Annotated in this window: 302 protein-coding genes, 11 tRNA genes, 6 rRNA genes, 2 other RNA genes, 2 pseudogenes and 3 riboswitches (2 of these 326 running past the window's edge); of the genes and pseudogenes, 255 read left to right on the forward strand and 68 right to left on the reverse strand. The window is 43.4% G+C overall.

What is annotated here, in order from left to right; all coding sequences use genetic code 11:
• Window positions 1-525: the 5' end (the start) of a cation-translocating P-type ATPase gene (locus tag HXT34_RS00235; RefSeq protein ID WP_421784877.1), read on the reverse strand. Its footprint begins 2466 nt before the window's first position; 525 of the gene's 2991 nt are visible here — the first part of the coding sequence; its start codon is at window positions 523-525; the stop codon falls past the left edge of the window.
• 228 nt (window positions 526-753) lie between these two features.
• Here HXT34_RS00235 and rlmB point away from each other — a divergent pair, with 228 nt between their 5' ends.
• Entirely contained in the window at window positions 754-1752 is a 999-nt protein-coding gene (gene rlmB, locus HXT34_RS00240; RefSeq protein WP_004106172.1) for a 23S rRNA (guanosine(2251)-2'-O)-methyltransferase RlmB, read from the forward strand.
• Window positions 1749-3515, forward strand: coding sequence for an ABC transporter ATP-binding protein (locus HXT34_RS00245; protein WP_421784879.1), 1767 nt, complete (start codon window positions 1749-1751; stop codon window positions 3513-3515). The genes rlmB and HXT34_RS00245 overlap by 4 nt, the downstream gene beginning before the upstream one ends.
• A gap of 159 nt (window positions 3516-3674) precedes the next feature.
• On the opposite strand, the gene HXT34_RS00250 is transcribed toward HXT34_RS00245, so the two are convergent.
• Window positions 3675-5492, reverse strand: a complete 1818-nt coding sequence (locus tag HXT34_RS00250; protein WP_421784881.1) for a S1C family serine protease — start codon at window positions 5490-5492, stop codon at window positions 3675-3677.
• Window positions 5493-5676: 184 nt separating this feature from the next.
• Between HXT34_RS00250 and tgt the strand changes: the two genes are divergently transcribed.
• The 14 genes from tgt to HXT34_RS00320 all read left to right on the forward strand — a co-directional run bounded on the left by tgt (window position 5677) and on the right by HXT34_RS00320 (window position 19986).
• Window positions 5677-7002 (forward strand): tRNA guanosine(34) transglycosylase Tgt, encoded by a 1326-nt coding sequence (gene tgt, locus HXT34_RS00255; RefSeq protein ID WP_415683127.1) that lies wholly within the window; start codon window positions 5677-5679, stop codon window positions 7000-7002.
• A 75-nt stretch (window positions 7003-7077) separates the two neighbouring features.
• Window positions 7078-7160, forward strand: a tRNA-Leu gene (locus tag HXT34_RS00260).
• Window positions 7161-7336: 176 nt separating this feature from the next.
• Window positions 7337-8107 (forward strand): alpha/beta hydrolase, encoded by a 771-nt coding sequence (locus HXT34_RS00265; protein ID WP_421784884.1) that lies wholly within the window; start codon window positions 7337-7339, stop codon window positions 8105-8107.
• 73 nt (window positions 8108-8180) lie between these two features.
• Complete coding sequence (locus HXT34_RS00270) at window positions 8181-8642, forward strand: nucleoside deaminase (RefSeq protein WP_421784886.1); 462 nt, start codon at window positions 8181-8183, stop codon at window positions 8640-8642.
• A gap of 397 nt (window positions 8643-9039) precedes the next feature.
• Window positions 9040-10050: a LacI family DNA-binding transcriptional regulator gene (locus HXT34_RS00275; RefSeq protein WP_415688906.1), complete on the forward strand. Its 1011-nt coding sequence runs from the start codon at window positions 9040-9042 to the stop codon at window positions 10048-10050.
• 216 nt (window positions 10051-10266) lie between these two features.
• The gene (locus HXT34_RS00280; protein ID WP_421784888.1) at window positions 10267-11760 is read left to right on the forward strand and encodes a sugar ABC transporter ATP-binding protein; all 1494 of its coding nucleotides are present in this window, start codon (window positions 10267-10269) and stop codon (window positions 11758-11760) included.
• A 171-nt stretch (window positions 11761-11931) separates the two neighbouring features.
• Window positions 11932-12933, forward strand: a complete 1002-nt coding sequence (locus HXT34_RS00285; RefSeq protein ID WP_415683123.1) for an ABC transporter permease — start codon at window positions 11932-11934, stop codon at window positions 12931-12933.
• Between the two features lie 264 nt (window positions 12934-13197).
• Window positions 13198-14136, forward strand: a complete 939-nt coding sequence (locus HXT34_RS00290; protein ID WP_415687035.1) for a D-ribose ABC transporter substrate-binding protein — start codon at window positions 13198-13200, stop codon at window positions 14134-14136.
• Between the two features lie 293 nt (window positions 14137-14429).
• Complete coding sequence (gene rbsD / locus HXT34_RS00295; protein WP_415683122.1) at window positions 14430-14825, forward strand: D-ribose pyranase; 396 nt, start codon at window positions 14430-14432, stop codon at window positions 14823-14825.
• A gap of 46 nt (window positions 14826-14871) precedes the next feature.
• Entirely contained in the window at window positions 14872-15918 is a 1047-nt protein-coding gene (locus HXT34_RS00300; protein WP_004109420.1) for a ribokinase, read from the forward strand.
• A gap of 242 nt (window positions 15919-16160) precedes the next feature.
• Window positions 16161-17129, forward strand: coding sequence for a ketopantoate reductase family protein (locus tag HXT34_RS00305; RefSeq protein WP_415687034.1), 969 nt, complete (start codon window positions 16161-16163; stop codon window positions 17127-17129).
• Window positions 17130-17323: 194 nt separating this feature from the next.
• Window positions 17324-17635 (forward strand): prevent-host-death family protein, encoded by a 312-nt coding sequence (locus HXT34_RS00310; protein ID WP_415683121.1) that lies wholly within the window; start codon window positions 17324-17326, stop codon window positions 17633-17635.
• Window positions 17625-18005, forward strand: coding sequence for a type II toxin-antitoxin system YafQ family toxin (locus HXT34_RS00315; protein WP_415683120.1), 381 nt, complete (start codon window positions 17625-17627; stop codon window positions 18003-18005). The genes HXT34_RS00310 and HXT34_RS00315 overlap by 11 nt, the downstream gene beginning before the upstream one ends.
• 49 nt (window positions 18006-18054) lie before the next feature.
• Entirely contained in the window at window positions 18055-19986 is a 1932-nt protein-coding gene (locus HXT34_RS00320; RefSeq protein WP_421784892.1) for an alpha-glucosidase, read from the forward strand.
• Window positions 19987-20011: 25 nt separating this feature from the next.
• Here HXT34_RS00320 and HXT34_RS00325 read toward each other — a convergent pair whose 3' ends face one another.
• On the reverse strand, window positions 20012-20785 hold the full coding sequence (locus HXT34_RS00325) for an SIR2 family NAD-dependent protein deacylase (protein WP_415687625.1): 774 nt from the start codon (window positions 20783-20785) through the stop codon (window positions 20012-20014).
• Window positions 20786-21326: 541 nt separating this feature from the next.
• Between HXT34_RS00325 and HXT34_RS00330 the strand changes: the two genes are divergently transcribed.
• The 13 genes from HXT34_RS00330 (at window position 21327) to HXT34_RS00390 (ending at window position 35460) form a co-directional block, all read left to right on the forward strand.
• Window positions 21327-21473: a hypothetical protein gene (locus HXT34_RS00330; protein ID WP_415687626.1), complete on the forward strand. Its 147-nt coding sequence runs from the start codon at window positions 21327-21329 to the stop codon at window positions 21471-21473.
• 190 nt (window positions 21474-21663) lie between these two features.
• Window positions 21664-23190, forward strand: a 16S ribosomal RNA gene (locus tag HXT34_RS00335).
• A gap of 42 nt (window positions 23191-23232) precedes the next feature.
• Complete coding sequence (locus HXT34_RS00340; RefSeq protein ID WP_421784895.1) at window positions 23233-23514, forward strand: hypothetical protein; 282 nt, start codon at window positions 23233-23235, stop codon at window positions 23512-23514.
• Window positions 23515-23565: 51 nt separating this feature from the next.
• A 23S ribosomal RNA gene (locus HXT34_RS00345) occupies window positions 23566-26625 on the forward strand.
• 179 nt (window positions 26626-26804) lie between these two features.
• A 5S ribosomal RNA gene (rrf, locus tag HXT34_RS00350) occupies window positions 26805-26921 on the forward strand.
• Together the 16S, 23S and 5S rRNA genes form the textbook arrangement of a ribosomal RNA operon.
• A gap of 644 nt (window positions 26922-27565) precedes the next feature.
• On the forward strand, window positions 27566-28525 hold the full coding sequence (locus HXT34_RS00355) for a zinc-ribbon domain-containing protein (RefSeq protein WP_415683090.1): 960 nt from the start codon (window positions 27566-27568) through the stop codon (window positions 28523-28525).
• Window positions 28526-28891: 366 nt separating this feature from the next.
• Window positions 28892-29611 carry a nitroreductase family protein gene (locus HXT34_RS00360; protein ID WP_415689915.1) on the forward strand — a complete coding sequence of 240 codons (720 nt, stop codon included), beginning with the start codon at window positions 28892-28894 and terminating at the stop codon, window positions 29609-29611.
• Window positions 29612-29759: 148 nt separating this feature from the next.
• Entirely contained in the window at window positions 29760-31097 is a 1338-nt protein-coding gene (locus tag HXT34_RS00365; RefSeq protein WP_421784897.1) for an ATP-binding protein, read from the forward strand.
• Window positions 31098-31411: 314 nt separating this feature from the next.
• Window positions 31412-32314, forward strand: a complete 903-nt coding sequence (locus HXT34_RS00370) for an efflux RND transporter periplasmic adaptor subunit (protein WP_421784899.1) — start codon at window positions 31412-31414, stop codon at window positions 32312-32314.
• Complete coding sequence (locus HXT34_RS00375) at window positions 32311-33021, forward strand: ABC transporter ATP-binding protein (protein ID WP_421784901.1); 711 nt, start codon at window positions 32311-32313, stop codon at window positions 33019-33021. The genes HXT34_RS00370 and HXT34_RS00375 overlap by 4 nt, the downstream gene beginning before the upstream one ends.
• A complete protein-coding gene (locus HXT34_RS00380; protein ID WP_415689919.1) occupies window positions 33005-34216 on the forward strand; it encodes an ABC transporter permease in 1212 nt (403 codons plus the stop codon). Before HXT34_RS00375 ends, HXT34_RS00380 begins: the two co-directional genes overlap by 17 nt.
• Window positions 34217-34243: 27 nt before the next feature.
• A complete protein-coding gene (locus tag HXT34_RS00385) occupies window positions 34244-34768 on the forward strand; it encodes a hypothetical protein (RefSeq protein ID WP_421784904.1) in 525 nt (174 codons plus the stop codon).
• Between the two features lie 278 nt (window positions 34769-35046).
• Window positions 35047-35460 carry an XRE family transcriptional regulator gene (locus HXT34_RS00390; RefSeq protein ID WP_421784906.1) on the forward strand — a complete coding sequence of 138 codons (414 nt, stop codon included), beginning with the start codon at window positions 35047-35049 and terminating at the stop codon, window positions 35458-35460.
• A 184-nt stretch (window positions 35461-35644) separates the two neighbouring features.
• Here HXT34_RS00390 and HXT34_RS00395 read toward each other — a convergent pair whose 3' ends face one another.
• From HXT34_RS00395 to HXT34_RS00410, 4 genes are all read right to left on the reverse strand, one after another.
• Entirely contained in the window at window positions 35645-36013 is a 369-nt protein-coding gene (locus HXT34_RS00395; protein ID WP_415687738.1) for a hypothetical protein, read from the reverse strand.
• 161 nt (window positions 36014-36174) lie between these two features.
• Entirely contained in the window at window positions 36175-37335 is a 1161-nt protein-coding gene (locus tag HXT34_RS00400; RefSeq protein ID WP_415689922.1) for a histidine kinase, read from the reverse strand.
• Complete coding sequence (locus HXT34_RS00405) at window positions 37332-38003, reverse strand: response regulator transcription factor (protein WP_415689923.1); 672 nt, start codon at window positions 38001-38003, stop codon at window positions 37332-37334. Before HXT34_RS00405 ends, HXT34_RS00400 begins: the two co-directional genes overlap by 4 nt.
• Before the next feature lie 219 nt (window positions 38004-38222).
• Window positions 38223-39749 (reverse strand): aminotransferase class I/II-fold pyridoxal phosphate-dependent enzyme, encoded by a 1527-nt coding sequence (locus tag HXT34_RS00410; protein WP_421784909.1) that lies wholly within the window; start codon window positions 39747-39749, stop codon window positions 38223-38225.
• Window positions 39750-40048: 299 nt separating this feature from the next.
• On the opposite strand from HXT34_RS00410, the gene HXT34_RS00415 reads away from it, so the two are divergent.
• Entirely contained in the window at window positions 40049-40306 is a 258-nt protein-coding gene (locus HXT34_RS00415; protein WP_116971496.1) for a hypothetical protein, read from the forward strand.
• A 48-nt stretch (window positions 40307-40354) separates the two neighbouring features.
• Here HXT34_RS00415 and HXT34_RS00420 read toward each other — a convergent pair whose 3' ends face one another.
• Both HXT34_RS00420 and HXT34_RS00425 read right to left on the reverse strand, forming a co-directional pair.
• The gene (locus tag HXT34_RS00420) at window positions 40355-41143 is read right to left on the reverse strand and encodes a nitroreductase family protein (protein WP_421784911.1); all 789 of its coding nucleotides are present in this window, start codon (window positions 41141-41143) and stop codon (window positions 40355-40357) included.
• Window positions 41144-41251: 108 nt separating this feature from the next.
• The gene (locus HXT34_RS00425; protein ID WP_421784913.1) at window positions 41252-41707 is read right to left on the reverse strand and encodes a DUF4235 domain-containing protein; all 456 of its coding nucleotides are present in this window, start codon (window positions 41705-41707) and stop codon (window positions 41252-41254) included.
• A 172-nt stretch (window positions 41708-41879) separates the two neighbouring features.
• On the opposite strand from HXT34_RS00425, the gene HXT34_RS00430 reads away from it, so the two are divergent.
• From HXT34_RS00430 to HXT34_RS00440, 3 genes are all read left to right on the forward strand, one after another.
• Window positions 41880-42590 carry a histidine phosphatase family protein gene (locus HXT34_RS00430; protein ID WP_421784915.1) on the forward strand — a complete coding sequence of 237 codons (711 nt, stop codon included), beginning with the start codon at window positions 41880-41882 and terminating at the stop codon, window positions 42588-42590.
• A 177-nt stretch (window positions 42591-42767) separates the two neighbouring features.
• Window positions 42768-44195 (forward strand): ABC transporter substrate-binding protein, encoded by a 1428-nt coding sequence (locus HXT34_RS00435; protein WP_415683075.1) that lies wholly within the window; start codon window positions 42768-42770, stop codon window positions 44193-44195.
• 275 nt (window positions 44196-44470) lie between these two features.
• Entirely contained in the window at window positions 44471-45814 is a 1344-nt protein-coding gene (locus tag HXT34_RS00440) for an ABC transporter substrate-binding protein (RefSeq protein WP_415683074.1), read from the forward strand.
• Between the two features lie 197 nt (window positions 45815-46011).
• On the opposite strand, the gene HXT34_RS00445 is transcribed toward HXT34_RS00440, so the two are convergent.
• Window positions 46012-47025 carry a LacI family DNA-binding transcriptional regulator gene (locus HXT34_RS00445; RefSeq protein WP_415683073.1) on the reverse strand — a complete coding sequence of 338 codons (1014 nt, stop codon included), beginning with the start codon at window positions 47023-47025 and terminating at the stop codon, window positions 46012-46014.
• Window positions 47026-47327: 302 nt separating this feature from the next.
• Between HXT34_RS00445 and HXT34_RS00450 the strand changes: the two genes are divergently transcribed.
• The 3 genes from HXT34_RS00450 (at window position 47328) to HXT34_RS00460 (ending at window position 49805) form a co-directional block, all read left to right on the forward strand.
• Window positions 47328-48179 (forward strand): carbohydrate ABC transporter permease, encoded by an 852-nt coding sequence (locus HXT34_RS00450; protein ID WP_415683072.1) that lies wholly within the window; start codon window positions 47328-47330, stop codon window positions 48177-48179.
• Entirely contained in the window at window positions 48176-49009 is an 834-nt protein-coding gene (locus tag HXT34_RS00455; RefSeq protein ID WP_391496066.1) for a carbohydrate ABC transporter permease, read from the forward strand. Before HXT34_RS00450 ends, HXT34_RS00455 begins: the two co-directional genes overlap by 4 nt.
• 187 nt (window positions 49010-49196) lie before the next feature.
• Complete coding sequence (locus HXT34_RS00460; protein WP_415683071.1) at window positions 49197-49805, forward strand: DUF624 domain-containing protein; 609 nt, start codon at window positions 49197-49199, stop codon at window positions 49803-49805.
• A gap of 150 nt (window positions 49806-49955) precedes the next feature.
• Here the strand turns inward: HXT34_RS00460 and malQ are convergent, their stop codons facing one another.
• From malQ to HXT34_RS00485, 5 genes and pseudogenes are all read right to left on the reverse strand, one after another.
• The gene (malQ, locus tag HXT34_RS00465; protein ID WP_415683070.1) at window positions 49956-52205 is read right to left on the reverse strand and encodes a 4-alpha-glucanotransferase; all 2250 of its coding nucleotides are present in this window, start codon (window positions 52203-52205) and stop codon (window positions 49956-49958) included.
• A 278-nt stretch (window positions 52206-52483) separates the two neighbouring features.
• Window positions 52484-54493 (reverse strand): type I pullulanase, encoded by a 2010-nt coding sequence (gene pulA, locus HXT34_RS00470; protein WP_415683069.1) that lies wholly within the window; start codon window positions 54491-54493, stop codon window positions 52484-52486.
• A 314-nt stretch (window positions 54494-54807) separates the two neighbouring features.
• Entirely contained in the window at window positions 54808-55665 is an 858-nt protein-coding gene (locus HXT34_RS00475) for a sugar ABC transporter permease (RefSeq protein WP_391496493.1), read from the reverse strand.
• Between the two features lie 74 nt (window positions 55666-55739).
• Window positions 55740-57137, reverse strand: coding sequence for a carbohydrate ABC transporter permease (locus HXT34_RS00480; RefSeq protein ID WP_391496062.1), 1398 nt, complete (start codon window positions 57135-57137; stop codon window positions 55740-55742).
• Window positions 57138-57290: 153 nt separating this feature from the next.
• Window positions 57291-58519: pseudogene (locus HXT34_RS00485) on the reverse strand (extracellular solute-binding protein).
• 258 nt (window positions 58520-58777) lie between these two features.
• On the opposite strand from HXT34_RS00485, the gene HXT34_RS00490 reads away from it, so the two are divergent.
• From HXT34_RS00490 to HXT34_RS00550, 13 genes are all read left to right on the forward strand, one after another.
• A complete protein-coding gene (locus tag HXT34_RS00490) occupies window positions 58778-60478 on the forward strand; it encodes an alpha-amylase family glycosyl hydrolase (RefSeq protein WP_415683068.1) in 1701 nt (566 codons plus the stop codon).
• An 84-nt stretch (window positions 60479-60562) separates the two neighbouring features.
• The gene (locus HXT34_RS00495) at window positions 60563-61399 is read left to right on the forward strand and encodes a TraX family protein (RefSeq protein ID WP_415683067.1); all 837 of its coding nucleotides are present in this window, start codon (window positions 60563-60565) and stop codon (window positions 61397-61399) included.
• Window positions 61400-61494: 95 nt separating this feature from the next.
• Window positions 61495-64182 carry a TIM-barrel domain-containing protein gene (locus tag HXT34_RS00500; protein ID WP_421784922.1) on the forward strand — a complete coding sequence of 896 codons (2688 nt, stop codon included), beginning with the start codon at window positions 61495-61497 and terminating at the stop codon, window positions 64180-64182.
• Window positions 64183-64679: 497 nt separating this feature from the next.
• Window positions 64680-72053 carry a peptidase gene (locus tag HXT34_RS00505; protein ID WP_421784924.1) on the forward strand — a complete coding sequence of 2458 codons (7374 nt, stop codon included), beginning with the start codon at window positions 64680-64682 and terminating at the stop codon, window positions 72051-72053.
• Window positions 72054-73173: 1120 nt separating this feature from the next.
• Window positions 73174-73276: riboswitch (TPP riboswitch) on the forward strand.
• Complete coding sequence (thiO, locus tag HXT34_RS00510) at window positions 73270-74340, forward strand: glycine oxidase ThiO (protein ID WP_421784926.1); 1071 nt, start codon at window positions 73270-73272, stop codon at window positions 74338-74340. It overlaps the preceding riboswitch by 7 nt.
• A gap of 123 nt (window positions 74341-74463) precedes the next feature.
• Window positions 74464-74670 carry a sulfur carrier protein ThiS gene (gene thiS, locus HXT34_RS00515; protein ID WP_415683115.1) on the forward strand — a complete coding sequence of 69 codons (207 nt, stop codon included), beginning with the start codon at window positions 74464-74466 and terminating at the stop codon, window positions 74668-74670.
• A gap of 89 nt (window positions 74671-74759) precedes the next feature.
• On the forward strand, window positions 74760-75572 hold the full coding sequence (locus HXT34_RS00520; RefSeq protein WP_421784928.1) for a thiazole synthase: 813 nt from the start codon (window positions 74760-74762) through the stop codon (window positions 75570-75572).
• A gap of 51 nt (window positions 75573-75623) precedes the next feature.
• The gene (locus HXT34_RS00525) at window positions 75624-76355 is read left to right on the forward strand and encodes a HesA/MoeB/ThiF family protein (RefSeq protein ID WP_421784930.1); all 732 of its coding nucleotides are present in this window, start codon (window positions 75624-75626) and stop codon (window positions 76353-76355) included.
• A 722-nt stretch (window positions 76356-77077) separates the two neighbouring features.
• Window positions 77078-78979, forward strand: coding sequence for a molecular chaperone DnaK (dnaK, locus tag HXT34_RS00530; RefSeq protein ID WP_421784932.1), 1902 nt, complete (start codon window positions 77078-77080; stop codon window positions 78977-78979).
• Window positions 78979-79674, forward strand: a complete 696-nt coding sequence (grpE, locus tag HXT34_RS00535; protein ID WP_415683111.1) for a nucleotide exchange factor GrpE — start codon at window positions 78979-78981, stop codon at window positions 79672-79674. The genes dnaK and grpE overlap by 1 nt, the downstream gene beginning before the upstream one ends.
• A 128-nt stretch (window positions 79675-79802) precedes the next feature.
• Window positions 79803-80855 carry a DnaJ C-terminal domain-containing protein gene (locus HXT34_RS00540; protein ID WP_421784935.1) on the forward strand — a complete coding sequence of 351 codons (1053 nt, stop codon included), beginning with the start codon at window positions 79803-79805 and terminating at the stop codon, window positions 80853-80855.
• An 86-nt stretch (window positions 80856-80941) separates the two neighbouring features.
• Window positions 80942-81538 (forward strand): heat shock protein transcriptional repressor HspR, encoded by a 597-nt coding sequence (locus tag HXT34_RS00545; RefSeq protein WP_421784937.1) that lies wholly within the window; start codon window positions 80942-80944, stop codon window positions 81536-81538.
• Between the two features lie 177 nt (window positions 81539-81715).
• Entirely contained in the window at window positions 81716-82459 is a 744-nt protein-coding gene (locus tag HXT34_RS00550; RefSeq protein ID WP_116971481.1) for an HAD family hydrolase, read from the forward strand.
• A gap of 128 nt (window positions 82460-82587) precedes the next feature.
• On the opposite strand, the gene HXT34_RS00555 is transcribed toward HXT34_RS00550, so the two are convergent.
• Complete coding sequence (locus HXT34_RS00555; protein WP_421784939.1) at window positions 82588-84924, reverse strand: transglycosylase domain-containing protein; 2337 nt, start codon at window positions 84922-84924, stop codon at window positions 82588-82590.
• 174 nt (window positions 84925-85098) lie between these two features.
• Here HXT34_RS00555 and HXT34_RS00560 point away from each other — a divergent pair, with 174 nt between their 5' ends.
• From HXT34_RS00560 to HXT34_RS00585, 6 genes are all read left to right on the forward strand, one after another.
• A complete protein-coding gene (locus tag HXT34_RS00560) occupies window positions 85099-86241 on the forward strand; it encodes an inositol-3-phosphate synthase (protein ID WP_119527554.1) in 1143 nt (380 codons plus the stop codon).
• A 41-nt stretch (window positions 86242-86282) separates the two neighbouring features.
• Window positions 86283-86379, forward strand: an RNA gene (gene ffs, locus HXT34_RS00565) — signal recognition particle sRNA small type.
• 45 nt (window positions 86380-86424) lie between these two features.
• Complete coding sequence (locus tag HXT34_RS00570; RefSeq protein ID WP_421784942.1) at window positions 86425-87786, forward strand: phosphatase PAP2 family protein; 1362 nt, start codon at window positions 86425-86427, stop codon at window positions 87784-87786.
• 130 nt (window positions 87787-87916) lie between these two features.
• Window positions 87917-90772, forward strand: coding sequence for a type I DNA topoisomerase (topA, locus tag HXT34_RS00575; protein ID WP_421784944.1), 2856 nt, complete (start codon window positions 87917-87919; stop codon window positions 90770-90772).
• Between the two features lie 47 nt (window positions 90773-90819).
• A complete protein-coding gene (gene tmk / locus HXT34_RS00580; RefSeq protein WP_421784946.1) occupies window positions 90820-91524 on the forward strand; it encodes a dTMP kinase in 705 nt (234 codons plus the stop codon).
• A gap of 54 nt (window positions 91525-91578) precedes the next feature.
• The gene (locus tag HXT34_RS00585; RefSeq protein WP_421784948.1) at window positions 91579-92757 is read left to right on the forward strand and encodes a DNA polymerase III subunit delta'; all 1179 of its coding nucleotides are present in this window, start codon (window positions 91579-91581) and stop codon (window positions 92755-92757) included.
• 12 nt (window positions 92758-92769) lie between these two features.
• Here the strand turns inward: HXT34_RS00585 and HXT34_RS00590 are convergent, their stop codons facing one another.
• Window positions 92770-93849: a LacI family DNA-binding transcriptional regulator gene (locus HXT34_RS00590; protein WP_004108041.1), complete on the reverse strand. Its 1080-nt coding sequence runs from the start codon at window positions 93847-93849 to the stop codon at window positions 92770-92772.
• Between the two features lie 99 nt (window positions 93850-93948).
• Window positions 93949-94215 (reverse strand): HPr family phosphocarrier protein, encoded by a 267-nt coding sequence (locus HXT34_RS00595; RefSeq protein ID WP_004108039.1) that lies wholly within the window; start codon window positions 94213-94215, stop codon window positions 93949-93951.
• Between the two features lie 274 nt (window positions 94216-94489).
• Here HXT34_RS00595 and ptsP point away from each other — a divergent pair, with 274 nt between their 5' ends.
• The 7 genes from ptsP (at window position 94490) to HXT34_RS00630 (ending at window position 102922) form a co-directional block, all read left to right on the forward strand.
• Window positions 94490-96148, forward strand: coding sequence for a phosphoenolpyruvate--protein phosphotransferase (gene ptsP, locus HXT34_RS00600; protein ID WP_421784950.1), 1659 nt, complete (start codon window positions 94490-94492; stop codon window positions 96146-96148).
• 104 nt (window positions 96149-96252) lie between these two features.
• Window positions 96253-96702 (forward strand): PTS sugar transporter subunit IIA, encoded by a 450-nt coding sequence (locus HXT34_RS00605; RefSeq protein ID WP_004108034.1) that lies wholly within the window; start codon window positions 96253-96255, stop codon window positions 96700-96702.
• Between the two features lie 63 nt (window positions 96703-96765).
• A complete protein-coding gene (locus HXT34_RS00610; protein ID WP_004104746.1) occupies window positions 96766-97035 on the forward strand; it encodes a PTS sugar transporter subunit IIB in 270 nt (89 codons plus the stop codon).
• Between the two features lie 115 nt (window positions 97036-97150).
• On the forward strand, window positions 97151-98683 hold the full coding sequence (locus HXT34_RS00615) for a PTS ascorbate transporter subunit IIC (protein WP_391496046.1): 1533 nt from the start codon (window positions 97151-97153) through the stop codon (window positions 98681-98683).
• Window positions 98684-98905: 222 nt separating this feature from the next.
• Complete coding sequence (locus tag HXT34_RS00620; protein ID WP_101886199.1) at window positions 98906-99457, forward strand: YbhB/YbcL family Raf kinase inhibitor-like protein; 552 nt, start codon at window positions 98906-98908, stop codon at window positions 99455-99457.
• A gap of 111 nt (window positions 99458-99568) precedes the next feature.
• Window positions 99569-101176 (forward strand): C69 family dipeptidase, encoded by a 1608-nt coding sequence (locus HXT34_RS00625; protein WP_421784953.1) that lies wholly within the window; start codon window positions 99569-99571, stop codon window positions 101174-101176.
• A 228-nt stretch (window positions 101177-101404) separates the two neighbouring features.
• Entirely contained in the window at window positions 101405-102922 is a 1518-nt protein-coding gene (locus HXT34_RS00630) for a formate--tetrahydrofolate ligase (protein WP_421785392.1), read from the forward strand.
• 214 nt (window positions 102923-103136) lie between these two features.
• On the opposite strand, the gene HXT34_RS00635 is transcribed toward HXT34_RS00630, so the two are convergent.
• Entirely contained in the window at window positions 103137-103982 is an 846-nt protein-coding gene (locus tag HXT34_RS00635) for an alpha/beta hydrolase (RefSeq protein WP_421784955.1), read from the reverse strand.
• A 129-nt stretch (window positions 103983-104111) separates the two neighbouring features.
• Here HXT34_RS00635 and rsmI point away from each other — a divergent pair, with 129 nt between their 5' ends.
• Entirely contained in the window at window positions 104112-105014 is a 903-nt protein-coding gene (gene rsmI, locus HXT34_RS00640; protein WP_415683098.1) for a 16S rRNA (cytidine(1402)-2'-O)-methyltransferase, read from the forward strand.
• 32 nt (window positions 105015-105046) lie between these two features.
• On the opposite strand, the gene HXT34_RS00645 is transcribed toward rsmI, so the two are convergent.
• Together HXT34_RS00645 and HXT34_RS00650 are read right to left on the reverse strand one after the other, a co-directional pair.
• Complete coding sequence (locus tag HXT34_RS00645; protein ID WP_421784957.1) at window positions 105047-105310, reverse strand: hypothetical protein; 264 nt, start codon at window positions 105308-105310, stop codon at window positions 105047-105049.
• On the reverse strand, window positions 105301-105927 hold the full coding sequence (locus tag HXT34_RS00650) for a hypothetical protein (RefSeq protein WP_415687685.1): 627 nt from the start codon (window positions 105925-105927) through the stop codon (window positions 105301-105303). Before HXT34_RS00650 ends, HXT34_RS00645 begins: the two co-directional genes overlap by 10 nt.
• Before the next feature lie 333 nt (window positions 105928-106260).
• Between HXT34_RS00650 and metG the strand changes: the two genes are divergently transcribed.
• From metG to rrf (HXT34_RS00700), 10 genes are all read left to right on the forward strand, one after another.
• Window positions 106261-108132: a methionine--tRNA ligase gene (metG, locus tag HXT34_RS00655; RefSeq protein ID WP_415683096.1), complete on the forward strand. Its 1872-nt coding sequence runs from the start codon at window positions 106261-106263 to the stop codon at window positions 108130-108132.
• A gap of 337 nt (window positions 108133-108469) precedes the next feature.
• Window positions 108470-110284 carry an ABC transporter ATP-binding protein gene (locus HXT34_RS00660; RefSeq protein ID WP_415687689.1) on the forward strand — a complete coding sequence of 605 codons (1815 nt, stop codon included), beginning with the start codon at window positions 108470-108472 and terminating at the stop codon, window positions 110282-110284.
• Between the two features lie 2 nt (window positions 110285-110286).
• Window positions 110287-112083, forward strand: a complete 1797-nt coding sequence (locus HXT34_RS00665) for an ABC transporter ATP-binding protein (protein ID WP_415687691.1) — start codon at window positions 110287-110289, stop codon at window positions 112081-112083.
• 55 nt (window positions 112084-112138) lie between these two features.
• Window positions 112139-113119 (forward strand): TatD family hydrolase, encoded by a 981-nt coding sequence (locus tag HXT34_RS00670; protein ID WP_415687693.1) that lies wholly within the window; start codon window positions 112139-112141, stop codon window positions 113117-113119.
• Between the two features lie 165 nt (window positions 113120-113284).
• A complete protein-coding gene (locus tag HXT34_RS00675; protein WP_421785394.1) occupies window positions 113285-115981 on the forward strand; it encodes a KUP/HAK/KT family potassium transporter in 2697 nt (898 codons plus the stop codon).
• A gap of 15 nt (window positions 115982-115996) precedes the next feature.
• Window positions 115997-116809, forward strand: coding sequence for an HD domain-containing protein (locus HXT34_RS00680; protein WP_421784961.1), 813 nt, complete (start codon window positions 115997-115999; stop codon window positions 116807-116809).
• Between the two features lie 144 nt (window positions 116810-116953).
• Window positions 116954-117100, forward strand: coding sequence for a hypothetical protein (locus HXT34_RS00685; protein WP_162861153.1), 147 nt, complete (start codon window positions 116954-116956; stop codon window positions 117098-117100).
• Between the two features lie 190 nt (window positions 117101-117290).
• A 16S ribosomal RNA gene (locus HXT34_RS00690) occupies window positions 117291-118817 on the forward strand.
• A gap of 378 nt (window positions 118818-119195) precedes the next feature.
• A 23S ribosomal RNA gene (locus HXT34_RS00695) occupies window positions 119196-122255 on the forward strand.
• A 179-nt stretch (window positions 122256-122434) separates the two neighbouring features.
• Window positions 122435-122551: ribosomal RNA gene (rrf, locus tag HXT34_RS00700) — 5S ribosomal RNA — on the forward strand.
• A 696-nt stretch (window positions 122552-123247) separates the two neighbouring features.
• On the opposite strand, the gene HXT34_RS00705 is transcribed toward rrf (HXT34_RS00700), so the two are convergent.
• Window positions 123248-123808, reverse strand: coding sequence for a hypothetical protein (locus tag HXT34_RS00705; RefSeq protein ID WP_421784963.1), 561 nt, complete (start codon window positions 123806-123808; stop codon window positions 123248-123250).
• A gap of 257 nt (window positions 123809-124065) precedes the next feature.
• Here HXT34_RS00705 and HXT34_RS00710 point away from each other — a divergent pair, with 257 nt between their 5' ends.
• The 16 genes from HXT34_RS00710 (at window position 124066) to HXT34_RS00785 (ending at window position 146004) form a co-directional block, all read left to right on the forward strand.
• Window positions 124066-124620 (forward strand): cysteine hydrolase family protein, encoded by a 555-nt coding sequence (locus tag HXT34_RS00710; protein ID WP_004118531.1) that lies wholly within the window; start codon window positions 124066-124068, stop codon window positions 124618-124620.
• Between the two features lie 220 nt (window positions 124621-124840).
• Entirely contained in the window at window positions 124841-127297 is a 2457-nt protein-coding gene (locus HXT34_RS00715; RefSeq protein WP_421784965.1) for a choice-of-anchor M domain-containing protein, read from the forward strand.
• A 34-nt stretch (window positions 127298-127331) separates the two neighbouring features.
• On the forward strand, window positions 127332-128543 hold the full coding sequence (locus HXT34_RS00720) for a TIGR03773 family transporter-associated surface protein (RefSeq protein ID WP_421784967.1): 1212 nt from the start codon (window positions 127332-127334) through the stop codon (window positions 128541-128543).
• 13 nt (window positions 128544-128556) lie between these two features.
• Window positions 128557-130755: a choice-of-anchor M domain-containing protein gene (locus HXT34_RS00725; RefSeq protein ID WP_421784969.1), complete on the forward strand. Its 2199-nt coding sequence runs from the start codon at window positions 128557-128559 to the stop codon at window positions 130753-130755.
• A 31-nt stretch (window positions 130756-130786) separates the two neighbouring features.
• Window positions 130787-132565: an anchored repeat ABC transporter, substrate-binding protein gene (locus tag HXT34_RS00730; protein WP_421784971.1), complete on the forward strand. Its 1779-nt coding sequence runs from the start codon at window positions 130787-130789 to the stop codon at window positions 132563-132565.
• Between the two features lie 20 nt (window positions 132566-132585).
• Entirely contained in the window at window positions 132586-133374 is a 789-nt protein-coding gene (locus HXT34_RS00735) for an anchored repeat-type ABC transporter ATP-binding subunit (RefSeq protein WP_004109106.1), read from the forward strand.
• Window positions 133374-134237: an anchored repeat-type ABC transporter permease subunit gene (locus HXT34_RS00740; RefSeq protein WP_119526066.1), complete on the forward strand. Its 864-nt coding sequence runs from the start codon at window positions 133374-133376 to the stop codon at window positions 134235-134237. Before HXT34_RS00735 ends, HXT34_RS00740 begins: the two co-directional genes overlap by 1 nt.
• Window positions 134238-134257: 20 nt before the next feature.
• Window positions 134258-135142: a lysophospholipid acyltransferase family protein gene (locus tag HXT34_RS00745; RefSeq protein ID WP_421784973.1), complete on the forward strand. Its 885-nt coding sequence runs from the start codon at window positions 134258-134260 to the stop codon at window positions 135140-135142.
• Window positions 135143-135285: 143 nt separating this feature from the next.
• On the forward strand, window positions 135286-136281 hold the full coding sequence (locus HXT34_RS00750; protein ID WP_391496023.1) for an NAD(P)H-dependent glycerol-3-phosphate dehydrogenase: 996 nt from the start codon (window positions 135286-135288) through the stop codon (window positions 136279-136281).
• An 86-nt stretch (window positions 136282-136367) separates the two neighbouring features.
• On the forward strand, window positions 136368-137510 hold the full coding sequence (locus HXT34_RS00755) for a D-alanine--D-alanine ligase family protein (RefSeq protein WP_421784975.1): 1143 nt from the start codon (window positions 136368-136370) through the stop codon (window positions 137508-137510).
• 163 nt (window positions 137511-137673) lie between these two features.
• Window positions 137674-138666: a CPBP family intramembrane glutamic endopeptidase gene (locus HXT34_RS00760; protein ID WP_415687581.1), complete on the forward strand. Its 993-nt coding sequence runs from the start codon at window positions 137674-137676 to the stop codon at window positions 138664-138666.
• Between the two features lie 133 nt (window positions 138667-138799).
• Complete coding sequence (locus HXT34_RS00765; protein ID WP_421784978.1) at window positions 138800-140173, forward strand: homoserine dehydrogenase; 1374 nt, start codon at window positions 138800-138802, stop codon at window positions 140171-140173.
• Window positions 140174-140192: 19 nt separating this feature from the next.
• Window positions 140193-141269 (forward strand): homoserine kinase, encoded by a 1077-nt coding sequence (thrB, locus tag HXT34_RS00770; RefSeq protein ID WP_415687577.1) that lies wholly within the window; start codon window positions 140193-140195, stop codon window positions 141267-141269.
• 40 nt (window positions 141270-141309) lie between these two features.
• Complete coding sequence (locus tag HXT34_RS00775; RefSeq protein ID WP_421784981.1) at window positions 141310-142749, forward strand: Maf family nucleotide pyrophosphatase; 1440 nt, start codon at window positions 141310-141312, stop codon at window positions 142747-142749.
• 517 nt (window positions 142750-143266) lie between these two features.
• Entirely contained in the window at window positions 143267-144490 is a 1224-nt protein-coding gene (locus tag HXT34_RS00780) for a hypothetical protein (protein WP_419399243.1), read from the forward strand.
• Between the two features lie 275 nt (window positions 144491-144765).
• Entirely contained in the window at window positions 144766-146004 is a 1239-nt protein-coding gene (locus HXT34_RS00785; protein ID WP_421784983.1) for an ATP-binding protein, read from the forward strand.
• 331 nt (window positions 146005-146335) lie between these two features.
• On the opposite strand, the gene HXT34_RS00790 is transcribed toward HXT34_RS00785, so the two are convergent.
• Window positions 146336-147277 (reverse strand): AEC family transporter, encoded by a 942-nt coding sequence (locus HXT34_RS00790; RefSeq protein ID WP_421784985.1) that lies wholly within the window; start codon window positions 147275-147277, stop codon window positions 146336-146338.
• Window positions 147278-147701: 424 nt separating this feature from the next.
• Between HXT34_RS00790 and HXT34_RS00795 the strand changes: the two genes are divergently transcribed.
• The 16 genes from HXT34_RS00795 (at window position 147702) to HXT34_RS00870 (ending at window position 167755) form a co-directional block, all read left to right on the forward strand.
• On the forward strand, window positions 147702-151079 hold the full coding sequence (locus tag HXT34_RS00795) for an Rne/Rng family ribonuclease (protein WP_421784987.1): 3378 nt from the start codon (window positions 147702-147704) through the stop codon (window positions 151077-151079).
• A gap of 174 nt (window positions 151080-151253) precedes the next feature.
• Complete coding sequence (gene rplU / locus HXT34_RS00800) at window positions 151254-151562, forward strand: 50S ribosomal protein L21 (RefSeq protein ID WP_004111933.1); 309 nt, start codon at window positions 151254-151256, stop codon at window positions 151560-151562.
• Window positions 151563-151595: 33 nt separating this feature from the next.
• Entirely contained in the window at window positions 151596-151847 is a 252-nt protein-coding gene (gene rpmA / locus HXT34_RS00805) for a 50S ribosomal protein L27 (RefSeq protein WP_004106248.1), read from the forward strand.
• 147 nt (window positions 151848-151994) lie between these two features.
• On the forward strand, window positions 151995-153677 hold the full coding sequence (obgE, locus tag HXT34_RS00810; protein ID WP_391496015.1) for a GTPase ObgE: 1683 nt from the start codon (window positions 151995-151997) through the stop codon (window positions 153675-153677).
• A 25-nt stretch (window positions 153678-153702) separates the two neighbouring features.
• Window positions 153703-154848, forward strand: a complete 1146-nt coding sequence (gene proB, locus HXT34_RS00815) for a glutamate 5-kinase (protein WP_391496014.1) — start codon at window positions 153703-153705, stop codon at window positions 154846-154848.
• A 341-nt stretch (window positions 154849-155189) separates the two neighbouring features.
• A complete protein-coding gene (locus tag HXT34_RS00820) occupies window positions 155190-156428 on the forward strand; it encodes a pyridoxal phosphate-dependent aminotransferase (protein WP_415683626.1) in 1239 nt (412 codons plus the stop codon).
• A gap of 157 nt (window positions 156429-156585) precedes the next feature.
• Window positions 156586-156661, forward strand: a tRNA-Trp gene (locus tag HXT34_RS00825).
• A gap of 36 nt (window positions 156662-156697) precedes the next feature.
• Entirely contained in the window at window positions 156698-156925 is a 228-nt protein-coding gene (gene secE, locus HXT34_RS00830; RefSeq protein WP_415683628.1) for a preprotein translocase subunit SecE, read from the forward strand.
• Between the two features lie 41 nt (window positions 156926-156966).
• Window positions 156967-157851, forward strand: a complete 885-nt coding sequence (nusG, locus tag HXT34_RS00835; protein WP_421784991.1) for a transcription termination/antitermination protein NusG — start codon at window positions 156967-156969, stop codon at window positions 157849-157851.
• A gap of 417 nt (window positions 157852-158268) precedes the next feature.
• A complete protein-coding gene (locus tag HXT34_RS00840) occupies window positions 158269-160707 on the forward strand; it encodes a Rib/alpha-like domain-containing protein (protein WP_421784993.1) in 2439 nt (812 codons plus the stop codon).
• A 259-nt stretch (window positions 160708-160966) separates the two neighbouring features.
• Window positions 160967-162769, forward strand: coding sequence for a SpaH/EbpB family LPXTG-anchored major pilin (locus HXT34_RS00845; RefSeq protein ID WP_421784995.1), 1803 nt, complete (start codon window positions 160967-160969; stop codon window positions 162767-162769).
• A gap of 989 nt (window positions 162770-163758) precedes the next feature.
• The gene (locus tag HXT34_RS00850) at window positions 163759-164805 is read left to right on the forward strand and encodes a class C sortase (protein WP_421784997.1); all 1047 of its coding nucleotides are present in this window, start codon (window positions 163759-163761) and stop codon (window positions 164803-164805) included.
• A gap of 64 nt (window positions 164806-164869) precedes the next feature.
• The gene (locus HXT34_RS00855) at window positions 164870-165157 is read left to right on the forward strand and encodes a toxin-antitoxin system antitoxin subunit (RefSeq protein WP_415687556.1); all 288 of its coding nucleotides are present in this window, start codon (window positions 164870-164872) and stop codon (window positions 165155-165157) included.
• Window positions 165158-165497: 340 nt separating this feature from the next.
• On the forward strand, window positions 165498-165929 hold the full coding sequence (rplK, locus tag HXT34_RS00860; RefSeq protein ID WP_004118588.1) for a 50S ribosomal protein L11: 432 nt from the start codon (window positions 165498-165500) through the stop codon (window positions 165927-165929).
• A 14-nt stretch (window positions 165930-165943) separates the two neighbouring features.
• The gene (gene rplA, locus HXT34_RS00865) at window positions 165944-166639 is read left to right on the forward strand and encodes a 50S ribosomal protein L1 (protein WP_004106273.1); all 696 of its coding nucleotides are present in this window, start codon (window positions 165944-165946) and stop codon (window positions 166637-166639) included.
• A gap of 651 nt (window positions 166640-167290) precedes the next feature.
• Window positions 167291-167755, forward strand: coding sequence for a hypothetical protein (locus HXT34_RS00870; protein WP_419399233.1), 465 nt, complete (start codon window positions 167291-167293; stop codon window positions 167753-167755).
• Window positions 167756-167926: 171 nt separating this feature from the next.
• Here the strand turns inward: HXT34_RS00870 and HXT34_RS00875 are convergent, their stop codons facing one another.
• Both HXT34_RS00875 and HXT34_RS00880 read right to left on the reverse strand, forming a co-directional pair.
• Window positions 167927-169273 carry a helix-turn-helix domain-containing protein gene (locus HXT34_RS00875; RefSeq protein WP_415687554.1) on the reverse strand — a complete coding sequence of 449 codons (1347 nt, stop codon included), beginning with the start codon at window positions 169271-169273 and terminating at the stop codon, window positions 167927-167929.
• A gap of 15 nt (window positions 169274-169288) precedes the next feature.
• Window positions 169289-171319 carry a DUF6020 family protein gene (locus HXT34_RS00880; protein ID WP_421785000.1) on the reverse strand — a complete coding sequence of 677 codons (2031 nt, stop codon included), beginning with the start codon at window positions 171317-171319 and terminating at the stop codon, window positions 169289-169291.
• A gap of 102 nt (window positions 171320-171421) precedes the next feature.
• Between HXT34_RS00880 and HXT34_RS00885 the strand changes: the two genes are divergently transcribed.
• Window positions 171422-172312, forward strand: a complete 891-nt coding sequence (locus tag HXT34_RS00885; protein ID WP_421785002.1) for a biotin--[acetyl-CoA-carboxylase] ligase — start codon at window positions 171422-171424, stop codon at window positions 172310-172312.
• Window positions 172313-172629: 317 nt separating this feature from the next.
• On the opposite strand, the gene HXT34_RS00890 is transcribed toward HXT34_RS00885, so the two are convergent.
• Entirely contained in the window at window positions 172630-173292 is a 663-nt protein-coding gene (locus HXT34_RS00890) for a biotin transporter BioY (RefSeq protein WP_415683648.1), read from the reverse strand.
• Between the two features lie 205 nt (window positions 173293-173497).
• On the opposite strand from HXT34_RS00890, the gene HXT34_RS00895 reads away from it, so the two are divergent.
• The 6 genes from HXT34_RS00895 (at window position 173498) to HXT34_RS00920 (ending at window position 189681) form a co-directional block, all read left to right on the forward strand.
• Window positions 173498-175405, forward strand: a complete 1908-nt coding sequence (locus HXT34_RS00895; protein ID WP_421785005.1) for a biotin carboxylase N-terminal domain-containing protein — start codon at window positions 173498-173500, stop codon at window positions 175403-175405.
• On the forward strand, window positions 175402-177021 hold the full coding sequence (locus tag HXT34_RS00900; RefSeq protein ID WP_421785007.1) for an acyl-CoA carboxylase subunit beta: 1620 nt from the start codon (window positions 175402-175404) through the stop codon (window positions 177019-177021). Before HXT34_RS00895 ends, HXT34_RS00900 begins: the two co-directional genes overlap by 4 nt.
• A gap of 128 nt (window positions 177022-177149) precedes the next feature.
• Complete coding sequence (locus HXT34_RS00905; RefSeq protein WP_421785009.1) at window positions 177150-186749, forward strand: fatty acid synthase subunit beta domain-containing protein; 9600 nt, start codon at window positions 177150-177152, stop codon at window positions 186747-186749.
• 191 nt (window positions 186750-186940) lie between these two features.
• The gene (locus HXT34_RS00910) at window positions 186941-187459 is read left to right on the forward strand and encodes a holo-ACP synthase (protein WP_421785011.1); all 519 of its coding nucleotides are present in this window, start codon (window positions 186941-186943) and stop codon (window positions 187457-187459) included.
• Between the two features lie 119 nt (window positions 187460-187578).
• Window positions 187579-187652: transfer RNA gene (locus tag HXT34_RS00915), tRNA-Gly, on the forward strand.
• A 175-nt stretch (window positions 187653-187827) separates the two neighbouring features.
• Window positions 187828-189681, forward strand: a complete 1854-nt coding sequence (locus tag HXT34_RS00920) for a GH25 family lysozyme (protein ID WP_421785013.1) — start codon at window positions 187828-187830, stop codon at window positions 189679-189681.
• On the opposite strand, the gene HXT34_RS00925 is transcribed toward HXT34_RS00920, so the two are convergent.
• Both HXT34_RS00925 and HXT34_RS00930 read right to left on the reverse strand, forming a co-directional pair.
• The gene (locus HXT34_RS00925; RefSeq protein ID WP_421785014.1) at window positions 189667-191763 is read right to left on the reverse strand and encodes a hypothetical protein; all 2097 of its coding nucleotides are present in this window, start codon (window positions 191761-191763) and stop codon (window positions 189667-189669) included. The two genes, HXT34_RS00920 and HXT34_RS00925, sit on opposite strands and share 15 nt — an antisense overlap.
• Window positions 191764-191856: 93 nt before the next feature.
• On the reverse strand, window positions 191857-192789 hold the full coding sequence (locus HXT34_RS00930; RefSeq protein ID WP_415683663.1) for a glycosyltransferase family 2 protein: 933 nt from the start codon (window positions 192787-192789) through the stop codon (window positions 191857-191859).
• Between the two features lie 272 nt (window positions 192790-193061).
• Between HXT34_RS00930 and HXT34_RS00935 the strand changes: the two genes are divergently transcribed.
• Window positions 193062-195230, forward strand: a complete 2169-nt coding sequence (locus tag HXT34_RS00935) for a DUF6541 family protein (protein WP_421785017.1) — start codon at window positions 193062-193064, stop codon at window positions 195228-195230.
• A 26-nt stretch (window positions 195231-195256) separates the two neighbouring features.
• On the opposite strand, the gene HXT34_RS00940 is transcribed toward HXT34_RS00935, so the two are convergent.
• Window positions 195257-196429 carry an acyltransferase family protein gene (locus HXT34_RS00940; protein ID WP_415683667.1) on the reverse strand — a complete coding sequence of 391 codons (1173 nt, stop codon included), beginning with the start codon at window positions 196427-196429 and terminating at the stop codon, window positions 195257-195259.
• A 73-nt stretch (window positions 196430-196502) separates the two neighbouring features.
• Here HXT34_RS00940 and HXT34_RS00945 point away from each other — a divergent pair, with 73 nt between their 5' ends.
• From HXT34_RS00945 to HXT34_RS00975, 7 genes are all read left to right on the forward strand, one after another.
• Complete coding sequence (locus HXT34_RS00945) at window positions 196503-197348, forward strand: ABC transporter permease (protein WP_421785019.1); 846 nt, start codon at window positions 196503-196505, stop codon at window positions 197346-197348.
• Complete coding sequence (locus HXT34_RS00950; protein WP_421785021.1) at window positions 197348-198634, forward strand: ABC transporter ATP-binding protein; 1287 nt, start codon at window positions 197348-197350, stop codon at window positions 198632-198634. The genes HXT34_RS00945 and HXT34_RS00950 overlap by 1 nt, the downstream gene beginning before the upstream one ends.
• A 77-nt stretch (window positions 198635-198711) precedes the next feature.
• On the forward strand, window positions 198712-199191 hold the full coding sequence (locus HXT34_RS00955; protein ID WP_421785023.1) for a hypothetical protein: 480 nt from the start codon (window positions 198712-198714) through the stop codon (window positions 199189-199191).
• A 127-nt stretch (window positions 199192-199318) separates the two neighbouring features.
• A complete protein-coding gene (locus HXT34_RS00960; protein ID WP_421785025.1) occupies window positions 199319-200452 on the forward strand; it encodes a glycosyltransferase in 1134 nt (377 codons plus the stop codon).
• Window positions 200452-201420 carry a glycosyltransferase family 2 protein gene (locus tag HXT34_RS00965; RefSeq protein WP_421785027.1) on the forward strand — a complete coding sequence of 323 codons (969 nt, stop codon included), beginning with the start codon at window positions 200452-200454 and terminating at the stop codon, window positions 201418-201420. Before HXT34_RS00960 ends, HXT34_RS00965 begins: the two co-directional genes overlap by 1 nt.
• A 98-nt stretch (window positions 201421-201518) precedes the next feature.
• Window positions 201519-202748, forward strand: coding sequence for a UDP-galactopyranose mutase (gene glf / locus HXT34_RS00970; protein ID WP_421785029.1), 1230 nt, complete (start codon window positions 201519-201521; stop codon window positions 202746-202748).
• Between the two features lie 291 nt (window positions 202749-203039).
• Window positions 203040-203124 (forward strand) — tRNA-Ser (locus HXT34_RS00975).
• 162 nt (window positions 203125-203286) lie between these two features.
• Here the strand turns inward: HXT34_RS00975 and rfbB are convergent.
• Entirely contained in the window at window positions 203287-204378 is a 1092-nt protein-coding gene (gene rfbB / locus HXT34_RS00980; protein ID WP_421785031.1) for a dTDP-glucose 4,6-dehydratase, read from the reverse strand.
• 205 nt (window positions 204379-204583) lie between these two features.
• On the opposite strand from rfbB, the gene HXT34_RS00985 reads away from it, so the two are divergent.
• From HXT34_RS00985 to HXT34_RS01000, 4 genes are all read left to right on the forward strand, one after another.
• Window positions 204584-205669, forward strand: a complete 1086-nt coding sequence (locus tag HXT34_RS00985; RefSeq protein WP_421785033.1) for a DMT family transporter — start codon at window positions 204584-204586, stop codon at window positions 205667-205669.
• 117 nt (window positions 205670-205786) lie between these two features.
• The gene (locus tag HXT34_RS00990) at window positions 205787-206800 is read left to right on the forward strand and encodes a ribose-phosphate diphosphokinase (protein WP_119526122.1); all 1014 of its coding nucleotides are present in this window, start codon (window positions 205787-205789) and stop codon (window positions 206798-206800) included.
• Between the two features lie 120 nt (window positions 206801-206920).
• Window positions 206921-207259, forward strand: a complete 339-nt coding sequence (locus HXT34_RS00995; RefSeq protein WP_415687520.1) for an ACT domain-containing protein — start codon at window positions 206921-206923, stop codon at window positions 207257-207259.
• 48 nt (window positions 207260-207307) lie between these two features.
• On the forward strand, window positions 207308-208672 hold the full coding sequence (locus HXT34_RS01000) for a PFL family protein (RefSeq protein ID WP_421785036.1): 1365 nt from the start codon (window positions 207308-207310) through the stop codon (window positions 208670-208672).
• Between the two features lie 197 nt (window positions 208673-208869).
• On the opposite strand, the gene HXT34_RS01005 is transcribed toward HXT34_RS01000, so the two are convergent.
• The 3 genes from HXT34_RS01005 to HXT34_RS01015 all read right to left on the reverse strand — a co-directional run bounded on the left by HXT34_RS01005 (window position 208870) and on the right by HXT34_RS01015 (window position 211500).
• Window positions 208870-209652: a peptide ABC transporter permease gene (locus HXT34_RS01005; RefSeq protein ID WP_421785038.1), complete on the reverse strand. Its 783-nt coding sequence runs from the start codon at window positions 209650-209652 to the stop codon at window positions 208870-208872.
• 129 nt (window positions 209653-209781) lie between these two features.
• Window positions 209782-210777, reverse strand: a complete 996-nt coding sequence (locus HXT34_RS01010; protein ID WP_415687846.1) for an A/G-specific adenine glycosylase — start codon at window positions 210775-210777, stop codon at window positions 209782-209784.
• A 33-nt stretch (window positions 210778-210810) separates the two neighbouring features.
• The gene (locus HXT34_RS01015; protein ID WP_421785040.1) at window positions 210811-211500 is read right to left on the reverse strand and encodes a tRNA (cytidine(34)-2'-O)-methyltransferase; all 690 of its coding nucleotides are present in this window, start codon (window positions 211498-211500) and stop codon (window positions 210811-210813) included.
• Between the two features lie 311 nt (window positions 211501-211811).
• Between HXT34_RS01015 and rpoB the strand changes: the two genes are divergently transcribed.
• From rpoB to HXT34_RS01040, 5 genes are all read left to right on the forward strand, one after another.
• The gene (rpoB, locus tag HXT34_RS01020; protein WP_421785396.1) at window positions 211812-215360 is read left to right on the forward strand and encodes a DNA-directed RNA polymerase subunit beta; all 3549 of its coding nucleotides are present in this window, start codon (window positions 211812-211814) and stop codon (window positions 215358-215360) included.
• Window positions 215361-215429: 69 nt separating this feature from the next.
• Window positions 215430-219449: a DNA-directed RNA polymerase subunit beta' gene (locus HXT34_RS01025; RefSeq protein ID WP_421785042.1), complete on the forward strand. Its 4020-nt coding sequence runs from the start codon at window positions 215430-215432 to the stop codon at window positions 219447-219449.
• Window positions 219450-219936: 487 nt separating this feature from the next.
• Window positions 219937-220278, forward strand: a complete 342-nt coding sequence (locus tag HXT34_RS01030; protein WP_415687866.1) for a type II toxin-antitoxin system RelE/ParE family toxin — start codon at window positions 219937-219939, stop codon at window positions 220276-220278.
• Window positions 220278-220628, forward strand: a complete 351-nt coding sequence (locus tag HXT34_RS01035) for a helix-turn-helix domain-containing protein (RefSeq protein ID WP_415687865.1) — start codon at window positions 220278-220280, stop codon at window positions 220626-220628. Before HXT34_RS01030 ends, HXT34_RS01035 begins: the two co-directional genes overlap by 1 nt.
• A gap of 1310 nt (window positions 220629-221938) precedes the next feature.
• Window positions 221939-223693 (forward strand): SpaH/EbpB family LPXTG-anchored major pilin, encoded by a 1755-nt coding sequence (locus HXT34_RS01040; RefSeq protein WP_421785044.1) that lies wholly within the window; start codon window positions 221939-221941, stop codon window positions 223691-223693.
• A gap of 351 nt (window positions 223694-224044) precedes the next feature.
• Here HXT34_RS01040 and HXT34_RS01045 read toward each other — a convergent pair whose 3' ends face one another.
• The gene (locus HXT34_RS01045) at window positions 224045-224458 is read right to left on the reverse strand and encodes a hypothetical protein (RefSeq protein ID WP_421785478.1); all 414 of its coding nucleotides are present in this window, start codon (window positions 224456-224458) and stop codon (window positions 224045-224047) included.
• Between HXT34_RS01045 and HXT34_RS01050 the strand changes: the two genes are divergently transcribed.
• From HXT34_RS01050 to thiD, 3 genes are all read left to right on the forward strand, one after another.
• Entirely contained in the window at window positions 224391-225617 is a 1227-nt protein-coding gene (locus HXT34_RS01050; protein WP_421785046.1) for a class C sortase, read from the forward strand. The two genes, HXT34_RS01045 and HXT34_RS01050, sit on opposite strands and share 68 nt — an antisense overlap.
• A 141-nt stretch (window positions 225618-225758) precedes the next feature.
• On the forward strand, window positions 225759-235526 hold the full coding sequence (locus tag HXT34_RS01055; RefSeq protein ID WP_421785048.1) for a hypothetical protein: 9768 nt from the start codon (window positions 225759-225761) through the stop codon (window positions 235524-235526).
• 685 nt (window positions 235527-236211) lie between these two features.
• A complete protein-coding gene (gene thiD, locus HXT34_RS01060; protein WP_421785049.1) occupies window positions 236212-237132 on the forward strand; it encodes a bifunctional hydroxymethylpyrimidine kinase/phosphomethylpyrimidine kinase in 921 nt (306 codons plus the stop codon).
• Between the two features lie 260 nt (window positions 237133-237392).
• Here thiD and thiM read toward each other — a convergent pair whose 3' ends face one another.
• Window positions 237393-238970, reverse strand: a complete 1578-nt coding sequence (gene thiM / locus HXT34_RS01065; protein WP_421785051.1) for a hydroxyethylthiazole kinase — start codon at window positions 238968-238970, stop codon at window positions 237393-237395.
• Window positions 238960-239069: riboswitch (TPP riboswitch) on the reverse strand. It overlaps the preceding gene by 11 nt.
• Window positions 239070-239947: 878 nt before the next feature.
• On the opposite strand from thiM, the gene HXT34_RS01070 reads away from it, so the two are divergent.
• The 14 genes from HXT34_RS01070 to HXT34_RS01135 all read left to right on the forward strand — a co-directional run bounded on the left by HXT34_RS01070 (window position 239948) and on the right by HXT34_RS01135 (window position 266071).
• Window positions 239948-240745, forward strand: a complete 798-nt coding sequence (locus HXT34_RS01070) for a hypothetical protein (RefSeq protein WP_421785053.1) — start codon at window positions 239948-239950, stop codon at window positions 240743-240745.
• Between the two features lie 43 nt (window positions 240746-240788).
• Window positions 240789-245408, forward strand: a complete 4620-nt coding sequence (locus HXT34_RS01075; protein WP_421785055.1) for a PD-(D/E)XK nuclease family protein — start codon at window positions 240789-240791, stop codon at window positions 245406-245408.
• Window positions 245409-245410: 2 nt separating this feature from the next.
• A complete protein-coding gene (locus HXT34_RS01080; RefSeq protein WP_421785057.1) occupies window positions 245411-249652 on the forward strand; it encodes a UvrD-helicase domain-containing protein in 4242 nt (1413 codons plus the stop codon).
• 25 nt (window positions 249653-249677) lie between these two features.
• Window positions 249678-250364, forward strand: coding sequence for a GNAT family N-acetyltransferase (locus HXT34_RS01085; protein WP_415689508.1), 687 nt, complete (start codon window positions 249678-249680; stop codon window positions 250362-250364).
• 60 nt (window positions 250365-250424) lie between these two features.
• The gene (locus HXT34_RS01090) at window positions 250425-251819 is read left to right on the forward strand and encodes an MFS transporter (protein ID WP_421785059.1); all 1395 of its coding nucleotides are present in this window, start codon (window positions 250425-250427) and stop codon (window positions 251817-251819) included.
• Window positions 251820-252077: 258 nt separating this feature from the next.
• Window positions 252078-254105 carry a ribonuclease J gene (locus HXT34_RS01095; protein ID WP_421785061.1) on the forward strand — a complete coding sequence of 676 codons (2028 nt, stop codon included), beginning with the start codon at window positions 252078-252080 and terminating at the stop codon, window positions 254103-254105.
• A gap of 95 nt (window positions 254106-254200) precedes the next feature.
• Complete coding sequence (pepN, locus tag HXT34_RS01100; RefSeq protein ID WP_421785063.1) at window positions 254201-256816, forward strand: aminopeptidase N; 2616 nt, start codon at window positions 254201-254203, stop codon at window positions 256814-256816.
• 250 nt (window positions 256817-257066) lie between these two features.
• Window positions 257067-258491, forward strand: coding sequence for a phosphoglucosamine mutase (gene glmM, locus HXT34_RS01105; RefSeq protein ID WP_415687487.1), 1425 nt, complete (start codon window positions 257067-257069; stop codon window positions 258489-258491).
• A gap of 176 nt (window positions 258492-258667) precedes the next feature.
• Window positions 258668-259321, forward strand: coding sequence for a peptide deformylase (locus HXT34_RS01110; RefSeq protein WP_004107289.1), 654 nt, complete (start codon window positions 258668-258670; stop codon window positions 259319-259321).
• Window positions 259322-259591: 270 nt separating this feature from the next.
• Complete coding sequence (locus tag HXT34_RS01115; protein ID WP_421785066.1) at window positions 259592-260800, forward strand: hypothetical protein; 1209 nt, start codon at window positions 259592-259594, stop codon at window positions 260798-260800.
• A 75-nt stretch (window positions 260801-260875) separates the two neighbouring features.
• The gene (locus HXT34_RS01120; protein ID WP_421785068.1) at window positions 260876-262273 is read left to right on the forward strand and encodes a hypothetical protein; all 1398 of its coding nucleotides are present in this window, start codon (window positions 260876-260878) and stop codon (window positions 262271-262273) included.
• A 227-nt stretch (window positions 262274-262500) separates the two neighbouring features.
• Complete coding sequence (locus tag HXT34_RS01125) at window positions 262501-263871, forward strand: ABC transporter permease (RefSeq protein WP_421785070.1); 1371 nt, start codon at window positions 262501-262503, stop codon at window positions 263869-263871.
• A 79-nt stretch (window positions 263872-263950) separates the two neighbouring features.
• Entirely contained in the window at window positions 263951-265309 is a 1359-nt protein-coding gene (locus HXT34_RS01130; RefSeq protein WP_421785072.1) for an ABC transporter permease, read from the forward strand.
• A 120-nt stretch (window positions 265310-265429) separates the two neighbouring features.
• On the forward strand, window positions 265430-266071 hold the full coding sequence (locus HXT34_RS01135) for an ABC transporter ATP-binding protein (protein WP_415683724.1): 642 nt from the start codon (window positions 265430-265432) through the stop codon (window positions 266069-266071).
• Between the two features lie 65 nt (window positions 266072-266136).
• Here the strand turns inward: HXT34_RS01135 and glnA (HXT34_RS01140) are convergent, their stop codons facing one another.
• On the reverse strand, window positions 266137-267573 hold the full coding sequence (gene glnA, locus HXT34_RS01140; protein ID WP_415683726.1) for a type I glutamate--ammonia ligase: 1437 nt from the start codon (window positions 267571-267573) through the stop codon (window positions 266137-266139).
• 210 nt (window positions 267574-267783) lie between these two features.
• On the opposite strand from glnA (HXT34_RS01140), the gene HXT34_RS01145 reads away from it, so the two are divergent.
• The 14 genes from HXT34_RS01145 (at window position 267784) to HXT34_RS01210 (ending at window position 292002) form a co-directional block, all read left to right on the forward strand.
• Entirely contained in the window at window positions 267784-269343 is a 1560-nt protein-coding gene (locus HXT34_RS01145) for an AI-2E family transporter (protein ID WP_421785399.1), read from the forward strand.
• Window positions 269340-270566, forward strand: a complete 1227-nt coding sequence (locus HXT34_RS01150; RefSeq protein WP_421785401.1) for a glycosyltransferase family 2 protein — start codon at window positions 269340-269342, stop codon at window positions 270564-270566. The genes HXT34_RS01145 and HXT34_RS01150 overlap by 4 nt, the downstream gene beginning before the upstream one ends.
• A gap of 741 nt (window positions 270567-271307) precedes the next feature.
• Window positions 271308-272195, forward strand: coding sequence for an ABC transporter ATP-binding protein (locus tag HXT34_RS01155; protein WP_415689527.1), 888 nt, complete (start codon window positions 271308-271310; stop codon window positions 272193-272195).
• A 19-nt stretch (window positions 272196-272214) separates the two neighbouring features.
• Complete coding sequence (locus tag HXT34_RS01160) at window positions 272215-273870, forward strand: hypothetical protein (RefSeq protein WP_415689529.1); 1656 nt, start codon at window positions 272215-272217, stop codon at window positions 273868-273870.
• A 74-nt stretch (window positions 273871-273944) separates the two neighbouring features.
• Complete coding sequence (locus HXT34_RS01165) at window positions 273945-275777, forward strand: D-alanyl-D-alanine carboxypeptidase (RefSeq protein ID WP_415689531.1); 1833 nt, start codon at window positions 273945-273947, stop codon at window positions 275775-275777.
• Window positions 275778-275823: 46 nt separating this feature from the next.
• Entirely contained in the window at window positions 275824-276942 is a 1119-nt protein-coding gene (gene tilS / locus HXT34_RS01170) for a tRNA lysidine(34) synthetase TilS (protein ID WP_415687470.1), read from the forward strand.
• Window positions 276917-277471 (forward strand): hypoxanthine phosphoribosyltransferase, encoded by a 555-nt coding sequence (gene hpt / locus HXT34_RS01175; RefSeq protein WP_033888468.1) that lies wholly within the window; start codon window positions 276917-276919, stop codon window positions 277469-277471. Before tilS ends, hpt begins: the two co-directional genes overlap by 26 nt.
• Before the next feature lie 61 nt (window positions 277472-277532).
• On the forward strand, window positions 277533-279842 hold the full coding sequence (gene ftsH / locus HXT34_RS01180; RefSeq protein ID WP_415689533.1) for an ATP-dependent zinc metalloprotease FtsH: 2310 nt from the start codon (window positions 277533-277535) through the stop codon (window positions 279840-279842).
• A gap of 273 nt (window positions 279843-280115) precedes the next feature.
• Window positions 280116-281351, forward strand: a complete 1236-nt coding sequence (locus HXT34_RS01185; protein WP_415689535.1) for a dihydroneopterin aldolase — start codon at window positions 280116-280118, stop codon at window positions 281349-281351.
• Window positions 281351-281854, forward strand: a complete 504-nt coding sequence (locus HXT34_RS01190; RefSeq protein WP_415689537.1) for a DUF3180 domain-containing protein — start codon at window positions 281351-281353, stop codon at window positions 281852-281854. The genes HXT34_RS01185 and HXT34_RS01190 overlap by 1 nt, the downstream gene beginning before the upstream one ends.
• 151 nt (window positions 281855-282005) lie before the next feature.
• Window positions 282006-283682: an energy-dependent translational throttle protein EttA gene (ettA, locus tag HXT34_RS01195; protein WP_421785078.1), complete on the forward strand. Its 1677-nt coding sequence runs from the start codon at window positions 282006-282008 to the stop codon at window positions 283680-283682.
• Window positions 283683-284023: 341 nt separating this feature from the next.
• The gene (locus HXT34_RS01200) at window positions 284024-284203 is read left to right on the forward strand and encodes a hypothetical protein (RefSeq protein WP_421785080.1); all 180 of its coding nucleotides are present in this window, start codon (window positions 284024-284026) and stop codon (window positions 284201-284203) included.
• Complete coding sequence (locus HXT34_RS01205; RefSeq protein WP_421785082.1) at window positions 284157-289817, forward strand: GA module; 5661 nt, start codon at window positions 284157-284159, stop codon at window positions 289815-289817. The genes HXT34_RS01200 and HXT34_RS01205 overlap by 47 nt, the downstream gene beginning before the upstream one ends.
• Window positions 289818-290076: 259 nt before the next feature.
• Window positions 290077-292002: a DEAD/DEAH box helicase gene (locus HXT34_RS01210; RefSeq protein WP_421785403.1), complete on the forward strand. Its 1926-nt coding sequence runs from the start codon at window positions 290077-290079 to the stop codon at window positions 292000-292002.
• A 536-nt stretch (window positions 292003-292538) separates the two neighbouring features.
• On the opposite strand, the gene HXT34_RS01215 is transcribed toward HXT34_RS01210, so the two are convergent.
• Window positions 292539-292961, reverse strand: coding sequence for a DUF3052 domain-containing protein (locus HXT34_RS01215; RefSeq protein ID WP_004107331.1), 423 nt, complete (start codon window positions 292959-292961; stop codon window positions 292539-292541).
• A gap of 1085 nt (window positions 292962-294046) precedes the next feature.
• On the opposite strand from HXT34_RS01215, the gene nrdD reads away from it, so the two are divergent.
• From nrdD to HXT34_RS01245, 6 genes are all read left to right on the forward strand, one after another.
• A complete protein-coding gene (gene nrdD / locus HXT34_RS01220; RefSeq protein ID WP_421785084.1) occupies window positions 294047-296464 on the forward strand; it encodes an anaerobic ribonucleoside-triphosphate reductase in 2418 nt (805 codons plus the stop codon).
• Between the two features lie 220 nt (window positions 296465-296684).
• Window positions 296685-297392 carry an anaerobic ribonucleoside-triphosphate reductase activating protein gene (nrdG, locus tag HXT34_RS01225; RefSeq protein ID WP_421785086.1) on the forward strand — a complete coding sequence of 236 codons (708 nt, stop codon included), beginning with the start codon at window positions 296685-296687 and terminating at the stop codon, window positions 297390-297392.
• Between the two features lie 69 nt (window positions 297393-297461).
• Window positions 297462-299336 (forward strand): ABC transporter ATP-binding protein, encoded by a 1875-nt coding sequence (locus HXT34_RS01230; RefSeq protein WP_421785088.1) that lies wholly within the window; start codon window positions 297462-297464, stop codon window positions 299334-299336.
• A gap of 2 nt (window positions 299337-299338) precedes the next feature.
• Window positions 299339-301390 carry an ABC transporter ATP-binding protein gene (locus HXT34_RS01235; protein ID WP_421785090.1) on the forward strand — a complete coding sequence of 684 codons (2052 nt, stop codon included), beginning with the start codon at window positions 299339-299341 and terminating at the stop codon, window positions 301388-301390.
• A gap of 102 nt (window positions 301391-301492) precedes the next feature.
• Window positions 301493-301566, forward strand: a tRNA-Asp gene (locus HXT34_RS01240).
• A 43-nt stretch (window positions 301567-301609) separates the two neighbouring features.
• Window positions 301610-301682, forward strand: a tRNA-Phe gene (locus HXT34_RS01245).
• A 49-nt stretch (window positions 301683-301731) separates the two neighbouring features.
• On the opposite strand, the gene galE is transcribed toward HXT34_RS01245, so the two are convergent.
• Complete coding sequence (gene galE, locus HXT34_RS01250; RefSeq protein WP_101886115.1) at window positions 301732-302742, reverse strand: UDP-glucose 4-epimerase GalE; 1011 nt, start codon at window positions 302740-302742, stop codon at window positions 301732-301734.
• A gap of 646 nt (window positions 302743-303388) precedes the next feature.
• Window positions 303389-303667 carry a YggT family protein gene (locus tag HXT34_RS01255; protein WP_421785092.1) on the reverse strand — a complete coding sequence of 93 codons (279 nt, stop codon included), beginning with the start codon at window positions 303665-303667 and terminating at the stop codon, window positions 303389-303391.
• Window positions 303668-303870: 203 nt separating this feature from the next.
• Here HXT34_RS01255 and HXT34_RS01260 point away from each other — a divergent pair, with 203 nt between their 5' ends.
• The 22 genes from HXT34_RS01260 to tuf all read left to right on the forward strand — a co-directional run bounded on the left by HXT34_RS01260 (window position 303871) and on the right by tuf (window position 334528).
• Window positions 303871-305199, forward strand: a complete 1329-nt coding sequence (locus HXT34_RS01260; RefSeq protein ID WP_119526189.1) for a DivIVA domain-containing protein — start codon at window positions 303871-303873, stop codon at window positions 305197-305199.
• A gap of 96 nt (window positions 305200-305295) precedes the next feature.
• Entirely contained in the window at window positions 305296-305790 is a 495-nt protein-coding gene (locus HXT34_RS01265) for a signal peptidase II (protein WP_391495947.1), read from the forward strand.
• Entirely contained in the window at window positions 305783-306739 is a 957-nt protein-coding gene (locus HXT34_RS01270) for an RluA family pseudouridine synthase (protein WP_421785095.1), read from the forward strand. The genes HXT34_RS01265 and HXT34_RS01270 overlap by 8 nt, the downstream gene beginning before the upstream one ends.
• A 46-nt stretch (window positions 306740-306785) precedes the next feature.
• Window positions 306786-310352 carry a DNA polymerase III subunit alpha gene (gene dnaE / locus HXT34_RS01275; RefSeq protein ID WP_421785097.1) on the forward strand — a complete coding sequence of 1189 codons (3567 nt, stop codon included), beginning with the start codon at window positions 306786-306788 and terminating at the stop codon, window positions 310350-310352.
• An 82-nt stretch (window positions 310353-310434) separates the two neighbouring features.
• Window positions 310435-311157, forward strand: a complete 723-nt coding sequence (locus HXT34_RS01280; RefSeq protein ID WP_421785099.1) for a hypothetical protein — start codon at window positions 310435-310437, stop codon at window positions 311155-311157.
• A 198-nt stretch (window positions 311158-311355) separates the two neighbouring features.
• Window positions 311356-312693, forward strand: coding sequence for a type I glutamate--ammonia ligase (gene glnA, locus HXT34_RS01285; protein WP_415683754.1), 1338 nt, complete (start codon window positions 311356-311358; stop codon window positions 312691-312693).
• 1532 nt (window positions 312694-314225) lie between these two features.
• On the forward strand, window positions 314226-315038 hold the full coding sequence (mraZ, locus tag HXT34_RS01290; protein WP_391495942.1) for a division/cell wall cluster transcriptional repressor MraZ: 813 nt from the start codon (window positions 314226-314228) through the stop codon (window positions 315036-315038).
• 11 nt (window positions 315039-315049) lie between these two features.
• Window positions 315050-316075, forward strand: coding sequence for a 16S rRNA (cytosine(1402)-N(4))-methyltransferase RsmH (gene rsmH / locus HXT34_RS01295; protein WP_421785405.1), 1026 nt, complete (start codon window positions 315050-315052; stop codon window positions 316073-316075).
• A 1-nt stretch (window position 316076) separates the two neighbouring features.
• Complete coding sequence (locus HXT34_RS01300; RefSeq protein ID WP_421785102.1) at window positions 316077-316709, forward strand: hypothetical protein; 633 nt, start codon at window positions 316077-316079, stop codon at window positions 316707-316709.
• Entirely contained in the window at window positions 316709-318550 is a 1842-nt protein-coding gene (locus HXT34_RS01305) for a peptidoglycan D,D-transpeptidase FtsI family protein (protein ID WP_421785104.1), read from the forward strand. Before HXT34_RS01300 ends, HXT34_RS01305 begins: the two co-directional genes overlap by 1 nt.
• 42 nt (window positions 318551-318592) lie before the next feature.
• A complete protein-coding gene (locus HXT34_RS01310) occupies window positions 318593-319660 on the forward strand; it encodes a UDP-N-acetylmuramyl peptide synthase (protein ID WP_421785106.1) in 1068 nt (355 codons plus the stop codon).
• Between the two features lie 98 nt (window positions 319661-319758).
• Entirely contained in the window at window positions 319759-321348 is a 1590-nt protein-coding gene (locus tag HXT34_RS01315) for a UDP-N-acetylmuramoyl-tripeptide--D-alanyl-D-alanine ligase (RefSeq protein ID WP_421785108.1), read from the forward strand.
• Between the two features lie 78 nt (window positions 321349-321426).
• The gene (mraY, locus tag HXT34_RS01320; RefSeq protein ID WP_410297014.1) at window positions 321427-322530 is read left to right on the forward strand and encodes a phospho-N-acetylmuramoyl-pentapeptide-transferase; all 1104 of its coding nucleotides are present in this window, start codon (window positions 321427-321429) and stop codon (window positions 322528-322530) included.
• 24 nt (window positions 322531-322554) lie between these two features.
• Complete coding sequence (gene murD, locus HXT34_RS01325; protein ID WP_421785110.1) at window positions 322555-324156, forward strand: UDP-N-acetylmuramoyl-L-alanine--D-glutamate ligase; 1602 nt, start codon at window positions 322555-322557, stop codon at window positions 324154-324156.
• A gap of 550 nt (window positions 324157-324706) precedes the next feature.
• Window positions 324707-325918 carry a peptidoglycan glycosyltransferase FtsW gene (locus HXT34_RS01330; protein ID WP_415683841.1) on the forward strand — a complete coding sequence of 404 codons (1212 nt, stop codon included), beginning with the start codon at window positions 324707-324709 and terminating at the stop codon, window positions 325916-325918.
• 51 nt (window positions 325919-325969) lie between these two features.
• Window positions 325970-327169: a UDP-N-acetylglucosamine--N-acetylmuramyl-(pentapeptide) pyrophosphoryl-undecaprenol N-acetylglucosamine transferase gene (locus HXT34_RS01335; protein WP_421785112.1), complete on the forward strand. Its 1200-nt coding sequence runs from the start codon at window positions 325970-325972 to the stop codon at window positions 327167-327169.
• A complete protein-coding gene (gene murC / locus HXT34_RS01340) occupies window positions 327169-328731 on the forward strand; it encodes a UDP-N-acetylmuramate--L-alanine ligase (RefSeq protein WP_421785114.1) in 1563 nt (520 codons plus the stop codon). Before HXT34_RS01335 ends, murC begins: the two co-directional genes overlap by 1 nt.
• Window positions 328732-328783: 52 nt before the next feature.
• A complete protein-coding gene (locus tag HXT34_RS01345) occupies window positions 328784-329875 on the forward strand; it encodes a cell division protein FtsQ/DivIB (protein ID WP_421785116.1) in 1092 nt (363 codons plus the stop codon).
• Between the two features lie 267 nt (window positions 329876-330142).
• The gene (gene rpsL / locus HXT34_RS01350) at window positions 330143-330514 is read left to right on the forward strand and encodes a 30S ribosomal protein S12 (RefSeq protein ID WP_003813881.1); all 372 of its coding nucleotides are present in this window, start codon (window positions 330143-330145) and stop codon (window positions 330512-330514) included.
• A gap of 3 nt (window positions 330515-330517) precedes the next feature.
• Entirely contained in the window at window positions 330518-330988 is a 471-nt protein-coding gene (gene rpsG / locus HXT34_RS01355) for a 30S ribosomal protein S7 (RefSeq protein ID WP_012914396.1), read from the forward strand.
• 42 nt (window positions 330989-331030) lie between these two features.
• On the forward strand, window positions 331031-333160 hold the full coding sequence (fusA, locus tag HXT34_RS01360; protein WP_119526223.1) for an elongation factor G: 2130 nt from the start codon (window positions 331031-331033) through the stop codon (window positions 333158-333160).
• A 168-nt stretch (window positions 333161-333328) separates the two neighbouring features.
• Entirely contained in the window at window positions 333329-334528 is a 1200-nt protein-coding gene (gene tuf / locus HXT34_RS01365) for an elongation factor Tu (RefSeq protein ID WP_004118785.1), read from the forward strand.
• A 921-nt stretch (window positions 334529-335449) separates the two neighbouring features.
• Here the strand turns inward: tuf and HXT34_RS01370 are convergent.
• Both HXT34_RS01370 and HXT34_RS01375 read right to left on the reverse strand, forming a co-directional pair.
• On the reverse strand, window positions 335450-336196 hold the full coding sequence (locus HXT34_RS01370; protein ID WP_391495932.1) for a Bax inhibitor-1/YccA family protein: 747 nt from the start codon (window positions 336194-336196) through the stop codon (window positions 335450-335452).
• Window positions 336197-336402: 206 nt separating this feature from the next.
• Window positions 336403-337224 (reverse strand): GTP pyrophosphokinase, encoded by an 822-nt coding sequence (locus HXT34_RS01375; RefSeq protein ID WP_415683764.1) that lies wholly within the window; start codon window positions 337222-337224, stop codon window positions 336403-336405.
• A gap of 142 nt (window positions 337225-337366) precedes the next feature.
• Between HXT34_RS01375 and miaA the strand changes: the two genes are divergently transcribed.
• From miaA to HXT34_RS01395, 4 genes are all read left to right on the forward strand, one after another.
• Window positions 337367-338380, forward strand: a complete 1014-nt coding sequence (gene miaA, locus HXT34_RS01380; protein ID WP_421785120.1) for a tRNA (adenosine(37)-N6)-dimethylallyltransferase MiaA — start codon at window positions 337367-337369, stop codon at window positions 338378-338380.
• A gap of 186 nt (window positions 338381-338566) precedes the next feature.
• The gene (locus HXT34_RS01385; protein ID WP_421785122.1) at window positions 338567-339079 is read left to right on the forward strand and encodes a Panacea domain-containing protein; all 513 of its coding nucleotides are present in this window, start codon (window positions 338567-338569) and stop codon (window positions 339077-339079) included.
• Window positions 339076-339549 carry a Fic family protein gene (locus HXT34_RS01390; protein WP_288231226.1) on the forward strand — a complete coding sequence of 158 codons (474 nt, stop codon included), beginning with the start codon at window positions 339076-339078 and terminating at the stop codon, window positions 339547-339549. Before HXT34_RS01385 ends, HXT34_RS01390 begins: the two co-directional genes overlap by 4 nt.
• A 393-nt stretch (window positions 339550-339942) precedes the next feature.
• Window positions 339943-340866: a hypothetical protein gene (locus HXT34_RS01395; RefSeq protein WP_421785124.1), complete on the forward strand. Its 924-nt coding sequence runs from the start codon at window positions 339943-339945 to the stop codon at window positions 340864-340866.
• Between the two features lie 64 nt (window positions 340867-340930).
• On the opposite strand, the gene ssrA is transcribed toward HXT34_RS01395, so the two are convergent.
• Window positions 340931-341327: a transfer-messenger RNA gene (gene ssrA / locus HXT34_RS01400) on the reverse strand.
• A gap of 568 nt (window positions 341328-341895) precedes the next feature.
• Between ssrA and HXT34_RS01405 the strand changes: the two genes are divergently transcribed.
• From HXT34_RS01405 to HXT34_RS01450, 10 genes are all read left to right on the forward strand, one after another.
• Window positions 341896-351186, forward strand: a complete 9291-nt coding sequence (locus HXT34_RS01405) for an InlB B-repeat-containing protein (RefSeq protein ID WP_421785126.1) — start codon at window positions 341896-341898, stop codon at window positions 351184-351186.
• A gap of 180 nt (window positions 351187-351366) precedes the next feature.
• Window positions 351367-351579, forward strand: coding sequence for a 50S ribosomal protein L31 (rpmE, locus tag HXT34_RS01410; protein WP_004118797.1), 213 nt, complete (start codon window positions 351367-351369; stop codon window positions 351577-351579).
• 146 nt (window positions 351580-351725) lie between these two features.
• The gene (gene prfA / locus HXT34_RS01415) at window positions 351726-352823 is read left to right on the forward strand and encodes a peptide chain release factor 1 (RefSeq protein WP_415687647.1); all 1098 of its coding nucleotides are present in this window, start codon (window positions 351726-351728) and stop codon (window positions 352821-352823) included.
• Between the two features lie 43 nt (window positions 352824-352866).
• Window positions 352867-353781 (forward strand): peptide chain release factor N(5)-glutamine methyltransferase, encoded by a 915-nt coding sequence (gene prmC, locus HXT34_RS01420; protein WP_421785128.1) that lies wholly within the window; start codon window positions 352867-352869, stop codon window positions 353779-353781.
• Between the two features lie 103 nt (window positions 353782-353884).
• Window positions 353885-354565, forward strand: coding sequence for an L-threonylcarbamoyladenylate synthase (locus HXT34_RS01425; protein ID WP_421785130.1), 681 nt, complete (start codon window positions 353885-353887; stop codon window positions 354563-354565).
• Window positions 354566-354707: 142 nt separating this feature from the next.
• A complete protein-coding gene (locus tag HXT34_RS01430; RefSeq protein WP_415687643.1) occupies window positions 354708-355811 on the forward strand; it encodes an MraY family glycosyltransferase in 1104 nt (367 codons plus the stop codon).
• A 52-nt stretch (window positions 355812-355863) separates the two neighbouring features.
• Complete coding sequence (gene guaB, locus HXT34_RS01435) at window positions 355864-357408, forward strand: IMP dehydrogenase (protein WP_415689576.1); 1545 nt, start codon at window positions 355864-355866, stop codon at window positions 357406-357408.
• A gap of 149 nt (window positions 357409-357557) precedes the next feature.
• Window positions 357558-358265 carry an oligoribonuclease gene (orn, locus tag HXT34_RS01440; protein WP_421785133.1) on the forward strand — a complete coding sequence of 236 codons (708 nt, stop codon included), beginning with the start codon at window positions 357558-357560 and terminating at the stop codon, window positions 358263-358265.
• 62 nt (window positions 358266-358327) lie between these two features.
• Window positions 358328-359785 carry a PIF1 family DEAD/DEAH box helicase gene (locus HXT34_RS01445; RefSeq protein WP_421785135.1) on the forward strand — a complete coding sequence of 486 codons (1458 nt, stop codon included), beginning with the start codon at window positions 358328-358330 and terminating at the stop codon, window positions 359783-359785.
• A gap of 331 nt (window positions 359786-360116) precedes the next feature.
• The gene (locus HXT34_RS01450) at window positions 360117-361952 is read left to right on the forward strand and encodes a proline--tRNA ligase (RefSeq protein WP_421785137.1); all 1836 of its coding nucleotides are present in this window, start codon (window positions 360117-360119) and stop codon (window positions 361950-361952) included.
• Window positions 361953-362447: 495 nt separating this feature from the next.
• Here the strand turns inward: HXT34_RS01450 and HXT34_RS01455 are convergent, their stop codons facing one another.
• Window positions 362448-362936 (reverse strand): single-stranded DNA-binding protein, encoded by a 489-nt coding sequence (locus tag HXT34_RS01455; protein ID WP_415683774.1) that lies wholly within the window; start codon window positions 362934-362936, stop codon window positions 362448-362450.
• 522 nt (window positions 362937-363458) lie between these two features.
• Between HXT34_RS01455 and HXT34_RS01460 the strand changes: the two genes are divergently transcribed.
• On the forward strand, window positions 363459-364637 hold the full coding sequence (locus tag HXT34_RS01460; protein ID WP_415687883.1) for a CAP domain-containing protein: 1179 nt from the start codon (window positions 363459-363461) through the stop codon (window positions 364635-364637).
• 110 nt (window positions 364638-364747) lie between these two features.
• On the opposite strand, the pseudogene HXT34_RS01465 reads toward HXT34_RS01460, so the two are convergent.
• Window positions 364748-366885: pseudogene (locus HXT34_RS01465) on the reverse strand (M13 family metallopeptidase).
• 114 nt (window positions 366886-366999) lie between these two features.
• Here HXT34_RS01465 and map point away from each other — a divergent pair.
• From map to HXT34_RS01525, 12 genes are all read left to right on the forward strand, one after another.
• Window positions 367000-367773 (forward strand): type I methionyl aminopeptidase, encoded by a 774-nt coding sequence (map, locus tag HXT34_RS01470; protein ID WP_119526255.1) that lies wholly within the window; start codon window positions 367000-367002, stop codon window positions 367771-367773.
• 80 nt (window positions 367774-367853) lie between these two features.
• Window positions 367854-368990: a peptide chain release factor 2 gene (gene prfB, locus HXT34_RS01475; protein WP_375169357.1), complete on the forward strand. Its 1137-nt coding sequence runs from the start codon at window positions 367854-367856 to the stop codon at window positions 368988-368990.
• 75 nt (window positions 368991-369065) lie between these two features.
• Window positions 369066-370538 carry a cell division ATP-binding protein FtsE gene (gene ftsE / locus HXT34_RS01480; RefSeq protein ID WP_421785141.1) on the forward strand — a complete coding sequence of 491 codons (1473 nt, stop codon included), beginning with the start codon at window positions 369066-369068 and terminating at the stop codon, window positions 370536-370538.
• Window positions 370538-371461 carry a permease-like cell division protein FtsX gene (gene ftsX / locus HXT34_RS01485; RefSeq protein ID WP_391495919.1) on the forward strand — a complete coding sequence of 308 codons (924 nt, stop codon included), beginning with the start codon at window positions 370538-370540 and terminating at the stop codon, window positions 371459-371461. The genes ftsE and ftsX overlap by 1 nt, the downstream gene beginning before the upstream one ends.
• 146 nt (window positions 371462-371607) lie before the next feature.
• Window positions 371608-373014, forward strand: coding sequence for a CHAP domain-containing protein (locus tag HXT34_RS01490; protein WP_391495918.1), 1407 nt, complete (start codon window positions 371608-371610; stop codon window positions 373012-373014).
• A 133-nt stretch (window positions 373015-373147) separates the two neighbouring features.
• Window positions 373148-373639 carry an SsrA-binding protein SmpB gene (gene smpB, locus HXT34_RS01495; protein WP_421785144.1) on the forward strand — a complete coding sequence of 164 codons (492 nt, stop codon included), beginning with the start codon at window positions 373148-373150 and terminating at the stop codon, window positions 373637-373639.
• Between the two features lie 455 nt (window positions 373640-374094).
• Window positions 374095-375003: an ABC transporter substrate-binding protein gene (locus tag HXT34_RS01500; RefSeq protein ID WP_415683780.1), complete on the forward strand. Its 909-nt coding sequence runs from the start codon at window positions 374095-374097 to the stop codon at window positions 375001-375003.
• 142 nt (window positions 375004-375145) lie between these two features.
• Window positions 375146-376147, forward strand: a complete 1002-nt coding sequence (locus HXT34_RS01505) for an amino acid ABC transporter permease (RefSeq protein ID WP_119526781.1) — start codon at window positions 375146-375148, stop codon at window positions 376145-376147.
• A gap of 85 nt (window positions 376148-376232) precedes the next feature.
• Window positions 376233-377021: an amino acid ABC transporter ATP-binding protein gene (locus HXT34_RS01510; protein ID WP_119526272.1), complete on the forward strand. Its 789-nt coding sequence runs from the start codon at window positions 376233-376235 to the stop codon at window positions 377019-377021.
• Window positions 377022-377116: 95 nt separating this feature from the next.
• Window positions 377117-379024, forward strand: coding sequence for a glutamine--fructose-6-phosphate transaminase (isomerizing) (glmS, locus tag HXT34_RS01515; RefSeq protein ID WP_421785147.1), 1908 nt, complete (start codon window positions 377117-377119; stop codon window positions 379022-379024).
• 46 nt (window positions 379025-379070) lie between these two features.
• Complete coding sequence (locus HXT34_RS01520; RefSeq protein ID WP_415687900.1) at window positions 379071-380501, forward strand: ABC transporter substrate-binding protein; 1431 nt, start codon at window positions 379071-379073, stop codon at window positions 380499-380501.
• A 194-nt stretch (window positions 380502-380695) separates the two neighbouring features.
• Window positions 380696-381463 carry a type III pantothenate kinase gene (locus tag HXT34_RS01525; RefSeq protein WP_421785149.1) on the forward strand — a complete coding sequence of 256 codons (768 nt, stop codon included), beginning with the start codon at window positions 380696-380698 and terminating at the stop codon, window positions 381461-381463.
• Between the two features lie 177 nt (window positions 381464-381640).
• On the opposite strand, the gene pdxT is transcribed toward HXT34_RS01525, so the two are convergent.
• Window positions 381641-382234, reverse strand: coding sequence for a pyridoxal 5'-phosphate synthase glutaminase subunit PdxT (pdxT, locus tag HXT34_RS01530; RefSeq protein WP_421785151.1), 594 nt, complete (start codon window positions 382232-382234; stop codon window positions 381641-381643).
• Between the two features lie 2 nt (window positions 382235-382236).
• Window positions 382237-383070 (reverse strand): pyridoxal 5'-phosphate synthase lyase subunit PdxS, encoded by an 834-nt coding sequence (gene pdxS / locus HXT34_RS01535; protein WP_050397242.1) that lies wholly within the window; start codon window positions 383068-383070, stop codon window positions 382237-382239.
• Window positions 383071-383626: 556 nt separating this feature from the next.
• Here pdxS and HXT34_RS01540 point away from each other — a divergent pair.
• From HXT34_RS01540 to HXT34_RS01580, 9 genes are all read left to right on the forward strand, one after another.
• The gene (locus HXT34_RS01540) at window positions 383627-385318 is read left to right on the forward strand and encodes an ABC transporter substrate-binding protein (protein ID WP_421785153.1); all 1692 of its coding nucleotides are present in this window, start codon (window positions 383627-383629) and stop codon (window positions 385316-385318) included.
• A gap of 319 nt (window positions 385319-385637) precedes the next feature.
• Window positions 385638-386603: an ABC transporter permease gene (locus tag HXT34_RS01545; RefSeq protein WP_421785155.1), complete on the forward strand. Its 966-nt coding sequence runs from the start codon at window positions 385638-385640 to the stop codon at window positions 386601-386603.
• 42 nt (window positions 386604-386645) lie between these two features.
• Window positions 386646-387530, forward strand: coding sequence for an ABC transporter permease (locus HXT34_RS01550; RefSeq protein ID WP_415683784.1), 885 nt, complete (start codon window positions 386646-386648; stop codon window positions 387528-387530).
• Window positions 387527-389269 carry an ABC transporter ATP-binding protein gene (locus HXT34_RS01555; RefSeq protein ID WP_421785158.1) on the forward strand — a complete coding sequence of 581 codons (1743 nt, stop codon included), beginning with the start codon at window positions 387527-387529 and terminating at the stop codon, window positions 389267-389269. The genes HXT34_RS01550 and HXT34_RS01555 overlap by 4 nt, the downstream gene beginning before the upstream one ends.
• 117 nt (window positions 389270-389386) lie before the next feature.
• Window positions 389387-389881, forward strand: a complete 495-nt coding sequence (locus HXT34_RS01560) for an S-ribosylhomocysteine lyase (protein WP_004118906.1) — start codon at window positions 389387-389389, stop codon at window positions 389879-389881.
• Between the two features lie 63 nt (window positions 389882-389944).
• Window positions 389945-390484: an N-acetyltransferase gene (locus tag HXT34_RS01565; RefSeq protein WP_415687873.1), complete on the forward strand. Its 540-nt coding sequence runs from the start codon at window positions 389945-389947 to the stop codon at window positions 390482-390484.
• 86 nt (window positions 390485-390570) lie between these two features.
• Entirely contained in the window at window positions 390571-391950 is a 1380-nt protein-coding gene (gene alr, locus HXT34_RS01570; RefSeq protein WP_415687872.1) for an alanine racemase, read from the forward strand.
• Window positions 391951-392014: 64 nt separating this feature from the next.
• Entirely contained in the window at window positions 392015-393298 is a 1284-nt protein-coding gene (locus HXT34_RS01575) for a deoxyguanosinetriphosphate triphosphohydrolase (RefSeq protein ID WP_415683788.1), read from the forward strand.
• Window positions 393299-393395: 97 nt separating this feature from the next.
• Window positions 393396-395204, forward strand: coding sequence for a PASTA domain-containing protein (locus tag HXT34_RS01580; RefSeq protein WP_421785161.1), 1809 nt, complete (start codon window positions 393396-393398; stop codon window positions 395202-395204).
• A gap of 220 nt (window positions 395205-395424) precedes the next feature.
• Here the strand turns inward: HXT34_RS01580 and HXT34_RS01585 are convergent, their stop codons facing one another.
• Window positions 395425-397353, reverse strand: coding sequence for a PASTA domain-containing protein (locus HXT34_RS01585; protein ID WP_421785163.1), 1929 nt, complete (start codon window positions 397351-397353; stop codon window positions 395425-395427).
• 311 nt (window positions 397354-397664) lie between these two features.
• Between HXT34_RS01585 and dnaG the strand changes: the two genes are divergently transcribed.
• The gene (gene dnaG, locus HXT34_RS01590) at window positions 397665-399737 is read left to right on the forward strand and encodes a DNA primase (RefSeq protein ID WP_421785165.1); all 2073 of its coding nucleotides are present in this window, start codon (window positions 397665-397667) and stop codon (window positions 399735-399737) included.
• Window positions 399738-400458: 721 nt separating this feature from the next.
• Here dnaG and HXT34_RS01595 read toward each other — a convergent pair.
• Window positions 400459-402153, reverse strand: coding sequence for an acetolactate synthase large subunit (locus HXT34_RS01595; RefSeq protein ID WP_421785408.1), 1695 nt, complete (start codon window positions 402151-402153; stop codon window positions 400459-400461).
• A 313-nt stretch (window positions 402154-402466) separates the two neighbouring features.
• Between HXT34_RS01595 and HXT34_RS01600 the strand changes: the two genes are divergently transcribed.
• Together HXT34_RS01600 and HXT34_RS01605 are read left to right on the forward strand one after the other, a co-directional pair.
• Window positions 402467-403660 (forward strand): SLC13 family permease, encoded by a 1194-nt coding sequence (locus tag HXT34_RS01600; RefSeq protein WP_391496478.1) that lies wholly within the window; start codon window positions 402467-402469, stop codon window positions 403658-403660.
• A 79-nt stretch (window positions 403661-403739) separates the two neighbouring features.
• Window positions 403740-403812, forward strand: a tRNA-Arg gene (locus HXT34_RS01605).
• 1062 nt (window positions 403813-404874) lie between these two features.
• On the opposite strand, the gene HXT34_RS01610 is transcribed toward HXT34_RS01605, so the two are convergent.
• The 5 genes from HXT34_RS01610 to HXT34_RS01630 form a co-directional block, all read right to left on the reverse strand.
• Window positions 404875-405279 (reverse strand): Fur family transcriptional regulator, encoded by a 405-nt coding sequence (locus HXT34_RS01610; protein WP_391495901.1) that lies wholly within the window; start codon window positions 405277-405279, stop codon window positions 404875-404877.
• Between the two features lie 18 nt (window positions 405280-405297).
• Window positions 405298-406470 (reverse strand): 5-(carboxyamino)imidazole ribonucleotide synthase, encoded by a 1173-nt coding sequence (gene purK, locus HXT34_RS01615; RefSeq protein ID WP_415686629.1) that lies wholly within the window; start codon window positions 406468-406470, stop codon window positions 405298-405300.
• Window positions 406454-406918, reverse strand: a complete 465-nt coding sequence (gene purE, locus HXT34_RS01620; protein ID WP_415687009.1) for a 5-(carboxyamino)imidazole ribonucleotide mutase — start codon at window positions 406916-406918, stop codon at window positions 406454-406456. Before purE ends, purK begins: the two co-directional genes overlap by 17 nt.
• Before the next feature lie 113 nt (window positions 406919-407031).
• The gene (locus tag HXT34_RS01625) at window positions 407032-409695 is read right to left on the reverse strand and encodes a bifunctional lysylphosphatidylglycerol flippase/synthetase MprF (RefSeq protein ID WP_421785168.1); all 2664 of its coding nucleotides are present in this window, start codon (window positions 409693-409695) and stop codon (window positions 407032-407034) included.
• A 1-nt stretch (window position 409696) separates the two neighbouring features.
• Window positions 409697-411076, reverse strand: a complete 1380-nt coding sequence (locus HXT34_RS01630; protein WP_415687973.1) for an alpha/beta hydrolase — start codon at window positions 411074-411076, stop codon at window positions 409697-409699.
• A gap of 306 nt (window positions 411077-411382) precedes the next feature.
• Between HXT34_RS01630 and HXT34_RS01635 the strand changes: the two genes are divergently transcribed.
• The gene (locus HXT34_RS01635) at window positions 411383-413452 is read left to right on the forward strand and encodes an LTA synthase family protein (protein ID WP_421785170.1); all 2070 of its coding nucleotides are present in this window, start codon (window positions 411383-411385) and stop codon (window positions 413450-413452) included.
• 116 nt (window positions 413453-413568) lie between these two features.
• On the opposite strand, the gene purD is transcribed toward HXT34_RS01635, so the two are convergent.
• The 6 genes from purD to purT all read right to left on the reverse strand — a co-directional run bounded on the left by purD (window position 413569) and on the right by purT (window position 423743).
• Entirely contained in the window at window positions 413569-414840 is a 1272-nt protein-coding gene (purD, locus tag HXT34_RS01640; protein WP_421785172.1) for a phosphoribosylamine--glycine ligase, read from the reverse strand.
• 79 nt (window positions 414841-414919) lie between these two features.
• Window positions 414920-415954 carry a phosphoribosylformylglycinamidine cyclo-ligase gene (gene purM / locus HXT34_RS01645; RefSeq protein ID WP_421785174.1) on the reverse strand — a complete coding sequence of 345 codons (1035 nt, stop codon included), beginning with the start codon at window positions 415952-415954 and terminating at the stop codon, window positions 414920-414922.
• Between the two features lie 80 nt (window positions 415955-416034).
• A complete protein-coding gene (gene purF, locus HXT34_RS01650) occupies window positions 416035-417522 on the reverse strand; it encodes an amidophosphoribosyltransferase (protein WP_415687976.1) in 1488 nt (495 codons plus the stop codon).
• Between the two features lie 81 nt (window positions 417523-417603).
• A complete protein-coding gene (locus HXT34_RS01655) occupies window positions 417604-421359 on the reverse strand; it encodes a phosphoribosylformylglycinamidine synthase (RefSeq protein WP_421785177.1) in 3756 nt (1251 codons plus the stop codon).
• 142 nt (window positions 421360-421501) lie between these two features.
• The gene (gene purC, locus HXT34_RS01660) at window positions 421502-422284 is read right to left on the reverse strand and encodes a phosphoribosylaminoimidazolesuccinocarboxamide synthase (RefSeq protein WP_415687978.1); all 783 of its coding nucleotides are present in this window, start codon (window positions 422282-422284) and stop codon (window positions 421502-421504) included.
• A 175-nt stretch (window positions 422285-422459) separates the two neighbouring features.
• Entirely contained in the window at window positions 422460-423743 is a 1284-nt protein-coding gene (gene purT / locus HXT34_RS01665) for a formate-dependent phosphoribosylglycinamide formyltransferase (protein ID WP_421785179.1), read from the reverse strand.
• A gap of 585 nt (window positions 423744-424328) precedes the next feature.
• Between purT and HXT34_RS01670 the strand changes: the two genes are divergently transcribed.
• The 7 genes from HXT34_RS01670 (at window position 424329) to HXT34_RS01700 (ending at window position 430856) form a co-directional block, all read left to right on the forward strand.
• Window positions 424329-424404 (forward strand) — tRNA-His (locus HXT34_RS01670).
• Window positions 424405-424551: 147 nt separating this feature from the next.
• Window positions 424552-424761, forward strand: a complete 210-nt coding sequence (locus HXT34_RS01675; RefSeq protein ID WP_421785480.1) for a hypothetical protein — start codon at window positions 424552-424554, stop codon at window positions 424759-424761.
• Window positions 424683-427250, forward strand: a complete 2568-nt coding sequence (locus tag HXT34_RS01680; protein WP_421785181.1) for a DNA translocase FtsK 4TM domain-containing protein — start codon at window positions 424683-424685, stop codon at window positions 427248-427250. Before HXT34_RS01675 ends, HXT34_RS01680 begins: the two co-directional genes overlap by 79 nt.
• An 81-nt stretch (window positions 427251-427331) precedes the next feature.
• Window positions 427332-428012 (forward strand): CDP-diacylglycerol--glycerol-3-phosphate 3-phosphatidyltransferase, encoded by a 681-nt coding sequence (gene pgsA / locus HXT34_RS01685; RefSeq protein ID WP_421785411.1) that lies wholly within the window; start codon window positions 427332-427334, stop codon window positions 428010-428012.
• Between the two features lie 67 nt (window positions 428013-428079).
• Window positions 428080-428811 carry a CinA family protein gene (locus HXT34_RS01690; protein WP_415687981.1) on the forward strand — a complete coding sequence of 244 codons (732 nt, stop codon included), beginning with the start codon at window positions 428080-428082 and terminating at the stop codon, window positions 428809-428811.
• Window positions 428812-429016: 205 nt separating this feature from the next.
• The gene (gene recA, locus HXT34_RS01695; RefSeq protein WP_415683806.1) at window positions 429017-430156 is read left to right on the forward strand and encodes a recombinase RecA; all 1140 of its coding nucleotides are present in this window, start codon (window positions 429017-429019) and stop codon (window positions 430154-430156) included.
• A gap of 31 nt (window positions 430157-430187) precedes the next feature.
• The gene (locus HXT34_RS01700; RefSeq protein ID WP_415683807.1) at window positions 430188-430856 is read left to right on the forward strand and encodes a regulatory protein RecX; all 669 of its coding nucleotides are present in this window, start codon (window positions 430188-430190) and stop codon (window positions 430854-430856) included.
• Between the two features lie 59 nt (window positions 430857-430915).
• Here the strand turns inward: HXT34_RS01700 and thrC are convergent, their stop codons facing one another.
• Window positions 430916-432442 carry a threonine synthase gene (thrC, locus tag HXT34_RS01705; protein ID WP_415686648.1) on the reverse strand — a complete coding sequence of 509 codons (1527 nt, stop codon included), beginning with the start codon at window positions 432440-432442 and terminating at the stop codon, window positions 430916-430918.
• 168 nt (window positions 432443-432610) lie between these two features.
• On the opposite strand from thrC, the gene HXT34_RS01710 reads away from it, so the two are divergent.
• The 10 genes from HXT34_RS01710 (at window position 432611) to HXT34_RS01755 (ending at window position 441063) form a co-directional block, all read left to right on the forward strand.
• Window positions 432611-433921: a glutamate-5-semialdehyde dehydrogenase gene (locus HXT34_RS01710; protein ID WP_421785185.1), complete on the forward strand. Its 1311-nt coding sequence runs from the start codon at window positions 432611-432613 to the stop codon at window positions 433919-433921.
• Between the two features lie 529 nt (window positions 433922-434450).
• Window positions 434451-434969, forward strand: a complete 519-nt coding sequence (locus tag HXT34_RS01715) for a phosphoribosylglycinamide synthetase (protein ID WP_410294615.1) — start codon at window positions 434451-434453, stop codon at window positions 434967-434969.
• The gene (gene nadD, locus HXT34_RS01720; protein WP_421785187.1) at window positions 434959-435771 is read left to right on the forward strand and encodes a nicotinate-nucleotide adenylyltransferase; all 813 of its coding nucleotides are present in this window, start codon (window positions 434959-434961) and stop codon (window positions 435769-435771) included. Before HXT34_RS01715 ends, nadD begins: the two co-directional genes overlap by 11 nt.
• A gap of 96 nt (window positions 435772-435867) precedes the next feature.
• Window positions 435868-436890: a ribose-phosphate diphosphokinase gene (locus tag HXT34_RS01725; RefSeq protein ID WP_421785189.1), complete on the forward strand. Its 1023-nt coding sequence runs from the start codon at window positions 435868-435870 to the stop codon at window positions 436888-436890.
• A 91-nt stretch (window positions 436891-436981) separates the two neighbouring features.
• Window positions 436982-437052: transfer RNA gene (locus tag HXT34_RS01730), tRNA-Gln, on the forward strand.
• Window positions 437053-437166: 114 nt separating this feature from the next.
• Window positions 437167-438576, forward strand: a complete 1410-nt coding sequence (gene glmU / locus HXT34_RS01735; protein ID WP_421785191.1) for a bifunctional UDP-N-acetylglucosamine diphosphorylase/glucosamine-1-phosphate N-acetyltransferase GlmU — start codon at window positions 437167-437169, stop codon at window positions 438574-438576.
• A gap of 36 nt (window positions 438577-438612) precedes the next feature.
• A complete protein-coding gene (gene rsfS / locus HXT34_RS01740) occupies window positions 438613-439035 on the forward strand; it encodes a ribosome silencing factor (protein WP_415683811.1) in 423 nt (140 codons plus the stop codon).
• 21 nt (window positions 439036-439056) lie between these two features.
• Window positions 439057-439875, forward strand: coding sequence for a histidine phosphatase family protein (locus HXT34_RS01745; RefSeq protein ID WP_421785194.1), 819 nt, complete (start codon window positions 439057-439059; stop codon window positions 439873-439875).
• Between the two features lie 138 nt (window positions 439876-440013).
• The gene (locus HXT34_RS01750; RefSeq protein WP_421785196.1) at window positions 440014-440523 is read left to right on the forward strand and encodes a LytTR family DNA-binding domain-containing protein; all 510 of its coding nucleotides are present in this window, start codon (window positions 440014-440016) and stop codon (window positions 440521-440523) included.
• 90 nt (window positions 440524-440613) lie between these two features.
• The gene (locus HXT34_RS01755) at window positions 440614-441063 is read left to right on the forward strand and encodes a DUF3021 family protein (RefSeq protein ID WP_415683814.1); all 450 of its coding nucleotides are present in this window, start codon (window positions 440614-440616) and stop codon (window positions 441061-441063) included.
• 475 nt (window positions 441064-441538) lie between these two features.
• On the opposite strand, the gene HXT34_RS01760 is transcribed toward HXT34_RS01755, so the two are convergent.
• Window positions 441539-441943 (reverse strand): pyridoxamine 5'-phosphate oxidase family protein, encoded by a 405-nt coding sequence (locus HXT34_RS01760; RefSeq protein WP_415688100.1) that lies wholly within the window; start codon window positions 441941-441943, stop codon window positions 441539-441541.
• A 405-nt stretch (window positions 441944-442348) separates the two neighbouring features.
• Here HXT34_RS01760 and HXT34_RS01765 point away from each other — a divergent pair, with 405 nt between their 5' ends.
• From HXT34_RS01765 to HXT34_RS01780, 4 genes are all read left to right on the forward strand, one after another.
• Complete coding sequence (locus HXT34_RS01765; RefSeq protein ID WP_421785413.1) at window positions 442349-443296, forward strand: DMT family transporter; 948 nt, start codon at window positions 442349-442351, stop codon at window positions 443294-443296.
• 190 nt (window positions 443297-443486) lie between these two features.
• On the forward strand, window positions 443487-444572 hold the full coding sequence (locus HXT34_RS01770) for an ATPase (RefSeq protein WP_421785199.1): 1086 nt from the start codon (window positions 443487-443489) through the stop codon (window positions 444570-444572).
• 176 nt (window positions 444573-444748) lie between these two features.
• Window positions 444749-444821: transfer RNA gene (locus tag HXT34_RS01775), tRNA-Ala, on the forward strand.
• Window positions 444822-444934: 113 nt separating this feature from the next.
• Window positions 444935-445121: riboswitch (Lysine riboswitch) on the forward strand.
• Between the two features lie 149 nt (window positions 445122-445270).
• Window positions 445271-446671: an amino acid permease gene (locus HXT34_RS01780; protein WP_415689696.1), complete on the forward strand. Its 1401-nt coding sequence runs from the start codon at window positions 445271-445273 to the stop codon at window positions 446669-446671.
• A gap of 105 nt (window positions 446672-446776) precedes the next feature.
• On the opposite strand, the gene HXT34_RS01785 is transcribed toward HXT34_RS01780, so the two are convergent.
• Entirely contained in the window at window positions 446777-447694 is a 918-nt protein-coding gene (locus HXT34_RS01785) for an ATPase (protein ID WP_421785201.1), read from the reverse strand.
• A 181-nt stretch (window positions 447695-447875) separates the two neighbouring features.
• A tRNA-Asn gene (locus tag HXT34_RS01790) sits at window positions 447876-447951 on the reverse strand.
• Between the two features lie 206 nt (window positions 447952-448157).
• Here HXT34_RS01790 and HXT34_RS01795 point away from each other — a divergent pair.
• Window positions 448158-448775, forward strand: a complete 618-nt coding sequence (locus HXT34_RS01795) for a M23 family metallopeptidase (protein WP_415683818.1) — start codon at window positions 448158-448160, stop codon at window positions 448773-448775.
• A 142-nt stretch (window positions 448776-448917) separates the two neighbouring features.
• Window positions 448918-450729, forward strand: coding sequence for an AMP-dependent synthetase/ligase (locus tag HXT34_RS01800; RefSeq protein ID WP_421785204.1), 1812 nt, complete (start codon window positions 448918-448920; stop codon window positions 450727-450729).
• Window positions 450730-450833: 104 nt separating this feature from the next.
• Here the strand turns inward: HXT34_RS01800 and HXT34_RS01805 are convergent, their stop codons facing one another.
• The 3 genes from HXT34_RS01805 to HXT34_RS01815 all read right to left on the reverse strand — a co-directional run bounded on the left by HXT34_RS01805 (window position 450834) and on the right by HXT34_RS01815 (window position 454041).
• A complete protein-coding gene (locus HXT34_RS01805) occupies window positions 450834-452543 on the reverse strand; it encodes a hypothetical protein (protein ID WP_421785206.1) in 1710 nt (569 codons plus the stop codon).
• Between the two features lie 133 nt (window positions 452544-452676).
• Window positions 452677-453492 carry a fructosamine kinase family protein gene (locus tag HXT34_RS01810; RefSeq protein ID WP_421785416.1) on the reverse strand — a complete coding sequence of 272 codons (816 nt, stop codon included), beginning with the start codon at window positions 453490-453492 and terminating at the stop codon, window positions 452677-452679.
• A gap of 90 nt (window positions 453493-453582) precedes the next feature.
• A complete protein-coding gene (locus HXT34_RS01815; protein WP_102703171.1) occupies window positions 453583-454041 on the reverse strand; it encodes a hypothetical protein in 459 nt (152 codons plus the stop codon).
• Between the two features lie 209 nt (window positions 454042-454250).
• On the opposite strand from HXT34_RS01815, the gene leuS reads away from it, so the two are divergent.
• Together leuS and HXT34_RS01825 are read left to right on the forward strand one after the other, a co-directional pair.
• On the forward strand, window positions 454251-457235 hold the full coding sequence (leuS, locus tag HXT34_RS01820; protein WP_421785208.1) for a leucine--tRNA ligase: 2985 nt from the start codon (window positions 454251-454253) through the stop codon (window positions 457233-457235).
• A gap of 743 nt (window positions 457236-457978) precedes the next feature.
• Window positions 457979-458875, forward strand: a complete 897-nt coding sequence (locus HXT34_RS01825) for a hypothetical protein (RefSeq protein WP_421785210.1) — start codon at window positions 457979-457981, stop codon at window positions 458873-458875.
• 51 nt (window positions 458876-458926) lie between these two features.
• On the opposite strand, the gene HXT34_RS01830 is transcribed toward HXT34_RS01825, so the two are convergent.
• Both HXT34_RS01830 and HXT34_RS01835 read right to left on the reverse strand, forming a co-directional pair.
• On the reverse strand, window positions 458927-459928 hold the full coding sequence (locus HXT34_RS01830; RefSeq protein ID WP_421785212.1) for a DNA cytosine methyltransferase: 1002 nt from the start codon (window positions 459926-459928) through the stop codon (window positions 458927-458929).
• Window positions 459928-460110, reverse strand: a complete 183-nt coding sequence (locus tag HXT34_RS01835; protein ID WP_421785418.1) for a helix-turn-helix domain-containing protein — start codon at window positions 460108-460110, stop codon at window positions 459928-459930. Before HXT34_RS01835 ends, HXT34_RS01830 begins: the two co-directional genes overlap by 1 nt.
• Before the next feature lie 424 nt (window positions 460111-460534).
• Between HXT34_RS01835 and HXT34_RS01840 the strand changes: the two genes are divergently transcribed.
• Both HXT34_RS01840 and HXT34_RS01845 read left to right on the forward strand, forming a co-directional pair.
• Complete coding sequence (locus HXT34_RS01840) at window positions 460535-461332, forward strand: ComEA family DNA-binding protein (protein ID WP_421785214.1); 798 nt, start codon at window positions 460535-460537, stop codon at window positions 461330-461332.
• Between the two features lie 7 nt (window positions 461333-461339).
• On the forward strand, window positions 461340-461373 hold the 5' end (the start) of the coding sequence (locus HXT34_RS01845) for a hypothetical protein (RefSeq protein WP_421785216.1). 206 nt of this gene lie beyond the right edge of the window; only the first 34 of its 240 coding nucleotides appear in the window; its start codon is at window positions 461340-461342; the stop codon falls past the right edge of the window.

The raw sequence follows: 461373 nt of genomic DNA on the forward strand, positions 1-461373 counted from the left end.
GCCAAGCACAAGAATATCTCCAGGAACAACTTCTGCAGTATTAATGCGCACAACGCTACCATCGCGCAAAACTGAAGTTTGCGGAGCGCTCATTCTAGCTAAAGCTTCGACTGCTTCTTCTGCGCGCGACTCTTGAATGTAGCCAAGAACTGCGTTTGCAATCAAAATAATGATAATTACGATTGAATCAAACGGAAGAATCTCTCCACCGCTGTTTCCTTTATGTTGTGCGCGCTCAACAAACCACGCAATTGCAGAAATAATAGTTGCTGCAATAAGCAAGTAAACGAGCGGATCTTTAAATTGATCAAGGAATCGTTTCCATGCTGGAATTTTAGGAGCAGCAGCAAGCGCATTCGGACCGAATTGATCAAGTCTTTTTGCAGCTTCCTCAGAACTTAAACCGCATGAAATATCTACGTTAAGCGATTTAGCTACTTGTTGAACATCACACAATGATGGATCTTTGCTATTAGCTGAAGAGTCAGCTGTTTTATTGGATTGATCAAGAGCGTGATCAACCATATCTTCCCCCTTGGGAGTGCCGCGGAGTAGTCAATAATCGCAATGCTAACGCTATTTTTGGCGCTTCGTATTGTAACTATTGCGCGGTTGTGGAATATTGCAATAGTTTGCAACAATTAAGTACCGTTCTATTATGCCATACAACGCGCCGAGCTTAGAATCAGCAAACTTTACCGGATTCAAAAAGCTATTAATAGCAATGCCTCGGGGGCATGTGAGAATAGGAGTATGACTACGAAAAAAGGACCGACCAAGGGGTCGGGTGGAAAACATCGCAATGCTTTACGCGGAAAAGGGCCTACTCCGAAGGCTGAAGATCGCGTGTATCACAAAGCTTATTTTGCTAAGAAAGCTGCTATTAAGCGCACGTTTGCGGATCCTCGTTTGGCTGCGCGCCGCCGAGTGGATAAGCTTGGTAGCGATTCAGACGAGTTGGTAATTGGTCGCAATGCTGCTTTAGAGGCTTTACGAGTTGGAGTTCCAAGTACGCAATTGTATGTAGCTAATCGCATTGAGCACGACGATCGCACTCGCGAAATCGTTAAGTTAGCAGGCATGCAGGGTTTGCGCTTGCTTGAAGCAGATCGTCTTGAGATGGATCGTATTGCGCATAGCACGAATCATCAGGGCATTATTTTGAAAGTTCAGCCTTACCAGTATCACTCTTTGCAAGAGTTGGTTGAACGCGCTGAAAAGAAGGCGCGCGCAATGGAAGCTGCTGATTCAGATTCTGCTCGCATTAATGCTCGACCACTATTTATTGCTTTGGATGGCGTTACAGATCCTCAAAATTTGGGTGCTGTTATTCGTTCTGCAGCAGCTTTTGGTGCTAATGGTGTAATTTTGCCTGAGCGCAGAAGTGCTTCCGTAACTGCTGCCGCTTGGAAGGTTTCTGCCGGTGCTGCAGCTCATTTGCCTGTTGCTCGAGTTGTGAATTTAAATAAGGCAATTCAAAGTTTGCGTGAGCGCGGATGGTATGCAATTGGTCTTGATGGCGGAGGCGATAAGCTTGTTGGAGAAACTGGCTTTGAAACTGACCCGTTAGTTGTTGTGCTCGGCTCCGAAGGCAAGGGCATGAGTCGTCTTACGCGAGAAGCGTGCGATGCAATTGCTGGAATCCCAATTTCTAGTGCAGTTGAATCTCTTAACGCTTCGGTTGCAGCAGGAATTAGTTTGTACGCTGTTGCTAACGCTCGTCGTTTGGCTGCGAAAACAGAACAACTATGAGCGAAAATGCTACTGCGAATGCGAATGCAATTACTACATACGCAACTGCAACTACGAATACGACTAAAAATTTAAATATTTCTAATAAGCTATGGTTCGTAAAGCATGTGCGCGCGCTTATTTTTATTGCGTACATTGCTGTTGTTGTAGTAGTGATGTGCTTCCATGAGCCTTGGTTCGATGAAGCTCAAAGTTGGCTTATTGCGCGCGATTCTTCGTTTGCTGATTTGTTAACTCTTCGTCCACATTATGAGGGTCATCCACCTCTTTGGACTTTGCTTCTTTCAATCCCGGCAAAAACAGGAGTGCCATACGAAATTGGTCTTAAAGGCGTGCAGATTTTATGCACTGCGCTTTTGGGCGGTTGGCTTATTTTCCGCGCGCCTTTTAGTAAATTAGCTGTATTTTTGCTTCCGTTTACGTATTTTTTGTGCTTCCAATATGGCGTTACGTCTCGTCCGTATGCTCTTCTTTGCACGGCTTTGTTCATGGTTGCGCATTATTGGAAACAATCTGATTCTAAACCTTCTGATACTTGGAAACTCGCTTTAAGTCTTGTACTTTTATGTGCAATCAGCGCGTACGGCATTGCTTTAGCAGCAGGTTTTGCTTTGGCTTGGATTTGGCGAGTTGCAAAATCTGCAGGAATTAGAAAAGCTTTCGCTGAAGTATTCTCTAATGTTAACAGATTAGTGAGCTGGATAATCCTTGCTTTAGTCGGAATTGCAAGCATTATTTGCATTTGGCCTGCTTCTAACGCTTTTGCGTCACGTGAAACATTCGACGGAAATTCTTCTCTTACGCAATTCTTGTCGTTTATTTTCGTCATGCCATCAGAAAGCATGTTCACTCAATTTGCAGGAGATGTTTCTTTACGTAGACTCACACTAAGCATACCTTCCGCAATTATTTGCGTTATTATTTCGATTTTAATATGGGCTTTCGCTATAAGAATTGCTTATCGAAGGGGCATGCTTGTTTCTTTGATACTCCCTTACTTGACTTTTGCAGTAGTTGCTACGCAGTATTTCACTTTGCATCACGTAGGAATCGTTTTTGCATTCTTCGTAGCTCAACTTTGGATGTGCATTGCGCGTAAGCCACTGGAATCTAAAGATATGCCGACGATTATTTTTAGGTTATTCAAAGCTGAGAATAAAAATACAAATAAAACTGAAAATAGCAATAGTAAATCTGCAAGTAAATCTGCCGGAAGCAAAGTTATTGCTGGCATTATTACTGTTGTTTTATTGTACCCAAGCTTAGTTTGGAACGCGTATTCTTGCGTTAATGATATTCGATTCGACTATTCAGGCTCGCGTGCACTTGCGCAATTTATTAAGCAAAATCATGCTGAAAATAAGCGATTCGTAACGTCTTGGCTGCATCAGGACGAAAAAACCGATAAGCAAGGTAATGTTATCGTCCCGGAATTTGAAGATATTCATCAATACTCGTGGCAGCTTATTACAGCAAATCCTTATTTCTCAAAGAATCTTATTGATTGCAGTTATAAGAATAGCTCGTTTATTACAAATGAGCGACCATCTAAAGAACAAGCATCAAATGAAATGGCTGTTTGCAAGGCAAAGAAAGAGCCAGAATTCTTCGTTACGGAATCAAGCAAACCTTGGTATTACTTTGTTTCGTTAAATTACAATATTGACCATTACACTGAGCGTACTATTGCTAAAACAAAATCATCTTGGAAAGCAAGAACCTCAGAAGGAAGAATTATTGTATACGAGCGTAAAAATAATTAGCGCATTTATGTAAACATTTAAATATATTTAAATACATTTAAGTATATTTGAGTATATTTAATTACATTATGAAAATGCCCCTGCGTAAGTTGAGTAACTTATTTAGGGGCATTTTTATTACAATGTTTTACTTTTTAATAGTAAAACATGCGGTTTTATTTACCAGAAACCGAATGGATCAAATATTCCACCATCGTCACCGTCGTCATCTCCGCGCTGCTGCAAATCGTCATCATCATCCGACTTACTGTTGCTGCGTTTTTTACTAGGCTTCTTTTGGTTTTTCTTTAGCTGCTTTTCTTGCTTATTTGTGCCATTAACAGCAGCTTCTTCTTGGTCGAATGTGATTTGCAACTTAAGTGTGTTGCCGTTACGAACTATTGTAATCGTAGCTTTTTGGTTGAACGCTGTTGCTCTCACATAGCCGAGAAGTGCGTAATTATTAGATACAGGCTTATCGTCAAATGCAACAATAGTGTCATTGGCTTTGAGGCCAGCTTTTTCAGCAGGGCTTCCTTGATTTACAGAAACAACTTGAGCTCCTCCGCGAGTAATTCCTTCAGACTCAACTGCTGTGCTTTTAATCATGATTCCCAGAGCTACATGCTTTACAGAACCATTTTTAATAATTTCTGTAACTACTCGTTTTACCAAATTTGCTGGAATTGCAAAGCCGATACCGATAGATCCTGTAGCTTCCCCTTGAATTGAGGTTGCTGCAATAGAAGAATTAATGCCTATGACTTTTCCGGCGGCGTTAAAAGTTGGACCGCCCGAATTTCCTGGATTAATAGCTGCATCAATTTGTACAGCATTAGTTACAACTTCAGAGCGGCTTTGATCATCCATAACTGATACTGGACGATTCAGAGCAGAAACAATGCCTGTAGTAGCCGTATCGTCATATCCAAGCGGATTTCCGATTGCCATAACCGGTTCGCCAACGGAAAGTAGATTAGAGTCAGCAAATTGGACTGCCTTTAAATTATTTGGTGAATTGTCTAATTTAAGTACTGCCAAATCAGTAGTTTTATCCGCTCCAACTAATGTGGCTGAATAAATTTGACCGTTAGAAAGCGTTACTTGAATTTCTTTTGCATCAGCAATTACGTGATTATTTGTTACAACGTAACCTTTTGAGTCAATGATTGCTCCAGAACCCTTTCCCATGCCTTTCTCTAAACGAGTTTGTATAGAAACAACAGCTCCAGAAACATTTTTTGCAACTCCTTGCCAATCTGGAGCTTGACCGCCTTTAACTACTGCGGTTCCAGGGCCAGAAGAATTAGATCCGATGCTTGATAAAGAGCTGCTTTGTGGAATTGAAATAAGACCTTGCGAGATTGCAAACAGAACTACAACTACGCAAACTATTGCAGAAATTGCAGAGGATAGAATGGCAACAAAAACAGTTGATGAAGAGCTTTTTGTTTTTCTCTTGTTACCTTTCTTATTTGTGTTTTTCGCATTGTTTTTAGCGTTTTTATTTTCTGCATTTGTGTTAATAATGCTCGTTTTTGCTATATTTTCATTTTCTTCGTTGCTTGCATTATTTCCAAAATTCTGTTGTGCTGGTGTTTGATTGCCAACTTCATTATTTGGGTAGGAATTATTGTCTGTGCCGTAATTATACGTATTTCCGAAGCTATTAGAATTATTATTTCCGTAGTAATTTTGCGATCCGGTGTATTGCGTAGGAGCATTGCTGATATTTGTATTATTCGCATCGTTATTTTGGTTTACGGCGTAATTGTTAGCTGGATACTGTGTAGTGTTTGTACCAGCTTCATTTTCGTTATTTGTTGGACCGTAAGCTCCGAATTCAGGAGCTGGGCTATATGTTTGTGCTGGTTGTGCTGCTTGCGTTGGTTGTGCTGGTTGCGTTGCCTGCGTCGGCTGTTCCTGCTGCTCGTAATATCCATTATTTGCAGTTTCATTGGATTCCTGCTGATTTGCACCATACATATCGTCAGCCATTCATCCTCCTTACAAAAGACTCTTAACACACCATAATAAACCATGCCGTTATCTATGTAATAGCTAGTATGTTTTTTTATAATTTTTTAAATAATTTGCTTTATAAATTTCATAAATTTGCAAATTAATTGGATATTGTCACATGAAAATATAAATTGTGCGTGTTTTTTGATTTACGCTCGTCATGCCTTCTAATAAAGTAAATGTTATGACAAGTCTTCTTGAACATCCACGCGGAGCTGAACCGGGGAAACCTGGTGACCGCAAAGAATTTTCTTTTACAACCAAAACGCGACTTTCCAATACTGCTGAAGGTAAAGGTCGTGATGGCGCTCGCTATGGGCGCACCGGCGTAATTCACACTCCTCACGGAGATATTCAAACTCCAGCTTTTGTGCCTGTTGCAACTCAAGCTGCAATGAAGGCAGTATTGCCAGAAAGCATTAAGGATTTGGGTGCGCAGTGCATGCTTTCAAATGCTTTTCACTTGTATGAGCGTCCGGGCGCGGATGTTCTTGACGAAGCTGGCGGATTGGGAAAGTTTATGAACTGGGATAAGCCAACCTTTACGGATTCTGGTGGATTTCAGGTTCTTTCTTTGGGTGCTGGTTTTAAGAAGACGCTTGCAATGGACGTTACTGGCATGAAGTCGGACGACGTTATTGCAGCCGGTAAGGAGCGCATGGCTTTTGTTGACGAGGATGGCGTAACTTTTAAGTCTCCTCTTAACGGAGCCAAGCACCGTTTTAGTGCTGAAATTTCTATGGGAATACAGCATAAGCTTGGTGCGGATATTATGTTTGCTTTCGATGAGCTTACTACTTTGATGAATACGCGTCGTTACCAGGAGGAGTCAGTAGAGCGCACTTTCCGCTGGGCTAAGCGTTGTGTCGCTGAGCATCAGCGTTTAACGCAGGAGCGCGTTGGTAAGCCTTATCAAGCGTTGTATGGTGTTGTGCAGGGCGCGAATTATGAGGATTTGCGTAGGCATGCAGCTGAAGAGATTGCTTCTTTAGATTTTGATGGAGTCGGAATCGGCGGCGCTATTGAGAAGCGAATTATTGGTGATACTTGTGCATGGATTTGCGATGCTATGCCAGAAAATCGACCTCGTCACGTGCTTGGTATTGCTGCAGTTGACGATATTTTTGCGTGTGTTGAAAATGGTGGAGATACTTTCGACTGTGTTGCTCCTGCTCGCTGCGGAAGGAACGGTGCAATTTTTACTCGACATGGTCGCTACAATGTAAAACGTGCTGAGTTTAAGCATGATCAGCGTCCGCTTGAAGAAGGCTGCGATTGCTACACTTGCACGCACTATTCCAGAATGTATGTGGATCATTTGTTGCGCGCTAGTGAAATGAATGGATTTACGCTTGCGACCATTCATAATGAGCGTTTCTTTGTGAAATTACTCGACGATATCCGAGCTTCTATTGACGGCGGATATTTTGAAGAGTTCCGCGATGAGACTCTTGCGCACTATTACGAAAACGGTTCTAAAGGCTGAGAGCAGTTTTGACCACAAAATGCTAGGCTAAACATTGCGAATTTATATCAAATATGATAGCCTTGCACTTTGTATGCGAACGTGGCGGAATGGTAGACGCGCTGTCTTCAGGTGGCAGTGAGCGTATGCTCGTGCGGGTTCAAGTCCCGCCGTTCGCACTCGTCAAAAAGGCTGGAATTGCAAGGGTTTTGCCTCTTACGATTCTGGCCTTTTGTGCAAGTATAGTGCAAATATAAAGCAGCTATATTGCAACTGCAGTGCAAAAAGTGCGAATGTTGTACAAACTTCTCGAGTATTGTACAAACTTCTATTTATTACAAGCGACGGTGATGTAATGAACACTAACGATGAACTAAATATCAATAATGTAAATAACAATTCTTACGAACCGCATATTGGCCGCGAATCTCACGTTGTGCCGGGCCATTTTGGTGAGCCTTTAAAAGTTACGAATGCTCAGTATTCGCAAGGTAATGCTTCAGCTCATCCAACGCATCCGCTGCTTTTGCTCCTTCACGGTTGGGGTTCTAACGAGGAAGATTTGTTGGATTTGTTGCGAGTAGTGGCACCGTACAATGATGCAATTGCTTTACGCGCTCCGCTTAAGCTGGCAGAAGGCGCTTACAGTTGGTTCCACGATGCTGTGCCGCAGCGAGAAGATTTAGATTACGACATGTATGCTGCCGCCGTATCAATCGACGAGTGGGTGCGTGAAAATATTCCATCAAATCGCAACATTGTGCCATTTGGTTTTTCGCAAGGAGCTGCGCTCGCAGTGCACGTTTTGCGTTTGAATCCTGCGCGTTATCGTGCAGCTGTTTCGCTTTCTGGGTTTATAGCTCCTAATGCTCCTACTTCTGCATCTGAAATTGCTTTGAAAGACGACGATTTAGCGGAACGTAATACGCCTGTATTTTTCGGCTACGGATTAGAAGATGACGTGATTCCTCCTTACGAATTTTCGGCTGCTGCCGCGTGGCTTGAAGAGCATACTTGGCTAGAAGAACGTCGTTATCGCGGACTGGATCATGCTGTTGATATGAACGAAATTGGCGATATTCGCAAATGGTTTGTAACTCACGATATTTCTTCTGGGCTTATGTAAATTTATTTGGATTATGTAAATTTATTCGATTTTGTTTTTTCTTAATCTGTAAATTAATCTGTAAAGTGATTTCATGAATATGCGCGATGAGATAGTATTTGCAATGAATCAAGCCTTGGATTTGGCTCGAGAGTCTGCTTCTGCAGGCGAAGTCCCAGTTGGAGCAGTTGTGCTTGATGGCGACGGCAATATTATTGGCAAAGGCGCAAATATGCGCGAGCAGAGCGCTGATCCTTTGGCTCATGCTGAAGTGCTTGCTATGAAAGATGCTGCTATCTCGCGCAAATCTTGGAATCTATCTGATTGCACTTTGGTAGTAACTCTTGAACCTTGCCCTATGTGTGCTGGGGCTGTGCTGCAAACGCGTCTTAAACGCGTGATTTTCGGCGCATGGGATGCCAAACTTGGTGCGTGTGGGTCTGTGTGGGATATTTTGCGAGATCCTCATGTTGGTTCGCGTCCGGAAGTTATTGGCTCAGTATGCGAATCTGAGTGTGCTCAACTCTTGCGAAACTTTTTTGAAAATCATCGTTAGATAAGTGTTGCATTATTTTTTTTTTAATGTTGCGTTTAATTCAAGATAACGCAGTGCAGGAAAAGTAATTTTTTTTAGCGTGTTTCCCTTGTGTTCATTCTAGCAAAATGTTATAGTTGCGGTAACGTTACCGCATGAGGTAAGTTGAAGAAACCGACAATTGTGGGAACGTTATCTCAATTTGCGGATTCTATTCAGCGCTGATGAAGCTGCTCATTGAGAATAAGATTGCACAGAGGCTCTTATGCATGGTTGCATAGTGCTGTTTTTCTCCAACGAGAGGAGTATATGGAAAAACGTAGTATAAAACATGGAGTACAAGCTAAAATCAAAACATATCGATAACAGTGCAAAATTGTTAACACTGGTTGAGCATAAGAGATGAGCTGGAGGTGTCATGTCGTACATTACGATTCGCGATGTTGCGCAACGTGCTGGTATATCAGTATCAACTGTTTCTCGCGCATTGAATAATACGGGTCGTATATCGGCAAACACTAAGGCGAAAGTTGAGCATGCAGTTGCGGAACTAGGTTATATACCAGATTCTCGCGCTCAGGCGATGCGGTCATCTCGCACTAAGACAGTGGGGTTACTTGTGCCAGATATACGCAATGCGTATTTTGCTGAGCTTGCGTATACTGTGCAAGACTCGTTGTTTGATGCCGGCTATTGTGCGTTTATTGGAACATCTTCTGAGAGTGCAGCTCGTCAAGATTCATTCATTACAAGTATTCTTTCTCAACGCATTGATGGTGCGATTATTGTGCCTCAAGGTGAGGAAACTGATGCTATGAGAATGTTGATGGAGCAGCATCTTCCACTTATGTTTATGGATCGACATGTGGAGCCTCGGACTGGCGATTTGATGCATGTGCCAGTTGTGGATTCGGATCCAGAGCAAGGTATTCGTGACGCATTATTGGATGTTAAACAACATGGTTTTTGCTCAGTTGGCTACGTGTCGGGTCCAATTATCGCTTCACCGTCACTGCAAGAACGTGAACAAGTATTTCGTACAGTGGCTTCGGAGATATTTGGCGAAGAACATGTATTTGTAGAATCTACGGGATTTGAACAATCCTCATGTGCTAGCGTGTTGCATCGCATGATTAGCGTTGGTGTAAAAGCGCTTATTGTAGGTTATTCGCCAGATGCGCTGCGAGTGATGGATGTAATGGCTCGTGAAGGATTAGTGATAGGCAGTGATATTTCACTTATCTCGTTTGATGATGTTGAAATATTCCGCTTAGCAACGCCGCGTATTTCTACTATTTCGCAACAAGTTCAGCGCATTGGTCGTACTAGTGCTGCACTTTTTTTGGATATGTTAGAACATAATGTTGATGTTCAATCGCAGCGAGTAGAAACTATGTATATTCCGCGTGAATCGTTAGGAAATGCGTAGCTGTAAGGCTGTTATTCTATAGCTTGACACTATCGTTATTGATTTTTGTACCGTGATTTTGTAAGCGTGTGCAGCAATCGCCTGAGCGTACCGTTGTTGTTACGTTTTTGCATGCACAGTGCGGCATAATTCTCATCCAAAGTACAAGCGTAATGTAGCGTAATTTATTGCATTTTCGTGGCAGCAGTGGTGCTGTAGCGAAGAAAGAGGTAGGACATGACGGAACTATCGCTAGTAGGAGTATCGAAAATATTCGGTAATTCTACGGTAGTTGACAATGTGTCTGTAACAGTAAAACCAGGTGAAGTGCATGTTCTCCTTGGTGAAAATGGTGCGGGCAAGTCAACAGTTATTAAGATGATGAGTGGCATTTATCAGCCAGATAAAGGTCATATTGAGATCAATGGTGAAACAGTGCGAATTCCTAATGTGGATACTGCTCGCAAATTGGGCATTGCTGTGATTCACCAAGAGTTAAATTTGGTGCCAGAACTTTCTATTATGGAAAATTTGTTCCTTGGTATGCTTCCTACGAAAGCTGGTTTTGTTAGTCGGTCGACGATGCGTGCTCGTGCGGAATCTGCATTGCAAGTTATCGGTTTAGATGAAGATGTCAATAAGCCAATGGGACAACTTGGTGTAGCTCGTCAACAAATGGTAGAAATAGCAAAAGCACTTATGCAACATGCATCTATCATTATTCTTGATGAACCAACAGCTGCTCTAACAAAACCAGAATGTGAACAGTTATTTAACATTATGGAAGATTTAAAATCCAAAAATGTTGGAATGGTGTTTATTTCTCATCATTTAGATGAAATTGCGCGTATTGGTGATGTTGTAACTGTACTTCGCGATGGCAAATACGTCGATACTGTTGATGCGCAAGTTCCTGAGAAGGAACTTGTAAAACTCATGGTAGGTCGCGATATTACAAATCAATTCCCTCATGGCAAACGTAGTCAAGGCAAAGAGCTGCTAAAAGTAGAAGGCTTAACGCGAAAAGGTACGTTAGAAAATGTATCCTTCAGCGTTCATGCTGGCGAAGTTGTGGGTCTTGCAGGTTTGGTAGGTGCTGGTCGTACCGAAGTTCTTCGTGCAATATTTGGTGCAGATAGTTATGATTCAGGTTCAATAACTGTTGATGGTAAATCTATTGCAAAAGCGAATATTGCAGGAAGCATCGCAGCTGGTCTTGGTTTAGTCCCAGAAGATCGTCGAGTACAAGGGTTGATTCTTGAAGCATCTGTTGCAGAAAATTTGGGAATTTCTACATTAGTTACTACAGCACATGCAGGATTTGCGGATTTGAAAGGGCAGCGTGCTCGCGAGGAAGAAACTGCAAAAAAATTGCGTATTCGTATGGCAAACATTGATCAACTCGCTGGTTCGCTATCTGGCGGTAATCAACAAAAAATCGTGTTCGGCAAATGGTCTATGGCGAACGTGAAAGTGCTATTGCTGGATGAGCCTACTCGTGGTGTTGATGTTGGTGCTCGTGTAGAAATTTACGAGTTGATTAACAGTATCGTAGAAAATGGAGGTGCTGTGCTGATGGCATCCTCAGATTTGCCTGAAGTGCTTGGCATGTCAGATCGCGTATTGGTGATGTCGAACGGCAGAATCAGCGGTGAATTAGCTGCAAGCGAGGCTACGCAGGAAAGTGTGATGGAACTTGCAGTGACTCACCTTAATACATCTGGTATTTGAGCATACAGGAATGAGTAAAACCTTACTGCTTTCAATATGAAACTGATACATGAGTCATATTGAAATCTTAAAAATTAAAGTTACCAATCAAACGTAAAACTTGCATACAACAATTTATTGCACACAGCAGTGCAGTGAGTTATAGCAAAATTTGTTAAAGGAGTATAAATTATGGCTGCTACGAGTAGTGCAAAATCTGAGCATTTGGGATACGGTGCAGTTGATAAAGGATTTTTGCCTGCAGCGAAAAAGTTTGCATCACGCAATGGCGCTCTTATCGGCTTGATTATCTTGTGTGCTGCGCTTTCGTGCGCCACGCCAGCATTTTTGACAAGTGTGAATATTCTCAATGTGGGTATTCAAGCTGCGACAGTTGCTATTTTGGCATTCGGTCAAACCTTTGTTATCGTGTCCGCTGGTATTGATTTGTCAGTAGGTGCAGTGGCTGCAATTTCTAGTATGTTGGTTGCGTATACAGGCGTTTCTATGGGTTTGCCACCAGTGTTAACTGTTGTTGTAGGCATAGTAACCGGTGCGCTTTTTGGCCTTATTTCAGGTGTTGCAAACGCTTTTCTTAAGTTACCGTCGTTTATTGCTACATTGGCAATGATGTCTGTTGCGCGTGGACTTACCCTTGTTATTTCAGATGGTCGTCCTATTTCCACCTCTGGCATGGTGAATTTCTTTGGTGCCAACATATTAGGTATTCCAATGCCAATTGTGATGATGATTATCATGGGCGTTTTTGCTGCAGTAATACTGAACTTCACCACTACTGGTCGTTCTATGTATGCTGTTGGTGGAAATATGGAGGCTTCTCGCCTTTCTGGCATCAATATTCATAAAACACAAATTATGGTGTTTGTTTTTTCCGGTATTTTCGCTGCCATCGCTGGTTTAGTTATTGCCGGTCGTTTACATTCCGCTCAGCCTCAAGCTGCCACTGGCTATGAAATGGATGCTATTGCTTCTGTTGTTATCGGTGGTGCTTCGCTTTCGGGAGGTAAAGGTAAGATTTCTGGCACTTTCGTAGGAGCAATTTTGTTGGCTGTAATTCGTAATGGCTTGAATATTTTGAATGTTTCCTCCTTCTGGCAGCAAGTAGTTATTGGTTTGGTTATTGCCTTTGCTGTGAGCCTTGACACTTTGCGCCGCAAGGAAGATACGCACTGACAGCAAATTAATACTTTTTATAAACTTGATCTTCTCGTAGGAAGGAGATGAATCTTGCAAATGTTGATTCGTAAGTGGCGAGTAATCAATATTTTCAGCAAGAATTGAAACGATTTTGGAATATTATAACTGAACTTTATAACTCAAAACTACGTAACAATAAGGTAAAGAGATGGTGAAACATCAGCCTTATGCCACTGCAACATTGTGGATTTATCGAACTAAAACTTGCGGTAGCACAGGGCAATAATCAAAGGAGATATGATGAATTATCCAATTATGCGTCGAGGCGTAAAGATTGCTTGCGCGTTTGCAGCAGCATCTGCACTTATTGTCAGCATGAGTGCATGTGGTAGTACTAATGGTGGCGATAAAGTCGCATTGCTAGTTTCTACTTTGAACAATCCGTTCTTTGTGGATTTGCGTGATGGTGCCCAAGCTGAAGCAAAGAAACTTGGTGTTGATTTGCAAGTTTCCGACGCTCAGAATGATTCTGCAAAGCAGCAGGATCAAGCGCAGAATGCTCAATCACAAGGTGCAAAAGCTGTTATTATTAACCCTGTAGATTCTGATGCTGCTGGTCCTGCAGTTGCCCCGTTGCTAAGCGCGAACTTGCCTGTGATTTCTGTTGACCGTTCTGTAACTGGTGAAAAAGTTACTTCGCATATTGCTTCCGATAACGTTGCTGGTGGTGCTCAGGCTGCTGACACGCTAGCTAATAGTATGGGCAAAAAGGGTGAAGTTTTGGTTTTGCAAGGTATTCCTGGAGCGGCTTCTACTCGCGACCGTGGCAAAGGATTCAAAGATCGTATTAAGAAATATTCAAATATTAAAGTTGTAGCAGAACAAACTGCTAACTTTGACCGTGCTGAAGCATTAAATGTGGCTACTAATTTATTGCAATCGCACCCGAATGCAACCGGCATTTACGCCGAAAATGACGAGATGGCATTAGGTGCCATTCAAGCATTAGGAGCTAAAGCTGGTAAAGAAATTAAAGTAGTCGGTTTCGATGGAACTGCTGACGGTATGAAAGCTATTAAGGCCGGCGCAATGGCTGGAACAATTGCTCAGCAGCCAAAGGAACTTGGTCGTGCTGCCGTTGCTGCTGCTGTAAAAGCTATTAAGGGGAAAAGTGTTCCAAAGACTGAGCCAATTACTGTGAAAACAGTGACAGTAAAGAATGTGGGTGATTTTGAGTAATACATATTTGCATAAAACTATGTAATTCTGTGTATAAACATTAAAGTTTATGTTGAGTAATTTTATAGATTAATATAGCTAATGCAAAATTTATATGGCGCTGAGAGCATTCATGATGCTTTCGTGAAAATAATCGCAACAGTAAAATTTATTAATACCGTATGATTTAGTGTTCTCAACGCCATTGTTTTCTTAATAAGATTTTTATCATATATGTTCGTGGTGGCGCACTTGTTATAAAAGTGATGATCATTGTTGATGTCACTTTTATGAGCCACGATATGGGGTGAATTATGTTAACTCATGGTATTTTGAACGCACAATTAGCAGCTGCTATTGCAAAATTGAGGCATAAGGACCAATTTGTTGTTTCTGACTGTGGCTTGCCTGTCCCAGCGGGCGTAGAAGTTATTGATTTAGCTTTGGTTTTTGGGATACCGCGATTTCCTGATGTGCTTGCATCAATAAAGGATGATCTTGTTCTTGAATCTGGTATTATGGCGGAAGAAGCTCGTGATGATGTTCCAGAAACATGGGTCAAGGATTTGCTTGGTGTGCCATTGACTTATGTGCCGCATGATGGCGAACAAGGATTTAAGGCTCTTGTTTCGCAAGCTAAATTCGTGATTCGAACGGGTGAGACTACTCCGTATTCTAACGTGTTGCTACGTTGTGGTGTTCCATTCTAAGCTTTGTTTTGCGCAATATTTAGGGAGAATTATGTGTAGTTATCATATGCTTGACTCGTTGGAGAGTTTAGAAAAGATTAAAGTCATTCAGCCTGTTAACGTGGCTTTGCAACACGAGACATTGCCTGCGTTACGAAATATGAAGATGCCTACTGTAGCGATAGTTGGTTCTATGAATGCGGATTATACTATTGTTGCTAATCGTCTTCCTATGCCTGGTGAGACCATTAAAGGTAACGAAATACGAATACTGCCTGGAGGTAAGTCAGGTAATCAGGCAGTATCTGCTGCAAAGCTTGGTGCGCACGTATGTATGTTCGGTGCTGTAGGCGATGATGCTAATGCTGATTTTCTTACTGGTGCTTTGCGAGAATCTGGTGTTGATACGACGTATGTACGTCATGTACCCAATTGCAACAGTGGCGCAACAGTGATTACAGTGGATGCGCAAAGTGGCGAAAATACTATTGTTTATGCGCCTGGATCTAACTCGCAAGTTGATATTGATTATATTCAGTCGCCATCTGTGCAAGCTGCTATTACTAATGCAAAAGTATTAGGGCTTTGCTTGGAAAGTCCATTAGAATCGGTTACGATGTGCGCTCGCTTAGCGCATGAGCATGGCGTAAAAGTTTTGCTTAATAATTCGCCTTTTTTGGATACATTACCGCAAGATCTTATACGATCTGCAGATATCTTACTGGTCAATGAGCATGAAATGGCACAGCTATTGCATATTTCAGAACCAGATAGCGGTGATTGGGATTCATTTGATTGGAAGCATACGCTTCATGCAATGCATGAGTTTGGCTTTAATGAGGCAATAGTAACACTTGGCTCACGTGGGTCTATGGTTTTGGATTATGCTGATAATTCGGTGCATCGAATTATGGCTCAGCATGTCAATGCCGTTGATACTACGGGTTGTGGTGATGCTTTTATGGGTACCGTGCTTGCGTGTTTGTCTGTGGATATGCGGTTGGTTGATGCAGCGTCGCTCGCTTCTTATGTAGCTGCATATGCTGCTACTGGATTTGGTGCACAAGCTTCTTACGGTACAGTTGCTCAAATTCGTCAATTTTTTCACTTGTAAGTAGGTGATGCATGCATAAATTGTAAGTATATTCAGTTGACGTTCGCGCCTTGCCGATGTACAGAATTTTGACATTCTTCTAAAACTGTGTAATATGCTATAAAAACCAAAAAGCAGTTGGCTGATTTTAGTCACTACAATCAGCCTTACTGCTTTTTACTATATTTACAGTCGCTTCGACGAATTTTCATGTATACACGAATTTCGCCTAAGCACATTTTTACCTAAAAGGAGGTGTCACTATGAGTGGCATGAAATATGCAATGATCGGTTCGGGAGCTATGGGATATCGCTATGGCGTTTTGTTGCAGGAAACGGCTGGCATTCATGTTGATTTCATTGATGCCTGGGATGAAAATGTGAATAAGGTCCGCGAGCAAGGCGGCGTAATGGTGAGTCGCGACCATGAAAACCGTCATTTAGTGCCGATTAATATGTATACGCCTGAAGATTATGACGGCGATCCGGACGTGTGGATTGTGTTTATGAAGCAAATGCAGCTTGCGGAAATGTTGGAGCGTTGTAAGCATTTGTTTAAAGAGCATCAGGTTGTGTTTGCTGCAATGAACGGCTGGGGACACTTCGAAAAGTTGCAGCAATATTTCCCGGATGACCACATTTATGGCGGAACTGCAATGATTGCAACAGTTTTGAACGGTCCGGGCGACGTTGATTTTATTGGTAAAGTTGGCGTTGGCACCATGAACATGTGCGCGTTGAACGAGCAGGTGAGCAATGTTGAGCTTGCTATGCGAGACGACTTTAAAGCTGCAGGCTTGAATCCTACTATTACGGAAGATTTCAAGGGTACGTGCATGGCGAAGGTAGTTTTCAATTCTGTAGTTAACACTTTGTGCACAATGTATCAGATTCAAATGGGTCAGTTTATTTCGTATCCTGGCGCTATGGATATGGCTCGACAGCTTATTAACGAAGCGTACGACGTGTGCGATCGTGCTGGAATTCGTATGGTTAATACGCGTCAGCAGGAGTTGGAGGCTATCGATTACGTAAGTCGTGTTGCAAATCCTTTGCACTATCCTTCTATGTACCAAGATATGAGTCGCGGACGAAAGACTGAAGTCGATTACATCAACGGATATATTGCAAAGCTCGGTCGCGAAAATGATTACGTTTGCCGCACTCACGAATTCTTAACGCATGGAGTTCATCTGGCGGAACTCGCGTTCAAGCTTCATAATCAGCAATAATTTAGAGAGTATCCCTATAACTCTTGCAATGAATGAGAAGGAGGCGCGGCTCGCGGTTTTTACTGCGGGCCGCTTTTTTATTCTTTTAACTGTACAAGTATAGTGACTTTCATATACACTTGTGAAAAGTATAGTAAATATACATGTATTAAGTATATGCGTGGATTGTCTGTAGAAAAGTTAGGGTAATAAATATGGTTACAGTCGCTCCAATAAGCACTATGGTTCCTATTAGTGCTTTTAGTAATGGTAAATCTGCACAGGCTTTTGCTAAAGTGAGTTCTGGTATGCCAGTTACGGTTTTAAAAAATAATCAACCAATGTACTTCATTATTGACCGCGAAGATTTTGAGCGCTACCAATCGCTTGAGGAACAACTTCAAAAGTATATTGAAGAAGCCATTGAAAATAAAAACGAAGAAGCTCGCGCGCAAGTTCAAAATCGCGAATTCACTCATGAATCACATACCGCTTCTGATATGATGGATTACTTAAATGGTCTGTGAAAAGAGACGTCTTCTTACAATCAAGTCATTTGATAATGACTACAAAAAGATTCGTAAAAAGCATATTGATACTGAAGATTTTCTTGCTGTATTTCAGGCTCTCATAGATAATAATCAACAGCTATTAAAGAGTAAATATCGTGATCATGCTCTTACTGGTAGTTGGAAAGGTTACCGTGAGTTGCATGTGCAGCAAAATTTACTACTTATTTATTGGGTTGATGGCTTGTCTGTTTCTTTAGTCTTGGTAAGAGCGGGGAATCATGATGAATTATTCTCCAATGCTCATACTAATTCTAAAATTATTCACAAGTATTCTGAGATGGTAAGTAATACTTTAGCGTTGCTTGCAAAATCCAAAGATAGCTGAAATATAAAATAATAGAATATAGATTATAAAAATAATTAATGGGGATTAAATGACTACTTTTGACAGAGCAAACTTGCCGCAATCCGTGCGCACGAACGGCGCTACGCCAAACCCTTGGTGGGCGAATGCAGTAGTGTATCAGATCTATCCGCGAAGCTTCCAAGATACTAATGGAGATGGCATTGGTGATTTGAGGGGAATTACTTCTCGCCTCGATTATTTGGCTGATTTAGGTGTTGACGTGCTCTGGCTCAGCCCTGTTTACAAGTCTCCACAAGACGATAACGGTTACGATATTTCCGACTATCAGGATATTGATCCACTTTTTGGCACTTTGGAAGATATGGACGAGCTGCTGGCTGGAGCTCACGAGCGTGGCCTTAAAGTCGTGATGGATTTAGTAGTAAATCACACTTCAGATGAGCATGCTTGGTTCCAGGCTTCTAGGAATGCTTCGAGCGATTACGCAGATTGGTATTGGTGGAGACCTGCGCGTGAAGGTTGTATGCCTGGTGAGCCGGGTGCGGAGCCGAATAAGTGGGGTTCGTATTTCGGCGGTTCCGCGTGGACTTACGATCCGAAGCGCGGAGAATACTATCTTCACCAGTATTCTCCAAAGCAGCCAGATTTGAATTGGGAAAATCCTGCGGTTCGCGCTGCCGTGTACAAAATGATGAATTGGTGGATGGATCGCGGAATTGACGGCTTCCGTATGGACGTGATTACGCAGATTTCTAAGCATGTTGATTCTGAAGGACGTTTGCCTGGGGAGACTGGCTGCCAGATTGAAGATTTGCCGGCTGGTGCTGACGGCTATTCTTCGCCATTCCCGTTCTGCTCGGACGGTCCTCGTTTAGACGAATTCTTGCGTGAGATGCGTGCAGAAGTTTTCGAAGGGCGCGAAGGTTTCTTAACTGTTGGCGAAGCTCCGGGAATTTCTCCGCACCGTAATACTTATATTACTGACCCTGCTCACAGTGAACTCGACATGTTATTCCTGTTCAATCATGTGGATATTGATTGCGAAAACGGAACTAAGTGGAATCCTGTGCCGCTAAAGCTTACGGCATTAAAGCGCGTGATGGCTGAGCAGCAGCAAGCGGTAGCGGATGCTGGCTGGGCGAGTTTGTTCTTTAATAATCACGATCAGCCGCGTGCGCTTTCTCGCTGGGGTAGTGAGTCTAGCGAGGAGATGTGCGTGCGTTCCGCTAAGGCGATTGCAATGCTTCTTCACATGCATCGCGGTACTCCTTACGTGTATCAAGGCGAGGAAATTGGTATGACTAACGCGCACTTTACGCGTCTCGAGCAGTATCGCGATTTGGAAGCGTTGAATATGTTTAAGCAGCGCGTAGAAGAAGCACATATTCAGTCGGCTGAGTCGATGATGGATGCGCTTGCAAAGCGCGGCCGCGATAATTCTCGAACTCCAATGCAGTGGAATGCGTCTAAATACGCGGGATTTATGCCTTTTAATGTCGCATCGAAAAATAACGCAGAGCCGTGGATTAGCGTGAATCCTAATTATGTGGATATTAATGCGGCTGAGCAGATGGAAGATTCAGATTCCGTTTACTCTTTCTATAAGTATTTGATTGCGTTGCGCCATTCGGAGCCGATTGTTTCTGCTGGCTCTTGGAATTTGGTCGATGCGGACGACGAGTGCGTGTACGCTTTCGTGCGCGAGCTTACATCTGATTGCGCAAAGCAGGAAGATTCTGCAGAGACTGCTGCGGAATCTACTGCAAATTCTGCGGAATCTAATGCGGAATCTACAGAACGTATGCTCGTAATGGTTAATATGACTGATTCAACCGTGCCTATACCTACGCAGAGCGCGCAATTATTGCAAAATCGCGCTTCTGGCAGCTTTACAGCGCACGACGTAATGATTACAACCTACGACGTAAATCACGCGCTTATATCGCTTAAAAACGGTACGCTTGCGCCTTGGGAAGGTATAGCTGTTACTTTGCAATAGTTTTAATAGCGTCGCTTTGCAATAATCACTTTGCAATAGTTTCGTCTACTAATTTTGGCAGAGCTTTCGCAATATCTTCGCGAATAATACGCTCTGCCAAATAGTCGTATTGTGTAGAGCCCAAGTTCATTATCGTAATAGGCACTCCTGCGCGCGCGGCTAACGGCACAAGGCTGGCAGCTGGAAATACTTCCAGAGTGGAACCAATAACCCACAGCTCGTCCGCTTTAACTATTGCTTGCGCGCTGCGTTCCATAGCGCCTTCAGGAAGTGCCTCTCCAAAATAAACAACGTCTGTTTTTATGAGACCGTTACAAGGCATATTGCTGCGGTACGGCAGAGCGCGCCTGCAATGTGGATCTGGATGCTCGTCTAAATCTGCCATAATATCGGCAGTTTTATAGCTCGCGTGGCAGCTCATGCAGTGCGAAGTTCCAATGCTTCCATGCAAATTCACTATAATATCTGGGTTATTGCCAGCTTTTTCGTGAAGCGCATCAAAATTTTGTGTGGCTATGAGGTCGAGCATGCCTGCCTTCTCGAGTTTTACAAGTGCTTTGTGAGCTGTTCCCGGCTGTGCGTTCCAAACGGGCGACTCTTTTTGCCATCTCCAAGAATATATGCGTTCCTCTTTACTGCTTAAAAATGCCTCTATGTCATAAACGCTCATTTGTTCTGGGTGCTTAGTCCATACGCCGTCTGGACCGCGAAAATCTGGAATACCCGCGCTGGTAGATATTCCTGCGCCTGTGAGCACAACAATGTGATGTGCTTTGTTGCTCGATTGCTTGTTGCTCATTCTTCTGCTCCTTCTTTTATTAATGTCTGTTAATATCCTATTCTTATTTTCTTATTTTCTTATTTTTCTCTTTATGCGCTTTACGCTTTTTGTGTTTTTATTAGCTTTGTATTCTTTATAAAAGTTTATTTAATAAGTATCTATTTATATAGGTATTTCTTATTTCATAAATAGAGCTCATATATTTTGTGTGTACTGCTGCTGAGTTTGTGCGAGCGTTGTAAAGCAAGCGCTACCGCATTAAGCTCACTTTAAGTTAATCTTCTTTGGTCGTCAGATTACGCTTTCTTAATTAGTTTAAAGAAAGCGTAATTGTTTGCGCGCTTGCGCGGAAAGCACACTGTGCTTTCTGCATAAGCAAGCGCTACCGCATCGGGTTGCTTTTCGCGCTACGCTTTAAGCGAAAAGCAAGTCGATGCGACACTCCCGGTTTTGATGTTTTTGGGGCTATTTTTGATTATTTTTTGTTGGTTTTGATTATTGTTCCTGGTTTTGTGTTGGTTTTTGGGTGCTTTTTCGCGTTTTTCGACACGCCGGTGTTTTGGCTTGTTTTCAATGGTTTTGGGGTGTTTATTTTTGGTGGGTTTGCGTTTTAGCGTGGGTTGGTGTAAGTTTATCTCTTGCTGCTCAGCGCGGCTGGTTCTCCTCGGTTGAGGTTGATGAGCCGGCTGGTGTGGTGGTGGTTTGAGAACTCAAGAGCGTGTCTGTACTACTTATTAGTTAATTATTGCCAGTTCATTGCCTGCCTTGCAGATTGCAGGGTGCCTGAGAGATGGTTAAATGGTGGTGAGGTTTTTTGTTGGGATGTTCTTTCCTTAAAGAATGTCTCGTCTTTTTCTTTTATATTGGAGCCTTTTGTTGGCTCTTCATTGAAGTTTTTCGTGGAGGGTTCGATTCTGGCTCAGGATGAACGCTGGCGGCGTGCTTAACACATGCAAGTCGAACGGGATCTGACCAGCTTGCTGGTTGGTGAGAGTGGCGAACGGGTGAGTAATGCGTGACCAACCTGCCCCATGCTCCAGAATAGCTCTTGGAAACGGGTGGTAATGCTGGATGCTCCAACTTGACGCATGTCTTGTTGGGAAAGTGTTTAGTGGCATGGGATGGGGTCGCGTCCTATCAGCTTGTAGGCGGGGTAATGGCCCACCTAGGCTTCGACGGGTAGCCGGCCTGAGAGGGCGGACGGCCACATTGGGACTGAGATACGGCCCAGACTCCTACGGGAGGCAGCAGTGGGGAATATTGCGCAATGGGGGAAACCCTGACGCAGCGACGCCGCGTGCGGGATGAAGGCCTTCGGGTTGTAAACCGCTTTTGATTGGGAGCAAGCCTTCGGGTGAGTGTACCTTTCGAATAAGCGCCGGCTAACTACGTGCCAGCAGCCGCGGTAATACGTAGGGCGCAAGCGTTATCCGGAATTATTGGGCGTAAAGAGCTTGTAGGCGGTTCGTCGCGTCTGGTGTGAAAGCCCATCGCTTAACGGTGGGTCTGCGCCGGGTACGGGCGGGCTAGAGTGCAGTAGGGGAGACTGGAATTCCCGGTGTAACGGTGGAATGTGTAGATATCGGGAAGAACACCAATGGCGAAGGCAGGTCTCTGGGCTGTTACTGACGCTGAGAAGCGAAAGCGTGGGGAGCGAACAGGATTAGATACCCTGGTAGTCCACGCCGTAAACGGTGGACGCTGGATGTGGGGCCCATTCCACGGGTTCCGTGTCGGAGCTAACGCGTTAAGCGTCCCGCCTGGGGAGTACGGCCGCAAGGCTAAAACTCAAAGAAATTGACGGGGGCCCGCACAAGCGGCGGAGCATGCGGATTAATTCGATGCAACGCGAAGAACCTTACCTGGGCTTGACATGTGCCTGTCGACTGCAGAGATGTGGTTTCCCTTCGGGGCAGGTTCACAGGTGGTGCATGGTCGTCGTCAGCTCGTGTCGTGAGATGTTGGGTTAAGTCCCGCAACGAGCGCAACCCTCGCCCTGTGTTGCCAGCGGGTTATGCCGGGAACTCACGGGGGACCGCCGGGGTTAACTCGGAGGAAGGTGGGGATGACGTCAGATCATCATGCCCCTTACGTCCAGGGCTTCACGCATGCTACAATGGCCGGTACAACGGGATGCGACATGGTGACATGGAGCGGATCCCTTAAAACCGGTCTCAGTTCGGATCGTAGTCTGCAACTCGACTACGTGAAGGCGGAGTCGCTAGTAATCGCGAATCAGCAACGTCGCGGTGAATGCGTTCCCGGGCCTTGTACACACCGCCCGTCAAGTCATGAAAGTGGGCAGCACCCGAAGCCGGTGGCCTAACCCTTTTGGGATGGAGCCGTCTAAGGTGAGGCTCGTGATTGGGACTAAGTCGTAACAAGGTAGCCGTACCGGAAGGTGCGGCTGGATCACCTCCTTTCTACGGAGTTTTTGTGCACGCTCGGTTTGAGTGTGGTTACTGGTGTGGAAAACAATAGTTAACGTTTTAAATGAGTTTGTTGGGCATGCTTTTGGGTTCCCGGATTGCCACCCCCCTTTTTTTGGGGTTGCGGTCCTTGACCCGCAGGATTTCAGGTTGATGCTTTTTGGTGTTGATGCTGGTTTTGTGGTGTTGTGGTGGTTTGAGAACTGGATAGTGGACGCGAGTAAAATGCGAGACTTTTTTGGTTTCGATTTTTTTGCTTTTATCAATTTCAACCGGCTCCTTTTGTTGGAGTCGCTTGATCGTTTTGTGATCGTTTAGTGTGATGATTTTTTGTCTAGAGAATTTTGCTGATGGGTTCTTACTTTAGTGTTTGTCACTGGTAAGGGCGTATGGTGGATGCCTTGGTAGACAGGACCGATGAAGGACGTGACGGGCTGCGATATGCCTCGGGGAGCTGCCGAGTGGGCTTTGATCCGAGGATTTCCGAATGGGGAGACCCGGCCACTGTTATGAGTGGTCACCACAGTTTTTGTGGGGGGTACGCAGGGAAGTGAAACATCTCAGTACCTGCAGGAAAGGATACTCCGTGAGTAGTGGCGAGCGAAAGCGGATCAGGCTAAACCGGGTGCGTGTGATAGCCGTCAGGTGTTGCGCATTCGGGGTCGTGGGATGGACTGTTCAGCCTCTGACGGGGTTGAGGAGAGTGATAAAATGTCGTGCTAGGTGAATGGGATTGAATTCCCAGCCGTAGAGGGTGATGGCCCCGTAGCTTGTCGTGCGATGTCTCTTTATGTTTATTCCCAAGTAGCGCGGGACTCGTGGAATCCCGCGTGAATCTGCCCAGACCGTTGGGTAAGCCTAAGTATTCCTGTCTGACCGATAGTGTACTAGTACCGTGAGGGAAAGGTGAAAAGCACCCCGGGAGGGGAGTGAAATAGTTCCTGAAACCGTGCGCTTACAATCCGTCGGAGCCTTCTTTGTGGGGTGACGGCGTGCCTATCGAAAAATGAGTCTGCGAGTCAGTGGTATGTGGCGAGGCTAACCCGGGTGGGGGAGCCGTAGCGAAAGCGAGTTTTAAAAGGCGTTTGAGTCGCATGTCCTGGACCCGAAGCGGGATGATCTAGCCCTGAGCAGGTTGAAGCGCGGGTAAGACCGTGTGGAGGACCGAACCCACCTAGGTTGAAAACTGGGGGGATGACTTGGGGTTAGGGGTGAAAGGCCAATCAAATTCCGTGATAGCTGGTTCTCTCCGAAATGCATTTAGGTGCAGCGTCGTGTTATTGCTTACAGGGGGTAGAGCTACTGGATGCTTGCGGGCCCATACCGGGTACCAATAGCAGCCAAACTCCGAATACCTGTTAGGTTTATCACGGCAGTGAGTCGGCGGGGGATAAGCTCCGTCGTCAAAAGGGAAACAGCCCTGATCGTCGTCTAAGGTCCCGAAGCGCGTGCTAAGTGGGAAAGGATGTGGAGTCGCATAGACAGCCAGGAGGTTGGCTCAGAAGCAGCCATCCTTGAAAGAGTGCGTAACAGCTCACTGGTCTAGTGGTTCCGCGCCGACAATGTAGCGGGGCTTAAGCACGCCACCGAAGACGCGGCTGCATGATTTGTTTCATGCGGGGTAGGAGAGCGTCCTGTATGGGGTGAAGCGGCAGTGTGAACTTGTCGTGGACTTTACAGGAGTGAGAATGCAGACATGAGTAGCGAGAGACGGGTGTGAATCCCGTCCGCTGAATGACTAAGGGTTCCGGGGCCACGTTCGTCGTCCCCGGGTGAGTCGAGTCCTAAGGCGAGGCCGACAGGCGTAGTCGAATGGATGAACGGGTTGATATTCCCGTACCGGTGTTACACCGTTCGAACTGAATCTGAGAGTACTAACCTTCATTTATGGGCTGGCTGCCTTTCGGGGTTGTTGGCTTGTTTGTGTTGGGACTGTATCGGTAGTAGGTTAGCGTGGGAGTGACGCGGGTAGGTAGCCGGCTGCGGAGGTGGTTTTCCGTGGCTAAGCGTGTGGGCTGTCTCCTAGGTAAATCCGGGGGATGTTAAAGCTGAGGCGTGATGGGTAGGCTGTAAGGCTGATTCCGGTGATCCTGCTTGCCGAGAAAAGCTTCAACGTGAGGTGTGATTCCGCTCGTACCCTAAACCGACACTGGTGGTCTGGTAGAGTATACCGAAGCGATCGGGCGAATCCTGGCCAAGGAACTCGGCAAATTACTCCCGTGCCTTCGGCATAAGGGAGACCCCTGATGGTGATGTTTTTTACAAGCGGAGCTGTTGGGGGTGGCACAAGCTAGGGGGTAGCGACTGTTTACCAAAAACACAGGAGCGTGCGAAGGCGTAAGCCGCTGTATACGCTCTGACGCCTGCCCGGTGCCGGAAGGTTAAGAGGATCCGTTAGCTTCGGTGAAGCGGTGAATTTAAGCCCCGGTAAACGGCGGTGGTAACTATAACCATCCTAAGGTAGCGAAATTCCTTGTCGGGTAAGTTCCGACCTGCACGAATGGCGTAACGACTTCCCCACTGTCTCGGCCAGGAGCCCGGCGAAATTGCAGTACGAGTAAAGATGCTCGTTAAGCGCAGAAGGACGAAAAGACCCCGGGACCTTTACTATACCTTGGTATTGTCGTTAGGTGTGGATCGTGTAGCATAGGCGGGAGGCTGTGAAGCGTGGGCGCTAGCTTGCGTGGAGTCGACAGGTGAAATACCGCTCTTTCCATATCTGGCGTCTAACCTCGACGCGTTATCCGTGTCAGGGACAGTGCCTGGCGGGTAGTTTAACTGGGGCGGTTGCCTCCTAAAGAGTAACGGAGGCGCTCAATGGTCCGCTCAGCCCGGTTGGCAATCGGGTGTTGAGTGTAATCGCACAAGCGGGCTTGACTGTGAGACTGACGGGTCGAGCAGGGACGAAAGTCGGAGATAGTGATCCGGTGCCGGCGTACGGACGTGGCATCGCTCAACGGATAAAAGGTACCCCGGGGATAACAGGCTGATCATTCCCAAGAGTCCATATCGACGGGATGGTTTGGCACCTCGATGTCGGCTCGTCGCATCCTGGGGCTGGAGCAGGTCCCAAGGGTTCGGCTGTTCGCCGATTAAAGCGGCACGCGAGCTGGGTTCAGAACGTCGTGAGACAGTTTGGTCTCTATCCTCTGCGCTCGTTGGAATGTTGAGGAGACCTGCCCATAGTACGAGAGGACCTGGGTGGACGAACCTCTGGTATGCCGGTCGTCACGCCAGTGGCGCTGCCGGTTAGCTACGTTCGGAAGGGATAACCGCTGAAAGCATCTAAGCGGGAAGCCTGCTCCAAGATAAGCATTCCTTGCACTTTAGTGTGTGAGCCCCCATGTAGAACACGTGGTTGATAGGCTAGACGTGGAAGCCCTGTAAGGGGTGGAGCTGACTAGTACTAATGGGCGATGGTGACATTCTTCCTCACTTTTACTAGTGGGGAGGGTGAGTTCCTTTTGAGTATTATTCTTCTAGCGTTAATGAGTACTGAATGTTTTGCTTAACGATCGGTTGATAAAAGAGTTTTTATTCGCGTTCATGTCCGGTTCCCAAACCGCCACGTGTTGCCACTCACTGTTGGTGAGTGTATAATTTAGTTTTGCGGTGGTCATGGCTCAGGTGAGACGCCCGGTCCCATTCCGAACCCGGAAGCTAAGGCCTGACACGGCGAGGGTACTGCACTCGATAGGGTGTGGGAGACTAGCACGCTGCCGCATTAATCTTTCTAGCGGGGAGTTTTTAACTCCCCGCTTTTTTTATTACACGCACTACTATTATTTATTCCCCACTACTGTTTTTTGGGGTTATAGGCCGAAAAGTGTGTAAAGTTAAGCTGATGAATCTTCTGCGCGTATAAGCCACATTTTAAACACTGTTACAAATTCAGTCGAGTATCCAAAGAAAGTAACGGTCATTACTCAAATACTGTTACAAATTCAGTTGAGTATCTGAGAAAGTAACGGTCATTACTCAAATACTGTTACAAATTCAGTCGAGTATCTGAGAAAGTAACGGTCATATGTTACTCGCGCAGTATGTAATCTACGTTAATAACGAATAAGCGGGGTTATACGTTACTCGCGCAGTACGCTATCTGCGCCAGTAACGGAAAACGACCGAAACTGTGCAACGGTGTAAAGTTTATGCCGCCTACGCGCTAAACCGCAACGCTCAAGCAGGTCGTCAGCGCATACACTCCAAAACTCACGCCACATTATGCGTAGTATAAGTAGTTTTCTATCTTTAATTGTTGCCTTTGTACAATAAACATCGAGAATGTTGAAAATTATTTAATAAAATAAGTACTACAATATAAAATGTATTTCGTGCACGAATACGCTTTATAGAGGAGAAGAAGTATATGGTTTACTGTAATTCGTGTGGTGCGGCTAATGATGATAATTCAAGTTTTTGCAACTTATGCGGGGCAACTTTAACTGAGTGTTCACTTCATACAGGTCAATCAGAACCGCAGCCTTATAACGCAAATAATGTGTCACTTCAGCAAGCTTACTATCCTAGAAATCAGCAATATTTCTATAGCTCTGAAAACTATGTCAATTCGCAAGAATCTGCTGTTAAAGATAAAAAGCTTAAAACTAGGAGAAAAGCAGTAATTGCATCAATAATTTTTTTGATACTTGTAGTTGGAGCAATTGTAACTTATTTCACGCTGCAAAACCTAGTATATTCTCCTGAAGCAACGGTTAAAAATTATTTAAATCTTGTTTCTCAAGGTAAGTATACTCAAGCAACGAGTGAATATACTGATGCTAGTCCTCGTGGTTTTACTTACGTAAATCCGCATGAATCACTGTTTACAGACAAATTTGCAGGCGACGCAAACTCTCGTATTTCAAATGCTAAAGTCTTGTCGTCAACTCCTTACGAATGTATTGCTGGAAAATATTACAAATATGTAAATATGGGGAAGGCAAAAAAATCTACTTGTTATAAAGTTAAAGTTAACTATAACGTCGGAGATAAAAACGTTAACAGAACATTATATTTAAGATATGATTCAACACAACTGTTTATGTTTAAAAAATATAAGATAGATTCTATCGGTACCGCTACTTCTATATCGGTAAAGGTTCCTAGTAATAAACAAAAAATAAAAATAAATGGTAAAGAAGTGGAACTCTATGGCTGTTACGATAATGGCACTTCTGCTTTTGATGTTATTTTTGCATTACCAGGAATTTATAAGATAACAGCATATGACAAATATGGAACATCAAAAGATTTTGTAATAAATACCGCAAATGTCAGGCCGGAAAATTCTATAGATGTTGACACAGTAGGAAGTGATGATTACTAAAAAGTAATGGTTTTAGTTCAAATCTAGTTATGCGTTCACATATTAGAAAAATGTAAAACTTACAAATCGCTCCTGCCTTCGTATTTTTTGACGAAGGCAGACCTCGCTTGCTCAGGGTTGAAAGCACACTGTGCTTTCAACCCTGAGCAAGCTCGGCGCTCCGAATTGCTTTCGCGCGCTTTGACCGAGCTTGAAATCAACGGGATTTCAAGCTCCTTCAAAGCGTGATTTGGCATGTGAAGCACACTGTGCTTCACATGCCAAATCAGCCGAACGGCTATGCCGTGGGGAATAAGCGCGAAAGCAGGTCGTCACGCAAATGCCGGAAAGTACTACGTGCGTATTTGGTGCGATATACTAAAAGACATGACTACACAAACTTTTGAAGCACTCGCAAAGTCGCGATTTTCTGCACGTGATTTTCTAAATAAACCAGTCGATTCTAAAATCCTTGAAACTATTTTGCAAACAGCTGCACAGTCGCCGAGCTGGTCTAACACTCGTGGCTACATGCTCGCTATTGCTCAAGGAGAACGCAAGCAGCAGCTTATTGATGCTTATACGCAAAAATGCAAAGCAATGTTTCGTACTAAAGACGCAACTCTTAGCGAAGAAGATCGCATGATAGCCCAGAAAATGAGCCAGCCGGATGGAGATTTTTCTGTAATGGCTCCGTATCCACAATCGCTTAAAGAGCGCAGTGCGCGTTTAGGGTTGGCGTTGTATAAACATTTAAATATTGATCGCAAAGATTTTCCTGCTCGAAATGCTCACACTTTGCGCAACTTCCAGGCGTTTGGTGCGCCAGTTATGGGATTTGTGCTTGTTCGTCGCGATTTTCTGCCGTTTGCTGCGCTGGATGCTGGAATTATGCTGCAAACGTTACTGTTGGCTGCCAAAGAGCAAGGCGTAGATTCATGCCCGCTTGGCGTTCTTGCTACATGGCGTTCACCGCTTGACGAAGTATTCGATATTCCGCCGGAGTATGCGCTGATTACTGGTTTTGCGCTAGGGTATGCGTCTGAAGCGCACGTAAATGCTTTCCGCGCGGAGCATCCTCCAATTGAACTTGCGCACGAAAAGTAACTTCGCACAAACCAATCTATCTTGCAAAGCCCAAAGTACTTTGGAAAATATCAGATAGAATTGCCAAATATGCCCTATTTTCGCTAATTCTATCTTGCAAAACCCAAAGTACTTTGCTAAATTGAAGATAGAAGTGGAAAGAAAGTGAATGCGAATGATTTTCAATCGTCAAAGGTACATAAAGAAACTTAACCAGCTTAGTTGGAATGGTCTGGTTAAAATCATTACTGGTGTGCGCCGCGCGGGAAAGTCGTTCATTCTTAACGAGCTGTTCTATAATTCTCTTATTTCTCAAGGTGTTTTGCAGAATAATATTATTCGGTTCGCATTTGATGCAGACGAAGATATTGATCGTCTTGAGCCATTCGCAAATGGCGAACCAGTAAAAATCGCAGATAAAAAACTTGGTTACATTATCAATGCTAAAGTGTTCCGTCGCTACATTGCGTCGCAAATAAATCATAGCGACAAGTTTTACATTTTCCTCGACGAAGTGCAATTGCTTGATAATTTTGTTGGCACACTTAACAGTTACTTAAGGCACGCAAATTTAGACATATATGTTACTGGATCTAACTCCCGTTTTCTTTCATCAGACATTGTTACTGAATTTAAGGGGAGAAGCACAGAAGTTCACGTTCAACCACTTACTTTTGCCGAATACATGGAAAGTTCTAGCAAAACGGTTTCAGAATCTTGGGCAGATTACATTGTTACTGGCGGAATACCGCTTGTAGCTAGAATGCAAAATGTTGAGGAACAAATAAAATACCTTGAAAATCTTGTTAAAGAAACTTATTTGAAAGATGTAGTTCAGCGAAACGGCGTGCGAAAAGAGCAGGCTCTTTCTGAAACGTTGCAAGTAATAGCTTCGTCAATAGGTGCTCCTGTTAATCCAAGGAAACTTTCTAACACGTTTATTAGCCACGGATATGGAGAAATTACTTCAGAAACTGTTAGTCGTTTCATAGACTACTACAGCGATGCTTTTCTTGTAAGCAAAGCTCAAAAGTACAATATTAAGGGCAAAAAATACATTGATTCCTTGTTCAAGATTTACTTTGAAGACATTGGAGTACGCAACGCTTTACTTAATTTTAGGCAAATCGAAGAGTCGCATATTATGGAAAATGTTATATACAACGAGTTAAGGTATCGCGGATATAACGTAGATATTGGCGAAATGAATATTGCTGAAAATACTGGCCGAAAAGATAAAAATAACCATGATATTTATGCGCAAAAATCTTTGGAAATAGATTTTATCGCTACTTTGGGAAGCGAAAAATATTATATACAATCTGCGCTCGCTATGACGACGGAAGAAAAATCATTGCAAGAAAAGCGCTCGCTTTACTATATTGATAATTCTTTCAAAAAGATAGTAGTTACGAAAAATGGGTTGCATGCTACAAGAGATAATCGTGGAGTAATTACCGTGGACCTATTTGATTTTTTGCTTAACGAGGATAGCCTTAAGCGGTGATTTAATAGAGCGATATTAAACCTCTGAGCAAGTCAATCACTCAGTAACGTATAAACTCTATGTAAAATAAATCATTCTATGGTATTACACCAGCCTCAAGAATCATAAATAAAAATCATCATTTAGTGTGATGCAAACTCTTTACGGCGATCATAAGCTATTAACCAAAAGCTGAAATCCTAAATAAAGTGGTAATTATAAAAGCGTTAATTGCAGCATTACCGAGCCCTTTATTTATTTTGGATTAGTTTGAGAGGCTCGTTTCGACGCATCCTATGTGTTTTACGAGTTTGGTGAGTAAGGAGCTTTGTGTTATGCGTAAGTTTACAAAAGTACTCTTGTTAGCTGCTCTGCCAGCGTGTTTGCTTACTGCATGCGCTGGTAGAGCAGTTGATGATAGCCAACAGCAGGTATCGCAGGATTCAGTTCCACTTATTTCAGTCAAAAAACAGCCTTTAACACAAGTTGTGTCGGGTAAAGCAACAATAGAACAATCGTCTACCTTTGTTATCACTGCTGTAAGTAGAGGGAATTTTTCTCCATCGGTAAAGGCAGGAAGTGCTGTAAAAGCTGGAAGTATTTTAGGCTACAATTCTGGTAACAAAATTATTGCTCCCGTAGATGCTAAAGTTGTGTCAGTAGCTGAATCATCTGCGGACGTGCCTAAATCTTTCCCGCTATTCACTCTTAAATATGAAGGTTTTTCAATAAGCCTTAACGCAAAAGCTTTACTTCGTTCTGCGGATATTGCAGATGTTAAAGGTCGCTTCCAAGTTGAAGATGGTGTTGGACCAACCAATTGTTTGCAAATAGTACAAAGCGGTGGAACTTCTACCGATGTTGCAGCCTCGGGTAGTAGCAAGAATGATAATGCTGATTCAACTCAAACAGATGAGTCGAGTGCGCAAAGTACACCTAGTGTATCGTCAAAAGTTTTAACGTGTTTAATAGATAAAAGCACAGAAGTAGAATCAGGTCAAAATGCGACGCTTGTTTTTAATGGCAAGCATAAACAATCGGTTTTAACTCTGCCTGTTAGTGCGGTTGCTGGAAGAGTCCAAAAAGGCTTAGTCTCATACAAGAAAGGCGATAATTGGGAGCGTAAAGAAGTTGGTCTTGGAATCAGTGACGGCGCTAATATTGAAATTACGTCTGGCTTGCATGAGGGTGATGTTGTAGCAGGTGTTTCTCCTGATCTCATTCCAGGAGTGCAATGATTATGGGAAACAATCCTGTTCCACTGGCTGAACTACAAGACGTGTCAGCGCGTGTAAAACTAGGCAATGGAGAATGGCTTACCACTGTTAATTCTGCTTCTATGCTACTTAACCAAGGTGAAACATACGCGGTAGTTGGCAGGTCTGGATCTGGAAAAACAAGTCTTATTTCTATTATTGGATTTTTGAATAAAAATTTTACTGGAAAATACTATTATTCTGGCAAGTCAATCCAAAAGTGTAGTGATACTACAGTATCGCATATGCGCGCTAGAAATATTGGTTTTGTTTTCCAAAACTATTCGCTTATTAAGCATTTAAGCATTAGAGAAAATGTTGAGTTGCCGCTTTTATACGCAGGACTACAACAAAGCAAGCAGACAAGAAGAAAAACGATAGAAGAAGCATTATGTGCTGTTGGATTGCAAGATAAACTAAATGAATACCCTGGAAGGCTATCAGGCGGTGAACAGCAGAGAGTCGCGATAGCGCGCGCTCTCGTTACTAATCCCGAATTACTTATTTGCGATGAGCCAACTGGTGCGCTCGATAGTAGTACGGGAGAAAAAGTGCTTCAAGTGTTGCATGATCGTGTTCAAGAATCTGGAACAACATTACTATTAGTCACTCATGATATGAAGGTGGCTCGTTCTTGCTCTCACATTTTTACTATGGAAGGCGGTGTTCTTTATGATCATGCTGCTTAAAGATTTGCGCTTGTCTCCTATGAGATCCTTCCTTACAGGTTTTTCAATGTTTATCGGCATCATTGCCGTTATTGCGTCAGTGCTTATTGGCACGGTTGGTAAGGACTATCTTATTGCAACTAACGAACAGCTAAACGGTCGTAGACCAACATACGAGATTACTTTTTCAGCACAAAATTTTGACAAATATTCAGTATTTAACAAATTCTTAAATCGCATTGAATCCGCAAATCGTAACGCTAACGTTATGCTACAACCAAACACTGGACTACTGTTTAGCGCTTCTATGCCAGCTTTGAAGAGCGTAAAAATAAGCGAAGAATATAAAACTAGCAATCTTCAATATGTTGACGCTGTTTACACTACGTCAGGATACAATAAAGTTTATAACTTACCTATTGTAAGTGGAAGATGGTTTAGTAATAGCGCTAAAAGCAACGCATTAGAAATGGTAGTAAACCAATCTGCTAGCAAAAGATACAAGATTGGTGAAGTAGCATTTATTACTTCTCGCAAAACAACACAAATGAGTCCTATAAGGATTGTTGGAGTTGTGAACGATGGCGTAGACTCAGCAAAAGTGTACGTGAATATTCTAGGATTATTACGTTACGCTCCAACTCTTTGGGAATATTCTGAAAAAGAAGCTCAAGGCTCAATCTACTGGTTAAATAAAGAAAATCGTTCTCAAAAATCAATTAAATCTTATGTTTCAGATGCTCTTTACGACTGTTGCGGTGGACAAGTAAACGAAATTAGAAGACATGATAATAGTGATGATTACGAGAATGTTATAACAGTATTGCAATTAAGTTTTGCTATCGTAGCAGCATTATTGCTTTTTGTTTCCGCGTTAGGTTTAATCAATATTGGTTTAGCATCGTTGGAGCAGCGCACACATGAACTGCTTATACGCAGAGCTTTGGGTGCTACTAGATGGTCGATTGCTTCACTTGTGTTAGGCAGTGCGATTATTTTAGCGCTGATAGTTTCGATTGCTGCCGTCGCTGTTTCTTTTGGTCTTGTGTCTATAGCATCAAGTTTTTGGGATGCATCAAACCCAGTTAGTCCGCCAGTTTACCCATATGAAGCCGCTATTGGAGCTGTTATTGCGGCTTTTATCACAGCACTTGCTGGAAGTGTGGTGCCGGCAATAAAAGCATCGCGTTTACAGCCAGCATTAGCATTGCGTTAATTTTCAAAAAATAAGAAAGAAGGAATAATGAATAATCATACTATTGGTAAAGCAACTCTTATTATTGGTGTGCTTAGTGCGATTCTTATGTTAAATGCTTGTGGAGGAGTAGGCAACAATAATGCGAGTGGTATAGGTGGTGCGCGCTCGCAAAATAGTTCGCCTAGAGAGACTGTTGATTTTGCGCATATAGAGAAGGAATATCAGGAATCTGTGGCAAAGCTTAGTTGGCCTGAAAAATATAAAGCTCCTGCAAACTTGGTTGGAGAAGAAAAAGACAGTCAGTTCCAGAGTGGATATGGTGATACGCAAGCATCTAATTATTATCAATGTGCTTGGGAAAGACAATGGCTAGACACGTATGCTAGTGATGAGCAAGCGGCGAGTAAAGCTTTGCGTGAGCTTGAAAAAGTGCCTAGTATGCCGTTTATGGGTCCAGACCGTTGTGATGATGCAACGCGAAACTTTTTCAAAGAGCACATGCGCAAAGCAAAACTGGGAGATCCATCAGGATTCCAACAAGATGTGCAAACTAATTGTCCTGTGATGTAATTGCATTTGTATAGCTTTTTATTGTGCTGATTTTGTATGCAACGCCTATTTACTTAATTGATAAATAGGCATATACTTATATGTGTGAAGCGAAAAGAGTTGGAGAAAAGACTCAATCAGCTTGCAAGAAGTACTAATAAACAAATAACTTGGTCTGAAGGCGGTAATCACAGCAAAGTTTGCATTGGCGAATTTGCTACTACTGTTCCGAGGCATAATGAAATCAATGAACTTACTGCTAGAAGCATTATTAGATATTTTGAAAGGAATCTGCAAGCATGATAGGAGTAATGAGTGCTACTGAGCATGATAATGCAACAACTTGTTTGCAAATGGTGACCGCTATAGCTCGCAGATGCGATGGCTGGTGGGCTATAGAAGTGCCAGAAATACCAGGATTATTTACTCAAGTACGTAGACTTAATCAGGTTGCAGCAATGGTAAAAGACGCTGCTGCAACTTTAAATGTTAAAGTCAATGGCGTGAAAGTAACTCCGAAACTTAGTGAGCAAGATGAGCTTATGCTTCAGCGCATGTTAGATGCAAAATCTGCAGCTATAAAAACTCAAGAAGAAGCGTCTATACTTATGCGTGAAACGGTCCGCTTATTAAGGAATCAGGGATTGACGGTTCGTGATGTTGCAGAGCTTACGGGAGTTACTCCGCAGCGAATAAGTTCGCTTAAAGCTTAGTGATTTAAAGCAATATGCTTTAGTCTCTGAGCAAATCAGTTGCTCAGTAGTGTATAAACTCTATGTAGAACAAATAAATAACGGATAAATAAGTAAAGGTCAAGCCGTAGGATGCGTGGCTACAGCTTGGCCTTTGAAAATTGCGATATGTTTTTAAGTTAAAATCGCAGTCTAATGCTTTTACTTATTTTTTGGCAATGCCAAGAGCTTTTGAACTTTCATCCTTGTCAAGACCTATAAATAGGAGCACAATTATACCAATAATCAGCGGAACATAACCGTATCCAGATCCGTGGATTATGCCGAATATTTCCATAAGCCCATTTGCTATTACAGCTAGTGAAGATGCGATAAAATATAGTTGCGCGCACCACGGTTTTTTAATGAGGAACATGGTTGCAAGACCAAATAATCCAGCGATAATTTGAGGCACTCCCCATAGATAATCATTACGCATTACAATCAGCGCAATTCCGCTAGCAAGAAATACGCCATTGGCTATTGTCCAAAATACGGACGGAATTTGTGCTTTTGTATCTTCTAAATTACTCATATTCTTCTCCTTCTAATACAAGAAAATAATTGCGTATATAAAACCTTGACGATTTATAAATTAATGGCGCGCTAAAAGGTAAACAATATCTTGTATATGAAAACCTTTACAAATAATTACTAATTAAAACTACTCAAGATTCATTAATCTTTTAAACTGAATCAGTAAAGCATACTATCTATACAGTTATGTTCATTTCTGAAAGGGATAACTGCATTACATTCCCAATACTTACCAAAGGCTCGAAAATAAAGTGAACCGCCTAAATGCTTTAGGGTATCGCGATGAAGCAGAAGCCCTTTTTGAGATACTGCGCGAATCGCATCTTTACTTTTCTCGCCCAAAAATCGAACATTAAACTGTTTTATAACAATTTGTTTTTCGCGTATCGAAATTCTGATGTAATAAACTAAAGAAGCATATTTTCGCATGTTCAAATATAGCTCTTCGATTAATTCAATAACTTCACAGATGATTTCATCGCTAATGTCTTCAGGAATATCGTTACTAGATATATTGCATATGGATCTTCCTTTTAATCCACATGATTTATTGATTGAGTCGTTCATTTGTAGCGTATTTTCAATGCGCTGAATGAACTCGCTTCGAGCATCATGCTTAGCAGTATTTCCACGCAGAATGTCGATAATATTATGACCTTCTTCAAAAGCCTGATCTGCCAAATCATTTATTTCCTCAATAGCTTCTCGTTGCTTTTTAGAAATAGACTTGTCAAGTAATGCTATTTTACTTTGTAGTGCAATATCTGCAATCTTATTAGTTAATTTATCGTGCATTCGCACAGCCAAATTAAGATTATTAATTGTTTGCTTGTCTTTTTCATAAAGAACCATTTTTTGGTGATAAATGCGCAAAATAATACCAGTGCAAACGCAAAATATATTTATTAAAAGGTAAGCAATAAGATACTTGAAAGACAAAGTTGATAGGTATCGGTATGCAATGTAGTGTAATGCATCTAGTACTAAGAATAAAGGTAGTGTAAATTGAATCGGATATAAATATGAAATAAAAACAAATGATATGATGAGCCCGAAAGTTACTGGTGGAAGATTCAGACTAGGAATAACAAGAATGCTGAGGTGCACAAAAATATAGCACATGCTCATAAAATGCGGGAGCAAGCAAAGGAACAGATTCATAGCAGCAAGAATCATGTAAACTATGACAAGTTGTATTGTGCTATTGTCGCTATTTGAGTAAATATATGCATCCATTGCGCTCGACAAACATCCCAATAGTAAAAATGTTTTATTGTCAATAAGCTTTTCTCGCAAACGCCGCATTAAGAAAATAATCATTGTGTATCATTTCCTAAATATTCATCATGCAGCCATGTGGTAATAAGTTGTGAACGATTCGTCACATTCAACTTTTTGAACACGCGACGAAGGATAGTTTCCACAGTACAAGTTTCAACAAATAAACGTTTAGCGATTTGCGCATTTGTCATGCCTTTACTGCACAACTTTACAATTTCAGTCTCATGGTCCGTTAAAGCAAGGCGTCCCTTTTTTGGCTTATTTTGCAAACGTTGAAATGCTGTCATCGTGTCGTCAAAATGAAGATCACCTATTATTTGCGGCTTGAACGCTCCCTGGATAATACTGCTTAGCATGGCGCAAATAGTTTCTGGGTGGTTTTTCCCAACAATGCCTTGTGCGCCTGCTGCCGATGCTTTTAATGCATAATCGTTGATAGGAAATGAAGTTATAGCAATTATTATTGGGAGTGAATGTCTTCTTCGCAATTCGTATAATATTTTAATTCCCGAGACCCCAGACATATACATGTCAATTAGCAGCACGTCTGGGCATTGATTTTGACAAAACTGAATTGCTTGATCGGCACATGTTGACAACCAGCAAATATTGCAGGACGGAACAACCTGTTCAATATATGTTTTTAGGCCGTGTAGACAAAAACAATCATCGTCGACAATGCCAACAGTAATATGCTTTGCTGCCATACTGCTCCTTTATAAAAGCATTATTTAAGTAATAATAATACTTGAATTTGTATAAGGAATATCTTGTCTAGGAAAACCTTTACAAATGGAATCTTATAAAGGTAGTCGCTGAGAGCTTACGGGAGTTACTCCGCAGCGAATAAGTTCGCTTAAAGCTTAGTAACTTAATGCAATATGGTTGAGACTATGCACAATCAGCAAAAAGTGTAGAAGTTGCAGCTACTGGCGATAGTAAGAGAGGAAGCTGGAGAGTTTGCTCATTGCGTCGCGAAGCGTTTGCAAGCGCGGCAAGTAGACTACGCGGAAGTAGCCTGGAGTCTGCCAATTAAAGCCTTTGCCGTGCACAATCAGCAACTTCTGATCGCGTAGCAAATCAAGAGCAAACTGTTCGTCATCGTGAATGTTGTATCGACTTGGATCGAGCTTTACAAACATGTAGAAAGCGGCATCCGGTCGCTCAACGCTTACTCCATCCATCTCCTGAAGCGCGTTATAGCAATACTCGCGCTGCTCATACACGCGTCCGCCTGGCTCCAAATACTTCTCAACGCTCTGGTATCCGCCCAAAGCAGTCTGAATAATTGACTGCGCAGGAACGTTCGAGCACAAGCGCATATTAGACAGCATGTTAAGTCCCATAATGTAGTCGCGAGCCTTGGATTTATCTCCAGAAAGACTCATCCAACCAATGCGGAAGCCGGCAATCATATGCGATTTAGAAAGTCCGCTGAAAGTTACGCAGAACACGTCTGGAGCAAGAGAAGCAATCGAAATATGCTTCTTGCCGTCCATAACAAGACGGTCGTAAATCTCGTCCGCAAAAATAATCAAATTAAACTCGCGCGCAATCTTAACAATCTCTTCCAAAACTTCGCGACTATACAGCACGCCCGTAGGATTATTTGGGTTAATAATCACGATTGCTTTAGTGCGAGGCGTGATTTTAGAGCGAATATCGGCAATATCTGGGTACCAATGCGACTTTTCGTCACACATGTAGTGCACAGGAGTGCCTCCTGCCAGGCTAGCGCACGCAGTCCACAACGGATAGTCCGGGCTTGGGATAAGAATCTCGTCGCCGCAATCAAGCAGTGCCTGCATAGAAAGGTTAATCAGCTCGGAAACGCCGTTTCCAGTGTAAATATCTTCCATTTGTACGCCTGGAATGCCCTTAAGCTGATCGTATTGCATAATCGCTTTGCGTGCAGAGAAAAGTCCGCGACTATCCGAGTAGCCTTCGCAGTCAATAAGCTGCTGCTGCATGTCGTAAATTACTTCGTCTGGAGCGCGGAAACCAAAAGGAGCAGGATTTCCAATATTGAGCTTTAAAATATGCGTTCCGTTTGCTTCCATGCGGTTTGCTTCTTCAACAACTGGGCCGCGAACGTCATAAAGCACGTTTTCGAGTTTGGTTGATTTGTTGAAGTTTCTATGTTTGAGTGTTTGGGAAAGTTCAGCTTCCGTAAGCTGTGGCTGATTTAATTGTGATTCTTCTTCAGACTGGCAGTTTTGCGCGACTTTTGCGCAAGAATGACCGCCTTTGATTCCGTCGCCGCTGATTCCAAGAATTTCAGCAAGCATGTTACGCACGTCTTTGCGAGGCTCAGTTTTGCCGCTTAAATACTGGCTTAACTGGCTTTTGCCAAGTTTATGGCCGTTTTTTGCTGCAAGCTCGATTACGTCAATCTGCTTATAGCCTTGTGTTTTCATAGCTTTCTTAAGCTCGTCAGCAAAATTCTGTGCCATAATCTGTCTTTCTCGTAAAATCAGCGTTTATAAATTGAACAAGTTTATAGCAAAGTTCAAAATATAAGTATTAAATTGAACTATTTATATTTTTAGTGATGATTTTACGCGCAAATTTGCATTTTGCAAAGTAAAAATTGAATTTATTTTGAATTTTTGCAAATGGTACAAATTATTTTGAATTTATATTGAACTTTTGCGAATATGTTTGGTGGCTTAAGTTTAGGAATATTGCGTGATTTACGTCATTGCGCGTAGCTCGCAGAAGCTGTGTTAAGCGGTTTGCTACCATAAAAGCTATGTATTTCTTTACTCCGAGGCGCTGCGAATCTACCCAAAAAATCATGTACAAGAATAAAGGGCAGGCTCTTATGGCGGCGGAGCAGAGTTTAAGAGAGCGTGGTGCGCAATTGTGGGTTTACGCTTGTGAATATTGCGGATGCTGGCATTTGACGCATAAAAATCCGGTGGATCGAATGTATTCAGATATGCGCTCGCCATCCGCAAGCACGAAGCCGAGGTCTAGAAAACGCGGGTACAAACCAAGACGGCGCTAAACTAATGCTGCGCTAAGTTAAAGCGGCGCTAAGTTAAGGCGTAACTAATTACGCAACATTAAAACCTTGTCTTGCAACCTGCTCAACATCTTCTGTCTCATGCTTTTTTGCGCTACTATCTGTTGCCAACGCAACAATTTGCGCACTAAAAGCATCAACCGGTCGGCTAGCATTTCGCAAATCGTAGTATTGATGCACGCGAGCGTCAAAATCAGCAAGATTTTCTAATAATTCAGCGTCGTCAGCAGGGTAAGTATTTTCAAAAATCTGCATGTTAGCGCTCATTCGTGGCTTTAATTCCGGATTTTGCGCAGGCTTACCAATTGCCAAACCAAGCACAGGGTATGTGTATTCAGGCAAATTCAAAATATCAATAAGCTGAGTTCTACTGTTCAAAATTGAACCAAGAATTACGCAACCAAGTCCTAAAGATTCCGCGGCAGTTTCCATGGCATGAAGCGCCAAAATAACGTCATTTTGAGCTTGAGTAAAGCGGTAACGGGTTTTAAGCATAAACTCATCGCTACTGGTATCTACATCTATGCCATTTTTTTGCGCAATTGCAGCATTTCTGTGTTGATCAATAATAAAAACGTACAGTAGCGGAGCAGTAGCAATATAGGTTTGATTGCCAATTTCGGAAAGCTTTTGCTTAATTGAAGCGTCAGTAATCTTGATCGCTGACCAATCATTCAAAAACTGGCTGCAAGCAGCGCGCTGAGCCACGGTTTCAAGAGTGGCAACTGTATCTTCGTCAATTGCTTCGCTGCTAAAAGCGCGAATTGAGCGGCGGTTCAGTAAAGTATCAATAGTTTCGTTATGACGTAAATTTTGCACGTTTCTTTTGTCCCTTACTATTTCCTTATTATCTTCTTATTATTTCGCTTACTTTTATTATTTCGATTATTTCGCTTATTTCTGCATTTTTAGTTAATTCGTTCAAAATCAGAATTTATTTTTTCGAAACTGCCGTTTTCTTTGCCTTCGTGCAATATAAGACAAGGTTCCGCGGCTTGCTAAGCGACCAACAATCGTAGTAAGAATCGCAGAAAATACTGCAAATCCAAGAGACATTATCAGCGGCTCTTCTTGCTTAACACTCTGCTTTTGCGCAATTTTTTCTTTAGAAAGATTGTTAGAACGATTATTGGAGCTTAAATTTATTGTTCTAGTATCAACATGTTTTTCCCATATTAAGTGCGCAATTTGCCCTGCAATAAACGTTGCAAAAGAAGGAAGTGCAGATTTTAGTAAAGAATCTCCTAAAGTATTTGGGTTTTTTAATCGGCGCTCGCGAAGTGCATCAATCTTACGATTTGCTGCATTAAGTCGTTGCACTGTAGCTTGAGCCGCACGATGGCTTCGTTGAGTTTTAGTATTAGCCGATGATAATTGCGTCATATTTTCTATGTTAGTGGTAACGAAATACCAATTTTGGCGGTAACATAGAACAGTAATCTTGATTTGCAGCAGTGTAGATGCATTTTGAGAAATATACGTGAAACAAACTCGTGCCGCTTGGCGTCCGGCGCGACGGAAGGGTTACGTGGCGCTGTAGAGGAATGTGAAAGCTATGCAGAATAACGCTACTCAAGAATTATCCGAAAAAGAATGCTTGAAGCAGGGTTGCTTGGTGTTACTTCGTCACGGCCAAACTGCTTGGAGTGTGTCCGGTCAGCATACTGGGCGTACGGATTTGCCTCTTACTGAAGTCGGTGTTGAGCAGGCAAAAGAGGCTGGTGCTAGATTGCAGAGTGCGTTCACAAAAGGTTTTGATGAGGATTGTGTGCTTGTAAGTCCGCTTCGTCGCGCGCAGCAAACAGCTCAGTTTGCTGGATTTGCTTCGTACGAAATTTGCGATAGTGCGCTGGAGTGGGATTATGGTGCTGCTGAAGGTCGCACTAGAGGCGATATTGCGGCATTAAGTGGCGTTGAGGCGTGGGATGTGTGGAAGCATGGTCCTAAAGTTCTCCCTTCTCACATGGTTAGTGACGCTAAAGAAGTGCTTCCTAGTGGAGAAGCAGTGGATGTGCACAGGACTTCTGGAGAAAGCTTGCAAGAGGTTTCGGATCGTACTCAAAAGATTATTGATATGGCAATGCCTAAATTGAAATTAGGTAAGGATGTACTTGTGGTTGCGCATGCGCACGTATTGCGTATTCTTACTGCGCGCTGGCTTGGAGTAAGCCCAGATTTTGCGCGATTGTTGCGTCTCGATACTGCGCATTATTCAGTGTTGGGCGAGTACAAAGGTGACAATGTAATCGTGCATTGGAATTGCTGAAATACGGATTAGAATTTCGGATATTTTATTGTGATTCGCACAATTTTTATTGCAGATACGTTTATATATTTGAGTCTTGCGTTTGCTGTAATATTGGTTCACTACTGTGGTTTAAACAGTATTCAATAGTGGTAATTAGTTAGTTTGGAAAAGATTAGCAGTATGTGGAAAGGTTCGATGATGAGTCGTTCAGTTAAGTCGATTATTGCGCTAGTAGTTTGCGCTGTTTTGGCGGCTTGCGCGTTTACTGCTTTTGGTTTTTCTAAGTCTTTTGGTGCAAATACCGATAGGTCTGCTGGTGGGAAGGTTATTTTCTTCAACTTCAAGCCTGAGGCTACTGCCGAATGGGAAAAGGTTATTGAAGAGTACAAAAGAGAGACTGGTGTTACGGTAAGCATAACTACGCCAACTGGTGGTCAGTACGAAGCTAGACTTAAAACTGAAGTAGAGAAATATAAAAATAATCCAGATGCAATGCCTACGTTATTCCAGATTAACGGTCCTGTTGGCTACGCTAACTGGAAGGATTACACTGCTGATCTAACTAATTCCATTCTTTATAGGAATCTTAGTGACAAATACAAGGATTACGCTGTTAAGGATGGCAATAAGGTTGTTGGCGTGCCATATGTTACTGAAAATTATGGCTTGATTTACAACAAAGCTTTGCTTGCTAGATATGCGGATCTTCATAATTCAAAGTTGAAGCCGGAAGAAGACGGCAAATCTTTTGAAGATCAAATAACCTCTTTTGATAAGTTGAAGGAAGTTGCAGACGATTTGCAAAAACGCAAGGATGAGCTTGGGATTGACGGTGCTTTTGCATCCGCAGGATTTGATTTAAGTTCAGACTGGCGTTTTAAGACACACCTTGCAAATATGCCTTTGTATTATCAATTCAAGGATGATGGTGTTAAAGGTCAGCCACAATCAATAAATGGCAAGTATGTTGATAATTTCAGGAAGATTTTTGACCTTTATATTTCTGATTCCACAACTCCTGTAAGTCAGTTAAGCACTAAAACTGGCGAGGACGCTGTTTATGAATTTGCTCTTGGTAAAGCTGTGTTCTATCAGAATGGTACTTGGGCTTGGGGTGATCTGTCAAAAGCTGGCATAAAACCTGACGACGTTGGCATGCTGCCGATTTACATTGGTGTTCCTGATGAGAAAAATCATGGTTTGGCTGCTGGTTCTGAGAACTATTGGTGCATCAATGAGAAGGCTTCTCCCGCTAACAAGAAGGCTACTGAGGACTTCCTGAAGTGGCTGCTTACTTCAGACTATGGTAAGAGGGCTTTAGCTGAGAAGATGGGATTTGTTACGCCGTTCGAAGGCTTTTCTAAAATTAAAGTAGATAATCCACTTAATCAAGCTGCTGTTGAATATGCAAATAAAGAAGGCAAGAAGCCTGTTAAGTGGGTGTTTGTTACCATGCCATCTAACGGTTGGAAAGACGATGTTGGCTCTGATCTGCTTACATACGCTCAGGCAACAAAAGATGGTATGACTTCTATTGGTGCTGAAAAAGCATGGGCTACTCTTAAATCCGCATTCGTGGACGGCTGGGCTAAAGAATATAAGATTGCTCACAGTAAGAGTTAGCTGCTAATTAAATAATTTGTTTTAAACTATAATCCTTAAGGGGTTGCGCAATCGTTTGCTAAATTGTTGCGTAATCCCTTTAATTATTGCCAAAAATACGTGCTAATTTTATCGGAGATATTGGCGTGTGATATTTTTTATGACGACACGCGTTAATTTACTTATGCTATCGTTTGCAATATTGCAACAGTTGAGGCATAATAAGTATTGTCGATAAGGACACCTAGAGGTGTGGCAGTCCAATGAAGGGATTGTCGGCATAGGAGAAAGGTTCGATGATGAATCGTACAATTAAATCAACAATTGCACTGGTAGCTTGCTCAGCAATGGCTTTTGGCGCGCTTGCTGCTTGCGGATCCTCCTCAAGCGACAGCTCTGCTAAAGGTAAGGTTTATTTCTTGAACTTTAAGCCAGAAGCTGCAGATCAGTGGAAAGAAGTAGCTAAGGCATACACCAAGAAAACTGGTGTTGAGGTTAAGGTTCAAACTGCTGCTTCCGGAACTTATGAGCAGTCTTTGAAGAGCGAAATTAGCAAGGGTGACGAAGCTCCTACACTCTTCCAGATTAACGGCCCAGTTGGTTACGCAAGCTGGAAGGATTATACTGCTGATTTGAAGGATACTGAGCTTTATAGCCAGCTTCAGAACAAGGATATTGCTTTGAAGGATGGAGATAAGGTTGTTGGTATTCCATATGCAATGGAAACATACGGCTTGATTTATAACAAGGCTTTGCTCAAGAAGTACACCGGTCTTAAGGATGCTAAGGTAAAGTCTGCTGAAGAAATCAACTCCTTCGATAAGTTGAAGGCTGTTGCAGATGATATTCAAAAGCATAAGTCAGATCTTGGTGTCGATGGTGCATTCACTTCTGCAGGTTTCGATTCCAGCTCTGATTGGCGTTTCAAGACCCACCTTGCAAATCTTCCTTTGTACTATGAGTTCAAGGAAGATCATGTTACCAAGCAGCCTGCAAAGGTAAAGGGTACGTTCCTTGACGGTTACAAGAAGATTTTCGATCTTTACATTAATGATTCCACTACACCAGCAACGAAGATTGGTTCTAAGACTGGTGAAGATGCAAATGCTGAGTTCTCGCAGGGCAAGGCTGTGTTCTATCAGAATGGTACTTGGGCTTGGGGTGACCTCTCCAAGGCTGGTATGAAGGCTGAAGACCTTGGCATGCTCCCAATTTACATTGGCGCTAAGGGCGAAGAGAAGCAAGGTTTGGCAACTGGTTCTGAGAACTATTGGTGCATCAACGAGAAGGCATCTGACGCTAACAAGAAGGCAACTAAGGACTTCTTGAAGTGGTTGCTTACTTCCGATACTGGTAAGGATGCTTTGTCCAAGAAGATGGGCTTCACCACTCCATTCAAGAGCTTCGCAGATATCAAGTCCGACAACCCATTGACTCAAGCAGCTGTTGAAGATGCTAAGTCCGGTAAGACTCCAGTAAGCTGGAACTTCACCGTAATGCCATCTGATAACTGGAAGAACGACCTCGGCTCCGCTTTGCTTGAGTACGCTCAGGGCACCGGCAAGTGGGATAAGGTTAAGAGCGCATTCGTTGACGGCTGGGCTAAGGAATATTCTCAGGCTCACGAAGATGACGACTGATCCATTAATAAATAAATAGACGTTACACCTGCTGACGTAAGCAAGCAAAGGTGACGTAAGCAAATCCGCTAGGATACTGGCACATGATAGTGCTAAGTCCTAGCGGATTTTGTTATTTTGGTATCTTTGTTATTTTGGTATCTTTGTTATTTTGGTATCTTTGTTATCTTGATACCTTATAGAAAATTATAAAAGGCTTAGTCGTTTAATAATGCGGCTGTACTTGAGCGCACGATAAGTTGCGCTGGAACAATGCGATGTGGATCTTCAACTTTCTCTGCACTTATAAGAGAAAGCGTTATGTCTGCTGCAGTAGAAGCAATATCGACTGGGTCCTGCCTAATAGTAGTTAAGCCAGTTTCGTGCGCGTAAAAACTATCGTCAAAACCAATAATTGACACATCTTTTGGAGTAGAATACCCACTGCGAGCAAGCTGAAACATAAGTGGTATTGCAATCCCGTCTTCTTGGCATGCAATTGCTGTTGGCATAATTGAACTTCCAAGAAGCATAGAAACTATAGCGCTTATGCGGTCAGAATTGGCAGGTGCAACAATTTCTGTAGGTGTTATTCCGCTATTTTTACATTCGTCAATAAAAGAATGGTAACGTTGCAATACGCTGAAATGCAGTGAAACGTCACGAGTTGTGCGCACATATGCAATATTGCGATGCCCTAAACCGATTAAGTGGCGTGCCATAAGTCTTGCACCTTGGTCGTCGTCAATATTGATAGTCGCGTCAAAATCGCATTTTTGAGGATATAAGCAGTTTATGCCAACAATTGGCACTCCTGTTGATTTAAGTTGTGCAATTTCGTCTGTATTTACGTCAAAGGAGCACACGATAACAGCGTCAGCATTACGTCTAGTTGGGAGCATTGTGAAAAATTCGCTACGCTCTTTGCTGCTGGAAATCTGGAAAATGGACAAATCGTACCCAGCTGTGTGGAATACTTGATTCAATCCTTGAATTATAGATGCAGAAAACCATAGGCGAATTTGATCGCTAATAAGTAAAGCGATGCGCAAGGTTTTGCCTGATTTCAGTGCTGCTGCAGATTTCGAAATAGAAAAATTCATTTTTTCGGCAATTGCCAATACTTTATTGCGAGTAGATGCAGATACTAAGTTTGGTCGTGTAAATGAACGTGACACAGTAGAAACTGACACATGAGCTTTATTTGCTACATCTTGAATATTTGCCGACATGTGAACTCCTTTATTCGCGTATAGCAAACGTGTAGCACAGCTTTGTGTTTAGTTGCTTAGTACGAACTTTTATAGTTCGAAACAAACAAACGTTTGCAAACACTTCTATTTTAACAAATTTTACTGGAATGCCAACGATAATAAGCAATTTTTTTAAAACTAAATTTTGATATTTGTTTGAAGCGACATGTCAAAATGACAACGTTTGACATAGATAATTCATGTAGTAGAATGAAATTATTGGTTCGGGACAGCGATGTCTACGTGGATGTCGCCACTCAAGGAGGAGAAAGTGACGAGTCATGATTAGTATGAGCGGAAAAGCAATACGTAAGTGGTGGTGGTTATTTGCACTGCCAACGTTTGCTGCGTTTATTGTTGGCTTCTTGGTGCCATTTGTTATGGGTGTGTATTTGAGCTTTAGAAAATTCACTACTGTAACTGATGGCAAGTTTGTGGGTTTTCGTAACTACTATAGAGCTTTAAAAGATCCGCATCTTGTTTATTCATTTTTGTTCACAACGCTTTTTGCAGTTATTACAACAATAATTATTAATGTTATTGCTTTTGCAATTGCGTACATGCTTACTAAGAAGTTCAAGGGCACGACGATATTCAGAGCCGTGTTCTTCATGCCAAATCTTATTGGCGGCATTGTTTTAAGCTATATTTGGCAGCTTTTGTTAAATGGTATACTCGGGTACTTCAATCGTTCGATTACGTTCTCTGAAGTATTCGGTTTCTGGGGTCTTGTGATTGTTGTTTGCTGGCAGCAAATTGGCTATATGATGATTATTTATATCGCAGGAATGCAAGCTCTTCCTGGAGATGTTATGGAAGCTGCTGCTGTCGATGGTGCAAACCCAAGGCAGACTTTATTCAAGATTACTATTCCATTGATGATGCCTTCTATTACTGTTTGCACATTCTTAACAGTTACCAACGGCTTCAAGCTTTTCGATCAGAACTTCGCATTAACTAACGGTGGTCCTTCAAGGAAGACAGAGATGTTAGCTCTTAACATTTATAGAACTTTCACTACTCCAAGATGTGAAGGCGTTGGTCAGGCTCAGGCAGTCATGTTCTTCATTGTTGTGGCTGTTATTGCTATGGTTCAGAATATGCTCACTAGGTCGAAGGAGGTAGCGGCATGAACGAGAAAACAAAGCATCCTGCGTTATGGACTGTGCTGTTCACTCTTATAAGCTTGTTATGGATTTTCCCTATAGTTTTAGTGGTACTGAATTCTTTCAAGTCTAAGGTTGATATTGCAAGCAATCCTTTTACTTTTAGTTCAAAATCGTTTGTTGGAATGTCTAACTACGTATTAGGTTCAAATCGTACTGATTTTCCAATGAGTTTCCTCTGGACTATTGTTGTAACTGTTGGTTCTGTGATTCTCATTCTTCTGTGCACATCAATGTGTGCATGGTGGATTGTTAGAGTTAACAATTGGTTTGCGAAACTGCTTTACGTGTTGTTCCTGTTCAACATGATTGTGCCATTCCAGATGGTTATGTACACCCTTGCTTACATTACGAACACTTTAAAGTTGAATACTCCATGGGGATTGTGGATTATTTACTTAGGCTTTGGCGCAGGACTTGCAGTGTTTATTTTCACTGGTGTGATTAAGGGTATCCCACAAGAACTCGAAGAGTCTGCAATGATTGATGGTGCTTCTGTGCCACGCATATTCTTCCAGATTATTGTGCCGATTATGCGACCTGCTATTATTTCGGTTTCAATCTTGCAAGCAATGTGGATTTGGAATGACTTCCTGCTTCCATTCTTGACGCTCGATCTCAACAAGTATAAGACCATTTCTATAGCTGTTCAGTATTTGAAGGGCGGCTATGGATCTGTTGAGATGGGCGCAATGATGGGTTGCTTGGTTATGGCAATTGTTCCAATCATAATCTTCTATCTCATTTGCCAGAAGTACATTATTAAAGGTGTTATGTCTGGTGCAGTAAAGGGATAAATTAATTCTCCTCCAAAATTCAAGTGGCAGTAAAAGCGGCGGTGTGCGCATACTATTACGTTTGTGCACACCGTCATTATTTTTAATAGTTACGCTAGTTTGTAATTAGGTGGTAGAGTTCGTTATTAGAGTATCTGTAGATAGTAAAGCATAGGAATTGCGTCATAAAACCAGGAGATAGTATAGAATGATTTTCTCGTTTGGAAGCCCAGATTCAAAGTTTGCGCAAAGCATGGAAACATTTGCTGATGCTGTGTGGCTTACAATATTGATGATTTTAACAAGCATTCCTTTAATTACTATCGGCGCTTCTCTTTGTGCTGGTCATGATGCTGCAAGACGTACAGAGCAAGGTGAAGGACATATTACTGCAGCTTATTTTCGCGCGTTTGCTAGCAACTTTTTGGAATCTACTATTATTTGGGCTGTAATGGGACCAGTTTTGCTTGCTATTATTTGGCTATGGCTTTGCGTGTGGTCTACTCCACTTTTAATTATTAAATTTATTCTGAGCATATTGTGGATTATTGTTGCCGAATGGGTGTTTGCGCTACAAGCGCGTTTTAAAAATTCAATTGATAAAACAGTGGTTAATTCTCTTATTTTTGGTATTTCGTATTGGAAAGAAACTCTTGTAATGACACTGCTAGATGTAGTGTTTATTGTGTTAATATTTGCATCAATCGTATATTTGCCGCAGGGTTTACCTTTGTTGGTATTCATTGGTTGGGGATCGCTTATTATGCTTCACACGCCTTTGTTGGAGCGTGTTTTTGCAAAGTATATTAAGAAGTAATTTCTGCAAATAATTAATGAGGCGAGCATCTGTGACAATGCTCGCCTCACATAGGACATCATTGCAAGGAATATTTTGATCTGCAGCTATGCAAATCATATTCCTTACGAGGGGGAATAGAGTTAGTTCATAAGTAAACCAACTATTAAATTATATATGCTTCCGTGTATTTTCGCCGCGCATAACTGCCGTCATAGATAGCACTCGTGGTGACTTAAATACTTCATCGGTGTGAACTACACGACCATCAGCGTCAGCAAGTGGAATACGCCAGTTTGGATACTCTGTACTAGTTCCAGGCTGATTCTGCGAACGCTTCTCGCCGACAGCGTCAACCAAAGCAACCTGTAAAAGCAAAGATGGGGAAGTGAGCATAATTGCATGCATAGCTTCCACAATCTCTTGTACATGACCTTCAACATCCTCAGCAGCGTCTTTGCTAATCCAGCCGTTCTCAAGAAGCATCTTCATCATTGCATCGCGTTCAGCTTGAGCAGCCTCCTGGAACGTTTCTACGGAGTCTGTAAGCAAGTGAAGCTGTTCGCGAAGCTTTACATGCTCAAACGCAAGATAACCAGCTGTAGGTGGCATATCGTGCGTAGTAACGGAAGCAAGCGCATACTCTCGATATGTAGACGGATTAGCGAAAATAATTTGCTTCTTTCCAGCCTTCTTAGTAGCGGCTTCAGCTTCGTCGTCGTGGATGAACCACTCAACAACAGTGCCAAGCACGCCATGAGATGCAAGAACCTTAGAAACATACTTCGGCACAGTGCCCAAATCTTCGCCAATAACAACGCCGCCTGCGCGAGTTGCTTCAATAGTGAGAACTGCGAGCATTGCATCTACGTTGTAGTACACATAGGCGCCGTTTCTAGCGCTTTGTCCTTGTGGAATCCACCACAAGCGGAACAATCCAAGAACATGATCAATACGAGCAGCTCCTGCATGCAAGAACACGTTATGAACCATGTCTCGGTAAGCAATATAGCCAGTTTCATCCAAATAATTTGGATCGAATGGAGGTTGACCCCAATCCTGACCTTGCTGGTTGTAGAAGTCAGGAGGAGCGCCAACGCTTACGCCATTAGCAAATCGTTCCGGACTCCACCAAACGTCAGCACCGTAGCCGTGTACGCCAACTGCCATGTCTTGCATAAGACCAATTGCCATACCAGCAGCTTTAGCTTCAGCGTGAGCTGCAGCAACTTGCTCATCAGCAATCCACTGAAGCCAACGATGGAACTCAAACAAGTCAGCATGTTCGCGCTTAAGTCGTTCAATTTGCGGAGTGCCTTTACCGGTAGTATCAAACCACAAATTCTCGCCCCAAGGAGCACCCCAAACCTCAAACGCAACACACCAAGTTGCAAAAGCATCAAGATCTTCACCAGAACGATGCTTAAACTCACTAAACTCGCGCTCGCGTTCTGCAGAACGAGGCTGCTTGAAAATAATACGCAACGCAGGAAGCTTGGCATCCCATGCAGCGTTGATATCTATAGGATTTGGATTGTTGTTTTGAGGTGCAATAGACTCATGCAATTGCTCTACTTTAGCGAGATCCTCTCCACTTAATTCAGCATATTCCGGAATATCTTGCGGACGAATATAAGTGACATTCAAGAACCTACGAGACTCAGGCAAGTACGGTGAAGGCTCAAGAGGTGTTACTGGAGCGCACGCATGAATTGGATTAATCAGCATAAAATCAGCCTTGCCGATTTCTCCAGCATCCTTAAGTAGGCGACGCAAATCGCCATAATCGCCAATTCCCCAAGAATCTTTTGAACGCACAGAATACATTTGCGTCATGAATCCCCAACGTTGCTTTTGCTTAACGCTTTCAGGCAATGGAATACGCGCAGGTGCGGCAATCAATGTGACATCAGCATGTTGAGCCGTCTCACCATTCGCGCTGATTACTTTAGCATGCAAAGTGTGGTAGCCCATTGGCAAATCATCCGGAAGCTCAATGAACAAATCTCCATTGTCTTCGGATTGAATATCGCCTAACGAACCTTCATAATCCGTTCCATCTTCGAGTGTAAGAGAAATATGAATTTGCTCTTTTTGGGCATCTCCTGCGTGAATTGGTACGCAAGTTTTTGCGCCATTAAACGAAACGACAGTTGGTGGCAATAATTCGCTAGAGCGTTTGCGCTGAACCTTCTCGTATGAAATTGCAATATCGTCTTGAGTATCGGCAGGCATGCCTAATGCATCAAGTACTCCAACTAATGCTTCATCTGTAATTTCTGTGTAGCTTCCTTGCTGATCAATATAAAAAGTGGCAACGCCGCACGCCTTAGCAAGCTTAATAAGTGGACGTGTAAGACGTTCCGCGCTTTCTTCCATAGGCTTATCAGCATCAGCTTTGCCAGTAGCTGTTGTTGTCATGGTTCTCCTTCTACTTTGTGATTTGGCACATTTCTAACATCGTCGTAAGCGTGCCAAATGTGCAACTATGGCGATAGCGTGTAAATCAATACATCTCTGGATTGGAATACACCCTGCCTGTCAATTATATAAATACCTGACATCGTTTGCAAATTAGCGTTGCGACATATTTGCTAGTTTTATAAGTAATTGCAACTAAACGCAAGTGTTGTTATTACTCACGTTTAGTTGCAATTGTCCGATAGTTTGTTATTTTTTTTTGACTTACTAAAACGCAATTACTTGTTGCTAAGCACAACAAAAGTTCTGGTAGGCAAGTGTAGGGTAGCAGCGCTTTTTTCTGTTGTAATATTTACTTCGGTATCAGGCTGTTCTCCAGTCCACTTAGCAAAATAATCACTTGAATTAAGTATGCAATGCCACTCTTGAGCCTTTGCACTATGAATAGCAGGTAGTTGAATAGTTGCATCTTCATGATACATAGGATTTGCGCAAACAATTAAATTATTGCCAATGCGCGTAGCCAAAACAGTATGGTTAGACGTTTCAAGTTGTTTGCGTTTGCCGTCATACAATGAGCTATATTCAGCGCGAAGCTTTATAAGTGCACGATACCATTGAACAAGCGGATTGAAACGTTCAGCGCGCGCCCAGTCAAGCTGGTTCATTAGTACACCGCGATTATAAGAATTATCGCAACCGTGCTTAGTACGTCCAAACTCTTCTCCGCTAAGCATAAACGGCGTGCCTGCAGAGCACAAAACAATTCCAGCTGCAAACATATTAGCGTTCAAAATATCCGCAACTTGTTTTGCATCTTGAGCGTCAAACTCAAAATCGCTGGCATTCTCGTGCATAGAAATGCAGAGCTTATCCCACAAAGTCAAATCGTCGTGAGCAGAAGTATATTGAACAATCTGTCCAACTTCTTTGCCTGCAGAAGGAGTATCACGCCATGCATTAAGAGTTTGACGAGCCGCATCCGAGCACCAGAACTCATTGCCATTTACATACCCACGGTCGAAATGGTTCATGACGTTGCCTTTGAGAGAATCACGAGACTCGTCACTAAACCAGCCTATGCGCTCGTTAAGAGTGCCTCTGCCGTCTTTATCTCCCATCGGAACTTTCTCATCAACAGCAGGATCCGAAGCACCCCACGGTTCTCCATACATAACAATATCTTTACCGCCAGGAAGCTCATCTAATGCAGCTCGTGCCTGATTTAAGGTTTCAGTATCAGTCAAGCCCATAAGATCAAAACGGAAGCCATCAATGTGATAGCAACGTGCCCAATGCAGCAAAGATTCAATAATAAACCTGCGGAACATAGGATGTTCAGAAGCCATTTCATTTCCACAGCCAGAACCGTTAGCAAAAGATCCGTCAGAGTCTCGCCTGCAGAAATATCCAGGAGCCATGCATTCGAAAGCATTTTCTGCGGACTTGTACATGTGGTTATAAACAACATCCATAATTACACGTTGGCCATTAGCGTGTAATGCCGCAATCATTGCCTTGCATTCGCGAATTCGCGCAGTGCCGTCGTAAGGATTGCTAGAATAAGCGCCTTCAGGAACGTTGTAAGCGTGAGGATCATAACCCCAGTTATACAAAGAATCTAGCTCTTCTGCAGAAGCACCATTTTTTCTAGCATTGTCAATTGCAGATTCATCAACTGTTGCAAAATCGTAAATAGGTTCGAGCTGTACGTGAGTGATGCCAAGCTGCTTTAAATAATCCAAGCCAGTAGGGAAGTTGCATTCAGAAGAATCTGGATTTTGCAAAGATGTATGTTCATCAGTAAAAGCGAGATACTGTCCTCTATGTTCTGGCTTAAAACCGCCATTAGGATTGCTGCTGAAATCTGCAACATGTGTTTCCCACACAACCATTGCATGGCGCACAAATTTAGGAGACTTATCTTTATGCCAATTGGCAGGAGATACTCGCTCATCGTCTATTACAAGGCTGCGCTCTCCATTTACGCCGCTTGCTACGCCCCAAGGGTCGCTTGTACGATTTACTGTGCCATCTTGGAAAGTAACGAGATAATCGTAGTATATGCCGTCTAAACGCTTGCGGAAATTAATTCGCCAAGCTCCGTCATGCAACGGTTTCAACTCATGTGTTTGAGTTGGCTCACTGTTATTTCCAGTTTCAAAAAGTCTTAGCGTTACATTCTGCGCAGTTGGTGCCCACACAGTAAATGTTGTAGATTTGGCGTTTAGAGTAAATCCAAGAGGTCCTTCGTATACAGGCCATGTTGCCGAAGATGGAGTCGTCATATATGGTATCCTTCTTCTTTCGCTATTTTGCGAATCGTCTAAATTTTCTAAATTATCTAATCGTATTAGTAATTATACAGTTTTTTAAATTTTATTATTTACTTATTATTCTGTTATCAAGTTTTTATGTTTTGCGGCACTATTTGGCTAAACACGGTAGGGTTTATGTGATAGCCATTATCGTATTAAGTCAAACGGCGAGTGTGTTAAGTTATTTTTATTTTAAGTTGTATATTCGCATTGTTTAGATGAAAAAGAAGGCTGAAACGCTCGAAAGCGTCTCAGCCTTCAGTAGATTTATATCCTGTAAATTATCAGCCCTTAACGGAGCCAGACATGGACTCTTCGTAGAATCGTTGCATAACGATAAACAGGATTGAGATTGGTATGGAGACGCACACAGCACCTGCGGAGAATCGTGCGAACCAGTGATTAATATACTCTTTCTGAAGCATTTGCCACAAGCCCACAGCAACAGTGTAGTTATCTGCAGTTCGAGCAATAGTCTTAACCAAAACGAAGTCAACCCATGGTCCCAAGAAGCTAGTAATAGCCTGGAACACAATCATAGGCTTGCAGATTGGAAGAATAATCTTATAGAATACTTGCCAAGTTGTGCAGCCGTCCAAGTATGCAGCTTCATCCAAAGACTTTGGAATAGTATCCATATAGCCCTTCATAACGTAGAAGCCCATACCGCTACCGGCAGAGTACACGATAATTAAGGAGATGAGTATTACGCTACCGTTTGTTAAGCCAAATGCTTTCAAAATGAAGTAAATAGCGATAACAGCCATGATGGATGGGAACATACCCAAAATCAAAGCAATATTCATGAATGTCTTACGTCCGCGGAAGCGCAGACGAGACATGCAGAATGCCACTACGAGTACGAAGAACAGTGAGATAATGCACACGAAAATTGACACTATCAAAGTGTTGAGGAACATTCGTGGGAAATCAAATGTTTCGCGCTGAGTGAACAGTTGAATATAGTTATTAAATGAGTATTCGGTAGGGAAGAACGTAGTCTGATATGGAGCAGTGTTCTTGTTGAAACTTTCTAAGAATATCCAAGCGATTGGCGTGAGCCAAACAATAGACATGAGAATCAGGAACAAGTGCGCTGCAAAATCTCCGACGCGACGACGAACTCGTTGATCGCGCCACATTGGAACGCTACGCGTGCTATGCACTGACTGATCTTTTTGTTCAGGCGCAGATTTCGTAACTTTATCTTTATTACTCACCGGAATCCCTCCTCATTCTTGTAAGATCCAGAGTTGCGATACGTAATCAGTGCTACGACAGCAAGAACAATGAATGTCATAATGCCAATCACAGCGCCCATGCTGTAGTCGCTCTTGTCTACAGTCAGCTTGTAGAGCCATGTAATAAGCAAATCAGTCTTACCTGCTGAAGATGTGAGTGATGACGGATCGCCTCCTGACAAGAGGTAAATAACGTTGAAGTTGTTTACGTTGCCTGTGAAAGTTGTAATTAAGTAAGGTGTCATTACGAAGAAGATATATGGCATTGTGACGTTCATGAAACGCTGCCACCAACTTGCACCATCGAGCTCTGCTGCTTCGTAAAGTTCTGCAGGAACGTTTTGCAAAATGCCTGTAATCTGCATGATAGTATACGGGATACCAACCCAAAGATTGATGAGAATCACAGTTACTCGCGCCCAGGTTGCATCTTGGAAGAATGGTAATGGAGAATGAATCCATCCCGAAGCTAAGAGTAAACGATTAATAGCGCCTTCACGTTGAAGCATACTATGCATAACGAGTAATGAAACAAACTGTGGAACTGCAACAGTTAGGGAGAAGCAAGTGCGCCATAAGCCCTTGAAGCGGGTGGTGCGTCTATTGATAATCATAGCCATGAACATTCCGAAGAAGAAGTTCAAGAATGTTGCAAAGAAAGCCCACACTAAAGTCCAAACTAACACGTCTATGAAAACTTTAGCATTAATTAAGCTATTCGAATTGCCAATATCGAAGAAATTCTGTAATCCTACCCAGCTAAACAGTGGAACATGCTTGCTATCGTAATTTGTGAATGCCATAGAGATCATGAAGATTAATGGCAAAATTGTAAAGAGAACAATTCCAATGGTTGGTATGGTCATAAAACCAACATGAGCATTCTGATCAAGTAAAGACTTTAAATCTTCGTAGAAATTAGCAGGCTTCTTACCTTTTGCGACAGTATCTTGCGCTTTATAAGCACTACGTAAAGACAGAGTAGCTAAGAAAATTAGTAAGCAAATAGCAGCAAGAGACATAACGCAGTAAAGAAGAATCTCCACAGAGCTGTCACCCTCTGTATAATGCCAAAAACCTCTGATTTTAATCTTTGTTGCTTTAAGAGTGCCTAAAGTCGTGATCTTTGGTAAATATTCGACGCCAGTAGTAGCTAAGAAGTAGATTACAGCTATTTCAGTTACTAAGAAAATAACGCCTTTAGTGAACTGTCGGCGTGCTAAATTACCGAAGCCGAAAATGATAATAGAGAACCAAGAGTAAATGTCAGCACCTTTTGCTGCTTTCTGCAATGAGTATGGTGACGGTGCAAAGCGCTCAGAATTCGGTGTATTCCGACGCTTTAATCGTTTCATGGATGCTGTGCCAATCATGACATGCCTTTCCTATAAACAATGAGTGCGTTTTGAGGAGAAATAAAACGCCCCGCCCCTATTCACAATAGTGTGGGGAGCGGGGCGTTTTATTTTTACGTAAGTTGTGTAGCACTACTTACGTTTTTCAGATAATCGATACTGTAAGGAAGCTTACTTCTTAAGAGCTTCATCGAAGCTCTTCTGGAAGTCTGCAGTCTTTGCTGCAGCATTGCTTTCATTAATTTCCTTGTTTGCAAGAGCGGAGCCGAAGTTCTTAGACGGATCCCAGTATGCACTCATTTCAGGAATATTTGGCTGCACGACAGAAGTCTTAGCAATGGTTTCCATCTGAGCAGTAGCACCTGCATCATCTTTAACGGTATCTGCAAGAGTCTTGTCGGAAGGAATTACGCTCTGAAGCTCATAAGCTTTCTTCTGGGATTCCTTAGATCCAAGGAAGGCAGCAAACTTAGCAGCCATTTCTGGAGCCTTGGAATTCGGGTTATAGCCAACGGCCTTAGAACCAACGAAGGACTTCATTTGCAATTCGCCAGCTTCAGTCTTGAACTTAGGAAGAGCTGCGGCAGCGTAATTATCGCCTAAAGCCTTCTTTACGTCTGCTTCATCCCAAGAACCGGAGAAGTAAGCATCGACAGTGCCATCCTTGATGCCAGCTAAGCCTGCACCATTGCCATCCATGACAAAGTTCTTATTCTGAATGAACTTTGCAATGTACTTGGTAACAGCAGCTGCCTTATCGCCGAGCTTAATACCAGCCTTTGCATCGCGACCATTATCACCGAAGAACTTCAGGTTGCCATCGAGGTAGAAACCGGCGAGGTACCAGCCGCCGCCAATATCGAATGCAACCTTGCCCTTCTCAAGCATCTTGTCGAGGGACTTAACGTCATCAGCAGAGAACTTGGACTTGTTGTAGTACATGAACCAAGTGTTGCTGGTATAAGGAACGCCGTACATCTTGCCATCCTGAGCAGTGACGGACTTAACCAAAGCGTCCTCATTCTGCTCCTTGACCTGCTTCACAGCGTCATCGCCTAATTCGCCAATAGCACCAGCTTTTACTAACTCACCAATCTGATCTTAGGGAAGAGATAAACATCAGCAGCTGCTTTAGGATCCTGCTTTACAGTTGTTGCAGCATCTGGAGGAGCAACTACAGAATTCTTGAAGCTAACTTCTGGGTGATCCTTCTTGAATTCCTTCTCCATGGTGTCAATCCAGCCGCCGGCTTTCTGATCTTCAGAAGCAGACCATACAGTAAGCTTTACTGGAGCTGCCTTGCCATCAGAATTATTGTTAGTGCTTGAACCGCAAGCTGCAAATCCAAACAAAGTAGCAACTGCAAGACCTGCACCCAGCATCTTCTTAATATTCGTCATCCTTGACCTCCTATATCATGCCAAAAACTGGCATATCATTTGGTGGCGTAGTAACGGATTCCGTTGTGGCGCAACATCGCGATTGCTGCGTAGAGCAGCGTCACAAGTCTCACAAATCCGTTCGTAAGCACTGTGTAGTATACACGGATATCACGTCGTTTGCAAATGAGTGGCGGGCTAGTTTGCATATTTTGCTCTATAAATTTTTTCAAGTGGTTGCGTGTAAACTAAGTAGCACAACGCGAGAAGGGTGAAATAATGGCATTATATGATCATGCTCAGTGGCTTAAAGACGCGGTTTTTTACGAAATTTATCCGCAAAGTTTTTGCGATTCCAATGGTGATGGCATAGGCGATATTCAGGGAATTATTGAAAAATTAGATTATGTAAAATCGCTTGGCTGCAACGCAATCTGGCTTAATCCTTGTTATGATTCGCCTTTTAAAGATGCGGGCTATGACGTGCGCGACTACAAAAAAGTAGCTGCGCGTTACGGAACGAACGAAGATTTAAAGCAACTTTTTAGTGAAGCTCACAATCGAGGAATCCGCATATTACTTGACTTAGTTCCCGGGCACACGAGTGAAGAACACGAGTGGTTTAAGAAAAGCTCGAAAGCGGAAGAAAACGAGTTTAGCAAGCGATACATTTGGACAGACAGTGCGTTTAGCGGCTATTCTATGCCGTTTATTGGCGGTGAAACTGAGCGTGATGCCACTTATATTCTAAACTTCTTCAAATGCCAACCGGCTTTAAACTACGGTTTTGCGCATAGGGATCGAGCTTGGCAATCTTCGCCTGATTCTAAAGAGGCTGCCGAAACTCGCGCTGCAATGATTGATATTATGCGCTTTTGGCTTTCGCTCGGTGCAGATGGATTCCGAGTTGATATGGCTGATTCGCTTGTAAAAAACGATGAGAACAATGGCGAAGGAACTATTGGCAAAGACAATACGATTCGCGCATGGCAGGAAATGCTGGGTGCTGTAAAAGAAGAGTATCCGCAGGCTGCTTTTGTTTCTGAATGGGGTAGGCCGCGTCAGGCTCTTGCTGCCGGATTTGACATGGACTTCTATTTGAATTGGCGCTGGGATGGAAATCCTAATGGATACGCACGTTTAGCTCGTGATGTTGATAACGCTTTAGATAGCAATCCTGAGCATGATCACAGCTACTTTAATGCGCGCGGCGGCGGCAGTATTTGCCCATTCTTGGACGATTATTGCCCACAATATGAGTCAACTTGCAATCAAGGTTACTTTAGTTTCATCACGTGCAATCACGATACGCCGCGTTTAGCTCCGCGCCTTGACGATCGTGAGCGTCGTGTGGCTTTCGGCATGATACTCACTATGCCAGGCGTGCCATTCGTATATTACGGCGACGAAATTGGCATGAAATATCGCGATATTCCAACAAAAGAAGGCGGTTACGCCCGTACTGGCACGCGTACGCCAATGCAATGGGATGATGCAAAGAATTTTGGCTTCTCAACGGCTGCAAAATCTAAATTATACTTGCCTGTTGAAGTTCGAGCAGATGGAAGAACTTGCGCAAACTCTCGCAAACAAGCAGTGGAAAGTGGTGAAATTCCAACTGTTTCTGCGCAAATTAATTGCGAAAATTCCTTCCTTTCGTGGGTGCGCTCGCTTATTGCGCTTCGTCATAATCGCAAATCTTTGCAAGCTGACGCGTCTTGGAGAGTTTTGTATGCTCCGGTTGACGGCCGCGGCTTTGCTTACGAACGTTGCGCAAAAGGTGACGCAGGAGAATCAGCTGTAGAACGAAGCATTGTTGTTATGAACCCAGGCGTAAATAGCGAAACAGTTTCATTAGAAGCATTAGCGAATCTTACGCAAGAATCTGCTTACAATCCATTACTTAAAATCGGAGAAATATCAGTTAATGGTGATTGCTTAACACTTGGTACTCAAAGTTTTGCAGTGTTTGGAATGTAAATTGTAGTGTACAAGTCAAGTAGATACGCAACTGCGGATAAAGTTTATATAAACTAGGTATGCGCAAATAAACAAGGACGTGTAATGAGTATTAATAGCGGTAAAGCAATAATGCGTGATAGTGATAACACAAATAAGGAAATGCTTGACGCAAACGGCAAACCAATTCGTGCTGACCGTAACATAAAAACTGGAATCACGCTCAATAAACTCAAAATGCTCGGCGCTTTTATGCTTATGCTAGGTGCATTTAGCAACACAGTAATTGCGCGAATGTTTGGCGGAGCAGTAACCAATAATATGTTTGCATTGACAATCATATTAGTTTGCGAATTTATAAGCTGGACTGCAGTGCCATGGTATGCGTGGATACTAGTGCGCGGATACCATAACACTCATAATTTGAATCTTTACATGTTAAGATTGCTGATTTTGGCAGTAATTTGCGAAGTTCCATACGATTTGGTGAATTCAAAATGTTTGTTCGACATGCGTTCGCAAAATCCTGTATTTGCAATGGTTATCGCACTATTCGTACTTTCGGGTATAGATACAATTAGGGAGCGTTTAAGCGGATTTAGTAAAGGTTTTGCTATTACCGTGCTTATCATTGCGGGTCTTCTTTGGAATTTGATCGGAAAAGTTTTTGTGCAGCATGGAATTTTCTTCGGCGGTGTAACTTTGCTTATTTTCGTACTTCTTTTTGAATTATTAAAAAAGCGCGAAATTACTATGGAGATGACTGCAGGAATGTTCGGTGCTATGTCGATGCTTGCACCTGGTATTGGTGTGGCTGTGTTGCATTATCGTAGCGCTTATGGTGATGGTCCTAAAAACTCGACGACATTCCGTTGTGTTATGTATGCGTGGTATCCGCTAATGTTGATCATTGCGTCAGCGTTTGCAGTATACATTCATTAAAGTTATAAGTTGTAAGCAAACAAAATAATACATAAAATAATACGTAAAATTGTTAATAAGCAAAGTCGCAGGTAACAACAGAGGTGTGCAATAGTATGGACTCTTCCAAGTTGGGAATTTTTTATAAATACGCATCCGACTTAAACGCAAAGGCGCAGGATAGTCAGGTAATTAAAGGCGAAAAGTGGCGAATTACGGTTATTACGGATTCGCTGTTGCGCCTTGAGTGGAGTGACGATGGAAAGTTTGTTGACAATCCTACACAAACTGTAATCTGCCGCAATTTTGCTCACAAAAACGCGGACGCTCAGCCGAAATTTAGTGCGCGCAAAAACGAAAATGGATGGCTGGAAGTAGAAACCGAAAAGCTTCACCTTACTTATAATTGCGAAGCTTTTAGCAAAGAAGGCTTAAGTATTGTTGTTCGCGGAGTGCCGTGCACGCAATTTAATACGTGGCATTATGGCGACGATTGCCCGGGAAATCTTCTTGGAACTTTTAGAACTTTGGATCAAGCGGACGGTTCGGTAAAACTTGGTAAAGGCATACTTTCGCGCGATGGATGGTCTATTTTAGACGATTCTGCAACTTGCGAAATTGCACCGGCTGAGGAAATAAATGGCAAACCAAACCCGTATGGGGCTTGGGTTAAGTCGCGTGCGCAAAAAGTTAGCGAACAAGACGGCAGATATAAAGACTTATACTTCTTCGGTTACGGACACCACTACATTCAAGCAATTCAAGACTTTTATAAGCTTACAGGCGCTCAGCCGCTGCTGCCGCGTTTTGCGCTAAGCAATTGGTGGAGCCGTTACTATCACTATCGCCAAGACGAATATTTGCAATTGCATAATCGCTTCAAGTGCGAAGGCATACCTTTCAGTGCAGCTGTTATTGACATGGATTGGCATGTTACGGATGTTGATGCAAAATATGGTTCTGGCTGGACTGGTTACACGTGGAATGAGGAACTTTTCCCGGATCATCGTGCTTTTTTGCGTAAACTTAACGCGGCTGGATTGGCTCCAACTTTGAACTTGCATCCGCGCGACGGCGTGCGTGCGTTTGAAAAAGATTATCCGCAAGTTGCGCGAGATATGGGAATTGATCCTGCAAGTGGTAAAGCTGTGGAATTTGATTTAACGAATCCGCAATTTGTTGAAGCTTACTTCAATATGCATCATCGCATGGAAGATGAAGGCGTGCGATTCTGGTGGATTGACTGGCAGCAGGGTGGAGTTACGCGCGAGCCTGGCTTGGATCCTCTTTGGATGCTGAACCACATGCACTACGAGGACGCTGCGCGCGACGGCCGCTGGCCGCTTACTTTCTCTCGTTACGCTGGTCCTGGTTCACATCGCTACCCAGTTGGATTCTCGGGAGATACCGTTACTACTTGGGATTCGCTTGCGTTCCAAACTTACTTTACTGCTACAGCTTCAAATATTGGCTACGGATGGTGGAGTCACGATATTGGCGGACACATGCTTGGCGTTCGCAACAACGAGTTGGAAGCGCGATGGTACGCTTTCGGCGCGTTTAGTCCTATTAATCGTTTGCACTCTACTTGCTCGCCGTTTGCTGGAAAAGAGCCGTGGAATTTCCCTAAGGAAACTCGCGAAGCAATGGTGAAAATGCTTCGTTTGCGCGCGGAACTTTTGCCATACGTTTATACGATGAATTATCGCGCGGCTTTTGAAGGCAGACCGATTATTGAGCCAATGTACTGGCAGTCGCCGGAAGTTGGGATGGCTTACGAGATTCCTAACGAGTACCGTTTTGGAAGCGAGCTTATAGTAGCGCCGATTGTTTCGCCTAACGACGCGGCTACTTTGCGCGGATGCGCTGGAGTTTGGTTGCCGGAAGGTGATTGGTACGATTTGTTTGACGGGCGCAGGTATGTGTCTCGCGGCTGGAATGGTCGCAGATTTGAAGCGTGGCGCTCACTTGACCGCGTGCCGGCTTTTGCGCGCGCTGGAGCGATTGTACCTTTGCAAGTTTTGCCGGAAGTTGCAGATTGCGAGCGTAATGCTGATGCTGCTGAATCTGTTAATAGTATTGAAAATCCTCGTAGTTTGCGCGTTCTTGCATTCCCTGGAGCTGACGGCGAATTTGTGATGCGAGAAGATAACGACGACTTTGCTGCAGCATCAGCTGGAAACACTGCGAACACGCGTATGAATTTTGTGTGGCGAGACGGCAATGGCTCTTCGCAATTTATTATTTCCGGTGTTGCAGGATCCGATGCTGCCGTAGAAGCTGTGCCGGAAAAACGCAACTGGAATGTTGTATTTAGAGGAGTTGCTTGCACAGATTTTGCGAACGTGCGCGTGCTTGTGGGTGGAAAAGAGCTTAACGCAAGCGATTTTGCGGTTTCTTACGAAGGCGAAGAGTCGACTTTGAGCTTGTCAGTTTCTGTGAAAGACGTGCCAGCTCGTTCGGAAGTTCGCGTAATTGTTGACGGCGGATTGCAAATCGCTGTCGACCCTAAAGTCGGCGACGCTTACAGATTCCTGCTTCAAGCGCAAGTGCCGTACCGCGGTAAGGAAATGGCTTTTGATGCAGTGCGCGAGGCTGGCGGAAGTGCAAGCGCTATTGCTGCAATCTCAACTCTTGAATACGAAAACGAATCGGAAGCAGAAAAGTATCGCAACAATGTTGATATGCTTAACGCTTACGCAACTGATCAGCCATCTGTAGTTAAGTGGGCGCAATGGCGTTGCACGCTGCCTGTTTCGGTAAAGCACGCGCTTGAGGAGATTTTGCTGCGCTCGGTTGAGTGAATAATGTTTTTCTCAATAGATTTTAGCTCTGTTGAGCTAGTTGTAATCTGCTGGGTGAAGTTGTGTACTTTTCTCAGCAGATTTGTTTTTTGAGCGAGTTGCGATTTTGCAAATCTGTATTTTTGCATTTTTATTTCTGTAAATTCGTATTATCAAAAATTAGAATTTATATGGTAACAAATGTTTAGACAGATTAGTGAAAGGTTGTAAAAACGCCTTAATTCAAAATATTCACAAATAAATTTTAATTCTTAAAACCGCTGAAAAATAAGGCTTGGGGGGGGGGGGTGTTCTAAGCATTTTGATTTAAACATGTGTTATTCATCTTTAAAAAAAATTTTAAATTGTTATAATAACCTAACAAAGATAGCTTGGATTTTATAAATGTGAGCTATGAAAATTTTAGATGATTGTTATTAAGAATTTGCATTTTGCGTGTCCATCGGCGGGCATGTGGATTTGTTTTTTATTAGATAACTAAGTGGAAGAAGGACAACATGGTAGCAAAATCTAGAAAGCACGCACGTAAGGTAACGCTTGATGCTGCAGTAAGTAATGCGATTGCGAAGGCTGTGGATGCTCGCAAGGTGGCGGCATTTACGGTTGGAGCTGCTGGTGTGTTGGCTGGTGCGGCATTTGCTTTTGGTGCAACTCCTGCAATGGCTGCGGAGAATGGTGCTGCGACTAATTCGGCTCTAGTTCCTGTGGAAGCTAATAAGAAGACTGGTGTTGAGGCTGAGGATAAGGAAGAGAATAAGGAGCAGATTTCCACTAATAAAGATTCTGAGCAGAAGACTGAAGCAAAGAAGCAGACTGATAATAATACATTGGATAAGTCTGGCAAAACTAATCTCGAAAAGAAACTGGCTAACAAAACGAATGCTTCTACTCTGTCTGTAGCTAAGACTGATGCTACTAAGACTGGTGCTACTAAGACTGAGGGTACTAAGACTGAACAGAAAGCTGTGAATACTAAGGTTGTATCTGATAAGACTGCGGATAATGTTTCTGTAGCTGATAAGACTAGTACGGATAGCGCTCCTGTAGCTAATAACACTACTTTCACTACTAGTAGCGCACCTGCAGAAACTCCTGCAAGCACAGTACCTCAGGGACAAGATCGCGCTGGCGCAGAGCACAGTCCTAATGAGATAGCTTTTTCCAAAAACCTGCCAAACATTTATGGTTGGGCAACTCCAAGCAACACGTTTGACGAGAATCTTGAAAAGCAGACAGTTGTGTATCATTTGCCAAAGAGTGTGGATGGTAAGCCGGTTGTACGCGTAGTAATTCTTCCAGATTCAAAAGATAGTATTAATACTGATGATCCTGAAGCTTACAAGAAAATCATTGAATTTGATTCTGAGCGTGTAGATGACATGCACCAAAGCTATTCTGGAATTTACGAGTTAAAGACGAATCCTGACGGTAGTGTGGACTTGATTATGAAGCAGCCATTCAGGGATGGTCGCATATCTTCAGGTCAAGGCTATTGCGCAAACCGCTCAATCTTCTTGTATTACGATAAGACTAATTTGCAGCATGACCAAACATCTAATAACTTCCGTGTTGCAACGCTTGTTCCGCCAAAAACAGCAGGATCAATCGTCTTAAAGTATGACGAGAGATTGTCGGCAGATAAAGTACGAGAAGTACTTCACAAAGCAGTAAATCTTCCTACTGAACATAAGTCTGGTAGCAGTGTAGCTGAGCAGCTTGTTGCTCAAAGTAAGTCAACAGGTGTTGGTTTACGCGTTGATGAAAACACTGTTAATAACACTCCAGATACTGTAGACGCAAAAATTCCGCAAAGCATGGGTTCTTATGACGAAGGTATGTTTGAAGCAATCAATAAGAAGGATAGTAACGATGATTACTCATTTGGCGAGCGAAAGCTTAAAACGTATCTGGTAACAGATTTGGGAATGAAGTCTCCGGAAATACCTCTTACTGTAGTGCGCTATAGCACTCGCATTGAGAAGCCGGTTGTGGATACAGTTGATTTTAGCAAGTTGACAGAGGATCAAAAGACTCAAATCAAAAAGAATCTTGCAAAACTTAACGGCGTATCTACCGACAAAGTTACGTTTGATAACAATGGCACTGCAACAATCGACTTCGATGGCTTGAGTACGCAAGATGATCCAAAGATTCCTTTGAGTGACTTAGTGCTTACAAGAGTTGATGTAGGTGATGTTGTTGTTCCGACTGGCGACAATGCAGTCTTTGTGGCTAATCCGCTTGGATATTCAAGCGCCGAACTTGACCGAATCAAGACAGCTATTTATGAAGCTAATAAAGACAATGAAAAGCTTGGCCTGAGTGAAAAAGATTACAAGAGTCAGATTTCGCTTGAATATATTACGGGCGATACTACCGTTGGTCATGTAAATCAGGGCATATCGAATGGTATGGCGGAAAATACGATTACAGTTAAGATTAAGACTGATAAGGCATTTGCTGAGTTTACCTCTAATGTAAAGGAAAGCAAGCTTACAAAGCTTCCAAATATTCGTAAGGATTACACCGTTTCGTGGGATGCATCTAAGAATAAGATTGAAAATCGCACTTCCGACGAAGGCCTCTCCTGGAGTGAAGATAAGAAGACTATTATCTACCGTTACGACCCAACTAAGGCTATTGCGTTCAATTCCGACGACGTTACAAAGCTGCTTACAGCTACGCCAACAGATTCAAACGTTGGCTTGCGCACGATTAAGGGCAGTGAGAAGCTTGCCTATGAAGGCTCAGATGGTAAGCCGCGCAAGTCGCACATGCACTATGCGTTGCAAGGTGACGAACCAACTGGCGCGCTTACGCTTGGCGTTATTAGCAGCGGCTATTGGAAAGGCGACATTAAGATCACAGGCACCGATGTGGATATGGGTGATGTGCTCGCAAAGACTGACACATATAAGTGGGATGACGAAGCTCAGCCTGTAAAACTTGCTTCTAAGGGTGGCAAGATTTATAGGGCGCGTCTGTTTGTTGCTCCATATGGCATGGAATACTACCAGCACTTATATTCGCTCCCAGATAACAAGAATCTGAACAACACGCCTAAGGCAATTAACGTTATATTTGTGCCGCAAACGAAGAATAAGACGAAGGATCTTTCTAATTCGATTGGCGAGCACAAGACTGAAACTGTTGGAGGCAAGGATGTTCCAACGCAGCCAGCATATTACAACGCGTCTGCTGATAAGAAAGATGCATATGATAAGGCGCTTGATGCTGCAAAAGAAACTCTTAAAAAAGTTGGAACTAAAGCTGATGCTGATTTAAGTGAAGACCTTAAGGCTGAGGTTGATAACGCAACAATTAACCTTAAAAAGGCGCGTGAAGCTCTTGATGGTGATGCTACCAAGAAGGAAGAGCTGAATAAGTCGATTAAAGCCAATGGTAAGGCTGCCGAAGGTGATACTGCTGCAACTCCTGGTACGGTAACTACTGATAAGTATAAGAATGTTACTGAGCCTGACTTCAAGGATGATAATGGTAATGCAGATACCACCAAGAATGAGGATGCTAAGAAAGCTAAAGAAGCCTACGATAAAGCTCTCGAAGAAGCTGAGAAAGTAAACAAGGATGCCAACGCTACGCAAAAGGCTGTTGACGAAGCCAAGGCGAAACTCGACGCTGCGCGTAAGGAGCTTGATAAGTACAGCACTAACAAGGATAAGCTTAACGCTGCTATTGCTGAGCATGGTCAGGTGAATACTGGCAAGAACGATCAGGGCACACAGGATGTGACTAAAGCTGACCCAACTTACCAGAACTCTAACGATACAGAGCGCAAGGCGTATGACGACGCTGTTAAGAAGGCAAACGATCTTTCTAAGGATCCAAACGCTTCTCAAAAAGATGTAAACAAAGCTATTGAGGATCTTAAGAAAGCTAAGGAAGCGCTCGACAAGAACGCAACCGACAAGGCTCCTCTTGATGCTGCGGTGCAGAAGAGCTTCGATAATCCGAAGCCGGACGATAAGTCGAAGCAGAGCGTGTTCTATAAGAACGCCGCCGCGAAGAAAGACACCGACCCTGATGCTAAAAAGGCTGTTGAGGACTACGATAAAGCTTTGCAGAAAGCCAAGGATGTTCTTGGTGACAAGAACGCTACAAAGGCCGATGTAGAAAAGGCTAAGAAAGATCTTGAAGACGCTGAAGCAGCACTTCATGCTGATAAGTATCAGACAAAAGTAACTGATTTAGCTGAAGCTATTGCAGATAATGTAAGCGGTTACCTGATGCCTGCGTACTTCAACGCCTTTGATGAAGCGCAAGCTAAGGGCAAAGATTCTCAAGCCGCAAAAGACTTCAAAGCCTACAACGACGCTTATCACGCTGCAAAAGACTTGATTACGGAGATTAGGAAGCCAAATAGCACGGTAACGCAAGATCAGGCTGATAAGGTTAAGAAGCAGCTTATTGAAGCTCGTAAGGCAATCGATAAGTACGCAACTGACACCAGCAAGATTTCGGCGGCGCTGCTTCACAGCTTGGCTATTAAGGCAAGCCCAGCGTATCAAAACGCGTCTGCAAATACTGATCCAAATTCTGACGAAGCTAAGGCAAAGAAAGCATACGATGATGCGCTTGATGCTTTGCAAAAAGCCTTCAATGATGAGATGCCTCAAGATACGGTCGATGGCAAGCCTGGTAGTCAAGTAATCTCGACTGACAAAGTGCCTGACAAGGATGGAGACACAAATAGTGCGAGCTACCTTGACGGCATCCAGTCCCACGCTAAGGGTCAGCCTTTGAATAGGGATGTGCCAAAGCTACTTGCAGATCTTAACAAAGCTGTGGCAGATTTGAATAAGTTCGCCACTAAGACCGATAAGCTGCAGGAATCCATTAATAAGGATACTGATACTCAGAAGGATCCGGCGTACAAGAACACCAAGGATCCACACAAGCTGGGTGATAACGGCCAGGAAGATACTTCTGGATACGAGGATGTCAAGAAGAAAGCTACGGCTTACGACGAGGCGCTTACTGAGGCTAAGAAGCTCTTGACGGATCCAACCGCTACCCAGGCGCAGGTGGATGCGGCTCTTAAGAAGCTTGATGAGAAGCGTGACGCTCTTAAGGCTCAAGATACTAACGTTGAAGCGCTGAAGAAGAGTGTTGGAAAGCATGGTACAGAGAAGCAAGGCGAGACTGCTGCTACCGAAGGTACTGTTACTTCTGATGCGTATCGCAATGCTTCTGATCCTCACTTCATGAAGGAGCAGGACGGCAAGCTTGTTCCTGATACGGACAAGAACAACAAGGCAGCCGAAGCTAAGAAAGCATACGACAAGGCATTGGCCGAGGCTCAGGAGTTGCTCTCAAAGCACGATGGCAAGGATACGCCTCTCGACGCTAAGCCAACTCAGAAGCAGATTGATGAAGCTTTGAAGACTCTTGACGAAGCTCGCAAGAAGCTTGAGGATAACTATAAGACAGTTACCACTAAGCTTGATGAGGAAGCCCAGAAGTCTCAAGCAGATGGCGCAACCGCTCCAACGGCTGGTCAGTTTGAGGACTCGCCAGAGTTCAAGAATGCCGACGCCAAGAAGAAGGATGACGATAGCGGCAATAAGGTAGACAATGACGAAGTCGATGCCTATAAGAAGGCTTTGAAGGCTGCACGTGATTTACTCGCTAAGAAAGACGCTACTAATCTCAGTGAGCGTCCAACTCAGAAGCAGATTGATGATGCTCTCGAAACGTTGAAGAAGGCAAAGCAAGCTATTACCGATGGCTACAAGACCGATGCAACGGCTCTCCAAGACGAAGCAACGCTCGGAGAGGACGGTGGAGCATTTACTAATAGCCCAGAGTACAAGAACGCCGAAGCTAAGAAAGCTGAAGGCGGCAGTGACAATGCTAAGCTTAAGGCATACAAGGATGCTCTAGCTGAAGTTACGACTATGCTCAACAAGTTTGGTAAAGATGGCAAGCCGAAGGCTAACGCAACTGATATTCCAACTCAGGCTAAGGTTGATGCTGCGCTTAAGAAGCTCAGTGACGCTCGCAAGGCAGTGGAAGATGAGTACAAGACCGACGCAAAGCCTCTTGAAAAGGAGGTTGGCGACAAAACTCAAGACGGCAAGCTTGTAACACCTCCATTCGAGGAGTCGATTCCATACAAGAATGCTCTGTATAAGAAGCAGTCTGAAACTGGCGATGCTGCAACGACTGATACTTCTGCCACCAAGAAGCTTCAAGATTATAACGATAAGTTTGAAGCAGCGAAGAAGATTATCGATCAGGTGAAGAACCCAGATCCGAATGCTGATCCAGATAAAAAGCCAACTAATGCTGATGTTAAGACAGCTTTGGAAGCCTTGCAAAAGGCAAAGAAAGCTATCAATGACGCCTTTACGACTAATGCTAAGGATTTGAAGGATGAGTCTGCGAAGTCTACTGCTGACGGTGTAACTACCGTTGGTAAAGATGACTTTGAGAATACTACAGAGTTCAAGAACGCTGAATCTAAGAAGGGTAAAGACTGCAAGGATAATGCTGACGTCACCGCTTATAAGGAAGCGTTGAGTAAAGCTAGGACTTTGCTTGGAAAGTTCGATGAGAACGGTACGCCAAAGTCTGGTGAAAAGGAAATCCCAACCCAGCAAGAAGTTGACGAGGCTCTTAAGAAGCTGAAGGACATAAAAGATAAGATTACTGCTGACTACAAGACCAGTTCTACTGAGCTTCAGCAAGAAGTTGATAAGTCTAAGGACGGAGATAAAGACAAGCGTGATGACGTGTTCGAGAACACTCCTGCGTTCAAGAACGCGACTGCTAAGGGTGATGATGCGTCTAAGCAGGCGCTCGAAGAATACAACGAAAAGCTTAAGGCTGCTAAGAAGCTTCTTGAGAAGTTCGACCGCACTACTGGCAAGCCAAAGGATGGTGCAACTGACGTCCCAACCCAGAAAGAGCTTTACGATGCTCTAGATGCATTGCAAGCTGCTAAGAAGAAGATTGAAGACGATTACAGCACAATCAAGTATGACTTGCGTAAGGAAGCTGATAATGATGGTGACTTCACTAAGTCTCCTGAGTATCAGAATGCTCAAGCTAAGGGTGATGACGAGTCTAAGAAGGCTATTGACGATTACAAGAAGGCTCTCGACGAGGCTAACAAGATTCTTGGCGACAAGGATGCAACTCAGGCTCAGGTTGACGAGGCTTTGAAGAAGCTTCAGGATGCTAAGAAGAAGCTTACTGATTCTAATAAGACGGATAAGTCTAAGCTTCAGACTGAGGCTGATGATGATGCTAAGTTCCGTAAGTCTTTGTACTTCATTATTGGCAAACGCGACGATATTGAGGCTTATAAGAAGGCTTTGGCTGAGGCTGACAGCGTGCTTAACGATCCTAATGCAACTCAGGCTCAGGTTGATGAGGCTTTGAGGAAGCTTCAGGCTGCTAAGTATAAGCTTAATCACCCGTTTGGCGCTGGCAGTGGTGTTGGTAGCGGTAGCGGCTATGATACCGATGCTGATGCTGGGGATGGTTTTGATACTAGTGATTCTCAGAGTGCTTTGGTTGATAAGTCTGCTTTGCAAGTCGAAGTTAATAATTCTGTAGACACTAATGCAAACACTGCGGCAGCTAGAGCTTACAGGCAGGCTTTGGCTGAGGCTAAGCGTGTGCTTGCTGATAAGAATGCAACTCAGGCTCAGGTTGATGAGGCTTTGAGGAAGCTTCAGGCTGCTAAGGCTGCGTGGCGTAATGCCTCTGGCGCTTCCGGTAATGCTAGCGCTCTTGCTAAGACGGGTGCTGCAACTGGCTTGTTTGCAAGTCTTGCTGCAGTATTCTCCGGACTTGGTGCTGCTGGCGTTGCTTCTCGCCGCCGCAAGCATTCCAACGAGTAGCCTCGCTCATAACTAAAATCCCTCGCAGGTTATCTTCCGATAATCCGCGAGGGATTTTTTTCTTGCTGCCGCGCGAGCGCTGACTGCGCTAGTAACAGCTAGCGGCAGAAATTTTACAGTCGTGCGCAGTTTATGCCGCCTACGCACCAAAAAGCGGCAGAAATTTTACAGTCGTGCGCAGTTTATGCCGCCTACGCACCAAAAAGCGGCAGAAACTTTACAGTCGTGTACAGAAAAGGTCGTTTGCGCGCTTTAATCCGGCAGAAACTTTACAGTCGCGTAAATTAACGATAGTATTTCCCCAAACCTCCTGAAGCTTTGCATCATTGCTTTGCGAACGCTGCTCATGAAGCTTTGCGGTTGCGCTTCTGCGAAAAGTGGTTTTGTAGCTTTGCAGTTATGCTTCTGCTAACAATGATTACTTATTGATTAGTGAACTTTAGCATTATTGCTCTGCAGACGCTGAGTATTTGTCGCTTAGTGAACACTAGCGTCCGTGCTGCTGCACGCGCCACACCAGACGCACCCACCACACCAAAAACACTAGCGGTTTTACTAATAGTGGGAGATAGGAATTGCTTGGTCGAGCAATATAAAAGCGGAACGATAGTAATAATCTTGTTGACGAATACTGTTTTTGAAAGAAAGTAACTAAAAAACTAAACTCAACTACACAACCGCTAAGTCCAAGTAAGGTATAGGAGCGTAGCGCTGCGAGACAATCAACACCCACTCCTCACACCCATCTCAATTTCACACTCGCGCCACACCAAAAATAACTCAGTAACTACGCGCATCGTTATTAGTGCAGAATGCACACTGCAGGAGAAACGAAAAATCGGCAAAGTGCGTTACTAGTGCAGAACGCGTACTGCAGGAGAAACGAAAAAACGGTAGTGAGCGTTACTAACGCAGAAACCGTACTGCGTCAGTAACGAAAATGCTTAGTTTTGCGATTTGACATACCGGTTCAGTTAACAAATTTTTGCCAGAAGTGCTAGAATGCTGCACGGTAGTGTGATGAAATTCACATAATTTCGTTACATCTACCTGCAGCATTTGGGTATTGCTAAGTTAGCAATATTGCAACGTTCTGCATTTGTAATTCTTGAAGGTCAAGAATTACATCCGCGGGAGCCTGTTCTATACAGGCTGAGAGGGCGAAAGCCGACCGTAAACCTGATGCGGGTAATGCCGCCGTAGGGAAGGAGTATATATGCGAAATATTCGTATTATTGGTGCAGGTATTATTGGTTTAGCAACAGCGTGGAGACTTACGGAAGCTGGCGTAAAAGTTAGCATAATTGATCCAGATCCAGTCTCTGGTGCTTCTCACCATGCTGCCGGCATGTTAGCTCCTACCGCAGAAATGCAATATCAGCAAGAAGCGTTGTATCCTCTTATGTTTGAGTCTGCAACTATGTATAAGGAATTGGTTGATTCGGTTGCAAAGTACACCGATAAGCCAACCGGCTACTTAGAGTGCGGCTCTTATGTAATCGGTGGTGACGCTGCAGATAACGAGCACGTAAACGAGTTGCTAAACTTGCAGCATCGTTACGGCCGTAGAGCTGAGCATATTTCTGTGAGTAAGCTTCGTGAGATTGAGCCTGCTCTTTCGCCAACTATTGCTGGCGCTGTAAGCGTGCCGGACGACCATCAAATCAATCCTCGTCTTTTCACTGCAGCAATGATTGATGCGCTCGAAAAGCGCGGTGTTGTTATTGAGCGTCGCGCAAGCACTCCGGATGATTTGGGTCCAGACACAGTTTTGGCATCCGGTTTGGGTGCTAAGGATATGCTTCCGCAGCTTAAGCTTCGCGCTGTGTGGGGCGATATGATTCGTATGACTATTCCAGAGCCTTTGCGCCCAATTTTGAGCTCTGTGGTTCGTGGATTTGTGCATGACCGCCCAGTTTATTTGGTGCCTCGCGCTAAGGAAACAGGCGAGCTTGTGCTCGGCGCTACTTCTCGTGAAGACGACCGCAATATTCCAAAGGTTGGCGGCGTACTCGACTTACTTCGCGATGCTGCAAGCGTGCTTCCTGGCATTCAGGAATGCTCGATTACTGAGGTTACCGCTGGCGGCCGCCCAGGAACTCCAGACGATTTGCCGTTCATTGGCATTGATCCTAAGACGCACACCACGATTTCCACTGGTTACTTCCGTCACGGCATTTTGCTCACCGCTTTGGGTTCTTCTTTGACTACAAAGCTTGTGCTTGAGCAAGAGTTGACTGAGAAGGAAAAGGGCTTCTTGGAAAGCTGCAATCCTGCTCGCTTCTAATCGCTAATTCCAGTGAATTCGCTAGATTTCGCTGCGAATTGTGTGAAGTGTTCAAATATAGACGTAAGTGTGATGCAGAAAGTACTTTTAGTAATTCAGCTTTTAGTTAGTAAAGGTTAGATTATGCAAATCGTAGTCAATGGTGAAACTATTGAAATTCAAGATGGGTTAACTGTTGCTGAGCTTATTGCTCAACGTTACGGTTCAGACGCTGGTCCTGGCATAGCTGTTGCGATTGGCGACGATGTGCTTTCTCGCGCGCAATGGGAATCAGCCGTCATATGTGATGGGAATCAAATCGAGATTCTTAGTGCAGTTCAAGGCGGCTGAAACACCACAAAATTAAGCGTGAAATTAGTGCGCTTAATTATTTAATTTTAATTAGGTTTAAATATTAAATTTTAAATAAAAGGCTTAAAATGGCAGAAAATAATATAGAAGAAAGTGCCGATACTTGGCAGCTTTGTGGTAAGACTTTACATTCAAGGCTTTTGCTTGGTACTGGCGGCATGACAAGCATTGACATTATGGAAAAGTCACTTGTGGCTTCAGGTGCGGAAGTAGCTACGGTTGCAATGCGTCGTCACGCAAAAACTGGCGTTGATATTTACGGCATGTTGCAGCGTCACAATATTAACGTTTTGCCAAATACTGCAGGCTGCAAGACTGCGCATGATGCTGTGCTTACTGCAAAAATGGCTCGTGAATCGCTTGGAACTGACTGGATTAAGCTCGAAGTGATTGCAGACGACGATACTTTGCTTCCGGATACTCGCGAAGTTTTGCTTGCTGCAGAAAAGCTTATTGAAGAAGGCTTTAGCGTTCTTTGCTACACGAATGACGACCCGATTGTGGCTCGTCGATTGGTTTCGCTTGGTGTGAAAGCTGTTATGCCTGGTGGCGCTCCAATTGGAACTGGTCTTGGTATTTTGAATCCTCGAAACATTGAGCTGATTGTTCAAGAATGCAAGGAAGCTGGCGTTCCTGTGATTTTGGATGCTGGCGTTGGCACTGCTTCCGATGTTGTTAAAGCTTTCGAAATCGGTTGCTCGGGCGTGCTTCTTGCAAGCGCTGTAACTCGCTGCCCAGACCCCGTGAAGATGGGTCGTGCAATGGCTGCTGCTGTAACCGCTGGAAAGCTTGCTCACGATGCTGGCCGTATTCCAATGCGAAATCACGCTCTCGCTTCTTCGCCTGTTGAAGGTCGCGCTTGGGCTGATTCTGTACTGTAAATTTTGGTACTGTAATTTAGTACTGTAATTTTTCGGCATAATTATTTAAGCATGACGATTAATAAAATTTACTATAACCTGCAGGAGCTTGAGGCGGAACGCACTTGCCGCCACTTGCTCCTGCCGGGCTTTACACATGAACATCAGCAGTTACTTCGCGATGCGAAAATCTGCATGGTTGGAGCAGGCGGACTTGGTTCGCCATGCTTGCTTTCGCTTGCTGCAGCAGGAGTTGGCGAAATCACGATTTGTGACGACGATGTTGTTGAGCTTTCTAATTTGCAAAGGCAGACTTTATATACTGTCGATCAGTGTGGCAAATCTAAAGCGCAACTTGCAGCTAAACGTTTGCAAGCGTTATCTCCAGGTTTAAAAATCAACCTTGTAGATAGATTTAATGAAGATAATGCAAAGCAGCTTGTAGAAAGTCACGACTTAATAATTGATGGTTGCGATAATTTTGCTACTCGCTTTTTGATTGCGGATGCTGCTTGGAGCGCTGGTACGCCGGAAGTTTACGGCTCGGTGCTTTATTATGAGGGTCAAGTAAGCGTTTTCGTACCAGGAAAAGGTCCTGGTTTGCGTGACTTGTATGCTTGTCCGCCTCCTAAAGAAAAAGTGCCAAAATCGGCAGTATTGGGTGCGACTGCAGCTATTGTGGGCGCAATGATGGCAACTGAAGCAATTAAACTTATAACCGGCATTGGCACGCCGCTTATTGGCGTTTTAGCGCGCTACAATGCATTAGATAACTCTTTGCGCCGCTTTAAGTTCACTGCGTGAAGCTTGCGTAATTTCTCCTTAAATTATAGGTTATTTTACATTTTGTTTGCTTTGGCGCGAGTTTTGGGGGATTCTCCTTAACGTGGCGCGAGTTTTGGGGGAATTTCTCTCCTCGCAAGTTCCCGTCCTTCGTCGCTCTGGCTGTTAAAGGTTTTGCTGTCTGCTTTGTTCTTTAAAGAATGTTGCTTCCTCAGTCCTCTTTTATTGCTCGTAAAGAAATTCCCCAAACTCTGCGTGCTTAATCGTTAATAACAGTGCTCATCGCAGAGATTTTTCGATTTTTCTTCTTCGCTTGGCGAATCAGCAGCCTGCGGCTCTGACGTTCGCCGCGCTCAGTGCGAAAAATCTTAAATCTCTACCACGCGAATATTCATGCGAATGAATAACGCGCAAATAAGCTGCGGGTGGGTGTGTGGTTTGTGTGCCTGGCGTGATGTGTGCAGCAGCACGGACGCTAGTGTTCTCTAATCGGCGAATACTCAACGTCTGCAGAGCACAACTGCAAAACTTGAGTCTGGTTGCATAAAGTTTTTGTAATTTTTGGGAATAAAAGTTGACTTTTACAAGTTGAGTGTAGTAGGCTCAAGTTTTGGAAAGTAAAAAAGCTGATGCTTTAGCTAGTTCCCAACAAGGAATCTAAATAAAGCTCAGCTCACGTAACTACAAAACTTGAAGGAAAGCATAATTGCACAAAATGTGCAATACCTAGTTAAGGAGAAATTATGGGACGCGCAGTAGGTATTGATTTGGGTACAACTAATTCTTGCATCGCTACTCTTGAAGGCGGTAGCCCAACCGTTATTGTAAACGCTGAAGGCGCTCGCACCACACCATCCGTTGTGGCATTTAGCAAATCTGGCGAAATCTTGGTTGGTGAAGTTGCTAAGCGCCAGGCTGTAACAAACGTTGATCGCACGATTAGCTCCGTAAAGCGCCACATGGGCACTGATTGGACTGTTGACATCGACGGCAAGAAGTGGACTCCACAAGAGATTTCTGCACAGGTTTTGATGAAGTTGAAGCGCGATGCTGAAGCTTACTTGGGCGAGCCAGTAACCGATGCCGTTATTACCTGCCCAGCTTACTTCAACGATGCTCAGCGTCAGGCAACTAAGGATGCTGGCAAGATCGCAGGCTTGAACGTGCTTCGTATTATTAACGAGCCAACTGCTGCAGCTTTGGCTTACGGCCTTGAAAAGGGCAAGGAAGACGAGCGCATTTTGGTATTCGACTTGGGTGGCGGTACTTTCGATGTGTCCTTGCTTGAAATTGGTAAGGATGACGACGGATTCTCCACAATTCAGGTGCAAGCAACTAACGGCGATAACCACTTGGGTGGCGACGATTGGGATCAGAAGATTATCGACTGGCTCGTTGGCGAAGTTAAGAACAAGTATGGCGTTGATTTGAGCAAGGATAAGATTGCTTTGCAGCGCTTGAAGGAAGCTGCTGAGCAGGCAAAGAAGGAGCTTAGCTCTTCTACTTCCACCTCAATTTCTATGCAGTACTTGGCAATGACTCCTGACGGAACTCCAGTGCATTTGGATGAGACTTTGACTCGTGCTCACTTTGAGGAAATGACTTCAGACTTGCTTGGCCGCTGCCGTACACCATTTAACAACGTGCTTTCTGACGCTGGTATTTCCGTAAGCCAGATCGATCACGTGGTTCTTGTTGGTGGTTCTACTCGTATGCCAGCTGTGAAGGATTTGGTAAAGGAACTTACAGGCGGTAAGGAAGCTAACCAGTCCGTGAACCCAGATGAAGTTGTTGCCGTTGGTGCAGCAGTGCAGTCGGGCGTTATTAAGGGAGATCGCAAGGACGTTCTGCTTATTGATGTAACTCCACTTTCCTTGGGTATTGAAACCAAGGGTGGAATTATGACAAAGCTTATCGATCGCAACACTGCAATTCCAACGAAGCGTTCGGAAGTGTTCTCTACTGCTGAAGACAATCAGCCATCTGTGTTGATTCAGGTTTACCAGGGTGAACGTGAGTTTGCTCGCGATAACAAGCCTCTTGGTACTTTTGAGTTGACTGGTATTGCTCCAGCTCCTCGTGGTGTTCCTCAGATTGAAGTCACTTTCGATATTGATGCTAACGGCATTGTGCACGTTTCCGCTAAGGATAAGGGCACTGGCAAGGAACAGTCCATGACTATTACCGGTGGTTCTGGTTTGCCAAAGGACGAAATCGACCGCATGGTTAAGGAAGCTGAAGCTCACGAAGCTGAAGATAAGAAGCGTAAGGAAGAAGCCGAAGTTCGCAACCAAGCAGAAGCCTTTGCTTACCAGACTGAAAAGCTCGTGAACGACAATAAAGACAAGCTTTCTGACGAAATCTCTAAGGAAGTTACCGAAAAGGTTAATGCTTTGAAGGAAGCTTTGAAGGGCGATGACGTTGAGAAGATTAAGTCTGCTCAGAGCGAGTTGATGACTTCTGCTCAGAAGATCGGTCAGCAGCTTTACGCTCAGCAGGGTGCTGCTGGTGCTCAGGGTGCTGCTGGTGCCGAGGCTGGTGCTCAGGGCGCTGCTGGCGCTCAGGCCGGCTCTGCAGCTAAGGATGATGATGTAGTTGACGCCGAAGTGGTGGACGACGACAAGGACGATAAGGACAACAAGTAATGTCCGACTTTAACGCCAACGAATATTTGCAAGATATGGAAGATGCTGACTCGCTGGATGTAAAAGCTACAGGTGATTCTGCGAAATCGTCTGCGCAATCTTCATCGAAAGCTGCTGAAGATGCAAATTCTGCAGAAACGAAAGCTGACGCACAAGCTGATGCTAACGTTTCTGCGGATTCCGCAAATTCTGAGGATACAGCGAATTCCACTGAATCTTCAGAATCGAAAGACAGCCAAGACGCAGATAGCGGCAGTTTAACTCCCTTAGGTAAAGCTAAGAAAGAAGCTGCAGAGTACTTGGAAGCGTTACAGCGAGAGCGTGCTGAGTTTATAAACTTCAGAAATCGTTCTGCTAAAGAGCAGGATCGTTTCAGACAGCATGGAATTATTGACGTGCTGACAGCATTGCTTCCAGCATTGGATGATATTGACCGCATTCGCGAGCATAGCGAAATGGATGATTCGTTCAAGGCTGTTGCAACTAAGATAGATAAGGCTTTTGAAAAGTTTGGTGTGGAAAAGTTTGGTGAGAAGGGCGAAGATTTTGACCCAACCAAGCATGATGCAATTTTGCACAGACCAGATCCAGACGCTACAAAAGAAACTGTTGATGCTGTAGTTGAAGCAGGATATCGAATAGGAGATCGCGTTATTCGCGCCGCTCGCGTGGTCGTTTCTTCGCCGCAGCAATGACTAACTAAACTCTTAGTTGTGACTTTATTGAATAACTTGCTCGTGCTGACTCATAAGAGTTGGCACGAGCAGGCTATATTTGGTCAAAAGCGAAATAGCCAATGTGCTTGTGAAGAAAGGAGGCACAAATGGCTGAAAATGAATGGTTAGCTAAGGATTTTTATAAGGTTCTCGGTGTCTCCAAAGACGCAGATGAGGCAACGATTACCAAAGCGTATCGCAAACTTGCTCGTAAATATCACCCTGATTTAAACAAAACAAAAGAAGCTGAAGAAAAATTTAAGGATGTTTCTGAAGCTTACGATGTGCTGAAAGATAGTCAAACTCGCCAACGTTACGATGCTATCCGCCAATTTGGTGCTGGCGGTGCTCGTTTTGCTGGCGGAGCAGGTGGTGCTGGCGGTTTCGATGCGTCGAGTTTCTCGGACATTTTCTCCATGTTCAATGGCGGCTCTGGCATGGGCGGCATGGGCGGAAACGGTTCGCGCATTCGCTTTACATCCAACGGTGCTGGACCAAATATGAGCGACATTTTCTCAATGTTTGGTGGAGGTCAGCGCTCTCAGGATTCAGCAGGATTCCAAGGTGCGAGTGGCTTTGGCGGTGAGAGATATTCTCAACCGCGGGAAGCTGACGTGCCTGAAGTTGGCGAAGATATAACAACCGATATAAAGCTCACATTTAAGCAAGCTTTTAAAGGCGCTACAGTATCGTTGCGCGCGGCTGGTAAAACTTTTAAAACGCATATTCCAGCTGGTGTAAAAACCGGACAGAAAATTCGTTTGAAAGGAAAAGGTAAGCCAGGCAAGTTCGGTGGTGCTGCAGGCGACTTGTACTTGCATGTTCAAGTAGAAGCATCAGATAAATTTACTTTGCGAGGCGACGATTTGATTTCTACATTGCCGCTAACGTTAAGTGAAGCAGTGCATGGCGCAAAAGTTAGTGTAAACGACGTAGACGGCAATCCTGTTACTTTCAAAGTTCCAGCTTGTGTTTCAAGCGGCGATGAAGTTCGTATAGAAGGTGCTGGAGTGCCAGGAAAGAATGGCGATTTTGTTGGCGTTGTGCAAATTCATTTGCCAAAGCGTTCAAGCATGTCTCTTAGACGCGTTGCAAAAGAATTTGATAAAACTGCTGGCGAAACTTATGCTGAAGAAATTAAAAAATTAAGACAAAACTAAGTTAACAATAATTTAGTAGGTTAAACACTGTTGAATTGTTTGTAACAGTGCTTTAAACATACTAAAAGGGCAAAGGAAGGCGTGCTATGACACCAATAACGCGTGAAACTAAAGCACTGTATGAAATGTGTGCAGTTGCTTTAGTGCGTGGTACTGCAACGCTTGACGGGGCAGATGAAGTAGGGTTTGTTCTTGATTTGCCAATATTTACCGTAAGCCACGTGGCGCGCCTAACCAATACGCATCCGCAAACTTTACGACAGTATGATCGGCTTCATTTAATAATGCCGCATAGAACTGAAGGTGGCGCTCGCCGCTATTCTTTGCGAGATATAGACAGGATTGTGCAAACTCAGCATTTAAGCCAAAATGAAGGCATTAATCTTGCTGGCATTATGCAAATACTTGATTTGCAAGAAGAAAATCGACAGCTTAAAAGGCAAGTGAGGCATTTGCTAGATTCTGCAGAGTCTTCAGAGCGCAATATTTTTGCTGCAAATGCAGATGGTGACATTGTGGAAATGCAGCGTTCTCGCAATGCGCGTCGCTGGAGGCGGGATATTCTTACAGAGAGACGAGCACTACCTTCGTCATATTCTTCGGAAAGTTATAACAATAATTATAAAAATCAAAAGTCTTCGGATGAAAAATCTGTGGTGTTGTGGAGAGCGTGGAGCATATAGTAACGTAGGCATGGCTACTTATTGTGCTTAAGTGAGAATTAGTGAGAATTAGCGAGAAGAATTAGTTAGCGAGAATTAGCGAGAAGAATTAATAGTGCGAAAAGTAATGCAGAATTAGTGCGAAAAAATATGCACTATAAAAGCTAAAGCAAATATATGCAATATGAAGGATTGTGAATGGCTGAACAGACGACGAATGTGTGTGCAAATACTCTTAACTCTAGTGAAGAAAAACATGTGTTGCGTGCAGTTTTTTGGGATATGGATGGCACTCTTATAGATTCAGAGCCGTATTGGCATGAGTCGGAATTTTATTTAGTAAAAAAATACGGTGGATATTGGGATGAAGATTTAGCTTGGGAATGCTCTGGCGGATCTCTTGACACTGTTGCCAATAAGATGATTCCAAGTGGTACAAAACTTACAGTAGAAGAAATTGGCAAAGGCATGGTTGATTACGTTGCTGCTCGTGAAGCTGAATCCGTGCCTTGGGTCCCAGGAGTTTTAGACGTGCTTAAAAGTCTTACGGATGCTGGCATTCCTTCAATTTTGGTTAGCAATTCGCCGCGTTGTTTGGTTGAAAATATTGTGAATCATGCTCCAGAAGGTGCTTTCGCTGGGTACGTGTGTGGAGATGATGGATTTAAGCCGAAGCCTAGTGCTGAGCCTTATCTTGCTGCAGGTAAAATGGTTGGCATTGAGGGCACGGATGAGGAAGTTGCAAAGCAGATGGCTAATTGCATTGCCATAGAAGATTCTCTATCTGGTCTTACTGCTGCAATTAATTCCGGAGCAACTGTAATTGCGCAAACAGGTTTTTCGCGCGCAAACATATCTGAAAGTAAGCATCATGCAGAACTTAACGGTTATGAAAATGTTACTGCTAAAATGCTTGAGAACATTGTTTTGAGCCGAAACTAATTAATAAACTAGCAAAACTAATTAACAAACTATTTAGCTATTTACTTAGCTATTTACTTGGCTAGCTATTCACATATCTGTTTGTAAATTAGCTACAGTTTTGTTTATAAATAGCTACAGTTAATTTACTAGTTTCCTCCAGTTGTGTCATAGTTATTGTCGTAACTATGACCGCCAGAATTATTGTCGTAGCTGCCAACGCCGCCCGATGATGAATCGTCATGACCATACAGCTGGCTATCAAGGTCTAAAGTTTTATCTTTATCTTTGCCTTTATCCTTATCTTTATCTTTGTCCTTGTTTTTATCTTTATCTTCATCCTCGGTTTTTGCGTGCGTGAATGCACGTTGTTCGCCTAATCCCCATTTTCCATCAGGCCCGCCAATTTTGCCTGTGTCTTTTGCTTCAGGGAATTTAGTATTCGGGGTTCCTATCACCGCTTGGCGCATGTATCTTGTAAACAAGTGCACAGGGTAGTCGCTTCCTCCAAGATATCCGTGGAACGGTTTAATTACTTGTGGACTACCTTTTGCATCTGGATTCCATATAGCAAATGCGGTAACAATATTTGGCGTAAATCCTACAAAGCTACCAGCAGTTTCGTCGTTTGCTGTTCCAGACTTTCCTGCAATTTCTCTACCTACAGAGCGAGCTTCGGTTGCTGTACCATGTTGCACTACGCCAATCATTGCTTTTGTAGCTAAAGCGGCATCAGCTGGTGAGAATACTTGCTTTCCAGCCGTTGGTGCGCGGTAGAACTCTTTACCGTCAGGATTTTTTACGCTGGCAACAATATGCAAATCTGGGCGTCTTCCTTGGTTTGCAAATGTTGCATATGCGCGCGCGATTTCGCTTACATGTACAGAATCATTTCCAAGAACAGTAAACGGATTATTACCATTGACGCGGTCAGGGTTTAAACCTGCCATAACTGCAGTATTAGCAACTTTCTTAGCACCAAGTTTACTTTGCAAATCCATATACACTGTGTTCACAGAATTTGCAGTTGCACTGTATAAGTTAATTGTGCCGTAGCTCATGTTTGCAAAGTTTCCAACAGGCTTATCAATACCATCAAACTTGCGTGGAGAATTGCCATTGAACATTGTATCCAAGCTAGTGCCAGCCTGAATTGCTCCCATAAGCGCAAAAGGCTTCATAGTAGAGCCTGGCTCGTAAAGCGCTTGTGTAGCGTTATTAAGCTGTTTCTTTAGATAATCGTCTCCTGCGTAAACGGAAATGATTGAACCATCTTTTGCGTTTATTGAAATTCCGCCAACTTGCAGTCCTTCTGGCACAATTCCTCGTCCATCTTGAGAAGGACTTGCAACTTTGAACATTAAATCTTGCTTAGCTTTATCGATAGTAGTAATAATGCGATATCCGCCACTGTCAAGATCTTCCTGCGTAAAAGCACCATTCCTAGTTAACTCATCGCGAACCATATGCAATAAGTAACCTTGTTGACCTGCGTAAATGTTTTGAGTCGTCTGAGTAATAGTTTTAGGCATTTTTGCTTGCGCTGCTTGAGAAGCTGTAATGTAGCCATCTTCTTTCATAATGCGTAACACGCGCTTAAAACGAATGCCTGCTTCTTTTGGACCAATTGCAGGATCCCAGCTACTTGGTGCTGGAATAATACCTGCTAAAAGTGCAGCTTGTGAAAGTGACAAATCTTTTGCTTCTATACCGAAATATGCTTTAGCTGCAGCTTGAATTCCGTATGCTCCTCTACCCAAGTAAATAGTATTCATATAATTGCAAAGTACTGTATCTTTATCTTGAGTTTGTGCAATTTTCAAAGCTAAAATAGCTTCTTTTAGTTTTCCAAAATAAGTTTTTGTTTCACCGAGATAATATCTTTCCGCATATTGTTGCGTAATAGTGGAGCCGCCCCAACGCCCGTGCTTTGTAACGTTATGGAGTAGTGCGCGTCCAATTCCTTTAAAATCTATGCCGCCATCGTGGTAGAAGGAACGATTTTCTGAAGCAACTATTGCTTTACCAACATATTTAGGTAGTACTGAACAATTGATAATTTCGCGATTTTGCTCAGCAAAAGAACCTAATTCAGTTTTGCCGTCTGAATAGTACACTTTCGTCTTATCTGCCATAGCAACTTTGTCTGGTGCCGGTATGTCTGTAGTTGCATACAGATAAGCAAAAGCAATTGCGCCTAGCAAAATTGGCACAAAAATAACGATAAGTGCCCAAAAAATAATAGGGTGTCTGCCTCGCCAAGTTCTACGACGCCTTCTGCGTGTTGCTGCGCGAGAACGTTCGAATCTCGAATTGCGGCTGCTTTTGTTTGATTCAAAAGAATACGAATTTGTACGATATGATTCTTGTCCTCGTGGTGGGACAGGTGAAGGCATATTCGTATTTTTTTGTGATTGTGACGATATGCTTCGAGTAGCTTTCTCATGCGAAGTAGACGCTCGTCTTCCATCTTTACGTGCAACCATACATTCCACCGTAGCGTCCGGTGTTGAATTTTTCTACAAAACAGCATGTTTTTTGTTTAGAAAAGATTAAAAATATTTAATATTAGTACATATTTGTTAAAGCAATAGTATTATGAAATGTGTATGGTGCGGCATAATGTAATGTCGCTTATTTTTGCAGGGCAAGGAGTCTATATGAGCATCCGCGTTGCCATTGCCGGTGTCGGCAATTGTGCTTCGTCGCTGGTTCAGGGCGTTGAATATTACAAAAACGCTGATGACGGTGAGAAAATTCCAGGGTTGATGCACGCTGTATTTGGTCAGTATCGTGTGCGCGATATTGAGTTTGTTGCGGCGTTTGATGTTGATTCTCTAAAGGTTGGGCATGATTTAAGTGAAGCAATTGGCGCTTCACAAAATAACACAATTCGTTTTGCTGATGTACCAAATTTGGGTGTAGAAGTATTGCGTGGTCCAACTTATGACGGTCTCGGTGATTATTACCGTGAAATGATTGATGAGTCAGAAGCTGAACCTGTTGACGTTGCTCAAGTTTTGCGAGATAAGCACGTGGATGTGCTTGTTTCTTATCTTCCAGTAGGATCTGAGCAAGCTGATAAAGCTTATGCAACTGCTGCGATGGAAGCTGGATGCGCATTTGTAAACTGCTTGCCAGTCTTCATTGCTTCTGACCCTGAGTGGGCACAAAAGTTCCGTGATGCTGGAGTTCCTATTATTGGCGATGACATTAAAAGTCAGGTAGGTGCGACTATTACTCACCGCGTTATGGCTAGACTTTTTGAGGATCGTGGTGTGCGCTTGGATCGCACGTATCAGCTGAATGTTGGCGGAAACATGGACTTTATGAACATGCTTCAGCGTTCAAGACTTGAGTCTAAAAAGATTTCTAAGACTCGTGCCGTAACTTCAATCGTGCCTCATGAAATGGATGAGCATAATGTTCATATTGGTCCTTCGGATTACGTAGCTTGGTTGGATGATCGCAAGTTTGCTTTCGTACGTTTGGAAGGTACTACTTTTGGTGATGTTCCTTTGAATTTGGAGTACAAGCTTGAGGTTTGGGATTCTCCAAATTCTGCCGGAATTGTTATTGATGCTGTTCGAGCCGCAAAAATTGCTTTGGATCGCAAGCTTTCTGGTCCAATTTTGGCTCCAAGTTCGTACTTTATGAAGTCTCCTGCAGTTCAGCATGAAGATAGTGAAGCTCGCCAATTAGTTGAACGCTATATTGCTGGTGATGTTGAAGCTAACGAGTCTCAGCTTGATGAAGATACTGAATTTGCAAAAGAGCATGGCAAGAGCGTGTGGCGCGCATAATTTATTACTACTCGACATGTAGCGAAAATCGTGTAATATAGATAAAGCCTCCGTGTGGCACTAAGTCACCCAATCCCCCCAGGGCAGAAATGCAGCAAGGGTAAGTGGCCTCTGGTGGGTGCGCGGAGGTTTTATTATATGTAAAACTAGCGCGGTTGCAAATACTGTCGTAAAGTCTAAAGTATGAGTGAAGAATTTGCAGAAATTCAATCAAATAGCATTGACAATCAGCATGATGATTCTGCTGAGAAAAATGATGCGCTGTCAGTAGGCGAAACTTCGCAAGATATTAATCGCAACAATGAAGGTAATGCCTATTCGCATCCTTTGGATTCGATTAATACTATTACGCCATTTTCTCCAATCTCATCTGAGGATAATGACGAAAAAATATCGCCTTTATTCCCAGAAAATACTGAAGAGAAATCTTCTAAACAGTCTGCGAAACAGTCTGTGAAACAAACTAAACGTCAATCTGATTTGTCTGATTTGTCTGATCTTTCTGGTTCGTCTGATTTGTTTAATCTGTCTGGTTTGCAAGGCTCGTCCGATTTGTCGTATTCGACTAATCAGTTATCTTCTAAAGATTCTCAATCAGATGCAGATGATATTGATCAGCTTGATCCACTCGTAAAGCGTCCTCGAATATCTACCATATTGTGGTGTGTTGCTCTTGCAATTGTTTTCTTGGCTTCTGCTGCGTTCATATGGTTTATTAGTGTGCAAACAGTACTTGGTCAAAGCTATGAGGAAATGGTAATTGATGGATTTGGTTCTCATGGTATGCCATCTTGGCTTGCATTTTGCTTGCGACCTATAAGCGTTTCTATGGTTGTTATAGTTGCTGGCATAATAATTGCTCTTGTTTCACTCATAGTAGTTTGTATTCGTAAGCGTTGGTGGCTTCTTGGTCAATGCGCTGGAATTATTATTCTTTCGGCTGCTGCTGAACCATTGAAAAAAATTCTTCCTCGCCCAATGCTTATAAGTATTGAATATTTGGCTGCAAATTCAGCACCTTCAGGTCATACATTACTTATTACTGCATCATGTGCGTTGCTTATTTGTGCAGTTTCGCGTGTTTGGCGCGCATGGGCGTCGGTAGCTGCAGCTTTTATAAGCGTTCTTGTGGAACTTTCTTTGGTTGCAGCACATTGGCATAGAGTTTCTGACGTTCTTATGTCATTGCTTATCGTTGGTGCTGTAACGCTTATTATGCTCGCTTGCACTCGCAGTAGTGGAATGGATATGCCAGCTTATCGACGTTCCTCAATTAGCGTTCAAATTGTAGGAAGCTCTATGATTACGATTGGTGTGTTGGCGTGTTTGTATGCAATTTATTTAATATGGCAAATTCTTCCTGGTGTTGATATTTTTGCTCAATGGGCTGCAAGCACATCTTATGTAGCAACTTATTGGCTGATTATAGGTGTGTCTTTGCTTGTTTTTGGCGTAATTATGGTAATGCGTCACTCTACAGCTTCGCCGTTGAGTAGGCTTGGATTAGTAGGCGCTCCGCCGACGCCTCCATCTGCTTCTAAGTAATATTGTCTACTCTATCTGCTTTTATCCACCGAGGTGGAATGTAATAGACGTATAACTTAAGTTGCGATACAGTTAGCGTGAAACATATAGTTCGGATTATATGTTCGATTGTGTTAGGAAAGGAGCGAATATGGCAGCACAGAATAAGCTAGTCATTGTGGAGTCTCCCACGAAAGCGCGAAAAATTGGCGGGTATTTAGGCAATGGTTACACCGTCATGGCTTCAGTTGGGCATATTCGCGATCTCGCTCAGCCAAGCCAAGTTCCAGCCTCACGCAAAGCGGCGTTTGGCAAGTTTGGTGTAGATGTCGATCATGGTTTTGCGCCATATTACGTAGTTGGCTCAGATAAAAAGAAAACTGTTTCCGATTTAAAGTCTGCGCTCGCAAAAGCTGACGAATTATATCTGGCAACTGATGAGGATCGCGAAGGTGAAGCTATTGCGTGGCATTTGGTAGAAGCGCTGAAGCCAACTGTGCCAGTAAAGCGTATGGTGTTTCATGAGATTACTAAGGATGCAATTCAAGCCTCGCTTAGTAATACTCGAAATGTTGACGACAATATGGTTGACGCGCAAGAAACTCGTCGTGTGTTAGACCGTTTGTATGGATATGAGCTTTCTCCTGTTTTGTGGAGGAAAGTTGGTCCTGGTCTTTCTGCTGGACGCGTGCAGTCTGTTGCTACTAGGCTTATTGTTGAGCGCGAACGCGAGCGTATGGCGTTTACTAAGGCGTCTTACTGGGATATTAGCGCGGTTTTAAGTTCTAAAGGCTCAGATGGTGAAAGTGTTGATTTTGAAGCGCGCATGAGCGAGCTTTCTGGTCGTCGTTTGGCTGGTTCTAAAGATTTCAATTCAAAAGGTGAGTTGGTTTCTACAAAAGATGAATCACAAAAAGCTTTGCATGTTGATGCTGATTTTGCATCTAAGCTTTCTAAAGCTCTTGAAAATTCAGATTTTGTAGTTGACTCTATGGACACGAAGCCGTATCGTCGCCGTCCTTTGCCGCCTTTTACTACATCAACTTTGCAGCAAACTGCTGGAAACCGACTTTCAATGAGCTCTCGCCAAACTATGCGAGCTGCGCAATCTTTATACGAAAACGGCTATATCACTTACATGCGTACGGATTCGGTGACGCTTTCTAAAGAAGCTATCGAAGCTGCGCGTAGTGCCGCTCGTGCAGCGTTTGGCGACGAGTATGTTTCGCAATCTCCTAAGCAGTACGCAACTACGTCTGCAGGAGCGCAGGAAGCTCACGAATGTATCCGCCCTGCTGGAGCGCGTTTCTTAAGCCCGGATGAGCTTGCAGATAAATTACCTGCGGATCAACTGAAATTGTATACGCTTATTTGGCAACGAACACTTGCGTCACAAATGGCTGATGCTACAGGTTTTACTGCAACTGTTAAGTTAAATGCTTCTGCTGGAGAATATGGTGAAGCTTTGTTCCAAGCTTCTGGAACAGTAATTACTTTTGCTGGTTTTATGAAGGTTTTTGGCAATGCACATGCAACTGAAGGTGAAAGCGATAAGGCGCTTCCTCAAATGCAAGCTGGGGATGTTCTTGAAGCTAAAAGTGTTAGTGCGGATTCTCACGAAACTCAGCCTCCTGCAAGATATACCGAAGCTTCTTTAGTTAAAACGCTGGAAGCTAAGGAAATCGGTCGCCCTTCTACTTACGCAACTATTATTTCCACGATTATCGATCGCGGATACGTGTATGAGCGTGGACGTGCATTAATTCCTTCTTGGCTTGCTTTTGCTGTAATTAAGCTTTTGGAAGCGAATTTCCCGAAGTATGTTGATTACGCGTTTACTGCTGATATGGAAAATGGTTTGGACAGAATTGCGCACGGTGAAGAAACCGGTCGCGATTGGTTAACTAGATTCTATTTCGGTTCTGGTGAGGGTGCTGCTAATTCAGCTGATGAAGCTCATATTGGTTTGCAACAGCAGGTTGCAGAGCTTGGTGAAATCGATGCGCGTGAAATAAATACCATAGACATTGGTGATGGTTTGCATGTGCGTATTGGACGCTATGGTCCTTACTTGGAAGACATTAAGAATCTTGATGCTGAAGGCAACCCTCGTCACGCTTCTTTGCCAGAAACTTTAGCTCCAGATGAGTTAACTGTTGATGCTGCTCGAGAATTGCTTGAGAATAATGCTGAAGGTCCACGTGTGCTTGGAGTAGATCCAGAAACAGGTGGGAACGTAGAAGTGCGCAACGGTCGTTTCGGTCCGTACGTTGCACTGGTAGAAGAGCAGGATAATGCGGAAGATTCTAAATCTTCTAAGGCTTCTAAGTCTGCTAAAGCTCGTCCAAAAATGGCTTCTTTGTTTAAAACCATGGACCCAGCGACTTTGACTTTACAAGAAGCGTTGCAACTTTTGAATTTGCCACGTTTGGTTGGCGAGTATGAAGAAGTTGATGCAGAAGGCGTTGTGAAACTAGCTCGTATCGAAGCAAATAATGGTCGTTACGGTCCATATTTAACTAAAACATATTCTGCTGTAGATACTTCTGCTGGAGAAACTGTGGAATCTAAGCCGGATACGCGATCTCTTTCTAGTGAAGATGCTATTTTTACTGTTACTTTGCAAGAAGCGAAAGATTTATTTGCGCAACCAAAGTACGGTAAGCGTACTCGTGGTGCCGCCAAGCCGCCTCTTCGTGAGCTTGGTGCAGATCCTGAAACTGGAAAGCCAGTAGTGATTAAGGATGGTTTCTACGGAGCTTATATTACTGATGGCGAAACGAATCGCACTTTGCCAAAGCAGTATACGCCTGAATCGATTGATCCGCAGGATGCATTTGCACTTTTGGCGCAAAAGCGTGCCGCAGGTCCCGTAAAACGCAAAAAGCGCGCGACTAAGAGCACTGCAAAATCTTCTGAAAAGAAGTCTACAGCGAAAAAATCTACAGCAAAGAAAACTTCTACAAAGAAGACTACTGCGAAAAAATCTACCGCTAAAAAAGCATAGGAATGAAATCTAAAGATTAAATAGACCTTGCATATGGAGTCAAAAATATGGCATCTAAGAATGACGATTTTTCTGGTGGCTGCGCTTGCGGAGGAAACTGCGGCTGCAGCAGTGAGCAATCTTATGCAAATAAAGGTTTATTTATTTCTTTCGAGGGCATTGATGGCGTTGGCAAAACTACGCAAGTTGAGGCTCTTAAGGATTATTTGCAATCTTTGGGGCGAGAAGTTGTAGTGACGCGTGAGCCTGGCGGTACGCAGTTGGGTAAAACTTTGCGCGAAATACTCTTGCATGGCACGAGTGTATCTGCCAGAACGGAAGCTTTGCTTTTTGCTGCGGATCGTGCACAGCATGTTGCGCAAGTAATTCGCCCTGCACTTAGCCGCGGTGCAGTAGTAATAACGGATCGTTATATTGATTCTTCGCTTGCTTACCAAGCAGGCGGTCGCGAATTGACTATGGATGATGTGCGAACTTTAAGTGAGTGGGCAACAGATTCGCTGTGGCCCAATCGCACTTATTTGCTAGATATGCAGCCGGAAGATGCTTTTAAGCGTTTGCATCGTGAACAAGATCGCATGGAATCAGCTGGAATAGATTTCGCACGTCGCACTAGAGAAGCATTTTTAGATTTAGCGCAGGAGTTTGCAGATCGTTATCGCGTATTAGACGCAACGTTCTCAGCGAAATTATTATCTGAACTTATTGTGCAAGACGTACATAACTTAATTGAAGAAATTGAAACTAAATAAAGTGGCGAACTTTATAAAGTGAAGAAGTAAAGAAGCTATGCAGGGGGTGAAGCGATGAGTGTGTGGGATAGCGTTATTGGGCAAGAACAGGTAGTTTCGCGATTGCGAAAAATTGCTTGTGCGGATGCTAGCAAAATAGCGCAATCTTGGCTGATTTGCGGAGCTGCTGGCTTCGGTAGTGCGCAAGTTGCGCGCGCTTTCGCTGCAGCTCTAGAAAGTCCGGATCATGGAGAAGGCAGCGATGGAATTAGCGGCGAAGGTGAGCTTAGTAAAACTGCCAAAGAAGTTTTAGCAGGATCGCATCCTGATGTGCATACGCTTGCAACAAAAGGCGTAACTCTTAGTATTGACGATGTACGTGAGGCAATTGGGATTTCTGAGCAAATGCCTAGCACTGCTCCTTGGCGAATCATAATTATTGAAGATGTTGACAGAATGTTGGAACGTAGCACGAACGTTCTTCTTAAAGAGATTGAAGAGCCAAGCGAGCATACGATTTGGCTTTTATGCGCTTCAAGTGTTATGGATGTGCTTCCAACAATTCGTTCGCGTACGCAACTTGTGCAATTAGCTACTCCAAACGAGCAGTCTATAGCAGAATATCTTACTAAAAAAACGGATGCAGACAATAAGCTAGCAAATCGTGCAGCCAGGCTTTCTCAAGGAAATATAGCAACTGCTTTTATTTACGCAAGCGATGAGCGTGCTTTAAGTAGGCGAGATGAGCTTGTTGCAGGATTGCTTCGTATGCATGATGCTGCCGACGCAATTATGCTTGCTGCAATGCTTATTGACGATGCAAAAGCACAAGCGGAAGATGAGGTTCAGCGAAATGTTGAGGTTCAACAAAAAGAATTTCGCAGGATTAACGGATTGGGCGATGAGGATCGTATTCCGCCCAAATTGCGCGCACTCTACAATGCAATTGGGAAAAAGGATGACGTAAAACGTAAAGTAACTCGTGTAAGCCGTGACGTGTTATGCCGTTCTCTTGACGCAATCGATAGCGTGTATAGAGACGTTTTAGTTGTTATTAACGAAGCACAAAAGTCTTCGCCGATTATAAATCAGGAATACAAGTCTAGAATTGTCCAGTTGGCACAAAGCATGACAGCAAGTAGCGCATTGGATTGTGTTGACAGCATTGCTACTACTCGTCGTCGGCTTTCGAGAAATGGTAACGCAACTCTTGTTTTTGAAGCACTATTTTGCTCACTTTTGCAAAGTCAATAAAATACAAAAGTATCATATCCTCCACGGAAGTGACATATCGCTTGTGCCTATTCTTGGTGAATTTGTTGATTCGCGTCGCATGATTTCCGGTCTAAACTCCATATGTGCAGGTAACCAATGTTGCTCTGATTTGTTGACAGCGGTTAGGCGGATTGCTTCGCGTGCAATTTGCTGGTACGGAGGACGGATTGAAGAAAGCTTTGGTTCAGATATTTCTGCCTGTCTGCTATCTCCGTAACCTATTACGAGAACATCCTGCGGAACTTGCAAAGAAAGCTCATCTAAAGCTAGAAGTGCTCCAAGTGCGACAGCGTCATTTGCGCAAATAACAGCGTCTGGTTTGCGAGATTGCTTAGCAGTAGAATCAGAAAAAAGCCGCATTGTATCCTTGAATCCACGTTGATAAGTAAGTTCTCCAAAAGTTGTCCAATCTGGCTCAGAAAGTAAACTTAATCGGCTTGCAGCAGTCTGAAAATTGGCAAATAGGTTTGCGCTTTGTGTGGAGTCAACATTTCCACTTAAATAAGCAATATTATGGGCATCGTGATGCGAAAGATGTATTAAAGCAGCTTCCATCATTGATTCTTGATCCATGCCAACCCAATTGACGTGGAATGAAGTAGCAGTGCCACCAATTTGCACAATGGGAAGATTGTCAACGTAGTTTTCAAGTGTTTTTGTTAAATCACTATTGTTAGATGGCATGACAATAAGACTGTCAACATTATGACCGATAAGCTCTTCTATGCGTTCTTCTTGAGCTTCTGCGTCTTTTCCAGTTCCAACAAGAAGTATTTTATCTATTTCATGAGCTGCTTCATCCAATGCAGAAAGCATATTTACACTGAATGAATCATCTACGTTGCTTGTGCCTATTACTACGCCGATTGTATTAGTTGTGTCACTTCTTAATGCGCTTGCTGCATAATTTACTGAATAATTAAGCTGCTCTGCGGCTTTCCTTACGCGTTTTGCGATATCGTCATCTTTGGCTCGTCTACCAGAAAGTACACGAGATACTGTTGCAATTGAAACTTTTGCAAGAGCTGCTACATGAGTTATGGAGGCGTTTTGATTAGTTTGATTTGTCATATTTGCCCCCGAATAAGTGCGGTGCTGTAATTATTGGTAAACAGCACCGCAAATTGAATATTATTTATTTGTCAGTTTATGTACACTTATTTATTTATATTATTCGCCTTTCGTGACTACATCGACAAGATTGTTAGCTACATTTTCAGCGTCTTCACCATCAACGGTAATTGTGATTGAATCTCCTTTAGTAATACCCAATCCCATAATTGAAAGAATGCTATTCGCACTTACAGGGGTACCTTCGCCTTTCGCAATCGTTACAATGCAATTTGAGGACATCGCGGCTTGAGAAAATTCTGACGCTGGGCGAGCATGTATTCCAACTGGGTCTTCAATAGTAACAGTACGAGTTGCAATTGCCATTTTTTCTCCTTTGAATAATAATTAACAAATTCTGCTTTTATTTTTATTTTTCATATAAAAGCAAACCATATTTTTTCTTAAGGTTTTTTTGTTTGCTATTTTCAACATTAAGTGTAGCATAATTAATTGAAAAATACAGAAAACGTTTTCACTTGTTGTAACAACGTTTTTAATGGTGTATAGTTTCATTAGTAAGAAACGTTTACCTACAAGAAATGCTTATGCGGCGTTGCGGCCGTAATAAAGTTTCTAAACCTAAAGGAGGGTTTTAAGTATGGTAATCACTGGTGTTGGCATTGGGCGCTCGATGGCATATGGTGAAGTATTGTGTATGGCACCTGTTTTGCATGAGCCAGAGGATTCTCCTCGTGCTGTTAGTGTGTTGGCTGAGGATGCAAAAAAGGCTGTTAAAAATGCTTTAAATGAAGTAAATAAAGACCTAAGCCATCGTGCAAGTGAGGCTCTTGAAGCAAAGGATGAGGGGACTCGAAAAGCAGCACCAATTATGCAAGCTCTTGCACAGATGGCCATCGATCCAGCGTTAATAAGTGCAATTGAATCTGGTATTGATAAGGGGAAAACAGCTGAACGTGCCACTTGGGAAGGGTTCGCACAATTTGAAGACATGTTGCGTAATCTTGGTGGTTACATGGCTGAGCGTGCAGGAGATTTGCATGATGTTGGCCAGCGTGTTATTGCATCTTTGATTGGTGTTGAAGCTCCTGGTGTGCCGGAAAGTGATTCGCCTTTTGTGCTGGTTGCTAGGGATCTTTCACCTGCTGATACAGCTTCACTTGATTTAAGCAAGGTTCAGGCAATTGTCACTCTTGATGGTGGTCCTACAAGTCACACTGCTATTCTTGCTCGTGCTCGTGGGATTGTTGCTGTTGTTGGAGCGCACGATGCCTCTCAGCTGAAGAATCATCAAATTGTTGTAGTAGATGCCGTTAATGGTCATGTTATAAGCAGTCCTAGTGAAGAAGAAATCGCGCATGTTAAAGAGTCTCGTGAGCGTTTAAGCCGTGCTCGTGAATTGCGTGGATTGCCTGGAAGTACAAAAGATGGTCATTTGATTCCTCTTTTGGCAAATGTAGGAAAGCCCTCAGATGCCGTAACTGCTCATGAGTATGGAGCAGAAGGAGTAGGTCTATTCCGAACGGAATTTCTGTTTATTGGTAACGAGCAACCGCCTAGTATAGAAGAACAAACAGAATCTTATACAGAGTTACTATCTCAGTTTGAAGGCAAGAAAGTTGTTATTCGATTGCTTGATGCTGGAGCAGATAAACCGTTACCATTCTTGACTCCTGAAGATGAACCAAATCCTGCTCTCGGACTTCGAGGTTTGCGTACTCTAAGACAGCATATGGATGTTCTAGATGGTCAGCTGGAGGCATTATCTCGTGCTGATGCTGTGACGAATGCTGACTTATGGGTGATGGCTCCAATGGTTTCAGACGAACATGAAGCAGCATATTTTGTAAAACTTGGTAAATCTAAAGGTCTTAAAAAGGTTGGCATTATGGCAGAGGTGCCTTCTATCGCTCTTGTTGCCGAGGAGGTTGCTCAAGTTGCTGATTTTGTATCTATCGGAACGAATGATTTGACGCAATACACTCTTGCAGCAGATAGAACCCTTGGGTCTGTTTCTAATTATCAAACTGCTTGGCACCCTGCAGTGTTGCGTGCGATCAAAATGATTGCAGACGCTGGTAACGCACATGGTATGCCAGTCGGAGTGTGTGGAGAAGCTGCAGCAGACCCAGACTTAGCGGTTGTTCTTACAGGTCTCGGTATTAACTCGCTTTCTATGACGCCAGTTGCTTTGGACGATGTTCGAGCAGAACTTGCTCAAACTACATTTGATGAAGCTAAAGCTAAAGCTCATGAGGCTTTAGCTGGAAAGTTCTACCACTCAATCATGCAAGAATAAGCCAAGGGAGTAATTCAAAATATGATTGTTACGAAAAACATTAAAAATTCGATTACCAATCAGAAATAATCAAGAATAATTAACATGCTTAGAAAAGAGAAAATATGAGTGCTGATATTGATGAGCTTCTCCCGGATTCTGCAGTAAACCTTGATATTGCAGCGAAAGATTGGCGTGATGCTATTTGTCTTGCGGGCAATGCTTTGAAGGAGTCTGGCTTTACTACTGATGAATATACGGATCAGATGATTGAGACAGTTGAAAAAATGGGTCCGTATATTGTTATTGCCCCAGGCTTGGCTTTGGCGCATTCGCGCCCGTCGGAAGCAGTGTTAAAAAGTGGTTTGAGCTGGATTCGTTTAAGTACGCCTGTTAAATTTGGTAACACTGCCAACGATCCGGTCTCTTTAGTAATTGGTCTTGCAGGTCACGATGAAAATGAGCATATTGGCGTTATGTCCGCGGTTGCTGCAGCTTTGTCTAATCCTGTGAAGACTAGAGAACTTGCGCAAGCAAAAAACGCTAAAGAAATTCGCGCAATTCTTAAAAGTTAAATACTAAAGAATTAGTTAATTTTGCAAAATTAAAAAAATACAACTCAACGAAAGAGGTTATCTATGAATATTCTATGTGTATGCGGAAACGGCATTGGCACGTCTGTACTTTTAAAAATCAATGTTGAGGCTGCGGCAGCAGACTTAGGTCTTGATGTTACAGTTACTACTTCCGATGCTGGAAGTGCAAAAGGTACTGCCAATATGAATGATCTTGTGCTCACTTCTCCTCAGCTTGCTCCAGAGCTTGAGGGCACTACCACTCCTGTAGAAACAATTGAAAATTTCATGGATGTTGAAGAGGTAAAGGGTGTGCTTGAGCGTTACGCATAAATTATGTGTAACAAATAAACGTTTGATTATGCTGATTACGTGCTTACTGCTTTGGCATAGTCGTACTGTTATTTCATGCGCTATTCGCTTTTCTAAATAAAAAGAAGGAAATAAGATGAACATTGTAGTTCAGGTTTTAAATTTCATAAGTCAGCAGATTTTGAATGTGCCGGCTTATTTGATTGGTATTATTGCGGCAATCGGTCTTATCGCACTCAAGCGTAGTGCAGGACAAGTGATTGCAGGCGGCTTAAAAGCTGCTATGGGTTATCTCATTTTGGGTGCAGGTGCTGGCGTTGTTGTTGGCGCACTTGCTCCATTTGGTGACTTGGTTTTGAAGTCTACTGGTGCTCATGGTGTTGTACCTACAAATGAGGTTATTACTGCTCAGGCTGCAGGTCAGTACGGTGCTACTTCTGCATACATTATTGTGCTCAGCTTCGTTCTTATGCTTCTTGCTGCACGCTTTACTCCTTTGAAGTACATATTCTTGACTGGTCACCACATGGTGTTTATGTCTATGCTTTTGGCTCTAGTTCTTTCCGTTGGTTTTGGTGCAGGCAACCAGTTGCTTATTGTCATTGTCGGCTCTGTCATTATGGCAACGGTTATGGTTGTTCTGCCAGCTTTTGCGCAGCCTTTTATGAACCGTATTACTGGTAGCGATAAGCTCTCGATCGGTCACTTTAACTCTTTAAGCTACATTGTTTCTGGTGCTGTTGGTGCTGCTGTTGGTAAGAAGTCTAAGTCTACTGAAGATATCAACTTCCCTAAGGGTTTGAGCTTCTTGCGTGATTCAATGGTCTCCACGACTTTGTTGATGGTTGTGCTGTATTTGGTATTCGCAGTGTGGGCTTCAGTTGTGTTGCCAGTAAAGGAACTCTTCAAGATTTTCGCGTCTCACCCTACGGATTATAGTGCCTTCTACATGGCGGCTTTTGCTCAGGCTCTGCAATTTGGAATTGGTGTTAGTGTCATCCTTTATGGTGTTCGTATTATTTTAGGTGAATTGGTTCCTGCATTCCAGGGTATTGCTAACAAGGTCGTTCCAGGCGCTCGTCCAGCATTGGATATTCCAATCGTATTCCCATACGGTGCTAATGCTTCTCTTATTGGCTTCTTGTCTTCCTTCGTTGGAGGTCTTGTAGCTCTCGGACTTATTGCAATTTGGATGGGTCCAGCTTGGGGATTGGCATTGATTCTCCCAGGAATGGTGCCTCACTTCTTCGATGGTGGTGGTGCAGGCGTGTTTGGTAATGCAACCGGTGGTCGTCGTGGTGCTATTCTCGGTGGTTTTATTAACGGTTTAATTATTACATTCCTTCCAGCAGTATTGCTTACTGTTATGGGTTCCTTCGGCTTGGCAAACTCCACCTTCGGCGATGCTGACTTTGGTTGGATTGGTACTGTTGTGGGTAACTTCGCTCACCTCGGTGCCGGCGTTGGCGCTATAAGCTTGATTATTGTTGCTGTTATTCTGTTTGCCTTGGCTTGGGTATGGCAGGTTAAGGTTGTTAACACTGGCTGGCTTCCTGCAGTAAAGCATGCTGAGTTCATTGAAGAAATTAAGAAGCAAGAGCGTGCTGCTAAGAAAGCAGCTATGGCAGCTAAGGCTGCTGAAACTCATGAGGAGGCTGTTACAAAATAAATAGAGTACGGTAAAAAAATTACATTTTAGTTAATGCGCCCAGTTTAGATTTTTCTGGGCGCACGTTTTATATTGACCGTCAAATTATGCAGTTAGCGTTGTTTCTGTAGTGTTTTTTGCTTGAGCGCCACGATCCGCTTGAATAATTAGATTGCACAAACGTTGCGTTTATTTGTTACTCGCGCAGTTGATTAGTGTTGTGTAATGGTAGATACTTAAATTATGAATATTTCTACAGATTTCACTACCATTCCGGATGATTATTCTAAAGCTGCGCCGGAGCAGAATAAGATCAGTGGAGTGCCGGTAGTTTCTTTCCCGTTTTACGTTGATAATATGCCATCTTTCGTGCATTATTTGCATTGGCGTTTTGTTGACGACGACGCAATCCCAGTATGCGGTTTTGAGTGGATTCACTGGACTGCTGCAAACGTGCCTGTTGAAGCGTTAATGTTTGATTTTAACGATTCTCACGCTTTGCAAATACCGGAAGATTTTTCTCGCACAATGACTTCTATGATTCCGGAAGCTCTTCAAGGACGCAACTCGCAAGCAAGCAGATTTATTGGTTGCAATGATCCAGCAATTACTATGCGTTACAACGGCCCTCAGCCTCCTGATAAAGATCACGAATATATGTTTGAAGTTTTTGGCACAGAAAAGCCTTTGCCAAACCTTAAGCCGGGATTCTATATGAATGAATTGTTGCGCGAAGTGAGAAACGTAACTTCAGGTGTAGACGCTGGTGGCATGTTCCTTACTGGTAAAGCCTAAACGCAAGCGCTAGAGCAACCAATTATGGGAGCAGTTAACGCCTAAGCGTTAGAATCAAACAGTAATAAATATAAAAATAAAATATAAAATCTAAAAACAGGGGATGCAAATATGGCATGCACAACAATTCTTGTTGGTAGAAAAGCAAGTTACGACGGATCCACGCTTATTGCGCGTAACGAAGACTCAGCAAATGGCGAGTTTAATCCGAAGCGTTTAGTGGTAGTAAAGCCGGAAGATCAGCCTCGCGTTTATAAGTCTGTTCTTAGCCACGTAACAGTTGAGTTGCCGGATAATCCAATGCAATACACAAGCGTGCCAAATGCAGACTTGCGCGAAGGAATTTGGGGAGAAGCTGGCGTTAACGAAGCAAACGTGGCAATGAGCGCAACTGAAACGCTTACGTCCAACGAGCGCGTGTTAGGCGCAGATCCAATGGTGGAGCTTCAAAAAGCGCAAGGTAAGGAAGGCGACGCTGACTACAAGCCGGAAGTGCCGGGTGGAATTGGCGAAGAAGACTTCTTAACGCTTGTTTTGCCTTATATTCGTAGCGCTCGCGAAGGCGTTGAGCGTTTGGGTGCATTGCTTGAAAAGTACGGCACTTACGAGATGAACGGCGTTGCGTTTTCGGATGTGAACGAGATTTGGTGGTTCGAAACTGTTGGCGGTCATCATTGGATTGCTAAGCGCGTGCCAGATGAAGCTTATGTTGTTATGCCAAACCAGCTTGGAATTGACGAGTTTGATTTGGACGATGCTTTTGATGCTCAAGAAGAGCATATGTGCTCTGCTGATTTGCTTGAGTTTATTGAAGAAAATCACTTGGATTTGTCTGTGGAAAACGCTTCTCCTTTCAATCCGCGCGATGCTTTCGGCTCTCATTCGGATTCTGACCACGTCTACAACACTCCTCGCGCGTGGTTTATGGAGCGCTTCTTGAATCCTTATGACGAAGTGTGGGATGGTAAAGATGCTGACCATCGTCCGGACAGCAACGATATTCCTTGGGCTCGCCAGCCTGAGCGTAAGGTAACAATTGAAGACGTTAAATACGTTTTGAGCTCTCACTATCAGGGCACTGAGTATGATCCTTACGGCAAGCTTGGAGATGAGCATACTCGTCACATGTTGCGTCCAATCGGAATTAACCGTCAAAGCGAGCTTGCTGTAATGCAAATCCGCCCTTACATGCCGGAAGCAATGCGTGCAATTCAGTGGATTACTTACGGTTCTAATCCTTTCAATTCTTTGATCCCGTTCTATCCAAACGTAAATCGCACTCCAAAGTATTTGGAAGATACGACTACTCGCGTAACAAGTGAAAACTTCTATTGGGAGAATCGTATTATTGCAGCTCTTGCGGATGCCGCATTTAACGACACTGCAAACGCGATTGAGCGCTACCAGGAAGCTGTCGGTTCCCTTGGCCATGCAATGGTCAAGTCTACGGATGCTGCCGTGGCAGATATTCTTGGCGTTGATTTGGCTGATTACGAGCCAGAGCGTGAAGGTGATGAAGGCGAAGATTACGATGATTTAGTTCGCGATCCTGAAGCTATTATTGCAGAGCTTCGTAACGACAAAGTGCGCGAGGCTTTGGCAGAAGCGAATGACGATATGGCAGCAAAGTTGAAGAAAGAAACCGATTCTTTGCTTGACACAGTGCTGTACATCACTAGCATGCGTATGAAGAATGGTTTTAATCGTTCCGATCACTAAATTTAAATTTTATTAAAAATTAAGTGCCTTCCTAAGAAATGAACTTTTTATTTCATGCGGAAGGCATTTTTGTTATCTTTTGTTATTTTGCTATAGACGTTGCTAATAGCGCGTATAGATATTGCGTGTGGTGCCTATGCTACGAGCAAACAATCGTATAGTATGAATCATGTAATTAACATTATCCGCATGCATAGTTGTGCCAATATGCCTATGAAAGAGGGGTACATGAGCATTCTTGATTCATACACTACAACATTCGGTTTGGTTAAAAAAATTGATGCCTTTGGCTATTTGGATTATTTAAAGCAACATCCAGAGGAGCCTAGGAAGTGCGGTAAAGTTCTGCTTGTTACTGCTGATACTCCTTTAAAAGCTTCTCGCGGAGAAGGTAAAACAACTACAACTATTGCGTTAGTTGATGCATTGCGTGAGCGCGGTGTGGACGCAGCTGCAGTTCTTCGTCAGCCGAGCATGGGCATTACAGCCGCTGGTTCTAAAGGTGGCGCGAGTGGTGGCGGTAAGTCTTCGCTTTCTCACCCTGAACTAATTGACTGGGGTCTGTGTGGTGAAATGGCTGCTATTGCTTGCGCGCAGAATTTGCTTGTGTCGTTTGCGGAAAAAGCAGTCGACGAGGGTGTTATTGATACTATTTTAGTTCCTCGAGTTAGTGAAGTTCCTTCGCGATCTTTGCGAAGCATTGCTGTTGATTTTGGCAAGGGGACTGTTCCTGAGCGCGTTGTTTTGACGCCAACTTGCGAGCTCATGCAAATCGTAGTGTTGTCGCGCAGTATGGATGAGATTTCTCGTCGTGTTTCTTCAATGATTGCTGGCACAAAAGACGGTAAGCCTGTTAAGTTTGGTGAGTTTGTGGATTTGTGGCGAATCACCAATATTCTTGCCGATGCTGTAAAGCCTGCTAAAACTGAGACGATTAATGGTTCTCCAATCTACGTCCATTGTGGTCCGTTTGCGAACGTTTCGCTTGGTATTCCAAGCCTTGTAAGCGTTGAAATGGCTTGCGCTGAGCACGATATTGTAGTGGTAGAAGCAGGTTATGGCACGGATGCTGGTGCTCAAAAGTGGTTAGATATTGCTGCTCGCGAGTTTGGTGCAAAGTGGCCTGCTGCTGCAGTTGTAGTTACTCGCGCAACTACTTGGCGAGATGACGAAACTTTGGCTTGGCGTTACCCATTCCATGTTTCTCGTTTGGAATCTCTTAATATCCCTACATTCCCGTTGATTAATTTGTGGGAAGGCGAGGATGATCAAGTGCCTGAATTGTTGGAACAAGCTAAGTCTTTAGGATTCAGAAAGCCGATTGTTGGCAATTTATTCCGCGATGGTGGCGATGGTTTGGCAGATCAGCTTGACGATTTTGTGTCTGCAATAACTGATGATGTTGAAACGAAAGTTCCAGAAAGTCGCAGAGGTCAAGCGCTTTTGGACCGCGTTAACTTGCTGTGTGCAGAAGCTTACGGTGTTCCAACTGAACGTGTGATTGAAAAAGCTGGTTTTGAAGATTCGTTATCTGCAGCTGAGGATTTGTGCGCGAATGCTGGCGTTGATTTTAACAGTCTCGCGCTAGTTGCTGTTAAATCTCCTGCGACTATGACTGACGACGATCATAAGCCTGCTGAAGAGCGCACTGTGACATTGAAGAAAGTGGAAGTTCACGCTGGAGCTGGAGTTGTGCAAGTCAACTTGACTTCTTCGCTTACAACTCCTATGCCGAAAATCGTGTGATTGCTTTCTGCTGATTTTCGCTTCACTCACGCTAAAGCATGAATTGAAATGCGTGCTAGAGCGTGAGCTGAAACGCAAGTTAACGCACTACAGATTCGTTATATTTGTCTAGCGGGTGAGGCGTTTGTAACGTTTTTAGGCTGATTTTCGTTACATTTGCTTCATTTATGAGGCAAATGTAACGAATCTAAAACAAAGCACTAAGGCAGGTTGATTAGCACGCAAAAGTGCGATGCAACCAATCGCAAGCAAGCTTAACCCACTGCTGAACTTCTGGCTGCACAAATTCAGTAAGCACATTTCCGTTTTCGTCGCGTTTTGCTGTTTCTTTAACTGCCAAAGCTAAGCCGTGCGGTCCTTTAGGGAACAGGTGCGCTTCAACACTTACTCCAGCTTCAACGCAAGCGTTCACAAACATTATTGAATTTTCTACTGGAACTGTTTGATCAGTAATGGTTTGCCATACAAATACAGGTGGAGTTTTGCGGTCCACGTGATTTTCAAGCGAAAGTTTATTGACAAGTTCAGTTCGCTCTTCGTCGCTAACTTCTCCAAATAGACGATCGAACGTTGGCTTATGCGCATATTTTCCAGCAGAAATAACAGGATATGCGAGCATAAGAGCATTTGGACGCACGTCATCAGCAACATACCCGTTTGCTTCCTCAACTTCGTCGCTAACGCTAGTTGCAAGATTTGCAGCCACATGCCCTCCAGCGGAGAATCCAATAATTGCAACTTTTTGCGCATCTACGTGCCATTCTTTTGCGTTTTTGCGAATTAAGCTCATCGCTTCTGCGGCTTCTAAAAGCTGAGTTGGGTATGTGCTTGGAGTAAGCGAGTATCGCAACACAAAAGTGTGGAATCCTTCTGCAGCAAACTTCATAGCAACAGGTTCTGCTTCACGATTCGAGACGCGCAAGAAACCTCCGCCTGGCAAAATTAGAATTGCAGGACGGTTTTGCAAGCCTTCGCTATCTAAATTATCGTCTAAAATATATCCAATAAGCTGCGCATCGCTTCCATCTATACTTTTTATTTTCTGATTTATAATCTTCATAGTGTCTCTTTTCGTTTCGCTTATATTGCAATTACACTAAGCATAATTCTAATCAAATACCTCGCTTTGTAAGTGCGTTCTTTTATAAATTCGTGTAGAGTTTTAAGAAGTTTTATAAGGAGATTCAAGATGTGTAACGAAGAAGATAGTTTAGGTAAGGTTGTTTTAGCTGCTACGCCTATTGGGAATATGTCAGACGCTTCTGCACGATTAATTAATCTTCTTGAAACTGCTGATATTGTTGCTGCTGAAGACACGCGTAGGCTTTATGATTTAGCGAATCGCCTTGGCGTACATGTTTCTGGTAGCGTAATCGCATATCACGATCATAATGAGCGCAACAAGGCAGATGGTTTGCTAGACAAAGTTGAGAAAGGTAGCACTGTTCTTGTTGTTTCAGACGCAGGTATGCCTACAATTAACGACCCGGGTCTTGCTGTTGTTCGACGTGCAATAGAGCGCGATTTGCCTGTTACTTGCGCGCCTGGTCCTAGTGCAGTTTTAGATGCGCTTGCTCTTTCTGGATTGCCAACCGATCGCTTCTGTTATGAAGGCTTTTTGCCTCGTAAATCTGGTGAGCGTCAACAACATTTGCGCTCGCTTAAAGCCGAGCGACGAACAATAGTATTTTATGAGGCTCCACATCGTATTGCAGAAGCAATGGAAGACATATTGGCAGTACTTGGCTCTAATCGTCCAATGGCGTTATGTCGTGAACTTACAAAAGATTTTGAGGAAATTCGTCGTGGAACTGTGCAAAGTATTCATGATGGTGTTTTAGCGGATCCTCCTCGAGGTGAAATAGTTTTAGTTATCGGTGGTGCAAGTGACGAAGAAGTGCAGTCTGAAAGCACAGATTTAAGCATTGATGCTCTTGCAAAGCTTTCGCTTGAATGTGCAGAATCTGAAGGCTTGCGCATAAAAGAAGCCATTACGAAAGTAGTAAAAGAGCATCCGTTTGCTGACGGATCTTTTGCTAATCGTAAGCAAGTTTACGCATCTTGTCTTGAGCATAAACCTGATCAAAAGTAAGATTTTTGCTTTTTGTTACTATTTTTTGCTTTCTATTCATTGCTGTCATACGCAGAAAATAGCACTTCAAAACTGTAACGAACGTCAGGCCCGCCTTGTTGAGAAATATATTCTAAAATTTGCGCGTCTGCTGAAGGGTTTGCAATAATCCATTTGCGAAGTTCCGGTATTTTTTGCGCGATATACCATAGCACTTCCGTTTTTGTTGCAGGGTCGATAGCAACAGATGGCGTGAGTATTATAGGTGGTTTTGGAGGGCTGTTTGTTTTACTTGCATAAGAGTTCTTCATTTCCATGGTTTGTTTGCTTCTTTCGCAATGTTTCGTATCCAATTTCTTGCATGTATTGAGCCTGGGAAATATGGGTTTCTGTCAATAGTGCGTTTGCATTTTCGCAAGTCAATGCTGTATTTAGATATCAATAAGTGAGCAATATCTTTTCTATAAGGTTCGTACTCTTCGTTTTCGCTTGGAGTGTACGCTAAATCGCAAATTGTTCGTTCTGGCGTTGTTATTCTAATTTTTCCAAGTATCACGTATTCTTCATTGTTTAAGTGTCTTCGAAATGCGCGTATTGCATGGCCGTGCGGCTTTTTTCTTCTATGCCCGTAATCAATAACATCTATATTTTCAGGAAAATTGCCTCCTATCCAAACCCATGCTGCAGTAAATAAGCAGGCTATGCTTTCTGTAGGCATAAGATTGCTTACAATATTGCTTCTTCCTTGAGTGGAAGTAGCTGTTTTATTTGAATATCCTGCATTTAAATCAAGCCTATTGAATACGCCAATTTGAGAAAGTTTTTTCATGCACATTGGGCCCGGTAAATGGTTGTCGTCAAGTAATTCCGGGAATTGCGTTTGTGCTTCTTCGCAAATATCCAATAAATCGCGTATGTTTTGTTGTTTTTTCAATTTTCCTCAATCCTTTCTTTCTGCGTATTTATTTTTTAGCGCGACTATTTACAATGCGTATCGCGCATATTGTTGTTTTTCTAATGCATGTTTTTCTAACGCATATTTTCTAGCGAATGCTTTGTAATGCATGCTTTGTAGCGGATAAGTTTCGTGGTGCATAAGTTGAGGTTATGTTCATATTTGCTTCAATTCCAGGCTGCTTTTATAACTTGTGGATATGTGGATGAACTCGTATGAGGCTTGTTATTCAGCGTGTTTTTCTTGTATATTTGGGATTCGTTTTGCAATGTTCTTATCTACTGTCCGCGTTGAACAAGATAATAATTGTCTATGAGTCATATTTTGGTGAATGTTGCTTGGCCGTATGCTAACGGCCCTCGTCATATTGGTCACGTCGCAGGCTTCGGGGTTCCGTCAGACGTGTATGCGCGTTACGAGCGCATGAAAGGCAATGACGTATTAATGGTGTCTGGCACGGATGAGCACGGCACACCTATTTTGGTTGAAGCAGATAAGGAAGGCGTTTCTGCGCAAGAGCTTGCTAATCGTTATAATCGCGTGATTACTAAGGATTTGTGCGATTTAGGTTTGAGCTACGATTTATTCACGCGTACTACCACTGCAAATCATGAGCATGTTGTGCAAGAAATGTTCCGTCAATGCTTAAAGAACGGCTATATTTACAAGGGCACTCAGAAGGTTGCTATTTCTCCTTCAACTGGTCGTACTTTGCCAGATCGCTATATTGAAGGCACATGTCCATTGTGTGGCGCAGATGGTGCTCGTGGCGATCAATGTGATGCTTGTGGAAATGAGCTTGATCCGGATGAGCTTATTAACCCAGTTTCTAAAATTAATGGCGAAACTCCACGCTTTGAAGAAACTGAGCATTATTTCCTAGACCTGCCTGCTTTGGCTGAAGCGAATGTTAACTGGCTTCATTCTCGCGAAGGTTGGCGCACGAATGTTATTAATTTCTCGCTTGGATTATTTAATGAAGTAAAGCCGCGAGCTATTACGCGCGATATTGATTGGGGCATTCCTGTTCCTGTTGAAGGATGGATTGATAATCCAAATAAACGTTTATATGTTTGGTTTGATGCTGTTATTGGTTACTTGTCTGCATCTATTGAATGGGCTCGTCGTCAAGGTAAGCCGGATGCATGGCGTGATTGGTGGTGTGATCCTAAGGCTCCTGGCTACTACTTTATGGGCAAAGATAACATCACTTTCCATTCTCAGATTTGGCCTTCAGAAATGCTTGCTTACAATGGTGCCGGTTCTAAAGGTGGCGAATCTGGTGTTTATGGCCCGTTGAATATGCCTGAACAGGTTGTTGCTTCTGAGTTCATGACTATGGAAGGCAAGAAGTTCAGTTCTTCACGCGGAATTGTGATTTATGTGAAGGATATTTTGGCTCGTTACCCTGTGGATGCTGTGCGTTACTACATTTCTATTGCGGGTCCAGAAAATTCTGATGCAGATTTTACTTGGGCTGAGTTTGTGCGTCACAATAACGAAGAGCTTGCTGCAAGTTGGGGTAATCTTGTCAACCGTGTTGCAAATCTTATTAATAAGAACTTTGGCGCAATTCCTCCTCTTGATGAAGATTCTATGACTTCAATGGATCGCGCTCTTCTCGATCAAACTTCTGATGCTTTTGCTTTGGTTGGTAGTTTGATTGAGCGCCATCGTCAGAAGAATGCTCTTGCTGAAGCAATGCGAGTAGTTGCGGATATTAATAAATATATTTCCGCAACTGAGCCTTGGAAGATTAAAGATGATGAGGCGCGCCTTGGTACTGTGTTGCATGTTGCAGCTCAAGCTGTTTCGGATGCCAATCATCTTCTTGCGCCGTTCTTGCCTCATGCAGCTCAAAAAGTTTGGGAAGCGCTTGGTGGAACTGGCGTATTCTCGCCTCTGCCTCATATTGAAGAAGTTGAAGATTTGGATAATCCAGACTTTAAGTATCCGATTATTACGGGCGATTATCGCTTGGGAGAAACTGTTCATCCTTGGGAGAGTGAGGAGTTGGTAGCAGGTACTCCTGTGCCTAAGCCAAGTCCTATTTTTGCCAAGATTCCAAAAGAAGCAGTTGAGGAGGAGCTTGAGCGTTTCGCATCTGCTTTATCTGAGCGTCAGCGTGTCGAGGCAGAAAGACTCGCTGCTGCAAAAAAATCTTTGGAAAATAGTGGGGAATAGGTTGAAATTTTCAATAAATAAATTGTAAAATTAGAAAACCTAGCGAACGTTTCTCTAAAAGAAAATATTTTAAGGAAATTTTAAGGAAAAAACTCTTTTCTTTGGACGAATGTTTAGCTATACTAACAGATGTTAATGGTTCGCCATTAGCGAGGTTCGTTCGCGAACCCCATAATTGAAACCTTCTTCTCTCTTTCTCTCTGCCCCGGCGGGTTTCTCTTCTCGCCGGGCTTCTTTTTATCTTTTGACCTGCGCCGCATGTTTTTGTTTTTGTATGTAAAATTATTTATTGATTTATTTTTTTTTTTATTTGTGTGAGCAAAGGGGAAAACAGCGCATGTATGTCAATCCAAATAAACGCAAAGACGCGAGTAACGTGCGCTGGGTATTGCAATACTGCAAGCCAGACATGTGGAGAGTAGGCGTATCGCTTGTACTTTTTACAATTAACGACACAATGGCAATGACAATGCCGTTGCTTTCGGGCTTTATTGTAGACAAAATCATTATTGGCAAACAGCATAATCTACTTATAAGCGTATGCGTTTTAATGGTCGCAATGATGATTATTCGCGTTGGCTCAAGATATATTTACCAGCTTCAAATGGAAAGATTCGGCCAAAACGCCGTGTACCGCCTTGTAAGCGACGAGTATGAGAAGCTGCACTCTTTGGACTTTACGTACTTTAATCACACGCGCACAGGCGATATTATGAGCCGAATGACGTCGGATACAGATGCGATTCGCCATATTTTAAGTTGGGTTTCATATATGGCGTTAGATTGCGTAGTAATGTTCGTGCTTGCGCTAGTTATAATGTTTTCAATTCAGTGGAAGCTCGCTTTAGCACTTATGGCAATTACGCCATTTTTGTTCCTGCTTGCAAAAATTATGGGCAAAAAAGCTAGACCGAAGTTCCTTGCAATTCGCGAATCCTTCGCGCGCATGAATTCAATGGTTGAAGAAAATATCGAGGGTAATCGCGTAGTAAAAGCTTTTGTGCGCGAAGATTACGAAACTAAAAAATTCGACGAGTGCAACGAAGACTATTTTAATCGCAATATTACGCTTGCAAAAAACACCCAAAAATACATGCCGTGGCTAGACGGCATGGGTTTTATGCTCGAGCTTATAACAGTTGGTTTCGGCGGATGGCTTGTTTTAAACGGCAGCATGACATTAGGCACATTCGTTACTTTTAACAGCTTCCTTTGGATGCTTCACATGCCGGTACGAATGGCGGGATGGCTTATTAACGACTGGCAGCGTTTTAACGCAGGATGCGTGAATATTCGCAAGCTTCTTACGCAAGAATCGCATATTAAACATCCAAAAGAAGCTGACGAAACAGTTAAAATCAAAGGCAAAATTACTTTTGAGCATGTTGATTTTTCATTCCCAGATGATCAAGACTCTCTAATTTTAAAAGATATTGATTTAAACGTTCCTGCTGGGAGCAAACTGGGTATTCTTGGTGAAACTGGTTCCGGCAAATCAACTCTCGTAAGTCTTATAGCAAGATTCTACGATCCTACGCGCGGTCGTGTTTTAATTGACGGAAAAGACGTGCGCGAATGGCCGCTAGAAACTGTTCGTAACCAAGTTAGCATAGTTGCGCAGGAAACATTCCTATTTTCGGACACTATTGCAGGAAATATTAGTTTTGGATTAACTCAAACTAAAGAAAATTGTAAGGAATTAGATAATACTATTCGCACGATGGCAACAATTGCTGCAGCGGACGATTTCATTATGAATATGCCAGAAGGCTATGAAACAGTAGTAGGTGAGCGTGGCGTAGGTCTTTCTGGTGGACAAAAGCAGCGTTTGAGCTTAGCTAGAGCGTTGGCAAATAATCCTGCAATCTTGATTATGGACGATACAACTTCTGCTGTAGATATGGAAACGGAAGAGCATATTCAACAGGAGCTAAAGAAACTCGACGGCACGCGCACTGTAATCACTATTGCGCACAGAATTTCATCCGTTAAAGATGCAGACATGATTGTTGTGCTAGATCACGGCAAAATCGTTGAACGCGGAACGCACGCAGAACTTGTGGCAGCACACGGAAGATACTGGGAGATTTACAGGAAGCAGCTTGGATTGCAAAGCGGCAAATCTGCAGGATTCGAAACGAAGGGGGAGTAGAAATGGCGCAACGAAACACTTATCGCGAAGATGAAGAACAAGAAGAGCATGTGAACGTGCATGAGCTTATGCGCGTTAAAAAATACATGAAGCCGTACACTGCTAAACTTCTACTCGTAATTATGGTAGTTATAAGCGGAAGCATAATTATGACAGCAATGCCAATGATTACAAAAACGCTAATTGACGTTGTGTTGCCGCAGAAAAATGTAAATTATTTATATGCAATTATTGCAGTATTTGCAGTGCTCATTATATTGTATGAACTCGGTTTAGCGTATAGAACTTTAGCAATTACGCGCATCGGTCAGATGATAATCAAAGACATGCGCCGAGATATTTTTACGCACGTGCAATCATTATCTTTTGACTATTTTGATTCGCGTCCACACGGGAAAATCCTGATTCGCATTGTAAACTACATCAATACGCTTTCTGACACGCTTTCGTCTGGTTTAATTAACGTATTTTCCGACGTTTTTGTGCTTATTATTACATTGATAACAATGTTTGTTATAGATTGGCGAATGGCTTTGTGGAGCTTAGCGCTATTCCCAATATTTATAATTTGGACACGCACTTTACAAATTTTGCAAAGAAAAGCGTCTAAAAAGTTATCAAATAAACAAAGTAATTTAAATGCGTATTTGCACGAATCAATCGCAGGAGTAAAAACAACTCAAACTTTTGCGCGAGAAGCTACAGCATACGCTACTTTCCAAGAGCAACAAGCAGAAGTAAGAACTGCTTGGATGCGAAACGTTAGAGTGCAAATGTTACTTTGGCCTGGCGCTTCAATTATTGAGACTGCAGCAATAGCGCTTTTGTATTACGCTGGTATAACAAACTTGGGTGCAATGAACGTGAGCACGGGTACGCTTATAGCATTTGTTTGGTATTCGACTACTTTTTGGGATCCAGTAGTAAATATTGGAAACTTCTACACGCAACTTGTAACATGCTCAGTTTATTTGGAACGAATTTTTGAAACTTTAAGAATTAAGCCAAATATTGTAGATAAACCAGATGCTATTCAATTGCCTCAAATCGAAGGAAAAGTAGACGTAAACGACGTTGTTTTCCGTTACGAAGAAGATGGAAGGCCAATATTAAACTTGGTTGATTTGCATATTAATCCTGGCGCTACTGTAGCTCTTGTGGGACCTACTGGCGCAGGAAAAACAACTCTTGTAAGTCTTCTTTCTAGATTCTACGATGTTTCAGAAGGCTCAATTACTATAGACGGGTACGACGTACGTTCAGTAACGCTCGCATCTCTTAGAAAACAAATGGGCGTAATGTTGCAAGATAGCTTTATTTTCAGTGGAACCGTACGCGAGAACATCCGCTACGGAAAGCTCGATGCAACTGATGAAGAAATTGAGAATGCAGCGCGCGCAGTTCATGCTCACGAATTTATTGAAGAGTTGCCGAACGGATACGATACTGAGATTGAAGAGCGCGGAGCCACTCTTTCTGCAGGCCAGCGTCAGCTTATATCGTTTGCGAGAGTATTACTTGCAAATCCGCGAATTCTTATTCTAGACGAGGCAACAAGCAATATTGATACTCGTACAGAAGAAGCATTACAAGCAGGATTAGCTCAATTACTTAAAAATCGCACATCTTTTGTAATAGCGCATAGGCTTTCGACGATTGAGAATGCGGATTTGATTTGCGTAATCGATCATGGAGAAATTGTTGAAAAAGGCACTCATAACGAGCTTATGGATGCAAGAGGAGCATATTATCGTCTTGTAAAATCGCAATATGATGCAATTCGCAAAACAGTTTTATAAACACTTATAATTGCAATAAAAATTGACAGTTGAGTTTGTGAGTAGACTTAAAAATATGAGTAAACATCATCGCGAACATAATTGGGCGCCGGCTTTAGCATCGCAATCTGCAGTATGGGAAAATCTGCTACAAGAAGGAATAACAATTGCAGACGATCATACGCACATGCTTAGCGTTGTGGATTTTGCGCATAATCTAAATCAAGAATTAGCAGAAAAAGGTCGCGATGTAATAGCGGAACCTTCTGCAGACGACTTAGTTGCTCAAGCAAAATCATCAGGCGTTTCGCACATGCTAGAAGTCGGATGTGAATATCCAGATTGGGAGCCGACGATTAAATTTGCTCAAACGCATGAAAATTCAGTTCGCGCAGCAATAGCAATACATCCAAACGAAGCAGTATTACACGGTCACAAAGGAGCTAAAGGCCCTGACGGACTGCCGATAGTTTATAAGCCGTATCACGATATTCCATTTGACGAAGCTATGCAACATTTGCGCTCGCTAGTAATTGCGTATCCAAAAGAAGTAGTTGCAATAGGCGAAACCGGTTTAGATTACTTTCGTACGGGAGAGCCTGCGCGAGAAGTACAAATAGAGGCTTTCCGCGACCACATTGCGCTCGCAAAAGAATTAAACTTGCCTTTGCAAATTCACGATCGTGACGCTCACGAAGACGTAGTAAAAGTCTTGCTAAAAGATGGTGCTCCTGAGCGAACAGTATTTCACAGCTATGCTGGTGGTGTGGATTTAGCAGAAATATTGAAAGAGCACGGCTGGTACGCAAGTTTTTCTGGAACTATAAGTTACAAAGGCAATGATGAATTACGAGAATCTGCGCGAATTATTGGCAAAGATCATATAACTGTTGAAACGGATGCGCCTTATTTAACGCCAATGCCGTATCGTGGACGTCCAAACGCGCCTTATATGGTTCCTTATACGCTAGAAACACTTTCTGAAGTTTTAAATATATCGTTATTGCAAGCAGCGAAAGTTACACGCGAAAATACGCGAAAAATTTACGAATTTTAGGAATATAAGAATCCTTAATTTTCAAGGATTTTTTAATATTTTTTGCGCGATGCACTATTGTTGTATACAATATCCAAGTACGGAAATAAAACTGTGAGGTGTGAGGTTTATGCGACTTCTTGTTGGCATCAAGAAGAAGCCTCATATATGGAGGAACAATTAAGCATGACGAAGTCACGCACTGCTGTACCGTCAAACGATAGTACAAAGGATCCTCGCAACGGCGCGAAAGATTCCGAGAAAAGCACTAAATCCTTAAAAAGCACTAAGGACGCTATATTGCGAGCTGCCTCGTTTACTAAGGCTCCTCAGGTGTCAAAAAAAACGACAACGCGTGAAGAGCGCAAAGTAATAGCTCAACAGCAAGCGCAAGAGGTAAAAGAAGCAGAAAAGCTTGTTGCTAGTGCAGTACGAGGTCCGTTAGGTAGATGGTGGGCAAAATTGCAAACCAGTTCCGATCGTTTTACATTGGGAATGGCAATTGTTGCTCTTGGCGTTGTTTATGGCGATATTGGTACTTCTCCGCTTTATACTGCGCAAACATTTTTAGCAGGTCAAGGTGGCTTACAAAGCATAAATCGCGCAACTATATACGGCATGCTTTCGCTGTTATTCTGGTCAATCACATTAATTACAACCGTAAAATACGTATTTGTTGCAATGAGAACAGACAACAAAGGCGAGGGCGGCATTTTTGCTTTATATTCGCTTCTGCGTAAAAAAGGTGCGTGGCTTGCAATACCGGCAATGATTGGTGGAGCCGCATTTTTGGCAGATTCTGTGCTGACTCCTGCAGTTTCCATCTCTTCAGCAGTTGAAGGTTTGCGTACTATTGCAGTGTTTAAGCCAATATTCTTAGAAAATGAGAATTTGTCGATGATGATTACGATTGTTATCATCGTCATACTTTTCTCTGTACAGCAGCGCGGAACCGAGCGAATTGGCAAAGTATTTGGCATTGTTGTGATGCTTTGGTTCGCTTTCCTTGCGCTTGTTGGCGTTATGAATATTGACCAAGATTGGGCTATTTTTGAAGCACTTAACCCAATTTATGGCGTGAAATTCCTGTTTAGCACGCACAATGTGCAGGGATTAGCTGTTATGGGCGTGATCTTCCTTTCTACTACTGGTGCTGAAGCGTTATATTCCGATATGGGGCATGTTGGTAGAGGTAATGTTTACGCAACCTGGCCATTTATTAAAGTTGCTTTGCTGCTAAATTACTTTGGGCAAGGCGCTTGGATGTTGAAAAATCAAAACGATAAAGCGTTATGGTCAATAGAAGGCTTGAACCCATTCTTCCAAATGCTTGAACCGAATGTACGATATGTTGCCGTTATTCTTTCTGTTACTGCAGGCATTATTGCTTCTCAAGCGCTTATTACAGGCGCATATACGATGGTTTCTGAGGCAACAAGCCTAAATTGGATGCCTCATTTGCAAGTGCGATATCCTGCTAGAACTCGTGGACAGCTGTATATTCCAGTTGTGAACGTTGTTCTATGTGTTGCCACTATCACAGTTCTTGCGGTATTCCGCGACTCTGAGCATATTTCTGGCGCATACGGTTTAGCTTTAACTCTAACTATGCTTGCTACGACTATTTTGCTCACAGTGCACATGTGGTATCAAAAGAAGCATTTTGGTGCTTTCGTGTTTGCAATTGTATTCCTCATGATTGAGATGATGTTCTTTGTGGCTTCTATGGCGAAATTCATGCACGGTGGCTGGTTTACTATGCTGCTTGGTGCTTCAATTTTGATCATTATGGTCACTTGGAAAGACGGAACTAAAATCGAACGTTCGCAACGTTTGCACATGAAGCCGAAAGATTTCTTACCTGTGCTAGATAAGTTGCATGGAGATTTTAGAATTCCGTATTTCGCCGACAATATTGTGTATTTGACTTCCGATCGTGAAATGAAGCGTCTCGATACTGGAATCTTCTTCTCCATTTTTGCTGATCACCCAAAGCGAGCTAGAGCTTGGTGGGCTGTTTCTGTAGAAACAGATGACGCTCCGTTTACTCGTGAGTATTGTGTAGAGAATTTCGGTACTGACTACTTATTCCGCGTAAAAATTAAGCTCGGATTTAAAGTGTCGCCTTCTATACCAGCGTATCTTCACCAAATCATGCACGATTTGTCTCACACGGGCGAGCTTCCTCGTCAAAAATCTGTGTATCCAAAGGTTGATGCAGATCCAGATATTGGACCAATTCGTTACGTGCTGTTGCACAAAGCGTTGATGCCGGAATCTAATATTTCTGTGCGTGGAGCGTTATCTCTAAAGATGAAATATGCAATTAGGCATGTTGCTGGTACGCCAGTTAAATGGTTTGGTTTGGCTCCATACAATCCGGTTGTTGAAGTGCAGCCGTTGTTTGTTTCTACTCGCAGACCTCCGCGTTTGAAGCGTGAAGACTGCTCTCAGCGAGCAGTTCAATCTTTGCAAGGTGCTTCAGCAGTTGAGACTAATATTCACGTTGCGAAAGATATCAGACCTACTGACGCTGAGCAAACTGCTGTTATGAATGCACGAGATATTGCGGCTGCTAATGTGATGTTTGCTGAAGAAAAACTTGCCAATACTGGGAAAATTAGCCCAGTTCCAATTAAAGAGACAAAAAAAGTTAGCGCGGAGAAGCCTAATAAAGACGTAGCAAATATCGATGCAGCGAATGTTACGCATGCTGTTGTGCAAGCTGTGGAGGATGCTGCTCGCATAGATGATGCGAATAGTGTTGAATCCGAAAAAAGCGTTGCAAACGAAAAAAGCGTTGCAATTGAAAAGAATGCTGCAACTGAAAAAAGCGTTGCAAACGAAAAGAGTGCAAAAAATAATCTTAAGGAAGAGTCTTAAGGAAGAGTCTTAAAAATGGAAAATGGTGCAGAAAGCATACTTAATTGCAACTCGATAAAACTCGCTAATTTACCTGATTTTAGTGAAGTAGAGAAATTGCATAAAGCAACTGCACCATCTTCTGCCGCTTATGAGCTTATTCACGGTCATTGTGTTGTAATATCGACAATCTCTTGGCAAATTGCTCATCATTGCAATATGCTTTTGTCATCTGAAAATCATGCTCCTCAAATGAGTGATACTTTGCGTAAGCGTGATGAATTAGCAAAAAATTGCCTTCAGGAGCTTGTTGGAGATAGTTATGCATTACCTGCGATCAGTGGTGGATTAGCTCCAAAACAGTATATTGATGAATACGCAGCTTTAATAGGTGGATTGTTGCACGATATTGGCACGTATTTTGTTCTTGAAAGTGATGGCAGTAGCAACGCTGGTGGCATATTGCGCTTTGATGGGCCGAATTATATTTTGCACGGTTTGCGCGGATATAAATATTTAATTGATAATGGTTTTAGCGAGGACGTTGCGCAATTTGCGCGCAATCATACTGGAGTTGGTTTGACTCGAGAGCAAGTTGTTGCGCAAAATTTGCCTCTTCCTGCTGAAGACTATATTCCGCAAACAGTTGAGCAAGAAATTGTTATGGTTGCGGATAAATATAACAGCAAATCAATTCCTCCTCGTTTTTTGACAGTTGACGCTTATCGTCGCAAGGCTGCGCGATTTGGTGAAGACAATGCTAATAAGTGGATGCAATTGGTCGCGAAATATGGTGAGCCAGATATTGCAGGTCTGGCAGAAATCTTTAATATGCGCGTTGACGCGTGAGCGTTAGTGATTTTTTGCGTATTTTTATCCTATTTTTGCGTATTTTTTAAGAAATTTATTATTTTTTAAAAAGTTTTTATAAATTCGATATTGGATAGCATGCTTTTTTGGGTGCTTTTTCGCGTTTTTCGACACGCCGGTGTTTTGGCTTGTTTTCAATGGTTTTGGGGTGTTTGTTTTTGGTGGGTTTGCGTTTTAGCGTGGGTTGGTGTAAGTTTATCTCTTGCTGCTCAGCGCGGCTGGTTCTCCTCGGTTGAGGTTGATGAGCCGGCTGGTGTGGTGGTGGTTTGAGAACTCAAGAGCGTGTCTGTACTACTTATTAGTTAATTATTGCCAGTTCATTGCCTGCCTTGCAGATTGCAGGGTGCCTGAGAGATGGTTAAATGGTGGTGAGGTTTTTTGTTGGGATGTTCTTTCCTTAAAGAATGTCTCGTCTTTTTCTTTTATATTGGAGCCTTTTGTTGGCTCTTCATTGAAGTTTTTCGTGGAGGGTTCGATTCTGGCTCAGGATGAACGCTGGCGGCGTGCTTAACACATGCAAGTCGAACGGGATCTGACCAGCTTGCTGGTTGGTGAGAGTGGCGAACGGGTGAGTAATGCGTGACCAACCTGCCCCATGCTCCAGAATAGCTCTTGGAAACGGGTGGTAATGCTGGATGCTCCAACTTGACGCATGTCTTGTTGGGAAAGTGTTTAGTGGCATGGGATGGGGTCGCGTCCTATCAGCTTGTAGGCGGGGTAATGGCCCACCTAGGCTTCGACGGGTAGCCGGCCTGAGAGGGCGGACGGCCACATTGGGACTGAGATACGGCCCAGACTCCTACGGGAGGCAGCAGTGGGGAATATTGCGCAATGGGGGAAACCCTGACGCAGCGACGCCGCGTGCGGGATGAAGGCCTTCGGGTTGTAAACCGCTTTTGATTGGGAGCAAGCCTTCGGGTGAGTGTACCTTTCGAATAAGCGCCGGCTAACTACGTGCCAGCAGCCGCGGTAATACGTAGGGCGCAAGCGTTATCCGGAATTATTGGGCGTAAAGAGCTTGTAGGCGGTTCGTCGCGTCTGGTGTGAAAGCCCATCGCTTAACGGTGGGTCTGCGCCGGGTACGGGCGGGCTAGAGTGCAGTAGGGGAGACTGGAATTCCCGGTGTAACGGTGGAATGTGTAGATATCGGGAAGAACACCAATGGCGAAGGCAGGTCTCTGGGCTGTTACTGACGCTGAGAAGCGAAAGCGTGGGGAGCGAACAGGATTAGATACCCTGGTAGTCCACGCCGTAAACGGTGGACGCTGGATGTGGGGCCCATTCCACGGGTTCCGTGTCGGAGCTAACGCGTTAAGCGTCCCGCCTGGGGAGTACGGCCGCAAGGCTAAAACTCAAAGAAATTGACGGGGGCCCGCACAAGCGGCGGAGCATGCGGATTAATTCGATGCAACGCGAAGAACCTTACCTGGGCTTGACATGTGCCTGTCGACTGCAGAGATGTGGTTTCCCTTCGGGGCAGGTTCACAGGTGGTGCATGGTCGTCGTCAGCTCGTGTCGTGAGATGTTGGGTTAAGTCCCGCAACGAGCGCAACCCTCGCCCTGTGTTGCCAGCGGGTTATGCCGGGAACTCACGGGGGACCGCCGGGGTTAACTCGGAGGAAGGTGGGGATGACGTCAGATCATCATGCCCCTTACGTCCAGGGCTTCACGCATGCTACAATGGCCGGTACAACGGGATGCGACATGGTGACATGGAGCGGATCCCTTAAAACCGGTCTCAGTTCGGATCGTAGTCTGCAACTCGACTACGTGAAGGCGGAGTCGCTAGTAATCGCGAATCAGCAACGTCGCGGTGAATGCGTTCCCGGGCCTTGTACACACCGCCCGTCAAGTCATGAAAGTGGGCAGCACCCGAAGCCGGTGGCCTAACCCTTTTGGGATGGAGCCGTCTAAGGTGAGGCTCGTGATTGGGACTAAGTCGTAACAAGGTAGCCGTACCGGAAGGTGCGGCTGGATCACCTCCTTTCTACGGAGTTTTTTGTGCACGCTCGGTTGAGTGTGGTTACTGGTGTGGAAAACAATAGTTGACGTTTTTATGTGAGTTTGTTGGGCATGCTTTTGGGTTCCCGGATTGCCACCCCCCTTTTTGTTTGGGGTTGCGGTCCTTGACCCGCAGGATTTCAGGTTGATGCTTTTTGGTGTTGATGCTGGTTTTGTGGTGTTGTGGTGGTTTGAGAACTGGATAGTGGACGCGAGTAAAATGCGAGACTTTTTTGGTTTCGATTTTTTTGCTTTTATCAATTTCAACCGGCTCCTTTTGTTGGAGTCGCTTGATCGTTTTGTGATCGTTTAGTGTGATGATTTTTTGTCTAGAGAATTTTGCTGATGGGTTCTTACTTTAGTGTTTGTCACTGGTAAGGGCGTATGGTGGATGCCTTGGTAGACAGGACCGATGAAGGACGTGACGGGCTGCGATATGCCTCGGGGAGCTGCCGAGTGGGCTTTGATCCGAGGATTTCCGAATGGGGAGACCCGGCCACTGTTATGAGTGGTCACCACAGTTTTTGTGGGGGGTACGCAGGGAAGTGAAACATCTCAGTACCTGCAGGAAAGGATACTCCGTGAGTAGTGGCGAGCGAAAGCGGATCAGGCTAAACCGGGTGCGTGTGATAGCCGTCAGGTGTTGCGCATTCGGGGTCGTGGGATGGACTGTTCAGCCTCTGACGGGGTTGAGGAGAGTGATAAAATGTCGTGCTAGGTGAATGGGATTGAATTCCCAGCCGTAGAGGGTGATGGCCCCGTAGCTTGTCGTGCGATGTCTCTTTATGTTTATTCCCAAGTAGCGCGGGACTCGTGGAATCCCGCGTGAATCTGCCCAGACCGTTGGGTAAGCCTAAGTATTCCTGTCTGACCGATAGTGTACTAGTACCGTGAGGGAAAGGTGAAAAGCACCCCGGGAGGGGAGTGAAATAGTTCCTGAAACCGTGCGCTTACAATCCGTCGGAGCCTTCTTTGTGGGGTGACGGCGTGCCTATCGAAAAATGAGTCTGCGAGTCAGTGGTATGTGGCGAGGCTAACCCGGGTGGGGGAGCCGTAGCGAAAGCGAGTTTTAAAAGGCGTTTGAGTCGCATGTCCTGGACCCGAAGCGGGATGATCTAGCCCTGAGCAGGTTGAAGCGCGGGTAAGACCGTGTGGAGGACCGAACCCACCTAGGTTGAAAACTGGGGGGATGACTTGGGGTTAGGGGTGAAAGGCCAATCAAATTCCGTGATAGCTGGTTCTCTCCGAAATGCATTTAGGTGCAGCGTCGTGTTATTGCTTACAGGGGGTAGAGCTACTGGATGCTTGCGGGCCCATACCGGGTACCAATAGCAGCCAAACTCCGAATACCTGTTAGGTTTATCACGGCAGTGAGTCGGCGGGGGATAAGCTCCGTCGTCAAAAGGGAAACAGCCCTGATCGTCGTCTAAGGTCCCGAAGCGCGTGCTAAGTGGGAAAGGATGTGGAGTCGCATAGACAGCCAGGAGGTTGGCTCAGAAGCAGCCATCCTTGAAAGAGTGCGTAACAGCTCACTGGTCTAGTGGTTCCGCGCCGACAATGTAGCGGGGCTTAAGCACGCCACCGAAGACGCGGCTGCATGATTTGTTTCATGCGGGGTAGGAGAGCGTCCTGTATGGGGTGAAGCGGCAGTGTGAACTTGTCGTGGACTTTACAGGAGTGAGAATGCAGACATGAGTAGCGAGAGACGGGTGTGAATCCCGTCCGCTGAATGACTAAGGGTTCCGGGGCCACGTTCGTCGTCCCCGGGTGAGTCGAGTCCTAAGGCGAGGCCGACAGGCGTAGTCGAATGGATGAACGGGTTGATATTCCCGTACCGGTGTTACACCGTTCGAACTGAATCTGAGAGTACTAACCTTCATTTATGGGCTGGCTGCCTTTCGGGGTTGTTGGCTTGTTTGTGTTGGGACTGTATCGGTAGTAGGTTAGCGTGGGAGTGACGCGGGTAGGTAGCCGGCTGCGGAGGTGGTTTTCCGTGGCTAAGCGTGTGGGCTGTCTCCTAGGTAAATCCGGGGGATGTTAAAGCTGAGGCGTGATGGGTAGGCTGTAAGGCTGATTCCGGTGATCCTGCTTGCCGAGAAAAGCTTCAACGTGAGGTGTGATTCCGCTCGTACCCTAAACCGACACTGGTGGTCTGGTAGAGTATACCGAAGCGATCGGGCGAATCCTGGCCAAGGAACTCGGCAAATTACTCCCGTGCCTTCGGCATAAGGGAGACCCCTGATGGTGATGTTTTTTACAAGCGGAGCTGTTGGGGGTGGCACAAGCTAGGGGGTAGCGACTGTTTACCAAAAACACAGGAGCGTGCGAAGGCGTAAGCCGCTGTATACGCTCTGACGCCTGCCCGGTGCCGGAAGGTTAAGAGGATCCGTTAGCTTCGGTGAAGCGGTGAATTTAAGCCCCGGTAAACGGCGGTGGTAACTATAACCATCCTAAGGTAGCGAAATTCCTTGTCGGGTAAGTTCCGACCTGCACGAATGGCGTAACGACTTCCCCACTGTCTCGGCCAGGAGCCCGGCGAAATTGCAGTACGAGTAAAGATGCTCGTTAAGCGCAGAAGGACGAAAAGACCCCGGGACCTTTACTATACCTTGGTATTGTCGTTAGGTGTGGATCGTGTAGCATAGGCGGGAGGCTGTGAAGCGTGGGCGCTAGCTTGCGTGGAGTCGACAGGTGAAATACCGCTCTTTCCATATCTGGCGTCTAACCTCGACGCGTTATCCGTGTCAGGGACAGTGCCTGGCGGGTAGTTTAACTGGGGCGGTTGCCTCCTAAAGAGTAACGGAGGCGCTCAATGGTCCGCTCAGCCCGGTTGGCAATCGGGTGTTGAGTGTAATCGCACAAGCGGGCTTGACTGTGAGACTGACGGGTCGAGCAGGGACGAAAGTCGGAGATAGTGATCCGGTGCCGGCGTACGGACGTGGCATCGCTCAACGGATAAAAGGTACCCCGGGGATAACAGGCTGATCATTCCCAAGAGTCCATATCGACGGGATGGTTTGGCACCTCGATGTCGGCTCGTCGCATCCTGGGGCTGGAGCAGGTCCCAAGGGTTCGGCTGTTCGCCGATTAAAGCGGCACGCGAGCTGGGTTCAGAACGTCGTGAGACAGTTTGGTCTCTATCCTCTGCGCTCGTTGGAATGTTGAGGAGACCTGCCCATAGTACGAGAGGACCTGGGTGGACGAACCTCTGGTATGCCGGTCGTCACGCCAGTGGCGCTGCCGGTTAGCTACGTTCGGAAGGGATAACCGCTGAAAGCATCTAAGCGGGAAGCCTGCTCCAAGATAAGCATTCCTTGCACTTTAGTGTGTGAGCCCCCATGTAGAACACGTGGTTGATAGGCTAGACGTGGAAGCCCTGTAAGGGGTGGAGCTGACTAGTACTAATGGGCGATGGTGACATTCTTCCTCACTTTTACTAGTGGGGAGGGTGAGTTCCTTTTGAGTATTATTCTTCTAGCGTTAATGAGTACTGAATGTTTTGCTTAACGATCGGTTGATAAAAGAGTTTTTATTCGCGTTCATGTCCGGTTCCCAAACCGCCACGTGTTGCCACTCACTGTTGGTGAGTGTATAATTTAGTTTTGCGGTGGTCATGGCTCAGGTGAGACGCCCGGTCCCATTCCGAACCCGGAAGCTAAGGCCTGACACGGCGAGGGTACTGCACTCGATAGGGTGTGGGAGACTAGCACGCTGCCGCATTAATCTTTCTAGCGGGGAGTTTTTAACTCCCCGCTTTTTTTATTACACGCACTACTATTATTTATTCCCCACTACTGTTTTTTGGGGTTATAGGCCGAAAAGTGTGTAAAGTTAAGCTGATGAATCTTCTGCGCGTATAAGCCACATTTTAAACACTGTTACAAATTCAGTCGAGTATCTGAGAAAGTAACGGTAATATGTTACTCGCGCAGTATGTAATCTACGTTAATAACGAATAAGCGGGGTTATACGTTACTCGCGCAGTAGCTAATCTGCGCCAGTAACGGAAAACGACCGAAACTGTGCAGCCGTGTAAAGTTTATGCCGCCTACGCAAGAAAATCCGACCAAAACTTTACAGCCGTGTAAAGTATATGCCGCTTCCCAGCTAGATTCCGACCAAAACTTTACAGCTGTGTAAAGTTTATGCCGCCTACGCTCTAAACCGCAACGCTCAAGCAGGTCGTCAGCGCACGCCAGTCACAGCCGAATTCTTAATGAACTACCACGCGGACCTGCCCTGCCTTCGTCTTTATTGACGAAGGCAGACCTCGCTTGCGTTGAAAGCACACTGTGCTTTCAACTCTGAGCAAGCTCGGCGAGCAAATGTAGCGATAATAGTAGGGGTCAATATTCTAAAATACTGACCCCTACTATTATTTTGTAAACTGCTTATAATTTACAATTTTGTTTATTTTTATTTTGCATGTGCAAAATTTGAAAGTCTTGCAGCTTTCTTTTCTCTCTTTTTTATGACAATTCCAACTATTGAGCAAACTATTACAGCCACTGCCAGTGGTGCATAAAGGTAATATGTAAAGCCACAAGTGTAATTATCTGAAGGAAGTACATGACGGAGCTCTGCATCATAATTCATAAGAAGTGATGCGGCTGCTAAGATGAGTGCAAATATAATATTTGCAACAGGCTTATTTAAAAGCGTAAACAATAGTATAAAAAGTATCGCTACAATCAGTGTAATTATAAGTACAATATTGAGTATTGCTTCACCTTTATCAAAGTTGTACCCATGATAATTGTCTTTCATTAAGAAATATAATCTAAGATTTTCTAACATCGATAAATCTACAGCGTCAATACGTTTAAAACCTATTTCTTCTGCAAGGAAGGCATTCGGATTTGACAGCAAAAAATTCCTGCATTCTCCGCATGATGAAGAATATGGTAGAAATAATCCAATTAAGCCAATTCCGCTAAAAATGAGATTAATAATCTGGTGAGTTTTTATTTTTTTCATATTTTCCTACCTATAAGACTATTTAGAGTTGTTAATTTGTTTTTTTGATTTAATATTTTATCAGCAAGATTTAGAATTTGCCTCATGGTAGTGATTAAATGATGATAGTCGGTGCAGAAGCAAGTGAGCTTTGAGTATTCTTTGAGTATTAAGGTATTGCGCCGATTGCAATTGGGCCAGCAATTGAGTTGATAATTGGGCTATCAATTGAAATAAAATCAAGTAATTATTCTGCAAATTTCATACAAGGAGTAGGTATGAATAAAGCCCTTATTAACATTGATTATACGAATGATTTCGTGGCAAGCGATGGCTCTCTGACTGTAGGTGAGCCTGCGCAAAAGCTAGAGAAGCGTATTACCGAGATTTCGCAGGAATTTCTTGACGCTGGTGAGTTCGTGGTTTTTGCGATTGATACGCATCATTTGAACGATCCGTATCATCCTGAAACTAAGCTTTTCCCACCTCACAATATCGCCGGAACTCACGGTCAGAAGTTATATGGCACGCTTGGTGATTTTTATGAGGCGAATAAAGATAAAAGCAACGTGTATTACATTCATAAAACTCGCTACTCTTCGTTTAATGGCACGGATTTGCTGATTAAGCTTCGCGAACGACATATTGAGGAGCTGCATTTGGTGGGAGTTTGCACGGATATTTGCGTGCTTCACACTGCTGTCGATGCGTATAATCTTGGTTTTAAGATTGTGGTTCACAAAGATGCAGTTGCAAGCTTTGATCCTGCAGGTCACGAATGGGCTTTGCGCCACTTTAAGACTTGCCTTAATGCGGATATTGTAGAAGGCTAAAAGTTACTTTTAAAAAATATTAAATAAGTATTAAATTATTAAATAATTGCGCTGGTTGCTTTAAGCTGCCGGCGCTTTTTTATTCGGAGTGTCGACTTGCTATTAATGAGAATCATTATTATTATTAGTAGACGTTGTTAAAAATCTTCAATAATTATTTGCGAAAAGAAGAGCGCATATAACGATAAGAAGATGAAGTGTAGAGAGCGAAATAGTAATTATGACTCAGGTCATTAGGAATATTGTGAAGCGTGCTTTTGCAATGGCAAGTGTTGCAATACTTGCGTTTGCCGTGCTTGCATCAGGATTTAGTGCAGCTTTACCAGCAGTTGCATTAGAAAATAGTAATCCTGGTGAAAAATACGATCCTACAAAAAAAGAAGTGCTAAGTCACGGTCATACAGACGTGTTTTACCCAATTCAATACAATGGTAAATTCATTATGACCGTCGAAAAAGACGCTGAAACTTTCTTAAAGCCTGAAAACACTACTTTGCGCGTAGCAAAAAGCACATACACTACAAAATCGCAACTTCCTTCTCTCGCTACTGAATACTACTATCTTGATAGCTCCGGAAATCAAAAAGGAAATCCTCTCTTCCCGGGTTGGGACACAAGTTATGCTGCAACTTTAGTTGGTGCATCTCACGCAGATGACGCAACAGCAGATATTGCAATTCAGCAAGTTACTGGACCAATGAACGGGCGCATTCTGCTTTGGACTACCGGTGGCATTGGTAAAAATACGAAGAAAGTATCATTTGAAGAGAATGATTTAGACGACGAACCTGATACTGATGGCAGTCGATTTATGCTCCCTGGCGTAATTCACCAACATACTGCTGGTCATATGCATGCAAACTGGGGATTTACGCAGCCTGGCGTTTACAAGCTAAAAGTAGCAGCAACTATTACAAATAAGAATACTAAAAAGCAGATCACAACCGAGCCTGCAGAATACACTTTTGAAGTAGAAGACACATATTCTGGCGAAGTGCCTGCTTCTGGCCTTTCGGAAACGCTTGATTTGCACCGTCGCGGTGATTTTATTAATCCTGACGATGATGAAGAAGCGCACGAAGCTTCCAAAGAACATAAAGACACGGATAAAGACGATGGTGGCGATATGCGCATCGGCAATATTCGCGATTCTGGAGAACATCCACATTATCATTCATACGAAGGTTATGGTGGTTTAGACTTAAAAGTAGTTAACAAACCAAAGGGTGCTCGTATTGAGTGGAGATATGTGCGCGCTGACGAAGGTCCTGACGCGTATGGAACCACTCTTTTTGCTGAGAGATTGCAGCTTCCAGCTGAGCCTGCAATGAACAAGATGAAAGTGTATGCTCACGCAACTGAAGGCGAAACGCAAGTTGGCAAAGATACTGCGTCTGCAACTATCGCTGTTGAAGATCACGGTGCTGACGGGCATCCTGTAGTAAAAGCGATTGTTCCTTATAAGCGTTTTAAGCCAGGGGATACTTTACATGCGAAAACAGTATTGCTTAACCCTCACGTTGCAACAGATGCTACTACCGGTGATCCAATCGATGACCCTACGAGTCCTGTAACTTCCATTGTTAAAGACTATGTTTGGTTGATTAAAAAGGAAGGGGAAAACGATTTTAAGCGCATTCCTGGTGCTGTTAGCAGCAAGTTGGACTTAAAACTTGATGCATCAATGCAAGGTGCAACGATTCGTCCTTCCTTAGTTTTAAAGAACGGTGAGCTTTACAGAAATAGCAAATTTGATGAGTTTTGCGATTATGTTATTGAGATGAAGGGCGTTCCTCACTCTCATAACAATGATAGCGATGATGATCAAAGCGGTTCTGATTCTGAAGATGATGAGAATCCTCATGGGAAAAAGCGTCATGAGAAGCGTCATAAGAAGAGCAATAATAAGCATCATAATAAGCGTAGAAATAAGACTAAGCATTTTGTTGGTGGAAAGAACTTTTTGAAAGGTGTATTCGGTAGCACTGAAAATTCTGGACTATTCGGATCTAGTTTTAACAGTGGATTCCAATTCGAATCTAATTTCTTTAAGAAATCCAACAAAAAATTAAAGCGCACAAAGAATAATCGCAATAATACTAACCGCACTAATCGTAAGAATAATTCTAAGAATAATTCTAAGAATAATACGCAAAGTGGTTCTAGCTCTGGTTCTGGTTCTGGCTCTGGCTCTGGTTCTGGCTCTGGTTCTGGCTCTGGCTCTGGTTCTGGCTCTGGCTCTGGCTCTGGTTCTGGCTCTGGTTCTGGCTCTGGTTCTAGCTCTTTTACGAGAACAGAAAATTCAAGCGGAAAATCGTCGCATACTTCATCGCGACGAACTTCTGGTGGAACTCATACTAAGAACAAGAGCTCTAAGAAAAGTGGGCAAACTTTTCGTAATTTCGTAAGAACAGATAATAATTCTGGAAATAGTTCCGGCAATAATTTCGGCAATAATTCTGATTTTGTTAAGAATAATGAACGCCATGCTTCGCAGGATGTAAGGCAATACGACGAAGAATCTGATGAAGCTTATGAAGATGATTCAGATGATACGAAAGGTAATAGTTCCTCGAATAAATTGGTTGCAGTCGCAGCTTCAAGCGCGAGCGTTGGCTTATGCACAATAACTGGCGCATGTGGCGCATTGGTACGTTCTAAATTGAAATTGTTGTAAATAGTATTCGTATTATTACTAGAAAGTTTAAATAATGAATTACAAACAAAATGAAACATTGCGAGCAAAACGAAAGAATGTATATTCTACTGCGTTGCTTGCGCTCATATTTTCTTTAGTAACTTTGGTTGCATCTTTGTGTGCACCAAATCCAATGCAGGAAACTGCTTATGCTAATGAAGGCAACCAGCCAGTTATGATTCAAGCAGGTCATGCTGATTTTGGACCGACGCTAATCGACGGCAAATGGAAATTGAAGATTCGCGATGATACTGGTGACGAACCAGTGTGGCGAGACCCAGAAAATGTGGTATTTAAATTAGGCGGCAATTCAATAATTCCTATGCCTGATGACGCTGCTTACAGTTTTATTGGCGAAAAGCCTGGAACGAAGCTGTATGTTATTCCACAAACTCAAAATCCTGATGTGCCGTGGCTTGGTTGGAATACGCAGGAAGGTGGAGTGCTTAACGAGCTCGATCATGGTGCGAACCTTTCGCTTGAAGGAGTAAGCGGTCCGGGTAAACTGCATGTTTACTTAGAAAATGGCAACAATAATCCACAGCAACTTTGGGATAGTACTAAAGGTTATCCGCAAAACAGCTGGATTGAAACTAACGCTCATACTCACGTGAATTGGGTGTTTTCTAAGCCTGGAATTTATCATGTGAAGCTTACTTTTTCTGGAAAGCTTAAAAATGGACGCTCTGTAAGCGATACGCGTGTTCTTAATTTTGCTGTTGGAGATAATGCTGATCCTAATGCTGCTTTAGGTGCGGGCGCTGCTGCTGGAGCAAGTGGCGACGAGGGTGACGATGGTGACGAAGAGGATCAAGATGAAGAAGACAACGATGAAGCTGGAAAAGATGAAGCTAGCCATCATAACAAACTTCTTCACAACAAGCATAAGCATTCTCACAAAGTATCTGAAAAAAGTGACGATACAGCTTTAGTTCTTCAAATCGTAGGTATTTTTGTGGCTATTATTGCCGTAATTATTGTGATTTTTGTGCTAATAGCTGTAGTTAAAAGCAAGAAAGCACGAAATCTTGCGCTCGCTAAGCAAGTTTCTGCACAAGCTAATCAACAGTATGCAAATAATGCAAATTATGTGAATAATGCAAATGGCGAAAGTGCTTTGTCGGATTTAGTGCGTGATCAAGAAACGACAGTAATGTCGCCAATTAATAATTCTCAATATTCTCAATCGGACGATATGCAATCTGATGGTACTCAGTGGAAATAATGGTGTAACGAAAATGGTTCGTAATAGTATAAAGAAATTATCTCGCGCTTTGTTGGTGGGCGTGTGCTTGTGCGGCATGATGATGGGAACGCCTGCAGCTTTTGCTGACAATGGTAGTGACGCAACTGTTGCAAGCGGAAAGAAATCTTCTAAAGATTTTGCCAAAATAAAGAAAGCCAATTTTGAAGCGTGTGCCGCTGCTCGCTTAGATAAAACTGCTTCGCAACCTGCGGCTGATAGTAAAGCTACAATGTGCCACGCGTATGAAGGTCATACTGACGTTTTTGCAACTTTCTTTGATACTACAAATAAGCGCATGGTATTAGGTACCTTGGGTGATTCGTTTGAAAGTAAAGATCATAATGGCGCTCGTTACGATACGAATCGACTTATTTTTGAAGTCGGCTCCAAAAACATCATGCAACTTTCAAAAGATGAGAGCAATCCGGCAATAAAAGAAATCTACGCAACAACTCGCGAAGGTGTAGTTTGGTTCTTTGATCAGTCGGGAGCTGGGAAGACTGGCGCTTTGTGGCCTGGTTTAGATACTAGACCGTTATATGAGGGAGCTGGTGCTGCAAATGTTAATCCAACAGTTAAATTGTCGCTAACTGGTATCGAAGCACCTCACGACGGCGAAGTTTTTATGTACACTCGCAGCGGTGACGATTATGAGAAAATGCTCGGCTCTGTTGAAAGCTGGCCGAAAGATGTTGACATCACTGAGACTGGCGGCAAGCATTCGCACATGTATTGGTCTTTTAACCGTCCTGGTGTGTACAAGTTAAAAATGAAGGCTACTGCTACCGTCGGTGGCGAGGAGCAAAGTTCTGAGCAGACTTATACATTCCACGTCACTAATCATGATGTAACAGCTGGAGATTTTGCTGATTATGATGGCGCATCTTTTGACGGTGACGAAGATGGTGAAGACGACGAAGAAGATTCAGATGATGATGATTCTCAAAGTGAGGATCACAGCATTAATGTGCAACAAAGTAATGGATCTTTCTTCATTAACGGCAACAACAACACTGTGTATGTGACTCCATGGCCTGGAGCAAAAATGCAGCAACAAGGTCTTTTTGGAGGAAATAACGGACTCTTTGGAGGAAATAACGGACTCTTTGGAAACAATAACGGTGGTCTTTTTAATGGTGGACATAACGTTAAAGGCGGAAAGCAAGATTCTCAAAAGCAACAATCTGCTGCAACAAAGTTTAAAGACATCAAGGGTGACAAACTTGTTATAGACCACGGTCACGTTGATATTGCTGTATATACTGGCGATTCAAATAATGTTGATATGGCTGTGCAAGAAGATGTGACAGGAAGCCATGTCTTTAGAGACACAGACACAGTTGTATTCGCAGTTGGTGATGCTGGTAAAACTAACGGCGTGTATCGCATACCGCAAACACAAATTGATGGTGTGCCATGGATGGGTTGGAATAATCAGTCTATGAATCCGCATAAGCCAACTCAATTGAGCCTAACAGGAGTTGAAGGTCCTGGAAACGTGCGCGTTTGGATGTTCGGAGGCTTGGGCGGTGGAGATAAAGAGATTTTCTCCACTCAAGGAGCAACAGATTATACGATACCTGCAAATACGCATGCTCATGCGAATTGGGATTTCGACAAACCGGGATATTACACATTGCAATTCCAAGCTTCCGACGGAAATTCTACAGTAACTCGCAATATTCACGTTGCTGTTGGCGTAGATCCACAAGAAACGCCAATGGGGTATGCTGACGGCGGTGGAAAGGATGAAAAAGAGAATCCACAAGGCAAAAATGGTGGGACTCCTACACCTAAGAATCCACCAAAACCTGCTAATGGAAATAATGGCAGCCGCGGAAACGGTGCCGTTGGTGGCGGAAATCCTTTTGTTGGTGGTCGTGGTTTTGGATCAAATAATTCACACTCTGGAAAACAATTGCCAAGAAAAGCTAAAAAGCATAAAGGTCTTGTTTCAAAAATTAGTAACAAGAGGCTTGCTAAAAGTTTGTACCGACAGAAGTTGAACGATAATGACGATGTTGTGAAGTCTGAAGCAAAAGGTGTAACAGGATTATTTAAGCGAAATCCTTTACTTGCTTATTCGCTTCTTGCTGGTGGAATTATTGCTGTGCTTGGCGTTTTGGGTGCAGGAATTTGGTATCTGTACAAGCGCGGGCTTATTAGCTTCAACTGGTTGTTGCACTATTAAGTTGCACTATTAGTAGTAGGAGTGTGTAAGGGTGATTCGTAAGCCCAAAAAAGTAAAGCAAACTTTGTTCTCTTCGCTTGCTGCAATTGCATCTGTTGCGCTTATTTTGCCGCTTTCTGCTTGTGGTAGTGCTAACGGGAATCGTGCAGGACATCGCGATGGTCGCATTAATGTAGTTACAACTACAGGCGTTTTGCGCGATATGGTGGCGAATGTAGCAGGTGATGCTGCAAATGTGAGTTCAATTGTGCCTGATAATGCAGATCCGCACTCTTACGAGCCGCGATTGCGTTCAATTCGAGACGTTGTGTATGCGGATGTGGCTTTTAGTAATTACATGATGCTTGAGGAGCATGGTGTTATTACTGCTTTAGATGCGAATTTGCGAAAAGGCGTGCCGAATGTGCAACTTGCTGAAGAAAGCGTGAAACATGCGGCGGATATTATTCCAATGGTCGAAGATGTGTCATTAGACACTATTTGGCTTGGTCTTGCTACAGAACGCCAAACTTCGCAGCCGGTTGAAGAAGCTAAAGACGCTAAAGAGCAACAAAAATCTGAAGAGAAATCTCAAAAGAAATCTGATAAGTTGCAGTCTTCGCAATCTTCTCAGTCTTCTCAAGTTTCTCAGTCTTCGCAATCAAACGCGCCTTCAACTGTAACGAAAGAAGGACGCGCTACTGTAATAAAGCCAAAAGCATACAACATGAAGCGTTCGGACAGGATCCGCTTAACTGCAACTAAAGTAACCGGTCCTGGTTCGCTTTTCGCTTACCTTACTGGCACTTTTGGAAGCGTAGAAACTTACGTTAATTCAGCAAACGGAATTAACGATGAAGATCATGTGGATTTGCCTGCGGACGCGCACACGCATTTAAGTTGGGCTTTTAGTAAGCCAGGAGAATACACTCTCGACTTTCATGCAGATATGCTCAATGCTCAAAACGAAAGAGTTGCAAGTTTAGGAAACGCAACTATGCGTTTTGCTGTCGGCATTAACGCGCAGAAATTAGCGAAAAAGCGTGGAGCTAGCGCAGTTTTGAATCAAGGTCATGCAGATTTGGCTTACGATTTAGCTAAACGCGGATTTTTGTACAGAGTTGACACTTTGCAAGAAAAGCGGTCAGTTGCGCCAAAGCGCGTATACTATGAGCCGCGAGACGTAGTAGTAGAAGTGCCGACTAATGCTTTAAAAGAAATTCCAGCTGAACAAGGCTATAGATTCCTTGGATTTGCAAGGCAGAAAATTTATCAACTTCCACAAGCTGTTCTTGGAAAACATGTTCACGGAGATATTGATCCGCATTTATGGCAGTCAGTGAAAAACGGAATTGCTTATGTGCGCACAATTGCGGACCGTTTGTGCGAAGTCGATCCTAAAAACGCTCGCAAATATCGCGCAAATGCGGATCGGTATATTAACAAACTTCTCGACGTAGACGCTTATATGCGTAAAAAAGTTGCGTCAATTCCAAAAGAGCGTCGCAACTTGGTTACAACGCACGACGCTTTTGCATACTTAGGTAAAGCTTACGGCGTAAATATCGCAGGATTCGTAACAATTAACCCTTCAAGCGAACCGAGCGTGCAAGACAGGCGTAGACTTTCGCAAATTTTGCGCGACTTGGAAATCCCTGCAGTGTTTTTAGAGCCGAATTTGATTTCTCGCTCGTCTGTTCTTAAAGAGCTTGCAGCTGAAGCGCATGTGAAAGTTTGCCCAATTTATGGTGACGCTTTCGACGCAAATGTGCGAACTTATGCAGATATGATGCGAGCTAACGCGGATTCTTTAGCGAAATGTTTGAAGTGAAAGTGTTAAAGGTAGTAAATATGGAAGAAAATGCAGTAATTTGCGCACAAAATTTGAATATTTCGTACGGGAATCGCGCTGTTGTAAAAGACGTTTCTTTTACCATTAATAGTGGCGAATTCGTGGGATTGCTTGGCGCAAACGGTGCCGGTAAAACGACGCTATTTCGTGCAATTATGGGTTTGATTCCGCATACTGGAAAACTCGAAGTGCGTGCTCCTCATATGGAAGGTGCGAAACTTAATTCTCGCGTATCTTACGTTGGATATGTGCCTCAACGTCACGATATTGCGTGGGATTTCCCACTTTCTGTTTTAGATGTAGTGATGATGGGTAGGATTCGTCATATTGGTTACGTTCGTCGCGCTAAAAAAGAAGATTACGAAATCGCATTAAACTCGCTTGAACGCACAGGAATGGCTGATTTTCAAGATCGCACGATTGGCGAACTTTCTGGAGGTCAACGTCAGCGCGTACTTGTTGCTAGAGCATTGGCTGGAGAGCCGCGTTTGCTTCTGTTAGACGAACCGTTTACTGGACTCGATATGCCTACTCAGGAGCTGCTTACCGATTTGTTCTTAAAATTGTCTGCTTCTGGTGAAGCAATTCTCATGAGCTCGCACGATATTATTGGCTCAATTAACTCATGCTCGAGAATAATGCTATTTGATGGCACTATTGTGGGCGACGATGATCCGCAAAATTTGCAAACAGAACAGTGGGTACGAACCTTCCACGTAGCTCCGCAAAATCCGCTTATTAAAGCAGTTGAGCGCGTAATTGGTAAGGAAAGTGTGGTAAAAGAGTAATGTTATCTCCAATAGAATTTATACAAGATTTAACAAATCCTGACCTTTGGTTTTTGCTAAAAGCGCTTATTGTAGCGTGTCTTTCTAGCGTAATTTGCGGTGTAGTTGGATGCTACGTAGTGCTTAGAGGAATGGCGTTTATTGGAGATGCTGTAGCTCACTCAGTATTCCCAGGACTTGCAATAGCCTTCGTATTGCAAGGCAATTTGTTATTTGGAGGAGCGCTCGCAGGAGTTGCAACCGCGCTAATCGTATCTATTTTTAGCCAAAATCGCAGGCTTCGCGAAGACTCATTTATTGGCGTATTTTTCGTATCTGCTTTCGCTCTTGGAATCGTGATTATTTCTAAAGCATCCGGCTACGCAGGCTCTTTGGAATCCTTCTTGTTTGGCTCGATTACAGGTATTCCTGATTCAGATATTGCTGTTGTCGCTGTTACTGGTTTGATTATTTTGGCTATATTATGCATGTTCCACAAAGAGCTTGTTTGCGTATCGATGGATCGCGAAACTTCGCGCGCAATGGGATTGCCAGTTGCCTGGCTAGATGGAATGTTATACGTTTTGGTGGCGATTGCTGTAGTTGTTTCCGTGCAAATTATTGGAAACGTGCTTGTGCTTGCTCTGCTTGTGACTCCTGCTGCAACTGCGCGACTGCTTACGGATAGGCTGTCGAGAATGATGATTTTAGCTCCTGTTATTGGTTGCGTTTCTTCGATTGTTGGAATGTATATTTCGTGGAGCTTTGATACAGCAACAGGCGGAACAATTGTGCTCGTAGCAACCGCTCTATTCGTGCTCGCTTGGGCGTGCTCTCCTAAACATGGGTTGATTGCAAAAGTAGGTCGTAGCGTAGGTTTATAGCGTGCGGCACAATAGAAAGCATGGTATCAAAAGGAAAACCTTCGCCAAGAAGTGCAGTAAAACCACTCAGTGATGAGCAAGTAAAGCTTTTAGCAAGTAAACACAATTTAGTTGATCCAACGTATTACTATCCGGCAGGAAAACGTAAGCCAAACCAGGCAGAAATTGACGCGCAAAATCCTAAAGCCGCCGAAAGGTTGCTCGAAGGAACGTCGCGCGTATTGCGTTCTCGCTGCAAAGTAAAGGCGTGGGGATTAGAAAACGTGCCAGAAGAAGGCGTGTTTATTACCGCTTGCACACACGTGACGATGTTTGACGTTTTCATACCTATGACCGCACTATTTCACCAAGGACGCAGACCGCGTTACATGGCAAAAGCGGAACTAGCGCACTGGCCAATCTTAGGCAAATGGTTCCAGCTAGTAGGCATGCAATCTGTGCCGCGCAGAAGCGGAAAAGCGCGCGAAATTGAGGAAGAATCAATCAAAATCCTCACAAACGGAAGACCTTTAAGCATTTGGCCAGAAGGCACATTAACGCGCGATCCTAAAAAATGGCCTATGAGCATGAAGCCCGGAGTTGGAATAATTGCTCTCGAAGCATCGCGCAGACTCGGACATCAAATACCGCTATTTTGCGCTGTCACATGGGGCGCTGCAAGCATTAATCACTGGTGGCCGTGGCCGAAGAAAAATGTTGCAATGTGCTACGATACTCAGCTTGATTATTCCGACTTGCTGCAGGGAAGCGAAAACTGGGGGGAGATGCCTCCAATGGAATCTGCTGAAGAGTTGGCTCGTCGCGTGCGTGTGCGTATGACGCAAATTATGGAAGAGATTCGTGGCGAAAAAGCGCCTGCTGGATACTTTGATTACAGGCAGATGAAACGCGTTACGGAAGAATAAAAAATATACGGAAGAATAAAATAAAGTATCTTTTTAAAATCCCGTAAAGCGGCATGTGTAGAATTATGTAATAGTGTGATTACAAATAAAAATAGCTATACAGTAGCTTATAAAACTCACAACCGAAAGGCAGGACGTAAAACATGAACGTTACGGTGTTGGGTGCTGGTGCTTGGGGAACTGCGTTTGGACAAGTGCTTGCGGATGCAGGAAATCAAGTGACGATGTGGGCAATAGAGCCGGAAATTGTTGAAGGAATTCGCGATCATCACCATAACGGCGTGCGCTTGCCAAGCGTGGAAAAACTTCCAGAAAACATGACTGCAACAGGAGATCGCGCAGAAGCTGTTGCGAACGCGGATATTGTAGTCGTGGCGATTGCAGCACAGTTTGCGCGCGTTGCGTTAGCAGAATTTGTGGGGCTGATTCCACAAAATGCGATTGTTGTTTCGCTTATGAAAGGCATTGAGCGCACAACAGGAAAGCGTATGGATGAAGTTGTGTGCGAAGCTTTGAACTTACCGCGTAACCGTTTTGCTGCACTTTCCGGACCAAACTTAAGCAAGGAAGTTGCTTCTCGCCACCCGGCTGCAGCAGTAGTTGCTTGCGCAGAAAAATCTCAAGCAGAAGTAGTTGCAAAAGCATGCTCAAACAGCTACTTTAAAGCGTTTGTATCAACCGACGTAATCGGCGTAGAAATGTGCGGCTCGCTTAAAAACGTTGTTGCGCTCGCAGTTGGTATGGCTCGAGGCGCAGGATACGGCGAAAACACTGCAGCTATGATCGAAACGCGCGGTCTTGCAGAGTTGACGGCATTGGGCGTTGCAGAAGGAGCAGATTCGCGCACTTTTGCAGGTCTTGCAGGCTTTGGTGATTTAGTGGCAACTTGCGGGTCTCCTCTAAGCCGCAACTACACTTTCGGCTCAAATCTCGGTAAAGGCATGAGCGTTGAAGAAGCAACTGCTGTAAGCAATGGCGTTGCAGAAGGCGTGCCAACCACAAGCGCAGTAGTTGAAATGGGCAAGCGTTTGGGCGTTGCAACTCCGCTCGCAAGTGCAATGGCTCGCGTGCTTGAAGAAGGAATCTCCTGCCAAGAAATGCTCGCAATGCTTTTCGACGACGATGTTTGCGAAGAGTAAGTAGCGTTTGCGAAGAGTAGCGCGCGTAAATAATAAAAACTAATCCAAAATAATTAGAATAATTCAAAAATATATAAAGGAAAAAAATGACGAAAAAGCGTGTAGTGTTCTTGTATGGCGGTAAAGCAGACGAGCATTCGATTTCTTGCATATCTGCTGCTGGAGTGCTCAGTGCTGTAGACGAAAGTCGTTTTGATATTATTCGCATTGCGATTACTAAAAAAGGCGAATGGATTGTTGGCGGCGAAGATCCTCGTAACTTCCACATGGAAGAAGGCGAGTTGCCAGTAATCACAAAAACCGCTGGAACGCGCGATGTTGTGCTTGACCCTGCAAAGGGTGCAGACGGATTTTTGGTGCGAGAGGCAGACGGCACGCTTGAAAGTTTAGGTCATATTGACGCTGTTTTCCCAGTTCTTCACGGTCCGAACGGTGAAGATGGCACTTTGCAAGGCTTGCTAGAAATGATGCAAGTGCCGTACGTTGGTTGCGGAGTATTGGCTTCGGCTGCGTGCATGGATAAATACTACGCAAAGCAGCTGTTTAAGGCTGCCGGAATTGACGTGGCTCCGGGAATCGCGTTGGATGCGCGCAAGTTTGCAAGCGACTCGTCGAATCACTTTGCTGCGTACACAAATGAAATTCTTGAGCAGGTTGAAGCTGCGAAACTCGAGTATCCGCTTTTTGTAAAACCAAGCCGTGCAGGGTCTAGTTTTGGAGTTACAAAAGTTGAATCGCGCGATGCTAAAGCTTTAGCAGATGCCGTTTTTGAAGCTTCAAAGCATGATTGGCGAGTGCTAGTAGAGCAAGGAATTAACGCGCGCGAAATTGAGTGCGCGGTTCTTGCAGCTCGCGATGGCGAGGAGCCGAAAGTAAGTTTGCCAGGCGAAATTGTGCTAGACAAGCGTCAGGCTGGTGAAGACCAGTTCTACGATTTTGACAGCAAATACATGGATTCTGCAGCTTCGCACGTTGAAGTTCCAGCAAATCTTCCTGCGGAAACTTTGGAGCTCGTGCGTAAGACAGCACTCGCAGCATTCAAAGCAGCAGACGGTAGAGGATTAAGCCGTGTTGATTCGTTCGTGACTCCTGAAGGTCATGTGATGATCAACGAAATCAACACAATGCCTGGATTTACGCCAATTTCCATGTATCCAAAAGCTTGGGAAGCAACTGGAATAAGCTATAGCGATTTAATTACAAAGCTTATTGAAGGTGTGCTTAAGTAAGCGTGAATAGCGCGAGCAACGCAAGTAATGCGAGTAATGCGAGTAATGCAAGTATCGCAAGTGTTGCAAGCAGCGCAGGCAGCGCAAACAGCGCAAACTTAGCACACGTCAAATAATAAGCGAAAAATCTAAATAAAGCGTAAAAAATAATAAAAGGATGAGTATGCAAGATATACAATACGACGACCAATATTTGTTGGCGCAAAAGCGACAAGGAACTATTGGAATGTCATTATGCGTGTTCATGGTTGTGTGGATTGCTGCTGCATGTGTGCTAAGCGTATGCTTTCCGTATTTTTTGCCTAAAGAATTTTTAGAAAAATCTATTGGAACAATATTAGTATCTGATATTGCGCAATATTTAATAGCGCTTCCTATTGCAATGCTGATTATGCGAGCAGTGCCAACTCTTGCGTCGCGTGAATTTCCTATGTCTTTGCGGCAATTTTTGGGATTCTACGCAGTTAGTGTGCCAGTTATGTGCGTCGGAAGCTTAATTGGTACAACATTAGCTTCAATTATTACAGACGGTAAAGCAAAGAATCGCATTTCAGAAACTATTGTGTCTGGAAATATGTGGGAAGCGCTTGTATTCGTAGTAATTCTTACTCCTATTGTGGAAGAATGGTTTTTTAGAAAGCAAGTACTTTCTAGATTGCGTGCATATGGCGAAAAGAAAGCAATTGTGTTTTCTGCTTTAGCTTTTGCGTTATTCCACATGAATATATTCCAATTTTTCTACGCTTTCGGGCTTGGGCTTATTCTCGGCTACATGTACGTGCGCACTTCTAAATTGCGTTACAGCATATTTCTTCACATGATTGTGAATTTCCAAGGAAGCGTTGTTGCTTTATGGTTACTAAAACAGAGTACAGATGCAAAAGGGAATCTTATAGAAGTTGACAAACTATCAAATGAAGAGTTAATGAATTTGCCTTCTGGATTCGTGCTAGCTGGATTATATAGCATATTTGTGTTTGCAGTGCTTATAGTTGGAATAGTATTACTTGTTCGCAATCGCCGATATTTAGTTTTCTATGATGCGCCTTTGGAATTGCCTAAGAAAGATAATTTGAAATCGCTTTATGGAACTGTAGGTGTAATTACATTTTTGATTATTTCTGTGATTCTTAATGTGATGATGCTTTTTTCGTAGCTGCTATTTTTAGTAACTGTTATTTTTGTAACTGCTATTTTTATTTTTGGCAACTATTATTTTTAGTAACTGTTATTTTTAGTAAAAAAGAAAATTCAAAATTCAAAATTCATGGCTTAAGGAGGCGAGTTATATGTTAAGCAAAAAATTAGCTAATAAAACTATTCGCGTTGGATTGCTTGGTGCAGGCACGGTCGGTTCGCAAACAGCGCGACTTATAGTTGAACAAGGTGATGAGCTCGCGTCTAGAATTGGCGCAAATATTGAGCTCGCAGGAGTTGCGTGCTTGCGTCCGGAAGAGGTTGACGCTCCTTGGATTAAGCGTGATTTGCTAACTACAGACACGGCATCGTTGTGCACTCGCGAGGACGTTGATATTGTAATCGAGCTTATTGGCGGACTTGAGCCTGCGCATACTTTTGTAAAAAGCGCGCTGAGCCACGGAAAATCTGTTGTTACTGCAAACAAGGCGCTGCTTGCAAAGTTTGGTCCGGAATTATACGAGTGTGCAGAAAGTCACGGAGTTGACTTGTACTTTGAGGCTGCTGTAGCAGGAGCGATTCCTATTGTTCGTCCGCTACGAGAGTCACTTATTGGCGATGAAATTACGCAAATTTTCGGAATCGTAAACGGAACTACTAATTATATTCTTGACGAAATGACTGTGCGCGGACTTGATTTTGACTCGGCTTTGCGCGCAGCTCAAGAAAAGGGTTATGCTGAAGCGGATCCGACCGGAGATGTTGAAGGTTTCGACGCTGCAAATAAAGCTGCTATTTTGGCAACTCTCGCATTCCAAATGCCAGTAAGTATTGACGACGTTTCTGTTGAGGGAATTAGCGCGATTACAGCTGAAGATATTGCGGCTGCAGGTGCGGAAGATCGTGTAATTAAGCTGCTTGCGGCAGTTGAAAGGCATGATGACGGCGAGCCCAACTCGGATGGCGGCGTAAGCGTTAGTGTTTATCCAGCTCTTGTCAGCGCGGAGCATCCGTTGGCTTCTGTGCATGGCAGTTTCAATGCTGTGTTTGTGAAGGCGCAGGCTGCCGATGACTTAATGTTCTACGGACGCGGTGCTGGTGGCGCTCCAACTGCAAGCGCTGTTGTTGGAGATGTTGTTAGTGCTGCTCGAAATATTGTGCGCGGATGCGCAGGTTTTGGCGTGCCAATGTACAACAAGTATGTGCCGGCTTCTAGCGAGCAGACTAGAGCGGATTTTGTGATTCGTTGCAATATGGAAGATACTTCTTTGGCTTTGTGCGGCGAAGTTATGGATGTTTTTGCAGATCATGGCGTTGAAGCTGAGCGTTTGGCTTCGGCGTGCCAGGCTAAGTATGCTCAGGCTGAAGGTGATTCGGATTGCCCACAGTGCGGTCTTGGTGGACCTGGCAGTGTGCGCGTGCTTGTGAGCGAATGTTCGGAAGCTGCAGTTCAAGCTATTTGCGAAGATTTGCAGAAGTTGGACGTTGTGTGCGGAAAGCCGCTAGTTTTGCGCGTTATAAAGTGAAAAGCGAGAAGGTGATCGTATGAATCCAGTATGTAACAGTGTTTCCGTGCGTGTGCCAGCAACTAGTGCAAATCTCGGTTCTGGGTTTGATACAGCAGGTATTGCGCTTGATTATGCGGATTCTTTAGTTTTTACTCTGGATGATAATCATTCTAAAAATTCGCTTGATTCGCTCGATTATGCTGGAAACGTGCGTGTAATTATTCACGGCGAAGGCGAGGATACGCTTCCAAAAGATGAAACGCATCTAGTTGTAGCGACTTTTCGCAAAGCTTGCAAAATATTTGGTCTGCCAAACTTACGATTTACGTTAGAAGTGCATAATCGGATTCCGCAAGCGCGCGGTATGGGCTCTTCTGCAGAAGCGATTGTGGCTGCTGTTGCTGCTGCTTGGGCTTTTGCGCACGAAGGTGAGCTTAATCGCGAAGCAATTTTCGAAATCGCGGCTGCAATTGAAGGTCATCCAGACAATGTTGCTCCTGCAGTTTTTGGCGGTTTGACGATGAGCTGGAAGCTTGATGCTGGAGAAGGAAAAGGCTCTGTGCGCGTGGCTGGAGATTGCGAAGCTCCGCTTTCTACTGGTTTTCATACTGTACGATACAAAGTTTCACAAGATATTTCCGTGTCTGTATTCGTTCCTGATTTCGAGCTTTCTACAGAGCTTGCTAGGCGCGCGCTTCCAGCAAAAGTGCCGTATGGTGATGCAATATTTAACGTGTCGCGAGCTGCAATGCTTCCGGTTGCTTTTGGTGAGTTAAATAGTGATTCGGAAAATGAATTAGGCACAGTAAAATCTGATATTTCGCGAAATGCGTTACTTTTTGCAGCAACTCAAGATGCTCTTCATCAACCGTATCGCGCAAATCTTATGAAGGATTCGTGGAAGCTGGTGGAAACGTTGCGCGAGAATGGTTTTGCGGCGGCGATTTCGGGAGCAGGATCGTGCGTTGCTGTATTTTATGCAGGAGATGCTGAGTATAAAAAGAGTGCGGCTCAAAAAATCGACGCAATTGCCGAGCCGTGGCTTTCGTGTACAGGCTGGCGCGTTTTGCACGTGCCTGTTGATTCTACTGGCGTTGCAATAACTCGCGAATGATTTGTGCGAAGTTGTAAAGGCGTAAAAGGAAGAGTAAGGTATGACAGTTTCGTTGATTTTAGCCTCGCAGTCTCCGGCGCGTAGAGCGGTTTTGGCGGCGGCTGGCGTGATTCCGATAATTCACGTAAGCGAAGTGGATGAGCCTGCGGCTTTGCGAGATGCCGCTAGTGAGCGAGGTTCAAGCGTTGAGCAGTTGAGTGCATGTGAGCGCGTTTCGATTTTGGCTCGCGCAAAAGCTCAAGCTGTGTACAATGCGTGGAAACTTGTGGCGGATGCAGCGGCGAGTGCTAGTGGCGATTTAGTTGTGGGGTATCCGCTGGAAGCTGAAGCTGCGGAATCAGACAAATCTGCTGAATCTGCGGAATCTGCTGGTAATGCTTTAGCAAGCGATTCGCAATCAGATGTAACACATAACGTAGATACGGCGCAAACTCGCGATTTTTCAGGTGTTACTGTTCCTACAAAAACTTTCGATATTCACGATTTTGCATATACGAATAAATCTTCTAATGATTGTAGCGGTGTGCTGATTGTTGGCTGCGATTCCATGTTCTTGCTCGATGGAGAATGCTACGGAAAGCCGCATACTCCTGAGGTGGCATTTGAGCGGATTAAGCAAATGAGCGGAAAAACAGGACAATTGTGGACTGGTCACTGTTTAATCGACGCAAAAACCGGCAAAATCGTGTGCAAAACAAGCCACGCAAGCGTAACTTTTGCGCAAATGAGTGACGCGGAAATTCGCGCGTATGTAGCAACTGGAGAGCCGCTGGAAGTTGCAGGATCCTTTACGCTAGAAGGTTTTGGCGGAGCTTTTATTGAAAGTATTAATGGAGATCCGCACGGTGTTCTTGGAATCAGCTTGCCGCTTCTTCGCAGTATGGTTACTGAGCTTGGGTACGCATGGCCGGATTTGTGGAATAAGGAAAGCTTGGAAGAAGCTGGCGAAAAGAATGATCCGACTTCCACGGAGGTGCCTAAAGAAAATGTGCATCAGCCGGGAGATGGATGGGTGCATTGCGATTGTGGTCGAAGGCATTGGGGTCATAACGGCGCTGCTGGAGTGCTGCTTGCTAGGCGAGATGCTGAAACTGGTCGCGTGACGCACGTTGTGATGCAACATCGCGCGCTTTGGAGCGCTGAAGGTGGCACTTGGGGCATCCCGGGCGGCGCAATTTCCGATGGCGAAAGCGCGATTGAGGGCGCATTGCGTGAGTCTTTCGAGGAAGCAAATATTACTTCGGGAGATATTGAGGTTGTTGGAGCTTACCGCGAGGATCACGGAAACTGGCGCTACACAACGGTTTTTGCATTTGAAAAGCCGGGGCATAGTGTGGATCCTTGTGCGCACGATGACGAGAGTATGGAAATTAAGTGGGTGCCGATTGACGACGTGCCTAAGTTGAAGCTGCTTACGGCAATGCGCACGGATTGGCCGTCATTCCGCGCTCGCCTCGATTCGCTTGCCTCGATTCGCTAGCAGCGTGACTGTAAAGTTTCTGCCGGGTTGAGGCGCGGAAACGACCGTTTCTTTACGCGACTGTAAAGTTTCTGCCGGGATTGCACGTGTAGGCGGCATAAATTTTACACAGCTGTAAAGTTTTTGCCGTTTTTTGCCGGTTTCCCGACTGAAACTTTACGTCGCTGCGCAGTTTCTGCCGGATTAAGGCGCGGAAACGACTTTTCCTTTACAACGCTGTAAAGTTTCTGTCGGATTAAGGCGCGAAAACTGCTTCTTGCTCAGCAAGCATTGTGATTGAATAGTGTGAGTTTGTTTTATAGCATCGATTAAGTCCACAATCACTGGGTAATGTGCCTGTGTTTGCGGACTTTTTTAATAGGGAAGTGTTGAGTTTTTTTTTAATGTTACTGTTTGTGGGGTTAATTTGTTGATGGAGGTATAATAAGCTGACAGTTTTGTTGGATTGTTTTATCGTCTGACTGTTTTATTTGGGAGAAATTTTTTTAACAGTGAGTGTTAGATTTGGAGGTTTGCTATGAGTGATGTCAATAATGGTGTTGATGATTATCGTGGCAAAAATCAGATGAATGGTGCTTCTGATAGTGCTGGTTATTCTCAAAATGGTCAGTCGTATGGTCAGCCTTATGGTCAGTCGTATGGCCAATCATATTCTCAGCAGTATGGTCAGTCGGCGCAGAATCATAATCAACCGATGCAGCAGCAGCCTCAGTCTGCCCAGTTGTATTATCAGCAATACGAGCAGTCTTCAATGAGCCAGCAGTATGTTCAGTCAAGTCAGCAGCCAGATCAGCAGTACGCTCAGCAATCAAATCAGCAGTATACTCAGCAGTACAATCAGTTCCCTGTTGGTCAACAGTCTCAGTACTTCCAGTCTCAATACAGTCAATTGCAATATGGTGGTCAATACAGTGGTCAATATGTAGGTGGGTCTTTTACTAATCAATATGGTGCTTATCAAGCTGGTGCTGCTCAAGCTTTTGGTTATCAAACTGGTTATGCTAATGGCATGTTTAATCCTGCTTATATTGAAGAGCAGGCTCGTAAGTTTTCTTTTAGGTGGAATGCTAAAGAAATTATTTCTGCAATCATAGTTGTTGCTGTAGTAGCGATTCTTGAATCTCTTTTTATTATATATGGCATTGATTTATGTGTTAATTTATGGATAAATATTAAAGAAGTTTTTAAATATAATGATGAACACCAGGTTTTGTTTGGAATTCTAGCTTATGCAGGATGGATGTTTCCGCTTGCAATAATACTTAGCTTTGCTCAAGTATTACGTAAAAGATTCTTTACTGCAGCAAGTGGTGTATTTGTTTTTATTATTATGACTGCTTCGATGATGTATTGTTACTTCAAACTTTATCCTATATCTGGAAATTCATATAATTCTATAATTCAGAGCTTAGTATGGTTACCTGTTGTTATTTTCTTTGTTTCCGTAGAAATATTGCAATGGGTTATAGTCAAATATAAGCCTGAAAACAATTTAAAATATATGCTTGTTAATTTAATATCAGTTATAATTTCCTGCATTGCCAATACTCTTTGTGATATTTATATTATTGGTTGGTTTACTCTTGGATCATCAACCTTTGAATTATTGTTAGATGCAGCAGAATTTTTTGTTGTTTCGATTCTTCTATTGGTTATTTTGCCATGTCTTGTAGCTTTGCTGTTAAAGGCTGTAAAGTTCACGAAGTTCCTTAATCCAGAGCGTGAGATGATGTATTTATAAAAGTTTGCTTATAGCAAGCATTTATAAAGCTACATCAGTGGTATGTGTCCAGAAATGGGCACATACCACATGCTTTAAGTAAACATTTTCAGGCAAGCGCTAGTTAGTTAGCTTTTTAAATCGTGCGCGAAGGTGGTTGAGCAAAAGTAGCTGCACGAAGGTAATTGCGCAAAGATAGTTGCGCGAAGAGATTTGCAATCTGGAAGTAGACTTCCAACTTTTGTCATTTTGCACTAAACTTGGAAGTAGGCTTCCAACTTGCGAAAGGCAAACGTATGTATCCTAGGACTGAGTATCTTAATAAGCTTCTTGCTTTTAGAGACACTGATTTTGTAAAAGTGATAACAGGTGTACGCCGCTGCGGAAAATCGGTAATCCTTAAACAATACATGGATTCTCTTCGCGAGCTTGGAGTGCCAGACTCGCATATAATCTACATAAATCTTGAAAGTTTTGAATATCGCAATGTGCTTACAGATTCCAATCTTATGGATATTATCTGTTCAAAAATGAACAGTGGTGAAAATTCGAACAGTGGCAAAAGTCAACAAACAAATGTAGATCAACCAAAAACATACATTTTAATAGACGAAATACAGTTTGTAGATGGTTGGCAAAAAGCCATTAACGCACTTAGAGTTAGTTTTAATTGCGATATTGTTATAACAGGATCTAACGCGAAACTTCTTTCTGGCGAGCTTGCCACTAACTTAAGTGGAAGGTACGTTGAAATACCAGTGTACCCGTTCTCATTCAAGGAATTCTTAGGAGCAAAGCAAATCGACGTTAATTCTAGGGAAGTAGATCTGGCGTATAAAGAATATGAACAATATGGCGGATTTCCTAGTGTTGTGCTTGCGGATGAGCCGCTTAGATACACTATTCTTTCCGGCATATATGATTCCATTATTCTTAACGATATTGCTGCTCGCGCGCAAATAAAAGATAGTTTTACTCTTAAAAGAATAGTCGCATTTTTGGCTGATAATGTTGGTCAGCTTGTTAATGCTTCTAAGGTTACTAGTCTTTTAAAAAACGAGCGTATAGAAGTTTCAAATCATACTATTTCTAGGTATTTAGAGCTTTTGCAAAATGCTTATCTGTTTTTTGAAGTTCGCCCGTACGATATTCGAGGTAAAGCATACTTGAGGCAGAATGCAAAGTATTTTATTGTTGACAGTGGTTTGAGGAATCAGGCAGTTAGTCATCGTCTTGGGAATATGGGTAATCGCTTAGAAAATATTGTATTTTTGGAGTTGCTGCGAAGGGGGTATGACGTTGATGTTGCTCGAGTTGAGGGTAGTGAAGTAGATTTTATTGCGCGCAAGGGCGATTTGGTTGAATATTATCAGGTTACTCAGCAATTGCCAGAAAATACGCATGAAACCGATAATTTGCTTAAAATACGCGATAATTACGCGAAATTCCTTATTACTGGCAGATATGCTGGAGTTGATTTAATAGATGGGGTTCGCGTGAAGTATGTAGTTGATTGGCTGATTGAAAAGTCTTAAAGTTTTTTAAAGTCTTAATGAATTACCGCTGTTTGAGTACTGCTATGTAGTGCGTCCGCCACGATTTTTTTGCAGCTTACTAAAATGTCGAAAATGACAAATCGTTTGGTGAAATAAACAAAACGTAAGCCAAAACTGTCGAAAATACATAATCGCCAGATGTTTTCGACATTTTCTATTGACTGCAAAAATATTTAACGCGTGTATCGATTCGCTAGCAGCGCGACTGTAAAGTTTCTGCCGTTTTTTCGCGCGTAGGCGACCGTTTCTTTACGCTACTGTAAAGTTTCTGTCGGGAGTGCGCGCGTAGGCGGCATAAACGCGTACGAAATCACCCTAAAACGGCTGCAATTACGGCTATGCAAATTGGGCTAGTGACAGTAGAAAACAGTATGCCGTCGCGCGCAAAACTTAAGCCGACGTTGTAGCGCGCAGCATAATTGTAAACGTTTTGACCGGTTGGAAGCGCAGCTAACACAACGCACGCATACAAAGTCGCACCGCGAAAACCCATCACAAAGTAAGCCAGCAAAAACGCAATTGCAGGCATAATAAGATTTTTTAGCACTGCAACCGTGGCAATAGCAGCTCGATTAGAATCTTTTTGCAAAGGCTTGCTGCCATAAAGCGACATTCCAAAAGCCATTAAAATCATTGGAACTGCAGAATCGCCAATCATCTTAATTGGATCGTAAAGAAAATTCGGAACAGGGAAGTAGCCAACTTTTGCGGAAATTGCTGAAATAATAATTCCACCAAGCGAACCAATTAAAAGTGGCTGTTTTAAAGGCTGCTGAGCTATGCGCTTAAGCGAACATTTGCCAGTAGTTGTAATGTCGAGAACCGTCAAACCAACAGGAGTAAACACAGCTTGTTGCATAACTAAAATCGGAGCAACAAGCGCAGGATTTCCCAAAATATAAGTTGCAACTGGAAGGCCAATATTGTTTGAATTCAAATAAAGAGAATTGAGCGCGCCTATAGTGCAGTCGGCTGCAGGAAGATGGAAACAAATGCGATTAAGCAGCACGAACGCAACTCCAACAATCATCGCAGAAAAGAATGCAACAAAAATCGAAGAGTGAAAAATCTCAAAAATAGGTTCTTTAGAAAGGATCGCAAACATTAAGCAAGGGCTGGAAACGAAAAAACTGACGCGATTTAGCACCATTTGAGCCTGTGAACCGCCAACGCGCATGCGAGCAGTAACGTAGCCTGCAGCAATAACAATGCCAATTACGCAAAAGCCTTGCATTGCGCTGATTAAGCCCATTTCTTGCCTCCAAAGGGTATCCCAAATAGTATTTCCAAATAGTAAGTAGTGCGCAAATATATTCGCACAAACCTATGCTGCAACTATAGGAGCGATACGCAACTTTTATGTGTGCGCAACGATTTTCATTAGTGCAGATAGTAGCGCGCGTGTAGTTTTGCTGCTTTTGGCTTAAAAGTAACGTTGTAAATTTTAATATTCAACGAGTTATATATTTGACTCGGCAATATGGCATACTAGAGAGCGGTGGCACTGCAAGCCGCCAGGCAATCGATGGCGTCGATCCCCTCGTGAGCGTTTTCCGAGGCTGGCGTCCGCTGTCGCGCAGCTAGACTTTGTAGAGAGCTTTGGGGTGGCTCGCGCACGTGCGTGCTCAACTTAAAGCCAGGGATGCGAGGCGATGCAGCGTCTCGTGAGGAGCATAGTGCCCAGAATAATAAGAGAACGCTTCAATGAATCTGAAGCTGAAAATAGTAGAACTGTGTTTAAAACTGCTACTTCTGCGGATATGTCCGAAACAATGCAATCTGCAGATTCTTCGGAAAGTAACATAGCTGCCGGTGATACTTTGCAGCAAAGCTCTGGTGTTACGCGTCGCCGTCGCGGTCGACGAGTTACGCGTGGTGCCGGTGCGGCTGGAGAAGCAATGGAACTAAAAGTTGAGGATTCTAGTGCGAAGAATTCTGAGCCGCATGTTGTTAAATCGCGCCCAATAACTTCGCTGCTATTCCAGGAACCAGTTCTTCCTAAGATAGTGAACGATCGTACTGAAGAAAGCAGCGGTTCGCGCGACGACTTGCGTGACGATTTGCGTGACGGTTTGAATGATGACTTGCGCGATGGCTTGAATGATGATTTGCGTGATGACTTGCGCGATATTTCTCGCGGAAGGCGCGCTGGACGCAATAGCCGCAATAGCCGTGATGCTCGTGATAGCCGTGATAGTCGTGATTCTCGCGATAGTAGAGAACGCAAGTCGCGTTCTGAAAGACGCGAGAATTCAAGCGAAATGAAGCGTGATAGCGGCAGAGGAAATAGCCGTGAAACATCGCGTGAAACAAGTCGTTCTATGTATTCTCAAGATTCTGAGTACACTAAGGATTTTCAGGATTCGCAAGATGGTCGCGATGAAAAAACTCGCAAAAACCAGCGTTCTCGCCGTTCTCGCAGGTTGAATGCTGTTGAGCGACGTGCTGCAGCTGAAGTCGAGCAAATTGAAGAAGATCTTACATACGACAATATTGTTTACGCTCCTATTGATACGCGCATCGATGAAACTCTTGACGTTAGCGATATTTTATCTGCAGAAAATACTTCAAATAGGCGTTCTAATCGTCGCAATATGTCAAATAACATTTCTGATGATGATGACGCTCGAAATGAAAGCGATGCAGTAGACAGCAGAAGTGGCAGCGATAGCAGAGATAACAGAGGTAATCGCAATAACAGAGATGGTCGCGATAGAAGAGATAGCCGCGATAGCAGCGACGAAAGCGATAACAGAAGCGCAAACGACGACTATAATGCAAATAATGACAATGATGACGACGAAATGATGATTACGCGCCGCCGTCGTCGCCGCCGTAACTCTCGCGCTGATCGCAACGAAAGCCGCAACGAAAGCCGCGATTTCGACATCGATATTTCTAACGATCTTGACGATGACGCAAATTCTCGCACAAAACGCGCAAATCTAGATGAAGTCTCTCAAGAAGATCGCGATTTAATTCCAGATCCAGAAGAGCTTCGTGAGCAAGATGAGGAAGAAACTCTTTATACGCGCCGCCGTCGTCGCCGTCGTTCTAAATCTTCCGATGACGCAAATTCCGCATCTTCTCAGGAAGAGTCGTCCGACTACACTAATGCAAACGAAGATGACTTGACTTCTCGCCGCTCGCGCAAGCAGCAGTATATAGACGAAATTACGGATATTGAAGGCTCTACGCGACTTGAAGCAAAGCGCCAACGACGTAGAGATAATAGACGTGAGCGTAGCCGTCAGAACCTTCTTATGGAGCAAGATTTCCTTGCTCGTCGCGAAAATGTTGAACGATTAATGGTTGTTCGTGAGCGCGATCGCCACACGCAAATTTCCGTTATTGAAGACAATATTCTTGTAGAACATTACGTTTCTGATATTCAAGAAGTTGCCACTGTTGGAAATATTTATCTTGGGCGCATTCAAAACGTGCTTCCAAGCATGGAAGCTGCATTCGTAGATATTGGTCAAGCCAGGAATGGCGTGCTTTATGCAGGCGAAGTTAATTGGGATATGGCTCGTCTTGAAGGTCAGCCTCGTAGAATTGAGCTTGCGTTTAAGTCTGGCGATCCTGTGCTTGTGCAGGTTACTAAGGATCCAATTGGACATAAGGGTGCTCGATTGACTTCGCAAGTAACTCTTGCAGGGCGTTTCTTAGTGCTTGTGCCATCTGGCGGCATGACAGGTGTGAGCCGCAAGCTTTCGGATCGAGAGCGCTCGCGTTTGCGCGCTATTGTGTCGAAGATTGCACCAAAAGATATGGGCGTTATTATTCGTACTGCTGCTGACGGTGCAAGCGAGGAGTCGATTGAAAAAGACTTAGATTCGCTTGTTAAGCAGTGGGAGCGCATTGAAGCTAAGCGCGAAGAATACTTGCATGGAAAGCGCCCTAAGCTGTTACAGGGTGAGCCTGATGTGGCAATTCGTGTTGTACGCGATATTTTCAACGATGACTTCCAAAAGCTTATTGTTGAAGGTGAGGGAGTGCGTCAGCGAATTGATGAATATCTTGAGATGATGGCTCCAGATTTGCGCAGCAAGGTTGAATATTGGGATCCTGCTGAGCATGAAGGCAAAGACGTTTTCGATAAGTGGCAGATTGATAGTCAGCTTCGTAAGGGCATGGAGCGTCAGGTTTATTTGCCGGCTGGCGGCTCTATTGTGATTGATCGTACGGAAGCAATGACTACGATCGATGTGAATACTGGGCGATTCATTGGGCGTGGTAAGTCTTTGGAAGAAACGGTTACTCGTTGTAATTTGGAGGCTTCTGAAGAGATTGCGCGCCAGCTTCGTTTGCGTGATATTGGTGGCATGGTCATGATCGATTATGTTGATATGGTTATGCCAGCGAACCGCGATTTGGTTTTGCGTAGGCTTTTGGAATGCTTGGCTAGGGATCGCACGAAGCATCAAGTTGCTGAAGTTACGTCTCTTGGCCTTGTGCAAATGACACGTAAACGCGTTGGTCAAGGCTTAGTTGAAGCGTTCTCTGAAGAGTGTCCAACGTGCAAAGGTCGTGGATTTATTTTGCACGATGAGCCTACTGTTTCTTCGGAATATGCGGATCCTTATGCGCTTAAGGGTGGAGATCCTTTTGTTAAAACAAACAAGTATGGTCATGGAAGCGCAACAGAACAGCCTGCTCCCGTTAAGCAGCAGGGTTCTAGCGCGGAAGTGAGAGCTAAGTTAGCGCGTATAGCTGCCGCATCTGTAATTACTGACGCAGCTCATAAATCTGAAGAAGAAACGCAGTATAGTAATTTTTTGAATTCTGAAGAAGATTCTGTATCTTCTAATGCGGATGAAACTGGCGAAGTTGCTGAAACTGGCGAAATTGTGGAAACTAGTGAAGATAGTGAAACTGCGGAAACTAGTGAAGCGTATAAAACTTCTGAAGAATTAGTTGAAAATAATTTAGAGGATACTACGCAAGAGATTACTGAGTATACTGCGGAACAACCTACGCAAGAAACTACGCAAGAAACTGTTCAGGAACCTACGCAAGAACCTACAGAAAGTGATGATTGCGCCTCTGAATAGTGACTAAGTATATGCCTTGAGTACAATATTGAATATTGTCTGCATTGACTCATGAATCTAGCGACTTGACGTTAGTACATGGGTAGGTGTATTTTTGATAGTCGGTGTCTTGCCGCGCGCGTTTTGCTGTGCGCAAGGCAAAAGTAAGCTTTCAATTGAGCTAAGGAACGAATTATGTACGCGATTGTGAAGGCCGGTGGCCATCAAGAGAAGGTCGAGGTTGGCGACGCCATTCTCGTGAACCGTCTCGATGCAAAGAAGGGCGATACCGTGGAATTCCCGGTCGCGCTCGTTGTTGACGGTGCTAAGGTGACCTTGAGCGCCAAGGATCTTGCTAAGATCACGGTGAAGGCAGAAGTCTTGAACGACGAAGCCAAGGGTCCAAAGATTAGCATTATGAAGTATAAGAACAAGACTGGTGTGGCTCGTCGCAAGGGTCATCGTCAGAAGTTGACTCTCGTCAAGATCACGGCCATCGCCTGATTGACGGTGTTATAAACCTGAAAGGACAGTGAGATGGCACATAAGAAGGGTGCGTCTAGCTCGCGCAACGGTCGCGACTCGCAAGCGCAATATCTTGGTGTTAAGAAGTTTGGCGGTGAAGCTGTAGTGGCTGGCAACATTATCGTTCGTCAGCGCGGCACTAAGTTCCACGCAGGTCAGAACGTTGCTTTGGGCAAGGATCACACGCTGTACGCTTTGGTGGACGGCAATGTGAAGTTCGGTATTCGTCGCGACCGCAAGGTTGTTGACGTTGTTACCGCCTGAATCTTAGTTAAGCCTAAGTGCTTCAACAATAAGTCGGCGACAATAAGTCGACGATAAAACGTTTAAGCCGCACCCAGTTCGGTGCGGCTTTTTTGTTCTCGCATGTTCCCGAGAATTTAAGTGTTTATCTTCGAGTAAGGTAGCAGTATGAGTGATTTTGTAGACCGCGTAACAGTGCATGTAAAAGGCGGAGATGGTGGAAACGGATCTGCCGGAGTTCGTCGCGAAAAGTACAAGCCATTAGCAGGCCCAAATGGCGGTAATGGCGGTGACGGCGGTTCCGTTATTTTTGTAGCTGATCGCAACGCAAATAGCTTACTTGACTACCGCTTCATGCCTCACCGCACTGCAGAAAACGGTACGATGGGCTTAGGTGACACTAAAGACGGTTCAAAAGGTGCAGACTTAGTACTTCCTGTGCCTGTTGGAACTGTTGTTTTTACAGCACGCGGTGCCGCAGGCTCTCAAAAGCGACCGGGCGAAGTTTTGGCGGATTTGCAACATGTTGGAGACAAATTCGTTGTAGCGCAGGGAGGTGCTGGCGGTCTTGGCAACGCAGCACTTGCAAACAAAACTCGTCGTGCCCCAGGATTCGCGCTTTTAGGCGAGCCTGGCGAAGAGCGCGACGTAATTTTGGAACTCAAATCTATCGCAGACGTAGCTTTAGTTGGATTCCCTTCCGCAGGAAAATCAAGCTTAGTTGCCTCAATTAGTGCAGCTAAGCCGAAAATTGCTGATTACCCGTTTACTACTTTGGTGCCAAACCTAGGCGTTGTAAGCTTTGGCAACTATCGCTACACAATTGCAGACGTTCCAGGCTTAATTCCAGGAGCTTCCGAAGGAAAAGGCTTAGGTCTTGAGTTTTTGCGTCATATTGAGCGCACAGAAATTATTGCGCACGTAATCGATTGCGCAACGCTGGAGCCAAATCGCGATCCAATTAGCGATTACCACGCTCTTGAGCATGAGCTTGCGCAATACGCTGATAAACTTGAGCTTCCGTTGGGTGCGATCCCAATTCCAGAGCGTCCGCGCATTATTGTGCTAAATAAAGTTGATGTGCCTGAAGCTAAAGAATTGGCTGATTTTGTACGCGGTGAATTTGAGAAGATGGGATTGACTGTATTCGAGATTTCTACCGCATCGCATGAAGGCTTGAAAGAGCTCGGTTTTGCGCTTGGGCGAATGGTTGAAGAAATGCGTGAGAAGCTCGCTGCCGAGGAAGCAGCGCGTGAAGAAGAGCGTGTTGTCATTCAGCCTCTTGAGCAGCAGACTTCAGCTTTGCGTCGTCGTCGCGATGATGGACGTGGAAATAGTGCAGACTTTGAAATTAAGCGCGAAGAAGACAGGAATGGTGATTTTTGGTTCACTGTTACTGGCACGAAACCTGAGCGCTGGGTTGTGCAAACGAATTTCGACAACGACGAAGCCGTTGGTTATTTGGCGGATCGCTTAGCAAAGCTTGGTGTTGAGGATGAATTGCGCAAGAAGGGCGCGCGTCCAGGAGACGAAATTCGTATTGGCACTGGGAACCATATGGTTTGCTTCGACTGGGATCCAAGTATCGCTGCTGGTGCAGAAGGATTGGACGGCGCTAACTTGGGTGCGCGTGGCAAGGATTTGCGAATCGAAGCGAACGATCCTCGCGGAGCAAGGCGCACGAATGCTGAGCGTAGACGAGATTATCACAGCATGATGGATGCAAAGAGCGCAGTTCGAGACGCGATGATGGCTGAACGAAAGTCGGGTCACTGGGCGGATCCTTCTGTGGATGACGATCGCCATGACGAAAATAGCTTGTTTGGCCGTGGCGAAGAGCAAGAAAACTAGAAGAATCAATGTCAAAAGGAATCTTATGAATAATCCAGAAATTGAGCTTACCGAAGATGGGGTTCGGTGTTCAATTCGTGAGGCGCGCACAATCGTTGTAAAAGTTGGCTCAAGCTCACTTACGAGCGCGTCCGGGCAGCTGGATTTGCAAAAGTTGCGCGCTCTTGTGACTGCAATAAGTCACGCGCAAATGCAAGGCGCTCGCATTGTGCTTGTGTCTTCTGGAGCAATTGCAGCTGGATTTGGTTTGCTCGGCTTTAATGAGCGTCCTAAAGATGTGCCGACTCAGCAGGCAACAGCTTCAGTTGGTCAAGGATTGCTTATGGCTCAATACGAAGCTGCATTTTCGCAATTTGGTTTCAGAGTCGGGCAAATGCTTCTTACTGCGGACGTTACTATTTCGCCGTCGCGCTACCGCAATGCACAGCGCACAATGCTACGTTTGCTTGAGCTTGGCGTAATCCCAATAGTAAACGAAAATGATGCACTTTCTAGCAACGAAATTCGATTTGGTGACAACGACCGTTTGGCGGCTCTTGTAGCAAATATTGTGCGAGCGGAAGCTCTTGTGTTGCTTACGGATGTGGATTCTCTTTATACTGCGCCTCCTAGTGAGCCGGGTGCTAAGCGTGTGAGTTTTGTGCCAGATGTGACGCGCGCGATTGAAGAAGTGAAAGTTGGCGCAAGTGTTTCGGGCGTAGGTACCGGTGGTATGGTGACGAAGATGGAAGCTGCGCATGTTGCTGCAGTTTCGGGAATTCCAACTGTGCTAACTTGCGCTGGAAATGCTGGTCCGGCACTGGCTGGAGATGCTGTTGGCACTGTGTTTGCGCCGGTGCATACGCGCGATTCTTCAAGGCGACTTTGGATTGGTTTTGCTTCACATCCGCACGGAGCTTTGGTGGTTGATGATGGTGCTGCGAAGGCGGTTCGCGGAGGTCGTGCGAGCTTGCTTGCGGCTGGTATTGTTGGCGTGCGCGGCGAGTTTTCGGCGACGGATCCTGTGTGGATTGACGATGAGCAGGGTAATCACTTGGCTAAGGGCTTGGTGGCTTTCGACGCGGAGGAAATTCCGGAGATTATGGGGCGTACGAGCGATGAGCTTGAAGAATCACTCGGCCGTCAGTATGCGCATCCGGTGGTTCATCGCGATAATCTCGTGCTTGTGTAATCAATTGCAGCTCCAAATGCTGGGAATTTTCCGGCGAATGTTTCACTACTCCGGTCTTCAGATACGCGCGCAGTAACAGTACTGCACTAGTGTCTCAAAACAAGCAAAATGAGACACTCGCGCAGAACGACGACTGCACGAATGTCCTAAAACAGACAAACAGAGACAATAACGCAGTAACTCATCTGCACCAGTGTCTCAAAATGGGCAAAATGAGACACTCGCGCAGAAAGCAAGTCATTGCGCGCTACGCTTTAAGCGCGAAAGCAGGTCGTTGCGCACGCGCCGGTTAAATTTTCGGCAGATTTGTCGTTTCGCGGCTTAAGGTTACACTGTAAATCATGGCAGAGAATATTGCAGAAACTTCATCCTCAGAAAATTGGCGCGTATTAAGCGAGCGTATAAACCGAGTCGCTCCGAGCGCAACTTTGGCAGTAGACGGCAAGGCAAAAGCTATGAAAGCTGACGGCATTGACGTTGTAAGCTTTGGCGCGGGCGAGCCAGATTTTCCTACTCCTTCTTACATTGTTGATGCTGCAACGCAAGCTTGCAAAGATCCGCGCAACTATCGTTATACTGCTACGGCAGGTTTGCCAGAGCTTAGGGAGGCGATTGCGCGCAAAGTGCAGCGAGATTCCGGCTACGAAGTTTCCCCAAATCAAGTCGTAGTTACAAACGGCGGAAAGCAAGCTGTGTACGAAGCTTGCCAAATTCTTTTAAATGATGGCGACGAAGTTATTATTCCAGCTCCGTATTGGACGAGTTATCCGGAAGCAGTAAAGCTTGCAGGCGGCGTGCCTGTGCCGGTTTTGGCAGGTGCAGATCGCGGTTTTGAGCCAGATATTGAGGCAATTGAGTCCGCTCGCACTTCACGCACGCGCGCAATTATCGTAACTTCGCCTTCGAATCCTACAGGTGCTATTTGGAGCGCGCAAACTATTCGCGCAATCGGCGAGTGGGCTGTAAAACACCATATTTGGGTTATTTCTGATGAGATTTACGAGCACTTGCATTACGACGGAATTTCGACTTCGTATATTGGCGTCGAGGTGCCGGAAATTCGTAAGCAGCTGCTGATTTTGAATGGTGTTGCGAAAACTTACGCCATGCCTGGCTGGCGTGTTGGCTGGATGGTGGCGCCAGAAGATGTTGCTAAAGCTGCAATTAAGCTTCAAAGCCATATGACTTCTAATGTTTCTAATATTTCGCAACGTGCAGCAATTGCTGCAGTAGGCGGCTCGCTGGACGTGGTTGCCACTATGCGTGAGGCTTTTGATGCTCGTCGCAAAGCAATTGTGGAAGCGTTGAACAATATTGATGGCGTTACTTGCCCTCTTCCTCACGGCGCTTTTTACGCGTTTGCTAACGTTGAAGCGCTGCTTGAGCGTCCTCTTGGCGAGAAGCGCGAAGTGCCGCATACTTCTTCGCGATTTGCTGAAATGTTGCTTGACGAAGCGCATGTTGCTGCGGTTCCGGGAGAAGCTTTTGGTGCTCCTGGCTATTTGCGATTCTCTTGCGCTCTTGCTGACGACCAGCTTGCTGAAGGCATGCGTCGCATGAAGAAGTGGGTTGAAGCTTAAGCAAGTATTTATTGCAAAATAAGAACTTGCTTGTCGTTGCAAAATGCGACACTCGCTTTTGCACGACGATATAACGAAATCATGCCCATGAGATAGTATGTCTATCTGGCGGTTTGCTATTTCGTCCCTTTTGGGGTATGATGAGCAAGTTCACCTTAGGGATGTGGCGCAATTGGTAGCGCAACGGTCTCCAAAACCGTAGGTTGTGGGTTCGAGTCCCGCCGTCCCTGCCAGTTTTTTGTTCAAGTTTTTACACGAAGGATTCAAGCATGGCGCAGGCACGCAGTACTAAGAAAGCAGTAGAGCATAACTTGTTCGTGCGTATTGGCATGTTCGTTAAGCAAACTATTGACGAAACGCGCAAGGTTATTGCACCTCACGGCAAAGAGTTGTTTGCTTGGTCGTCTGCAGTTTTCATATTTGTTGTATTTTTGATGGCTTTCGTCACCTGCATGGACTTCGGTTTGGGTAAGTCCGTAATGTGGCTGTTCGGCTGAGTTGAAATTGGCTGAGTTGAAATTTTGAAGGTGTATGCAAGATGACTGATGAATTCAATCTCGAAGAAGCAAATGAAGCTGATGAGGCTTTTGCTTCTCTTGATGCTGACGAAGCAAATCATGATGCTGACGAAGCAAACGAATCAGCTGTAGATAATGAAGCTGCTGTATCTAGCGAGTCTGTTGAAGCTGATGTAGCTGATGGCGCAGCTTCTGCTGAAAGTGCTTCTGCTGACGATGCTGCTGATGCTTCTAGCGATGATGGCGATGCTGACGAAACTAGCGATGCTGACGATGCCGACCCAACTGATGCCGGCGCAATCGCTGTAGCAGAATTTTCTAAGAAACTTCGAACTTTGGAAGGCAAGTGGTACGTTCTTCATACGTATTCTGGTTACGAAAAGCGCGTAAAAACTAACGTTGAATCTCGCGTGCAGAGCTTTGGTTTGGAAGATAAGATTTTCCAGATTGAAGTTCCTATGGAAGAAGTCGAGAAGCATACGGAAAAGGGTAAGAAGGTTATTACTCGCGTGCGTGTGCCAGGCTATGTGTTGATTCGCATGTGGCCGGATGAGAACGCTCGTCGCATTGTGCGCGAAACCGAGGGCGTGACTGGTTTCGTTGGTCCTTCTAGAGAGCCTGCACCATTGAGCCGCAAGGAAGTTGTGGCAATGATGGCTCCGATGATTGCTTCCGAAGCTTTGAAGAATGCTGGCGATAAGCCGGCTGCAGCACGTAAGCGTAAGGTTGAGGTTGCTTACAAGGTTGGCGATCAGGTAACAGTTACCGACGGTCCATTCTCAACGATGGCAGCTGTGGTTTCGGATGTGGAGCCTACAACTCAGAAGCTTACAGTGTTGGTTTCCATCTTTGGTCGTGAAACTCCTGTGGAGCTTGGATTTAACCAAGTGGAGCCGATTGTTTGAGTTGAAAGCCTAGGCTTTTGTAGCTAGCTTTTGTAGTTAGCTTTTGTAGATTTTACAAACCGGGGTGCGTATTGCACTCCGGTTTTTTGTTTTGTTTTTTGTTTAGTTTTTTGGTTTTGTTTGGTTTTTCGTTTTAGTTAGTTCGCTTATTTACTACGACACGCCGTAAAATTTGGAAATAATCCTAAATTTTCTTGCAATTACAGTGCTTTTACCAATTTAAATAATAAATATTTCCAAATATCTAGTTTGGCTTGCAAATAGGCGTGGGGGGGGGGTATAGTGCTGAGTGTTTGAGAAGAACGTTTTTAGCAGAGAATTTTAGCAGGGCGTTTTAGCAGAGAATTCGAGTTTTTCAGTGCCGTTGTAATAACGACATTACTATATAAGAGTTGGTGAATTAGGAGGTAGGTGTATATGTTTAATTCGCATATATTTAGCCGTTTCCTTCGACTAGTGCGCTCAATTCGCCGTTCGCTATTTGCTTTTTTCGTGGCGATTGCAATGTTGCTTGCTACTTTTGTGATTGCTCCAACTTATGCTTTAAGCGCTGGTGGGAATGCTGGCGAAAGTGCTACTTCTACTGAGAAGGTTGAGGGCGCGAAGGCTGGTTCTACTAAGAGTGATGTTGAGCAGCAGCAGCCTGATCAGAGTGAATCTAATAATAATACTGAGCCTAATAAGAAAAATACTGGCTCTTCAAGCACTTTAACTAATAATAAGGAATCGAAGTCTGTTGAAAAGCAGAACTCTGATAGTAACAAGGTTGATGATAAGGCTAAGTCGACTGATTCTGATGTAAAGAAAAACGTCAAAGACGCTAAAAATAAAGCTGCTGATTCTGCAAAAGCTGCTAATAACGGCACTGACAGAGTTGCGAATGAAGAGCCTCAGCTTCCGGAAGAGTGCAGGAAAGCTGGCATGGATAAACTCGCAAAATGCTATGTAGCAAAGTATGAGTTTAAATATAAGAACAAATATGTATCGTATGCCAATATAACCAAACCAGATGAGTCTTATACTGGAGAACCAAAGTTTTATCGTGTTACTAAACTTAGTAATAATGGTGATCCGTCAAAATTAATAAATGTTTCGTACGATGAAGTTAAAGGCTTTGTAAAAAGTTTCTCTTTAGAGGGAATTGTAGTTGATGAAAAGTTACTTGATTCGAAAGAGGAAACTAATAAGTTTGTTGAAGTAGATTCTACTTCTGGCGCGGTTACAATACGTCCTAATAATTGGTTGAAGAAGGGTTACTATGACGTATATGTAAAAGTAGAGTATAAGGACGGGTCTGCCTTAACTCATCTGGAATCCTGCACTGAGCAGAGTAAATGTAAAGTTAAAGCTAAAGGTTATGAGGAATACTTACAATTTCGTGTCAAGATTAGATACAATGATACTAAAAATAATAATGTTTTATCGTTAAAGGTTTACAATCACCAGAAAGCTGAGGGTCGTACCGAAGTTGATGATGTTCCTTTTACTTTAAATAAAGATGGAAAATTTAACCCAAGTACAATTTTTATTGACAGCCAGTCTTCTGGAAAGTTTAACCGTATTTACCATCGCATGATTTGCCATAAAGACAGTGATAGTGATTACTATCTTAATTCAATTAATAATGACTTAACTCTTAGCGATAGTGATGTGTCTGGTTCAGCTAAGTCGTCCACGCAAAAGCAGTGGGAACATCGTTTAGGGAATCGCACAAGTGGCAGTGTGCTTAACGATTTTACTAGCGGTGAGCTGTACGAAAACGACGGTGACAGCATTGGCGAGCGTTCCCAAAGCTGGATTACTGGAACTCCAAAAGTTGGCAGTGAAGGTAAATATACTTGCAGAGTGTTTGCTATTAATGATGCTAATTTTTCTGCAGGTAAAGTTGTATCTGAAAGCTATGTAGATTTATTTGATTCGAACGCTAAAGATAAAAGTAAACTAAAGTCTGCCTTCGATAATCCGATGGATGCTTTTGGTAACAATAAAGAATCGCTTTCTAAGAAGAAAGGCATTGACTGGGATTATAAGACTATAACAATCCAGTTTGGAGATGAGCCGCCAAAAATTGGCGATAATGATCTTACGCTGAAAGTGTATCCGTTTAAGGATTCTACAACAGCGTTGACTAGCGACAATAACAAGATTTCTGCGATACTCGGTATGAGTCTTAAGCCGTTTGTTGATGCTACTTCTGCGGCGGATAGCGCGAATAAGATTACATTGCGCGTGCTGTGCTCGAAGGGCAAGAAGAAGGATTCTGGCTCGCGATCTGAGCAACCCTCTGAACCGTCGCAACTGTCTCAAACTGCTGGATCGCCGCAAGCTGAGGAGTCCCTTGAATACAAAACTTGGAGTAGTAATCTTGCCGAGCTTGGGCTGAGTGTGCCTGGGGATGATAATCAAAATACGTGCCACTCTGATAAAGAAGGCGAGAAGACTTGCGCGTCTGCTGATCCTAAAACGAATGTGGCTGCGCGAACTGATATGGAAGTGAGCATAAAGCCGACTGAGGTTGGCAATTACCAGTGCGTTGTGTACGCGCTGAAACCTAAAGCGCTCGCTAAGTTTGATGGTCTAACTGGCAGCTTAACCCCTGCAACGATAAGCTCTGCGCTAACTACTGATCCAGCATCTTTTAAAGAAAATAAGGATTTTGCTGCTTTTACGTTCAATATTCATTCGGTGAGCAATTTTACTTTGCCGAACACGGGCGGTCAGAGTTGGAATTTGCAGCTTGGTATTCTTGCAGCGCTACTGGTGAATCTGCTGGCGGCTGGCTTTGTGATAAGTCAAAGTGAGCGCGGCCGCAAATTAATTTTGGGAAGGTGGCGAGGCTTATGCAATTACGTATGAAGCAGTTGTATATGCATTTACTCGCGGTGCTTCGCATAAGGCGACTACGTACGCATTTGCGCATAAAGCCTTCCTGTTTCGCGCATTGTTTTATTGCGCAGTGTTTTATTGCGCAGTGTTTTATCGCGCAGTCTTTCGGGATTCGGGAGCGTGATAACACAAGGTAAATGCCAAAAATTTTAAAACTTTACTCGTATGAGCATGATAAATGCAAACTAACTCTCTACTTGCCGTAAAACGGCAAATGAAAGGAGTGAACATGAAAAAGTTCACTAATAAATTCGTGGCGGCGGTTGCGTCGCTCGCGATGGCTGGCACGCTGTGCGTCGCCGGCGCTGTAACTGTGTCCAGCGTTGCGTGGGGTGTGCCTCCAATTCCACAACACCATGATGATTCTAAGGATTCTAAGGCTCCGTGGGAGACTGGCGCTCCAACAAGCGGCACCATCACCATTCTTAAGTGCGATGCGGCTCAAGGCACTTATGCTCCAGGTACAGGAGACACTAAATCTAAGTGCCCTGCCGGTCACAGTCCGCTGCAAGGCGCAGTATTCAAGGTAACCAAGGTCACAAAGATTGGCACGAATAATGTTGATCTTAAAGATCTTAAGTCTTGGCAGAATATTGCAAATATTATTACCAAGTTGAATGAGCATACCGTGAAGGAAAGCGGCAAGAATGCTGATATTACTCTTGATACTACTAGCACGTCGTTAACTGCTACTGACAGTAACGGTAAAACAACTGCTAGTAATCTTGATCTCGGCTTGTATAAGGTAGAAGAGGTCACGCCTCCTACTAGCTATGGTGCTTCTGACTTGCAGTACTTCTACATGACTTTGCCGCTGATTTCTACGGATGCAAATAAAAACACGTACGAATACAACCCAATTGTAAAGCCTAAGAATAAGAACCTTTCTCAAACGATTACGAAGACGGTTGATAGTTCTAAGACTTTCACTGGCGTGAGTGATAAGGTTCCTTTCACTATTACTGCCGAGTTGAATGTTCCTAAGCCTGCTGGTCGAGATCTTACTGCAGATGACCTTAAAGGTTTCGCGGTGTTCGATGATGCTCCAACCGCTGCGTTTAAGGATATTGCTGCTGGTACTGTAACTGGAGTTAAAGTTGATGATACTCCGCTCAGTGATGGAAGTAAGTCTGGTTCTACTAAGGAATATGAAGTGACACCGGAAGCTAATTCTACGAATAATAAAATTACTACTGCCGGTGACACAATGAATCTCGAAGGTAATCGTACTCGAGTTTTGGTTAAGTTTACTGAAGATGGTAGGAAAAAGCTTCTTGCGGCATTGAAGGATACTACTAAAGCAAGTCACCACGTAACTGTTGACCTTGAGTTCTCTCTTAGCGATGCATACAAGAATCCTCCAGCTGCTGGCAAGACAGACAATAATAATCTTGTGAACAAGTCCGGTTACTTCCAGGCTGTTGGTAGTGATGATAATAATTTGCCGCCAATTATTCCTGAGGGTGATGGTACTAAAAGTGAATCCAAGGTAGAGTTTGGATATTTGCAGGTTCATAAGTACAAGGCAGAGCATCCTGATGTGAATCTTAAAGATGCAGAGTTCAAGATCTTTAGCGATCAAAAGAAAGCTCAAGGCTGTGCAGATGAACTCTTTAAGGGTGGAAAGCTTGCAGATATTGAAGCTTGCAAAGCTGCATCTTCCTTTGAAGGAAAAACTGACGATACTGATACAAGTAATAATCCTACAGGTAAGTTCAAAGCTCCTTATAAGGCTGTAGCTGGTTCAAAACTCTATGTTGTTGAGGTTAAAGCTCCTACAGGCTATAAGCTTTCTAATGTTATAAAGGAAGTTACGGTCGATGCAACAAGTACTGTGGCCAATCCTACTGTTGCAGAATTCCCGAATATTCCAGAACATAACATTGATGGCAAGAGCTTCTGGTTCAACCTTCCTGCAACCGGCGCTTACGGAATACTGATTTTCGCTGTCGTAGGCATGGTTCTTATTGTTGCTAGCGTGATTATGTACGTGCGCAATCGTAAGGAAGAAGAACAGCAGCAGAACGCTTGATCCGCTTTCTAAAGCTGGTCTTGTAGTCTAATAGCAAAGTGTGAGTCTAGGGTTTAATTAACTAAATCCTAGACTCACTTGCTCTTATGATTGTTCCCTCACAATCTCGTAACGAAAAAGTCGTGTTCTCGCCAACAAGCGACAGAAACTGTACAGTCTTGTAAAGTTTCGGTCGGCTACGCGCCAACAAGCGGCATAAACTTTACGTTCGTGTAAAGAAAAAGTCGTTTCCGCGCGAAAAGGCGGCATAAACTTTACGCTCGCGTAAAGTAAAGGTCGCGAAACAGCGAAAAAACGGCAGAAACTTTACGCTCGCGTAAAGTAAAGGTCGCGAAACAGCGAAAAAACGGCAGAAACTTTACGCTCGTGTAAAGTAAAGGTCGTATTTACCCAAACCTCCTGAAGCTTTGCACCAGTGCTTTGCAAACGTTGCTTATGTAGCTTTGCGGTTGTGCTCTGCAGACGTTGCTAATGAAGCTTTGCATTATTGCTTTGCTAACGGCGATTATTTATTGATTAGCGAACTTTAGCATTATTGCTCTGCAGACGTCGATTTCCTACTGTTCAAAGAACACTAGCGTCATTGCTGCTGCACACGTCACACCAAGCACTCCTACCACGCACCCATCCGCAGCTTAATTGTGTGACTTTAGTTGCACTTAGTAAGCCACGCACTTTTCGTAACAAACTTAACGAGTCTATGAGTTTTGTGTTGTGGTCTAATGTGGTAGAGCCTCAAAAGTTTTCGGGCAGAGCAATAAAAGAGGACTGAGGAAGCTACGTTCTTTAAGAACAGAGCAGACAGTAAAGCCTTTAACGGCTAAAGCGACGAAGGACGGGACTTGCGATGCTGAAAACTTTCGAGGCTCATCAGATCGTTTGCAGAAAACATCAGCCAAAACTCATAGACGAAAGCCAAGAATATCGCAAACAAATTAAAACAACAAAATAAAACCAATCTAAGCCTAATTATCTCACAAGGAGGAAGCATGAAATTAAACAACGTTGTTACGAAAGTATATGCTTTCTTCAATCAACTCAAAGCAAAACCCGTCGCTCCCACAACCGAAACAATCCAAGTCTCCGAAGCAACCGCAGCAACGCAAACCGCAGCCTCCGCAAACGCGCCAAAACCTGCTAAAAAACCAAAATCCAAACTTCGCCGCACTCTTGAGCCAATTGCCCTCGCGCTTGCCGCAATTCTGTGCTTCACATACCCGGTTGCGTCAACATTGTGGAATAACAAGGTGTCGAAGGAGATTTCCGCTGCGTATGATCGTTTGAGTCGTAAGCAGACTGCGAGTGCTCGCGAGAAGATTTTGAACGCGGCTCGTCGTTATAATGCGCGCCACAAGTCGATTATTACGGCTGATCCTTACGATGGCACGACGGATTACATGAAGACGCCGGAGTATAAGGAGTACGCTAAGCAGCTGGATGAGCCGATGGGGATTATGGGTATCGTAAAAATCCCGAAGATTGGCGTTAAACTGCCGATTTATCACGGTAGTTCGCAGGAGGTTTTGGCGTATGGCGCTGGGCACTTGTATGGCACGGATTTGCCAGTTGGTGGCAAAACGCGTCATGTGGTCGTGACGGCGCATACGGGTTTGCCGAATGCGACCATGTTTGATGATTTGGTGGAGTTGAAGAAGGGTGACTATTTCTATTTTGATGTGCAAGGGGAGACGCTGCGTTACAGGGTATTCCGAATTAGCGTGGTCGATCCGCATGATATTAGGTTGCTTCAACGCGAGAATGGGCGCGATTTGGCGACGCTGCTTACGTGTACTCCGTATGGTGTGAATACGCAGAGGCTGTTGGTTACGGGATATCGTGTGCTGCCAGATCCAGTTTTCGCACCTGGCGATAAGTTGCAGTGGCCGCTTTGGATGACGATGTTCATGCTCGCGCTCATCGGTTGTGCGGTGATTCTTGCGACGATGATTATTGCTGCGGTTCGCAAGCGTCGTCGCCGTGCTGCAAACCTTGCCAGCGCTAAGCATGTGGGTAAAAAATATGTTGTTAGTAAATAGTTGATAAGTCTAATTAATATGTGATAGCATTTCGTATACGAAAGTATTGAGAGTTGGAGTGATTATGGCTAATTTTCGTGGTGAAGGTGGCGTTTGTGTCACTGATGAAATGCTTGATAAATGGGAAAGTGATGCTGAAAAAGGTATCTATCACGGTAAAGCTGGTAATTTGCGTATTAAAAAGCCGCTCGGCAGGCCGCCTCTTTACAAAGAAGCTATGTTGCCTATAACTTTTCGTATATCTGCTGAAGATGCTGATGCTTTAAAAGCTTCTGCGGATAAGCAGGGTGTGAAGATTGGAGATGTTGTGCGCGAAGCATGCAAACTTCTTCTTTCGCAGCAAGCAAGTTGATTGTTAAGCGTTTGCAAACTTCCGCTGTCTGTCTTTCAACTTTTGCTATTTTGCACTCAACTGGAAGTAGACTTCCAACTTTTGCTGTTGCGCAAAGATAACTATGCAAAAATAGCCGCAGCTTCCGTAATGCAGCGTGTCGCGAAGATGTGGCATAATAGGAAGGCTTGTGACTGGAGGAGGAATCCGCTAGCACAGCACAGCAATACAAGATGCGGGAGGAAGCTGCAAAACGGCTTTATAGCAACGTTTCGTAAGTGCTTTACTTCTGTAAGAAGCGACTATACCAACGTTTGCAGCAACCGTTTGAACCGCTTGTACAAGAAAGAAGAACCATATTATGGCTCCGAAAAAGAAAGTCTCCGCGCTTATTAAGCTCGAGATTCAAGCTGGTAAAGCAAATCCAGCTCCACCACTGGGTCCAGCATTAGGCTCCCACGGCGTGAACATCATGGACTTCTGCAAGGCCTATAACGACCAGACGAAGGACAAGATGGGTCAGATCGTCCCAGTTGAGATCACCGTTTACGAAGATCGTTCCTTCACCTTCATTTTGAAGACCCCACCAGCCGCTGCTTTGTTGCTTAAGGCTGCTGGAATCCAGAAGGGCACCGAGAATCCATTGACTCACAAGGTTGGTTCTGTGACCAAGGCTCAGGTGCGCGAAATCGCCGAAATTAAGATGCCTGACCTCTCCGCACGTGACGTCGAGGCCGGTATGAAGATCATCGCGGGTACTGCTCGCTCGATGGGTATTACCGTTACCGACTGAAAGGGAGTGTAGAAATGGCTAAGCGTTCTAAGAAGTATCGTGAAGCGGCTGAGAAGATCGACCGCAATAACCTGTACACCCCAGCTGAAGCTATCGCTTTGTTGCAAAGCATGCCAAAGCACGCTTTCGACGAGTCCGTTGAGGCTGTTATGCGCCTTAACGTGGATCCTCGCAAGGCTGATCAGTTGGTTCGTGGCGTAGTTAACTTGCCAAACGGCACCGGTAAGACCGCTAAGGTTTTGGTGTTTGCTCGTGGTCCAAAGGCTACTGAGGCTCAAGAAGCTGGCGCCGACATCGTTGGTGATGACGAGCTTATCGAAAAGGTTGCCGGTGGCTTCCTTGACTTCGATGCAGTCGTTGCAACCCCAGATATGATGGGTAAGGTTGGCCGCTTGGGTCGTGTGCTCGGTCCTCGTAGCTTGATGCCAAACCCAAAGACTGGCACCGTGACTATGGATGTAGCCAAGGCTGTTGCTGATATTAAGGGCGGTAAGATTGAGTTCCGCGTGGATCGCCAGGGCAACCTGTCCTTCCTCTTCGGCAAGCTCTCCTTCGATGCTAAGGCTCTTGAAGAGAACTTCAAGGCTGTTGCAGACGAAATCCGCCGCTTGAAGCCAAGCACCATCAAGGGTCGTTACATTACTAAGGTAACTGTTACCTCCACGATGGCTCCTGGTGTTCCAGTCGATATCGCCAGCATTGCTGCCTGATTTATTGCTTGCGTAGCTTATGCGAAAGCATGGCTGGTAAGTAGTAAATTAAGTTTAAAACTTATAAACGCTGAAAATGTGCTCTTTTGAGTCATGTTTTCAGCGTTTTTTTGTTACTCGCGTCACTGCGTTTCTGCGTTAGTAACGAATAATTGAGGTTTTGCGTTACTGGTGCAGTACGCAATCTGCGTTAGTAACGAATAATTGAGGTTTTGCGTTACTGTTGCAGCGCGCAAACTGCGTTAGTAACGAATAATTGTGATTTTGCGTTACTTGCGCAGTATGCTATCTGCGTTAGTAACGCGAATAGGTTACGTGAGATGTTTTGGCGCGGGAGAGGTTGCGCCTATAGAGAATTCGCGACGCATGTAGGCTCACTGCGTGTTGTGTTTTGCGCGAAGTTCTAAACATTCTCTTATACTACTAGTAGTTTGTTTATTGCAAAAAATGCCCTTATTTAGGTGTTTTTCTTTAAAATGCTTTCTATTTGTAAAAAAGTGGTGTACCCTGTGTTATTGTAATCTAGATTGGTTTATTCCGAGTTGGTTTATTCCGAGTTGGTTTATTCCAGTTTTAATATTGGTATCTGGCTTCTGCGTTTTAGCACTAACTTTTTTGCAGGGGTTAGATAAAAGAGATTGAAGGTCTAATATGTTAAAGAAGAAGACCATTGCAGCTTTTGCTGCAGCTGCTACTTTGCTTGCAGGTTGTGCTTTTGCTGCTCCAGCAATGGCTCAGGATGAAGATCATACTGTACTTACTGAGTACGGTACTCCAGATCCATTGAATGGACAAAATTTGTATCCAGAGACTCATGAGGCTCCTGCTAATCCTGAGGGCTATACTGATCCTACCCAGGTTCCTGATAGGAATCACTGCTACAAGAACTCCTTGGGCACTGTAGTTTGCGAGCCTGCTACATATACTTTGTACAACAAAGCTACTACTAGCGACTTCCATGAGAACGATAAGAAGCCAGCTCCAGCTCCAGCTAAGCCAGCTCCAGCTAAGCCAGCTCATAAGCTTCCTCCTACCGGTGCTGCAGTAGCTATGGTTGCTGTAGTTGCTTCTGCTCTTGCCGGCATGGGCGCTGCTCTTCGCAAGATTCGTCACTAAATTAGTGTTGTAAGCACAAGCCAATATATTCTTATTCCTTGTGCTTACTTTGTTCTTGCACTTTAGCGTGTGGTGTGAAACCTTTGGTTTTGCGCCGCACGTTTTTTGTTTGTAAAATTAGAGTTATTGTGAATCGCGAATTTAGACTTATTGTGGATCGCGAATTTAAACTTAGTGTGAATCGCGAATTCTGCCAATTGTTATAGCTGTTTGCAGCACGTAAGCTGCGCGCGGATCCGTAGCATCCCATCCTGTAGTTTGCGCAACTTTGCGTAAACGGTAACGCACAGTATTTGGATGTACATTAAGTTCGTGTGCTGTTTGGTCAAGAGCTCCACCAAAGCGCAAGAACATATCAATAGTTTCCAAAGTCGGATCGTCGTGGCTGTAAGGAGCCAAACTTTGATAAACCTTGTTGTAAAGAGTATCAAAAGCTGTGGCATCGCCAATAAGCGCTCGCTCTGGAAGCAAATCATCCGTGTGAATTATTTGCGGCAAATGTTTTACTGCTGGAGCAACAGCAATCGCGGCAAGCGTAGCAGTAAGAGCGGAAGAAATCTGCTCAACTCCTTCAACCATGCTGCTGACACAAATCGGTTTATTAGAATTTTCAAAAACTTTGCACAGCTTCTCTAAAGCCTGATCGCTAGGATTTTCGCGCACAGCAAGCAGAATAATATGAGAAGGTGCTGCAAAATTAGAAGAATTTTTTGTAGATGCCGATATCAGTGCTTGCGTTTTTTGCCAAGCTCCCGTAATGCGTTGCAAAGCACTACTTTGTGCGCGCTCAACTATCGCATCGTAAGCATTGCAACTGCCGAGCTGCGGCCAAATATTTCGGCGCAAAGTGTCAGTGTTATCAGGTGGAATATCTGGTGCTGGCTTGCGATTTGGTCCGTCATCTGGCTTAATTGCAGTGCCGAAAGTTCCTGCAATAACAATAACTTTTGGCGAATCTGACCATTGAAGCAAATGCATGAAAGCGTCAATGCGAGCATCTGCAATACCATTCATTAAGCACGTTGCAATAATCGAATGTAATTGCAAACGCATCGCAGCGTCAAAAACTTGACCATCACGATTGTCGAAAATTCTAAGCGGCTCCGAGCTAGTTGATTTTTGCGCGCTGGGCAATGGAGTAAAACTCGGTGAATTATTGCCTCTACTATTTTCAGAAGATTGACTTGAACGACTTGAACGACTTTGATTTGATGAAAGACGATGCCACAAGTGATGCTTGTGCTTTTCTTCGTTTTCTTGCTCTGCTTTAGAAGAATCTTCTTGATCATTTGATACAGCGTTTACTTGCGTTTTGTTTAACTGTTCACTTTCAAGAGAATTAGCAATATTAGAATCTTCCGCATGATTTTCTGCTGCCTGTACGCTTGCTAGTATCGAAAGAAAATCGCTACTAAGTAAGTTGTTTTCCTCAAGTTTATCTTCATGATTCTCTTCGGACATAACAGAAGAAGCAGCGCTGCTATCTTGCGCAAACTGAGGTGTATTCTTCTCGTCCATCTTGTGCCTTTGATCCTAACATTCTTTACTATTATAGCGCGCTTGAGTAAAAGTATCTCGCCAAAAAGTAAGCGCTACAAAGCAGAAAACAAAAGCTAACGGTAGCATATGCCGATCAAAATTATTAGCTGGAGCAAGAATCATAACTCCAACTAGCAAGGCAAGTGGAATATGCCATAACAATGTACGCCAACGACGAAGAATAATTTCTGCAACTCCAATAAGTAGTGTAAAAATAACGAAAGTATTTCCGTGAATTGGCCAACTTAAAACAGGAATATCGCTAAACGTGCTAATATCTTCTGCAAATTTAGCTCTCCACTTAGGATTCCAATATTTAATCCAATCAGATTTTTGTATGCTGTCAGTGTCTATGTAATATTCTGGTCCAACATACGGGCGGTCAAAAATATCAAAGTATCCGTAAGTTTTCGCAAGAAAAGCGTCAGTTGCAACGAGTGGACTATGCGTAATCATTTGCCACCAAGCGAAATCTAATTTACGGATATTATCTTTAGTAACGTATCTCCAACGATAACTCACTTTTTTAGACTGCAATCCGGAAGATTTCACAGGGTCTGCGTCATAAGGTTTGTATGCTTCTGCAGTTTGATCCAGATTAAAAATTGGTGCAATAATGCGCTTTGCGCTACGCGGTATGCTATGCGGATCGAGCTTAGCTATACGTGCAATTTGTTGTAACTGAATGCCACGACTCTCAATAGGATCGCCGCTAATAATAGCACCGCTCGAAATAAGCATAATTAACGAGCCGTGAATCACAACGATTGGAAGCAAAATTCCGCAAACCCACAAACGCCAGCGTTTGCGCTCAAAAATAATTAAAAGCACGAATTGAAAAACCAGAATATACCAAGCGTATTTTGCAGCAATAAGCATTACGCACACTGAAATAATTAATTCCAAAACAGTGTGAAGTCTAGGCTTTTGCGCACTCGGCTCTGTGCTAGGCGTATTTTCAGTGTCGTTAGCATGATAACAATTAGTTAACTCGTAATTTATGCCGAACCACCAAACAAAAGCGAACGCAAAAAGCGGAGATTTTGTAAGCGCAATAGTTGAGCACAACACAAGCGGATTAAGCAAAAACATAAGCAGAATAACAAATCTTGCAAAAGTTGTTGTGTTGCAATTCGTTGAGCTAGATTCTGCGTTAAGCCAAGGTTTGTTTAAGAAGCGGTGTGCTGTTGCGCAAACGCACCATGCTGCAAATGCAAATTGCATGAAAGCAAGAAGTACAATTCCAGCGTCGTTTGAGTCGGTAAAGTATCTGGAGACTGCTGTTGTTGCGCCATAAATAACAGTTAGAACAATGTTGTGCTGATCTGTTAAATAAGTTGGGTGAGGTGGCCACAAGTAGTGCGCAGTCGGGTAAATATCCATTGGGACAAAGCTAAAGAAGCCGATATAAGGCTGATCTAAGCCTGTAACTTTATTCCAAGTCCAACTGTACTCGCGAATTTGCGAGCATATGTCTGCGCCGTATGCAGCAAGTAACGTAGCTGGAACCCAAATCCAACCCACGAAAAAAGTAAGAAATAGGTTTCTTCTGTTGCGAGTGGAGTGGTTAATAAACCATTTAGCGCAATTAAAAAATAGTTTTGCAGATTTTAAAAGAAAATGCGAAATATTGCGGAAAATAGTGTGTTTAGTAGTAAATTTTTGTAATTTTGACTGTTTTTTATTTTCGCTATTTTTTCTTAACGCAATTGACTTTATTAATTTCGTAAAAGGTTGATATTTAGGCAAAAACTTTTTATTTTTACCGTAGTAAATAAGCGCAGCCAATATTAGTGCGTATATTATGAAGGCAGCGACGAAAATAAAAGCATTAACTGACGAAAAATCAGCGATTGACCCTAAATGAACTTTAATATTTTGACTGCGGAAAATTGGTCCCAAGCTAGTGCAAAAAGCAAGGATAAAACATAACAAAGCAGCAAGAGTGTAATCTAAAAAACGTGCTGCAATAGCACGCAATTTACGCGGCTTTTCGTACTGCGTTTTGCGACGTATGCGCTCCATGTGTTAACACCTGCTTAATTGATGCCTAGCTACTTTGTTTGCTATTGCGCGCAAAACATGCAATGACGCGCGCAAAAATATAATCTGATGTAAATTATACATATGACTATTTTTTCTTCGCAAAGTGTGGCATTGATGCCGCAGACATCAGAAGTAGCAGATTTGGTAAAATATTTCGCAATTACAGATTCTACGCAAAATATTGCGCGAGAAATGATACAAAAAGGCGAAATAATCGCGCGAGATGACGGAAAGCCAGCAATAGTTGCGATTGTGGCAGACGAGCAAACAGCAGGTCGCGGCAGGCTTGGACGCGCGTGGGTAAGTCGCCCGGGGGAAAGCTTTTTAGTTTCATTCGTAACTTTGCTGCCTAAATCAATTGTTATGGACGCAAGTCACAACGGGTGGCTGCCTATTATTGCAGGGCTTGCAGCGCGTGACGCACTTCTAGAAACGTTTAAAGAGTGCGGAAGCTCGCCGATACACGGTGATGCTTGCGAGATAAAACTTAAATGGCCTAACGACGTGTTTTTGCACGATTGCAAAGAAGGCGGAATATTAACAGAAATCGTAGCTAATCCAAGCAAGGATGATGTTATTGGAGTAATTTTTGGAATTGGATTGAATTTGCACGTGCCGCAAGAAGTATTGCCAATTAAAATGGCGACTTCGCTGCAAATGCATATGACTGATTTGCCGGAAGCTAAAGAATTGCGCGATGAGATTGCTGCGAAAATCGTTACTGGATTGCGTTCTAGACTTGGTGATTTTATGCGCGATTATCCATGTAACGCTGCAGATTTGCTTAAAGAAGTAAATGGTGTGTGTTGGACTCTTGGACGCGAAGTTAACGTGCATCCAGTTGACGGAAGCGTGGTGACAGGAACTGCTGTGCGGCTTGGAGAAGATGCGTCGCTTACGATTCGTGAGGCATCTGGCGAGGAGATTGTGGTAAAAAGCGGTGATGTGCACGCAGTTGCGTATGAAAAATGAGATTTAAATAAAGCAAACGCGATGACTTGCTTTCTGCACTAGTGTCTCATTTTGCTTGTTTTGGGACACTAGTGCAGTTGAGTTACTGCGTGAGTGTCTCTTGATTGTGGTTTTGGGACACTAGTGCAGTTGTCGTTCTGCGCACGTGTCTCAAAACAGGCAGAATGGGACACTCGCGCAGTGCGACGACATGCCTGAGCGCTTGTTCCGAACGGCTATTTGGTAGCCGTTCGGCTGATTTGGCTCAAATGTGAAGCACACTGTGCTTCACATTTGAGCCAAATCACGCTTTGAAGGAGCTTGAAATCCCAGTGATTTCAAGCTCGGTCAAAGCGCGCCTTTTTATTAAGTGCGTTGTACAAGCCGGAGCAAGCCGCGCTCGCAACAAAAGCCTTAATCAAATCACCAATCATGAAGATAATCAAGGTTGCAGCAGCAGTTGAAAGTGGCATGCCAGTTAAGTAGCTTTGGCCGAAAATGCCGAATGCGTAAATCACGATCGTGCCGATTATAGAAGCTACAGAGTAAGTGCAGAAGCGTGCGAAAGTCTTCTTGAAGGAGTTTTCTGGCATCATTGCGTCAAGAGCTACGTCAAATACGCGCTTCAAAGCTGCGGTTGCAGCAACGCCAAAAATGAAACCGGCTAAGAATCCTGCAGTAGGGCCGACGAAAACAGCCCATCCGCCCTTAAATCCAGCAAACACAGGCAAACCTGCTGCGCCAACAGCAAGATACATAACTACAGAAGCTACGCCTTCGCGCCAGCTCAAAGTTAAACCAATAATGCACAAAACAAGAGTTTGCAACGTAATAGGCACAGGAGTAATAGGAAGATAAATTGCGCCTGCCATAGTAGAAAGAGCCAAAAGCACAGTGAGAAGCGCTGGCTTTGCAAGCCATGCTGCAGCTACTTTCAACTTATTTGCAACGTTTGAATTTGCTGATGCTGTTGCTGCATTATTTTGATTTATGTTAGTCATGAAAACCTTCTTTTGGTTATTTCCGGTTTGCCGTTTGCGGCTAATAGGTTGTCAATTAAACGGTTTTGCCGGTTGTTTTCCGTTTCGCTAATCACATTACGTGCCTAAAAAATCATGTGCATTGGAGAAGTGTACAAAATTTTGCTCTAGCTTTTGTGTATGTCGACTCATCCGTAAACGCAACTTTTCTAATATCTTGTAACGTATGGTTACGAATATCAAAAAAATTCTCATCGCAAACCGCGGTGAAATCGCCTTGCGAGTTATTCGCACGGCTCACGAAATGGGCATTTCTACCGTTGCTATTTACGCACCAACTGATCGCAATGCGCAGTTTGTAGAAATGGCAGACGAAGCGTACGCACTTTCCGGAGACACGTATCGCGATACTTATTTAAACGAAGATGCGATTCTTGACATTATTAAAAGAAGCGGCACGGATGCTGTGCACCCGGGTTACGGTTTCCTTTCGGAAGTTGCGTCTTTTGCTAAGAAAGTTAACGATGCTGGAGTTATTTGGATTGGACCGCGCCCGGAAGCTCTTATTGATTTGGGAGATAAAATTACGGCTCGTCGCGTGGCAGTTCGCGCGAAAGTGCCGCCAGTTCCAGGCATTTCGGAGCCTGTAAAAGATATTCGAGAACTTTTAACTTTTGCGCAAACGCACGGCTATCCTGTGATGATGAAGCGCACGGATGGTGGCGGCGGACGCGGCATTACAGTCGTTCGTAACGACGACGAGTTGCGCGGTTTTTACATGAATCACGACGCTCTTCAGGGCGGCGACTTAGACGAATATTTTATTGAGCGTTTTATTGACAAAGCTCGCCACGTTGAAACGCAGTGCGGCCGCGACGCTCACGGAAATTTCACCGTATATTCCACGCGCGATTGCTCGGTGCAGCGCCGAAACCAAAAGCTGGTTGAGGAAGCTCCTGCACCGTTCTTGACTGACGATGAAAAAGATCAGCTTTACCGATATTCTCGTAACCTATTTGAAGCTGTTGACTACGTTGGTCTTGGCACGTGCGAATATATGGTGACTTCTCAGCATAAAGTCTACTTCTTGGAAGTTAATCCGCGATTGCAAGTTGAGCACACGGTTAGTGAGGAAGTTAGTGGACTTGATTTAGTGCGAGAACAGCTCAATATTGCTGACGGCGGCGAGTTGATTAAGGATCCAGAGCCTCGCGGACATAGCTTCGAGCTTCGCATTACTTCGGAAGATCCTGCTACGAATTTGACTCCAAGTTCCGGCACTTTGACGAAGATTAAGTGGCCTTCCGGCCCTGGTATTCGCGTCGACTTTGGTGTTGAAGTTGGCGATAATATTTCGCCAAAATTCGATTCCATGATGGGCAAGCTTATTATTACTGCGCAAAGTCGCGAAACTGCTGTTGCTCGCGTGCGTCGCGCTTTGAAGGAACTTTGCATTGAGGGCGTGCCAACTCCGGCGAAACTTTTTGAGCAGATTTTTAACGACCCTGAGTTCACTGCGGAAAATCACAGTTTTGACGTGTCTACTAAGTGGATGGAACGTAAGTATTTGAACCGCGTTCCTGCAGCTTCCTTGGGTGGTCAGCCGGCTTCGCTTGTTTCTGGAAAGTCTGCTGATGAGTCCGAAAATAAGCAGCCTGCAATGGAATCCTTCATTATTGAGGTTGATAATAAGCGCGTAAAGCTTACGATTCCGCAAGATATTGTTGACAATTTGACTGGTTCTGCGCGCGTTCGTAGCGTTTCTAGAGCTTCGCAGCCTTTGCGCGGACGTTCGCTTCGCGGCAGTACTCACAAATCTGAAGAGCAAAAGCAGATTCCTGGCGTAATCGCAGCGCCTATGCAAGCTGTTATTACGCGCGTGAATGTTGCTGAAGGCCAGCAGGTTGCCAAGGGTGATTTGCTTGTGGTGCTTGAGTCTATGAAAATGGAAAATTACGTTTACGCTCCTGCAGCTGGTACTGTTACTGGAATTTTTGTGGGGCCTGGTGACGGCGTGGAATCGGGTGCAAAGCTTGTGACGATTGACATTTCCGGTTCAAATAAGGGAGATTCGTCTGAAGGTGAGAAGTCTTCCGAGAAGTCTTCTGAAAAGCCGGAAGGAGAGCAGAAATGAGCGCTTTAGTAAAAGAAAAGTCTGAAATTTCGGAGAAAAGTGTGAATAATTCTGACGAAACAAACTTGCAGCCTCGTCGCGGAAAAGCTGCAGTTCAGCACGCAGCACAACTTGCTCGTGACGCAGAACAAAAAGCTTTAGAACGTCAGCACGCAAAAGGAAAGTCAACTGCAAGAGAGCGTCTTGACTTGCTTTTTGACACAGGCTCATTCGTTGAAATCGGACGTTTTAACGGCGGTGACATAAATAACGACGTTGCAGGATGCGCTGTAATCACCGGTTTTGGCGAAGTTTACGGACGCAAAGTTGCCGTGTATGCACAAGACTTTTCTGTGCGCGGCGGAACTTTAGGCAAAGCTGAAGGCGAGAAAATCTGCCATCTTTTAGATATGGCTGTTGAGCTTCGCGTGCCAGTTGTTGCCGTAATTGATTCCGGCGGCGCTCGCATTCAGGAAGGCGTTAGCGCGCTTATGCAATACGGGCGTATCTTCAAAAAAACTTGCGAAGCGAGCGGCTTAATTCCGCAAATCTCAATTATTCTGGGTCCTTGCGCTGGTGGTGCAGTTTATTGCCCTGCGTTAACAGATTTGATTATTATGACTCGCGAGCACTCAAATATGTTCGTAACTGGTCCGGATGTTGTTAAAGCTGCAACCGGCGAGGCTATTAGCATGGACGATTTGGGCGGCGGTCTTGTGCATAACGCAACTTCCGGTGTCGCTCACTATTTGGGTGAAGATGAAGCTGACGCAATCGACTACGCGCGCACAGTTTTGGCTTATTTGCCATCTAGCTGTGAGGTAGAGCCTCCAACTTTTGCCTACGCTGCAACGCGCGCTGATCGCGAAACTGCGCGCGAGTTGGCGAATATTGTGCCGGATAACGACCGTCAGCCTTACGATGTGCTCGACGTGATTCGCAGAATAGTTGACTACGGTGAGTTCGTACAAGTGCAGGAATTGTATGCTGCTTCTGCAGTGGTTGGTTTTGCTTGCATTGAGGGTCATCCTGTTGGAATCGTAGCAAATCAGCCGAAGGTGAACGCTGGTATTTTGGATGTAAATTCTTCCGAAAAAGTCGCGCGATTTGTGCGATTGTGCGATGCGTTTAATTTGCCTGTGGTGACTCTAGTAGATACTCCTGGTTATAAGCCTGGTTCAGATCAAGAGCACGCAGGAATTATTCGCCGAGGTGCGAAAGTGATTTATGCGTACGCGAACGCGCAAGTTCCGCTAGTTACGGTGATTTTGCGTAAAGCTTTCGGTGGAGCTTATATCGTTATGGGTTCCAAGTCGATGGGTGCGGACGTAAATTACGCGTGGCCAACCAGCCAGATTGCGGTTTTGGGTGCGCAAGGTGCTGTGAATATTATTCATCGTAAAGATTTGCAAAAAGCTAAAGAGCGTGGACAAGACGTTGCGGCTCTTAGGAAGCAGCTGGTTGACGAGTATGAGGCGACTACTGTTAACGCAAATCTTTCGTTGGAAACTGGCCAGATTGACGCAATGATTGACCCGGAGCAGACTCGCGATATGATTGCTGGCTCATTGAAACTTTTGCGCAGTAAAAAGCGGGTTTCCAGAACTGGAAAGCATCACGGAAATCAGCCAATGTAAGCATATTTATAAAAATTATAGGAATTATCAAACTTATAACTAAAAACTATAGAGCTTACAGAACTTATAAACCTTACAAAACTTACAGAATTTATAAAACTTATCCAAATCGACGAGAAGGAAACATCATGACAACATACTTTTTCGACCAACTCGCTAATAATCCGCACGCACTCGTGTTTGCAGGTCAGTCAACTCCCTGGGTTGAAGCTTTGCGCGAGCTTAGTTCAGACGAAGAATTAAACGCAGAACTTCATGAGTATGAAGCAGGCGCAAAAGCTTTGCTATCGCCAATTTATTCTGAGCTTTTAGCAAATGCAGGCGGCGACATAAACGTGTTTGACGCGCTAGAAAATAAGCATATTAACGCTGCAAACGCGCTTCTTAGTGTGCCTGGAATTACGCTTGCACAGTTCGGTGCAGTGCGCGACTTAACAAATCTTGGATACAACTTTGAAGTAAACAAGCCGTGCGCAGTTTTGGGTCATTCTCAAGGCGTAATCGCAGCGGAAATGGTAAAAGCTCGCATAAAAGCAAAGTCTTGGCAGAAGGCTCGCGCTCAAATCGAAGAATTACTCGCAATTGCCTACTTAATTGGAGCTGCGGGAGATCGCGAATCTCGAATGCTTGAAATTACTGGTGACGGCGAGCACACGCCAATGCTGTCGCTTAAAGGAGTTACTAAAAAGCAGGCAGAAGCGTTAATTTCACGCGTAGAGCGCACGCGCGGTGAAGTGTCAATTGCTGTTAAAAATGCTTACAATCACGTGGTTATTGCAGGATACCCGGAAGATATGGAAGCTGTTGCAAACGAAGCGCAAAAAGAAACAAAGCGTTCGAAGAAATTGCGCGAAATGAAAGTTCGCGGTGGAGCTGTATTTGCGCCAGTTGCTGAATATTTGGATGTTACAGTGCCATTCCATTCGCCAATGCTTCAATCTGCAGTTGAGCAGGTAGTAGAGTGGGCAAATGAGGCTGGTTTGAACACTACAGTTGCTCGCGAATTGGCTGATGCAGTGCTTGTAACTCCTGTTGATTGGGCTACGCAAATTGGCGAAGTTTTGGAGCAAAACGACGCGCGCTCGCTTTGGATTTTAGACATGGGTCCTAGCGAAGTGCTCGGAAAGCTTACTGGAGTGCTTGTGCAAGGAACCGGCGCTGGAATAGTAGAGGCTGCTACATTGCGCTCGCGTGCAGAGCTTTCAACAGCTGACTCTGCTTCTGAGCCAGAGCGTACGGGCTGCTGGGCTGATTTTGCGCCTCGAGTAATCGACACGCCTGCAGGACGTAAAGTACTTACTAAATTTAGCAAGCTTACAGGCAAAGCTCCTGTGCTTCTTGCAGGAATGACACCAACGACAGTAGAGCCGGAAATCGTTGCTGCAGCAGCAAATGCAGGCTACTGGGCTGAGCTTGCTGGCGGCGGTCAAGTAACTGCGGAAGTTTTCGATCGTCATATGAAGTCGCTTGAAAATCAGCTTCGTGAAGGCGCAACTATTGAATTTAACGCCATGTTTATGGATCGCTACCTGTGGAATTTGCAATTTGGTTCGAAGCGAATCGTGCCAAAAAAGAGGCAGTCGGGAGCTCCTATTGATGGTGTAGTTATTTCTGCAGGCATTCCAGAACTTGACGAAGCCAAGGAATTAGTAGCATCTTTGCAAGCTGATGGATTCCCTTACGTAACGTTTAAGCCTGGAACAGTTGACCAAATTCGTCAAGTTGTGCGAATTGCTAAGGCTGTTGCTCCAGCAACGATTATTGTGCAGGTTGAGGGCGGTGCTGCAGGTGGTCACCATTCGTGGGAATCTCTTGATGATTTGCTTATGACAACTTACGCGCAAGTGCGTGAGTGCGAGAATTTGGTGCTTGTTGCAGGTGGCGGTATTGGTACTCCTGAGCGTGCTGCAGACTACATTTCTGGTGAATGGGCGAGTGAATACGGTTTGCCAAATATGCCAGTTGATGCTGTAATGATTGGCACAGCTGCAATGACAGCAAAAGAAGCGCATACAAGCCCTGAAGTAAAGCGTATGCTTGTGGAAACTCCGGGTATTGCGATGCCAAAATCTTCTAGCATTGAAGGTTTTGATGAGGATCCGTTCGCACCAATGGGTGAGCGTTGGGTGCCTTCTGGAAAAGTGATTGGCGGTGTGACGAGTGGTTTAAGCCATTTGCACGCAGATATTTACGAGTTAGAAAACGCTTCTGCTCGCTGCGGTAGATTGCTCGTTCATATGATGAAACATCCTGAAGAGCTTGAATCACGTCGCGATGAAGTAATCGAAGCACTTAACTCTACTGCAAAGCCATATTTTGGTGACGTAGAAAGCATGACTTACTTGCAATTTGCTCAACGTTTCCTAGATTTGGCATACCCTTGGGTGGATCCGACTTACGCAGATCGCTACATGCATTTGTTACAGCGTATTGAAGCGCGTTTAATTAATCAAGATTCAGGCGAATTTACTTCTATTCTGCCTTCTATTGAAGAAGTTTCTAAGCACCCTCAAGCTGCTTTATATACGCTGATTGATGCGTTGCCTCAAGCTCGCGAGATGAACGTTGTGCCAATGGACGCCGCTTGGTTCCCAACTTTGGTTCGCGAATACCCTAAGCCAATGCCATTCGTGCCAGTTATTGACAACGATTTGTTGCGTTGGTGGGGTCAAGATCAGCTTTGGCAGTCGGAAGATTCGCGTTACTCGGCAGATGCTGTGCGTGTAATTCCAGGACCGATTTCTGTGGCTGGAATTACGACTATGGATGAGCCGATTGCCGATATTCTGGGACGTTTTGAAGCAGCTGTGCTCAATCGTGCAGAATCTGGAGCTGAAACTGGAGTAGAAGCAGAAAATAAGGAAAATGCGGCGAGTAAGTCTTCAAAATCTGCTTTTAGTCAGATTGCTGATGCTAAAAACGTTGAAGCTTACGTGCGCGCATGCCCGAATATTTCTTGGGTTGGTCATGTAACTGCAAACCCTGCTTACGGAACGTCTTTAGGAGACGAAAATTACGTAATTACAGTAACTTCTAGTAATAATGACGTAATTTCGCTTGATTTAGATATTAAGCTAGATACATTCTGGGATAATCAAGAAAATCAGGAAGCAAAACACTCTACAAAAAATGCTGCAAACTCGCCAAAACGCAAGCATGCAGTACGAGATATTGTAATTCCGCTAACTGTTGACGCAAGTCAAGCTGGAAGCATACCAGTAGTTGACCGCGAGCGCTTGCCAAAGCACGTGTACGAAATGCTTGCAGCAACCGCAGGTATTGGAAATACAGCGATTACTGGCGATGTACTTGATGCTATGCCTAAGGTTGAAACATTAAAAGAAGATGGCAGTTTGGCAAAATTGCCAGAAGATTTGATGGCAGAAGGTTATAGAGATTTCCCGTTTGGATTGGTTCATTCTTCCTATACTTTCTCGAGAAATCTTGGAATTGACCACGAGTCTGCTACTGCTGGAAGACTTCCAGATGGATTGCTTGCTTCTCGCATTGTGCCAGACGCGTTAGTAGGTCCTGCTTGGCCGACTATTTACTCGGCTTTGGGTTCCGTAATGGTTGATGGCTACCCGATTATTGAGGGTCTGCTTAACGCTGTTCACCTAGATCATTTAGTAGAGCTTGACGTCGATGCTGAAGACTTTAAAAAGTATGTCGACAAGCGAATTAATTTGCTCGGCTGGGCTGAGCCGTATGCAGAATCTGCTTCCGGACGCGTGGTAACTATTCACGTAGTGCATACTGCTGCAGATGGAACTCGTTTGGCTCACGAAACTGAGCGTTTTGCTATTCGTGGACGAAGCTTCAGCAACGCGCTTCCTGCTCCAGCTGCGCAATATGGCGAAGCTGCAGGATTGCACGGATACGAAATTGAAGACACACCTCGCAGAGCTTTGCGCAGAGTAGTCGTTCGCGCTCCTCACGATATGACCGCTTTCGCGCGTACTTCTGGAGATTTCAACCCAATTCACACTTCTAAGCGAGGTGCTGCAATTTCCGGGCTTTCTGCTCCTTTGGTACACGGTATGTGGCTTTCCGCAACAGCTCAACATGTTGCTCAAGCAGTTGATGAAAAAGGTGCTCGCTACGAGCTCATTGGCTGGTCCTACAACATGTACGGCATGGTTCAGCTTGATGACGAAGTAGAAATCACAGTTGAACGCGTTGGAAAAGTTCGTCGCGGCGGACTTGCTTTGGAAGTTACGTGCAGAGTTGATGGGCAAATCGTGTCTAAAGCAAGCGCGCTTACTCGCGCTCCACGTGCAGCATTCGTATACCCAGGTCAGGGTATTCAAAAGCAAGGAATGTCGCTGGATGAGCGCGCAAAGTCGCCTGCAGTGCGCGATACTTGGGAGCGAGCAGACAAGCTTACTCGCGAAAAGCTTGGATTCTCAATCCTCGCAGTCGTGCGCGATAATCCAAAGGAACTCACTGCTCACGGCGTAACTTATCACCATCCTGAAGGATTGCTTAACTTAACGCAATTTACGCAAGTTGCGCTCGCAACAGTTGCCTTTGCGCAAACCGCGCGTTTGCGTGAAGCAGGATGCGATATTTGGCCTGCTTACTTTGCAGGACACTCGCTTGGTGAGTACAATGCTTTGAGCTCCTTCGCGCAAATTATTCCGCTCGAAACTGTGCTTGAATTGGTGTTCCACCGCGGATCTACAATGCATCACTTGATTGAGCGCGATGCACAAGGTCGCTCGAATTACCGCATGGGTGCTCTTCGACCAAACCAGTTTGGAGTATCAGACGAAGGCGTAAACGCTTACGTTGATGGCATTTCCAAGGCTACTGGCGAATTCTTGCAAATTGTAAACTACAACTTGGCAGGTCAGCAGTACGCAATTGCTGGAACTATTAAAGGCTTGAAGGCATTGGCTGCAGACGCTTCTAAGCGCGCTAAGGAGTATGGTGGCAAGCCTCCATTCATGTTTGTTCCAGGAATTGACGTGCCGTTCCACTCTCGAATTCTTCGAAAGGGCGTGCCAGAATTCCGCGACAAGCTCGATTCGCTGCTGCCGAAGCATATTGATTACTCTGTGCTTGTAGACCGTTACATTCCAAACCTTGTGGCTTGCCCGTTTGAGCTTACGCGAGAATTTGCGCAAAAGATTTTGGATGTTGTGCCATCTGAGCGCATTGAAGCAGCTTTGGAAGATGAAACTACATGGAAGTCTTACGCTTCAGATGAGCAAAAGCTCGGTCGTTTGTTGCTCACCGAATTGCTTTCATGGCAATTTGCTTCTCCAGTTCGCTGGATTGAAACACAGGCCCTCATGTTTGCCAATCGCGCTCGCGGTGGTCTTGGCGTCGAAGAGTACGTTGAAGTTGGTTTAGGAAACGCGCCAACTTTGGCAAATCTTGGTGCTAAAACTCTTGCTTTGCCGGAGTTTAGTGGCGAAAAAGTGACTGTTTACAACGTTGGTCGTGACGAAGGCCGCGTTTATATGACTGACACGGATTCGCTTGTGCCTGAAGTGTTTACTGAGGAAGATAGTCAAGAAGCAAGTAGCACTGCTGATGCGGCTGCTGCTTCTGCAGCTCCTGCTGCAAATGTTGCATCTGCTGCTCCTGCGGCTGCTGCTCCTGCTCCAGTTGCTAACGCAGCAGCAAGCGGACCTGTAGCAGACTTGCCGTTCAAAGCATCCGACGCAATCTCAATGCTGATTGCGTATAGTGCAAAAATCCGTCTTGACCAAATCGGCGACACTGACACAACTGACACGCTCACAAACGGCGTATCTTCACGCAGAAACCAGCTTCTTATGGATATTAGTTCCGAGCTTGGCGTGGCTAGCGTGGACGGTGCTGCAGAAGCTCCAATGAGTGCGTTGCGAAAGCTTGTGGATTCGGTTGCTCCTCGCTACAAGGCTTTTGGTGCCGTGCTTTCCGATATTGTGCGCGAACGTTTGCGTGCGCTTTTCGGTGCTGCAGGCGTGAAGCCAGCGCAAATCGACAAGCGTATTTCGGAAGTCTGGCAGCTTGGCGAAGGCTGGCGTGCGCACGTGCTTGCGGCTTTGGTTTTGCAAACGCGTGAAGGTGCTAGCGTGCGCGGTGAAAATCTTGCGCAACTTTCAACTGATCCTGCAAAGAATACTGCTGCAGCCGACGCTTTAATCGACTCAGCTATACAGCAAGTTGCACAAGCTCACGGCGTTAGCGTTTCTCAGCCTGGCGCTGCTGGCGCAGCCGGTGGTGCTGTTGTTGATTCTGCAGCTCTTGACGCTTTTGCGCAGCAAGTTGTTGGCGCAGATGGCGTACTTGCTGCAACTGCTAAGTTTGTGCTAGCAAAGCTTGGTGTTGAATCTCCTAAAGCAGAAACTGAAAGTGACGAAAATGCTGCTGTTGTAGCTGCTGTTGAAGCAGAATTAGGTGCGGATTGGCCAAAGCAAGTGGCTCCTCGATTTGATGAGCGAAAGGCGATTCTTTTCGACGACCGCTGGGCTTCGGCTCGCGAAGACGTTGCTCGCTTGTACTACAAGTATGCTGGAAAGAATGTTGATATTCAGGTAAATGAAGTTTCTGAAATCTTAAATGATTTTGGTAGTTTCCTCGGTGCCGGGGAAGCAGTAGCTTCGGAAGCTGAGTGGTTTGCAAGTCTTTCTAAATCTCGCGAATTAAACAATCTTGCAACAATATTTAATGGTATTGCTCGCGATTCTCGCACTAAACTTGCGCAAAACAACGCTGATACTGCTCAAGCAACTCGTTTTGCAGGAGAAGTTGCAGTAGTTACAGGCGTTGCTCCTAACTCGATTGCTGCTCGCGTAGTAACGGGCTTGCTTAAGGGTGGAGCTACGGTTATCGCAACTTCGCACAGTTTCAAGCCGAGCGTTAAGTCTTGGGCAAAGAAAGCGTATCGCGAAAACGCTCAAATGGGCGCAAAGTTGTGGCTTGTTCCAGCAAACTTGTCTAGCTACCGCGATGTCGACGCGCTTGTAAAGTGGGTTGGCACAGTTTCGAAGAAAGTTAGCGGCGCAACAACTACGATTTTGAAGCCTGCGTACGAGCCGAGCATGTTCTTCCCGTTTGCAGCGCCTCCAGTTCACGGTACTTTGGCTGATTCTGGTTCGCTTTTTGAATCGCAATCTCGCTTAATGTTGTGGGGAGTGGAGCGTGCAATCGCTGGATTTGCGCAAATTGGAGCAGATACGGATGTGCAACATCGTATGCACGTTGTGTTACCTGGATCTCCAAATCGCGGTATGTTCGGCGGCGACGGTGCCTATGGCGAAGTCAAGAGCGCTTTCGATGCGATTGTGAACCGTGCGCATGCGGAAAGTGTGTGGTCGGATCGCGTGACTTTCGCGCATCCTAAGATTGGATGGGTGCGTGGAACTGGCTTAATGGGCGGAAATGATCCGCTTGTGGCTGTAGTTGAGCGTCACGGATTAACTACCTACTCTACGCAAGAAATGGCAGATCGTTTGCTTGATTTGTGCACTCGCGAGGCGCGCGAACAGGCAGCAATTGCACCTTTGGATGTTGATTTTACGGGCGGATTAGGCAAGGAGCCTCTTGATTTGAATGCTCTTCGTGCAGAAGCGTTGGAAGATCAAAAGCGTGCGGAAGAAGCAGAAGAAGCTGCGGAAGCTGCAGAATCTGGCGAGTCTGCTGCTAAATCAACCGCTAAATCAACTGCTAAATCAACCAACAAAGCACTCCCAACGCCTTACGTTCCAACTCAGCCACGAGTCAACTTGGCTGATTGGAAGAATGTGACAGCGCGTCCAGAAGACGAAATTGTAATCGTCTCCGTTGGCGAGCTTGGACCATGGGGTTCTGGACGTACTCGTTTCGAAGCAGAACTTGGAATTCGCGAAGACGGATCCGTGGAGCTTTCTGCAGGAGCAGTACTGGAATTGGCTTGGAATATGGGCTTGCTTACTTGGCAAGACTCTCCAAAGCCAGGCTGGTACGATGCTGAAGGCACGCTTGTTCCAGAAGAAGATATTGCAGAGAAATATCGCGATGAAGTAGTGGCACGTTCCGGTATTCGACCATTCGAAACCGGCATGGGCGGCGACTACAAGGATGGAGCAAACGAAGAAGAAGCAGAAATCTTCCTCGATCACGATGTGAGTTTCAGCGTTCCAACAGAAACAATTGCGCGCGAATACGTGGCGCTCGACGAATCGCATACTGAGATTGCTCGCGATGCAGAATCCGGCGAATGGACTGTTACGCGCAAGGCAGGTTCTATGATTCGCGTGCCGCGTAGGGCTGCAATGACCAGAACTGTCGGTGGACAATTCCCTAAGGGCTTCGATCCGCTGAAGTGGGGAATTCCTGCTTCAATGGTTGGAAGTGTTGACACGATTGCGTTGTGGAATATTGTCACAACTGTAGATGCTTATATTTCTGCTGGTTTCACACCTTCGGAGATTTTGCAATCTGTGCATCCGTCAATGGTTGCTTCCACGCAAGGAACCGGTTTCGGTGGCATGAGCTCAATGCGAAAACTGTACTTGGATCGCTTCCTTAACCACGAAATTCCTACGGACGTACTGCAAGAAGCGCTACCAAACGTTGTTGCAGCTCACGTAATGCAAACCTATATCGGCGGCTATGGAAACATGGTTCAGCCGGTGTCTGCATGCGCAACTGCAGCGGTTTCGCTCGAGGAAGGTGTCGATAAGATTGCTCTTGGCAAAGCTGACTTCGTAGTAACTGGCGCAATTGACGATATCGGTGTGGAATCCGTGGTTGGCTTCGGCAACATGAACGCAACTGCCAATAGCGAAGAAATGTATGCGAAGGGCATCGATCCACGATTCTTCTCGCGTGCAAATGATCGTAGACGTGGAGGCTTCCTTGAAGCACAAGGCGGCGGTACGATTTTGGTTACGCGCGGCGATATTGCTTTGAAGCTTGGTTTGCCTGTTGCTGGCGTAGTCGGATTTATTCATTCGTATGCTGACGGCATTCATACTTCTATACCTGCTCCGGGCTTGGGTGCTTTGGCTGCAGGCATGGGTGGTGCTAAGTCTAAGCTCGTGCGCGATTTGGCAGCTCTCGGCGTTACTCCGGACGATATTGCTGTGGTTTCTAAGCACGATACTTCTACGAATGCAAACGATCCGAACGAATCCGAGTTGCACAATACTCTTGCGCACGCAATCGGACGCACGGACGGAAATCCGCTGTTCGTAATCAGCCAAAAGACGCTGACTGGACACGCAAAGGGCGGCGCGTGCATCTTCCAAATCAACGGTTTGACGCAACTGTTTAGAAGTGGCGTGATTCCTGGAAACGCATCACTCGACTGCGTGGATCCTAAGCTTGCGCGCGACGACCACATGGTTTGGTTGCGTGAGCCGATGCGCATTGGCGATGGTGCAGGTTCCGGCGTTGGTGCTTGTGCAGTGAAGGCTGCTCTCGCAACTTCGCTCGGCTTCGGTCACGTTAGCGGATTTGTGGCATTGGTTCATCCTGGTGCTTTTGAGGCTGCTGTGGCTGCTAGCGCAGGTGTTGATGCGCTTAAGAATTGGCGTACCAAGGCAAATGCGCGTTTGGCTGCAGGTCAGAGGCGATTTGAGGAAGGCATGATGGGTCGATCTGCTTTGTTCGAGCCTGTTGAGAATCGTCACTTGCTGAAGGATGGCACGCGCCTTCCGGATGGCACTCGCTACGACGGTCACGAAGCGGAAAAGGCGATGCTGCTTAATCCTGAAGCTCGCCTTAACGCGAACGGATACTACTGCTAGGTATAAGTAGTCGCAAATGTAAAGAAAAGGTCGGATTTTAGCTTAAATCCGACCTAAATTTTACGCGCGTGTAAAATAAAGGTCGTTTTATCGCCTTAATTCGGCAGAAACTTTACAGTCGTGTAAAATAAAGGTCGTTTCCGCGTCAAAAAACGGCAGAAACTTTACAGGCGCGTATAAAGTAGGTGTGTATGATTGCAGGAATAGGGCACGACTTAGTAAACGTTGCGCAGTTTGCTGAGCAGATGCAGGATGGCAACGGTTGGCGTGCTCTGTTTTCTGTGCGAGAGCTTCGGCAATGTGATCTTCGTGCGCAAGCTAAGAATGATGAAAAAGCTTTACATATTGCAGCACGTTGGGCTGGTAAAGAAGCTGTGATTAAAGCGTGGTCTGAGGCGCTGGCTACAGCAAATATCTCTTACCCGTATACTTTAGATAACATGCCGTGGGCGAGTATTGAGATTCTTAACGATTCCCATGGTTGCCCACGAGTTATTCTCAGCGCAGATGTGCATTCGCAACTTGTAAAATCGCTTTTAAGTGCGCACAGCGAGTGCGTGGATAGTAGCGAGCGCGTAGCTAATAGCGAGCATATAGCTAATAGCGATCGCGTAGCTAATATCCGTTGGCATATTTCGCTCAGCCATGACGGATTATTAGACGATAATTCAGCTTTCGCATCAGCTGTTGTAATGCTTGAAGTCTTATAGAAGAATTGAATTAAAAGAAAAATATGTTTGGCGCTCTTGTGTCAATGTCACAAGCATCTGTATACTTGAACGAGTCGATATTTGTGCGTGAATATTTCGTGCGAATATAGTGCGTAATTGCGGACGTAGCTCAATGGTAGAGTCTCAGTCTTCCAAACTGATTACGCGGGTCCGATTCCCGTCGTCCGCTCCATTTTTTATTTTTGCTTTGTGCGTTGTAATTTGTTTTTGCTTTGTTTTTTGTAATTTCTTTATTGCAATTTGTTTTTTGCATTTCTTTTATTTCAATTTTTTATAAAAATCGCATATTTTACATATTATTTTCACATTTTCATTGAATTTATGCTTGTTATTAGGGTGCTATTGCTATGGTAGTAGCGAAGAAACACGTAAAAAACATGTCTGGAGGACTCGTGGGACAGATTATCGTACGTGTATTAGTTGGATTAGTGTCGGCTGCTACTGCTTTCACTATGAATGTCGTTGCGCCGCAAAAATCTTCATCGGTTGAACATATGCGTACTAATGTGCATGCAAATGTGCATTCTAATGTGCATACCAAAAATGTCATTATGCCTATTATTCAATCGCATTCTGGCACTGTGTATCAGAGCTCGTTTGTCGATAATGAGTATGGTGCACACTGGAGCGATGGCGATGGTACTTCGGCTTTTATCGATGGAAATGATGATGTGTTTGTCAATAACGCTAAGGCGGTTATTGATGTTTCTGAGCATCAAAAAGAAATTGATTGGGATGCTGTAAAAGCTTCTGGAGTAGATGGTGCGATTATTCGTATTAGCTATGGCTGGGATAATGGATATGACAAGCAAGCTTTGCGCAATATTAGCGAATGCAAGCGTCTTGGTATTCCATTTGGCATTTACATGTATTCTTATGCTGAAAAAGCTGAAGATGGTGCTGCTGAAGGTGCAGACATTGTAAATCTTTTAAGGGGTGCTGGAGTAAGCCCTCAAGATCTAACGTATCCTGTTTATTACGATTTGGAAAGGTGGAGCTGGAGTGGTCATAAACCACCAACATCCCCATACGTTTACCAGGATATTGTTGCTTCATGGTGGAATCAGTTAGTTTCTGCAGGCTACAATAAGCTCGGCGTTTACTCTTATGCAAATTATTTGAGAGGACCATTAAATTCTCAGTATATTCACGAACGTACAAGCTGGGTTGCTAGCTACGGTTCTCGCGTAGGATTCCCTATTTCTACAGCGTTGCGCGGATGGCAGTACACTTCCGACGGCAGCGTTGACGGAATTGATGGTCGCGTTGATTTGAACGCATTCGGCATGGCTGATGGCGGCGAAATTAACGGTGTATCTGAGTTTGGTAACGTTATTACTAGTGTTAATCCTTCTGGAGAAACGCGCAACTATGGTAGCTGGACTGTAAAGAGTTCTGGTCGTCGTGAAACATGGACTAATGGAGACAAGAAGTTTGTGCTCCAGTACGAGCTTCGCGATTCATATTATGCTCATGGCGGTCCTGGTCGTCTTGGTGCTCCTGTTGCGCAAGAGGAGAATATAGGTGGCGGCTGGTGGCGTCAGCGTTGCCAGAATGGTGATGTTTGGACGCATGGTAAGGATAAGAAGTTTGTGATTCAGTTTGAGCTTCGTGATTCTTACTATGATCATGGTGGTGTTGGTCGTCTTGGTGCTCCTGTTGCTGAAGAGGAGAATATAGGTGGCGGCTGGTGGCGTCAGCGTTGCCAGAATGGTGATGTTTGGACGCATGGTAAGGATAAGAAGTTTGTGATTCAGTTTGAGCTTCGTGATTCTTACTATGATCATGGTGGTGTTGGTCGTCTTGGTGCTCCTGTTGCTGAAGAGGAGAACATGGGTGGCGGCTGGTGGCGTCAGCGTTGCCAGAATGGTGATGTTTGGACGCATGGTAAGGATAAGAAGTTTGTGATTCAGTTTGAGCTTCGCGATTCTTACTATGATCATCGTGGCGCCGGTTGGCTTGGTGCTCCTGTTGCTGAAGAGGAGAACATGGGTGACGGCTGGTGGCGTCAGCGTTGCCAGAATGGTGATGTTTGGACGCATGGCACAGACAAGAAGTTCGTTATCATGTTCAATCTTCGCAAGGATTATTATGCGCGCGGTGACTTTAAGAAGGTCGGCGCACCTGTAGAAGACGAGCATAATGATGGCAATGGCTTATGGCATCAAAAGTGCCAGAAGGATGTTCTAGAAGCCCACTGATAGCATTTGGCTCCATGCAATAAAAGCATCTGGATTCGTGTATTGTATTTCATTCGCAGCTTCTGTGTGATTTGCAAATACAAGCAAGAATCCTAATACTATCGTTAATGTAGTGCATGCAACGATTAGAGTTTGAGTAGACATTTGGTTCCTATTCAATTCGATATTGTTGCATGCATTTTCTTTATCTAATTGCAACTGCGCATCTTGATTAGCTGAGCAATTTCTTCTAGCAAAACCAATAGATGCAATAATCATAAGAATTATTATTGAATCGCAATAATAACGGTAAAGGCTGCCGCCTAAGCAGTAGTTTACGTAGATTAACATAATCGAGAATGTTATTCCGCTTAAGCACATTATGTATTCGATTTTTTGCATGTACTTGCGTCTTATTAAGAAAATGCCCCAAATAAGTGGTATTGATAGCAGACCAAATGTCATGTGATTAAAGAAACTATTTCCATAATCCGAAATGTTTGAGCTGGTTATTGTAATATATGGGAATTCCGTATCTATGCTTGGTGGCTTTATAAAGAAGTTTATTAACAAGTCTTTGATTTTTAGAGGGTCAAAGGCTATACGATTAAATCGCAAGTCAAAATTTGTTAATTGTTCTTCGTTACCAAAGTTAAAGAATGAACCAAAACGCAAGTAGTTATATGCTAAGATTCCGGCAAACCCAGCTATTGCAGGAGTTAGGAAGCTTATTGCGGCGCCAGCTCTATTGATTATGCTTCTAGAGTTGTTAAATAGTAGTGCAATAAACAGTGGGGCTATAAAAGCAACTGTTGAAATGCAAGAATTTGGTCTACAACCGCATTGCAAAGCTAAGCTTAATCCAGCTAAAGCAAATAATGCGTACTGAGCAAATTTAGTCTTAAGTCTTACGGCTTTCAGTGATGCGTAAACAAATAATGTTCCGAAAAATATAGCGCTTACCATAGGAATGTAGTAAATCGATGCAGATGCTTGCAGATAAAAAACAAGGCACCCAAATGGTAAGGCTGCTCCTATAAGCAGCATTGAGCAGTAGTTTATTCGTATTTCAAAGAATGTTATTATTTCTTTCCACAATGCAAATAATGCTGGTATTGTAATTGCTGCAAATAATGTTGTGACCATTATTGCGCTCGGCATCCAAGCTGGGAACAAAGCGTTAAACGGCAAATAAGTTAAAATAAACGGTACTATTCCAAAGTAGCAATAATATTTGCCATTATGCAGCACAACATCCCATATTGCAGGAGTTCCCTCGCGCACTAATTGCATTCTTTTGCCAATGCTAAATGGGTTTGTTGAATGCAATAAGCCATTTGGTGGGTCTTGTAGCAAAGATAGTGATCCTTGTTTCCAGGCTTTTAACTGCTCTGTATATGGGTTTCCGTCTATAAAATCGTATTTATCGTAAGAGAGTGGGACGCGTATTCGATTATAAGTGTTTAATCGGAGCCAAATATACAGTGAGAATCCGGTTACTATTGCGCACAAAGCCCAAAAAATTATGGTTTGAGCTCGATCTCCTTGAGTATAGGCTATTTTGTGCCATTTTTTCTTACGTATAGTTATAATCGCGGATCCAAAAACGAATAATATAGCCCATTTCGCATAGCCTATGTGCAACTTGTATTTTGGATTAATTGTTATATTTTTAACAACGATTCCGTTTGGCGTTTCATTAAAGTGTAATTTTATTTTGTTTAGTTTTCCGTGACTTTCTAAACGTACTTTAGTTGTATTGAATTTTCCTGTTGTTATTTTAAATCTGCTAGCTAAAGCGTATCCAGGAGCTACACCAAAGTCTTCTAATTCTACGCTTCCAGTTACGTAATAAACTGGTTTTGTTTGTTGTAGCGAAATCTCTAATGTTTTGCTGTACGTGTTTAAGTTTGTGAATTCTACATCTGCGCCATTTTTAGATATATGTATGCCGTCATTTTTGTATTTTGCATATATTTCATCACGGCTTGCGTTTGTAGAGTCTTCTGCTTGTTCAGTTTTTACTTCTTTTACTGTGTTTAAATTTATGCTTTGTGTTTTAAATCCTAATTCGGATGCTTGAAATAAGTTACTAAAAAACATTAGTGTTATTAGTCCGCTTATAACAAAGCACACCATATACGGAAAATAAGTTTTTAGTTTAGGATTGTTTTTTATGACGGCTCGCACAGGTTACTACTTTCTATTTCTTTTTATGTAATCAAAAAGGTTTACTTGTTCTATAAAACGTTTGCGCTCATTTTTGGCTAAAATCTCAAGAATAATTCCGGAAATAAAGAATAGTAATCCTGCAATAATTAGCATTACAGCACCAATTAGAGTAGGGAAGCGTGTTACTAGGTGTGTGCGCCAAAATTCTATGAATGGAAGCATGCATGCTCCTACTCCGCACAGTGTTATTATTACGCCAAGTGTTCCAAAGAAAGGCATTGGTTTGTATTCGCGAATCATGTGGAAAATAGTTGAAAGCACTCGAATACCGTCTCCAACTGTGTCTAGCTTGCTAACTGATCCTTCTGGGCGGTCTCGATACTGAATCGGCATTTCGTACAGTTTTATATTGTTGTTAAGCGAATGAATTGTCATTTCTGTTTCAACTTCAAATCCGCGCGAAAGTACAGGATAAGTCTTTACGAATGAAAAAGAAAAAGCGCGGTAGCCTGTCATAATATCAGTTACTTTTGCGTGGAAAAGCGTGTTGATTGCGCCTCTAACTAAACGATTGCCAAAATTGTGGAATGGTCTCTTGTTTTCTTGAAAATATGTTGAACTTAAACGGTCTCCAATAACCATGTCATATCCGTCAACAATTTTTTCAACCATAGCTGGTGCCGCTTCAGCAGGATATGTGTCGTCGCCGTCTGCCATTACGTAAACATCTGCGTCTATGTCTTGGAACATTGCACGAATCACATTGCCTTTGCCTTGTCTTGGCTCTTTACGAACCACAGCACCTGCTTCTTTGGCTATTTTTGCAGTATTGTCCGTTGAGTTGTTGTCGTACACGTATATTGTTGCTTCTGGCAATGCAGTTTTGAAGTCTTGTACAACTTTTTTAATAGTAATTTCTTCGTTGTAGCATGGTATAAGCACTGCGACGGAAGTCATAATGTATCCCCTCATAACGGTAAATGGCGTGTGCTTTGGGTTTTTAAACAACCTTTTTAATTACTGGCACATCAATGTTATTTTACTCATTGTTGTGGATTGTGCGCTTGTTTACAAAAGTTGCATGCTGTGCTGCGTGTACAAACTAATAATATTCCGTTGTGCATGTTTTAAACTTTGTAACATTATTTTACGGTGAGGGAACGCGATACAGTGAATAGTAGCAAATTGTAAACAGTAGTACTCGTTGTAAAAGAAAGGGCCTCTAAATCATGGTAGGTTCTAAAGTTTTAACATTAACCATGTTCTTATCATCGTTTATTTGTATGGCAATATTTCTTTACCTACCAGGATTTTTAGTTTTAAAAAGTCTTCGCAAAAGCAAAATGGTGAGCCTATTTTTTGCGCCTGCTATTACATTGGCTTTTTATGGCATCTACGAGATTTTACTAAGTAAAGCAAGTGTTTACGGATCTTGGATCACAATAGTCTTGCCAATTACTTTTGTGTGCTTGTTATCTTATGTTGTGCCTATTCTTCTGCGCAAATGGCCATTAAAAAAAGATTCAGAAAGCAATAACAATAATGTACAAGCGGATGCTGCAGATCAAGCTGTAGAGCTTGCAAATAAATCTGCAATGGATTCAAATGGAAATATTGTAAATCGTGCATTGCGCTCAAAGTGGGCAATTGCATGGCTGTATGTAGCAGTAAGCGCGGTAATTGTTTTTATTATTTTTCTTATAGAAATTGGCGGATTGTCTACATATTCACAGCTTTACGATAACGCTTGGCATATGAGTATTATTCGTAAATTCCTAACTGTTGGAGACTACTCAACTCTTAATTCGGGGAACATCATTGCAACAGTTGGCTCAAAGTTCTATCCAACAGGTTGGCATTCGCTAATGGCATTAACGGCGTCTGCTACTGGAGCTTCAATACCTGTAGTAATCAATGCGGGAATTGTGCTGATTCTTACTGTTGTGTACCCAACTTCTATGTTTATGCTTGCTAACGCGCTTTTTGCAAAGCACAAGCGATTTGTTTTAGCGATGTCTTTAACTCCTTTGCTTTTTGCCATTTTCCCATGGCGATTCTTAGTATTTGGATCTTTGTATTCCAATCTTTTATCTTTTGCTATTTTGCCTTTAGCAATCGTTTTATGCATAAAATTATTGCAACCAGAAGATTCTTTGCGAAATCGCTTAGAAACATTTGCATTTTTGTTTGTTGTTTTAGTTGGAATAGCAGTTACACAGCCTAACTCAGTGTTTACAATGGGCGTACTTGTTGCGCCATATATGTTCTATTGTGTTCCGCAATATATTGCTCAATTTGTGCAAAACAAAAAGCAGCGCACATTGTATTCGGGTATTGCGATTGTGTTGCTATTTGTTGCAATTGTTGCTGTGTGGTTTGGATTGTATAAAGCGTCGTTTATGCAGCGCACTGTTACATGGCAATGGCCTGCTATTGAGCGCAAAATTCAATCTGGTATTGATGTTTTATTTGTTGGATTCCACAATGCTGAACCGCAAATTTTCTTAGGATTGCTTGTTATTGTTGGAATTATTTACACAATATTTCATCGTGAGTTTTTGTGGATTAGCTGCGCGTACGCAATCATGTGCGTTTTGTATATGCTTGCTGCTGCAAGCGATGGGCGCGCAAAGGCGATTCTAACTGGATTCTGGTATCACGATTCCTACCGTCTAGGAGCTTCTGCCGTATTCTTTGGCGCTGCTTTAGCTGCATTGGGTATGTGCGTATGCTTTGACGTTATACGCAAAATTAGCGACGGTGTGCTTGCGGATTATTCTCAAAACAATAATCGCAAGATTTTAGCTGTGGTACTTTCGTGCGCATTATTGTTTATAAACTATTTCCCAACCTACTATCTTTCTGGTAGAGATGGCAAAGTTATTACTGCGTTTGGTGCAATAGTACGTGATGTTCGTTTTTGGAATCGCGTAGAAAAACCTAAGAGCTATGATGCAAAAGAATCTGCTTTTGTAAAGAAAGTTTTGAAGATTGTTCCTAAAGGTTCGTTAGTTCTTAACCAGCCGTATGACGGCAGCATATACGCTTGGGGTGTTGACGGCTTAAACGTGTACTACAAGGCGTGGGAAGGCAACTGGATGGGTGCTCCTACAGAAGATAACATGCTTATTTCTGCTCGCCTTAACCGTATTAACAAAGATTCTAAAGTATGCGCTGCTGTAAAGCGCGCAAAGTCTAGTTATTTGTTGATATTAGATAGAAGTGACTATAAAGTTGATGAATCCGATTCCAACTATATGAAGTCAATGTATGCAAGCTACGAGATTAAAAAGTGGAAGGGCATTGACAAAGTCAATGATAAAACTCCAGGTTTTAAGTCTATTCTTGCGCAAGGCAATATGCGATTGTACAAGATTACAGCTGATTGTAGCGAGTAATCTTTTAATCTAAAATGCATAAATGGCTATGCGGCAGATTTGGCACTTAACTTGCAAACTGCTGCATAGCTTAATTTGCATAGCGGAGTAACAGCAATCTTATAAAGCACAAAGCTTATTGCAAGCAAAATAACGTACGATATTACAATAAGCAATGCGTTGCAAGCTACCTCGTATGGCATAGAGCGATTTGCCAGAGGCGTGTGGAATACGGCGTGCCAAAGCAAAGGTTTTATTAAAAAGTTCTCGTGAATTAAATAAACTCCAAATGTAGCAGGAGATACTTTGGCTACGATTGTGCCGAATTTAGAATATGTAACTGTAGTTCTGTTAAAGCGTTGTGCACAATACAAAAACCATGTGGCTCCAACGATTACAGAAAGCAGGGGGGATGCTCCTGGGCCTGCAATAAAAAGATTGCCAGGGTAATTAAGCACTCTTGTAAGAATAAATCCTTGTTGAACAGCGCAAGTGCCAATAACGCACAATGCGTAGCATAGTAATGTGACAGCGCAAGCCGTTAATACGCTTATATTAGCAAGATGATTTTCGTATTTGCGAATAAACGCGCCAATCATGTAAATCGAAAGCAAATACGCTACATCGTTAAAGTATGGAATTTGAGGATTAGCAAACTTCCACAGCAGTGTTATTACAATAACAATCGCTATAAGCCCAATTGCCTGCTTTTGGTTTAAAGCATTAAAAACAATATTTACGTAGGGCGCAATCAGCATAAGAACAAAGAAAGCAGTAATAAACCAATAATTGTTAAAAATGATTGGGAAAAGCGATCCAACTACGTTGCGAGTGGAAAGATAACCGCATAATTCTTTAGGCAACATTGCGCGCATTAATCGCGATAATATCGCGTAAACAGCTACGCCTAATACTGAGTAGAAGAATACTTGCGTCCACAATTTTGCCAGTCGGCCAGTTTGCTTAGAAAGCATTCGTGAAAAATCGTTATTGCTCAAAAAGTATGCAGAAATAAGCACAAAAAGAGTAACGCCAATTTGGCCGCTCATAATAAGTGACTCATGGGCTGCAAAGCGCAAAGAAGTGTGGGGAAGCGTAACGCTTTTACCATCTGCGGCAAAAAAATGCGTAGCAACAATAAGCAACATTGCAATAATTCGAAGCCATTCAAAACGCCAATCGCGCATCGGTGCGGCTGCAGCTGTTTTTTGCTGGTTCATAATAATCCTCATAATTCTGTGCGCAGTAAAGCAGGTTAAACAAATAGTATCTAACTGATAAAATATATATCTTGTGAAAAACATTGTAGATAAGTTGCGCGAAAGATACCACTATTCGTGGGTGGTTCTTAAAGAATTAGTAAAAACAGACTTTAAGTTGCGCTACCAAGGTTCCTTCTTGGGCGTTGCGTGGTCGGTTTTGCGCCCACTCATGCTGTTTTGCGTAATGTATGCAGTGTTTGCAAAGTTTTTGCGAATGTCGGATGGCACGCCAACCTATCCAGTTGTGCTTTTGCTTGGCATTAGCGCATGGCAGTTCTTTGGCGAGGCCACTTCGATTGGTTTGCGCGCGGTGGTAGACCGTGGAGATTTGCTGCGTAAAATCCATTTTCCTAACTACATTGTGGTGGTTTCGGCAACTGTTGGGGCGTTAATAAGTTTTGCAATAAATCTTGTTGTTGTTATTATTTTTGCAATATGCTCGGGTGTGCAATTTACATGGTGGCTGCTGCTAGTGCCGCTTAATTGTATTCAACTTTACATGCTTGCGCTAGGAATAACACTGCTTCTTTCTACAATGTATGTGTATTTTAGAGATATTGCACATTTGTGGGATGTTGTTCAACAAGTGCTGTTTTACTCAATGCCAATTATTTACCCTCTAAGCATGGTGATTGGCAATAACTCTTTAGGAAGATGGGGAACGGTTATTGCAAAAGTGCAGTTACTTAACCCTATTGCACAATGTATTCAAGATTTGCGCCACAATCTTGTAGCTCCTTTAACTCAGCCTACTGTTTGGAATCTTGTTGGGTCTCCGCTATTAATGATGGTTCCAGTAGTGCTAACTGTACTTTTGTGCGTACTTGGCGTATACACGTTCCGCAAGTACAATCGTAAGTTTGCTGAGGTGATGTAATGAGCGAAACCAATTTAGAAAATACTAAAGCAGTGCAAGATATTCAAGAAGATATTCAAGAAGACGATTCTCGCCCAGTTGTGCTTTCTGTTGATCATGTTGGAAAATATTTTAAACTACCAACCGAGCAGGCAAGTGGCTTAAAACAAGCGTTTATTAATTGGACGCGCGGAATTAAAGGATACAAAGAACAGCATGTTCTGCGCGATATTAATTTTACAGTGCGCAAAGGCGACTTCTTTGGCATAGTTGGCCGCAATGGAAGTGGAAAGTCCACTTTGCTTAAGCTTATTTCTGGAATTTACGTTCCAGACTCCGGTAAAATTCGTGTAAATGGTAAATTAGTGCCATTTATTGAGTTGGGCGTTGGGTTTAATCCAGAGCTTACTGGTCGCGAAAACGTGTTTTTAAATGGAGCACTATTAGGTTTTACGCGCTCGCAAATAGAAAACATGTATGACGATATAGTGCATTTTGCAGAACTTGAAGAGTTTATGGATCAAAAGCTTAAAAACTACTCTTCTGGTATGCAAGTGCGTCTTGCATTTTCAGTTGCAATTCAAGCTCAGGGAGATATTCTAGTACTTGACGAAGTTCTTGCAGTGGGAGATGAAGCTTTTCAACGAAAATGCGATGAATATTTTGCAAAAGTCAAAAAAGATGCTAACAAAACAGTTATCCTTGTTACGCACGATATGAACGCAGTAAAGCGTTATTGCAATAAAGCGGTTCTTATTAAAGATGGCGAAGTGATTGTTAACGGAGACAAAGACGATGTTGCAAATCGTTACACTCTAGAAAATCTTTCTAGCCAAAATGGCGGAGAAAGTGAAGATAGTTATGCTGTTGGCTTGAATGAGCGAGTGCCATTTATGCGCATTGTGCCTTTGAGTAAGCAGTTGCTTAATTGTAAAGAAAAATTCCGTTTTGCTGTTGAATACGAGTTCAACGAACCTGGAAAATATTTTATAGCTGTAGCAATGCACGACATAAAACGTGGAGGAATCACGTATGATTCTGGAGCAGATAAAATTGAGCTCGAAGGAACAGGAAGACAAAAAGTTGAATTTGAAGTGCCTCTTAAAATTTTAAATAATGGCGAATTTAAGCTGGTTGCCTCTCTTCGTACTAGAAGCAAAACTGAGCCTGGATTAACAGATATGGTTGCGTTTACTAACGACAGTAATTCGTGCATGTTTGCTGTAAGGGATAATCAAAATAAAGATTATGCACTGCTTAATGACAATGCAATGACTTTTACTTGCTTAAAGCATTGTAAATGTTAGCTTTATTTGTAGTTAGCTTACACGTGTTTAACAAAGACTTATAACAAAAACAAGCTAAAATTAAGGGTGTTTTGGTAATGAATTTCTTTAATCTAGATGTTAATGCAAAAGCTTATATAGAATCCTTAAGCGAGCGTCAACGCAGGCTTATTGTGGGCGCTATAAACTATCATTCACTAACTGCACCGTCTAGAACTTTGCAATATCAAGTTTACATGGGTCAAAAATGGCAGTATCCGCGATTGACTGATTTTTCAGTTTTTGACGGTGCTTGTACAAAAAACGAAGGATTACAACCAATCGCAACTTTTAGTGCACAATCAACTGTTAAAACTAATAGCGAATACACAAAAGAATTTTGGAATGAAGGCAAGCTATTTAAGGATAATGACGTTAGGTATTTGTTGCTGACACCAGATGACGCAACTGACGATGATGTGATGTCTCACTGGGCTTCTGATACGTTAAAGCAGCACATTTACAAAGAGTGTGAATTACACGCACCTTCTATGTTTGATGTTGTTAGGGAAGTAATGCGCAAAAAAACGCGAGTGTGATTCGAAGAAAGCTGTTGAAGAGTATTGTCCTTGGAATAAAAAGAAGTTTGATTATGTTGCAAATGCTCACCAAAGAGAAATTGCAAAACAAGAAAATTGGGATTTATCAAGTATAAAAGATGCTAAATTGGACTGTATTTCTCCTGCTAAAAGAGTTGAAGGAGCTAAAAAAGCTATTATTATAGGTTTGCATTGGTTGCAAGCTGGTGGTGCAGAAAGATGGGCTGTAGAAACAATAAAACTTGCCAAAAAAGCTGGTTTTGTGCCAATTGTTATCACAGATAGAGACGGTCATCAGCCGTGGATTACAAAAGATTTCTGTGATGATGCACTTGTGTTACCGCTTACTCCACCAATTAGAGAATATTGGGCGGATGTTCCGCTCTTAAGATCTTTGTTTGAGCAATTTGACATTAAAGCAATAGCAATACACCATTGCCAATGGCTTTACGACCATATTTGGTGGGTTAAACAATTCTTCCCAGAAACACATATTATTGATTCGTTGCATATTGTTGAATACATAAATTGTGGAGGATATCCGCACGAAGCTGTAACGCACGATAAGTGGATTGATTTGCACCATGTTATTTCTCCACAACTTGAAAATTGGTTACATAATGTGCATGGTATTGAATCTTCCAAAATTATTGACGCTCCACTTATTGGTCTTACTGCTGGAATTGGAAACGATTGCGTATCGCCGAGAAAAAATAAAAATGTTCTGAATGTTGCTTTTGTTGGAAGAATTGCAAGACAAAAACGTCCAGAAGCGTTTGTTCTTGTTGCAAAAGCTTTAAACAAAAAATATCCAGGAAAATTCCACTTTATTTTGCATGGAGATGGCGAATTAGACACATTTGTTTCAGGACTTATATCTAGGTATGGTCTTGAAAACGTTATTGAGCGCAGATCTATGAAAATTTCAGCTCAAAAAACGTATGATGATGCGGACGTACTACTTATTAGCTCTGTAAACGAGGGTATTACGCTTACAACTATTGAAGCGCTTTCTAATGGAGTTCCAGTAATTTCATCGGATGTTGGATCGCAAAAAACTGTTATAGCAAAAAGTGCGTTATTGCCAAGAATGACTTCTAGTTTTGTTAAAGCGTCTGTAAAGGAATTGTTTAAGATTATGGAGAATGATTCATATCGTTCATTATTGTTAAAAGAAGAAGTTGAAAAATTGCGCAATTTTGCAAAACTCGAATCTGCAGAAACGTTATTTACTAAGTTATTTGAAGAATGGAGCAAGTAATGTCAAATGCTCAAGTAGTGGATGCTAATAAATCAAAAGATAGCGTTAATGTTGCGGCTGTTGTAGTAACTTTTAACAGGTTAGAGAAACTAAAAACCGTATTGGCATCATTAGAATCTCAAACGCGACTTCCAAATCAACTAATCATTGTCAACAATGCTTCAACTGATGGCACAGATAAATATTTGCAAGAGTACACTCGCGATTTTGCGAATGGTCATTTGGGGAATCGAGTAAATCTTACTGTTGTAAATTTGCCAGAAAACGTTGGCGGTGCAGGCGGATTTAGTGCTGGTATGCGTAAAGGCTACGAGCTTGGCGCAGATTTCGTGTGGATTTTTGACGACGATGGCTACCCTCAGCCACAAGCTTTGGAAAAGCTTCTAGATGGATTTAATGCTGCCGTAGGTGAGCTTGGTGCGGATGTTCCGTATGCTTGCTCAATGGTTAAGTTTGTTGATGGATCAATATGCGAAATGAACAATCCAGTACCAACGTGGGATTGGGGAAGGCTTATTGCTAAAGGATTTAACAATCTCGTTATGGTTACAAGCTGTTCGTTTGTGTCGGTGCTTATTCCTCGTTGGGTTATAGAAAAGTACGGATTGCCATTTAAAGAATACTTTATTTGGTTCGATGATGCCGAATATACACTTCGCATTACGCGTGTATGCCCGGGTGTGCAGGTTCTCGATAGTGTAATTATGCATGACATGGGAGCAAACAAGGGTGTGAACTTTACAATGATTGACAAAAAGAATGCTTGGAAATTCGCATACGGCGTGCGTAATCAAGCATCTTACCGTTTGCATCACGAAGGTAAAGCAAAATACTTGCTTTTCTGCGCAAATGTAGTTCGTCAAATGCGAAGAGGACATGTTGAGAGAAAGTTGCGCCGCAAAATGATTGGTCAAATGCTAAAAGCAATTAGATTTAATCCAAAAGTTGATTTTCCTAAAAGTAAGTAGCGCAACAAGCGAAATGCTAGGTTAATAACTGGAATAGCTTAATAACGGGAATATATAAAGCATAATTTCAAAATAGACGTATCTTATAAAGGAATAAAATGTACGAAAAAGCAAAATCAGCAACTTATCCAGATTTAGTAGTTGTTGGAGCAGGATTGTTCGGCTTAACTGTAGCTCAGCAAGCAGTGGAACATACTGGCGCTCGCGTTGAAATTATTGACGTTCGAAATCACATTGGCGGCAATGCTTACTCGTATTTCGACGAGCGAACGGGAATCGAAATTCACAAGTACGGCGCGCACCTTTTCCACACAAGCAACAAGCGCGTATGGGATTATGTTAATCGTTTTACATCGTTTACTAACTACGTGCATCGCGTGTACGCAACTCACGACGGCGAAGTTTACCCGTTGCCAATCAACTTGGGTACAATTAACCAGTTCTTCCATGCGCACTACACGCCGGAAGAAGCGAAGGCTTTGATTGCGAGCCAAGCAGGGGAGTTTGCTGGCAAAGATCCGCAAAATTTGAACGATAAGGGCATTAGTTTAATTGGGCGACCTTTGTATGAAGCGTTTATTAAAAACTACACAGCAAAGCAGTGGCAAACGGATCCTTCCGAGCTTCCTGCAGGAATTATTAAGCGCTTGCCTGTGCGATTTAACTACAATAATCGCTACTTTAAAGACACTTGGGAAGGCTTGCCTACGGACGGCTACACTGCTTGGATGCAGCGCATGATTGACGATCCGCGTATTCACGTTTCGCTTGGCGTGGACTTTTTCGACGAGTCGCAGCCGTTTAATAAGCGCGCGTTGGCTGAGGCTGGAGTGCCGGTTGTTTATACCGGTCCGGTTGATAGGTATTTTGACTACGCGCTCGGCGAGTTGAAGTGGCGCACTGTGGACTTTAAGGAAGTGCGTTACGAGGAGAACGACCACTTCGGCTGCCCAGTTATGAACTATTCGGATGCTGATGTGCCATTTACGCGCGCGATTGAGTTTAAGAACTTTAATCCGGAGCGCGAGGAAGTTGGCGGAGAGGCTAGTGGTGATGCTGATTTTGAGCCAGGAAAGAGTGTGAAAGCTGGGGAAACTGTAGTGTGGCAGGAGTATTCTCGCGCTGCAACTCGCGACGATGAGCCTTACTATCCTGTGAATACTGATGCAGATAAAGCCTTGTACGCGCGCTATGCGGAGCTTGCTGCAGCTGAGCCTCGCACGGTTTTCGGCGGTCGCTTGGGAACTTACAGCTATTACGACATGCACAACGTAATTGACATGGCTTTGCGCGCTTACGAATCGCAAGTAGCGCCGCTGCTTAAGTAGGCTCAACTTTCGTCGCTGTAAAATTTCTGCCGTTTTTTCGCTCGTAGCCGACCTTTTCTTTACAGTTGCGTAAAGTTTCTGCCGTTTTTTCGCGCGCAAGCGACCTTTATTTTACGCGACTGTAAAGTTTCTGCCGCTATTTCGCGCGTAGCCGACCTTTTCTTTACAGTCGCGTAAAGTTTCTGCCGTTTCGGCGTGTCAACGCGCGTATTAATTTGCAATATCTCAAATTCGTGGTATTCTATTTAAGTTGTTTGCTTATCAAGCGATTTGGTTGTTAAGTTAACATTTGGAGAATTCGCCTAGTGGTCTATGGCGCACGCTTGGAAAGCGTGTTGGTGTAACAGCCTCACGAGTTCGAATCTCGTATTCTCCGCGCCTAGGGTTTCTAGCCAATCGCTAGAAGCCCTTTTTTCATGCCGAAAACCCGATTGCTGCTTACCTTACCTCCGCTTACCCGACGCTCGCGCATGTTACGCTCTAATCACTCATGCAGGTCGTCGAGCGCAATTTTGTCACGCAATTTTGTCACGCAAATTCAGTGCCCTAATTCAGCATAATGCTGCTCAACTTGCGCTTTAATAGGCTTCCATAAATCAGCGTGAGAGTCGTACCACGATATTGTTTCTTGCAAGTCTTGCTTCAAATTGTTGTGCTTAGGCTCCCATTTTAATTGCGTTCGAATTTTCGTAGTATCTAGTGCGTAACGCCTATCTTCGCCTATTCTTGGATTTACATACGTTATATTTGTTTCTGGCACGCCCATTATTTGCATCAAAATCCGCAAAATATTTATGTTGTTAATTTCACAGTTGGCACCAATATTATATGTTTCACCAATTGTTCCACGCGTTAGAACGTGCCATATTGCGTCGCAATTATCTTCAACGTGGATCCAATCGCGTATCGAATCTCCTACGCCGTACAATTTTGCTGGCATATTGCACATAATGTTTGTAATTTGACGAGGAATAAACTTTTCAATATGCTGTCGTGGTCCGTAATTATTGCTGCTATTCGAAATAGTTGCGCGCAAACCGTAAGTCCTACACCATGCTTTTATCAACAGGTCGCCTGCAGCTTTGCTTGCAGAATATGGACTAGACGGACAATATGGGCTTGACTCGTCAAATTTAAGCACGCTGTCAATAGGAAAATCTCCGTAAACTTCATCGGTACTTACTTGATGGAAACGAATATTATATTTGTGTGCAAATTTAATGAGTGTATGCGTTCCTAAAATATTTGTGCTTATAAATGGGTCAGAAAACTCGATTGCATTATCGTTGTGTGATTCTGCAGCAAAATTTACGATTGCGTCGATAGCAGGAAGTGTTGTTCCTTCTGCCGTTTTAACTGGATTATGCGGATCTAATAGCTGATCAACTATATTTTCGTCTCGAATATCTCCGCGAATAAAAGCGTACCGGTTGTTTGCAAAATCTTGAGGTAAGTCGTAAAGATTTGCCATATTCCCAGCGTAAGTAAGCAAATCAAGTACCGTAACAGCAACCATTGTATGATGTTTAGCTATGTAATGCACAAAATTAGAGCCAATAAAGCCTGCGCCGCCAGTAACTAAGATGTTGTGTGGTTGAAAAGTATTACTGCTTGATGCGTAGTTGTGCATGTTACCGCCTTCATATGGCTAGTGCGTCGATTTTGTTGTTTAATACGCGCATTTTGAATTGTAATTTTTTAATACTATACATTTCTCTCGTGTGCGCAAGTAGAGTATGTTTCTCTAAAGTGTTGTTTATAAGCAAATTAGTTGAGTAGATGTGCAATAATTACTGCATGTTTGCTTGTTTTGGGGATGCGAGGTGAATCTAATAATGGTTAAGTTTTCTTGGCGTAGCAGTGCGCGTGATTTGGATTCATCAAATATTGGTGCTACTGGTGCATCTTCAACAAAAAAGCAACAATCTTCAAAATTGCAATCAACAGGTTCAAAGACTTTTGACACATCAAAAGCTGCAGCAAAAGCAATCGAAGGCACTCCAAATAAACCTAATCCAGCGTTAAATCATTCTACAAACGCTATTCTTGTAGGAATATTTTTAACTCTTTTAGGTGGTGCATTTTGGGGTGCAAACGCAACGGTTTCAAAAATATTGATGTCAACGTACAAAATAACTCCTTTGCAAATCGCTTGCGTTCGTCAAATTGCTGCTGGCATATTATTTGTAATTACTGCTGCAGCTTGCACTCCTAAGCAGTTAAGTGGTGCTGTGAAAACTGGTCGTACTTGGATTTCAATGGCTATTACGGGAATTGTGTGCGTTCTTCTTACGCAAGTTTCGTATTTATGTACTATTGATTGGACTAATTCTGGCACTGCTACTGTGCTTCAAAGCCTTAACTTACTGTTTGTTTTGGTTTATGTGTGTTTACACACTCGCCGCGTGCCAACTATGCGCGAAACTATTGGAGTTGTGCTAGCTTTTGCAGGAACTGCTTTAATGGCTACAGGTGGTAATCTTTCTTCACTATCTTTGCCTGTTATGGGTTTGCTTTGGGGTCTTGCAGATGCTGCATCTACGGCGGCGCTTGCTATTATGCCTGTGAAATTGATTGCAAAATGGGGAAATCTGACTGTTAATGGCATTACGTTTATTATTTCGGGTCTGATTATGCTCCCGTTTGTGCGACCGTGGGAAACGATGCCTGCATTAGATTTGCGCGCTATGCTGCTTTTTACTTTTACTGTTATTGCTGGAACTTTTGGAGCATATTGGCTGTTCTTAGAGGGCATTATGCGAGTCGGTTCAGTTCGTGGAACTTTGCTTGGAGCTAGCGAGCCTGTTACTGCTGCAATTACTGCTGTTATGTTTACTGGAGCCGTTTTTTCGTGGGCAGATTTTGTGGGATTCGGACTTATTTTCGTAATGATGATTTTGCTCTGCAAGCGTAGTGCTTAATGATTTTAAAGTAACGAGCTAAAATAAAACGCCTGTTGTGTCGTACGAGGCGCACAAGCTGCTAAAATAGGAAACGACTATGTCGCGCAACACCAGTTTGCAAACGGGAAGGCAATTATGTCAATAATTCTTGAAGGCAATCCAAAAAAGCAGATGATGTTAGTTACGGGTCGCGCATACCCAGAACTTGCTAATGAAACTGCACAGTATCTTGGTATTGATGTGCTTGAGACTACTGCCTACGATTTTGCGAATGGCGAAATGTATGTGCGCTTTACTCAGCCTGTTCGTGGTTCAGATGTGTTTGTGCTTCAAGCGCACACGAGTCCTATTAACAATTGGATTATGGAACAGCTGCTTATGGTCGATTCTTTGCGACGTGCATCTGCTCGCAGTATTAACGTGGTTGCGCCGTTCTTTGGATATTCTCGCCAAGATAAGAAGCATCAGGGACGTGAGCCTATTACTGCTCGCTTAATGTTTGACTTATTCCGCGCTGCTGGTGCCACGCGCATTTTGACTGTTGACATGCACGCAACTCAGGAACAGGGCTTCTTTGACGGACCTGTTGACCACTTGACTGCTATGCCTGTGCTTATTGATTATGTGCGAAACTCTATGAAACTCGACAACGCAACTATCGTGTCTCCTGATGCTGGACGTATCAAGGTTTCTGAGCAATGGGCTGCAAAACTCGGAGATTTACCTCTTGCTTTTATTCATAAAACGCGCGATATTACGCGTCCTAACCATGCTGAAGCTCACGGAATTATCGGTGAGATTAAAGGACGCGATTGCATTGTTGTAGACGATATGATCGATACTGCTGGCACTATTTGTGAAGCTGTACGCACTTTGCGTGAGGCTGGAGCAAAATCTGTTACTTTGGTTGCAACGCATGCTTTGCTTTCCGGTCCTGCTGTTGAGCGTTTGAAAGCTGCTGGCGCTCGCGAAATCATTGTGACGGATACGGTTCCTGTGCCTGAAGAGAAGCGTCTGGATAATATGACGGTTCTTTCGATTGCGCCGCTTCTTGCTGCTGGCATTCGTTCCGTGTTCCGCTCTGGATCGCTTGTGTCGCTTCGTAACGCACTTCCGGAAGATATGAAGCAGCATAATATTTACGCATAAAAACGTATAAAAGCGCATAAAAACGCATGATATGTAAAATTAAAACAAATAACCGCATAATTCGCGTTAACGCATAAACTTTATGCATTAACAACGGGTTCAAAACGGCAGGAGGCAAATATGGTCGCCAATAACACAACAGCAGTTGCAGAAAATAATGAATCGCAAGAAGCGTTGCAATCTGATGCTTCCAGAGCGATTATTACAGTCGTTGGCTGCGATACCGTTGGTATTATCGCGAAAGTTACTTCGCATGCTGCCGAGCATAATGTAAATATTTTGAATATTTCTCAAACAATTGTCGATGGATTCTTCAACATGATGATGATTGTTGACGTATCTACTGTTGATTGCGAATTTGGCGACTTCGCTGCAGGATTAGAAACGCTAGGAAATGAAATTGGTGTGCGTATTCGTTGCCAGCGCAGCAATATTTTTACTGCAATGCACAGAATCTAAAACTCGTAGCAATCTAAAGCAATCTAAGTAAACGTAAGGAAGTATACAATGCTCAACCTGATGGAAGTAAGCGAAACTAATTCGATGATTGAGCAAGAACAGCTCGACGTTCGCACAATCACCATGGGAATTAACCTACTAGATTGCGCTTGCGAAAACTTGCAGGACGTTTGTAACAAAGTTGAGGAAAAAATCACACGTCTTGCGAAGGATTTAGTAAAAACCGGTAACGATATTTCGCGTGACTACGGAATTCCGATTGTAAACAAGCGAATTACTGTAACTCCGATTTCGCTTATTGGAGCGTCATCTTGTAAAAAGCCTGAAGATTTTGTGCAAATTGCGCACGCATTAGACAGAGCAGCACACACTGTTGGAGTTGATTTAATTGGCGGATATTCTGCGCTTCCTGCAAAGTCGATGACTGCAGCAGACCGCATGCTTATCGAGTCGCTTCCACAAGCCTTAAGTGAGACGGAAATTGTGTGCTCTTCCGTAAACGTTGGCTCAACGCGAACCGGTATAGACATGGATTGCGTAGAGCTGCTCGGACGCACGATTAAAAAGATTGCTGAAGCTACAGCTGAAAACGATTCTTACGGTTGCGTTAAATTCGTGGCTTTTTGCAATGCTCCGGACGACAATCCGTTCATGGCAGGCGGCTTCCATGGTGTAACTGAAGGCGATGCTGTGATTAATGTTGGCGTGTCTGGTCCTGGCGTTGTTTCGAGTGCACTTGATGCTGCTAAAGGAAAAGACTTTGCTTTTCTGTGCGAAACTATTAAGCGCACTGCGTTTAAGATTACTCGCGTAGGTCAGTTGGTTGCACAAGAGGCTTCTCGTAGGCTTGGTGTGCCGTTTGGAATTATAGACTTGTCGCTTGCTCCAACTCCTGCAGTTGGCGATTCTGTTGGTGAAGTACTTGAGAAAATCGGTTTGGATCAAGTTGGTGCTCCTGGCACAACTGCAGCGCTCGCTATGTTGAACGATCAAGTTAAGAAGGGCGGCATTATGGCAAGTAGCTATGTTGGCGGTCTTTCTGGAGCGTTTATACCTGTTTCGGAAGATGCAAATATGATTGCTGCTGCGAAGTCTGGCTGCTTGACTATTGAAAAGCTTGAGGCAATGACTTGCGTTTGCTCAGTCGGTCTTGACATGATTGCGATTCCTGGAAATACTTCCGCTGCGACGATTTCTGGCATGATTGCGGATGAATCTGCAATCGGCATGATTAATCAAAAAACTACCGCTGTGCGAATTATTCCAGTAATTGGAAAAGGTGTAGGCGAAATGGCGAACTTCGGTGGATTAATGGGATACGCGCCGATTATGCCAGTAAACCAAACAAGCTGCGAAGCTTTCGTAACTCGTGGTGGGCGCATTCCTGCTCCAGTGCACAGCTTCAAGAATTAGCGTGCGCTTTGACCGAGCTTGAAATCCTGTTGATTTCAAGCTCACTCAAAGCGCTGCGCGAGCGTCACCGTTTTTTCGTTACTGGTGCAGTCGTCAGCGCAAATGCCGGAGAACATGCGCGCAATTGGGGACTTACACCCCACATAAGTCCACAAAAACGAGCGCAGCGTTTCGGCAGGTCGTCGTACGCATAAATCCTACTGCACATTAATGATCACTGGCTCGCTGTGAAGCCCTTGTACTCGTTTATGCTCAATGCGCAAAACGTAAGTTCCGCGATTCACTTTCGGCAAATCCTCATCAGCGGTGCAGCCTTTGCCGGAAGTGGAATTAGTGTTCCAAGTAATTTTCTTCTCAAAATGGTCGCCTTTTGCCATAAGAAGAGGTCTCAAAGTCATATCGCATACGTCTGAACGCCATACTGCGTGTGATAAGTAGTCAACGCTCTTACTGGCGTCTTTAAAGTCTTTGTTGTCTTTGTTATTTTTCTTTTTATTATCTTTAGTTGCTTGCTTACCTTGCGTAACTTCTTCACTACTATTAACAGTTAGAACAGCATTCATATCCGATGCGTCAATAAGGCAAGAAGAGTTTCCTTCGTACATAAATCGTTCTGTCAACTCAACGCTACCGCCCATAGGAACAGTTTGTGACTTAGTAGAAAGCTCAAGACGAATATCTTTATCAGTGCAATGAGGTGTTAATCCAACAGGACGAGGGTCTGGCACTGGTTGACGAACAATAGTAACTTCATGACCGGCAATCGCTTTACCAATAGCGGCAATACCCTTGCTCAAGCTAATAACACAAAATATTGCCAACATAAGCAAAAGCAAAAAAGCAATACCGACAACAATCCTGCGGCGACGATACATTCTTCGTTTTGCTGCGTTCATGTTACGTACGGGTTTGCGCATCGGGTTGCTAACCGATGTTTCGCCCGCATTGCGATGCGGCTTACGTGGTGACGTAGTTGGCATTGACATACTTACCATTGTAATACATAAGTCGATGAGATGAACTGTACTCACTACACAAGGTAGACTCTCATACAAAGTAATTAAGCTGTTAATTAAAGAGTTACAAAAGCAGCGTAATGAGTTAGTTACTTAAGGTAATGCTAAAGTGCCATCTGGCAATATAGTGATAAGACTGTCATGATCGAGCGAAGCAATGCATTCGTCAAGTTGTGTTTGATTCGACCATAAATTGTTGATCTCGCAACGTTGCAATACCTGCTGTTTTTTATGTGCTTCACGCAATGCCTGCAAAATAATGCCGCGCACTTGCCGATTAGTGGCGGCAAAATGCTGCTGGGGGCGGGTATGGCGGCCAAGACCTGGAAATCCAGCAGCTTTGAAACGGCACCATGTTTGCAAAGGGCATGCAGTGCATTGCGGAGATCGTGCTGTGCAAATGGTAGCACCAATTTCCATAATTGCCTGATTCCAAACGGATGAAGTGCAGGTAGTGTTGGTGGTGTTAGTAGCGTTAGCAGTGGCAGCAGTAACATGATTATCTTCTGGCAATACTGCGGCAGCAAGCTCGCGGTCAGATTGCGTTGTGCTGCCACCATGCGATTCAGTTCCAGTAAAAGCGCGCATAAGTACGCGGCGAATATTTGTATCAATCACCGCAATGTGCTTGCCATAAGCAAAGCTGAGTATTGCACTTGCTGTGTAATCGCCTACACCTGGCAAGGCAATAAGTTCTTCATAGGTGCATGGCAGCTTATTGCGATATCTTGTTGCTACAACTTGAGCACAAGATTGTAAACGTAACGCGCGTCGAGGGTAGCCGAGGCGACCCCAAGCTGTAATAATTTCAGCACTCGTAGCGTGAGCTAGTGATTGTGCATCTGGCCAAGTTTGCATCCAAGTGAGCCAATAGGGTACAACGCGGCTCATTTGCGTTTGCTGGCTCATTACTTCACATACAAGCACACCCCAAGGGGTAGTGCGCCCAAACCTCCAAGGCAAATCGCGTGCGCAACTATGCCAAAAAAGTGCAACATTATCGCGCGTAAGTGTTGCCAATTCGCGCAATGGCTGAGAAGTTTCTTCGGGGAGATGTTCTTCGGGGAGAGATTGTGAATCTTGTTGCATGCTTAATTATGTAAACGTCGTATACTTTCGTGATTACTTTCCGCCGGCGAAACCGAGCTGCCTCCACGCTTCATACACTGCAATAGAAGCGCAATTTGTAAGATTCAAACTACGCAGCGACGGGCGCATAGGAAGACGCACTTGCTCTGCCACGTGTGGACCAGCCATAACATCCATTGGATCAGGAATATCTCCTGGCTCTGGTCCAAAAAGCAGAATATCGTTCGGCTTATATTCAATTTCAGTGTAAAGTTTCGTAGCATTCGCAGTAAATGCAATAATTCGCGAATTTGGCATTGACTCAACTAAATTCTCAAAATTCGGGTGCAAAACAACGTGAGCCATATCGTGATAATCCAATCCTGCGCGACGTAATTTAGTATCGTGCAAATTAAAACCAAGCGGCTCAACCAAATGCAAAATAGTGCCAGTTACAGCGCAAAGTCGAATTGCGGAACCTGTATTTCCTGGAATACGAGGGGAGTAGAAGCAAAGATGAGGGGTGTGCGTTTCTGCGCGCGCTGCGTCGTCGGCGCTGAGCATTGCGTCCATAACGCTAATTGGATTTCCATGAGCGTCGGTTACAAGCTCGTCTGGGCCGTAATTTGATTTGCGGTATCCGTACTCGTACATTTGCTCTACGCGGCTTGCTGCTGCTTTGTGTGCTTCGGTTTGCTTTTCGGTTTTGGCTGCTGCTTCTTGCGTATTCTCGCTGTTATTCATGCTATTCCTTAGCTTTTTAAGTATCTTTACGTAACTTCGTAATCGTAACGTATTTAGTTTACTCGCAACTTGCACATTACTATTGCGAGCGTTCGTTATTGGTGGGGAAAAGTCCGGAGTTTTTGGTAGAGTAGACAGACTGTGTAAGGTGTGTCATATAGCGGGCATGCTCATGGAACCGAAGAAGGCGCCCGCGCATCGCAACTTGCTTATTTGGCAGTTTCGTTTGCCGCGATTTTCTTTAGTTTTTCAAAGATTAAATAGTTAACTAGCGAGTGATAAAGGAACGTCCATTGGCTGCTGAACAAGCTATGACGAGCACCACGAAAGTCATCGCACGTGCTGACGAACATGATATTAAGTTGCATAAAGCGTCAGATCGTGTGAATTTTGGCTCCATTTGTGAGCCTATTGATGTGCCATACCTCCTCGGCGTGCAAACCGACAGCTTTGATTGGTTGATCGGCTCTGAACGCTGGAAGAAGCGCGTTGCAGAAGATGAAGCAAACGGAACTCACACCGTGCCTCATGTTTCTGGTCTCGACGAAGTCTTCCAGGAGATTTCCCCAATTGAGAACTTTGCTGAGACAATGAGCCTCACATTCTCTGATCCATACTTTGAAGAGCCACGCCACACTGTGCTCGAGTGCAAGGAAAAGGATTACACCTATTCTGCTCCACTTTATGTGAACGCTGAGTTTGAAAACGGCGAAACTGGCGAAATTAAGAGCCAGACTGTTTTCATGGGTGATTTCCCATTGCAAACTCCTCACGGCACCTTCATTATTGGTGGCACCGAGCGAGTAATCGTTTCGCAGCTTGTGCGCTCTCCAGGCGTGTACTTTGATCGTACACAAGATCGCACTTCCGACAAGGATGTTTTCGGTGCGAAGATTATCCCAAGCCGCGGCGCGTGGTTGGAATTTGAGATCGACAAGCGTGACGTTTTAGGCGTTCGCGTTGACCGCAAGCGTAAGCAGTCTGCAATCGTATTCCTTATGGCTATTGGCATGACGAAAGACGAAATTGCAGATGCTTTCCAAGGCTATCCACTTGTTTTGGATGCGCTCGCAAAAGAGCCTATCGAAACGCAAGACGATGCACTTACCGATTTGTATCGTAAGATTCGCCCTGCAGATACTGCAACTCCAGAAGCTGGTCGCAACCTTCTCGATTCCTTCTACTTCAACACAAAGCGTTACGATTTGGCTCGCGTTGGTCGCTATAAGATCAACCGCAAGCTCGGTATTGAAGCAGATTACAGCGATCGCAGCTTGAATCGCGAAGATATTATCGCAACTATTAAGTACTTGGTAACGTTACATTCCGGCGAAAAAACCTTCCCAGGTAAGCGCGACGGTCAAGACGTGCAGTTGCGCGTTGACGTTGACGATATCGATCATTTCGGCAACCGTCGTATTCGTCAGGTTGGCGAGCTTGTGCAGAATCAGCTTCGTACCGGCTTAAGCCGCATGGAGCGCGTTGTGCGCGAACGTATGACAACTCAGGATGCAGAGGCAATTACTCCTCAGTCCTTGATTAACATTCGTCCAGTAAACGCAACTATTAAGGAATTCTTCGGAACTTCCCAGCTCAGCCAGTTTATGGATCAAAACAATCCTTTGGCAGGCGTTACGAACAAGCGTCGTCTTTCCGCACTTGGTCCTGGTGGTCTTTCTCGCGATCGCGCTTCCATGGAAGTTCGAGACGTGCACCCATCCCACTTCGGACGTATGTGCCCAATCGAATCCCCAGAAGGTCCAAACATCGGTCTTATCGGTTCTTTGGCAACCTTCGGACGAATCAACCCATTCGGCTTCATCGAAACTCCATACCGCAAGGTTATTAACGGTCACGTAACTAACGAAGTCGAATACATGACTGCAGACCGCGAAGCCGAGCACGTTATTGCTCAGGCAAACCAGGAACTCGACGAAAACGGCAACTTCGTTGGCACTCAAGCACTTGCTCGCGTGGACGAAGAAGAAGCAGTCGATGTGCCTGTAAGCACTGTAGATTACATGGATGTTTCCCCACGCCAGATGGTTTCCCTCGGCGCTTCCTTGATTCCATTCTTGGAGCACGATGAAGGCCACCGCGCATTGATGGGTACGAACATGCAGCGTCAGGCTGTGCCGCTTATTAAGTCCGAGCGACCACTCGTTGGTACCGGTTCTGAATGGCGTGCAGCAGTTGATTCTGGCGACGTAATCTTGGCTGAGAAGCCGGGCGTAGTAACTTACGTTTCTGCAGATATTATTCGCGTTATGAACGACGATGGAACTCAGTCCAGCTACAAGCTTTCCAAGTTCCAGCGTTCTAACCAGACTACTTGCTACAACCAAGTGCCGCTTATTAAAGACGGCGAGCGCGTTGAAGCTGGTACAGTTTTGGCAGATGGTCCTGCAACCGAAAAGGGCGAACTTGCATTGGGTAAGAATTTGCTCGTTGCGTTCATGCCTTGGAACGGTTACAACTACGAGGATGCTGTGATTATTTCCCAGCGTCTTGTGCAAGACGATACGCTTTCTTCTATTCACATTGAAGAATACGAAATCGACGCTCGCGAAACCAAGCTTGGTTCCGAAGAGATTACTCGTGACTTGCCAAACGTTGGCGAAGACGCGATTGCAAATCTCGACGAGCGCGGCATTATTCGTATTGGTGCTGAAGTCGAAGCCGGCGATATTTTGGTTGGTAAGGTAACTCCTAAGGGCGAAACCGAGCTTACTCCAGAAGAGCGTTTGCTCCGCGCAATCTTCGGCGAAAAGAGCCGCGAAGTGCGCGATACCTCTTTGCGCGTGCCACACGGTGAGACCGGTACTGTGATTGCAGTTAAGGAAATCACTCGTGAAGACGCTGAAGACGACGGTGACGAGCTTCCAAACGGCGTGAACCAAATGATTCGCGTTTACATCGCTCAGCATCGTAAGATTACGCAAGGCGATAAGCTTTCCGGTCGTCACGGCAACAAGGGTGTTATTTCCCGCATTTTGCCAGAAGAAGATATGCCATTCTTGGCTGATGGTACTCCAGTTGACATCATGCTTAACCCGTTGGGTGTGCCTTCTCGAATGAACTTGGGTCAGGTGCTCGAGCTTCACTTGGGTTGGATTGCTCACGCTGGCTGGGATATTAACTTGGATCCAGATTTGGAAGCAGCTTGGAAGAAGTACGTGCCGCAAGGTGCTGAGCATGGCGATCCATGCACTCCAGTTGCAACACCAGTATTCGACGGCGTGCGTCCAGAAACCTTGAAGGGCTTGCTTTCCACAACACTCGCAAATCGCGATGGCGACAAGCTTGTTGGCTCTGATGGTAAGGCAACCTTATTCGACGGTCGTACTGGCGAGCCATTCCCGAAGCCAATTTCTGTGGGCTACATGTACATTTTGAAGCTGCATCACTTGGTTGATGATAAGATTCACGCACGTTCCACTGGTCCTTACTCCATGATTACCCAGCAGCCGTTGGGTGGTAAGGCTCAGTTCGGTGGTCAGCGCTTCGGCGAAATGGAAGTGTGGGCGCTCGAGGCTTATGGTGCTGCTTACACATTGCACGAAATGATGACTACGAAGTCTGATGACGTCGACGGTCGTGTGCGCGTGTACGGTGCTATCGTCAAGGGCGATAACCTGCCATCAGCTGGCATTCCTGAATCATTCAAGGTGTTGCTTAAGGAAATGCAGTCGCTTTCGCTTAATGTTGAGGTGTTGAACGCTGAAGGCGTTGCAATCGACATGAAAGATGAAGAGGACGACCCAGTTTCATCTTCCGACGATCTTGGCTTCAATATTAGCGCTCGACCAGATTCGTCCGCCAAGGAAGATCAGATTGCTGTTGAACCTGAATACCAGTGATTCGGTAACGAACACACTTTAAGAAATTAAGAAACGTTAAAAACAATTTCATGAGACAGGACGATAAGAGTGCTGGACGTCAACGCATTTGACAAACTGAGGATTGGACTGGCAACCGCCGAAGATATCCGTAGCTGGAGCCACGGCGAAGTAAAGAAGCCAGAAACCATTAATTACCGTACCCTAAAGCCAGAGAAGGACGGTCTGTTCGGTGAGCAGATCTTCGGTCCAACTCGCGACTGGGAGTGCGCGTGCGGCAAGTATAAGCGCGTGCGCTTTAAGGGAATCGTGTGCGAGCGATGCGGTGTAGAAGTTACACGCAGCCGCGTTCGCCGCGAACGCATGGGTCATATTGAGCTTGCAGCTCCGGTAACGCACATTTGGTTCTTCAAGGGTGTGCCAAGCCGTTTGGGCTACTTGCTCGACATTGCACCTAAGGATCTTGAAAAAGTAATCTACTTCGCAGCCTACATGGTTACGAAAGTCGACGAAGAGCAGCGTCACCAAGATCTTCCAGATTTGCAAGACGAATTCGATACAGAAATCGGCAACCTTCGCAAGCGTCGTGATAACGAAATTGAAGCGCGTGCTAAGAAAGTTGAAGAAGACTTGCACGAGCTGGAAGAATCTGGCGAAGGCAAAGGTGCTGCAAGATCTAAGTTGCGCGCTAGTGCAGAACGCGAAATGTCTGCTATTCGTACTCGCTATGACGAGCAAATTCAGCGTTTGAACGCCGTATTTGATCGTTTCAAGGGCTTGCGTGCCGGCGATATGGAAGGCGACGTCGACTTGTGGCGCGAGATGGAAGATCGCTATGGCGACTACTTCGAAGGTTGCATGGGTGCTGAAGCTATTAAGAAGCGTTTGCAAGATTTCGATTTGAAGTCTGCTGCCGAAGAGCTTCGCGCAGAAATCGACAACGGAACCGGTCAGCGCAAGGCTCGCGCTTTGAAGCGACTGAAGGTTGTAAACGCATTCTTGACTACTGGAAACAAACCAGAAGCTATGGTTTTGGACGTAATTCCAGTAATCCCACCAGACTTGCGACCAATGGTTCAGCTCGATGGTGGTCGTTTCGCAACTTCCGATTTGAACGATTTGTACCGTCGCGTAATCAACCGTAACAACCGTTTGAAGCGACTTATTGAGCTTGGCGCTCCTGAAATCATGCTTAATAACGAAAAGCGCATGCTTCAGGAAGCAGTTGACTCACTCTTCGACAACGGTCGTCGCGGACGCCCAGTAACCGGCGCATCCAACCGACCATTAAAGTCGCTTTCCGACATGCTTAAAGGTAAGCAAGGCCGATTCCGCCAGAACTTGCTTGGTAAGCGTGTTGATTACTCTGGTCGTTCCGTAATCGTCGTTGGTCCAAGCCTTCGCATGCATCAGTGCGGTTTGCCGAAGCCAATGGCATTGGAGCTTTTCAAGCCGTTCGTTATTAAGCGTTTGGTGGATCAGGGCTTCGCTCAGAATATGAAGAGCGCAAAGCGTTTGGTTGACCGTGGTGACTCCGAAGTTTGGGGCGTTTTGGAAGAAGTTATTTCCGAGCATCCTGTTCTTCTTAACCGCGCACCTACACTTCACCGCTTGGGTATTCAGGCATTCGAGCCGATTTTGGTTGAAGGTAAAGCAATCCACCTGCCACCACTTGCCTGCGCAGCATTCAACGCAGATTTCGATGGTGACCAGATGGCAGTGCACCTTCCGCTTTCTGCAGAAGCTCAAGCAGAAGCGCGCACTTTGATGATGGCTTCCGACAATATCTTGAAGCCAGCAGACGGTCACACCGTGACTATGCCTTCTCAGGATATGATTTTGGGTCTTTACTACTTGTCTACCGTAATTGACGGAGCAAAGGGTCAGGGTCGCGTTTTCTCCTCGCTTGCTGAAGCTGAAATGGCTCTCGACAAGCATGAGATTGATATGCAAGCTAAGGTGCTGATTCGAGTTCCTGCAGACTTCGTATTGCCAAAGAATTGGGAGCCTGCTGAGCTTAAGGTTGTTGACCCTGAGCCAGGCAGCCCAGACGTTGTGCGCGAAGAGCGTTTTAAGGACGGAACTGTACTGTTTGCAACTTCTTGCGGACGCATTTTGTTCAACGGAACCTTGCCAGTCGACTATCCGTTCGTAAACGAGCAGGTGCCGAAGGGCGTACTTTCTAAGATCGTCGACGAAATCGCAACCCGCTATTCTACAGCTCAAGTTGCAGCAACACTCGACGCTTTGAAGGATCTCGGCTTTACTCGCGCTCCTTGGTCTGGCGTAACAATGGCATTCTCCGACATTGTGCTTCCTCCAAATCGCGAGCAAATTGCGCAAGATTACGAGGATCAGGCTGCAAAAATCAACTCTCAATACGATATGGGTCTTCTTACAGACGAAGAGCGTCGTCAAGAGTTGATCAACTTGTGGACTGAATGCACCGACAAAGTTGCAGACGCAATGCGCGAAAACTTCCACGATGACAACAACGTGAACATCATGGTTCAGTCAGGTGCACGTGGTAACTGGATGCAGATTCGCCAGATTGCTGGTATGCGAGGCCTCGTGGCAAACCCTAAGGGCGAGATTATTCCTCGACCTGTTAAGTCAAACTACCGCGACGGCTTGTCTGTGTTGGAGTACTTCATCTCGCAGCACGGCGCTCGTAAGGGTCTGGCAGATACCGCACTTCGTACGGCAGAATCTGGCTACTTGACTCGTCGTCTTGTGGACGTTTCGCAGGAAGTAATCGTGCGCGAAGAAGATTGCGGCACTAAGCGTGGTCTTATGATGAAGATTGCTGATCGCGACGAAAACGGCAATTTGACGCTTGTTAAGGCTGCTGACGGTGGCCCATACTCGCGCTTGCTTGCTGCAGATGTGATTGATCCTGCTGACGGCACTACAGTTTTGGCAAAGTGCGGAGATGCGCTTTCTATGGACGTTTTGCGCGATTTGGTTGCGCACGGCGTTGAGGAAGTTAAGGCGCGTTCTGTGCTTACTTGCGAATCCAAGCGTGGCGTGTGCGCAAAGTGCTACGGCTGGTCCTTGGCTACGAGCCGACTCGTGGATGTTGGTGAAGCTGTTGGTATTGTGGCAGCACAGTCCATTGGTGAGCCTGGTACGCAGCTTACGCTTCGTTCCTTCCACTCTGGTGGCGTCGCTTCGGCTTCTGATATTACTCAGGGTCTTCCTCGTGTTACGGAGCTTTTCGAGGCTCGTACTCCTAAGGGCGAGGCTCCAATCGCTGAGTTCCCAGGCGTTGTGAAGGTTGAGGATACTGACCACGGTCGTCAGGTGACTTTGACTCCAGACGACACCACGATTGAGCCAATTGTTTACCCAGTGACTCGTCGTGCGCCAATGCTTGTAAAGGATGGCGACCATGTTGAGGTTGGTACGCAGCTGATTGAAGGTTCTGTGGATCCTAAGAAGATTCTGCGTATTCTTGGCCCGCGTGCAGCTCAGGTGAACATCGTGGAAGAAGTGCACAACGTGTACCGTTCTCAGGGCGTTGATATTCACGATAAGCACATTGAAGTTATTGTGCACCAGATGCTTCGCCGTATTACGGTGATTGATTCTGGCGATACGGATCTTCTTCCAGGTGAGCTTGTGGATCAAGCAAAGTTCCGCGAGGCAAACTTGGCTGCTGTAAAGAACGGCGGAAAGCCTGCTGCTGGTCGACCAGAGCTTATGGGTATTACCAAGGCTTCGTTGGCTACGGATTCTTGGCTTTCTGCAGCATCGTTCCAGGAGACTACGCGCGTGCTTACTGAGGCCGCCTTGAGCCAGAAGGAAGATGACCTTAAGGGCTTGAAGGAGAACGTGATTATCGGTAAGCTCATCCCAGCTGGTACCGGTTTGGCGCGTTACCGCAATGCTAACGTGGAGCCGGATCCTCAGGTTCGCGACTCTATTTATCCAAACTTCGGTTTGGGTGGTGCGGATAGCACGCCTTCGAACTTCGGTGAGAGCGATATGGGCGATGTTGACTTCTCCAACATTGATTTTGGCGATATGAAGCTCGGCGACGACTTTAATCCAGATGACTTCCTTGACGATCAGGGTGGTCAGAGCGATTATGGCGACGAATCTGAGTGATTGCGCTAATCTAATATAAAAATGGGGCTTCAAGCTTTCGGGCTTGAAGCTCCTTTTTTGTTGCAAGCTCGGCGCGTGTTCTGCGCGAGTAACGTATAATGCCGATTTATCGTTACTGAGCAAGCGAGCGCGCAATCTGCGCGAAAGCAGGTCGTCAGCGCACGCAAGTCGCAACCTAGTTTCTAAAGCGCAACCACGCAACTCTGCCCTGCCTTCGTCAATCGAGACGAAGGCAGACCTCGCTTGCGTTGAAAGCACACCGTGCTTTCAACCCTGAGCAAGCTCGGCGCTCCGAGTTGCCTTCGCGCGCTAAATCGCAGCGCTCAGGCAGGTCGTCGCGCTGCGTGCGTGTCTGATTTTGCCTACTTTCGGACACTGGCGCAGTACTGTTTCTGCGTTAGGGTTGCTGGTTGCTTGTTTTGACAAGCTGTGCATGTACTATTTATGCTATATATAACATAAACAGGGGGTTGGGGAATTGTTTGATGTGATTTTTTACAGTGATAAGGATGGTGATAAGCCAGTACGTGAGTTTATTAAAAGTTTGGATGTTAAGTTGCGAGCAAAGGTGGTTTCGGATTTGCATCGTTTGGAGATGTTAGGAAGTGACGCAAGGGAGCCGCTTAGTAAGCATGTTGGCAACCATATTTTTGAACTTCGCACTATTTTAGGTAGCAACATAGTGCGTATTTTATACTTTTTTGATGCTAATAAAATTATTGTTGCCACCAATGGATTTGTTAAAAAGCAGCAGAAAACTCCGCGTAATGAAATATTAGTAGCTATGCAGAGAAGGGCTGAATATTTTAATAGAAAGATAGGCTTGTGATGAAAAAGCAAGAGTTGCAGGGAACGCAAGTATGGCAGGGAACGAGTGAAGTACAGGAAACGCGAATGAATGATTTGCATGAACTTACGGACGAGCTTATTAAGGATCCTGAATTCAAGAAAGAGTATGATGCTCTTCAGTCGGAAAGAGATTTGACTATGTCGCTTGTGATGGCTAGGAAAAAGGCTGGTTTGACTCAGGCTGAGCTGTCGGAGAAGACTGGTATAAGTCAGTCGGATATTAGCAGGTTGGAAAATGGTTCGAGGAATCCGACTATTGCGCTTTTGAATCGTATTGCAAATGCTTTGAACGCGACTTGTAGGATTGAGTTTGTGCCGAATGCGCGTTGACGTGTTTTAGCACTGTGATTTAGCGCTCAACTTTCCTTGTGTCTTCCAAACGAACTTGTCGGAAATTCCGACAGGTTGAATTTTTGTTATGAATATAAAGAAAGCGTAATCGTGTGCGCGCTTGCGTGGTGTTTGGCTGGCGGGTTTCTTGCGTGGCTGTGAGTGGTGGGTGTTGCTTGTCTTGCAGCGCTCCGCTCTTATACATTATTTGGACTTAGCGGTTGTGTAGTTAAGTTTAGTTTTTTACTTACTTTTTCTGCAAAAATAGTATTCGCCAACAAGATTATTACTATCGTTCCGCTTTTATATTGCTCGACCAAGCAACACCCACCCCTCACTCGTAAATTCACCCACCGTTGTTTTGTGGTGTGGTATGAGTTTCTGGCGTGGCGCATGCAGTAGCACGGATGCTAGTGTTCTCTAATCAACAGGGATCAACGTCTGCAGAGCAATGGTGCAAAGCTTCTTTGATCGTTTGCGCTCCGATACTGAAAGCACACTGTGCTTTCAACCCTAAGCAAGCGCTACCGCATTAGTGTATCGAGAATAAATCTATTACTCGTCAGATTGTGCTTTCTTAAGAAATAAAGAAAGCACAATCGTTTGCGCTCCGACACTGAAAACCCACTGGGCTTTCAGTATTGAGTCGTCGCTACCGCATTGGGTCGCTTTTCGCGCTACGCTTGAGCGAAAAAGCAAGGCGATTGTATTTGTGTCTTATTGGATTATTGGTCGGCAGATTACGCTTTCTTAAGAAATAAAGAAAGCGTAATCGTTTGCGCGCTTGCGTTGAAAGCCCACTGGGCTTTCAACCCTAAGCAAGCGCTACCGCATTGGGTCGCTTTTCGCGCTACGCTTAAGCGAAAAGCGAATCAATGCGACACGCCGATTTGGTTTTTGAGAAAAAAAATTAAAACGCACAAAAAGCGACTGAGTTAGTAATTTGTCACCCCCAAAAACCGTTATTTTTCAACGATTCTTGTACCGGGGGGGGGGTGGGTGCTTAGAGATATAAACATTTGACTGTGTTATACTGCACGCGATTTTCCGTCTAAATATCGATTAATATTGTATTTACTCATGGTTGAGCGTTATCGCACGATTTGCGAAAAATAGCTAAATGATGAAGGTTGCAGTTGTATCTGCGTTCGCATCTGTGCGTTTGCACAGTTACTGTCGTCGATGCAATTGTAAGTATGACATAATGACACAATTGTCATTATGTCATAACCTTTTGTTTAGCTTGTAACTTGCTGTTGAGGCTAAATAAAGATGTAAGACGATTCGTTTACTTATTGAAGAGAGGGAATATGCGTCTACAGACTTCAAAGTTAAAGCGCGCTGTTGCCGTACTAGCAGCTGCGTGCACACTTGGCACCTGCTGCATCGCCGGATCCATCGCGTGGGCTGGTAATCCACAGGATACACCTGCTCAAGGTGAAGACACCGCAAATATTAAATCTGACCAGGCTACTTCTATTACCATTTACAAGTATGAAGGTCCTGAGGGTTCTGTTAGGAATAATGGTAAAAAGCAGACTATTCCAGATAAACAAAAACCAATTTCTGGCGTGAAATTCAAGCTTACTCCAATCGTTGATGCTCAAGGCAACAAGATTGATTTGTCTCAGACGTCTGGTTGGAAAGCCATCGAGAAATTAGAGACTGAAAATAAAACTGCTGCTCAGGCTTTGACTGGTGCTAAGTTGAAGGTTTCTGAGACCACTGCTGACATTAAAGAACAAGCAACTGGTGATGATGGTTCTACAAAATTCGACCTTGGCAAAACATACGGCTTGTACTTGGTTGAGGAAGACTTGGCTAATAGCAAGCCTATGAAAGAAGGCAAGCCTATTAAGGTTACCAAGCAAGTTAACCCATTCCTTGTAACGGTTCCTCTTCCAGATACTCAGACTCACACTTGGATTTACAATTTAAAGATTTATCCAAAGAATGACGTCAGCACCAACAAGGTGGAAAAGAAAGCTCAAGCTGCTCCAAGCAAGCCATTCATTGACGGTACTAAGACGACTATGGGTTGGGATATTTCCATCCCGCTCACAGCTATCAAAGATGGTGGCAACACCTATACCAATGTTTCCTTCACTGATCCAATTAACACAGACTTCTTGAACTATAACAGTGTTAAGGATGTGAAGGTTGTTAGTAAAGATGGCAAAACCTCTGAGACTTTAGTGACAAGCGATTATGAAGTTGAAGGATATTCTTCAATTGGCGAATCTCCTAAGAAGGTAGATGACTTAACTACTGCTGACAATCTCAAGACAGTCAAGTGGATTCGCGTTAAGCTAACTAAAGCTGGTTTAGCTAAGGCTTCTGAAAAAGTTGGCGGTAAACTTACAGCAACAGTTGTAACAACAGTTATTAATCCTGGAAATATTAAGAACTACATAAACACTGATGTAGATGGAGTTGCAACCGGTGATGGAGATAAAACTCCTGGCTGTGTTCCAACTAAGGATAAGCCATGTAATGAAGATCCAGATCATCCTCACGAAGGTGAAGACACCACTAATTTCGCTACACTCACCATTGATAAGATCGGCTTGAGTGATAACGAGAACAAGGACAATGGTAAACCTTTGAAGGGCGCAATATTTGATGTGTATGAAGCTGCTGCAGGTAAGACTGTAAACGACCTTAAAGGTAAGACAGTTGACGCTGCTGGAAATGATTTAGTAAAGACCGACGGACATGTTCGTACAATGGCTGCAACTGATGATAAAGGTAAGGCTTCTGACTCCTTCTTCGTTGGTAATGGTTCTACTGTTTCGCACGTTTATTGCGCAGTTGAAACTAAAGCTCCAGATGGATTCAAACTTGATAATACGCTTCATTGTGTGAATCTTACTGCTGGAACTGATGCGAACAACACTTTGAAGATTGATAACGCTAGAGCAACCGAACTCGATAAGATCCTTAGCAACTTGCCTATGACTGGTGCTCGTGGCTTGGTGATTTTGACGGTTTGCGGCATTGTTGGCATCGCTGGCACGTTCTTCTACATTGTGATGAAGCGTCGCAAGGAGCAAGAACAGGAGTAAAACTCGCTCGGCTGGTTGAGTGGCTTGAACGATTGTTCAGCTGATTTGCTTTGCCGGTTGCACAGTTTGTTGCGAAACAAGCTATGCAACCGGTTTGAGCGGATTAGTTGCGCAGTCAGGTCGGAGCGCAAACGCTGGAAATTCTCCGTCAAAGTTCCTGAAGCTTTGCATCATTGCTTTGCAAACGAAGATTCTGAAGCTTTGCGCCAATGCTTCTGCGAAAAGTGGTTTTGTAGCTTTGCAGTTTTGCTCTGCTGAAGTTGCTTCTGAAGCTTTGCGCCAATGCTTTGCTAACGGCGATTACTTGTTGCTTGTGAACTTTAACAGTATTGCTCTGCTGACGTTGAGTATTTATTGCTTAAAGAACACTAGCATTCGCGCTGCTGCACACGTCACGCCAGACGCACCTACCACACCAAAAACACTAGCGGTTTTACTAGTAGTGAGGGGTGGGTGTTGCTTGGTCGAGCAATATAAAAGCGGAACGATAGTAATAATCGTGATGATGAATACTATTTCTGCAGAAAAAGTAAGTAAAAAACTAAACTTAACTACGCAACCGCTAAGTCCAAATAAGGTATAAGAGCGGAGCGCTGCGAGACAAGCAACCCCACCACTCGCAACCCTACAAAGAAATCCGCCAGCCAAACGCCAGCCAAAATTCATAGCAAAACTCAAGAATGTCGAAAACAAAATCGTGAGAAAAGAAAACCACTCAAACTCGCGCAACAACGCCAAAAACTGGCACTTCTCTAAATCCTGCATAGTCCCTGCCTTGCTGTTGCTTGCGTCGTTTGCGTCGCTTATTTACCCGCACGCCGCCATGTGGCTGAGCCAGTATCACATGTCGGAAGTTGCTGCAGAGTATGCGAAGCTTATAACTCATTCTGTTCCTGCTCCGCATGAGCAGCTCCGTCGCGCTCGTGAGTATAACAGTCAGCTTTCGTCGGGTGCTATTTACGAGGCAAATACGAACATACCGACTTCTCACGGAGCTACTTCCGATGCGAGTCAGGATTATTGGGATCAGTTGAAAGTGAACGACGACGGGTTGATGGCTCGTTTGCGAATCAAAAAAATTGATCTTGATTTGCCTGTGTATCACGGCACAGAAGATGCCACGTTGCTTAAAGGTCTTGGTCATTTGCGTGGAACTTCGCTTCCGGTTGGCGGCAAGGGGACGCGCTCTGTGATTACGGGGCATCGCGGTTTGGCAAGTGCAGAAATGTTCACAAGGCTGGACGAAGTTGTGAAAGGTGACACTTTTACAATTGAGGTTTTCGACGAGATTCTCACCTACAAGGTTGTTGACAAGATCGTTGTGAACCCTGATGAGACGAAGAAGATTGCAGCCGTTCCTGGTAAGGATTTGATGACGCTGATTACTTGTACACCGCTTGGCATTAACACGCAGCGCATTTTGGTTACTGGTGAACGCGTGGTGCCAACGCCTGCTGCAGACAAGGCGCTTCGAGGTAAAAAGCCTGATGTGCCGCGATTTCCATGGTGGATTGTTGCTTGCTTTGGAAGCTTGTGTATTGTTGGCGGCTACATTTGGTGGGCTGGTTTGCCTGTAAAGAAGAAAAAGAAAACTGAAAAGAGTGATGATGCTGCGGCGAATGATGCGGCGAATGTTGCTTCGAATGTTGCTGAAGATACGCCTTCTGTTACTAGCGCAGGCAGCGGTGCAGTAAACAGCGGTGCAGTAAGCAGCACAGTAAGTAGCGCATCGACAAGCATAGTAAGCAGCGCGTCGATCAGCACAGTAAGCAGTGCGGATCTTGTGCTCGAGGAAGCTAAGGCGATTGAAAATCGTCCGAAAAAACGACCGAAAGTCAAAAAGTCTAGTTCGCGCAAGAAACGCAAGCGGAGCGGTCACGGCGAAAAGACTTTCGACTGGCTTATAAGCATTCTCGGTTTATGAGCGATTGCTTATAGGCAATAACAAAACTTAATAGAAAAACTTAATAACAACAAAAAACTTGATAGAAAAACTTAATAACAAACTTGCGGTGCCGTGGTGCGACGCAAAGCAGTGTAAAACAATGCAAAACAGGTGGAAACAATGAAGAGTATTTGGACGATTATGCTAAACGTTCTTGTTCGCATAGGTCAATTGACTCAATGCGCAACTCGTGTAGCTAAACGTGCGACTCAGCATATGTACCGTGTGGCTAAGAGTGTGGCTGAGCGTGTAGCTAGTCGCGTTTCTGAGCGTGTAGCTAGTCGCGTTTCTGAGCGTGTAGCTAGTAACGTTGCTAAGCGTATAGCTAAGCGTTTAGCTAATTGCGTGAATAAACGCTCGTCTAAACGCGAGTCTGTTTTTGCGTATCGTGCGTTCAGCAGCTCTTTCGCCAGTGCTCTTAAAACTGTTCTTGTTTGCTCTCTTTCGGTAGCAATGTTGCTACCTATTTGCATTACTGCTGAAACCGCAGTTGCTTTGGATAGTGCTAGTAATTCCGCTAGTAATTCCGCTAGTAATTCCGCAAAGTCTGATCCAAAGTCTGATTCAAACTCTAATTCTAATAATCCAGACTCTAATCCAGACTTATCTGCATCATCTCAGTCTTCTGCGTTACAGAGTTTAGACAATTCACAAGGATCTGTAGATTCAGGGAATCCACTCTCTCAATCTTTTAATCCTTCTGCAGGCTCTGGCGCAGGCGTGCCGTTTGCTTCTCCGTTCGCTTCGCCGTTCTCTTCTCCGTTTGACTCTCAATTTGATTCTCCATTCGGCTCTCCGTTCGGATCTCAACCAAAGTCACTTTTTGAGCGCGCTGCAGAAGAAGAAAGAGCAAAAGCGCAAAGCCGCGACGCTAAGAATTACACAGCTCGCGAATCTTACGAAGAGTATCGTCCTGGGTGCAACAAGGATTACGCTTTAGGCGCATGCATTACTACTGACGGCGACGGTGCTGGTTTGCGAGCCACGAACGGCCACGATTTGGATGTTAATAGTCTTGGATACAACTTGGAATCTGGCGACCAATTTATTGGTGCAGCAACGAGACCTCGCGGCCACTATGAGAACGGTCCTGTGCCTGAAGATCCTTCCGGCACGGATCATTACGGCGCAACTTACTTCACTCCGTACCCTAAGGGCACTTTCATTATGGGCCGCTTCCGCAATATGGCATTTAACCATAAGGGTTCCGGCGTCGATAGAATTAACTTGCCTATAGATGACACTGCAGACTTCGTGTTTGTAAAGCGTACGCCTAAGCTTTCCGGTGGCGGCTTTGTGTGGGATGTTATTTTTAACGCTGGCGGCCGTACTCAGGGCGCTGGTGCTGCTCTCGATTACTTTACTATTCCAAAAGGTCAGATTCTAGACAAAGGTAGCGAAGGCGGAAGGCAGTACATTCAGCGAGTTCTTTACAGCGGTAGGGAAGCTACTGCTTTGTATAAGAAAAACCAAGGCAACAAGAATCCTCCTCGCGAAACTTGCTCATTCTCGTGGGATAATCCTAACGGTTTGTGCAGTATTAAAACCGACGGTAACGATTTTGATACTGGAGACGACTTAGTCGCAGCTTGGAATAAGATGAGGGGCAATGACGACAGTAAGAATGGCAATTATTCTAGGCTCCTTCCAGATGCTATAACAACTGAAGATTTAGGTAGTGCTGACGTTATTGGTTGGTGCCGTGATGGTCAAGGTTTGGACTGCATTAAGTCCAGTAGCTATGGTGCTTTGGATGAAGGCGATCTTAGAGTTGTTCCTAAAGTTGAAGGAAGCTATAACAGAGGCTATAGCCCTGCTTATGTTGCTCTTGTACAAAATCTTTATCAATCTATAAAAGGTGACACGCAGCGCGTATTCAGTTTCGTGAACAAAATTAAGTCCGGTGAGATTGCTTATACTTACAAGATTCACTTCACTACTACAACTTCTACGAATAAAAACGACTCATATTGCACTGCTAACAAGGGCGATGGAACAGGTTGCGAAAACTTTTCATTCTTCTACGCTGCAGGATCTTACTACGGTAAAAAATACAGCAAAGGTTTTTATGGTGATACTGACCCGTTTGGTGTTACTAAAGCCAGTAAATACTCCATGACTAATTTTGGACGTGACGCTAACTTCTACATGTACACTGTAATGCATCAGCAGTGGTATGGTGCGCCGCGAATTATGGATATTCAGGCTCCTAGATACCACTTCCTTAAGGGAACTGGTTTGGGGCCGTACAACAGTAACAGCGGTAATTATCTTAAGCTCAGGAATATTTCATTCTCTAGTGTGTTACTTGGAATAGTAAATAAGCCTTTGGGATACTCAAGTCTTATGAACGAGAGTGAAGATATACGCTTATTGCCTGATTATTATTCCCCGAATAACGACTACGCTCGAGGTAATCAGTGGTTCCGTAATCCTGGTATGAACGACCATAATACGAAGGATTCAGAGCCTGGTAGACACAAGCTTGAGCTTAGATATAACGATAGAACGTATCACATGAGCGAAACTCAGGATTTGTGGTATAGGATTATTACGCAAGCGGATGTGTTTAAGCCTTTGCAAACTGAGGAATATGACGAAAATAACAAGACTCCTAAGTATTATTCTTACGATCAGCCGCTTCCTAATCCTCTTATTATTGATCAGCGTGATAATAATGCTGGGTTTGTGAATTTTGTTGGTAAGCGTTCTGACTTGTATAAGCAGGTAATGGCTTTCGATCCTAACTTGTTCCCGCCTGTTAATAAGGATGATTATGGTTCAAGGCGTAAGTATGGTTCCATAAGGCAGAGGAAAGGTGCCACAAACCCTTATCCGCTTGATGCTAACTATTTGACTAATGATCCGGAAGGAGATTCTAATACTCCGCTTAAGAATCTTGCTGTTTACAAAGCTGAGTGGACGGATAAGTGGGGTGATGAGCCTCGCTCGAATACTCTTCAAGATGCTGATTTAAGCGTTGCTGCCAAAGTGCCTATTGTCAGCGTTGTAAATCCTTGCGGTCACTCTAAGATTCTTGATGAGTACAAGGATAAAATTACCGGTCAATCTAGGTCTTCTATTTCATTTAGATCCGTGGATGGCGACGATGATTCCGCTGTGAATGACGATCGTGCAGCTATTGGCGAGGATCGTGAAGACAGCATGCCTGCATGCTGGCCTAAAGCGCAAGATGCTACTAAGCGTAATGTTTGGTTTGTAAGCGATGCTCCTAAGACAGGTGATGACGGTAAGGAGTTGAAGCCTGGAGATCCTGTAAAGCAAGACTTGCATGACAAAGTTTTGGCTAAAATCAAGCGTGTTTACAGAACTTGGATGCGCAACAAGTATAGTGCTCAGTTGCAAGATGGCAAGGATCCTAAAGTTTTGCCAAATTACGTGTTTGTAAAGTACGTAAAGATTACGTTCTGGGATAACTCGACTACTGTTATACCTGTTGTATTCCCGTATGTTGATTACGAGAAGCCAACGTTGGATGTAAAAGTGAGCGTAAATAACGGAAATCCTGTTGACGTTCCAGCTGATGGTTTGAAGATTCCTGTTGATAGCAAAATTAAGTTCTGGGTTAAGGGCCATGACGATAAGAGGATTTTGCTTGGCGTGAAGCCGAAGGAAGCTACTGACTACTTTACTAACGATAAAAATAAGAGATTCTTTGATAATAAAAAAGTCGTTGTGCGCAATGATTTCGATATGATTACTACTTCGCGTAGCAATAAGAATAATTGCGATACCCGCGGTTGCGGCGATTTTACTACAATAAGCTACAATCAGTTCATTCATAAAAATGGCGAGCTTGATAATGAAACGGATCAAGTTGGATGGGTGATTAACAGCGGTAATTCTAAAGATGATGGTTCTCCTACAGTACTAGTGGGCGATCAGACTAGAAATCATGGTGTGCATGATCTGATATTCCACGGTTGGGATGCTGCAGGTAATTCCGTAATAAAGAAAATTAGGCTGATTATTGTATCTCCTGGCTATGGTTTGCCAAACGTTTGGTGGGATAAGAAGCCGAATGGACATTATGTTGGGCGCGTGAATCCTTGGGATGAAGATAAGCGCGTGCGCTCGATTATGGTTAGAATTTGGGCGCGCGGTAAGGAAAAGCCTGGCAATGAGCACAACTACGATAAAATTTGTCCAAAGGATGGCAGTTGCTACGGCATTGTTATTCAGCGAGACGGTAATAGTAAGACTGATCGTTGGCATCAGGTTAATACTTATAACCACAATAATGATGCTGCAAGCCCGGATGGATCTAGAGCTGCTGAGGATAGAGCTGCTGAGGATAGGTCTGCTTTAGAGGACAGAGATGCGGCTGACGATAAATCGGCTGACGGCAAGGATAAAGATAAATCTAAAGCTGACGATAAATCTAAAGCTGACGGCAAGGCTGCTGACGGCAAGGCGAAAGTTGACAACAAAGCTAAAGCTGATAGCGAAAAAACTGATAATGCCAAACCAAGGGAGAACTCTACCCAAAATCAGCAAGATAAGCAGGATGAGCAAACTAATCAGCCGCAAAATAATAAGCCTCAAACTAGTAACAAGCCTGCTTCTTTGAAGATTTCTAAAGCAACTAAGAAGAATGCTAAGAATAAGACAGCTAAGAAGCGTTCTAAGAAGAACGCTAAGAAGAGCAATGTTCCTGGAAGGCGCGGTAGTGTAAAGCTTGCTGTACTAAACGAAGGTGATTCTTCTAAGAATGCGAATACTCAGAAATCTGAAGTACAAAAACCTGAAGTAAGTGATGGTAACAAGCAGAGTGATGCTGCTAATACTGCAGAAAACGGTAGCGCAAGCAAAGATAATAAAGGCAATAACGGTAGCAAGAACTCCGATAACAAGGACGCCAAGAATTCTGAAGATGCTAAAGATTCTGAAAATAAGTCGGAAGAATCTAAGGGTCAGGATCGAGATGCTGAAGGTGAAGATCGTTCTACTGGGAAAAGTAACGATGATTGGCGTAAGGAATTTAGTAAGCGCATTATTACAGCAAATCTTGGAGATCATATCAAGGGTTGCACTACTAACGGCGACGATAAGTGCGAAATCACTTTTGATCCTGTAACTGGAAATATTACGATTCCGGAATACTTTGCGGAAATTGGTTCCAGAATTTACGTAGACACTTACTCTGTGTCAGATAAAAATCCAGATGAGCGTCAAAATAAACTTTGGAAGCTTATGGATCCAAGCAATATGCAGGATCGCGAAGAATCCGACCCGCTTCCGCTCGATATTGCGTGGCCAAACGGCTTAGTGCAAGTGAACCCGTTTGAGCTTAATAATAACGAAATCGTGGCAATGCTTTCTTGGATGAGGCACGATAAGCGTAACGAGCGAATCTTCGGATACCGCAAGGAAGAAATTGGCGTTAAAGACCAAAAGAAGTACGATACTTACGATCAGTACGACAATGGCTTTAATCCTGCAAAAACTCAAGCAAAGTATGCTTATGGTGAAGATAAGCCTCAATACTCATGCGACTCGGAGACGGATCAGCAGTGGAAGCTGTGCTTAGGTGGCGTTACTGGTATTAACGCGATAGGAGATATTAAACAAAAGCAGTACGCCAAAAAGACTCTTTCTTTCAAAAAGTTGGAAGCTGATGACGAGACTATTCTTAACCCGATTGAGCATAAGGTAACGCGCTTCGTTGACATGCGTAAGGACTATACGTGGGGATTAGTAAATAACAACAAGAAGAGTGTTGACGGGCGAAACGATCCTGGATTTGATGGGCCGCAAAATGGCTTGTATGGAAATCAGAAGTTTGGCACGCAATACTTTGTGTACAAGTGGAACATAAATTCATACCGCAAGGGCGGCAATGGTAGACCGTTAAACCTTCAGGATGTTCTAAAGCTTGTAAAAGGTACGCCGAATATCAATAAGCAAGAAGAAGAAAGTAAGCCACAGCCTTCGCTAACTCCTATGAGCGCGGCAGATAATAGGCAATTTGACGCATGGAATGGTTCGTATCCTACGGCTGTTGATGATGGATTAGGTTACGCTGTTCATGACAATACATGTGCTGCGTCTATTGCTGATAATAAAGGTATTGCTAAAGAAGGTACGTGCCAGTGGCGAAATAAGCTTAATTTAGTGAAGTATACGCCTGAAGATTTTATTATGAAGAGTTCTGCATTCTCTTACGATGCTTCTGTAAACATGAAGGGCGGGAGTGAAGTACATATTACAGATAGGCTTGTTGAAAATAAGGGTAGTCAACAGTTTGGTACGGATAAGGTTAGTGAATATGCTATTCACAAGGATTTCCTTATGCCTGGCGGTGAAGATCTGAACGGTCAAGCAGATGGCGAAAATATTGGCGACATTATAACTAGGAATATTGATGTCGACACTATGAACGACTACGACGCGTACGGTGAGGGCACTTCAGAAGCTGAGGGGTACGCAAATAACAGGCCGTTCACGCATGCGCAACTTTATGTGAATAATGGTCAGGTTACCAACGATCTTTTGCTTCGCGATCCTGGTAAGACGCCAGATAACACAACGAACGTGATAAACGTGTGGTTTATGCCGGTTGATAGTGAGAAGCCGACAATTAGTGCGAAGAGCATTGATAGTAATGGTAATCCATGGGATATTCACGGAAAATGCATGGTTAATGGTGATGTGAATAACTGCACTGTGAATAATGATAATCTTGTTATCTTGGATAAGAAAGCTTATCAACGTGACACTAAAGCTTGGTATGAAGCTGATAATGGCACAATGAATTTGCCTTCAGCGTTAAAGTTAGACGACGATTTCAATGCGTACGAACCTGGTAAAGGTGTACAGCATTGTGAGGGTCGTTTACTGAATAAACTATGTGTTACTTTGTATCCAGATAGTATAAACAGTAAAGTGCTGCTTAATAATCTGAATATATATATTAAAGCGAACGACATTCAGTATCCTGACGGTAAAATTTCTAGTCCAATGCTGAAGTTTGTTAGTAACGGCGTTACAAATAAACATTTGCTTAGAAGGTTTGTTGAAAAATACAGAAGTACGGATTTGCAAAATCCAAGTACGGATAAGAAAACTGTATTTACAATGTATGCTGAAACTACGGATAGTGCTGGAAAGCCAAGCGCCAAAACTGTTGTTGGATGCTTCAAGGCGACGTGGACAGATGTGGTTAAGCCATCCGTTGTTGCGTATGATGGTGAAACAGATGAGGTTGCAAAAGAAGATAGATGGCTTAATAATAACAGCAAGAAAGGCCGCGACTATAAGGTTGTAGTTACAGCAGGTTTTGGTGCGAGCAGAATGGTAGTTTACTATCACCCTGCTTCGGAGCTTGAAAAAGCTAAGCAAGCTGCTTCTAATGCAGTTTTTGAATCTAGTGTATCTAGTGGAAACCAGAATGAGCCTGACGTAGAAAACAGCATTGGCAAAACAATTTCCATCTGCTGGAATTCTAGTCAATGGGAAGCATGCTCTGGCAGTACCATTCCAAAAGGGGTGAAGCTTGACAATGTTTACTTTAAGGGTGTTGATAAAAAGCATAGCGGTTATAAAGGTGTTCTAACATTCCCTAGCGGTTTCTTAGCTCCAGGAAGCGTTGTTCGAGCGCGTGATCGCAAGGATGTTGGTCCATGGAGTAGTATGCCTGGCGTTAGAAGCCCTGAAGATCTTGCCGATGACTCAGTTAATAGAGACGGAAACAAGACTGCAAGAAGCGGAGGAAACGGCGGAAACCGTGGAAGTACGCGTGCTGCAAAAGGACGTGCTGCAAAAGATAAACGCTCTTACAGAGACGACGCTAGTTCAGAAGATACTCTTGACGTGCTGCCAATGGCTTACGCAAAAGAAAAGCCTAGCGAAGTATGCCGTCCGGATTACTGGAGGGCAAGCGATTGGGAAGGTCAACTTAAGCCGTCTGACTGCGTGTACTTCGACGTTACGATGAAGCGTCAAATAGTGCAAATACACCCAATGTTGCTAAGCGGTCACGAGGAGCGCGCAATACGAATGGATTTGCGTAGCGAAAACAACTTTGCAAATGATCCAAGGAAGGGAATTTGGCTTCCAAGCGATAGCGAAATCGTTACGAATGAGGATCCAAGGCTTGGACCTGGTAGAACTATGGTGACGTTCAGGCAGTATGACTACGACACTATGACCAAAGAACAGAAGCCTTTGAAGCTGCCTGACTATGGTGACCGCCAAGTAGGAAATAAGCAAGACGTTGCTGTTCTGACTCGAGGCTGGAGAAGCCGCGTGCTCGTGCCAAATCCGCAAAAAAATAAGATTACGCGATTTGTGCGATTGCGCGCGCCTGAAAACGTCGATAGCGAGCATGGTGGCGATAGTAAGGGTGCTGCAGACTACTTAGCTGATGCGCCTACTAGCTTCAAAGAAACTAAGGATAATAGTAAAGCTCTGCGCGTAAAGGATCGTCCGGATGATCCAGGATTCATTCTTTCGAAAGATAAGAAGTCTCTTCTGTATCTGTACAATGCTTCAACTAAGAGTGAGTTTAGTCTTAATGATTTGCAAGCTGCGTTGAAGCTTAAGCGTAACAGTGCTTTGCATCCAGCAAATGAGTGTGGAACATATGTTGATGGAAGTAAGTGGGACTTTGCTGATTGCCAGCCATCCTTGCTGCCGGAAGTAAGAGGTAGCGATAAGGTTGATGGTGAGCATAAAGAAAACGGCGTTACTGTTGGACGAAACGGCTTCACTATTGATTGGAATACGCACTTATATACGTATGATCCATCTGCAGATCATAGGTCTGGAGCTAATGGTGCTAGTAACGACAATGGTGGTTCTGCTGCTGCAGAAACTTGGTACGTAAACATCATAGATATGATTCCAAAGGCGAATTCTTATTTAGGCGGCGGATATCATATTCCTAATAGCGCTGGCGTAACGTCTGATAGTAAGGATGCTGGTCTTTCGCTTGCTGACTTCGCTGGTGTTGGTGCATGGGGTAGGTCTGGCGCGATTGATAAGAGCTTAATCGGTCATAAGGTTCTCAAGAATCCAGATAATGGTTTGTCGGTTATTATGACATATGGCGATAGCTGGGTTGGAGATACTCATAAAACGCGAGGCAAAGTTGGCGGATGGGATAACGATGCCAACTACGAATTCGTAATGCCTGTGTATCTGGTGCCTGTTGATAACGTTAAGCCAACTGTTGCAGCAACTGCAGGATCGCTTCTAAGTGGGCACACGGATGCTAATAATCCTTACGTTGTAACGATGGAGGAGAAGGACTACGCTAAGCTCACGGTTAATAGAAGTGAGGCTTCTAAGTCGGAAAGCAAGGATAAGAAGACTCTGTTTGCTGATGTTCACGACGACTACGATAGCTTCTCTGGAATCAGCGACCTTAGCTTGGTTGCGTGCAAAGTCAATGAGGCTGGAGGTTCAACTGATTTTAATAGCTGCAAGTCAATAATGGGCAATAATGGCTCCGTAAATACTGCGGCGTTCAAGCAGCTCAAGATTGACGGCAGTGGAGTTGAGTACGCTTTGTACGGACGTGCAAAAGATAGCTCCGGTAACAAGAGTGAAGACTTTGATAAGAACAATATGGGTCGCTTAGTCGGATACTTCAGCTTCGGATACTTGGTGCGTCCGGTTGCACTGCCTTACAGCGGTGGTCAGGCTGCAATATGGTTCAGCTTCATGTTCGGCGTGCTGTTGGCGCTGTTCTTGGCATCCGGCGCATTCGGTAGGCGCGGATGGCTTGGCTCGGTGCTTAGTGGCAACGGATTTGGCGGATTAACGGACAGCAAGCACTGCGACGCTTCGGCTGAAGCGCTTCGAAGCGGCAATCTGTTCTTCAAACTCAAGTCAAAGTTCAAGTTCAAGTGGCTTCGACGCTGACGCGTAGACGCTGATGCGCAAAGCGCGCTTGCTGCGAAACTCGCGTTGGAAGTCCACTGGACTTCCAACTTTAGCGAGTTTCCGCTCCGAGTTGCCTTCGCGCGCTAAATCGCAGCGCTCAGGCAGTCGTCGCGCCTGCGACGCAATAGGTTATATATATATATATCTTAATTGCGCGTTATTCGGTCGTGTGGATATTCGTGTGGTAGAGATTTGAGATTTTTCGCACTGATTGAATGTCTGCATGCTTATGAAGTTTTGCAGTTGTGCTCTGCAGACGCTGAGTATTTATTGCATAGTGGACGCTAGCGTCCGTGCTGTTGCACAAGCCACACCAAGCACTTCTACCGCACCACAAAACAACGGTGGGTGAATTTACGAGTGAGGGGTGGGTGTTGCTTGGTCGAGCAATATAAAAGCGGAACGATAGTAATAATCTTGTTGGCGAATACTATTTTTGCAGAAAAAGTAAGTAAAAAACTAAACTTAACTACGCAACCGCTAAGTCCAAATAATGTATAAGAGCGGAGCGCTGCGAGACAAGCAACACCCACCACTCACAGCCACACAAGAAACCCGCCAGCCAAACACCAGCCCGAAACTCGCGCCACATTAAACAAAATGTAATATAAACTATACTTTCTAATGAAACTATATTTGCCTGCGACGCAATATAATAAAAGTTATGACGCTAGTATCAAGCAAACAGCATGACGAGCAGCATGCTAAATCGCCTATGCAGCAATCAAATCCAATCATTCCGCGCGTGCTAAGCGTAGCTGGCACAGACCCAACAGGTGGAGCCGGGATTCAGGCAGATCTCAAGTCAATTATGGCGGCAGGCGGCTATGGCATGTGCATACCAACTAATTTGGTTGCGCAAAACACGTGCGAAGTGCGCGAAGTATTCACGCCGCCAGTCAGCTTTTTCCGCACTCAACTTTCGTGCGTGTACGACGACGTTACAGTTGACGCGCTAAAAATTGGTATGCTCGGATGCGATGAATACATTGAAGCTATGCGAGACTGGATGCGCGATAATCCGGTTCCTGTAAGCGTGCTAGACCCTGTGATGATATCGACTTCCGGGAAGCGCTTGCTTGAGGCGAGTGCTGAAAATGCTATGCGAAAATTTATAAGCTGCGTTGATGTTGTGACGCCAAACGTGCCGGAATTGGCGGCTTTGAGCGAATCGCGCGTTGCGGAAAACTTTGAGGAAGCTTGCAATCAGGCGCGCGAGTTGGCTGCAAAAAATAACGTTGTTGTGATTGTAAAAGGTGGACACTTAACTGGCGAAGACGTTGGGAATACTGCGGTTTTCCCGGACGGCTACGCAAGTCACGTACCAAGCGAGCGCGTTGAAACAAGCACAACTCACGGAACCGGATGCTCGCTTTCTTCTGCGTTGGCTACGAAAATTGGGCTTGCTTTGCGAGAGGGTAAGAGTTTAAGCGAGCACGATACTGTACTTCGCGCGCTTGAATGGTCGACTGCGTGGCTTCGCGAGGCGATTGCTGCCGGAAGTGAATTGCATGTTGGACGCGGCGGAAAGCACGGTCATGGACCTGTAAATCACTCCGTGCGCATCCTTCAGCAAACTAAGTGATACTCGCGCAGCGCGCAATCTGCGTGAGTAACGAAAAACGGCAGAAACTGTGCAGATGTGTACAGTTTCTGCCGTTTACCAGCCAGATTCCGACCAAAACTTTACAGCGGTGTAAAGAAACTGTCGTTCCCGCACCAAAAAACGGCAGAAACTGTGTAGCCGTGTAAAATAAAGGTCGGCTACGCGCCAAAAAACGGCAAAAACTTTACAACGGTGTAAAGTTTCTGCCGCCTACGCGCTATGCTGCGCTCAAGCTAGCTTTACTCAGTAATCACGCGCTTAAGCTCGCGTGCAACTTTCCCAGCATCCTCAGCGCACATAAGCGCCGACACTGTGCAAACTCCGTCAAGCTCAAGACCGCGAATAGGGAACACTGTGTTCTCGTGAATTCCGCCAATTGCCAACGTTTTTACGCCCATAGAGTGCGCAACTTTCGCAACTTCATTCACTCCGTCAACTCCCAGCGGTGGCACGTCGTGCGCTTTCGTATGCGTTTCAAAAGCGGCACCGATGCCAATCACATCCGGCAGCGGAACGTCGTTTTCTTTGCACTCGTGGTAAGCTTTCTCCATCAAATCCGGTCGCGCGCAAGAAAGCCCAACCATCCACTCAGCCGGCATAGCCTTTCGCGCCTCAACAAACGGCGTATCCTTTTGCCCAACGTGCAAGTTGAAACCAAGCTGAGCTGCGCAATCAACATGATCGTCAATAAACACAGGCACGTCGCCATGTCCGGAATCAATAAGCGCGTGGCGCAACTTCTTCGCTTTAGCTGCAATCTCCGCGTCGTCGGAATACTTATCGCGCAATTGCACAACTGTAACTCCGCCTTCAATCGCCTCCACAGCCACTTCTTCTTCCGGACGATTTCCCATTCGCGGATCCGTTACCAAATATAGCGTCCAATCCACAGGCTCCACCGTAAACTCAATATTCGTCAAACTAAACATGTCGTTTACGCTAAGAGTTGAAAGCGCATCCATCCACAGCGTGCGGAAAGTGCCTGGAGCTGTGGTTTGGCGAGCCGCCCAAGTTCCAGCCGCTGCTGCGTGCACGTGCGCTGCAACAGTTGCTGCGAGCGGACGTTCTGGGTTTGCGCCAACGTACGCTGCAACTAACGCTCCCAAAGCGCATCCAGTTCCAACTACTTTAGTCATAGCTTTGTGGCCACCTGTTACGCGAGCTAAGCATCCATGGCCGTAAATTGCGTCTTTTTCGCCAGAAATTGCCACTACAGATCCGTATTTTTTAGCTAATTCGCGAGCAGCTTGAAGCGCGTCGTTTACGTTATCGTGAGAATCTACGCCTTTTCCGTTGCTTTCTTTGCCTGCAAGCGCCATGATTTCGGAAGCGTTTGCGCGGATTACAGTAGGGTGGTGCTTAATAATTTCGTGAATAAAGCGCGCGCGAGGTGCGAGTGCTGGAACGCCGATTCCAACCGGGTCAAGCACCCACGGGGTATCGGCTTTTTCGCATCCTTCAACGGCTGCGCGCATGTATTCGGAAGTTTCTGGCTGATGGAATGTGCCAACGTTTATGAGCACGCCTGTGGCAATTTGCGCAAGTGCATGCGCTTCTTCCGGATCGGTTACCATAATTGGCGAGGCGCCGGCGGCGAGCAGTGCGTTGGCTGTAATGTCTTGCACGATTACGTTCGTGATGCAATGGGTGAGTGGCTGCTGTATGCGCACGCGTTCGATGCATTGACGCACGTCGTTAAGGAACATGCGTCGGCGTGCGCGTGCTGAGAAGCATGTGTCGACTTGCGTTGTTGCGTTTGTGCAGTATTCGTTAGCTTCGTTGCAGGTATTTGTTTTTTCAGTGTTGCATGTTGTCATAATGTTTCCCTTCGCTAGCACTATCTAGATCAGGTTTTACGGATTTAATCTCAGCGCCGCCCGCGATTTTGCGGCAAATGCGCACTCCGAACCATCCTTCGACTATATCTTTTGTTCGTGACTTACGCTCTTTTGCGTTAGCGCTGCGATTTAGCGCGTAGGCGGCATAAACTGCGCGCGTCTGTAAAGTTTTGGTCGGAATCTAGCTGGGAAGCGGCAGAAACTTTACACAGCTGCACAGTTTCGGTCGGATTTTCTTGCGTTCGCGGCATAAATTTTACACGGCTGTAAAGTTTTGGTCGGATTTTCTTGCGTTCGCAGCATAAACTTTACACAGCTGCACAGTTTCTGCCGTTTTCCGTTACTGGTGCAGATTGGCGCTCGCGCGGATTACGCGCTCGCTTACGAAACTCGCGTTGGAAGTCCACTGGACTTCCAACTTGAGCGAGTTTCCGCTCCGAGTTGCTTTCGCGCGCTAAATCGCAGCACTTGCAGGAATCTACAAAAATCGCGCCGCATTTTTGCAACTTCTTCTACATATTTTCGCTTGTTAACATGAGATTATGTATATGTGAACATGATTATTTATTATTTAACATCTTAATTGAATTGCCGTTCTGTCGCGTGAATATTCGTGTGGTAGAGATTTGAGATTTTTCGCACTGAGTGCGGCGAACGTCAGAGCCGCAGGCTGCTGATTCGCCAAGCGAAGAAGAAAAATCGAAAAATCTCTGCGATAGACACGGTTATTAGGGGCTAGCACGCAGAGTTTGGGGGATTTCTTTACGAGCACTAAAAGAGGACTGATGGAGCAACGTTCGTAGAGAACAAAGTATGCATGAGAGTCTTTAACAGCCAAAGCGACTGAAGGACGGGACGTGCGAGGAGAGAAATCCCCCAAAACTCGCGCCACGTTAAAGCAATATGAAACAAGATTATTAAATAGTAGATTATAGAAGTTACGAAAGCGAGATAACATGGCAAACGATTCCATGCTAGAACAAAAGACTCCGCTCACAGCGCGCGAATACGCGACGCGCACAGCAATACGCACGATTGCAATCATCGCATCTGTTTATGGCATGGCTGCTTCGTGGGAAGGCTTGATGACCTTCACTTATTTTACGAATCTTTCTAACCTTATGATTTGCGTAGCTCTTGCTGGATCGCTTTTGCTTGATACAGCTGCATTTATGCGTGCTCGTAATTCTGTAGATTCAGCCGTGCAGCCAGCTTCCACAGCATCTTGCGCATGGTTCGACTCAAAATCCAACGCTTGGTACATTTTTAAATTCATGATGACCATCTCAATTGCTGTCACATTCACTTTGTACCTGTGTTTCTTAGCACCTACCAATAAGCTTGGTTTCGTTGGCGCTTACATGAATAACGGATGCAGCAGTCTTTGCGTCCACGCAGTTGCGCCGCTTCTTGCAATCGCTGATTTTGTGCTTTTTGATTACCGTTTCCGCTCTACTCGCGCACACATTTATTTCGCTACGATTCCGCCTCTTGCTTATGTTGCTTATGCTGCTATGCTTAGCGAGTTTGCTGGTGTTCGTTGGGGTGTTCATGCAATGCGCGCGCCTTATAATTTCCTCAATTATGGCGCTCCTGCCGGCTGGTTCGGCTTTGCACCGCAAACTTTTAATGCCACTACTTTGGGCGTTGGAGTTGCGTATTTGTTAATTGTGTTTACTCTTATTTTTATTGGTGTCGGCAGTGTATTTCTTGCTCTTAAGGATGCTCGCGCTCGTGCAATATTAAAAGAATAGTATTGTTGCGCGCCACTATTGCCTAATTGCTAGAATTAAGCGTATGAGTGAGGATATTGCATTACAAGCATTATTTGACGGTACGTTACGCAATTCTTCTGGCAATGTGACTAATACGTTGCTTGTGTACGGTGCGCCGAATACTGGTAAAACGCAGTTTGCTGTGCGCGCAGCAATTTCCGGCTATAAGCGTTGGTCGCATAATGTTACTGCGATGGCTGTGCAAAATCGTGTTCTTGCTTCAAAAATTGACAATATTATTATTCGTCAAATTGGTGTAAGTAAGCAGTCTCGTCCAGTTGGCACTTTGGCTTCTTTGGCTTTTAATATCATTTCTGCTTGCTGTAAGTTAAAGAATGAGACTTCGCCTAAGCTGCTAAATGGTGCTGAGCAGGATTCTTTGCTTCGTAAAGTTTTGCGCGCACACATTGAGCATGTTATGCGTGGCGATAATGGTGATTGCAATATATGCGCGCTTTTTAAGGATTATTTTGAAACGTCTCAATGGGTTATTCCATTAACTTGCGCAGTTTCTAATACTTTCGCCACTTCCGAGCCTTCCGCGCCTTTCGCAACTCAGGCTGCTCAAGCAGCTTCTTCGTCTCCAGAATTTTTGGCAGATAGCTTCGATATTAACAACGCTTTTATGCATCAATTGCGCGATATGCTCGCTCGTTTAGATGAGCTTGGTATTAGCGATTTTGAAAGCGAAAATTCAGTTCTTCGCGCTCTTAGTGACGAGCAATCTTACGCCAATAATAGTGATATTTTACAAACGTCTGTGCTTATTAAACGTAGATTAACTCAATGGCGTTTGGCGTTTGCTTTGCGTGCTGAATATCGAAAAATAATTGCCGACACTTATAAATCTTCTTTCCGACTTGACGCTTCGCAACTGTTGGTTGAGGGTGCAAAATCTGCGCGCGAATTAGGCGAGCATGGTTTAGTAAACTCTTCTGAAATTCCGGCTCTTCTTGTAGTCGATGATTATCAAGATATTACTTTGGCTGGCTTGAGTTTTATTGAGACTTTGTCGAAGATTGGCACGCGTTTAGTTTTGCTTGCGAATCCGGATGAATCTGTGCAATCGTTTAGAGGAGCGTACCCGGATTATGCAATTTCTGCAGCTTTGAATGAGTTGAATGCTGCTGAGCAAACTTTAGAATATACGGGTTTTGCCGATTCTTGTGAAAATTCTTGCGAAAATTCTTCCGACAATTCTGCTGATTCTTCTAAAAATTATTCTGCAGATCCAACTTTTGCAAATTATACCCAAGCACCTTCGATGCGTGAATTACTCGCTTCACGCGTTTCTCTTTCGCTTACTTCGCAATATAAAACAGATGTTGCGCTCCCAAATCGCCCTTGGAAAATGCCAAAATTTGCAGGGTCCTTACCGATTGAGCCTATAGAAACCCCACAAAATTCTAATCTCAACTCAGACGACACTGTTTTTACAGCGTTATATCGTTCACAGCGTGAGGAATTAGATGCTGTTATTTGGCAAATGAAGCAATCTCACGTAAATAATAAGCGCAAGTGGAGCGATATGGCGTTAATTGCGCACGACAATTCCACGGTTCGTCTTTTTGGCGAGCAACTTCGCTCCTCTGGAGTTCCTGTGCGATACTCGTTAGTAACTCGCCCATTAAAAGATGAGCCGTTTGTGCAAGGTTTATTTGCGCTTATTGAACTTGCTCAATTTGCGCAGCACGGTTTTTCTGGAATTGTTGAGCAAGTAAAACATGGTAGAAGTTTGCAAAATTTGGCTTCGTGGGTGCGTTTGCGAGTTCAGAATATTATGGATAGTCCACTTTCCTCGATTACTAAGAGCGATTCTGGATTTTACGGTGATTTAGACGTTGAAATACCTGCGAAGTTATATTCTGTAGATTCGCTTATGCGTTCTCTTTCCTCTCTTTCGGCTGTTTTAATTGAGAAAAATTGTGAAAATAACAAGAGCTTTGAATCTAATGCTCCTTTGCGAAATCTTGTTCATAACTGGGATTTGTTGCAAAATTCGCTTCATAATGCGCAAAGCAAAGCGTACTTTGAATCTCAAATTTTGGTTGATAATAGTCGTATTGATGGCAGTTCAAATGATCTTATGCCATTGTCTCTTGATGCGTGCTATTTGCTTTGTGTAGCAGATGTTGCACGTTTTATAGATGATGATTCTAATGTTCGTAATGATTCTACAGTGTTGCAAATATTGCAGAATATGGCTCCTCGAAATCCGCACGTTGCAGCTTTTGTAAAACTGTGGAAAAACGTGCAAATTCTCGCTTCTCGTATGCACAATAATCCTGATTTGAGTAATGCTCAATATGCTCTTGGTGAGGCTTGGAATATTTGTCATGTTGCTGAGCGTTGGCAGCGTATGTCTTTACAGCATAATTCGGAAGGTTATCGAGCTAACGATCGCTTGGATGCCGCAATGCGTCTTTTTGATTATGTTTCTTCATATGTTTCTTCTGATATTTCTTCAATTAATACGTTTGACGATACTTTTAGACAAGAAAATGTTGTAAGTATTGCAGATTTTATAGCTCAAGTTCGTGGCATGGAAATTGAAGCTGATTCTCTTGCTAAGGTAGCGCCTGTTCCAGATGCTGTAACGCTTACTACTCCTGCTGGTTCTGTTGGAAAACATTGGAATCTTGTGTGGATGCCTACTTTACAACAACGCGTGTGGCCAAATCTTGCTTCTCGTAGCACTATGTTTGGCGCAGAAAGTTTAGCGAATATTATTTTGCATTCTAAGATTTCTGCTTCTAAGTTGACTGTGAATGCGTCACTTCTTTCGAATAATGATAAATCTGCAGTTTTTGCTTCGGAACAGCGCAGTTTTTTGTTAGCTATTACGCGCGCAACAGAGCGTTTATATATAAGCGCGCAATATAGCGATAGTGCTGTGCCAAGCGACTTTCTTTATTATTATTTGCCTGAAAGATACTACAATAATGAAAATTCTCGCACGCCTTTTACGGAATTTACTACGCCTTTTGCTGGTTTAGATATGGATGCTCGTGGACTAGTGTGTGCTGCTCGTTCGCAAATTTTGCGTGCTTCTTCTATGAAAGAAGAGTTTGAAAATAGTGCAGGTAATGCAGGTAGTGCAAATAGTTTTGATAGTGAGAATAGTAAGTCTAGAAATGCGATTATTGACGCTGCTCAAACGTTGCAATTACTTAAAGAAAATGGAGTATTTTGCGCTGATCCTTTTGAGTGGGATTTTATGAGCGATGTCGATGACTATGTTGATAAAAAATCTTCTGTTGAAAAAGATAATGAAAAAGACAATGAAAAAGCTAGTTCTGCTAAAAAAGCTAACTCTGTTATAAGCTTGTCTCCTTCAGCTGTAGATAGTTTGTGGGCATGTCCTGTGTGCGGATTGCTAAATCGTCAGCTTTTAGGTCCTCAACCCGGCAGTGCAGCAACGTATTTTGGCACGCTAATTCACGAAACTGCAAGGTGGGCAAGCGAAAATCAGCATTACGATATGCCTGAAACTGAAGTCGATGAAACTGAAACAGCGAATAATTCAGCCGAAGCTGCGAATAATTCAGCCGACTATTCTCCCTACTCTCCGCTTGTGCGCCGCAGTAACGCAATCGCAAATCTTATGGAAAAGTATTACTTAAGTATTGCGCCTGAACTTGCAGATATTCGAGATAGTAAGGAGCATTATTCGGCTCTTGTGCGTGAGAAGAATATTAAACGTGCGTTACATGCAATTGCGCAATATTTTGTCACTTCTTACGATCAATCAACATACGCTCTTAACTCAAAAAAGTCAGAAAACGGCATATTAGAATCTCTTACAAAAAGCGAAAAATCTTTAGAAAGTAGTATAGGCAGATTGCAACAAGCGTATTGCGAATTGCAAACAAGCGCGCATTTTGGATTTAATGATATTGCTCGCGTATTGAACAATACTTTTAAGAATGCAAATTTGCAGACCGTTACTACGCATGACTGCTACGAATTGATGGGTGCTTTAGTTGGAGGATGGCCGGATGGCGCAAGTGAAGATATGCAAGTACATATTCACGGTCGAATTGATCGCATGGAAAAGCGCATCAATTCAGATGGTTCCGAGCATATTCGCTTACTGGACTACAAAACAGGAAAGCCTTTAACAGCAAGCGGAGTTTTTAACGATTTGCAGCTAGTTTGCTACCAGCTTGCTTTACTTTTTTCTGATGAGAATCCGCTTATTGATGCATCGAATGCGCCGATTATTTCGCGAAGTATTCTATTTCACGTTGCTAAGAACGATTATCCTGCTCAAGATCATAACGTTGCTGAAAACGTGTATCAGCCGCCGCTTTGCGTAAAAAATGCTTTAAATAATAATCCGCTTGAGTTACGAGTTGGATTCAAAAATATGGCAAGATTGTTAGATTGTCCGCATCTTGACGATATTGCGAAGAATTGCCCAGAAAATGTAAGTGAAAGCGCTTGGCAGTCGTTTACATCATTAAATCAAAGCGCAAAATGGTCTCTTACTATGATTTCGCGCGTTTGCTATGCTGCTGCGGCAGTTCGTTCGCATAAGATTATTGCGCACCCAACTTCTGAACACTTGAAGTATTGCAACGGAAAACAAGTATGCCCAGCATGCGCAGGTTGTATAGACACTGTATATGAGGTGCTGTAGTTATGATTGATAAAACCAATAAGCAATTTACTCGTAAGAACACCGATAGCGCGGAGCAAGCTGCAGCAATTCAAGCGCCAACAAATAAGAACATGATTATTGTTGCAGGAGCTGGAAGTGGCAAAACGTATACGATGACTCGTCGCGTTATTGACCTTATTGAGCGCGGAGTTGCTCCTGAAAGTATTTTGGGTTTGACTTTTACTAATAAAGCAGCTTCTGAGCTGCTTGCAAGAGTTGCTCAAGCTGTAAGTCAGCATAGTAGCGAAATAAATAAGCTTATCAATAACGGAAATTCCGCATCTTCAAGTGGCTTTTTGAAGCCAGAAGTAATGACATACGATGCTTTTTTCCAGTCAATTGTGCGCCAATATGGTTTGCTCGTTGGATTTGATCAAAATACGCAACCTTTAAGCGATGCAGGTGCGCGCGAATTAATAAAACCTTTAGTAAACGATTATGTTACTAATCATGCGGAAGTGCTGTCTTGGTATAGTTTTGATGCGCTTATTGACGACGTGCTTGCGCTCGCAGCAGATATTTCATGCTCGATGATTGGCATAAATAGCAGGGGAGAGTCTATAGATAGCACGTCTAAAGCTGTTCTAGAAATTCAAAAGTGGAATAACGCTTGGATTGAACATTTGCAAAAAGCAATTAATTGCGCTGAAACTACTGAAATAATTGCAAAAAAGCCTAGCTCTATTAAATTGCGTCGCGGAAAAAACGATTCAGATGAAAAATATTTCGAAAAGTGCGAAAATTACGGAAAAGAATACGTAGAATACCTGAATATTACATTAAAAAATAAGTGTTATGAATCTTGTAATAACTTGCTTGAAGCTGCTGAGAAGCGCAATGCATTACTTGAGTTAGTTTTGGCTTTTGACGCAGCAAAGCAGCGCGCAAATATGGCGCAATTTAGCGATTTTACTATTGCTGCATACCGTTTGGTGACGCATTTTCCTTCTATTGCAGAGCAGTATCGCCGCCAATACAGCCAAGTTTTGCTTGACGAATATCAAGATACTTCTACCACTCAAGCAATGCTGATTGCAACGCTGTTTCATAAAAAAACTAGCGGTGTGGAAGAAGCTAGCGTTGATGCGAAAGCTAGCGAAAATCAAGACTTTTTAACTACTCAACAAACGCATATTGCTGCAGTAGGTGATCCGTTCCAAGCTATTTACTCGTTTAGAGGAGCTAGTTCCGGAGCTTTCAGAAAGCTTGAGCAAGCACTAAATATCGACCATTCAAGTGAGTTTTCTCTTACTAGAACGAGACGCAATTCGCAACTTATTTTAAAAGCTGCAAATTCTATTACGAAACCTTTGCGAGTGCCTGCGCTTCGTCATAGTAGCTCACTTGCTACAGAAGTAGAAGTGAAAAACTTGCAATACTTAGATAATGCGCCAAAAGGTACTTTTAGTGTGTTAAATATGCCTACGCAATATCAAGAAGTAGAAGCCGTTGTGCGTTTTGTAAAATATGTAAAACATAATGCGCTGTCTGAAAACGACGATACTAATTCTGCATCTGCTCGAGTTGCAGTTCTTTTCCGTAGCAAAAATAATATTCCGTTATATGAAGAAGCATTACAAAAAGCAGGTTTACGCACTCTTACTGTTGGGTATTCTGCATTGCTTGAAAAACCAGAAATTCGAGATGTTTTAGCTCTTCTTTCTGTTGTTGCAGATCACACAAATACGCAAGCTTTGATGAGATTGCTTGCAACGCCTCGTTTTGCGCTTAATACTGACGATTTGGCTGCTATAGCTAATATTGCAACATCAAAGAATATTGAATATGTTTTTCGTGCTTTAGCGCAAGCAGGTTTAGTAGACGCTGAAACTCCTCGCTCTAAGTGGTCGCAAGTTGTTCGAGAACAGCAATCTCAAGCTTCGCAAACCAATAGTATTCATGGTGGAGTTTTTGTGGTGGATGTTTTGCTTGAAGCATACGAAACGCAATTAAGCGAAGAAGCAAGAAATAACGACAAAACCGACAATAATTTGCTTTCTGAGCTAAAAAATAATTTAAGCTCTAAAGCTTATGTAGCAGTGTTAAGAATAGGGCAAATGATTCATGCAATACAACGTGCTCAATCTGGCTCTTTGCAAGATATTATGCGCGTTGCTGTAGAAACACTTAACGTTGATATTGACGTTGCGTTATCTCGCGCGCTTATGAATGATACTTCCTCTAATGCAACGCTTCTTGACGATATGCACTCTACTGTCGATTCTATTTGTCTACTAGCAGACGCGTATTTGCAAGAAATGAGCGATTTTACAACTCCTACTTTGCATGGGTTTATGTCTTGGATTTTCAATATAGACAAAATTAACGATCAACCTTCTTCGGTGGATGAGCCTGCGGATGTCGTATTGATGACTATTCACCAATCGAAAGGTTTGGAATGGCCTGCTGTAGCGATAGTTGGGCTTAATGAAGGCGCGTTCCCAAGTAATCAAGGCGATAATTTGCGCGTAATAGCAACGCAACAAAGTGGCGTGTACAGGGAAAGGGCATATGCAACGCTCGAAGTTGCTTCAAAAGTGCCTGTTTCTATGAGAGTGGATGCAAACATATTGCCAAGATTCCCTCACGATGTTGATCTTGAAACTAGCATGGAACCTCAAAAATCTTTGAAAAATATGTTAACTGTAGACGATATCGACGCAGAAGTTTATGGATCAAGAGCTAGAGAAATGTTTGATTTGGCAGAAAAGTTCCATGATCATGAGCAGGCTCCGGTAGAAGCGATTCCTTCAGAAGCTAGCGAAGTGTATGACGCTGTGATGAAAACTGGCACATTGCCTCTTTCGCAAGTCGAGGAGCGCGGGCGCGCTTTGCATATTGACGAGCGTCACCTTATGTATGTTGCTTTGACTCGTGCTAAGTTCGCAGCATTGCTCACTTGCAGCCAGTCTAATGCTATGAGCGTTGTTGAGAATAAAGAAAATTCTGCAAATAGTTCAGCTTCTTCTGTAGACGAATCTTCAAATATTTTAACTTCTAGAGTTAAAAAACCTTCTGTTTTTTGGCAGGAAATGTATGATTCAATGCGCGAATCTGAAGAATCTCCGGTTCAGGTCACAGCTAGTGTTTCTGATTCTTCAAATCAAGTAGGTTATGTTGTAGGGGAGTCTGCTTCGCAACTTGCGCAATTATTTAGTGAGGAAAGCACTATTCCAACTGAAGATAATAAGAAGCAATTATCTTGGCCGAGTGCATCTAGTGAAGCTATACGTAGTGTATTGCAAAAATCTGCGCAAGACGTTGTAAATTCAAAAATTAGTAATCAAGTTTCTGGTATTTCAAAAGATAATTCTTTGCTTTACAAAGCTCAAGCTTTGCTGCAAGATGCGGATTTAATGCCGAAAATTGATTGGTATCACAACATTCAAGAGTTGAAAAACAGAGCAGAGCAGCTTTCTAATGTTGAAAATGTCAATGTGACTGCTGTGCAAAGACGCGCTATGTTTCGTAATGATTATTCGCGCGTGAATGAAGATTTTGATGATGCGGATGCTAAGCGTTTGCGAAAGGAATGGATGGCAATTATTCGCCCTATTCCTAGCGTTTCTTCGCCTGCTTCTGATTTGGGAACGCGTTTTCATGCTTGGGCTGAACAGTTTGTAAAAGCTGGTTGCGTGAATAAAAATTCTATTCAGTATGACATTGATGAGAACGTTGCTGAGAATGCTGCTGAGAATGTTGTTGAAAATGCTGATGAGAACGTTGCTGAGAACGTTGCTGAAACTTGCGAGAATATTTCGCAAAATGCAAAATCTTTGGAGCGCAAATTGTTGATATGGAAACAGCGCTTAATAACATCAAAATGGGCGCATCGCCGTCCTGTAGCAGCGGAGCAGCCGATTGTAGCTCATGTTCCAGAATTAGGCGATCAAATTATTAATGGCAAAATCGACGCAATATTCGCAGGTGGTTTAAATCCAGAAGATCCAAGCAAATTGTACACGATAGTCGATTGGAAAACCGGTAGAAAACCGACCAAGCCGCAAGATATCGCGCTTAAACTTGGCCAGCTTGACTGGTATCGTCTGCTTTTGTCTCTTATGACTAAGGTTCCACTTGATGCTATCGATGCCACCCTTTATTATGTGAACATATCGGATGAATGTGAACGGGAAATTCATGCCGAGCAAAAAACGAAAGATGAGATCCTTGCCGAGTTACACTCTGACACGTTAATCTCCCTCGATGATGATGACGCATAAACGAATTATGAAGTAAGGAAGAACCATGACTGTTGAATTTCGTTCTGTAAAACTTAGCGATATTGATGCAATGGTTAAAGAGTATGAACGTACTTGGGGTATTGCGCAAAAAGTTGGGAAAGATGCTTCGTTAAGTCTTTCTCGAAGATCTGTGTTGCATTACTTGGAGCCTTCAACGCATGGTACTATTGCTGAAGTAGACGGTAAGTTTATGGGTCTGCTTTTGGCGCGAGTTTTTGACGCACCTGTTTTATTTCCAGAAGTAGAAAGAATGCTTCGCGAGCAAGAAGCCGCAATGAAAGAAAATTGTGACAAAAACTATGCTCTCGCTTTAGAAGAAGCGTACGGCATGCGCGCGTTGGAAACTAAACTTGAAGCGAAATCTCATATTAATAATTTAACTCAAGCGGAATTGGAGCTTTTTCTTGTTTCTCCAGATGCTCGTGGGCATGGTGTCGGTGGAGGCTTGTGGAAGCGAACAATGCATATGCTAAGAAATAACGGAGTAAATCGTTACTATTTGCATACTGATTCAGCGTGTGACGTAAGCTTTTATGATTATCACGGGCTTAGAAGAGATGCTTCTTTTATGCGCTCGGATCATCCTTATGAAGCTAAGAACGTGAAGTCTTTGGTGGACGACTTGTATATTTACTCAGGTGAGCCGAGAGTTCGTTCAAAGCAAGCAAATGCTCGTTCTAAAACGCGCTAATAAAAAATATGCAAATGTATAACGTGTGTGACTTGCTTAACAAAAGGAGCAAAGAAATATATGTCGTCGCAAACGGCAACTAAGAAAGCATCGGTATTTTATCAATATTCTAGATTATTTTCATTTAATGGAGCTAAAGCGTTTTGTGTAGCAGGCGCGATTGCGCGTTTGCCAATGTCTATGATTGCGTTGGGGATTGTTCTTGCATTAAACCATTTGTATAACAACTGGACTGTTGCTGGAGCAATGTCTGCGTCGTATGTGCTTGCACAGGCTGCGGTAACTCCTGTGTATGCTAAGCTTTTCGACCGTTTTGGTCAGCGTAAAGTTGGGGTTATTGCGCTAAGTGCTCAAGTAATCGCTATGATTTCTTTTGCATTTGCAGCTTTATTTAAGGTTCCTCTTGTTTTGCTTTTTGTGCTAGCAATTGTGATGGGCGTAACTCAGTTTGCTTTTGGTGCGTTGGTGCGTACTCGTTGGGCTTATACATTGCGTGCAGAAGATGACGATTCTTTGTTAAACGTTGCTTATGCGTTGGAATCTGGTATCGATGAAATTGTGTTTATATTAGGACCTATTTTGGCTGCGTGGTTAGCAACTTCTGTGCATCCTGTTTCGCAATTATTCGTGCCAGTAGTTGCAAGTGGATTGGGCGGAGCTTGGTTCTTTTCTCTAAAAAATACTCAACCTGCTGTGCTTAAAGTAGTGGAAGTTCCAACTGCTGCAGCTGAAGACGTCGATGTATTAATCGCTTCTCAAAAAGAAGATGAAATTTCTAAAGATTATGCGGAATCTCAAAAGCAAGAAGCGAAACGTTCATTTGCAGACAAATTTAGTCTTAAGCAATTGCACAATCATCACTCAAAAAAGCGCGGCAAAAACGTGCTGCTTTACCGTGGTATTATCCCGCTTGTGCTCATGTTCGTTGTGTTTAATATGAGTTTTAGTGCATTTGACGTGTCTGTAACAGCTGCAATGAAAGCTCAGGGGCTTGATCATTTTATCGGTATGCAGTTGGCATTGTTTGCATGCGGTTCGCTTGTTGGAGCGATTATTTTTGGATCGCATAAATTCCGCGGTTCTAATTGGTCGCATTTGATTGTATTTTTGACTGGTCTAACTGTCGGATTTGTGCTTATGAGTCTTAATATTGACAGACTTATGCTTATGAGCGTTTTTGAAGTGCTTTCCGGCTTATGCGTTTCGCCAATTTTCGCAACTGGAAATCTTATCGTTAAAGCAACTGTTCCTGAAGAATCGCTTACGGAAGGTCTTTCATGGCTACCAACTGCGTCTGCTGTTGGCTGTTCTTTAGGCTCGATGGCTGCTGGAGCTGCGATTGACTCGTGGAGTGCTCACGCTGGCATGATGGTTCCGTGGATTTCAACACTGGCAGCTATACCTATCGCAACGTTCGGCTGGTTTATTGTAATGGTGCTTAAAAAGCGACATTAACTGCGCACGTGTGTAAAGTTTCTGCCGTTTTTTCGCGCGTATCCGACCGAAATTTTACGGCTGCGTAAAGTTTCTGCCGTTTTTTGGCGGTTTCGCGACTTTTTCTTTACACTCACGTAAAGTTTCTGCCGTTTTTTCGCGCGTAGCCGACCGAAACTTTACAAGTGTGTAAAATTTCTGCCGCTTCAGTTACAAAAGCTGAGTTGAGTCCTAACGGTACACTAGAAAGAAGTGCGCAATATCGCAAGATGTAGTGAGATGAATATGAAAACAGAATATGATGAACGTACTGAGGAAATTCTTGCTGAAGTAGTACGCGATGCGTTGCAATCTGACGCTGATAATATGCGTTCTCTTAATAACCAAGAATCTTCTGCGTCGTCTAAGCAAATTCGACAGTCGGTGAAAAAAGTGAATAAAAAAATGTCTTCTGATACTTCAACTAAACCAGTATCTACTAAAGATGTAAAATCTGCTAAAACTAAATCAACTAAAAAAGCTAAATTCAACAAAGAAACTAAAACAGAAAACGCAAAGTCATCAACTCGTAGAACAGGAAATGTTCTTCCTCCTGTAGTTAACGATCAAAGAGAAGGTGCGATTATTGCGCCGCCAAAGTATCGTAAAGGCTCAATGCGAATCGTACCTCTTGGTGGTTTGGGTGAAATCGGCCGCAATATGAACGTAATTGAATATAACGGTCATATTTTGCTTATCGATTGCGGTGTGCTATTCCCAGAAGAAGAGCAGCCGGGCGTTGATTTGATTCTCCCAGATTTTCACTACATTCAGGATCGCTTAGACAAAGTTGAGGCATTGGTTTTAACGCATGGTCACGAAGATCATATTGGTGGCGTGCCTTACCTTCTTAAGATGCGTCCCGACATTCCGTTAATTGGTTCAAAGTTAACTCTTGCTTTTGTGGAAGCCAAGTGCAAAGAGCATCATATTGATCCGGAGCTTATTCGCGTAGAAGGTCGCGATAAGATGAAAGTCGGTCCGTTTAACCTTGAATTTATTACTGTTACGCATTCTATTCCGGATGCTCTCGCTGTGTGCGTAAAAACTCCAGCCGGAACGCTTATTGATACTGGTGATATTAAGCTTGACCAGCTTCCTCTTGACCATCGCATTACTGATTTAGTTGAGTTCGGGCGTTTAGGTGAGCAAGGCATAGATTTGCTTATGGCTGATTCCACTAATGCTGAAGTTCCAGGATTTGTGAAGCCTGAAACTTCGATTGGTCCGGCTTTGGATCGCGCTTTTGCTGAAGCTACGCGCAAAATTATTGTTGCTAGCTTCTCAAGTCACGTGCATCGCGTGCAGCAAGTGGTTGACGCTGCGCATAAGTTTGGGCGCAAAGTTGTGTTCGTTGGTCGCTCGATGGTTCGCAATATGTCAATTGCTGCGGATTTAGGCTACTTGCATATTCCTGAAAATACTGTTGTTGACTTAAAGCAGGCGAAGGATATTCAGGATGACAAGCTCGTTTACATGTGCACTGGTTCACAAGGCGAGCCTATGGCTGCACTTGGGCGTATTGCAGATGGCAGCCACCGAGATATTACAGTTAACGAATTCGATACTGTTATTCTTGCAAGTTCGCTTATTCCAGGCAATGAGCACGAGGTTTACAAGGTTATTAATAAGCTTGTGCAGTTGGGTGCGCGCGTAATTAACAAAGATAACGCTGCAATTCACGTGTCTGGTCATTGCAATGAAGGCGAGTTGCTGTACTTGTACAACATTGTGAAGCCAAAGTGCGCTATGCCAATTCACGGTGAGCATCGTCACTTGGTTGCAAACGGATTAATTGCAGTAAAAACTGGCGTTGATCCAAATAACGTTGTGCTTGCTGAAGACGGCGATGTTGTGGATTTGTATCATGGCAATGCTGCAGTTGTTGGTTCTGTGCCATGCGGTTACGTGTATGTTGATGGTGATTCTGTTGGTGAGCTTACAGATGAAGAGCTTGAAAAGCGCAGGATTTTGGGTACGGAAGGTTTCGTTTCGAGCTTTGTTGTAGTTGATACAGAGCACGCTGACGTTGTTTCTGGTCCAAAGATTTTCTTGAATGCTGTTGCTGAAGACGAGGCTGATTTTGAGAAGGTTCGTCATCAAATTGTTGAGCAGTTGCAGGATGCTATGATGCGCGGCGAGCATGATACTTATAAATTGCAGCAAATTATGCGACGCACGTTGGGTAGTTGGGTGGCTCGCGCTTTACGCAGGAAGCCTATGCTCGTGCCGGTAGTTGCGGATATTGCAGAAAATAATCAAATATAATCAAAAATATCAAAAATATTCGCAATTATTCGTAAATAGCTGAAAATAATCGTAAATATAATTAAAAATAAGAAAAAATAAGGAAGGTACAAAATATGCCAGGAGAAAATCTTACTCGCGTAGAAGCTGCCGAACGCTTCGATGCTATCCAAATGCCAATTCACTACGATGTTGCGCTTGATTTAGGAAAAGGCGGCCGCGATTTTACTTCGCGCACGAAGATTGAGTTTGACGCTAAAGCTGGTAGTGCAAGCTTCCTCGATTTGATTGCAAATAGCGTAGAATCCGTAGTATTAAACGGTACCGCTCTTGACGTTTCTAAAGTTTTTGCAGACAGCCGAATTGAGCTCGCAAATTTGCTTGAGCATAATACCGTAGAAGTTGTAGCAAACTGCCAGTATTCCAACACGGGCGAGGGTTTGCACAGAAGTGTCGATCCTTCCGACGGAAACGTGTATTTGTATACTCAGTTCGAAGTGCCAGATGCTCGCCGCGTTTATGCTGTGTTTGATCAGCCGGATTTAAAGGCTGTTTTTGACTTTACGGTAGACGCTCCAGAAAGCTGGATCGTTACTTCCAATATGCCAGTTAAAAGCGAAACCGCGTTAGAAAACCGCGAAACTGAAGACGGCACTTTGGAAAATGGTGCTGTAGAAGGCATGAAGCGTTGGGTATTCGAGCCAACTCCAAAGATGAGCTCCTACTTAACTGCTATTTGCGCAGGACCTTACGCCGAATGGCACACAACTTACAACAACGAAGACGGTCGCGTAGTTCCAATGGCAATGTACTGCCGTCAGGCACTTAAAGACGCTTTTGCAAAAGACGTTGACTACTTGTTCGATATTACGAAGAAGGGCTTTGCTTTCTACGCTAAGACTTGGGGAGTGCCATATCCGTACGCAAAGTACGATCAGATTTACGTGCCAGAATACAACGCTGGAGCTATGGAAAACATTGGTATGGTTACGATTCGCGACCAGTACGTGTTTGAATCTAAGGTCACGGACGCTTATGCTGAGCGCCGCGTTGTAACAGTTTTGCACGAGCTTGCACACATGTGGTTCGGCGACTACGTGACAATGAAGTGGTGGAATGATTTGTGGCTTAACGAATCCTTCGCAGAATTCACTTCTACTCTTGCAACTGCTGAAGCAACCGAATGGCACGACGCTTGGAGCACTTTCAATTCCGGCGAAAAAAGCTGGGCGCTTAATCAAGATCAGCTTCCAACAACGCACCCAATCGTGGCTCCAATCAACGATTTGAACGACACTTCCGTCAACTTCGACGGCATTACTTACGCAAAGGGTGCTTCCGTATTGAAGCAACTCGTAGCGTACGTTGGTCGCGAAAAGTTCTTTGAAGGAATTCACAACTATTTGAGCAAGCATGCATACAGCAACGCAACTTTGGCTGATTTGTTGCACGAGTTAGAGCTTACAAGTGGACGCGATCTTAAGGCTTGGAGCGCGCAATGGCTTGAAAAGGCTGGAATTAACACTATTTCTACTGAAGTAGAAGAAGCAGGTGACTGCACTATTGCTTCTTTGCGTTTGCGTCAGAGCGCGCCAGCTGAGCATCCTGTTCTTCGCGCACACCGCTTGGCTGTTGGATTCTACAATGTGGACGAAGCAACTGGCGAAATTAAGCGCACAAAGCGAATCGAACTTGACGTTGACGGCGAAGTGACGGAAGTCGTTGAAGCTTGCGGCGAAAAAATGCCAGCGCTTATTCTTGTAAACGACGACGACTTGACTTACACAAAGCTACGTTTCGATGAAAAGTCGCTTGAGTTTGCTGCCGAAAACTTGTATCGTTTCAAGGATTCTTTGACCCGCTCGCTTATTTGGCTCGCGTTGTGGGACATGACTCGCGACGCAGAATTCCCAGCAGAACGCTTTGTGGAACTCAGCCTTAAGGCTTTGGCAACCGAGCGCGAATCAACTACTTTCCGCTATGCTCTTGGTCAAGTAAAGGTAACTGCAAGCCACTACGTGGTTCCAGAGCGTCAAGCAGAAGTCGCAAAGCATGTAGCTCACGAATTGTGGAAGTTGGCTTTGGCAGCTTCGGCTGGTTCCGATGAGCAATTCCAGCTCGTTAAGGCTTATCTTGGCTACGGTGAAGTTGGAGATGCTGAGTTCTTGCGCGTAGCTAACGGTTTGCTCGATGGTTCCGTGAGTTTGGAAGGCTTGGAAATCGACAACGACTTGCGCTGGAGCATTTTGATTGCGCTCGCAGGTGTGAACGCTTTGGATGAAGATGGAATTGACGCGGAACTTAAAAAGCGCGATACTACCGAGAATCGCGAATACGCTTACCAGGCTCGTGCAGCTCGCTCAACTGCAGAAGCTAAGGATTGGGCTTTCGAACAGGCTTTGCGCAATCTCGATTTGACTAATATGCAAATGGGCGCTGTGGTTGCTGGCTTTGCAAGCACAGCTAAGGGCGATTTGGTTAAGCCTTATGTTGAGCGCTACTTTGCTGAAGTTGAGTGGATCTGGAAGAATCGCACATTCCACATGGCTGAGGCTTTGATCGAAGGCTTGTATCCAACTTATGCGGATGTAGACGAGTTAGTTGAGCGCGGACAGCTTTGGCTTGATGAGCATAAGGATGCGGATCAGGCTTTGCGTCGCATGGTGCTTGGCGGTCTCGATTCTTCTCGCCGAACGCTTAAGGTACAGCACTACAACGCTTCCTTGCGCTAAATTTCGGACATTGGTGCAGTACGTTTTCTGCGGCAGTGTCTCAAAACAGTCAGAATGAGACACTAGTGCAGAAAACGTACTGCACTAGGGTCTTTGTTTGGTGGTTTAACTCTCATTGGTTAGCTCGTTCAAAGCGCTAGCGCGTTATGTAATGTTACGAGTAAGATGGCAAACAGTGTGTGACGCGCTAGTATGCGATGTTGTTTGCTTGCGCGCAAGATGAAGTGATTTTTGCGAAAGAGGCTTTATTATGCCAAGAATGTTTGGTACTGATGGTGTGCGTGGATTGGCGAATCGAGATTTAACAGCGCAACTTGCGTTAGATTTAGGTGACGCTGCAGTGCGCGTTTTGGGAGATAAAAGCGCGGTTGCGTCTGCTGCAGAAGAAGCGCAATCAAATAGTTCTTCTCGTTCCGCTCACGCTCGTCGTCGCGCGCTTATTGGTAGAGATACCCGCGTTTCTGGCGATTTTCTAGCTTCTGCTCTCGCTGCTGGCATGAGTGCTGGAGGTTTTGATGTTATCGATGCTGGAATTATCCCAACTCCTGGCGTTGCTTTCCTTACTTCCGTGCTTAACGTTGAAATGGGTGCTGTTATTTCTGCATCGCATAATCCTATGCCAGATAACGGCATTAAATTCTTTGCGCGCGGAGGCTTTAAGCTTCCAGATAGCAAGGAAGATGAGATTGAGGCTGTGCTCGGTCAAGATTGGGAGCGCCCAACCGGTGCTGGTGTTGGTCGAGTCAGCCATGATACTACTACAGCTACTAACTTGTATATTGATCATTTAGTTTCTGCTGTTGCGCCTTTAAGTAACGCTTCTACTACGCGTCCAAAGCCGCTTGCAGGTTTGCGTGTTGTAGCAGATTGCGCAAATGGTGCTACTTCTGTTGTTGCTCCTGAGGCTTTGCGTCGCGCTGGTGCAGAAGTTGTAGTTATTAACGCATCTCCTGACGGTTACAACATTAACGATCATGCAGGTTCGACTCATCCTGAGCAGTTGCAAGCTATGGTTAAAGCTTCAAAGTCTGATTTGGGTGTTGCGTTTGATGGCGATGCAGACCGTTGCTTGGCTGTCGATGAAAACGGCAATATGGTTAATGGCGATCAAATTATGGGTATTCTTGCGCGCGCTAAGAAGGCTGAAGGCAAGCTCAATCATGACACTCTTGTAGTTACAGTTATGAGCAATCTCGGCTTAAAGCTTGCGCTTAAGGATATGGGCATTTCAACAGTGCAAACAAACGTTGGCGATCGCTACGTTCTTGAAGAAATGCTCAAGCATGATTATTCGCTCGGTGGCGAGCAGTCTGGCCACGTTATTAATCGCGAATTTGCAACAACCGGTGACGGTACGCTTACTGCTTTGACTTTGTGCCGTGAAGTTGTGCGTTCAGGCAAGAAACTTTCGCAAATGGCTGCAGACTTCCCACAGCTTCCGCAAGCTCTTGTAAATGTGCCAAATGTAGATAAAATGGCTTCGAAAACTAACGCAGCTGTGCTTGCAGCTGTTGAGAAAGAATCGAAACTTCTTGGAGATACAGGTCGTGTGCTTTTGCGTCCTAGTGGCACAGAGCCGCTTGTGCGCGTTATGTGCGAGGCTGCAACTCAAACTCAGGCAGATGAGGTTTGCGCTCGTCTTGCTCAAGTTGTTGTAGATAATCTGAAGTTATAAGCTTACTTATTTTTGCGCCTGCTATTTGCTTACATCTCAGTCGGCTCTAGCAGTGCGCAAATAATTTTGATACACTTATATCTTTAGTGCTGCTTTCAAATTCTGCTCGCGGCATGTAAATTTTGTATATTTTCGCGTTATTATGCGCGTTATTTAAAACGGTGAAAAGGAGTCCTATGTTTACGCATCATGCAAGTGTCGATACTAAGCTCAGTCGCGCTGTTGAGCGCTTGCTTGATTCTGCTACAGAAGACGGTATTTTGCCGATTGTGCAAGCAGGTGAGCCAGTTCTTCGTCAGCGTACTGTTGCGTATGACGGTCAGCTTACTCGCGCAACTCTTACTAAGCTAATTTCGTTAATGCATAGCACAATGCTAGAAGCTCCTGGAGTTGGTTTAGCTGCTCCTCAAATTGGTCTTGGTCTTGCTATTGCTGTTATTGAAGATCATGTTCGTGACGATGAAGACGATCCTCGAGACATTGCAGAGCTTCCGTTTAGAGCAATTATTAACCCTCATTATGAGCCGATTGGCACTCAAACACGCAGTTTTTACGAAGGATGCTTAAGTGTTTCCGGCTATCAGGCTGTTCGTCAGCGTTGGCTTGATATTCAAGCTACTTGGCAAGACGAGGATGGCAAACAACACTCCGAGCGTTTGCATGGTTGGCCTGCGCGTATTTTCCAGCATGAAACGGATCATCTTCGCGGTGAACTTTATATTGATCGTGCAGAAATGCGTTCGCTTTCCACTGATGAGAATCTTGAGGATTATTGGGCAGATGAAGCAGTTCCAGTAGCTGCCGCTCGTACTTTGGGATTTGCTATCTAGGTTTTATTGCAAATTTGTTTATTAATTTAATTTAATTTTGCTTTTGATTAATAAAAACTTAGTATATTTTTTTGTTTTTCTATTCTTACGTCGTATTTTTTACTGATTTACGTCGTATTTATAGAATTTTTTTGCCTTGAACAAGCACTTTTTTGTTATAATTAGTTTGTTTTGTGTGCTTTTAGTAATAGAATTGTGCGCAAGTGGTTTGTTAAACATTTCTCTGTTAACAAATTTATTGGATCTGTTCCATTAACAAAGGAGAGACGAGTGAAAGTTTGCGCTCAATGCGGTACTCAGAATATTGATACTGCGAAATTCTGCAAGGGCTGTGGAAACAAGTTTGAGGCTGCTCAGCAAGCGCCTGTTCAGCCTGCTCCAGCTCAGCAAGCACCTGTTCAACATGCTCCAGCCCAGCCTGCACCTGCTCAGCCTGCTACGCAGCATGCTCCTCAGTTTGCGCGTCCTAGTATGCCTCAGCCAGGAATGCCTCATCAGGGTGCGCCTCAGCAGGGTATGCCAAACATGCAACGTCCAGGCTATCCATATGCTCAGCAGGGTATGCCAGCTCAGCCAGGAATGCCAGGCATGCAGAATCGTCCAAATACTCCAGGCGTTTCGCACTACAGCCAAATTTCAAACCAGCTTAATGCTGAACAGATGATGAACTTCTTCCGTTGGTTGGTAACTGCTCTTAAGAATCCTTCCCAGAAGTATCGCGTATCTAACCTCTACGCAGCATTGATAGCACTTATTTCTGGCTTGCTGTTCGGTTTGCAAGGATACTTGTCTTCTATGACTATTGTTAACGCATGGATATCGCAAGTTACCGGTTTTGCAAATGCATTGTCAACTTCTTCTGGAGGACCAAGCATTCCAACGACTCCAGGCGTTCCGTTTACAGTGTTCCTTTACAAGTTTATTATTGGTGTCTTAACTGTATACGCAGTCTACGCTGTTGCTTTGTTGGGTATGAAGATGTTTGGCGATGAGGTTTCACCAGCTCAGCTTCACGTTCTTTTTGCACAAAAGCTTGTTCCACTTGTTGGCTTGCAAATAGTTGCTACAGTATTAGCATTTATTCCACCATCTAGGACTGCTTTAATTGGATTAATGTCTGGGCAAGCATCTAATGTCATGAATGAATACATGTCGGGCAATTCTCAGGCAATGAGTATAAACTTTGATTCTGTAGATGCGTCTTTGTTCATCCATAATCCTTCTTTGGCATTGCAGATTCCATCTGTTGCTTTGCAAGCTCTTTACCTTGTGCTGCTGATTTTGGTGCCTGTGTCCTTCTTAGCGACTGCACGATATAAGGGCAAGCTTGATCGTGAGTGGATGTGGGTTATCTTCATCCTCGTAGGTGTTATTGCAATGTTCATTGTATCGGCCATCGATAAGAGCTTTATGACATCTGCATGGTCAGGTTTCTGGACAGCATATAAAAATGTACCATCGTTGCCTAAGATTTTTTAATTAAGAATAATTGAGCCTAGTTGGGAAACCAGCTAGGCTCCCTTGTATTTTTTAAGAACGTATTGAGAGAAATGTATGAATTGTCCATATTGCAATAGTCAAAATGCTTATGGAGCTATAGTATGCTCATCTTGTGGAGCGAGTCTTGTGCCGCAACAAGTTAATTCAAATTATCAGCCAATGCAAAATGATCAATATCAGCAAAATCAAATGAATGATGTGCAACAAACGCAGTTCATTCAACAGAACACACAAGCTTATCCTCAGCCTGCTTATAACGGTCAAAATGCTTATGAGCAGCAGGGGTATCAGAATCAGCAGTATTATAATCAGCAAGATTATTCACAAAATCAGCCTGCAGAATATTATAATCCTGATTCTTTTGATTCTAATTTCGCAGCAGGTAATGTTGTTAAAAGCGCACCGATGAAGCGCAGCACAAAAATTATGCTTATTGTAATTGGCATTATTATTGTGGTTCTTGGTATAGGTTATACAGTTATTCAACAGAATGTGTATTCTCCACAAGCAACTATTCAACGTTATGTGAAGTCTTTGCAAGAAGGCAATTTTGATGAAGCTAACAATATGACAGATTGGTCTTCTTCTAAAATTCCAGAAAATTATCGTACACTACTTACAAGCGCAATAGGCAGAGCTTCCAAGAATCATATATCTTATATGAGCGTTGATAATGGCCCATACAATTCATTTAAGCTTTCTTACAAAGTTGGAGATAGAGATGCTTCAACGGTAATAACTCTTGTGCCAGCTGGCAAACAGTGGCTATTCTTTGACTCTTATAAAGTTCAATATCCGCCGCTTGGTCACATCAACATAACTGTGCCAAATGAAGTTGATAAAATAAAAGTTAATGATTCTGAAATAAACTTGTCTGCTCTCAAAAAATCGCCAAAATATAGCGGTGACACCTACAGTTCAGACTATGGTTATTCAGAATACACATCAACTACAGAATATAAGCTTCCTGCGTATCCTGGGTCTTACCGCGTTGAATCTGCAAAAAATTCACAACTATGGACCACAAATTCTACGAATGTGTTAATTAGTGGAAAAGATAGTTCAGAATCTGCAAGTTTAGAGTTAGAAGCTACAGAAACATTAAAGGATGAGCTTACTAAGGCTATTCAAAAGCATGTTGATAAATGTGTAGCGTCAACTGAAGCCGATGTTCCAGAAAGTTGTAGATTTGCAAGCTTTAATTACTATACAAGCTATAGCTATGACAATATTAAGCGTAGTGTTAATGGCACTCCTACGTTGGATCAAGTTGACATGTCGTCAGGGACTTTCCAGAGCGATGAGATTGGTGTAGATATCTCTTATCGTTGGAAGGACGATGATGATGACGATAGTGAATGGAGAGACGATCATACTAGCAATAGTGGTTATGTTTATGGAAAGTTTAGTATTAAAAATAATAAGCTTGTAATAGATTTTAACCAAGACTAAATCTAACGAAATGTGCAAAATTTAAAGGCGCATTAAACACAAATAAAAGTTTCCCTTCGCAATTTGTTTTGTGGAGGGAAATTTTTTATAGCGTAGATTTGCGCACTGGTAGATTTGTGCACTGTAGAGTATGGCACTAAACGCATTTTTCAGTATTGACATGTTATACTGGTAGTCCGTATATTTAAGGTTGATATACAGCAATTTTCAATGAAGAAAGGTAGTCGATGACGTTTATCTCTCGTGCAATACGCTACATTCTGAGGAAACGAATAAAAACAGCAATAGTTTTCATTATTGTATTTCTTATTTCGACATTGCTATTTTCTACTTCTGCAGTTTCAAGTGCTGCAGGTAAAGAAGGCGAAAAAGTTGAAGCGCAAGCAGAGTCTAGTTTTGTGCTTGCAAATAACCCCCAAATAAACCCTGGAACTCCTAGAGGAGCTGGAACCGTAAAACCTAAAGATGTACAGGCAATTGCAAAGTTGCAGGGAGTTGCATCGTACGTAGTTCGCCAAAATGTAACAGCAGATTTAGTTAATGCTAAAGCGGCAAGGATTCCAGGCGTACAAGAGTATGACAATAAGCGTGAACAGCAGTTTGGCAATGCCGTTAATATTGAGGGGACGAATGACTCTACTGGTTTAAATACTTTTAAAACAAAAGCAATAACTATGTCTAAAGGCAAGCATCTTATTGCTAACAACGTTCATGCATCACTGATTCATGAAGATCTCGCTAAAGCCAACGGATTGCATGTAGGAGATACTCTTACACTTCGCGCTAATCCTTATGATGCTGACAATATTCAACAATCAACCGCAACCGTAAAAACTCGTATTGTTGGAATTTATGCTGGAGCAAATAAGCGTCAAGTCGCAACTAGAGCGGAATTGACTGCCAATATGGTTTATACGGATTTGCAAACTACGCGCGAATTGTATAAATATAAGCCAGGAAAAGAAATATATCAGGACGCAAGTTTTAGGGTAAAGCGCGGTGAGGATGCGGATAATATTATGGCGCAAGCTGCCAAATTGCCTATTGATTTGCAAAACTATCAACTAACTCGTGACGATCAGTTCGTTTCTGGTTTGCTGAAAGCAGCAAAGGGAGTGCGCTCAATAATGACTGTTACAACAATTGCTGTTGTATCATTCGCTATTATTGCTTTGGCATTAGTGCTTTTGCTGTGGATGAATGAGCGACGTAATGAAATTGGTGTGTTTGTTGCGATTGGCACTGGCAAATTATCTATAGTTGGTCAATATCTTGCTGAGATTGTGCTTATTTCAATACCTTCGTTGATTGTGGGTTACCTTTTTGCAAAAGTTATAGCTCCGTTGATGGCTAATGTTGCTCTTGGCTCTGTGCAATCATCAGCCGCCCGTGAATTGAGTAATATGGGTCAAGCTGGTGGAAATCTTGAATCAACTTTGGCAACAAAAACTTTGGAAAAACTTAGCGTACAAGTAGACTTACAGTGCTTTGTTGGAGTTTCTGCAATAGTAGGCGTTGTAGTTGTTGCTGTAGTAGTGCTGTCTTATTTGCCAATGATGTGCAAATCTCCTCGAGAACTGCTTGGATTGCAAAAATAAAAATATTGCGTATTTTTAGCAAGTTTTAGCAAGTTTTAGCAAGTTTTAGCAAGTTTATAAAAGTTTATTGGGAGTGATTATGAGTGTTGGTGTAATTTCTTTATGCTCTAGAGCGCGGCTTGCAATATTTCGCAAGCCTCGACGCAACGCAATAATTGTGCTGATTATGACTCTTGTTTTAAGCGCGCTAGTTTCGCAAGCTGGTATTAGTGCTTCCGTTGAGGATGCTAGGAATCATCTTCAATCCAGTATTGGTTTAGGTTTTACTGTACGAGCAAAAACGCGCGGTGAAACTCTTCCAGAGCAAATGAATGCAAATTCTAATTCCGGCACTAATTCCGGTACTAATTCTTCTACTAATTCCGATACTAAAGTACCTAATTCCGTAATTCCGCAAGATTTGGACGCAAATGAAGGGATTGACTCTAGTCAAATTCGTAAATTTGCTGCGATTTCGGGCGTAAAGACTGTAGTGGAGGAGCGCGATGTTTTAGCTGTACCTGTTGGAAAGCAAATTGTGCTTCCTGCGCAGGGTCCTCGACTAGACGATGATGTTTTGGCTCATGCTGCTGGAATCACTGGCACAACAGATTCTCGATTATCTCAAGGTTTTCAAGAGGGATTGTATCGTTTAGAGCAGGGTGAGCATATTACTAATCGTTCTGCGGGTAGAGCAATAGTGCATCGTGATTTTGCGAAGAAGAATAATCTTAAGATTGGCTCTACTATAACTCTTAAGCAGGGGTTTAATGTAGAAGTTCGCGTTGTTGGCATTTTTGCCGGCAAATTGCAAACTAAGGGAGCTCTTCCTTCGGATGCTTCAGAAAATCGCATATTTACTGACTTAAGTTCGGCGTTGTCTTTAGCTGGTTCTTCTAAGCTAGGTGTTTTGCGTTGTGTTGTTGAGCGTTCTGATTTACTGGCTAGCGCAATGCGTGATGCTAAAAGTATTGCTGGAAAGTGGGCGGATGTAGAGCAGAATGCTTCGCAATTGTCTGATGTAATAAACTCGGTTAATTCTGTACAACAACTTGTGCGAATGATTTTCGTTGCGCTAAGTTTTGTTGGGATTTTAGTGCTTGGGCTTGTATTGGTGTTCTGGGTCAGAGGACGTATGCACGAGATTGGCGTATTTATGTCTATTGGATTGTCGAAAGCAGCAATAGTTAGTCAATTGCTTGTTGAAATAGTGATACTCAACATTGTGTCATTCGTAATTTCGCTAGGCTTGGGTGCTGCTTTTTCTGGCGTTATTGGTTCTGCGATTTTGCATAGTGCTGATTCGTCATTTATTGCGGATGGTATGTCAGTATTGCCATTGCCGCAAACTCTTGCTGCTTTTGTTATGGGTTTGTTTATTTCAATAGTCGCATTACTTGTTGCAGCGCTGCCAATATTAATAAAGAAGCCTCGGCAAATACTAAGCGCTATGAGTTAGCAGAAATGTAGTTGCGTATGTGAATTTTCTACTAAAAACGCAATCACAAACAGCGCAATCGTATAAATGAAACAAATCTTATAAATCATATTTAAATTATGTAAAAATAAGGAGCTTATTATGTCAGCTTTATTGCAATTAAAAAATGTGAAATACACTTACGGACCTGCAAATATTGCGGTATTAAATGACGTGAATGCAGAGTTCGAAACTGGCAAAATGTACAGTATTATGGGAGCTTCTGGAGCAGGAAAGTCTACTATGCTCTCACTTTTAGCTGGATTAGATACTCCGTATAGTGGCGAAGTGCTTTTTAACGGTGAAAATATTGCAAAAACGGGATATGTTGAGCATCGCAAAAAGCATATCTCGCTTGTTTTCCAAAATTTTAATCTTATTGACTATTTGACGCCATTAGAAAATTTGCGATTAGTAAATTCACATGCTGATGTTCAAGTGCTAATAGATCTTGGGTTAACTGAAGAAGAAGCAAATCGTAACGTCACTAAACTTTCTGGTGGTCAACAGCAGCGTGTTGCAATTGGACGAGCTTTAGTGTCTTCTGCGCCGGTAATTTTAGCGGATGAGCCTACAGGAAGTCTTGACCCTGCTACCACTAAAGAAGTTATTGCAATATTAAAGAATCTTGCTAGCAAACACGGCAAATGTGTGATTGTTGTTACGCATGATTCGAAAGTTGCTTCTCAAGCTGACGTAAAATACGTGCTAAAAAATAAACAGCTAACTCATCAATCTGCTTGAAAGCAAAAAAGCCGGCCCCGCGAAATCGTAGAGCCGGCTTATTGCTAGAATAACTTAACTACAAATCAGATGTGGAAGTAAAGCTCGTACTCGAGTGGCGTTGGAGCCAAGCGAGCCATATCCATTTCCTCATGCTTCAAATTCAACCAAGTTTCAATCAAATCGCTAGTAAACACGTCGCCTTGCATAAGGAAGTCGTGATCTTCTTCCAAAGCTTGCAAAGCCTCACCAAGCGAAGAAGGAACCTGCTTAATGCCGTCATGCTCCTCTGGAGGAAGCTCGTACAAATCTTTATCAACAGGTGCAGGAGGCTCAATATGGTTAATAACACCATCCAAACCTGCCATAAGCTGAGCGGAGAATGCTAAGAATGGGTTGCAAGAAGGATCCGGTGCGCGGAACTCAATGCGCTTAGCTGCAGGAGCATCACCAGCAAGAGGAATACGAATAGCTGCAGAACGGTTACGAGCAGAGTAAACCAAGTTGACTGGAGCTTCGTAGCCTGGAACCAAGCGGTGGTAAGAGTTAAGCGAAGGATTCGTAAATGCAAGCACAGAAGAAGCGTGCTTAATCAAGCCGCCAATGTACCAACGTGCAATATCAGAAAGCTGAGCGTAACCAGTTTCCGCATAGAACAATGGCTTGCCATCTTTCCAAAGCGACTGATGGCAGTGCATGCCGGTGCCGTTATCTCCAGCAATTGGCTTTGGCATAAATGTTGCAGCCTTACCAGCTAAAGCAGCAGTTTCATGGACTACATACTTGTACTTCATCAAATCGTCGCCAGCATGAACAAGCGTATTGTAACGGTAGTTGATTTCCTGCTGACCTGCGCCGCCAACTTCGTGGTGAGAACGCTCAAGAATCAAGCCGACCTTTTGCAAATTTGAAACCATGTCATCGCGCAAATCCTGATTGTGATCTACTGGTGGCACAGGGAAGTAGCCGTGCTTTACGCGGTTCTTGAAACCAATATTGTTGCTGCCGTCATCTTCAGTGTCGATTCCAGAATTCCAAGGAGCTTCGTTAGAATCAACCTCATAGAAGGAGCGCTGCATGTCATTAGCAAAACGCACCTTATCAAAAATGAAGAACTCAGCTTCAGGAGCAAAGCTTGCAGTGTCAGCAATGCCAGTGGACTTCAAATAAGACTCTGCTTTAATAGCGACCTGACGAGGATCCCTAGAATATGGCTCATCCGTTACAGGATCAACAATAGAGAAAGCAACGTTTAAAGTCTTATGCTTACGGAATGGATCAACATAAGCAGTGTCAACATCTGGAATAAGCTTCATATCTGATTCGTTAATAGCCTGGAAGCCTTGCATAGAAGAACCATCGAATGCCATTCCATCAGTGAAAGCGCTGTGTAAGAACTCATCAGCCGGAACAGTAAAGTGCTGCTGAACGCCAATCAAATCAGTAAATCGTACGGATACGTATTCAATGCCTTCCTTTTCAATAAGGGCTGCGGCATCTTCTTTAGTTTGCAAAGTGGTCATGGCCACCATTCCTTTCTTAAAAACCCATTAATGAGTTTATGACTATGAATGCCATTTTGGATTTCAGCGATTCGAATATCTCGTTAAGTTTGTGTTACATAATGTTACGCGTAGTAAATTAGGTGCGAATAGTTAATACTACATGCCGCTAATTCGCGTTCATCAGTTCGCGCAGTTACAATAGTGTCTATGGATTACCAAGAGCAAGAAATGCATGAATATGAAATGCATGAGGATATTAAGGAAAGTGAAAATAAGCTAGATTTAGCTTCACTTTTTCCAGCCAAAGGCGACGATAGAAGGCCGCCAGATTGGCTAGGTCGTGCGCTTATTTATGTTGCAATTGTTACTTTTGTGTCTATCTTCTTATGGTTCGCTTGGAATAGTATTTCATTCATTGTTTTTGATGTTGTGATTTCTGTTTTTATTGCGCTCGCAATGGAACCGCTTGTAGTTCGACTAGTTAAGCACGGCTGGAGGCGAGGAGTTGCTTCTGGTTTTACGCTAACGGGTTTGCTTGTTGTAATTAGTTTGCTACTTGCTTTGTTCGGTAATTTATTTGCTCAACAGGTTGTTTCAATGGTTATGGGCTTGCCTGATTTATACAACCAATTTGCGAATTTTGTGTTTCACTATACCAGTTTTAAAATGCCTAATATTGAGCAGCTTGGCATGGAAATTTTGAAGCATGTGCAAACATCTTGGGTTGTTGATTTTGCTGGTCAAGCGCTTAACACAACATGGGGATTGATGACTGTTCTGCTTGATTTGCTCACCATTATTATGGTTACGTATTACATTTCTGCAGCAGGTCCAGCTATGCGTCGTAGCATGTGCCGTTGGATGAATCCGCAAGCTCAGCGTCGTTTCCTATTTATTTGGTCAGTTGTTCAAGAGCAGATTTCGAGCTTCCTGTTTTCGCGAATTATTTTGGCAGCTATTAACGCAGTAGGTACCGCAATTTTCCTTATTGTGATGAATATACCGTATTGGCTTCCGCTGGCATTATTCTGCGGAATTGTTTCACAGTTTGTGCCTACAATTGGTGGCTATTTGGGTGGAGCTTTGCCTATCTTGGTTGCGTGGGGTTCCAATGGTTTTGGTGCAGCTGTTGCAACATTAATTTTTATTACGATTTATCAACAAATTGAAAACATGGTTATTTCGCCGAAAATTTCCGAAAAGACTATGGATTTGAATCCTGCAGTAGCTTTTATTTCAGTTCTTGTAATGGGCGCTGTATTTGGTGCTCTTGGAGCATTTTTGGCTTTGCCTGTAACTGCAAGTTTGCAAGCGATTTTCAGAGTATGCACGAAGCAATATAGTTTAGTTTCTTCTCCGCTTATGAACGATCCTCATCCTGATCATACTTCTATTATTGTTCGTTGCGTTGAAGCGATTGGTCGTAAGTTCATGAATCCAATGAGCGAAAGTGTTCATCGCGTAATGAAAGGCACAAGCTCTCGCGTTTCTTTGAACGAAGATATTTTATATTGGTATAAGCAAGCTTATGTGTCAGACTCTGACGATGCGAATAGCAGCAAAGTTTCCTCTAATGATTCTGATCAAACGGACGTATTGGAAACAATGCCGATTTCACGCGAAATATTAGATGCCGTAAATAAAGATATTGCGAAGCGTAAAGTAAATTCTGAAAATAAGGATTCTCCTAAAGCAAAATTGCAAGTAGGTGAGTCTAAAATAGTAAGCAATACAAAAAATAGTAAAAGTAACGTAAAAAGTAATCCACGGAGCGGATGGAAGCGATGATTCTTCTATCAATATTTGATGTACTAGTAATACTTATTGGCATAAGCGGTGTTGTGTATCAAGGTGTTTGTGCCGTTGCATCTTTATTCGCTAAACCTGTTGTTTTTCCTGAAGCGCCAATGGATAAGCATTATGCTGTGCTTATTTCTGCGCGTAATGAGGAAGCTGTTATAGGTAATCTTATTCATTGCATTCAAACTCAAACGTATAGACAAGATTTTATTGATATTTGGCTTGTTGCAGACAATTGCACTGATTCTACTGCGCAAGTTGGCCGCAATCGTGGATGCAATGTAGTTGAACGTTTTGATAAAGAGCATATTGGTAAAGGTTATGCGCTCAGCTATCTTCTCGACCATATTATGAAAATTGGTGCAGATAAAGTTTATGATGCGTACTTCGTTTTCGATGCAGACAATAAACTTGATCCGCATTATTTTGAGGAAATGAATAAAGGTTTCCACGCAGGATATCAAATTTTAACTAGCTACCGCAATTCCGTGAATCTTTCAGATAATTGGGTTTCTTCCGGCTCTGCACTTTGGTTTATTCGAGAATCGCGATTTACTAACAACTCTCGAATGCTATTCGGTTCAAGTTGCCACGCTGGTGGAACTGGATTCATGTTCTCGCGTGAGATTATGCACAGAAATAGCGGATGGAAATTCCATCTTCTTACTGAGGATCTTGAATTTACTATGGACGCTATTCTTCACGGAGATAAAGTTGGATATTGCGGTTCTGCAGTATTATATGACGAACAGCCTGTGTCGTTTAGGCAGAGTTGGAGGCAGCGTCTTCGCTGGAGCAAGGGATTCTTGCAAGTATTTCGTTACTATGGAGCAGCTCTTATTCGACATGGTATTCGCGAAAGAGATTTTTCGTCGGTTGATTTTACGCTTATGCTTTTCCCGTTTATGGTTTTGGCTGTTGCAAGAATAATACTTGGGTTTATTTTTGCTGCATTTGGATTTGTAACATGGATGAGTCAAATCTATTCAATGATTAACTTCATTACAACTACTGTTACAAGCGTTTTAGGCATGATGATATTTGTGTCGCTCACTATTTTAGTTGAACACGATAAACTTGGAGCAACGAATAAGGAGCTGTTTGCGTACGCTCTTAGCTTCCCGATTTTTATGCTTTCGTACGTGCCTATTGCGTTCCAAGCTATTTTCTCAAAGAGCGAGTGGAAGCCGATTCAGCATACTGGTCGCTGAGTGCTCGTTTCCTCAATGTGGCGCGAGTTTTGGAGCTGGTGTTTGGCTGGCGAATTTCTTGTGTGACTGTGAGTGGTGGGTGTTACTTATCTCGCAGCGCTCCGCTCTTATACCTTATTTAGACTTAAAGGTTGCGTAGTTAAGTTTAGTTTTTTACTTACTTTTTCTGCAAAAATAGTATTCATCATCACGATTATTACTATCGTTCCGCTTTTATATTGCTCGACAAGCAACACCCACCTCTCACTACTAGTAAAACCGCTAGTGGTCTGTGGTGTGGTAGGAGCGCCTGGTGTGGCGTGTGCGGCAGCGCGAATGCTAGTGTTCTTTAAGCAATAAATACTCAATATCTGCAGAGCAATAATGTTAAAGTTCATTAAGTAATAAATAATCGCTGTTCGCAGAAGCACTGGTGCAAAGCTACATAAGCACTTTTCGCAGAAGCGCAACTGCAAAGCTTCAGGAAGTTTGGGAGATTACGACTGTTTCTTCACACCGCTGTAAAGTTTCTGCCGTTTTTGGTGGTTGGGGGGGATTGTCTCGCTTTTGGAGGTTTATCTGTTGTGTTTTGCTCCAAAACGCGGGGAACTTATCTCGCGTTTGGAGCGCGCGTGCGGATGGTGCCGGCGTTTCGATTGCGCAAAAATTGCGAGTATGAGATAATAGAAGCCCTGATATAAACGTGCGATTGCGCATAATGTAGCGCAATGCGTGCGTTTATCTGTATGTTGTGAGGTTTCTATGGTAGATTCTGTCCCGTCTGAATATCCGTCCGGAAATACTTTTGCTAGCAGCATTCCAGTTTTTGGCGCAAACACTTACGATGCTACTAACGAAGATGTTCCAGCGGTTTCTATTCGCGGATTTGTTAAGACTTTTGGCAAGAAAGTTGCTGTAGATAATCTTTCGTTAGATATTCCAGCAGGCTCTTTCTACGGATTAGTAGGCCCTAATGGTGCCGGCAAAACTACTACGATTAAAATGCTTACGGGCTTGCTTATGCCTGATTCCGGTTCGGCTTCGATTTTTGGCAATGACGTTTGGAGCGATGTAAATAGTGCTAAGCGCGCAATCGGTTTAATGCCTCAAGCAGATGAGATTTTTAAGACAATTACTGGTTTGCAGCTTTTAACTTACGCTGGCATGCTTCGCGAGATGAGTCGTGCGGAATCCGTAAAGCGCGCGAACGACTTGCTTTCTGCTTTCGACTTAACAGAAGCTGCAAACACTATGGTTTCTGACTATTCAACTGGTATGACTAAGAAGATTTGCCTTGCAACCGCTATGATTCATAGCCCTCGCGTGCTTGTGTTGGACGAGCCTTTTGAGGCAGTGGACCCTGTTTCTAGCGCGAATTTGAAGGATATTCTCGCAGAGTACGTTTCTACTGGCGGCACGGTGATTATTTCTTCGCACGTTATGGAATTGGTTGAAAAAATGTGCTCGCATGTGGCAATCATTAACGAAGGTCATGTTGCAGCTGCTGGCACTCTTGCAGAGGTGGCTCAAGGTAAGGAACTTGAAGATCGCTTCATGGAGCTTGTTGGTGGACGTCACGCTGCTGCTCGTATCGACTGGCTTAACGGCGGCAATAGCGCAACACCAATCGCAAGTAACCAAAACGCGTAACGAAAGGCGGTAAGTAATCATGTCTATGATTTTTACAATGGTTCGCCTTCGCTGGGCGCTTACTTTTTCTGTTATGCGAAAGTCAATTTGGCAAAAAATTGGCTTTGGTATAGTCATTGTTTTTGGACTTGCAATTATATGTGCTCTTGGTTTTGCTGGCTGGAAAACAGGCAATTATCTTAATCCGGGAATACTCGCAGACGCTAAAGAATGGCGGGAATTCCAAGTTGCTCCAATAATGGTTGCGTCGATTGTGTCAATTTTTACGTTGTTTGTAAACATATTTATGTTTGGCAGCGACACAACACTAAAATCGCGTAGCTTTGCGCTTTACGGCATTCCTTACGTAAAACAGCAAGCAGGTATGCTTCTTGGCTCTCTTTTTGGAGCGCTTTCAATAAGCTTCACAATCGCACTTGCTTTGTGGTCTTTAGCGTACCGAAACTTTGGAATTGTGCCGGTTTTAGTAAGCGTAATTGCAGCTCCGCTTTATGTTGCAACAATCGTGTCTTTAAGTAAAATGCTTATTGAGCTTTTAGATACTATTTTAATAAACAAGCGTTCAAGAAACATTTTTTACGTTGTTATTTTTATAGTGTACATGATTTTTGTTTCTGGTATGGGTGCGAATAGCAAAGCCACAAATAGCTCAATTGAAATCAGCTCAAGTTTCTGTGCTGCGTCCGCTTTTACGCCATTAAGTGCAGCTATGGCCTTGCCGCTCGATGCAATTAATGGCAATTGGCTTTCGCTTGTTATTCGCTTCTTTATTTGCGTTGTAACGATTGCTGCTTGCTTTGCAATCTCTGTATTTTGCGCAAAATTAGAGCCGAAGCTTATTCGCGGTGAGCAAAAAACAGTTGTTAAAACTAAGGGAATCGGCTTGTTTGCACTTGTTCCAGACAACACAGTCGGTGCGATTATTGCGCGAATTGTTAGCGTTATGAGAAGAGATATGCGTCAGCTATTTTTGCTTCTTATGCCGCTTTTTATGCTGCTAATCGCAGGAGGAAATAGTTTTAATGCTAAAGGATTTGAGTCTCTAACAGATAACTTAGGTATTTCTGGCTGGATGATGTATGCTGCGATGCTTATGGGCATGGTTGTTGGAAACAATATTGCATACGATGGCACAGCTTTTACTATGCACGCGATTATTGGAGTAAAAGGCGTGCACGATCGCTTAGCGAACGCAATAGTTTGGTCAGTGATTTGCGCTGTTTATTTCGCGATTATTGGAGTAGGGGTTTACGTTTTCCTTTTCTTCGTAGTAAATGTTCAGCAAAATGTGAATGCAGTTATGTTCCAAACTCTTTGTCCAATTGGAATAGCTTTTGCTTCCATAGGCATTGGCTTAATTTCTTCGTGCATAGCAATGTACCCTGTGGCATCAATCGAAAAGCCATTTTCTAGGCCGCAAGGTTCTGCAGGAGCTAGATCTTTTGCGCCAATAGGTTTTACGCTTCTTGCTGCAGTATGCATGATTCCGTCTATTGCTTTGGCTATGGCGTTTTTGGCTATTAACCCGAATCTTTTGTGGATTGCAAGCATTTTGTTTGTAGTAAACGGCTTGATTGTGCTGGTTGTTGGCGTGATTCTTGGCGGCAAAGTGATGGATAAGCGCATGATTCGCATTGTTGAAAACTTGCGCAGATTTGCCTCGATTACTGCGTAACTTACGCACGCTTTGTTGCAAGCGCAATGTATAGTTAAGCGCGGTATTTGCAATCGATTTAAAGGTGTGCTCGCATGGAAAGTAATAAAGGCTCAAACGATGCCTTAAATATTCCTAATGCGAGCACGCCAGCGCAAAGCAACGAACCCAACAAAAGTATCGCGCCTAAAGCAAGTGGTGAATCTAAACCAAGTAATGAACAAAAACTAAGTAGTGAACAAAAACTAAGTAGTGAATCTGAACCAATCAGTGAGATTGAGATTAAACCAAGTAGCACTCAGAAGAAAAGTAAATACGCTGCTATGGTTTTAAGAAGCCAATATCCTTCTCGTTGGCGATTACTTATTGCATTTATAGCAGTTATAGTCAGTGCAGCAATTATTTTTACTTATTTTTTGCTTGACATATATGATATTCTTCCTGGCCCTTTGACGTTGCGAAAACAACATTATTCTGTAACTGTTTCTTCTCCTAAATCACTTTTGCGAGTTAAATCCCTAGCTAAAAGCGTTACTTATGGTAAAGAAATAAATCATTCGCAAGCTCAAAAACTTATCGACGAGTTGGTTTCCGATGCTTCTATGAGTAGCAGTACTTCAGCAGTAATTATGGATGCTAATGGGCGAGTAGTTGCTTCACATGAGCCAAATGCTTTAAGAGAGCCAGCGTCAACGCTTAAAACTTTAACTGCTAGCGTGGCTTCTCGCACTCTTGACATGGGTTCAACTCTTGATACTCAAGTATTTTTGTTGCCTAAAACAGGCGGTGAGCCAGAACGAGCTTCTAGTGCGAATGCTAGAAAGCTTGTGCTTCGCGGAAATGGTGACATGCTTCTTGGAGTTGGAGAAAACGATTGGAACCATGTTAATGGCAGAGCAGGCTTAACAACATTAGCGAGAAGAACAGCCAACGCGCTGAAACTTGAAAATATTCACACAGTTTCATTAGCTGTTGATGACTCATTGTTTGGCGCAAAACGTGCTCCTGATTTGATTTATGAAACAGATGTTGAACGACGCTTTTATGCTCAAACGTCATCTTTGGCTATAGATGATGCTCGTCAGCGTGACCTTTCATTGCAAGGTGTGGATGCTGACGCTATGACAGATTTTCCGCTTTCTGATCCTCATCCTGCTTTAAGTGTTGGTCGTGTTTTTGCTAAATTATTAAGCAAACAAGGAATAGTTATAAGTAATTATTCTAATAAAACCACTTCTGACGAAAAAAATTCCGGTTCAGACTCGTCTGCAGATGATTCTTCTGAAAATAATAAAGATTCTGAAAATGAAAATAAATCTGCACAATCTGAAAATCTTGTAATACCGGTGAGCGAAACTAAATCGTTAATATCATCTAATTCGCGTTTAATTGCACAAGTTTCTTCTGCGCCTTTAAACGAAATAATGGCATATACGCTTCGTATTTCAGACAACACATTGGCGGAAGAGTTTGGTCGTTTGACTGCGCTTGCAACTCACAAATCCAACTCTCCGGAAGGTGCAGTTCAGGCAGTAAAAGAGGGATTGCGCAAGCTCAATATCGATATACGCGGTTTGCACATGTCTGATTGCTCAGGCTTGTCTCCAAAATCAAGGTTGCGCGCAACAACGCTAGCTCAAGTACAGGTGCTTAATATTAAAGCCGATTCTGGAGGTGCTGCAGCTGCTGAAGGATTGTCTCTTCCTGGTTTAGTTGGAACAGCAAGAAAGCGTTTGGCGGATGAATCTTCTGCAGGTATGCTTCGCGTAAAGACTGGTTCTTTAAGTGAAGTTACTTCTATGGTTGGTAATGTATCTAGGAAAAGTGGTGGAGTACTAACTTTCGCTGTTGTTGCGAACCAGCCAGCTGATATTTGGGGAGCGTTCGTAGCGATTAATAAGTTTATGGCAGAATTGCCAAAACTATGATTTATGAGTTGCAATTTAGCGTTATTAGCGCGCTACACTAGAAGCTATGGTGTATTCTTCTCGCATACGCGCAGGAATTGGCGCAATCAAGCATTGTTTTGACGAACTTTCGTTATGTGCACAAGACGAGCGTTTTTCCGAACATGGCAACCACGCGACAGATGTTGATGCTCCTCTGGTTCTTATTGCGTGCTCTGGAGGTAGAGATTCTCTTGCACTTACAGCATTGAGCGTGATTGTGTGTGCAAGTAGAGGTATTCGTTGCGGTGTTGTGATAGTAGATCACCATTTGCAGCCACACTCAACTGAAATTGCCAATACTGCTGCTAAGCATTGTTTGCAATCTGGAATAGATGAAAAGTACGTGTATATTCAATCTGTGAACGTTGAAGATTCGGGAGAAGGCGAAGAGTCTGCTGCTAGAAATGCTAGGTATCAAGCAATTATTGATGTTGCTAAAAAGCAGCAAGCTGCAGCCGTGCTTCTAGCTCATACTGCAAACGATCAAGCAGAAACTGTAATGATGGGGCTAAAAGATTCTGCAGGTTTAGAAGCAGTTGCTGGCATGAAAGCAGTAACAGTGCGTCAAAACGTGCTTTTTGCAAGGCCTCTTATTAAGCTTAGTAGAGAAGATACTACTGGTATTTGTGAGGATTTAGGCATTTCATGGTGGGATGATCCTACAAATGGTGACGATATTTCACAAAATGAGGAACTTTCAGAAAATTATCCATTGAGATCTCGAGTTAGACACACGTTAATGCCTTATATTTCGCGATTTTTTAATGCGAATATGGTTACTTTGCTTTCTCGCGGAGCTGAAATAGCTAGAGATGATCTTGACTATATTAATTCTCAAGTTGACGAAGCTAGTTCACAAGTGATGGAATTTGATAAAAATGCGAAAACTGTTAGGTTAAAAGCTGATAAATTAGCGCAATATCATCCATCAATTCGTAGACGAATTATAGTGCGTGCGTTAAGTGAGCTTGGTCTGCGTTTCTCGTCAAGTCACATATCTGCAGTGGACGAGCTATGTACAAAATGGCATGGTCAGAAGCCTTTTTCGCTGCCAAATTATTACGAAGCGACTCGGCTTTCGCGCAATATCGTCATTCGCTTATGCAAAGATAGTGAACATGCAAATTGCAGATATACGAGATGACATCGACTATGAATTAATTAGCCACGAAGACCTTATGAAGCGTATTCGTGAAGTCGCTAAACAAGTAAGTGAAGATTACAAAAACAGTAATGTTTTGCTTGTTGCAGTTCTAAAAGGTGCTGTAAATACTCTTGCTGTATTTTCGCAAGAATTAAGCATTAACGCATCAATGGACTTTATGAGCTTGTCTAGTTACGGCAGTGGCACTCAAACTAGCGGACAAATTACTGTGCGCGAAGATTTAAGTACTGACGTGCGCGGTCGAGATGTGCTTATTGTAGAGGACATTGTTGATTCCGGTCGCACGCTAGCTTGGCTTGTAGATGAGCTAAAAGGTCGTGGTGCTGCAAGTGTAAAAGTTTTTGCATTGCTCAGTAAGCCTGCACGTCGCGAAGTAGACGTACAAATCGACTACTCGGGCTTTGAAATTCCTGATGCATTTGTCGTTGGTTTCGGAATGGACTACGACGAACGCTACCGCAATCTCAATAGTATTGCGGTATTAAAGCCATCAGTGTATGGTGCTTGATTTTATAGATTCTATTCAGAATTTTTATATAAATTGAGGAGTTTGAAAGGAGCCTTATTACATGGGCGCTTCTCCTATGACACCGCAAGGTCCAATGGGCGGTCCTGGGCGTGGAAATAACGGAAATAATCCGTTTTTAAATCCACGCAACCCTAGGAATCAGCGAAACAACGGTCAGCAGGGCAAGAATAATAAAAATAACGAGAACAACCACAACAATCGTCGTTCCTTCTGGCAGTCGCCATGGACGTGGATTGTGCTTCTTGTGTTGCTTTCAGTTGTCGGATTCCAAATGTTTGTTCATAACGGATCGCAAACTATCGATACTCAAGATGGTATTGAGTTAGTGCGATCTCATAAAGCAAGTTATGTGGAAATCATTGACAACAAACAGTTAGTTAAGCTTACGCTTGATAGACCGTTTAAGAAGTTCGATAAACGAAGTAATCAAAATCGTGACTTTGGCAAGGATGTGCAATTCTACTACGCGTATGCACAAGGTAGGTCAATTGTACAAGAAGTCGAAAAAGCTAAGCCTTCTAACGGTTGGACAGCTAGCTTACAATCATCTAGCATTATTTCGTATTTGATTACTTCGCTTGTTCCAATATTGTTCTTCCTTGGCATGATTTGGTTCATGTTTAGCAGAATAGGCGGTGCCGGCGGAAGTATGCTTGGCATGGGCGGCGGACGTGGCCGCGGCAAGCTACTCGAAGGTCAAACTCCTAAAACTAAGTTTGCTGACGTTGCTGGCGAACAAGCTGCTGTTGAAGAAGTTGAAGAGATTAAAGACTTCTTAAAGGATCCTTCGCGCTACAAGGCTTTGGGCGCTCGTATTCCGCGCGGTGTGCTGCTTTATGGTCCTCCAGGAACTGGTAAGACTTTGTTGGCTCGTGCTATTGCAGGCGAAGCTGGTGTGCCGTTCTATGCAATGGCTGGCTCTGACTTCGTGGAAATGTTCGTAGGCTTGGGCGCGTCTCGTGTTCGTGAACTTTTTGACGAAGCTAAGAAGAATGCTCCTGCAATCATCTTTATCGATGAGATTGATGCTGTTGGTCGTCGCCGCGGAAGTGGCATGACTGGCGGTCATGATGAGCGCGAGCAGACACTTAATCAGTTGCTTGTTGAGATGGATGGTTTCGACAACGACACTAATTTGATTATTATTGCCGCAACAAACCGTCCAGATGTCCTTGATTCCGCGCTTCTTCGTCCTGGTCGTTTTGACCGCCAGGTGGCTGTTGAGGCTCCTGATTTGGAAGGTCGCGAGGCAATTTTGAAGGTTCACGCTAAGGGTAAGCCTTTTGTGCCGGATGTTGATCTTCATATGGTTGCTGTGCGCACTCCTGGTTTTACTGGTGCAGATTTAGCTAACGTGCTTAACGAAGCTGCATTGCTTTGCGCTCGCTCTGGTGCTCAATATATCGATAATCGCGCTATTGATGAGGCAATTGATCGTGTTCAAGCAGGACCTCGACGTAAGTCTAAGGGCATGGCTTTGGATGAATTGCGTAACACTGCTTATCATGAGGGCGGTCATGCGCTTGTTGCTGCTGCGTTGCACCACACGGATCCTGTTACAAAGGTGACTATTTTGCCGCGAGGTCACGCACTTGGCTACACTGCTGTGATGCCAACAAGCGACCGTTACTCGCAGTCTCGCAACGAATTGCTGGATCAAATGGCGTATGCTATGGGCGGACGCACAGCAGAGGAAGTTGTGTTCCACGATCCAACAACTGGTGCTTCTAACGACATTGAGAAAGCTACTGCCATTGCTCGTAAGATGGTTGTTGAATATGGTTTCTCGGCAAAGCTTGGAGCTGTTAAGTGGATGGATACTGACGAAGATTCTTCTGGTTCACTCGATTCTTTGCAACCTCGTAAGTTCTCGAATCGTACTGCTGAAGTAATCGATGAAGAAGTTCATAACCTTATCGAAACTGCTCATACTGAAGCGTGGGAGATTATTAACAATAATCGTGACGTATTGGATGAGCTGGTTCGTCAGTTGCTCGCTAAGGAAACTCTTAACGAGAAGGAACTTAAGGAAATCTTCAGTAAGATTCGTAAGGCTCCTGAGCGTACTCTTTGGCTTTCGGACGATAGAAGACCAGATTCTGATCTTCCTCCTGTTGAAATTCCAGAAAGTTTGAAGCGCAACGTTGAAGGTAAGAATGAGCAGACTGAAGCTTCTGAACTTTCTGAATCTTCCAATAACGCGACTTCACAAAACCAGCAGTCTGATCAGATGCCTGTTGATACGTCTGTTCAGACTCCTGCACCTGCTCCTCGAACTGTTATTGGAACTGTTAAGCCACCTGTTAATCCGTCTACTAATCAAAATGACGGCACTCAATTTGGTGCTTAATAGTGTAAATGCAGTGCTAAAAAAGCAGATAAAATAAAATTATTAATAAACGCTGATAACAATATAATTTATTGCTGTCAGCGTTTATTTTTATTTTTTTAATAATTTAATAATAAAAATTAGTGTTATATGCAAAAAATTAAGCATGTTGATTTATATCGAGTACAATATATCAAAATATTAGTTTTGCGTATTTATAGGCAAGAGTAAAAGATAAATAAACGAATAACTGAAACTTTAATTGTTTTTTATTAGAGAGTAGAAGATGAGATTATGAATACGACCATAAGTTTGAAGGGTATTCGCCCAAGCGGTGACTCAATAGTCATTGGAATATATTCTTCTATTTACATAGATGCTGCTTTAAAAGTTAATTTGAGTAATGCGTTAGACGGAGATGAAACTAACGCAATAGATATTCCTCAAATTGCTGAGCGTCTTGCTTTTATGCTTAAACGTTGCGAAAAGGATAGCGAGATTGAGGAGCATCCTGCTATAGCTTTAGAACTTATTGCTAAATCTGTTTTAAATTCTGCTATGCACACTTGGCAAATTAGTGAGGCTGATATTACTGTTCATGCTGCTTTAAGAAGCGAATATTACGGCATGAAAAGCACTGTTGACGATGTTTGTGTTACTTTGAATAGCGTTTCTAGAGAAGAATTAAATTATTCGGAACGGCGTGTAGTTCCTGAGTCTCTTGCGCATGTTGCTGTTCGCAGCGGAAGAGTATCAGTTGACGAGTTTGAGGAAGGCGAAATAGCAGATTACTATCGTTCTCTTATTGAGGAAGATAGAAAAGAAAAGCAACGCAAAGAAGATGAAGACGCTGCTGCAGCTGCTAAAGCTGCTGTCGATATTGCAAACTCTTTCGCGGATGATTATGAAAATAATGGAGATTCACAGTGCTCTTGTGGAGATGAATCTAAAAACGTCAATTATGGCAGTGAGCTTGTTAAAAGAGAAACTAAGTCTCCTTTGTTCCGCATATGTCCAACTCCGTTACAAACAACTGCAGTGATTTCTATGAAGGGTGTCGCGAAACAAGACACGCGTTCTGCTATGCTGAGAATAGTTGCAATGCTCGAGCAGGATAGAGAATCTCGCGTTGACGGTGTATCGGCATTATATGTTGCCAATATGCTTGATGGTGATTATTACGCGGCTGTATTTATTCTGTCTTCGGGTGGTGACGAGTATGAGCTGCTTCGCTTGCTTCGCGCTGTTGCTACTTTGTATAAAGATAATGTGACTGTGCGAGTGCTGGGTACGCGTTCATATGGTGCTTCTGCTGCTGACACAAGAACTGTTGATGCAGAAAAATTACCACAACAACTAGCGGAAATGGTGACGGTTGACCCTAAGGCGCCTGAACTTATGCCGTGGATGCAGATAGAGCCAGATGCTGCTTTGGACGATAACTCAGTTTCGTACTCATTAGCGTTTGATTTTGATGCTCAAACTGTTGGGGTATACTCAGAGCAATGGCTTATAGGGGATGGTTGTTAATGAAAGCGTATCGCACACCTTGGTGGTATTTGGTACTAGGGTTACTGTTTGGCTTTGTGCTAGGCGCATTTCTAGTGTCGTCAACAGAGTCTAGTGCTATGTCATTAGCAGGAGCTCCGTGGATTGTTGTTGCAATTATGGTGATTGCTGGCTTAATAACTTTTGTTATGGCATTGCAAACTCATCAAAGTGTTGCCAACAATAAAGATAAGAATAAGAAGCATGTAAGTCCTCAATTTGCTGTTGCTGCTCTTATGCTGTCGAAGGCATTGGGAATGGCAGGTGCTATTTTGTCTGGCTGGTACGTTGGGCAATTGTTAATGAGTTTGCCACACAGTGAGATAATTCTGTATAACTCTGTTGTGCGTGAATGCTCTATTGCTGGCTTGGTGTGCTTTATTGACATGGTTGTTGGAATTTTGGGCGAGTGGCTCTGCCAAATTCCGCCTGAAGATGATTCGGAATCTGTCAATAAGTCAAATTGTACGCCAGCAACATGCTAGTATTTGCTAGGCTGGTATTTGCTAGATTAGTTTGTGTAGTTTTATTTAAGTTGCATCTTGTTTGAATTAAATAGGTAAAAGTATTAAACGCTTTTGACGCAAGTTGCAACAAACGCTGGAATTTCAACGTTTGTAAGGATGGTATATTACTTTGGCTGAATTTATCTATCAGATGATTAAGGCGCGTAAATCGTACGGAGATCGTGTAATTCTCGACGATGTTACTTTAAGCTTCCTTCCGGGCGCAAAAATTGGTGTTGTGGGTCCGAACGGCATGGGTAAGTCGACGCTGCTGAAAATTATGGCCGGTTTGGAAAATGTGACCAACGGTGAAGCTTCTTTGACTCCTGGCTATACGGTAGGTATTTTGCAGCAGGAACCACCTCTTGATGACACTAAGACGGTTGGCGAAAACATTAAGATGGCTTTTGGTGAAATTGCGCAAAAAGTGGCGCGTTTTAACCAAATCGGCGAAGAAATGGCTAATCCAGACGCTGATTTTGATGCGTTAATGGAAGAAATGGGTAAGCTTCAGACTGAAATTGACGCTGCAAACGGTTGGGATTTGGATTCGCAGCTTGAGCAGGCAATGGATGCTTTGCAATGCCCAGATCCGGATTCTCCTGTTTCTGTGTGCTCCGGTGGTGAAAGGCGTCGAGTTGCATTGTGTAAGCTTCTTCTTGAAGCGCCAGATTTGCTGCTTTTGGACGAACCTACTAACCACTTGGACGCGGAATCTATTTTGTGGCTTGAACAGTTCTTGCACAAGTACGAGGGTGCTGTTATTGCTGTTACGCACGATCGCTACTTTATGGATAACGTAGCAGAGTGGATTTGCGAAGTTGACCGTGGTCAGCTTTATCCATATAAGGGAAATTACTCAACATATTTGGAAACTAAAGCAAAGCGTATAGAAATCCAGGGTGCCAAGGATGCCAAGCTTGCTAAGCGTTTGAAGAATGAGCTTGATTGGGTGCGTAGCTCGCCGAAGGCTCGACAAGCTAAGAACAAGGCTCGTTTGGAACGCTACGACCAAATGGAGCAAGAGGCACGTAATTCCAAGAAGCTTGACTTCTCTGAAATTCAAATTCCAGCAGGTCCGCGTTTGGGCTCGCAAGTTTTGGAAGCAAAGCATATTCACAAGGCTTTTGGCGACCGTGTACTTATCGACGACTTGTCGTTTACGCTGCCTCGTAACGGTATTGTTGGTGTGATTGGTCCAAACGGTGTTGGTAAGTCTACGCTTTTCAAGACGATTGTTGGCTTGGAACCTCTTTCTGGCGGCGAGCTGATTGTTGGCGATACTGTGAAGATTTCTTACGTGGATCAGAATCGTGCAGGATTGGATCCTAATAAGAATTTGTGGGAAGCTGTTTCTGGCGGACTTGATTTTATTGAGGTTGCAGGTGTTGAGATTCCTACTCGCGCATATGTTGCAAGCTTTGGTTTTAAGGGTTCGGATCAGCAGAAGCTTACGGGAGTGCTTTCCGGCGGTGAGCGTAACCGTTTGAACTTGGCTTTGACTCTTAAGCAGGGTGGAAACTTACTTCTTCTCGATGAGCCTACTAACGATTTGGATGTTGAAACTTTGGAAAGCTTGGAAAACGCTTTACTTGATTTCCCAGGCTGCGCTGTTGTGGTTTCGCACGATCGTTGGTTCCTTGACCGAGTTGCAACGCATATTCTTGCTTGGGAAGGTGACGACGAGAATCCTGCAAAGTGGTACTGGTTCGAAGGTAACTTCCAAGCTTACGAAGAAAATAAGATTGCTCGCTTGGGTGAGGAAGCTGCTCGTCCGCATCGCTTGCATCGTAAGCTCACTCGCTAGATTTTGTGAATATAAGTCGCGCAAATTGTATATAAATTTTACAGTTTGCGCGACTTTTTTCTATTTGTGAGTGTTAAATTAGTTTTCTATTTAAAAGTGATAAGAATCACACATGCTGCGCTTGAGATGTATGAATATGCGAGTATCATACAACTTGTATTAGTGTCAGTTTGCAATTTTATGTGCGCTGAAACGTATTGAGAGAGTATGAAGCGTTCTAGATAGCAACTTGGCGTGAAACAAAGAAGCGAATGCTAATTTATTGGCTGCCGCATGATTGCATATTACAAATTATGCATAATCAGAAACATAAAGAAGACACATTATTGAAGTGAGGAATAATGGCGAAGAAGATCATGAATGCAAAGCATCTTGCTGATTTGCAAAAGTCTATGCAAAAGTCTAGTGACAGCGTTATTTACGCGCCACTTTCTAAGAGTGTGTGCGCTGCGATGCTTGCCGGCGCAATGGTGCTTGGGGGGGGGGGTATTCGTTTCTACTCCTTTGCCTGCGTATGCTGATGGGTATGTAGACGGCACTGGTAACAACATTTATTACGGTTTTAAAACTGATGCACAATATGCCGAGGCTCATTTCAACATTGACGTTGAATATTACGATACTCTAGAGCACGCCAGGGAAGGCGGTACTGAAGGCATAGATCCTTTAGGAAAATTTGTTCGCGTTCATTATCTTTCTAATTGCAACAACAATGCTACAGCAGACGAATGGAAGTTCCGCCCAATGTGGTGGTTTGGCGTTCCTGCTGGTTTGAAGGATCCTCAATATATTCATTTTAAGCGTATTGAAAAGTTAACACAAAACGGCAAGCAGCAGGTTAAACCTACTGGTTCTTCCCAGTATATTACTACAGACGCTAATGGCTATGGCGCTGTTTCTGATCGCCATTACAACAGCACTAAAGAATGGTCTAATCTTTCAAACTTCTACTTTAGCGGCAATAATATTGCTACAAAGGGTTGGAAGCAGCTTGTTGGACTTGGTGATAAAGACAATAGCAAGACTTACGACAATGCTGGTGATACAGAGAAGCAGTGGGATATTTATAAGCAGGACACACAAGGTCTTAAGGGTATTTTCGTAGACTGGGAGTCTGCTGGTCAGCGTTGGTATGACATGACTTACGTTTCCGAAATGGAAGAAACAACATGGAAGAATCGTGATAAGAATCCTTTGCGATTTGCTGCTGGCGTTTACCGTTTTGCCGGTAATTGGCATTATGCGGCTGGTCAAAAGCACAATACTCCAAAGATTGCGGATCATTTTAATCTTACTTATCCAGCTGTGACTAAGGTGAAGGATACCAAAAAGCTCACTAGTGACGAACAGACAGCTGTTAAGAATGCCATTGTAGAAGCTAATAAAAATGCAAAGTATTACTCGGATTTGGTAGAAAAAGTAGAAGTATCCGAAAAGGGTGATGCAACTATCACCTTTAAAGATAATACGACTCGCACTATGCCAGCTAGCTTGCTTGTGACAAAAGACGAGACTGATAAAGATAAGTACAGGCCAACTTTGCCAACTCGTACGCCTGTAGTTAATTTGAAGAAGCTCACGCCTGATGAAAAAACTAACATTCGTCAAGCGATTATTGATGCTAATGGCGGCTCAACTCCAAACGATTTCTTGAAGCATATTAAGAAAGACAGCACTGGTGGCTACGATTTTAAGGTTGCGGATAATGGTGATGTAAGTGTTGAATACCAAGATGGCTCAAAGATTACAATCCCTGCGTCTGAGCTTGTGTTCCAAGGGCCAAAGATCTCCGATTGGGCACCATACGTTGTGCCGGACACGATTGAGGTTGAGAATCTTAAGCAGCTTTCTGATGATGATGTAACTAAGATTAAGAATGCATTCGATACGGCAAATGCTGATTTGGATGTTTACTCGAATGCGAAGAAGAAGGATTCTGCTGGCTACTTAGCAATTGATAAAAAGACCGGAAATGCCACAATCAAGTGGGCAGATGGTTCTACAACAGTTATTGACGCGTGGCAATTCCTACAGCAGAAGCCAAAGACTACGCCATCTCCAAATCCTCAGCCACCAACTCCAACTCCTACTGCCGAAAAAGAGTTCATTGTTGAAGCGCCTCAAAACCAATCAAGTGTTAATTTCGATCCTTTTAATGCTAAGGATACGGACTTAACGGACCCTAATAACACACAGAGTTTGAATTCAATTAAAGGTAAATTGAAAAACTGTGTAGCAAAAGATGCAAAGGACAACAAGACCCCTGTCACAATCAAAGATGTTGAATTTAAGATAGAAGATGGTAAGGGCGTAGTAGTATTCCACGCCGACAACTACAAAGACGCTAAGTATCCAATGAGCGTATTCCTTAAGCAGAAAGCTAATAAGCAAACGCCTCAGCAGCCAGATACCACTTTGCACCATCCAGGTCAGATGACTGCATATAAGTATTATGTAGATCCAGTACAAGTAGATAACGTTAATTCCCCTAAACCCGAAGATCAGATTGCTGCGTTTAAGAAGTTTATGAAGAAGAACTATAATGTGGATATAACCGATCAAGAGGCTATGTCTGCTTATACTCTTAAAGACAATGATAAGCCTGTAGCTGGTGTTGAAAATATGCAACGCTATGTTAAAGGTCAAAATAATGGCGCAGGCGTAGTATCGTTTAGTCTTAATCAGGACGGAACCATAGCTGTTCAAGGTTTTGAAACTGGAGAAAATAATTCAAAGAAATTGTTTGATGTGCCTTTAACAGATTTGTATGTTAAAAAGAACAGCTCTCAGCCGCAAAAAGATACCACGATTGACAATCTAAAGCAGCAAGCTAAGGATCTGTTGCAGAAGCGTACAAAAACTGATGGTCTTACCAATGACGATTTGAAGCGCGCTGGTATTTCCGATCCTGATCAGCTGAATGATGCCAAGATCGATGAAATAGCAAAGGGTCAAACAGCCGAAAAAGACCTGCGCGACCTTATTCGCAAGCTTACTGATGCCAAGAAAGCTGAGCGCAAGTATAACAAACCTGGCGTTGTTGAATTTGATAAGGGTGCTACAGATGATGCAAAGTTCAAGGCAGCTGTGAAGGCATTCCTTAAAGCTAACTATACAAATCCAGAAGTTGTAACTGATGAAAGTATTACGTCTCCGCTAACTTTGCCTAATACGCTGAAGGCTAAAGATGACACTGTTTATATGGGAATAGACGCTGACGGCATTAAGTCTCTCTCTAAGGATGCAAGTAACAATATTGTTATTACTCCATCTAAGGGTGATGCTTTTACAGTTAAGGTAACCTATAAGCAAAAAGAAGATAAGCCAACTCCATCTGCTGAAGACCTCAAGAAGTTTAAAGAGCAGGCGAAGGAGATTATCGACCGTAATCCAAAGCTTACTGATGAGCAGAAGACAAACTACAAGAATCAGATTGATCAGGCTGATACTAAAGAGAAAATCCAGAATATCCTCAAGGAAGCTAACCAGCAGGCTGGTAAGAATAATGTAAATCCTGAAGATATCAAGAATAAAGAGAAAGAAGAAAAGGAGAAGCGCGAAAAAGAGCAAAAAGAAAAGGATGAGAAGGAGCGCAAAGAGAAGCAAAAAGAGCAAACCACTAAGGATAAGCAGACTGCTAACACCACTATTGATGGTCTTAGTGATTTAACTCAAGATGAAAAGGATAAGCTCAAGGAAAAGCTGAATGGAAAGAATGGAGATACTACCAAGCCTGGTGCTAATACTCCTGAAGAAGTTCAGCAGATTGTCAATGAAGCTCAAGCTCGAAACGCTGCTCACAAAGCTATTAAGGATGAGTTACCATTCTTAAGCCACGGCAAGTCTGATAGTAACGACGATAAGGCTCTTAAGGAGTTAATCGGTTCTGATCCAGCTAAGAAGGATGCAGCACTCACTGCTTTGGAAACCGCTCTTGCAAAGCAGAATCCTACTGCAGCTGATATCCGCGCAGCTCTCGATGCTGCTAAGCGTCAGAATAGCATTAACGAGCAGAATGCTAAGAATGCTGGTATTGCGAAGCTTGAAGCTAAGAAGGCAGAGCTTGATGCAGCATATAACGCTTTAGCAGCTGATCAACAGGCGAAAGCCAAGGAGAAGTACGACGCGGCTATTAATGCAATCAATGATGCTAAGACTACTGTGAACAACGCAACAAAGCCTTCTGACATCATGACGGCTGTTAATGGTGTAGATACTTCGCTTAATGCTGCTAAGGAAGACATTAAGAATAATACTCCTCAGCGCGATACCACTCAGAACACATACGATAATCAGTCTGAACTTAATAAAGAAAAGGAAGATCAGAAGAAACGCATTCAAAATAGTGATCTCCCAGCTGCTGACAAGCAGAAGGCCATTGATGACATCAATAATGCAAAGAAGATTGGCGACCCAACTGCTATTGCTAATCGTGCTTTGAAAGCAAAAAAGATTGAGGATGCTAAGAAGCAGATTGCTGCGCTTGATCATTTGAACAATGCTCAGAAGGAAGCTTTCAAGAAGATTATTGAAGATACTGATGCTTCTGATCACAAGAATGCTGACGGAACAACTTCTGACGACATTGACGATGCGCTCGCAAACGCTGCAAACACCGATAATGCTATGGCTCGTCTTGAAGAGTTGAAGAAGAAAGCTGACGATCTTAAGGGAACTGACAAGTACACTGGTACTAATGTTGATTCTAAGAAGAAAGCTGCATTTGACGAAGTTCTTCAGTCTGTTGATGATTTGCTTAACAAGGATAAGGGTGACGCTAAGGGTGCTCCTGAGGTCAACGATCTTTACACTGATCTTCTAAACAAGATGCGTGATTTGGATCCTGATGCTCAAAGTGCTGGTCTTAAGACTGATGCTCTTGCTGCTGAGATTAAGTCCGATAAGACCTACAAGCCAGCTACTCCTGCAGATCCTGCAAAGCCAGGCAACTCTGTTTACAACACTTCGTCTCAGGCTAAGAAGGATGCGTTTGATCAGGCTTTGAAGGATGCTGAAACTGCTTTGAAGACTGCTGAAGATACTAAGAAGCCTGGTGCCAAGAAGATGAGTGCTGAAGAGGAAGCAACTGCTCAACAGGCTGTTGACGAAGCTCTTGACAAGCTTATTAAGGCTCGCCTTGCTTTGGATGGTGTTGACACAACCAAGTTGCAGACTGAGATTGATAAGGATAGCAACGTTAAAGACTTAGATAAGTATAAGTATGCTGATAAGTCTAAGACGGATGCGTTTGATCAGGCTCTTAAAGATGCTAATGATCTTATCGATAAGCTAACTGGTAAGCAGCAGGCCAGCGTAGACGATCATCTTGACACCAAGGAGAATAAGCAGACAGCTTTGGATGCGGCTTTGAAGAAGTTGCAAGACGCGGCTAAGGCTCTTGATGGCAAGAAACCAGTCGAGCCAACTCCAACTCCAACTCCGACCCCAACTCCAACCCCACTTCCAAATCCTGGTGCCGGAACTGGCAATACTGGCTCTGGTTCTGAATCCGGCTATGGTGTGAATGATAACGCGCCTACTACTGTGGATAAGGGCGAGTTGAACATTCAGATTGATAGTGCTGAGTCTGATTTGCAGCCTGGTAATGCTGACAACGGTAACGCTGGTTCTAACAACGCTGGTAATGCTGCAAACTCTGGCGCAAACGCTGGTAATGCAGGTAACAACAATGCTGCCAACGCCAATGCCAACTCTGGTTCCAACGCAAATAATGCTAATGGCGCAAATTCTGCTGCTGTGAATGCTGCGGTTGAAAGTAATCCGGCTGTGAAGCAGGCGGACGCTCAAGTTTCTAAGGCTCAGGCGGCTCTTGATACTGCTTTGGCTGAAGCTAAGAAGGTTGCTGCTGATCCTAACGCAACTCAGGCTCAGGTTGATGCTGCAGTTCAGAAGCTTTCTGCTGCTCGTAAGGCTTTGGCTGCTGCTAAGGCTCATGCGGCTGATGTTCGTGCTTCTGTGCGCGCTCAGGTGTTGAAGAGTGGTAGTGCTGCTCAGCTTAGTAAGACTGGTAGTGACGTGTCTGCATTCGGCTTGTTTGCTGCAACTATTAGTGCTGCTGGTGCTGCGCTTTTTGCTGCTAAGCGTCGCGGTATTTCCCGCCACAGCAATAAGTAAGCGATAGCTGTTGCAAAACCTGTAAAGATTTTGCAAATTATGTAAGTTCACGTGCTTAGCTCTAAGCTTACATAATCTTCTAAGTAAACTGACTAAAGCCTCACTTGTGATTTTTCACGGTGAGGCTTTTCTTTCATTTGTTGTCGCTTTGGCTGCGTTTGACCACATTTGCCGTGATTGTGCCAGGCGTGTGCTAGGCTCGATTAGTTCACGTTTTGAAATTTAAGTTTTGAATACACATATTTTACGAAAGGCTATTGTGCCGCATACTCATAATGCTGCGTCTCATCAAAAGCGAGGCGCGAAGAATACCAAGAACGTCAAAAATACTAGGAAATCAGCTGAAAAACGCAATCCTTTTGAATATCAGGGTAGTCATAAAAATTACGGTTCTAATCACGAGTTCAATTCGCGCAGGGAGCGCAATCGCAAAGCAGAAAAAGCTCGTCAAAAAGCGCGCGAAAAAGCCTTGCGCTATGAAGAAGTAGCTATTGCGGATGCTGAACAAGATTTTGCTAAAAATAATTTTGCTAAAAGTAATTTTGCTAAGCATAATATTGATAAAAATAATGTTGCTAAAAATGATATTGTTAAAAATGATATTGCAAAATCTCATAATCCAAAGCAAAATTCTGCAATATCTTTGCACTCTACTTCAAAAAAGCAAAAGCAAGATTCTCATAACGCAACAATTATTCCAGACTCTGCTATTGAATCTCGTGAAAATTACCGTGACGATGTCACTTTTGCGCAACTTGGCGTTCCAGAGCCTTTAGTAGAAGTGTTGCGTGCGGATGGGAAAACCACTGCATTCCCAATTCAACAAGCAACGCTTCCCGATTCCTTACAAGGTGCGAATATCCTAGGGCGAGGTCGCACAGGAAGCGGTAAAACATTAGCATTTTCTATTCCACTTGTTGCGCGTTTAGCTGAGAATTTTGTTGATTTAATTAATTTTGGTAAAAACCGTAAGTCGCGCGAGTCTAGTGAAATTCCTGCTCCTAGAGCAATAATTCTTGCTCCAACTCGTGAACTTGTGCATCAAATTGATGACGTAATAGCGCCGCTTGCTGCAGCTTATGGCATGCGTACTGTGACAGTGTATGGAGGCGTGAGATACCAGCGCCAGGTATCGCAACTTAAGCAGGGTGCGCAAATTGTGCTTGCTTGCCCTGGTCGTTTGGAAGATTTGCTGCGTCAGGGAGCACTTACGCTTGAAAAAGTGATGGTTAGCGTGCTCGACGAAGCAGACGAAATGGCGGATATGGGATTCCTTCCTGCTGTTACTAGACTTCTTGAACAAGTTGCGCCAGATGGTCAGCGCATGCTGTTTTCTGCAACGCTTGATAAGCAAGTTTCTACATTAGTTGAGCGTTTCCTTCCAAACGCTGTCGTCCATGCTGTGGATGATGCTGATTGCCAAGTTGACACTATGACGCATCATATTTTTGCTGTGTCAGCAGGGGATAAGTACGAAGTTTTGCGAAAGCTTGCTTCTGGAAAGAAACGTTCTATATTCTTTACGCGCACGAAATATCAAGCGAAGAATATGGCGAAAAAATTTGTGCAGCAAGGTATTCCTGCAGTCGATTTGCAAGGTAATTTGTCGCAGAATCAGCGAGATCGTCATTTGGCTGTGTTTGCTGAAGGCTTGGTGCGTGTGCTAGTTGCTACGGACGTTGCTGCGCGAGGTATTGACATTAGTGACGTTGCGTTGGTTGTGCAAACTGAGCCTCCTGAGGATCCTAAGTCTTTCTTGCATCGTTCGGGTCGCACTGCTCGAGCTGGTGAAGAAGGCGACGTTGTAACGCTTGTGCTTCCTAATCAAAAGCGCGCTGCTCATATGATGCTTCGTAAGGCTGGAATTCATGCGAAAGCTGAGGATGTGAATCCTGCTTCGCAAGTTCTAGATGAGATTGTGGGTGAAGCTGCTGAGCTTCAAGAAGGCTGGAGTATGCCGGAGCCGGAGCAGCAGAAGCGTAAAGGTCGCGGGCGCGTACGTGGGCGCGTACGTGGGCGTGGTGAACGTGGTGAACGTGGTGAACGCGGCGAACGCGGCGAACGTAACGGTCAAAGCAGTAGCGGTGAACGCAATGAACGCATCGAACGTGGCGAACGCAGCGAGCGTCGTTGGTACGGTAAACGTGGCGAGCGTGGTAACCGTGTTAATCGCTTCGGTCGTTAGTTTGGCGGCATTGCGTTAACGACAGTTATTTTTGTGGCATTGCGTAGCGGTCGTTAGTTTTGTGCGGCATTGCGAGGCTGGTATATTTCTCTCCTCGCGCTTTTATTTGCGTTATTTTTGTGCGTTTTGTCGATTTCACCAAATGATTATGTGTTTTCGACAGAATTGCCCCGTATTATGTTGATTTCACCAAATGATTATGTGTTTTCGACAGAATTGCTCCGTATTATGTCGATTTCACCAAATGATTATGTGTTTTCGACAGAATTGTCCTGTTTTTTGTCGAAAGTATCGGTTGATTTGGTATTTTCGACAAAAACAGCGCAATACTACAAAAGTAAGTAGCGAGTTAGCAAGCAATAAGCGACTTAGCAATAAGCAAGCAATAAGCGACTTAGCAATAAGCAAGCTAGCAATTAAGCAAGCTAGCAATTAAGCAAACAGGCTGTTAAACAGGCAGCTAAACAGGCAGTTACGCAAGTCAACGGTCGGTTAAGATAGTTACGTCAACTAGCAAATACTGCAACTAGCAAATACTACTTGGATTGACCTTTACCAAATGCGCGCAATTGCACACCATTCCAGTCAGCACTTACTGTTAACGGAGTGGCTGCGTTCATGCCAGCTGTTTTTGCTGCAGATTGAACTGTACTAGAACTTGGGGAACCTTCGCGACCTGGTTTTGGAGTAAGAACCCACATAGGCGCGTCATCGTCAAGCATATTTGTGGCATCCATAATGGTATCTGCGAGCTCATCTTCATCGTCGCCGTCGCGCCACCAAATAATCACACCATCAACAGCAGCGTCGTAATCCTCATCTACCAACTCTTCGCCGGTAAGTTTCTCGATGCTTTCGCAAATTGTTTCGTCAACATCGTCATCCCAGAGCCATTGTTGCACAATGTCTCCTGGTTGGAATCCGAATTCCTGTGCATGCTGAAAAGCTATCTGTTCCACGTGATTCAATATATCAAAGCGTCACGAAGTGCGCGCCCACAACGGCGTGTATTGTACTTACTTAAGTAATCCTGCTCTGTTTACGCTCGTGTAAAGTTTCGGTCGGCTACGCGCCTTAATCCGGCAGAAACTTTACAGTCGCGTAAAGGAACGGTCGTTTGCGCGCGAAAAAACAGCAGAAATTTTACGCGCGTGTAAAGAAAAAGTCGTTTCCGCGCGAAAAGGCGGCAGAAACTTTACGCGCGTGTAAAGGAACGGTCGGCTACGCGTCTTAATCCGGCAGAAACTTTGCGCTCGTGTAAAGAAACGGTCGCCTACGCGCGAAAAAACGGCAGAAACTTTGCGCTTGCGTAAAATAAAGGTCGTATTTTCCCTCAAACCTCCTGTAGCTTTGCATCAGTGCTTTGCAAAAAGTGGTTTTGTAGCTTTGCAGTTGTGCTTCTGCTAACGGTGATTACTTGTTGATTCGTGAACTTTAGCATTATTGCTCTGCAGACGTTGAGTGTTTATTGCCTAGAGAACACTAGCATTCGTGCTGCTGCACACATCACACAATACGCACCTACCACACCAAAAAACAACGGTGGGTGAATTTACGAGTGGGAGATAGGAATTGCTTGTCGAGCAATATAAAAGCGGAACGATAGTAATAATCTTATTGACGAATACTATTTTTGCAGAAAAAGTAAGTAAAAAACTAAACTTAACTACGCAACCTTTAAGTCCAAATAAGGTATAAGAGCGGAGCGCTGCGAGATAAGTAATTCCTATCTCACACAGCCAATTCAGAAACCCGCCAGCCAAACACCAGCCAAAACTCATAGACGATACTCAAGAACGTCTAAAACAAAAAATCAACACTAAAGAAACTTAACACGCCAGCAATCAAGCTTACCTCATCCTCGACACGCCTCAAAAATCGCGATTGTGACAAAAATCACTATATATAGGTGGTTATCTTTGCGTCTTGCCCTAGATATTGTGCATGAGTTGGGTTATAGTAGAGCGAGTTGTTAAAAATAGTTCCCATATTCGCAACGAGAGAATTTGCTAGAAGGAACGGTGTTTGAGAAAGGTCTGTACCGATGCAGGTTTTGGAAGAAACTGCTGTCACAAGCGCAGAAAATTGTACGGATGATGTAGTTGAATCTCCAGTTTCTCGCGTGCAGGTCGAAAAGCGCGATGGTCGCGTAGTTGATTTTGATCCGCTGAATATCATTATGGCAATTAAGGCTGCTTTTAAGGATTTGGGCAAGGAAGTCGGTCCGCAAGAAGAGCAGTTGATTCGTAATATTTCTGATCATATTGAGGCTGAAATTCAAGATCGTTACAATGGTCCAGCAAAGATTGAAGATATTCAGACTCTTGTTGAGCATGGTCTTATTGAAAATCACCTTTATGAGGTTGCTCGCTGCTACACGAGTTACCGCTTGAACCGAGATATCGATCGCGCTAAGGCTACCGATATCAACGAGGCTGTGAACCGCCTTGTGAACCGTGATGAGTCTCTTGTTCGCGAAAACGCAAATAAGGATTCCAACGTTTACGCAACTCAGCGCGATCTTCTTGCAGGCGCTGTTTCTAAGGCTTCTGCGTTCTCTATGCTTCCTCACGCAGTTTCTAATGCTCATATGAAGGGTGATATTCACTTCCACGACGCTGATTATTCGCCATTTACTTGCATGAGCAACTGCTCGCTTCCTGATTTTGGCGACATGCTTGCTAAGGGATTTGCTCTTGGTAACGCAATGATGGATAGCCCAAAGTCTATTGGTACTGCTGCAACTCAGGTTACGCAAATTATTAAGGATATTGCGGGTGCTCAGTATGGCGGTCAAACAGTTAATCGCGCTGACGAGATGCTTGAGCCTTACGCTAAGTGCGATTATGACAAGAATCTTGCTATGGCTCACGCAATGATTCCTGATTCCACGCCAATTCAAGTTGCAAAAGATATGATTGACGGCTTGAAAGCTCAGGAGCCTAAGAATCTGCACTGCTTGGACAGGGATCCACTTCCTGCTGATACTCCTTTTGATGAAAACTTGGGCGAGCTTGATCAGCTTCGTGAAGTTTACGCAAAGATTATGACGCGTAAAGCTATTTACGACGCTATGCAAACTATGGAATATCAAATTAATTCCAACCGCGTTTCTAACGGCCAGACTCCGTTCGTAACTGTTGGTTTTGGCTTGGGTACTTCTTGGTTTGCTCGCGAAATTCAGCGAGCTATTTTGCTTAACCGCATTCGTGGCCTCGGCAAAGATCGCCACACTGCAATCTTCCCTAAGCTTGTATTTACTATTAAGCACGGTGTTAACGCAGACGCTGGCGACCCGAACTACGATTTGAAGCAGCTTGCTCTCGAGTGCTCTACTAAGCGCATGTATCCAGACGTCGTTTTCTACGAGAATATTGTTAAGATTACCGGCTCCTTCAAGGCTCCTATGGGTTGCCGCTCATTCCTCCAGGGTTGGATTGATCCAAAGACCGGTAAGGATGTTGAAGATGGCCGTATGAATCTTGGCGTTGTGACTGTTAACATGCCACGTATTGCTCTTGAATCTCACGGCGATGTGACTCGCTTCTGGAAGCTTTTCGACGAGCGTATGGAAGTAGCTCACCAAGCTTTGCGATTCCGTATTATGCGTTGCAAGCAAGCAACTCCTGTGAATGCTCCAACGCTGTTCCGTTACGGTGCTTTTGGTCGTTTGGAAGCTAACGAGAGCGTTGATCAGCTGTTCCGTAACGAGCGCGCAACCGTTTCTCTTGGTTACATTGGCTTGTACGAAACTACTGCAGTGTTCTTCGGCAAGGATTGGATGCAAGATCACAGCTGGAATGAGGAAGGCAAGGAGTTTGCGCTTTCTTTGGTTCGCCGCATGAATAAGCTTTGCCAGCAGTGGTCAAAGGCTGAAGGCTACCATTATTCTGTTTACTCAACTCCTGCTGAGTCTTTGACTGACCGCTTTAACCGCATGGATCGTCAGAAGTTCGGCCGCATTGAAGGCGTAACCGATCACGACTTCTATACTAATTCCTTCCATTATCCGGTTTGGTTGCAGCCAACTCCTATGGAGAAGCTTCGCTACGAGGTTGACTTCCCGTATCTTGCTTCCGGCGGCTTTATTAACTACTGCGAGTTCCCATGCTTGCAGGCAAATCCTAAGGCTTTGGAAGCCGTGTGGGATTACGCTTACAAGATTGGCATCGGCTACTTGGGTACGAATACGCCAATCGATCATTGCTTCGTTTGTGGATTCCAGGGCGATTTTGAGCCGACTAAAGAAGGCTTCCGCTGCCCTGAGTGCGGAAACAGCGACCCAGATAAGTGCAATGTGACTAAGCGTACTTGCGGCTACTTGGGCAATCCTGTTCAGCGTCCAATGGTTCACGGACGTCACGAGGAAATCGCTCACCGCGTAAAGCACATGTCTGGCGAAACTGGCCATGTGACTCTTAACAACGGTGAGTCTCGTGAATGGTATGAGGAAACAAAATAAACTTAGCTAATTAACTATGTTGAAACTTAGTAAAATAAGTATGACTAGATAATTTAGCTAAATAAATAGCTTTTCTTGTGTTTGTTGTTTGGTGATAATCTGGCCGTTAGAAATGTATTGCGTTTTGTGATTGCACTTTCTAACGGCTGGATTTATTTTATTTTCGCAAATTTGGTCGTTTATTTTTTGGTTGTTTATTTGGTTTGAAAGGGGGTTGGATATGGCTCGCATTAGTTTGCACGATTTTGCGCCTGCAGATGTGAATCGTGGGCCGTGGATTCCTACCTCTCTTTCCAATAATCCTCGCGCAGGGCAGTGGTCTAGTGAGCGCATGAGCCAGGGGATGATCGCCGATTACAAGCGTTTTTTGATGACAGACGGCGAAGGAATTCGTTGCTCGCTTTACGTTTCCGGCTGCCCGTTCCATTGCGTTGAGTGCTATAACGAGTCGATTTGGGATTTTCGCGCAGGCCATCCTTATACTCAAAAGCTTGAAGATCAAATCATGGAAGATTTGTCGCAACCTTATGTGCAAGGTTTAACGCTTCTTGGCGGCGAGCCGTTGCTTAATACGGGCATTTTGCTGCCTCTTTGCAAGCGTATTAGAAAAGAGTTTGGCAATACAAAAGACATTTGGAGTTGGACTGGATACACTTGGGAAGAGCTTATGCGCCCAGGGGAGACGCCTGATAAGCTTGAGCTTTTGCGTTACATTGATATTCTTGTTGACGGCCGTTATATGAAAGATTTGCACGATTCGCTTTTGCAATTCCGCGGCTCTAGTAATCAGCGAATTATTGACGTGCCAAAGTCGTTGGAAAATCCGCAAAATCCTCCTGTAATTTGGGAAAAGCTTCACGATCAGGAGCGTTTTATTCCGTCAATTTACGGCAAAGATCGCGCGCAAGGCGAAGGCGATGCTTCGTAAACCCCTGCCTGCCTTATATTCAAAGGTGATATTATTAAACATAAGTATTTGATTTAGAGTAGGGGAAGAATGGCAGAGAAGTCTGAGAAGCCAAGTGAGTTTGATGAATCGAAAAAAGATTCTCGTAAAAAAGACTATGCCCCTCGAGCACTTCGAACAATACTGAGTTCTTTAAAAAAGTACCGTTTTCTCGGCGTTTTAACAGCTGTTACTATTCTCGTTGAAGCTGCTATGCAAATTGCAATCCCTACAGTAATGTCAAATCTTATTGATTTTGGCATTATGTCACGTTCTCAAGAAGCTGTGCAATATTATGGTTTGCAATTGCTTATTTTTGCTGCAATTGCAATGATTACAGGCATTATTTCTGGTATTTGTTGCGCGCATTCTAGTGCTGGTTTCGGTAAAAATTTACGTCACAACATGTTTTCACGCTTGCAAAGTTTAAGTTTTTCTGATTTAGATAAGTTTTCTAGTGGCACTGTTGTTACGCGTATGACTAGCGATGTGTCAAATGTGCAATTTGCTTATCAAATGATTATTCGCTCTGGTGTTCGCAGCGTTATGATTATCATCACTGCTTGGTGGTTTACTTTTTCAATTAGCCCTGCTATCTCGTGGGTTTTTCTTTCGTTTGTGCCTATTGTTGGTGCAATTGGCGCTTTTGGTGCGAGTATAGTTGCTCCAGCATTTTCTCGAATTTATCGAATGATTGACGAGATGAATAATCGAGTTGGCGAGAATTTGCATAATATTCGCGTAGTAAAGTCTTATGTGCGTTCTGATTATGAAATAAGTCGTTTTACGCGTATTTCGCATAAAATCTATGATTATTTTATTAAAGCTGAGTATGTGTTAAATTGCAGTATTCCTTTGTTTAACTTATGTTTTTATTCTGGAATGCTGCTTATTGCGTGGTTGGCTTCGCACGAAATTGTGGCTTCCGGAAATAATCCTGCTTTTGGTTTAACAACAGGAAATCTTGCTGCATTAGTGGTGTATGCTTTGCAAATTTTGTTTGCTTTAGCGAATTTAGTTGCAGTTTTTGTAATGTCGTTAACAGCTCGAGCTTCGATGCATCGTATTTCAAAGGTTTTGCAATCTCGAAATACTGAAGTTATTTCAAAGCATCCACTTACAAAGCTTTCTGACTCTTCTGTGCGTTTTGAAAATGTTTCGTTACGCTATCCTAAATCGGATAATACAGATGAATCTACTCCAGCAGAACAGGAAATTTTACACGATATAAATATATCTATTCCTTCTGGAGCAACTGTTGGCGTTGTTGGCGCAACGGGATCTGGAAAATCAAGTTTAGTGCAATTAATTGCAAGACTTTATGACGTAACTTCTGGCACTCTTTTTGTAGGCGGAAAAGATATTCGCGATTATGATTCTTCTAGTTTGCGTGAAGAAATTGGTGTTGTTCTACAAAAAAATATTTTGTTTAGTGGCACAATTGCAGAAAATCTTCGCTGGGGCAGAGCGGAAGCAAGCGATGATGATTTGCGTCAAGCTTGCGAAATTGCTTGTGCTGATGAGTTTATTAAAGATTTACCAGACGGCTACAATACGCATATTGACCAGGGTGGTAAGAATGTTTCCGGTGGTCAGCGACAGCGTTTGTGCATTGCGCGCGCACTTTTGAGGAAGCCGAAAATTTTAATCCTCGACGACTCGATGAGTGCAGTTGATATGAAAACTGATAGTAAAATTCGCGATGGCTTGAAAAAGTTTATGCCTGATTCTACGCAAATTATCGTTGCTCAGCGCATATCTTCAATCGAACATGCAGATATTATTGTTGTTCTTAAAGATGGTCGTGTTGTTGCCAAAGGTTCGCATGATGAGTTATTTAAATCTTGTGAAATTTACAGAAATATGGCGATTTCTCAAGAAAAAAGTCGCATAACTAGCGCAACTAAAGAAGAAGGAGCTAAGTGAAAATGTCTAATAATAAAACTGCTCACTCTTCTAAAAAAGATTCAGCTATTAGTTGGAAAACTCTTAGCAGACTTGCCTCTTATGTGCTTGTGTATCGAGTTAAAATTTGCGTAATTATTGCATCAATAATAGTTAGCGCAATTGTGCAAGCTGCAAGCGCAGTGTTTTTGCAATCTCTTGTTGACTCGTATATTCTTCCGCTTGTCGGTAAGCATAATCAGGATTGGATGCCTCTTGTTCGCATGATTATTCTGATGGCAAGTGTTTTCGCTGTTGGCGTGTTTTGTTCTTGGCTTTGGAGCAGGCTTGTTGCGAATATATCTGAAAGTGTTATGCGTGATTTGCGAGACTCGATGTTTAAGCATCAGCAGAAGCTTTCATTGCGTTACTTAGATTCTCAAGGTTACGGCGATATTATGAGCCGTTACACAAACGATACTGAGGTTCTTCGTGAAGCAATTTCGTGGGCTTTTCCGGACTCTTTTTCTGCACTAATGTCAATTTTGGCAGCGTTTATATCTATTATGTGCTTATCGCTTCCGGTTGCAGTTTTTGTAGCTATATTTACTGCAATATTGCTTTATTTAGTGCGTTTTATGCTAAAGAAATCTGGCAGTTTATTTGAGCAATTCCAGCATGCATTAGGCGAGTTAAATGAGTTTGTTGAAGAATCTGCAACTGGCAGCAAAGTAATTAAAATTTTTAATCATGAAGCAGATTCTATTGAAAAATTAGATAATTTCATAGAAAAAGTGCAAAAAATTTCTGCAAGTGCGAATTCTTATGCGAATAATGTAATGCCTGTTATTAGCAATGCAAGCTATTTGCTTTATGTATTAATTGCTTTACTCGGTGCGTGGGCTGCTTCAGCTGGTATGCCAACGCTGGGATTAGCTGGATCTAGTACTCTTACATTGGGTACGCTTATATCTTTACTGGCACTTTCGCGCGCATTTATTAATCCTATTGGCGAAATTACAATGCAAGCTAACGCACTTATGATGGCTCTCGCAGGAGCTTCTCGTATTTTTGAGTTACTTGATGAAAAGCCAGAACTTGATTCTGGCAGTGTGCAATTAGTTAAAGTGAGTGTACTTCAGTCTGCTGAAGATCTTGAAGAAAAATCAGCATTTGATGTGCTTGAAGAAGTAGACGAAAAATCTGAAGGAAGTAATATTTATTGGGCTTGGAAAAGATCAAAGCAAGATAATGGCACTAAAGCTAATAAGCGCGCTCAAAACTTAAGCGAAATGGCTCAAGAGATTGTGTGCCATGCAAAGCGAGATGCTCGCACTTCTAAAGATGGCCGCTATACTTTGCTTCGAGGCGACGTACGTTTTACGGATGTGGTGTTTGGTTACAAAGAGAATCATCCTGTTTTGCACGATATTACGTGGTTTGCAAAGCCTGGTCAGAAAGTTGCTCTTGTTGGAGCTACAGGTGCTGGAAAAACTACTATTGCGAATTTACTTACGCGTTTTTACGACATCGATGATGGACAAATTTTGTATGATGGCATCGATGTGCGCGATATTTGCAAAACGGATTTGCGTCACGCTATTGGCACTGTCTTACAAGATGTGAATTTATTTACTGGCACAATAATGGACAATATTCGTTATGGAAATCTTGATGCTAGCGATGAAGATTGTATTCAAGCTGCAAAATTGGCCCATGCTGACGCGTTTATTTCTCATCTTCCTGACGGATACAATACGCAGCTTAACAATGGCGGTGAAGGGCTTTCTCAAGGTCAGAAGCAGCTTATTTCTATTGCTCGTGCTGCAGTAGAAAATCCGCCTGTGTTAATTCTCGATGAAGCAACTTCATCGATTGACACGCATACTGAAGAATTAGTTCAACATGGAATGGATTCTTTGATGGAAGGGCGTACTGTGTTTGTAATCGCTCACAGGCTGTCTACAGTGCGCAATTCTGATGTGATTATGGTGCTGGATCACGGTCGCATCATTGAGCGCGGTTCGCATGAGGAATTATTGGCAAAACGTGGGGAGTATTATCAGCTTTGCACTGGAGCTGTTGAGCTTGAATAATAGCTTGATTTTGTGCCGCAACACGCCGAACACGCGCGGCACTTGCATTTTGCTAAGGATTCTGTAAGATAGTGACTCGGCTGTTCGAGAGAACAAAGCCACGGCCCCGTAGCTCAGTTGGTTAGAGCGCCGCCCTGTCACGGCGGAGGTCACCGGTTCAAGTCCGGCCGGGGTCGCGATTAATAGAATACCCGGTTCGCCGGGTTTTTTATTCGTCATGGCTCTGTAGCTCAGTTGGTAGAGCGAACGACTGAAAATCGTTAGGTCAGCGGATCGATCCCGCTCGGAGCCACAACAAAAAACGCGCGACACGATTTGTGCCGCGCGTTTTGTTTTATTCGCTAGTCAAGTTGCTTCCACGAATCAACATCAATATGATGTTCAGGATTTGCCTGCCAAGCTGCCCAAGCAGATTCTACGATATCCTTCACGTCGTAGCGAGCATGCCAACCCATTTCTTCGTTAATTCGCTTCGTGCTGCCAATAAGCTGTGGAGGATCTCCAGCTCTGCGATCAAGAACAGTTTCTTTAAATGGCAAACCGGTAACTCTGCGCACTTCGTCAACAATTTCGCGCACAGACGTACCCTTACCAGTTCCTACGTTAAAAGCGTCGTACTTGCGCTCGTCGCGATCCAAATATGTAAGTGCTGCAATATGCGCGTCTGCTAAATCAGAAACGTGAATATAGTCGCGAATGCAAGTGCCATCAGCAGTAGGGTAGTCGTCGCCAAAAATAGCAGGTGCTTTTCCTCGCTGTAGCCTGTCAAGAAGCATAGGAATTAAGTTCAAAATCGCAGGATCTTCCAATTCCACCGGACCGCAGCCCGCAACATTGAAATAACGCAGTGCGCAGAAGCGAATGCCGTAAGTGTGCTCGCAAGCGCGCGCCATCCACTCGCCAAAAAGCTTGGTTTGACCATAAGGGTTAATCGGCAACATTGGCACAACATCTTCTGGTACAACTTCAACGGGAGGCACTCCATAAGTTGCTGCAGAAGAAGAAAATACGAGCTTCTTAACTCCGCTATCTTTCATGCCTTCAAGCACGTTAAGCATGCCGTTAATATTCTGTTGATAATACCAAAGTGGCTTTTCTACGGACTCTCCAACTTGCTTTCTAGCAGCAAAGTGAATTACAGCATCAACATTCTCGTCCTTCATGATTTGCGCAAGTCGCTTTCCTGCATCAGGAGAAGAGATATCCATACCATAAAGACGTGCGCCTTCAATTCTTGTAGGCTTTCCGTAGCTTAAATCGTCAACGACGACGACATTTTGCTTTGTTTCATGTAAGGCGTGAACTACGTGTGCTCCAATGTATCCGCATCCACCTGTAACAAGAACAGTCATTGTCGACCTTCCTTTTGAATAATATCAATACAATCAGTGAGATTATATCTCGTAAAACTGAAGTTTAATGGTATAGCTTATTTACGATTTGATTGGAGTGGAGCGAGTTTTAGGGGATTTCTTTATTTGCGATTTTATTTTCGATATTCTTTAGTATCGTCTATGAGTTTTGTAACTGGTTTAGTTTTTTGGTTTTGACGAGGCTGGAAAATTTGTGTTTGCGTGCGTCCCGTCCTTCGTCGCCTTAACTGTTAAAGCATTCTATTGTGTTCGCCTATCATTTAACAATGTTGCTTCCTCAGTCCTCTTTTAGCACTGAACACAATTTTTCCAGCCTCTCAACACACTAAACGCCAACACAAAACTCATAGACTAGTGCAATTTGTTACGAAAGTGCGTGGTTTACTAAGTGTCACTAAAGTCGCGCAATTAAGCTTCGGTGGGGTGCGTGGTATTTGTGCCCGGTGTGACGTGTGCAGCAGCATGAGTGCTAGCGTTCTCTATGCAATAGAGAATCAGCGTCTGCAGAGCACAACTGCAAAACTTCATAAACGTGCAAGCATCCAATCAGTGCGAAAAATCTCAAATCTCTACCACACAAATATCCACGCGACTGAATGACGGCATAATTAAGATGCAATATAATTTATAACCAAATTTGAAGAACGTATAAAGCAAAATATAAAAGCATATAACTTACGTCAATACTAATATTTCCACAACGAGTTGGAGGAATAAACTTGCGCAATACGCGCAATGGTGGCTCTGTTATGAAATAAATAATCCGTATTAGAAAATTAAAAACACCTCTAGGACGCATACGAGGAATAAGCACAAATAACCAATCTGCAACCATTCGAATAATCATTATTATCAAATAAGCGCGTATTAGCACACGCAATACAGATAACGCAACAAATATCATTCGAACATCACCTTACAAAATAATACAACTGACACATTTAAGTTAAGCATATATGAGTTTATTGTTTTAAGAGCGTAATTTTTATAAAAGCGGCGTTTTGTTACATAAATTTTTGTATTAACCGCACTAATTTTCTGCGGACGTGATAGCATCGAATAGATATATATCAAAGGGCTATGCCCAAAAAGCGAGGTGTAAAGCATATGACTCTGTTGACGCCTAAGGACATTCGAGAGCATACCTTCCAAATTGTACGTTTTAAGGGAGGTTATGACGTTGACGAGGTCGACGAGTTTCTCGATCAGGTTACAGAAACAATAGAAGCACTCGGTCAGCAGGCAGTGCAGGGCCTAGGGGCTTCCACGCAATCTCTTGGCCGTGATGTTGCGGGTTTGAATACGAAGATTGCTGAGTTAACTTCTAAGGTAGAATCCTTAACTAAGGAAAATGAAGCATTGCGTAGTGCTTCTAAGAAGCAGGGCGAATCAAATGAAGCTGCTTCTCAACTTGAAGCTACTGCAACTAAGTTGCGTGAAGCTGAAGAAAGTAATCGTGCTTTGACTGCTCAAAACCAGCAGTTGAAGGAACAGTTAGATGGTTTGGGTGCGCAGGTAGATCAGTTAACTGCTCAAACTGCTCAAGCAGACAATGCTAAGCAGGTTCAAAAAGAGCTTGAAACTGTTACTCGCGAGCGTGACGACTTCCGTGCAAGCAGCGAAAACTTGGGTCGTGAGCTTGAAACTGTTCGCCAGCAGCTTGTTGTCACTCAGCAGGAAAACACTAAGGTTGAGGAACTTTCCAAGCAGTTGGAAGAGTCTCGTCAGCGTGAAGAGCAGCTTCGAAAGCAGGTTGCTAAGATGGAACCAAATACTGAAACTGGTAGCTTGCAAAAGATTGCTGGTGCTGGTGCAGAAGCACAAGGTTCTGAGCCAGAGCGTGCAACTGCAATGTTGACTCTTGCTATGCAATTGCATGATCAATATGTAGATAAGGGCAAGGCTAAGGCTCAACAAATTGTTGAAGAAAGCCAAGCTCGTTATAACGAAACTGTTGCTAAAGCAGATGAATATTCTGCACGCACTCGTTCTGAAGCTGAAGAATACAGCAAGCAGACTCATGCTGATGCTGACGATTACTCTACTCGTACTCGCGGCGATGCTGATTCTTATGCTGCTCGTGCTCACAATGAGGCTGACGCTTACTCTGGTAAGGTTCGTCAAGCTGCTGATGATTACTCTAAGCAGACGCACGATCAAGCTGACCAGTATGAAGCTGAAGTACAGCATCGTGCTGCAGACTATGATTCTACAACTCGTACAGCTGCTGATGCATATGCTCGTCAGGTACGTGAGAATCTTGAGAAGCAAACTCAAGTTATTGAAGGAAATATTCAGAGCCTCAAGCAATTTGAGACTGAATATCGTACTCGCTTGACTGATTTCCTTGGTCAGTTGGTTGCTCAAGTTTCTGATGAAAATACCTATGCTGCATTAGGCAACAAGCAGGGTGAAGAATCTGGTAAGCAAGAGTAGTTTTTAGCAGTGCGTGACTGATATTTTAAAATGTTGCGCACTGCACCGATACTATTTGAATTACTAAAGATCGGATAAATATTGACGCATAGAGATGTGCGTGTGAAACGGCTACGTACTCGCGTAGCCGTTTTTGCACTGATTGTTTTTATTGGTGTTGTGCTGGATCGCATAACAAAACTTTGGGCTTTGGCGACGCTTAGTGACGGGAAAAACATTGAGCTTGTGCCGCACTTGCTTTCTTTAACTCTTGTACGAAATCCTGGAGCATCATTTGGCTTAGGCTCTTCTTTTACGTGGGTTATTAGCGTATTAGCTTGTGCTGCTTGTGGTGCAATGATAGCTGCTGTTAAGCACACAAAATCTTTGTATTGGACTATTGCGTTTGCTCTAGCGTTTGCTGGAGCTTTTGGAAACCTCATTGATAGAGCGCAATATGCTCAAGGTTTTTTGAATGGCAAAGTCGTAGATTTTATAAACTACGGTTGGTCTGTTGGGAACGTTGCAGATATTGAGCTTATGTTTGCAGGAATCGCAGTTGTATGCCTTATTTTGATTGGGATTCCTCTTTTAGAGCATGCCGATGAGTGATATTTGCTTTAAAGTTACAAGCCAATTTTCCGGCTGCAGATTTGACGTTTGTTTATCAAAGCTAATGGGAGTTTCGCGTGCAAATGCGATATCTCTTATTGAGCGTAACCAAGCGAAAATCTTAGGTAAAAAATCGCAAAAATCCTCCATTTTGCAAGATGGAGATACGATTGTTGTAGATCAAAAAGAAAGTGCAGAAGAAAAAGTAACAGCGCAGCAAAAAGAAGAGCAAAATAATAAATCCTCTGTATGTAATATTCCAATTATTTACAACGATGACGATGTTATTGTAATAGATAAGCCTGTTGGAGTGGCGTCTCACGCAGCAAAAGGATGGAGTGGGCCGACAGTTCCAGAATGCTTAGAAGCTGCTGGAATAGATATAAAAACAACGCTGTGCGATGAATCGCGCAAAGGAATCGTAAGCAGATTAGACGTTGGAACAAGCGGATTAATGCTAGTTTGTAAAACAGACTTTGCTTATGAAGCAATGAAAAATCAGTTTGCAAAGCATATCGTTAAAAAAACGTATCATGCGCTTGTCCAAGGAGATTTAGCGCAAGATAAAGCTACTATTGAGGCTCCTATTGGTCGTGCAAAAGTATCTGATTTTCGTTTTACTATTACTTCGGAAGGCAAGCCTGCTGTTACGCACTGGGATGTTCTTGAGCGTTTTGGTCAAGCAACGTTAGTAAGCGTTAATTTGGAAACTGGCCGCACTCATCAAATCCGCGTGCATTTTACTTCTATTGGTCACCCTTTGGTTGGGGATTCAATGTATGGAGCGAACCCAGTTTTAGCTCAAAAACTTGGGTTGCAACGTCAATGGTTGCATTCTATGGAACTTACTTTTACGCATCCGCGCACGGGTAAATCAGTGACGGTTAAGTCGCATTATCCTCTTGATTTGCAACACGCGTTAGAAGCTATGCGAGCATTATTAAAGTAACGTTTTTGCATTTTTTCAGTCAACTTTCGCTTATAGAATATCTTTTATGACTCAGCCGGAAACCAATTTTGTGCATTTACACAATCACACGCATTATTCACTTCTAGATGGTGCGTCAAAAATACCTGATTTAGTAGCGCGCGCTAAAGAATTAGGCATGCCGGCTGTTGCAATTACGGATCATGGTAACATGCATGGCGCGTACGAAATGTGGAGCACGGCTGTAAAAGCTGGGATTAAGCCAATTATTGGCATAGAAGCGTATGTTACTCCGGAAACAGCAAGACAAGACAAAAGTCGCGTGCATTGGGGCACGGAAGATCAGCGTGCAGATGACGTTTCTGGCGGCGGTTTAATTACGCATATGACTTTGTGGGCGCAAAACGATACCGGCTTAACAAATCTTCTTAAAGCTTCGTCTGTGGCGAATCTTGAGGGTAGAGTTATGCGCTACCCGCGTATGGATAAAGACGTGCTGTCAACCTACTCAAAAGGTGTAATTGCGTCTTCAGGATGCCCTTCTGGAATTATCCAGACGCGTCTTCGCTTAGGTCAGTTCAAAGAGGCTTTACGAGCAGCTGGCGAGTTTCAAGATATTTTCGGGCGTGACAATTTCTTTATCGAGCTTATGAATCACGGGCTTTCTATTGAAACGCGCGTAACTAAAGATTTGCTTGAAATTGCAAAAAAACTTAACGCTCCTCTTCTTGCAACGAACGATTTGCATTACGTTCATGAAGAAGATCGCGAAGCGCAAGATGCTATGCTTTGCATTAATTCCGGCTCGCGCTTGGACGATCCTGACCGTTTTAAGTTTGACGGTTCCGGATACTATTTGAAGTCCGCTGAGCAAATGCGTGAGCTTTTTAAAGAGTTTCCAGAAGCTTGTGATAATACGCTTGAGATTGCTCGTCGATGCAATGTTATGTTCGACGACGGCGAAGATGGTGCTTTTATGCCGCAATTTGACTGCCCGGAAGGTTGGGATGAGACTTCGCTATTCCTTAAAAAAGTTGAGGAAGGTTTGGAGCGTCGTTACAATAACAACATTCCAATGGAAGTTTTAAAGCAGGCTGATTACGAGTGCGGCGTGATTTGCCAAATGCAATTCTGCGGATACTTTTTAGTTGTTGCAGATTATATTAATTGGGCTAAAGCGCATGGCGTAATGGTAGGTCCTGGTCGTGGTTCTGCTGCAGGCGCTATGGTTGCGTACGCAATGGGCATCACAGAGCTTGATCCTATGAAACATGGTCTGATTTTCGAACGCTTCTTAAACCCGGAGCGCGTATCCTTGCCTGATATTGATGTTGATTTTGACCCGGATGGTCGAGCTAAAGTTCTTGAATACGTGGGCGAAAAATACGGTAGAGATAAAGTTGCTCAGTGCGTTATTTACGGAACTATTAAAACGAAGCAAGCTCTTAAAGATTCTGCGCGTATTATGGGCTACGAGTTTTCAGTAGGCGAAAAAATTACGAAAGTTCTTCCTCCTGCTAAAAACGGCAAAGATATGAGCTTGCACGACATTTTCGACGAAAAAAACAAGCGTTACGCTGAAGCGCGCGAGTTCCGCGAAATGTACGACACGGATCCAGATACTCATCGCATTACCGAAGAAGCTAAGGGCATTGAAGGTTTGATTCGTCAAACAGGTGTGCACGCTTGTGCAACAATCATGGGTTCGGAGCCAATTACAAACACTTCGCCGCTTTTAGAGCGCACTGATGGAACGATTACAACAACTTTTGAGTATCACACTTGTGAAACGCTCGGTCTTGTAAAAATGGACTTTTTGGGTCTTTCCAACTTGACTGTTATTCGCGATACTTTGCGAAATATCGAAAATAATGGGAAAGATCCGATTGATTATACTAAGATTCCGTTAGACGATAAAGCTACTTATAAACTGCTTTCCAGGGGGGACACTTTAGGCGTTTTCCAGCTTGATTCCGACGGTATGCGTGCGCTTCTACGTACTTTGAAACCGGATAATTTCAACGATATTTCGGCTTTGATTGCACTTTACAGGCCTGGTCCTATGGATATGGATTCGCATACGAATTACGCTAAGCGCAAGAATGGTTTGCAAGATATTATCCCTATTCATCCAGAAGTTGCTGAGCCGTTAAAGGAAGTTTTGGACGAAACTTACGGTTTGATTGTTTACCAGGAGCAGGTGCAGTCTGCAGCGCGTATTTTAGCAGGCTACAGTCTTGGTAAAGCAGATGTTTTGCGTCGAGCAATGGGCAAGAAAAAGCCGGAAGTGCTAGCAAAAGAGCAAGTGCCATTCTTTGAAGGTATGAAAGCTCACGGATATTCTGAAGAAGCTGCACAAGCTGTGTGGGATGTTTTGGTTCCGTTCTCTGGTTACGCGTTTAATAAAGCTCACTCTGCAGCTTATGGTCTGATTTCTTACTGGACGGCATACTTAAAAACGCATTATCCTGTGGAATTTATGGCAGCTTTGCTGCAAAACGAGCGCACGAATAAAGATAAAACTGCACTGTACTTGGGCGAGGCAAGGCGCATGGGTATTCAAGTTTTGCAGCCTGATGTAAACGAGTCTGTTCTTGAGTATTCCGCAGTTGGAGATGTTGTGCGCTTTGGTTTGGGCGCTATTCGTAACGTTGGAGACAAAGCAGTAAACGATATTATTGCTGAGCGCGAAGGCGAGCGCGGACGTTTCGTAAACTTTATGGATTTCGTAAAGCGCGTGCCAATTACCGCACTAAACCGCCGACTAGTAGAATCGCTTATTAAAGCTGGAGCTTTTGATTCTATTGATTCAAATCGTCGTGCGCTGTTTCAAATTTGTGATCCTGCGATTGATTCTGTGATTGCGCTTAAGCGTAAGCAGGCAGAAGGTCAGTTTGATTTATTTGCTGATCTTGATTCGTCTTCTGACTCGGATGAAGACAATGGTATGGGAGATATGCAAATTACTGTACCTGATGTTGAAGAGTGGGATAAAAAGACAAAGCTTAATTTTGAGCGAGAAATGCTTGGATTGTACGTTTCTGACCATCCACTAAGTGGATTGTCTGCAGTTTTGGCAGATTTACGTGAGATGTCAATCGCTCAACTGATCGACAGAGCAAGAACTATGAGCGACGGTCAGCAAGTAACTATTGCAGGCCTAGTTACGAGCGTAGATAGGCGAGTGTCTCGAAAAGGTAACGCTTGGGCGATTGTCACAGTTGAAGACATGGAAAGTTCAATACAATGCATGTTCTTTGGTAAAGTGTACGAAGCTTCAGCGCAAGAACTTGCAATTGACCAAGTTGTGCGTATTCGCGGACAAGTTGAAGTGCGTGATGAAACTGTTTCAATGCGTGCTACAGAGTTTGAAATACCAACTCTCGAATCAGTGGATGAAAGACCTTTAACAGTTGTTATTCCTCGCAAAGTTCTAGATAAAGGTCATGTTGCGCAATTAAGTGATATTTTGAGCCGACATCCAGGATGCTGTGAAGTGCGCTTGGCTCTTGTAGACGATACTGGCAAGGCTCAAGTTCTTACTTTTGGAGATCGTTTCCGTGTAAAGCGAGATACTTCTTTGTTTGCTGAAATGAAAATTGTTTTTGGATCTAGTTGTTTGCCTAGCGCGTAGAAAATATGCACTGCTGATTTGATAAAATATAAAACTAGGTATGCTTTAAGAAGTTACATTGAAAGGGGAGGAAACGACAAATATGTTAAACAACGGTGACGAGCGCAATAATGATGACAAGCGCAATAATGATGACAAGCGCAACAATGACGATTCTGTGCGCACTTCTTTTACTGATGCGGAATTAGATAATGCGCTCGCGGGATTTGAACGTGAATTTAAAGAAGAGTCGCAAGAAAATTTAAATAGCGAAAATTTAGAAAATAACCAAAAAAGCGACGATAATCAAGAAAATGATTTTCTTGATCAAGCTATGCGCAATATTGAAGAAGCTAATTTTGAAGAAGACTTGCAAGGTCTGCTTGGAAATAAAGCAAAAGTTGCGTTAATGGTTACGTATGTGCAGCCTGCGCAGTTGCTGGCTGCTTTTTGCAAAATGGCTAGCGTTTCAGCGCAATGCTTCGATGAAGAACAAGGTGCTGTTGCGGTATTAAAAAATTTGGACGGCAATGAGCCGGAAGAAGCAGTGCAAAAATTTGTTGATTTCTTCCGTGGAATGGATGTTATGCTCATTACAAATAGAGCTGATAAATTAAATGCAAAAGTTTACGAATATAATTGCGAGCCACAAGAAATAGTTGCGCCTATGGCGTTAGCTGTGTGGTCGCGTGCAGTAGAAGATTTAGCTATTGGCATGGAAACAGTTGAAACTATTTCGAAACAAAATATAGAAATTTTTAATAGTGACGATTTAAGCGATGCAAACGCGTACGAGCTATTTCAAAAATATGGCAAAAGAAAGTAAAAATAATTAAGCAATTAATTGGCATATTAAATTGAAGAAGTTGTGACGTAACGTAGAAATTTCATTACAATTACGTAAATTCATTGAATATAAGCTCAACATATGAAGCGTAATGCGAAATAATACACTACAATTGCATGTGAATATGCATATGTGCGTGGCTATGCATACAACCGGATGATACCCAAGGGGCTTATTATGGATCGACAACAAGAGTTTGCTCTGCGTACTGTTGAAGAGCGAGACGTGCGTTTTATTCGACTCTGGTTTACGGATGTCTTAGGCACGCTTAAATCCGTTGCTATTGCCCCTGCTGAATTAGAAGCAGCTTTTGAAGAGGGAATAGGATTCGACGGCTCAGCAATAGAAGGCATGACTCGCGTCCTAGAAGACGATATGATTGTGAAGCCGGATCCCTCGACGTTCCAAATTCTTCCATGGCATGGAGGTCCGGAAGGCACAGCGCGCATGTTCTGCGATGTGCTAACTCCAGACGGAGAGCCTTCGCTGGGAGACCCTCGTCACGTTTTAAAGACTGCGCTCGCAAAAGCGAAAGAAAAAGGATTTACTTTCTACGTGCATCCTGAAATTGAGTTTTATTTGTTTGAAGCTCAAGATGATTGGTCCAAAACTCCTGTGCCGATTGATGAGGGTGGCTATTTTGACCACGTTCCTAGAAGTTCGGCTATGGATTTCCGTCGTAGCGCAGTTAGTATGCTTGAACAAATGGGTATTTCTGTAGAATACTCGCATCACGAGGGCGGTCCTGGTCAAAACGAAATTGACTTGCGTTATGCAGATGCTCTTACTACCGCGGACAATATTATGACTTTCCGCACTGTAGTTAAGGAAATTTCTCTTGAGCGCGGAATGTATGCAAGCTTTATGCCAAAGCCGCTAACTGATCAACCTGGCTCGGGTATGCATACGCATTTGAGTTTGTTCGAAGGCGATACGAACGCTTTCTATGAAGCTGGTCAAGAATTTAATATGTCTCTTATTGCGCGTCAATTCGCTGCTGGTATTTTGCATCATGCTTCAGAAATTTGCGCTGTAACTGATCAATATGTGAACTCTTACAAGCGTTTGTGGGGTGGTGCGGAAGCTCCTAGCTATGTTTGCTGGGGTCATAGCAACCGTTCTGCACTTCTGCGTGTGCCGCAATACAAGCCTGGTAAAGGTAATTCTTGCCGAATGGAATTCCGCGCGCTAGATCCTGTAGCGAATCCGTATCTTGCTTACTCTGTGCTTCTTGCTGCTGGCTTGGATGGTATTGAAAAGCAAATGACTTTGTGCGATCCAACTAGCGACGATGTGTGGGAGCTTACTGATGCTGAGCGTCAAGCAATGGGTATTCAGCCATTGCCGGAATCCTTGGATGAAGCACTAAAGATTATGGAGCGCTCGGACTTCGTTGCAAGCGTATTAGGTGAACACGCTTTTGAGTACTTCTTGCGCAATAAGCATCAAGAGTGGGAAGAGTATCGTCGTCAAGTTACGCCTTTTGAGCTGGAGAAGTATTTGCCGCGTTTGTAGCGCGACGACCTGCTTGAGCGCCGCGATTTAGCGCGCGAAAGCAACTCGGAGCGCCGAGCTTGCTCAGCGTTGAAAGCACGGTGTGCTTTCAACGCAAGCGAGGTCTGCCTTCGTCAATGAAGACGAGGGCAGGGCAGGTTTGTGTGGCTGTGTTTTGGAAACTAGGTTGTGACTGGTGTGCGCTGACGACCTGCTTGAGCGCAGCATTGTGCGCGCGAAAGCAATTCGGAGCGTGAGCTTGCTCAGGCGGAAAGTCCAGTGGACTTTCCGTGCAAGCTCAGCCGAACGGCGATTAGCCGTGAGGACAGCGCTCCGCTCTTACTTGCCGTGGCGCGAGTTTCGGGGGCTGGTTTTTGGCTGGTGGGTTTCTGGAGTGGCTGTGTGAGATAGGAATTACTTATCTCGCAGCGCTCCGCTCTTATACCTTATTTGTACTTAGCGGCTAGATAGTTAAGTTTAGTCTTTTACTTACTTTTTCTGCAGAAATAGTATTCGTCAATAAGATTATTACTATCGTTCCGCTTTTATATTGCTCGACAAGTAATTCCTATCTCCCACTCGTAAATCCACCCACCGTTGTTTTGTGATGTGGTAGGTGCGTATGGTGTGATGTGTGCAGCAGCACGAATGCTAGTGTTCTCTAGGCAATAAATACTTAACGTCTGCAGAGTATTAATGTTAAAGTTCACTAATCAACAAGCAATCACCGTTCGCAGAAGCATTACTGCAAAGCTTCATGAACATTTGCTGGAGTTTTTTCTCCGGCGTTTGTAGCTTGTTTTGGGACTCTGGTGCAGACGTCGCGCTGCGTTCCAAGCGTTTGCCACGATTTTTGCAGCTTACTAAATTGTCGAAAATACCAAATCGTTTGGTGGAATAAACAAAACGCAAGCCCAAACTGTCGAAAATACCAAATCGCAAGATGTTTTCGACATTTTCTATTGACTGCAAAAATATTTAACGCGTGTATCGATTCGCTAGCAGCGCGGTTGTAAAGTTTCTGCCGTTTTTTCGCGCGTAGGCGGCTTTTTCTTTACACGTGCGTAAAGTTTCTGTCGGAATCTGGCTGGGAAGCGGCATAAACTGCGCACAGCTGCACAGTTTTGGTCGCCATTCCGTCATTTCGCGACTTTTTCTTTACACTGCTGTACAGTTTCTGCCGGATTAAGGTGCGCAAACGGCTTTTCCTTTACACCGCTGTACAGTTTCTGCCGCTTCTTCAGGCTCTGCACTTTCTGTCCGTGCTTTCTGTCCGCGCTCGTGTACAGTTTCTGCCGTTTTTTCGCGCGTAGGCGACCGTTTCTTTACATCGCTGTAAAGTTTTGGTCGTTTTTTGTTACTGGTGCAGATGGTCGACTGCGTTCGTAACGACCTGCTTGAGCGCTGTGTGGGGGTCTTTTGTTTTCTATTGGTGATTTGCTTCAAAAAAATCAAAAATTTTGTAAAAAAGTGGGGATTTTTGGGGAGGAATGGGGTAAAATGGTGAGCAACGTGTAAATGGCATAGTACATGTTGAGTTAAGGAGGTGGAGTATGGCACGTCGTGATGCTAATAAGCAACCGCGCAATAGCGCCAATTCTTCCTCTGCGCATTCCATAAATCAGGCTCAACAAGCTGCTGATTCAAATGTTTCTCAGCAATCGCAGATGCCACTGCAAATGCAAGATTCACAAGTGCCTCAGCAACAATACGTTCAGCCTGTTCAACCTGTACAATCTAAGCAGTCGATCCAGGGTTATTATGGTGTGCCTTCAACTGTTATGCCAGCAATGCAGCAATATATGCCAGCACCGGTTTTCACCTCCACTCCGTCCGGCGCTGCTGATTCGTCTGCACAAGCTGCAGCTATGCCAGTTGCACCTTTTTATGCTTCTCAATATCAAGAAGCTGTGTCAACTCATCCAGCAACACCTATTTTGTTAGGCACTTATACTCCAAAAATTGACGATAAAGGTCGTGTTGCCCTTCCTGCAAAATTCCGTTCTCAGCTCGGAACTGGTTTTGTTATGGCTCGCGGTCAGGAGCATTGTGTTTACGTGCTGCCTATGGTTGAGTTCCAGCGTATGACAACGCAAATTCAGCGCACATCTATGAGCAATAAGTCAGCTCGTGATTATCTTCGCGTGTTCCTTTCTGGTGCTGTTGATGAAGAGCCAGATAAGCAAGGACGCATTGTTGTGCCTCCAATGTTAAGAGATTACGCCAATTTGGGCGATCAAATTGTCGTTATTGGTGTTGGTACGCGTGCAGAGATTTGGAATAAGTCTGCTTGGGAAGAATATCTTGCCGATCGCGAGCAAGGTTATGCAGATATTGCTGACGATGTACTTCCGGCGGTGATGTGATGACTGATGCTATGAAAGACATTACAGCTATTCACGCACCGGTATTATTGCAAGATTGTGTTGATTTAGTTACTCCTTCTTTGCAACACAAAGGCGCAATAGTAGTAGATTGCACTTTAGGTCTTGCTGGACATGCAACTGCTTTTCTTAAAGCTGCGCCTTTTGCGACACTTATTGGTATTGATCGTGATGCTGAAGCACTTTCGTTAGCAACGCAAAGAATGCGCAGCGAAGGTCTCGAGAATCGTTTTATTCCTGCGCATGCAGCATTCGATGAGATTGATGAAGTGCTACGAGAAAACAGCATTGACCGTATTGATGCTGCTTTTATGGATTTGGGTCTTTCAAGTTTGCAAATTGACGAAACTGATCGCGGTTTTTCTTATTCTCACGATACAGCACTTGACATGCGTATGGATACAACGCAAGCAACTACTGCCGCAACGATTTTAGCTACGTATGATTCTCGAGAATTAACTAGAATTTTCCGCGAGTATGGTGAAGAACGTTTTGCTTCTCCTATTGCTCGTCGTATTGTTGAAGTTCGCGCTACGGAGCCTATTGCTACTTCGGGTCAGTTGGTTAGCTTAGTTGACTCTGTAATTCCGAAAGCTCATCGCGCTACTGGAAATCCAGCAAAACGAGTGTTCCAAGCTTTGCGTATTGAAGTGAATGGTGAGTTAGATAAATTAAGCCGTACTCTTCCTAAAATTGCTTTGCATCTTCGTGAGCATGGTCGCTTAGTTGTTGAGTCTTATCATTCGTTGGAAGATACAGCTGTAAAACGTTTTATGAATCAAGGATTAACAGTTGATGTTCCTGCAAACATGCCTGTTATTCCTGATGATGCTCAGCCGTTCTTTAAAGCTCTTACTCGCGGAGCTATGAAAGCTTCTAAAGAAGAAATTGCTAATAACACTAGATCTTCTTCAGTTCGTTTGCGCGCTGTCGAATTATGCCGCCCTATCCCGGAGCGTTGGATCCCAAGGCTTGAAGATGAAGCGGCTGGTCGTAAAGCTATAAAAGGAGGTCGCTGACATGGTATTGAACATGCAAAATCGTGTTTTGCGCTCTTCTTCGTCTTCTGCGTCCTCTGCTTCAGCTCCAGCTGGTCGTACTAAAGATAATCCAGCTCGTAAAGAATACGTACATAATCCTGCTCCTTTGGCATTTAGCTCATCTCAGCGTAAATCTTCTGCTGTGCTTGAACGATTCCACAAGGTTATGGCATGGAGCAATACGCGCAAAGTACCTCTTGTGAATTGCATGATTATTGTGATTTTCATGGTTGTTACGTTGTCTAGTTCGCTTTTTTTGCGTACGCAAATGGCAGAAATTTCCTTCGACCAAACTGCAGTGCAGACGCGTATTTCTCGTTTGCACCAGGATGTGGAAGCTAGTCAAGCGAAATTAGATACTTTGGAATCTGAACTTCCTGCAAGAGCGCAAAGAATGGGAATGGTTCCGCAACAAGGTTCTATTTCTATTGACTTAAGTGATTATGTAGAAAAACGAAAACATAGTCATTCTGAGAAAACTGAGCGCGAAAAACAAACTAATAACTCAAAACAAACCGATAATTCAAAACAAACTAATAACTCAAATAAAACTCAAAAACAAGAACAACAAAATCGTCAATATCAACAGAAAGCAAAACAGGAGAAACATTGATGCGCCACTTAATCAAACAACGTTTCGCCCCTCAGCAGATATTTGCGCGTAAGTGCACCGTAATTGCAATTGTTTTTGCGTTAATTGGTGTTAGTGCAATAGTAAAGCTAAGTTTTATACAGATTATTAATGCTCGCTCAACTGCACAAGCAGCTCAGGCTGAGCGTAGTCGTGTGCGACCAATTCTTGCACGTCGCGGTCGCATACTTGATGCTAATGGTGCTGTGCTGGCTCAAAGTGTTGAGCGATTCAATATTATTGGAGATCCGCTTAATGCTCAGGCATTTGTGCCAACTCCTTGCACAAAACAAACTGAGCATAATTGTCATATGCTTAATGGCAAGCCTGTAGAAGGCACGGGCGCTGTGGCGGTCGCTCGTTTGCTTGCTCCGATTTTGCACATGAGTTCTGTAGAACTTGGTGGAAAACTGGCTGGCGTTGGTCGTTACGTTTTATTGAAACGTAACGTGACTCCTGCAATGAAACGCGCTATTGACGATTTGAATCTTTCTGGGTGCATTTATGCAGAGAACAGTAGCGAAAGAGTATATTCAAGCGGACCTATTCTTGGATCTGTGATTGGTGCTGTTGCCAATGCCGATGAAGTTAATCGTAAAGATGTCAAAGATCGTAAAGGCGAGGTTGGTGTTACAGGTCTTGAATTTACTAAAGATGCAACTTTGAATGGCGTAGACGGATATCAGCGTTATCAAGGTAATAATGCAGGAAATGAAAAAATTCCTGGTACTGTAACTGAATCTAAGCCTGCAATAAACGGAAGAGATGTTAAACTCACAATCGATAGCGATGTCGATTGGTATGTTAAAAAAGTTTTGCTTGATGGCAAGAAAAAATATCATGCAACTTGGGGTATTGCAGTAGTGCAAGATGTTCGTACTGGCGAAATACTTGCTTTGGAAGATACTGATGAGATTAAAGCTGGAACAACTCAAGCTAAGGTGAATGTTTCTAGAGCTGTAAGTCAAACATTTGAGCCTGGTTCTATTGGTAAAGCTTTCGCAATGTCTGGCATGTTACAAACTGGTGCGCATAAGCTTACTGATAAATTTGCTGTTCCTAATACTCTTAACAAGAACGGTCAAGCATTCCATGATGCTGTTAGCCACGGTGTTGAGCATTGGACATTAGCTGGTATTCTTTCGGAATCTTCTAACGTCGGCATGGTTATGGCTGGTGAAAAATATCCGATAGATAAACGCTATGAGTATCTTTATAAATTCGGTCTTGGTCAGTACTCAGGATTGAATTTGCAAGGAGAATCTTGTGGCTTGCTTCCTAGCGTTCAAGCTTGGGATGGTCGTAAGAAAGATACCGTCCTGTTTGGTCAGGGCTATGCTGTGAATGCTTTGCAACTTACTAATGCAATTGCAACTATCGCAAATAAAGGCGTTAGGTTGCGTCAGTCAATAGTTAAATCCGTTATAGATCCTAATGGCAGAGTTACAAAGTCTTCTCGCCCTGCAGGAACGCGCGTTTTGGACGAAACTGTTGCTGCACAAATGATGAATGCTTTGGAAAATTCTGGTGAGCATTATCACAGATTTGCTGGCGTCGATGGTTATCGTGTTGCTGCAAAGAGTGGTACAGCAGAAGTTGCTGGCGCTGATGGTAAACTTAGCTCTACAATCAGCGACTGGTCAGGTGCTATACCAGCAGATAACCCTCGCTTCGTCATAACAGTTGTTTTGCGCGATCCGCAAGGTATTTATGGTGGTATGACTGCAGGTCCACTGTTCAAAACTATTGGAGAATTCTTAATGCAAAAGTATGATATTCCAGCTTCTTCTCCACGCGCAAACCCTGTTCCTGTAAATTGGTAATGTACGCATTACAATGTTGTTGTCTATAAAGTAGGGTGTGCAATGAGTGCGGTTGATGAATACTCTAGAATTAGAGTGACGCTAGGTTTTGCTGCAAAAAATTATGGTTTTGAAGTTGTTCCTGCGTTTGCTTCAGAGGTAACTATTACTTCTATTGCTCATGATGTGCGTAATGTACGTCCTGGTGGATTATTTGTGCCAATTGGTCATATCGATCGTCGTCAGCTTGAGGCTGCGCGTGATGCTGGCGCATATGCTGCATTAGTTTCGCCAGAATTTCGTAGTGAGGCTGCAGATTTAGGTCTACCTTTGCTTGTTTCTTCTGCTAATCCAGTTGCTTTGGGCAAGCTTGCTTGCGATATTAATGCAGATCCTTCTTCGTGCGTTGCAACATTTGCGATTGCTGGTGACGATGACGATGAGATTCATGCTAATGTTTTGCGATTAGCTGATTTTTTGCATATGTTAGGCAATCCTGTTGGTGTTATTAGTGATGCTGGATCTACTTCATTGCAGCGCGAATTGTCTTTGCAATATCCTTTAAATATTGCAGATGTACAGCATGTTTTATCTGTGTGTGCAGAAGATGGTGCTGCAGCTGTTGTTATTGCACTTAATTCTGCAACTTTAGCTAAGAACGCGTTGCAATCCGTTAGTATTGATGTTCTTGGCGTTGAGCAAACTCAGAATGAAAGCAATTCTGGCGCAGAATCTGATTCTAAATCTGATATTGAATCTGAAGATGATACTAAATCTGAAGATAATTCTTACACTAATTCTGATTCTAAATCTGAATCTAATTCTGAACCTAAAGATGCAATATCAAATGTGAAAGTTAGCGCAAAAACATCTTCTTCACCGCTTTACCCTGCATATTCAACCGGCATGAGTTTTTATGCGCTGCGTCAACGTTATGGTTTTTCTGGAAGAGAGCACGCTTATTGTGTTACTAGATCTGCTGAGTCTGACGAATTAGCTGAATTAGCGGATCAAATTGGCGGCAATGATGTGCAGCGGCATCTTTCATTATCTATTGCAATGGTGTTAGCTGCCGGTGTTCGTCGTGGGACTATTAAAAGTGCGCTGCGAGTTTCGCATGAATTGCACTGAATTGTGCTGAAGCGCTGATTTCATTCGAGTTTTCAAATAAATTAATTGCGTGAGTTTGTTTAAGAGCTTTTGATTATGTGGCTAATTTGGAGGATGTTATGAGTTGTGTTGAAACTTCGTGTGCTAGCAATGCTAAGAGTTTAGATCATGTCGATATGATGCCTATGAATATAAGCGAAATTGCTAAAGCTGTTCATGGTGAAATACACGAGTTTAATAGTTGTGACACAGATTTAGTTGCAAATTCCGTTTTTAGTGATTCTCGTCAAATTCGTAAAAGTTCTGTGTTCGTAGCTATAGTTGGTGAACATGTTGACGGTCATGATTATGTAAAGAATGCTGAAAAATCTGGAGCTGTTGTAGCTATTGTTGAACATGTTGTCGAAGGCACTAATCTCAATCAAATAGTTGTTAATAATTCTGTAGAAGCACTGGGTTTGCTAGCTAAACATAATTTGGAACTTCGCCGCAAGCTTAACAAACCTTTCACTATTATTGGTATTACTGGTTCCGTTGGCAAAACAACAACGAAAGATATGTTGAAGGCTTTGTTGAGCACGCTAGGCGAAACGGTTGCTCCTGTTGGATCTTTTAATAATAATATTGGTTTGCCTCTTACTGCTTTGCAAGTTGGCAGTAATACTCGATTTTTAATAGCAGAAATGGGTGCTAACCATGTTGGCGAAATTGCCAATTTAACTCATATTGCTCCTCCGGATCTCGCAATAGTGCTTAAAGTTGGTGTGGCTCATTTAGGTGAATTTGGCTCAGTTGAGCGAATTGCGCAAGCAAAAAGTGAGATTGTGCGTGGGCTTTTGCCACATGGCATAGCAGTATTAAATTCTGACGATAAGCGAGTTTCTGCAATGTCTTGTCTTGTAGAAAATAAGCATGTGCGCTGGTTTGGTAGAAATGCTAAAAATGGATTGCTGGAATCAGCTAGTAAAGATGACTACCAACTTTCAGCTAGCAATATAAAGTTAGATTCTTTTGGTAAAGCAGTTTTTACTATCACTGAACGCATTAATTCTTCTGATTTAGTGAATCATGTTGAGGCGCATCTTGATATACAAGGCGAGCATAATGTTATGAATGCGCTTGCAGCAGCAAATGTTGCAAGATATTTGGGAATGACTTTAGATGATATTGCTTCTGTGCTGTCTAAAGTTTCGCATATTAGCCCGCATCGCATGCAATTGAGTACAGTTTCGAAAAATGACGAGAAATTTACACTTATTGATGATTCCTTTAATGCAAATCCTGATTCTATGAAAGCAGGAATCGATGGTTTGTGCGCTTATGAAAATGATTCTTGTAGTGCATCTTCGAAACCCTTCCGTATAGCGGTTCTTGGTTCTATGTTGGAGCTTGGCAGCAACGAAGATGAATTGCACACAAATATTGGAGAATATGTGGCAAATTCGAGTGTCGATGCGGTTGTTGCTGTTGGTTCAAAAACGGACTCCGACTTAGATGAATTAGCTAACTGTATTGCTCAAGGTGCGCGTTCTTCTTGGAATAATAAACTACTTTCTTCTAATGATGCAGTCTACTTTGTGCACAGTGCGGACGAGGCTGATGATATTGTTTGGAAAATTGTGGCCGAGCATCCGAGTAGTGTTGTGTTATTGAAAGGCTCTCATGCTTCAGGCTTGAGTGTGCTTGCTGAACATTGGGCAAATATTTAACTGCTTGATGCTCAATATAAGTGTGAAATTAATAAATTAAGTATTATAGCAAACGGAACAGTAAACGGAGGTTAAGCGGTGATTGCGCTTATTGTAGGAATTGTGGTGTCGCTCGTAGTTACGATTGTTGGCACGCCTTTGCTTATTCGTTTAGTGCATCGTTTGCACTACGGTCAGTACATTCGCCAAGATGGACCACAATCTCATTTAGTAAAACGCGGAACGCCAACTATGGGCGGTGTTGTTATTAATTTTGCTGTAGTAGCAGGTTGGGCTGCTTCTGCTCTTTATAGATATGTTTCTGTTGGCCGCTCGCCTTCATGGTCTGCTGTTTTAGTGCTGTTTGCAATGCTTTCAATGGGTTTGCTTGGCTTTATTGATGATTTTGCTAAGGTTCGTAAAAAGCAGAATCTTGGTCTTTCTGTACATGCGAAGTTTACTGGTCAAATTATTTTTGCAAGTATTTACGCGCTTTTGTCATTGCTATTGCCAACTCAATCTGGTATTGCTAGCGCTCAACCTGGAATGAGTTTTATTGAAAAACCATTTTTTGATTTTTCTATACTCGGTAAAGGTGTAGGAATCGTAGTATTTATTGTTTGGGTTAATTTCCTTATTGCTGCTTGGTCTAATGCTGTAAATTTGACTGACGGACTTGATGGTTTAGCTTCTGGATCTTCTATGATTGCTTTTGCTGGATACGCTTTGATTGCTTTCTGGGAAAGCTACCATGTGCGCGGAGGCGGTCATTTTGGATTCTCTTACGCTGTTTCTGACCCTCTCGATTTAACTATTATTGCTGTTTGCGCTGCTGTTGCTTGCTTTGGATTCTTGTGGTTTAATTCGAATCCTGCTCAAGTATTTATGGGAGATACTGGTTCGTTGGCTTTAGGCGGATTATTTGCAGCTCTTTCTATTGCAACTCACACAGAGTTTTTGGCCGTGATTTTAGGCGGATTATTTGTAATGGAAGCTGCAAGTGACGTTATTCAAGTTGGATTCTTTAAAGCTACGCATAAGCGTGTGTTCAAAATGGCTCCTATTCATCATCATTTTGAATTGCTCGGCTGGACGGAAACCAAGGTTGTTGTGCGATTCTGGATGATTGAGCTTATGTTTGTGCTTTCTGCGCTTATGATGTTCTACGCTGATTGGGCAGGGCGTTCTGGCTTGCTTATTTAATTTCAAAAATTGGAAGGCTTCAATATGAATATTGTCGATGGCAATGACGTATCTGTTTCGTCTGAATCCACTTGTAAGTCGTGCACAAGCGATAAAGCATTTGCTTTTAAGCGTGTATTAGTTGCAGGTCTTGGAGTTTCTGGTCGTGGTGCAGCTGAGGTTTTGCGCTCTGTTGGATCTGAGCCTGTGACTGCAGACGAAAATAAGCCTGATGCTGATATACATGATTTTTCAGCAATAGACTGGTCTAAAATCGATGCTGTTGTTACATCTCCAGTATTTAACCCTCGCACGCCATTTTTGCAAGAAGCTGCATCGCACAATATTCCAGTAATGAGCGAAGTTGAATTAGCTTGGCGCTTGCGTGTACCTTCTAAACGCACGAATAAACCTGCTTATTGGATCGGTATTACTGGCACAAATGGTAAGACTTCTACTACAGAAATGACTTCTGCAATGCTAACCGCTTGCGGATTAGATGCTCCAGCAGTAGGAAATATTGGAAAGTCTGTGTCACATGCTGCTTTGGAATGTGAGCATGATGCTTTATGCGTTGAATTAAGCTCTTTCCAATTGCATTTCACTGATTCTTTAGCTCTTGACTGTGCTGCTATTACTAATATTGCTGCTGATCATTTAGATTGGCATGGTGGCATGGAAGCGTACGCTCGTGACAAGTCAAAAGTATTTAATAATGTGCAAAAAGCTTTGGTTTACAATGCTCAAGATGAGCGTGTAAGCAAATTGGCAGATTGTGCACAAGTTGCTGATGGTTGTAAAAAAATTGGTTTTACGCTAGAAGAGCCTAAAGATGGTGAAATTGGCGTAAAAGATGGTTGGATTGTCGATAACAGCGGTGTTGCTGGAGGAAATAAAGGCACTCTGAAACCTATTGTTGAATTGCGTGAGCTAAAACATCTGTGCGAGCCTGATGGCAGCGTGTATCCGCATTTATTAGCTGATGCTCTTACTGCATTAGCTTTAGCTTTAGGTTTAACTGGTGATGTAGATTCTTCAGTTCGTGCTTTACGCGAGTTTGCTCCTGGAGGTCATCGCATTCAAACAGTTGCGACTTTGATGTCTGAAGATGAAAATCCTTCGCATTGTATTAGATTTGTAGATGATTCTAAAGCAACTAATGCTCATGCTGCTTGTGCATCTTTAGCTAGTTTTGCTAATAATTCGGTTGTTTGGATTGCTGGCGGTTTAGCTAAAGGTGGTCATTTTGAAGATTTGATTGCAAACCAACTTCATGTGATTAAAGCAGTTGTTGTTATTGGAATAGATCAACGTCCAATTGTTGAAGCTCTTCGCAGTTCAGCTCCTCACATTCCAGTAACTATTGTTTCACAGGATGGTTCTTGCGCTAAATCATATGATTGCGTTGATGATTTAGTTTGTGAGAATATTGAGAATACTTCGCTTGTAAATCCTGATTCTTCATTCGGTGAGGCTGTTATGCGTCAAACTGTAGAAGCTGCTGGGCGTTATGCTAAGCCTGGTGATGTTGTTCTGCTCGCTCCTGCTTGTGCTTCTATGGATCAATTTGTTTCATACGCCGATCGCGGCAATCGTTTTGCTAAAGAATCTCAACGATGGGTGCATAATCATGGTGTTCAACAGTAATAAGCCTAAAAAGTTTTTGCGTTCATTAGCGCGCAAAGTCTCAGAAGTTATTATGGAAGATCATATTGAAGCAGATTCAGATTCTTCTAATTCTTCTAAAAAACAAAAATTTGAATCTTTTAAAAAATCTATTAGGACTTCAGCAGGTAAAGTAGGCAAGTCAGTAAGTAAAGTAGGAGCGTACGCAAGCAAAGCTGGTAAGGAATTAGGCAAATCTGTAGGAAAGTCTGTAAGTAATTCTGTAAGTAATTCTGTTACTAAAGTTGGCAAATCTGTAGGCTCTTCTTTAAATAAATCTGTAAAATTTGTAAAAGATGCAAAGAAGTCGAAAGTTGCGAAACCAGCGAAACAGGCAAAACCAGATAATTTTGTAAAATCATCCAAGCTTGTAAAATCAACTAATTTTGTAAAGCCTGCAGTGCAAGCAAATACTGTAAATACTGTAAATCCTGCGAAACCTGAAAAGCTAACAAATCTAGCGAAACCAGTAAAGCCAGTAAAGCCGGCAAAATCAATTAAATACGCAAAATTAGCGCATACTGTATCTGGAATATTTTCCTCGAAAAAAGACTACTCAAAAAACTCGTTAGAGCGCAAAACTCAAGATTCGGAATTAAAGAAATATGTTGGCTTGCGCAGTTTAACTAACCCACTGTGGTGCTTATACGGCATGCGAGTATCAGTGGTTATACTGTCGATTTTCGGCTTATTCATGGTGTTTTCTAGTTCTTCAGTAACTATGATTACCTACGGAATCGCACCGTGGGGTCAAGGCGTAAACCAAACAATGTATTGCGTTTTAGGTTTAATTGGCTATATTTTCGCTTCTCGACTTCCAGTTACAGTTTATAGACGATACGTTGCTGTTATTTACATTATTTCTGTTGTTGCACAGTTCTTAACATTTGTTCCAGGTTTACGACGTGAAGTTAATGGTAATGCTGGTTGGATTGCTTTTGGTCCTATTACTTTGCAGCCTGCAGAAATTACAAAACTTGCATTATGTATTTGGCTTCCAATAGCTTTGATTGCTGCAAAACAAGCGTATGAGCGTGTGCAAATGCGCGCGTATATTCCTGTAGCAGCAGGACTCGGCGTATCGTTGTTGCTTGTTATTGCAGGTAAGGATCTTGGTACTGCTTTAATTATTATTCTTATTGCACTTATAGCTTTTTATCTTGGCGGATTCCCTACGCGCTGGCTAATAGGAAGTATTTTGATTGCTATTGCTATGGTCGCTATGCTTGTTTTGACAAGCCAAAATCGTATGCGACGTATTCTTGCTACTTTGCACGGATGTGACGCAAAAGCAGCTAAAGGCGTTTGCTTCCAAGCAATTCACGCTCAATATGCAATGGCTTCTGGTGGACTATTAGGCGTTGGTATTGGAAACTCTCGCGAAAAATGGAATTATTTGCCTTACGCTCACAATGATTTTATTTTCGCTATTATTGGCGAAGAGATGGGCTTTTTGGTTGCAGCAGCAGTGATTTTGCTATACGTAATTATTGGTTGGTGCATACTATCTTCAGCATTAAAAGCGAAATCGCAATTTATTTCAATCACATTAATGTGTATCGCAACGTGGATTGTAGGCCAAGGATTAGTTAATATTCTTGTTGTTGTGCAAATACTTCCGGTTATGGGAGTGCCTATGCCGTTTGTGTCAGCAGGTGGATCTTCGCTCGTTATGTGTTTGGTTGCAATTGGCGTAGCTGATGGTCTTATGCGTTCCAATCCGCAACTTACTATATCGAAGTAGTAAGTATTTACAACTTTTTTATAATATGAAAGTTATAACAAGGGTAGTGAAATGAAGTTTGATAATGCTATTGAGCATGAAGTGCATATTGTTCTTGCAGGCGGGGGCACTGCAGGTCATGTCAATCCTTTGCTTTCTGTTGCAAACGCTATTAAAAAGCTCAATCCTGAAGCGTTAATTAGTGTAATTGGTACAGAAGTTGGTTTGGAAAAAAGTCTTGTGCCGAATGCAGGGTACGAACTTGACACTATAGAAAAAGTGCCGTTCCCGCGTAAGCCAAATCTAGATGCAATTAAGTTTCCAATTCGATGGATGCGCGAAAAACGCAAAGTGCGAAATATACTAGCCGCTAGAAAAGCAGATATAGTAGTGGGCTTCGGTGGCTATGCTTCTGCTCCAGTATATTCTCAAGCTCATGCGCAGCATATTCCTATTGTGATTCATGAGCAGAATGCTAAATCTGGAATGGCAAATCGCTTGGGCGCAGGTTGGGCTGATGCTGTTGGAACAGTTTATGGGAATACTGATTTGCGCACGCGAAAAGGTGTCAAAGTTGAAAGAGTTGGTTTACCTCTTAGACCTGCTATTTCTCAATTGTGTGAAAGATTAGAAAAAGATTATGATTCCGCTCGCGTTGAAGGTGCGCAAAACCTTGGCGTTGATCCTAAACGTCCGATTATTCTTGTTACAGGCGGATCTTTGGGTGCAAAAAGCATAAATCAAGCTGTTGCTGCAGCAGCAGGAGATATTTTAAAACATGCGCAAGTAATTCACTTAACTGGTCGCGCAAAAGCGGAAGAAGTGCGAAATATAGTTGCAAATCAAGTAGGTGAATCGCAAATAAACGATATTAAACCAGAGCATGCTGGTTGTGGCGATTATCATATTGCAGAATATTTAGAGCGCATTGATTGGGCTTTTGCTTGTGCAGATTTAGTTATATGTCGTGCAGGAGCTGGAACGGTTGCAGAAATTTCGGCACTTGGCTTACCTGCTGTATACGTGCCATTGCCTATTGGCAACGGCGAGCAGCGTTTTAATGCTGAGCCTGTAGTAAATGCAGGGGGAGCAGTAATGGTAAATGATGCTGATTTCAATGCAAAGTGGTTTATAGATGAAGGATTAGCTTTATTGCAAAACAAAAAGCAATTACAAGCTATGCGCACTAAATCTTGGAATTATGGTATTCGCGATGCTGCAGACGTTATGGCGAAGCGTATTCTTGAAATCGCAAAAGAAGGCAGAAAGTAATGACTAATCTTAATAGCAATACAATTTCATCTCATAACAACATTGATTTAAACCCAGTAAAATCAGCGTTTGATGATTCGCAAACTATTTCAAAACTAGGGCGAGTGCATTTTATTGGCATTGGCGGAGCTGGAATGAGTGTTCTGGCAGAAATGTTGCATGAAGAGGGCGTAAGTGTAAGCGGTTGTGATCGCGAAGCAAATGATCACACTCAACGCTTGGAAGAATTAGGTATTGAAGTAGAAATTGGACAAAGTGCTTCACATGTTGAGCATGCAGATGTACTCGTGTATTCAAGTGCTATTAAACCGAGCAATCCGGAAATTATGGCAGCGCATGAGCGCGGCATAAAGCTTGTTCATCGCAGCGATATTCTTGCGTTATTATTATCTGCAAAAACTGGTGTGACTGTTGCTGGAGCGCATGGTAAAACAACTACTAGCTCACTTCTTTCTCATATATTAACTGTGGCTGCAGTAGGCGATTTGGCTGATCCAAGCTACGCAATCGGCGGATCTATTCAAGCTGCAGACGGAACAGTTTTAGACGGCGGTCATGCTGGCAATGGAATTGTTATGGTTGCTGAAGCTGACGAATCTGACGGAAGTTTTGAAAAATACAGCCCAAGTATTGCAATCGTAACAAATGCTGAAGCAGATCACTTGGATCATTACGGCTCTAGTGAACGATACAGAGAAGCATTTGTTGAGCACGTAAGTCATGCTGTCAATAACGTAATAATTTGTGCAGAAGACGAAGGTGCTAGAAAAGTACTTGAAGCTATGCCGGATAATATTTTAAACAAAACAATTGCTTACGGTAATTTGGATACGTGGAGACTAAAAGTCAGCTCGCGCGTACAAAAATTAGCTATGTTCGCAAGTATTGAGCATGAAAATGAGCAAGCTGTAAGTGGTCGAGAAATGTTTACGCTTGTATTGCCGGAAAAAATTTTGGATGAACATGCTAAATGTTCGAACAAGGTGCAAGTTAGCTTGTTAATACCAGGTTTGCATAATGCGCTTAATGCTTCTGCAGCTATTGTTGCTGCAGTATTGCTCGGTATGAATCCAGAAGATGCGGCTCGTGGTGCAGAAAGCTTCCGAGGTGCGTCTCGTCGTTTTGATATTCGTGGATGTGTTGATGGTGTGACAGTTGTGGACGATTATGCTCACCATCCAACTGAAATAGCTGCATTATTGCGCGCTGCGCGAAGAAAGTACACTTCTTCTACTCTTCGCGTGCTGTTCCAGCCTCATTTGTTCTCCAGAACGCAGGCTTTTGCTAGTGAGTTTGCAAAATCTTTGGCTCTTGCAGACGATGTAATTGTTACAGGAATTTTCCCAGCTCGCGAAAAGCAGGAAGATTTTCCAAATATTAATGCTGAAACTATTGTTAAAGCTGCAAAATCGCAGAATCTTGATGTAAAAATTGAAGCGGTTGACGATATGCGCGAAGCTGCGTTGAAACTGGCTTTGCGTGCAAAATCTGGTGATGTGCTGCTTACAGTTGGTGCAGGAAGTATTACTGCTATGACGTCTGTTATGCTAGAAGCATTGTAGTGCTTTGAAATTAAGCGATTAAAGTATAAATAAATTATTACGAGAGGCAATTATGGGTCGCGTGAGGTCAAGCAAATCGTACGATGCTGATGCAAATAATTCGCATCGTCGTACCGTTTCAAGTCTTAATATTGCGCATACTGAAGAGTCTCGTAGTAATAAATCAAGCAGCATTGCGTCTCGTCGTAGTGCTTCGTCGTTGCGCAAAGACCAGCGTTTCCAAAGGCATATAATCAGCCAAAACACATCGCAAATACGAGTAGCTGATGTCAATGAAAAAAATCATCAAGGTAAGTTTGTTGACGCTAGACTTTTGCCGAAGCTTGATTTTGTAAGAAAAACTTTAAGTCAAACTTCTGGTTCTCTTGGAATGATTACTCGTCCTAGAATAATTAATTTTCGAGAGCGTTTGAAAGAACGTAAATCTGCTTATTTGCAATTTACTGTTAAACGAATTCTTGCAATTCTTGCAGTGATTGCTTCTGTTTCAGCGATTGTTTGGTTTTTATTCTTCTCGCCAGTTTTTCTTCTTAAGTCTAGCGATATAAGTATTTCTGGCTCTAACGAGTGGGTGAGTGAGCAAAAAATTGCTTCAATTGCGTCAACTCAGGTTGGTAAATCGCTATTTTTAGTTTCTTCTCAAGAAGTAATTAACCAACTTAACGATATTCCTGGCGTAACTGAAGCAAAAGTTTCTAAGAATTTTCCTAATGGTTTGCATGTTTCTGTACATGCGCAACGTCCTGCAGCAATGCTCAAAACTCGATATAGCAATAAATTAACTGCTGTTGACGCTAAAGGTCGCGTGTTAAATGCTGTAGCTCAAGTTACAACGCAAGGAATACCTGTTATTGAAGTTTCAAATGTGCAAAGAAGTTTGAATAATAGAGCTGTACTTGAAGCTGTAAAAATTGTTAGTTCACTTTCGGAATCTTTGCGAGCTAGAGTTACGAAAGTTAGTGCAAAAACTCAAGATTCTGTCGAAACAGAATTAGGGGATGTTAAAAAAACTATCATATGGGGCAATTCGTCTCAGATTGAGTTAAAGAAGGCTATTGTTGCCAAGATTATTGATGACCCTAGTAAAATTGGCAACAAACGCAGCTTAGATGTGTCTGCTCCTGTGCGTCCAATTCTTAAATAGGGTTTTAAAACTTTATTAATTGCATTGTCAAGATTGGGTGTATAATAGTAATTCGTGTGTGCCAACAGCGTGCCTTATGTTATAGGCGTGTTGGTTGGGATATCCCAAGTGTCAAAGATAGCGCGCAGTAATGTGTGGCTGGAGGCGCGAGGGCCATCGGGCCGGTGGACTGTGGCTTTTACTCTTTAACCGATTCTTTGGTTATGGTGTGCTGCAGTGTGGCGGTTTTCACCAAATAGAAGATAACAATGAATCGGAGAACTTAAGTTGCCTACGATTGAACAACTTGTCCGTAAAGGACGTCAGGCCAAGCCGAAAAAGTCAAAGACTTTGGCCTTGAAGGGTAGCCCGCTGCGTCGTGGCGTGTGCACCCGTGTGTACACCACCACTCCTAAGAAGCCAAATTCCGCGCTTCGTAAGGTTGCTCGTGTGCGCCTCAGCTCTGGTATTGAAGTAACCGCCTATATTCCAGGCGAAGGTCACAACTTGCAGGAGCACTCCATCGTGCTCGTGCGTGGTGGCCGTGTGAAGGATCTCCCAGGTGTGCGTTACCACATCGTGCGTGGCGCATTAGATACCCAGGGTGTCAAGGACCGCAAGCAGGGTCGTTCCCTGTATGGAGCAAAGAAGGCGAAGTAAAACATGTCACGTAAAGGACCTGCAAAAAAGCATCAACTGCTTCCTGATCCAATCTACGGCTCGACCGTCGTGGCTCAGTTGATTAACAAAATCCTTCTCGATGGTAAGAAGTCCATCGCAGAAAACATCGTCTACACCGCTCTTGAGCAGGTGAAGGCAAAGACCGAGCAGGAGCCAGTTTCTGTATTGAAGCGCGCTCTTGATAACATTCGTCCAAATCTTGAGGTTCGTTCTCGCCGCGTTGGTGGTGCAACTTACCAGGTTCCAGTCGAAGTTAAGCCTGCTCGTGCAAACACTCTTTCCCTCCGCTGGCTTACTGACTTCTCACGCGCTCGTCGTGAAAAGACTATGGCTGAGCGTTTGGCCAACGAAATTCTCGATGCCTCCAATGGCTTGGGTGCTTCTGTGAAGCGCCGCGAGGATACCCACAAGATGGCAGAAGCAAACAAGGCTTTTGCTCACTATCGCTGGTAATCCACAAGATAATCGGTATCTTAAAGAGCTAAGGATAAGAATATGGCACAAGATGTGCTTAACGACCTGAATATGGTTCGTAATATCGGCATCATGGCGCACATTGATGCTGGTAAGACTACTACCACCGAACGTATTCTTTACTACACTGGTAAGAACTACAAGATCGGTGAAACTCATGATGGTGCTTCTACCATGGACTTCATGGCTCAGGAGCAGGAGCGCGGTATTACTATTCAGTCTGCTGCAACCACCTGCTTCTGGAAGCGTCAGACTCATGACGTTGATGACCGCTATCAGATCAACATCATCGATACCCCAGGCCACGTGGACTTCACCGCTGAGGTGGAACGTTCCCTTCGCGTGCTCGATGGTGCTGTAGCAGTCTTCGATGGTAAGGAAGGCGTGGAGCCTCAGTCTGAAACCGTGTGGCGTCAGGCTGATAAGTATAGCGTCCCACGTATCTGCTTCATCAATAAGATGGATAAGCTTGGCGCTGATTTCTACTATTCCGTCAAGACCATCAAGGAGAAGCTCGGTGCAACTCCACTCGTTATTCAGCTTCCAATCGGTGCTGAAAACGACTTCATCGGCGTTGTTGACTTGATTCGTATGAAGGCTTACGTCTGGAATGACGTTAAGGACGATATGGGTGCTCACTATGACACCGTTGACATTCCTGAAGATTTGCAGGAACGTGCAGAGCAGTATCGTGCTGAACTTATGGATCAGGTTGCTGAAGCTGACGATGAGCTGGTTGAGAAGTATCTCGAAACTGGCGAACTTACTGAAGAAGAAATGCGCGCTGGTATCCGTAAGCTTACCATTGAGCGTAAGGCCTTCCCAGTAACTTGCGGTTCTGCATTCAAGGATAAGGGTGTTCAGCCAATGCTGGATGCTGTTGTCGACTTCCTCCCAAGCCCAGAAGATGTTCCATCTATTAAGGGCTTCAAGCCAGGCGACGAATCTGTTGAAATTGACCGTAAGCCAGTTAATACAGATCCATTCGCAGCATTGGTATTCAAGATTTCAACCCATCCATTCTATGGCAAGCTCGTGTTCGTGCGCGTTTACTCTGGCGAAGTTAAGCCAGGCGATTCCGTGTACGATTCCACGAAGTCCAAGAAGGAACGCGTTGGTAAGATCTTCCAGATGCATGCTGATAAGGAAAATCCTGTAGATTCAGCTGAAGCTGGTAACATCTACACCTTCGTTGGTTTGAAGAACGTCAGCACTGGTGATACTTTGTGCGACGAAAAGAACCCAATTTCTTTGGAATCCATGACATTCCCAGATCCTGTTATCGAGGTTGCTGTGGAGCCAAAGACGAAGGCTGATCAGGAAAAGATGAGTTTGGCTTTGGCTAAGCTTTCTGACGAGGATCCTACATTCCAGGTTAAGACCGATGAGGAATCTGGTCAGACTTTGATTTCCGGTATGGGCGAGCTTCAGCTTGACATTATCGTTGATCGTATGCGTCGTGAGTTCAAGGTCGAAGCGAACGTTGGTAAGCCACAGGTTGCTTACCGTGAGACGATTCGTAAGGCTGTTATGAACCAGGAATACACTCACAAGAAGCAGACCGGTGGTTCTGGTCAGTTCGCAAAGGTTTTGATGAACTTCGAGCCTCTCGACACAGAATCTGGCGAAACCTACCAGTTTGTCAACGAAGTTACCGGCGGCCACATCACCAAGGAATTCATTCCTTCAATCGATGCAGGCGTGCAGGAAGCTATGGAATCCGGCGTTTTGGCTGGCTTCCCAGTTGTGGGTGTAAAGGCAACCGTCACCGACGGTCAGACTCACGATGTCGATTCTTCGGAAATGGCCTTCAAGATTGCAGGTTCCATGTGCTTCAAGGAAGCTGCTCCTAAGGCTAATCCGGTAATTCTCGAACCAATTATGGCTGTCGAAGTCCGTACTCCAGAAGAGTACATGGGCGACGTCATGGGCGATTTGAACTCTCGTCGCGGTAACATCCAGTCTATGACTGATGCCACTGGCGTGAAAGTTATCGACGCCAAGGTGCCGCTGAGCGAAATGTTCGGCTACATTGGCGATCTTCGTTCCAAGACTCAGGGCCGCGCAATGTTCACCATGCAGATGGACTCTTACGCGGAGGTCCCGAAGGCCGTTTCGGACGAGATTATTAAGGCTCAGCGCGGCGAATAAAGCGCACGCTACTTCGGTGTTTTCTGTCCCCGGTCAACGCTAGAATTTCCTACGTTGACTGGGTTCTGGCACCGAAGTGGCACCTAACCCAGAAACCCAGTAATATGTAGCGAAAGACCTCTCACAAATGTGTGAGGCAAACTACGAGACGTCCAGGAGGACAAACACATGGCAAAGGAAAAGTACGAGCGTACTAAGCCGCATGTTAACATTGGTACCATTGGTCACGTTGATCACGGTAAGACTACCTTGACCGCGGCTATTTCTAAGGTGCTGCATGGCGAGTATCCAGATCTGAACCCTCAGTATGACTTCGATCAGATTGATGCCGCTCCAGAAGAGAAGGAACGCGGCATTACCATTAACATCGCACACATCGAGTATCAGACCGCTGAGCGTCACTACGCTCACGTGGACGCTCCAGGCCACGCTGATTACGTGAAGAACATGATCACCGGTGCTGCTCAGATGGATGGCGCAATCCTCGTGGTTGCTGCTACCGATGGTCCTATGGCTCAGACCCGTGAGCACGTTTTGCTCGCTAAGCAGGTCGGTGTCCCGAAGATCCTCGTTGCTTTGAACAAGTGCGATATGGTTGATGATCCAGAACTTATCGACCTCGTCGAAGAAGAGGTTCGTGACCTCCTCGAAGAAAACGGCTTCGATCGCGACTGCCCAGTCATCCGCACCTCTGCTTACGGTGCTTTGCATGATGACGCTCCAGATCACGAGAAGTGGGTAGAGACCGTCAAGGAGCTCATGAAGGCTGTTGACGAGTACATCCCAACCCCAACTCACGATCTTGACAAGCCATTCTTGATGCCAATCGAAGATGTGTTCACCATCTCCGGTCGTGGTACCGTTGTCACCGGTCGTGTTGAGCGTGGTAAGCTCCCAATCAACACCCCAGTTGAGATCGTTGGTTTGCGTCCAACTCAGACCACCACCGTTACCTCCATCGAGACCTTCCACAAGCAGATGGATGAGGCCGAGGCTGGCGATAACACTGGTCTTCTTCTCCGTGGTATCAACCGTACCGACGTTGAGCGTGGTCAGGTTGTGGCTGCTCCAGGTTCTGTGACCCCACACACCAAGTTCGAAGGCGAAGTTTACGTCTTGACCAAGGACGAAGGTGGCCGTCACTCGCCGTTCTTCTCCAACTACCGTCCACAGTTCTACTTCCGCACCACCGACGTCACCGGCGTTATCACCTTGCCAGACGGCGTTGAGATGGTTCAGCCAGGCGATCACGCAACCTTCACTGTTGAGTTGATCCAGGCAATCGCAATGGAAGAGGGCTTGACCTTCGCAGTTCGTGAAGGTGGTCGTACCGTTGGTTCCGGTCGTGTGACCAAGATTCTTGCCTAGTATTTTCTAACTGAAAATATTAGCTAAGGCTTAATAAAGACCCTGCGAGGAAACTCGTGGGGTCTTTTTGTTGTATTCGCGTACGCGACGACCTGCTTGAGCGCTGCGTTCCGAGCGTTTTCCACGATTTTTGCAGCTTACTAAATTGTCGAAAATACCAAATCGTTTGGTGGAATAAACAAAACGCAAGTCAGAACTGTCGAAAATACATAATCGCAAGATGTTTTCGACATTTTCTATTGACTGCAAAAATATTTAACGCGTGTATCGATTCGCTAGCAGCGCGATTGTAAAGTTTCTGCCGTTTTTTGGCGCGTAGCCGACTTTTTCTTTACGCGGCTGTAAAGTTTTGGTCGGAATTTGACTGGGAAGCGGCATAAACTGCGCGCGGTTGTAAAGTTTCTGCCGGATTGAGGCGCGCAAACGGCTTTTCCTTTACACGGATGTAAAGTTTCTGCCGTTTTAGCGCGAGTAGGCGGCATAAATTTTACACCGCTGTAAAGTTTTGGTCGTTTTTTGTTACTGGTGCAGATGGTTGACTGCGTGCGCTGACGACCTGCTTGAGCGCTGTCATTTAGCGCGAAAGCAATTCGGAGCGCCGAGCTTGCTCAGGGTTGAAAGCACGGTGTGCTTTCAACGCAAGCGATGTCTGCCTGCGTCTTTATTGACGCAGGCGGGGCAGGTTTGCATGACTGTGTTTTAGAAACTAGGTTGTGACTGGTGTGCGCTGACGACCTGCTTGAGCGCCACCGTTTTTGGGACACTGGTGCAGATTACGTACTGCGCCAGTGTCTGAAAACAAGCAAAATGAAGACACTCGCGCAGAACTCCACTGCGCATAATAGAAAAACCCTGCCAAATACTAATCTGGCAGGGTTAAATATCTAAGCAACTAACACACGTATGTTAGTTTTAGTATTATTAATCTCTATTATCTCCAAGCAACTCTAGCAAGTAGATGAACATATTAATGAAGTCCAAGAACAGCTGGAATGCGCAGAAAATAGATACTTTCTTAACCATTTCAGGCTGATTTTCATATTGTGCAAGTAATGCGCGAGTTTGCTGAGCGTCGTAAGCTGTTAAACCTGCAAAAATAACGATGCCAATTCCAGCCATAAGACGCATTGTTCCAGTATCTTGCCCAATAAACGAAATAATAATTTGCGCAACAACGAATACAAGTAATGCAACCATTAAAATTGGACCAGCTTTAAGCAAATCCTTTTTTGTAGTAAGTGCAAGCATTGTCAAGCACAGGAAGAACCCTGCAGTTAAAGCAAATACTAATGCCACAGACCCAAGGCTAAATACTTGAAAAACTGAGCTTAAAGTAAATCCTGTTAAAGCAGCATAAGCATAGAACAAAACTCGTACTGTTGTCTCACTCATCTTCATTAAACGCGTTCCAAGAACAACTGCTATCACAACCTGAGCAATTGCCAACATCATCCAACCCCATCCGCGGGTTGCAAACATAAATCTAAGCCAGAAATTACCGCTTTGAGTGAACAGTGCCACAAGAGTTGTAACAATCAATCCAAGCGTCATTTCGCCATAAGTGCGTCCTACTGAAACTCTTTTTGCTTCTTCAAAAGCATATGTTGCCTGAGTGTCAATAACCTCAGGAGCACCGCTTTTGTAATAATCTTGAGTAAAGTTTGTCATTATTTCTCCTTAACAGCTATGAAATAAAACGCTGTCAAGACAACGTTCTCACATAATTATAATTAAAGCATCTGGGAAAATGCTAAAAAATGTAACGAAATTTAGTACGTTTGCACAATAAGCTGGTTTTAGTATTGCGTAATCTTGCGCTTAATATTGCGTAAAATTGCGCCTAATCTTGCGTAAGCTTGCGCTTCGTATTTGTATTATGCCTTACTATTAGGTGCCTCTTCAACTTGAGGAGCACCATTAATATCGCGATGAATACCTTGCATTTGTGTTTCAATATTTTGCAAGCTATGCGCGCAATCGAGCAAAGTTTGAGAGTGCTCAGCCAACTTTGCATCCGGCAAACCGGCTTTGTACCTTAAAGCATGCTCCAAGCTAGCCCAATAATCCATCGCAATAGTTCGGAATTGCACTTCAACTGGCGTGTAGTGTGCTCCAGAAGACAAGAACACAGGAACTGCATAAATTACGTGCAAACTGCGGTATCCATTAGGTTTTGGATTCTTAATATAATCCTTAACTTGCAATACTTGAATGTCTGTTTGTTTAGAAAGATATTGCGCTACAGAATACACATCGTCGCAGTAGTTGCAAATTACGCGAATTCCAGCTACGTCGAAAAGATTATCGCGTATAGAGCGTGTGGAAATATCTAGATGACGTCTCTGCAGCTTCTCAAAAATTGAGTGCACTGATTTAAGACGACGTTCCATGTGATGAATTGGGTCGTGAGAGAACCGCACCTGAAATTCGCTATCTAGAATCTCGAGCTTTGTACTTATTTCGTACATTGCTCCTTCGTAAATTTGCATCATGTTTACAAATTCGTCGATTTGGTCTTCAGGAAGCATAAGCGAATTAGTTTTGCCGCATTGGGAGCAATTTTGTTGGTTTTTTGTATTGCTTACGTTGCTGCTTACGTTGCTGCTTACGTTGCTGCTTTCATTAGCTGCTTCGTTGCTATGAAGACGCGCATAGAGTTCTGCTGCGTTTACGCAGTTATGACGATCAAGTATCACGTCTTTTAATAATACTATAAAAACTGCTAAACGTCTGGGAGTGCGTATGTAAATGTAATATTCTTTGTAAAGCGTGATATAAATATCTTAGGTAGTTGCGCGCAAGCAGAATCTAGCAAAGTATTTTGACGGGGAGTGTATTTTGTCTGAAAATAAGCAGGATAATATTCCTAAAGTAATTTCAATAGTTGGTCCTACAGCTTCAGGCAAAACTAGTCTTGGTATTGCGCTTGCGAAAAAATTAGCTGAGCGTGGGATTCGCGCGGAAATCATCAACGCAGACGCGTATCAAATGTATCGTTACATGGATATTGGTACGGCGAAGGCGAGTGCGCAGGAGCAAGCGGAAGTACCTCACCATTTGCTTGACATTATTGATCCTGAAGAAACTATGACGGTTGCGCGCTTTCAAACTCTTGCCAGGAAGTGTATTGGTGAGCTGCAATCGCGCGGTGTGAGGCCGATTTTAGTTGGAGGATCGGGATTGTATGCGCGTGCTGCTGTGGATGATATTACATTTCCAGGCACGGATGAGTCTATTCGTGCAGCTTTGGAGGAGCGCGAGCACAAAGAGGGAGCAGGTGCGCTGTTTGATGAGTTGAAGCAGAAGGATCCGGTTGCTGCGGCGAATATGGATGCGCGCAATCCGCGACGTACAATTCGCGCGCTTGAAGTGATTGAGCTTACAGGAAAGCCTTATTCCGCAACGCTTCCGAAGTATAAGTATGTGATTGATTGCGTGCAAATTGGCTTAGATTTGCGTCGTGAAGATTTAGATAAGCGCGTGGATTTACGTACGCAAATTATGCGTGAGCAGGGTTTTGTGGATGAGGTGCGCGCGATTCGAGGGCGATTGGGTGTGACTGCAGTTCGTGCTCTTGGCTACCAGCAGATTATGGATTATTTGGATGGCGTGTGGAGTGAGGATGAGGCTTTTGCGGATATTGCGCAAAAAACTCGACGACTTGCTCGCAAGCAAATGGGTTGGTTTGGTAGGGATGCTCGCATCCACTGGTTGGACGCGTTGCGACCGGATCTTGCGGAAGCTGCGCTCGCAATCGTTGATGCTGCGGACGCGGGGGAGTTTGATTGCGATAATTCTGACGATACTGAGCACGCTACTCAGCATCATCTCGGAGATGCTTTTGACGCTTAATTTAAGCATTGGAAACATTGGGTTTTGCAATGCCTTATTTTTCTAAGAGTTTCATAGAATAACGTTTTAGTACCAATGCGCTCAATATCGCCTTATCTTGCGTTTTTGTGGTAATATTAACAAGATATTCTGTAAAATATATCCTACTCGTATATGCATAATAAGTTTTTTGAAAGGAGATTAAATATGAAAGCTTTAGATATAGCATCAATTTTTATTGATCGATATGGAAAAACGCTAGCATTAACCAATCTCACTTTGAATAAGCTAGTATATTTTGCACAAGTAGAATCGTTGCGTAATAATCCTGAGTGTCCGCTATTTACGGATGAGATTCAAGCTTGGGAATATGGTCCTGTAGAACCTAGTGTTTATAACGAGTTTAAGCAGTTTGGGCGAAATCGTATTTTCAATGCGCCTAATCACGAAACCAGCCAGTATGCTGATTGCATTGTAGATACTGTTGTTGAAAAATATGCTTGGATGAATGCGTTTGATTTAGTAAATTATGCTCATCGTGCTGGCGGTGCGTGGCACAATGTGTATGATGCGTCGCACAATAAGCCGATTCTTGTACAGAATATTTTGCAATCGTCAGATGTTACTTCGTATCCTGCTAAGAAAAATACGTTTATTAGTGCTGTAGATGCTGTAAAAAAACAGTATCCGAATACTTTGCGTATCCTTGGTGACGCATGAGCCAGTATGATGCTCTTGTTTGGAATGAGGAACAGATTATTGCCTTCGCAGGAATAGTTTGTTCTATTCAACGAGAAATTGTTGATACAAGCCAAGGACTTGCTACTGTTAAGCAAGAAGTTCAGGGCAGCGTTGAAAATGTTTTGTATTCTTCATTTGCGATTATTTTTGATAAATCTCCAGCTGATCGAAATAATTATACGGATATTTTTGACCAAATCGCTGACTTTGCTACGCATCTCGCTAAAGACCATATTTTCCCTGATGCCAATAAGCGTACGACAGTATTAACGTGTGTAGCTTTACTTCGCAATAATGGGATTATTCTTGATATCGAAGATAGTGTAAATCCTTTTGACAATGATTTATATAAGTGGATTCAGAATATTGTTGAAGGTAAGATTGCGCGTGCGAGTTTAGCTGAACAGTTACGTTCACACGCACATTTATTATCGAATGAAGTTAATTAATTAAATAGAGTCCCGAACAATCGAGGTGTCCGGGACTCACTGTCCATTATACTGCAGGTTCATTATGAAATTAGATGCAATAGTATCAGCTATGTTCTCACTCGTTATTATCGCTGGAGTATGGTGCCATTTTTCACCTTGGCTCATAACTGGTTGTGCTGTAATCAGTGCCGTATGTGCGTTAGATGCTGGTAGAAAGCACAAATGACTGACGTTTGGACTCTTTCTGAAGCTCTTGGCGTTACTTGTGATGTTATCCAGGACTATCGCTCTTTCCTTTCCACTCCCGTTCTTGTGTGAATCATATAGAGACTAGGCACGCGTCGAATAAGCCGAACTACAAATATTTGCTTTACTAATAGTAGAATATATATCTAATGAAAGGAGTGTGTAATGGATAATAATGTAACGGTTCTTAATCCTGAGAATAGCGCGAATTTTACTGTTAAGTATGATGGCATTGCGTTGCAGTCTCATGAAATGGATGTTAAGCAGCTTGCTCCTGCACTTTTAGCATTATCTCAAGCGTTTGAAAAGATTCAAGCTCATACCGCTCCTAATTGTGTTATATCTTTGAAAGCAAAGGCTACTCGTGAGGGTTCTTTTAATATTGACCTTATTGCGAGTGTTGCTAATAGCATTGTTGATTTGTTTACTAGTAATCCAGTAAATGCCGCAATTAACGCGGCTGCTATTGTGGGTGTATTTTTAGAAACAGTTAAAGGTGTTAAACATTTTTTGCATAAGGGTGCTCCAGTAAAGCAAACTCCTGATAAAACAGATGAGCGTACTGGGTTGGAGTGCGTAAAATTAGAGTTTCCAGATGGCTCTAAACTGACTACTTACAAGGCTTCTGTTGAGCTTTTAACAAATGAAGAATATTTGAAAGCGTTGAAGTCAACTGTTGAACCTGCTACATCTGATGGTGTTGATTCTGTAACGTTTAGCGACGATTATTGTGCAGAAACTGTAGATTCTGAAGAAGCATATGGAATCTCGCAGTATTCTTCTGTAAGTACCAAAACTGAGGAGAGTATCGTTGAAACGGTGGTGCAAGCGTTAGATATTTCGTTCCGTGATGGTGGTAAATGGCGTATTACTGATGGTGTGAAAACTCAGTTTGTTCAGGTTGAAGATAGGGATTTTATTAAGCGTTTAAATGATGGTAAAGAGTCTTTTAGAAAGAACGATATTTATAAAGTTGCTATGCTGATTCGTAAAAGTATTGACAATAATGGCATGTTGACGACTCAATATGTTTCTATTAAGAGAGTTTTAAAACATAGTATTGCATCAAGTCAGCCGCCATTGTTCTAGTGTTTTATTTACACAAAAGGCGTTGAAAATTGCGATTTTTGCATTTTCAGCGCCTTTTTTGCGTTTGTGGAGTCGCGGGGAATTGAACCCCGGTCCGGTGACCGTACCCTCGGTCTTCTACGTGCGTAGTCTGCTGGCCGTGCGGCAGTTTTTCTGCCCCCATGTTATCGCAGACAATTCATGGCGAGCATATCTACAGTAAAAGTCCCTGAATTGCCCTGCAGCCCGGCAATTCAAGCAAGTCTTCTAATGACGTTCAGCACTACTCCGAAGACGTGAGTGGGTGAACGGAGCAGCTGCTCACTGGTTAATCCTGGCGCGAAGCTCAGGCAGCGAGAGCGAACTCAGTGCGATTAGATTTAGCACTTATTCTTTTGCGAAAGGACGTTTACGAGTGGACTTTCGCGTTCTCGGCACGCTTCCCCGCGGCGAACAGATCGCCGTCGAAGCCGATCGACCCCTTTTGAATTTTCAAATATTCACTGCGTTAAAGCACATTTGTTGCGCTAAAACACACGTTTTCACATTATATCATATATTGCGAGCGTTAGTTTCTTTACAACGCTGTAAAGGGAAAATCGTTTTTTGGAACATTTGCCGGAATTTTCTTCAGCTTTTGTAGCTGATTTTCCGGGGTTTGTTGTTGTTTTGGCTGTTTTTTGGAACATTTTCCGGAAATTTATTGACTTTTGCGTATTTTTTAGGATTGCTGTAAAAATGCGTTATTTTTCACAAAATTTTATGGGGGGGGGGTAGGCATTCTGGTGTATTATAAATAAGGTACTTTGAGTATTGCAGTTTCGCATAGTGTGCGTGTGAGCTGTGTGTATTGCGCACATCTCTCGCGCATAGATGTGGTGTTTGTGCATGCTTATGCAATAGGTTGACGGTATTGCGTGAGAGCATGTGACATTTGTTTATTTTACGTATGCATACTGTACTAATGTATGGTACGTATGTGTGGGCTGGTTATAGCATATTGAGGCACAGTATGCGCTGCATTGAGATGGATTGGAATAAGGAGAATTGATGGTAGATCGTAGCGACTTGCATGGTAAATCACCAAAGAGAACACTTCGTAAGGCTCATGCTGTGAAGCGTTCTCGTGCTTTACGTAGGGGAGTTGCTGGAGTTGCTGTTGCTTCAACTTTGGCAATGATGCTGCCGTCTGTTGTGGCTTCTGCGCTTCAGCCTACCCAAAAAGATATTATTGATGCGTCTAATACGACGCAAAAAATGGGCAAAGGTAAGCCTGATCCGGACGAATTGAACATGCAGCGTTGGGGTGCTGGCGTGCTCAATAAGAGTGCACAAACTCAGAAGTTTGTAGAGCTTGCGCGTCATGATGCACAAATACAACAGTTGCGCGAAGCGCAACAGCGCGAGATTGAGCAGCGTGAAATAAATAAGAGTGAAGCAAAACAGCACGAATCGCAACAACAAGAAGCGCAACAGCGCGAAATTGACTCACAGTTAGGCAGTTCTAATGCCGTTGGATCTGCTGGATCTGCTGAAGTAAGTGCGCCTGCGCCAGTGCAGAATACAAATGCACAACCTGCAAGCACTCACGTAGAAAATACGAATACAGTAAGTGCTGCAAATACGCCGAAAGTGCGTAAGCCTAGGTCTGTTGAGAATAACGGTGGTGATAATAGCGGGAGTAGTGTACCTTCTGCGGCAAATGTAACTGCATCTCCTGCTGCATCTTCTGCAAATAATGCGCCTACATCTCCTGCTGCGGCTCCTGCAAATAATGCACCTGTACCTTCTGCAAATAATACAGCTGCAACTCCGACTACTACTCCTGCAAGCAATACAACTGCACCGTCTGCTCCTGTAACTCCTGCAAGTGCAGAAGCTAATGCTGGTGCTGGAACTGCAGCGAGCCCAAGTACAGATACAACTGCACAAGGCAATACACAAGGGCAAGGTTCACAAGGCTCTGCACAAGGCTCTGCTCAAGGTTCGCAAACCAATGCACAAGGTTCGCAAAGCAGTGCAGAAGGTGCAACTACAGACGCCGCAGGCGAAGATAAAAGCGCTACGCCTTCAGCTACTGCACAAAACACTGCTTCAGAGCCTGGGTCTGCTTCTACGCCGAACAATCAGCCAACGTCTTCACCTACTTCTACACCTGCCGCTGGCACACCGACCACTGGCACTCCAAACGCTGGCGCAACAAACACAGCAACTGATCCAAATAGCCAGGTAATTAAGCCGAATACAGATAATCCAGAGGCGAAAACCCCAGATAAAGCCAACGAACAGGTACAAACCGACAAAAAGCCAAAAGCTACTTACAATTTGAAAATTCGCTACACGATTGGTGGCGCTGCGAATAAGCAGCTTGTGCAGCCGTATGAGCTTACGATTGACGTTGAAAAGTTGAATAAGCTTGACGATGTTAATAGTCTCGAATACATTGAGCTTCCAAAGGCTGCTGGATACCGCCCGTCCGTATATCATTCTGGTGATTACCAGTACTACGTTAAAAAAGGTGAGGGAGATAACAGCAAGTTCGTTATTGACGATGGCACGGATGCGGATGCTGTTCGCTACTTGCGTTTGAGCAAGAAGCTGATTACTGATTACGCTGTAAAGGAAAGGCCGGCTGTTGGAGGCAATAACGGCGCTCAAGCTCCGCAAACCTCACAGTCTACAAATCCGCAATCTTCGTCCTCTACGCAGCCAAAAGCAGAAGACGGCATTCAGTACTATGGTGAGTTGAACATCAACTACGCTCCTAAAACAGCTAAGTACTATGTGCGTCACTTGGTGCAGAATCTCAAGGATAAGGATAAGTTTGATGAAGCGCCTAATATTGGCAAACCTATTGTTGTAGAACATAAAATTAAAGGCAAGGATGGCAAAGTTACAACAACTAAAGAACTTATACACGTTACGGAGATTACTGGCACAGTTGGCTCGAATGTAACAGCTGTTTCAACGTATATTCCAGGCTACGAACCGGAGCATAATCTTATTAGCTCGCCGCTTTCGGATTCTGAAGACGAAAAAGACAAGCTAGTTTTGAACCTTCGCTACTACCGTAAAGCGTATGAAGTTACTTACGATTCTGCTGGCGGCACGGATGTTACTGCTCAAAAAGTGTATTATGGCCAGGAAGTGCCTGAGGTTCCAGAACCTACGTATCGTGGTCATACGTTTATGGGGTGGCAGATAGTAGAACCGGGGGAGAGTGCTAATCGCTCGGGAGATAATAATAATCGCTCAAGTGCTTCTAATAGGTCTGTAACTAATGAAGCGCATAACTACATTATGCCAGATCACAATGTGCAATTCCGCGCAGCTTGGTCGGCTAACGAGGCTACCAGCTACCGCGTGAACGTGTGGGTGCAAAAGGCAGATTTGGTTGACAAAGAGCATCCGGATTCGCTTGTAAACTACGACTTTGTTGGCCTTGTTGAGCGCAAGAATGTGCAAACAGACAGTGAAGTTGCGCTTGATAAGATGAATGACGCTGGCGTTGTTGATGATGCTAGTAAGCTTAATGGCGCAAGCGAAACTGAGTATGTAAAGAACCCGGAGCTTGGCTTAACTAAAGAAGAGTTGCAAGGCAAAGATTCTAAACACGAAACTGGCTTAATTGCAAAGTTCAACTGGATGAACGATACGCACGTAACAAACTTGGAAGGGTATGATACCACTAATCCTGGTGCCGAAAGCAATTACCTTAAAGATTCTAGCGGTAATTATGTTACAGGTCCTATTGATGCTAAAACCCCTAATTGGGATAATAGAGTTTACAAGGACATATTCACGCGCTACTTCCACGTGAATAAGGATCTTACTAAAAAGCTTAACAATGAGCAACATGATTTTGTGCCGGGTCGTCCAGATTTAGGCAAACGTAGTAAAGCGAAGCTTTGCGCGAACGACTTAAACAACACTCTTAACTTAGTTTACGATCGCAATACTTATGAGCTTATTTTTGCTAAGCCGGCTGGCGTAGATAATGGTGACAATGCTGCTATAAAAAGAAAAGATGAAAACGGCAAAACAACTATTTATTGCTATGCTGGCGGTGGCGGTTGCTCAGATAAGTATGTTGGTAAAGACAAGGATGAGCATGGCACTGAGATTAACCATAAAGGCTACCGCGTAAATGTTCGTTACGGTCAAAAGCTTACTGATATTTGGCCTGATGTAAATGAATTATATTTTAGTGAAGAGGGAAAAGGCTCTTTAGGGTGGCAGCTTGGATTTGCAGGGGTTGTAAAGTATCGTGACACTCCTCCGTATCGTTTTACTAAAGAAGAATTTGCTGACCCTCGTTGGCGTGCTGCTTTTAAAAAAAATCCAAAAGACAAAGTAATACCTAAAATTAGCGATGACCCTGAGCATAACCCTCAAGTTACACACGAGTTAAAAGATAATCAGCGTCTGCTTACTGCTGATAAAAGTAATCAAAGTCAGCCTATACAGGTGATTATTAGGAAGCAAAGTATTGCCTCTGCTAAAAAACATAAAAAGGGTGATACGATAAGCGAGGACGATTATGAGCTTTCTACCGATTCTTATAGCAAAGATGATACTCCTAGCGGTGACTATGATTATCCAGCTCCATCTATTGCTGGTTTTAATCCTGCTGATGGTTATGATACGGCAAGAGTTGGTGATGCGTTAGATTCAGACGACTTTGAAGGTAAGCTGGAAGAGTGGTATAACGAATCTCATGATCATGGGGAGTGGGATGATTTAAGTGAGGATGAGCAGAAAGCTTTTGCTAAAAAGTATCATTTAGCATTTCGAAAGTATAGGGGCGTTCCAGTAGATGAACAAGAAGGTTATACTGGTGATGCAACTGAATTTGATGATAACAAACCACTTGAGTTTAGGTACGACCGCCAGAAGTACGCTGTGCAGTTTTATAATGCGGACGGCAATGCTATAACAAAAGATAATGTCGCTGCTACAGAAGAACTGCCGTTTGAGTATAGCTTGACTAAGCGCGGCAATGCTAAATTGACGGGCGAAGATGCAGACTTGTACTACGACGGTGGCAACGTTAAGTCTTACGATGCTTCTGTAACTAAAGACGATGCTGACGATACGTCTAAGCAGTTCGACGGCAAGTACACTTTCACGCTTAATGGTACTAAGTACTCCATCGTTCGCCCTGAAAATTTGCCAAAAGACTACGTGTTTAAAGGCTGGGCTGTTGATCAAGCCGGTATTCATCTTATAAATGGCAAGATAAATGACAATAGTGAAGGTACTGAAGGCGAAGGCAAAGCTAAAGGCAAAGCTAAAGATTTTACAATGCCAGTCAACGGCATTAAGCTTTACGCTGCGTGGGGTAAGCCAACTGATATTAAGCACACTGTAACGCTTAACTACCACATGCCTGAAATTGACGAAAACGGCAATGAAATAAAGGACTCTAACGTAGTTACGAAACAGCAGTTCGATCACTACTATGTTATTAAGGAAAATAAAGATATAAAGGTTCCAACACGCAAAGGCTACGACTTCTACGGCTGGGAAATTGACAAGAACGGCACAAAACTTCCGTACGCTTTTGGCAACAAAGTAGTAGAAGATATAACGCTTGATGCAGTGTGGGTTAAGGATACTCGCTACAACGGTACTTTTAAGCATATATTCTTAAAGCCAGGGTACACGTTTACTGACTATAAGCAGCCTGGTCTTTCCGAATCAGCCAAAGCCGCGATGGTGGACCACATTTCTACTCAAACGGTTTCCGGCTTGCGCGAGCATTTGCGCTACAATGCGGAAGCAGTCTACAGTGACGAAACGCACTTCCCAGATAAGCAGTTCACGAGCTTTGAAGCCTCGAAGGACGAGGATCAGAATACTGGCGAGTTTATTTACCAAACGTACAATACGCGCAAGTATAAGGTAAAGTATATTGATCAAGACGGCAAGGATCTTCTTCCAGAAAGCGAAGTCAGCTCTGTAAATCGAAAGTACGACGTAGCGTTCTACAAGCCGATTGAAGGCTTTATGCCGGAAACTACGCAGCAGAATATTGAATACGCTATTGGCAAAGATGGCAAGCAGATTGGCGAAAAAACATACACCTTCAAATATAAAGACGTTCGCGTGCTTAAGCGCCAGGATGATGCTCAATCTCGCCCAACCAACTACACGCGCTACGTGTTTAAAGTGGCTGATGGCCAAGGCTCTATGGGTAGCGTTGTTGACTGGCAAGGAAGTAATGTAGCCGACGGCTCTGCTCTTGTGTACGACGCAATTAAGGGCACGAAGGCATATCAGATGCCGCTTCCAACAGTTAAAGCGAAGCCTGGATATGAGTTTGATGTCTGGACTTCTAAGATTTATATAGATGATGGACATGGTGGGCAAACACATACTGATGGTTTCGACCGTCTGCCAATTCTTTCTGAGTCTCAACCTAATCCGAAGGTTATTTACACTGTTAAATTCAAGCTAAAAGCTCCTGTTGCAATCGATACTAAGGTTTTGAAACCAACAGATGCTTTGAGTCTGGATGATAATTCAGCTAAAGAGCTTATAAAGAATGCTGATAAGTATCCAAGTAACGCTAAGTTCAGCTTTGCGCCTGGCGAAAGGTTTGACAGCACTCCGGGCTTGCACAAGATTAAAGTGCAAGTACATCTTGATGGCAACACTGCTGCAGCTGAAGTGCTGTACCGCGTGCTGCCAGATTTGGTGTACGCAAGCGATTGGGGTAAGTTTAAGGCTACAGAGTACGGCAGCAAGCATGCTGACGACTACGTGCCGATTACCTTTACCGGTAAGAATGATGAAGGCACTATTATTGGTCACGATGGAGGTAATACTGGTTCTTCTACTAGCGGAATAACTACGCTTACTGCTTACGTTTATAAGAATAAGGATGTTAGAATCCGCGTGCCGCAAGCTTTCGGTAAGGATTATAACGGCCAGCATTACCACTACGTATTCAAGGGTTGGGTGACTAAGGTTGTAGAGCCGACTACTAGTACGCCTTCTGCTAGTACGCCTTCTTCTGGCACGATGAAGCCAGATGAGCAGAAGCCAGAGGAGAAGAAGCAAGAGCAGACGTTTGATATAAATTCAAGCGACCGTTACAAGAATGTCAATTTAGACAACGGCGTAACTTACCACGCTATTTACAAGCGAATCGACTACTTCTCCAGTTCGTCTGACAACGGAACAGTTCCTAAGGATTCTGTAATTGCAATATTCAAGCCTGCTCCAAAACGAAAGTGGAAGGACGGCTCAGACGGCCCTAAGGTGTTCTACGTAAAGAAGGGCGCTAATCTTGCTGATATTACAGTAAAAGTTACGGATAGCGATGGTAACACTACAGAAGAAAAGGCGTTAGATTTCCTTCAAAACAATCTCACCAACCCTACTGGTAAGTGGTCTCGAAGCAAAATGATTAATGGCAAAGAGGAAGTAACGCCTATAGACAATGTTTCGGATTGGAAAGTTGATAAGCCATTCCAAGAGTTCGTGGCAGATCAAACTCCTTGGACAAAGCCAAAAGTTCAGACTGATTACTTGGTTGCTGTGCAAGGTAAGAGTGAGCTTCCGGCGTTAGAAAAGTATTTGACAAAGGAAAGTTTTGATGCTTTGAAAGAGGCGAAAAAGAAAGGCGAGATAGAAGACGTAAAATTTGACTACGATTTGCCGAAAGGTAAGACGCCAGAAGAATTTGAGAATGAAATGCTTTCTAAGCCTTCTTTGTACACTGTGCCTCTAAAGGTTACAGTAAATTACAAGGATGGTGCTAAGCCTGAACCGTATAATCTCGTTGCTCGCCTTAAGGTTATTTATCAGTTGATGTACCCAGAAAGTCTGCCGAAGGATGATACTAAGCCTGCTCCTAAGCATGATATTAAGAAGAATTATGATACACCAGTTATTGGCGAATCTGGTGAGATTAATCTTGTTACAAATAATACTGATAAATACGTTAAGGTAGAGTTTGAGAATCCAAATAGTACTGAAGGTACTGTTTCGGGCCGTAAAGAATATTACATCTTGAATGCTAGTAAAGAAACCAATACTACAGGAATAAAAGCTCCTCAAGCTACTGGCAAAAAGTACGATGAAAGAAGCTTCCACTACGAGTTTGTTGGCTGGAAGATGGTTAAGGGCAGTATTGCGTCTACTACACCTACTGTGAAACCTGTTGCATCTACCTCCTCATCTGCAGCTCCTGCTTTGCCAATGGTAGCTTTGTATGCATCTGCACCTAACACAACAGGTGCTGGTGTAATACGTTCTGTTGAAACGGGGAATTCATCAAAGGATAATATTTACACTAAAGAACAAATTGCTAAGATGTCGTTTACTGAAAACACCAAGTTCGAAGCTGTCTTTAGAAAAGTGGATAACGTGTTGAAGCCTGGCACCAATGAGAAGATCCCGGATAATTACGTGCCACATTTGTTCTTACCAGGTTTTGGTAGAAGGTGGACTGACGGCACTTCCAATCCGAAGGTGTTCTACTTTGATCCAGAAAGTAGTAACTATTATAACGATATTAATAATAAAGTTGATAATTTAGGTGTTCAGCTTAAAGGCTTTGGTGGTTGGTCTATTTATGGTGCTGCTGGCAACGAACTCAATGCTTCATCACCTGATTATACTAAAAAAGAAACTCGCGTATATGTTGCAAAACAGGCTCGTATTAACGATGTGAACGCGTCGGATATTGTTCTAAGCGTTGGTGACGGCATACCTGGTCCTGATGAGCTTGTGCACGGGAATGATGCTAAGTCGAATCCTAATATTGTTGGCGTGCAAGGTGCTGGCGTATACGATATTAACAATGCAATTACTAAGCCGGGTATTACCACTGTCGTAGTAAACGTTACTCGCACGAATGATAAGAAGGAACAGGTAATAGTTCCTGTTAAGGTACATATTCGTGTTCTTCCGAAAGTTATTGCGGATAAAGATTTGCCAGAAAAAGGTACGAAGGAATATGGATTTATTGCGCAGAACTACACGAAGGTAATGTATGCAGCTGGCGAGGGTGGAACCATGCAGTCGCCAATGCACACTTACTGGGTGCGTAATGGCAAAGAGTATGCAATAAGGGATTATATTCCTGACGTGCTTGCGGATAAGGGATACGTGTTTAAGGATTGGTCGTCTAAGACGATTGAAAAGCCAGCAGCTCCGGCAGATCAACGTAAAGCTACCAATGAAGAGCGTGAAGTATTGGCTAATATAGCTATTGTTGATGGTGTGTCATATGTGGCAAAGATTATTCGTAATTCGCATAATTCCACTTTGGCTGCATTGCAGAATCTGCTTAGTGAAGCTCAAAAGGAGCATGCAAAGGAAATTTATAAAGCGAAGAAAGAACAATTAGCTAAAATTGCGGAAAGTAATGGTAAGCATTACTTAGCTGAGTTGATTCGCAAATCTAATAACAGTACTTTAGCTGCATTGAGTAACTTACTAGCGCAAAATATTACTAATCCGTTGGAGATTAATAATACTATTGAACGCGATAAGCTTGCTGAGCTTGCTGATGCTGCAGGTAAATCATTTGTTGCAAATATAATTCGCAACTCTAAGAAGTCTAGTTTGGAAGCTTTGAAGCAGCTTTTGCGCAGTGTAGGTGTAAATCCTGAGACTTCTCTGCCAGAGCCACAGCCAACGTACGAAACTACTATTACAGCCAACTTCGAGAAGATGGCTCCTATGAAGTTCAAGTTTAGTGGTTCTGCTCGCGAGGGTATTTTAACGAACTTCAGATTGCAAAACATGACTGAAGGCAATCTTAATGCTGACGGAACGCCGGATATTAATAACACAAAGATTAAGGTAGACGGCAAGGAAGTAACTATTAACGAGTTAGTTTCCCAGGTTAAGAATTCTGTAAACGGCATTAATGCAACTTGCAAGGATACTGCTTGCACGATTTCCGGAACTCCTAAGATTGTGGACGGAAAGCCAAAAGTTGAGCTAACGTTTACTACTACCGATAAGTACGGTCGCCAAGCGGAAATTACTGTGGAAATTGACGTGATTTCTGAGAGCAAACCTGCTCCGGCACCTGTACCAACTCCGCCAACACCAGCGCCTGTGCCAACGCCTGAGATTCCGTTTGTGCCAGATTTTGCGCCTTCTGTGATTCCTGAAGCTCAAGTTATGGAGCCTGAGGTTGAGCAGCCTGAAACAGAAGAGCCACAACCAGAGCCAGAGTCAAAGCCTGTGCTCGCCAAGACTGGTAGTGACACGTCTAGAGTTGCATCCGCTGGTATTTTGTCGGCAGCAATCGCAGCAATTGGTCTTGCGGTTGTAAAGACTGGCAAGCACCATCGCAAGCGTCGCAATAATAAATAATCTATTTTAAATTTGGAGCGTTTGAATTTTTCATGCGCTCCATTTTTATGCGAATTATAAACGCGTTTTATGCGAATTATAAGTGCGTCGAGGGTGGTGACTAAAATAACGAAGGTTCCGGTTCACGCTTAGCTATTGGGGCTTTGCGACCCGGGTCGCCCGAATTCCATAGGAGACATTATGAAGCAGGGTATTCATCCCGACTATCACGCAGTGCAGGTTACCTGCTCTTGCGGAAGCACTTTCGTTACTCGTTCCACCGCTGATGGAGATCACATGACGGTTGACGTGTGCTCAAAGTGCCACCCATTCTATACCGGCAAGCAGAAGATTCTCGACACCGGCGGCCGCGTGGCTCGCTTCGAGAAGCGCTACGGTAAGAAGACTAAGTAGCTTTTATGACGCCAGCCCTGCTTTCGTGTAACTCGCGGAATCGGGGCTGGCGTTTTATGTGCTAAACATGTGTGTTTAATGTTTTACATTTGATATTTAAATTTTTGATTTACAATCCGCGTTAAGCGCGACTACAAAGGAATATGATGGCTGAGTCAGTAGAGGAACAATTCCCGGCAGCAGTTACCGCGTTAGAAGAGTATCGCGATATTGAAAGTCGTATGGGAAGCCCGGAAGTTGCGTCAAACCCGGACGCTATTCGAAAACTCGGCCGTAGGCACGCAGAACTCGGCTCAATCGTAAACGCTTACCTAAATTACAAGCAGATTTGCGACGACTTTGAAGCTGCAAACGAAATGGCAAGCGACGACCCAGATTTTGCTGAGGAAGCTAAGCGCTTAGAAGAGCAGCTTCCAGCAGCAAAAGAAAAGCTTCGCACGGCGCTAATTCCTAGGGATCCAGATGACGCGCGCGATATGATTATGGAAATTAAAGCTGGCACAGGCGGCGAAGAAGCGGCTCTGTTTGCTGGCGATTTATTGCGTATGTACATGCGTTACGCGGAAAAGCGCGGATGGACTACCGTAATCCAAAGCGAAAATTCAACGGAACTTGGCGGCGTAAAAGACGTGCAGCTTGCAATTCGTGCGAAAGGTACGCCTGCTCCAGAAGATGGCGTGTGGGCCAGCATGAAGTATGAGGGCGGCGTGCATCGTGTGCAGCGAATCCCAGTTACGGAATCGCAGGGACGTATACAGACTTCCGCAGCCGGCGTAATCGTGTTCCCAGAAGCAGACGAAGATGACGACGAAATTGAAATCGATCCAAAAGATTTGAAGATCGACATTTTCATGAGCTCCGGCCCTGGTGGACAGTCTGTTAACACTACTTATTCCGCGGTTCGCATGACGCATATTCCAACCGGAATTGTTGTTAGCATGCAGGATGAAAAGTCGCAGATTCAAAACCGTGCGGCAGCACTTCGTGTGTTAAAGTCTCGTTTGCTTGCCATGAAGCACGAGCAGGAGGCGGCGGAGGCGGCGGATATGCGCCACTCGCAGGTGCGTTCGCTCGACCGTTCTGAACGAATCCGCACGTACAATTTCCCGGAAAATCGTATTGTAGATCATCGCACGAATTACAAAGCTTACAATCTTGACCAGGTTCTTGACGGCGACTTGCAGCCTGTTATCGACAGTGATATTCAGGCGGATGAAGCTGACCGCCTAGCGCAAGCCAAGTAAGTAACTTAAGTAAGTTAAGTAAAATTTCTAAGCGGTTCTTAAAATGCAAGAACTTTTGCGAGTTTTGCGCGATGCCGTTAAAAAGCTTGATTCTGCAGGCGTGGAGTCTGCGGAATACGACGCGCGTTTGCTGCTAGCTAAAGCTTGCGGCGTGAGCTTGGCTGAGCTGAACAAGGCGCTAATACTTGGCGATTTAACCGATTTTTCGCCCGATTATGCTGGCAAATATAGCGATTTTGTATCTAGGCGTGCTTCTCGCGAGCCGTTGCAGCATATTGTTGGTCACGCGCCTTTTCGCTACTTGGATTTGCGAGTTGGCAAAGGCGTTTTTGTGCCGCGTCCGGAAACAGAAGTTGTTGTTGAAGCTGGTTTGGATTGGTTGCGAGAATCGCATGTTAGTAAGCCTACGGTAGTTGATTTATGTGCCGGATCGGGCGCAATCGGATTGGCGATTGCAACGGAAGTTGCAGACGCGCAAGTATGGGCTGTAGAAAAATCTACTGAAGCTTTCCAATATTTGCAAAAAAATTTTGAAGAAACTGCAAAAAAGCAGGAAAATCTGCAAGTATCCAGTCGCTATCATGCTGTTCTTGCAGATGCAACCAAAGCGCATATTTCAGATTGCACGCCGGAACTTCACGCAATTTGCGGCAAAGTAGATTTAGTAATAACGAATCCGCCTTATGTGCCGGAAAGTCAAGTGCCGGAACAGATTGAAGTGCGAGAATATGATCCGCCGCTTGCGTTGTACGGCGGTTCTGCGGACGGCTTGCTTATTCCGGAGCAGATTATGCGCGCGGCTTTTGCGCTTCTTAAACCTGGGGGAGCGATGGTTATGGAGCACGATATTTCGCAAGGGGATGTGCTTAAAAAGTATGCAGAAAGCCTAGGTTTTGCGCGTGCGCGCGTTGGAAACGACTTAACTGGCAGACCGCGATACACTTTTGCGGAAAAGTAAAATTTTGCGTAAACAAAAGACTTGAATCAAAAATAAAACTTGAATCAAACAGAATAAAATAAGCAAAATAAGCAAAATAAAAAAAGCAACAAAAGAGGCAAAAATGAGCAAAATTTGCAATATCAACGAAGAATCACTGCAAATGGCAGCGCAAATTATTAACGAAGGCGGCGTAATCGTAGTGCCAACGGACACCGTGTATGGCGTTGCATGCGATCCGTTCAATGAATCCGCGGTTGCCAAAATTTACGAGCTTAAGCGCAGGCCGCGCACGAAGGCGTTACAAATTTTAATGAGCGGAGTGGAAGATTTAGAAAAACTTGGGTTGTATTTGCCGTCTCCGCTGGATATTTTAGGCAAAAAGTTCCTTCCGGGTGGATATTCTCCGATTGCGCTCGCTAAGAAAGACTCGGTTGCTTCAAGGCTTGCTACGCTGTGCAAAACGAATGAGACTGATGCGCAAAACGATGCGAAAACCCAAGCAACTGAAGCAACTCAAGGCGTGCGCGTGCCGGATTGCCCGGAATTAATGCAAATTTTGCGCGTTACAGGTCCTTTGGCTGCTTCTAGCGCGAATCGCAGCGGTAACGAAAGTGCAGACAGCGTCGAGGAGGCATTTGAGGCTTTCGGTAACGAAATTCCGCTGTATTTGAACGCAGGCCCGACTCGCTCGCACGTGGCAAGCACGGTAGTTGGCGCGGATTCAAGCGATAAAGACGGCATTGTGATTTTGCGCGAAGGTGTGATTTCGGAGCGCGAAATTCGCAATGCGTTAAGTGAGTAAGTTTATTAACTTATTTCTGGTACTAAATTTCTGGTACTAAATTTCTGGTACCAACAAATCGCTACAATCAAAATAAGCAAGCGAAAAATTTAGCAAACGCTGCTAAAACCAACGAAGTAATCGCATAGCAAAGGACGCATTCATGAGGGTATACCTGTTTATTGCAGCAATTGCAGGCGGTGCTACGTGGCTTATTATGCCTCTTGTTCGTCACCTTGCGATCCGCATGGGTGCTGTTGGCAAAGTTCGCGCTCGCGACGTGCATACTATTCCAACGCCACGTATGGGTGGTGTGGGTATGCTTTTTGGTTTCGCAGTTGCGATGGCTTTCGCAAGCTCCATGCCCTTTATTTCCGGGCTTTTTGCTGGAACTCATCAGCCGTGGGTGGTGCTAGCAGGAGCAGTCATGATATGCCTGCTTGGGGTATGTGACGACATTTGGGATTTAGATTGGATGCTAAAGCTTGCCGGTCAGCTGCTTATAGCCGTGTTCGTTGCGTGGGGAGGGTTGCAAATTGTAACTTTGCCGCTCGGCTCGCTCGTAACGGCATCTCCAAGCGTGTCAATCGCAATAACTGCAATACTAATCGTTGCTTCAATTAATGCAGTAAATTTTGTAGACGGGCTAGACGGCTTGGCTTCCGGAATTGTTGCAATCGGCGGAATCGCCTTCGCAACCTACTCCTACATGCTCGCGCGCACGTCGCCATCCTACGCATCAATGGCAACTCTTATTGACGTTGCAATGGTGGGAATGTGTGTCGGATTTATTTTGCACAACTGGCATCCTGCGAAACTTTTTATGGGAGACTCCGGCTCCATGCTAATCGGCTACTTAATTACTTGCGCGTCGATTATTATGACCGGACACTTGGATCCGTCAGCTGTGCATACGAGTATTTATTTGCCTGTATTTATGCCGATTTTGCTGCCGATTCTTGTGCTGTTCCTGCCGGTTCTTGACATGTGCTTGGCTATTTTTAGGCGTGTTGCTAAGGGGCAGTCGCCAATGCACCCGGATCGCATGCATTTGCATCACCGCATGCTGCGCATTGGGCATTCTGTGCAGGGTGCTGTGCTGATTTTGTGGGGATGGGCGGCGCTGATTGCGTTTGGCTCTATTATGATTCTGTTCTTTAAAGCTGTGTATGTGCTTGTTGGGATGATTCTTGCTGCTGCGTTGCTTACTGTGCTCACAATGATGCCGTACTTGCGCCGCCGCCTGCCCGAACTTCGCAATTCGTAGCGTTTCGTTCGGAGTTTCGGCAAACGTCATAGCAAAAACGTATAGTAACCCTATGGCTACAACTGATATTAACACGGAATCCGTGTATGCTCCTGTTCCACCAATTTTCGAGAAGCTCGGTCTCGCTTATGACGATGTCCTTTTGCTTCCAAACGAAACTGATGTTATTCCGTCCGAAGTGGATACTTCCACTCGTCTGACTCGCGAAATTACCATGAAAGTGCCGACTATTTCGGCAGCTATGGATACTGTTACCGAATCCGATATGGCTATTGCCATGGCGCGTAACGGTGGTATTGGAGTACTTCACCGCAATCTTTCTATTGATGATCAAGCTGCGCAGGTTGATATTGTTAAGCGCAGTGAATCCGGTATGATTACCGACCCACTTACTGTTCACCCAGATGCTACGCTCGCCGATTTAGATAAATTGTGCGGGCGTTTCCATATTTCTGGTTTGCCGGTAGTAGATAGCGAAAATCGTTTAGTTGGTATTATTACCAACCGCGATATGCGTTTTATTGCTTCCGAAGATTACGATCGCTTGAAAGTTAAGGACGTGATGACGCGCGAAAATCTCGTCACTGGTCCTTCAAATATTTCTAAAGAAGATGCTCACCGCTTGCTTGCGGATAACAAGATTGAAAAGTTGCCGCTTGTTGATGCTGAAGGTAAGCTTACAGGCTTGATTACTGTTAAGGACTTTGTGAAGACTGAGCAGTATCCGGATGCTACTAAGGATGATCAGGGTCGTTTGCGCGTTGCTGCTGGTATTGGTTTCCTTGGTGATGCTTGGCAGCGTGCGTGCGCTCTTATGGAAGCTGGAGTTGACGTGCTTGTGGTTGATACCGCAAACGGCGAGGCTCGCTTGGCTCTCGACATGATTCGTCGCATTAAGGCAGATAAGGCTTTCGACGGCGTGCAAATTATCGGCGGAAATATTGCAACTCGCCAGGGTGCGCAAGCTATGATTGACGCTGGCGTTGATGCTGTAAAGGTTGGCGTTGGTCCAGGCTCTATTTGCACTACGCGCGTTGTTGCAGGTGTTGGCGTGCCTCAGCTTACTGCAGTTTACGATGCTGCTCAGGCTTGCAAGGCTGCTGGTATTCCATGCATTGCTGATGGTGGCATTCACTATTCCGGCGATATTGCTAAGGCTTTGGTTGCTGGTGCTGACACCGTTATGCTCGGCGGCACTTTGGCTGGTTGCGAGGAAGCTCCTGGTGAGAAGGTTTTGCTTCACGGCAAGCAGTACAAGCTTTACCGTGGCATGGGCTCGCTTGGCGCAATGGCTCCTCGCGGTAAGAAGTCTTATTCTAAGGATCGTTACTTCCAGGCAGACGTTACCAGCTCCGATAAGGTGGTTCCAGAAGGCGTTGAAGGCGAAGTTCCATATCGCGGCCCACTTAATGCTGTGCTTTACCAATTGCTTGGCGGCTTGCATCAGTCCATGTTCTACGTTGGTGCTCACAATATTAAGGAAATGCAAGAGCGCGGACGCTTTATTCGCATTACTGATGCAGGTCTTCGCGAATCGCATCCTCACGATATCGTGATGACTGCAGAAGCGCCAAACTACAGCGGTTTCCACAACTAAATCGCGTATAAGTCGCAACTATTTTAAACGGCGAAAAGTTACGCAAGTTCCTCACAACTTGCATGCTTTTCGTCGTTTTTAATACGCGCCTCGTCTCTACGAAGATGTAGGCTGATGGGTTCTAAAAAAATATTAGGAAAGGAACGAAAATGGCTGAAGCTAAGGAAGATCTTACGTTTACGCCGGAAGAATCGCGCTTAATTTGGATTGACTGCGAGATGACGGGACTCGATATTTTCCACGACGAATTATGCGAAGTATCTGTAGTTCCAACCGACTTTAATCTGAAAGTTTTGGACGACGGAATTGATTTAGTGATTAAGCCGAGCGATGCTGCTGTGGCTCATATGAACGATTTTGTGCGCAATATGCACACTTCTTCCGGACTTATTGACGAGTGGAATAAGAACGGTTTGCCTTTACAAGAAGCTCAAAAGCAGGTAGTTGAGTACGTAAAGCGCTTCCTGCCGGCTCGCGGAAAAGCGCATCTTGCTGGAAACTCGGTTGGCTCCGACAAAAAGTTCCTCGACCGCTACATGCCAGATTTAATGGCAAATCTGCACTATCGCGTAATAGACGTAAGCACGTTGAAGGAAATTTCGCGCAGACTTTACCCAGACGTTTACCGCAATAAGCCGGCAAAACATGGCGGTCACCGCGCGCTCGCGGATATTATTGAGTCGATTGATGAGCTTTGTTACTACCGCGATATGATGTTCGTTCCAGCTCCAGGCCCAAGCGAGGCTCAAGCAAAAGCTGGCGCACAACACATTGAGAGCACGAGTTTGCTTCGTGACTACGAGCGTCGCGGAGAAGCGCTAGAAGACGTAAATTCCGCGGAAAAGCGCGATTATTAAATAAATCGCGACTATTAAACTAAACAAAGCGCGACTACTAAACGCAATAAAAGGTACTGCCAATGAAGCAATCCGAAGCTCTAACCATAATCGACGCTGGTGCAAGCGCATTCATTACCGGTGCTCCTGGTGCAGGTAAAACCTACGTATTAAATGAAGCTATTCGCGAAATGCGAAAGAATGGTTTAAGCGTTGCCGTAACTGCTTCTACCGGCATTGCGGCAACTCACTTAAACGGTCAAACCATTCACTCTTGGAGCGGAGTTGGAGTTTCAAACGCGCTTACGGATACGCTTCTTAAAACAATTAGAGCTAGGCGAGGAAAGCGCATAAAAGCCACGGACGTGCTCGTGCTGGACGAAGTTTCAATGATTCACGCGTGGCTTTTTGACATGGTTGACGAAGTATGCAGGAAGGTGCGCAAAAATCCCGCTCCTTTCGGTGGACTTCAAGTAGTTATTTCTGGCGATTTCTTCCAACTGCCGCCTGTTAGCACTTCTATGCGAAATCGTGACGTGTTCGAGCCGAGCCCGGAGTTTATTGCGTCGCGCGAAAAGTACGCTGCAGCTGGAAAAAATCCAGAAGGATATATTACAGAATCTTTCGCATGGGACGCTTTAAAACCTGTTGTGTGCTACTTAACTGAGCAACATCGTCAGGATGACGGCAAGTTGCTTGAAGTTTTAACGGATATTCGTAACGGTCTCGTAAGTGACGACGATAAGCAAGTGTTGGTAAGCCGTATTGGCGAATATCCTCAAGACGATGAAGTTGCAGTGCATCTTTTCCCAACGAACGCGCAAGCTGACGGATTAAATAATATGCAGCTCGCGCAAATTGATGCTGAGCCTCACGAATTCGTTGCAACGGAAGCAGGACCTAAAAATCTAGTCGAGCGCTTAAAGAAGAATATGCTTGCTCCGGAGCGTTTAGTTTTAAAGGCTGGGGCTGCTGTGATGGCGTTGCGAAATGACCAGGAAAAGCAGTACGTAAATGGCTCTGTTGGGCGTGTTTCGAGATTCGCGCCTGAATCTAAAGGCGGATGGCCGATTGTTGAGTTTGAAAACGGCAATATTGTGACTCTTAAGCCAGCTGCTTGGGAAATGACGGATGGCGAAACGGTTCTTGCTAGCGTAAATCAAGTGCCGCTTCGTTGCGCGTGGGGAATTACGATTCATAAATCGCAAGGTATGACGCTTGATTCTGCGGTAATGGATTTGCGTAGAACTTTCGCTCCCGGAATGGGATACGTGGCGCTTTCTCGCGTGGAAAATCTGGGTGGGCTTTATCTGGAAGGTATTAATGATCGCGCGTTTAGCGTTTCAGCGGATGCCGTACTGCTTGACGGATCCTTGCGCGAGGCTTCAAGACGCGCGAGTGAGCTGCTTTCTAGCGACGGTGCTGCTGCGTTTGTTGCTAAAAACGCATATGGCGATTGCGCGGATCAGAAGCAGTTTGATCTTTTTGGTGTTTGCGGCGGAGGTGCTGCTGACGAGTTTTCCTTCGACGATGAGTTTTAGTGCAATACGCGTTTTTTACTGGCGTGCGGCTTTTTCTTTACAACGCTGTAAAGTTTTGGTCGGATTTCGCTTCAGAAGCGGCAGAAACTTTACGCGGATGTAAAGTTTTGGTCGGATTTCGCTCTAAAAGCGGCAGAAATTTTACGCGCGTGTACAGAAAAAGTCGGCTACGCGCGAAATAGCGGCTTTTTCTTTACATAGCTGCGTAGTTTATGTCGCTGTGGCAGATTTGCATTCCCCATGGCCTAATCGACATTACTAATCGAGCATCACTTTTGTTGATGCGCGTAAACAAGTGTTTATGTCCTCATGCGCAAATAGATTGGAACGCATGAATTCCAATGTACTTCGTATGTCTCAGCTGTTCCTTCGTACGCTGCGCGAGGATCCTGCAGACGCGGACGTGACTTCCGCAAAACTTATGCAGCGCGCAGGCTATATTCGTAAATCTGCCCCAGGTGTGTGGACTTGGTTGCCGCTCGGACTTAAGGTTTTAAACAAGGTTCAGGCGATTATTCGCGAAGAAATCAACGGCATCGGTGCGCAGGAAGTCCATTTCCCAGCGCTTCTTCCGCGCGAGCCTTACGAGGCTACAAACCGTTGGGAAGAATACGGCGACAACATTTTCCGTCTTAAAGATCGTCATGAGGCTGATTATCTTCTTGCTCCAACGCACGAAGAAGTTTTCACGCTCCTTGTTAAGGATATGTATTCTTCTTACAAGGATTTGCCTGTTACTTTGTATCAGATTCAAACGAAGTATCGCGATGAATTCCGTCCTCGCGCGGGTCTTATTCGCGGCCGCGAGTTTATTATGCAAGATGGCTACTCGTTCTCGATTGACGAAGATGGTTTGAAGTCTGCTTACGTTGAGGAGCGTGCCGCTTACGCTCGAATTTTCGACCGTTTGGGCATTAAATACGTGATTGTTCACGCTGTTTCCGGTCCAATGGGCGGTTCTGATTCCGAGGAGTTTTTGGCTCCAATGCCAATCGGCGAAGATACTTTTGCTCTTGCACCTTCCGGAAAAGCCTGGAATGTTGAGGCTCTTACCACTCCAGAAGTTGCAGATGTTGATTATTCTGCAACTCCTGCAGCCGAAGCTCTCGAAACTCCAGACGCTAAGACGATTGAGGCTTTGGTTAAGGTTTCTAACGATTTGCATCCGCGTAAAGACGGTCGCGAATGGCAAGCAGACGACACTTTGAAGAACCTTATTATTGCTGTTAAGCACCCGGCTGATGCTGAGGGTGGCGAGCACGATGAGCCATGGCGCGAAATTGTGGCAATTGGTATTCCAGGTGATCGCCAGGTAGATATGAAGCGTCTTGAAGCTCAGTTTGCTCCTGCAGAAATCGAAGAAGCGACTGAGGATGATTTGAAGGCTCATCCTGAGTTTGTTAAGGGATACATTGGCTTTAGCGTATTAGGTCCTCAAGCTCGCAAAGAGAGTAGTGGTATTGCAAATCCTGTTCGCTACTTGATGGATGCTCACGTTGCAAAGGGAAGCGCCTGGATTACAGGAGCTGACGAAGAAGGAAAGCACGTTTACAACGCTGTTTATGGTCGCGATTTTGAAGCGGACGGCGTTGTTGAAGCAGCCCAGGTTCGCGACGGCGATATGAGCCCAGATGGTTCCGGTCCTCTTAGCTTTGAACGCGGTGTGGAAATCGGCCAGGTGTTCCAGCTCGGCTTAAAGTATTCTAAGGCTTTGGGCTTAAGCGTTCTTAACGAAAATGGTAAAGCTGTACCAGTGTGGATGGGTTGCTACGGTATCGGCGTTAGCCGCGTGATCGCATGCTTGGCAGAAACGCATCACGACGACGCTGGTCTCGCATGGCCTATGGCAATTGCTCCAGCTCAGGTTCACGTCGTTGCTACTGGCAAGGATCAAGTTGCTTTCGATGCTGCTGAAAAGGTTGTTGAAGAGCTTAGCAAGCAAGGCATCGAAGTAATCTTCGACGATCGTCCAAAGGTTTCTCCAGGTGTGAAGTTTAAGGATGCTGAGCTTGTTGGCGTGCCGCTGATTGCTGTAGCAGGTCGCGATACCGTGAACAACGGTACGATTGAAATCCGCGATCGCAACGGTTCAAACGTTGAAGCAGTTCCAGTTGACGAAGCTGCAAGCCGCATTGCTGCGCGCGTGACGACCTGCTTGAGCGCATAGAGCGTAGCGCGCGAAAGCAATTCGGAGCGCCGAGCTTGCTTAGAGTTGAAAGCACGGTGTGCTTTCAACGCAAGCGAGGTCTGCCTTCGTCAGTAAAGACGAAGGCAGGGCAGGTTCGCTTGGTAGTTCATTGGGAATTCTGCTGTGATTGGCGTGCGTGACGACCTGCTTGAGCGCATAGAGCGTAGCGCGCGAAAGTAATTCGGAGCGCCGAGCTTGCTCAAGTTGAAAGCACGGTGTGCTTTCAACGCAAGCGAGGTCTGCCTTCGTCAATCGAGACGAAGGCAGGGCAGGTTTGTGTGGTGGCGCATTGGGATTTTGGTTGTGTTTCATATGCGTAACGCTTTGCTTGCGTAGCGCTTTGTTTGCATAAGTGCCTATAAATCAATTTGCCGCCAGGAATGTTGATTCTTGGCGGCTATTTTATTTTATTCATATTAAGTTGCTTACCGTTGCGCGAGTTCGTGGGATTTCTTGAGTTGCGATTTTACCTCCCTAAATATCAGTTTCGCCCCCAAATTCGTCATTTGAAATGCTTGCGTTAGAATTGTTTTCTTGTGCCTTATTGTTATGCTGTACTTGATTACTTTCTTTCGTATGATCATTTTTAGAGGAATCAGCGTTTCGCTTTGTAAATTGAGTAGTTCCACGATTTAAATCGTGACCAATAGTAGCCGCTTCTAAAATTATGCGATTATAATCATTCCCGTCTTTTGTCCAACTTTCAGTACTCAAATTTCCAGAAACAACAATTGCATCACCTTTATGTACGCTTTTAAGAACGTTTGAAGCCAAAGTGCGATACGCCTTCACAGTCATCCATGTAGTTGGGCGCTCATGCCATTGCTGCTCATCATTTCGATAGTAAGATTGTGTGCTTGCAATTCGTAGAGAACAAGCAGGAGAATTTTCGTTACGTCCAAAACTTATTGGTTCTGCGCCTACAAATCCGTTAATAGTCACAGTTGACTGTTGTTGTACCATATTCATCATCCTTTCACGATTTGGACTGCAGTCATTTCAGCCCCGAAATCAGAGCTACCATTGCCCTGAGCTTCGCAGCCACAAGGAAATGCCGCAGTAATAACAACTATGAATGTTTTTAGATAGTTGTTCTAGAAAATTCTTTTATTGTGGTTAAAAGATATGTTTTAACCACAATTTATAAAAAATATTGACAATAAAACCACTTGTTAAAACAGCGAGAGTGCAAGCATTTCTCAATAATTCCTCATTAAGCGATATTATTAGCCTATATTTGTTGCATTGAATGGACAGAAGAAGAGTTTTACTATGAAAAATAATAAGCAGGGATTGGTGTGCAATCTAGCTATGCATATAAATTCAAGCTCATCTAACTTATTTAAATCATTTAGTTTTAAATCGAATAATTTAATAAATTCGAAGAATACAATAATTAAAAATACTGTAGTGAAGCGTATTGTATGTTCGCTAATAAGCCTGTTCGCTGTAGTATCCTTTGTGTGCTTGCCTGCGCAAAGCTACATGAAAATGAATTTGATGGGCGTAAATTCCTTAGAATTAAGCAAAGAAGCATCTAATTCAGCGGCGTCAAGCTTGTCTATTAAAAACCCGATTATTAAACAAAAAAACGTTGCACGTAGTGTTGGTTGGGTTCGATCTGTTGATGTGGTGCGTTATGTGTTGGCTTCAATTCGTAATGCGCGTTCGCGTTTATACGACGATCGTAGTATTTACTTTGAAGGAATTCCTTTGCAAGATTATGTGAGTCGTTGCGGTTTAACTAAACAAGCTTATGTGAATAATATTCAATACGATTCCGCAAATGAAGAGGATGCGTATCGTCGCGCGCAAGAGACTGCTCAACATGGTAAATTTGGTCATTTTGCTCCAGATGGTAAAAGTGCACCTAATTTCGATGGTAGAAAAGCTTGGGGTGAAAACTTAAGCTGGGGTACAGATCTTGCTGGTTCTATGCGCTTATGGATTCAAAATGAAGAGGGACCGTTGCGAGCTGCTCGTGGTGCTTTTACTGAGGAAAATGGTCATTTGTATCAAATTTTGAATCCACGAAATATTTCTTTTGGTTATGGTGAAGCTCAAGGCGGTCCATACGGCATTGTTGGTGATTTAACTTTGTCGGAATATAACGGTGATATTGACTATCCTGATGGCAAGATTGGTTATGGAAGTCCTCAAGTTTATCGTAGTCCTGCTGCCGTAGCGAATAATACTAATACAGCTAAATCCGATAAGGACAAGAAAGACGATAAGGATAAGAAAGACGAGAAAGATAAGAAAAAACTTAAGGATAATAAATCTAGCAAAAAGAAAGTATTTGAAAAAGATAAGCATTTAGCCAATAAGGTTAATTCTCAAGTTGCAAATAGTAAAGATTCCGCTAAAAATACTGAAAAAACTGGTATTTCTGGAATGGTGGTTGCTGTAATTGCAATTGTAATTATTCTTTGTGCTGTAGCTGTGTTCTCTGTTTTGCTTTATAAGTCGCGCAAAAATGCGCGTGCAAAAGCTGCTTCTGTAGATGCTGCTTCTGCTGATGAGGCTGTTGCTGATGCTGATGCTGATACTGTAGCAGAAGTTGCTGATGCTGCTGATGAGGCTGTTGCTGATGCTGCTGTTGATAGTGCTCCTGCTGTAGCAGAAGAAGCTGTTTCTGAAGGTTCTTCCTCTGTAGAAGAATAAAACTTATAAAGCAATATAAATTAAGCCTGCAAACGTTAGTAAAGAACGCTTGCAGGCTTTTGTATTTTCTATTTTCTATTGTCAGTTTTCTACGCTCAATTTGAGGCATTTTACCAAATGTGCACGCGCTCGCTTGGGTCGAGCCACATCTCGTCGCCTTCTTGAACATTGAACGCATCGTAGAACAAGTCAACGTTTCTAGCAATGCCGTTAGTGCGGCATTCGGCTGGGGAGTGTGGGTCGATTTGAAGCAGCTGTTCCGCAATCTCATTACGAGCCTTGGAACGCCATACAAGTGCATAGCTTAAGAAGAATCGTTGCAAAGCAGTGAAACCGTCTACTTCAGGAGCGTTCAGCAAAGTTTCGCGAATAGCATCGTCACTTCCGTCAATTTCACGTCCTTCACTCTTTTGTAAAGCGAAAGCGTATGCTTTAAGCGCAATAGTTACGCCGCTTAAATCGCCAATATTTTCGCCGATTGTTAAAGCGCCGTTTACGTGAGGCATCGCATTGCGCTCAGCTTTGTTCTTTAAGTGAGAGTATTTAACAATCAGCTGCGTTGGTGTAAAAGCGTTGTATTGCTCAATAAGCTTCTTAGTGCGTTCAGCAAAGTTAGCTTTGTCTTCTTCAGTCCACCAATTGTTAAGCACGCCGTCGCCGTCGTATTCGCAACCTTGATCGTCAAAACCGTGACCGATTTCGTGACCAATCACGGCACCAATAGCGCCATAATTTGCTGCATCTGGAGCGCTCGGGTTAAAGAATGGAGGTTGCAAAATTGCAGCTGGGAACACGATTACGTTCAGCAGAGGATCGTAGTAAGCGTTCACAGTTTGCGGAGTCATCTGCCATTCTTCGCGATCCACAGGATTTCCAGCTTTTGCAGTATTCCTACCAAAGCCAAATCGATAAACTTCGCGCATATTCTCAACTAAATCAGCATCTTCCTTAATATTTAGCGCAGAATAGTCAACCCAATGATTCGTGTAACCAATATTTGGCTCAAACTTGCTAAGCTTTTCCAAAGCCTTCGCTTTAGTTTCCTCGCCAAGCCAGCTGCTGTGAGAAATCGACTCTCGGTAAGCGTTAATAAGATTGTCAACTAAGCCTTTCATATACTCTTTAGAAGACTCAGGGAAATGCAATCGCACGTATTCGCGTCCAACTTCCTCGCCGCAAGCATTGTCAACAACTCCAATTGCTCGCTTCCAGCGGTCGCGCTGTTTTGTTGCTCCAGAAAGCACTTTGCCGTAGAAATCGAATCTAGCTTCTGCAAAATCTTCGCTCAATAAGCTTGCCCAAGACAAAATCACGTGCACGCGTGCCCAAAGCTTTAAATCTTCTAAGTCGGCTTCCTGCCAAATCTTATTCAATCCTTCTATAAAGCTTGGCTCGTGAACTACTACTTTGCTAAAAGCTTCACGAAGATTGATTGTCTGATGTGCTTCTTCTTTTGAGTTATCGTACGCTTTTTGAGCAGCGTCTAAGAAAGCGTCGAGATTAAGCACTTCAAGCTTTTTTGACAAATCAGCATAATCGCAAGGATTATAAGTTTTTTGAGAATCGCGAGTTGCAACGTTATCCCAATGCTTGCTTGCAATCTGCGTTTCAATATTCAAAAACGCTCGGCTTGCGTTTGGGTAGTAGTGGTATCTCCGTAACCGGCCAATCTCAACAACGAAGCTACCATTTTTACGTATTCAGTACGAATTGGAGCGTAATTATCTTCGCGATAATATGCTTCATCTGGCAAGCCCAATCCCGACTGCTCAATATGCATAATATTCGTCTTAGGATCTTTAGGGTCTCCGTAAACGCCAAAAGCAAACATTGCATCTGGGCCGCCGTACGGATTAAGCTCGCCAATAGTGCGAACCAAATCTTCCTTAGTTTCTGCAGAATCCACAGCGTCTAAATCGCCCTTAATTGGCGTAATTCCAGCTTTTTCGATAGCTGCAGTGTCTAAATAGTTACGGTATAAAGTTTGCGACTTTTTAGCTGTGCAATCTTCGCTTTCTAAAATATCTCGAATTTGCGTCTCTGCATCTTCTGCAAGCTTGTGGAAAGCACCATACATTGGTTTGTCTTCTGGAAGAGTGTAAGTATCAATCCAAGGACCGTTTACGTAACGGAATAAATCGTCTTGTGGTCGAGTGACCGAAGAGAAGGATGCAGGGTCGAAATCTACAGCAGAAATTTCCTTCTGCAATCCCTTATTTTTACTATTATTTTCATTGTTGTTAGACATGAGATTAGCTTACAAGTATTAAGCGACACTATTAATTAATATTTTCCGCCATATTTTCTCGTTATTTTCGCCATATTTTGCGCTATTTTCGTGCCTGCGCGTTAGTCTTAAAGCATGATTGAACTTAAAACTCCATCTGAAATTGAAGCGATGAAGCCTGCAGGTCGCTTCGTCGGTAGCATTCTTAAAGACTTGAAAGCAATGACCAAAGTTGGCACGAATCTTCTTGAGATTGATGATTTCGTTCGTCAGCGAATTATGAGCCGCAAAGGTGCGTCTTCTTGCTATGTTGATTACGCTCCTGATTTTGGTACAGGACCTTTTGCGCATTATATTTGCACTTCTGTAAACGATGCTGTTCTTCACGGAGTTCCATACGATTACAACCTTAAAGACGGCGATTTGTTGACTCTTGATTTGGCAATTAACGTCGACGGATGGGTTGGTGATTCTGCTATTAGTTTCGTGGTTGGAAATCATGCTGATCCTGAGGATTTGCGCTTAATTAAGTGCACTGAGGAAGCACTTGAGGCTGGTATCAATATGGCTCAGCCTGGCAACCGTCTTGGCGATATTTCTGCTGCTATTGGATGCGTTGCTCACGAGTATGGTTACAGCGTAAACCTTGAGTTTGGTGGCCACGGAGTCGGTCATATTATGCACGGAGATCCGCACGTTCCTAACGATGGCACTGCTCACCACGGATACAAGCTTCGCCCAGGTCTTGTGATTGCAATTGAGCCATGGTTCTTAAAGACTACTGACGAAATTTACCAGGATCCAAAAGACGGTTGGACTCTTCGCTCTGCTGATGGTTCTCGCGGTGCACACACTGAGCATACGATTGCAATTACAGAAAACGGTCCTGAGATTTTGACCGTGCGCTAAACTTATAAATAGTTGATTTTGTAAGTATTTTGCGAGTAGTAATTGCGTAAAACAGGTATGTAAAGAGGTACTTTAAGTAAATGGCGGAATTTGATTTTTCCCAAGCATTAAATGATGTTGAAGCAAAGTATTCTTCGATTTCTAAAGCACTAGATGTCGATTCGTTGAAGGCTACGATTGCTGATTTAGAAAAGCAAGCTGCAGAGCCTGGACTTTGGGATGATTCTGAGCATGCTCAGCAAGTCACTAGTAAGCTTTCTGCAGCTCAGTCTCAATTGAAGCGTTTGCAAGCTGTTGAGCAACGCATTGAAGATACTAAGACTTTAATTGAGCTTGGTGAAGAAGAAGGCGATGCTGATTCAATGAATGAGGCTCAAGAAGAGCTTGGAAATATTGCTCACGAGTTGGACGATATGGAAGTTCAGACTCTTCTTGACGGCGAGTATGACGCTCGTTCTGCAGTTGTTACGATTCGCTCTGGTGCGGGTGGCGTTGATGCTGCTGATTTTGCTCAAATGTTGCTTCGTATGTACTTGCGTTGGGCTGAGCGAAATGGCTATAAAACTAAGATGATGGATACGTCTTATGCAGAAGAAGCTGGTATTAAATCTGCTACTTTCCAAGTTGATGCCCCTTATGCGTATGGTCGTCTTTCTGTAGAAGGCGGCACTCACAGAATGGTTCGTATTTCGCCATTCGACAATCAAGGCCGTCGCCAAACTGGCTTTAGTGCTGTTGAAGTAATTCCTCTTGTTGAAGCTACGGATCACATTGATATTCCAGATTCAGATATTCGCGTGGATACTTTCCAAGCTTCAGGACCTGGAGGTCAGGGCGTAAACACTACGTATTCTGCTGTTCGTATTACGCATTTGCCAACCGGCTTGGTTGTTTCTATGCAAGATGAACGAAGCCAGATTCAGAACCGCGCTGCTGCAATGGCAGTTTTGCAATCGCGTTTGCTTGTTCTTAAGCATGCTGAGGAAGCTGCAAAAAAGAAGGAACTTGCTGGAGATATTAAGGCAAGTTGGGGAGATCAAATGCGCTCTTACGTTCTTCACCCTTATCAGATGGTGAAGGATTTGCGCACTGGTTACGAGACTTCTCAAACTCAAGCTGTTTTTGACGGCGATATTGACGGTTTTATTGAAGCTGGCATTCGTTGGCGTCACGAGCAGCGAGTTGCAGCTCAAAAAGAAGCTGAAGCAGAATCTTAAATAAAACTAAAGATAAAGATAAATCTAAAACTAAAAACCAACAATTACACATAATCTTCGGAAGGAATTGAAACAATGTCGCTGATTTCATTAGATCATGTGTCAAAAATATATCCTCGAGGTACACGTCCTGCATTAGACGATGTGTCTTTGCATGTAGATCGCGGAGATTTTGTGTTTCTTGTTGGCGCTTCCGGCTCTGGCAAAACTACATTGCTTAGTTTGTTGCTTCGCGAAGAAGAAGCAAATGGTGGGGAAATTCACGTAGCTGGTAACGATTTGCGCAGACTTTCTAACCGACAAGTGCCGCAGTATCGTAGATCTCTTGGCTTTATTTTCCAGGATTATAAGCTGCTTAATAATAAAACAGTTTATCAAAATGTTGCTTTTGCTTTGGAAGTGATTGGTACGAGTCGTTCTACGATTCGCTCGCTTGTTCCTCGTGTTCTTGAAACTGTTGGTTTGACTGGTAAAGAAAATAATTACCCACACGAGCTTTCTGGTGGTGAGGCGCAGCGAGTTGCAATTGCTCGCGCATACGTAAATCACCCTCAAATTATTCTTGCAGATGAGCCTACTGGTAATTTGGATCCGACTACTTCTCTTGGAATTATGGAAGTTTTGGATGCTATTAACCGAACTGGCACAACGATTGTTATGGCTACGCATAATGAGGAAATTGTGAACTCAATGCGTAAGCGAGTTGTGGAACTTCATGCTGGAAAAATTGTGCGTGATGAGCGTGAAGGATCGTATGATTCTGCATTGTATTTCCCGGATAGTGAAGTTGAGCATAATTCTAAAGCGCAACAAACTGTTGAAAATTCTCAAGATCAATCAGATCGCGATGCTCAAAAATCAATTGCTCAATCTGAGCATACCGAACGCCATAAGAGGCTTTCTAAAAAAGCTCAACGTGCGGCTCAAGCGCGTGAAGTTGTTGACATGGTAACGCAATCGTTGAAGAGTGATACTTCAGAAAATGAAGGAATTGCGCGCCTTGCTCAGTCTGTTCATTCTGGCAGAACCGGTCGTTACGGCGAAGTGTTCCAGTCTTTGGAAACAACAATGACTTGGGGACGCGGATTGATTTCTTCAAACGATAATGAAGATGTTGAAGAAGATGATTTAGAAGTTGAGATTTCGGAAGATAATAAAGAATCCTCTGAAGCTGCCGGAAATTCTGAAACTGCAGAAACTGCTAATACTACTGAGACTACTGAGACTACTGATAATAATGAAACTGCAGAAACTAATGAATCTCACGAAACTCACGAAACTCACGAATCTCACGAAACTCGCGAAACTGCTGAAGACTCTGAAGTGAGCGAAGAATCACAATCTGAAACCAGTGATGAGTCGCAATCCGAAGCAGAAAGTAAGTCACAATCCGATGCTGAATCTGAGCGATTTGAGCGTAAATCTCAACTTCCTCCTATGCCTCCAGCTCCGCCTAAGCCACCTGTTGCGGCTGCAAATACTAATAATAAGAACATTAGTGTTGACGATAGCAATAATGACACTAATAAAACTGAAGGAGCAGAGTAATGCGTTTAAGATTTATTTTTTCCGAAACATGCATTAGTTTGCGTCGTAATGTTTCGATGATTCTTTCGGTTATGCTTGTAACGTTCATTTCTTTCCTTTTTATTGGTGTTTCAGTGCTTATGCAAGCGCAAATTACCAAGGCAAAAGGTGACTGGTATGACAAAGTAGAGGTGGTTGCTTGGCTGTGCCCGGATGGAACTAGCCAATCTCCTTCTTGTGCTTCTGGAAAAGCTCCTACTAATGCCGAAATTGTAAAATTGGAGCATATTATTCACCAAGAATTAGGTGATGATGTTTCAAATATTACTTATGTTAGCCGCAATGAATTTTATAAGAACACATTCTTAAAGCAATATCCTAACGGAATGTATCAAGGACGTACTTTAACTGCGGCAGATATGCAAGATTCGCTGCGATTGAAGCTTACTAATCCTATGAAATATCAGGTTGTTTCAGAAGTTCTTTCTGGACGAGACGGTGTTGAAGAAGTTGTTGATCAGCGTCAGATTTTTGATCCTGTTTTCAGTGTGCTTAATCGCGCTACTGTTGTGACAATTGTGCTTGCAGCAGTTATGGTTGTTGTAGCTATTATGCTTACTGGCACTACGATTCGAATGTCTGCTGCTAGCCGACGTCAAGAAACTGAAATTATGCGCTTAGTTGGTGCCTCTAACTGGACTATTCGCATGCCGTTTATTCTTGAAGGAGCGTTTGCATCGTTTGTAGGTTCTTTACTTGCTGGTGCTGCGCTAAGTTTAGTAGTTAAAGTTTTTGTAACTGATTGGCTTGCGCAGAATGTGCGTTGGATGCCATTTGTTACTCAAACAACTGTGTGGCTATGCGTTCCAGTACTTGTAGCTGGTGCAGTAGTGCTATCTATAGTTGCTTCTGCTATTGCTTTGAGGAGATACTTAAAAGCTTAAGATGCAAAATAATAGATGCGTAATTATTTGTGTTATTTTCGTATCAGCATTGTGAAAGTAATATTTTAAAAGATTTTAAGTAGAAACTCGCATGATTCCTTGTATTACGGTATAATTCGCAATAGTGATGTTGAAAGGGAAGTGATATGAGCGAAGATCGACATAGCATGTATGTAATTCGACGCACTAATACTGTAGTGAGTTTAATAGTTGCTATTTCAATGATGTTTGCTGGTGTTGCTGGTACATTATTTAATGCGTCTACTGCAAGTGCTGTCAATATGAAGGAATATAGGCGCAAAATACAACGAAACGAGAACCTGAAGCGCCAACTTACTGGTGTAAATAAACAACTTGCAAATAAAATCATTGAATTAAATGATTTAAATGAGCATAAAATTCCAAATCAAATACGAGCTGCTCAACAAGCAGAAGAGCAAGCTTCTCAGGCGCGCAGTCTTGTAGAATCAACGCAGCAGCGTCTAGAATCTGCGCAAAAAGATAAGCGTGATTTGGAAGAGAAAATTAAAAAAACTGGTGAAGATTTTGATGATGCTAAGGCTGCTGTAGCGCAGCTTGCTCGTAAGAGTTTCCATGGTTCTCAAGCATCTAATGTTATGAATATTGTGACTAAATCAACTACTACAGAACAGTTTGTTGGAAAGTTGCAATCCGAAGCTGCTGTTGCTAGAAGTGAAGCAAATGCTGCGAATGATGCTGCTATTAAGTTGAATACTTCTATGAATCGTCGTCAGCGTTTGGCTGCTATTGAAGCAGAAATCGCCAAGTTAAAGCAGCAGGCGGACGCTCAAGCGCAAAGTGCTCAAATTGCTGCGAAAGCTGCCAATGATCGTAAAAAGTCTTTGCAAAGTTTGCGAGATCATGGTGAAGAGATTCGCAAGCAGCTAGAAAGTCAAAAGAGTAGTTTGACTTCTCAGTCTGCTCGTGAAGCTGCAGAAATTATAGCAATGAAATCTGCTATTGATGCTCAAGCGCGTGCTCTTGCTAATAAGTCATTTGCTAAAGCTGATCCGAATGCCGGTAATCGTCAGCAATTAAATGGAAGCTCTGGAAGGAATATTTACCTTCCTCCAATGCAACTTTCTAATGGTGCTGCTAATGGTATGAATTATACTGTTCCTGGAAATTGTGCAGAGGGTTCTAAGTCCTGCTACGGGCATGATACTGGAAACACTGTTGGCGGTTCTGCTTATCCTGCTCGTCAATGCACGTTATGGGCTTATTTGCGTCGTTCGCAACTTGGTCTGCCTGTTGGTTCCTACATGGGTAACGGTGCCGAGTGGGCGAATACTGGCCGTAGGCTTGGATATTTAGTTAATAGAACTCCACATGTTGGTGCTGTTATGGTGTTTGCTCGCGGTCAACGCGTTGGCAACTGGAATGCTGATTGGCAATATGGACATGTTGCGGTTGTGGAACGTGTAAATGCTGACGGATCAGTTCTTATTTCTGAAGGTGGAACTGGTTTTGCAACATTCCCTGCTTATGAAACTATTTATAATCCAGGCGATTACGAGTACGTGCATTATTAAATATAAGCACTTCATAGTTTTCAATTTGTTGAAATTGAATGCGTTGTAAGTTTACGACTTATTGTTCTTGCCATAAGATAGTAGTATCTTATGGCAAGTTTCTTTTGTGCGTGATGTGTACTGGAGGGGAATTATGGCAAATAAGCCTGCGCAAGATGGCACTGTTACTGTGGCACAAAACCGTAAAGCGCATCATGATTATGTGATTGAAGATTGTTATGAAGCAGGTCTTGCTCTTACTGGTACTGAAGTTAAGTCACTTCGCGAAGGGCGTGCTTCTTTAGCTGAATCATTTGTGAATATTGATCGTCGCGGTGAAATGTGGCTTGAGGGAACAAATATTCCTGAATATTTAAACGGTACGTGGAATAATCATGCTCCTAAGCGCAAGCGTAAGCTTCTGCTTCATGCTGCTGAGATTGCTAAGCTTTCTAGGCAAACCGAAGAGAAAGGCTACACTGTTGTGCCTTTGCGTTTGTATTTTAAGGGAAGTTACGTAAAGGTAGAAATTGCTTTAGCACGCGGTAAAAAGGAATTTGATAAGCGTCAGGCTTTGCGTGAGGAGCAAGATAAGCGAGAAGCTTTGCGTGAAATGCGTTACCGTAATTTGCGTTCTCGTGAGTAGTTTATGTCGTTTTCCAGCTAGATTCCGGCCGAAACTGCTCAGCTGTGAGTAGTTTATGTCGTTTTCCAGCTAGATTTCGACTGAAACTGCTCAGCTGTGAGTAGTTTATGTCGTTTTCCAGCTAGATTCCGGCCGAAACTGCTCAGCTGTGAGTAGTTTATGTCGTTTTCCAGCTAGATTCCGGCCGAAACTGCTCAGCTGTGAGTAGTTTTGGTCGCAAGTAAGTTGCGCGTTCAATAATCATCTCAACGCGACACGCACATATTATACATTATTGCGAATAATATACAGTTTTTGTTTATAAAAAGCATAATTATTGCGCAGATGCACTGTATGAGTATCTTCGTATATTCAATAATCGCATAAAAGGCTGTTGAATTTGTAGTGTTATCGTGTATAGTTATACACATCAATGCAAATTATAAATTCTTAGTAAATAAATGAGGAGAAGAACCATGTTTAAATCTATGAAACCTGTTGCTATTGTTGCATCTTTAGTAATGATTGGCAGTATTGCTGCATGTGGACCTGCTGATTCTAAAAAAGCAGACCCTGATGTTGCTCGTAGCTATGATGTAAGTCATGTGCAAAAAGATGATGCTGTTGCAGCATTAGTTCCAGCAGAAGTTGCGAAAACAGGAGAGCTAACTGTTGGTGTAAACGTAAGTTATGCTCCTGCAGAATTCTTTGCTGCAGACGGTAAAACTCCTGTAGGTTACGAAATTGATTTTTCGAAGGCTCTTGCAAAAGTCATGGGCTTAAAAGCAAAAATTATGCATGCTCAGTTCGACTCAATTATTCCAGCAATAGGAAGCAAATATAATGTCGGTATTTCTGGTTTTACAGTAAATGCTGAACGTATGAAGTCTGTAGACTTTATTACTTACGCAAACGCAGGTTTGTCTTTTGAAGTGCGCAAGGGAAATCCTACTAAAGTAGATCCAAAGAACCTTTGCGGAAAGAAAGTAACTTTGGAAACTGGTACTGTTGGCGAACCTATTATGGAAGAAGCAAAGAAAGAGTGCGCAGCTAAAGGAGATAAGCCTCTTGAAATCATGAGCTTCAAGGAGCAAACTGACGCAACTACCGCACTTATTTCCGGTCGCGCTGACGTTATGTATGCAGATACTCCTGTTGCAGGTTACGCTTCAATTAAGAATCCTGGAAAGCTTGAAATTTTGGAAAACAGCAAGGATTCTGAGCCAATGGGAGCGGCTGTTAAAAAGGGTGATACAGCGATGCTGAAGGCTGTAAAAGCTGGCATTGATAAGCTTATGAAGTCCGGCGTCTACAAGGATATCTTGAAGAAGTGGGGCGTTGAAGATGTTGCTATTGAAAAGTCTGTAGTTAATCCAAAACTATAAAACTTTAGCGATAAAACTTTAGCTATCAAATAATCAAATAATTATTTAAAATGATATCGTTAATCTGAGTCGTGATTTAATTCTCGGCTCAGATTGTTTCGTTACTTTGCTGTTTTGTATAAACGACTTATTGGAGCATATTTTGAATTCTTTAATTGGTAACTCTTCTAAGAGCAAGTCCGGAGTAGCTAACTCTGAACGTATTTTGCCAGTAAAAAAGCCGGGACCTATTGTTGCTGGAGTAATTGTAGCTGTAATAGCATGTTCGCTTCTTTACAGTATTATTACCAACCCTCGTTTTGAATGGGAAGTAGTTGGAATATATCTAATAAGCGATAACGTGCTTTCTGGTATTGGCTGGACGTTGCTTCTTACGCTAATTGCTATGGTAATTTCAATCGTACTTGCTGTAGGCTTAGCGATGATGCGTAAGTCAATTAATCCTGTGCTTCGTGGCGTAAGTTGGTTCTTTATTTGGTTTTTCCGTGGTACTCCTGTTTATACTCAGCTTGTATTTTGGGGCATGTTTGCAGTTCTTGTGCCGAAAATTAGTATTGGTATTCCTTTTACTTCTGTAGAATTTTGGTCTATCGATTCTAATGTAATTATGACTTCTCTTACTGCTGCTGTAGTTGGTTTGTCTTTGAATGAATCCGCTTATTTGTCGGAAATTGTTCGCGCAGGATTGGAAGCCGTAGATAGCGGACAAGTTGAAGCTGCTAAGGCTCTTGGAATGGGTAGAGCTTTAACTATGAGGCGTATAATTCTTCCTCAAGCAATGCGTATTATTGTTCCTCCACTTGGTAACGAAACAATTGGTATGCTGAAAACGACTTCGTTAGTTCTTGCAGTTCCGTTTACTCTTGAATTGCAATTTGCTACAAACGCTATTGCTAACCGTATCTATAAACCAATTCCGCTTCTTCTTGTTGCGAGTATTTGGTATTTGATTATCACTTCCATTTTGATGGTTTTGCAATACATGCTCGAGAAGCATTTTGCTAAAGGCTTTGAAGCAAGAGATATTGTAAAACATGCTCGACTTAATACTGATTCTGATCAGCGCGGCGATCAATCATTAGATGCTAAGCGGAAAAATGTTAAAGGACGAAATGATGCTGCTATGCTCGGATTTAATGCTTAAATAAGTGCATAATAGCTTAAATTTTAAATATTTTTCTTTGTAAACTTTAAATTTTGCATGAAACAAACAAATTGGATGTGAATAAATGGTAGAAGCAAAATCTAATCTTCCTGCGGTTGCTATTAACGATGTGCAAAAATCTTTCGGTCAATTGCATGTACTTAACGGTATTAACATGACAGTGAACCCAGGTAGCGTAACAGTTATTTTGGGTCCGTCCGGTTCTGGAAAATCGACGTTATTGCGTTTAATTAATCAACTAGAAACTTTGACTGCAGGAAGTATAAGTATTTATGGCGAGCGCATCGGCGTAAAGCAAGTAACGTATAAAGGTGAGAAGTGCCTGCAGGCTCTTAACGACAAAGAAATTGCTCAACAGCGTGCAAAGCTTGGCATGGTATTCCAGCGTTTTAATTTATTCCCTCATATGACGGCTTTAGAAAACGTTATGGAAGCTCCTGTTCATGTTATGCATATGAAAGCTCAAGAAGCGCGCGATTTAGCTATTGAAGAGCTAAAGCGAGTCGGCATGGATGAGCGTATGAACCATTATCCTGCAGAGCTTTCAGGCGGTCAGCAGCAGCGCGTTGCAATTGCTCGCGCTCTTGCTATGAAACCGGAAATTATGCTATTTGACGAGCCAACATCTGCACTAGATCCAGAGCTTGTAGGTGAAGTGTTAACCGTTATGCGAAATCTTGCTAAAGATGGCATGACTATGATTGTAGTAACTCACGAAATTGGTTTTGCGCGTGAGGTTGCAGATCAGGTTGTGTTTATGGATGGCGGTGTAATAGTTGAGCAGGGTAGTGCAGATATTATTACTAATCCGCAAACTGATCGTTTTAAAGATTTCCTAAATCACGTATTGTAATTTACGTAAGAAACGTATCTTATTTATGTAGTTTTGCGTAGTTTTTGTGTGCTTCTCTGGCGTGCGCTCGCTCGCATAACGTACAATAGAAGATTATGTGTGGCATTGTAGGATACGCAGGTTTTGGAAAAGTTTGTGCAAAACCTTTAGAAGTTTGTTTAGGTGGGTTAGAGCGTCTAGAATATCGCGGATATGACTCTTCGGGTGTAGCTTTAGTTGCTCCTGGGATGAAATGTGCGACTGTGCGAAAGAAAGCTGGTCGTTTATCTGTTCTGCGCAACGATATTGATGCAAATCCTATGCCTGAAGCGAGTGCAGCTATTGGTCATACTCGTTGGGCTACTAATGGTGCTCCTTGTGACACTAATGCGCATCCTCATACTAGTGCAGATGGCAAAATTGCGCTTATTCATAACGGCATTATTGAAAATGCTGTTGTATTAAAAGAGCAGCTCCACGAAGAAGGATACGAATTTTCTTCTCAAACAGATACTGAAGTTGCTGCAAAATTACTTGGCAAAATTGCGAATGATATTGTAGACGAAACTGGTAAGCCGGATTTATTCACAGCTCTTCGTCGTACTGCAAAAATGTTAAAAGGAGCTTTCACATTACTTGCTGTTGACGTTCGTCAGCCAGGTATTGTGGCTGCTGTTCGTCACGATTCGCCTTTGGTTGTAGGTCTTGGAGACGGTGAGTATTTCCTTGGCTCTGACGTTGCAGCTTTTGTTGCTTATACGGATCGAGTCTTGGAAGTTGGTCAAGATCAAGCTGTGTGCATTGGAGATGTAGATGGCAGTGGAAAAGCATCTTTGCTTCTAACTGATTTTGACAATAATATTGTTGAAAATCCTACTTGTTTTACGGTTGATTGGGATGCTTCTGCAGTAGAAAAAGGCGGTTGGGATTCCTTTATGGATAAGGAAATTCATGAGGATCCACATGCTGTTGCTGACACTTTGCGCGGCCGCTTTGACGCGCAAGGAAATATTGTGCTAGATGAAGTGCATATTAGTCAAGATGTTTTGCGTTCAATAGATAAAATTATTGTTGTTGCTTGCGGAACTGCAAGTTATGCCGGATTGGTTGCAAAATATGCTATTGAGCATTGGGTTCGTGTTCCTGTAGAAGTTGAATTAGCTCATGAGTTTAGATATCGCGATCCTATTTTGACTCATCGCACATTAGTTGTTGCTATTTCGCAATCTGGTGAAACAATGGACACGCTTATGGCTTTGCGTCATGCTCGCGAGCAAGGTAGTCGAGTTCTCGCGATTTGCAATACGCAAGGTTCTAGCATTCCGCGCGAATCTGATGCAGTTCTTTACACGCATGCAGGTCCCGAAATAGCAGTTGCGTCTACTAAAGCTTTTGTTGCGCAAATAGTTGCAGCCTATATGCTTGGCCTGTTTTTGGCGCAAGTAAAAGGCACTATGTATCGTGACGAAATTCAGCAAATAGTTGCGCAATTAAAAGAGATGCCGGATAAAATTCAGCACGTACTTGATACGCAATCTGAATCAATTATGAAAGCAGCTGAGCATACTCTAGAAGCTAAATCTTTCCTTTTCTTAGGTCGACATGTTGGCTATCCTGTTGCGCTAGAAGGTGCGTTGAAGCTTAAGGAAATTGCGTATACGTTTACTGAAGGTTTTGCTGCAGGTGAGCTTAAGCATGGTCCTATTGCGCTTGTAGATGAAGGTGAGCCGGTAGTTGTTATTGTGCCATCTTCTCGCGGTCGTGATGTGCTTCATGCGAAAGTTATTTCTGGAATTGAAGAAGTTAAAGCGCGCGGAGCTTTCACTATAGCTGTTGCAGAAGAGGGTGATCCAGATGCTTCTCGCTATGCAGATATTGTGTTCTGGCGTCCTACATGCGCGACTTTGCTAAGTCCTCTTGTAGATGTAGTTGCATTGCAATTATTTGCAATGGATATGGCAAAGTTAAAAGGTTATGATGTTGATAAGCCTCGTAATCTTGCAAAGTCTGTAACTGTTGAGTAAGCGCATAACAACGTTGAGTAACACAAAGTAACGGATGGCAAATCTTATGTCTGCATTTGCAAGAATTTTGCAACAGCGCAATCATTTTTCGCGTTTGCTTCTGTCGCTACTTTGTGTTTTTTCTTTGCTGTTTTCTTGCGGATGCGGAACTAAAGATTCTAGAACTCAAATTAGTGTTTGGTCTTGGGAACCAAGCATGAAGCGACTTGCTGAAGAATTTGAACTACATAATCCGGATGTTCACGTAACTGTAAAAGATACTAGCGGATATAGCAATCTTAATAGCGCTATTCAAGATGGCTACGGTATGCCGGATATTGTTCAATTAGAATATTTTGCTCTTCCGCAATATGCTGTAAGCGGACAGCTTTTAGATATTACTGATCGTGTGAAAAATACTCGCACTTTCTATACTCCTGGAACATGGTCTTCTGTGCAACTTGGTGGACGCATTTACGGTTTGCCAATGGATTCTGGCCCAATGGCTTGGTTTTATAATGATGACGTGTTTAAGCAGGCTGGTGTAGATGCCACAAAAATACATACTTGGGAAGATTACCGTCAGGCTGCTCGTAAGCTTAAAGATATCGGTGTGTATATTGCGTCAGACTCAGGTGACGCGAGTTTTTATAACGCTATGATTTGGCTTGCAGGCGGACACCCGTTTATGACTTCTCATGATGGGAAAACAGTTACTGTTAGATTGAGTAAAGATAAGGGTACTGAAGAGTTTACAAAGTTCTGGCAATCAATGATTGATGAAGGCTTGATTGACATTAGAACTACAACTTGGAGTCAACGCTGGAAGAACGGTGTTGGAGCTGGTAAGATTGCTTCTGTTTTCTCAGGAGCTTGGATGCCGTCTTTGCTTTTGGAAAATGTGCCTGGAACTGCAGGATTGTGGAAAGTTACGAATGTGCCAACTATGCACGGCGAAAAGCGTAATGCAGAAATGGGTGGCTCTTCGTTATCTGTGCTTAAATCGAGCCGTAAGCCTGAAGCAGCAATGCGATTTGTGAATTTTGTATGTCACGATATGCATGGAATTCGTACTCGTGTCAATGGTGGAGCGTTTCCTGCAGATGTTGTTACGCTTAGAGATAAGTCATTTTTAGATAGAACTACTATTCGCGATTCACGAGGCATTGATATACCTTATTTTGGCGGACAGAAGTTTAATCGTGTATTCGCAGATGCCGCTAATCGTGTGGATACGGGATACAGGTATTTGCCTTTTGAAGTTTATTCGCGAAGTGATTTTAGAGCAACTATGGGTCAAGCATATGACTGGAGTATTAAATCTTTAGCTAGATTAAACGTGCAAGCTATGATTGATGCTGGTGTTACTCGAGATGATGGAAGTAAATTGTGGCTTCCAGATGATCCTGGTAAACGCATTGCTTTAAAAGATGGTCTTTTATTGTGGGAAAAAGATCTTCAAGAATATGGTTACAATCAAGGATTTGTAGTTAGATAATTTCGTAACTTATTAAACGTAACTTATTAAAATTAAGTGATTTCGTAAAAGCAGCTTAATTTTGCGTAAAAGTAAGATTATTAGCAAAAGTAGTATAAATACAATAGGATAGTATAAATACACATACAATACGTGCGCACGTGATTGCAGATTAACTTAAATCCGCTAAATGCCAATATAGAAAGTAGGCACACATGTTATTAGCAGTAGACATTGGTAATACGAATATTGTGCTGGGTTTTTTGGAAAATAACCGAATTGTTGGCACTTATCGTATGACAACAAAGTCTAATCATACTTCAGACGAGTATGGCATTATGATTGCGCAATTTTTGCATTTAAGCGGATTTAAAATAAGCGATGTTGAAGATGTTATCGTTGCTTCTGTTGTGCCGAAAGTTATGCATTCATTCCGTGCTGGTATTATCAAATTTCTTCATATCGATCCTATGATTGTAGGTCCTGGTGTTAAAACCGGCATGAATATTCGCATTGATGAACCAAGAACTCTTGGAGCGGATTGTTTAGCTGATTGCGTTGGCGCGTTTAGTGAGTATGGAGGATCCGTATTAGTTATTGATTTTGGTACAGCAACAACTTACAACTATGTAGATAAAAGTGGTGCGATTACTTGCGGACTTATTTGCACAGGAATTCGTACTGCCGCTGCTGCACTTTGGGATAACACGGCTCAGCTTCCGGAAGTGGAAATAGCTAGACCGCAGTCTGTTCTTGCAAAATCTACTAAACTCGCAATGCAAGCTGGATTATATTACAGCTTCTTGGGTGGAATTGAGCGCACAATTGCACAGTTTAAAGCTGAAATAGACGAGCCATTTAAGGTAGTTGCTACTGGTGGCTTGGGTAGGCTTTTTGAAAATGACGTGCAATCGATTGACTATTACGATCCGGATCTTATTTTCAAAGGTATGGCTTCGATTTATCAGCGAAACTTGCACTAATAGTAAATATCGTTTATTTGTTGTTTTGTGCTCCAAACGTGGGTAATTTTGCTCGTGTTTGGAGGGGTTTGGGTTGTGTTGTGCTCCAAATGTGAGGGAGGTCTGTCTTCGTCTCGATTGACGAAGGCAGACCTACCTTGCAAGGCTTTTTGTATTTACGAAAGATTGCAAATTCGATTACAAATCCAGGAAAAGCTGGTGGATTCGCGTATCGTCGTCAAGCTCCGGGTGGAAGGATGTGCCGATTTGGTTTCCTTGGCACGCTGCGACAACATGACCGTCTACAGTTGCAAGAGCTTTGGCATTAGAGCCTACTTCTGCAATGTAAGGAGCGCGAATAAACGTCATCGGCACATTGCCTATCTCGCCAAACTCAGCCTCGCAATGGAAGCTTCCGAGCTGACGTCCGTAAGCATTGCGTTTAACTGTTACGTCTAAAGTGCCAAAACCGTTTACTTCGTCACCTTCCACGTTCTTCGCAAGCAAAATCAAACCTGCGCAAGTGCCAAGAACAGGCATTCCGCCTGCTATCCGCTCGCGCAAAGGCTCGAGCATATTTTGCTCACGAAGAAGCTTAGCTTGCACAGTGCTTTCGCCGCCAGGAAGTACTAAGCGGTCAAAAGACTGCTCCAAGTCGCGCGCTTGACGAAGCTCAATAACGCGCGCGCCTAATTTTTCAAGCATTAAGCGATGTTCAAGAAAAGCACCTTGAACAGCTAAAACTGCTACAGTATGAGCGGAGTTATCAGTATTGGTAGGTGAGTTTGACAAAATTACTCGCCTCGCTCAGCCATCAAAAGCTTGATTTCCTGCTCATTAATACCAACCATGGCTTCGCCCAAGTTTTCGGAAAGCTTAGCAATCATCTTGGCATCCTTGTAATTAGTTACAGCTTTAACGATTGCTGCAGCGCGCTTTGCTGGGTCTCCAGACTTAAAGATGCCGGAGCCAACGAACACGCCTTCAGCGCCAAGCTGCATCATTAGAGCAGCGTCAGCTGGGGTAGCAACACCGCCGGCTGCGAAGTTAACAACAGGAAGCTTGCCGTTTTGTGCAACGTACTTTACGAGTTCGAAAGGCACGCGCAAATTCTTAGCTTCTTCAAAAAGCTCATCCTCGCGCATGCTTGTAAGCTTACGAATTGCGGAATTCATCATGCGCATGTGACGCACAGCCTGAATCACGTCACCAGTTCCTGGCTCGCCCTTAGTGCGAATCATGGAAGCACCTTCGTTGATTCTGCGCAAAGCTTCGCCCAAATCCTTAGCGCCGCAAACAAAAGGCACAGCAAAATCGCGCTTATTGATGTGGTACACGTCGTCGGCTGGGGAGAGCACTTCGCTTTCGTCGATGTAATCGATTTCAATAGCCTCAAGCACTTGCGCTTCAACAAAGTGACCGATACGGCATTTTGCCATAACAGGAATAGACACAGCCTCTTGAATGCCGTGAATCATTGCTGGGTCGCTCATACGAGAAACGCCGCCGGCTGCGCGAATATCAGCAGGAATACGCTCCAAAGCCATAACTGCGCACGCGCCAGAATCCTCAGCAATTCGCGCCTGCTCTGGGGTGGTGACATCCATAATCACGCCGCCTTTAAGCATTTGTGCCAGTTGACGGTTCAATGCTGTACGGTCTTCGCCGCTTTTGTTTTGCGGATCCGAGGATTCGTTCACAGTTACCGTAGTATTCAAGTTCTCAGCCATCATTCCTCGCTTTAGCTTTAACATATGAGCTTTTAACATATTAGATACGTGTATGCATCTTAATATTTCGTGAATTTGCGCGCTTCTACGCTTTAATCTTATGCCGATTATTGCGTACGTTTGCAAGTTTACGTTCTGTTGGAATTTAACCACATTCGTAGGATATATCTCATATGTATTGGTATAAAAATATTACAAAAATATACAAAATATGATTTGATTTTTTGGACGCGCCATAGGTGAGCCTGGCTTGTCAATCGACTACGATTAGTAATGCCGTCGACTTGTATTTGGGTTTATGTGGTATGCAAATAGTTATGTTTGCAAATGTGCATTTCCAATAAAGCGGCGAGCTATAAGACAAAAATAAATAAAGAATAAAAATAAAGAATAAATAAAAAATAAATAATAACAAATAAATAATGTTTATATGCCATTAAGAAAGGTTTATGGTATGGCTAACAGCAAACCTGAGGAAAGCGTGCACGAAGAAAACGGCGCGACTGAAAAATTCTCCGGTAAAACTAACAATGAAGCTAACAAAAGCACTTCTTTCGCTGCGAGCACTGACTCTTCGTTGAATGAAGCTGAAAAATATGCTTCTTCTGGCTCAAAGCACAAAATGGGCAAGATGTGGCTATTTAGCTTAGCTATTGTTTTTATAGTAGTGTTTAGTGCAATTTTTGCAACGCTTACTACATCTAATAAACCAAATAAATCAAATTCAGTGTCGGAAATTTCGAACAAAACTGTATCTATAGGTCTAAAGCTAGCTCCTACGAATCTTGATATCCGTAACCAATCAGGTTCATCGCTTGACCAGTTGCTTATTGGTAATGTGTATGAAGGCTTAGTTGCTCGCAATGCTACTAATCAGGTAGTTCCTTCGTTAGCTCAAAGCTGGGAAATAAGTAAAGATGGTTTGCGTTACACATTCCACATGCGTAAGGGTGCTGTATTTTCTAATGGCAATAAACTTACTGCGCATGATGCGGAATGGTCGTTTAACGAGCTTATTGCTAAAAAATATCGCGGCTCTAACATGGTTGGAAAAGTTGAGTCTGCTAAAGCAAAAGATGATTACACATTTGAGATTACGCTTAAAGAGCCAAATGCTAAGCTTTTGTGGGCACTTTGCAGTCGTTCAGGTTTAGTTTTTGATAAAAACGCAAAGTATGATGCAAAAACTCAAGCAGTCGGTTCTGGACCGTATTTAATTGACAAATTTGTGCCAAATGATCGCGTTGTTTTAAAAGCAAATCCGCGTTATAAAGGCATTCATCGTGCGCAAACTAATAAGATAGTAGTTCGCTACTTTGTTGACGATAACGCAGCAGTTGACGCACTTTCTTCCGGTTCTGTGCAAGCATTAGCTCCTATTTCTGGTCAACTTGCTAAGCCTTTTAAAGATGATTCCAAGCGTTACGATGTCAGTGCAGGTAATGGCACAGATAAATTTGTTTTAGCTATGAATATGAAAGGCGAACGTACTAAAGACAAGCGCGTGCGCAAAGCTATTCGTTACGCGATTGATCACAAGCAAATTATTGCATCTCGTGGCGGTACGGATTTAGCTCTTGGCGGTCCAATTCCTTCTCTTGACCCTGGTTATGAGGATTTAACTAAGCTGTATCCGCATGATTTGAATCGCGCTAAGGCGTTAATGAAGGAAGTTGGATTTGACGAATCACATCCTATGGATTTGACGCTTACTTATCCGAATATTTACGGCACGCAAATTGGAGATCAGCTGCGCTCGCAATTGAAGCCTATTGGAATCAATTTGAAAGTTAATATTGTTGAGTTTACTACTTGGCTTCAGGACGTTTATAAGAATAAGCAGTATGATTTGTCGATGGTTGATCACAATGAGAGTCATGATTTTGGGCAGTGGGCAGATCCTACGTATTACTACGGATACGACAATAAGCAAGTCCAGGATTTGTATGCTAAAGCTATGCTTTGTGCGGATCCTAAAGAGTCAAATAAATTGCTTGCTAAAGCTGCGCGAATTATTAGCGAGGAAGCTCCTGCTGATTGGCTGTTTAACTATCGCGTTGTAACTGCGAAGGTGAAGAATCTTGAAGGAATGCCTTTTGACATGAATCAAGAGATTTTGCCGCTATACAACCTGCGACTCAAATGATTTTTATTTGCTAGTCGCCACCTAGTTTCTAATGCAGAAATGAAACTGCGCGCGTGTCCGAAAACCACCAATCAGAGACATTCGCGCAGCGCGACGACCTGCCTTCGCGCATATTCCTCACGGCATAGCCGTTCGGATGATTTGGCATGTGAAGCACACCGTGCTTCACAATTGAGCCAAATCACGCTTTGAAGGAGCTTGAAATCCTGTTGATTTCAAGCTCGGTCAAAGCGCGCGCAGCTCGCAAACTGCACTAGTGTCCGAATTTGTGTATTTGTGGTGTGTTTCGACTAGAAGTCCATAAGAAAGGAGGCATTTTATGTTTCGTATGATTTGCTACAGAGTATTGCTGTTTATTCTTGCTTTACTTGGCATTTCTGTAGTTATTTTCATATCGTTACGTGTACTTCCGGGCGATGTTGCGCAAGTTATGGCCGGCTTAAACGCTCCTCGCGGAAAAGTAGAGGAGCTTAGAGCAGAACTTGGTATTAATAAACCACTTTTTACGCAGTATGTTGACTGGATTTGTGGTGTTTTCCGCGGTGACTTTGGCGTGTCTATGTTGACTGGTCGTTCTGTAAGTTCAACTATTGCGATGCGTGCTTCTATTACTTTTCCGCTGATTCTTTTGGGTCTGTTTATTGCTTTAGTAATTGGTATTTCACTTGGATGTTTGCAAATTACTCATGAAGGCAAACTTTCACAGGCAATTATGCGCTTTTTGGCTATTACAGCAGGCTCTGTTCCAGCATTATGGGGTTGCATGCTACTTATTTTGCTATTAGGACGCGGTATTGGTGTGTTCAGTTTGTTGCCAACTCAAGGTTTCCCTACAGATGGCTGGAGCGAATTTCCTGAAGCTTTTGCGTCTCTTCTTATTCCGGCTCTTACGGTAGGACTTATTGTTGGCTCTAGTTTTATGCGTTACACTGCTGCAACTGTTGAAAATATTGTTAAAAGTGAAGTAGCTTCTCAAGCTATGGCTTGCGGAATGACTCGCAAACAAGTTGTGTGGCGTGTTGGTTTGCGGCTTGCTCTTCCTCAACTCGTATCTGTTATTGGTTTAACTTTCGCTCATATGGTTATGGGCGTGATGGTTATTGAAAACCTGTTTTCCTTACCGGGTATTGGTACGGGAATGGTTCGAGATGTTGGTTTGCGCGATCTAATTGCAGTGCAAGGTGAGCTTTTTATGCTTGCTGCGCTGTTCTTACTAATCGGCTTTGTAATTGACATTACGCACCGACTACTTGACCCTAGGTTATCTAAAGATAGTTTGAATTAATTTCCTATTGTTGAATCTAACATGCGAATAAGGTGAGTTTTTATGTGCAATATGTCTAAAAAAAGTATCAAAGTAAAATCTACTTTATTTAAGCGCGTATGGAATGCTACTTTCGGTAAATTTGTGTGTTTAACGTTTGCAATATGGTTTTTTGTTGCTTTGCTTTCGCTTTTATGGACTCCGTACTCACTTTTAGAAACTAACGGTTTTAAAGTATGGCAGAAGCCGTCTTTTTCGCATTGGCTTGGTACGGACGGCACTGGTTCGGATATGCTTAGTTGGCTTATGGCAGGTTCAAGAATTGAGCTGATTCTCGTTTTTTCTACTGTTCTAGTTGCTGCTTGTGTTGGGTTTATTGTTTTGAGTTTTATGATTTCTAGTTCACAAATTGTTCGCACAATAAGCATTATGTCTGTTGACGCATTGATTTCTATTCCAACTGTTTTAATTGCGCTTATGCTTGCAGTTCCGTTTGGGGCTAGTGTTGTTGTGATTGTTATTGCTTGTGGAACTGGTTATGGCTTGAATTTAGCACGTATTGTACGACCGAGTGCGCAGCTTGCGTTGCAATCTGATTATGTGACTTCAGCTGTTTTGCAAGGTTCCTCTCGTAAATATGTTCTTATTCATCATGTTTTACCAAATATTATTCCTGTTGCATTTGTTGAGCTTTCTCTTTCTGCAGGAACTGTTATTTTGGCTGAAAGCGGCTTAACATACTTGGGTATTGGAGTTCCTGCTGGAGTTCCTAGCTGGGGGCGTGTATTGGCTACTTCTGTTTCGTTAATTCACGTAAATCCTTTATCGGTTGTCTGGCCAGGTTTGATTGTGACTGTGGTTGTTGTTGCTCTTAATCTTTTTGGTGACGTATTGCGTAAAGTTTTAGATCCTTCATCAAAAAGTGCGAATAAAGTAGGGGAAAAATGAGCTTAAATATTCAAAATCTCACGCTAAAACTTGGCGGAAAACTAATTCTTGACAACGTATCAATTGAGATTTCTGACGGTGAGCGTGTTGGCTTAGTTGGTTCTTCTGGCTCTGGCAAATCTATGTTAATTCGAGCTATAACTGGATTATTGCCGTCAAATGCTGAAATTTCAGGCTCTTGTATTCTTGGCAATCTTCAAACAGTTAAAGCAAAAGATGAAAATTTAGCTTCTATTCGCGGAAAATACGTTGGTGTAGTATTTCAGCAAGCTAATAGAGCACTTAATCCAATGTTAAGCGTTGAAAAACAAATTTCTTTGCCTTTGCGAATACATTACAATCTAGATGACGACGATATTCACAATCGAGTATGCATTATGCTTGAAAAAGTAGGGTTGTCGAAAAATCTCGCATCTAAACGCACATTTGAGCTTTCGGGAGGTCAACAGCAGCGAGTTGGTATTGCTACAGCTTTGATTACTTCTCCGCGTTTAATTTTGGCTGATGAGCCTACTACTGCGCTTGACTCGGTTACGCAAAGTGAAGTTGTGCGAATGCTTGCTTCACTCGTAGATGATATGGGCGCTTCAATGCTTTTTGTAACGCACGATTTTTCTGTGCTTTCGCATGCTGCTAATCGTTGCTATGTGCTCGATTCTGGGCGTGTGGTCGATAGCGAAAATGTTAAGAATTTGCTTGATAATCCGCGTATTTCTTCGACTAAGCAATTAGTGAGCGCTGCTAAAAAGTTGACTTTTAGAGCGCAAAATTTGGGATCTAAAAATTTGGATTCTGCAAATTTGGATTCTGCAAAAGTGGATTCTGCAAATACTGATTTTGCAAATACTGATTTTGTAAATACTGGTTCTGTAAATACTGGTTCTGTAAACGTTGATTCTGAAAACGCTGATTTTAAGGAATTTAATTCCCATATTGGCAACAGTGAAGAAAATTCGCTTATAAATGCAAAAAATATTCACGTTACTTTAGGTCGCGCAAAAACTCGTGCTGAAGTGTTAAGCGGTGTAGATTTAAATCTTAATATCGGCGAATCTTTGGCGATTATTGGCGGATCTGGTTCCGGCAAAACAACTCTTATACGCGCTATGTTGGGGCTTGAAACTCTTTGCGAAGGCAACGTTACTTATTGCGGTGAAATCGTAAATAATGCAAATTTATTAGAAGTAAATAAAAATGCTTGTACTCTTATGAGACGCGAATCGTCGCTTGTATTTCAGCATCCGTTTGCTGCATTAGACCCACGCTGGACAGTTCAAAAAAGCGTTGCTGAGCCTCTTAGAATATGGCGAAAATCGCTTAAATTAGACGATGCAACTATTGAACAGCGTGTTTGCGAAATGCTGAAATTAGTAGGTTTAAAACCTGAAGATTTTTTGGAACGTCACCCTAACGAGCTTTCTGGCGGTCAAGCGCAATGTGTTTGTATTGCTCGCGCATTAATCAATAATCCTCGAGTTTTGCTTGCCGATGAGCCTATGAGTGCAATTGACGTTGCGGAAAGAACTCGCATTTTAGATGCTTTTGCGTCCATTCGCTCTGAGCGTAAAAACATGTCATGCATATTTGTAAGTCATGATTTGGGTATGATTCGGCATTTAGCAACGCGAGTTATTGTTCTTAATGAAGGAAAAGTTGTGGAATGTGGCAGTGTAAATGATGTGCTCAATAATCCACAAAATGACTACACTCGTGCTCTTGTAAACGCAGCAATCATGTAAATAAATCTTTCAACTAATAAATCTTTCAACTAATTAGGCAACTACCGTCTACTATAGAAGTAATCAGTACGTTAAAGAGTACGTTGTTTATTGTGTAGTTAAGTGAAGGGAATACTTATGAATAAACAGGATGCGTCTAGACCTAGACCAGAAAGTTTTGAACTAGATCATACTAAAGTAAAAGCACCTTATGTGCGCTATATCAATACGCAAAAAGGTCCTAATGGGGATGTTATTTCCAACTATGATATTCGTTTAACGCAGCCTAATGAGGAAGCGATTCCTACTGCAGCTTTGCACACAATTGAGCATATGATTGCAGTGTTACTTCGCGAGCGCATTGATGGCTATATTGATTGCTCGCCTTTTGGTTGCAGAACTGGTTTTCATCTGCTAACTTGGGGCGAACACAGCACAGAAGATGTGGCGCGCGCTTTAAAGGAATCTCTTGAGTTTATTGCGTTTAATGCCACCTGGGATGATGTTCCTGCAACAACTATTGAATCTTGCGGCAACTATAGAGACCACAGTTTATTTGGTGCTAGTCAATGGTGTAAAGATATTCTAGCGAAGGGAATTAGCTCGGATCCTTTTGAGCGCAAACTTGTGTAAGTAATAATTAGCTAGTTTTGCGTAATTTTGCGTAGTTTTATTTGGTTTCTTTTAGAGGTTGGCATGGAAGATATAACATTAAGAAAAGCAACTCTTGGTGACTTGCGAAATATTGAGCATATTTATGAAAATGCTCGCAAATTTATGCGTGTTACAGGCAATCCTCATCAGTGGGGGAATAGTTTTCCACTTGTTTCAAGTGTTATTGAGGATATTCGTTTAAAACGTTTCTACTTGATTGTTGACGAGGATCCAGAATCGCATAACGAGCGTATTCTAGCGCAATTTGCATTATGCGAAGGTGTTGATGAAGTGTATGCCAGTATTGACGGTGCGTGGCTTGATGATATTTCTCCTTATGTAACAATTCACCGCTTAGCGTCTTCGGGAATAAAACCAAAAATGGCAACAGCGTGCTTGCATTGGGTGCAAGAAAACTATAATAATGTACGCATTGACACACATCCAGATAACGTGATTATGCAAAAAGTAATTACGCGTGCAGGTTTTAGTCGTTGTGGGTTGGTCGTTATTCCAGATCGCGCACACAGTGCAGTACGTATTGCATACCAATGGTTGCAAACGCTTAATCATGTCATATGAAATGCGTATGTGTTCTTAAAAAGCTTATAGAGAGTATGCAAAAGAGCATGTAGCATTAAAAGCATACTAAATCGGTTAGGTGAGTTATGAGTACAGATTTAAGTAATGCGGCAAGTAATAGTGCAAGTAATGTGGCAATGTTAGAAGCAAACTATGCTCGCGCGTTAAGCGTATACCCTGGGCAGGTAATTGTCGATTTGAAGGCGCTTCGAGACAATATGCGCACTTTGGTTGCGCGAGTTAGTAAAGATTTGCAGCCTGGTCAGAATGCGCCGGAAGTTATGGGAGTCGTAAAAGCAGACGGATATGGTCACGGGCTTATTCCTAGTGCGCTCGCAGCTTTAGCTGGAGGCGCTACTTGGCTTGGAACAGCTCAACCGTACGAAGCGTTACGTTTGCGTGCAGCAGGTATTGATTCCAGCCGTTGTCATATTCTCACTTGGCTTACTAGCGCTCCAACTACGAGATTTGCAGATCTAATTACAGAGAATATCGATATTTCAGTAGGCTCTATTGACTCGCTTAATGCTGTAGCTTTTGCTGCACGAAAGTTAGGTAAACATGCGCGCGTGCACGTAAAAGTCGATACTGGTTTTGGACGAAACGGTTTCACTCCAGAAGGTTTTAGCGCCGCTTTAGAAAAATTGCGACAATACTCTAACGAAGGCGTGATTGAGGTTATTGGTCAATGGAGTCACTTGGCTGTAGCAGATTCTCCTGACGTTCCGGAATTTGTAGATGCAACCGACCGTCAAATCCAACAATTCCACGAGTTTACAAAACGAATGAAAGAAGCATCGGTTGCTCCTAAAATCCGCCATTTAGCGAATACTGCTGCAACGCTTAATCGTCCAGAAATTCGTTTTGAGCTTGTTAGACCAGGAATTGGTTTGTATGGATACGAGCCGGATCCTGCAATGGGGGATTCTCAAACTTATGGATTGCAACCAGCTATGACGCTTCAAGCGCAACTTGGCACTGTAAAAGCTGTAGAAGAAGGGCATGGAATTTCCTACGGGCGCACGTATTTAACTCCAAATAATACGAGTACTGCTATTGTGCCGCTTGGTTACGCTGACGGAATTTTGCGTTCTGCTTCCGGATTTGATATGCAAGGTGCTCGTCATGTTGATAAGCAGGGCGGACCAGTGAGAGTGGAAACCAATAAGGGCGCTCGAATTTTGAACGTTTCAGGGCGAGTTTGCATGGATCAGTTCATAGTTGATTTAAAAGGCGATGCTTCAGAGTTAGGTGTTCGTGAAGGCGATACTGTAACGCTTTTTGGACCTGGAAGAGGCGTAGAATTTGCTGAGCCTACTGCAGACGATTGGGCAGAAGCTGCAGGAACAATCAGCTACGAAATCATGACTGGAATCGGGCCTCGCGTGCCGCGCCTTTACCGCAACGCTTACGAAGTGCTATCTTCTAGCGATATTGCAAAATTGGACGCAAAAAGTCTTATATAGCTTGTTAATGCTTGGTTTTTAGAAGGTTAATAATAGCCTTAATTGCAAATAAAAGAGGTGTTGTATGTGCGACGAAGTAATTGCATCAGATAATGAGGTCGTTGGCGAATACGATTTGCACGACACTGAGCGTTGGGCGAGTGAGCCTCATCACACTCGTGCGAGAACGCCTTTTGAGAGAGATCGCGCGCGAATCATACACTCGTCTGCTCTTCGTCGATTGGGTGCAAAAAGCCAGGTTTTAGTTGCAGGTTCGGATGATTTTGCTCGCACTCGCTTGACACATACTTTGGAAGTTGCGCAAATTGGTAGGCAAATTGCAGCAATGCTTGGATGTGATCCGGATGTTGTTGATTGCGCTTGCTTATCGCACGACTTAGGGCACCCACCATTTGGTCATAACGGAGAACGCGCGCTCGCAGAATTAGCGAAAAATATTGGTGGATTTGAAGGAAACGCACAAACTCTTCGCTTACTTACGCGCTTGGAGCCGAAAGTTTTTCGTGAAAACGGCAGTAGTGCAGGAGTAAATCTTACGCGTGCAGCATTAGATGCTGCAGTGAAGTATCCGTGGGGATTAGAAGAAGCAAAAGCGCACGATAAAGGCGAGCGCGATCTTAAATTCTGCGTGTATCCGGATGATCGAGATGTGTTTGAATGGCTGAAAATTGGTGCTCCACGCGAAGCAAAACCAATGGAATGCCAAATAATGGATCTTTCAGACGACATTGCTTACAGTGTGCACGATATTGAGGATGCGATTGTAACCGGCGCTTTTAATCCGGCTTTAGTTGCAGATTCAAAAGTTGTAGATGAAGTTATTGAAGAAACCCATGCATGGTATGGTGAGCGTTGGGATGTAGATAAACTTTTGGCTGCTTTGCAACGTTTGCGCTCGCTTCACATGTTTCCTAATTCTTTCGACGGTTCTCGTCGAGCACTAGCGCAGTTGAAAAATATTACTAGTGCTCTTATTGGTCGTTTTGCAAGCTCTGTTGAGCACGCTACGCGTGAGCGTTATGGCAAAGGTCCGCTTGTTCGCTACCGCGCAAACCTTGTGATTCCGGAAAATACTTCCTACGAAATTGTGATGCTGAAAAGCTTAGCTGTGCACTTTATAATCGCTCCTCGCGAGCGTGAGGTTTATAAGCGTGAACAGAAGATTTTGACGGATTTAGTAGAAGTATTTATGAGCAAGTCGCCGCGTTCGCACGATGCAATGGAGGAAGTATTCGTGGGAGATTGGAACGAGTGCACTAACGATGATGAGCGTCTTCGCGTTGCAATCGACCAGGTGGCAAGTCTTACAGACGGTTCTGCTACAACTCTTCACGCGGCTTTGTGCTAGTTGCTTTGTGTTAGGTGCTTTTGCTAAGTGCTTTGTTTTGGGTGAGCTGTGAGTGTAGATTTGTTGTAAAGACTAAATTGTGCGAAGAAGGTTGAGAATGTTTTGTGCAAATTGCGGGAATAATATTATTCCTGGAGAAAAATTCTGCGGTAACTGTGGGGCTTCTGTTTCATACAGTAATAATGTTGAACAATCGCAGCCTACGGAAGTGATGCATCCTACTGGAGTAGAGCAGCCTACTGAAGTGATGCAGCCTACTGGAGTAGAGCAGCCTACGGAAGTAATGCAGCCCGGAATTCAAATAGCTCAGCCTGAATATGCAACTCCGCTTATAAAAAATCGCAAACTAATTATTATAAGCGCATGCGTTATAGCAGCGGTTGCAATTATTGCTGCAGCAATCTTCTTCTTTGCTTTTCCGCATTTTCATAAAGCATCGCCAACTGATCGCATAGTCGTACCTAAAGCCAAAACTTCACAATCCGCGCAAGATGTTGTGCGTGAATTGCAAGAAAAAGGTATTGAAACTCACGTAATAAAAGATTTCGGAGGAAGCAAGCCAGGTAATTTTGCACGATATCAAAACGTAAAACCTGGGCAAGTTATTCACGGGGATCGTGTTGTAACGGTCGTTGAATCCAAGGGGCCAGGCGTGCCAGCAAAGGGAGTAATCGGAAAAACTGTTGAAGAAGCGGCGCCACTATTAAAATCAATGGGAGTTCCAGTAAAAGTTTACAAAGTAGCCTCACTTCATCCTGGAAAAATCGCCGCAACTAACCCAATGCCAGGAGAGCCTTTAGATGAAAATAAAGAAATTTTCATAGGTGTTGGTGAAGAAGATAAATACCCTGACAGCGGCAAATCTATTCCTGTTGAATTATTCGACAAAGATAAAGACGAAGCTTACAAAATGATGTCTGATGAAGGATTCAAAGTTAGACTCGTACCAAAGTATTCATCTCGAAAACACTTAGGCAAAATTGTTGGATCTTATCCTGGATTGGGACAAAGTATGGGAGATTCCGACATAACGCTTTATTATGGCGCTGATGCTTCTGAAACGAAAAAAATGTTTACTTCAAAAAAGTACTATAGCGAGAATTTCACTACAGTTGAAGTATCAACACTTACACCGTTTGTTGGAAAATGGTGCACTAAATCGGGAGATTGCTTAGAGTTTGAATCTGGAAGTGCCATGGACCGCGACGATCCAGAAAAAAACAATTCACTACGTCTTCACGGGCCACATGCTATGGATGATTTAGTTAACGACGATAAGACACAGTATTATCACAGTTTTGGAATGTGGCAGTTTACTCAAAACCTCGCAGGAAGCGCAATCAAAGTTTACGACGATGAAAAACATAATTCACTTCCTATGCAAAATACGTTGCTATTTGGCGACACGGGAATGGTTGATATATTCCGCGATGGCGGTGATCCTTATTGCGGCAATACAATATACGATGTGCATTCAGGATTATGTGTAAACGGAAAATTCCAAGATTACCAAGAGTTAGATCGTAATTATCCAGATTATTCTCACAATAATTTTATTGATGTACCGGGAGCAAATAAGGGAATACTGTATAAGATGCGCGCGTATTTTGTACTTGTTCCTGTTAACGCAAAGCTCGACGAACTAGAAGCAAGCGGATTCTTTAAAGGCAAAGGCAAGACTAAACCGGATATGGATCGTCCGTTTATTTTGCGCAGAGATCCTAAATATTACAGTAAATCAGAGCGAGAAGTTGCTTCAAAAGATGGAGATGTGAGGCATAATCCATTTGTCCCGACTGAATTTAATAAGCCTGTACCTTTTGCTCCAGCTCCGGATGATTCAAACGTCTACTACCTAGTTGAGAAGCCGTTTGATTGGTGGTTCCTTAAAGATAGGGAATTGTAAAGTAGCAAAAGATTGCGGAAGATGCGGTTTGCGCAATTATTTGCGATTTGTGCATCTTCCGCTGATTTCGTCTCGTATTTTGTCGATATTATCGGTTGGTTTGGTGTTTTCGACAGTTTCGTCTCGCGTTTCGTTTATTTCACCAAGTGATTTGGTGTTTTCGACACAATCGGCATAAAAGCGTGCTAATACCAAGTAAAGTAGATAAAACAAGCACGTTTTACAACGATTCGCTAGGGGAATCGTCCCAGTCGAAAGGTTCTTCCACAAGATAATACGCGTTCGAATCGTCCGGTGCTGGTGCGAACGGAACTGCGCGACTACTCTCTGTAGGCACAAAAGGATTAACCCAAGCACTTCCCGGTTTCTGGTTCCTGCGCGTTTCTTTGTATAGCTTGGGATCTCTGCGCAAAATAAACGGACGCTTTAAATCCGGCTTGTGTGTAGGCTTTCCAACAAAATATCCACTATTTACAAGCTTGTCGAACTTCGCTCCAACTGGCACGATTACCATAAAATCTCGCATAGTGTAGTAGTAGCCTAGGTCGTAGCCTGGTTCATTATGAATTCTGTCATATTCTTCTGGATTGTTATCTGGAAACTGAACATATTTTCCGTTCACACACGTGAATCCAGCGCCCATAATAAAAGCATCCTCACCGCCGCATTCTATAACTGCTCCACCAGAATACAGTTCAACAGCACCAGTATTGCCAGAAATAAGATGGTTCCTCATAAATTCACTATCTGGAATATTCTTATCAAATATAGCGCGATCAGTTGGATCTTGACCTCCTGAATTTAGTTCAAGAACACCTTTCGTATTTATATAACCTTTGTTGTCTTCATCAGGTATTCTACCGTTTTTATCTGCAATATCTGCAGGTATAAGTTCTGTAATACTTTTTTCGTCGCTTTCCCACTTTTTCTCATTTTTATAAAGACGCGGAATAAGATTTATGCATTTACCGCTCTTCGTGCACCATTTGCCTATAAAAGAGCCAGCTCGAGTTACAAGATAAGCCGTTTTGTCTTCGAGAGGCATTGGCTCAGTTACAACATCCCTAGTCTTGGATGCGTCAACACCATAATAAAGCGTTACGGCTTTAGGCTTGCCTTTAGTGCCCAAAGCAGGGTACGCGCCAACAATTTTGCCGAAATATTTTGGCGACGAGAACTTCGGGCGAAGGTTAACTCCGAAAGGCTTAGAAGATAGCATTTCCTTGGCTTTGTCTTTATCTAATCCAAACAAATCAACTGGCACGCCATCGCGTTTTTCGCCGATAGCAACATGAATCACGCCGTCTTTACCAACAGCGTTTCCAGGCATCGGGTTAGACGCAACGATCTTGCCGGCTGCGGCATCGGTTGAAGGAACGTGATGCAGCCTTACTGGAACACCCATCGACTTCACGATTTTTTTGGCTTCGTCTAAACTTGCGCCAACAACGCCTTTCGCTGGAACGCCAGGACCTTTAGATCTTAAAATCTTCACAACCGTGCTAGTAGACTTGTGCGAACCTGGCTTAATATTCACATATCGAAGGAAACTTCCCTGTTTCTCAGAACTAAACTCGTCTATAACTTTCGTGCGGAAACCGTTATTTTCCAAGGTTTTCGCAATATTATCCGCATTGTCTCCAACTTTTGCTTTGGGAATTACTCCTGGATTTGAATTTAATCCTATAGAAGTTAAAGAAATATTTTTGGCGAAATACCAAACTGTTCCAGCTAACACAAGCACTACTGACAGCACGATGCTAGTGATGATGATTGCAATTTTTTTGCTATGCTTATTTGGTTTATTGCTAGTTTTTTGATCTTCAAAAGTTTTATTTTGTTGGGGTAGAGGTAATTGTGAAGATTGTTGTGATTGCTGTTTAGTTTGGGTTGGCTGGGTTAGTATGGTTTGTTGGGTTGGTTGAGTTGTTTGGGTTGGTTGAGTTGGTTGAGCTGGCTGGGTTGGTTGAGTTGGTTGAGCTGGCTGGGTTGGTTGGGTCGGCTGGGTTGGTTGAGCTGACTGAGTTTGCTGAGTCGACTGCGCTTTTTGAGCTTGTTGAGTATATGTATAACTTTCAACAGGGGTTCCGCACAAATTGCAGAACTTGTCTCCTGCATTAATTTTGCTTCCGCAATTCTCGCAAAACATACTATCCCTCTTACAATCTTTCTAAAATCTCTATTTTTCCGGATAATAAACACCTACTTGTATATTACCTCCGTATTAAATAATTTGTAGTCAATATAGAAGTCGATTTCATCAAATGATTTTGTGTTTTCGACGGTTTTGTTTCGTGTTTTGTTTGTTTTACCAGGTGGTTTGGTGTTTTCGACGGTTTCGTCGCGCGTTTTGTTTATTTCACCAAGTGATTATGTGTTTTCGGCGGTTTCGTTTCGCAGAAAACACTAAAGTTGTGTGTGAAATACCACTCGCCGCAGATTTGCGATAAGCTAGATAGCATGGTTGGAATGATTGTGAAAGAAGACATTGAGCGCGTGCGCGCTGCGGCAGATTTGTATGACATTGTGTCTGCAACAGTGACGCTTAAGCCTTCCGGAACTGGCACTTTTGTAGGTCTTTGCCCATTCCACGATGAAAAAACACCGAGTTTTAGCGTGCGACCAAGCTTGGGAGTGTGGCACTGTTTTGGTTGCGGCGCTGGCGGCGATGTATTTAAGTACGTTGAGCAAAAAGAGAATATTGATTTTCGTGAAGCGGTCGAGTTTTTAGCAGATCGTTACCACATTGAGATGCATTATAAGCAGGAGCAAAATAGTGATTCTCAAGCGCGCGGTTCTAAGCGAGCCAGGCTTTTAGAAGCAAATGAAGAAGCGCAAAAGTTTTTCGTTTCAAATCTCGGCACTCAAGAGGCAGCTCCTGCGCGCGAATTACTTGCAGGGCGAAACTTTACTCCGCAACAAAGTGCGCGTTTTTCTTGCGGTTACGCGCCTAAAGGCTGGGATAATTTAGTCAGATACTTAGCGAATAAAGGTTTTACTCGTCAAGAGCTTCTCGACGCTGGACTTGCCAGACTCGGTCAGCGCGGAATATATGATTATTTCCGCGGTCGCTTAACTTGGCCTATTCGCGACTCGACTGGTCGAACTCTTGGCTTTGGTGCAAGAAAGCTTTACGACGACGACTCTATTAGCGCGAAATATATTAACACTCCTGACACTGCACTGTATCGAAAAACGCAAGTTTTGTACGGAATTGACTTAGCTAAAGCAAATATTGTAAAAAAGCGTCAAGTTGTAATTGTAGAAGGCTACACAGATGTAATGGCATGTCATTTGGCTGGTGTCGATACTGCTGTTGCAACTTGCGGAACTGCGTTTGGTGTTGAGCATGCAAAAATTGTGCGCCGCCTTATTGCAGACGATTCTTTGGGTGCAATTCAGCTTGTTGGCCCACTGAAGGTGGATGGACAGTCTGTAAGTTCGCGCATCGTTTTTACTTTTGATGGTGATGCTGCCGGGCAGAAGGCTGCGCTTCACGCTTTTGGTTTGGATTCTGCCTTTTTGACGCAAACTTTTGTTGCTGTAGCAGACAATAATCTCGATCCTTGCGATTTGCGTATTCAGCGCGGTGACGAGGCTGTGCGTTCGCTTGTTGCGCACGCAAGTCCGCTATATGATTTCGTTATTGACACAGTAATTAATCGTTTTGAAACTTCGTACACTACTGGTCAAATGGGCGCTATAAAGGCTGTCGCTCCTCTTATTGCGCAGATTCGCGACCGTTCTCTTCTTGATTTGTATGCTCGCAAAGCTGTTCGCGCAATTGGCGTTGATTTAGCTGTTATGCGCAATGAAGTTGAGGCTTCTCGCCGCCGTTTGCAAGTTCGCGACGACGACGCTTACGCATCTAGGTATAACGCTGCTCCTGCTGGCTTGCCGCAGGCTGCTGAGCGTGATGCAGATTCTAAAGCCTCTAGAATGGCTATTGTTCGAAGTTCTGCTAAAAATCAGCATTATTATCGTGTGGATGATGCTGTATTTATGTGCGAACAACAATTTATGGCGTTACTTTTGCAAGTTCCACTTGCGTTTAACGAACAGTTATTTGCAAAATTAACGTTAAATAATTTTATTACACCAGTATTTCGTACGCTGTTTCAAGCATTTGTAGCTGCAGGTGGATTGCCGGTTGGCAGTGTTTCGCAAGGATTGTGGCTGCACATGATGACAAAAGCTGCAGGACCTTTGCTTGAGTCCGTTATTACAGAGCTTTCTGTAATGCCGTTGCCGCTTCCTGCAGCTTCAGACTCGTTAGAAGATACCGGCAATCGACAGAATCAGCAAGTTTCAAACGGATCTCCTTCAGATCTTTTGCGGAAAGCTACGAGTGCAGAAAGTAAGTATGCAAACGAGCTGCTTATTCGTCTTCTTGATATCGGCTATATGCGTAGAATCGGTGCTGCTAGAGCGCGTATGGCGAAACTTAAGGATGGTCAGGAAAAGCTTGAGCTTCTGGGGAAAATCACTTCAATGGAAGCGGCTCGCAAAAACTTGCAATCGCAAATCATGTAGTATTTAGTGCAATTTTTTGCAAGTTGTAATTCATTCGTGTGGATACTCGTGTGGTAGAGATTTGAGATTTTCGCACTGATTGGATTCTTGCACGTTTATGAAGTTTTGCAGTTGTGCTCTGCAGACGTTGAGTACTTATTGCATAGAGAACACTAGTGTCCGTGCTGTTGCACACACTACACCAAACGCACCTACCACACCAAAAACACTAGCGGTTTTACTAGTAGTGAGGGGTGGGTGTTGCTTGAGAGGTACGAATGTTAGTGTGGTAGAGATTTGAGATTTTTCGCACTGAGCGAGGCGAACGTCAGAGCCGTAGGCTGCTGATTCGCCGAGTGAAGAAGAAAAATCGAAAAATCTCTGCGATATGCACGGTTATTAACGATTAAGCACGCAGAGTTTGGGGGATTTCTTTACGAGCACTAAAAGAGGACTGAGAAGCTACATTCTTTAAAGAAAAGCGAACACACTAAACGTCTTTAGCAGCCAGAGCGCCCGAAGGACGGGACGTGCGAGGAAAGAAATCCCCCGAAACTCGCGCCACGGCTAAAAGTAATTCCTATCTCACACAGCCACACAAAGAAACCCGCCAGCCAAACACCAGCCAAAACTCGCGCCACTTCAAGCAAATCGTAAAATGAAATATACTAAAAATACAAACAAAAGACCACGTAATCTAGTGTGATTGCGTGGCCTTTTGCTTGCAAAAATTTATTGAAACTCAGTTACTAAAGTCAATATCGCCGAGCTTTTCAATAAGCTTCATATTCTCGCTGTAATCAACTGGGCAAGAAATCACGTCCACTCCGCTTTCCTGCTCCAAAGCCGAGCGAAGCATGTTGTACAAATCTTCTGGCTTTTTAACAGCGTGACCGCGCGCGCCAAAGCTTTCCGCCAGTTTTGGCACGTCCGGATTATGGAAATCAACGTACTCGTGCTCGCCTGCGTGAAGCTCCATCTTCCACTTAATTAAGCCGTACGCGTTATCTTCCCAAACAAGAACAACCATGCGACTTCCAACGCGCACTGCAGTTTCGATTTCCTGCACGTTCATCATAAAGCTTCCGTCGCCCATCACAGCCAAAACCGGTTTCGTGTTAATTTTGCCGGAATTATCGCGAATAAACGAAGCTCCAACAGCGCCCGGAAGCGTCCAAGCCATAGTTGAAAGACTGTTGTCGATTATGCAAGTATTCGGGTGCATAGTTGGGTACAAGCGTGCCATCCACATTTTCAAAGCGCCTGTATCTACAAGTACCTTCGTGCCTTCAGGAACAGCGCGGCGAATATCGTAAACTACGCGCTGTGGTTTCATTGGCATGCTTTCGTCGTTTTCGCAAGAATGTAATTCTTCCGTAAGCAGTTGTCGAATACGTGGGTGGCTTACGTCGAAAGTGATGTTGCTTGTCTTTAATACTTCTGTAAGAGTTTTAAGCGTTTGGCCAATATTCGCCATAATATTCAGCGCAGTAGGGTAGTGTGCATCGGTATCTTCCACAAAAGTATTGATGTGAATAATAGTTTTATCAATATTTGGGTTGATTTTCTTCGGGTCGAACTGCTGAATTGAGAAGCCGACAGCAATAATCAAATCAGCAGTGTCAAACGCGAAGTTCTCGTAATCGCGATGCATGAAGCCGACTACGCCAAGTGCATTAGGATGATTATCTGGGAAAACGCCCTTTCCTTCGAAAGTAGTTGCAACTGGCACATTAAGCTGCTCAGCAAACGCAAGAAGCTGATCCTCAGCGTGAGAGCGCGCAACGCCGTTTCCAGCCAAAATAATAGGTTGCTTTGATTGACTAATAATTTTTGCAGCTTCTTCAATAGTGTCTGGCGCTGGCATAATATGCAAAGGATGCGGCAGTGGAAGAGGCTTTGCGTCGTCAGGTGCCGGCATTTCGCTAATATCTTCGGGAATAACAAGGCACGTGGCTCCCGGACGGTTGCGACCGGCAATAGAGAAAGCTTTTCGAACCATTTCCGGCGCAGATTCTGGAGCAAGCATCATAGAAGACCATTGAGTAATCGGTTGGAAAAGCGCAACCAAATCAATAATTTGGTGAGATTCCTTATAAAGCCTAGAAACGTTACCTTGTGCGCAAATCGCTACAAGCGGTGTAGTGCTTGCGTTTGCTTGAGCTACAGGAAGCGTTAAATTCAATGCGCCAGGACCTAGAGTTGCCAAGCATACGCCCGGTTTTCCAGTAATATGAGCGTATGTTGCTGCCATAAAACCGGCGCCCTGCTCGTGGCGAGTAAGCACAAAACGAATTCGTCCATCGCGCTCAATTGCTTCAAGAAGCGGAATATTTTCCTCACCTGGAATACCGAATACTACTTCAACGCCTTCGTTTACCAAGCATTCAACAACTAAATCTGCAGTATTGCGCTTGTGGTTTTCACGAAGATGCATTTGACGAGCAAGTTTTTGTTCAAGCTTTTGATCTTCTGTTTTATTTATTTCTGCCATAATTCGCTTCTTGTGTAGACAACAAATTCTTTGTTTTAATATGATATACGCAATCTTGTCTTTAAACGCAATTTTTTGCGATGCGCGTGTCATAAAAAAGGGCGGAATTTTGTGTTAGCTACTTTAGGCTAAATCACGCTATTAATACTTGCTAATTTATTGTTATTGCAACGATTTTGTCGGGAATTTAACCCGATTGTGGGACTGGGTTTCTAGTACAATAGAATCATTGTGTCTATTGCGTTACGGAGGAATGATGAAGCGCTGGCTGTTGAATCTGGTCAAGTGTGAAACCATTCTTATTGTTGCCGCAATTTTAGCAATTATTTCTTGTTTTTTTGTACCTCCAGATCCGCAATATTTAAGTTATATTCATGTCAACACTATTTCGCAATTAGTGTGTCTTATGATGGTTGTGTGCGGATTCCAGCGCATTGGTGTGTTTCGATCTATTGGTGCGCGTTTGTTAAGGCATGTGCGCACTGAGCGCGGCTTGGTGCTCGTGCTTATGTCGCTAACATTCTTTTCATCAATGTGGATTACGAACGACGTTGCTTTGGTTACTTTTGTGCCTTTTGCATTATCTGTGCTCGTAATGGCGAATGCTGAAAAGCAGTCAATTCTTGTAATTACGCTTATGACCATTGGTGCCAATGTTGGAAGTATGCTTACTCCTATTGGCAATGCTCACAATCTGTATTTAAAGGCGTTGACTCATATGTCTACGCAAGATTTTTTGAAGATTATGGCTCCTTATACGATTACAGCAGCACTGTTGATGATCGTGTTTGCATTCGTATTCTTTAAGTCGCGCACAGTTGACCAGTTTGCAGGTTTGCATGGTGATGATATTGAGCAAAGTGTGTTGGCTCCTTCGCATGGTCATCCGCAGCCTGATGAAATTCGTGTTATGGGCTATGGCATGAGTTTTACTCGCTGGCGTGTTACTGTTTATAGTTTGCTGTTTGTTGTTTGCTTGTGTGGTGTTAGTGGTTGGATTCCTGACTGGATTATGGTGCTTATTATGGTTGCAGCTTTTCTTGTTTGCGACCGTCACGTATTCCGTGTTTTAGATTGGGCTTTGCCGCTCACGTTTATTATGTTCTTTGTTTTTATTGGCAATATGCGTCGAGTTCCTGGATTTAGTGATCTTGCGCAAATGTGGGTTGGCACGCATCCGATGGAAGTTTCTATTGCTTCAAGCCAATTTATTAGCAACGTGCCGACGACGATTCTGCTTTCTGGATTCTGTGACCAGTGGAAGCTTCTTATCATTGGCACGAATCTTGGTGGAATGGGTACTTTGATTGCTTCTATGGCTTCGCTTATTTCTTATAAGGGAATTACGCACCAGTATTCGCATTACCGTGGGCGTTATTTGCTCACGTATACTATTGTCAATGTGTTCTTCCTTGCAGTGTTGATGTCACTTGCGTGGATTATTGAATAACAATTTTTATGTAAACGTTTGATATTTATAATTTTATGGCGCGTTGATAGTAGTTTTTTGGTATAATAACCATTTGTTTGCCTCTGTAGCTCAAAGGATAGAGCAACGGCCTTCTAATCCGTTGGTTGCGCGTTCGAGTCGCGTCGGGGGCACGATGAAATCTTGAAATAGCATAGTGCATTTCAAGATTTTTCAGAGTGCCGAGCTTGCTCGGGGTGCAAAGCACGGTGTGCTTTGCACGCAAGCGAGGTCTGCGCGCGTCTTAAAGACGCGTGCAGGGTGTTCTTGTTGGTTTGTTTTTGGTTTTTGTTTTGTGTTTTACCAAGCCCGAAATTATAAGAATTTCGGGCTTTTTAAAAGTGCCGAGCTTGCTTATGGTTGAAAGCACGGTGTACTTTCAGCGCAAGCGAGGTCTGCCTTCGTCAGTAGAGACGAAGGCAGGGCAGGTTTGTGTGGTAGTTCATTAGTAATTCTGCTGTGTTTGGTGTGCGCTGACGACCTGCCTGAGCGCTGCGTTCCAAGCGTTTTCTACGATTTTTGCAGCTTACTAAAATGTCGAAAATACCAAATCGTTTGGTGGAATAAACAAAACGCAAGCCAAAACTGTCGAAAATACATAATCGCAAGATGTTTTTGACATTTTCTATTGACTGCAAAAATATTTAACGCGTGTATCGATTCGCTAGCAGCGCGATTGTAAAGTTTCTGCCGTTTTTTGGCGCGTAGCCGACTTTTTCTTTACACTGCTGTACGGTTTCTGCCGGATTAAGGCGTGTAAACGGCTTTTTCTTTACACGTGCGTAAAGTTTCTGCCGTTTTTTCGCGCGTAGGCGACCGTTTCTTTACACCGCTGTAAAGTTTTGGTCGTTTTTTGTTACTGGTGCAGATGGTTGACTGCGTGCGCGACGACCTGCTTGAGCGCAGCGATTTAGCGCGCGAAAGCAACTCGGAGTGCCGAGCTTGCTCAGGGTTGAAAGCACTGTGTGCTTTCAACGCAAGCGAGGTCTGCCTTCGTCTCGATTGACGAAGGCAGGGCAGGTTCGTGTGGTAGTTCATTAGTAATTCTGCTGTGATTGGTGTGCGCTGACGACCTGCTTGAGCGCAGCGATTTAGCGCGCGAAAGCAACTCGGAGTGCCGAGCTTGCTCGGGGTGCAAAGCACGGTGTGCTTTGCACGCAAGCGAGGTCTGCGCGCGTCTTAAAGACGCGTGCAGGTTACTTATCTTTTTCGCGGCAGCTTTCGCATAAGCCGAATACTTCTAGCGTATGATCCACAACAGTGTACCCGTGAGATTCAGCTACTTTATGAATCCATCCCTCATCGTCAGGCGGCTCAATGTCGACTGTTTTCCCGCAACGTTCGCACACTAAATGATGGTGATGAGTATTTTCATCACAAATACGGAATAATTGCTGTCCCTTAAAGCGCACGGTATCTACTTCGCCGTTTTGAGTTAAAGAATTAAGTTGACGATACACTGTTGCTAAGCCAACAATCTCTCCGTTTTTAGCGAGTATTCTGTGCAAATCTTGTGCAGAAACAAAATTACGAGATTCGCGTAAGTAGGAGAGTACTATTTCTTTTTGCTTCGTATGTCTACGCATAGGCTCGCTAGGCATTTCACGTCCTTTCGTTGTTTAGTCTAGTTCGTCATCCCAGCAGCCTGTTGCGTCCAATGCAGCTGCTGCTTCAACAGGATTATCGCATAGCACAGTAATATGACCCATTTTGCGATTCTTACGAACTTCAGCTTTTCCATAATCGTGTATATGCCATTCTGGATGTTCCAAAATCAGCGAACGCGTAGGAGCTACATGTTGTCCAAGAACATTTACCATAACAGCAGGAGAAAGCAACTTAGGCTTCTTTAAAGGCCAGCCAACAATACCGCGAATATGCGCTTCGAATTGATCCATATCGCAAGCTTCAATAGTATAATGCCCAGAATTGTGAGGACGAGGAGCAAGCTCGTTTACTACTACGCGATTATCTTTAGTGATGAAAAGCTCAATTCCTAACGTTCCTGCCAGCTCGAATCCTTTAGCTAAGCGCAAAGCTAATTCGTGAGCTGTTTTTTCAACTTCAGGATCAACTACTGCAGGAGCTAAAGTCATGTGCAAAATACTATTGTGATGCACGTTTTTTACTAGAGGATAAGTTACGAAATCCTTGCCATTTCCGGAAACCAGAATCGACGCTTCGAAAGCAAAATCGACGAAACCTTCGAGAATTGAAGGAGGGAATTTTCCGCCGCGATCCGCACGATGGTGAATATTGGCAACGTCTTCTTCTGTGCGCAAAACATCTTGACCGTGACCGTCGTAGCCGCCGCGACGAGTTTTAAGAATTGCTGGCAAGCCTATTTCGTCAATAGCGTCATCTAAATCGTCTAAATTATTTACTTCACGCCATGGAGCTGTTTCGATTTCATGACTATTGATAAACGTTTTTTCGCTTACGCGATCTTGAGTTACGCGTAACAAGTCAGTTCCTTGAGGAATTGCTGTTAAATGACGAACTTTATCAAGTGCATCTGCGTTAACATTTTCAAATTCGTAAGTTAATACATCGCAACGCTCTGCAAGCTCACGCAAGCCTTCAGGATCGTCATAATTAGCTTCAACTTGTAAATCTGCTACTTGGAATACAGGGCAGTCAAGCGTTGGATCGAGAACACCAATACGAAAACCCATATGGCGAGCTGCAATAGCCATCATGCGCCCCAACTGACCGCCGCCAATAATTCCAATAGTGGCTCCTGGCATTAAACGTTCAACAGCGCCATTAGTGACTTCAGATAAGGTTGGCATTTGATTCCTCGACTTTTTCTTTTAGATCATTGCGATATTCTGCTAGTTCTTCAGCAAGACGATTATCAGTTGTGCTTAGAATGCTTACAGCAAGCAATCCAGCATTTGTTGCTCCAGAGTTTCCGACTGCAGTAGTTGCAACAGGAATACCTCCTGGCATTTGTACTATTGAAAGCAATGAATCCCAGCCCGATAGCGCATGCGAGCGCACTGGCACGCCGATAACAGGAAGCGTGGTTTGTGCTGCAATCATGCCAGGCAAGTGGGCAGCTCCGCCGGCTCCAGCAATAATAATTTTGAAACCGTTTGAGCGAGCATTATGCGCAAAATCTGCCATTAATTCTGGTGTACGATGTGCGGAAATAACTCGTTTTATATACGGAACTTGGAATTTATCTAGAATTTCACAAGCATGACGCATGGTTTCCCAATCACTTGAGGATCCCATTACGACAGCGACGGTTGGCTTTACTTCTGACACGATGAACCTCCCTGACGTGCACTTGTTACTTTACGCAACACTAGGGAGAACTCGCCGAAGTTTATCTAAAACTTAACAAATTATTTGTTCGCTTCGCTACTTTTTGGACGCAACGATTTTACCATTTCTAGTATTTGTTTAGGATTAGCTTCCGGCAAATAAGCGTGAGTTACAGCTAGTGAAATCTGAGCTAGTTTTGCAGAATCCATATAGCAAACATATACGGAACTTGCGGATGGTTGGAATTTTTTCTTGAAGAAATATAGTGATTTGAATCCATAAGCTGGTTCCAAAATGTCAGACATCATTTCTAGTGCATGATTAATAACGTTAGAAGATTTTTGACCATTTTCGTTTAACGTGTCTTCGTTTATGCCAGCTAGAGGTGCAGCAGAAAGGCTCATAAATTCTACAGCGCAATCTGGGTTTTCTAATCCTTCATCTCTTAAACGTTCTGCCATTCTAGCAATTAATAATTCCATAATCCCATTAGGACTATCTGTGCGGTGACGCATAAAATCAAGCGTCCAACCAATAATTCGATTATTCCTATACGTTGGCATCCAGCTAGTTACTCCAAGTACCCTGCCGTCTTCATTAATAGCGTATAAAATTTTGACGCGGCTATCTTGAAGTTCGTCAAGTCCGCCGAGAGTAAATTTCATTTCTGGAAGAGCTTTTAACTCTGCCCATTCTTCTGAAATTTCTACAATTTGTTGCTGTATGTCCCAAGAGGCTTCGTTATATGTTGTAAGTACGTCGGCAATTCCATCTCGTTTTGCTTTGTTTATAGCTGTGCGAATATCTTGCCATTTTTTACCTCGCGTCTGCCAAACATTAGGGTCTACTAGCATGTCTGTTCCGACTTTAATAGAAGTAAATCCAAGTTTTTCTAGTTCTTGACGCGTTTTATCGTGAACAGCATAGAATGCTGGAGACCACGAATTTTGTTCGCATAATTTAATAAATCCTCGAATATCTTGCGAATACTCTTTTTCATCTCCAAAAGGCTCTGTAAGAGTAAGCGCAATGCCGTAACTTAATCTATATGCTATTGCAGATTGTCCGCTTTGAGAGAACCAATAATGGTTATTCGCCCAAGTTGTCATAAAGCTCATTGTGTTTCCGCCAAGTTCTACTAATGAGCTTGCTTTTTTTCTATCGTTTTCGCTTGTAGAGATGCTACTGCGGAACCATGTAAAGCATACAATAAACAATATTGCCCAGAATATCACGCCAACGCTTTGCGCTAGTAAAGAAGATAGAGGCGTTTCAGTGCGAAGCATTGCGTTAGATCTGTTTCCAAATCCCATAGGCATCCAGCGCCCTGGTAAATCTCGCAATAAGTGATAAATATCAGCAGATGGAGTAAAGTCTTCAGGTATCGTAAGACCAAAAATAACATACCCGGCGCCAGTTATGTACAATGCCATAAAAATTGCCATTAGTCCCAAACGCGCTTGTAGTTTGTTTGTATGAACAGAAAAATGCTTTAAATTAATTATCAACAAAATAGTAAGCAATAATGGTGGGAGAGCTGTAAGCATAAAAGCAACAGCGACAGCATTGTGTTGATGTTCCAAAATATTTTGTTTTGTTGCAATTAAAGGCAAAACAGTGAAATACATTCCTGCATACAGTACAGTTAGTGCGTTTATAAATATAGAAGTTAATGCAGCTAGTCTACGTCCGCGTAACATTCCCCACGCAACAATCATCAATGTGATGCTTGGTAATAGAATGCGAATCCACAATCCTCCAATAGCAGCGTGATGTAGACCTGAATGAAGGAAACAATTATTTGTGCTGTAATTTGTCATGCATCGCGTAAGCCATGTTTTAGAGCCTAGTTGCGGTGACATAAACAAGCCAAGATTGGTAAGAATTCCTGCGTGAGAGCGCGAAGATAATGCCAACACTGGACCTAATGCAATAATGCTTTGAGCTACTGCAAAAAGTCTACGAATTTCGTAATCTGTACCTTCCCACCAGTTTACATTTCGTTTGACGCCTTTTGTTTTGCTCATAATATTGCCAATAATGTGCCCTGTAAGGGCTGCAATAATAGCGCAATAATCTCCTGGATTTCCACTATAAAGAAGCATTGCTGAAGTAATAGCATATCCAATTACTAAAGTTCTTCTGCGCCACAAAATAGATTCGTAAGATGCAGAAGCCATAAAAGCGCCAATAAACAGTGTGAATGGAGATAGTCGAATAGGAATTTTGGTAATCCAATGCATGTTTCGAATAATGATTGAAAGATTACCTATGATTGTCAGTCCTACAATCATGCCAACTATTGTGCTAAATATTGAAATATAAATAATATTAAGTTTGCTTATACGAGTTTCTGCAACGCCAATAATTACTGCAACAAGTAAGCAATTAACCATAAGAGATGGCATATTATTTACGAAAATAAGCGAATGGCATATTTTTATCAGCAGCTCTGTGACGTTTCCGTGACCGAAGAATAAGCTTGGACCTTTAGAGCGATGATGCCGCATAAATAATTGTGCAAGAGTAGCGCTTGTGCCATAAGTGTAAAAATGCATAAGCGTTAACACAATCCAATATGTGCAATTTATAATAATAAAAATGCACGTAAGCGTTAATGCGAAAACTTTATGTTGCATCCAGATTATGAAGTCGTGCATCAATATTTTTGCATGACGAATTATTGAATGTTTAGAGTTAGAATCATTTTTCTTACAGCGTTTATGAAAGAAAGACAGCATCATATTAGTCTCGATTCACTTGCTGGTTGACAAGAATTTGTACATTTTGGTAGGTATTAAGTTTTGGTGCAGTGCTTGAAATACCTGTCTTTTTGCAGAATTGATCAATTGTTATTTTTAATCCGGCTTTTACTGTGTGCCAATCATGACCAGTTCCTTGAGAAAGCATGGTTATAACGTTCATTCCAGCGCGATGTGCGCTTAGCGCGATAGTTGCTTGATTTGCTTGAGATTTAGTATCCCATGAGCCTGCAATAGCGTAATAATTTTGTTTCAAAGGAGCATTTTTACGCATTATCGTACTAGGCACGTGTCTATTGTATTCTGATGCGTTTCCATTGAAATAACGATTTATTGTTTCTTGGCGATTATTATATGTTGGCGCTAGTTCGCCTCCGGCGGAAAAAATGCTGCCAAATATATCAGGGTGAGATGGAACTAGTTGCGTTGAGCAAGTTCCTCCTTGTGAGAAGCCTCCCATAAGCCACATTTTAGGATCTTTGCTTACTGGTAAATGTTTGTGTATCCATTTAGGAACATCATCAGTTAAATATGTTTCTGCTTTTCCGAACACATGAGTATCTGCGCACAGAGAATTATGTGAAGAGTCGCCATTTTGGTCAGGAGCTACAACAATAGGTGCAAGACCGTAGTGATCTTTTGCGTAATTGTCTAAAGTGTTTGCAATATCGCTTGCTGCAAAAAAGTGATTAGGGCTACCAGGTTGTCCTGCAAACATGACCATAACTGGTAGTTTTGGCGAATCTTTAACAAGTGCAGCAGGTGGCAGGTATACGTTTGCTATTCTGGCATTGAAATGTGAAGCAGTATTAGGGATATAAACTGAACGGACAATACCTTTTTTAGGAAGTTTTGGCAGTTTGTGTTGTGTTGCTAATTCTCGCCACTGCTTAATAGTAAGGGATGCGGATTTTTGCCTATTAGCTTCTAATTTTGGAAAACCGCCCATTCCAAATATTGAACCTATTGTCGTGTATTCTCCATAAATCATGTCTACTTGAAGAGCTGTGCTTAGTAATGTCAAAATAATAGCTATTACTGCAACTAGTTTCCTCCATTTGTGTAAGAAAACGAGTGCTGTTACTGCAAAACCTATAAGTCCAAAGCCGCATGCAATAGAAAAAATAACGAGCCATCCAAGACTTACTCCGAATACAAGAAACACGTCGGAAATAAGCCAAGCAATTATTCCACCGACAAAAAATGTTATTACACCTATTGCAAGCTGTATTAGTAAGTGGAACATTTTCTTGCCGCGTTTTGTTTTCATAAAAAGCAACAAGACTAAAGAAATACCATTTACACTAAAAAGGCTTATTGGTAGCCATCCTTGCAAAAGACTCACTTTTGCCAGTTGCAGCATGTTTGACTCCTATACTTCCTAGTCTAATTGCGTATCAGTTACTAATCTAAGCGACATATACGCACAGTACTTGCCCAACCTAGTAATGTAATGCTAGTATCTGAAATTTTCCTCAATATTTGTTTTATCTTTTATTATTTATTCTATTTAAATAATAAATATCGGAACATATATTGTAATCAGTCCTAAGTATTAGAATCTCTATTTTTTGTTTAAATGCATTGTTAAAAAGTTATGACGATAGCAATAAGTAAACTTGCACATTATTAGTAACAATTAGTATGCGTGTGATTTATTGAGGATAGTATGAAGTCATTTTTGCGCTTGAAAGTTCCGTATTGGCTGTATGCATTTCTTTTCTTTGTTGTTGATGTCGTGTCTGTAATTATTGTACAAATGGGTGTGCAGCGCTCTGGAAGAGTTGAGATGACTTCCGCAATGTCTGGTGGACGTTGGGGATTAATAACTAAAACTTGGAGAGAACTTAATTTTGTTATTGTTCTTAGCGTGCTAGTTGTTGCGATGATATACGGTTTAATTCTTTTAATTAGTAACCGATTTTGGATATCAAGCGCAATAATTCTAAGTATTTCATTGCTTATTGCTGTTATTGAATATATGAAAGTAAATGTTCGTTATGAAACTATTCTTCCTGCGGACTTAAACTTTTTAAAAAGTAACACTGGCAATATTGCTTCATTTTTGCCAGATAATGCTCCTATGGTAATTGGTGTTGCTTTAGGCGTTTTTATTCTTCTTTTAGTTGCAACTGTTTGCTTGCACATATTTGATACAAATCATGGAAAGATTGTGCGATTTAAAGATTGGCGTTATTCTGCTGGCATTCGTGTTGCGATTGCGTTGATTTTAATAGGGAATTTAAGCTGGTATATTAGCGGCGTTGGCACAGTTGATTCTTCGGCTAATGTTTTTTCTAAAATGCTTGGTGACAATCCTGCTATGTGGGATTCTGTTTATGACGCTCAACGCAACGGTGCTATTGTGGCATTTTTGCGTAATGTGAATCCTAAAATTATGGATAAGCCTGCTGATTACAGTGAAGAAACTATGAAGGCTGTATACAAGCGTTATAACGATGAAGCTAAACGTATAAATCGTTCTCGTACAACAAATATGAACGATAATACTTTTATTCTTATTTTGTCTGAATCCTTCTCTGATCCTACACGTGTTCCTGGTTTGAAGTTGAACAAGAATCCAATGCCATTTATTAGCAATTTGAAGAAGCATACGGATAGTGGTTTGATGCTTTCTTCTGGTTACGGTGGCGGTACTGCAAACCTAGAGTACATGTCCTTAACTGGTTTGAGCATGGCTAATTTTGATCCTTCAATGACTAGCCCGTATCAGCAGTTGGTTCCTAATGCTCAATGGTCTCCAACTATTAATCAATATTGGGATGATTCTAGTAATTCTATTAAGTCTATAGCTTTCCATCCGTATGAGCCGAGCATGTATTTGCGCGCTACTAATTACAAAAAGTTTGGCTTTAGTAAGTTCTACGCATTGCAAGGACCTGATGTTATTGCTCACCGTGATGTGATAGATAAATCACCGTATGTTTCTGACGCATCAGCATATAAGAGTGCGTTAGAAAAGATTAAAGAACATAAGCAACCTAGGTTCGTACAAATTGTTACTATGCAAAACCACATGCCTTATAGGGATTGGTATGCGAATAATGAATTTGAAGCGTCTTCTAAAGATGGTGCTGCTGATCTTGGTGATGATGAAAAAACTTCTATTGAAACGTACGCTAAGGGTGTGCAACACACTGATGAGGCGACACAAGAGTTTTTGAATAGTTTAGATAAGCTAAATAAGCCTATTACTGTTATGTTTTATGGTGACCATTTGCCAGGAATTTACGGCACTGCAAGTTCGGATGAAAAGAATTCATTGTCTTTGCATTTGACTGATTATTTTATTTGGTCAAATAAAGTTGCTTTGGAACGTAAAGAGCGTAGTGAGAAAAAATCTTCAAACAAAAATGTAGAGAATTCTAATACAAATAAAGATGTAGATCGTACTAATAAGTATTCTTCTCCTAACTTCTTTATTTCTCAAGCTGCTCTACATATGAACGCTAAAGTTTCTCCGTATCTTGCTTTCTTAACTCGTTTGCATGAGCATGTGAGTGCCATGGAGCCTCCTGTTGTAAATACTATTCAAGGATGGGATAGAATTCCTGAAGGACAATCAATTTATTTGGATAACGATGGTAATCCTATGATTTTGTCTAAGATGGATAAGAAGTCACGTCAACTTCTTCACGACTATCGCTTAATACAATACGACATTACTGCTGGAAAGCATTATTTGCGTAATACTGATTTTCTGAAATTACCGCGCTAAAAGCTAGTTTGATAATTAAAATGCCCCTCGTTTATATTTGATACATATTATGTTTCAAATAGCGAGGGGCTTATTGATTTGCAATTTGTCAATTAAAACTAATTTTAATTAACAAACTATTTTAAAGCTTTTTCTGCGATATCATGCCTAAAGAACATGTGCGGAAGATTGAGCTTATCTAATATGCTGTAAACGTTGTTTTGAGCGTCTTTTACGTCGTCTCCATGCACTTGCACAAGAGCTACTCTGCCTGAAGAAGTAAGAAGTTTTCCGCTTTCTTCATCGTTTTTTACTCCTGCATAATACACGTGCTGACCTTGATTTTCGTCAACAGGAATTTGAGGAAGTTGAGTTCCAGTAACTAAAGTGCCAGGGTAGCCTTCGCTAGCAATGATTACGCCGAGCGTAACACCGCTATTTTTCCAAGTAAAAGTAGGATTTTTATGCTGCAAAATATTCCATATAGCTGCACCAAAATCTGAAGTAAGGCGAGGAAGTACAACTTCTGTTTCTGGGTCTCCAAAACGAGCATTAAACTCAATAACTTTAGGACCTGTTGCTGTATCAATTAAGCCAGCATAAAGCACACCGGTAAAAGGCGTACCTTCTTTAGCTAGTCCTTCAACAGTCGGTCGCACAATTTCGTCGATAGCGCGCCCAACTGTTTCGTCGCTAATTTGTGGAACAGGGCTATAAGCTCCCATGCCGCCAGTATTTGGCCCTTTATCGCCGTCATAAGCACGCTTGTGATCTTGAGAAATAGGCATAACCCAAAAATCAGTTCCGCTTACGAAACTCATAAGCGAAAACTCTTGACCTTGCAAAAATTCTTCAATAACAACTTTTGCTCCAGCTTGACCAAAACGGTGATCGACAAAAATGTCTTCCAAAGCTTCAACTGCTGTTTGCTCATCCATAGCAACAGTAACGCCTTTTCCAGCAGCCAAACCGTCCGCTTTAATAACAATTGGAGCACCATGCTCAATAACGTATGCGCGTGCCGGTTCCAAAGCGTCAAATGTTTTGTAGGAGGCAGTTGGAACGTTGTGACGAGCCATAAGCTTTTTTGCGAAATCTTTAGAGCCTTCAATTTGAGCTGCGGCTTTGTTTGGACCAAAAGCTGGGATTCCTTGAGATTCAAAATCGTCAACAATGCCATTCATAAGTGGAACTTCAGGACCAATGAACGCAAAATCGTAGTTATTTTCTTTAACGAACTTAATAAGAGCGTCATGATCTGATTGACTTATGTTTACAGTTTGAATTCCATCTGCTGCAATACCAGGATTTCCAGGAGCAACAGTTACTTCTTCAACGCTTTCTCCTTTAAGTAGCGCGTGTGCAATAGCGTGTTCGCGAGCGCCAGAACCAACTACTAAAACTTTCATTTTTAATCCTTTATTGCTTTAAGATTTTGCTATCTACTGTTTTGCAGCTTTATATTTTTCGGTTTTGCGGTTTTGCAGCTTACAACAACTCAACTGCAGCGTTTTCGCGCTTAGCCATTTTGCCAATAATATAAGCTGTTTCGTTATGCTCGTTTAGTATGCGCATTGCCTCGTTTGCTTTGCTTTCATCAACTGCCAAAACCATGCCAATGCCCATATTAAAAACGTTGAACATTTCAGAGTGAGCAACTTTTCCAGCTTTTTCAATAACATCAAAAATAGGTGGAACGCTCCAGCTAGTAGTGTCAATTTTTGCAGCTAAATCGTCTGCGTACATGCGCGGAACATTTTCAATAAATCCGCCGCCTGTAATATGAGCAACTCCCTTAATAAGATGCTCAGCAAAAAGTGGCTTCAAAGCTTTTACGTAGATTCGAGTAGGTTCAAGAAGAACTTCTCCAAGTGTTTTGCCATTAAGCTCATCTAGCTTGGTGTCAACGCTAAAACCTGCTTCTTCAAACAAAGCTTTGCGAACAAGAGAGAATCCGTTTGAATGAACTCCTGAAGAAGGAAGTCCAATAAGCACGTCGCCGGCAGTAATAGTGGATCCGTCAACAATATTCGAACGTTCTGCAACGCCTACTGCAAAACCTGCAAGATCGTACTCGTCTTCGTCGTACATTCCAGGCATTTCAGCAGTTTCTCCGCCAATTAAACCTGCTTCTGATTGCACGCAACCATCTGCAACGCCTGAAACTACTTGCTCAAGTATTTCAGGATTGTTTTTTCCGCACGCAATGTAATCGAGGAAGAAAAGCGGCTCGGCACCTTGAGCTGCAATATCGTTTACGCACATTGCAACGCAATCAATGCCAATAGTGTCATGCTTATTCATCATTTTTGCAATCACAAGCTTGGTTCCAACGCCATCCGTGCCAGAAATCAGCACTGGCTCTTTGTAACCAAGAGATGCTAAATCAAATAAGCCGCCAAATCCGCCAATGCCACCTACAACGCCTGGGCGCTTTGTGCGATTTACATGAGATTTAATACGACGTACTACTTCGTATCCTGCTTCTACGCTTACGCCAGCTTCTTCATATGCGTGTGGCATATTTGTTCCTTTCGTAACAATGTTATAAGTATTTTCTTAAGTTTTATTTATAAATTGCAATGAACAATTAAATTATTAAGTTATATAAGATTTTCGTGCGAATATTTACTGTGCTTCCTTACTTCTTGCAAATGTTCGCGTTCTTCAGGAGTAAGTGAAGCCAAGAATTCTTCGCCGTAATCGTCTAGTGCAGTAGGGTAGTCGCCATTAAAGTAAGCAACGCACAAACCGCCATAAGGCGCAGGCTTTTTTAATCCAATCGACTCGACTAATCCATCTAAAGACAAAAATGCTAAGGAATCTGCATCGATATACTCGCGAATTTCTTCGACTGAATGCTTTGCTGCAATAAGTTCCTTCGTGGTTTGAATATCGATACCGTAGAAGCAAGGATATTTAAGCGGAGGAGAAGAAATACGCATATGTACTTCTTTAGCACCAGCTTCTCGAAGCAATTGCACAATGCGCTTAGAAGTAGTTCCGCGAACAATCGAATCGTCAATAACGATAACTCGCTTTCCTGCAACCACTCCGCGAACAGCAGAAAGTTTCATACGAACGCCTTGCTCGCGTAATTCTTGAGTTGGTTGAATAAAAGTGCGTGCAACATACTGGTTTTTAATCAATCCCATTTCGTTTGGAATTCCGCTTGTTTCAGCGTATCCTGCAGCAGCAGAAAGTGAAGAATTAGGCACTCCAATAACCATATCTGCTTCAACAGGAGATTCTTTAGCTAAACGCGCACCCATGCGCTTTCGCACAGAATGAACATTAATACCGTAAATATTAGAATCTGGGCGAGCGAAATAAATAAATTCCATTGAGCATACTGCATGCTGCACGTGCTTTGTATATTGCTCAATAGTGTAGCCATCGTCATTAATAACAATGATTTCTCCAGGCTCAATATCACGAATGAACTCTGCTCGCACAATATCAAGCGCACAAGTTTCAGAAGCAAGCACGTATGCGCCGTTCTTCATGCGACCAAGCGAAAGAGGGCGGAAACCATTTGGATCAGTTGCTCCAATTAGTGCATCTTGAGTAAGCAATAAGTAAGCAAAACCGCCATGAACAGTTTGTAAAGCTTCTTTTAGGCGATCCATAAAAGAAGCTTTACTGGAGTGGCGAATCAAATGCATCAATATTTCAGTATCAGAATTTGAGTGGAATATTGAGCCTTTATCTTCCAAAGAATTACGTAGGCTAGTGCAATTCGTCAAATTTCCATTATGCGCAAGAGCTACGTCTCCATCGTGGAAACGGAACAGGAAAGGCTGAATGTTATCAACGCTTCCAGAACCTGCAGTAGCATATCGCACATGACCGATAGCTCGGTTTCCAGTAAGACGATCCATAACTTGTTCATTGCTAAATACTTGAGTTAGCAATCCCAATCCGCGATACCCATGCAATTTGCCATTGTCGTTAGATACAATGCCGGCACCTTCTTGTCCTCGATGCTGTAGCGCATGAAGTCCAAAATATGTCAGCCTAGCTGCATCTTGATGACCCCACACACCAAATACGCCGCATTCTTCGTGAATATCTTCAAGTTCTGCAGACATTCATACCCCCTAATAATCGATGATTGTAATCGTCGAATTTGTAGTTATTTTGATACAAGTTTTGCAACTGTAAACTAAAGCTCATGCAGTGAAATATTCAACGCCAGCTTCAAACAATGGTTGCTCATGGAAATCAGGAATATTGACATACAAGTCACGACCTGCGCGCTCGCAATGTCCCATTTTTCCAAAAACTCTACCGTCTGGGCTTGTAATACCTTCTACTGACATCATTGAGCCATTAGGATTTACGTTTAAGCTCATACTTGGTACGCCATTGCTGTCAACATATTGTGTAGCTATTTGACCGTTGTTAATAAGCTTTTCCATAACTTCTGGCGTTGCAATAAAGCGACCTTCTCCATGAGAAATTGCAACAGTATGCATGTCTCCAACTTGCGTATTTGCTAACCATGGTGAAAGATTTGAAGCAACTCTAGTGCGAACAATCCTACTTTGGTGTCTGCCAATAGTGTTGTAGGTAAGAGTTGGGCAGTTAGAATCCATAGGAACAATATCTCCAAAAGGAACCAAGCCCAGCTTAATAAGCGCTTGGAAGCCATTGCAAATTCCAAGCATTAAACCGTCACGATTATTAAGCAAGTCACGAACTGCGTCTGTTACTGCTGGATTCCTAAAGAATGCTGTAATGAATTTCGCAGAACCGTCCGGCTCGTCGCCTCCGGAGAAGCCTCCTGGAATCATTACAATTTGACTCTTTTTAATCTCTTCAACCAATTTCTCAGCTGATTGTGCAATATCTTTTGCACTTAAATTATTAATAATAAGCGTATGAGCGTCTGCTCCAGCTTTTTCAAAAGCAGCTTGAGTATCGTATTCGCAATTATTTCCAGGGAAAACTGGGATAATAACGCGCGGATGCGAAAGCGACTTTAGTTTTCCTGTGTGCATGCGGTCTGTAGTAGGAACATTAGTTTTGTTATTAATAGTTTCTACAATCTCGCCAGGCTTTTTATACGGGAAGATTGAAGAAAGTTCGCTTTCCCAAACCTTTTGCAAATCACTTAAATCAATTTCTTCGCCATTTGATGAAGTAATTGCGTAATTTTCAGTTGTTTCGCCAACAATCTCAACGTCAACCAAGCTTGTATTAGCTAAAGATGGAACTTCAGCGTCTTCCTTGAGTTCAACGTAGAAGCTTCCATATGCTGGCTTAAATAAATCATCGTCGCTTAAATTGTTGAATAATTTAAGACCAATATGATTTCCAAGCGTCATTTTGAATAAGCTTTCTGCGCTAGCACCGTAGCCAGGAGTAGATATAGCAAGAGCTTGCTTGTTTTTCGTAATATTTTCTACAATTTCTAGTGCTTTCAGGAAGCTTTCTTTTTCTGGAGTAATTCCGTCGGATTTATACTTTGGAGCAATACGTATAACTTTATGATTTACACCCTTAAATTCAGGTGAAACAGTTAAACGTGCGTCTCCAGTAGAAACAGCAAACGAAATCAAAGTTGGTGGCACATCCAGATTTTCAAAACTGCCGCTCATAGAATCCTTGCCGCCAATAGCACCAACGCCAAAATCAATCTGCGCACTTAAAGCACCAAGAACTGCTGCAGCTGGCTTTCCCCAACGCTCTGGAATATCGTGAGGCTTGCCAAAATATTCTTGCAAACTCAAGTAAGCACGTTCGCGCGTGAAACCGCTAGCTGCTAGCTTTGCCAATGATTCAACAACAGCAACATAGGCACCAGTGAATTGGTTTTTTTCCATTAAATACGGATTAAAGCCCCAAGCCATTGCGGAAGCTGTGTTTGTTTCGCCAAATACTGGGAATTTAGCAACCATAGCTTGAGCAGGAGTAAGCTGGCGACGACCGCCAAAAGGCATAAGCACAGTAGCAGCGCCAATAGTAGAATCAAATCGTTCAGATAAGCCTTTATTTGAAGCAATATTAATATCCGAAACTAAGTTATGCATGCGCTTTTCTAACGGCAAATCTGACTGATTCTGCCATGGAGTTTCGTAAGATTCTCCACTTTCGATATGCAGTATCTGCTGTTTTGGAGCGCCATTAGAAGCTAAGAATGCGCGGCTTAAGTCAACAATGGTTTTTCCTCGCCAAGTCATTCGCATTCGCGCTTCTTCAGTAACAGTCGCTATTATTTCTGCTTCAAGATTTTCTTCACGAGCATACTTCAAAAATTCTTCAGCATCACTTGACGCAACGTCAACAGCCATGCGCTCTTGAGATTCAGAAATAGCAAGCTCAGTGCCGTCGAGACCTTCGTACTTTTTAGAAACTTTGTCGAGATTAATGGTTAAGCCGTCGGCAATTTCGCCAGTTGCGACAGAAACGCCGCCAGCGCCAAAATCGTTGCAACGCTTAATAAGTTGGCAAGCATCCTTGCGTCGGAAAAGTCGTTGGAGTTTTCGCTCAATAGGAGCATTACCTTTTTGAACTTCAGCTCCGCACTCTTCAATACTTTCAACATCTTGAGCTTTAGAAGCGCCGGTAGCACCGCCAATGCCGTCTCTGCCAGTGCGTCCGCCAAGAAGAATAATCACATCTCCAGGAGCTGGAGTTTCTCTGCGCACATGGTCGGCTGGGGTAGCGGCAACAACCGCACCAACTTCCATACGTTTTGCAACATAGCCCGGGTGGTAAAGTTCGTGCACTTCGCCAGTAGCTAAACCAATTTGATTTCCGTAAGAAGAGTAGCCGGCTGCAGCAGAAGTTACGATTTTTCGCTGTGGCAGCTTACCGTTTAAGGTTTCGCTAATAGGAGTGCGTGGATCTGCAGCACCAGTTACTCGCATTGCTTGATACACGTAAGAGCGTCCAGAAAGAGGATCACGGATGCAGCCACCAATGCAAGTTGCAGCTCCACCGAAAGGCTCAATCTCTGTAGGATGATTATGTGTTTCGTTTTTAAACAGGAACAGCCAATCCTCATCGTGGCCGTTTACATCAACATTAACTTTTACTGTGCAAGCGTTGATTTCTTCTGACTCGTCCAAATTTTTAAGCTCGCCAGTATGCTTTAAGTATTTTGCGCCAATAGTTGCCATATCCATAAGGCAAACAGGCTTATTTTCGCGATTTAGTTCTTTTCGCAAATCAAGATAACGGCTAAATGCTTCTTGAACAGTGTTATCGTCAATAGAAATATCTGTAAGCTCGGTGCCAAAAGTCGTGTGACGGCAGTGGTCGGACCAGTAAGTATCAATAACGCGAATTTCTGTAATAGTAGGATTTCTATGTTCTTCACGGAAATACTTCTGGCAGAACTTTGCGTCAGCCAAATCCATTGCCAAACCGCGAGTATTAATAAAGTCTTGTAATCCAGCTTCGTCTAAATCGTTAAATGAACTAATTACTTCTACATCAGATGGTACAACTGCTTCTCGCTGTAAACTTTTTACCTCATCAAGTGAAGCTTCTCGCGCTTCAACAGGATTAATAACGTAGTGTTTAATATCGTTTAGTGCTTTTTCGTCAAGATCACCTTTTAAAGCGATTACTCTAGCAGTGCGCACCGTTGGGCGTTCGCCTTGACTAATAAGTTGAATGCATTCGCTAGCAGATTGCGCACGCTGATCGAATTGACCAGGCAAAAATTCTACAGCAAATACGTGCTCGTCGGTTTCAATAGGCAAGTAATCGTAAGTATTATCAACTGGAGGTTCGCTCAATACCGTTTGCACAGCATTGTCGAATAAATCTTTGCTTATACCTTCAACGTCATAACGGTTAATAATTCTTGCGGAAGTAATCGCGCTTATGCCAAGAATCTCCCTAAGCTCATGTAAAAGCTGTTGCGCTTGAACGTCAAAACCAGTGCGTTTTTCCACATATACGCGAAATACCACGAGAAACCTACCTTGTTGAATGTGCGGTATGAATGCAGTGTTTATTGTTGTATTGGTTTTAAATTATAAATATTAAATTATTCAAAATCACATTAAGAATGCATGTGGCTCGCACCCTTAAAGGTACGAGCCACAACAATCATTATCGTTCTACGCAATCGTCAGGTTTGCGCACAGAAACATCCAAGCCTTCGCTTTGAGCTAAAGATGCAAGCCTATCGTGAATTTCTTCATAAGCAGGAATGATGTCGCCTAAGTCGCGTCTGAACAAGTCCTTGTCCAAATGACTTACCTCATTCGTACCAGCATTGCGCTTATCCCAAAGTCTGCAAGTATCTGGAGTTATTTCGTCAGCGAGAAGAATATTACCTTGCGCGTCTACGCCCTCTTCAATCTTGAAGTCAACAAGCTGAACATCAATCTTGGAGAAAATATCCAACAGAGCATTGTTAACAGCATGAGCTTGACGAGTTACTTCCGCCATTTCTTCATCTGTTGCTAATCCAAGAGCTACAACGCCTTCTGGATTAATAAATGGATCACCAAGCTCGTCGGACTTTACGCAGAACTCCAACAATGGCTTCTTTAAAGGTGTTCCTTCTTTAACGTTATAACGTTTTGCAAAAGAACCTGCAGCAGTATTTCGCATAATAATTTCCAGTGGGAACATGCGCATACGCTTTACAAGTTGTTCAGTATCGGAAATTCGTCCGAGGAAGTGGCTTTTTACGCCGCGCGCCTCAAGTAAATGGAATAGTAAAGAAGTAATCCGGTTATTTAAACTGCCTTTACCTGCAATCTGAGCTTTCTTCAGACCGTTACCAGCTGTTGCCTGGTTCATGTATTCAACCCATAGCACATTGGTGTCATCGGTAGCATACAGTTTTTTGGCTTTGCCTTCGTACAACTTCTCAAGTTTTTCCATGATATGCCCTCTCTTATGTGCATTCATAGTTGTAGGCGCAAACCAACAATATTTGTAGGTTTACCTGACCTTTGCCAGCACGATTAGCGTAACAATTGTTACCTACAAAATTTCCCTTCGCGCATACTGTAAATTATTATCTTTTTTAACTCTTATGCCTTAATTTTCAATGTATCTAAGCATTTGTTTGTGTAGTTTTTAGCGACATAGCGATGCGTGTCGCATTTTCTCTAGCTTCTTCCTGCGTTAATCCAGTAGCTAAAGAAACTGCCATGCGCCTGTGACCATGTACGGAAGGCTTAGCAAAAATGCGCAAGTTGCATCGATTATTTTCGCCAGATTGCAAAGCTTGAGCAATATTCGTAAAACCAACAGATCCTTCCGCTTTAATAACAATGGCGTGACTTGCTGCAACTTCATTATTTTTCAAAGAAAGCTCAGTATAGTTAGATGTAATTGGGACTCCCAAAATAGCCAATGCGTGTAATGCAAATTCACTGTAATGCTGCGAAATCATAGTTACCATGCCAGTATCGTGTGGGCGAGGTGAAAGCTCATTAAATAACAGTGAGCCATCTTTTAATACAAATAGCTCGACTCCATAAACGCCCCGACCTGTTTCGCCAGCTTCTTGCGCAATATCAGTCAAACCTTCTACAGCACGCTTTGCAATATCTTTCGCATTAGTGCGGATCGATTCAGGAATATTTGCAGGCTGCCAAGATTCTCTATAATCTCCGTCTTGCTGACGTTGAGCGATCGGCTCACAAGTAGTAATTCCTGCGCAAGAGCTTATTGTAAGTACTGTAAGCTCATAATCAAGCGGAGCTAAAGCTTCAACAATAACGCGTGAACACTCGTTTTCATGACCAGCTGCCGCACGCCTGCCATGCTGAGCTTCATTCCAAGCTGCAAGCAAATTTTCAGAACTACGAACTATTGACTGGCCGTGACCAGAAGAACTCATAACAGGCTTAACTACACAAGGATATCCAACTTTTTTAGCTCCATCCTCTAACTCTTCATAAGATGAAGCGAAACAATACGGTGTAGTAGGCAGCCCTAAATCTTCGTGCGCAATCCTACGCAAACGCTCGCGATCCATTGCAATCGCGGCGATATCTGAGCTAGGGACAACCTGGATATTATTATTCGCTGCATCTTTCAAAACTTCAGTAGCAATAGCTTCAACTTCAGGAATGATAATATCAGGATTCACATTTGAAATAAGTTCTTGTAATTCTTGCGGATTCGACATATCTAGCACATGATATTCGTGAGCTATTTGCATTGCAGGAGCGTTTTTGTAGCTATCGGCAGCGCATACTCGCACGCCTAATCGCATAAGCTCAATCGCAATTTCCTTGCCAAGCTCGCCTGAGCCAAGAAGAAGTGCCGTCGTGTTGTTGCTGTTTTCAGTTACGCCAAAAATGCGCTGATTTTGCTCAGAAAAACTCATACACTCATTGTTGCATTTGCCATTGTCGAACTAAGCAATTTTTACTTGGTGTGGTGCGAGTTTTGGCTGGTGTTTGGCTGGTGGGTTTCTATATGTGGCTGTGAGAGGTGGGTGTTACTTGTCTCGCAGCGCTCCGCTCTTATACCTTATTTAGACTTAGCGGTTGCGTAGTTAAGTTTAGTTTTTTACTTACTTTTTCTGCAAAAATAGTATTCGTCAACGAGATTATTACTATCGTTCCGCTTTTATATTGCTCGACCAAGCAACACCCACCCCTCACTACTAGTAAAACCGCTAGTGTTCTGTGGTGTGGTAGGAGTGTCTGGTGTGATATGTGCAGCAGCAATGACGCTAGTGTTCTCTAATCAGCGAATACTCAACGTCTGCAGAGCACAACTGCAAAACTTCATAAGCATACAAACATTCAATAAGTGCGAAAAATCGAAAAATCTCCGCAACACGAATATGAGTATGATGAATAGAAATATATATTACGACGCGCCGAGGTGTGTTGTGCTAGCGTAAATCGAGGAAATCGTGTATAGTATCCCTTTGTTGTGTGATTCGATTCGTTTCGCGCACATGGTGGCTATAGCTCAGTCGGTAGAGCATCTGATTGTGGTTCAGAAGGTCGCGCGTTCAAGCCGCGTTAGCCACCCCACTTAAACGGCTGGTAATTGACCAGCCGTTTTTTGTTAGTTTTGTAACCCTTCAAGCCGAACAGTACATAGGGTAAACTGATATGGTTAGGGTGTTTCCCGACTTAAATTGTGCGTGCGCAATGAAGTAATGCACAGAAGGAGTATTTATGGCTGGTAAGGCTTCACCTAGTGAACCATTGTGGGAGACAATTCTCCTGTTTGTGCCTAGAACTTTAGGAAAGTTAGTGCGCTCGCTTTTGGTGTTGGAGAGTACGATGAGGCATATCGCAGGGACGGTTTGTGCTTCGTTATGCTTGTTCTTGCGATTTTATTCTGCGCATCAGAATGGTTTAGAGTTAGTGGATTTATTGGAGTAGGTCTCCATTTTGTGTCTTCTAGTTTGCTTGGAATTATGAGCGTTGTTCTGCCTGTGTGGTTAAGCGTTGTCGCTTTTAGGTTGATGCGTAACAGTGGAGCTGGCTCTGGTAATCCTCGTGTTATTAGCGGATTTATTATTCTATTGTTGTCTGTTTGCTCAATTCTTGATATTTCTTCTGCACCTCGCGGAAAAGCGTTTAATTTAGACACTGTGCAAAAGTCAGGTGGGTTGTTAGGTTTTGTGCTTGGATCTCCGCTATCGTGGGGTCTTTCTCGTATTTTTGCAATTATTATTTTTGTAGTAGCTGCTATTTTTTCGATATTAATGATTACTCGCCTTCATGTAACTGATATAGCTCAAAGTGTTGCTACTATTTTTGCTAAATATAACAGTAAAAAGTCTTCTGAAGATTTAGGAAACTCTGAAGAAGATAATTCTGAAAGCAAAACCAATTCTTTGGAATTTGCAGATGGCGTGCCAACTCACAATGAAGAATCGTCTAAAAATAATAGCGGATCTTCTCAAATGTCTTCTGTGTTGAAACTGTTTAAATCATTCTTTAAGCGTAAAAACAGTAGTAATAATGGAGAATTGCTTGACGAATACGCCGGAGATGATGCATTTTCACATGCTGCTTCTCACGGTAATAGTGTAGATAATCTTGAACGAGTTGAACCTCGTAAAGCAAGAACTGTGAGCAGCTCTTCAGATAATAATGCTGCAAATAATTCTCAATTTGAAAATGCCGATAATAATTCGAGTCAAGTTACACCTAGAAGTGTTTCATCTTCATCAAAGCTTGTTCCTGAAGAAATATTGCCAAAAGCTCCTATGAGTGATTCCTCTTTACCTGCAAGCGATCCATGGTCAAGTATTCCAGCTGAACGTATGGATCAATATCGCAGAGATCAAGAAGATTCAGATGATGAAAATGATGCCGGCAGCGAAAATGGTGCTAGCAATAATAATGAGCCTTCTTTTGATTCTTCTTCTGAACCTTACAAGCTCCCTGATTTGAATCTTTTAGCTTATGGCAAGCCTCATGCTGCTAGAACTCCAGCAAACGATAACGTTATTCGTGCGCTAACTTCTACTTTTGAGCAATTTGACGTCGACGCTCACGTTATCGGATTCCTTAGAGGTCCATCTGTTACGCAGTACGAGGTTGAGCTTGGTCCTGGTGTAAAAGTTGAAAAAGTTACGAATTTGCAAAAAAATATTGCATATGCTGTAGCTAGTACAGATGTGCGTATTTTGTCGCCAATTCCAGGAAAGTCTGCTATTGGTATTGAAATTCCAAACGTCGACCGCGAAATTGTGCATTTGGGAGATGTTCTGCGCTCGCAAAAAGCTATGAGTGACCCTAATCCTATGCTTACAGGCGTTGGAAAAGATGTTGAAGGTCATTTTGTAACGGCAGCTCTCGATAAAATGCCGCATTTGCTTGTCGCTGGTGCTACTGGTTCTGGTAAGTCGAGTTTCATTAACTCAATGCTTACTTCGATTATTATGAGAGCAACTCCTGAGCAAGTTCGCATGATTATGGTCGATCCTAAGCGTGTGGAGCTTTCTGCGTACGCTGGCATTCCGCATTTGCTTACGCCTATTATTACGGATCCTAAGAAGGCTGCGCAGGCTCTTGAGTGGGTTGTTAAAGAGATGGATGCTCGCTACGACGACTTGCAATTCTTCGGTTTCCGTCATGTTAAAGATTTCAACAAGGCTGTTCGTGAAGGAAAAGTTCACGCACCGGCTGGATCTGAGCGAAAAGTTGCTCCATACCCGTATTTGCTTGTGGTTGTGGACGAGATGGCTGATTTAATGATGGTTGCTAAGAACGATGTTGAAAGTTCTATTCAGCGCATTACTCAGCTTGCTCGAGCTGCAGGAGTGCATTTGGTTCTCGCTACTCAGCGCCCGTCTGTTGACGTTGTAACAGGCTTGATTAAGGCGAATATTCCTTCTCGATTGGCTTTTGCTACTTCGTCTGCTACTGATTCAAGGGTTATTCTCGATACTGTTGGCGCAGAAACTTTGATTGGTCAAGGCGACGCTTTGTTCCTTCCAATGGGTGCTGCAAAACCTCAGCGTGTGCAGGGATCGTGGGTGAGTGAATCTGAAATTCGCAAGGCTGTGGAGTACGTGCGCACTCAGCGCAAGCCAAAGTATCGTGAAGATATTGAGCAAATGGCTCAAAAGGCGGATGCTCAAGCTCAAAGCAAGCTTAAAACTAGCGATATTGGCGACGATATGGACGAGTTGCTGCAGGCTGCTGAGCTTGTTGTCAGCTCGCAATTTGGCTCTACTTCAATGCTTCAGCGTAAGTTGCGCGTTGGCTTTGCAAAGGCAGGTCGATTGATGGATTTGCTTGAATCTCGAGGTGTTGTGGGACCTTCTGAAGGTTCTAAAGCTCGCGAAGTTTTGGTTCAGCCGGAAGATTTGCCAAAAGTTTTGGCTTTTATTCGTGGCGAGTCAGATTCGTTATAAGATATTGTATTGTTATGTGCAACACCAAGTTGTGTGATGTGCTAGAAGTTTTTACTTTGCAGTAGAATGAAGGTTATGCGTATGAAGAAAAAAGCTAAGTCATCATTTTTTGCTGGCTGGAATTATGCTCCAAATATTGTGACTTATATCCGTATTTTGCTTTCTATTGTTTTTATTGTTTTATATTTGAAAGCAGGCACATGGGGTTTTGGTTCAGTTTCGTTGCGTTGGGCTGCGTTTGTGCTGTTTGTTGTAGCTGCTTCTACAGATAAGCTCGACGGGTGGATGGCTCGTAAATATCATAAGGTTACAGAATTAGGTAAGTTGCTTGATCCAATTGCGGATAAAATCCTTATTCTAGCTGCACTTATTATTTCTTCTGTTTTCGGCGAAATTTATTGGTGGATAACAATCTTGTTCATGATTCGCGAAATTGCTATTACTCTTGTGCGAATTTATGTTGTTAATGTTCGTGGAAGAGTGATTGCTGCATCTTCTGCAGGAAAGTATAAGACTCTTACGCAATCGATTGGTATTGCAATGATTATTGCACCTCTTGTTGCAACTATTCATGCTAGTTCATTGCCTTCTTGGATAGTTTCCTACTATGCAGTGGCTTTCGGTTTGCTCGGTATTTCTTTGGGCTTCGCTTTCTACTCTGCAGTTTTGTATGTCTATAGTGCTTTCTTTGAAAGTTCTTCAGATAGCGAATCTCAAGTTGATGATGAAAAAAAATCAGTGCCTTTGCCTCCTGTGAAGTAAATAAAATCAATAAGTAAACTTCTTGTTTGTAGCTTACGGTTTTTCATAGATTATCCCTAAAGGGGTTATGCTGTGGAAAATCGTAAGCTACAATCATATCGAGCGTATTATGAATAATTCTTCAAGTTTTAATACAGTTTCTTTAGCTGCGAATCTATTGAAAAAAAGTTTTATTAAAGGAATGCATATTGCTTCAGCAGAGTCGTTAACTGGCGGGCTTTTGGCTGATGCTTTTGTTTCTGTTCCTGGCGCATCGCGAGTTTTTTGTGGCTCTGCTGTCACTTATGATATTCATGCTAAATCCAAAATTCTTGGCGTAAATTCTAATCTTTTACAATCTGAAGGCGCTGTTTGTCAAGATGTTGCTTTTCAAATGGCGATTGGAGCTGCTCAAATATATCGTGGCAGTGGATGGGCGTATGAGGAAGATTGTGAGTGTTGTGCAAATTTTCCTATTATTGGCTTGTCTACAACTGGTGTTGCAGGTCCTGGTCCTGATGGTAATAAACCAGCAGGTTTAGTTTATGTTGGAATATTTTTGCCTAAAGTTAATGCTGTTATGGATTCTGTTAAAAATGCGGCTCATAAAGAACTTGAAGATGGATGCGTGAGTAACGTCTATGATTATGATTTTGCTCAAATCGAAAGTCAAAGCGTGACTAAAATTGCGCAATCAAGTGCTGCTTTTGTTTTTGAATTGCAATTATCTGGCAGTCGTCAAGAAGTTCGCGAATCTACTGTATTTCAGTTGTTGCGAATTGCTAATGATTTGATTGCTTATGTCGAAGATTGTAAATAGTTGGATTGCAATCAAGACACGCGCTATCGAACAAATGTTCGCATATGTAGTATACTTGTGTTTGTCGAGATGATTTAAGCTGAGTTAAGCGTTTAAGTGCTTGGGTTAAATGTTTTATCCACATTGCATAAAAATGCTTGCACTTGAATCTAGTATGGAACTAAGGTCGTTCGATACATAACGGCATGCGAAAGGAGTAGCATACATGGCGCAAACAAAAAGTAAAGGCAATATTAATCGCCTTATTGATGCGGATAAAACAGATCCGCGTCGCCAAGCAGCGTTGGAAACTGCTTTAGCCAATGTTGAACGACAATATGGAAAAGGTTCTGCAATGCGCTTAGGTGATAGACCTATGCAAGATGTAGAAGTTATTCCTACTGGTTCATTAGCGTTGGACACTGCTTTGGGGATTGGCGGTGTTCCTAGAGGGCGAATAGTTGAAGTCTACGGTCCTGAGTCTTCTGGTAAAACAACTCTTGCTTTGCATATTGTTGCAAACGCTCAAAAAAATGGTGGGGTAGCGGCATTTATTGATGCTGAGCATGCGTTGGATCCTGTCTATGCTAGAAAGCTTGGAGTAGACACGGATGCTCTTATTGTTTCTCAGCCAGATAATGGTGAGCAGGCATTGGAAATTGCTGATATGCTTATTCGTTCTGGTGCGTTAGACGTTATTGTTGTTGATTCTGTAGCGGCATTGGTTCCTAAAGCTGAAATCGATGGAGATATGGGAGATAGCCATGTGGGCTTACAAGCTCGCTTAATGAGTCAGGCGTTGCGTAAGATGACTGGTGCTCTTTCACAAGCTGGCACTACTGCTATTTTTATTAATCAGCTTCGTGAAAAAATTGGCGTATTCTTTGGTAACCCTGAAACTACCACTGGTGGTAAAGCTTTGAAGTTCTATGCGTCTGTGCGCATGGATATTCGCAGAGTTTCTACTATTAAAGAGGGCGAAGAAGCTGTTGGCAACCGAACTAAAGTTAAGATTGTCAAGAATAAAATGGCTCCGCCTTTCAAAACTGCCGAGTTTGATGTTCTTTACGGAGAAGGCATCTCGACTGAAGGTTCTGTTATCGATATGGGACTGCAAGCTGAAGTTATTAAGAAATCTGGTTCTTGGTTTACTTATGACGGTGAGCAGCTTGGACAAGGTCGCGAAAACGTCCGTAAGTTCTTGAAAGATAATCCAGCTATTACTGAAGAAATTAGCGAAAAAGTCAAAGCTTCGTTAGGTTTAATGCATCCTGAAGATCAATTCGCTGAAGATTCTGAACTAGATCAATTAGATGATGATTCTGTAGCTAAAAATTCTGCACAAAAGTCATCCGAATCGAAGTAATAATAAGATTACAGTGTAAAGCGAATGCAATATGCCTATTAGTGTAGAGAGTTTTCTTCGTGATCATCCAGTAGAGCGTGCTGAAGAAGATGTCGAAAGTAATAGCGTAAAGCCGTATACTCGCAAAAAAATATCGCATAAGTCAGTACTTTTAAGCGCAAAAAATAATACAAAAAACATGCCGTATGTAAAAAACGCTAAAGTAAGTGATTTAAGCGACGAACTTTGCAATAGTAGTGAAGATGATTGTAGGGAAGCTGCTTTAAGGCTTTTAGATTATGCTCCTCGCTCTGTGATGGACATGCGCAAAAGGCTTAAAGAAAAAGGCTACACGGAAGTTGCTGTTGACGCGGTTATTCGTCGTTTGCTTGAGTTGCATCTTCTCGATGACAATCAATACGCACAAATGGTGATTCGCTCTTGCGCAGTGAGGCTTCTTGGTGCTAGAGCTACTCGAATGGAATTGCAGCGTAAAAATGTTGATCCTGCTGCTATTTCACAAAACGTAGCTTCTGCTCAAAATTCTGGAGTATTCACTGAAGCAGCTTGGGAACTCGGTCGCAAAACGGCTTCGCGCACAAGAAATCTTGAGCCTTTAGTTCGAAGACGAAGATTTTTTGCAGCAGCTGCAAGAAAAGGTCATGATTTAAACGTTATTAACGAAGTGTATGCAGCTTTATTCGAAAGTAATAACGAATGAATAGTAAAAGAGGCTGGCTTATACAAGTAAACCAGCCTCTTTCGCTTAAAACTTTATGATTATTTTGCGAAATTATGCGCTTGAGCTAAAACATACTCAGGCATATCTTCAACATTAATAACATCATTAAAGCGTGGAGATTTATGCTCAAGATCCCTAAGCATGCTTGGAGCTTTAGTTCCTGTAGCTTCACTAAGCGCATCCATGCATTTGAAATCATCCATATCTTGCACATGCTCAATATTCAAAGATTCAGCAACAACACGAGGGAATTTATACGGGCTTGCAGTGCTTAGCAATACTCTTGGCACGTTTTCGTCGTGTGGAATATGTTGCATAACGAAGAATCCGCAAGCAGTATGTGGATCGATCACATACTTGTACTTGTTCCAGCAGTCATAAATAGCTTCGCGAATTTGATCCTCATTTGCCCAACCGCAACCAAACAGTGAGCGAATCTTTGCAAGCACATTTTCTGGAATCTCAAAAGCACCCCACTGTTGTAAGTCGTTCATAAGCATTTGTATTAAACGCGTGTCTTTATCGCACATGTAATAAAGCATTCGTTCCAAATTAGAAGAAACTAAAATATCCATAGAAGGAGCAACAGTGTGATGGAAAGTGCGCTGACGGTTGTAAGTGCCGCTTACCAAAAAATCAAAAAGCACGTTGTTGCTATTGCTAGCAACAATAAGATGCTTTACTGGAAGACCAAGCATTTTTGCATAATATCCTGCGAGAATATCGCCAAAATTGCCTGTAGGAACGCAAAATTCCACTTCATCGCCAAGTTTTATAACTTCGCGTTCAACAAGCTGCTTGTATGCTGCAAAATAGTAAACAACTTGTGGCACAAGACGACCAACGTTAATTGAGTTAGCTGAAGACAATACTGTATTCGCATCTTCTTCAATATTTTTATTGAGCTCATTATTTGTGAAAATCTGTTTAACGCCTGTTTGAGCATCGTCAAAATTACCGCGAACTGCGCAAACTTTCACATTTTCGCCCACCTGCGTAGTCATTTGCAATTCTTGAACGCAACTAACTTTTCCTTCTGGATAAAAAGTAACCATAGAAGTGCCTGGAACATCAGCAAAACCAGCCAAAGCAGCTTTACCGGTATCTCCAGAAGTTGCAGTTAGAATCATAACGTTTTTTTCAATATCAGATTCGTTCTCGTGTTGAGTTTTAGTGCGAGACATTAATTGTGGCAACATTTGCAAAGCAACGTCTTTAAACGCGCAAGTAGGACCATGGAAAAGTTCCATCACAAAATCGCTAGTGTTTCCAAGCTGCTGGAGTGGAGTAATAGCGTTATTAGACCACTGATCGCCGTATGCCAGTTTAATGCAAGAAGAAAGCTCTTCTGAAGTATAATCTGGCAGTAATAGTTGTAAAATATCTTGCGCAATTTCTTGATACGATTTGCCTTGCAATTTAGAAATATCGTAACGCTCGCTACCAAGGCTATCAGCTACAAATAATCCGCCATCTTCAGCGATTCCCTTACGTATTGCTTCTTTTGATGTGAATGTTGGCTTAAGCGAACGAGTGCTATGGAAAATAGATGCATCTGATGCCATAATGACTCCGTAACCGTCTGTTTATAAAAAATATTTTTTATTTACATAGATTATTTATGTAAATTATTTACACAACTTATATCAAATTATGGTACCTGAAGCGCTGGGCGAATGGGCGTGTGCTAATCTCATATGTATAAATACTTTTGTTTTACTATTAATTAGTTGATGATTAGACAAGTAATCTACAGGGGGGAAACGTTGTCTGTTGATGATTTAGTGAATGCTCGTGCTGATTGTGCACGAAAAGCGTGGCGTAATTTTGCTCATGCAGATACTCGCGCAAAAAATGCGCTTCTTGAAAAAATGGCAGATGCTTTAGAGTTTGCAGCTTCAAATATTGCTGAGGCTAACAAAAAAGATCTTAAAGAAGCTGAAGCTAAGGGAATGGATGCTGGAAAGCTTGATCGACTTAAATTTGATGAAGAGCGAATCCAAGCTTCTGCAAAAAGCGTGCGAAAAATCGCGCAATTGCAAGATCCTGTAGGTCAAGTAGTTCGCGGATACACTCTTCCTAATGGAATTAAACTTTCGCAAATTAGAGTTCCAATGGGTGTTATGGGAATGATTTACGAAGCTCGTCCAAACGTAACTATTGACGTAGCTGCTTTGTGCATTAAATCTGGAAATGCTGCGATTTTGCGTGGTGGAAGCGCGGCTCTTCATACGAATCAGGCGAGTATTGAAGTTATACAATCAGTTCTTAAAAATTCTAACTTTAGTGCTGATTTGATTCAGTCTGTTGATGATTTAGGAAGAGACGGAGCTACGTCAATGATGCATGCTCACGGTCATATTGATGTGCTTGTGCCTAGAGGTAGTGCAAATCTTATTGCAGCAGTTGTTCAAGAATCTACGGTTCCTGTTATTGAAACTGGAGCTGGAAACGTACATATTTATGTAGATAAAAGCGCTGATATTAAAAAAGCTATACCGATTATTATTAATGCAAAAACTCAGCGAGTAGGCGTGTGTAACGCTGCTGAAAAATTATTGGTACATAGCGATGTTGCGCAAGAATTTTTGCCACAAATCGCTGCTGCTTTAGCTGAACATAATGTAATTTTGCATGCAGACGATAAATCTTACGATATTTTGCAATCCGCTAATATTCAAGGATTGCAGCTTGAGCGTGCCACTGAGGAAGATTGGAAGCGAGAATATTTGTCGCTGAATATGGGTGTGAAAGTTGTAGATGATTATACTGATGCAGCTTCTCATATTGCGAAATATTCTACTGGCCATACTGAAACCATTATTGCTGAAGATTACTCAACTATTCAAAGTTTTATTGCAAGTGTTGATTCCGCTGTAGTTATGGTAAATGCTTCAACGCGCTTTACAGATGGCGGCGAATTTGGTTTTGGTGCAGAACTTGGTATTTCTACGCAAAAATTACATGCAAGAGGCCCTATGGGTTTGCTTGAAATGACAACAACCAAATGGATCGGCTACGGAGATGGGCAAATACGTTTATAGTTTATTTTTTACATCTCAATGCGCACACTACTATTCGGTCTCGTGGATGTTTGTGTGGTGAGATTTGAGATTTTTCGCACTGATTGGATGCTTGCACGTTCATGAAGTTTTGCAGTTGTGCTCTGCAGACGTTGAGTATTTATTGCTTAAAGAACACTAGCACTCATGCTGCTGCACGCATCATGCCAGGCACTCTTCCTACCACAGCAAAAACGATTGTGATTGGAATTAACGAGTGAGTGATAGGAATTGCTTGGTCGAGCAATATAAAAGCGGAACGATAGTAATAATCTTGTTGACGAATACTATTTTTGAAAGAAAGTAAGTAAAAAAATTAAACTTAACTACGCAACCGCTAAGTCCAAATAAGGTATAAGAGCGGAGCGCTGCGAGACAAGTAATTCCTATCACTCACTTTTGCGTAAAATAAAATCGCAAATAAAGAAATCCCCTAAAACTCGCGCCACATTAAGCAAATTAAAAAGTAGATTTACTGGTTTTAATAGTTACGTGGCGGTAAGGTAAGAGTATGCCTAATAATGACGTGAATTTGAGTACCGCTGAAGCGCTTGATATTGCTGCTGAACGTTTGTCTATTGTGCGATATGTTTTTTTGGTGCAAATTGAAGATGGTATTGCTTCTGCATCGCAACGTTCATCGCTTGAGTATGCTGACGCAGTGTTAATGGGCTGGCCAGATTCTGATTCGAATGATGTGACTATTCCTGATGAAGCTTCGTTTAATAATGTTCTTGAAAATGTTCGCAATATGGAAAAGAATATTATTAAGTTTAGCGAATTAGAACGTGATCATGATATTGATGGCATGACATCCATGCTTGCTAAAATTTCGGAATCTGTAGCGAAAATTCGTGGTGCGTATCAACCAGATTTCCCTCTTCCAACTTTTGCCGAAATCCAGCGTGTTGTAAAAGATGAGTGGGATGAAGAAATGGGAAATATTAATCCGGATAGCGCAAATGTTGCATCTGGATTAGTGAATGAAACTCAAGTGGAAGACAAGGAATCTGAAGCGAATGAGTCCTGAAATTCACGAAGATGCAGAACGTCGCATGTCTGACCTATTTCATGGCGCGTTTACTGGTAAAGAAGCGGCTCCTCCTGCGGTTGTGAATTCAGTTCATAAACGTACTTCTGCTCGTGGCAATGTGCATGAACGTCAGCGCATTGGAATTATGGGCGGCACATTCGATCCAATACACAATGGCCACTTGGTTGCAGCTTCGGAAGTTGCTTGGGTTTATGATCTTGACGAAGTTATTTTCGTTCCTACTGGTAGGCCTGTTTTTAAGCTTGATAAAAAAGTTACGAATGCAGAAGATCGTTATTTAATGACTGTTATTGCAACAGCTTCAAATCCAAAGTTCACTGTTTCTAGGGTTGATATTGATCGCCCTGGAGTTACTTATACTATCGATACTTTGCGAGATATACGCGCTCAACATCCTGATGCGGAACTTTTCTTTATTACTGGAGCTGACGCTATTGCTGAAATAATGCAATGGAAAAATGCGCGCGAAATGTGGAATTTGGCTCGATTCGTGGCTGTTACTCGTCCTGGGTATTCGAGGCCAGAAAAGTTAGCAGATTCTAATTCTCTGTTAATGCCTCGCCAAATGCATACGAATGATACTGGTCTTGCAGCGAATCGTGACGATATGGTTCATTGTGATTCTACGCATTTGCCGGTTGATATTTTAGAGATTCCAGCGTTGTCTATTTCTTCTACTGATGTTCGTCGTCGAGCTGAGCATGGTGAGCCTGTGTGGTATTTAGTTCCAGATGGAGTAGTTCAATACATAGTTAAGCATGGTTTGTATCGTGCGTAATTATTGATTTTGTAGGCTTGTCGTTTATCGTCTGTGCAAAAAGTTAGTATTGATTATGTTCATTTCGCGAATTAAAGCGAACTAATGTTTGGAGATATGGTGAGCATCGTCCTTGAAGGAAAGCCAGATAAAAACCTTGTTCTCGTTACCGGTCGCACGCATCCGAAGCTTGCTCGTGATGTAGCTGATCAGCTTGGAATTGATGTACTTGAAACTACGGCATACGATTTTGCTAACGGCGAAATGTATGTTCGCTATACGCAATCTGTGCGTGGTACAGATGTATTCGTTATTCAAAGCCACAGTGATCCTGTTAACAAGTCCATTATGGAACAGTTAATTATGATTGACGCTTTGAAGAGGGCTTCTGCTCGTTCAATTACTGCAGTATGCCCGTTGCTTGGTTATTCTCGACAAGATAAAAAGCATCGCGGTCGCGAGCCTATTTCTTGCCGCTTGATGTTTGACTTGCTAAAGACTGCTGGTGCTGATCGCATTATGAGCGTCGATTTGCATGCAGCTCAGTCTCAAGGATTCTTCGACGGTCCTGTTGATCACTTGATTGCTATGCCAGTTTTGGTTGATTACGTACGTGATCGTTTCCGCGATGATCTTGCTAATGTGACTGTTGTGTCTCCTGATGCTGGTCGTATTCGCGTAGCAGAACAGTGGGCTCAACGCTTAGGCGGCGGTCCTTTGGCTTTTGTGCACAAAACTCGCGATATCACTTGCCCTAATAAGACGGTTGCAAATCGCGTTGTTGGTGACGTTGCTGGACGCGATTGCGTTATGGTTGACGACTTGATCGATACTGCAGGAACTATTGCAGGAGCTTGCAAAGTGTTGAAGGAAGCTGGAGCTAAGTCTGTTACAGTTGTTGCAACTCACGGCGTGCTTTCTGGTCCTGCAGTCGAGCGTTTGAAGTCTTGTGGTGCTAGGGAAGTTGTTTTGACTGATACTGTGCCTATTCCAGAAGAGAAGCGTTGGGATGGTTTGACTGTTCTTTCAATTGCTCCGCTTCTTGCAAGCGCTATTAAAGCAGTGTTTGAGGATGGTTCGGTTGCTAAGCTTTTCGACACTTATCCTGAGCATCACGGACAAGGATTCTTATTTGCTTAAGTATTGATTTCGTGCGGTTTGCTTTTCGGCACGCCAATTTGACGTTTTTCGATATTATGGCATAATAGTGACTTGGCGGTTTTTCCGCCGTTCCCTCATGGTGTAATGGCAGCACACGGGTCTTTGGAACCCTTTGTCTTGGTTCGAATCCAGGTGAGGGAGCTTGCTTAAAGCGCTACTCGTTAAATCGGGTGGCGTTTTTTGTTTTGAACGCTGCTAATAAGTAATAGAATTGAATACAGCGGAATTTATTGAAATAGTATAAGGAGCGTATGCGTGGAAAAGCATGATGTAACTGCGGCAATAATTTTGGCAGCAGGCGATGGGACGCGTATGCGTTCAGAAACTCCAAAAGTACTACATCCATTTGCTGGTAAAACATTTCTCAATCGTGTTATGGATGCCATGAATGGCGTAAATCCTAAAAAGCTAGCTGTAGTTGTGCATGCTCAAGCCGAACGCGTAGCTGCTGCTGCTGTTAGCTATAACGAAAATGTGCATATTGTAAACCAGGACGAAACTCCTGGAACCGGCAGAGCAGTGCAATGTGCTATTAAAGATCTTAACGGAATTGCTAAAAACGAAACTGGTGAAGCATTAAAAGGAGCTGTGCTGATTGCAGCAAGCGATATGCCGCTACTTGATACGCAAACTTTGCAATCTTTAGTTGATTTTCACAATAATAACAACAATGTAGCAACAGTTCTTACAGCAGTTTTAAGCGATGCGACTGGCTACGGTCGTATTGTGCGCGAAGCAAACGGTGACGTTTTGCGTATTGTTGAGCATAAGGATGCAAATGCTGGAGAGCTTGCTATTCATGAAGTGAACACTTCTGTATATGTATTCGATGCGACTGTATTATGTGACGCAATTGCAGGTCTTAACTCTCAAAATGCTCAAGGTGAGTTCTATTTGACTGATGCTTTGGAACATGCTCGAAAGTTTGGTCATGTTGGCGCAATGTCTGCTCCAGATCCGCTTACTGTAGAAGGCGTAAATAACCGTGTGCAATTAGCGGCGCTCGCAAAAGCACATAATAAGCGCGTGTGCGAAAAATGGATGCTTGAAGGCGTAACTATTCTCGACCCTGATACTACTTGGATTGAAGATAGTGTTACGCTCGCACAAGATGTTACCGTGCTTCCTGGATGCTTCCTTCAAGGTCGTACTACTGTCGCAAGTGGTGCTGTAGTTGGCCCTTACACGACTCTTATTGATGCGCAAATTGATGAGGATGCGGTGGTTGAGCGTTCGCGCGTACAGGAATCGCATATTTGTAGAGCTGCAAACATTGGTCCTTGGACGTATTTGCGTGCAGGAAACGTACTTGGTGAGGAAAGTAAGGCAGGAGCTTTCGTAGAAATGAAGAAAGCTCATATTGGAAACGGCACTAAAGTACCTCATTTAAGCTATATTGGCGATGCTGATTTGGGTGAGCATACGAATATTGGTGGCGGTACGATTACTGCAAATTATGACGGAGTGCATAAGAATCATACTACGATTGGTTCTGGTGCTCACGTTGGTGCAGGAAACCTGTTTGTAGCACCGGTTACTGTGGGAGATGGTGTTACTACCGGCGCTGGATCGGTGGTACGTCACGATGTTCCGGCTGATTCTATGGTGTATTCGGAAAATACTCAGCATGTAGTCGAAAATTGGAAGCCAGCTTGGGAACGCTAAAAAGCGTTTGTCGGAGAATTAAGGAGTAGTAACGTTATGACAGCTTTAGAAAGCTCAATTAGTGCAATTCGTATTGCTGCCGCTGCTGCAGACCGTTTGAAAGCAACGAACGAGCAGGCTTTTGATGTAAGCGATTTGCTTGGTATTACGGATGCTATGTTAGTTGTTTCTGCTTCAAATGAGCGTCAAGTATTGGCTGTTGCAGAAGAAATCGAAAAAGACTTGTACTTGAAAGACAACAAGCGCAAGGCATTATCTCGTGAAGGCTTGGAATTAGCACAGTGGATTTTGCTTGATTTTGGCGATTTTGTGGTTCATGTAATGCATGAGGAAGCACGAGCATTCTACCGCTTGGAACGCTTGTGGAATGATTGCCCGGCAATCGATTTGCAACTGCCAGAACATGCTAGCGAAACTGAACATGCTAGCGAAACTGAAGATTCTAACGAAACTGAATAATAAGAAAGTACGGTATAAACCATGGTTGATTTCGTAGAAAATGTTGCGAGTAACGTAAATAATTCCATTAATAGTGCGCACGAAGGAATTGCTCGCTCTGTTATGCTTATTCGCCACGGTCAAACTCCGTATAATGCACAGTTCCGTTTGCAAGGCATGATTGATATTGCTTTGGATGAGTCTGGAATGGATCAGGTAACTCGTTCTGGAAAAGCTTTGCGTGTGCTTTTTGGCGCTTCTGACTTAGAAGATCCAAAGGATCCGAACAGCGCTGAGCATGTGCGTATTACACCGGAAGAAGCGGATGCTAGTTTTGTGGCGATTGTTTCTCCGCTTATTCGCGCGCAGCAAACGGCTCACGCTTTTGCAGATAAGCTTGGGCTTCATGTGCATGTTGAAAATGGTGTGCGCGAGCGTTTCTTTGGCGAGTGGGAAGGTTTGAATCGCCAGCAGATTAGCGAACAGTGGCCGGAAGATTTCAAAGCTTGGGTTGAAGGTAAAGGCGGAGAGCTTCGTCATGGTGCTGAAGATAAGCAGGAAGTAGGAGAGCGCGCTGCTGCTGCAGTAGAAGATTGGACTCGCAAAACCGGTTCAGACCGTGATTTGCTAGTATTTTCGCATGGCTCTTGCCTTTCGCAAACTGTTCATAAACTGCTTGGATTAGATAAAGTAGATCCTTCTTACAAGACGATTGGCGGCATGGGAAACGGCCGTTGGGCGCGCTTAATTCCAAGCCTTAACGCGGATGGTTCGATTCATTGGCGTTTGGATGCTTATGATCAAGGTCCTGCAGCTGACCCTACAAGCCAGCGTCTTATTCGCATTTGGGGTGCTGCGTAATCTCTCCTTTACCGCTTAATTATCGAAAGCTACCGTTTAGCGATTTTGTAAAGACAGACTATTTACAGTGCCGTATAGTCAAAATTACAAAACAAAAAGCTAACAAACGCTAACAGTAGCGTACGGAAAGGAGGCTTGATGAAAGTATCTATTGCTATTGTTCCACCTGAGGAAGAGCAGTCAGTTCAGTTGTCAATTCACAATATTGACGATGAGCTTAAGCGCATTATCGCTCAGTTACAAAGCATTGACTCAAATGATGCAAATGTAAGAAGTGCTGAAAATAATACTGAAATTAATACTTCAGATAAGTTGGGCAACAATAATCCATTTATATACGGTTATATTAATGATTCGATTATTGTTATGCACGAGCCAGATGTGATTATGATTTGCGTTGAAAATTCGCGCGTAATTATTCACAGTGATAAAGGCGAGTGCGTTTCTTACAAGCGTCTAATGGATTTTGACAATCCGCAATTCGCGTCGTTTGTGCGCATATCTAAATCCGCAATCGTGAACTTGAATCGCATTGTTCGAGTCGATCCAGGATTCGGCGGAAGTATGAGCGTAAAAATGGACGACGGAAGCGTTGAGTGGATTAGTCGCAGATGCTTAGCAGGGTTCAAAAAGCGCTTAGGAATGTAGTTTTAAGCGTAGTCGAATATAAAACTATCAAAATTTTTAATACTAATTTTTTAATACAAGATTTTAATACTTAAAAAGGAAACGATTATTATGGAAAAGCAAGTTACAACTTTTGGTAAAACAATGGTAAAAAACATTGTTAATGGCATTGGCATAGGGTGCACTATTTTTACTGCAATCAGTTTTGTGTCGTGCTTGTTAGCAAATACTGCGGTTGGAAACAGAATTGCATCTTATGCTGTAGCAACGTTTGTTATAGGCATAAGCTATGGAGTGTTCGCTATTTTTTGGTCGAATGAGCGTATGTCAAATCTTGCAAAGTTCGTTTTTGCACTAGTTCCGCCAATTGCTATTCAATTTATTGTATCTGTGATTGTTGGGTGGATTTCGTTCAAAGATGAGCCAGCTGTGATTTGCGGATGGATTGCGTTCACTGTTATTTTCCCGATTGCGATTGCTGCAGTAATTTATTACTTCGAGAAGAAGAAAGCGGAAGAAATGAACGCTAGACTGCAAGCATTGCGTAAAGAAAGCAAGTAAAATAGTTACAACTAAATAATCAAGTAAAGAATTGAGTGGTGTTCATCTTCGCCGTTGAGGACGAACGCCACTCGATATTGTATGACGCCTACTCTAAACGTACTAATTCGGCGTTTTGCGCAGCTATAAATTAATTAGCTATAGTTTATATTGCAATTCGTTTGGTGTGGCGCGAGTTTTGGGGGATTTCTCTCCTCGCGCGTCCCGTCCTTCGTTGCTCTAGCTGTTAAAGACTTTACTGTCTGCTTTGTTCTTAAAAGAACGTTGCTTCCTCAGTCCTCTTTTAGCGCTCGTAAAGAAATCTCCCAAACTCTGCGTGCTTAATCGTTAATAACCGTGCAAATCGCAGAGATTTTTCGATTTTTCTTCTTCGCTTGGCGAATCAGCAGCCTGCGGCTCTGACGTTCGCCGCGCTCAGTGCGAAAAATCTCAAATCTCTACCACACAAATATACACACGACTGAATGACGACGAATTAATCTTTTGCGATTGTTTTGCCGGCAGTAGCTCCAGAAGTCAAGTCCTGAATCTCCTTGATTTCCATAACTGGAACTGCAGCTGGCTTCTTTGTGCCTTTTTCTTCAGCTACACGCACCTGCTCTTCGTAAATCGCGTCATCAGTGTGAAGGGTAACGGTTCCGCGGAAGCGATAGCCCTTCTTTTCTGCCAAATTAGCAACTGCTACAACCAGCTGGCTGCCATCTTGCAAGTTCTTATAATGCTGACCTGCAGTGCGCTCGTGGTATGCAAGGTGGTTGTCGTCGAGTACGAACATAGACATTTTTGGTCCTAAATCAAGCTCGCCATCTTTGCTCACTGTTGCAATCCAAGCCAAATTATTCGCAATAAATTCTTTCATATCTGCGCTAAGAGTTGCCATAGTATTCCTTTCCTAACAAGATTGCGCACTTTCTTCGTGCGCAATTTATAAGCCTACATTGCTACATTACGCTGATTTAGAAGTGTATACGAGTGTGTAGCATAAAAAAGTTGTAAGTTGTGACATAAATCACCCAATTTTTCAATGGTTGCGTGGGTGAAATTTATACAGCAAAATGCTTGATTGCTACTGTTTTCTGAAGCGTATATCGGAAATTTTACGGAGGAACGCCAGAAAGTTGTACTTTTCACGATTTTATGGCTATTCTGTCTATTTTATAAGCTAAAACGCTTTATAAAAGAAAAATTTTAAAGGACCAACTTTTGTAGTTGAAGGGGAAACATTATGAAGGTGAAATATGGAACAGCTAAATCTATAGCTGAACCGCTTTCGGATAAATCGGGCATGCCTCAAGGCAAAAGTGTTCATATTGCTCAGATTATGCTGTTGATTTGTGCTGCTATTTGGGGTGGCAGCTATGTTTCTTCAAAATATGCTCTTGAAGTGTTTCCTGTGCAATGGCTTATGGGCGTTCGTATGGTTGGTGCTTGCGCAATTATGGCTGTTATTTTTTTCAGTACGCTTCGTAAAACTTTTACAAAAAAGCTTATTGTTCCTTCTTTGCTAACTGGAATTACGTATTATGCTACTTTAGTTTTGCAAACTGAAGGATTACGTTCAATTGATCCAGGTCGTAGCGCGTTTTTGACAGCAGCATATTGCGTAATTACGCCATTTTCTGCTTGGTTAATCGTCAAGAAAAAGCCAACTCTTTTAGGATTAGTAGCTGCAGTTATGTGCGTTGCTGGAGTGGGCTTTGTGGCATTAAAGCCTGGAATGCTTGTTCTCACATTGTCTTATGGAGATTTCCTTACTTTATTATGTGCTGTAGTTTTTGCTTTTAATCTTACGTTCCTTGCGTATTATTCTCGTAAATATAATCCTGTTACGTTAACTTTTGGGCAATTTGTTGTTTCAGGCGTACTTTTTGTAGCTGGCGCGCTTATTTATGAACCTTTGCCAAACTTTAACGCTGCTGATCATTTCTCTATTTTTGCTAATATGTTCTACCTTACAGTGGTAGTAACAGTAGTTGCGCAAATTATGCAAAACTATAGTTTGGTGAATCTTTCTACTGCCAACGCTTCAGTGATTATGTGTACTGAAAGTTTGTTCACACTTTTATTCTCTACTGTTCTTTTTCATGAGCATGTTTCTAGCATGGCTTTTGTGGGATTTGCTTTAATATTTGCTGCAATTATTACTGCAAGCTTAGGCGAGCATTATTGTGATAAAAAAGCCAATTGTGAGCTTTCTTATAAAGATAGAGATTTTGAGGTTGCTAAGTCTTAGGCATTTCAGTTTTGTGTAGCTAAGTTTTATGTATATAAGACTTGTGATTTTGTTGTAAGAATGCTCTGGCAATACTGTGCAATTTTTGCGTAGAGTGATACCATCATTGTTGTAATGATGTTGGTATTTGAGTTTGCATATTTGCCATGCGTTTTGGCATTATATTCGCATAAATAGTTAAGGTGCATAAGTGAAGAATTTCTTCAAAGGCATATCGTTTACGCAAGTATTAGCTGGATCGCTCGCTGCAGTGACTTCGTTTTTACTTGCTTCTAAAATTGGTATTGCTGGTTCAGTTGTTGGCGTAGCTATTGGTTCTATTGTTTCTGCAGTAGCCTCGCAGTTGTATCAAAATGTCATTCACGCTTCATCGCGTAAACTTTCGGAAACGAATCAGAATACTTCTACAGAACAGCCTAATTTTAGTAATGCGTCATATTCTAGCGTGCGTTCAAATGATTTAGAGAATGTTGATTCTAAAAGAATTGGAGATGATATTCATATGCAATATTCATCAAATCCGTTGCAATTTAATACTGATCCTGCAGATGACAGAAATATGACTGTTCAAAACGCAAGATCTGGACGCACTGTTAGCTCGCAAGTTAGTAATCCAGAATTAGAAAATACGCGTATTTTGGAATTGTCGAAATTACGTGAACAGCATGAAGAAGACATGGAGCTGTCGGAAGGCACAATTCCAGAGCCGGTGCCGTTATCTAAGGTTGTTAGTGAAAACTACGGTTACTCTTCTGTACCTTACAAAAACAGAAACGATCATAGTACAACAATTGTTGTTGCTGTTATAAGTGCTCTTATAGCTGTTATCGTTACTGCAGGTGCTGTTCTTTTGTTTACACAAGGAAAAGGCACAGACAATATTAATAAGCCTGAAGAAATTAGCCATGAGCAGCAGCAAAATCAGCCTCAACCTAAGCAACGTCTTAACACGAATACTAATCAAGACCATAAGAAATCTCATGATGATTCTGATAATAAAAATGCTAATGAAGACGAAAATGATGAGCATAGCAATGAAAATGCAGATGGCTCAACAAGTGGTCATTCTGATAATGATTTAGGTAGTGACACTAACAATGATTCAGGAACGAATTCAAGTGATGCTGCTAGTGGGAATAGCGGATCGGGCACTGATAGCTCTGATGCAGGTGCTGGATCTGCCGGTTCTTCGGGTTCTTCGGGATCTGCTGGCTCTTCAAACAATGTAACTTCTCCTGGTAATGGTGATCAATCTGGAAGTGCCAATGCTAATTAGTTTTCGAATTGGTTCTTGAATTGGTTCTTGAATTGGTTTTCAAATTGGCGACTAAATTGTTGGTAGAATTTGCATAATTTTGGAATTTGTAAGTTGAATTCGACACGCCGCATTTGGATAGAGCGGCTATTTGTTGTATTCTATCAAAGGTTCGTTTGAACGGCATAAATAAAAACGGGGCTATGGCGCAGCTGGTAGCGCATCTCCATGGCATGGAGGGGGTCGGGGGTTCGAATCCCCCTAGCTCCACAAATTTTAAACGTCACCTCTTTTGAGGTGGCGTTTTTTGCTATTATTTTTCGTTTTTTATGCGCCACGCCGTATTTTTTACAGTTTGTCTGCAAGTCGTACTAATAATGAACAACATCGACCAGAGGTCGCGCTCGACAAGAGTAGTAAGCATGAGCTAGGGAAAGCGTTGATTGTTTACAAAAGGGGAGAGCGCCGAAGTTTACTGCTTAATCCCAAAAGTAGTGAGCTGGGACTTGGCTTAATATACCAAGGACTGTCGCAGTGATTTGGCATCCGCTGCGGAGAGCTATCGACACGCTTGCTTTTGCTTGCTTGTTTTGCCTCTGATTGTCATGAAAGGAGGAAAAATGAGTAGTTCATTATCATCTACTGCTGCACAGAATACTCAGCAGAATACTCATCAAAATAACGATGTCCATAGAGGATTAAAAACTCGCCATATTTCCATGATTGCTTTAGGTGGCAGCATTGGAACAGGCTTATTCGTTGCTAGTGGTGCAACAATCCATATGGCTGGTCCTGGCGGCGCTTTGCTCGCTTATGGTGCAATTGGCATTATGGTTTACTTCCTTATGACTTCCCTTGGCGAAATGGCAACATTTATGCCTATTAGCGGTTCATTTGCGTCATATTCTGGACGTTTTATTGATCCTGCACTTGGCTTTGCAATGGGCTGGAACTATTGGTTTAACTGGGCTATTACGGTTGCAGTGGACGTTAGTACTGCAGCAATAGTTTTGCAATATTGGTTCCCAACAGTGCCAATATGGATTTTCTCGCTGTCGGTTCTTATGCTTATTTTGCTTATCAATGTGCTTACAGTTAAGTGCTTTGGAGAAACCGAGTACTGGCTTTCGATTATTAAAGTGTTGGCAGTAATCGTATTCCTTGTTATAGGTTCGCTTACGATTGTTGGTGTTGTTGGCGGCAAAGCGCCATTCTTGCAAAACTTCACTCATAAGGACGCTCCATTTGCAGGCGGTGTTCCTGCAGTGTTGTGTGCTTTCGCTATTGCAGGCTTCTCTTTCCAGGGAACTGAGCTTATTGGTATTACTGCAGGCGAGTCTGCAACTCCAGAAAAGAGTATTCCAAAGGCTGTAAAGCAAGTGTTCTGGCGCATTCTTCTCTTCTACATTCTTGCTATTTTCGTTATTGCTTGCATTATTCCTTATACTGACAAGAACTTACTTGGTTCTGACGTAACTGATATTGCTATTAGCCCATTCACTCTTGTGTTCCAGCGTGCAGGTCTTGCTGCTGCAGCAGCAGTTATGAATGCAGTGATTTTGACTTCTGTTATTTCTGCAGCAAATTCCGGCATGTATGCTTCAACGAGAATGCTTTATTCGCTCGCAAAAGAAGATAATGCTCCAAAAGTATTTAGCAAAGTAAGTCTTCGTGGTATTCCTGTTCCTGCGTTGATTGCTACATTTGTAGTCGCGTTATTTACTTTCTTTATGAGTATTTTTGGCGATCAAATATACATGTTCCTGGTTGCTGCAAGTGGTTTGACTGGTTTTATTGCTTGGGCTGGTATTGCTGCAGCTCATTATCGCTTCCGTAAAGCGTACTTGGCTCAAGGTCATTCCTTAGATGAATTAGTCTACAGAGCAAAGTGGTATCCGTTTGGTCCTATTGTTGCGTTCTTCCTATGCGTTCTTGTTATTGTTGGTCAGGATTTGCACTCATTTGCAACTCTTAACTGGCAGGCTATTGGAATCACGTACATGTCTGTGCCGCTATTTATCGTTCTATACATTGGTTACAAGATTAAGAATCATACTCGAGTAATTCCTCTTGAAGAAGTCGATTTAACTCATGTTCGAGTAAACAAAGTGAACGAATAATTTATAAAGTTCAACATCGTTTACGATGTAGATTTAGATAATATAAAAGCTCCCAGCGTATTGCTGGGAGCTTTTATATTGAGTTAGATAACAGAGCAATATGTTTTATGGCTGTGTTGTGCCATGATCTTCGATTTGTACAGGTGGTTCTTCGTTGCTCTTTTTCTTGTTGCTCTTTTCCTCACCACTCTTCTTCGGTTCTGTCTGACCATTATTTACTTTATGGCTTTCGTCACCAGATCCGTCTCCGCTGCCTTTTTTGTCTTTGTCTTTGTCTTTTTCTTGTTCTTTGTTTTTGTCCTTATCTTTGTTTTTGTCCTTATCTTTGTTTTTGTCCTTATCTTTGTCTTTGTCTTTGTCTTTATCCTTATCTTTATCCTTGTTCTTGTCCTTGTCCTTGTCCTTGTCCTTGTCCTTATCCTTCTCAGTATTCTGTTTCTTAGTGTTTTGATTATTCTTCGTCGGCGTTGGCTTTGGCGTTGGCTTTGGTGGGACAATATTTGAACGCTGAATTACAATTCCAGTTGATTCATTTATCTCTTGCTTCTTTGTTTCTTCGTCTTGCTTGTCTTTGTCTTTATCTTTTTTGCTATTTTCGTCTAGTAGCGTAACAGCTAATTCGCGCACTCTTTTTGCTTTAACTGCATACCACTCAGAAGCAGCTAAAGCTTCTGCGCTTTTGGAACCAAGTTCTTCAGGTGAGTCTGCTGTGCAAGATACTTTATCAGGAACTTTTTCGCTCATGATTTTAGCAAGTTCTTTTGCGTTGTCAGAGTCACCTTTTGTGAGATCCGTTATTACTTTGTCATGCATTAAACTTTTCCACACAGTGTTTGCTTTAGAAACTTGTGCAACTTTTATTTCGCACTGTCTGCGAGCTGCTTTAGTGCGTTCAGTTTGTTTCATGTACCAAAGTGTGCCAACTATACCAAGAGCTAAAGCTAGCACAACAATTCCCGCTATGAGAATAATGAGCTTTTTCTTTTGGTTCGTTTCAACATTATCGGAGCTATGTTGATTCATGTTTATCCTCTGTTATCTATTGCTACTCAACATTAGCGCATTTGAATACGCAACTTGTTTATATAATACGCCAAAGTGTTTATGTTAGCCACGCTAATTAGTGCTAAACAATTAAGATTTTTCTTGTGAATGCAAGTCGTGATATTTAACGCAAAAAGCCACTGGATAACCAGTGGCTTTATGGCTCCTGCGGCTGGGCTTGAACCAGCGACCATTCGATTAACAGTCGAACGCTCTGCCAACTGAGCTACGCAGGAATATCTTGTGCTCAACTAAGCGCTGTGCACAAGACATTTATATTACACGTAATTTTCAAAGATGCAAATATGGCGTGTTTTGGCGTGTCGAAATAGTGATTATAAGCGTATGTTTTATCCACAATGCTTAAAAAGCTTATGATTTTCGCAAATTAGCTGCAAAACTTTTATAAAAGTCATTTTATAAAAATATGGATGGGGAATATATGTGTATTCGCAAAAATTATGAATTATATTACAAAATAGCTGCCTGCTTGGGGATTTTTATAATCTCAGTTATTTTATTAGATGCACTGTTTTTACAATCCGAAATTTCGCAAAATAATCATCGTCTTAAATATTATGTTGCAAAATCTGCTGTGTCATGTTGCCACAAGTGTGCTCTTTCTAAAGGTGATTATAGCGAAAAAACATGCAAGTCAGCTATGCAATGGCCTGTAAAACCTGCGAGAATTGTAAAAGCTTTTAATCCTCCGCCTAAACCCTGGATGGCTGGGCATCGCGGCGTAGATTTAGCTGCAAGCACAGGAACTCCTTTATTTGCGCCTGCAGATGGCGTTATTAGTTTTGCTGGTAAGGTCGCTGGTAAATCAGTTGTGACTATTAGGCATGGTGAACTAACTTCTACTTTTGAGCCTGCTGTAACAAAGTTTAGCGTTGGTGTTTTTGTGAAAAGAGGCCAGAATTTTGCACATGTCGAAGGAGGTTCGGACCATTGCGGCACAACTTGTGTGCAGTGGGGTTTAAAGCGCAAAAATCGCACATATGCTAATCCTGAAGGAATGACTGTTAAGCGCCGCATTGTGCTTAAGCCTGTGGAATAAGAAAAATAATATATTTGTATCGTAGATATTTGTAGATAAATGAACAAAATTTATTACAATCTTGTAGATATTCGCATATGCGAAGGCTTGCAAATCGCGTATAGTAAAGATATACGTCAATTCAGCAGATAGAGGAGCTAATATGCAAGAATATTCTCGTCCACTTGATGAGTCTATTGATATAGATGTTAATGTTTTCTCACTGCTAGAAGAGCGAGCAGAGCGCAATCCTAATGGCTCTTTGGTTGAATACGTTGGAGCTGACGGCGTTTGGAAGTCATATACTGCTGAAGAATTTAAAGATAAGGTAATAGCTGTTGCTAAAGGCTTTATTGCTAGAGGAGTAATGCCTGGTGACGCTGTGTCAATTATTGCTCACACTTCATGGCAGTGGACAGTTCTGGATATGGCTATTATGTCTATAGGCGCATTGACAGTGCCGATTTACGAAACAAGCTCTTCGTTGCAAATACAACATATTGTTCAAGATTCTCAAGTATGTTCAATATTTGTGGAGTCTCCTGAAATGTTGCCAAAAGTAGAAGCTGTTCAGGAAGAATGTCCTACTCTTCACGACGTATATGTAATGAATCGTGGTGCTATCGACGCGTGCATTGAATACGGTAAAGCAGTAACTGATGCTGAATTTTATGAACGCGTACATGCTGTTAATGGAAGTGACATAGCAACAATTGTGTACACTTCAGGTTCAACTGGCGAGCCAAAAGGAATTGAGCTGACTCATAGCAATTTTGTTTTTATTGCTAAATCAGGTGTTATTTCTATGCCAGATATTGCTCTAAAAGGCAGCCCTCGTCTTTTGCTGTTCTTGCCTCTTGCGCACGTTTTTGCTAGGTTTATGCAATTGTTCTGCTTCGCTGGAAATATAACTCTTGGTTTGACTAGTAATTTGAAAACTGTATTGTCTGATTTTCAAACTTTTAAACCAACATTTATTCTTGGTGTTCCACGCATTTTTGAGAAGATTTACAATGCTGCTTCTCAAAAAGCAGGCAGGGGAGTAAAAGGTTTTATTTTTGCTTATGCATCTAAGGTTGCTCGCGAATGGTCTCGCGCTCAGCAGTCTAGTTCAATGGTTCCTCCAATGCTTGCTCTTAGCCATTCAATATGTAAAAAATTAGTGTATGCTCCACTGTTGCACGTATTTGGAGGATCTGTTTCATACGCTATTTCGGGTGGTGCTCCTTTAGATTTGTCGATTGCGCATTTCTTCAATGGAATTGGTTTGCCTCTTCTCGAAGGCTATGGAATGACAGAAACTTGTGCTCCTTCTATGGTGAATCCTACAACAGGTTATCGCATTGGCACCGTTGGTTTGCCTGTAAAGGGTGTATCTGTTGCTATTGCTGACGATGGCGAATTGTGTATTAAGAGTCCTGCAGTGTGCAAAGGCTACCATAATAATCCTGAGCTTACCAAACAACAAATTGTAAACGGCTGGTTGCATACGGGTGACTTTGGTTCTTTAGACGATGACGGTTTTGTGCGTATTACAGGCAGAAAGAAAGATCTTATTATTACTGCTGGCGGTAAGAACTTATCTCCAAATGCGTTAGAAGCTTCATTAATGTCTTCGCCTATTATTTCTCAAGCTGTTGTTATTGGAGACAGAAAGCCGTTCGTTTCAGCAATTATTGCGCTCGATTTATCAGAAGTAAATACTTGGCTTTCTTCGCGTGGTGCATGTCCTGTGCGGTCTTTAAAAGAGGCTTCACGTAACGGTATTGTGCGAGCAGAAGTTGAGCGTGCTGTTAGCAAAGCAAATGAGCTAGTTTCTAGAGCTGAATCTATTCGCAAGTTCGAAATAGTTCCAGATGAGTTTACTCAAGCAAACGGTTTGATTACGCCAAGTTTAAAGGCGCGTCGTCAAGTTGTTGTAGAGCGTTATAGCGACCTTATCGAACACGTTATCTACGCTCCGCGCAAACGTTAGCTGCGTGTAAAGTCTTGGAATATAGTTTGCGTTACTACATAACTTGCGTTACATAACTTGTATTACGCAACTTGCGTAACGCAACTCGTATTCAAAAATTGTATTTACAAGCCCGCGTCTGCTAATGATATGTAGCCTGGGTCAATTAAAAGCGACTTTAGATTTGTTGCGCTTACTGCCACTAGTTGCTCATTAACAGTAGGGACAGTTTCCCCATGCTCAATTTTTGTTTGCACTGTAGCAATTTTTTTGTCAAGCTTACCGTTTTTGTTCAAAGAATAACAAGTAGCAGTAAGATCTTGAACAATCTTCTTATGATTTTCTATAGATGTCATCCACTGCTTTCCGTTCACAATGTTTGGCATAATATTTTTGTACGCGCCATAACCAGTTATTACTGGCCATTTCTTTGCTTCTGATTCTTCTTCCTCATCTTTTTTCTGCTTTTGTTTTAATTCTTTTTCGGATTTCTTTGCAGAATCTTTTGGAGCAGGAACTGGTCTTTTATTAAGATCTCGTTTTCCTATAAAGTTTCCGATAACGTCCGGCAAATTGAAAGATGGGTTTATGTCTGCTGCGCTTCCTTCATAACCAAGATCGTTTAGTGCTTGTACAGCTTGTAAAGCAATTTGATCATCGAGTGCAATAATTCCATCAACGCGATGCCTTGAATGCGTAAAAAGACTCGTGCTTCTTGTAATTCGTTTTGTTAACTCATTTTTCACAGAGTCAGCTGCATCTGCGTCGAAAGCAACATTTGTCCAGTCTTTTTCGCTACTATTCACATTCAATCTTCCAGAAGTACTGATTAATGTTCCAGAAGCAAAATATGGTCTCAAAACTTTCCAAATTCCATCGAATGCTTCTTCAGCAAAATCATCATTGAATTCTGTTTCGCTATTTGCATGTGTATTGTTTTTAGGGTCATCATCCTCGCTTGTTTCGTCGATGCCATTTTGTTGGTTGTGATTGTTTGCATTAATATTTTTTTGATTGTGGCATGGCAAAAGAACTTCAATATAGCGTGGATTTTCTTTAGTTGCACGATCTAGAGCTATTTTTTGTACCAGAGTCGTTGCTTGAATTTCGCCAATGGTTCTTGCGTCAGATAAATGGAACATCACATCAGGTTTAAAACCGCTAACACTCCGTGAGAGCATAACAATGTGGATTCCTGCCTTTTTTGCTAGGCTAAGTGATGATGCCAATCGTTTTTCTGCATTAAGCTCATCTTTGGATGATTGAGAAATGTCGTTATTTTGTAAATTTAAGCCTTGAGTATCTGATTTTTGCGTATTTTCAGAATTAGATGCAGGTAATGTTGCATAATCTCCATAGTTATTATTGCCGTTTTTGCTAGTCCATGGAGCTATAACAATTGTCGTTTTGCTTAATTGTTTTTTGATTTTTGAATTTTCAGAAACAGAATTGTGCTTTCCTGAATTATTCTGTTTTGCATTGTTCAATGAGCTTAGCAAATTTACTACATAATCTTGAACATCGCGGCTTTGTTCTGAAAGGCTAGAAGAAGTTTTAGTAGTAATAGAATTATCGTCAAATCCCTTATCTTTTAACGATTTTATTAATTCTGGAACCAATATGTCCCACGTGCTTAAAGGTTTATTGCGTGTTATTGATAATCCATCTGCTGGAGTAAAAACAATAACGTTACCGTGACTCGCTTGTTCTTTATTTTCAGATTTTAAAGAAGTTTTTGTTGAACTTGCGCACGAGCTAACAACAAAAAGCATCGTAACTAATGCTGCCAGCATAACTAAAGAACGATGCATAGTTCTGTTGCACAAACGAATCATAGTAGTGACCTCTCGTTTCGTGGTCTATCTGTTGCTGTCTATATGTGTTCTACTTGTAACTATCTTCTAACATTGTATATAGCTGTGTGCTAAATACTTACGCTGCTATTTTAGGCTATTTTAGTGAGCAAAATTATCTTATAGAACTTTTTATAAGACTTTTGCACATATTACGGTATTCGCTCACGTAACCTCCACCAAAGAACACGCAATGTCCTGCAATAGGGTAGAGCTGCCAAATAATCATGCGCTGCTCAAAACCTGCTTTAAGTGGGTGAACAGACTGATAGCCGTCTAAAATCTGTTTAAAATAGCTGATTCCAAATAGATGAAGCATTGCTAAGTCTTCTTCGCGGTGCCCACCATGTGCTGCAGGGTCGATTAGCACAGCTTCAGTGTGTTCGCCGTCTGAACTTTTAGTCCATAACACGTTTCCACTCCACAAGTCTCCGTGAACTCGAGCAGGCTTATCTTCTGCAGCTTTTCCTAATAAATCAGGCAGCGCATCAATAACTTCGTTTGTAAGATCTAAATCGCTTTTAGTAAGCTCTCCGCGAGCAATACCAAGCTCAACCATAGGACGCAATCGTCCGTCCGCAAGATAGTCAATAACATTACTCCAAGTGCCAGTTGGCATTTCAACTGGATCGCTTAAAGGTCCAAAATAGCATTTGCCATCGTAGTCTGCTGGTGCTTCACCAAAATATTTTGCACCGTAATCGTGCATATGGGCAAGCGCTGCACCAAACTCAAATGCAGCAATTGGTGTTGCTGAGTGAGTGTCAATGCGTTCAATATTAAGGTAACCGTTTCCCCAATCAAATACTTCAGCCACTCTAGGGCCGCCATATTTATGAGCTTCAGAAAGCCATTTTAAGCCCTTACCTTCGCATTCAAAGAAACGCTCAGGAGCGTATAATCTACTTTTCTTATATACAGCGTTGTTCATAGAAGCCTTCTTAACGTAGTAGCGCATACGAAACATGCGCTACATACTTAATAAAATATTTATTAATAAATTAAATTATTCCCAAACTCACTATTTTACTGAAGTATTAGCACAATCAGATGCTTTGTGTTTAAGTGCAGGGCAGAGCGTTTTTGCAAATTGATAACCAAAAAGTAATCCTGCTAAAAAGAGTGCAGTTCCTAAGCCTGTGTAGAACACTGCAATAAACTGTTCTGGAGCTGCGTTAGTTGCGCGCAAAGCAATTCCGCCTGTCATCATAAAAGCCATAATTATGAAGGATTTTACGTCAAAGAATTTTAGGAAAAACTGCTTTTCTTCCGCATAGCCGTTAATTCTTTGAGTATGCTTTTTTACAAGCTTGCCAAAAATTAGGAATTGGAATATGCCAAAAACAAGAATAGACAAAGCATAATTAAGTGGTTGCAAATAATTTTGGTATGCTAACAACCCAATATTTAGAATATTAAAGCCTGCTGCTGCCCAAACTAAACAAGCAATAAGTAGTAGTGTATTCTTCGGTACTTTCAATTCTTAACCTCTTGTATCAAAAAGTTATTTAATAATAATTTGTTTACTATTGTTTTGTTTACTATTGTAATAATTGATTTTATGAAAAAGCTTGTTTGCGTAAATTTATTGCATTAAACAGTAAAACTTTCGTAAAAAGCATATTTTTCTTAACAAAACTTGTAAAAAGTGTTGCGTAATGACGATATTAGACGCTATAGTCCTAGGGTATGAACGACAACGATCAACAGTATGCAACAGCTGACAACAAAGCTACTATTGCTGAGCCAGCTTTTCGTTACAACGCGCAGCTCGCACAAGATATTGAGCAGCGCTGGCAAAAAACCTGGGACGAGCAGGGCACATTCTGGGCTGCTAATGTTAAGGGCAATTTGAAGGATGGCGAAGGCAGGAATGCTGACGGTCGTCCTTCTTTCTTTGCAATGGACATGTTCCCGTATCCTTCTGGCAAGGGCTTGCACGTTGGACATCCTCTTGGATACTTGGCAACGGATGTTGTAAGCCGCTACCATCGCATGAAGGGCGAAAACGTGCTTCACGCAATGGGTTACGACGCTTTTGGTTTGCCAGCAGAACAGTATGCTGTTCAAACTGGTCAGCATCCACGCATCACCACTGAGGCGAATATTGCTAATATGCGCAGGCAGTTGCATCGTATGGGCTTGAGCTTTGACGATCGTAGGTCTTTTGCAACTATTGACACGAATTATGTGCGTTGGACTCAATGGATTTTCTCGAAGCTTTATGACGCTTGGTATGACACTGATTTTGTGCGCAAAGACGGCGGAAAGGGTTCTGCTCGTCCGATTGCTGAACTCGTTGACGAGTTTAAGAGCGGCAAGCGCGAAATTCCTGGTTTTGCAGGCAAAAAGTGGGAAGAACTTAACAAAGTAGAGCAAGCGGACGTTTTGAACGACTTCCGTATTGCTTATATTTCTAAATCTCCTGTGAACTGGTGCCCAGGCTTGGGAACTGTGCTCGCAAACGAAGAAGTTACTGCAGAAGGTAAGTCTGAGCGTGGAAACTTCCCAGTATTCCAGCGCAACCTTCGCCAGTGGTCCATGCGAATTACCGCTTACGGACACCGCTTGGTTGAAGATTTGAACACTATTGATTGGCCAGAAAAAGTTAAGCTTATGCAGCGCAACTGGATCGGCGAATCTCACGGCGCATCCGTGCACTTTGAAGTGCCGTGTGCTGACGGCGAAACGTGCGATTTGGAAGTGTACACTACTCGTCCAGACACGCTTTTTGGTACAACTTTTGCGGTTGTTTCTGTTGATCACCCAATTCTTGAGCATGTTCCAGAAGCTTGGGGTGCAGACGTTCCAGAAAGCTGGAAGGGCGGTTACGCAAGTCTTAAAGAAGGTTTGGCAGAGTATCAAGCTCAAGCTCGCGCAAAAACTGCTAAAGATCGCACGGAAGATGCAGGAGCAAAAACCGGCTTGTTTACTGGTCTTTATGCAATTAATCCTGTAACTGGAGCAAAACTTCCGCTCTTTACTGCAGACTACGTGCTTATGGATTACGGTACAGGCGCAATTATGGCAGTTCCTGGCGGCGACCAGCGCGATTACGATTTCGCAAAAGCATTCGGTTTGCCAGTAATCTACACTGTTGAGCCTTTGCCTGATTCCGAAGAAAAGTTGGCAGATTACGAAGGTAAAGCTCCGTTTGTGTCACACGACGGAATTGTTATTAATTCAGCAGTAGAGCACACTCATAAGCTCGGCGATGCTTTGTCTATTAACGGTTTGCGCGTAGACGAAGCTATTAAAAAGGTGACGACTTGGCTTGAAGCTGCAGGCGTAGGAAAAGGTAGGGTTTCTTACCGACTTCGCGACTGGCTGTTCTCTCGCCAGCGCTACTGGGGTGAACCATTCCCAATCGTTTACGATGAGGACGGTGTTGCTCACTTAGTGCCAGATAGCGAGCTTCCAATTGCTTTGCCGGATGTTCCAGACTATCAGCCAAAAACTTACGCTCCAGACGACGCAAATTCGGAGCCTGAAGCACCTTTGAGTCGAAACGATGATTGGGTAAAAGTTCAGCTCGACCTTGGCGACGGCGTAAAGACCTACTATCGCGACACCAACACTATGCCAAACTGGGCTGGTTCTTGCTGGTATTACATGCGCTACTTGGATCCAAACGACGCTGAGCATATGGTTGACAGCGACGAATATGACTACTGGATGGGCACTAACCGTCCAGGCAAAGAGCATGTTTCTGGCGGCGTTGACCTTTATGTTGGTGGTGTAGAGCACGCAGTTTTGCACTTGCTTTACTCCAGGTTCTGGCATAAGGCGCTTTACGACTTGGGTTACGTGGATTCTGCTGAACCATTCCACCGCCTGTTTAACCAGGGCATGATTCAGGCTTACGCTTATACGGATGAGCGCGGACAGTACGTTCCTGCTGACGAGGTTGAAGAAGGCGCTTCAAACGGCGCTGGTGAGCCAACCTTTACATGGCACGGCGAAACCGTGAACCGCGAGTTCGGCAAAATGGGCAAGAGCTTAAAGAATATTGTGACTCCAGACTACATGTATGAAAACTACGGTGCAGATACGTTCCGCTTGTATGAAATGAGCATGGGTCCGCTTTCTGAGTCTCGTCCGTGGAATACGCGTAACGTTGTTGGTGGAATGCGATTCTTGCAGCGCTTGTGGCGTAACGTTGTGAACGAAGAAACCGGAGCTTGCGTAGTAACCGACGACGCTTTGGACGATAAGACGCTGAAGATTCTTAACAACACAATTGCAGAAGTGACTGTGGAAATGGAAGCAATGCGTCCAAATACTGCAATTGCTAAGCTGATTGTGCTTAACAACCACTTGACTTCGCTTCCTCACGTGCCGCGAGCAGCTGTTGAGCCTCTGATTCTTATGCTGGCTCCAATCGCGCCGCATATTTGCGAAGAAATGTGGAGCAAGCTTGGACACGCAAAGTCGATTGCTCACGCAGATTGGCCTGTTGCGGATTCTCGCTACGTTGGTGAGGATACTGTTACTGCCGTTGTGCAAATCAAGGGCAAGGTTCGAGCAAAGCTTGAAGTCGATCCAAATATTGACGCTTCTGAGCTTGAAAAGCTCGCGCTAGAAGCCGTTGCTGATCGCTTGGGCGGTAAGGCTCCGCGCAAGGTGATTGTGAAGGCTCCGAAGATTGTGTCTATTGTGCCTGACGAAAGCTGAGTCAAGGTTAAAGTCGGCTTAATTAAGCTGCGCATTGACTTGCCGGAGCGCTCAAAGCGTAGCGCGCGTAGGCATTTCAATGCGGAAACTCGCGTTGGAAGTCCAGTGGACTTCCAACGCGAGTTTCGTAGCGAGCGCGTTACCCGCGCGAGCGTTTGATTCTTCGCGCTTAACAGCATTTTTTTTTTCGAGGTTTCTGCGTTAGTAACGAATAATTGCGATTTAGCGTTACTTGTGCAGTGCGTAGACTGCGCCAGTAACGAATAAGTGGAGTTATACGTTACTCGTGCAGTGCGTAGACTGCGCCAGTAACAGCGTTTGACGGTTTATTGCTAAATATTCAGCTAATGCATGCTTCGAACGCCAATGTGTATAAGAAATAAATCACATTCGATATACCACGAGCCCTACTGCAGTAATGGTTATGAGCTTATTTTTACGCACTTTTTGTACGTGTGACGAATGTGCAAAAACAGATTCGATTACCGCAATACGTTTGTATTGCAAGACTCAAGACATGATTTTTACACATTTTCGACCTATAGTCAGAAAAAATTGCTTGCTATGGAAGAGATGGTGCGAAAACAATAAATATGATTTACAATAACAGCGAAAATCAATTAGCAAATTATAAAAGGTAAGTTAAAGTAAATACAAATATAGTATATGTAATCTTTTTAATTTTAAGATGTAAATATTAATAATATTTTATGAAGTTGTAAAATGAGATAGGAAATTTAGCTATGTCAAAAACGTTCGGATTTGAAGAGCACAAAGTGTTATCTTTATTTAGTATAGATAATACTTTCTCGTATAAAGATAAACAATTTAAAATAATTAATTCTGGAAAACCAACTTGTAAAAAAGGTGAACCAAAAACTGATATATACGTACGGGCTATTGACGCTAACAGTAATATTAAAGAATTTAAAATATCTTTTAAGAAAGAAAATGCTGAATTTCTTGAAAATAAAACTAATGCTATTAGAGCAGAACAGCTATTTGGCTATAAATGGAAAGAAATTATAAGTGCATCTACAGCTAAGCTGAAGAGTAGTTTTGAATCAAAACCATTGATATATAAAAGTAAATTAGGTCGTATTGAAGATGGTGCAATTACTCTTGGCTGGAAATTTGAATTATTAAATGTTAAAAGCGGGAAATTAAGTGAAAAAATAGATCTTACTAGGCAGCAAGTCATTGATGTTTATGCAGGTACAAACCTATCTGAAGATAAAAGAAATGCGTACGTTAATAATACGATTGTAAAAGATAGCGGTGTCGCTAATTTTTTGCTATTTGAAAAAGATAATGTAGATACTGTTCAAGATGCAGTTAATTCTCTAGTTACTATTGAAGAATATGTTAATAATCACCCAGAAGTATATTTTGCTTGCAAAGCCCTAAATTATCGATCGATTAAAGACGAATATGATGGTAACAGACCTTTGGCTGTTTATGTAAATTGGTTCGTGAATAACGGAAAATTGGATTATAAATTAGTATTTGATAGACCTCTTTTGGAAAAGGGAGATGCTGTATATGAACGATTAAAATCAGCTTTAGATTTATTAGGCATTTCCAATACTAATGATTTAAGTCTTGAATTAATAATGCATACTGAATCTGTGAACATATAGGCATAAATAAGTGGTGGGAACTTTAAACTCAGATCCCACCACTTATCTGAATTATGATAGAACTTTTTTAATTGCAGTAGCTATTTCAAATGCCAAATTTACTGGTACTGCGTTTCCAATCATTTTATAGCCTATATCTAAGCTATCGTATATGAACTTAAAATTATCTGGAAATCCTTGTACTCTGGCTACTTCTCTTATTGTCATTCGACGGTATAGAGATTCTTTTCCTTTTACAAACCTGCAATCATTAATACCTAATTTAACCATCTTAGGAGCTTGAGGATGGAGCTGACATTGTCTTCCAGAAGCTTGCACAGTGAAACCTTGTTCATTCCAAGAACGGACTCTGTTTCTACTCATAAAAATAGATGAGAATGCGCCAATAAAATATTCATTATTGTTGATAGAGTCTGGGTTGTGGTGATTTTTTGTTATTGCAGGAACTGCAGTATTCTGCAAATCCCAAATGACATCTTTTAAGGTAAGTTTTTTGTCATCATCCTCTGTAGATCCTTTTGGAAAAGAAAATTTTATATTTAAATCTTTTCTAAATCCTATATAGAATACGCGTTTTCTATCCTGAGCAACACCATAGTCTTTAGCATTAACGAGTGTAAGATTTACATCATAACCAGCCTCATTAAAAAGTTTCAGAATACTTTGAACCGCGCTGGAATGCCTATTGGCTAACATGCCGCTCACGTTTTCTGCTAAAAAGAATTTAGGTTTAAAATCCTTCAGTATACGAATATAGTCGAAGAAAAGTTTCCCTCTGTCGTCATTTATGCCTCTCAAAGAACCGGCTTCTGACCAAGATTGGCATGGCGGTCCACCGATAATTCCATCCAAGTCGTCAGACAGATATTTAGAGATATCATTTTTTGATACTTTTCTAACATCACCTTCGATTAAATGTGTTTTCGGATGATTAATCTTGAAAGTATCCCATATAGTCTTGTCGAACTCATTAGCTACCGGTATTTCAAAACCAGCTTTCTCGAATCCTAAATCCAATCCGCCGCATCCGCTAAATAAACTAAGTACTTTCATTATTTTCCCCCCAAGTTGCTGATATCAATATTGAAATCAATTCCGCGGTCCTCGCAAAACTTCTTTATTTTTGTTAAGGCCTTGTAGTTAGGAACCGCTCTATCATTTTCCCATCTATTAACAGAGCAAAAGGAAATGTTTATGCTGTTTGCAAAATCTTCCTGACTTAGAAGACTTTGCATTCTTATACGTTTTATTTCCTCATTAATACGCACTACAACTCCTTTTACTATATATTTAATATAGCGTTTATATAAAGTTTAATCAAGTAAATTTTAAAAGCATAGGTAGTTGGAAGAGGAATTATATTCAGCAATATATGTGTTGCGCGATTTTTTGTGCTTTACAGCATTTTTTTTCGAGGTTTCTGCGTTAGTAACGAATAATTGCGATTTAGCGTTACTCGTGCAGTGCGTAGACTGCGTTAGTAACGAATAAGTGGAGTTATACGTTACTCGCGCAGTACGGTTTCTGCGTTAGTAATACGATTGTAAAAGATAGCGGTGTTGCTAATTTTTTGCTTTTAACCACAGGCGCGGATTTTTGTTGCGAAGTGCTATAAGTTGCCCAATAGTTAAGTTAAGAACTTTAAGAGTTGGGGGATTTATGGAAGACTTTGAGCAGAATTTTGGGCAGAATTATGCGCATAATTTTAGGTTTAATAAGCCTGCGTCTGATTTGCCTCGGAGACGAATTGCAACGTCTTTAGAAGAATTTTCTAACAGTAATTTTGGTAAAAATTTTAGTGACGACTATTGCGAAAAAGCTTGTAATTCTTTTGATGAAGAAATTATAAGTAGCAAAACTTCTCCTAGATTTCACATGAAGCCTGTGCATACGCTTGCTTTAATGCTGATACTAGTTGCAGCTCTTTGTGCAAGCTTGACAATGCTTATTTCTCAATCCTTAACATATCAACGAGTTCAGAACGAAAAAGCAGGCGCGTTTGCAATAGAAAACGACGATACTAGTCGCGAAAAGTCTTCTTTTAATAATGTAAAAGATAAGAATAAAAATGATGATGAAGAAAAAAGCGTAAGTGATGAAAGCGTCGAAAACAGCGTAAGCGACGAAAACAGCGGAAGTGACGGAGGTGATGTAAGTAAAGGCAATAACGGCAGTAAAGGCGACAGCGGAAGCAACAAAAGCGACAGTAGCAACAAAAGCGACAGAAGCAACAAAAATACTGCTTCTAATCAAAGTAACACTGGCAGAATCAATATAAACACTGCAACGCTTGATCAACTACAAACCTTAAAAGGAATCGGTCCCAAAACTGCTGCGCGCATTATTGCTCAGCGTAAAAGAGTTGGTTATTTTCGCAGTTTAGAAGATTTGATGCAAATTAAAGGAATCGGGCCTAAAACCTTGAATAAATTCCGTGGGAATGTTGACGTCAAATAGGTGAATTATGCGAGAAAACGTAGAGATAGTAGAAAACGTAG

Origin of the sequence: Gardnerella sp. DNF00983 (assembly GCF_049244265.1) — a bacterium.
Lineage (GTDB): Bacteria > Actinomycetota > Actinomycetes > Actinomycetales > Bifidobacteriaceae > Bifidobacterium > Bifidobacterium vaginale_J.

Excerpts from the sequence above, each read along its gene's own strand:
- rlmB (WP_004106172.1), top strand. The coding sequence starts at position 754 with ATGACTACGAAAAAAGGACCGACCAAGGGGTCGGGTGGAAAACATCGC.
- HXT34_RS00245 (WP_421784879.1), top strand. The coding sequence starts at position 1,749 with ATGAGCGAAAATGCTACTGCGAATGCGAATGCAATTACTACATACGCA.
- HXT34_RS00250 (WP_421784881.1), bottom strand. The coding sequence starts at position 5,492 with ATGGCTGACGATATGTATGGTGCAAATCAGCAGGAATCCAATGAAACT.
- tgt (WP_415683127.1), top strand. The coding sequence starts at position 5,677 with ATGCCTTCTAATAAAGTAAATGTTATGACAAGTCTTCTTGAACATCCA.
- HXT34_RS00265 (WP_421784884.1), top strand. The coding sequence starts at position 7,337 with ATGAACACTAACGATGAACTAAATATCAATAATGTAAATAACAATTCT.
- HXT34_RS00270 (WP_421784886.1), top strand. The coding sequence starts at position 8,181 with ATGAATATGCGCGATGAGATAGTATTTGCAATGAATCAAGCCTTGGAT.
- HXT34_RS00275 (WP_415688906.1), top strand. The coding sequence starts at position 9,040 with ATGTCGTACATTACGATTCGCGATGTTGCGCAACGTGCTGGTATATCA.
- HXT34_RS00280 (WP_421784888.1), top strand. The coding sequence starts at position 10,267 with ATGACGGAACTATCGCTAGTAGGAGTATCGAAAATATTCGGTAATTCT.
- HXT34_RS00285 (WP_415683123.1), top strand. The coding sequence starts at position 11,932 with ATGGCTGCTACGAGTAGTGCAAAATCTGAGCATTTGGGATACGGTGCA.
- HXT34_RS00290 (WP_415687035.1), top strand. The coding sequence starts at position 13,198 with ATGAATTATCCAATTATGCGTCGAGGCGTAAAGATTGCTTGCGCGTTT.
- rbsD (WP_415683122.1), top strand. The coding sequence starts at position 14,430 with ATGTTAACTCATGGTATTTTGAACGCACAATTAGCAGCTGCTATTGCA.
- HXT34_RS00300 (WP_004109420.1), top strand. The coding sequence starts at position 14,872 with ATGCTTGACTCGTTGGAGAGTTTAGAAAAGATTAAAGTCATTCAGCCT.
- HXT34_RS00305 (WP_415687034.1), top strand. The coding sequence starts at position 16,161 with ATGAGTGGCATGAAATATGCAATGATCGGTTCGGGAGCTATGGGATAT.
- HXT34_RS00310 (WP_415683121.1), top strand. The coding sequence starts at position 17,324 with ATGGTTACAGTCGCTCCAATAAGCACTATGGTTCCTATTAGTGCTTTT.
- HXT34_RS00315 (WP_415683120.1), top strand. The coding sequence starts at position 17,625 with ATGGTCTGTGAAAAGAGACGTCTTCTTACAATCAAGTCATTTGATAAT.
- HXT34_RS00320 (WP_421784892.1), top strand. The coding sequence starts at position 18,055 with ATGACTACTTTTGACAGAGCAAACTTGCCGCAATCCGTGCGCACGAAC.
- HXT34_RS00325 (WP_415687625.1), bottom strand. The coding sequence starts at position 20,785 with ATGAGCAACAAGCAATCGAGCAACAAAGCACATCACATTGTTGTGCTC.
- HXT34_RS00355 (WP_415683090.1), top strand. The coding sequence starts at position 27,566 with ATGGTTTACTGTAATTCGTGTGGTGCGGCTAATGATGATAATTCAAGT.
- HXT34_RS00360 (WP_415689915.1), top strand. The coding sequence starts at position 28,892 with ATGACTACACAAACTTTTGAAGCACTCGCAAAGTCGCGATTTTCTGCA.
- HXT34_RS00365 (WP_421784897.1), top strand. The coding sequence starts at position 29,760 with ATGCGAATGATTTTCAATCGTCAAAGGTACATAAAGAAACTTAACCAG.
- HXT34_RS00370 (WP_421784899.1), top strand. The coding sequence starts at position 31,412 with ATGCGTAAGTTTACAAAAGTACTCTTGTTAGCTGCTCTGCCAGCGTGT.
- HXT34_RS00375 (WP_421784901.1), top strand. The coding sequence starts at position 32,311 with ATGATTATGGGAAACAATCCTGTTCCACTGGCTGAACTACAAGACGTG.
- HXT34_RS00380 (WP_415689919.1), top strand. The coding sequence starts at position 33,005 with ATGATCATGCTGCTTAAAGATTTGCGCTTGTCTCCTATGAGATCCTTC.
- HXT34_RS00385 (WP_421784904.1), top strand. The coding sequence starts at position 34,244 with ATGAATAATCATACTATTGGTAAAGCAACTCTTATTATTGGTGTGCTT.
- HXT34_RS00390 (WP_421784906.1), top strand. The coding sequence starts at position 35,047 with ATGATAGGAGTAATGAGTGCTACTGAGCATGATAATGCAACAACTTGT.
- HXT34_RS00395 (WP_415687738.1), bottom strand. The coding sequence starts at position 36,013 with ATGAGTAATTTAGAAGATACAAAAGCACAAATTCCGTCCGTATTTTGG.
- HXT34_RS00400 (WP_415689922.1), bottom strand. The coding sequence starts at position 37,335 with ATGATTATTTTCTTAATGCGGCGTTTGCGAGAAAAGCTTATTGACAAT.
- HXT34_RS00405 (WP_415689923.1), bottom strand. The coding sequence starts at position 38,003 with ATGGCAGCAAAGCATATTACTGTTGGCATTGTCGACGATGATTGTTTT.
- HXT34_RS00410 (WP_421784909.1), bottom strand. The coding sequence starts at position 39,749 with ATGGCACAGAATTTTGCTGACGAGCTTAAGAAAGCTATGAAAACACAA.
- HXT34_RS00415 (WP_116971496.1), top strand. The coding sequence starts at position 40,049 with ATGTATTTCTTTACTCCGAGGCGCTGCGAATCTACCCAAAAAATCATG.
- HXT34_RS00425 (WP_421784913.1), bottom strand. The coding sequence starts at position 41,707 with ATGACGCAATTATCATCGGCTAATACTAAAACTCAACGAAGCCATCGT.
- HXT34_RS00430 (WP_421784915.1), top strand. The coding sequence starts at position 41,880 with ATGCAGAATAACGCTACTCAAGAATTATCCGAAAAAGAATGCTTGAAG.
- HXT34_RS00435 (WP_415683075.1), top strand. The coding sequence starts at position 42,768 with ATGATGAGTCGTTCAGTTAAGTCGATTATTGCGCTAGTAGTTTGCGCT.
- HXT34_RS00440 (WP_415683074.1), top strand. The coding sequence starts at position 44,471 with ATGATGAATCGTACAATTAAATCAACAATTGCACTGGTAGCTTGCTCA.
- HXT34_RS00445 (WP_415683073.1), bottom strand. The coding sequence starts at position 47,025 with ATGTCGGCAAATATTCAAGATGTAGCAAATAAAGCTCATGTGTCAGTT.
- HXT34_RS00450 (WP_415683072.1), top strand. The coding sequence starts at position 47,328 with ATGATTAGTATGAGCGGAAAAGCAATACGTAAGTGGTGGTGGTTATTT.
- HXT34_RS00455 (WP_391496066.1), top strand. The coding sequence starts at position 48,176 with ATGAACGAGAAAACAAAGCATCCTGCGTTATGGACTGTGCTGTTCACT.
- HXT34_RS00460 (WP_415683071.1), top strand. The coding sequence starts at position 49,197 with ATGATTTTCTCGTTTGGAAGCCCAGATTCAAAGTTTGCGCAAAGCATG.
- malQ (WP_415683070.1), bottom strand. The coding sequence starts at position 52,205 with ATGACAACAACAGCTACTGGCAAAGCTGATGCTGATAAGCCTATGGAA.
- pulA (WP_415683069.1), bottom strand. The coding sequence starts at position 54,493 with ATGACGACTCCATCTTCGGCAACATGGCCTGTATACGAAGGACCTCTT.
- HXT34_RS00475 (WP_391496493.1), bottom strand. The coding sequence starts at position 55,665 with ATGTGGCGCGATCAACGAGTTCGTCGTCGCGTCGGAGATTTTGCAGCG.
- HXT34_RS00480 (WP_391496062.1), bottom strand. The coding sequence starts at position 57,137 with ATGATTGGCACAGCATCCATGAAACGATTAAAGCGTCGGAATACACCG.
- HXT34_RS00490 (WP_415683068.1), top strand. The coding sequence starts at position 58,778 with ATGGCATTATATGATCATGCTCAGTGGCTTAAAGACGCGGTTTTTTAC.
- HXT34_RS00495 (WP_415683067.1), top strand. The coding sequence starts at position 60,563 with ATGAGTATTAATAGCGGTAAAGCAATAATGCGTGATAGTGATAACACA.
- HXT34_RS00500 (WP_421784922.1), top strand. The coding sequence starts at position 61,495 with ATGGACTCTTCCAAGTTGGGAATTTTTTATAAATACGCATCCGACTTA.
- HXT34_RS00505 (WP_421784924.1), top strand. The coding sequence starts at position 64,680 with ATGGTAGCAAAATCTAGAAAGCACGCACGTAAGGTAACGCTTGATGCT.
- thiO (WP_421784926.1), top strand. The coding sequence starts at position 73,270 with ATGCGAAATATTCGTATTATTGGTGCAGGTATTATTGGTTTAGCAACA.
- thiS (WP_415683115.1), top strand. The coding sequence starts at position 74,464 with ATGCAAATCGTAGTCAATGGTGAAACTATTGAAATTCAAGATGGGTTA.
- HXT34_RS00520 (WP_421784928.1), top strand. The coding sequence starts at position 74,760 with ATGGCAGAAAATAATATAGAAGAAAGTGCCGATACTTGGCAGCTTTGT.
- HXT34_RS00525 (WP_421784930.1), top strand. The coding sequence starts at position 75,624 with ATGACGATTAATAAAATTTACTATAACCTGCAGGAGCTTGAGGCGGAA.
- dnaK (WP_421784932.1), top strand. The coding sequence starts at position 77,078 with ATGGGACGCGCAGTAGGTATTGATTTGGGTACAACTAATTCTTGCATC.
- grpE (WP_415683111.1), top strand. The coding sequence starts at position 78,979 with ATGTCCGACTTTAACGCCAACGAATATTTGCAAGATATGGAAGATGCT.
- HXT34_RS00540 (WP_421784935.1), top strand. The coding sequence starts at position 79,803 with ATGGCTGAAAATGAATGGTTAGCTAAGGATTTTTATAAGGTTCTCGGT.
- HXT34_RS00545 (WP_421784937.1), top strand. The coding sequence starts at position 80,942 with ATGACACCAATAACGCGTGAAACTAAAGCACTGTATGAAATGTGTGCA.
- HXT34_RS00550 (WP_116971481.1), top strand. The coding sequence starts at position 81,716 with ATGGCTGAACAGACGACGAATGTGTGTGCAAATACTCTTAACTCTAGT.
- HXT34_RS00555 (WP_421784939.1), bottom strand. The coding sequence starts at position 84,924 with ATGGTTGCACGTAAAGATGGAAGACGAGCGTCTACTTCGCATGAGAAA.
- HXT34_RS00560 (WP_119527554.1), top strand. The coding sequence starts at position 85,099 with ATGAGCATCCGCGTTGCCATTGCCGGTGTCGGCAATTGTGCTTCGTCG.
- HXT34_RS00570 (WP_421784942.1), top strand. The coding sequence starts at position 86,425 with ATGAGTGAAGAATTTGCAGAAATTCAATCAAATAGCATTGACAATCAG.
- topA (WP_421784944.1), top strand. The coding sequence starts at position 87,917 with ATGGCAGCACAGAATAAGCTAGTCATTGTGGAGTCTCCCACGAAAGCG.
- tmk (WP_421784946.1), top strand. The coding sequence starts at position 90,820 with ATGGCATCTAAGAATGACGATTTTTCTGGTGGCTGCGCTTGCGGAGGA.
- HXT34_RS00585 (WP_421784948.1), top strand. The coding sequence starts at position 91,579 with ATGAGTGTGTGGGATAGCGTTATTGGGCAAGAACAGGTAGTTTCGCGA.
- HXT34_RS00590 (WP_004108041.1), bottom strand. The coding sequence starts at position 93,849 with ATGACAAATCAAACTAATCAAAACGCCTCCATAACTCATGTAGCAGCT.
- HXT34_RS00595 (WP_004108039.1), bottom strand. The coding sequence starts at position 94,215 with ATGGCAATTGCAACTCGTACTGTTACTATTGAAGACCCAGTTGGAATA.
- ptsP (WP_421784950.1), top strand. The coding sequence starts at position 94,490 with ATGGTAATCACTGGTGTTGGCATTGGGCGCTCGATGGCATATGGTGAA.
- HXT34_RS00605 (WP_004108034.1), top strand. The coding sequence starts at position 96,253 with ATGAGTGCTGATATTGATGAGCTTCTCCCGGATTCTGCAGTAAACCTT.
- HXT34_RS00610 (WP_004104746.1), top strand. The coding sequence starts at position 96,766 with ATGAATATTCTATGTGTATGCGGAAACGGCATTGGCACGTCTGTACTT.
- HXT34_RS00615 (WP_391496046.1), top strand. The coding sequence starts at position 97,151 with ATGAACATTGTAGTTCAGGTTTTAAATTTCATAAGTCAGCAGATTTTG.
- HXT34_RS00620 (WP_101886199.1), top strand. The coding sequence starts at position 98,906 with ATGAATATTTCTACAGATTTCACTACCATTCCGGATGATTATTCTAAA.
- HXT34_RS00625 (WP_421784953.1), top strand. The coding sequence starts at position 99,569 with ATGGCATGCACAACAATTCTTGTTGGTAGAAAAGCAAGTTACGACGGA.
- HXT34_RS00630 (WP_421785392.1), top strand. The coding sequence starts at position 101,405 with ATGAGCATTCTTGATTCATACACTACAACATTCGGTTTGGTTAAAAAA.
- HXT34_RS00635 (WP_421784955.1), bottom strand. The coding sequence starts at position 103,982 with ATGAAGATTATAAATCAGAAAATAAAAAGTATAGATGGAAGCGATGCG.
- rsmI (WP_415683098.1), top strand. The coding sequence starts at position 104,112 with ATGTGTAACGAAGAAGATAGTTTAGGTAAGGTTGTTTTAGCTGCTACG.
- HXT34_RS00645 (WP_421784957.1), bottom strand. The coding sequence starts at position 105,310 with ATGGAAATGAAGAACTCTTATGCAAGTAAAACAAACAGCCCTCCAAAA.
- metG (WP_415683096.1), top strand. The coding sequence starts at position 106,261 with ATGAGTCATATTTTGGTGAATGTTGCTTGGCCGTATGCTAACGGCCCT.
- HXT34_RS00660 (WP_415687689.1), top strand. The coding sequence starts at position 108,470 with ATGTATGTCAATCCAAATAAACGCAAAGACGCGAGTAACGTGCGCTGG.
- HXT34_RS00665 (WP_415687691.1), top strand. The coding sequence starts at position 110,287 with ATGGCGCAACGAAACACTTATCGCGAAGATGAAGAACAAGAAGAGCAT.
- HXT34_RS00670 (WP_415687693.1), top strand. The coding sequence starts at position 112,139 with ATGAGTAAACATCATCGCGAACATAATTGGGCGCCGGCTTTAGCATCG.
- HXT34_RS00675 (WP_421785394.1), top strand. The coding sequence starts at position 113,285 with ATGACGAAGTCACGCACTGCTGTACCGTCAAACGATAGTACAAAGGAT.
- HXT34_RS00680 (WP_421784961.1), top strand. The coding sequence starts at position 115,997 with ATGGAAAATGGTGCAGAAAGCATACTTAATTGCAACTCGATAAAACTC.
- HXT34_RS00705 (WP_421784963.1), bottom strand. The coding sequence starts at position 123,808 with ATGAAAAAAATAAAAACTCACCAGATTATTAATCTCATTTTTAGCGGA.
- HXT34_RS00710 (WP_004118531.1), top strand. The coding sequence starts at position 124,066 with ATGAATAAAGCCCTTATTAACATTGATTATACGAATGATTTCGTGGCA.
- HXT34_RS00715 (WP_421784965.1), top strand. The coding sequence starts at position 124,841 with ATGACTCAGGTCATTAGGAATATTGTGAAGCGTGCTTTTGCAATGGCA.
- HXT34_RS00720 (WP_421784967.1), top strand. The coding sequence starts at position 127,332 with ATGAATTACAAACAAAATGAAACATTGCGAGCAAAACGAAAGAATGTA.
- HXT34_RS00725 (WP_421784969.1), top strand. The coding sequence starts at position 128,557 with ATGGTTCGTAATAGTATAAAGAAATTATCTCGCGCTTTGTTGGTGGGC.
- HXT34_RS00735 (WP_004109106.1), top strand. The coding sequence starts at position 132,586 with ATGGAAGAAAATGCAGTAATTTGCGCACAAAATTTGAATATTTCGTAC.
- HXT34_RS00740 (WP_119526066.1), top strand. The coding sequence starts at position 133,374 with ATGTTATCTCCAATAGAATTTATACAAGATTTAACAAATCCTGACCTT.
- HXT34_RS00745 (WP_421784973.1), top strand. The coding sequence starts at position 134,258 with ATGGTATCAAAAGGAAAACCTTCGCCAAGAAGTGCAGTAAAACCACTC.
- HXT34_RS00750 (WP_391496023.1), top strand. The coding sequence starts at position 135,286 with ATGAACGTTACGGTGTTGGGTGCTGGTGCTTGGGGAACTGCGTTTGGA.
- HXT34_RS00755 (WP_421784975.1), top strand. The coding sequence starts at position 136,368 with ATGACGAAAAAGCGTGTAGTGTTCTTGTATGGCGGTAAAGCAGACGAG.
- HXT34_RS00760 (WP_415687581.1), top strand. The coding sequence starts at position 137,674 with ATGCAAGATATACAATACGACGACCAATATTTGTTGGCGCAAAAGCGA.
- HXT34_RS00765 (WP_421784978.1), top strand. The coding sequence starts at position 138,800 with ATGTTAAGCAAAAAATTAGCTAATAAAACTATTCGCGTTGGATTGCTT.
- thrB (WP_415687577.1), top strand. The coding sequence starts at position 140,193 with ATGAATCCAGTATGTAACAGTGTTTCCGTGCGTGTGCCAGCAACTAGT.
- HXT34_RS00775 (WP_421784981.1), top strand. The coding sequence starts at position 141,310 with ATGACAGTTTCGTTGATTTTAGCCTCGCAGTCTCCGGCGCGTAGAGCG.
- HXT34_RS00780 (WP_419399243.1), top strand. The coding sequence starts at position 143,267 with ATGAGTGATGTCAATAATGGTGTTGATGATTATCGTGGCAAAAATCAG.
- HXT34_RS00785 (WP_421784983.1), top strand. The coding sequence starts at position 144,766 with ATGTATCCTAGGACTGAGTATCTTAATAAGCTTCTTGCTTTTAGAGAC.
- HXT34_RS00790 (WP_421784985.1), bottom strand. The coding sequence starts at position 147,277 with ATGGGCTTAATCAGCGCAATGCAAGGCTTTTGCGTAATTGGCATTGTT.
- rplU (WP_004111933.1), top strand. The coding sequence starts at position 151,254 with ATGTACGCGATTGTGAAGGCCGGTGGCCATCAAGAGAAGGTCGAGGTT.
- rpmA (WP_004106248.1), top strand. The coding sequence starts at position 151,596 with ATGGCACATAAGAAGGGTGCGTCTAGCTCGCGCAACGGTCGCGACTCG.
- obgE (WP_391496015.1), top strand. The coding sequence starts at position 151,995 with ATGAGTGATTTTGTAGACCGCGTAACAGTGCATGTAAAAGGCGGAGAT.
- proB (WP_391496014.1), top strand. The coding sequence starts at position 153,703 with ATGAATAATCCAGAAATTGAGCTTACCGAAGATGGGGTTCGGTGTTCA.
- HXT34_RS00820 (WP_415683626.1), top strand. The coding sequence starts at position 155,190 with ATGGCAGAGAATATTGCAGAAACTTCATCCTCAGAAAATTGGCGCGTA.
- secE (WP_415683628.1), top strand. The coding sequence starts at position 156,698 with ATGGCGCAGGCACGCAGTACTAAGAAAGCAGTAGAGCATAACTTGTTC.
- nusG (WP_421784991.1), top strand. The coding sequence starts at position 156,967 with ATGACTGATGAATTCAATCTCGAAGAAGCAAATGAAGCTGATGAGGCT.
- HXT34_RS00840 (WP_421784993.1), top strand. The coding sequence starts at position 158,269 with ATGTTTAATTCGCATATATTTAGCCGTTTCCTTCGACTAGTGCGCTCA.
- HXT34_RS00845 (WP_421784995.1), top strand. The coding sequence starts at position 160,967 with ATGAAAAAGTTCACTAATAAATTCGTGGCGGCGGTTGCGTCGCTCGCG.
- HXT34_RS00850 (WP_421784997.1), top strand. The coding sequence starts at position 163,759 with ATGAAATTAAACAACGTTGTTACGAAAGTATATGCTTTCTTCAATCAA.
- HXT34_RS00855 (WP_415687556.1), top strand. The coding sequence starts at position 164,870 with ATGGCTAATTTTCGTGGTGAAGGTGGCGTTTGTGTCACTGATGAAATG.
- rplK (WP_004118588.1), top strand. The coding sequence starts at position 165,498 with ATGGCTCCGAAAAAGAAAGTCTCCGCGCTTATTAAGCTCGAGATTCAA.
- rplA (WP_004106273.1), top strand. The coding sequence starts at position 165,944 with ATGGCTAAGCGTTCTAAGAAGTATCGTGAAGCGGCTGAGAAGATCGAC.
- HXT34_RS00870 (WP_419399233.1), top strand. The coding sequence starts at position 167,291 with ATGTTAAAGAAGAAGACCATTGCAGCTTTTGCTGCAGCTGCTACTTTG.
- HXT34_RS00875 (WP_415687554.1), bottom strand. The coding sequence starts at position 169,273 with ATGGACGAGAAGAATACACCTCAGTTTGCGCAAGATAGCAGCGCTGCT.
- HXT34_RS00880 (WP_421785000.1), bottom strand. The coding sequence starts at position 171,319 with ATGGAGCGCATACGTCGCAAAACGCAGTACGAAAAGCCGCGTAAATTG.
- HXT34_RS00885 (WP_421785002.1), top strand. The coding sequence starts at position 171,422 with ATGACTATTTTTTCTTCGCAAAGTGTGGCATTGATGCCGCAGACATCA.
- HXT34_RS00890 (WP_415683648.1), bottom strand. The coding sequence starts at position 173,292 with ATGACTAACATAAATCAAAATAATGCAGCAACAGCATCAGCAAATTCA.
- HXT34_RS00895 (WP_421785005.1), top strand. The coding sequence starts at position 173,498 with ATGGTTACGAATATCAAAAAAATTCTCATCGCAAACCGCGGTGAAATC.
- HXT34_RS00900 (WP_421785007.1), top strand. The coding sequence starts at position 175,402 with ATGAGCGCTTTAGTAAAAGAAAAGTCTGAAATTTCGGAGAAAAGTGTG.
- HXT34_RS00905 (WP_421785009.1), top strand. The coding sequence starts at position 177,150 with ATGACAACATACTTTTTCGACCAACTCGCTAATAATCCGCACGCACTC.
- HXT34_RS00910 (WP_421785011.1), top strand. The coding sequence starts at position 186,941 with ATGATTGCAGGAATAGGGCACGACTTAGTAAACGTTGCGCAGTTTGCT.
- HXT34_RS00920 (WP_421785013.1), top strand. The coding sequence starts at position 187,828 with ATGGTAGTAGCGAAGAAACACGTAAAAAACATGTCTGGAGGACTCGTG.
- HXT34_RS00925 (WP_421785014.1), bottom strand. The coding sequence starts at position 191,763 with ATGTTTTTTAGTAACTTATTTCAAGCATCCGAATTAGGATTTAAAACA.
- HXT34_RS00930 (WP_415683663.1), bottom strand. The coding sequence starts at position 192,789 with ATGACTTCCGTCGCAGTGCTTATACCATGCTACAACGAAGAAATTACT.
- HXT34_RS00935 (WP_421785017.1), top strand. The coding sequence starts at position 193,062 with ATGGTAGGTTCTAAAGTTTTAACATTAACCATGTTCTTATCATCGTTT.
- HXT34_RS00940 (WP_415683667.1), bottom strand. The coding sequence starts at position 196,429 with ATGAACCAGCAAAAAACAGCTGCAGCCGCACCGATGCGCGATTGGCGT.
- HXT34_RS00950 (WP_421785021.1), top strand. The coding sequence starts at position 197,348 with ATGAGCGAAACCAATTTAGAAAATACTAAAGCAGTGCAAGATATTCAA.
- HXT34_RS00955 (WP_421785023.1), top strand. The coding sequence starts at position 198,712 with ATGAATTTCTTTAATCTAGATGTTAATGCAAAAGCTTATATAGAATCC.
- HXT34_RS00965 (WP_421785027.1), top strand. The coding sequence starts at position 200,452 with ATGTCAAATGCTCAAGTAGTGGATGCTAATAAATCAAAAGATAGCGTT.
- glf (WP_421785029.1), top strand. The coding sequence starts at position 201,519 with ATGTACGAAAAAGCAAAATCAGCAACTTATCCAGATTTAGTAGTTGTT.
- rfbB (WP_421785031.1), bottom strand. The coding sequence starts at position 204,378 with ATGCACAACTACGCATCAAGCAGTAATACTTTTCAACCACACAACATC.
- HXT34_RS00985 (WP_421785033.1), top strand. The coding sequence starts at position 204,584 with ATGGTTAAGTTTTCTTGGCGTAGCAGTGCGCGTGATTTGGATTCATCA.
- HXT34_RS00990 (WP_119526122.1), top strand. The coding sequence starts at position 205,787 with ATGTCAATAATTCTTGAAGGCAATCCAAAAAAGCAGATGATGTTAGTT.
- HXT34_RS00995 (WP_415687520.1), top strand. The coding sequence starts at position 206,921 with ATGGTCGCCAATAACACAACAGCAGTTGCAGAAAATAATGAATCGCAA.
- HXT34_RS01000 (WP_421785036.1), top strand. The coding sequence starts at position 207,308 with ATGCTCAACCTGATGGAAGTAAGCGAAACTAATTCGATGATTGAGCAA.
- HXT34_RS01005 (WP_421785038.1), bottom strand. The coding sequence starts at position 209,652 with ATGCCAACTACGTCACCACGTAAGCCGCATCGCAATGCGGGCGAAACA.
- HXT34_RS01010 (WP_415687846.1), bottom strand. The coding sequence starts at position 210,777 with ATGCAACAAGATTCACAATCTCTCCCCGAAGAACATCTCCCCGAAGAA.
- HXT34_RS01015 (WP_421785040.1), bottom strand. The coding sequence starts at position 211,500 with ATGAATAACAGCGAGAATACGCAAGAAGCAGCAGCCAAAACCGAAAAG.
- rpoB (WP_421785396.1), top strand. The coding sequence starts at position 211,812 with ATGACGAGCACCACGAAAGTCATCGCACGTGCTGACGAACATGATATT.
- HXT34_RS01035 (WP_415687865.1), top strand. The coding sequence starts at position 220,278 with ATGAAAAAGCAAGAGTTGCAGGGAACGCAAGTATGGCAGGGAACGAGT.
- HXT34_RS01040 (WP_421785044.1), top strand. The coding sequence starts at position 221,939 with ATGCGTCTACAGACTTCAAAGTTAAAGCGCGCTGTTGCCGTACTAGCA.
- HXT34_RS01045 (WP_421785478.1), bottom strand. The coding sequence starts at position 224,458 with ATGCAGGATTTAGAGAAGTGCCAGTTTTTGGCGTTGTTGCGCGAGTTT.
- HXT34_RS01055 (WP_421785048.1), top strand. The coding sequence starts at position 225,759 with ATGAAGAGTATTTGGACGATTATGCTAAACGTTCTTGTTCGCATAGGT.
- thiD (WP_421785049.1), top strand. The coding sequence starts at position 236,212 with ATGACGCTAGTATCAAGCAAACAGCATGACGAGCAGCATGCTAAATCG.
- thiM (WP_421785051.1), bottom strand. The coding sequence starts at position 238,970 with ATGACAACATGCAACACTGAAAAAACAAATACCTGCAACGAAGCTAAC.
- HXT34_RS01070 (WP_421785053.1), top strand. The coding sequence starts at position 239,948 with ATGGCAAACGATTCCATGCTAGAACAAAAGACTCCGCTCACAGCGCGC.
- HXT34_RS01075 (WP_421785055.1), top strand. The coding sequence starts at position 240,789 with ATGAGTGAGGATATTGCATTACAAGCATTATTTGACGGTACGTTACGC.
- HXT34_RS01080 (WP_421785057.1), top strand. The coding sequence starts at position 245,411 with ATGATTGATAAAACCAATAAGCAATTTACTCGTAAGAACACCGATAGC.
- HXT34_RS01085 (WP_415689508.1), top strand. The coding sequence starts at position 249,678 with ATGACTGTTGAATTTCGTTCTGTAAAACTTAGCGATATTGATGCAATG.
- HXT34_RS01090 (WP_421785059.1), top strand. The coding sequence starts at position 250,425 with ATGTCGTCGCAAACGGCAACTAAGAAAGCATCGGTATTTTATCAATAT.
- HXT34_RS01095 (WP_421785061.1), top strand. The coding sequence starts at position 252,078 with ATGAATATGAAAACAGAATATGATGAACGTACTGAGGAAATTCTTGCT.
- pepN (WP_421785063.1), top strand. The coding sequence starts at position 254,201 with ATGCCAGGAGAAAATCTTACTCGCGTAGAAGCTGCCGAACGCTTCGAT.
- glmM (WP_415687487.1), top strand. The coding sequence starts at position 257,067 with ATGCCAAGAATGTTTGGTACTGATGGTGTGCGTGGATTGGCGAATCGA.
- HXT34_RS01110 (WP_004107289.1), top strand. The coding sequence starts at position 258,668 with ATGTTTACGCATCATGCAAGTGTCGATACTAAGCTCAGTCGCGCTGTT.
- HXT34_RS01120 (WP_421785068.1), top strand. The coding sequence starts at position 260,876 with ATGAATTGTCCATATTGCAATAGTCAAAATGCTTATGGAGCTATAGTA.
- HXT34_RS01125 (WP_421785070.1), top strand. The coding sequence starts at position 262,501 with ATGACGTTTATCTCTCGTGCAATACGCTACATTCTGAGGAAACGAATA.
- HXT34_RS01130 (WP_421785072.1), top strand. The coding sequence starts at position 263,951 with ATGAGTGTTGGTGTAATTTCTTTATGCTCTAGAGCGCGGCTTGCAATA.
- HXT34_RS01135 (WP_415683724.1), top strand. The coding sequence starts at position 265,430 with ATGTCAGCTTTATTGCAATTAAAAAATGTGAAATACACTTACGGACCT.
- glnA (WP_415683726.1), bottom strand. The coding sequence starts at position 267,573 with ATGACCACTTTGCAAACTAAAGAAGATGCCGCAGCCCTTATTGAAAAG.
- HXT34_RS01145 (WP_421785399.1), top strand. The coding sequence starts at position 267,784 with ATGCATGAATATGAAATGCATGAGGATATTAAGGAAAGTGAAAATAAG.
- HXT34_RS01150 (WP_421785401.1), top strand. The coding sequence starts at position 269,340 with ATGATTCTTCTATCAATATTTGATGTACTAGTAATACTTATTGGCATA.
- HXT34_RS01155 (WP_415689527.1), top strand. The coding sequence starts at position 271,308 with ATGGTAGATTCTGTCCCGTCTGAATATCCGTCCGGAAATACTTTTGCT.
- HXT34_RS01160 (WP_415689529.1), top strand. The coding sequence starts at position 272,215 with ATGTCTATGATTTTTACAATGGTTCGCCTTCGCTGGGCGCTTACTTTT.
- HXT34_RS01165 (WP_415689531.1), top strand. The coding sequence starts at position 273,945 with ATGGAAAGTAATAAAGGCTCAAACGATGCCTTAAATATTCCTAATGCG.
- tilS (WP_415687470.1), top strand. The coding sequence starts at position 275,824 with ATGGTGTATTCTTCTCGCATACGCGCAGGAATTGGCGCAATCAAGCAT.
- hpt (WP_033888468.1), top strand. The coding sequence starts at position 276,917 with ATGCAAATTGCAGATATACGAGATGACATCGACTATGAATTAATTAGC.
- ftsH (WP_415689533.1), top strand. The coding sequence starts at position 277,533 with ATGGGCGCTTCTCCTATGACACCGCAAGGTCCAATGGGCGGTCCTGGG.
- HXT34_RS01185 (WP_415689535.1), top strand. The coding sequence starts at position 280,116 with ATGAATACGACCATAAGTTTGAAGGGTATTCGCCCAAGCGGTGACTCA.
- HXT34_RS01190 (WP_415689537.1), top strand. The coding sequence starts at position 281,351 with ATGAAAGCGTATCGCACACCTTGGTGGTATTTGGTACTAGGGTTACTG.
- HXT34_RS01200 (WP_421785080.1), top strand. The coding sequence starts at position 284,024 with ATGGCGAAGAAGATCATGAATGCAAAGCATCTTGCTGATTTGCAAAAG.
- nrdD (WP_421785084.1), top strand. The coding sequence starts at position 294,047 with ATGCAGGTTTTGGAAGAAACTGCTGTCACAAGCGCAGAAAATTGTACG.
- nrdG (WP_421785086.1), top strand. The coding sequence starts at position 296,685 with ATGGCTCGCATTAGTTTGCACGATTTTGCGCCTGCAGATGTGAATCGT.
- HXT34_RS01230 (WP_421785088.1), top strand. The coding sequence starts at position 297,462 with ATGGCAGAGAAGTCTGAGAAGCCAAGTGAGTTTGATGAATCGAAAAAA.
- HXT34_RS01235 (WP_421785090.1), top strand. The coding sequence starts at position 299,339 with ATGTCTAATAATAAAACTGCTCACTCTTCTAAAAAAGATTCAGCTATT.
- galE (WP_101886115.1), bottom strand. The coding sequence starts at position 302,742 with ATGACTGTTCTTGTTACAGGTGGATGCGGATACATTGGAGCACACGTA.
- HXT34_RS01255 (WP_421785092.1), bottom strand. The coding sequence starts at position 303,667 with ATGATATTTGTTGCGTTATCTGTATTGCGTGTGCTAATACGCGCTTAT.
- HXT34_RS01260 (WP_119526189.1), top strand. The coding sequence starts at position 303,871 with ATGACTCTGTTGACGCCTAAGGACATTCGAGAGCATACCTTCCAAATT.
- HXT34_RS01270 (WP_421785095.1), top strand. The coding sequence starts at position 305,783 with ATGAGTGATATTTGCTTTAAAGTTACAAGCCAATTTTCCGGCTGCAGA.
- dnaE (WP_421785097.1), top strand. The coding sequence starts at position 306,786 with ATGACTCAGCCGGAAACCAATTTTGTGCATTTACACAATCACACGCAT.
- HXT34_RS01280 (WP_421785099.1), top strand. The coding sequence starts at position 310,435 with ATGTTAAACAACGGTGACGAGCGCAATAATGATGACAAGCGCAATAAT.
- glnA (WP_415683754.1), top strand. The coding sequence starts at position 311,356 with ATGGATCGACAACAAGAGTTTGCTCTGCGTACTGTTGAAGAGCGAGAC.
- mraZ (WP_391495942.1), top strand. The coding sequence starts at position 314,226 with ATGGCACGTCGTGATGCTAATAAGCAACCGCGCAATAGCGCCAATTCT.
- rsmH (WP_421785405.1), top strand. The coding sequence starts at position 315,050 with ATGAAAGACATTACAGCTATTCACGCACCGGTATTATTGCAAGATTGT.
- HXT34_RS01300 (WP_421785102.1), top strand. The coding sequence starts at position 316,077 with ATGGTATTGAACATGCAAAATCGTGTTTTGCGCTCTTCTTCGTCTTCT.
- HXT34_RS01305 (WP_421785104.1), top strand. The coding sequence starts at position 316,709 with ATGCGCCACTTAATCAAACAACGTTTCGCCCCTCAGCAGATATTTGCG.
- HXT34_RS01310 (WP_421785106.1), top strand. The coding sequence starts at position 318,593 with ATGAGTGCGGTTGATGAATACTCTAGAATTAGAGTGACGCTAGGTTTT.
- HXT34_RS01315 (WP_421785108.1), top strand. The coding sequence starts at position 319,759 with ATGAGTTGTGTTGAAACTTCGTGTGCTAGCAATGCTAAGAGTTTAGAT.
- murD (WP_421785110.1), top strand. The coding sequence starts at position 322,555 with ATGAATATTGTCGATGGCAATGACGTATCTGTTTCGTCTGAATCCACT.
- HXT34_RS01335 (WP_421785112.1), top strand. The coding sequence starts at position 325,970 with ATGAAGTTTGATAATGCTATTGAGCATGAAGTGCATATTGTTCTTGCA.
- murC (WP_421785114.1), top strand. The coding sequence starts at position 327,169 with ATGACTAATCTTAATAGCAATACAATTTCATCTCATAACAACATTGAT.
- HXT34_RS01345 (WP_421785116.1), top strand. The coding sequence starts at position 328,784 with ATGGGTCGCGTGAGGTCAAGCAAATCGTACGATGCTGATGCAAATAAT.
- rpsG (WP_012914396.1), top strand. The coding sequence starts at position 330,518 with ATGTCACGTAAAGGACCTGCAAAAAAGCATCAACTGCTTCCTGATCCA.
- fusA (WP_119526223.1), top strand. The coding sequence starts at position 331,031 with ATGGCACAAGATGTGCTTAACGACCTGAATATGGTTCGTAATATCGGC.
- tuf (WP_004118785.1), top strand. The coding sequence starts at position 333,329 with ATGGCAAAGGAAAAGTACGAGCGTACTAAGCCGCATGTTAACATTGGT.
- HXT34_RS01370 (WP_391495932.1), bottom strand. The coding sequence starts at position 336,196 with ATGACAAACTTTACTCAAGATTATTACAAAAGCGGTGCTCCTGAGGTT.
- HXT34_RS01385 (WP_421785122.1), top strand. The coding sequence starts at position 338,567 with ATGAAAGCTTTAGATATAGCATCAATTTTTATTGATCGATATGGAAAA.
- HXT34_RS01390 (WP_288231226.1), top strand. The coding sequence starts at position 339,076 with ATGAGCCAGTATGATGCTCTTGTTTGGAATGAGGAACAGATTATTGCC.
- HXT34_RS01395 (WP_421785124.1), top strand. The coding sequence starts at position 339,943 with ATGGATAATAATGTAACGGTTCTTAATCCTGAGAATAGCGCGAATTTT.
- HXT34_RS01405 (WP_421785126.1), top strand. The coding sequence starts at position 341,896 with ATGGTAGATCGTAGCGACTTGCATGGTAAATCACCAAAGAGAACACTT.
- rpmE (WP_004118797.1), top strand. The coding sequence starts at position 351,367 with ATGAAGCAGGGTATTCATCCCGACTATCACGCAGTGCAGGTTACCTGC.
- prfA (WP_415687647.1), top strand. The coding sequence starts at position 351,726 with ATGGCTGAGTCAGTAGAGGAACAATTCCCGGCAGCAGTTACCGCGTTA.
- prmC (WP_421785128.1), top strand. The coding sequence starts at position 352,867 with ATGCAAGAACTTTTGCGAGTTTTGCGCGATGCCGTTAAAAAGCTTGAT.
- HXT34_RS01425 (WP_421785130.1), top strand. The coding sequence starts at position 353,885 with ATGAGCAAAATTTGCAATATCAACGAAGAATCACTGCAAATGGCAGCG.
- HXT34_RS01430 (WP_415687643.1), top strand. The coding sequence starts at position 354,708 with ATGAGGGTATACCTGTTTATTGCAGCAATTGCAGGCGGTGCTACGTGG.
- guaB (WP_415689576.1), top strand. The coding sequence starts at position 355,864 with ATGGCTACAACTGATATTAACACGGAATCCGTGTATGCTCCTGTTCCA.
- orn (WP_421785133.1), top strand. The coding sequence starts at position 357,558 with ATGGCTGAAGCTAAGGAAGATCTTACGTTTACGCCGGAAGAATCGCGC.
- HXT34_RS01445 (WP_421785135.1), top strand. The coding sequence starts at position 358,328 with ATGAAGCAATCCGAAGCTCTAACCATAATCGACGCTGGTGCAAGCGCA.
- HXT34_RS01450 (WP_421785137.1), top strand. The coding sequence starts at position 360,117 with ATGAATTCCAATGTACTTCGTATGTCTCAGCTGTTCCTTCGTACGCTG.
- HXT34_RS01455 (WP_415683774.1), bottom strand. The coding sequence starts at position 362,936 with ATGGTACAACAACAGTCAACTGTGACTATTAACGGATTTGTAGGCGCA.
- HXT34_RS01460 (WP_415687883.1), top strand. The coding sequence starts at position 363,459 with ATGAAAATGAATTTGATGGGCGTAAATTCCTTAGAATTAAGCAAAGAA.
- map (WP_119526255.1), top strand. The coding sequence starts at position 367,000 with ATGATTGAACTTAAAACTCCATCTGAAATTGAAGCGATGAAGCCTGCA.
- prfB (WP_375169357.1), top strand. The coding sequence starts at position 367,854 with ATGGCGGAATTTGATTTTTCCCAAGCATTAAATGATGTTGAAGCAAAG.
- ftsE (WP_421785141.1), top strand. The coding sequence starts at position 369,066 with ATGTCGCTGATTTCATTAGATCATGTGTCAAAAATATATCCTCGAGGT.
- ftsX (WP_391495919.1), top strand. The coding sequence starts at position 370,538 with ATGCGTTTAAGATTTATTTTTTCCGAAACATGCATTAGTTTGCGTCGT.
- HXT34_RS01490 (WP_391495918.1), top strand. The coding sequence starts at position 371,608 with ATGAGCGAAGATCGACATAGCATGTATGTAATTCGACGCACTAATACT.
- smpB (WP_421785144.1), top strand. The coding sequence starts at position 373,148 with ATGGCAAATAAGCCTGCGCAAGATGGCACTGTTACTGTGGCACAAAAC.
- HXT34_RS01500 (WP_415683780.1), top strand. The coding sequence starts at position 374,095 with ATGTTTAAATCTATGAAACCTGTTGCTATTGTTGCATCTTTAGTAATG.
- HXT34_RS01510 (WP_119526272.1), top strand. The coding sequence starts at position 376,233 with ATGGTAGAAGCAAAATCTAATCTTCCTGCGGTTGCTATTAACGATGTG.
- glmS (WP_421785147.1), top strand. The coding sequence starts at position 377,117 with ATGTGTGGCATTGTAGGATACGCAGGTTTTGGAAAAGTTTGTGCAAAA.
- HXT34_RS01520 (WP_415687900.1), top strand. The coding sequence starts at position 379,071 with ATGTCTGCATTTGCAAGAATTTTGCAACAGCGCAATCATTTTTCGCGT.
- HXT34_RS01525 (WP_421785149.1), top strand. The coding sequence starts at position 380,696 with ATGTTATTAGCAGTAGACATTGGTAATACGAATATTGTGCTGGGTTTT.
- pdxS (WP_050397242.1), bottom strand. The coding sequence starts at position 383,070 with ATGCTTAAAGGCGGCGTGATTATGGATGTCACCACCCCAGAGCAGGCG.
- HXT34_RS01540 (WP_421785153.1), top strand. The coding sequence starts at position 383,627 with ATGGCTAACAGCAAACCTGAGGAAAGCGTGCACGAAGAAAACGGCGCG.
- HXT34_RS01545 (WP_421785155.1), top strand. The coding sequence starts at position 385,638 with ATGTTTCGTATGATTTGCTACAGAGTATTGCTGTTTATTCTTGCTTTA.
- HXT34_RS01550 (WP_415683784.1), top strand. The coding sequence starts at position 386,646 with ATGTGCAATATGTCTAAAAAAAGTATCAAAGTAAAATCTACTTTATTT.
- HXT34_RS01555 (WP_421785158.1), top strand. The coding sequence starts at position 387,527 with ATGAGCTTAAATATTCAAAATCTCACGCTAAAACTTGGCGGAAAACTA.
- HXT34_RS01560 (WP_004118906.1), top strand. The coding sequence starts at position 389,387 with ATGAATAAACAGGATGCGTCTAGACCTAGACCAGAAAGTTTTGAACTA.
- HXT34_RS01565 (WP_415687873.1), top strand. The coding sequence starts at position 389,945 with ATGGAAGATATAACATTAAGAAAAGCAACTCTTGGTGACTTGCGAAAT.
- alr (WP_415687872.1), top strand. The coding sequence starts at position 390,571 with ATGAGTACAGATTTAAGTAATGCGGCAAGTAATAGTGCAAGTAATGTG.
- HXT34_RS01575 (WP_415683788.1), top strand. The coding sequence starts at position 392,015 with ATGTGCGACGAAGTAATTGCATCAGATAATGAGGTCGTTGGCGAATAC.
- HXT34_RS01580 (WP_421785161.1), top strand. The coding sequence starts at position 393,396 with ATGTTTTGTGCAAATTGCGGGAATAATATTATTCCTGGAGAAAAATTC.
- HXT34_RS01585 (WP_421785163.1), bottom strand. The coding sequence starts at position 397,353 with ATGTTTTGCGAGAATTGCGGAAGCAAAATTAATGCAGGAGACAAGTTC.
- dnaG (WP_421785165.1), top strand. The coding sequence starts at position 397,665 with ATGGTTGGAATGATTGTGAAAGAAGACATTGAGCGCGTGCGCGCTGCG.
- HXT34_RS01595 (WP_421785408.1), bottom strand. The coding sequence starts at position 402,153 with ATGCATCTTCGTGAAAACCACAAGCGCAATACTGCAGATTTAGTTGTT.
- HXT34_RS01600 (WP_391496478.1), top strand. The coding sequence starts at position 402,467 with ATGAAGCGCTGGCTGTTGAATCTGGTCAAGTGTGAAACCATTCTTATT.
- HXT34_RS01610 (WP_391495901.1), bottom strand. The coding sequence starts at position 405,279 with ATGCCTAGCGAGCCTATGCGTAGACATACGAAGCAAAAAGAAATAGTA.
- purK (WP_415686629.1), bottom strand. The coding sequence starts at position 406,470 with ATGCCAACCTTATCTGAAGTCACTAATGGCGCTGTTGAACGTTTAATG.
- purE (WP_415687009.1), bottom strand. The coding sequence starts at position 406,918 with ATGGGATCCTCAAGTGATTGGGAAACCATGCGTCATGCTTGTGAAATT.
- HXT34_RS01625 (WP_421785168.1), bottom strand. The coding sequence starts at position 409,695 with ATGATGCTGTCTTTCTTTCATAAACGCTGTAAGAAAAATGATTCTAAC.
- HXT34_RS01630 (WP_415687973.1), bottom strand. The coding sequence starts at position 411,076 with ATGCTGCAACTGGCAAAAGTGAGTCTTTTGCAAGGATGGCTACCAATA.
- HXT34_RS01635 (WP_421785170.1), top strand. The coding sequence starts at position 411,383 with ATGAAGTCATTTTTGCGCTTGAAAGTTCCGTATTGGCTGTATGCATTT.
- purD (WP_421785172.1), bottom strand. The coding sequence starts at position 414,840 with ATGAAAGTTTTAGTAGTTGGTTCTGGCGCTCGCGAACACGCTATTGCA.
- purM (WP_421785174.1), bottom strand. The coding sequence starts at position 415,954 with ATGCCACACGCATATGAAGAAGCTGGCGTAAGCGTAGAAGCAGGATAC.
- purF (WP_415687976.1), bottom strand. The coding sequence starts at position 417,522 with ATGTCTGCAGAACTTGAAGATATTCACGAAGAATGCGGCGTATTTGGT.
- purC (WP_415687978.1), bottom strand. The coding sequence starts at position 422,284 with ATGGAAAAACTTGAGAAGTTGTACGAAGGCAAAGCCAAAAAACTGTAT.
- purT (WP_421785179.1), bottom strand. The coding sequence starts at position 423,743 with ATGAGTTTTTCTGAGCAAAATCAGCGCATTTTTGGCGTAACTGAAAAC.
- HXT34_RS01675 (WP_421785480.1), top strand. The coding sequence starts at position 424,552 with ATGGCTGGTAAGGCTTCACCTAGTGAACCATTGTGGGAGACAATTCTC.
- pgsA (WP_421785411.1), top strand. The coding sequence starts at position 427,332 with ATGAAGAAAAAAGCTAAGTCATCATTTTTTGCTGGCTGGAATTATGCT.
- HXT34_RS01690 (WP_415687981.1), top strand. The coding sequence starts at position 428,080 with ATGCTGTGGAAAATCGTAAGCTACAATCATATCGAGCGTATTATGAAT.
- recA (WP_415683806.1), top strand. The coding sequence starts at position 429,017 with ATGGCGCAAACAAAAAGTAAAGGCAATATTAATCGCCTTATTGATGCG.
- HXT34_RS01700 (WP_415683807.1), top strand. The coding sequence starts at position 430,188 with ATGCCTATTAGTGTAGAGAGTTTTCTTCGTGATCATCCAGTAGAGCGT.
- thrC (WP_415686648.1), bottom strand. The coding sequence starts at position 432,442 with ATGGCATCAGATGCATCTATTTTCCATAGCACTCGTTCGCTTAAGCCA.
- HXT34_RS01710 (WP_421785185.1), top strand. The coding sequence starts at position 432,611 with ATGATTAGACAAGTAATCTACAGGGGGGAAACGTTGTCTGTTGATGAT.
- HXT34_RS01715 (WP_410294615.1), top strand. The coding sequence starts at position 434,451 with ATGCCTAATAATGACGTGAATTTGAGTACCGCTGAAGCGCTTGATATT.
- nadD (WP_421785187.1), top strand. The coding sequence starts at position 434,959 with ATGAGTCCTGAAATTCACGAAGATGCAGAACGTCGCATGTCTGACCTA.
- HXT34_RS01725 (WP_421785189.1), top strand. The coding sequence starts at position 435,868 with ATGGTGAGCATCGTCCTTGAAGGAAAGCCAGATAAAAACCTTGTTCTC.
- rsfS (WP_415683811.1), top strand. The coding sequence starts at position 438,613 with ATGACAGCTTTAGAAAGCTCAATTAGTGCAATTCGTATTGCTGCCGCT.
- HXT34_RS01745 (WP_421785194.1), top strand. The coding sequence starts at position 439,057 with ATGGTTGATTTCGTAGAAAATGTTGCGAGTAACGTAAATAATTCCATT.
- HXT34_RS01750 (WP_421785196.1), top strand. The coding sequence starts at position 440,014 with ATGAAAGTATCTATTGCTATTGTTCCACCTGAGGAAGAGCAGTCAGTT.
- HXT34_RS01755 (WP_415683814.1), top strand. The coding sequence starts at position 440,614 with ATGGAAAAGCAAGTTACAACTTTTGGTAAAACAATGGTAAAAAACATT.
- HXT34_RS01760 (WP_415688100.1), bottom strand. The coding sequence starts at position 441,943 with ATGGCAACTCTTAGCGCAGATATGAAAGAATTTATTGCGAATAATTTG.
- HXT34_RS01765 (WP_421785413.1), top strand. The coding sequence starts at position 442,349 with ATGCCTCAAGGCAAAAGTGTTCATATTGCTCAGATTATGCTGTTGATT.
- HXT34_RS01780 (WP_415689696.1), top strand. The coding sequence starts at position 445,271 with ATGATTGCTTTAGGTGGCAGCATTGGAACAGGCTTATTCGTTGCTAGT.
- HXT34_RS01785 (WP_421785201.1), bottom strand. The coding sequence starts at position 447,694 with ATGAATCAACATAGCTCCGATAATGTTGAAACGAACCAAAAGAAAAAG.
- HXT34_RS01795 (WP_415683818.1), top strand. The coding sequence starts at position 448,158 with ATGTGTATTCGCAAAAATTATGAATTATATTACAAAATAGCTGCCTGC.
- HXT34_RS01800 (WP_421785204.1), top strand. The coding sequence starts at position 448,918 with ATGCAAGAATATTCTCGTCCACTTGATGAGTCTATTGATATAGATGTT.
- HXT34_RS01805 (WP_421785206.1), bottom strand. The coding sequence starts at position 452,543 with ATGATTCGTTTGTGCAACAGAACTATGCATCGTTCTTTAGTTATGCTG.
- HXT34_RS01810 (WP_421785416.1), bottom strand. The coding sequence starts at position 453,492 with ATGAACAACGCTGTATATAAGAAAAGTAGATTATACGCTCCTGAGCGT.
- leuS (WP_421785208.1), top strand. The coding sequence starts at position 454,251 with ATGAACGACAACGATCAACAGTATGCAACAGCTGACAACAAAGCTACT.
- HXT34_RS01825 (WP_421785210.1), top strand. The coding sequence starts at position 457,979 with ATGTCAAAAACGTTCGGATTTGAAGAGCACAAAGTGTTATCTTTATTT.
- HXT34_RS01830 (WP_421785212.1), bottom strand. The coding sequence starts at position 459,928 with ATGAAAGTACTTAGTTTATTTAGCGGATGCGGCGGATTGGATTTAGGA.
- HXT34_RS01835 (WP_421785418.1), bottom strand. The coding sequence starts at position 460,110 with ATGCAAAGTCTTCTAAGTCAGGAAGATTTTGCAAACAGCATAAACATT.
- HXT34_RS01840 (WP_421785214.1), top strand. The coding sequence starts at position 460,535 with ATGGAAGACTTTGAGCAGAATTTTGGGCAGAATTATGCGCATAATTTT.